The sequence below is a fragment of the Alicycliphilus denitrificans K601 genome, assembly GCF_000204645.1.
GTDB classification, from domain to species: Bacteria; Pseudomonadota; Gammaproteobacteria; order Burkholderiales; family Burkholderiaceae_C; genus Alicycliphilus; species Alicycliphilus denitrificans.
This window is the reverse complement of sequence record NC_015422.1, coordinates 222940-662799: the sequence shown is the minus strand read 5'-3', so window position 1 is coordinate 662799 and position 439860 is coordinate 222940. Positions and strand designations below refer to the sequence as shown.

At 68.9% G+C, this 439860-nt stretch carries 430 protein-coding genes, 6 tRNA genes, 9 pseudogenes, 1 CRISPR repeat array, 1 riboswitch and 1 other annotated feature (2 of these 448 cut by a window edge); of the genes and pseudogenes, 181 read left to right on the top strand and 264 right to left on the bottom strand.

Going from position 1 to position 439860, the window contains the following annotated elements:
• From ALIDE2_RS03180 to ALIDE2_RS03110, 15 genes are all read right to left on the bottom strand, one after another.
• Window positions 1-714, bottom strand: partial view of an acyl-CoA thioesterase gene (locus ALIDE2_RS03180; protein ID WP_013517575.1) — the 5' portion only. It extends 120 nt beyond the left edge of the window; the window shows 714 of its 834 coding nt (coding positions 1-714); the start codon lies at window positions 712-714; the stop codon falls past the left edge of the window.
• A 43-nt stretch (window positions 715-757) separates the two neighbouring features.
• Window positions 758-1951 carry an acetyl-CoA C-acyltransferase gene (locus tag ALIDE2_RS03175; RefSeq protein ID WP_013721373.1) on the bottom strand — a complete coding sequence of 398 codons (1194 nt, stop codon included), beginning with the start codon at window positions 1949-1951 and terminating at the stop codon, window positions 758-760.
• A gap of 20 nt (window positions 1952-1971) precedes the next feature.
• Window positions 1972-4374 carry a 3-hydroxyacyl-CoA dehydrogenase/enoyl-CoA hydratase family protein gene (locus ALIDE2_RS03170; RefSeq protein WP_013721372.1) on the bottom strand — a complete coding sequence of 801 codons (2403 nt, stop codon included), beginning with the start codon at window positions 4372-4374 and terminating at the stop codon, window positions 1972-1974.
• 21 nt (window positions 4375-4395) lie between these two features.
• Window positions 4396-4824: a DUF2147 domain-containing protein gene (locus tag ALIDE2_RS03165; protein ID WP_013517572.1), complete on the bottom strand. Its 429-nt coding sequence runs from the start codon at window positions 4822-4824 to the stop codon at window positions 4396-4398.
• A gap of 70 nt (window positions 4825-4894) precedes the next feature.
• Window positions 4895-6691, bottom strand: a complete 1797-nt coding sequence (locus tag ALIDE2_RS03160; RefSeq protein ID WP_013721371.1) for an acyl-CoA dehydrogenase C-terminal domain-containing protein — start codon at window positions 6689-6691, stop codon at window positions 4895-4897.
• A gap of 47 nt (window positions 6692-6738) precedes the next feature.
• Window positions 6739-7395 (bottom strand): TetR/AcrR family transcriptional regulator, encoded by a 657-nt coding sequence (locus ALIDE2_RS03155; protein WP_013721370.1) that lies wholly within the window; start codon window positions 7393-7395, stop codon window positions 6739-6741.
• Between the two features lie 141 nt (window positions 7396-7536).
• A complete protein-coding gene (gene slmA, locus ALIDE2_RS03150) occupies window positions 7537-8172 on the bottom strand; it encodes a nucleoid occlusion factor SlmA (protein WP_013517569.1) in 636 nt (211 codons plus the stop codon).
• Window positions 8173-8354: 182 nt separating this feature from the next.
• Window positions 8355-9245, bottom strand: coding sequence for an acetylglutamate kinase (gene argB / locus ALIDE2_RS03145; RefSeq protein ID WP_013517568.1), 891 nt, complete (start codon window positions 9243-9245; stop codon window positions 8355-8357).
• A gap of 60 nt (window positions 9246-9305) precedes the next feature.
• Window positions 9306-10406 (bottom strand): glycosyltransferase family 4 protein, encoded by a 1101-nt coding sequence (locus ALIDE2_RS03140; protein ID WP_013517567.1) that lies wholly within the window; start codon window positions 10404-10406, stop codon window positions 9306-9308.
• 33 nt (window positions 10407-10439) lie between these two features.
• On the bottom strand, window positions 10440-11099 hold the full coding sequence (locus ALIDE2_RS03135; RefSeq protein ID WP_238530094.1) for a transglycosylase SLT domain-containing protein: 660 nt from the start codon (window positions 11097-11099) through the stop codon (window positions 10440-10442).
• Between the two features lies 1 nt (window position 11100).
• Complete coding sequence (locus ALIDE2_RS03130) at window positions 11101-12105, bottom strand: class I SAM-dependent methyltransferase (protein ID WP_013721369.1); 1005 nt, start codon at window positions 12103-12105, stop codon at window positions 11101-11103.
• Complete coding sequence (locus ALIDE2_RS03125; protein WP_238530093.1) at window positions 12098-12994, bottom strand: hypothetical protein; 897 nt, start codon at window positions 12992-12994, stop codon at window positions 12098-12100. The genes ALIDE2_RS03130 and ALIDE2_RS03125 overlap by 8 nt, the downstream gene beginning before the upstream one ends.
• On the bottom strand, window positions 12991-14211 hold the full coding sequence (locus ALIDE2_RS03120) for an ABC transporter ATP-binding protein (protein ID WP_013721368.1): 1221 nt from the start codon (window positions 14209-14211) through the stop codon (window positions 12991-12993). The genes ALIDE2_RS03125 and ALIDE2_RS03120 overlap by 4 nt, the downstream gene beginning before the upstream one ends.
• Window positions 14211-15074 carry an ABC transporter permease gene (locus tag ALIDE2_RS03115; protein ID WP_234305524.1) on the bottom strand — a complete coding sequence of 288 codons (864 nt, stop codon included), beginning with the start codon at window positions 15072-15074 and terminating at the stop codon, window positions 14211-14213. Before ALIDE2_RS03115 ends, ALIDE2_RS03120 begins: the two co-directional genes overlap by 1 nt.
• A 31-nt stretch (window positions 15075-15105) precedes the next feature.
• A complete protein-coding gene (locus tag ALIDE2_RS03110) occupies window positions 15106-16230 on the bottom strand; it encodes a glycosyltransferase family 4 protein (protein ID WP_238530092.1) in 1125 nt (374 codons plus the stop codon).
• Between the two features lie 247 nt (window positions 16231-16477).
• Here ALIDE2_RS03110 and ALIDE2_RS03105 point away from each other — a divergent pair, with 247 nt between their 5' ends.
• Both ALIDE2_RS03105 and ALIDE2_RS03100 read left to right on the top strand, forming a co-directional pair.
• On the top strand, window positions 16478-17608 hold the full coding sequence (locus tag ALIDE2_RS03105; RefSeq protein ID WP_013721273.1) for an IS630 family transposase: 1131 nt from the start codon (window positions 16478-16480) through the stop codon (window positions 17606-17608).
• Complete coding sequence (locus ALIDE2_RS03100; RefSeq protein ID WP_013721274.1) at window positions 17574-17867, top strand: hypothetical protein; 294 nt, start codon at window positions 17574-17576, stop codon at window positions 17865-17867. Before ALIDE2_RS03105 ends, ALIDE2_RS03100 begins: the two co-directional genes overlap by 35 nt.
• Here ALIDE2_RS03100 and ALIDE2_RS03095 read toward each other — a convergent pair.
• The 16 genes from ALIDE2_RS03095 to rfbB are packed head-to-tail and all read right to left on the bottom strand — an operon-like array spanning window position 17852 to window position 31015.
• Complete coding sequence (locus ALIDE2_RS03095; protein ID WP_013721367.1) at window positions 17852-18193, bottom strand: hypothetical protein; 342 nt, start codon at window positions 18191-18193, stop codon at window positions 17852-17854. The genes ALIDE2_RS03100 and ALIDE2_RS03095 overlap by 16 nt on opposite strands.
• Window positions 18190-18738 carry a type II secretion system protein GspM gene (gene gspM / locus ALIDE2_RS03090; protein WP_013517552.1) on the bottom strand — a complete coding sequence of 183 codons (549 nt, stop codon included), beginning with the start codon at window positions 18736-18738 and terminating at the stop codon, window positions 18190-18192. The genes ALIDE2_RS03095 and gspM overlap by 4 nt, the downstream gene beginning before the upstream one ends.
• Window positions 18735-19748: a PilN domain-containing protein gene (locus ALIDE2_RS03085; protein WP_013721366.1), complete on the bottom strand. Its 1014-nt coding sequence runs from the start codon at window positions 19746-19748 to the stop codon at window positions 18735-18737. The genes gspM and ALIDE2_RS03085 overlap by 4 nt, the downstream gene beginning before the upstream one ends.
• Window positions 19745-20656 (bottom strand): type II secretion system minor pseudopilin, encoded by a 912-nt coding sequence (locus tag ALIDE2_RS03080; protein WP_013721365.1) that lies wholly within the window; start codon window positions 20654-20656, stop codon window positions 19745-19747. The genes ALIDE2_RS03085 and ALIDE2_RS03080 overlap by 4 nt, the downstream gene beginning before the upstream one ends.
• The gene (locus ALIDE2_RS03075) at window positions 20653-21264 is read right to left on the bottom strand and encodes a prepilin-type N-terminal cleavage/methylation domain-containing protein (RefSeq protein WP_013721364.1); all 612 of its coding nucleotides are present in this window, start codon (window positions 21262-21264) and stop codon (window positions 20653-20655) included. The genes ALIDE2_RS03080 and ALIDE2_RS03075 overlap by 4 nt, the downstream gene beginning before the upstream one ends.
• Window positions 21261-21662, bottom strand: coding sequence for a type IV pilus modification PilV family protein (locus ALIDE2_RS03070; protein ID WP_013721363.1), 402 nt, complete (start codon window positions 21660-21662; stop codon window positions 21261-21263). The genes ALIDE2_RS03075 and ALIDE2_RS03070 overlap by 4 nt, the downstream gene beginning before the upstream one ends.
• The gene (locus ALIDE2_RS03065) at window positions 21659-22141 is read right to left on the bottom strand and encodes a GspH/FimT family pseudopilin (protein ID WP_013721362.1); all 483 of its coding nucleotides are present in this window, start codon (window positions 22139-22141) and stop codon (window positions 21659-21661) included. The genes ALIDE2_RS03070 and ALIDE2_RS03065 overlap by 4 nt, the downstream gene beginning before the upstream one ends.
• Window positions 22142-22170: 29 nt before the next feature.
• Window positions 22171-22611 (bottom strand): type II secretion system major pseudopilin GspG, encoded by a 441-nt coding sequence (gspG, locus tag ALIDE2_RS03060; RefSeq protein WP_013517546.1) that lies wholly within the window; start codon window positions 22609-22611, stop codon window positions 22171-22173.
• A gap of 26 nt (window positions 22612-22637) precedes the next feature.
• The gene (locus ALIDE2_RS03055; protein ID WP_013721361.1) at window positions 22638-23849 is read right to left on the bottom strand and encodes a type II secretion system F family protein; all 1212 of its coding nucleotides are present in this window, start codon (window positions 23847-23849) and stop codon (window positions 22638-22640) included.
• The gene (locus ALIDE2_RS03050) at window positions 23842-25545 is read right to left on the bottom strand and encodes a GspE/PulE family protein (RefSeq protein WP_013721360.1); all 1704 of its coding nucleotides are present in this window, start codon (window positions 25543-25545) and stop codon (window positions 23842-23844) included. Before ALIDE2_RS03050 ends, ALIDE2_RS03055 begins: the two co-directional genes overlap by 8 nt.
• A gap of 7 nt (window positions 25546-25552) precedes the next feature.
• Entirely contained in the window at window positions 25553-26464 is a 912-nt protein-coding gene (locus ALIDE2_RS03045; protein ID WP_013721359.1) for a glycosyltransferase family 2 protein, read from the bottom strand.
• Window positions 26461-27636: a DUF1972 domain-containing protein gene (locus tag ALIDE2_RS03040; RefSeq protein ID WP_234305519.1), complete on the bottom strand. Its 1176-nt coding sequence runs from the start codon at window positions 27634-27636 to the stop codon at window positions 26461-26463. The genes ALIDE2_RS03045 and ALIDE2_RS03040 overlap by 4 nt, the downstream gene beginning before the upstream one ends.
• The gene (gene rfbC / locus ALIDE2_RS03035) at window positions 27633-28178 is read right to left on the bottom strand and encodes a dTDP-4-dehydrorhamnose 3,5-epimerase (RefSeq protein WP_013721357.1); all 546 of its coding nucleotides are present in this window, start codon (window positions 28176-28178) and stop codon (window positions 27633-27635) included. Before rfbC ends, ALIDE2_RS03040 begins: the two co-directional genes overlap by 4 nt.
• Entirely contained in the window at window positions 28178-29068 is an 891-nt protein-coding gene (rfbA, locus tag ALIDE2_RS03030) for a glucose-1-phosphate thymidylyltransferase RfbA (protein ID WP_013721356.1), read from the bottom strand. Before rfbA ends, rfbC begins: the two co-directional genes overlap by 1 nt.
• 10 nt (window positions 29069-29078) lie before the next feature.
• Entirely contained in the window at window positions 29079-29957 is an 879-nt protein-coding gene (gene rfbD, locus ALIDE2_RS03025; protein WP_013517539.1) for a dTDP-4-dehydrorhamnose reductase, read from the bottom strand.
• The gene (gene rfbB / locus ALIDE2_RS03020; RefSeq protein ID WP_013517538.1) at window positions 29954-31015 is read right to left on the bottom strand and encodes a dTDP-glucose 4,6-dehydratase; all 1062 of its coding nucleotides are present in this window, start codon (window positions 31013-31015) and stop codon (window positions 29954-29956) included. Before rfbB ends, rfbD begins: the two co-directional genes overlap by 4 nt.
• A gap of 198 nt (window positions 31016-31213) precedes the next feature.
• Here rfbB and ALIDE2_RS03015 point away from each other — a divergent pair, with 198 nt between their 5' ends.
• Window positions 31214-31657, top strand: coding sequence for a phasin family protein (locus tag ALIDE2_RS03015; RefSeq protein WP_013517537.1), 444 nt, complete (start codon window positions 31214-31216; stop codon window positions 31655-31657).
• 157 nt (window positions 31658-31814) lie between these two features.
• Window positions 31815-32492 (top strand): TetR/AcrR family transcriptional regulator, encoded by a 678-nt coding sequence (locus ALIDE2_RS03010; protein WP_013517536.1) that lies wholly within the window; start codon window positions 31815-31817, stop codon window positions 32490-32492.
• Here the strand turns inward: ALIDE2_RS03010 and ALIDE2_RS03005 are convergent.
• The gene (locus tag ALIDE2_RS03005; protein WP_013517535.1) at window positions 32489-33265 is read right to left on the bottom strand and encodes a type III pantothenate kinase; all 777 of its coding nucleotides are present in this window, start codon (window positions 33263-33265) and stop codon (window positions 32489-32491) included. The two genes, ALIDE2_RS03010 and ALIDE2_RS03005, sit on opposite strands and share 4 nt — an antisense overlap.
• Before the next feature lie 146 nt (window positions 33266-33411).
• On the opposite strand from ALIDE2_RS03005, the gene lysM reads away from it, so the two are divergent.
• The gene (gene lysM, locus ALIDE2_RS03000; protein WP_013517534.1) at window positions 33412-33900 is read left to right on the top strand and encodes a peptidoglycan-binding protein LysM; all 489 of its coding nucleotides are present in this window, start codon (window positions 33412-33414) and stop codon (window positions 33898-33900) included.
• A 4-nt stretch (window positions 33901-33904) separates the two neighbouring features.
• On the opposite strand, the gene ALIDE2_RS02995 is transcribed toward lysM, so the two are convergent.
• The 12 genes from ALIDE2_RS02995 to hppD all read right to left on the bottom strand — a co-directional run bounded on the left by ALIDE2_RS02995 (window position 33905) and on the right by hppD (window position 47130).
• Window positions 33905-34339: a rhodanese-like domain-containing protein gene (locus ALIDE2_RS02995; protein ID WP_013721355.1), complete on the bottom strand. Its 435-nt coding sequence runs from the start codon at window positions 34337-34339 to the stop codon at window positions 33905-33907.
• A 60-nt stretch (window positions 34340-34399) separates the two neighbouring features.
• Window positions 34400-35203: a M48 family metallopeptidase gene (locus ALIDE2_RS02990; protein WP_013721354.1), complete on the bottom strand. Its 804-nt coding sequence runs from the start codon at window positions 35201-35203 to the stop codon at window positions 34400-34402.
• 2 nt (window positions 35204-35205) lie between these two features.
• Complete coding sequence (locus ALIDE2_RS02985; RefSeq protein WP_013517531.1) at window positions 35206-35949, bottom strand: lysophospholipid acyltransferase family protein; 744 nt, start codon at window positions 35947-35949, stop codon at window positions 35206-35208.
• 250 nt (window positions 35950-36199) lie between these two features.
• Entirely contained in the window at window positions 36200-36775 is a 576-nt protein-coding gene (gene gmhB, locus ALIDE2_RS02980; RefSeq protein WP_013517530.1) for a D-glycero-beta-D-manno-heptose 1,7-bisphosphate 7-phosphatase, read from the bottom strand.
• 45 nt (window positions 36776-36820) lie between these two features.
• Window positions 36821-38986 (bottom strand): glycine--tRNA ligase subunit beta, encoded by a 2166-nt coding sequence (gene glyS / locus ALIDE2_RS02975; RefSeq protein WP_013721353.1) that lies wholly within the window; start codon window positions 38984-38986, stop codon window positions 36821-36823.
• A gap of 19 nt (window positions 38987-39005) precedes the next feature.
• The gene (gene glyQ, locus ALIDE2_RS02970) at window positions 39006-39944 is read right to left on the bottom strand and encodes a glycine--tRNA ligase subunit alpha (protein WP_013517528.1); all 939 of its coding nucleotides are present in this window, start codon (window positions 39942-39944) and stop codon (window positions 39006-39008) included.
• A 104-nt stretch (window positions 39945-40048) separates the two neighbouring features.
• A complete protein-coding gene (gene lpdA, locus ALIDE2_RS02965) occupies window positions 40049-41446 on the bottom strand; it encodes a dihydrolipoyl dehydrogenase (RefSeq protein WP_013517527.1) in 1398 nt (465 codons plus the stop codon).
• 7 nt (window positions 41447-41453) lie between these two features.
• Window positions 41454-42761, bottom strand: a complete 1308-nt coding sequence (locus ALIDE2_RS02960; protein ID WP_013721352.1) for a dihydrolipoamide acetyltransferase family protein — start codon at window positions 42759-42761, stop codon at window positions 41454-41456.
• Window position 42762: 1 nt separating this feature from the next.
• A complete protein-coding gene (locus tag ALIDE2_RS02955; protein WP_013517525.1) occupies window positions 42763-43767 on the bottom strand; it encodes an alpha-ketoacid dehydrogenase subunit beta in 1005 nt (334 codons plus the stop codon).
• 39 nt (window positions 43768-43806) lie between these two features.
• Window positions 43807-45042, bottom strand: coding sequence for a 3-methyl-2-oxobutanoate dehydrogenase (2-methylpropanoyl-transferring) subunit alpha (locus ALIDE2_RS02950; RefSeq protein ID WP_013517524.1), 1236 nt, complete (start codon window positions 45040-45042; stop codon window positions 43807-43809).
• Window positions 45043-45182: 140 nt separating this feature from the next.
• Window positions 45183-46007 (bottom strand): phenylalanine 4-monooxygenase, encoded by an 825-nt coding sequence (gene phhA, locus ALIDE2_RS02945; RefSeq protein ID WP_013517523.1) that lies wholly within the window; start codon window positions 46005-46007, stop codon window positions 45183-45185.
• Between the two features lies 1 nt (window position 46008).
• Window positions 46009-47130, bottom strand: coding sequence for a 4-hydroxyphenylpyruvate dioxygenase (gene hppD / locus ALIDE2_RS02940; protein ID WP_013517522.1), 1122 nt, complete (start codon window positions 47128-47130; stop codon window positions 46009-46011).
• 159 nt (window positions 47131-47289) lie between these two features.
• Between hppD and ALIDE2_RS02935 the strand changes: the two genes are divergently transcribed.
• The 6 genes from ALIDE2_RS02935 to fabB all read left to right on the top strand — a co-directional run bounded on the left by ALIDE2_RS02935 (window position 47290) and on the right by fabB (window position 53041).
• Entirely contained in the window at window positions 47290-47775 is a 486-nt protein-coding gene (locus ALIDE2_RS02935; RefSeq protein WP_013517521.1) for an Lrp/AsnC family transcriptional regulator, read from the top strand.
• Between the two features lie 150 nt (window positions 47776-47925).
• Window positions 47926-48627, top strand: coding sequence for a GNAT family N-acetyltransferase (locus ALIDE2_RS02930; RefSeq protein ID WP_013517520.1), 702 nt, complete (start codon window positions 47926-47928; stop codon window positions 48625-48627).
• A gap of 110 nt (window positions 48628-48737) precedes the next feature.
• On the top strand, window positions 48738-49625 hold the full coding sequence (locus ALIDE2_RS02925; RefSeq protein WP_013517519.1) for an HlyC/CorC family transporter: 888 nt from the start codon (window positions 48738-48740) through the stop codon (window positions 49623-49625).
• Entirely contained in the window at window positions 49625-51214 is a 1590-nt protein-coding gene (lnt, locus tag ALIDE2_RS02920; RefSeq protein ID WP_013517518.1) for an apolipoprotein N-acyltransferase, read from the top strand. Before ALIDE2_RS02925 ends, lnt begins: the two co-directional genes overlap by 1 nt.
• A gap of 88 nt (window positions 51215-51302) precedes the next feature.
• Window positions 51303-51809, top strand: a complete 507-nt coding sequence (gene fabA / locus ALIDE2_RS02915) for a bifunctional 3-hydroxydecanoyl-ACP dehydratase/trans-2-decenoyl-ACP isomerase (protein WP_013517517.1) — start codon at window positions 51303-51305, stop codon at window positions 51807-51809.
• A gap of 14 nt (window positions 51810-51823) precedes the next feature.
• Window positions 51824-53041 (top strand): beta-ketoacyl-ACP synthase I, encoded by a 1218-nt coding sequence (fabB, locus tag ALIDE2_RS02910; protein ID WP_013721351.1) that lies wholly within the window; start codon window positions 51824-51826, stop codon window positions 53039-53041.
• A 102-nt stretch (window positions 53042-53143) separates the two neighbouring features.
• Here fabB and ALIDE2_RS02905 read toward each other — a convergent pair whose 3' ends face one another.
• Entirely contained in the window at window positions 53144-54046 is a 903-nt protein-coding gene (locus tag ALIDE2_RS02905) for an esterase/lipase family protein (RefSeq protein WP_013517515.1), read from the bottom strand.
• 122 nt (window positions 54047-54168) lie between these two features.
• Here ALIDE2_RS02905 and ALIDE2_RS02900 point away from each other — a divergent pair, with 122 nt between their 5' ends.
• From ALIDE2_RS02900 to ALIDE2_RS02870, 7 genes are all read left to right on the top strand, one after another.
• Window positions 54169-55854 carry an AMP-binding protein gene (locus ALIDE2_RS02900; RefSeq protein WP_013721350.1) on the top strand — a complete coding sequence of 562 codons (1686 nt, stop codon included), beginning with the start codon at window positions 54169-54171 and terminating at the stop codon, window positions 55852-55854.
• An 18-nt stretch (window positions 55855-55872) separates the two neighbouring features.
• On the top strand, window positions 55873-56799 hold the full coding sequence (locus ALIDE2_RS02895; RefSeq protein WP_013721349.1) for an MBL fold metallo-hydrolase: 927 nt from the start codon (window positions 55873-55875) through the stop codon (window positions 56797-56799).
• Window positions 56800-56953: 154 nt separating this feature from the next.
• Entirely contained in the window at window positions 56954-59242 is a 2289-nt protein-coding gene (locus ALIDE2_RS02890) for a TonB-dependent receptor (protein ID WP_013721348.1), read from the top strand.
• 53 nt (window positions 59243-59295) lie between these two features.
• The gene (locus ALIDE2_RS02885; protein WP_013517511.1) at window positions 59296-60393 is read left to right on the top strand and encodes an alpha-hydroxy acid oxidase; all 1098 of its coding nucleotides are present in this window, start codon (window positions 59296-59298) and stop codon (window positions 60391-60393) included.
• Complete coding sequence (locus ALIDE2_RS02880; protein WP_013721347.1) at window positions 60387-61070, top strand: Fe2+-dependent dioxygenase; 684 nt, start codon at window positions 60387-60389, stop codon at window positions 61068-61070. Before ALIDE2_RS02885 ends, ALIDE2_RS02880 begins: the two co-directional genes overlap by 7 nt.
• Window positions 61071-61206: 136 nt before the next feature.
• A complete protein-coding gene (locus ALIDE2_RS02875) occupies window positions 61207-61479 on the top strand; it encodes a PepSY domain-containing protein (protein WP_013721346.1) in 273 nt (90 codons plus the stop codon).
• The gene (locus tag ALIDE2_RS02870) at window positions 61479-62006 is read left to right on the top strand and encodes a cytochrome b/b6 domain-containing protein (protein WP_013721345.1); all 528 of its coding nucleotides are present in this window, start codon (window positions 61479-61481) and stop codon (window positions 62004-62006) included. The genes ALIDE2_RS02875 and ALIDE2_RS02870 overlap by 1 nt, the downstream gene beginning before the upstream one ends.
• Window positions 62007-62068: 62 nt before the next feature.
• Here ALIDE2_RS02870 and ALIDE2_RS02865 read toward each other — a convergent pair whose 3' ends face one another.
• Window positions 62069-64051 carry a lytic transglycosylase domain-containing protein gene (locus tag ALIDE2_RS02865; protein WP_013721344.1) on the bottom strand — a complete coding sequence of 661 codons (1983 nt, stop codon included), beginning with the start codon at window positions 64049-64051 and terminating at the stop codon, window positions 62069-62071.
• A gap of 14 nt (window positions 64052-64065) precedes the next feature.
• Between ALIDE2_RS02865 and ALIDE2_RS02860 the strand changes: the two genes are divergently transcribed.
• The 3 genes from ALIDE2_RS02860 (at window position 64066) to ALIDE2_RS02850 (ending at window position 66202) form a co-directional block, all read left to right on the top strand.
• Entirely contained in the window at window positions 64066-64638 is a 573-nt protein-coding gene (locus ALIDE2_RS02860; RefSeq protein WP_013517506.1) for a 5-formyltetrahydrofolate cyclo-ligase, read from the top strand.
• Window positions 64639-64726: 88 nt separating this feature from the next.
• On the top strand, window positions 64727-65413 hold the full coding sequence (locus ALIDE2_RS02855; RefSeq protein WP_013517505.1) for a glutathione S-transferase family protein: 687 nt from the start codon (window positions 64727-64729) through the stop codon (window positions 65411-65413).
• An 18-nt stretch (window positions 65414-65431) separates the two neighbouring features.
• A complete protein-coding gene (locus ALIDE2_RS02850; protein WP_013721343.1) occupies window positions 65432-66202 on the top strand; it encodes a metallophosphoesterase in 771 nt (256 codons plus the stop codon).
• Window position 66203: 1 nt separating this feature from the next.
• On the opposite strand, the gene ALIDE2_RS02845 is transcribed toward ALIDE2_RS02850, so the two are convergent.
• The 4 genes from ALIDE2_RS02845 to ALIDE2_RS02830 all read right to left on the bottom strand — a co-directional run bounded on the left by ALIDE2_RS02845 (window position 66204) and on the right by ALIDE2_RS02830 (window position 70077).
• The gene (locus ALIDE2_RS02845; protein WP_013517503.1) at window positions 66204-67175 is read right to left on the bottom strand and encodes a tripartite tricarboxylate transporter substrate-binding protein; all 972 of its coding nucleotides are present in this window, start codon (window positions 67173-67175) and stop codon (window positions 66204-66206) included.
• 37 nt (window positions 67176-67212) lie between these two features.
• Window positions 67213-67533 carry a DUF4387 domain-containing protein gene (locus ALIDE2_RS02840; RefSeq protein WP_013517502.1) on the bottom strand — a complete coding sequence of 107 codons (321 nt, stop codon included), beginning with the start codon at window positions 67531-67533 and terminating at the stop codon, window positions 67213-67215.
• Window positions 67534-67547: 14 nt separating this feature from the next.
• On the bottom strand, window positions 67548-68909 hold the full coding sequence (locus ALIDE2_RS02835; RefSeq protein ID WP_013721342.1) for an acyclic terpene utilization AtuA family protein: 1362 nt from the start codon (window positions 68907-68909) through the stop codon (window positions 67548-67550).
• Window positions 68910-69093: 184 nt separating this feature from the next.
• A complete protein-coding gene (locus ALIDE2_RS02830) occupies window positions 69094-70077 on the bottom strand; it encodes a sigma-54 interaction domain-containing protein (RefSeq protein ID WP_013721341.1) in 984 nt (327 codons plus the stop codon).
• Window positions 70078-70143: 66 nt separating this feature from the next.
• Here ALIDE2_RS02830 and ALIDE2_RS02825 point away from each other — a divergent pair, with 66 nt between their 5' ends.
• Window positions 70144-71391, top strand: coding sequence for a multifunctional CCA addition/repair protein (locus tag ALIDE2_RS02825; protein ID WP_013721340.1), 1248 nt, complete (start codon window positions 70144-70146; stop codon window positions 71389-71391).
• Here the strand turns inward: ALIDE2_RS02825 and trxC are convergent.
• Window positions 71380-71826 (bottom strand): thioredoxin TrxC, encoded by a 447-nt coding sequence (gene trxC / locus ALIDE2_RS02820; RefSeq protein WP_013517498.1) that lies wholly within the window; start codon window positions 71824-71826, stop codon window positions 71380-71382. The genes ALIDE2_RS02825 and trxC overlap by 12 nt on opposite strands.
• Window positions 71827-71968: 142 nt before the next feature.
• Between trxC and otsB the strand changes: the two genes are divergently transcribed.
• From otsB to ALIDE2_RS02805, 3 genes are read left to right on the top strand one after another with little or no spacing between them, the layout of a single operon-like run.
• Window positions 71969-72724: a trehalose-phosphatase gene (otsB, locus tag ALIDE2_RS02815; protein ID WP_013721339.1), complete on the top strand. Its 756-nt coding sequence runs from the start codon at window positions 71969-71971 to the stop codon at window positions 72722-72724.
• Between the two features lie 5 nt (window positions 72725-72729).
• The gene (locus tag ALIDE2_RS02810) at window positions 72730-74532 is read left to right on the top strand and encodes a glycoside hydrolase family 15 protein (RefSeq protein ID WP_013721338.1); all 1803 of its coding nucleotides are present in this window, start codon (window positions 72730-72732) and stop codon (window positions 74530-74532) included.
• Window positions 74529-75920, top strand: coding sequence for an alpha,alpha-trehalose-phosphate synthase (UDP-forming) (locus tag ALIDE2_RS02805; protein WP_013721337.1), 1392 nt, complete (start codon window positions 74529-74531; stop codon window positions 75918-75920). The genes ALIDE2_RS02810 and ALIDE2_RS02805 overlap by 4 nt, the downstream gene beginning before the upstream one ends.
• On the opposite strand, the gene ALIDE2_RS02800 is transcribed toward ALIDE2_RS02805, so the two are convergent.
• The 4 genes from ALIDE2_RS02800 to ALIDE2_RS02785 all read right to left on the bottom strand — a co-directional run bounded on the left by ALIDE2_RS02800 (window position 75881) and on the right by ALIDE2_RS02785 (window position 78697).
• Window positions 75881-76840 carry an ROK family protein gene (locus ALIDE2_RS02800; protein ID WP_013721336.1) on the bottom strand — a complete coding sequence of 320 codons (960 nt, stop codon included), beginning with the start codon at window positions 76838-76840 and terminating at the stop codon, window positions 75881-75883. The genes ALIDE2_RS02805 and ALIDE2_RS02800 overlap by 40 nt on opposite strands.
• Before the next feature lie 142 nt (window positions 76841-76982).
• Window positions 76983-77177, bottom strand: coding sequence for a DUF2905 domain-containing protein (locus tag ALIDE2_RS02795; protein ID WP_013721335.1), 195 nt, complete (start codon window positions 77175-77177; stop codon window positions 76983-76985).
• 3 nt (window positions 77178-77180) lie between these two features.
• The gene (locus tag ALIDE2_RS02790) at window positions 77181-77585 is read right to left on the bottom strand and encodes a VOC family protein (protein ID WP_013517493.1); all 405 of its coding nucleotides are present in this window, start codon (window positions 77583-77585) and stop codon (window positions 77181-77183) included.
• Window positions 77586-77611: 26 nt separating this feature from the next.
• The gene (locus ALIDE2_RS02785; protein WP_013721334.1) at window positions 77612-78697 is read right to left on the bottom strand and encodes a class I SAM-dependent methyltransferase; all 1086 of its coding nucleotides are present in this window, start codon (window positions 78695-78697) and stop codon (window positions 77612-77614) included.
• A gap of 138 nt (window positions 78698-78835) precedes the next feature.
• On the opposite strand from ALIDE2_RS02785, the gene ALIDE2_RS02780 reads away from it, so the two are divergent.
• The 10 genes from ALIDE2_RS02780 to ALIDE2_RS02735 all read left to right on the top strand — a co-directional run bounded on the left by ALIDE2_RS02780 (window position 78836) and on the right by ALIDE2_RS02735 (window position 85750).
• Window positions 78836-79642: an SDR family oxidoreductase gene (locus ALIDE2_RS02780; protein WP_013517491.1), complete on the top strand. Its 807-nt coding sequence runs from the start codon at window positions 78836-78838 to the stop codon at window positions 79640-79642.
• Window positions 79639-80052 (top strand): dihydroneopterin aldolase, encoded by a 414-nt coding sequence (locus tag ALIDE2_RS02775; protein WP_013517490.1) that lies wholly within the window; start codon window positions 79639-79641, stop codon window positions 80050-80052. The genes ALIDE2_RS02780 and ALIDE2_RS02775 overlap by 4 nt, the downstream gene beginning before the upstream one ends.
• A gap of 4 nt (window positions 80053-80056) precedes the next feature.
• Window positions 80057-80449: a dihydroneopterin aldolase gene (locus ALIDE2_RS02770; protein WP_013517489.1), complete on the top strand. Its 393-nt coding sequence runs from the start codon at window positions 80057-80059 to the stop codon at window positions 80447-80449.
• A gap of 4 nt (window positions 80450-80453) precedes the next feature.
• Complete coding sequence (ttcA, locus tag ALIDE2_RS02765; RefSeq protein WP_013721333.1) at window positions 80454-81386, top strand: tRNA 2-thiocytidine(32) synthetase TtcA; 933 nt, start codon at window positions 80454-80456, stop codon at window positions 81384-81386.
• A 173-nt stretch (window positions 81387-81559) separates the two neighbouring features.
• Window positions 81560-82174, top strand: coding sequence for a DUF4136 domain-containing protein (locus tag ALIDE2_RS02760; protein WP_013517487.1), 615 nt, complete (start codon window positions 81560-81562; stop codon window positions 82172-82174).
• Window positions 82175-82181: 7 nt separating this feature from the next.
• Window positions 82182-82829: a histidine phosphatase family protein gene (locus tag ALIDE2_RS02755; RefSeq protein WP_013721332.1), complete on the top strand. Its 648-nt coding sequence runs from the start codon at window positions 82182-82184 to the stop codon at window positions 82827-82829.
• Window positions 82813-83976: a DSD1 family PLP-dependent enzyme gene (locus ALIDE2_RS02750; protein ID WP_013517485.1), complete on the top strand. Its 1164-nt coding sequence runs from the start codon at window positions 82813-82815 to the stop codon at window positions 83974-83976. The genes ALIDE2_RS02755 and ALIDE2_RS02750 overlap by 17 nt, the downstream gene beginning before the upstream one ends.
• Window positions 83977-84319: 343 nt before the next feature.
• Window positions 84320-84514, top strand: coding sequence for a hypothetical protein (locus ALIDE2_RS02745; protein ID WP_013517484.1), 195 nt, complete (start codon window positions 84320-84322; stop codon window positions 84512-84514).
• A 107-nt stretch (window positions 84515-84621) separates the two neighbouring features.
• Window positions 84622-84972 (top strand): hypothetical protein, encoded by a 351-nt coding sequence (locus tag ALIDE2_RS02740; protein WP_013517483.1) that lies wholly within the window; start codon window positions 84622-84624, stop codon window positions 84970-84972.
• A 55-nt stretch (window positions 84973-85027) separates the two neighbouring features.
• On the top strand, window positions 85028-85750 hold the full coding sequence (locus ALIDE2_RS02735) for an MgtC/SapB family protein (protein WP_013517482.1): 723 nt from the start codon (window positions 85028-85030) through the stop codon (window positions 85748-85750).
• A 9-nt stretch (window positions 85751-85759) separates the two neighbouring features.
• On the opposite strand, the gene ruvB is transcribed toward ALIDE2_RS02735, so the two are convergent.
• The gene (ruvB, locus tag ALIDE2_RS02730) at window positions 85760-86833 is read right to left on the bottom strand and encodes a Holliday junction branch migration DNA helicase RuvB (RefSeq protein ID WP_041700583.1); all 1074 of its coding nucleotides are present in this window, start codon (window positions 86831-86833) and stop codon (window positions 85760-85762) included.
• Between the two features lie 111 nt (window positions 86834-86944).
• On the opposite strand from ruvB, the gene ALIDE2_RS02725 reads away from it, so the two are divergent.
• From ALIDE2_RS02725 to ALIDE2_RS02715, 3 genes are read left to right on the top strand one after another with little or no spacing between them, the layout of a single operon-like run.
• Window positions 86945-87550: a DUF2760 domain-containing protein gene (locus ALIDE2_RS02725; RefSeq protein ID WP_013721330.1), complete on the top strand. Its 606-nt coding sequence runs from the start codon at window positions 86945-86947 to the stop codon at window positions 87548-87550.
• Window positions 87547-89439 (top strand): Hsp70 family protein, encoded by a 1893-nt coding sequence (locus ALIDE2_RS02720; RefSeq protein WP_013721329.1) that lies wholly within the window; start codon window positions 87547-87549, stop codon window positions 89437-89439. Before ALIDE2_RS02725 ends, ALIDE2_RS02720 begins: the two co-directional genes overlap by 4 nt.
• Window positions 89436-92240: an Hsp70 family protein gene (locus ALIDE2_RS02715; RefSeq protein ID WP_013721328.1), complete on the top strand. Its 2805-nt coding sequence runs from the start codon at window positions 89436-89438 to the stop codon at window positions 92238-92240. The genes ALIDE2_RS02720 and ALIDE2_RS02715 overlap by 4 nt, the downstream gene beginning before the upstream one ends.
• A 13-nt stretch (window positions 92241-92253) precedes the next feature.
• On the opposite strand, the gene ALIDE2_RS02710 is transcribed toward ALIDE2_RS02715, so the two are convergent.
• Window positions 92254-93735 (bottom strand): trypsin-like serine peptidase, encoded by a 1482-nt coding sequence (locus tag ALIDE2_RS02710; RefSeq protein WP_013517477.1) that lies wholly within the window; start codon window positions 93733-93735, stop codon window positions 92254-92256.
• Window positions 93736-93772: 37 nt separating this feature from the next.
• A complete protein-coding gene (gene ruvA / locus ALIDE2_RS02705; RefSeq protein ID WP_013517476.1) occupies window positions 93773-94345 on the bottom strand; it encodes a Holliday junction branch migration protein RuvA in 573 nt (190 codons plus the stop codon).
• Between the two features lie 47 nt (window positions 94346-94392).
• Between ruvA and ALIDE2_RS02700 the strand changes: the two genes are divergently transcribed.
• Together ALIDE2_RS02700 and ybeY are read left to right on the top strand one after the other, a co-directional pair.
• Entirely contained in the window at window positions 94393-95343 is a 951-nt protein-coding gene (locus tag ALIDE2_RS02700) for a PhoH family protein (RefSeq protein ID WP_013517475.1), read from the top strand.
• 51 nt (window positions 95344-95394) lie between these two features.
• Complete coding sequence (gene ybeY / locus ALIDE2_RS02695) at window positions 95395-95847, top strand: rRNA maturation RNase YbeY (protein ID WP_013721327.1); 453 nt, start codon at window positions 95395-95397, stop codon at window positions 95845-95847.
• A gap of 16 nt (window positions 95848-95863) precedes the next feature.
• On the opposite strand, the gene ALIDE2_RS02690 is transcribed toward ybeY, so the two are convergent.
• From ALIDE2_RS02690 to ALIDE2_RS02675, 4 genes are read right to left on the bottom strand one after another with little or no spacing between them, the layout of a single operon-like run.
• Window positions 95864-97423 (bottom strand): AMP-binding protein, encoded by a 1560-nt coding sequence (locus ALIDE2_RS02690; RefSeq protein WP_013721326.1) that lies wholly within the window; start codon window positions 97421-97423, stop codon window positions 95864-95866.
• Between the two features lie 55 nt (window positions 97424-97478).
• Window positions 97479-98465: an acrylyl-CoA reductase (NADPH) gene (gene acuI, locus ALIDE2_RS02685; RefSeq protein WP_013517472.1), complete on the bottom strand. Its 987-nt coding sequence runs from the start codon at window positions 98463-98465 to the stop codon at window positions 97479-97481.
• 32 nt (window positions 98466-98497) lie between these two features.
• Window positions 98498-99748, bottom strand: coding sequence for a CaiB/BaiF CoA transferase family protein (locus ALIDE2_RS02680; protein WP_013517471.1), 1251 nt, complete (start codon window positions 99746-99748; stop codon window positions 98498-98500).
• A gap of 19 nt (window positions 99749-99767) precedes the next feature.
• On the bottom strand, window positions 99768-100739 hold the full coding sequence (locus ALIDE2_RS02675) for a Bug family tripartite tricarboxylate transporter substrate binding protein (RefSeq protein ID WP_013721325.1): 972 nt from the start codon (window positions 100737-100739) through the stop codon (window positions 99768-99770).
• A 104-nt stretch (window positions 100740-100843) separates the two neighbouring features.
• Here ALIDE2_RS02675 and ALIDE2_RS02670 point away from each other — a divergent pair, with 104 nt between their 5' ends.
• Both ALIDE2_RS02670 and ALIDE2_RS02665 read left to right on the top strand, forming a co-directional pair.
• On the top strand, window positions 100844-101791 hold the full coding sequence (locus tag ALIDE2_RS02670) for a LysR family transcriptional regulator (protein WP_013517469.1): 948 nt from the start codon (window positions 100844-100846) through the stop codon (window positions 101789-101791).
• 165 nt (window positions 101792-101956) lie between these two features.
• The gene (locus tag ALIDE2_RS02665; RefSeq protein ID WP_013517468.1) at window positions 101957-102703 is read left to right on the top strand and encodes a sulfite exporter TauE/SafE family protein; all 747 of its coding nucleotides are present in this window, start codon (window positions 101957-101959) and stop codon (window positions 102701-102703) included.
• Between the two features lie 65 nt (window positions 102704-102768).
• Here the strand turns inward: ALIDE2_RS02665 and dtd are convergent, their stop codons facing one another.
• Together dtd and ALIDE2_RS02655 are read right to left on the bottom strand one after the other, a co-directional pair.
• Window positions 102769-103212 carry a D-aminoacyl-tRNA deacylase gene (gene dtd, locus ALIDE2_RS02660; protein WP_013721324.1) on the bottom strand — a complete coding sequence of 148 codons (444 nt, stop codon included), beginning with the start codon at window positions 103210-103212 and terminating at the stop codon, window positions 102769-102771.
• Window positions 103209-104162 carry a cation diffusion facilitator family transporter gene (locus ALIDE2_RS02655; protein ID WP_041700580.1) on the bottom strand — a complete coding sequence of 318 codons (954 nt, stop codon included), beginning with the start codon at window positions 104160-104162 and terminating at the stop codon, window positions 103209-103211. The genes dtd and ALIDE2_RS02655 overlap by 4 nt, the downstream gene beginning before the upstream one ends.
• Before the next feature lie 102 nt (window positions 104163-104264).
• Here ALIDE2_RS02655 and ALIDE2_RS02650 point away from each other — a divergent pair, with 102 nt between their 5' ends.
• From ALIDE2_RS02650 to ALIDE2_RS25695, 6 genes are all read left to right on the top strand, one after another.
• A complete protein-coding gene (locus tag ALIDE2_RS02650) occupies window positions 104265-106361 on the top strand; it encodes a putative bifunctional diguanylate cyclase/phosphodiesterase (protein ID WP_013721322.1) in 2097 nt (698 codons plus the stop codon).
• A 35-nt stretch (window positions 106362-106396) separates the two neighbouring features.
• A complete protein-coding gene (locus ALIDE2_RS02645) occupies window positions 106397-107881 on the top strand; it encodes an AMP nucleosidase (RefSeq protein WP_013517464.1) in 1485 nt (494 codons plus the stop codon).
• A 141-nt stretch (window positions 107882-108022) separates the two neighbouring features.
• Window positions 108023-109735, top strand: coding sequence for a tannase/feruloyl esterase family alpha/beta hydrolase (locus tag ALIDE2_RS02640; RefSeq protein ID WP_013517463.1), 1713 nt, complete (start codon window positions 108023-108025; stop codon window positions 109733-109735).
• A gap of 104 nt (window positions 109736-109839) precedes the next feature.
• Entirely contained in the window at window positions 109840-110781 is a 942-nt protein-coding gene (locus tag ALIDE2_RS02635) for an ATP-binding cassette domain-containing protein (RefSeq protein WP_013517462.1), read from the top strand.
• Between the two features lies 1 nt (window position 110782).
• Window positions 110783-111601, top strand: a complete 819-nt coding sequence (locus tag ALIDE2_RS02630) for an ABC transporter permease (protein WP_013517461.1) — start codon at window positions 110783-110785, stop codon at window positions 111599-111601.
• Between the two features lie 26 nt (window positions 111602-111627).
• Window positions 111628-112293 (top strand): PNPOx family protein, encoded by a 666-nt coding sequence (locus ALIDE2_RS25695; protein ID WP_193353136.1) that lies wholly within the window; start codon window positions 111628-111630, stop codon window positions 112291-112293.
• 19 nt (window positions 112294-112312) lie between these two features.
• On the opposite strand, the gene ALIDE2_RS02620 is transcribed toward ALIDE2_RS25695, so the two are convergent.
• Window positions 112313-113905: a GMC family oxidoreductase gene (locus ALIDE2_RS02620; RefSeq protein WP_013517460.1), complete on the bottom strand. Its 1593-nt coding sequence runs from the start codon at window positions 113903-113905 to the stop codon at window positions 112313-112315.
• Window positions 113906-114004: 99 nt separating this feature from the next.
• Between ALIDE2_RS02620 and ALIDE2_RS02615 the strand changes: the two genes are divergently transcribed.
• Window positions 114005-114853, top strand: a complete 849-nt coding sequence (locus ALIDE2_RS02615) for a 3-hydroxybutyryl-CoA dehydrogenase (RefSeq protein ID WP_013721321.1) — start codon at window positions 114005-114007, stop codon at window positions 114851-114853.
• Between the two features lie 7 nt (window positions 114854-114860).
• Here the strand turns inward: ALIDE2_RS02615 and ALIDE2_RS02610 are convergent, their stop codons facing one another.
• On the bottom strand, window positions 114861-115649 hold the full coding sequence (locus tag ALIDE2_RS02610; RefSeq protein WP_013721320.1) for an IclR family transcriptional regulator: 789 nt from the start codon (window positions 115647-115649) through the stop codon (window positions 114861-114863).
• Window positions 115646-116284 (bottom strand): flavin reductase family protein, encoded by a 639-nt coding sequence (locus tag ALIDE2_RS02605; RefSeq protein ID WP_013721319.1) that lies wholly within the window; start codon window positions 116282-116284, stop codon window positions 115646-115648. Before ALIDE2_RS02605 ends, ALIDE2_RS02610 begins: the two co-directional genes overlap by 4 nt.
• Before the next feature lie 204 nt (window positions 116285-116488).
• Between ALIDE2_RS02605 and ALIDE2_RS02600 the strand changes: the two genes are divergently transcribed.
• Genes ALIDE2_RS02600 through ALIDE2_RS02575 form a run of 6 tightly spaced genes read left to right on the top strand, consistent with a single transcriptional unit; the run spans window position 116489 to window position 121286 of the window.
• Window positions 116489-117469, top strand: coding sequence for a Bug family tripartite tricarboxylate transporter substrate binding protein (locus ALIDE2_RS02600; RefSeq protein WP_013721318.1), 981 nt, complete (start codon window positions 116489-116491; stop codon window positions 117467-117469).
• Window positions 117427-117879 (top strand): RidA family protein, encoded by a 453-nt coding sequence (locus ALIDE2_RS02595; RefSeq protein WP_013721317.1) that lies wholly within the window; start codon window positions 117427-117429, stop codon window positions 117877-117879. Before ALIDE2_RS02600 ends, ALIDE2_RS02595 begins: the two co-directional genes overlap by 43 nt.
• Before the next feature lie 20 nt (window positions 117880-117899).
• Window positions 117900-118793, top strand: coding sequence for an amidohydrolase family protein (locus ALIDE2_RS02590; RefSeq protein WP_013721316.1), 894 nt, complete (start codon window positions 117900-117902; stop codon window positions 118791-118793).
• Entirely contained in the window at window positions 118790-119659 is an 870-nt protein-coding gene (locus ALIDE2_RS02585; RefSeq protein ID WP_013721315.1) for a fumarylacetoacetate hydrolase family protein, read from the top strand. The genes ALIDE2_RS02590 and ALIDE2_RS02585 overlap by 4 nt, the downstream gene beginning before the upstream one ends.
• Window positions 119656-120483, top strand: coding sequence for a 2-oxo-hept-4-ene-1,7-dioate hydratase (gene hpaH / locus ALIDE2_RS02580; protein WP_013721314.1), 828 nt, complete (start codon window positions 119656-119658; stop codon window positions 120481-120483). Before ALIDE2_RS02585 ends, hpaH begins: the two co-directional genes overlap by 4 nt.
• A 2-nt stretch (window positions 120484-120485) precedes the next feature.
• Window positions 120486-121286: an aldolase/citrate lyase family protein gene (locus ALIDE2_RS02575; protein WP_013721313.1), complete on the top strand. Its 801-nt coding sequence runs from the start codon at window positions 120486-120488 to the stop codon at window positions 121284-121286.
• A 262-nt stretch (window positions 121287-121548) separates the two neighbouring features.
• On the opposite strand, the gene ALIDE2_RS02570 is transcribed toward ALIDE2_RS02575, so the two are convergent.
• Together ALIDE2_RS02570 and ALIDE2_RS02565 are read right to left on the bottom strand one after the other, a co-directional pair.
• On the bottom strand, window positions 121549-122010 hold the full coding sequence (locus tag ALIDE2_RS02570; RefSeq protein ID WP_013721312.1) for a MaoC family dehydratase: 462 nt from the start codon (window positions 122008-122010) through the stop codon (window positions 121549-121551).
• Between the two features lie 34 nt (window positions 122011-122044).
• Window positions 122045-123241, bottom strand: a complete 1197-nt coding sequence (locus tag ALIDE2_RS02565; protein ID WP_013721311.1) for a CaiB/BaiF CoA transferase family protein — start codon at window positions 123239-123241, stop codon at window positions 122045-122047.
• A 229-nt stretch (window positions 123242-123470) separates the two neighbouring features.
• Between ALIDE2_RS02565 and ALIDE2_RS02560 the strand changes: the two genes are divergently transcribed.
• Genes ALIDE2_RS02560 through ALIDE2_RS02550 form a run of 3 tightly spaced genes read left to right on the top strand, consistent with a single transcriptional unit; the run spans window position 123471 to window position 126747 of the window.
• On the top strand, window positions 123471-124229 hold the full coding sequence (locus ALIDE2_RS02560) for a metallophosphoesterase family protein (RefSeq protein ID WP_013721310.1): 759 nt from the start codon (window positions 123471-123473) through the stop codon (window positions 124227-124229).
• A 3-nt stretch (window positions 124230-124232) separates the two neighbouring features.
• Window positions 124233-125681, top strand: coding sequence for a serine/threonine protein kinase (locus ALIDE2_RS02555; protein WP_013517454.1), 1449 nt, complete (start codon window positions 124233-124235; stop codon window positions 125679-125681).
• Window positions 125682-125703: 22 nt separating this feature from the next.
• Window positions 125704-126747 (top strand): serine/threonine protein kinase, encoded by a 1044-nt coding sequence (locus ALIDE2_RS02550; protein WP_013721309.1) that lies wholly within the window; start codon window positions 125704-125706, stop codon window positions 126745-126747.
• On the opposite strand, the gene ALIDE2_RS02545 is transcribed toward ALIDE2_RS02550, so the two are convergent.
• From ALIDE2_RS02545 to ALIDE2_RS02515, 7 genes are all read right to left on the bottom strand, one after another.
• A complete protein-coding gene (locus ALIDE2_RS02545) occupies window positions 126748-127728 on the bottom strand; it encodes a Bug family tripartite tricarboxylate transporter substrate binding protein (protein WP_013517452.1) in 981 nt (326 codons plus the stop codon).
• A 93-nt stretch (window positions 127729-127821) separates the two neighbouring features.
• The gene (locus ALIDE2_RS02540; RefSeq protein ID WP_013721308.1) at window positions 127822-128307 is read right to left on the bottom strand and encodes a hypothetical protein; all 486 of its coding nucleotides are present in this window, start codon (window positions 128305-128307) and stop codon (window positions 127822-127824) included.
• A gap of 32 nt (window positions 128308-128339) precedes the next feature.
• On the bottom strand, window positions 128340-130301 hold the full coding sequence (htpG, locus tag ALIDE2_RS02535; RefSeq protein ID WP_013517450.1) for a molecular chaperone HtpG: 1962 nt from the start codon (window positions 130299-130301) through the stop codon (window positions 128340-128342).
• A gap of 97 nt (window positions 130302-130398) precedes the next feature.
• Window positions 130399-131319 (bottom strand): pseudouridine synthase, encoded by a 921-nt coding sequence (locus ALIDE2_RS02530; RefSeq protein ID WP_013517449.1) that lies wholly within the window; start codon window positions 131317-131319, stop codon window positions 130399-130401.
• A 38-nt stretch (window positions 131320-131357) separates the two neighbouring features.
• A complete protein-coding gene (locus ALIDE2_RS02525) occupies window positions 131358-132137 on the bottom strand; it encodes a Crp/Fnr family transcriptional regulator (protein WP_238530090.1) in 780 nt (259 codons plus the stop codon).
• Between the two features lie 141 nt (window positions 132138-132278).
• Window positions 132279-132983 carry a general secretion pathway protein GspB gene (locus ALIDE2_RS02520; protein ID WP_013721307.1) on the bottom strand — a complete coding sequence of 235 codons (705 nt, stop codon included), beginning with the start codon at window positions 132981-132983 and terminating at the stop codon, window positions 132279-132281.
• A gap of 4 nt (window positions 132984-132987) precedes the next feature.
• A complete protein-coding gene (locus ALIDE2_RS02515) occupies window positions 132988-134679 on the bottom strand; it encodes an AAA family ATPase (RefSeq protein WP_013721306.1) in 1692 nt (563 codons plus the stop codon).
• Between the two features lie 220 nt (window positions 134680-134899).
• Between ALIDE2_RS02515 and ALIDE2_RS02510 the strand changes: the two genes are divergently transcribed.
• From ALIDE2_RS02510 to ALIDE2_RS02470, 9 genes are all read left to right on the top strand, one after another.
• Window positions 134900-136831, top strand: coding sequence for an AMP-dependent synthetase/ligase (locus ALIDE2_RS02510; RefSeq protein WP_013721305.1), 1932 nt, complete (start codon window positions 134900-134902; stop codon window positions 136829-136831).
• A gap of 17 nt (window positions 136832-136848) precedes the next feature.
• Window positions 136849-137634: an ABC transporter ATP-binding protein gene (locus tag ALIDE2_RS02505; protein WP_013517444.1), complete on the top strand. Its 786-nt coding sequence runs from the start codon at window positions 136849-136851 to the stop codon at window positions 137632-137634.
• Between the two features lie 20 nt (window positions 137635-137654).
• Entirely contained in the window at window positions 137655-138584 is a 930-nt protein-coding gene (locus ALIDE2_RS02500) for a branched-chain amino acid ABC transporter permease (protein WP_013517443.1), read from the top strand.
• A gap of 21 nt (window positions 138585-138605) precedes the next feature.
• Window positions 138606-139670, top strand: a complete 1065-nt coding sequence (locus tag ALIDE2_RS02495) for a branched-chain amino acid ABC transporter permease (protein WP_013517442.1) — start codon at window positions 138606-138608, stop codon at window positions 139668-139670.
• Window positions 139671-139728: 58 nt separating this feature from the next.
• Window positions 139729-141042, top strand: coding sequence for an ABC transporter substrate-binding protein (locus tag ALIDE2_RS02490; RefSeq protein ID WP_013517441.1), 1314 nt, complete (start codon window positions 139729-139731; stop codon window positions 141040-141042).
• A gap of 139 nt (window positions 141043-141181) precedes the next feature.
• Window positions 141182-142024, top strand: a complete 843-nt coding sequence (locus tag ALIDE2_RS02485) for an ABC transporter ATP-binding protein (RefSeq protein WP_013517440.1) — start codon at window positions 141182-141184, stop codon at window positions 142022-142024.
• Between the two features lie 90 nt (window positions 142025-142114).
• Window positions 142115-143362, top strand: coding sequence for a phenylacetate--CoA ligase family protein (locus tag ALIDE2_RS02480; protein ID WP_013517439.1), 1248 nt, complete (start codon window positions 142115-142117; stop codon window positions 143360-143362).
• Between the two features lie 126 nt (window positions 143363-143488).
• Window positions 143489-144478 carry a tripartite tricarboxylate transporter substrate-binding protein gene (locus ALIDE2_RS02475; protein ID WP_013517438.1) on the top strand — a complete coding sequence of 330 codons (990 nt, stop codon included), beginning with the start codon at window positions 143489-143491 and terminating at the stop codon, window positions 144476-144478.
• 142 nt (window positions 144479-144620) lie between these two features.
• Window positions 144621-145637, top strand: coding sequence for a tripartite tricarboxylate transporter substrate binding protein (locus ALIDE2_RS02470; RefSeq protein ID WP_013517437.1), 1017 nt, complete (start codon window positions 144621-144623; stop codon window positions 145635-145637).
• 22 nt (window positions 145638-145659) lie between these two features.
• Here the strand turns inward: ALIDE2_RS02470 and ALIDE2_RS02465 are convergent, their stop codons facing one another.
• Together ALIDE2_RS02465 and ALIDE2_RS02460 are read right to left on the bottom strand one after the other, a co-directional pair.
• Window positions 145660-145980, bottom strand: a complete 321-nt coding sequence (locus ALIDE2_RS02465) for a DUF1840 domain-containing protein (RefSeq protein WP_013517436.1) — start codon at window positions 145978-145980, stop codon at window positions 145660-145662.
• A gap of 21 nt (window positions 145981-146001) precedes the next feature.
• Window positions 146002-147300 carry a class I SAM-dependent methyltransferase gene (locus ALIDE2_RS02460; RefSeq protein WP_013721304.1) on the bottom strand — a complete coding sequence of 433 codons (1299 nt, stop codon included), beginning with the start codon at window positions 147298-147300 and terminating at the stop codon, window positions 146002-146004.
• Window positions 147301-147580: 280 nt separating this feature from the next.
• On the opposite strand from ALIDE2_RS02460, the gene ALIDE2_RS25250 reads away from it, so the two are divergent.
• A complete protein-coding gene (locus ALIDE2_RS25250; protein ID WP_013517434.1) occupies window positions 147581-147742 on the top strand; it encodes a hypothetical protein in 162 nt (53 codons plus the stop codon).
• A 50-nt stretch (window positions 147743-147792) separates the two neighbouring features.
• Here ALIDE2_RS25250 and ALIDE2_RS02455 read toward each other — a convergent pair whose 3' ends face one another.
• On the bottom strand, window positions 147793-148437 hold the full coding sequence (locus ALIDE2_RS02455; RefSeq protein ID WP_238530088.1) for a DNA-3-methyladenine glycosylase I: 645 nt from the start codon (window positions 148435-148437) through the stop codon (window positions 147793-147795).
• 21 nt (window positions 148438-148458) lie between these two features.
• Between ALIDE2_RS02455 and ALIDE2_RS02450 the strand changes: the two genes are divergently transcribed.
• Window positions 148459-149562, top strand: coding sequence for an aminopeptidase (locus tag ALIDE2_RS02450; RefSeq protein WP_013721303.1), 1104 nt, complete (start codon window positions 148459-148461; stop codon window positions 149560-149562).
• Window positions 149563-149564: 2 nt separating this feature from the next.
• Here the strand turns inward: ALIDE2_RS02450 and ALIDE2_RS02445 are convergent, their stop codons facing one another.
• From ALIDE2_RS02445 to ALIDE2_RS02430, 4 genes are all read right to left on the bottom strand, one after another.
• Entirely contained in the window at window positions 149565-149822 is a 258-nt protein-coding gene (locus tag ALIDE2_RS02445; RefSeq protein WP_013517431.1) for an acyl-CoA-binding protein, read from the bottom strand.
• Window positions 149823-149890: 68 nt separating this feature from the next.
• On the bottom strand, window positions 149891-151096 hold the full coding sequence (locus ALIDE2_RS02440) for a M20 aminoacylase family protein (RefSeq protein ID WP_013721302.1): 1206 nt from the start codon (window positions 151094-151096) through the stop codon (window positions 149891-149893).
• A gap of 101 nt (window positions 151097-151197) precedes the next feature.
• Entirely contained in the window at window positions 151198-151956 is a 759-nt protein-coding gene (locus ALIDE2_RS02435; RefSeq protein ID WP_013517429.1) for an IclR family transcriptional regulator, read from the bottom strand.
• A 6-nt stretch (window positions 151957-151962) separates the two neighbouring features.
• Window positions 151963-152838, bottom strand: a complete 876-nt coding sequence (locus tag ALIDE2_RS02430) for an HpcH/HpaI aldolase/citrate lyase family protein (protein ID WP_013721301.1) — start codon at window positions 152836-152838, stop codon at window positions 151963-151965.
• Window positions 152839-153043: 205 nt separating this feature from the next.
• On the opposite strand from ALIDE2_RS02430, the gene ALIDE2_RS02425 reads away from it, so the two are divergent.
• The 8 genes from ALIDE2_RS02425 (at window position 153044) to ALIDE2_RS02390 (ending at window position 162096) form a co-directional block, all read left to right on the top strand.
• A complete protein-coding gene (locus ALIDE2_RS02425) occupies window positions 153044-154423 on the top strand; it encodes an MmgE/PrpD family protein (RefSeq protein WP_013721300.1) in 1380 nt (459 codons plus the stop codon).
• Complete coding sequence (locus ALIDE2_RS02420) at window positions 154420-154923, top strand: MaoC family dehydratase (protein WP_013517426.1); 504 nt, start codon at window positions 154420-154422, stop codon at window positions 154921-154923. Before ALIDE2_RS02425 ends, ALIDE2_RS02420 begins: the two co-directional genes overlap by 4 nt.
• A 4-nt stretch (window positions 154924-154927) precedes the next feature.
• A complete protein-coding gene (locus ALIDE2_RS02415; RefSeq protein ID WP_013721299.1) occupies window positions 154928-156178 on the top strand; it encodes an acyl-CoA dehydrogenase family protein in 1251 nt (416 codons plus the stop codon).
• Window positions 156175-156678: a MaoC family dehydratase gene (locus ALIDE2_RS02410; RefSeq protein ID WP_013721298.1), complete on the top strand. Its 504-nt coding sequence runs from the start codon at window positions 156175-156177 to the stop codon at window positions 156676-156678. The genes ALIDE2_RS02415 and ALIDE2_RS02410 overlap by 4 nt, the downstream gene beginning before the upstream one ends.
• Window positions 156675-157907 carry a CaiB/BaiF CoA transferase family protein gene (locus tag ALIDE2_RS02405; protein WP_013721297.1) on the top strand — a complete coding sequence of 411 codons (1233 nt, stop codon included), beginning with the start codon at window positions 156675-156677 and terminating at the stop codon, window positions 157905-157907. The genes ALIDE2_RS02410 and ALIDE2_RS02405 overlap by 4 nt, the downstream gene beginning before the upstream one ends.
• Window positions 157908-157922: 15 nt before the next feature.
• On the top strand, window positions 157923-158831 hold the full coding sequence (locus tag ALIDE2_RS02400) for an HpcH/HpaI aldolase/citrate lyase family protein (RefSeq protein ID WP_013721296.1): 909 nt from the start codon (window positions 157923-157925) through the stop codon (window positions 158829-158831).
• 40 nt (window positions 158832-158871) lie between these two features.
• Entirely contained in the window at window positions 158872-159903 is a 1032-nt protein-coding gene (locus ALIDE2_RS02395; protein WP_013517421.1) for a Bug family tripartite tricarboxylate transporter substrate binding protein, read from the top strand.
• A gap of 117 nt (window positions 159904-160020) precedes the next feature.
• Window positions 160021-162096 carry a molybdopterin-containing oxidoreductase family protein gene (locus tag ALIDE2_RS02390; RefSeq protein ID WP_013517420.1) on the top strand — a complete coding sequence of 692 codons (2076 nt, stop codon included), beginning with the start codon at window positions 160021-160023 and terminating at the stop codon, window positions 162094-162096.
• A gap of 60 nt (window positions 162097-162156) precedes the next feature.
• On the opposite strand, the gene ALIDE2_RS02385 is transcribed toward ALIDE2_RS02390, so the two are convergent.
• A complete protein-coding gene (locus tag ALIDE2_RS02385) occupies window positions 162157-164259 on the bottom strand; it encodes an O-linked N-acetylglucosamine transferase, SPINDLY family protein (protein ID WP_238530087.1) in 2103 nt (700 codons plus the stop codon).
• Window positions 164260-164517: 258 nt separating this feature from the next.
• Window positions 164518-165507, bottom strand: a complete 990-nt coding sequence (locus tag ALIDE2_RS02380; RefSeq protein WP_013517418.1) for a fumarylacetoacetate hydrolase family protein — start codon at window positions 165505-165507, stop codon at window positions 164518-164520.
• 181 nt (window positions 165508-165688) lie between these two features.
• On the opposite strand from ALIDE2_RS02380, the gene ALIDE2_RS02375 reads away from it, so the two are divergent.
• Both ALIDE2_RS02375 and ALIDE2_RS02370 read left to right on the top strand, forming a co-directional pair.
• Window positions 165689-166840, top strand: a complete 1152-nt coding sequence (locus ALIDE2_RS02375) for a DUF3108 domain-containing protein (RefSeq protein WP_013721294.1) — start codon at window positions 165689-165691, stop codon at window positions 166838-166840.
• A 133-nt stretch (window positions 166841-166973) separates the two neighbouring features.
• Window positions 166974-167261: a BTH_I0359 family protein gene (locus ALIDE2_RS02370; protein WP_013517416.1), complete on the top strand. Its 288-nt coding sequence runs from the start codon at window positions 166974-166976 to the stop codon at window positions 167259-167261.
• A 189-nt stretch (window positions 167262-167450) separates the two neighbouring features.
• On the opposite strand, the gene ALIDE2_RS02365 is transcribed toward ALIDE2_RS02370, so the two are convergent.
• The 14 genes from ALIDE2_RS02365 to ALIDE2_RS02300 form a co-directional block, all read right to left on the bottom strand.
• The gene (locus ALIDE2_RS02365) at window positions 167451-167999 is read right to left on the bottom strand and encodes a hemerythrin domain-containing protein (protein ID WP_013517415.1); all 549 of its coding nucleotides are present in this window, start codon (window positions 167997-167999) and stop codon (window positions 167451-167453) included.
• A gap of 53 nt (window positions 168000-168052) precedes the next feature.
• The gene (locus ALIDE2_RS02360; RefSeq protein WP_013517414.1) at window positions 168053-168472 is read right to left on the bottom strand and encodes a hypothetical protein; all 420 of its coding nucleotides are present in this window, start codon (window positions 168470-168472) and stop codon (window positions 168053-168055) included.
• Complete coding sequence (locus ALIDE2_RS02355; protein ID WP_013721293.1) at window positions 168469-169119, bottom strand: nitroreductase family protein; 651 nt, start codon at window positions 169117-169119, stop codon at window positions 168469-168471. Before ALIDE2_RS02355 ends, ALIDE2_RS02360 begins: the two co-directional genes overlap by 4 nt.
• Entirely contained in the window at window positions 169119-169796 is a 678-nt protein-coding gene (locus ALIDE2_RS02350) for a carbonic anhydrase (RefSeq protein ID WP_013517412.1), read from the bottom strand. Before ALIDE2_RS02350 ends, ALIDE2_RS02355 begins: the two co-directional genes overlap by 1 nt.
• A gap of 34 nt (window positions 169797-169830) precedes the next feature.
• Window positions 169831-170658 (bottom strand): peptidylprolyl isomerase, encoded by an 828-nt coding sequence (locus ALIDE2_RS02345; protein ID WP_013721292.1) that lies wholly within the window; start codon window positions 170656-170658, stop codon window positions 169831-169833.
• A gap of 127 nt (window positions 170659-170785) precedes the next feature.
• Complete coding sequence (gene narI / locus ALIDE2_RS02340) at window positions 170786-171514, bottom strand: respiratory nitrate reductase subunit gamma (protein WP_013721291.1); 729 nt, start codon at window positions 171512-171514, stop codon at window positions 170786-170788.
• Window positions 171511-172212: a nitrate reductase molybdenum cofactor assembly chaperone gene (gene narJ / locus ALIDE2_RS02335; RefSeq protein WP_013517409.1), complete on the bottom strand. Its 702-nt coding sequence runs from the start codon at window positions 172210-172212 to the stop codon at window positions 171511-171513. Before narJ ends, narI begins: the two co-directional genes overlap by 4 nt.
• A gap of 11 nt (window positions 172213-172223) precedes the next feature.
• Window positions 172224-173747 carry a nitrate reductase subunit beta gene (gene narH / locus ALIDE2_RS02330; RefSeq protein WP_013517408.1) on the bottom strand — a complete coding sequence of 508 codons (1524 nt, stop codon included), beginning with the start codon at window positions 173745-173747 and terminating at the stop codon, window positions 172224-172226.
• Between the two features lie 18 nt (window positions 173748-173765).
• On the bottom strand, window positions 173766-177560 hold the full coding sequence (locus tag ALIDE2_RS02325) for a nitrate reductase subunit alpha (RefSeq protein WP_013517407.1): 3795 nt from the start codon (window positions 177558-177560) through the stop codon (window positions 173766-173768).
• Window positions 177561-177596: 36 nt separating this feature from the next.
• A complete protein-coding gene (locus tag ALIDE2_RS02320; RefSeq protein ID WP_013517406.1) occupies window positions 177597-179042 on the bottom strand; it encodes a NarK family nitrate/nitrite MFS transporter in 1446 nt (481 codons plus the stop codon).
• An 18-nt stretch (window positions 179043-179060) separates the two neighbouring features.
• Window positions 179061-180356, bottom strand: coding sequence for an MFS transporter (locus ALIDE2_RS02315; RefSeq protein WP_013721290.1), 1296 nt, complete (start codon window positions 180354-180356; stop codon window positions 179061-179063).
• 228 nt (window positions 180357-180584) lie between these two features.
• Window positions 180585-181259 carry a response regulator gene (locus ALIDE2_RS02310; RefSeq protein ID WP_013721289.1) on the bottom strand — a complete coding sequence of 225 codons (675 nt, stop codon included), beginning with the start codon at window positions 181257-181259 and terminating at the stop codon, window positions 180585-180587.
• On the bottom strand, window positions 181256-183172 hold the full coding sequence (locus tag ALIDE2_RS02305) for a type IV pili methyl-accepting chemotaxis transducer N-terminal domain-containing protein (RefSeq protein WP_013721288.1): 1917 nt from the start codon (window positions 183170-183172) through the stop codon (window positions 181256-181258). The genes ALIDE2_RS02310 and ALIDE2_RS02305 overlap by 4 nt, the downstream gene beginning before the upstream one ends.
• A 178-nt stretch (window positions 183173-183350) precedes the next feature.
• Window positions 183351-185786, bottom strand: a complete 2436-nt coding sequence (locus ALIDE2_RS02300) for an adenosylcobalamin-dependent ribonucleoside-diphosphate reductase (protein ID WP_013721287.1) — start codon at window positions 185784-185786, stop codon at window positions 183351-183353.
• A gap of 266 nt (window positions 185787-186052) precedes the next feature.
• Between ALIDE2_RS02300 and ALIDE2_RS02295 the strand changes: the two genes are divergently transcribed.
• A complete protein-coding gene (locus tag ALIDE2_RS02295) occupies window positions 186053-186913 on the top strand; it encodes a ChaN family lipoprotein (protein ID WP_013721286.1) in 861 nt (286 codons plus the stop codon).
• Here the strand turns inward: ALIDE2_RS02295 and ALIDE2_RS02290 are convergent, their stop codons facing one another.
• Window positions 186914-189580, bottom strand: coding sequence for a sensor domain-containing protein (locus ALIDE2_RS02290; protein ID WP_013721285.1), 2667 nt, complete (start codon window positions 189578-189580; stop codon window positions 186914-186916).
• A 45-nt stretch (window positions 189581-189625) separates the two neighbouring features.
• On the opposite strand from ALIDE2_RS02290, the gene purU reads away from it, so the two are divergent.
• The 3 genes from purU to ALIDE2_RS02275 all read left to right on the top strand — a co-directional run bounded on the left by purU (window position 189626) and on the right by ALIDE2_RS02275 (window position 192930).
• Complete coding sequence (gene purU / locus ALIDE2_RS02285; protein WP_013517399.1) at window positions 189626-190474, top strand: formyltetrahydrofolate deformylase; 849 nt, start codon at window positions 189626-189628, stop codon at window positions 190472-190474.
• Window positions 190474-191370: a LysR substrate-binding domain-containing protein gene (locus ALIDE2_RS02280; RefSeq protein WP_013517398.1), complete on the top strand. Its 897-nt coding sequence runs from the start codon at window positions 190474-190476 to the stop codon at window positions 191368-191370. Before purU ends, ALIDE2_RS02280 begins: the two co-directional genes overlap by 1 nt.
• Before the next feature lie 66 nt (window positions 191371-191436).
• Window positions 191437-192930 (top strand): FAD-linked oxidase C-terminal domain-containing protein, encoded by a 1494-nt coding sequence (locus tag ALIDE2_RS02275; RefSeq protein ID WP_013721284.1) that lies wholly within the window; start codon window positions 191437-191439, stop codon window positions 192928-192930.
• A gap of 57 nt (window positions 192931-192987) precedes the next feature.
• On the opposite strand, the gene ALIDE2_RS02270 is transcribed toward ALIDE2_RS02275, so the two are convergent.
• Window positions 192988-194289, bottom strand: a complete 1302-nt coding sequence (locus ALIDE2_RS02270) for a DUF445 domain-containing protein (protein WP_013721283.1) — start codon at window positions 194287-194289, stop codon at window positions 192988-192990.
• Window positions 194290-194473: 184 nt separating this feature from the next.
• On the opposite strand from ALIDE2_RS02270, the gene ALIDE2_RS02265 reads away from it, so the two are divergent.
• Window positions 194474-194896 carry a hypothetical protein gene (locus tag ALIDE2_RS02265; protein WP_013517395.1) on the top strand — a complete coding sequence of 141 codons (423 nt, stop codon included), beginning with the start codon at window positions 194474-194476 and terminating at the stop codon, window positions 194894-194896.
• A gap of 60 nt (window positions 194897-194956) precedes the next feature.
• Here ALIDE2_RS02265 and ALIDE2_RS02260 read toward each other — a convergent pair whose 3' ends face one another.
• Entirely contained in the window at window positions 194957-196087 is a 1131-nt protein-coding gene (locus ALIDE2_RS02260) for an aminotransferase class V-fold PLP-dependent enzyme (RefSeq protein WP_013517394.1), read from the bottom strand.
• A gap of 40 nt (window positions 196088-196127) precedes the next feature.
• The gene (locus ALIDE2_RS02255) at window positions 196128-196850 is read right to left on the bottom strand and encodes a YggS family pyridoxal phosphate-dependent enzyme (RefSeq protein WP_013721282.1); all 723 of its coding nucleotides are present in this window, start codon (window positions 196848-196850) and stop codon (window positions 196128-196130) included.
• 39 nt (window positions 196851-196889) lie between these two features.
• On the opposite strand from ALIDE2_RS02255, the gene ALIDE2_RS02250 reads away from it, so the two are divergent.
• From ALIDE2_RS02250 to ALIDE2_RS02235, 4 genes are all read left to right on the top strand, one after another.
• Window positions 196890-197933, top strand: coding sequence for a type IV pilus twitching motility protein PilT (locus ALIDE2_RS02250; RefSeq protein ID WP_013517392.1), 1044 nt, complete (start codon window positions 196890-196892; stop codon window positions 197931-197933).
• Window positions 197934-197997: 64 nt separating this feature from the next.
• Window positions 197998-198627 (top strand): cyclic nucleotide-binding domain-containing protein, encoded by a 630-nt coding sequence (locus ALIDE2_RS02245; RefSeq protein ID WP_013517391.1) that lies wholly within the window; start codon window positions 197998-198000, stop codon window positions 198625-198627.
• Window positions 198628-198652: 25 nt separating this feature from the next.
• Window positions 198653-199789: a PilT/PilU family type 4a pilus ATPase gene (locus tag ALIDE2_RS02240; RefSeq protein WP_013517390.1), complete on the top strand. Its 1137-nt coding sequence runs from the start codon at window positions 198653-198655 to the stop codon at window positions 199787-199789.
• An 80-nt stretch (window positions 199790-199869) separates the two neighbouring features.
• The gene (locus tag ALIDE2_RS02235) at window positions 199870-200802 is read left to right on the top strand and encodes an NAD(P)-dependent oxidoreductase (RefSeq protein ID WP_013721281.1); all 933 of its coding nucleotides are present in this window, start codon (window positions 199870-199872) and stop codon (window positions 200800-200802) included.
• 28 nt (window positions 200803-200830) lie between these two features.
• Here ALIDE2_RS02235 and ALIDE2_RS02230 read toward each other — a convergent pair whose 3' ends face one another.
• From ALIDE2_RS02230 to ALIDE2_RS02220, 3 genes are read right to left on the bottom strand one after another with little or no spacing between them, the layout of a single operon-like run.
• On the bottom strand, window positions 200831-201496 hold the full coding sequence (locus ALIDE2_RS02230) for a BON domain-containing protein (protein ID WP_013517388.1): 666 nt from the start codon (window positions 201494-201496) through the stop codon (window positions 200831-200833).
• Window positions 201493-202095 carry an SIS domain-containing protein gene (locus ALIDE2_RS02225; RefSeq protein WP_013517387.1) on the bottom strand — a complete coding sequence of 201 codons (603 nt, stop codon included), beginning with the start codon at window positions 202093-202095 and terminating at the stop codon, window positions 201493-201495. The genes ALIDE2_RS02230 and ALIDE2_RS02225 overlap by 4 nt, the downstream gene beginning before the upstream one ends.
• A gap of 60 nt (window positions 202096-202155) precedes the next feature.
• Window positions 202156-202554: a YraN family protein gene (locus ALIDE2_RS02220; protein ID WP_013721280.1), complete on the bottom strand. Its 399-nt coding sequence runs from the start codon at window positions 202552-202554 to the stop codon at window positions 202156-202158.
• On the opposite strand from ALIDE2_RS02220, the gene rsmI reads away from it, so the two are divergent.
• On the top strand, window positions 202554-203471 hold the full coding sequence (gene rsmI, locus ALIDE2_RS02215) for a 16S rRNA (cytidine(1402)-2'-O)-methyltransferase (RefSeq protein ID WP_041700574.1): 918 nt from the start codon (window positions 202554-202556) through the stop codon (window positions 203469-203471). The two genes, ALIDE2_RS02220 and rsmI, sit on opposite strands and share 1 nt — an antisense overlap.
• Here rsmI and ALIDE2_RS02210 read toward each other — a convergent pair.
• Window positions 203468-204391 (bottom strand): lysylphosphatidylglycerol synthase transmembrane domain-containing protein, encoded by a 924-nt coding sequence (locus tag ALIDE2_RS02210; protein WP_013721278.1) that lies wholly within the window; start codon window positions 204389-204391, stop codon window positions 203468-203470. The two genes, rsmI and ALIDE2_RS02210, sit on opposite strands and share 4 nt — an antisense overlap.
• On the bottom strand, window positions 204388-205419 hold the full coding sequence (locus ALIDE2_RS02205) for a glycosyltransferase family 2 protein (protein WP_013721277.1): 1032 nt from the start codon (window positions 205417-205419) through the stop codon (window positions 204388-204390). The genes ALIDE2_RS02210 and ALIDE2_RS02205 overlap by 4 nt, the downstream gene beginning before the upstream one ends.
• A gap of 103 nt (window positions 205420-205522) precedes the next feature.
• On the opposite strand from ALIDE2_RS02205, the gene ALIDE2_RS02200 reads away from it, so the two are divergent.
• The 3 genes and pseudogenes from ALIDE2_RS02200 to ALIDE2_RS02190 form a co-directional block, all read left to right on the top strand.
• Window positions 205523-207040, top strand: coding sequence for an ArnT family glycosyltransferase (locus tag ALIDE2_RS02200; protein ID WP_013721276.1), 1518 nt, complete (start codon window positions 205523-205525; stop codon window positions 207038-207040).
• Entirely contained in the window at window positions 207037-208047 is a 1011-nt protein-coding gene (locus ALIDE2_RS02195; RefSeq protein ID WP_013721275.1) for an NAD-dependent epimerase, read from the top strand. The genes ALIDE2_RS02200 and ALIDE2_RS02195 overlap by 4 nt, the downstream gene beginning before the upstream one ends.
• Window positions 208044-208739: pseudogene (locus tag ALIDE2_RS02190) on the top strand (UDP-glucose dehydrogenase family protein); the annotation flags it as partial. The gene ALIDE2_RS02195 and the pseudogene ALIDE2_RS02190, both read left to right, overlap by 4 nt.
• Window positions 208740-208764: 25 nt before the next feature.
• On the opposite strand, the gene ALIDE2_RS02185 reads toward ALIDE2_RS02190, so the two are convergent.
• The gene (locus tag ALIDE2_RS02185; RefSeq protein ID WP_013721274.1) at window positions 208765-209058 is read right to left on the bottom strand and encodes a hypothetical protein; all 294 of its coding nucleotides are present in this window, start codon (window positions 209056-209058) and stop codon (window positions 208765-208767) included.
• Complete coding sequence (locus ALIDE2_RS02180; protein WP_013721273.1) at window positions 209024-210154, bottom strand: IS630 family transposase; 1131 nt, start codon at window positions 210152-210154, stop codon at window positions 209024-209026. The genes ALIDE2_RS02185 and ALIDE2_RS02180 overlap by 35 nt, the downstream gene beginning before the upstream one ends.
• 58 nt (window positions 210155-210212) lie before the next feature.
• Between ALIDE2_RS02180 and ALIDE2_RS02175 the strand changes: the two are divergent.
• Window positions 210213-210866 (top strand): annotated as a pseudogene (locus ALIDE2_RS02175) (UDP binding domain-containing protein); the annotation flags it as partial.
• A gap of 14 nt (window positions 210867-210880) precedes the next feature.
• On the opposite strand, the pseudogene ALIDE2_RS24180 reads toward ALIDE2_RS02175, so the two are convergent.
• Window positions 210881-211126, bottom strand: a pseudogene (locus ALIDE2_RS24180) (thiolase C-terminal domain-containing protein); the annotation flags it as partial.
• Between the two features lie 47 nt (window positions 211127-211173).
• On the opposite strand from ALIDE2_RS24180, the gene ALIDE2_RS02170 reads away from it, so the two are divergent.
• The 17 genes from ALIDE2_RS02170 to ALIDE2_RS02090 all read left to right on the top strand — a co-directional run bounded on the left by ALIDE2_RS02170 (window position 211174) and on the right by ALIDE2_RS02090 (window position 222417).
• Complete coding sequence (locus ALIDE2_RS02170) at window positions 211174-211578, top strand: CoA transferase (protein WP_049791315.1); 405 nt, start codon at window positions 211174-211176, stop codon at window positions 211576-211578.
• A 531-nt stretch (window positions 211579-212109) separates the two neighbouring features.
• On the top strand, window positions 212110-213333 hold the full coding sequence (locus ALIDE2_RS02165; RefSeq protein WP_013721272.1) for a tyrosine-type recombinase/integrase: 1224 nt from the start codon (window positions 212110-212112) through the stop codon (window positions 213331-213333).
• A 100-nt stretch (window positions 213334-213433) separates the two neighbouring features.
• Window positions 213434-213700 (top strand): hypothetical protein, encoded by a 267-nt coding sequence (locus ALIDE2_RS02160; protein ID WP_013721271.1) that lies wholly within the window; start codon window positions 213434-213436, stop codon window positions 213698-213700.
• Window positions 213701-214175: 475 nt separating this feature from the next.
• Window positions 214176-214532, top strand: coding sequence for a helix-turn-helix transcriptional regulator (locus tag ALIDE2_RS25690; RefSeq protein ID WP_337999169.1), 357 nt, complete (start codon window positions 214176-214178; stop codon window positions 214530-214532).
• A gap of 10 nt (window positions 214533-214542) precedes the next feature.
• Complete coding sequence (locus tag ALIDE2_RS02150) at window positions 214543-215007, top strand: CHC2 zinc finger domain-containing protein (protein ID WP_013721268.1); 465 nt, start codon at window positions 214543-214545, stop codon at window positions 215005-215007.
• Window positions 215004-216200, top strand: a complete 1197-nt coding sequence (locus tag ALIDE2_RS02145) for an AAA family ATPase (protein ID WP_013721267.1) — start codon at window positions 215004-215006, stop codon at window positions 216198-216200. The genes ALIDE2_RS02150 and ALIDE2_RS02145 overlap by 4 nt, the downstream gene beginning before the upstream one ends.
• A complete protein-coding gene (locus tag ALIDE2_RS02140; RefSeq protein ID WP_013721266.1) occupies window positions 216197-216541 on the top strand; it encodes a hypothetical protein in 345 nt (114 codons plus the stop codon). The genes ALIDE2_RS02145 and ALIDE2_RS02140 overlap by 4 nt, the downstream gene beginning before the upstream one ends.
• Window positions 216528-216935, top strand: a complete 408-nt coding sequence (locus ALIDE2_RS24045; protein WP_013721265.1) for a MerR family transcriptional regulator — start codon at window positions 216528-216530, stop codon at window positions 216933-216935. Before ALIDE2_RS02140 ends, ALIDE2_RS24045 begins: the two co-directional genes overlap by 14 nt.
• 92 nt (window positions 216936-217027) lie before the next feature.
• The gene (locus ALIDE2_RS02130) at window positions 217028-218107 is read left to right on the top strand and encodes a phage major capsid protein (RefSeq protein ID WP_013721264.1); all 1080 of its coding nucleotides are present in this window, start codon (window positions 217028-217030) and stop codon (window positions 218105-218107) included.
• Window positions 218107-218292, top strand: coding sequence for a hypothetical protein (locus tag ALIDE2_RS02125; RefSeq protein WP_013721263.1), 186 nt, complete (start codon window positions 218107-218109; stop codon window positions 218290-218292). The genes ALIDE2_RS02130 and ALIDE2_RS02125 overlap by 1 nt, the downstream gene beginning before the upstream one ends.
• Window positions 218289-218462 (top strand): hypothetical protein, encoded by a 174-nt coding sequence (locus tag ALIDE2_RS25155; protein ID WP_013721262.1) that lies wholly within the window; start codon window positions 218289-218291, stop codon window positions 218460-218462. The genes ALIDE2_RS02125 and ALIDE2_RS25155 overlap by 4 nt, the downstream gene beginning before the upstream one ends.
• On the top strand, window positions 218459-218722 hold the full coding sequence (locus ALIDE2_RS02120) for a hypothetical protein (protein WP_013721261.1): 264 nt from the start codon (window positions 218459-218461) through the stop codon (window positions 218720-218722). The genes ALIDE2_RS25155 and ALIDE2_RS02120 overlap by 4 nt, the downstream gene beginning before the upstream one ends.
• Before the next feature lie 255 nt (window positions 218723-218977).
• Window positions 218978-219283 (top strand): hypothetical protein, encoded by a 306-nt coding sequence (locus tag ALIDE2_RS24040; RefSeq protein ID WP_049791314.1) that lies wholly within the window; start codon window positions 218978-218980, stop codon window positions 219281-219283.
• Between the two features lie 2 nt (window positions 219284-219285).
• A complete protein-coding gene (locus ALIDE2_RS02110) occupies window positions 219286-220401 on the top strand; it encodes a terminase TerL endonuclease subunit (protein ID WP_337999168.1) in 1116 nt (371 codons plus the stop codon).
• A gap of 165 nt (window positions 220402-220566) precedes the next feature.
• The gene (locus ALIDE2_RS02105) at window positions 220567-220842 is read left to right on the top strand and encodes a head-tail connector protein (protein WP_013721260.1); all 276 of its coding nucleotides are present in this window, start codon (window positions 220567-220569) and stop codon (window positions 220840-220842) included.
• A gap of 142 nt (window positions 220843-220984) precedes the next feature.
• Window positions 220985-222117 (top strand): IS3 family transposase gene (locus tag ALIDE2_RS02095; RefSeq protein WP_420796275.1). Its coding sequence is split into 2 segments (ribosomal slippage): window positions 220985-221234 and window positions 221234-222117, totalling 1134 coding nucleotides; the frame shifts between segments, so codons are not numbered across the junction.
• Between the two features lie 54 nt (window positions 222118-222171).
• Entirely contained in the window at window positions 222172-222417 is a 246-nt protein-coding gene (locus ALIDE2_RS02090; RefSeq protein WP_049791313.1) for a phage head closure protein, read from the top strand.
• A 215-nt stretch (window positions 222418-222632) separates the two neighbouring features.
• Here ALIDE2_RS02090 and ALIDE2_RS02085 read toward each other — a convergent pair.
• The 21 genes from ALIDE2_RS02085 to ALIDE2_RS01985 all read right to left on the bottom strand — a co-directional run bounded on the left by ALIDE2_RS02085 (window position 222633) and on the right by ALIDE2_RS01985 (window position 243162).
• Window positions 222633-222708, bottom strand: a tRNA-Phe gene (locus ALIDE2_RS02085).
• A gap of 61 nt (window positions 222709-222769) precedes the next feature.
• Window positions 222770-223465, bottom strand: a complete 696-nt coding sequence (locus ALIDE2_RS02080) for a response regulator (protein WP_013721256.1) — start codon at window positions 223463-223465, stop codon at window positions 222770-222772.
• A gap of 39 nt (window positions 223466-223504) precedes the next feature.
• Window positions 223505-225793, bottom strand: coding sequence for a sensor histidine kinase (locus ALIDE2_RS02075; protein ID WP_013517370.1), 2289 nt, complete (start codon window positions 225791-225793; stop codon window positions 223505-223507).
• Window positions 225790-226371 (bottom strand): DUF4390 domain-containing protein, encoded by a 582-nt coding sequence (locus tag ALIDE2_RS02070; protein WP_013517369.1) that lies wholly within the window; start codon window positions 226369-226371, stop codon window positions 225790-225792. Before ALIDE2_RS02070 ends, ALIDE2_RS02075 begins: the two co-directional genes overlap by 4 nt.
• A gap of 43 nt (window positions 226372-226414) precedes the next feature.
• Entirely contained in the window at window positions 226415-227782 is a 1368-nt protein-coding gene (rsmB, locus tag ALIDE2_RS02065; RefSeq protein WP_013517368.1) for a 16S rRNA (cytosine(967)-C(5))-methyltransferase RsmB, read from the bottom strand.
• The gene (locus ALIDE2_RS02060; RefSeq protein WP_013517367.1) at window positions 227779-228345 is read right to left on the bottom strand and encodes a LemA family protein; all 567 of its coding nucleotides are present in this window, start codon (window positions 228343-228345) and stop codon (window positions 227779-227781) included. The genes rsmB and ALIDE2_RS02060 overlap by 4 nt, the downstream gene beginning before the upstream one ends.
• A gap of 119 nt (window positions 228346-228464) precedes the next feature.
• Complete coding sequence (gene rpoC, locus ALIDE2_RS02055) at window positions 228465-232694, bottom strand: DNA-directed RNA polymerase subunit beta' (protein ID WP_013517366.1); 4230 nt, start codon at window positions 232692-232694, stop codon at window positions 228465-228467.
• Between the two features lie 20 nt (window positions 232695-232714).
• Window positions 232715-236839, bottom strand: a complete 4125-nt coding sequence (rpoB, locus tag ALIDE2_RS02050) for a DNA-directed RNA polymerase subunit beta (protein WP_013517365.1) — start codon at window positions 236837-236839, stop codon at window positions 232715-232717.
• A 274-nt stretch (window positions 236840-237113) separates the two neighbouring features.
• Window positions 237114-237494: a 50S ribosomal protein L7/L12 gene (gene rplL / locus ALIDE2_RS02045; protein WP_013517364.1), complete on the bottom strand. Its 381-nt coding sequence runs from the start codon at window positions 237492-237494 to the stop codon at window positions 237114-237116.
• A 54-nt stretch (window positions 237495-237548) separates the two neighbouring features.
• Window positions 237549-238055 carry a 50S ribosomal protein L10 gene (gene rplJ / locus ALIDE2_RS02040; protein ID WP_013517363.1) on the bottom strand — a complete coding sequence of 169 codons (507 nt, stop codon included), beginning with the start codon at window positions 238053-238055 and terminating at the stop codon, window positions 237549-237551.
• A 232-nt stretch (window positions 238056-238287) separates the two neighbouring features.
• On the bottom strand, window positions 238288-238983 hold the full coding sequence (rplA, locus tag ALIDE2_RS02035; protein ID WP_013517362.1) for a 50S ribosomal protein L1: 696 nt from the start codon (window positions 238981-238983) through the stop codon (window positions 238288-238290).
• On the bottom strand, window positions 238984-239415 hold the full coding sequence (gene rplK, locus ALIDE2_RS02030) for a 50S ribosomal protein L11 (RefSeq protein WP_013517361.1): 432 nt from the start codon (window positions 239413-239415) through the stop codon (window positions 238984-238986).
• Between the two features lie 130 nt (window positions 239416-239545).
• Window positions 239546-240136, bottom strand: coding sequence for a transcription termination/antitermination protein NusG (gene nusG / locus ALIDE2_RS02025; RefSeq protein WP_013517360.1), 591 nt, complete (start codon window positions 240134-240136; stop codon window positions 239546-239548).
• Window positions 240136-240519, bottom strand: a complete 384-nt coding sequence (gene secE / locus ALIDE2_RS02020; RefSeq protein ID WP_013517359.1) for a preprotein translocase subunit SecE — start codon at window positions 240517-240519, stop codon at window positions 240136-240138. Before secE ends, nusG begins: the two co-directional genes overlap by 1 nt.
• A gap of 88 nt (window positions 240520-240607) precedes the next feature.
• Window positions 240608-240683 (bottom strand) — tRNA-Trp (locus tag ALIDE2_RS02015).
• A 12-nt stretch (window positions 240684-240695) separates the two neighbouring features.
• Window positions 240696-241886: an elongation factor Tu gene (gene tuf / locus ALIDE2_RS02010; RefSeq protein ID WP_013517320.1), complete on the bottom strand. Its 1191-nt coding sequence runs from the start codon at window positions 241884-241886 to the stop codon at window positions 240696-240698.
• A gap of 75 nt (window positions 241887-241961) precedes the next feature.
• Window positions 241962-242036 (bottom strand) — tRNA-Thr (locus tag ALIDE2_RS02005).
• Between the two features lie 40 nt (window positions 242037-242076).
• Window positions 242077-242150, bottom strand: a tRNA-Gly gene (locus tag ALIDE2_RS02000).
• A gap of 48 nt (window positions 242151-242198) precedes the next feature.
• Window positions 242199-242284: transfer RNA gene (locus ALIDE2_RS01995), tRNA-Tyr, on the bottom strand.
• A gap of 148 nt (window positions 242285-242432) precedes the next feature.
• Window positions 242433-242508, bottom strand: a tRNA-Arg gene (locus ALIDE2_RS01990).
• A 33-nt stretch (window positions 242509-242541) separates the two neighbouring features.
• Window positions 242542-243162: a TetR family transcriptional regulator gene (locus tag ALIDE2_RS01985; RefSeq protein WP_013517358.1), complete on the bottom strand. Its 621-nt coding sequence runs from the start codon at window positions 243160-243162 to the stop codon at window positions 242542-242544.
• Between the two features lie 191 nt (window positions 243163-243353).
• On the opposite strand from ALIDE2_RS01985, the gene ALIDE2_RS01980 reads away from it, so the two are divergent.
• The 4 genes from ALIDE2_RS01980 to ALIDE2_RS01965 all read left to right on the top strand — a co-directional run bounded on the left by ALIDE2_RS01980 (window position 243354) and on the right by ALIDE2_RS01965 (window position 250244).
• Entirely contained in the window at window positions 243354-244634 is a 1281-nt protein-coding gene (locus ALIDE2_RS01980) for an efflux RND transporter periplasmic adaptor subunit (RefSeq protein WP_013517357.1), read from the top strand.
• 18 nt (window positions 244635-244652) lie between these two features.
• Window positions 244653-247808, top strand: coding sequence for an efflux RND transporter permease subunit (locus tag ALIDE2_RS01975; protein ID WP_013517356.1), 3156 nt, complete (start codon window positions 244653-244655; stop codon window positions 247806-247808).
• Between the two features lie 24 nt (window positions 247809-247832).
• Window positions 247833-249278 carry an efflux transporter outer membrane subunit gene (locus ALIDE2_RS01970; protein WP_013721255.1) on the top strand — a complete coding sequence of 482 codons (1446 nt, stop codon included), beginning with the start codon at window positions 247833-247835 and terminating at the stop codon, window positions 249276-249278.
• Window positions 249279-249407: 129 nt separating this feature from the next.
• A complete protein-coding gene (locus tag ALIDE2_RS01965; RefSeq protein WP_013517354.1) occupies window positions 249408-250244 on the top strand; it encodes a c-type cytochrome in 837 nt (278 codons plus the stop codon).
• A 155-nt stretch (window positions 250245-250399) separates the two neighbouring features.
• Here ALIDE2_RS01965 and ALIDE2_RS01960 read toward each other — a convergent pair whose 3' ends face one another.
• On the bottom strand, window positions 250400-250936 hold the full coding sequence (locus ALIDE2_RS01960; RefSeq protein WP_013517353.1) for a DUF2946 family protein: 537 nt from the start codon (window positions 250934-250936) through the stop codon (window positions 250400-250402).
• A gap of 45 nt (window positions 250937-250981) precedes the next feature.
• The gene (locus ALIDE2_RS01955) at window positions 250982-251431 is read right to left on the bottom strand and encodes a YybH family protein (protein WP_238530086.1); all 450 of its coding nucleotides are present in this window, start codon (window positions 251429-251431) and stop codon (window positions 250982-250984) included.
• 138 nt (window positions 251432-251569) lie between these two features.
• Between ALIDE2_RS01955 and ALIDE2_RS01950 the strand changes: the two genes are divergently transcribed.
• From ALIDE2_RS01950 to ALIDE2_RS01940, 3 genes are read left to right on the top strand one after another with little or no spacing between them, the layout of a single operon-like run.
• A complete protein-coding gene (locus tag ALIDE2_RS01950; protein WP_013517351.1) occupies window positions 251570-252175 on the top strand; it encodes a LemA family protein in 606 nt (201 codons plus the stop codon).
• Between the two features lie 3 nt (window positions 252176-252178).
• Window positions 252179-253066: a TPM domain-containing protein gene (locus tag ALIDE2_RS01945; protein ID WP_013721254.1), complete on the top strand. Its 888-nt coding sequence runs from the start codon at window positions 252179-252181 to the stop codon at window positions 253064-253066.
• A gap of 14 nt (window positions 253067-253080) precedes the next feature.
• Window positions 253081-253614 carry a TPM domain-containing protein gene (locus ALIDE2_RS01940; RefSeq protein WP_013721253.1) on the top strand — a complete coding sequence of 178 codons (534 nt, stop codon included), beginning with the start codon at window positions 253081-253083 and terminating at the stop codon, window positions 253612-253614.
• A 201-nt stretch (window positions 253615-253815) separates the two neighbouring features.
• On the opposite strand, the pseudogene ALIDE2_RS25615 reads toward ALIDE2_RS01940, so the two are convergent.
• Window positions 253816-254433 (bottom strand): annotated as a pseudogene (locus ALIDE2_RS25615) (LysR family transcriptional regulator); the annotation flags it as partial.
• On the opposite strand from ALIDE2_RS25615, the pseudogene ALIDE2_RS25390 reads away from it, so the two are divergent.
• The 4 genes and pseudogenes from ALIDE2_RS25390 to ALIDE2_RS01925 form a co-directional block, all read left to right on the top strand.
• Window positions 254342-254686, top strand: a pseudogene (locus ALIDE2_RS25390) (alpha/beta hydrolase); the annotation flags it as partial. The pseudogenes ALIDE2_RS25615 and ALIDE2_RS25390 sit on opposite strands and share 92 nt — an antisense overlap.
• 271 nt (window positions 254687-254957) lie before the next feature.
• Window positions 254958-255209, top strand: a complete 252-nt coding sequence (locus tag ALIDE2_RS25385) for an alpha/beta hydrolase family protein (protein WP_238530175.1) — start codon at window positions 254958-254960, stop codon at window positions 255207-255209.
• Window positions 255151-255891, top strand: a complete 741-nt coding sequence (locus ALIDE2_RS01930) for an alpha/beta hydrolase (protein WP_238530173.1) — start codon at window positions 255151-255153, stop codon at window positions 255889-255891. Before ALIDE2_RS25385 ends, ALIDE2_RS01930 begins: the two co-directional genes overlap by 59 nt.
• A 144-nt stretch (window positions 255892-256035) precedes the next feature.
• Window positions 256036-256518, top strand: coding sequence for an NAD(P)H-binding protein (locus tag ALIDE2_RS01925; RefSeq protein WP_238530085.1), 483 nt, complete (start codon window positions 256036-256038; stop codon window positions 256516-256518).
• Between the two features lie 26 nt (window positions 256519-256544).
• Here ALIDE2_RS01925 and tnpC (ALIDE2_RS01920) read toward each other — a convergent pair whose 3' ends face one another.
• The 12 genes from tnpC (ALIDE2_RS01920) to ALIDE2_RS01865 all read right to left on the bottom strand — a co-directional run bounded on the left by tnpC (ALIDE2_RS01920) (window position 256545) and on the right by ALIDE2_RS01865 (window position 266172).
• Window positions 256545-258059, bottom strand: coding sequence for an IS66 family transposase (gene tnpC, locus ALIDE2_RS01920; RefSeq protein WP_013516299.1), 1515 nt, complete (start codon window positions 258057-258059; stop codon window positions 256545-256547).
• 82 nt (window positions 258060-258141) lie between these two features.
• Entirely contained in the window at window positions 258142-258474 is a 333-nt protein-coding gene (gene tnpB, locus ALIDE2_RS01915) for an IS66 family insertion sequence element accessory protein TnpB (protein WP_013516300.1), read from the bottom strand.
• Entirely contained in the window at window positions 258471-258899 is a 429-nt protein-coding gene (tnpA, locus tag ALIDE2_RS01910) for an IS66-like element accessory protein TnpA (RefSeq protein ID WP_013516301.1), read from the bottom strand. The genes tnpB (ALIDE2_RS01915) and tnpA (ALIDE2_RS01910) overlap by 4 nt, the downstream gene beginning before the upstream one ends.
• 205 nt (window positions 258900-259104) lie before the next feature.
• The gene (locus ALIDE2_RS01905; RefSeq protein WP_013517347.1) at window positions 259105-259521 is read right to left on the bottom strand and encodes a F0F1 ATP synthase subunit epsilon; all 417 of its coding nucleotides are present in this window, start codon (window positions 259519-259521) and stop codon (window positions 259105-259107) included.
• A 74-nt stretch (window positions 259522-259595) separates the two neighbouring features.
• Window positions 259596-261005 (bottom strand): F0F1 ATP synthase subunit beta, encoded by a 1410-nt coding sequence (gene atpD / locus ALIDE2_RS01900; protein ID WP_013517346.1) that lies wholly within the window; start codon window positions 261003-261005, stop codon window positions 259596-259598.
• 28 nt (window positions 261006-261033) lie between these two features.
• Window positions 261034-261900, bottom strand: coding sequence for a F0F1 ATP synthase subunit gamma (gene atpG / locus ALIDE2_RS01895; protein ID WP_013517345.1), 867 nt, complete (start codon window positions 261898-261900; stop codon window positions 261034-261036).
• Window positions 261901-261918: 18 nt separating this feature from the next.
• On the bottom strand, window positions 261919-263478 hold the full coding sequence (gene atpA, locus ALIDE2_RS01890; RefSeq protein ID WP_013517344.1) for a F0F1 ATP synthase subunit alpha: 1560 nt from the start codon (window positions 263476-263478) through the stop codon (window positions 261919-261921).
• 45 nt (window positions 263479-263523) lie between these two features.
• Window positions 263524-264066, bottom strand: a complete 543-nt coding sequence (locus tag ALIDE2_RS01885) for a F0F1 ATP synthase subunit delta (protein WP_013517343.1) — start codon at window positions 264064-264066, stop codon at window positions 263524-263526.
• Window positions 264067-264084: 18 nt separating this feature from the next.
• Window positions 264085-264555 carry a F0F1 ATP synthase subunit B gene (locus ALIDE2_RS01880; RefSeq protein WP_013517342.1) on the bottom strand — a complete coding sequence of 157 codons (471 nt, stop codon included), beginning with the start codon at window positions 264553-264555 and terminating at the stop codon, window positions 264085-264087.
• Window positions 264556-264593: 38 nt separating this feature from the next.
• Entirely contained in the window at window positions 264594-264842 is a 249-nt protein-coding gene (atpE, locus tag ALIDE2_RS01875; protein ID WP_011803767.1) for a F0F1 ATP synthase subunit C, read from the bottom strand.
• Between the two features lie 51 nt (window positions 264843-264893).
• Entirely contained in the window at window positions 264894-265757 is an 864-nt protein-coding gene (atpB, locus tag ALIDE2_RS01870; protein ID WP_013517341.1) for a F0F1 ATP synthase subunit A, read from the bottom strand.
• Between the two features lie 22 nt (window positions 265758-265779).
• The gene (locus ALIDE2_RS01865; protein ID WP_013517340.1) at window positions 265780-266172 is read right to left on the bottom strand and encodes an ATP synthase subunit I; all 393 of its coding nucleotides are present in this window, start codon (window positions 266170-266172) and stop codon (window positions 265780-265782) included.
• 283 nt (window positions 266173-266455) lie between these two features.
• Here ALIDE2_RS01865 and ALIDE2_RS01860 point away from each other — a divergent pair, with 283 nt between their 5' ends.
• Genes ALIDE2_RS01860 through lipA form a run of 3 tightly spaced genes read left to right on the top strand, consistent with a single transcriptional unit; the run spans window position 266456 to window position 268454 of the window.
• Complete coding sequence (locus ALIDE2_RS01860; RefSeq protein ID WP_013517339.1) at window positions 266456-266752, top strand: YbeD family protein; 297 nt, start codon at window positions 266456-266458, stop codon at window positions 266750-266752.
• 11 nt (window positions 266753-266763) lie between these two features.
• Window positions 266764-267456 carry a lipoyl(octanoyl) transferase LipB gene (lipB, locus tag ALIDE2_RS01855; protein ID WP_013517338.1) on the top strand — a complete coding sequence of 231 codons (693 nt, stop codon included), beginning with the start codon at window positions 266764-266766 and terminating at the stop codon, window positions 267454-267456.
• A 17-nt stretch (window positions 267457-267473) separates the two neighbouring features.
• Window positions 267474-268454, top strand: coding sequence for a lipoyl synthase (gene lipA / locus ALIDE2_RS01850; RefSeq protein WP_013721252.1), 981 nt, complete (start codon window positions 267474-267476; stop codon window positions 268452-268454).
• A 66-nt stretch (window positions 268455-268520) separates the two neighbouring features.
• Here lipA and ptsP read toward each other — a convergent pair whose 3' ends face one another.
• From ptsP to ALIDE2_RS01830, 4 genes and pseudogenes are all read right to left on the bottom strand, one after another.
• Window positions 268521-270287: a phosphoenolpyruvate--protein phosphotransferase gene (gene ptsP / locus ALIDE2_RS01845; RefSeq protein WP_013721251.1), complete on the bottom strand. Its 1767-nt coding sequence runs from the start codon at window positions 270285-270287 to the stop codon at window positions 268521-268523.
• An 18-nt stretch (window positions 270288-270305) separates the two neighbouring features.
• A complete protein-coding gene (locus ALIDE2_RS01840; protein ID WP_013517335.1) occupies window positions 270306-270575 on the bottom strand; it encodes an HPr family phosphocarrier protein in 270 nt (89 codons plus the stop codon).
• Window positions 270493-270982 (bottom strand): annotated as a pseudogene (locus ALIDE2_RS01835) (PTS sugar transporter subunit IIA). The gene ALIDE2_RS01840 and the pseudogene ALIDE2_RS01835 overlap by 83 nt, the downstream one beginning before the upstream one ends.
• Window positions 270983-271003: 21 nt before the next feature.
• The gene (locus ALIDE2_RS01830; RefSeq protein WP_013721249.1) at window positions 271004-271654 is read right to left on the bottom strand and encodes a hypothetical protein; all 651 of its coding nucleotides are present in this window, start codon (window positions 271652-271654) and stop codon (window positions 271004-271006) included.
• Between the two features lie 72 nt (window positions 271655-271726).
• On the opposite strand from ALIDE2_RS01830, the gene ALIDE2_RS01825 reads away from it, so the two are divergent.
• The 3 genes from ALIDE2_RS01825 to ALIDE2_RS01815 all read left to right on the top strand — a co-directional run bounded on the left by ALIDE2_RS01825 (window position 271727) and on the right by ALIDE2_RS01815 (window position 273770).
• The gene (locus ALIDE2_RS01825) at window positions 271727-272230 is read left to right on the top strand and encodes a TlpA disulfide reductase family protein (RefSeq protein ID WP_013517332.1); all 504 of its coding nucleotides are present in this window, start codon (window positions 271727-271729) and stop codon (window positions 272228-272230) included.
• A 248-nt stretch (window positions 272231-272478) separates the two neighbouring features.
• Complete coding sequence (locus ALIDE2_RS01820; RefSeq protein WP_013721248.1) at window positions 272479-273207, top strand: cytochrome b/b6 domain-containing protein; 729 nt, start codon at window positions 272479-272481, stop codon at window positions 273205-273207.
• A gap of 68 nt (window positions 273208-273275) precedes the next feature.
• Window positions 273276-273770: a GNAT family N-acetyltransferase gene (locus ALIDE2_RS01815; RefSeq protein ID WP_013517330.1), complete on the top strand. Its 495-nt coding sequence runs from the start codon at window positions 273276-273278 to the stop codon at window positions 273768-273770.
• A gap of 105 nt (window positions 273771-273875) precedes the next feature.
• Here the strand turns inward: ALIDE2_RS01815 and ALIDE2_RS01810 are convergent, their stop codons facing one another.
• The 22 genes from ALIDE2_RS01810 to ALIDE2_RS01705 all read right to left on the bottom strand — a co-directional run bounded on the left by ALIDE2_RS01810 (window position 273876) and on the right by ALIDE2_RS01705 (window position 289370).
• Window positions 273876-274382, bottom strand: a complete 507-nt coding sequence (locus tag ALIDE2_RS01810; protein ID WP_013721246.1) for a peroxiredoxin — start codon at window positions 274380-274382, stop codon at window positions 273876-273878.
• Window positions 274383-274461: 79 nt separating this feature from the next.
• Window positions 274462-274731, bottom strand: a complete 270-nt coding sequence (gene rpsQ / locus ALIDE2_RS01805; protein WP_013517328.1) for a 30S ribosomal protein S17 — start codon at window positions 274729-274731, stop codon at window positions 274462-274464.
• A 13-nt stretch (window positions 274732-274744) separates the two neighbouring features.
• Window positions 274745-274942, bottom strand: coding sequence for a 50S ribosomal protein L29 (rpmC, locus tag ALIDE2_RS01800; protein WP_013517327.1), 198 nt, complete (start codon window positions 274940-274942; stop codon window positions 274745-274747).
• An 11-nt stretch (window positions 274943-274953) separates the two neighbouring features.
• Window positions 274954-275370: a 50S ribosomal protein L16 gene (gene rplP, locus ALIDE2_RS01795; RefSeq protein ID WP_013517326.1), complete on the bottom strand. Its 417-nt coding sequence runs from the start codon at window positions 275368-275370 to the stop codon at window positions 274954-274956.
• Between the two features lie 2 nt (window positions 275371-275372).
• A complete protein-coding gene (gene rpsC / locus ALIDE2_RS01790) occupies window positions 275373-276245 on the bottom strand; it encodes a 30S ribosomal protein S3 (protein ID WP_013517325.1) in 873 nt (290 codons plus the stop codon).
• A 17-nt stretch (window positions 276246-276262) separates the two neighbouring features.
• Entirely contained in the window at window positions 276263-276595 is a 333-nt protein-coding gene (gene rplV / locus ALIDE2_RS01785; RefSeq protein WP_013517324.1) for a 50S ribosomal protein L22, read from the bottom strand.
• Between the two features lie 9 nt (window positions 276596-276604).
• Window positions 276605-276880, bottom strand: coding sequence for a 30S ribosomal protein S19 (rpsS, locus tag ALIDE2_RS01780; protein ID WP_003059413.1), 276 nt, complete (start codon window positions 276878-276880; stop codon window positions 276605-276607).
• A gap of 10 nt (window positions 276881-276890) precedes the next feature.
• A complete protein-coding gene (gene rplB / locus ALIDE2_RS01775) occupies window positions 276891-277715 on the bottom strand; it encodes a 50S ribosomal protein L2 (protein WP_013517323.1) in 825 nt (274 codons plus the stop codon).
• A gap of 2 nt (window positions 277716-277717) precedes the next feature.
• Entirely contained in the window at window positions 277718-278032 is a 315-nt protein-coding gene (rplW, locus tag ALIDE2_RS01770; protein ID WP_011803744.1) for a 50S ribosomal protein L23, read from the bottom strand.
• The gene (gene rplD / locus ALIDE2_RS01765; RefSeq protein ID WP_013517322.1) at window positions 278029-278649 is read right to left on the bottom strand and encodes a 50S ribosomal protein L4; all 621 of its coding nucleotides are present in this window, start codon (window positions 278647-278649) and stop codon (window positions 278029-278031) included. Before rplD ends, rplW begins: the two co-directional genes overlap by 4 nt.
• Window positions 278649-279323, bottom strand: a complete 675-nt coding sequence (rplC, locus tag ALIDE2_RS01760) for a 50S ribosomal protein L3 (protein ID WP_013517321.1) — start codon at window positions 279321-279323, stop codon at window positions 278649-278651. The genes rplD and rplC overlap by 1 nt, the downstream gene beginning before the upstream one ends.
• A 216-nt stretch (window positions 279324-279539) precedes the next feature.
• Complete coding sequence (gene rpsJ, locus ALIDE2_RS01755; RefSeq protein ID WP_005796953.1) at window positions 279540-279851, bottom strand: 30S ribosomal protein S10; 312 nt, start codon at window positions 279849-279851, stop codon at window positions 279540-279542.
• 27 nt (window positions 279852-279878) lie between these two features.
• The gene (tuf, locus tag ALIDE2_RS01750; protein ID WP_013517320.1) at window positions 279879-281069 is read right to left on the bottom strand and encodes an elongation factor Tu; all 1191 of its coding nucleotides are present in this window, start codon (window positions 281067-281069) and stop codon (window positions 279879-279881) included.
• Window positions 281070-281302: 233 nt separating this feature from the next.
• Window positions 281303-283411, bottom strand: a complete 2109-nt coding sequence (gene fusA / locus ALIDE2_RS01745) for an elongation factor G (protein ID WP_013517319.1) — start codon at window positions 283409-283411, stop codon at window positions 281303-281305.
• Between the two features lie 86 nt (window positions 283412-283497).
• Window positions 283498-283971, bottom strand: a complete 474-nt coding sequence (rpsG, locus tag ALIDE2_RS01740) for a 30S ribosomal protein S7 (protein WP_013517318.1) — start codon at window positions 283969-283971, stop codon at window positions 283498-283500.
• Between the two features lie 163 nt (window positions 283972-284134).
• Window positions 284135-284512, bottom strand: a complete 378-nt coding sequence (gene rpsL / locus ALIDE2_RS01735; RefSeq protein WP_013517317.1) for a 30S ribosomal protein S12 — start codon at window positions 284510-284512, stop codon at window positions 284135-284137.
• 101 nt (window positions 284513-284613) lie between these two features.
• On the bottom strand, window positions 284614-285777 hold the full coding sequence (locus ALIDE2_RS01730) for a D-alanyl-D-alanine carboxypeptidase family protein (RefSeq protein ID WP_013517316.1): 1164 nt from the start codon (window positions 285775-285777) through the stop codon (window positions 284614-284616).
• A gap of 101 nt (window positions 285778-285878) precedes the next feature.
• Window positions 285879-286514: an alpha/beta hydrolase gene (locus tag ALIDE2_RS01725; RefSeq protein ID WP_013517315.1), complete on the bottom strand. Its 636-nt coding sequence runs from the start codon at window positions 286512-286514 to the stop codon at window positions 285879-285881.
• 83 nt (window positions 286515-286597) lie between these two features.
• Window positions 286598-286939: a (2Fe-2S) ferredoxin domain-containing protein gene (locus ALIDE2_RS01720; protein ID WP_013517314.1), complete on the bottom strand. Its 342-nt coding sequence runs from the start codon at window positions 286937-286939 to the stop codon at window positions 286598-286600.
• Window positions 286940-286948: 9 nt separating this feature from the next.
• Window positions 286949-288046 (bottom strand): VanZ family protein, encoded by a 1098-nt coding sequence (locus ALIDE2_RS01715; RefSeq protein WP_013721245.1) that lies wholly within the window; start codon window positions 288044-288046, stop codon window positions 286949-286951.
• A 25-nt stretch (window positions 288047-288071) separates the two neighbouring features.
• Window positions 288072-288500, bottom strand: a complete 429-nt coding sequence (locus ALIDE2_RS01710) for a CopD family protein (RefSeq protein ID WP_013517312.1) — start codon at window positions 288498-288500, stop codon at window positions 288072-288074.
• 147 nt (window positions 288501-288647) lie between these two features.
• Complete coding sequence (locus ALIDE2_RS01705; RefSeq protein WP_013517311.1) at window positions 288648-289370, bottom strand: lipoate--protein ligase family protein; 723 nt, start codon at window positions 289368-289370, stop codon at window positions 288648-288650.
• Window positions 289371-289423: 53 nt separating this feature from the next.
• Between ALIDE2_RS01705 and hemB the strand changes: the two genes are divergently transcribed.
• The 6 genes from hemB to ALIDE2_RS01675 all read left to right on the top strand — a co-directional run bounded on the left by hemB (window position 289424) and on the right by ALIDE2_RS01675 (window position 296486).
• A complete protein-coding gene (hemB, locus tag ALIDE2_RS01700; RefSeq protein ID WP_041700562.1) occupies window positions 289424-290431 on the top strand; it encodes a porphobilinogen synthase in 1008 nt (335 codons plus the stop codon).
• 39 nt (window positions 290432-290470) lie between these two features.
• Window positions 290471-291646, top strand: coding sequence for a magnesium transporter CorA family protein (locus ALIDE2_RS01695; RefSeq protein WP_013517309.1), 1176 nt, complete (start codon window positions 290471-290473; stop codon window positions 291644-291646).
• A gap of 71 nt (window positions 291647-291717) precedes the next feature.
• Complete coding sequence (locus ALIDE2_RS01690; protein ID WP_013517308.1) at window positions 291718-292230, top strand: MarR family winged helix-turn-helix transcriptional regulator; 513 nt, start codon at window positions 291718-291720, stop codon at window positions 292228-292230.
• A 29-nt stretch (window positions 292231-292259) separates the two neighbouring features.
• Window positions 292260-293681, top strand: a complete 1422-nt coding sequence (locus ALIDE2_RS01685; RefSeq protein ID WP_013517307.1) for an efflux transporter outer membrane subunit — start codon at window positions 292260-292262, stop codon at window positions 293679-293681.
• Between the two features lie 34 nt (window positions 293682-293715).
• A complete protein-coding gene (locus ALIDE2_RS01680) occupies window positions 293716-294915 on the top strand; it encodes an HlyD/EmrA/EmrK family protein (RefSeq protein ID WP_013517306.1) in 1200 nt (399 codons plus the stop codon).
• Between the two features lie 2 nt (window positions 294916-294917).
• A complete protein-coding gene (locus ALIDE2_RS01675) occupies window positions 294918-296486 on the top strand; it encodes a DHA2 family efflux MFS transporter permease subunit (protein WP_013517305.1) in 1569 nt (522 codons plus the stop codon).
• 63 nt (window positions 296487-296549) lie between these two features.
• Here the strand turns inward: ALIDE2_RS01675 and ALIDE2_RS01670 are convergent, their stop codons facing one another.
• Window positions 296550-297239, bottom strand: coding sequence for a dienelactone hydrolase family protein (locus ALIDE2_RS01670; protein ID WP_013517304.1), 690 nt, complete (start codon window positions 297237-297239; stop codon window positions 296550-296552).
• A gap of 113 nt (window positions 297240-297352) precedes the next feature.
• Between ALIDE2_RS01670 and ALIDE2_RS01665 the strand changes: the two genes are divergently transcribed.
• Entirely contained in the window at window positions 297353-297988 is a 636-nt protein-coding gene (locus tag ALIDE2_RS01665) for a MarC family protein (RefSeq protein ID WP_013517303.1), read from the top strand.
• On the opposite strand, the gene ALIDE2_RS01660 is transcribed toward ALIDE2_RS01665, so the two are convergent.
• From ALIDE2_RS01660 to ALIDE2_RS01625, 8 genes are all read right to left on the bottom strand, one after another.
• Window positions 297939-298472, bottom strand: coding sequence for an RraA family protein (locus tag ALIDE2_RS01660; protein ID WP_013517302.1), 534 nt, complete (start codon window positions 298470-298472; stop codon window positions 297939-297941). The genes ALIDE2_RS01665 and ALIDE2_RS01660 overlap by 50 nt on opposite strands.
• An 8-nt stretch (window positions 298473-298480) precedes the next feature.
• Window positions 298481-299470, bottom strand: coding sequence for a Bug family tripartite tricarboxylate transporter substrate binding protein (locus ALIDE2_RS01655; RefSeq protein WP_013517301.1), 990 nt, complete (start codon window positions 299468-299470; stop codon window positions 298481-298483).
• A gap of 37 nt (window positions 299471-299507) precedes the next feature.
• The gene (locus ALIDE2_RS01650; protein ID WP_013517300.1) at window positions 299508-301517 is read right to left on the bottom strand and encodes an aconitase family protein; all 2010 of its coding nucleotides are present in this window, start codon (window positions 301515-301517) and stop codon (window positions 299508-299510) included.
• A gap of 80 nt (window positions 301518-301597) precedes the next feature.
• Window positions 301598-302485 carry a LysR substrate-binding domain-containing protein gene (locus tag ALIDE2_RS01645; RefSeq protein ID WP_476489867.1) on the bottom strand — a complete coding sequence of 296 codons (888 nt, stop codon included), beginning with the start codon at window positions 302483-302485 and terminating at the stop codon, window positions 301598-301600.
• A gap of 55 nt (window positions 302486-302540) precedes the next feature.
• Window positions 302541-302607: riboswitch (Fluoride riboswitch) on the top strand.
• A gap of 373 nt (window positions 302608-302980) precedes the next feature.
• The gene (locus tag ALIDE2_RS01640) at window positions 302981-303661 is read right to left on the bottom strand and encodes an ABC-type transport auxiliary lipoprotein family protein (RefSeq protein ID WP_013721243.1); all 681 of its coding nucleotides are present in this window, start codon (window positions 303659-303661) and stop codon (window positions 302981-302983) included.
• A gap of 10 nt (window positions 303662-303671) precedes the next feature.
• The gene (locus tag ALIDE2_RS01635) at window positions 303672-304649 is read right to left on the bottom strand and encodes an MlaD family protein (RefSeq protein WP_013517297.1); all 978 of its coding nucleotides are present in this window, start codon (window positions 304647-304649) and stop codon (window positions 303672-303674) included.
• Window positions 304649-305452 (bottom strand): ABC transporter ATP-binding protein, encoded by an 804-nt coding sequence (locus ALIDE2_RS01630; protein WP_013517296.1) that lies wholly within the window; start codon window positions 305450-305452, stop codon window positions 304649-304651. Before ALIDE2_RS01630 ends, ALIDE2_RS01635 begins: the two co-directional genes overlap by 1 nt.
• Window positions 305453-305454: 2 nt before the next feature.
• On the bottom strand, window positions 305455-306573 hold the full coding sequence (locus ALIDE2_RS01625; RefSeq protein WP_013721242.1) for an MlaE family ABC transporter permease: 1119 nt from the start codon (window positions 306571-306573) through the stop codon (window positions 305455-305457).
• A 266-nt stretch (window positions 306574-306839) separates the two neighbouring features.
• On the opposite strand from ALIDE2_RS01625, the gene ALIDE2_RS01620 reads away from it, so the two are divergent.
• The 3 genes from ALIDE2_RS01620 to rocF all read left to right on the top strand — a co-directional run bounded on the left by ALIDE2_RS01620 (window position 306840) and on the right by rocF (window position 310452).
• Window positions 306840-308522, top strand: coding sequence for a GMC family oxidoreductase (locus ALIDE2_RS01620; RefSeq protein ID WP_013721241.1), 1683 nt, complete (start codon window positions 306840-306842; stop codon window positions 308520-308522).
• 246 nt (window positions 308523-308768) lie between these two features.
• Window positions 308769-309527 (top strand): sulfite exporter TauE/SafE family protein, encoded by a 759-nt coding sequence (locus tag ALIDE2_RS01615; protein WP_013517293.1) that lies wholly within the window; start codon window positions 308769-308771, stop codon window positions 309525-309527.
• Window positions 309528-309540: 13 nt separating this feature from the next.
• A complete protein-coding gene (gene rocF, locus ALIDE2_RS01610) occupies window positions 309541-310452 on the top strand; it encodes an arginase (protein WP_013721240.1) in 912 nt (303 codons plus the stop codon).
• 15 nt (window positions 310453-310467) lie between these two features.
• On the opposite strand, the gene mrdA is transcribed toward rocF, so the two are convergent.
• From mrdA to ALIDE2_RS01590, 4 genes are read right to left on the bottom strand one after another with little or no spacing between them, the layout of a single operon-like run.
• Window positions 310468-312411: a penicillin-binding protein 2 gene (gene mrdA, locus ALIDE2_RS01605; RefSeq protein WP_013517291.1), complete on the bottom strand. Its 1944-nt coding sequence runs from the start codon at window positions 312409-312411 to the stop codon at window positions 310468-310470.
• Window positions 312412-312427: 16 nt separating this feature from the next.
• Window positions 312428-312949, bottom strand: coding sequence for a rod shape-determining protein MreD (gene mreD, locus ALIDE2_RS01600; RefSeq protein ID WP_013721239.1), 522 nt, complete (start codon window positions 312947-312949; stop codon window positions 312428-312430).
• A complete protein-coding gene (mreC, locus tag ALIDE2_RS01595) occupies window positions 312946-313863 on the bottom strand; it encodes a rod shape-determining protein MreC (protein WP_013517289.1) in 918 nt (305 codons plus the stop codon). The genes mreD and mreC overlap by 4 nt, the downstream gene beginning before the upstream one ends.
• Before the next feature lie 29 nt (window positions 313864-313892).
• The gene (locus ALIDE2_RS01590) at window positions 313893-314936 is read right to left on the bottom strand and encodes a rod shape-determining protein (protein WP_013517288.1); all 1044 of its coding nucleotides are present in this window, start codon (window positions 314934-314936) and stop codon (window positions 313893-313895) included.
• Between the two features lie 205 nt (window positions 314937-315141).
• On the opposite strand from ALIDE2_RS01590, the gene gatC reads away from it, so the two are divergent.
• The 3 genes from gatC to gatB are packed head-to-tail and all read left to right on the top strand — an operon-like array spanning window position 315142 to window position 318376.
• A complete protein-coding gene (gatC, locus tag ALIDE2_RS01585) occupies window positions 315142-315441 on the top strand; it encodes an Asp-tRNA(Asn)/Glu-tRNA(Gln) amidotransferase subunit GatC (RefSeq protein ID WP_013517287.1) in 300 nt (99 codons plus the stop codon).
• Window positions 315438-316928, top strand: a complete 1491-nt coding sequence (gatA, locus tag ALIDE2_RS01580) for an Asp-tRNA(Asn)/Glu-tRNA(Gln) amidotransferase subunit GatA (protein ID WP_013721238.1) — start codon at window positions 315438-315440, stop codon at window positions 316926-316928. Before gatC ends, gatA begins: the two co-directional genes overlap by 4 nt.
• Before the next feature lie 2 nt (window positions 316929-316930).
• Complete coding sequence (gatB, locus tag ALIDE2_RS01575) at window positions 316931-318376, top strand: Asp-tRNA(Asn)/Glu-tRNA(Gln) amidotransferase subunit GatB (RefSeq protein WP_013517285.1); 1446 nt, start codon at window positions 316931-316933, stop codon at window positions 318374-318376.
• A 68-nt stretch (window positions 318377-318444) separates the two neighbouring features.
• On the opposite strand, the gene ALIDE2_RS01570 is transcribed toward gatB, so the two are convergent.
• The gene (locus tag ALIDE2_RS01570) at window positions 318445-319149 is read right to left on the bottom strand and encodes a hypothetical protein (RefSeq protein WP_013517284.1); all 705 of its coding nucleotides are present in this window, start codon (window positions 319147-319149) and stop codon (window positions 318445-318447) included.
• Window positions 319150-319169: 20 nt separating this feature from the next.
• Window positions 319170-319868 carry an orotate phosphoribosyltransferase gene (gene pyrE / locus ALIDE2_RS01565; RefSeq protein ID WP_013721237.1) on the bottom strand — a complete coding sequence of 233 codons (699 nt, stop codon included), beginning with the start codon at window positions 319866-319868 and terminating at the stop codon, window positions 319170-319172.
• Window positions 319869-319878: 10 nt separating this feature from the next.
• Here pyrE and ALIDE2_RS01560 point away from each other — a divergent pair, with 10 nt between their 5' ends.
• A complete protein-coding gene (locus ALIDE2_RS01560; protein ID WP_013517282.1) occupies window positions 319879-320679 on the top strand; it encodes an exodeoxyribonuclease III in 801 nt (266 codons plus the stop codon).
• Between the two features lie 97 nt (window positions 320680-320776).
• Here ALIDE2_RS01560 and ALIDE2_RS01555 read toward each other — a convergent pair whose 3' ends face one another.
• Genes ALIDE2_RS01555 through ALIDE2_RS01545 form a run of 3 tightly spaced genes read right to left on the bottom strand, consistent with a single transcriptional unit; the run spans window position 320777 to window position 323786 of the window.
• Window positions 320777-321817 carry a phosphotransferase gene (locus tag ALIDE2_RS01555; RefSeq protein WP_013721236.1) on the bottom strand — a complete coding sequence of 347 codons (1041 nt, stop codon included), beginning with the start codon at window positions 321815-321817 and terminating at the stop codon, window positions 320777-320779.
• A complete protein-coding gene (locus ALIDE2_RS01550) occupies window positions 321814-322587 on the bottom strand; it encodes an SDR family NAD(P)-dependent oxidoreductase (RefSeq protein ID WP_013721235.1) in 774 nt (257 codons plus the stop codon). The genes ALIDE2_RS01555 and ALIDE2_RS01550 overlap by 4 nt, the downstream gene beginning before the upstream one ends.
• Entirely contained in the window at window positions 322584-323786 is a 1203-nt protein-coding gene (locus ALIDE2_RS01545) for an acyl-CoA dehydrogenase family protein (protein WP_013721234.1), read from the bottom strand. Before ALIDE2_RS01545 ends, ALIDE2_RS01550 begins: the two co-directional genes overlap by 4 nt.
• A gap of 83 nt (window positions 323787-323869) precedes the next feature.
• Between ALIDE2_RS01545 and ALIDE2_RS01540 the strand changes: the two genes are divergently transcribed.
• Window positions 323870-324601 carry a GntR family transcriptional regulator gene (locus tag ALIDE2_RS01540; RefSeq protein WP_013721233.1) on the top strand — a complete coding sequence of 244 codons (732 nt, stop codon included), beginning with the start codon at window positions 323870-323872 and terminating at the stop codon, window positions 324599-324601.
• Here ALIDE2_RS01540 and ALIDE2_RS01535 read toward each other — a convergent pair.
• Genes ALIDE2_RS01535 through ALIDE2_RS01500 form a run of 8 tightly spaced genes read right to left on the bottom strand, consistent with a single transcriptional unit; the run spans window position 324586 to window position 331463 of the window.
• Window positions 324586-325608 (bottom strand): amidohydrolase family protein, encoded by a 1023-nt coding sequence (locus tag ALIDE2_RS01535; protein ID WP_013721232.1) that lies wholly within the window; start codon window positions 325606-325608, stop codon window positions 324586-324588. The two genes, ALIDE2_RS01540 and ALIDE2_RS01535, sit on opposite strands and share 16 nt — an antisense overlap.
• A gap of 2 nt (window positions 325609-325610) precedes the next feature.
• Window positions 325611-326324 carry an ABC transporter ATP-binding protein gene (locus ALIDE2_RS01530; RefSeq protein ID WP_013517276.1) on the bottom strand — a complete coding sequence of 238 codons (714 nt, stop codon included), beginning with the start codon at window positions 326322-326324 and terminating at the stop codon, window positions 325611-325613.
• On the bottom strand, window positions 326311-327090 hold the full coding sequence (locus ALIDE2_RS01525) for an ABC transporter ATP-binding protein (protein ID WP_013721231.1): 780 nt from the start codon (window positions 327088-327090) through the stop codon (window positions 326311-326313). Before ALIDE2_RS01525 ends, ALIDE2_RS01530 begins: the two co-directional genes overlap by 14 nt.
• Window positions 327087-328058 (bottom strand): branched-chain amino acid ABC transporter permease, encoded by a 972-nt coding sequence (locus ALIDE2_RS01520; protein WP_238530084.1) that lies wholly within the window; start codon window positions 328056-328058, stop codon window positions 327087-327089. Before ALIDE2_RS01520 ends, ALIDE2_RS01525 begins: the two co-directional genes overlap by 4 nt.
• 31 nt (window positions 328059-328089) lie before the next feature.
• Window positions 328090-328959, bottom strand: coding sequence for a branched-chain amino acid ABC transporter permease (locus ALIDE2_RS01515; RefSeq protein ID WP_013517273.1), 870 nt, complete (start codon window positions 328957-328959; stop codon window positions 328090-328092).
• Between the two features lie 21 nt (window positions 328960-328980).
• Window positions 328981-330135, bottom strand: coding sequence for an ABC transporter substrate-binding protein (locus ALIDE2_RS01510; protein ID WP_013517272.1), 1155 nt, complete (start codon window positions 330133-330135; stop codon window positions 328981-328983).
• Window positions 330136-330189: 54 nt separating this feature from the next.
• On the bottom strand, window positions 330190-331038 hold the full coding sequence (locus tag ALIDE2_RS01505; RefSeq protein WP_013721229.1) for an alpha/beta fold hydrolase: 849 nt from the start codon (window positions 331036-331038) through the stop codon (window positions 330190-330192).
• 20 nt (window positions 331039-331058) lie between these two features.
• Window positions 331059-331463, bottom strand: coding sequence for a hypothetical protein (locus ALIDE2_RS01500; protein ID WP_013517270.1), 405 nt, complete (start codon window positions 331461-331463; stop codon window positions 331059-331061).
• Between the two features lie 272 nt (window positions 331464-331735).
• Between ALIDE2_RS01500 and ALIDE2_RS01495 the strand changes: the two genes are divergently transcribed.
• From ALIDE2_RS01495 to ALIDE2_RS01480, 4 genes are all read left to right on the top strand, one after another.
• A complete protein-coding gene (locus tag ALIDE2_RS01495) occupies window positions 331736-332464 on the top strand; it encodes an IclR family transcriptional regulator (RefSeq protein ID WP_013721228.1) in 729 nt (242 codons plus the stop codon).
• Window positions 332465-332658: 194 nt separating this feature from the next.
• The gene (locus ALIDE2_RS01490) at window positions 332659-334110 is read left to right on the top strand and encodes an aldehyde dehydrogenase (RefSeq protein WP_013721227.1); all 1452 of its coding nucleotides are present in this window, start codon (window positions 332659-332661) and stop codon (window positions 334108-334110) included.
• A gap of 22 nt (window positions 334111-334132) precedes the next feature.
• The gene (locus ALIDE2_RS01485; RefSeq protein WP_013517267.1) at window positions 334133-335026 is read left to right on the top strand and encodes an NAD(P)-dependent oxidoreductase; all 894 of its coding nucleotides are present in this window, start codon (window positions 334133-334135) and stop codon (window positions 335024-335026) included.
• Window positions 335027-335044: 18 nt separating this feature from the next.
• Window positions 335045-336028, top strand: coding sequence for a Bug family tripartite tricarboxylate transporter substrate binding protein (locus tag ALIDE2_RS01480; protein ID WP_013721226.1), 984 nt, complete (start codon window positions 335045-335047; stop codon window positions 336026-336028).
• An 11-nt stretch (window positions 336029-336039) separates the two neighbouring features.
• On the opposite strand, the gene ALIDE2_RS01475 is transcribed toward ALIDE2_RS01480, so the two are convergent.
• The 9 genes from ALIDE2_RS01475 to ALIDE2_RS01435 form a co-directional block, all read right to left on the bottom strand.
• On the bottom strand, window positions 336040-336957 hold the full coding sequence (locus tag ALIDE2_RS01475) for an SMP-30/gluconolactonase/LRE family protein (protein ID WP_013721225.1): 918 nt from the start codon (window positions 336955-336957) through the stop codon (window positions 336040-336042).
• A gap of 12 nt (window positions 336958-336969) precedes the next feature.
• Window positions 336970-337845, bottom strand: a complete 876-nt coding sequence (locus tag ALIDE2_RS01470; RefSeq protein WP_013517264.1) for an amidohydrolase family protein — start codon at window positions 337843-337845, stop codon at window positions 336970-336972.
• 5 nt (window positions 337846-337850) lie between these two features.
• Window positions 337851-338807 carry a tripartite tricarboxylate transporter substrate binding protein gene (locus tag ALIDE2_RS01465; protein WP_013517263.1) on the bottom strand — a complete coding sequence of 319 codons (957 nt, stop codon included), beginning with the start codon at window positions 338805-338807 and terminating at the stop codon, window positions 337851-337853.
• Window positions 338808-339153: 346 nt separating this feature from the next.
• Window positions 339154-340143, bottom strand: a complete 990-nt coding sequence (locus ALIDE2_RS01460; protein WP_013517262.1) for a Bug family tripartite tricarboxylate transporter substrate binding protein — start codon at window positions 340141-340143, stop codon at window positions 339154-339156.
• 24 nt (window positions 340144-340167) lie between these two features.
• Window positions 340168-341085 carry an NAD(P)-dependent oxidoreductase gene (locus ALIDE2_RS01455; protein WP_013517261.1) on the bottom strand — a complete coding sequence of 306 codons (918 nt, stop codon included), beginning with the start codon at window positions 341083-341085 and terminating at the stop codon, window positions 340168-340170.
• The gene (locus ALIDE2_RS01450; protein WP_013517260.1) at window positions 341082-341768 is read right to left on the bottom strand and encodes an RraA family protein; all 687 of its coding nucleotides are present in this window, start codon (window positions 341766-341768) and stop codon (window positions 341082-341084) included. The genes ALIDE2_RS01455 and ALIDE2_RS01450 overlap by 4 nt, the downstream gene beginning before the upstream one ends.
• A gap of 32 nt (window positions 341769-341800) precedes the next feature.
• Entirely contained in the window at window positions 341801-342790 is a 990-nt protein-coding gene (locus ALIDE2_RS01445) for a Bug family tripartite tricarboxylate transporter substrate binding protein (RefSeq protein WP_013721224.1), read from the bottom strand.
• Window positions 342791-342812: 22 nt separating this feature from the next.
• Window positions 342813-343685 carry an amidohydrolase family protein gene (locus ALIDE2_RS01440; protein WP_013517258.1) on the bottom strand — a complete coding sequence of 291 codons (873 nt, stop codon included), beginning with the start codon at window positions 343683-343685 and terminating at the stop codon, window positions 342813-342815.
• A 7-nt stretch (window positions 343686-343692) separates the two neighbouring features.
• Window positions 343693-344673: a tripartite tricarboxylate transporter substrate binding protein gene (locus tag ALIDE2_RS01435; protein ID WP_013517257.1), complete on the bottom strand. Its 981-nt coding sequence runs from the start codon at window positions 344671-344673 to the stop codon at window positions 343693-343695.
• 124 nt (window positions 344674-344797) lie between these two features.
• Between ALIDE2_RS01435 and ALIDE2_RS01430 the strand changes: the two genes are divergently transcribed.
• Together ALIDE2_RS01430 and ALIDE2_RS01425 are read left to right on the top strand one after the other, a co-directional pair.
• A complete protein-coding gene (locus tag ALIDE2_RS01430; RefSeq protein WP_013517256.1) occupies window positions 344798-345550 on the top strand; it encodes an IclR family transcriptional regulator in 753 nt (250 codons plus the stop codon).
• Window positions 345551-345615: 65 nt separating this feature from the next.
• Window positions 345616-346254 carry an MBL fold metallo-hydrolase gene (locus ALIDE2_RS01425; protein WP_013517255.1) on the top strand — a complete coding sequence of 213 codons (639 nt, stop codon included), beginning with the start codon at window positions 345616-345618 and terminating at the stop codon, window positions 346252-346254.
• 64 nt (window positions 346255-346318) lie between these two features.
• On the opposite strand, the gene ALIDE2_RS01420 is transcribed toward ALIDE2_RS01425, so the two are convergent.
• The 18 genes from ALIDE2_RS01420 to ALIDE2_RS01335 all read right to left on the bottom strand — a co-directional run bounded on the left by ALIDE2_RS01420 (window position 346319) and on the right by ALIDE2_RS01335 (window position 361716).
• Window positions 346319-346510 carry a 2-hydroxymuconate tautomerase gene (locus ALIDE2_RS01420; RefSeq protein WP_013517254.1) on the bottom strand — a complete coding sequence of 64 codons (192 nt, stop codon included), beginning with the start codon at window positions 346508-346510 and terminating at the stop codon, window positions 346319-346321.
• A 26-nt stretch (window positions 346511-346536) separates the two neighbouring features.
• Complete coding sequence (locus ALIDE2_RS01415) at window positions 346537-347505, bottom strand: Bug family tripartite tricarboxylate transporter substrate binding protein (protein WP_013517253.1); 969 nt, start codon at window positions 347503-347505, stop codon at window positions 346537-346539.
• 40 nt (window positions 347506-347545) lie between these two features.
• Window positions 347546-348334, bottom strand: coding sequence for a 2-oxo-3-hexenedioate decarboxylase (gene dmpH / locus ALIDE2_RS01410; protein ID WP_013517252.1), 789 nt, complete (start codon window positions 348332-348334; stop codon window positions 347546-347548).
• Between the two features lie 33 nt (window positions 348335-348367).
• Window positions 348368-349405 carry a 4-hydroxy-2-oxovalerate aldolase AphG gene (gene aphG / locus ALIDE2_RS01405; protein WP_013517251.1) on the bottom strand — a complete coding sequence of 346 codons (1038 nt, stop codon included), beginning with the start codon at window positions 349403-349405 and terminating at the stop codon, window positions 348368-348370.
• Between the two features lie 14 nt (window positions 349406-349419).
• Window positions 349420-350334: an acetaldehyde dehydrogenase (acetylating) gene (locus tag ALIDE2_RS01400; protein ID WP_013517250.1), complete on the bottom strand. Its 915-nt coding sequence runs from the start codon at window positions 350332-350334 to the stop codon at window positions 349420-349422.
• An 18-nt stretch (window positions 350335-350352) separates the two neighbouring features.
• Window positions 350353-351135 (bottom strand): 2-oxopent-4-enoate hydratase, encoded by a 783-nt coding sequence (gene dmpE / locus ALIDE2_RS01395; RefSeq protein ID WP_013517249.1) that lies wholly within the window; start codon window positions 351133-351135, stop codon window positions 350353-350355.
• 4 nt (window positions 351136-351139) lie between these two features.
• Window positions 351140-352003 (bottom strand): alpha/beta fold hydrolase, encoded by an 864-nt coding sequence (locus tag ALIDE2_RS01390; protein ID WP_013517248.1) that lies wholly within the window; start codon window positions 352001-352003, stop codon window positions 351140-351142.
• A 61-nt stretch (window positions 352004-352064) separates the two neighbouring features.
• A complete protein-coding gene (locus tag ALIDE2_RS01385; protein ID WP_013721223.1) occupies window positions 352065-353525 on the bottom strand; it encodes a 2-hydroxymuconic semialdehyde dehydrogenase in 1461 nt (486 codons plus the stop codon).
• Between the two features lie 770 nt (window positions 353526-354295).
• Complete coding sequence (locus ALIDE2_RS01380) at window positions 354296-355192, bottom strand: SphA family protein (RefSeq protein WP_013721222.1); 897 nt, start codon at window positions 355190-355192, stop codon at window positions 354296-354298.
• 12 nt (window positions 355193-355204) lie between these two features.
• Window positions 355205-355636, bottom strand: coding sequence for a GlcG/HbpS family heme-binding protein (locus ALIDE2_RS01375; RefSeq protein WP_013517245.1), 432 nt, complete (start codon window positions 355634-355636; stop codon window positions 355205-355207).
• Window positions 355636-356562 carry a catechol 2,3-dioxygenase gene (locus tag ALIDE2_RS01370; RefSeq protein ID WP_013517244.1) on the bottom strand — a complete coding sequence of 309 codons (927 nt, stop codon included), beginning with the start codon at window positions 356560-356562 and terminating at the stop codon, window positions 355636-355638. Before ALIDE2_RS01370 ends, ALIDE2_RS01375 begins: the two co-directional genes overlap by 1 nt.
• A gap of 22 nt (window positions 356563-356584) precedes the next feature.
• Entirely contained in the window at window positions 356585-356926 is a 342-nt protein-coding gene (locus ALIDE2_RS01365; RefSeq protein ID WP_013517243.1) for a 2Fe-2S iron-sulfur cluster binding domain-containing protein, read from the bottom strand.
• Between the two features lie 13 nt (window positions 356927-356939).
• Window positions 356940-358010, bottom strand: a complete 1071-nt coding sequence (locus tag ALIDE2_RS01360; protein WP_013517242.1) for an NADH:ubiquinone reductase (Na(+)-transporting) subunit F — start codon at window positions 358008-358010, stop codon at window positions 356940-356942.
• 70 nt (window positions 358011-358080) lie between these two features.
• On the bottom strand, window positions 358081-358437 hold the full coding sequence (locus tag ALIDE2_RS01355) for a phenol hydroxylase subunit P4 (RefSeq protein ID WP_013517241.1): 357 nt from the start codon (window positions 358435-358437) through the stop codon (window positions 358081-358083).
• A gap of 66 nt (window positions 358438-358503) precedes the next feature.
• Window positions 358504-360051, bottom strand: a complete 1548-nt coding sequence (locus ALIDE2_RS01350; RefSeq protein ID WP_013721221.1) for an aromatic/alkene/methane monooxygenase hydroxylase/oxygenase subunit alpha — start codon at window positions 360049-360051, stop codon at window positions 358504-358506.
• Window positions 360052-360076: 25 nt separating this feature from the next.
• A complete protein-coding gene (locus ALIDE2_RS01345; protein ID WP_013517239.1) occupies window positions 360077-360346 on the bottom strand; it encodes an MmoB/DmpM family protein in 270 nt (89 codons plus the stop codon).
• A 22-nt stretch (window positions 360347-360368) separates the two neighbouring features.
• Window positions 360369-361361 carry an aromatic/alkene monooxygenase hydroxylase subunit beta gene (locus ALIDE2_RS01340; protein WP_013721220.1) on the bottom strand — a complete coding sequence of 331 codons (993 nt, stop codon included), beginning with the start codon at window positions 361359-361361 and terminating at the stop codon, window positions 360369-360371.
• A gap of 43 nt (window positions 361362-361404) precedes the next feature.
• Window positions 361405-361716: a phenol hydroxylase subunit gene (locus ALIDE2_RS01335; protein ID WP_013517237.1), complete on the bottom strand. Its 312-nt coding sequence runs from the start codon at window positions 361714-361716 to the stop codon at window positions 361405-361407.
• Between the two features lie 231 nt (window positions 361717-361947).
• Here ALIDE2_RS01335 and ALIDE2_RS01330 point away from each other — a divergent pair, with 231 nt between their 5' ends.
• Together ALIDE2_RS01330 and ALIDE2_RS01325 are read left to right on the top strand one after the other, a co-directional pair.
• The gene (locus tag ALIDE2_RS01330) at window positions 361948-363654 is read left to right on the top strand and encodes a sigma-54-dependent Fis family transcriptional regulator (protein WP_013517236.1); all 1707 of its coding nucleotides are present in this window, start codon (window positions 361948-361950) and stop codon (window positions 363652-363654) included.
• Window position 363655: 1 nt separating this feature from the next.
• On the top strand, window positions 363656-364411 hold the full coding sequence (locus tag ALIDE2_RS01325) for a GntR family transcriptional regulator (protein ID WP_013721219.1): 756 nt from the start codon (window positions 363656-363658) through the stop codon (window positions 364409-364411).
• Between the two features lie 69 nt (window positions 364412-364480).
• Here the strand turns inward: ALIDE2_RS01325 and ALIDE2_RS01320 are convergent, their stop codons facing one another.
• On the bottom strand, window positions 364481-364696 hold the full coding sequence (locus ALIDE2_RS01320) for a helix-turn-helix domain-containing protein (protein WP_049791312.1): 216 nt from the start codon (window positions 364694-364696) through the stop codon (window positions 364481-364483).
• Between ALIDE2_RS01320 and ALIDE2_RS01315 the strand changes: the two genes are divergently transcribed.
• Window positions 364695-364940: a PepSY domain-containing protein gene (locus ALIDE2_RS01315; protein ID WP_041700559.1), complete on the top strand. Its 246-nt coding sequence runs from the start codon at window positions 364695-364697 to the stop codon at window positions 364938-364940. The genes ALIDE2_RS01320 and ALIDE2_RS01315 overlap by 2 nt on opposite strands.
• 27 nt (window positions 364941-364967) lie before the next feature.
• Here the strand turns inward: ALIDE2_RS01315 and ALIDE2_RS01310 are convergent, their stop codons facing one another.
• The 3 genes from ALIDE2_RS01310 to ALIDE2_RS01300 form a co-directional block, all read right to left on the bottom strand.
• A complete protein-coding gene (locus ALIDE2_RS01310; RefSeq protein ID WP_013517234.1) occupies window positions 364968-365822 on the bottom strand; it encodes a M48 family metallopeptidase in 855 nt (284 codons plus the stop codon).
• Window positions 365819-366712: a DMT family transporter gene (locus ALIDE2_RS01305; RefSeq protein ID WP_013517233.1), complete on the bottom strand. Its 894-nt coding sequence runs from the start codon at window positions 366710-366712 to the stop codon at window positions 365819-365821. The genes ALIDE2_RS01310 and ALIDE2_RS01305 overlap by 4 nt, the downstream gene beginning before the upstream one ends.
• A 113-nt stretch (window positions 366713-366825) precedes the next feature.
• Entirely contained in the window at window positions 366826-367491 is a 666-nt protein-coding gene (locus ALIDE2_RS01300; protein ID WP_013517232.1) for a helix-turn-helix domain-containing protein, read from the bottom strand.
• A 36-nt stretch (window positions 367492-367527) separates the two neighbouring features.
• Between ALIDE2_RS01300 and ALIDE2_RS01295 the strand changes: the two genes are divergently transcribed.
• The 3 genes from ALIDE2_RS01295 (at window position 367528) to ALIDE2_RS01285 (ending at window position 370886) form a co-directional block, all read left to right on the top strand.
• On the top strand, window positions 367528-368859 hold the full coding sequence (locus ALIDE2_RS01295; RefSeq protein WP_238530082.1) for an AmpG family muropeptide MFS transporter: 1332 nt from the start codon (window positions 367528-367530) through the stop codon (window positions 368857-368859).
• Between the two features lie 95 nt (window positions 368860-368954).
• A complete protein-coding gene (locus ALIDE2_RS01290) occupies window positions 368955-369665 on the top strand; it encodes a response regulator transcription factor (protein ID WP_013517230.1) in 711 nt (236 codons plus the stop codon).
• 9 nt (window positions 369666-369674) lie between these two features.
• On the top strand, window positions 369675-370886 hold the full coding sequence (locus ALIDE2_RS01285) for a HAMP domain-containing sensor histidine kinase (RefSeq protein ID WP_013517229.1): 1212 nt from the start codon (window positions 369675-369677) through the stop codon (window positions 370884-370886).
• Window positions 370887-370903: 17 nt separating this feature from the next.
• Here ALIDE2_RS01285 and ALIDE2_RS01280 read toward each other — a convergent pair whose 3' ends face one another.
• Together ALIDE2_RS01280 and ALIDE2_RS01275 are read right to left on the bottom strand one after the other, a co-directional pair.
• Window positions 370904-372070 carry a CaiB/BaiF CoA transferase family protein gene (locus ALIDE2_RS01280; protein ID WP_013721217.1) on the bottom strand — a complete coding sequence of 389 codons (1167 nt, stop codon included), beginning with the start codon at window positions 372068-372070 and terminating at the stop codon, window positions 370904-370906.
• Window positions 372071-372194: 124 nt separating this feature from the next.
• Window positions 372195-373124 (bottom strand): LysR substrate-binding domain-containing protein, encoded by a 930-nt coding sequence (locus tag ALIDE2_RS01275; protein ID WP_013517227.1) that lies wholly within the window; start codon window positions 373122-373124, stop codon window positions 372195-372197.
• A 153-nt stretch (window positions 373125-373277) separates the two neighbouring features.
• Here ALIDE2_RS01275 and ALIDE2_RS01270 point away from each other — a divergent pair, with 153 nt between their 5' ends.
• The 5 genes from ALIDE2_RS01270 (at window position 373278) to ALIDE2_RS01250 (ending at window position 376621) form a co-directional block, all read left to right on the top strand.
• Complete coding sequence (locus ALIDE2_RS01270; RefSeq protein ID WP_013721216.1) at window positions 373278-374249, top strand: Bug family tripartite tricarboxylate transporter substrate binding protein; 972 nt, start codon at window positions 373278-373280, stop codon at window positions 374247-374249.
• A gap of 21 nt (window positions 374250-374270) precedes the next feature.
• Window positions 374271-374732, top strand: coding sequence for a MaoC family dehydratase (locus ALIDE2_RS01265; protein WP_013517225.1), 462 nt, complete (start codon window positions 374271-374273; stop codon window positions 374730-374732).
• Window positions 374733-374831: 99 nt separating this feature from the next.
• Window positions 374832-375326 (top strand): SRPBCC family protein, encoded by a 495-nt coding sequence (locus tag ALIDE2_RS01260; protein WP_013517224.1) that lies wholly within the window; start codon window positions 374832-374834, stop codon window positions 375324-375326.
• Window positions 375327-375344: 18 nt separating this feature from the next.
• Window positions 375345-375905: a redoxin domain-containing protein gene (locus tag ALIDE2_RS01255; RefSeq protein ID WP_013517223.1), complete on the top strand. Its 561-nt coding sequence runs from the start codon at window positions 375345-375347 to the stop codon at window positions 375903-375905.
• Window positions 375902-376621 (top strand): MOSC domain-containing protein, encoded by a 720-nt coding sequence (locus ALIDE2_RS01250; protein ID WP_013721215.1) that lies wholly within the window; start codon window positions 375902-375904, stop codon window positions 376619-376621. Before ALIDE2_RS01255 ends, ALIDE2_RS01250 begins: the two co-directional genes overlap by 4 nt.
• Before the next feature lie 3 nt (window positions 376622-376624).
• On the opposite strand, the gene ALIDE2_RS01245 is transcribed toward ALIDE2_RS01250, so the two are convergent.
• Window positions 376625-377854: a YbfB/YjiJ family MFS transporter gene (locus ALIDE2_RS01245; RefSeq protein ID WP_013517221.1), complete on the bottom strand. Its 1230-nt coding sequence runs from the start codon at window positions 377852-377854 to the stop codon at window positions 376625-376627.
• A 55-nt stretch (window positions 377855-377909) separates the two neighbouring features.
• Between ALIDE2_RS01245 and ALIDE2_RS01240 the strand changes: the two genes are divergently transcribed.
• Together ALIDE2_RS01240 and ALIDE2_RS01235 are read left to right on the top strand one after the other, a co-directional pair.
• Window positions 377910-378776 carry a LysR family transcriptional regulator gene (locus ALIDE2_RS01240; RefSeq protein WP_013517220.1) on the top strand — a complete coding sequence of 289 codons (867 nt, stop codon included), beginning with the start codon at window positions 377910-377912 and terminating at the stop codon, window positions 378774-378776.
• Window positions 378773-379837 (top strand): NAD(P)H-dependent flavin oxidoreductase, encoded by a 1065-nt coding sequence (locus ALIDE2_RS01235; RefSeq protein ID WP_013721214.1) that lies wholly within the window; start codon window positions 378773-378775, stop codon window positions 379835-379837. Before ALIDE2_RS01240 ends, ALIDE2_RS01235 begins: the two co-directional genes overlap by 4 nt.
• A 68-nt stretch (window positions 379838-379905) precedes the next feature.
• Here the strand turns inward: ALIDE2_RS01235 and ALIDE2_RS01230 are convergent, their stop codons facing one another.
• The 7 genes from ALIDE2_RS01230 to ALIDE2_RS01200 form a co-directional block, all read right to left on the bottom strand.
• Window positions 379906-380880: a glycosyltransferase family 32 protein gene (locus tag ALIDE2_RS01230; RefSeq protein WP_013721213.1), complete on the bottom strand. Its 975-nt coding sequence runs from the start codon at window positions 380878-380880 to the stop codon at window positions 379906-379908.
• A complete protein-coding gene (locus ALIDE2_RS01225; protein WP_013721212.1) occupies window positions 380877-381923 on the bottom strand; it encodes a glycosyltransferase family 2 protein in 1047 nt (348 codons plus the stop codon). The genes ALIDE2_RS01230 and ALIDE2_RS01225 overlap by 4 nt, the downstream gene beginning before the upstream one ends.
• Complete coding sequence (locus tag ALIDE2_RS01220; protein ID WP_013517216.1) at window positions 381920-383035, bottom strand: glycosyltransferase; 1116 nt, start codon at window positions 383033-383035, stop codon at window positions 381920-381922. Before ALIDE2_RS01220 ends, ALIDE2_RS01225 begins: the two co-directional genes overlap by 4 nt.
• A complete protein-coding gene (locus ALIDE2_RS01215) occupies window positions 383028-384380 on the bottom strand; it encodes an O-antigen ligase family protein (RefSeq protein WP_013517215.1) in 1353 nt (450 codons plus the stop codon). The genes ALIDE2_RS01220 and ALIDE2_RS01215 overlap by 8 nt, the downstream gene beginning before the upstream one ends.
• Before the next feature lie 74 nt (window positions 384381-384454).
• Window positions 384455-384661, bottom strand: coding sequence for a zinc-finger domain-containing protein (locus ALIDE2_RS01210; RefSeq protein ID WP_013517214.1), 207 nt, complete (start codon window positions 384659-384661; stop codon window positions 384455-384457).
• 7 nt (window positions 384662-384668) lie between these two features.
• The gene (locus tag ALIDE2_RS01205) at window positions 384669-385607 is read right to left on the bottom strand and encodes a branched-chain amino acid transaminase (protein WP_013517213.1); all 939 of its coding nucleotides are present in this window, start codon (window positions 385605-385607) and stop codon (window positions 384669-384671) included.
• A 44-nt stretch (window positions 385608-385651) separates the two neighbouring features.
• Window positions 385652-386068, bottom strand: a complete 417-nt coding sequence (locus ALIDE2_RS01200) for a hypothetical protein (protein WP_013517212.1) — start codon at window positions 386066-386068, stop codon at window positions 385652-385654.
• A 165-nt stretch (window positions 386069-386233) separates the two neighbouring features.
• Here ALIDE2_RS01200 and ALIDE2_RS01195 point away from each other — a divergent pair, with 165 nt between their 5' ends.
• The gene (locus tag ALIDE2_RS01195) at window positions 386234-387658 is read left to right on the top strand and encodes an amidase (protein WP_013517211.1); all 1425 of its coding nucleotides are present in this window, start codon (window positions 386234-386236) and stop codon (window positions 387656-387658) included.
• A 24-nt stretch (window positions 387659-387682) separates the two neighbouring features.
• Window positions 387683-388669, top strand: coding sequence for a Bug family tripartite tricarboxylate transporter substrate binding protein (locus ALIDE2_RS01190; protein ID WP_013517210.1), 987 nt, complete (start codon window positions 387683-387685; stop codon window positions 388667-388669).
• A 3-nt stretch (window positions 388670-388672) separates the two neighbouring features.
• On the opposite strand, the gene radA is transcribed toward ALIDE2_RS01190, so the two are convergent.
• Entirely contained in the window at window positions 388673-390055 is a 1383-nt protein-coding gene (gene radA, locus ALIDE2_RS01185; protein WP_013517209.1) for a DNA repair protein RadA, read from the bottom strand.
• A gap of 130 nt (window positions 390056-390185) precedes the next feature.
• Between radA and ALIDE2_RS01180 the strand changes: the two genes are divergently transcribed.
• Window positions 390186-390800: a glutathione S-transferase family protein gene (locus ALIDE2_RS01180; RefSeq protein ID WP_013517208.1), complete on the top strand. Its 615-nt coding sequence runs from the start codon at window positions 390186-390188 to the stop codon at window positions 390798-390800.
• 79 nt (window positions 390801-390879) lie between these two features.
• On the opposite strand, the gene ALIDE2_RS01175 is transcribed toward ALIDE2_RS01180, so the two are convergent.
• Complete coding sequence (locus tag ALIDE2_RS01175; protein ID WP_238530129.1) at window positions 390880-391857, bottom strand: cytochrome-c peroxidase; 978 nt, start codon at window positions 391855-391857, stop codon at window positions 390880-390882.
• 260 nt (window positions 391858-392117) lie between these two features.
• Entirely contained in the window at window positions 392118-393212 is a 1095-nt protein-coding gene (gene alr / locus ALIDE2_RS01170) for an alanine racemase (protein WP_013721211.1), read from the bottom strand.
• Between the two features lie 143 nt (window positions 393213-393355).
• Between alr and lplT the strand changes: the two genes are divergently transcribed.
• Both lplT and ALIDE2_RS01160 read left to right on the top strand, forming a co-directional pair.
• Window positions 393356-394633, top strand: a complete 1278-nt coding sequence (gene lplT, locus ALIDE2_RS01165; protein WP_013517205.1) for a lysophospholipid transporter LplT — start codon at window positions 393356-393358, stop codon at window positions 394631-394633.
• 53 nt (window positions 394634-394686) lie between these two features.
• Entirely contained in the window at window positions 394687-395571 is an 885-nt protein-coding gene (locus tag ALIDE2_RS01160; protein WP_013721210.1) for a DMT family transporter, read from the top strand.
• A gap of 57 nt (window positions 395572-395628) precedes the next feature.
• Here the strand turns inward: ALIDE2_RS01160 and ALIDE2_RS01155 are convergent, their stop codons facing one another.
• From ALIDE2_RS01155 to ALIDE2_RS01125, 7 genes are all read right to left on the bottom strand, one after another.
• Window positions 395629-396471 carry a ProQ/FINO family protein gene (locus ALIDE2_RS01155; RefSeq protein WP_013721209.1) on the bottom strand — a complete coding sequence of 281 codons (843 nt, stop codon included), beginning with the start codon at window positions 396469-396471 and terminating at the stop codon, window positions 395629-395631.
• 62 nt (window positions 396472-396533) lie between these two features.
• Entirely contained in the window at window positions 396534-397772 is a 1239-nt protein-coding gene (gene glcF / locus ALIDE2_RS01150; protein WP_013721208.1) for a glycolate oxidase subunit GlcF, read from the bottom strand.
• Between the two features lie 36 nt (window positions 397773-397808).
• Window positions 397809-398582, bottom strand: a complete 774-nt coding sequence (locus tag ALIDE2_RS01145; RefSeq protein ID WP_013517201.1) for a YoaK family protein — start codon at window positions 398580-398582, stop codon at window positions 397809-397811.
• Window positions 398583-398584: 2 nt separating this feature from the next.
• A complete protein-coding gene (glcE, locus tag ALIDE2_RS01140) occupies window positions 398585-399697 on the bottom strand; it encodes a glycolate oxidase subunit GlcE (RefSeq protein ID WP_013721207.1) in 1113 nt (370 codons plus the stop codon).
• 73 nt (window positions 399698-399770) lie between these two features.
• Window positions 399771-401846: an acetate--CoA ligase family protein gene (locus ALIDE2_RS01135; protein ID WP_013721206.1), complete on the bottom strand. Its 2076-nt coding sequence runs from the start codon at window positions 401844-401846 to the stop codon at window positions 399771-399773.
• Window positions 401843-402817, bottom strand: a complete 975-nt coding sequence (locus tag ALIDE2_RS01130; protein WP_013721205.1) for a Bug family tripartite tricarboxylate transporter substrate binding protein — start codon at window positions 402815-402817, stop codon at window positions 401843-401845. Before ALIDE2_RS01130 ends, ALIDE2_RS01135 begins: the two co-directional genes overlap by 4 nt.
• Before the next feature lie 23 nt (window positions 402818-402840).
• Window positions 402841-403995, bottom strand: coding sequence for an acyl-CoA dehydrogenase family protein (locus ALIDE2_RS01125; RefSeq protein WP_013517197.1), 1155 nt, complete (start codon window positions 403993-403995; stop codon window positions 402841-402843).
• 154 nt (window positions 403996-404149) lie between these two features.
• On the opposite strand from ALIDE2_RS01125, the pseudogene ALIDE2_RS01120 reads away from it, so the two are divergent.
• The 6 genes and pseudogenes from ALIDE2_RS01120 (at window position 404150) to ALIDE2_RS25610 (ending at window position 409023) form a co-directional block, all read left to right on the top strand.
• Window positions 404150-405496, top strand: a pseudogene (locus ALIDE2_RS01120) (MmgE/PrpD family protein).
• 2 nt (window positions 405497-405498) lie between these two features.
• On the top strand, window positions 405499-406566 hold the full coding sequence (locus ALIDE2_RS01115; RefSeq protein ID WP_013517195.1) for an AbrB family transcriptional regulator: 1068 nt from the start codon (window positions 405499-405501) through the stop codon (window positions 406564-406566).
• Between the two features lie 82 nt (window positions 406567-406648).
• Complete coding sequence (locus tag ALIDE2_RS01110) at window positions 406649-406999, top strand: hypothetical protein (RefSeq protein WP_013517194.1); 351 nt, start codon at window positions 406649-406651, stop codon at window positions 406997-406999.
• Complete coding sequence (locus ALIDE2_RS01105) at window positions 406989-407849, top strand: alpha/beta fold hydrolase (protein ID WP_013517193.1); 861 nt, start codon at window positions 406989-406991, stop codon at window positions 407847-407849. Before ALIDE2_RS01110 ends, ALIDE2_RS01105 begins: the two co-directional genes overlap by 11 nt.
• Window positions 407846-408736: an NAD(P)-dependent oxidoreductase gene (locus ALIDE2_RS01100; protein ID WP_013721204.1), complete on the top strand. Its 891-nt coding sequence runs from the start codon at window positions 407846-407848 to the stop codon at window positions 408734-408736. The genes ALIDE2_RS01105 and ALIDE2_RS01100 overlap by 4 nt, the downstream gene beginning before the upstream one ends.
• Before the next feature lie 161 nt (window positions 408737-408897).
• Window positions 408898-409023 (top strand): hypothetical protein, encoded by a 126-nt coding sequence (locus ALIDE2_RS25610; RefSeq protein WP_013721203.1) that lies wholly within the window; start codon window positions 408898-408900, stop codon window positions 409021-409023.
• Window positions 409024-409073: 50 nt separating this feature from the next.
• Here the strand turns inward: ALIDE2_RS25610 and istB (ALIDE2_RS01095) are convergent, their stop codons facing one another.
• From istB (ALIDE2_RS01095) to ALIDE2_RS01085, 3 genes and pseudogenes are all read right to left on the bottom strand, one after another.
• On the bottom strand, window positions 409074-409877 hold the full coding sequence (istB, locus tag ALIDE2_RS01095) for an IS21-like element ISThsp10 family helper ATPase IstB (protein WP_005800888.1): 804 nt from the start codon (window positions 409875-409877) through the stop codon (window positions 409074-409076).
• Window positions 409867-411000, bottom strand: a pseudogene (istA, locus tag ALIDE2_RS01090) (IS21 family transposase); the annotation flags it as partial. The gene istB (ALIDE2_RS01095) and the pseudogene istA (ALIDE2_RS01090), both read right to left, overlap by 11 nt.
• 34 nt (window positions 411001-411034) lie before the next feature.
• Window positions 411035-412270 (bottom strand): annotated as a pseudogene (locus ALIDE2_RS01085) (IS3 family transposase).
• Window positions 411876-411992 (bottom strand) — a sequence feature (AL1L pseudoknot). Its footprint overlaps the pseudogene before it by 117 nt.
• 210 nt (window positions 412271-412480) lie before the next feature.
• On the opposite strand from ALIDE2_RS01085, the gene ALIDE2_RS24900 reads away from it, so the two are divergent.
• The gene (locus ALIDE2_RS24900) at window positions 412481-412816 is read left to right on the top strand and encodes a hypothetical protein (protein WP_148262953.1); all 336 of its coding nucleotides are present in this window, start codon (window positions 412481-412483) and stop codon (window positions 412814-412816) included.
• A 184-nt stretch (window positions 412817-413000) separates the two neighbouring features.
• Here ALIDE2_RS24900 and ALIDE2_RS01075 read toward each other — a convergent pair whose 3' ends face one another.
• Genes ALIDE2_RS01075 through ALIDE2_RS01065 form a run of 3 tightly spaced genes read right to left on the bottom strand, consistent with a single transcriptional unit; the run spans window position 413001 to window position 415501 of the window.
• Entirely contained in the window at window positions 413001-414389 is a 1389-nt protein-coding gene (locus ALIDE2_RS01075; RefSeq protein ID WP_013517185.1) for an ammonium transporter, read from the bottom strand.
• Between the two features lie 22 nt (window positions 414390-414411).
• Window positions 414412-414750, bottom strand: a complete 339-nt coding sequence (glnK, locus tag ALIDE2_RS01070; RefSeq protein ID WP_013517184.1) for a P-II family nitrogen regulator — start codon at window positions 414748-414750, stop codon at window positions 414412-414414.
• Between the two features lie 19 nt (window positions 414751-414769).
• On the bottom strand, window positions 414770-415501 hold the full coding sequence (locus ALIDE2_RS01065) for a TorF family putative porin (protein WP_013517183.1): 732 nt from the start codon (window positions 415499-415501) through the stop codon (window positions 414770-414772).
• Window positions 415502-415639: 138 nt separating this feature from the next.
• Here ALIDE2_RS01065 and ALIDE2_RS01060 point away from each other — a divergent pair, with 138 nt between their 5' ends.
• From ALIDE2_RS01060 to ALIDE2_RS25685, 3 genes are all read left to right on the top strand, one after another.
• A complete protein-coding gene (locus ALIDE2_RS01060; RefSeq protein ID WP_013721202.1) occupies window positions 415640-417175 on the top strand; it encodes a YifB family Mg chelatase-like AAA ATPase in 1536 nt (511 codons plus the stop codon).
• Window positions 417176-417231: 56 nt separating this feature from the next.
• The gene (locus tag ALIDE2_RS25605) at window positions 417232-417354 is read left to right on the top strand and encodes a hypothetical protein (RefSeq protein ID WP_274427541.1); all 123 of its coding nucleotides are present in this window, start codon (window positions 417232-417234) and stop codon (window positions 417352-417354) included.
• A 327-nt stretch (window positions 417355-417681) separates the two neighbouring features.
• A complete protein-coding gene (locus tag ALIDE2_RS25685) occupies window positions 417682-418839 on the top strand; it encodes a TonB-dependent receptor plug domain-containing protein (protein ID WP_337999173.1) in 1158 nt (385 codons plus the stop codon).
• A 32-nt stretch (window positions 418840-418871) separates the two neighbouring features.
• On the opposite strand, the gene ALIDE2_RS01045 is transcribed toward ALIDE2_RS25685, so the two are convergent.
• From ALIDE2_RS01045 to ALIDE2_RS01030, 4 genes are all read right to left on the bottom strand, one after another.
• Window positions 418872-421772 carry a C1 family peptidase gene (locus ALIDE2_RS01045; protein WP_013721201.1) on the bottom strand — a complete coding sequence of 967 codons (2901 nt, stop codon included), beginning with the start codon at window positions 421770-421772 and terminating at the stop codon, window positions 418872-418874.
• Window positions 421773-421919: 147 nt separating this feature from the next.
• Entirely contained in the window at window positions 421920-423458 is a 1539-nt protein-coding gene (locus tag ALIDE2_RS01040; protein WP_013517180.1) for an ATP-binding cassette domain-containing protein, read from the bottom strand.
• A complete protein-coding gene (locus ALIDE2_RS01035) occupies window positions 423455-425353 on the bottom strand; it encodes an ABC transporter permease (protein ID WP_013517179.1) in 1899 nt (632 codons plus the stop codon). Before ALIDE2_RS01035 ends, ALIDE2_RS01040 begins: the two co-directional genes overlap by 4 nt.
• A 16-nt stretch (window positions 425354-425369) precedes the next feature.
• Window positions 425370-426566, bottom strand: coding sequence for an ABC transporter substrate-binding protein (locus tag ALIDE2_RS01030; RefSeq protein WP_013517178.1), 1197 nt, complete (start codon window positions 426564-426566; stop codon window positions 425370-425372).
• Window positions 426567-426758: 192 nt separating this feature from the next.
• Here ALIDE2_RS01030 and ALIDE2_RS01025 point away from each other — a divergent pair, with 192 nt between their 5' ends.
• Window positions 426759-427532: a ferredoxin--NADP reductase gene (locus ALIDE2_RS01025; protein WP_013517177.1), complete on the top strand. Its 774-nt coding sequence runs from the start codon at window positions 426759-426761 to the stop codon at window positions 427530-427532.
• 56 nt (window positions 427533-427588) lie between these two features.
• Here the strand turns inward: ALIDE2_RS01025 and ALIDE2_RS01020 are convergent, their stop codons facing one another.
• Complete coding sequence (locus tag ALIDE2_RS01020) at window positions 427589-428305, bottom strand: glycine zipper 2TM domain-containing protein (protein ID WP_013517176.1); 717 nt, start codon at window positions 428303-428305, stop codon at window positions 427589-427591.
• Between the two features lie 125 nt (window positions 428306-428430).
• Window positions 428431-429330 (bottom strand): YihY/virulence factor BrkB family protein, encoded by a 900-nt coding sequence (locus ALIDE2_RS01015; RefSeq protein WP_013721200.1) that lies wholly within the window; start codon window positions 429328-429330, stop codon window positions 428431-428433.
• 105 nt (window positions 429331-429435) lie between these two features.
• On the opposite strand from ALIDE2_RS01015, the gene ALIDE2_RS01010 reads away from it, so the two are divergent.
• Complete coding sequence (locus ALIDE2_RS01010) at window positions 429436-429978, top strand: shikimate kinase (RefSeq protein WP_013517174.1); 543 nt, start codon at window positions 429436-429438, stop codon at window positions 429976-429978.
• Window positions 429979-430310: 332 nt separating this feature from the next.
• Window positions 430311-435227: direct repeats of the CRISPR family, unit length 36 nt; unit sequence GTTCCGGCCAGTGCGCATATCCCAGTGATCTAGAAT.
• Between the two features lie 294 nt (window positions 435228-435521).
• Here ALIDE2_RS01010 and istB (ALIDE2_RS01005) read toward each other — a convergent pair.
• Window positions 435522-436337 carry an IS21-like element helper ATPase IstB gene (gene istB, locus ALIDE2_RS01005; RefSeq protein ID WP_013721199.1) on the bottom strand — a complete coding sequence of 272 codons (816 nt, stop codon included), beginning with the start codon at window positions 436335-436337 and terminating at the stop codon, window positions 435522-435524.
• Complete coding sequence (gene istA / locus ALIDE2_RS01000) at window positions 436330-437706, bottom strand: IS21 family transposase (protein WP_274427540.1); 1377 nt, start codon at window positions 437704-437706, stop codon at window positions 436330-436332. The genes istB (ALIDE2_RS01005) and istA (ALIDE2_RS01000) overlap by 8 nt, the downstream gene beginning before the upstream one ends.
• A gap of 13 nt (window positions 437707-437719) precedes the next feature.
• On the opposite strand from istA (ALIDE2_RS01000), the gene tnpA (ALIDE2_RS00995) reads away from it, so the two are divergent.
• From tnpA (ALIDE2_RS00995) to tnpC (ALIDE2_RS00985), 3 genes are all read left to right on the top strand, one after another.
• On the top strand, window positions 437720-438148 hold the full coding sequence (gene tnpA, locus ALIDE2_RS00995) for an IS66-like element accessory protein TnpA (protein WP_013516301.1): 429 nt from the start codon (window positions 437720-437722) through the stop codon (window positions 438146-438148).
• Complete coding sequence (gene tnpB, locus ALIDE2_RS00990; RefSeq protein WP_013516300.1) at window positions 438145-438477, top strand: IS66 family insertion sequence element accessory protein TnpB; 333 nt, start codon at window positions 438145-438147, stop codon at window positions 438475-438477. The genes tnpA (ALIDE2_RS00995) and tnpB (ALIDE2_RS00990) overlap by 4 nt, the downstream gene beginning before the upstream one ends.
• A gap of 82 nt (window positions 438478-438559) precedes the next feature.
• Window positions 438560-439860 carry the 5' portion of an IS66 family transposase gene (gene tnpC / locus ALIDE2_RS00985; protein WP_013516299.1) on the top strand. 214 nt of this gene lie beyond the right edge of the window, so the window shows 1301 of its 1515 coding nt (coding positions 1-1301); it begins with the start codon at window positions 438560-438562; its stop codon lies off the right edge, out of view.

Genomic DNA, 439860 nt, shown 5'->3' with positions numbered 1-439860 from the left:
CAGGTAGCCGGTGCCGGTCTGCGCCAGCAGGTCGCCGCCCGCATGGAAGTACACGGTGATGGACACCGTGCCCGCAGGCACCTGGCGCGCGCGGCGCAGCCACACGCGCGGGAAGAAGATGTCGGCCATGGCCGCCAGCGCGCAGAAGTCCAGCGGCCGCGCGGGCGCGTCGCGCATCCACAGCTGGGTCATGCTGGTGTGGCCGCTGTCGTCCCACTGCGTGGGCAATTCGCCCGTCACGGGCCGCATCTCGTAGCGGCGCAGCCATTCCGAGCGGAAGGCTAGCCGCACCGGCTTGCACTGCGCGGGCGCAGGCACGGCGGGCATGGGCGTGTCGGTCGCACCCCAGGTCTCGCGCCGCACGGCCGTGACGACGGTGGCCGTGGTGGTAACCACGGGCGCGCCATCGGCGCCGGCCTGCAGGATGGACAGCGTCCAATGCTGCGTGGAGCGGTTGGTGCGCACCGGCGTGGCCTGCAGCGTGAAAGGCCCCTCGCCCAGCGCGCCGGCGTAGTTCACGGTGAGCGAGAGCGGCTCGCCCAGGCGCGCGGGGTGCTGCATCACGGCCTGCAGCAGCGTGGCGGCGGTGATGCCGCCGAACGGCCCCACCATGTTCCAGTAGCCGGGCGTGGTGCGGCCGGTGTATTGGCCCGTCGTTTCGGACGCGAGCGCCAGCGCCTCGTCCAGGGGGTGAATGCTGTGGTGCGAAGTCATGGCCCGAGTGTGCCGCCAATTTGCGATGACCGTGCCGCGGGGCCTACACGCGCTCGAAGATGCCGGCCGCGCCCTGGCCCGTGCCCACGCACATGGTCACCATGCCGTACTTCAGCTTGTGGCGGCGCAGCGCATGCACCACGGTGGCGGCGCGTATGGCCCCCGTGGCGCCCAGCGGGTGGCCCAGGGCGATGGCGCCGCCCATGGGGTTGACCTTGGCCGGGTCCAGGCCCAGGGTGTTCATCACCGCGAGCGACTGGGCCGCGAAGGCCTCGTTGAGCTCGTACCAGCCGATGTCCTGGCTCTGCAGGCCCGCATAGCGCAGCGCGGCGGGAATGGCCTCGATGGGGCCTATGCCCATGATCTCGGGCGGCACGCCGCGCGCGGCGTAGCTCACGAAGCGCGCCAGCGGCACGAGGCCGAACTGCTTGACGGCCTTCTCGCTGGCCAGGATCAGCGCGCCCGCGCCATCGCTGGTCTGCGAGCTGTTGCCCGCCGTGACGCTGCCGCGCGCGGCGAACACGGGCTTCAATTTCGCCAGCGCTTCGCGCGTGGTGTCGGGGCGCGGGCCTTCGTCGAGGCTCACCGTGCGCTTCCTGGTCTCGACCTCGCCGGTGGCGAGGTTGGGCGAGCGCTCGACGATCTCGAACGGCGTGATCTCGTCCGTGAACTCGCCCGCCTGCTGGGCCTTGACGGCGCGCAGGTGCGATTCCAGCGCGAATGCGTCCTGCGCCTCGCGCGAAACCTTCCACTGCTGCGCCACCTTCTCGGCCGTCAGGCCCATGCCGTAGGCGATGCCCACATTCTCGTCGCGCGCGAAGACCTCGGGGTTGAACGAGGGCTTGTTGCCGCCCATGGGCACCAGGCTCATCGATTCGGCGCCGCCGGCGATCAGCACGTCGGCCTCGCCAACGCGGATGCGGTCTGCCGCCATCTGGATCGCCGTGACGCCCGAGGCGCAGAAGCGGTTCACCGTCACGCCGCCCACGGGATGGTCGAAGACCAGGCCCATGGCGATGCGCGCCATGTTCATGCCCTGCTCGCCCTCGGGGAAGGAACAGCCGATGATGGAATCCTCGATGGCCTTGGGGTCCAGCGTGGGCACCTGGGCCATGGCGCCGCGGATGGCGGCCACCAGCAGGTCGTCGGGACGCGTGTTCTTGAAGTAGCCGCGGCCCGAGCGGCCGATGGGCGTGCGCGTGGCGGCAACGATGTAGGCGTCCTGCACTTGTTTCATGGTGATGTTCTCCTTGCCGTTCAGTTGCGCACCGGCTTGCCCGTATTCAACATGCCCAGGATGCGCTCGTGCGTCTTGGGCTGCCCGATCAGGTGGCAGAACGCCTTGCGCTCGAGCTGCATCAGGTATTCCTCGCTCACCAGCGAGCCCGCGTCCACGTCGCCGCCGCAGACCACCTCGGCGATCATGCTGGCGACCTTGAAATCGTAGGCGCTGATGAAGCCGCCGCCCTCCATGTTCACGAGCTGCGCCTTGATGGTGGCGATGCCGTTGCGGCCCACCACGGGGAACAGGCGCTTCAAGGGCGCGCGCCAGCCGCCCTGGGCCATGGCTCGGGCCTCGTTGATGGCGACGAAGAGCAGCTCGTCCTTGTGCGGCACGATGATGTCGCTGTCCAGCAGGTAGCCGAGCTTGCGCGACTCGATGGCGCTCGTGCCCACCTTGGCCATGGCCGCGGCCGTGAAGCCTTCGGTCAGGAAGGGCAGCAGGTCCTTGCCGGTGCTCCTGGCGGCGTTCTCGGCGGCGCGGCGCGCGATGTAGGTCAGCCCGCCCGCGCCGGGCACCAGGCCCACGCCCACTTCGACCAGGCCGATGTAGCTCTCCATGTGCGCCACGCGGCGCGCGGAGTACACGGCCAGCTCGCAGCCGCCGCCCAGCGCCATGCCGTGGATGGCCGAGACCACCGGCACCTGCGCGTAGCGAATGCGCAGCATCAGGTTCTGCAGCTCGGCCTCGATGCTGTCGATGGCGTCTGCGCCGCCGACCACGAAGGCGGGCATGGTGGCCTCCAGGTCCGCGCCCACCGAAAACGGCGCATCGCCCGACCAGATCACCATGGCCTGGTATTCCTGCTCGGCCAGCTCCACGGCCTCCATCAGTCCCTCCATGACTTCGGGGCTGATGGCGTGCATCTTGTTCTTAATGCTGGCGATCAGGACCTTGCCGTCCAGCGTCCAGGTGCGCAGCGCCTTCGATTCGGCCAGGGTCGTGCCGGCCGTCTGCCAGTCGGGCAGGCTGGCCTCGCCCAGCAGTTTTTCAGGGAAAAGCTGCCTTTCGTAGACGGGCAGTACGCGGCGCGCTACGAATTTCTTCAGCGCCGGGCTCCAGGAGCCTTCCGCCGTATGCACGCCGCCGGCCTCGGCCACGGGGCCTTCGAACACCCACTTGGGCAGCGGCGCGCTGCACAGCGCCTTGCCGGCGTCGATGTCTTCCTGCACCATCTTCGCCACTTCGAGCCAGCCCGCCTCCTGCCACAGCTCGAAGGGGCCCTGCTTCATGCCGAAGCCCCAGCGCAGGCACAAGTCCACGTCGCGTGCCGACTCGGCGATCGTCTCCAGGTGGACGGCAGCGTAGTGGAAGCTGTTGCGCAAAATGGCCCACAGGAAGCGGCCCGGCGCGCCGGAGGCAGCGCGCAGCAGCTTGAGGCGCTCGGCCGCGGGCCTCTTGAGCATGCGGCCATAGACGTCGTCGGCCTTCTGGCCTGCGGGCACGTAGTCCTCGCTCTCCAGTTCGAAGCGCAGGATGTCGCGCCCCACCTTCTTGTAGAAGCCGGCCTTGGTCTTCTGCCCCAGGTTGCCCAGCGCTATCAGCTTTGCCAGCACGGGCGGCGTGCCGAAGCTGCCGTAGAAGGGGTCGGTCTCCGGGCCCAGGTTGTCCTGCAGCGTCTTGATGACATGGGCCATGGTGTCCAGGCCCACCACGTCGGCGGTGCGGAACGTGCCCGAGGACGCGCGCCCGAGCTTCTTGCCCGTGAGGTCATCGACCACGTCGTAGGTCAGGCCGAAGTTCTCCACTTCCTTCATCGTGGACAGCATGCCGGCGATGCCGATGCGGTTGGCGATGAAGTTGGGCGTGTCCTTGGCGCGCACCACGCCCTTGCCCAGGCCGCTGGTGACGAAGGCTTCGAGCTGGTCGATCACGCGCGCCTCGGTGGCGGGCGTGGCGATCAGCTCCACCAGCGGCATGTAGCGCGGCGGGTTGAAGAAATGGATGCCGCAGAAGCGGTGGCGCAAGGCCTCGGGCAGCGCCTCGGACAGTTTCGTGATCGACAGGCCCGAGGTGTTGCTTGCCAGCAGCGCGTGCGCGGCCACGTGGGGGGCGATCTTCGTGTAGAGGTCCAGCTTCCAGTCCATGCGCTCGGCAATCGCCTCGATCACCAGGTCGCAGTCCTTGAGCAGCCCCATGTGCTCTTCGTAGTTGGCCGGCTGGATCAGGTCGGCATCCTCGGCCACGCCGATCGGCGAAGGCTTGAGCTTCTTCAGGTTGGCGATGGCCTTCTCGGCGATGGCGCTCTTGGAACCCTCCTTCGCGGGAAGGTCGAAAAGCACCACGGGCACCTTCACGTTGACGAGATGGGCCGCGATCTGCGCGCCCATCACGCCCGCGCCGAGCACGGCGACTTTTTTCACATTGAATCGGGTCATGGCTTCTTCAAATCTTGGGGGTTATTCCAGGCGCTGCCAGGTCTGGGTGCGCCAGAAAGGGCCGAGGTAGCCGCGCACCTCCAGCTTCTTGCCGCCATCGACGGGCGTGAGGCTGGCGCGGTAGTCCTTACCGTTCTCGGGGTCGAGGATCCTGCCGCCCGCCCAGACATCCTTGCCCTCGTCCTTCTTGCCGCCGCGGATGATCTCCAGGCCCACGATGGGCTGGCCCTTGCGGTCGTCCTGGCATTCGGTGCAGGTGGGCTTGGCGTCCTTGCGCAGCGTTTTCTCGATGCGCCCGCTCAAGACGCCCGCGTTGTCCACGATGCGGATCTCGGCCTTGGGCTCGCCGGTCTTGTCGTCCACGCTGCGCCACAGGCCCAGGGGGCTCATCTGGGCCAGGGCGGGAGCGGTGATTGCCATCAAAACGATAGCTGTTAGCGCTTGTCTCATAAGGATTCCATGGCAAAAAGGCTGAAATTTCACGCCCTCCCCCTCCGGGGGATGGAAGGGCAAGAGGGGCTCAGGCCAGCGCCGCGTCCGTGTCCATCAACACCTTGGCTCCGGCACGGGCGGTGCGCATCAGCGTGACCGTCTCGGGGAACAGCTTGGCGAAGTAGAAGCGCGCCGTCTGCAGCTTGGCCACGTAGAACGGATCCTGGCTGCCCGCCGCGATGGCGCGCAGCGACACCTGGGCCATGCGGGCGAACAGGTAACCGAACACCAGGTGACCCGCCACGCGCAAGTAGTCCACGGCGGCGGCGCCCACCTCGTCGGGGTTCTGCATGCCCTTGAAGCCGATCTCGGTGGTGAATTTCGTCATCTGCTCGCCCAGGATGGCGATCGGGTTGATGAACTCGGCCATCTTCTCGTTCACACCCTCCTCGGCCACCAGTTGGCCGATGAGCTTGCCCAGCTTCTTGAGCGTCGCGCCCTGGTTGCCCAGCACCTTGCGGCCCAGCAGGTCGAGCGACTGCACGGTGTTCGTGCCCTCGTAGATCATGTTGATGCGGTTGTCGCGCACGAACTGCTCCATGCCCCATTCCTTGATGAAGCCGTGGCCGCCGAAGACCTGCATGCAGGCGTTGGTCGCGATGTGGCCGTTGTCGGTGATGAAGGCCTTGACGATGGGAGTGAGCAGCGCCACGAGCTCGTCGCAGCCCTTGCGCTCCTTCTCGTCGGGATGGTGGTGCGCCTTGTCCAGCAGCAGCGTGCAGTAGATCTGCAGCGCACGCGCGCCTTCGGCGTAGGCCTTGGCGGTCAGCAGCATCTTGCGCACGTCGGGGTGCACGATGATGGGGTCGGCCTCCTTGTCCTTGGCCTTCACGCCCGAGAGGCTGCGCATCTGCAGGCGGTCCTTGGCATAGGCCAGCGCGTTCTGGAAGGCCACCTCGGTCAGGCCCAGCGACTGGTTGCCCACGCCCAGGCGCGCGGCGTTCATCATGACGAACATGGCGGCCAGGCCCTTGTTCGGCTCGCCCACCATGGTGCCCACGGCGCCATCGATGGCGATCTGCGCCGTGGCGTTGCCGTGAATGCCCATCTTGTGCTCCAGGCCCGTGCAGTAGATGGGGTTGCGCGCGCCCAGCGAACCGTCGGCGTTCACATGGAATTTGGGCACGACGAACAGACTGATGCCCTTGCTCCCCTTGGGCGCGTCGGGCAGGCGGGCCAGCACCAGGTGGACGATGTTGGCAGCCACGTCGTGCTCACCCGCGCTAATGAAGATCTTGTTGCCGGTGATCCTGTAGGTGCCGTCTGCCTGGGGCTCGGCCTTGGTGCGCAGCAGGCCCAGGTCGGTGCCGCAGTGGGGCTCGGTCAGGCACATGGTGCCGGTCCACTCGCCGCTCACCAGCTTGGGCAGGTAGGTCTTCTTCTGCGCGTCGGTGCCGTGGGCCAGCAGCGCCTCGTAGGCGCCGTGCGACAGGCCCGGGTACATGGTCCAGGCCTGGTTGGCGCTGTTGAGCATTTCGTACAGGCACTGGTTGACCACGTGCGGCAGGCCCTGGCCGCCATATTCGGGATCGCACGACAGCGCGGCCCAGCCGCCTTCCACGTACTTCGCATAGGCCTCCTTGAAGCCCTTGGGCGTGGTGACCTCGTGGGTCTGCTGGTCGAGCGTGCAGCCCTCGGTATCGCCGCTGACGTTCAGCGGGAAAGTGACCTCGGCGGCAAACTTGCCCGCCTCCTCCAGCACCGCGTTGATGGTGTCGGCATCCACGTCGGCATGGCGGGGCATGGCCTTGAATTCGTCGCTGACCTGGAAGACCTCATGCAGTACGAATTGCATGTCGCGCAGCGGCGGGTTGTAGGTAGGCATTGGGAGAACTCCTGCAATGGTGTGGGAAAAGAAAGCGTGCGCGGTATTCAGCCGCCGTCGGCGCGGTAGCGCGCCAGAATGTTGTCGAAGCCCGTGTTCGCACGCTCCATGGAGCCAGGCGTGTGCAAGAAGCGCGCCTCGTAGTGCAGCGCCAGGATCAGGCCGTGGATCTCGAACAGCATCTGCTCCTCGCTCACGCCGGGACGTATCTCGCCGCACTCCTTGCACTGCGCAATGGCGCGCTTCATGGCGGCCTGCCAGGTCAGAACCGAGTTGGCCAGCGCGTCGCGCACCGGGCCCGCGCGATCGTCGAACTCCACGGCACCGCTGATGTAGATGCAGCCCGAGTCGATCTCGACCGACGTGCGCTTCATCCAGTTGTCGAACATCGCGCGCAGCCGCGCAATGCCGCGCGGCGCCTCCATGGCGGGGTAGAAAACCTCCTGCTCGAAACGCGCGTGGTATTCGCGGATCACCGAGATCTGCAGCTCCTCGCGCGAGCCGAAGTGTGCAAACACGCCCGACTTGCTCATGCCCGTCACATCGGCCAGCGCGCCGATGGACAAGCCCTCCAGGCCAATGTGCGTGGCCAGCCCCAGGGCCGCGTCCACGATGGCGGCCTTGGTCTGCCGCCCCTTGTGCAGCGCCCTGCCCTCGCGGCGGGGCGCGCGGGCGGTCTTGGGTGAAGAAGTCGATACCGGCATGGCGTGCAATAAAACGAACGATCGTTCTATTTTGCACGAAGCAAACGGGCGGCGCCAGCCTTTCCGCGGATGCGGAACATACGTCGGGGGTAAACCCCTAGCTTAGACCAGCCCCGCCAGCAGGGCTGGCGAATATGGGATTTACAGCTGCAGCGCCAGGGTGGCGTCCAGGTGCTCCGTAGGCAGGCGGCGAAAGCCCGAGCGCGCATAGCGCTGCAGGCGCCCGCGGATCAGGTCGCACAGCGCCGCGGCGCGCACCTGCGCCTGCACCGTGGGGGCGGCCTCGCCATCGGCTTCGGCCGCGGGCCGCAGGCATTGGCGCAGCGTGGCCTCCACCTTGTCGAAGAACAGGTTCATGCGCTGCTGCAGGCGCTCGTTCTCGAACACCAGCGCGTCGCCCACCATCACGCGCACCATGCCGGGGTTGCGCTCGCCGAACTGCAGCACCATGGCGGCGACGCGTGCCGCGCGCTGGGCGCCGCCGGCCTCGCCCGGATGCTCCACGATCTGGCGCACCAGCGTGAAGACGCTGTGTTCGATGAAGTCGATCAGCCCCTCGAACATCTGCGCCTTGCTGGCGAAGTGGCGGTACAGCGCCGCCTCGCTCACGTCCAACCGGCGCGCCAGCGCGGCCGTGGTGATGCGCTCGGCACCCGGCTGCTCCAGCATGGCCGCCAGCGCGTGCAGGATCTGCTCGCGCCGCTCGCCGGGCCGCAGGCGGCGGCGGGATGCCGGAGCGTCACCGGGCACGGAAGAGTCGGGCGAGGAGTCAGACATATGAAACAATTGTATGCAATTGATTCTCGCATGCCGTAGTAATGACCCCACCAGGGCAATCGACAACCGTGGCAAATGCGCAACCACCCATCGGGATCGAAAGCCCCGATGAGCGGTTGCGCCCGATGAACGCCTTGGTGGTGCACGCCCTAAACCGGGCCCGTGCAAGGCGACAAAACGCCTCAGTGGCTTCGGATCATGGTGCCGTAAGCTTGGTCCGTCAGTATTTCCAGCAGCATGGAATGCGGCACTCGGCCATCGACCACGTGCACCGCGTTCACGCCCGCCTTGGCCGCGTCGATCGCACCGGCGAGCTTGGGCAGCATGCCGCCAGAGATCGTGCCATCGGCAATCAGCGCGTCGATCTGCTGCGGCGTCAGCTCGGCCAGCAACTGCCCGTTCTTGTCGAGCACGCCGGGAATGTTGGTCAGCATCACCAGCTTTTCCGCCTGCAGCACCGTGGCCAGCTTGCTGGCCACCACGTCGGCGTTGATGTTGTAGCTCTCGTTCTCCTCACCGAAACCGATGGGGCTGATGACGGGGATGAAGGCATCGTCCTGCAGCGCCTTGACCACGCTCGGGTCGATGGCCACGATGTCACCCACCTGGCCCACGTCGTACTCGATGCTCGGATCCTTGTTGTCCAGCATCTTGAGCTTCCTGGCGCGGATCATGCCGCCGTCGCGCCCCGTCAGACCCACGGCCTTGCCACCCGCGTGGTGGATCAGACCGACGATGTCCTGTTGCACCTCGCCCGCCAGCACCCACTCGACCACCTCCATGGTCTCGGCGTCCGTCACGCGCATGCCCTGGATGAACTCGCCCTTCTTGCCCAGGCGGTTCAGCGCCTGCTCGATCTGCGGGCCGCCGCCATGCACCACCACCGGGTTGATGCCCACCAGCTTGAGCAGCACCACGTCCTCGGCAAAGTCCTGCTGCAGCTCCGGGTCGGTCATGGCATTGCCGCCGTACTTGATGACCATGGTCTTGCCATGGAACTTGCGGATGTAGGGCAGCGCCTGGGCCAGGATTTCGGCCTTGTCGCGCGGAGCGATGGAAAGTAGATCGGTCATGGCAAAAATGGTCCAGCGAAAGCAGAACAGGTGGCTGCGATTGTGCCGCAGCCTGCACCCTCACGGCTGCAGCCAGCCCGGCACCTTGAAGCGGATGATGGCCAGGTACGCCATCACGTACAGCACCATGAACAGCAGGCAGAACCCTATCAGCACCGGCGTATAGCGCCAGAACAGCACCGCCGGGACCACCGTGAGCAGCGTGAATGCCCACAGATAGGGGGAAGTACGATTGTTGCGCTTGAGCATGCGCCTGGCTGCGTCGCCATGCAGCACGCGGCGCACTATGCGCCTGTAAATCAGTTGGTGAAAATGCAGCGCATCGGCCACGCCCGGCGACACGCCGCGCACCAGCTTGCGGTACATGGAGAACACCGTCTCCCACACGGGGTAGATCAGCAGCAGCATGGGGAACCAGGGCGACACTTGGGGATTGCGCTGCACCAGGCTCAGGCTGGCCAGTGCAATCACCCCCCCCCAAATATAGGCTCCGCCATCACCGGCAAACAGCATGCCGCGCGGGTAATTCCAAACCAGGAAGCCTCCCGTCGCCGCTGCCGTGGACACCAGCACCGCCGCCAGCCCCCGGTCGCCCACCTGCAGCGCCACATGGGCCAGCGCTAGGCAGACGATGATGGCCACCATGCCGGCCAGGCCGTTGTAGCCATCGATGATGTTGAAGGCATGGGGCAGGCCCGTCACCGCCAACAGTGCAATGCCCACGCCCAGCCAGGGCGCAGTCGCCAGCAGCGCATCCAGCCAGGGCAGGTCCAGCCGTGGAAGCTGCAGGCCGAGCATGCTCACGGCCAACACCGCCGTCAGCAGAGACAAAAGCAGGCGAAAGCGTGGCGCCAGGCGCTGGGTCACGTCCTCCACCATGCCGCCTACCACGGCCGGCATCAGTGCAAGCAGCCACCACAGCACCCAGCTATCCATGCGCAGCGAAGAGGAATCGCCCATCGCCGTCGTCAAACGCCCCAGTCCCCAACTCAGCGCTATGCCCACCAGCATGGCCAGCCCGCCCAGACGCGGCACGTCACCGTAATGAAACCGCTGGGGCACCGCGCGCCCATAGTTGGCCGCATGATCCTGCGCCCAGCGCAGCACGCCCGCAGCAGCCAGCACGGAGCTCAGAAAAGCGACGAAGGAAAGCCAGATCATGAAGGCCTGATGGTAGCTGCCCCGATGCCTAGCCTATCGCACCAGCGTCTGGTATAGACGCATGACTTTGTCCACGTACTGCCGCGTTTCGGGGTAGGGCGGGATGCGCCTGCCATGCTTGACGACGGCGCCCTCGCCCGCGTTGTAAGCCGCCAGGGCCAACTCTTTGTCGCCATCGAACATGCGCAGCAGATCCGCCAGGTAGCGGCTACCTACCTGGACATTGAGCTTGGGCTCCATCACCGCGTGGCGGCCATCCGTGCCGGAACGCCCCGCCACTCCATAGCGCTCCGCCGTGGCCGGCATGACCTGCATCAGGCCCAGAGCTCCCTTGCGTGACACCGCATCGGCGTTAAAGCCCGACTCCGCTGCCGCCACGGCGATGACCAGCGCGGGCTCCAGCGCCTGCGCACGTGCAGCCTCTTCCAGCAGCGGCTGTGCCGCCGCATATCCGGGCAGCTTGGCCGCCTGGGTGTTGCCCGACTTGGACTGCCCTGCGGGCGTAGCGGAGCCCACGCCCTCGATCCAAATCACGCCGCGCGGCGCCGGAGGCGGCACGTTACCCATGTGCGTCACGCCATCGCGGTCCACGAACTGCCAGACGGTCTGTGCCTGGGCAGCAGCTACCCAAGCTCCTGCGAGCAGCACCAGTGTGCAAGCCGCGCGCACCTTCCTCATAGTCCGTTGCCTCATGTCAATCCACGCCCAACCGCCGAGCCAAGCGCGCGCGCCAGGAACTCCCGCCTATGGCGGCACGCTCCTGAGCCGAGGTCTCTTGCGTGTCCTGGCAGGCCTGCTCCAGTGCTGCCTTGTCAGTTGCCAGCTGTTGCACCTGCTGGCGCAGCGAGTCCCGTTCCTGCTCAAACTGCGCAATCAGCTGCCGGGCCTCGCCAAACGCCTTCTGATGCTCCAGCAACGAGGCATGTTCCGTCGCATGCGTCAGCTGCAGCGCCTGCAGCTGGGCGCGCAGCTGGCTGGCCTCGGCGCGCACCTGCACCATCTCCCAGTCGCGCGAGTCACGCGCGGGCGCCGCGACCACCATCCACTGATACACATCGAAATCAGTCCAGCCCGTAAGCAAATGCTGGCGCCAGGCATCAGGAATGGCTTCCCAGTGCCAGGCAAATTCGCTCTGTGCCACGGGGACCCGGTTGGCCTCCCAAGCGAGCGGCACCCAGCCGCAGTCCATCAGTAGCTGCTCTATGCTGCGCCGGGTGAAGAAACGCAGGTGGGTGCGGTCGAGCAGCCCCTTGTCCGCATAGTCGAACACACCGGCGCGCAAGGCCGCCACCACGCCGGCATAGGCGATATTGGGCAGCGAGATGATCAGGCTGCCCATGGGCTCCAGCAGCCCGGCAAGCTCCTCGAGCACCTGTTCAGGGGAGCGCAAGTGCTCCAGCACATCACATGCCAGGATGGCACCGAAGCGCCGCCCCTGCAGCGCATCCAGCCAGGCCAGACCGTCCAGGTCCGCCTCCACGGCCTGCACGCCCAGGGGCCGCAACGCCTGCAGCGCAGCGGGGTCATTCTCCACCACCGTGACCGCTTGCCCGCGCGCGCGCAGCACCTGCGTCATGGCCCCCGGGCCAGGCCCCAGTTCGAGTACAGAGGCCCTGCCCGGCACCCGGCGCAGGAGCCGCGCGGCCCAGGCATCGCCCTCGGGGTCGAAGGCGTAGTCGTAGCGTTCTATGTCAGACATTGCTCTCCCCCTCTTGCGCGGCTGGCCGCCACATCTGGTCCCACAAACCCCAATGCCACCAAGCCCAGGGGCGCTCACGCACATCCCTGTCCAGGCGCTGAATCACGGCATCTATGGCGGCCTGCGGGCTGCCGGACAACGCCTCCACCGCCACCTCCAGCCTGTCCGGCGCCAGACTGCGCGTGCAGGCATGCAGCAAGGCGGCCCCCGTGGACTCGGCCAAGCGCTCGATGCCTGTGGGCAAACGCAGGTACCCGCCCAGGAACGCATGGTCGCGCATGCGCGCAAAGTCGGGGCTCCAGGCATCGGCCAGGATCACCCAGCCCTGGCCCTTGCGCAGGCCTTCGTGCACCGGACGCAAGGGCTCGCTCGATGTACGCCACTGCCCCCCCGTAATCCGCGTCGTGGCGGCGATCTTCCTCACCAGAAAAGCGCGCTGCGCCTCGCCCAGGCCCGGATTGTCCACGACGGGCATGGTCAGGATGTTCAGCGCCACCCCCCTGCGCCCCAGGGCGATCACCGCGGTGAGCAAGCGATCGTAGTGGTTAAGCACGAGAATGAATCCCTGTCCGCGTTGCTGCAGAGTCTGCACATGCCCCCAGCCCTGCAGCGTAATGCTCGGCCCACCCGGCTCGCCCAGGCGGTGCAAAGCCGCGGCGTCCAGCATTTCCGTGGCCAGCATGTCCAGATGCGCACGCGCCCATTGCCGGTGCTGCTCCCCTGTCGCTCCAAGAAAAACCTGGCTGAACCGCTGCTGCAAAAAAAGCTCGGTCGCACGCCGCACGGCCGGCGCATCGCGGCCCAGCCAATGCACAAGCCGCCAGGGCAAAGTGGTGGGCAGGCGGCCCAGTGCGGGGAACGCCCAGTCCAGTCGCCAGTCGCGACTCATTGCACCTGCAGCCATTCGTGCTCCAGCCAAACCAGACCGAACTCGCGGTGCTTCTGGTTAAGCACCGTGAAAGGCTGGATCAGCTCCGCCATGTCGAGCACCTGCAGACCAGAATCGTCCAACGTGTACACGCTCCACAGGTATTCGCCCGACAGCAGCGGAAGACGGGGAAACCGCACGCGCACCCGATGCTGGCCCACACCGCGCATGGGCGGCCTGGAACCGAGGAACTGGGTGCTGCTGCCAAACACGTTGTCCTTGTCCGGCCGCACGATGGCAAACCCTACATGGAATGGTGCGTCGCCATAGGACTCCACCTCGATCTCCAGGGTCAGGTCCTGGAACGAATCCACCTGCGCAGGGTTGATTCCGTCGGCAGTCTCGATGCCTACGCGCATGATCTTCACCGGCACCGATGCGTGCGCTGGCGGAGCCGCAGCCGTCTGCGTCGGCGCTACCGCGGCGTCCGGCGCATCGGTACGCAGATGGGCGTAGCGCCGCCGCTCATGCGCCTCGTAGGCCGTGACCACGTCCTCGGTGTGGCCGATCGCCTCTATGCGGCCGCCATGGATCCAGGCCGCGCGCTGGCACAGGCTGCGCACCTGGTACAGGTTGTGCGAACAAAACAGCACCGTCGCACCGCGCCCGCGCAGTTCCAGGATGCGGTTCAGGCTTTTTTTCTGGAAGTGCAGGTCACCAACCGACAGCGCCTCGTCCACGATCAGCACCTCCGGCTCGATGGCCGTCGCCGCCGCGAACGCCAGCCGCATGAACATGCCCGACGAATAGGTCTTCACGGGCCGCTGCAGAGTTTCGGCGGAAAGCTCGGAGAACTCCGTCGCCCGCGCCGCGAAATCCTCCAACGCCTCCCCCTCCAGGCCATGCAGCGCCGCCATGAAGCGAATGTTGTCCTGCCCCGACTCTTCGGGGTGAAAGCCCGCCCCGAGTTCCAGCAGCGCCGCCACCCGTCCCTGGCGCATGACCTCGCCCCGCGTGGGGCGGATGGTGCCTGCCGCGATCTTCAGCAAGGTGCTCTTGCCCGCGCCGTTCTCGCCGATCAGGCCAAAGGTCTCGCCCGGCCGCACCTCGAAGTCGATGCCCGCCAGCGCCACGTGCACGCGGTGGCGCTGGCGCCCGGTCACCCACTCCCACAGCCTGTCCTGCGGGCGTGCATACACCGCATAGTGCTTTTCTATGTTCTTGAACGCGATGGCCATTACAGCGCCTCACCCAGTGCTGCCTTCATCGAGCGGAAGAACCACCAGCCCCCTCCACCCAGCAGTAGAGTCCAGGCCAGCAGAGCCCACAGCGTGCCCCCAGGCATGGCCATGCCCAGCGCCGCCCACTCCACAGCCAGCACCAGGCAGGCCACCGGATTGAGCAGATACCAGACGTGAAAGCGCTCGGGCACCTGCGCCAGCGGGTAGACCACCGGCGTCAGGTAGAACCACAGCTGCAACGCAAAGGCCACGATCGAACCCACGTCGCGCCACAAAAAATGCGCCATGCTCAGGAGCAGCGTCAGGCCGAACGTCAACGCCACCTGAGCCAACACCAGCAACGGTAGCCAAGCCCAAGTGGCCCGCAGCGGCGCCCCCTGCGTGAGGCTGAGCACCAGGAACAAGGCGTAGCCTATGGCCATCACCAACAGACTGCCTCCGACGGCTACCGCAGGCAGGATCTCGGCCGGCATGGGTTGCTTGCGCAAAAAATCCTCGTAGGCTGCCAGGCAGCCCACGCCCCGGCCTATGGCATCCGTGAACGGCAGCCACACGGCCAAGCCCGCCAGCAGGTGCAACAGGTAGCCGTTGGCAAGATCCAGCCCCGGTACGCGCACCGCCAGTACCATGCCAAAAAGCACGTAAAAGATCGCCAGCGTGGCCAGCGGCTGCACGAAGGCCCAGGACAGACCCAGGACGGAGCCCGCATAACGCGTCTTGAATTCGCGCAGCATCCAATAGCGCCACAACACCCAGGCGTGCTGCGCGCGTCCCGACGACGCCTGCTGTAAAGCCCCCGGCCGATTGACGCTCACGCCCATGTACACCTCGCCAGCACCCTGTCCGATCCGGTTCCGCATGGCCACTGCCAACGCCTCATCAACTGCATCATCACACCGCTTCTTCAGCCACCACAGACAGCAGCTTGCGCGCCTCCAGGAGACCCTGCTCGAAGGCTTCTGCCGACGCCTTCCAGTGCTGGTGGCGCGCAAACTCCTGGGCTCGCCGGCACAGGGCTTGGCGCGCAGCATCGTCCTGCAGCAAATGGCACAGCGCATCCGACAGGGCCTCCAGCGTAGGATCGGTCAGCAGCGCCACATCGTCATTGAGCAGCCACTCTACGCAGTCACCACGATTGGAGACCACGGCGCAGCCGGCGGCCATCACCTCCAGCGGCATCAACGACAGGTTGGTCAGCGACAGCACCAGCGCCGCATCGCACTGGCTGAACACGTCGGCCAACTCCTCGGGCGAGATGACTCCCGCCGCCAGATGAGGAAATGGAATGTGGTAGTCGCTCACATCCCAGCCGGCCAGTATGAACTGGGTATCCGGCAATCTGCGCGAGACGGCCTCCAGCACCAGCAGGCCGAACTCGAAGGCGCGCCGCGGCGTTGGCGGGCGCGCATAGAAAAATACACGCTTGATGTGCGGCTCGCGCCGCGGGCGCTGGCGGTACAGGTCGTGATCCACGCCGAAGCTGATGGGGTGCGTCAGCATGCCGTATTCGGCCCGCAGCTTGCGTGCCAGCCAGCCCCCGGCGGTAATGCCGAAGAAGCCGAAATGGTAGGTGTTGTCCGCCAGCACCGACTCGGTCCCAGTCGGGTAGAAACTCGGCTCGAAATCCTGCACGAAGTACAGCTTCTTGACAGGCCCTGCGACCGCACGCACTGGATAGGCCGTCTGCCAGCCAGTGGCGATGACGAACTCGCTACTGGGCAACCCATCAAAACCGATGAAAACCCGGGCCTGCAGGGGAAAGAAATGCTCGCAGATATCGTGGCGCGCCGACTCGGCCGTCGCATGAACCGTGGGGCTCACGATCACGATGCTCGACTCCCAGCCCATACGCTCCAGATGCCAGATGGTGCGAAAAATGGTCTGGTGTCCGCCCGAGCCGATATTGAAATCCGGAATGAACCAAAGCAAGGTATTGGCGCGCGCCGGCTGCGGAGCCAACTGCACCCTGGCGACGCGCACGAAGTCGTAATGCGTGAAGACATTGCGGCTCTTCAACGGTCCGCCAGGCCCGTGCTTGAGCCGTTGCCTGACCATGGACGCAGCACGACGAACTCCATGGCGTCGCGTCAAATCCCACACTTGGCGCATACGCAGTCCGATCGATCCCAGCATAAATCCCCAAATACGTGATGTCTTAGAAAGGCGTCCGGCCGAACTCGTCACGAACGCGCTGCAGGCACCTAGTACAACATCCCGTAAATATGTTTTCTATAAGGGGTTTTTGATGTAAGCTCGACGCCTCATGAGGCGAGGCCGTCGAGCACAAGTTGTCAAGCTGTCAAAGAAGGAGCGCGAGGCGCTCGAAGCGTTGGTGCGCCAGAGCACGGCAGCCCAGCGCGACGTCGTGCGAGCCAAGATCGCGCTGATGGCCGACGAGGGTCTGACGACGGCGGCGATCGCTGCGTCGCTGGGCCTGTCGCTGCCCAGCGTGTCGAAGTGGCGCAGCCGCGTGGCGAGCCAAGGCATGGCGGGGCTGCGTGAGGTCCAGCGTCCCGGGCGACCGCGGCGCATCGCTGACGCGCAGCGGCTGCAACTGCTGGCCCTGGCGTGCGAGCCGGCCGAAGGTCTTGGCCGGGCCACGCCGACGCTGAATGAGTTGTGCGAGCGCGCCGTGCAGCGCGGGGTCGTGCCGCACATCAGCCGCAGTCACCTGCAGCGCATCTTGCAAGCCGGCGATGTGCGCCCGCACCGCGTGCGGCAGTGGCTGCACAGTCCTGACCCGCAGTTTCGCGAGAAGGTCAACGCCATCTGTGAGTTGTACCGCCAGCAGCCCTTGGGTTCGGTGGTGCTGAGCATCGACGAGAAGACCGGCATCCAGGCGATCGAGCGCAAGCATGCCGACCGCGCCCCGCAGCCTGGGCGCGCACGCCGCCGCGAATTCGAGTACATCCGGCATGGCACGCAGGCGCTGACGGCCGCGCTGGACGTGCATTCCGGCCGGGTGCTGGGCCGCTGCACCGACAGACGCACCCAGGACGATCTGGTGGCCTTCATGGAGGAGGTGGCATGCGCCTATCCCCAGGGCACCGTGCACGTCATCTGGGACAACCTGAACACGCACCGCGCGCAGGCGGTGTGGGCTGATTTCAACAGCCGGCACGGTGAGCGCTTCGTCTTTCACTTCACGCCGCTGCATGCCAGTTGGGTCAACCAGATCGAACTGCTGTTCGGCATCTACTCGCGCCGCGTCCTGCGCCACGCCAGCCATACCTCCACCCAGCATCTGCGCCAGCGCACCGAGGCCTTCATCGCACAGCGCAACGTCTCGCCCAAGCCGTTCAAGTGGACGTTCGCCGGCTTCGAGCTGCAAACTGGCGAACCCAGGAGGTTCACCCGCCATGCCCACACCCCTCGCCCAAGCAAGCGCCGCTGAGCTGCAGCGCCATCTCGCCGAATTCACCGGCCGCACCGCGGCCCATGTGCGTCCCTATGGCAAGCACCTGCTGATCCAGATGCACCGCGACGACGACGTCGATACCGTGGCACGCTTGAGCGAGGTCGCTCGCAACAAGTACACGGCAGCGTTTCGCAGCCACACCGGCCGCTGGGAGCCTTTGCCGGCCCCCGCTGCCGACCTGAAGCAGACCGCCGAGCTCGTCGCCACTCTCCTGGCGTCCTATCTTGAATCCTGAAATACATAAATGTATTTCAGGGATGTTGTAATGCGCTGCCTGCCCGATTCGAATACGGCCGTCAGGCGCGACTGGTTGATTTCCTGTTCCATGCCGCCTTTCTTGCCGTCGGCCTCGACCGGGCGGCGCGAGGCCCACAGCGGTGGCCGAGCCAGGGCCTCTCGGACCGTGGAGCGCACGGGCTGCTGCAGTGGCGCGAGTTGGGGCAGTTCAGGCGTGCGCGCCGGCGGAGGCTGCCAGAGGTCCTTTTCGGCGAGCCACCAGTAGGCGCCGGCAGCCAGCGCGGCACCGGCCAACAGGGGGGTGAAGTGCCAGGGACGGATCATGGCTGCCCCTTTTCCGGTGCCAGGGGCGCCGCCAGCTGCAGAGTGAGGCGTGCAGTCTGCGCCGCCCCCGAAGTGTTGGCGCCTTCGCGCGCGAGGCTAGCGGAGCGCACCCAGAACGGCGGCGTGCGCGCCTGCAAGTCCTGCATGAAGCGCACGAGCCGGGGCCAGTCGCCGGTCAGGGTGGCCGTAAGGCGCACGCTGGCGAGTCGACCTTCGGCACCGGGCTCCAGCGCCACCTGGGACGACACCAGGGTGTTGCCCGAGGCGTTGATGAGTTCGCGCAGGCGCTGCTGCGCGTCATTGGCGGCGTTCTCGCCGGCCGGGTGCAGCCAGGGCGCGACGGTCTGGCGTGCGGATTCGAGGCGCGAGGCGATATCGGGGCCGGCGCCGACTAGGCCGTCGATGCGCTCGCTGCGCGATTCGAGTAGCGACAAGCCGCTGTCATAACGGCTCCAGAGCGCGTTGTAAGCCAGCCCCGCGCCGGCCAGCAGGGCCAGCACGCACAGCAGCGCGGTGACCAGGGCCCGGCGTGTCCAGACGTTCATGGCTTGCCTCCTTCGGCTTGGGGTGGGCGCCAGCGCATCTCGAAAGTGAAGCGCTCCTTGCCCAGCGCGTTGTCGCGCACGCTGGCGGCAGAGGCGCGCACCTCGACAAAGCCGCCGTGGCGGCCCAGGCGCGCGGCCAGGTCGCCGGCGTTGCCCGCGACCCCGGTGATGCGGATGTCGTTGCCGCTGATTTCGACGCGCTCGAGCCAGCTGTCGTCGGGCAGCGCCTCGGACAACGCCTCGATGACGCTGGCCAGGGGCAGGTCGGCGCTGGCCGCGGCCTGACGCAGGCTCTCGGCCACGCTGGCCTGCTGGCGCAGTTCGTCGAGCTGCGGACGCAGCGGGGCGGCCTTGGGCTCCAGCTCGTTCACATGCTCCACGGCACGCACAACGGCCTGGCGCTTGAGCGCCAGGGGCATGAGCGCAGGCACAGCCAGCGCAGCAGCCAGGAGCAACACCCCGAGCAGGGCCAGGGCATCGAACCAGCGCTGGCGCCTTTGCTGCGCCGGCCATCCAGCGCCGTGCACGGGCAGGGCATGGCCGGCGCGGGCCAGGTAAAGCGAGGCATCCGCGGGTAGCCCGAGATGCGACAGGGCCGCACCCTGCTGGTCGCGGCGGCAGGCACCCCATTCGACGCTCCAGCCACCCTGAGCCTGGGGCGTGGCGCGCCAGGCGCACCAAATCTGGTCGGGCGGCAGCGGACTGACGCGCCACAGTGCCTCCTGCACGGCCGGGCCAAGCTGGCGCCGAGGCATGTCGGGCAGTTGCAGGCTGCCCCACAGGCTGTCACCCTCGGGCACGAGCAGGCCCTGGGGTCTGCGCTTGCCGCCGGCCGGGCGCAGCCGGGTAGCGGCGACGCAAAAGCGCGCGCCATCGGGTGCGGCGAGCACGGGCGCAGCCGCTGGCCACAGGCCGCGCTCGACCAGCATGCGCCGGGCGTCGCCGAAGCCCCAGGCGAGCCGGTCGAACACCGCCTCCAGACGGCGGTTGAACTGCTCCCTGGCGGTCATGGATGGATTTCCTGTGGTGGCGGGTTCATACGGCGCGTGGGCTCGAGCGAGAGCGTGGTCCAAGGCGTCAACGAGTCGGGGCGTGTGCTCAGGTCCACCCATGCCTCGCGCTGCCACCAGTGCCCCTGATCGGTCTGCACCATGGCGCGCACCTTGACGGTGCCACCGCCCGCGCGTGCCGTGGCGAAGATCTGCGCCACCGCACCGGACAGGAGGGCGCCGGCGCGCATTTCGGGGGGGGATGATTGGATCTGCGCCCCCAGACCAGGCTGGTCCGTGAGCGCGTCGATCAGCGCGGGAGGCGCGGCATCGATCTCGATGCGTTGCTGCCCATTGATACCCAAATAGGGCGAAATTATCTCATACAGCTCCGGGCTCATTCCGAGCACCATGCGCAGTTCGGAGAGGTCGTCCACGGGGCCGTTGCGCGGCAGCACGGGCCAGCCGGCGGCACGGTACTGGGGCGCCTCGGCGCCGCCGATGCCGCCGGGCTGGTCGTCGGGGTCGATGTAGTCCCGGATGCGCGAGGCCATGATGGCAGCCTCGCCGGGCGTGAGGCCGCCGACCTTTTGCAGCAGGGCCAGCAGCAGGGCGTCGCTGGCGACGTTGACGTCCACCAGCCCGCCCGAGGGAATGATCTCCAGCTCCACGCCGTAGGGCCCCAGCTGCAGTTGCCAGGCGCGGTAGCCGCGCGCCCGGCCGCCTTCCTTCAGCAGGCTTTGCACGGCAAGCTGACGCGCCGCGTCGAGCACGGGTTCGATGCGCAGGCGCTCCAGGTCGAAGGCGGCGCGCTGGGTCTGCTGGCGTATGCCGCGGGCTCCAGCGAGCACGGTCAGCGAGAGCGCGGCCACGAGCCATAGCACCAATACCAGGGCTGCACCACGCTGGGCGCTTGCGTACCTCTTCATTGCGCCCTCGCCAAGGCAAAGACCAGCTCGGGCCAGTCGCCCCGGGCATCTCCCAGGGCCAGGCGGATGCGCACAGGGTAGCCGGCGCGGCCAGCGTCCCATTGCTGGAGCCACTGTCCCGTGGCGCCATCCTGGTAGTACCACTGCAGGGTGCGCACGTCGGGCAGCAGTATTTCGCGCTCGGCGCGTGCCCAGTCCAGCGCCATCAGGGCGCCGTCATAGGGCAGCGCCTCGATTGCCAGGTCCACCCGCCCGTCGTCGTGGCGCAGCGGCGAGGCGCGCAGCACGTACAGGCCGCCGGCGTCGCCGCGTTCGGGCAGAGGCGAGACCCACAGGGCCCCAGCGGCGCTGCCGCTGAAGAAGAGTACGAATCGCCCATCCTGGCCATGGCTGAGCAGTCGCAGGGTGTCGAACTTGCGGCCCAGCCATTGGCCCACCTGGAGCATGCGTTCGCTGCGGTCAACGAGCTGCTGGCTGCTTTCCTGGCTGCGGCCAATGACGCCAAAGCCCGCGAACACCAGGCCGACCACGGCGGTGGTCACGGCCAGGGCGATCAGGAGTTCCAGCAGGGTGAAGCCGCGCTGGCGTGAGGGCGTAGGGCGGGTCATGGCGCGGCGCGGTAGGGTTTCCAGCTGGTCCAGGCCAGCACGGTGCGGCCGTCGCGCGCGATGGTGAGCTCCACGCGCGCAGCCTGCAACGGCGGCGGAGCCTGGCGCGCGCCCGGCGCATGCACGGCCACCTGTTCCGGTTGCACCTGCACCGACCATTGCCATGGACCCGACTGCCCCTCGGGGTGCTGCCCCAGGTCTTCGGCAAAGGTGGCGGAGGCAAGCACCGAACGCGCCACCAGGGCGGCCTCGGCGCGCGACTCGACCGTGGTGGCGTTGAGCGAGCTCTGCCCGACCGTGCGGTAGAGCACGGCAAAGGCGATCGACGCAATGGCCATTGCCACCAGTGCCTCCAGCAGACTGAAACCGCGCAAGCCGCGCGCGCGCCTGGTGTTCATGGCGCCGCCACCACCGTCTGCTGCACGGTGCCCAGCAACCAGTTGACGCTGAACAACACGCCCTGCGCACCACGCGACACCTGGATCTGCCCGCCCCGGGCACCGCCCTCGGCGTTGAACACGAACACCGGCTGGCCAGCCGCATTCTGCTGCTGCGGAGCCTGCGCCAGACCCTCCCAGCGCACGGAGAGCGATGCGGGAATATCGAGCACGGACTGACCGTCGATGCTCAGCTGACGGTTCTGCGGCGCGTAGGACACGACGATCTGGCGCCCCTGCTGCACGCACAGCGCACGCGCGCGGCCGAGTTGGCTAGCCAGGTCGCGCACGGTCTGGTGGTAGCGTGCGCGCTCCATGTAGGCCTGTGCGCTGCCGCCGACCACCGCCACCGCGATGCCGGCGAGCACCAGCACGACCAGCAACTCCAGCAGCGTGAAGCCCCGGTGCCTGCCCCATGGCCGGGGCGTTCGAAGGCGCATGCGCTCACCCAACGATCAGCGGCCGCACGTCAGTTGTAGATGTCGGCGTTATCGCTCTCGCCGCCGGGCTTGCCGTCGGCACCGAGGGAGAAGATGTCGGGGCCGCCGTGGCGGCCAGGGAATTTGTACTGGTAGGCTGCGCCCCAGGGATCGACGGGCAGGCCTTTCTTGAGATAGGGACCGTTCCAGCCTTGCACCGTGGCGGGACGCTCGACCAGGGCGCGCAGGCCTTCGGCGTCGTTGGGGTAGCGGCCCACGTCGAGCTTGAACAGGTCGACGGCCTGCTCCATCTCGCCGATCTGCACGCGCGCCGTCTTGGCTTTGGCGCCGCCGAGCTGGTCGAGCACCCTGGGGCCCACGAGGCCAGCGAGCAGCGTGAGGATGACCAGGACGACGAGCAGCTCGATCAGGGTGAAGCCGCGTGCGCGGCGCGCCTGCAGCGGGGTACGGAGGGTGGTTGCGAAATGCATGGGATGCTTCCTTCGAGGGATAGTTTTCAGATGGTGTCGTTGATCGACAGTACGCCGCCCAGGATGGCGACGATGATGAAGGCGACCAGAGCGCCCAGGACGATGATGATGAGGGGCTCCATGGTGGCAAGCACGCGGCCCATGGTGCGCCGGCCCTCGTCTTCATAGCGCGCAGCCAGGCTCAGCACCGTGCTGCCCAGTTGGCCGGTTTCTTCCGCCACGCGGATGAGCTGCGGCGTGCTGGTGCCCGCGAAATGCGGCGAATCCAGGCCCGAGGACAGGCGCTGGCCGGTCTTGACCACCGCCACCAGCGGCTCCATGTCCTGGCGCAGCGCTTGGTTGGTGAGGGTGTCGATGGCGATGCGCAGTGCGTCCACCAGGGGTACGCCGCGCTGCAGCAGCACGCCGAAGGTGCGAAAGTACAGCGCGAACTGCAGGTTGCGCAGCACCTTGCCCATGAGCGGGAGGGAGAGCACGGCGGCGTCGATCCTCCTGCGCCCCGTCGCCGTGTCAGCCCAGCGCGAGAGCAGCAGGACCGTGACGGCCAGGCCCAGCAGCAGCGCCATCCAGTGGCCGCGCACGAAGTCGCTGGCCTGCAGCACGAGCTGGGTGGAGTATGGCAGCGCGTCGCCCATGGAGTCGAAGATCTGTCGGAACTGCGGCACCACGAAGGCCAGCAGCAGTATCACGGACAACACCGCCACGACCAGCAGGATGGCCGGGTAGGTCATGGAAGAGATGATGTAGTTGCGCAGCTTGTCGTCGGCCTCGAGCTGGGTTGTCAGCTCCTGCAGGATGGTGTGCAGCGAGCCCGAGGCCTCTCCCGCGCGGATGAGCACCAGGTACTGGCGCCCCAGGTCGCGCTCGAAAGGCTGCAGGGACTGGTACAGGGACTTGCCGCCGCGCACCTCTTCCTGCACGCTTGCGAGAAAGGCCTTGATGCGTTCGTTGCCTGCGGTTTCGCGCAGCATGGCCAGGGCCTTGTCCAGCGGCATGTTGGCCTGCTTGAGGTGTGCCATTTCACGGGTGAACAGCAGCACGTCGCTGCGCTTGAGCCGCACGGCCGGCCGTTCACCCGCGCCCCCGGGCGAGGCGGCCGCCTCGCCGCCCTGCAAGCGCACGGGCGTGATGCCCTGGCCGAGCAGGCGCAGGCGCGCCGCTTGCGCATCGCTGGCGCGAATCGAGCCCTGGCAGGGTTTGCCATCGGCGAGGGTTCCGGCGTAGTGGAATTCAATCATGTTGACGTGCGACGCGCAGCACTTCTTCGGCCGTGGTCAGGCCTGAAAAAACCTTGGTTGCGCCGTCCTGCAGCAAGTTCCCGCCAACGTAGGCGCCCTGCGCGCCATGCACGGCCGTACCGCGTTCGAGCACCTGCTGCTTGACCTCGTCGGTGAGCCGCAGCAGCTCGTGGATGGCGACGCGCCCCCGGTAGCCGGTGTTGCGGCAGTTGGCGCAGCCCACGGGCTTGTACAGGGTGGCCTCGCCCGTGGGCGCGACGCCCAGCGACGCCGCGGCGACGCGTGCCTGCTCGGCGGACAGCGGCTGTTTGCAGTCGCCGCAGAGCTGGCGCACCAGGCGCTGGGCCAGCACGCCGACGACCGAGGCGGTGATGAGGTAGGGCTCAACCCCCATGTTGATCAGGCGCACGATGGCCCCCATGGCGCTGTTGGTGTGCAGCGTGGACAGCACCAGGTGGCCGGTGAGCGCGGCCTGCACGGCGATTTCGGCAGTCTCGCCGTCGCGCATCTCGCCGATCATGATGACGTCGGGGTCCTGACGCAGGAAGGCGCGCAGCACCTGGGCGAAGGTCAGGCCGATCTGGGGCTGCACCTGCACCTGGTTGAGCCAGGGCAGGCGGTATTCCACGGGGTCTTCGACGGTGAGGATCTTGAGGTTCTGGCCCTCCAGCTCCTGCATCGACGCGTACAGCGTAGTGGATTTGCCCGAACCCGTGGGCCCGGTCACGAGCAGGATGCCGTGCGGCACGGCCAGCAGCTGGCGCATGGCGGCCAGCGTGGGCGGCGTGAAGTGCAGGCTTTGCAGCGACAGCAAGTCGAAGTTCTTCTCGAGCAGGCGCATCACCACCGATTCGCCGAACGCCGTGGGCACGGTGGAGACGCGCACGTCCATTTCCTTGCCATGCACGCGGATCTTGGTGCGTCCGTCCTGGGGCATGCGCCGCTCGGCGATGTCGAGCTGCGACAGGATCTTGATGCGCGAGACGATGGCCGGCGCGTCCTTGTTGTCGATGTCGTCGATGGGAAAGATCTCGCCGTCCACACGGATGCGCACCACCGACTTTTCCTCGTAGGTCTCGATGTGGATGTCCGACGCCTTGGCGCTCACGGCCTGCGCGAGGATCTGGTTGACGCGCTGGATGATGGGGGCCTCGGAGGCCATGTCGCGCAGGTGCTCGATGAATTCGGAGGCGCCATAGGCCTGGCCCTCCTGCTCTTCGGGTGGCAGCTCATCCTGCACGAACCACTGCTGCAGCCGCGCCGCGATCTCCGATTCGAGCCCGAAGGCCAGCCCCGGCACCTGGCCGAACACCAGGCGCAGCGCGGCCTGCATCGCCGGGTCCTGCGGGTCGGCCGCGACGAAATCCGGCAGCGGCGCCTGGCCGTCCACCGGCCCCAGGGGAAGCACGTGGTTGGACAGCAGAAAGCTGGTGTTGAGCTGCCCCAGCTCGGGCCGGTCCTGCGGGAAGGCTTCCTGGCGCACCAGGGGCAGGCCCGCCTGGTACGCGAGCGCGGCGCAGACGTCGCCCTCGGACACCAGCCCGAGGCTGAGCAGCAGGCGGCCCAGGCGGCCGCCCATGGAGCGCTGCACCTCCAGCGCGCGCTCGAGGTCGTTGCGCGAGAGCTTTTGTCCGGCCAGCAGGATTTCTCCCAGCTTCTGGCGCGGTTCCTGTGCGTTCATGTCGTCATTGTTCATCGGAGATTCACCTGCTCCCTGGAGGCACCACCGGCCCGGAGCGCCCCTGGCAGCCGTGCAGAAGCCCGCGCAGCCACATCTTGAAATATTGCCAGCGTCCGGGTACCAAGGTGGAGAACACGATGAAACGCTTCAGCTGGCGGAACGTCATATGCGATTTGGACACATGGCCCATCTGGCGCGAGCGGAGCATGAGCACGAAATTGCGGGCCTGATAGTAATGCCGCCACGGCGCATGCCAAGGGATTTCCCGCCCCAGCACCCGCACCACCCTGTCGCCCAGGGTGTGTTCCAGCAGCGCCGCGCACACGCCATAGATCCGGTAGCCCCTGTCCCGGGCGCGCAGGCACCATTCGGTATCCACCCAGTCGATGAAGAAGTCTTCCCGCATCCCGCCGACCGCCTGCAGCACGGGCGCGGGGATCAGGCAGCCGGACGCGATCACATGGTCCACTTCCCATACCTGCCGGGCGTCGGAACACTCCAGCCAGCGCAGCCGCCCCCCGGCCACCACGCTGAAGGGCGTGCGCCCGGTCTCGCGGCGCGGATCGACGTGGCACGCCCCCACGGCCGCGGCCTGGGGGTGCGCGGCCAGCGCTGCCAGCAGGCGGGGCACCATGTCGGGCGCGGGCAGGCTGTCGTCATCCATCAACAGCACATGCGAGGCGCCGAGCGCCAGCGCACGCTCCATGCCCCGGTTCTGCGCCGCGCCAATGCCCTGGTTGTCGCCGAGCCAGATGGCATGCAGGCGCTCGGCAGGCCAGCGGCTCGCCAGCGCACGAAGGCCGTCCCCGGACGCGTTGTCCACCCACACGATGGCGCTCACCTGCTCCAGCAGCCGGTCAAACTGCCGGGCCAGGCGCTGGGGATCGCTGCGGTAGGACACCACCACGGCATGGACGCAGGATGCCGCACTCATCGATGCAAGGCTCCCGCGGCGATGCCCGCGCATTCGGCGTGCATGAGATTCTCATACTGCGCGGCGATCGAGTCCCAGGTGTAGTGCTGCGCCACGATGCCGCGCGCGCGCGCGGCCACGGCCTGCCGCGCGGACGCAGTTAGCGCACGCACCCGCTCCAGGGCCTCGGCCAGCTGCTGGCTCGTCTGGAAATAATGCGCGGCATCTCGCGCCACCTCGCGGTTGAAGGGGTTGTCATGCGCAACGACCACGTTGCCGCAGGCAAGCGCCTCGAGCAGCGAGGGGTTCGTGCCCCCGACCGAATGCCCGTGCACATGGCAGCCTGCCCCCATGCGCAAGCCCGTCAACAGACCCGCGTCGTACACCCCGCCGATGAAGCGCACCTTGTCGCCGGCCAGCGCCAGCAACCGCTTCTGGTACGGGGTCACGGGACGGACATCGCCGACGACCACCAGCGGCCAGTCCCCCCCCCAGCGGGCATGGCCTTCGACGATTTCGAGCACATGGTTCTCGGGCTCGGGCCGCGCCACGACCAGGACATACTCCCCGGTCCGCAGGTTCCAGCGGGACAGATCGTGCGCTGCCCGGGAGGAAACGGCGGGCAGCTCGGCGCCGTAGGCGATGAAGCTGCAAGGAACGCCCCGCGGATAGAGGCGGGCATACCGGTCGGCGATGGCCTGCGCATCCGCCAGCACCCGCGTGGGAGCACGCGACGACACCCACTCCATGGCACGCAAGTAGACCCGTGCCAGGTGTCCCCATTTGCTGCGGGCCCACTCCAGGCCATCGACGTTGAGCCAGACCTTCTGCCCCAGGATTCTGCGGTTCCACCAGCAGGCCCAGGCCGCGCCATAGCCCAGCATGTACAGCAGGTCGTAGCCCTGGCGCGCATCGCGCAGGCAGCGGCAGTCGTAGCCGATGACCGATGCCGCCCCCCAGCGCGGACGCTGCACGTGCCTGATGCGCACCCCTTCGTACCAGGTGTCGGGCAAGCCCTGCCGATCGGCCTCGGCATACACGGTGACCTGATGCCCGCGCCGCACCAGGCGCACGGCCAGCTGCTGCGCAAAGGTCTCGAAGCCGCCATAGCCCGCGGGAATGCCGCGCGTGCCGAGCAGGGCGACCCTCAGCGCCCTGCCCGCCTGCCCGCCGGACGCCGGTGCCGCGCTCACATGCAAAGCTCTGCCTCGGCCAGAGGCTTGCCCGCCTGATCCTTGGCGGACAGCACCGGCTCGCCCGCATAGGGCCACGCGATGGCCAGCTGCGCATCGTTCCACGCGATGCAACGCTCATGCTGCGGCGCGTAATAGTCGGTGGTCTTGTAGAGGAAATCCGCCGACTCGCTGAGCGCCACGAAGCCGTGCGCAAAGCCCGGCGGCACCCACAGCTGGCGCTGGTTGTCCTCGGAAAGTTCCGCGCCCACCCAGCGTCCGAAGGTGGGGGAGTTTCTGCGGATGTCCACCGCCACGTCCCACACCGCGCCGCGCACCACGCGCACGAGCTTGCCCTGGGGCTGCTGCACCTGGTAGTGCAGGCCGCGCAGCACGCCGCGGCCGGAGCGGCTGTGGTTGTCCTGCACGAACTGGAAATTGGTGCCGGTGGCCTCGTCGAAGGCCTTCTGGTTGAAGCTCTCGAAGAAGAAGCCGCGCGCGTCACCGAACACCTTGGGTTCGATCAACACCACGTCAGGAATGGCCAAAGGGGTGGCTTTCATCAAAACACCTTGTGGCGGAGCAGTTGCAACAAGTACTGTCCGTAGCGGTTCTTGGCCAGGGGCTGGGCGAGTTTTTCCAGTTGGACGGCGTCGATCCAGCCGCTGCGCCAGGCGATCTCTTCCGGGCAGGCCACTTTCAGGCCCTGGCGGTTTTCCAGCGTGGCGATGAACTGGCTGGCGTCGAGCAGGCTCTCGTGCGTGCCGGTGTCGAGCCAGGCGTAGCCGCGGCCCATAGTCTGCACGGTGAGCCTGCCCTGCTCCAGATAAGCCTGGTTGACGCTGGTGATCTCCAGCTCGCCACGGGCGCTGGGCTTGACGGCCTTGGCGATGTCGACCACCTGGCCGTCGTAGAAGTACAGGCCCGTGACCGCGTAGTTGGATTGCGGCGCCTGGGGCTTTTCCTCGATGCTGGTGGCCTTGCCCGCCGCGTCGAAGGCCACCACGCCGTAGCGCTCCGGATCCTGGACGTGGTAGGCGAACACGGTGGCGCCGCTGGTCCGGGCATTGGCGGTCTGCAGCAGGGGCTGGAGGTCATGCCCATAGAAAATGTTGTCGCCTAGCACCAGGGCGCTGGGACTGCCCGCCAGGAATCGCTCGCCGATCAGAAAGGCCTGCGCAAGCCCATCGGGGCTGGGCTGCACGGCGTACTGCAGGTTCACGCCCCACTGGCCGCCGTCGCCCAGCAGTTGCTCGAAGCGCGGCGTGTCCTGCGGCGTGCTGATGAGGAGGATGTCGCGGATGCCCGCGAGCATCAGGGTGCTGAGCGGGTAGTAGACCATGGGCTTGTCGTACACCGGCAGCAGCTGCTTGCTGATCGCCAGCGTGGCCGGGTGCAGCCGGGTGCCGGAGCCGCCGGCGAGGATGATGCCCTTGCGTGTGGGTGCTGTCATTGCGGTGCGATCAGAGAATTTCGGTGAGCATGCGCGCCACGCCCTGCTGCCAGGGCGGGAGCCGGAGGCCGAAGGCGGCCTGCAGCTTGGCGTTGTCCAGGCGCGAGTTGTGCGGTCGCCTGGCCGGCGTGAGGAAGGCGCTGGTGGGCACGGGCGCAATCTCTTTTGCTATTATATTAATAGCTGATTGCGCTTGCCTGGCATGCTCTACCACGTATTTTGCATAGGAATGCCAAGTGGTTTCCCCGCCGGCCACGCAGTGGTACAGGCCGCCGTCCTGCGGGCGCTGCTGCAGGTGGCGGATGGCGTGGGCCGTCACGTCGGCCAGCAGATCGGCCCCGGTGGGAGCGCCCCACTGGTCGTCGATCACCGTCAGGCGTTCGCGCTCCTGCGCGAGGCGCAGCATGGTCTTGGCGAAGTTGCCGCCGCGCGCGGCGTAGACCCAGCTGGTGCGCAATATCAGGTGGCGGCAGCCCGATTGCTGGATCAGGCGTTCGCCCTCCAGCTTGGTGGCGCCGTAGACGGACAGGGGCGCGGGGGCGTCGGTTTCGCGCCAGGGGCGGCTGCCGCTGCCGTCGAAGACGTAGTCGGTGCTGTAGTGGACGAGCCAGGCGCCCAGCCTGACAGCCTCTTCGGCGAGCACGCCGGGGGTGGTGGCGTTGAGCAGGCGGGCGCGCTCGGGCTCGCTCTCGGCCTTGTCCACGGCGGTGTGGGCGGCGGCGTTGACGATGACGTCGGGGCACAGGGCTCGCACGGCCTGCGCCACGGCCTGGGGCTGGGTGAAGTCGGCTTCGTCATGGCCCAGGGCCGTGACCTCGCCCAGCACGGCCAGGCTGCGCTGCAGCTCCCAGCCGACCTGGCCGTTCTTGCCGAGTAGCAGGATGTTCATGCGGATGCGTATTGCTTGGCGACCCAGTCGCGGTAGGCGCCGCTCTGCACCTGCTGCACCCATTGCGGGTTGTCCAGGTACCACTGCACGGTCTTGCGGATGCCGGTCTCGAAGGTCTCGGCCGGGCGCCAGGCAAGTTCGCGCTCGATCTTGCGCGCGTCAATGGCGTAGCGGCGGTCGTGGCCGGGGCGGTCCTGCACGTAGGTGATCTGCGTGGCGTAGCTCTGGCCGTCGGCGCGCGGGCGCAGTTCGTCGAGCAGCGCGCAGACGGTCTTGACGATCTCGATGTTGGGCTTCTCGTTCCAGCCGCCGACGTTGTAGGTCTCGCCCAGGCGCCCTGCTTCGAGCACGCGGCGGATGGCGCTGCAGTGGTCCTTGACGTACAGCCAGTCGCGCACCTGCATGCCGTCGCCGTACACCGGCAGGCTCTTTCCGGCCAGGGCGTTGACGATCATCAGCGGGATGAGCTTCTCTGGGAAGTGCAGCGGGCCGTAGTTGTTGCTGCAGTTGGTGGTGAGCACGGGCAGGCCATAGGTGTGGTGCCAGGCGCGCACCAGGTGGTCGCTGGCGGCCTTGCTGGCGCTGTAGGGGCTGTTGGGCTCGTAGCCGTGCGCCTCGGTGAAGGCCGGGGCGCTGGGCGCCAGGGTGCCATAGACCTCGTCGGTGCTCACGTGCAGGAACCGGAATGCTTCTTTTTCTGTAGCTGAAAGCGCTTGCCAGTAGTGCCTTACGACCTCCAAAAGCCTGAAGGTTCCGACCACGTTGGTCTGGATGAAGTCTTCCGGGCCGTGGATGGAGCGGTCCACGTGCGATTCGGCGGCGAAGTTGACGATGGCGCGCGGACGATGCCCGGCCAGCAGGCGGGAGACCAGGGCGCCGTCGCCGATGTCGCCCTGCACGAAGAGATGGCGCGCGTCGCCCGACAGGCCATCCAGGTTGTGCAGGTTGCCCGCGTAGGTGAGCTTGTCCAGATTGACCACCGGCTCGTCGGAGCCGGCCAGCCAGTCGAGCACGAAGTTGGCGCCGATGAAGCCGGCGCCGCCGGTGACCAGAATCATGATGGGTTCTCTTGCCAGATATGCCTGTGCCGAGGGAGCAAAACGTGGAATTATCCCATTGACCCATGGCGGGGCGTAACCGTCTGTCCGGCCCGGTAACCGACCGCCTCATCCCCGCAAATTAGGGCCGCCTGCCTACGCCCGCGCCAGGCCGCTGCACAAAATACCAGTTTCACGATGTGCCAAGGAGGAGCCACCATGCCACGCCCGCCCCGCGACGACGACGCCCCCAACCCCGCTCACGAACTGCCGCGCATGGCGCGCGAGTCGGCCCAGCAGATATGGCTGGCCGGCCTGGGGGCCTTCGCCAAAGCGCAGGAGGAAGGCGGCAAGGTCTTCGAGGCCCTGGTGCGCGAGGGCCTGGCCCTGCAGCGCAAGACCCAGAGCGCCGCCGAGGAGCACCTGGGCGAGGCCGCCCAGCGCATGAGCCACCTGGCCTCGGACCTGGGCGAGCGCGCCGCCGGCCAGTGGGACCGGCTGGAAGGCATCTTCGAGCAGCGCGTGGCCAAGGCCCTGCAGCGCCTGGGCATGCCCACGGCGCAGGACATGCAGGCGCTGCAGGAGCGCGTGCATGCCCTGGAGGAAGAACTGCGGCGGCTGCAGGGCCGGCGCAAGGCGGACGCCGCGGATGACGAGGATTGAGGCAGGCTGCTCCCTGGCTGAGCAGCCCTGCCCTCGCAGACCCTTGCCAATCCAGCGTTTTCCGCTATCGAAAAATACGTGCACGCAGTAGCCTCCTGGGGTAGAGTCAACATACCGCGACACCCCGCCCGTCGCCATCTATGGGAGGAGACGGCCCATGGCACGCAAGGCCCCCCGCCGCACCGCCGAGCGCATTCTCGAGGCCAGCTTGGCGCTGTTCAACCGCTTTGGCGAGCCCCATGTCTCCACCGCCTCCATTGCCGCTGAGCTGGGCATCAGCTCCGGCAACCTCTATTACCACTACCGCGCCAAGGACGAGATCGTCAATGCGCTGTTCGCACAGTACGACGAGGCCCTGGGCGGGCTGCTGCAGGCCGGCGGCGATGCGGCCGACGTGGAGGACGCGTGGTTCTTCATGCACCGGCTGTTCGAGCTGCTCTGGCAGTACCGCTTTCTCTACCGCGACCTGAACAACCTGCTGTCGCGCAACCGCCTGCTGGAGACGCAGTTCCCCGGCGTGCTGCAGGCCAAGGTGGCCGCCATGCGCGCCCTGCTGGCCGCCATGCGGCGCGGCGGCGCGCTGCGCATGGACCACGAGGACGACCTGCAGGCCACCGCCACCTGCATGGTGGTGGTGCTGACCTACTGGCTCTGCTTCGAGTACGTGGGCGACCCGCGCCGCGCCCTGGAGCCCGAAAGCGCCCAGGCGGCGCTGCTGCGCGGCGCGCGCCATGTGCTGGGGCTGCTCATGCCGTACCTGGAGCCGGAGCAGCGCGCACATCTGGCGCGGCTGGTGCAGGCTTACGAGACAAGCGACGGCGCAGGCGAGGGCTAAGCCGCCGCAGCGGCAAGGCGGCGCGAGGCGATCTCCAGCAGGCCGTCGAAGATCAGGTTTTCCACCAGTTCGAAGGGCCGTGTCATGCTGGGCGCCATCTTCCAGCCCGCGCCGCCGGTCATCATGCACACGGGCTCCTGGCCGCAGTGCTGCAGCAGGTGCTGGTACATGCGCTCGACCGCGCCTGCGATGGCGTAGGTACCGCCGCTGGTCAGTGCGTCGCTGGTGTTGGAGGGGAACAGGCGCACCTCGCCCGTGGGCACGTGCAGGCCGGCGGTGCCGCTCTCGAGCGCGCGCAGCATGATGCCGTGGCCCGGCACGATCAGGCCGCCGAGGAAGCGCCCGCTCGTGTCCAGCGCCTCCACCGTGACGGCCGTGCCCACCATGGCCAGGATCAACGGCCGCGCCGGCCCCTGCGCCAGCAGGCGGTGGCGCGCGCCGATCATGGCCACCCAGCGGTCGGCGCCCAGGCGCGTGGGGTAGTCGTAGCCATTGACCACGCCGGCCTCCTCCTGCGAGGGCACGACCCAGTGCGCGGGCACGTCCCACAGCTCCATCTGCTCGACCACGCGGCGCTTGATCGCGTCGCCCGCCACCACGCAGCCGAGCATGTGCGTGGGCGCGGGCAGGCCCGCCCAGGGGCCTTCGGACAGGCGCTCGATATGGTCCAGGAATTCCACGCCATGGGCGAGCATCGCGGTACCGGGACGCGCCGCGTCGTACAGGGCCCACTTCAGGCGGGAGTTGCCCACATCGATGGCCAGAAAAGTCATGGGGCGGATTATCACGAGTTTTGCCGCCGGCACGGCAAATGCGAAGAATTGTCAATGGTGGCGGCGCCCATGCCCTGCCCGCGCGCTGCGCGCTACGCTACATCCGACCGGGAACCATCGTTCCCAGCAACCGAAAGGAGAAATCCATGGGTCTGTTCACATTCATCAAGGAAGCGGGCGAGAAGCTGTTCGGCGGCAGCCCGGCGCAGGCGGCCAGCGCGGCGGCGCCCACGCAGGCCGAGCTCAACGCCCGCGCGGGCAAGGCCATCGAGACCTACATCGCCACGCAGAACCTGGGCGTGAGCGGCCTGCAGGTGGCCTTCGAAGGCCCCGAGGGCAAGGTCACCGTGACGGGCACGGCGCCCACGCAGGCGGCCAAGGAGAAGGTGACCCTGTGCTGCGGCAACGTGGCCAGCGTGACCAGCGTCGATAACCAGATGACGGTGGCCAACCCCGAGCCCGAGGCCCAGTACCACGACGTGGTGCGCGGCGACACGCTCAGCGCCATCGCCAAGAAGTTCTATGGCGACGCCAGCAAGTACCCGGTGATCTTCGAGGCCAACAAGCCCATGCTGAGCCACCCCGACAAGATCTACCCCGGGCAGAAGCTGCGCATTCCGCCGCTACCGCGATAAAACCTCAGCCCTGCCGCCAGGGCAGGCCGCGGAAGCGCCAGCCGCCCCTGTGGTTGCGCTGGCCGTTCTCGTCGAGGCTACCCTCGAAGCCTTCGAGGACGTTGTAGGCCGTGATGCCCAGCGCGGTCGCGCGCCGGGCCGCATCCACCGAGCGCACGCCGCTGCGGCACAGCAGCACCGCCCTGGCGCCGGGCGGCACGGCGGCGCGGATCTGCGCGTCGAAGTCGGGGTTGGGCACCATGCCCGGCCATTGCTTCCAGGCGACGGCCACGGCGCCGGGCACGAAGCCCACCCAGTCGCGCTCGGCGTCGCTGCGCACGTCCACCAGGACCGCGTGGCCCGCGCGCACCCATTGCCAGGCCAGTTGGGGGCTCACGTCGCCCGCGTAGCCTTCGGCGGGCAGGAGCTGGTCGGTCGGGGAAACGGTGTGCGTGCTCATGGAAGAAATTCTGGCCGATTTTCACCCCCTGTTCCCGAAGAGAAAGAAAGGGTCTGCCGGTCAGTCCCAGGGCGGCGCGGGCAGCTCGCGCAGGCTGCGGCGCAGCGCGGCGTGGTCGGGCACGACGCTTTCCACCACGCTCCAGAAGCGCGGGCTGTGGTCCATCACGCGCAGGTGCGAGAGTTCGTGCGCGACCACATAGTCGATGATGGCCGGGCGGTAGTGCATGAGGCGCCAGTTCAGGCTGATGGAGCCGCCCGTGCGCGCGCTGCCCCAGCGCGTGCGGGCGCTGGACAGGCGCAGCTGCGTCCAGCGCACGCCCAGTAGGGGCGCGAAATGGTCGAGCCGCTCGGTGAAGCACCGGCGCGCGTCGCGCATCAGCCAGGCCTGCACGGCGTCGCGCACCTGCCCGGGCCCGGCGCCGTGCGCCAGGGGCAGGTGCAGTTCGCGCGCGTCCTGCACCAGCATGCCGCCGCGCGCCGCCCGGCCGTGGGCCAGCACCACGGTCAGCGGCTCGCCCAGGTAGGGCAGCACGGCGCCGGGGCCCCAGGCGATGCGCGCGGCCTCCTGCTGCCGGCGGCGCGCCTGCTGCTCGCCGAGCTTGCGCAGGATCCAGCCGGCCTTGTCCTGCAGCGCGGCGTCCACCGCGGCCAGCGTGACCCAGGCGGGCGCGCGCACGGCCAGGCCGTCCGGTCCCACGGTGAAGCCTATGGAACGCCGGCGCGCGCGCTGCAGGGTGTAGGGTACGACGGCGTCGCCCAGGCGCAGCTGGCGCTTCGTGCCGGGCGCGCGGGGTGCGTGGGCCGGCGCTGCGGGGACGCCGCCGCCCAGCAGGTCCAGCGCCAGCTGCACGAAGGGCCGCATGCTCAGGCCGCCGGGTACGCCTCGGGGTCGAGGCGGCGCATCTCGGACTCGATCCAGGTCTCGACCTCGGCCATGAGCTCCTCATGCTTGCGGCCCGTGGTGGGGATGGGCTTGCCGATGGACACCTCGACCACGCCGGGGTGCTTGACCAGGGCCTTGCGCGGCCAGCATCTGGCCGACGTCACTGCGATCGGCACCACCGGCACGCCGGCCATGATGGCCAGGCGCGTGGCGCCGCTCTTGTACTCGCCCGCCTGGCCGCGCGCCACGCGCGTGCCCTCGGGGAACATGATGACCCAGGTGCCCTGGGCCAGCAGGCGCTTGCCCTGCTCCACCACCTTGTGGAAGGCGCGCGAGCCGTGCTTGCGGTCGATGTGGATCATGTCCAGGCTGCCAATGGACCAGCCGAAGAACGGGATGCGCAGCAGTTCCTTCTTGAACACGTAGGCCAGGGGGTGCGGCATGATGGCCGGCATGAGGAAGGTCTCGTAGGTGGACTGGTGCTTGACCAGGAGCACCACGCCCTGCTTCGGGTCCTGCGGCAGGTGCTCCATGCCCATGATGTGCGTGCGTATGCCCAGCAGCCAGCGCGCCGAGTCCACGCACAGCGCGAGCCACGCGCGCGCCACGCGGTAGCGCGCCGCCGGGCTTCCGCCCAGCACGCGCACCAGCAGGATCGCCAAGGTGTAGGGGATGACGGTGACGGCCATCACCAGCAGGTGGACGAGGGAACGAATCAGTGCCATGGGTAGGTTGTTTTTGAGTGTTTTTGGCCTCCAGCGCCCATGGGGCAAGCGCTGGCAGCTCTTAGAACGTGTTTACGATCTTTTCATGGAGCCCGTTGCCCCGCAAAGGCAGTGGCTGCAAGGCGCAAACCGCAGCCGGGCTGGTGGCCCGGCGAGGATTTGCAACGCCGCAGACGCTGTTTTTGCGGGGCAACCCTTCGGGCAACATGAAGAGATCGTAAACACGTTCTTAATTCGATAGCTTCCAGGCTCACGCCACCACCGGCAGCGCGGCGCCGTCCTGCGGGGCGACGAAGTCCACCAGCGCCCCTAGGCTGGCATGGGCGCGCGTGCCGGGGGGCCAGCCCGGCGGCAGGGGCTGGCGCGGGTCCAGGTGGGCCGAGCGGCCCGTGCACACCATGTGCAGTTGCGCGCCCAGGTCGGCCGCGGCCTGCAGGTGGGCCAGGCAGCTGCCGGCGACCAGGATCTCGTCGCCTTCCACACCGTAGCGCTCGCAGATCTGCTCCATGAGCCCGGGCGCGGGCTTGCGGCAGTTGCAGGCCTCGCCCTCGGCGTGCGGGCAGTAGAACACCGCGTCGATGCGCCCGCCCAGGGCGGCGAGCTGGCGGTGCATCTTGGCGTGGATGTCCACCAGGGTCTGCGCGTCGAACAGGCCGCGGCCCAGGCCCGGCTGGTTGGTGGCCAGCACCACGTGCCAGCCGGCATGGTTCAGGCGCGCCACGGCCTCCAGCGCGCCGGGCAGAGGCACCCAGTCGTCCGGCGAGGCGATGAAGCCGTCGCCCAGGGCGTTCAGTGTTCCGTCGCGGTCGAGGATGGCGAGTTTCATGGCGCGATTATCCCGGTGACAATGCCGCGCGGCCCGGTGCGTGGGTCAGGCCGCCAGGCGCGACAGGTCGGCCACCCGGTTCATGGCCTCGTGCAGGGTCTTGAGCAGGCCCAGGCGGTTCAGGCGCAGGTCGAGCTGCTCGGCGTTGACCATCACATCGTCGAAGAACGCATCCACCGGCGCGCGCAGCACGGCCAGGGTCTGCAGGCTGGCGGTGTAATCGCCGCGCTCGAACTGGGCGTCGGCCTCGGGCACGAAGCGCTGCAGCGCCGCGTACAGGTCTTGCTCGGCCTGCTCGCGCAGCAGCTCGGGGTTGACGTGAGCGTGGACGTCGCCGCCGGCCTTCTTGAGGATGTTGGAGACGCGCTTGTTGGCGGCCGCCAAGGCCTGGCTCTCGGGCAGCGCCGAGAAGGCGCGCACGGCGGCCAGCTGCTTCTCGACCAGGGCCAAGCGCTGCGGACGCAGGGCGAGCACGGCGTCCACCTCCTGGGATCTGTAGCCCTGCTCGCGCAGGGCGCCGGCGAGGCGGTCGTAGATGAAGTCGGCCAGCAGGGCCGAGGGGTCGTCGATCCGGCCCGCGAAGGCCGGCACGGCGCCGGCCAGCAGGGCGCCCAGGTCCAGCGGCAGGTCCTTTTCCATGAGCATGCGGATCACGCCCAGCGCATGGCGGCGCAGCGCGAACGGGTCGCGGTCGCCCGTGGGCAGGTTGCCTATGCCGAACATGCCGACCAGGGTCTCGATCTTGTCGGCCAGCGCCACGACCAAGCCCACGTTCTCGCGCGGCAGCTCGTCGCCGGCGAAGCGCGGCTTGTAGTGGTCCTCGATGGCGTGGGCCACCTCGTCGGGCAGGCCGTCGTTGACCGCGTAGTAGCCGCCCATGATGCCCTGCAGCTCGGGGAACTCGCCCACCATGTCGGTCACCAGGTCGGTCTTGGCCAGCAGCGCGGCGTTGTCCACGCAGGTCAGCAGCCAGTCCTGGGCGATCTCGCCGTCTTGCGTGCCCTGGAGTTCATGGCGTTCGGCCAAAGCGGCGAACAGCTGCTGGCCGATGGCCTTGGCGATGGCGCGCACACGCTCCACGCGCTCGCCCTGGCTGCCCAGCTGGTTGTGGTAGACCACCTTGGACAGCTGCGCGACGCGGCTGGCCAGCGTCTTCTTGCGGTCCTGGTCGAAGAAGAACTTGGCGTCGGCCAGGCGCGGGCGCACCACGCGCTCGTTGCCCTGGATGACGGCGCCCGCGTCCTGCGGGCTGATGTTGCTCACCACCAGGAACCGGTGGGTGAGCCTGCCCTCGGCATCCAGCAGCGGGAAGTACTTCTGGTTGGCTTTCATGGTCAGGATCAGGCATTCCTGCGGCACGGCGAGGAATTCACGCTCGAACTGGCACACGAGCACGTTGGGGCGCTCGACCAGGGCCGTGACCTCGTCGAGCAGCGCGTCGTCCTCGATGGGGCGGACGCCGCCGCCCAGCTTTTCGGCCGCGGCCCTCAGCTGGCGCACGATCTCGGCGCGGCGCTCGGCGAAGCCGGCGATCACGGCGCCCTGCGCGCGCAGCTGCTCGGCGTAGCTGTCGGCATCGCGCAGCACCACGGGCTGCACGGCCGCCTCGAAGCGGTGACCCTGGGTGGCGTTGCCCGCCGCAAGGCCCAGCACCGCCACGGGCACCACGCCGGCGCCGTGCAGCGCCACCAGGCCGTGGGCCGGGCGCACGAAGTGCACGCTGGTCCAGCCGTCCTCCAGCTGGTAGCGCATGACCTTGGGGATGGGCAGCCTGGCAATGGCCTCGTCCAGCGCCTTCTGCAGGCCCTGGGCCAGCGTGGCGCCCTGGGCGGTGCTCTCGTAGTACAGCACCTCGGCCTTGCCGTCGTGCACGCGCTTGAGGCCCGCCACAGCCGAAGCATCGGCCCCCAGCGCAGAGAGCTTCTTGAGCAGCGCGGGCGTGGGCTGGCCGTCCGCCGCCAGGCCCACGGCCACGGGCATGAGCTTTTGCGACACCGCCTTGTCGGACGCCTGCGCCAGTACGCCCTCGATGTGCGCGGCCAGGCGGCGCGGCGAGGCGTAGGCGGTGAGCGGCGCGCCGGCCGCGGCCAGGCCCTGGGCGACGAGCTGGTCGCGCAGCACGCCGGCAAAGGCGTCGCCGAGCTTTTGCAGGGCCTTCGGGGGGAGTTCTTCGACGAAGAGTTCGACGAGCAGGTTGGATGTTGCGGTCATGGTGTTGTCTCTCTCCTGCTCAGGCAGCCTTCTTGCTCTGTTGCTCCGCCACCTTGGCCAGCTCGGCCAGCACCTCGTCGGCATGCGCCCTGGCCGCCATGGGGAAGCCCAGGCGCGCGCGGCTGTCCAGGTAACTCCTGGCCACGGCGCGCGCCAGGTTGCGGATGCGGCCTATGTAGGCGGCGCGCTCGGTCACGCTGATCGCGCCGCGCGCGTCCAGCAGGTTAAAGGTGTGGGCGGCCTTGAGCACCTGCTCGTAGGCGGGCAGCGCGAGCTGCTCGGCCATCAGGTGCTGGGCCTGTTTCTCGTGCGCGCCGAAGGCGGTGAACAGGAAGTCGGCGTCGGAGTGCTCGAAGTTGTAGGTGGACTGCTCCACCTCGTTCTGGTGGTACACGTCGCCGTAGGACAGCCCCTCGGTCCACGTGAGGTTGTAGACGTTGTCCACGCCCTGCAGGTACATGGCCAGGCGCTCCAGGCCGTAGGTGATCTCGCCCGTGGCGGGCTTGCAGTCGATGCCGCCGACCTGCTGGAAGTAGGTGAACTGCGTGACCTCCATGCCATTGAGCCACACCTCCCAGCCCAGGCCCCATGCGCCCAGCGTAGGGTTCTCCCAGTCGTCCTCGACGAAGCGGATGTCGTTCTTCTTCAGGTCGAACCCCAGCGCTTCGAGGCTGCCCAGGTACAGCTCCAGGATGTTGGCCGGCGCGGGCTTCAAGACCACCTGGTACTGGTAGTAGTGCTGCAGGCGGTTGGGGTTGTCGCCGTAGCGCCCGTCCTTGGGGCGGCGGCTGGGCTGCACGTAGGCTGCCTTCCAGGGCTCGGGGCCGATCGCCCTCAGGAAAGTGGCCGTGTGCGACGTGCCGGCGCCCACCTCCATGTCGTAGGGCTGCAAGAGCGCGCAGCCCTGGTCGGCCCAGTAGGACTGCAGTTTGAGGATGATTTGTTGGAAGGTCAGCATGGCGGGGGAATCCGGTGGAGTGCGCCCGCACGGCGCACGCGAACCGGACATTTTAGGTGTTCGCTCCCTCCCCCGAAGAAGGAGGAAGCGACCCCCCGCGCCACTCAGATATGCAGCGCCTGCCCCAGCGCGCGCAGCGCGGCCTCCTGCACCGCCTCGCCCATCGTAGGGTGGGCGTGGATGGTGTGGCCCACGTCTTCGAGCCGCGCGCCCATCTCGATGGACTGGCCGAAGGCCGCGGCCAGCTCGGCCACGCCGTGCCCCACGGCCTGCCAGCCGAGGATGAGGTGGTTGTCGCGCCGCGCCACCACGCGCACGAAGCCGCCGGTGGACTCCAGCGTCATGGCGCGGCCATTGGCGGCGAAGGGGAAGGCGGCGTCGATGCAGTCCAGCCCCGCGGCGCGCGCCTCGCCCGGCGTGCGGCCCACGACGACCACCTCGGGGTCGGTGAAGCACACGGCGGGGATGGCCATGGGCTCGAAGCGGCGGTTCCGGCCCGCGATCTGCTCGGCCACGCATTCGCCCTGCGCCATGGCGCGGTGCGCGAGCATGGGCTCGCCCGTCACGTCGCCGATGGCCCAGACGCCCCGCATGGAGGTGCGGCAATGCGCGTCGATGGCCACGTGGCGCCCGGCCATGTCCAGCTGCAGCGATTCGAGCCCGAAGCCCGCGGTGCGCGGCCTGCGCCCCACGGCGACGAGCACGCGCTCGGCGGGCAGCGCGAACTCGTCGGCGCGCGCATTGCGCACGTGCACGCCGTGCCTGGCGTCCCAGCCCGCGACGCTGCAGCCCAGGTGCAGCACCACGCCCTGCTTCTGCAGGGCCTGGAGCACGGGCTCGGTCAGCTCCTCGTCGTAACTGGGCAGCACGCGCTGCGCGGCCTCGACCACGGTGACCTCCACGCCCAGCTTGCGGTAGGCGATGCCCAGCTCCAGCCCGATGTAGCCCGCGCCGACCACCACCAGGCGCTTGGGCAGCACGTCGGGCGAGAGCGCGTCGGTGGACGACCAGATCGGGCCGCCGAAGGGCATGCTGGGCAGTTCCACGGGCTCGGAGCCCGTGGCCAGCAGCAGGTGCTCGCAGCGCACGCGCACGCTCTCGCCGCCCTGCAGCTGCACGGTGGCGGTCTTGCCGTCCTCTATCTGCGCCCAGCCCTTGAGCACCTGCACGCCCGCCTTGCGCAGCAGCGTGCCGACGCCGCCCGTCAGGCGCGCGACGATGCCGTCCTTCCAGCGCACGGTCTGCGCGATGTCGATCTGCGGGTCGCTCACGCGGATGCCCAGCGCCGAGCCCGCGGCCTGGTGGCGCGCGCGCTCGAACTCCTCGGCCGCGTGGATGATGGCCTTGGACGGGATGCAGCCGATGTTCAGGCACGTGCCGCCCAGGCTGGCCCCTTCGGCCAGCACCGTGGGAATGCCCAGCTGGCCGGCGCGGATCGCCGCCACGTAGCCGCCGGGGCCGCCGCCGATCACCAGCAGCTTGGTCGTGATTTCCTTGGTCATGTCTTCTTCACTCCACGAACAGCAGGGCCGGGGTTTCGAGCAGCGCGCGCACGGCCTGGATAAACCGCGCCGCGTCCATGCCGTCGACCACGCGGTGGTCGAACGAGGACGAGAGGTTCATGAGCTGGCGCGCCACCACCTGGCCGCCGCGCAGCATGGGGCGCTCCACCATGCGGTTCACGCCCACGATGGCCACCTCGGGGTGGTTGATGACCGGCGTGCTGGCGATGCCGCCGAGCGCCCCCAGGCTCGTGATGGTGATGGTCGAGCCCGAGAGCTCCTCGCGCGGCGCGCGGCCGGTGCGCGCCGCCTCGGCCACGCGCGCGATGCCGGCGGCGCAGGCCCACAGGTCCAGCGCTTCGGCGTGGCGCAGCACGGGCACCATCAGGCCGGTGTCGGTCTGCGTGGCAACGCCTAAGTGCACGGCCTCGTAGCGCGTGACCTGGCCGGCCTCGTCGTCGTAGCGGGCGTTGATCTGCGGGAAGTCGCGCAACGCCAGCACCATGGCGCGCGCCAGGAAGGGCAGCAGCGTGAGCTTGCCGCGCGCGGCGCCGTGGATCTGGTTGAGCCGCTGGCGCAGCTGCTCCAGCTCGGTCACGTCCACCTCTTCCACGTAGCTGAAGTGCGGGATGCGGCGCTTGGCCTCCTGCATCTTCTGCGCGATCTTGCGGCGCAGGCCGATGACGGGCACCTGCTCCTCGCCGTGGCGCTCCACGTACTGCGAGCCGCCGCCGGCCTGCGCCTGGCCGCCGCCCGCGGCCCAGGCGTCCAGGTCGTGGTGCTCGATGCGCCCGGCCGGGCCGCTGCCGTGCACCCGGCGCAGGTCAACGCCTAAGTCCAGCGCGCGGCGGCGCACCGCCGGCGAGGCCAGCGGGCGCTCGCCCTCCTTGCGCACGGCCGCGGGGGCGCGGGGCGCCGCGCCGCTGCGCACGGGCGCGGGGGCAGGGGCCGCCCTGGACGCGTCCACCGCCGCCGCCGGCGCAGGCGCGGCGGGCGTCGGCGCAGCCGCTTGCGCTACCGAATGAGTAGCTTCCGGCGCTTTATGAACGGCGCTTTCACTCGTATTTCCTTCACCATCGACCTCCAGCCGCACGAGTTCGGCGCCCACGGCCATGACCTGGCCCGGGCTGCCGCCCAGCGACAGCACCCTGCCATGCATGGGCGAAGGCACCTCGACCGTGGCCTTGTCGGTCATCACGTCGGCCAGGTGCTGGTCTTCGGTCACGCTGTCGCCCGGCTGCACGTGCCAGGAGACCAGTTCCACTTCGGCAATGCCCTCGCCAATATCGGGCACGCGGATCACGTAAATACCCATGTCATGCCTCCACTGCGCGCTTGAGGGCTTCGCCGACGCGCGACGGCCCGGGGAAATAGGCCCATTCCTGGGCGTGCGGGTAGGGGGTGTCCCAGCCCGTCACGCGCTCGATGGGCGCCTCCAGGTGGAAGAAGCAGTGCTCCTGCACCAGCGCGGCCAGCTCGGCGCCGAAGCCGCTGGTGCGCGTGGCCTCGTGCACCACGACGCAGCGGCCGGTCTTCTTCACCGAATCGACGATGGTTTCGAGGTCCAGCGGCCAGATGGAGCGCAAGTCGATGATCTCGGCATCGACGCCCGTCTCGCGCGCGGCCGCCTCGCTGACCCAGACCATGGTGCCGTAGGTCAGCACCGTGACGGCGCTGCCGGGGCGGAACACCGCGGCCTTGTCCAGCGGCACGCGGAAGTACCCCTCGGGCACCTTGCCCAGCTCGTGCCTGGACCAGGGCACGACCGGCTTGTCGTGGTGGCCGTCGAACGGCCCGTTGTACAGGCGCTTGGGCTCTAGGAAGATGACCGGGTCCTCGCACTCGATGGAGGCGATGAGCAGGCCCTTGGCGTCGTACGGGTTGCTGGGCATCACCGTGCGCAGGCCGCAGACGTGGGTGAAGAACGCCTCGGGGCTCTGGCTGTGCGTCTGCCCGCCGTAGATGCCGCCGCCGCAGGGCATGCGGATCACCATGGGGGCGCTGAAGTCGCCCGCCGAGCGGTGGCGCAAGCGTGCCGCCTCCGACACGATCTGGTCGGTGGCGGGGTAGACGTAGTCGGCGAACTGGATCTCCACCACGGGCTTGAGCCCGTAGGCGGCCATGCCGATGGCGGTGCCGACGATGCCCGACTCGGAGATCGGCGCGTCGAAGCAGCGCGTCTTGCCGTACTTGGCCTGCAGGCCCTCGGTCACGCGGAACACGCCGCCGAAATAGCCTACGTCCTCGCCGTAGACGACGACGTTGTCGTCACGCCCCATCATCACGTCCAGGCCCGAGCGCAGCGCTTGGATCATGGTCATGGGGACGCCGCCTTGTTCTTGGTTTTGTTCTGCCATGGCTCACACCCCCAGTTGCTGGCGCTGCCGGCGCAGGTGCTCCGGCATGTCCTTGTACACGTCGTCGAACATGGTCGCGGCGCTGGGCACGCGGCCGTCGAGCAGCGAGCCGTGGCGTTCGGCCTCCTTCTGCGCGGCGATGACCTCGGCCTCCAGCTCCTTCTGGGCAGCTTCGTGCCGCGCCTCGCTCCACTCGCCGATGGCGATCAGGTGCTTCTTCAGCCGCTCTATGGGGTCGCCCAGCGGAAAGCGCTGCCAGTCGTCGGCGGGGCGGTACTTGCTCGGGTCGTCCGAGGTGGAGTGCGGCCCGGCGCGGTAGGTCTCCCACTCGATGAGCGTGGGGCCGCAGTTGCTGCGCGCGCGCTCGGCCGCCCACTGCGAGGCAGCGTAGACGGCCAGGAAGTCGTTGCCGTCCACGCGCAGCGAGGCGATACCCACGCCCACGCCGCGCTGGGCGAAGGTCGTGCCCTCGCCCCCGGCGATGGCCTGGAAGGTGGAGATGGCCCACTGGTTGTTGACCACGTTGATGATCACCGGCGCGCGGTACACGTGGGCGAAGGTGAGCGCGGTGTGGAAGTCGCTCTCGGCCGTGGAGCCGTCGCCGATCCAGGCGGAGGCGATCTTCGTGTCGCCCTTGATGGCCGACGCCATGGCCCAGCCCACGGCCTGGGGCACCTGGGTGGCCAGGTTGCCCGAGATGGAGAAGAAGCCGGCGCGCTTGTACGAGTACATCACCGGCAGCTGGCGGCCCTTGATCGGGTCGCGCTGGTTGCTCATGAGCTGGCAGATCATCTCGACCATGGAGATGTCGTCGCGCGCGAGCAGCAGCCCCTGCTGGCGGTAGGTGGGAAAGCACATGTCGCCGTCCTGCAGCGCCATGGAGTGCGCCACGGCGATCGCCTCCTCGCCCAGACACTGCATGTAGAACGAGAGTTTCTTCTGCCGTTGCGCGAGCAGCATGCGAGCGTCGAAGATGCGCGTCTTCATCATCGCGCGCAGGCCGCGGCGCAGCCGCTCGGGATGGATGGCCGGGGCCCAGGGGCCGCAGGCCTTGCCATCGTCGTCGAGCACGCGCACCAGGCTGGTGGCGAGGTCGGCGGTGTCGGCGGGCGCCGTGTCTATGGGGGGTTTGCGTACCGCGCCAGCGGGGGAGATGCTGAGGTACGAGAAGTCGGTGCTGCAGCCCGGCCGCCCAGTGGGCTCGGGCACGTGCAGCCGCAAGGCTGTGTGCGGTGTCATCCACGGTCTCCTTGCGCGCGATTGTGTCGCGCGCACTGTTGGGAACAGGACAGGGCGCCAGATCATGGCGCCCTGTCCCTGGAGCGCCAGAAAGCGCTGCCGTGGATTCTATGTCCCCCGGGCCCGCCGCGCCCCCGGTATTACCCCGCGCCGGCCGCGAATTCCGGCAGGCCGCGCAGGCGCGCATAGAGCGGCTCGAAGTCCTGCGCGGTCAGGTCGAACAGCTGCTCGAAGCCGTCGATGACGAAGTAGGTCTGCTGGTAGCTGTCGATCTTGTAGCGCGTGCGCATGGCGCGTTCCAGCGAGAGCGGCAGGCGCTGCGGCTCGGGACTGCGCACGCTGTAGGGCAGCTCGCCGTGCGAGCTCAGTATGCCCGCGCCGTAGGCGCGCAGGCCCGCAGCCTCGCGGATCAGGCCGAACTCGATGGTGTACCAGTACAGGCGCGCGAGCATCTCGCAGGCGCCCAGCCGCGCAGCCTTCAGGCCGCCCTCGCCGTAGCGCTGCATGTAGTCGGCCAGCACCGGGTTGAAGAGCAGCGGCACGTGGCCGAACAGGTCGTGGAACACGTCGGGCTCGACGATGTACTCGAACTCCTCGGGCCGGCGTATCCAGTCCGTCACGGGAAACTTGCGGGCCGCCAGCAGGCGGAAGAACGGCACCTCGGGGATCAGCCCCGGCACGGCCACGAGCTGCCAGCGCGTGGCGCGGTACAGGCGCTCGTTGACGTCGTCGAAGCGCGGAATGCGCTCCTTGGCGCCCAGCAGCGGCAGGGCGGCGATGAAGGCCTCGCTCGCCAGGCCCGGCAGTTGGGCCGACTGGCGCAGGTACAGGCGGTGGTAGGTGTCGTGGTCCTGCGCGGTGTAGGCGGCCCAGTCCTGCGCGCAGGTGTAGTCGTCCCGCGCGCGCGTGTAGTCGCCGCGCGGCGGGCGCTCGCTCGCGCCATAGACGGCGGGCTGCACGGCCATGTCACCCCCCCTTGGCCCGGGTGTCGATGACACCGCGGTTGACCTGGTCGCGTTCGAGCGACTCGAACAGGGCCTTGAAGTTGCCCTCGCCGAAGCCCTCGTCGCCCTCGCGCTGGATAAACTCGAAGAACACCGGGCCCAGCATGGGCGTGGAGAAGATCTGCAGCAGCAGGCGCGGCTGGCCGCCGGCCGTGCTGCCGTCCAGCAGGATGCCGCGCGCCTGCAGCGCGGCCACGTCCTGGCCATGGCCGGGCAGGCGCTTGTCCAGCATCTCGTAGTAGACGTCGTTGGGCGCGGGGGCCAGGGGCACCCCGGCAAGGCCCAGGCGGTCCACCACGTCAGTGAGCCGATCGCAGACCAGAGCGATGTGCTGTATGCCCTCGCCGTTGAACTGCATCAGGAACTCCTCGATCTGGCCACCGCCCTGGCGCGCCTCCTCGTTGAGCGGGATGCGGATCCTGCCGTCGGGCGCCGTCATGGCCTTGCTCGTCAGGCCCGTGTACTCGCCCTGGATGTCGAAGTAGCGGATCTCGCGGAAGTTGAACAGCTTCTCGTAGAAGTTCGCCCAGAAGCCCATGCGGCCGCGGTAGACGTTGTGCGTCAGGTGGTCGATCTCTTTCAGGCCGTGGCCCTCGGGGCGCTGGGGCACGCCCTCCAGCCACTCGAAGTCGATGTCGTAGATGGACTTGCCGTCCTCGAAGCGGTCGATCAGGTACAGCGGCGCGCCGCCTATGCCCTTGATGGCCGGCAAGCGCAGCTCCATGGGGCCGGTGGGGATCTCGATGGGTTGCGCGCCCAGCTCCAGCGCGCGCTTGTAGGCGCGGTGCGCGTCCTTCACGCGGAACGCCAAGCCGCAGGCCGAGGGGCCGTGCTCGGCGCCGAAGTAGGCCGCCTGGCTGTGCGGCTCGCGGTTCAGGATGAAGTTGATCTGGTTCTGGCGGTACAGCAGCACGTCCTTGGAGCGGTGCCTTGCCACCAGCGTGAAGCCGAGCTTCTCGAACACGTCTTCCAGCAGCCCCGGCTGGGGTGAGGTGAACTCGACGAATTCGAAGCCCATCAGGCCCATGGGGTTCTCCCAGGCGGTGGTCTCGCGGGCGGCTTGGGTGGGAAGGGCGGCGGTCATGGGCTGTGTCTCCGGTGTTCTGTGATCGTTTCACTGTAGGGGGCCGGGGGCTCATGTTTCTGGCGAATGCGCTCCCGTTTGATCGCAGATATGCAGGAATGTTGCGCGACATCAATGCAACGGGTAATCATTTGGCGTCTGACTCCTAGAATCCACGCCATGAGCGAACGCACCGTTGCCCTGGACAAGCTGGACCGCGCCATCCTGCGCCGCCTGCAGGACAACGGCCGCGAGACCTACGACCTGATCGGGGCGCAGGTGGGCCTGTCGCCGAGCGCCGTGCTGCGCCGCGCCCGGCGGCTGGAGGAGCTGGGCGTGATCGACCGCTACGTGGCCCTGGTGCGGCCCGAGCGCGTGGGCCTGGGCCTGACCGCCTACCTGAACGTGCGCCTGGAAAAGCACACCGAGAGCCACAAGCGCAACCCCATGGACCTGTTCCGCGCTAGCGTGCAGACCTGGCCCGAGGTGGTGGAATGCGCCGCGCTGACCGGCGAGATGGACTACCTGCTGCGCGTGGTGGTGGCCGACATGGCGCACTACAGCCGCTTCATCATGGACACGCTGCTCAAGCACCCCAGCGTGCAGGACTGCAAGACCAGCTTCGTGCTGGACCGGGTCAAGGCCACCACGGCCCTGCCGGTCTAACATGGGCGCTTTTATATTGATAGCTGCAAGCGTCTATCCAGCGGGTGTTTCAGGCCATTTTGGCTTGAAACGCGAAATCCCGCACAATTTTGTTGCATTGCAGCAAAGGCACTGCACGATTTCAGGGAAAACCCTAAAATCGACGGCATCATGCTTCCTACCAAAAACTGGCTTCGCGCCTGCCTGGACGTCGGGCGGCGCCCTCACCGGGGTCTTGCCATGAACACTGTGATGGTTCCCGTCCGCACGCTGGGCCCGCGCCACCGCGAGCGCATCGCCCGGCACCTGCTGGGCCTGAGCGAGCGTGACCGCTACCTGCGCTTCGGCTACGCCGCCACCGACGAGCAGGTGCGCCGCTACGTGGATCTGCTCGACTTCGGGCGCGACGAGGTGTTCGGCATCTTCAACCGCCGGCTCGAACTCATCGCCATGGCCCACGTGGCCTTCGCCGAGTCCAAGGACTACCAGGGCTGCGCCGAGTTCGGCGTGTCCGTGCTCGCCAGCGCCCGGGGGCGCGGCTACGGCGCGCGGCTGTTCGAGCGCTCCGTGATGCTGGCGCGCAACCGCGGCGTGCGCATGATGTTCATCCACGCGCTGACCGAGAACACGGCCATGCTCAAGATCGCGCGCAACGCCGGCGCCAGCGTGCAGCACGACGGCTCGGAGTCCGAGGCCTACCTGCAGCTGCCGCCAGCGGGCCTGGACACACGCGTGTCCGAGATCGTGGCCGAGCAGTTCGGCGAGGTGGACTACCAGCTCAAGAAGCAGGCGCGCCAGTTCTGGCGCCTGCTGGCCGACATGCAGGAAATCCGCCAGGGCGTGCGCGAAGGGCGCCACCAGGCGGCCGAATAAGGCCCCGCGCGGGCCATGCGCCCCGGCCTCCCCCGGCGGGGGGGGCGGCCAGGGCGATCCGCTATCCTTGGGAACCTGTTTCACCACCGCACGTCCTGCCCCACTAGACCGTGTCCGACCCCTATCCCGCGCGTGCCCCCGAAAAGGAGGACAAGCGCACGTTCCTGCAGCGCCTCATCGAGTTCCTCAACCCGGGGCCCGACTCCACCGCCGAGCTCATCGCCACCCTGGCCGAGGCGGAGGACAACGAGGTCATCAACGCCGACGCGCGCGTGATGCTCGAACGCGTGCTGCGCATGGCCGAGATGACGACCAGCGACGTGATGGTGCCCGCGCCGCGCATGGACATGCTGGACATCGACGCGCCGCTCGACGAGCTCATGGCCCAGGTGCTGCGCACCGCGCACTCGCGCTTCCCGGTGTACCAGGGCGAGCGTGACAACATCATCGGCATCCTGCTGGCCAAGGACCTGCTCAAGCTCTGGCGCTCGCCCGAGCTCAACGTGCGCACCCTGGTGCGCCCCGCGCTGTTCGTGCCCGAGAGCAAGGGGCTGCACGCGCTCGAACGCGAGTTTCGCAGCACGCGCAACCACATGGCCATCGTCATCGACGAGTTCGGCCGCATCGCCGGGCTCGTGACCTTCGAGGACGTGATCGAGCAGATCGTGGGCGAGATCGAGGACGAGTTCGATATCCATGAGGACGAGGGCGACATCTTCGGCCTGGCCGACCACAGCTACCGCGTGAGCGGCGACACGCCCGTGGAGCGCGTGGCCGAGGCCTTCGGAGTGGCGCTGCGCGGCAGCGACCCCGACGAGGAATTCGACACCATCGGCGGGCTGATCGCGCACGAGCTCGGCCGCGTGCCGCGCAAGGGCGAGACCGTGACGCTGTGCGGCCTGCGATTCGTGGTGCTGCACACCAAGGGCGGCCTGGTGCGCTGGTTCAAGGTCACGCCCGCCCCGGCGGACGCGGCCCCGGACGGATCCGCGCGCTGATGGCGCCCCCCCGCCTCGCCGGCGCCCCGGCTCCGTGCCGCGGGCCCCTGTCCTGGCTGCTGGCCCTGGCCGCAGGCCTGGCGCAGGCCGCGTCGCTGGCTTGGCCGGGGCCGGGCGGCATGAAGGGGCAGCCCCTTTGGTGGCTGCAGATCCTGTCGCTCGCGCTGCTGGCCCGGGTGCTGCTGGCCGCGGGCGGAGCGCGCCGCGGGGCCCTGCTCTCCTGGCTGTTCGCCACGGCATGGCTCGCGGGCACCTTCTGGTGGCTGTTCATCTCCATGCACACCTATGGCGGCCTGGCCGCGCCGCTGGCCGTGCTGGCCGTGCTGGGCCTGGCAGTCTTCCTGGGCAGCTACTATGCGGCGGCATCAGCGCTTTTTTGGACTTTAAGGCCCTACAACAGGTCGTCTGCAGCTATCGTTTTCGCAGCATTGTGGCTGCTCGCGGAACTGGCGCGCGGACAGTGGTGGACGGGCTTTCCCTGGGGCGCGGGCGGCTACGCACATACCGATGGGCCGCTGGCCGTGCTGGCGCGCTGGCTCGGCGTGTACGGCATGGGCCTGGCGGCGGCGCTGCTCGCCATGGGGCTGGCGCAGTGGCGCCGCGCCGACCTGCGCCGCCCGCGCTGGTGGGCGGGGGCGGCCGTGCTGGTCCTGGCATGGGCGTGCCTGGCCGCCCAGCGCCACTGCGCCATCGAGGGCTGCGGGGCGCCGGCGCCGCAGCATGCACCCCTGTCCCTGGCCCTGCTGCAGGGCAACATCCCGCAGGACGAGAAATTCCAGCCCGGCAGCGGCGTGCCCATGGCGCTGCAGTGGTACCACGACCAGCTGCGCGCGGCCGATGCCGCGCTGGTCGTGGCGCCGGAGACGGCCATACCGCTGCTGCCCCAGCAGCTCGCGCCCGGCTACCTGGACGCGATCGCCGAGCGCTATGGCAAGGGCGCCCAGGCGCTGCTGCTGGGCATACCGCTGGGCAGCCTGGAGCAGGGCTACACCAACTCGGTGCTGGGCTTCGCACCGGACGGACGGCGGCCCTACCGCTACGACAAGCACCACCTGGTGCCGTTCGGCGAATTCATACCGCCGTTCTTCCGCTGGTTCACCGACATGATGAACATCCCCCTGGGCGACTTCGACCGCGGCGCGCTGGACCAGCCGTCGCTCGCCTGGGCGGGCGAGCGCATCGCGCCCAACATCTGCTACGAGGACTTGTTCGGCGAGGAGCTCGGCGCGCGCTTTCGCGACCCGCAGAGCAGCCCGACCATCATGGCCAACCTGAGCAATATCGGCTGGTTCGGCGACACCGTGGCCATCGACCAGCACCTTGCCATCAGCCGCCTGCGCGCGCTGGAGTTCGAGCGCCCCATGGTGCGCGCAACCAACACCGGCGCCACGGCCGTCATAGACCACCGCGGCCGGGTCAGCCACCGCCTGCCCTCCTACCAGCGCGGCGTGCTGCACGCCCGGGTGCAGGGCCGCGACGGCGCCGTCACGCCCTATGCCTGGTGGGTGTCGCGCCTGGGGCTGGCGCCGCTGTGGGCGCTGGGGCTAGGCGTGGCGGCATGGGCCTGGCTTTTGCGTCGCAAGACCTAATCCGCCGCCGGCCTGGCGGGACACGGGATAATGGGCACCTTTGCGGCGCTGGCTGGTGGCCAGCGGATTCCAACAAACACGTCTGACAATGGCCGATTCCTTTTCCTACGAACAACTGATTGCTTCCGGCGAGGGCCGGTTGTTCACCCCCGACAGCGGGCGCCTGCCCCTGCCCCCCATGCTGATGTTCGACCGCATCACGCACATCGATGCCGACGGCGGCGCGCATGGCCTCGGGAAAATCGTTGCCGAGCTGGACGTGAAGCCCGACCTGTGGTTCTTCGCCTGCCACTTCCAGGGCGACCCGGTGATGCCCGGCTGCCTGGGGCTCGACGCCATGTGGCAGCTCATCGGCTTCTACCTGACCTGGCTGCGCCTGCCGGGGCGCGGACGCGCCCTGGGGGCGGGCGAGGTCAAGTTCACCGGCGAGGTGGGACCGGATGTGAAGCTCGTGACCTACGAGATCGACATCAAGCGCGTCATCAAGCGCAAGCTCAACATGGCCATCGGCGACGCACGCCTGCTTGCCGATGGCAAGGAAATCTACGTGGCCAACGACCTGCGCGTGGGGTTGTTCCTGCGCGAGGGCGACTGACGAGGAGTCGCAGCATGAGCAAGAGACGGGTGGTGATCACAGGCGCGGGCATTGTCTCGTGCATCGGCAACGACCTGCAGACCGTGGAGTCTGCCCTGCGCGAAGGCAGGAGCGGCATCAAGGCAGTGCCGAAGTTCACCGAGCTGGGCCTGCGCAGCCAGGTGGCTGGCGTGCCCGAGATCGACATCGAGGCGCGCATCGACAGGAAGCAGCTGCGCTTCATGGGCGACGCGGCCGCCTACGCCCAGATCGCGCTCGAGGACGCCATCGCGCAGGCCGGCCTCACGCCCTCCCAGGTCAGCCATCCGCGCACCGGCCTCATCATGGGCTCGGGCGGCGGCTCGCCGGCCAACCAGATCGAGGCCGCCGACACGCTGCGCGAGAAGGGCATCCGCCGCGTCGGGCCCTACCAGGTCACGCGCTGCATGAGCAGCACCGTCTCGGCGTGCCTGGCCACCAACTTCAAGGTCAAGGGCATCAACTACTCCATCACCTCGGCCTGCTCCACGTCCGCGCACTGTATCGGCGCTGCGGCGCAGCAGATCGCGTGGGGCATGCAGGACGTGATGTTCGCCGGCGGCGGCGAGGAGCTGTCCTGGGGCATGGCCCTGCTGTTCGACGGCATGGGCGCGATGTCCGCCAAGTACAACGCCACGCCCGAGAAGGCCGCGCGCGCCTATGACGCGAACCGCGACGGCTTCGTGATCGCCGGCGGCGGCGGCGCCGTGGTGCTCGAGAGCCTGGAGCACGCCCAGGCCCGCGGCGCCACCATCCTGGCCGAGGTCGTGGGCTTCGGCGCCACCAGCGACGGCGAGGACATGGTGGCCCCCTCGGGCGACGGCGCTATCGCCTGCATGCGCCAGGCCATGGAAGGCCTGGACGGCCCCATCGACTACATCAACACCCACGGCACCTCCACCCCCGTGGGCGACATGCAGGAGGTGCGCGCCATGCAGGCCGTGTTCGGCGACGCCGTGCCGCCGTTCTCCAGCACCAAGTCGCTCACCGGCCACTCGCTGGGCGCCACCGGCGTGCAGGAGGCGATCTACTGCCTGATCATGCTGAACAAGGGCTTCATCGCTGGCTCCGTCAACGTCGAGACCCCCGACCCGCAGCTGGGCGGCATGCCCCTGGTCATGCAGACGCGCGATGCCGATCTGACCTCCGTGCTGTCCAACAGCTTCGGGTTCGGCGGCACCAATGCCAGCCTGGTACTTCGGCGCTGGAAATAAAGCCCCTCCTGAGGCGCTGACGCGCCTCCGTGCCGCCCGCCAGAGGCGGCAGCCCTTCGGTGCCGTCCAAGCCTGCGCAGGCAGGCTTGGACGGCACCGGTTTCACGCCTCCAGCAGCGCCAGGCAGTCCCGCAGCACGCGCGGGTCGAAGGCCATCTCCACGTGCGCCACGCCCGCGATGAAGCGGTTGTCCGCCCCCTCGAGCATGGCGGCGGCCGGCGGGTAGGCCACGTTGTCGCCGTTGGAGTACCAGCACACGAACAGGACCGCGCGGCCCGGGGGCTCCTGCGCGCGCAGCTGCCGCACCCAGGGGCCGTGCAGGCGCATCTGGGCGCCGTTGGTACTGCGCGCGTGCGCCGCAGGCCAGGTGCCGTGGTGCGGCGTGCCCAGCGTGACGATGCGGTGCACGCGCGCGTCGGCCCCCGGCACGGCGCGCAGCCAGGCGCGGATGGCCAGGCCGCCCATACTGTGGCCCACGACCAGCGGCGCGCGGCCCGTGGCCTCGGCGACGCGGCGCACGGCCGCGTCGATGGCGGGCGCGTAGCCGTCGATGGAGCCGAAGGCCGGCTCCAGCGTCACGGCCACGAAGGCATGGCCGCGCGCGCGCAGCAGCGCGAACCACGGCGTCCAGAACGCGCGGTTGCACAGGAAGCCGTGCACCAGCACCACGCCGCGCGGCGTGCCCGCGCCGGGCGGCGGCAGCCAGTCAGCCACGGCCCGCTCGCGAAACGGCTGCCACCAGCCGAACACCAGGGCCGCCCAGCGCGACTCGGCCCACCAGGCGCGCAGCAGCTGCGCCGGCCCCGGGCGCGGCGTCTCATCGTGCCGGCAGACCCAGGCCATGAGCAGGAACTGCGGCAGCATGCACAGCCGCGACAGCAGCGGCACGGCCGCCAAGCCCGCCAGCGCCAGGGCCGGCGAGCGTCGCCAGAAGCCCAGCACCCACGCCGCCATCAGCAGCCAATGCAGAGCCACCAGCCAGCGCTGCCAGCGTGCGTTCGTCATGGTGCTCCTCCCCGCCCCGTGTTCCATCTGTCTCCTGCGCGACCGACCCCGGGACAAGCCCGATGGGGCCACCGTGGCGCCGCTTCGACAATCATCATGCCCATTCTCACCAGGATCACCGCATGGACCGCATCTGGCTCAGGAACTATCCCCCCGGCGTACCCCACGAGGTGGACGCCGACGCCTACCCATCCGTGGCGCAGATGCTCGAGGAATCGTTTCGCCGCCATGCCGACCGCCCGTTCTCCGTGTGCATGGACCGCTGGATGCGCTACGGCGAGCTCGACCGCCTGTCGGCCCGGCTCGGCGCCTGGCTGCAGGGCCAGGGCCTGGAGCCCGGCGCGCGCGTGGCCATCATGCTGCCCAACGTGCCGCAGTTCGCCGTGACCATGGCGGCCGTGCTGCGCGCGGGCTACACCTGCGTGAACGTGAACCCGCTGTACACGGCGCGCGAGCTCGCGCACCAGCTGCAAGACTCGGGCGCCTGCGCCATCGTGATCCTGGAGAACTTCGCCCACACGCTGGCCGAGGTGATCGAGGACACGGCCGTGCGGCACGTGGTGGTCGCCTCCATGGGCGACCTGCTCGGGCCCTGGCGCGGGCGCTGGATCAGTTTCGCCGTGCGCCACCTGGCCAAGATGGTGCCGGCCTACGCGCTGCCGCTGTCGGGCGGGCGCCAGGTGCTGCCCTTCAGGCGCGCGCTGGCGCTGGGCGCGCGCCGGCGCCTGAACCCGCCGCGGGTCACGCCCGACACGCCGGCCTTCCTGCAGTACACGGGCGGCACCACGGGCCTCTCGAAGGGCGCGGTGCTGACGCAGCGCAACATCGTCGCCGCCACGCTGCAGGCCGAGGCCTGGTTCGGCCCCGCGCTGGCCCGGGTGGGCGACACGCGCCGCATCAACAGCATCGCGGCGCTGCCGCTGTACCACATCTTCGCGCTCACACTGTGCCTGCTGGCGATACGCCAGGGCTCGCACCTGACCCTGATCCCCAACCCGCGCGACATACCGAAGTTCGTGCAGGTGCTGAAGAAGCGCCCCTTCCACCTGCTGCCGGCCGTGAACACGCTGTTCAACGCGCTGCTGCAGAACGCGCAGTTCCGCCGGCTCGACTTCTCGCAGCTGTGCGTGTCCCAGGCCGGCGGCATGGCGGCCAGCGAGGCCACGGCCGGACAGTGGAAGCGGCTCACGGGCAACACCATGATCGAGGGCTGGGGCATGAGCGAGACCTGCGCCATTGGCACGAACAACCCGGTGAACAGCCAGGCCTTCAACGGCAGCATAGGCCTGCCGCTGCCGGGCATAGACATCGCCATCAAGGACGACGCGGGCGCCAGCCTGCCCCTGGGCCAGCCGGGCGAGATCTGCATACGCGGCCCCAACGTCATGCCCGGCTACTGGAACCAGCCCGAGGAGAACGCGCGCGCCTTCACGGCGGACGGCTTCATGCGCACGGGCGACATCGGCGTCATGGATGCGCAGGGCTATACCCGCATCGTGGACCGCAAGAAGGACATGATCCTGGTGAGCGGCTTCAACGTCTATCCCAACGAGCTCGAACAGGTGGTGGCCCAGTGCCCCGGCGTGCTCGAATGCGCGGCCGTAGGCGTGACCGACGACAAGCAGGGCGAGGCCATCAAGGTCTTCGTGGTGCGCAGCGACCCCGCGCTCACCGAGAACGAGGTGGAGCGCCACTGCCATCAGCACCTGACGGGCTACAAGCGGCCAAAATACATCGAATTCCGCGACGAACTGCCCAAGACCAACGTGGGCAAGATCCTGCGGCGCGAGCTGCGCGCCAGCAAGTAACTACAAAAACGATAGCTTATGCCGATTGAACCACCTGCCCTTCCGCCCGAAATCACCGTTTTCGAACGCGGCTGGCTGTCGGCCAACAACGTGCTGTTCCACGGGCACGGCGCCACGGTGCTGGTCGACAGCGGCTACTGCGCCCACGCGGCGCAGACCGTGGCGCTGGTGGAATCGGGCCTGCAGGGGCGGCCGCTGGACCGGCTGCTGAACACCCACCTGCACAGCGACCACTGCGGCGGCAATGCGGCGCTGCAGGCGCGCTGGCCACGGCTCATCACGCACATTCCCCCCGGGCAATGGGACCAGGTGCAGGCCTGGGACCCGGTGGCCCTGAGCTACGAGCCCACGGGCCAGGACTGCCCGCGCTTTCGCGCCGACGGCAGGCTCATGCCCGGCAGCGAGTTGACGCTGGGCGGCAGCGCCTGGCAGGTGCATGCCGCGCCCGGCCACGACCCGCACGCCGTGCTGCTGTTCGAGCCGCGCGCGCGTGTGTTGATCTCGGGCGACGCGCTGTGGGAGAACGGCTTCGGCGTGGTCTTTCCCGAACTCGACGGCGCGCACGCCTTCGCCGACGTGGGCGCCACGCTGGACCTGATCGAGCAGCTGGATCCGCTCACCGTCATCCCCGGCCACGGCAGCGTGTTCGGCGGCGTGCCGGCGGCCATCGCGCGCGCGCGCCGGCGCCTGGCAGGTTTCGAGGCCGACCCGATCAAGCACGCACGCCACGCGGCCAAGGTGCTGCTCAAATACAAGCTGCTCGAATGGCAGCAGGCGCCGCTGGCGCAGGTCCAAGCCTGGCTGGCCGCCACGCCGTACTACGCGCGGCTGCATGGCCGCTATTTCGCCGACCGCAGCGCCGTCCAGTGGACGGCCGAGATGGTGCAGGAGCTCGTGGACGGCGGCGCCGCCCGGCGCGAGGGCGAGATGCTGCACAACGCCTGAAATCCGCGCGGCGTACCCGTTGCCATATGGCAACAAACCGGCTTTCCGATCGCACCTCCGATCCGCTAATGCAAATTTTTCGCATTCATTCTTTTAAATGCGATTGATTTGCAACAATAATTGCTCGCGGAATTCAACTACCGTCCGGAGCAACATGCCGTCTTTTTCCTCCATCAAGAAACCCAAGAACCTGCGCATGGCCGCCGCCCTGCTGCCGCTGTCGGCCATGGCCCAGCAGGCGCCGGCGCCCCTCCACACCCTGCCCGCCGTGACCGTGCAGGAACAGGCCATAGACCCCAATCCCAACGCCGAGGTGGGCGCGCCCTACAAGGCCAAGACCTCGGCCGACACGCGCCACACGCGCCCGCTGGCCGAGACGCCCCAGACCATCCAGGTGGTGACCAAGTCGGCCATCGACGACTCCGGCGCCACCGACCTGAAGCAGATCCTGGCGGCCCAGCCCGGCATCACGCTAGGCACGGGCGAGAACGGCAACGCCTTCGGCGACCGCTACATCATTCGCGGCCAGGAGGCGCGCTCGGACGTGTTCGTGGACGGCCTGCGCGACCCCGGCATGACCACGCGCGAGAGCTTCGCCGTCGAGCAGATCGAAATCACCAAGGGTCCCAACTCCAGCTTCGCCGGCCGCGGCAGCGCTGGCGGCGCCATCAATGCCATCACCAAGCAGGCCACGCTGGACTACGACTTCACGCGCGTCTCCGCCGGCGTGGGCACGGACAGCCACCACCGCCTGACCATGGACATGAACAAGGCCTTCAGCGACACGTTCGCGCTGCGCGCCAATGCCCTGACCGCGGGCGAGGACGTGCCGGACCGCAGCCCCTCGCGGCGCCGGCGCGACGGCCTGGCGCTGTCGGGCCTGTGGGAGGTCAACAGCGACCTGTCGGTCACGCTGGACTACTACGGCCTGCGCGCCAAGGACAAGCACCCCGACCTGGGCGGCTACCTCGTGGGCACGGTGCCCAACCGCCGCCCGGCCACGGGCGTGCCGGTCTACGCGCAGGGCAACGACTTCCTGCAGTCCGACGTGGACACGGCCACCGCGCGCATCAACTACCGCTTCGCGCCCAACGTCAGGCTCACCAGCCTGACGCGCTACGGCCAGTCCGACAACGGCTACGCCACCACCGGCGCATCGTTCAACGCCACCGCGCAGCGCCCCGCCATCGACGGCGGCCACACCGGCTGGCAGGAGGTGAAGTACTTCGCCCACCAGGACAACCTGCGCTGGGACAAGGAGATCGGCGGCCTCAAGCACGAGTTCATCTTCGGCTTCGAGTACACCAACCACCGCGTCAAGTCCGGCAACTACCGCGTCACCTCCGCCGGCACGCCCAACTGCCGCACCAGCGCCACGGCCACCAGCAACAACGGGTTCTGCATGACCGACGCGAACGGCGTGCTGCTGCCCAACCTGGGCGACCTGGCCGGCCGCAGCTACGACCGCAACGCCATGAGCCGCGACTGGCACGTGAAGACCTTCGCGCTGTCGGTCATGGACACGGTGGACCTGACCGACAGGTGGACGCTGTTCGGCGGCCTGCGCGCCGACCACACCGACCTGAGCCTGTCCACGTACAACGCCGGCACCGGCGCGCAAACCGCCGACTATGGCTATAACGACACGCTGCTCAACGGCCACCTGGGCGTGAGCTACAAGATCAACCCCATGGGCATGGTCTACGCCAGCTACGGCACCGCGCAGGACATCAACGGCGGCGAGTCCGACGTGGGCACCAGCGCAGGCTACGGCGGCCTGGTGGTGGACAGGTTCGGCAACGCCAACGCCAAGCCGGAAACCTCGCAGAACTTCGAGATCGGCACCAAGTGGAACCTGCTGGACGACAAGCTGCTGCTCACGGCCGCCGCCTTCCGCACGACCAAGAAGGACGTGATGGAAGCCGCGCCAGGCAACACCGGCTATGACTCCGCAGGCATGTTCAACACCGGCAAGAACCGCGTGCAGGGCATCGAATTCGGGCTGGCGGGCAACGTGACCAAGCAACTGCAGATGCAGGCCGGCATGGCCTTCATGAAGTCCAAGGTGCTGGGCTCCGTCAATCCCGCCAACATCGGCAACCCGCTGTCCAACTTCGCCGACCGCACCTTCGGCGTGCAGGGCAAGTACCAGCTCACGCGCGACTTCTCGCTGGGCGCAGGCGCGCGCTACGAGAGCGACCGCTGCGGCGGCCAGCCCGACACGGGCGCCGGCTACGCCAACGGCATGTGCTCGCAGCCCGTGCCCTCGTTCACCGTGTACGACCTGTTCGCCAGCTACCGCATCAACAAGCATGCCGACCTGCGCCTGAACGTGCTGAACGCGACCGACAAGGACTACTACACGGCCGTGTACCGCTCGGGCGCCTTCCTGTACAAGGGCGACGGCCGCGCGGTGCGCCTGACGCTGAACCTGGATTTGTAAGCAAAAATGGCCGATAACGCTTACTGGGAAAGCGCCAGCAGCTATTGTTTTCGATGAGCCCTTCCGACCGCATTCCCCCCGGCGTCTGGAACGCCATCGACTACGAGCGCCTGGCCCCCCAGGCCATGGATGCGGGCCGCCACGCCTACGTGGCCGGCGGCTGCGGCTGGGACGCGACGGTGGCCGCCAACCGCGCCGCCTTCGCGGGCTGGGCCGTGCTGCCGCGCCTGCTGCGCGACGTGCGCGCGGGCCACACGCGCCTGCAACTGGCCGGCATGGACCTGCCCCACCCGCTGCTGCTGGCGCCCGTGGCGCACCAGCGGCTGGCCCACCCCGACGCCGAGATCGCCACCGCCCGCGCCGCCCAGGCCACGGGCAGCTGCCTGGTGGCGAGCACGCTGTCGTCCTGCACGCTGGAGGACATCGCCGCGGCCAGCGGCCCGGCGCGCTGGTTCCAGCTCTACCTGCAGCCGGAACGCGAACACAGCCTGGACCTGCTGCGCCGCGCCGAGGCGGCGGGCTACCGCGCCATCGTGCTCACGCTGGACGCCAGCATCCAGCTGGCCAGCCGCGGCGCGCTGCAGGCCGGCTTTGCCATGCCCGCCGACTGCGTGAGCGCCAACCTGGCGCGCTACCCGCAGCCGGCGCCGGCCCAGCCGGCCGCGGGCGAAAGCCGCATCTTCCAGGGCGCCATGCGCCACGCCCCGCGCTGGGACGACCTGCGCTGGCTGCTGGCCAGCACGCGCCTGCCCGTCTGGATCAAGGGCGTGCTGCACCCCGAGGACGCGCGCGAGCTGCAGGCCGCCGGCGCGGCCGGCCTCATCGTCTCCAACCACGGCGGGCGCAGCCTGGACGGCGCGCCCGCCAGCCTGCGGATGCTGCCCGCCCTGCGCACCGCCGTGGGCGCCGGCTACCCCCTGCTGCTCGACGGCGGCGTGCGCAGCGGCCAGGACGCCTTCAAGGCCCTGGCCCTGGGCGCCGACGCGGTGCTCGTCGGCCGGCTGCAGGTCTACGCCCTGGCCGTGGCCGGCGCCCTGGGCGTGGCCCACATGCTGCAGATGCTGGTTGAGGAACTGCACGCCTGCATGGCGCAGGCCGGCTGCGCCCGGCTGTCCGACATCACCCACGACACGCTCACACCATCATGCTGATCTCCATAGACCAGGTTCTCACCAAGGAGCAGGTACGCCAGTTCCGCCAGGAGCTGGACGCCGCCAACTGGGACGACGGCGCCGCCACCGCGGGCACGCTGGCCAAGGCCGTCAAGCGCAACCAGCAGATCCCCGACGGCAGCGAGCTGACCGTGCGCCTGGGCCAGCAGATACTGCGCCGCCTGGCGCAGACGCCGCTGTTCATCAGCGCCGCGCTGCCGCGCACCATCTACCCGCCGAAGTTCAACCGCTACGCGGGCGGCGGCACCTACGGCGCGCACGTGGACAGCGCGCTCATGTACCTGCCCGGCAGCAGCCAGCAGATGCGCACCGACCTGTCGGCCACGCTGTTCCTGGCCGAGCCCGAGGAATACGAGGGCGGCGAGCTGGAGGTGGAAGGCCCGTTCGGCGTGCAGACGGTGAAGCTGTCCGCGGGCGACATGGTGCTCTACCCCTCCACCAGCCTGCACCGCGTGACGCCCGTCACCAACGGCGCGCGCGTGGCCTCGTTCTTCTGGATCGAGAGCCTGGTGGCCGACGAGAGCGAACGCACGCTGCTGTTCGACCTGGACCAGTCGATCCAGCAGCTCACGCCCCTGGTGGCGCCGGACGACATGCGGCTCGTGCAGCTCACCGGCGTCTACCACAACCTGCTGCGCCGCTGGGCAAAACCATGATCCCCCCTGAGCCGCTTCGCGTCCTCCCCCAGGGGACGACGCCAGTGGCCGGGCAAGGCCCGCTCCACGGCGTCTGCTGGCTTGACGAGCGCCGGTTTCAAGCCCATCCGACCCCCCTCAAGAAAGAGAGTCCCGTATGACCACCAGCTGGATCACCCGCATCGCCGCCCTCGCCCTCGCCGCCAGCGCGGGCGCCGCCTTCGCCCACGGCAAGGTGGAATGCAAGGAATACCCCAAGGCCGAATGGCGCCCCCACACCGAGCTGGAGAAAAAGCTCATCCAGGAAGGCTGGACCATCCGCCGCATGGAAAAGACCGACACCTGCTACGAGGTCTACGGCAAGACCCCCGACGGCAAGCGCGTGGAGGCCTTCTTCGATCCCAAGACCTTCGAGCGCGTGGAAGACTGATGCGCGTGTGGGACGCCCCGGTGCGCCTGCTGCACTGGGGCATGGTGGCCGCCGTGGCCGTGGCCTGGTGGAGCAGCGACGACACGGGCCCGCTGCACGAGAACACGGGCTACGTGGTCGTCGCGCTGCTCGCCGCGCGCCTGGCCTGGGGCTTTCGCGGCAGCCATTACGCGCGCTTCGCACAGTTCGTGCGCGCGCCGCGCGCCGCGCTGGCCTACGCGCGCGCGGCGCTGGCGGGCCATGCGCCGCGCTACATCGGCCACAACCCGCTGGGCGGCTGGATGGTGCTGGCGCTGCTGGCCGACCTGGGGCTGCTGGGCTTCACCGGCTGGCTCTACACCACCGACATGTTCTGGGGCTACGGCTGGCTCGCCAACCTGCACAAATGCCTGGGCTGGGCGCTGCTGGCGCTGATCGCGCTGCACGTGGCCGGCATGCTGTGGACAAGCTGGCAGCACCGCGAGAACCTGGTGCGCGCCATGGTCACCGGAGCCAAGGCGCCGCCGCAGGGCGACGACGTGGTATGAAAAGTGGCTTTAGCGCCTGATGGGCAATCGCCTACAGCTCATTTTTTAATAGCGAACACCGATCAAGGCAGGTCCTTGTTCGGCTCAGGCTCGCGCGCGTCGCGCGGGCCCACCAGCCCTAGGCGGCTCTTGAGCGACTGCGGCTGGCCGGTCAGGATGGCGGCGTAGTTCACGGTGTTGGCCAGCACCTTCTTGACGTAGTCGCGCGTCTCGTTGAAGGGCACGTTCTCGGCCCAGATGGCGGCGTCCAGCACCGGCCCGTTGCGCCAGTTGCGCGGGCGGCCCGGGCCGGCGTTGTAGGCGGCGGCGGCCAGGGGCATGGAGCCGTCGAAGTCGTCCAGCGCCAGCTTGAGGTAGGCCGTGCCTATGGTGATGTTGGTGTCGCGGTCGTTGATCTGCTGGGGCGTGAAGCCCGTCAGGCCGATCTTGCGGGCCGTCCAGCGCGCCGTGGCCGGCATGACCTGCATCAGCCCCGATGCGCCCACGCCCGAGCGCGCGTCCATGATGAAGCGGCTTTCCTGGCGGATCAGGCCGTAGACGTAGGCCGGGTCCAGGCCTATGCCCCTGGCGCGCTGCACCACGGTGGCCTGGTACGGCATGGGAAAGCGCTGCGCCACGTCGATCACGTCGCGCGTGCGCTCGCTGGTGTTGATGCAGCGGTCCCACACCTGCCGCTCGCAGGCCAGGTCGGCCGCGGCCAGCAGTTCGCGTTCGGACATGCCGCCCTGCTGGTGCAGGTTGGTGGTGTAGTTCCACTCGCGCACGCCCTCGCTGCGCAGACCCAGCGCGATGGCGTATAGCGCCCGGTTCAGGCCGGGGTTGGCGCGCGCCGCGGCCTTCTCGGCATCGGTGAGCGGCGCGGGCGCGGGCGCGGGCGTGACGCGTGCGCCCAGTTCCTCCAGCGCCAGCTGCTCGTAGAAGCCCGTGGTGCCGGCGATGCGCTCGTACAGCTGGCGCGCCGCGGCGCGGTCTTCCTCGCTGGCGCGTCCCGCGGTGAGCGAGCGGGCCTTCCAGTACACCCAGGTGCTGTCCTGGCGCGCGCGGGCGCTCATGGCGTCGATGCTGCGGCCCACCAGCTTCCACTGGCCGGCGCGCAGCGCGGCGCGCACCTTCCAGGCCAGCATGTCGTCGTTCAGGTCGGTGTCGCGGCCCACGTTGCCGAAATAGGCGAGCGCATCGGGCGACAGCGACAGCGCGGCCTGCTTGCCGATCAGGCCCCAGAGCCAGTTGCGCTCCTCGGCCGAAAGGTGCACGCCCCATTTGCTGTCCAGCAGGCCCGCCGCGGCGCCGGCGTCGCTCATGGCCATGCGCACCAGGGCCAGCACCACGAGTTCCTGCCGCTCCTTGCCCCGGGCCGTGGCGCGGCCGGTGAGGTACTTGGTGGGGGAGTCCAGCGCCTCGCGCAGCTGCGCCAGGGCGTCGGGCGCGACGATCTCCACCGCCTTGCGCGCCATGCGCAGGCGGTTGGCCTCGGCGGCCAGGCGCGCCTTGCGCCACACGTCCAGGGGCTTGATCTTCCTGGCCGCCAGCATCTCGGCGGCGGCGTTGGAGCAACCGTCGTCCAGGTCGCGCAGCGCGTACCAGTTGCTCAGCACCTCGGCGCCGGCATCCTCGGCGGCCGTGCCCTTGATCTGATCGATGGCGAGCGCGTAGCAGCGCACCTCGCGGTCGTCGCCCATGCGGTAGTACGGGTGCAGATCGGCGAACTGGTCCCAGTCGCGGCGCTGGCCCAGCAGCAGCAGCCAGTCGTTGCGCAGGCGGTCCTCCTGGTAGGTGCCGGCAAAGCGCTGCAGGAAGGCGTTCACCTGGTCGCTCTGGGCCTGGTCCAGCCGCGCGCGCAGCTCCCAGTAGGCGGCCCAGGGTTCCAGCGGGTGGCCGCGCACCGTGGGCAGCAGCGCGGTCAGTCTTGACTTGTCGCCCTTGCGGAAGGCCTGCTGCATCTCCAGCAGGGTATCGTCGCCACGGTTCTGGGCCGCGGCCCACGGGGCGGCGGCGGCCAGCGCGGCCCCTGCGATCAGCGGTGTCAAAATCTTGAGCCAATGCATTGGGGGATTATGTAATGGACAAAGCAGCCCTGCGCCGCACTTTGGTAGCACAACGCCTGGACATGCCCGACCGGCTGCGGCGCGCCGACCTGCTGCAGCGCGTGATGCGCATCTGGCTCGTGGACCGCCCGGACACCGTGATCGGCGCCTACTGGCCCATCAAGGGCGAGTTCGACCCCCTGCCCGCCCTGCACCGCTGGAAGGAGGACGGCGAGCTGCTGGACGAGCCCCAGCGCCGCCGCATCGGCCTGCCGGTGGTCAACAAGCAGCACCGCACGCTGACCTTTCACGCCTGGTACCCCGGCTGCGAGATGGAGGAGGACGCCTACGGCATCCCCAAGCCCAAGGACACCGAGGTCATCGTGCCCACGCTGCTGTTCGTGCCCTGCGTGGGCTACGGCCCCGGCGGCTACCGGCTGGGCTACGGCGGCGGCTTCTACGACCGCACGCTGGCCACGCTGCAGCCCCGGCCCTTCACCGTGGGCCTGGGCTTCACCCAGGGCTACCTGGACGACTTCGAGCCCGAGGCGCACGACATGCCGCTGGACGCCATCCTCAACGACAACGGCGTGGTCTGGCCCGTATGAGCAGGCTCTGATCGGAAAACTCCTCGCCCGACATGGACAAGCACAAGCGGCCCACACTCTTGCGGCATCCACCGAAAGGAACCCCGCCATGCTCCAGCTCTACATCGGCAACAAGAACTATTCGTCGTGGTCCATGCGCCCCTGGGTGCTGCTGCGCCAGGCCGGCATCGCGTTCGAGGAAGTGCCCGTGCGCTTCGACAGCTTCGACGCCAATTCCCAGTTCAAGCGCCGGCTCAAGGCCGTGAGCCCCACGGCCAAGGTGCCGGTGCTGGTCGATGGCGGCCTCACGGTCTGGGACAGTCTGGCGATCGCCGAATACCTGGCCGAGACCCACCCCGACAAGCGGCTGTGGCCCGAGGACCGCGCCGCGCGCGCCCACGCCCGCAGCGTGACGGCCGAGATGCACAGCGGCTTCACCGCGCTGCGCGGCCACTGCCCCATGAACATCGAGGCGCGCCTGCCCGAGGTGGGCGCCATCCTCTGGCGCGACCAGGCCGGTGTGCGCGCCGACGTGCAGCGCCTGGCGGACATGTGGGGCGAGCTGCTCGCGCGCCATGGCGGCCCCATGCTGTTCGGCCATTTCACGATCGCCGATGCGTTCTACGCGCCCGTGTGCATGCGCCTGGCCACCTATGCCCTGCCGCTGCCCCGGCCCATCGCCGACTACGTGCAGCGCGTGCGGCAGCTGCCGGGGGTCAAGGCCTGGATCGACGGCGCGCTGGCCGAGCAGGACTTCCTGGACTTCGAGGAGCCGTACCGCGCGCGCCGCGGCTGAACCGCGGGGGACGCCGCCATGAGACTGCACATCCTGTCGGACCTGCACCTGGGCGTGCAGGGCATGGAGCACCCACGCACCGACGCCGACGTGGTCGTGCTGGCCGGCGACATCGCCCGGCCCGAGCAGGCCGTCGCCTGGGCCCGGGGCTTCGGCAAGCCGGTGCTGTACGTGCCGGGCAACCACGAGTTCTATGGCGCGAGCCTGCAGCAGACCGCGCGCACGCTGCGGGCGCTGTGCGCGGATGGCCCCGTGCAGCTGCTGGACAACCGCAGCCTCGCGCTGCGGGGCGTGCGCTTCGTCGGCAGCACGCTGTGGAGCGACTTCCGCATCGCCGGCGAGGGCCAGGCGCGCGCCGATGCCATGCAAGAGGCGCGGCGCCTCGTGCGCGACTTCCAGCGCATACACACCACGGAGCAGCCGGACGCCCCCCTGTTCAGCCCCCAGGATGCGGCCGCGCTGTACGACGCCAACGTGCAATGGCTGGAGCGCGAGCTGGCGCGGCCCTTCGACGGGCCCACGGTGGTCATCACCCACCACGCGCCCTCGCCGCGCAGCATCCACCCGCGCTTCGCCGGCTCGCCGCTGAACGCCATCTTCGTGTCCGACGCAGAAAACCTGGTCGCCGCCAGCGGCGCGCGGCTGTGGATACACGGCCACACGCACGACAGCTTCGACTACCTGCTGCACGGCACGCGCGTGCTGTGCAACCCGCGCGGCTACGGCAAGGACGGGATGAACGAGAACCCGCTGTTCGACCCGGCACTGGTGGCCGAGGTGGCCGCCTGAGTCATTCCGCGACGATCCTGTGGCGCGCCGCCAGCCGCTTCCACATGCCCAGCTCATCCCGCAGCCGGGCCGCGAAGGCCTCGGCCGTCAGCCCTGCGGGCACCGCACCGTCGGGGTTGAGGATGGCCGCCAGCTCCGCGGATGCGGCGATCTCGTTGATCTCGCGGTTGTAGCGCTCCACCAGCGCCGCCGGCGTTCCCGCCGGGGCGAACACCCCCACCCAGATGTCGATGGCATAGCCGGGAACGGTGGCCGCCAGCGGCGCCAGCGTGGGGAACGCCGGATGCGCCTGCCGGGACGTTACGGCCAGCGGCCGCACCTTGCCGCCGGACATCAGTGCGGCCATGGAGCTCTGGTTGCCGATCATCACGTCGATCTGCCCGCCCGCAAGGTCGGCCAGCGCGTTGGCCGCCCCCTTGTAGGGAACGTGCAGCAGCTTGATGTGCGCCGCATCGCCCAGCAGCTCCGTCGCCAGGTGCCCCACCGAGCCGACTCCGGCGCTGCCGTAGGTCAGGGTGCCCGGACTGGCCTGCGCGGCGGCCACCAGGTCGGCGGGCGATTTGAATGGCGCGGCCCCCGACACCGCCAGCACCAGGGGCCCCTGGGCCACCATGGCCACCGGCGCGAACGCGCCGACCGGATCGAAAGGCAGGCGCGGCTGGGTCGCCGCCGCGGTCAGGAAGGTGGAGGAGGTCAGCAGCAGCACCGAGCCATCTGCGGGCGACTTGGCCACCGCGTCGGCCCCGATCACGCCGGCCGCGCCCGCCTTGTTCTCCACGATCACCGTCGTGTGCAGCCGCCTGGCGAGGGGCACGGCAATGGCGCGGGCTATCGCGTCGTTGCTGGCCCCCGCCGAGAAGGGCACGACGATCTTCACCAGCCTGGGCACGGCCGCCTGCTGGGCATGGGTTGGCGCGGCCGCGGCGCTCAGCAGGCCGGCGAGCAGCCCCAGGGAAGCAATCCAATGGCGCATGGCAAGTCCTTTTCTCGCGTTGCAATGGGATGGGCGGTCAGGCGGGGATGGGCAGGTCCAGCAGCGGCGCGTACTGCTGCGCGCCGAAGATGTCGCCGTCGCCCGCGCTGCCGCTGGGCCGCAGGCGGTAGATCGTGAATTTGATGGCGTAGCCGGGGTCGTATTCGACGAAGTCAGAGATCCGTTCCGGCGGTATGCGAAACAGCCCGGCCATGCCTTCGCGCGTCAGCACGCGGCTGCGCTTGACGCGCTCGTAGGTGGCGCCATCGCGGAAGATTATGTCGAAGGTGATCTTGTTGACGCCCGCGTTCTTGCTGCGGATGGTCTTGGCGAGTTCACTGAGTTTCTGCGTGGTCATGGGTATCTTCCGAATCAGGCGCCGGCTTCGGTCATGTGGGTGGGGAACAGCTCCAGGCCGCTGTCCACGGCCACGGTGTGGTTCAGGGTCCAGCGGTAGGCAGCGCTCGCGTGCAGCACCTCGTCCAGGGGGAACGAGACCGAGCCGGCCGTGCCCTTCACGTCGGGCAGGCGCGCGTAGAACATCTGGCGCAGTCCGATCAGGGTGACCTCCTCGGCCATCTCCCGCGTGGGCGCGACCCCCTGCACCATCACGCACAGCTCGTGGCCCGGCTGGTTGCGCAGAGGCTCCAGCTCGCCCATCACGCCGTCGCGGCCATAGACTTTGTAGTGCAGCTCGTAGCCGCCGTCCCCGAAGCGCGCGCGCACCTGCTCGCGCGCCCATTCGATCACCCGGTCCACATGGGCGATGGTGTAGGGGTCGCGGATGCCGCACAGGCCCACGTAGCGCTCGCCCACCTTGCCCGAGCCTTCCAGCTTGACGCGGATCTTCTCGGACGGGACGAAGCGCGAGCCCGTGATGCGCGTGGTGCGCTCGTCGAACTGCTCGTAATGGCAATGGCGCATGTCCAGCCGCCCGCCCGCGAAGAATTCGTCGTAGGGGTTGGAGCGCTCGTACATCGCATGCCCGGCCACCGATGCGATGGTGCAGCGCTGTGCCGGCAGCATGGCGGTCACCTTCACGTCGCCGTGGGAGATCTCGCCCATCACGGTCTCCTTGCCGCCGTAGGGCTCGGCGCAGAACGACGCGCACTCCAGCACCTTGCCCAGGTAGTAGGCATAGTCCGCCGGAAAGCCGTGGTGCAGCGCGGGCGCGGCGAACACCGCGGCATCGGAGCTGCGGCCGCCGATGATCACGTCGGCCCCCTGGCGCAGCAGCTCCATGTAGGGGTGCACGCCGGCCATCCCCACGATGCGGTCGGTCGCGTCGAGCTCGGACTCCACCAGGTCGGCAAAGCCGTCCAGGCCCTGGATCGCCTCGCCCGCGCGCATCTTGCGGCGCAGCAGCTCCTTGTCCACCTCGGAATAGAAGTAGCCGAGCTTGAACTTCTTCAGGCCATGCTTTTGCGCCAGCTCGCGGATGATGCGCACGTACAGGTCCACGCGACTGTTCGATCCGGTGTCGCCGGCCGAGCCGATGATCATCGGCACGCCGAGCCGGCGCGCGGCCAGCAGCATGGCCTCCAGGTCGTGGCGCTGCCAGGCCTCGGGGCTGGTCGAGGTGTCGGAGCCCAGGGGCACGGGCCCCACGTCGTCGCTGCCGGAGTCGGCGGCGATGTAGTCGGGCCCGGCCTGCACCCCGAGGTGAAAGCTCTCTGTGCGCAAGGGCGCAAAGCCCAGGTGGCCGTTGGGGCAGATGATCTTCAAAGATTGCATGCGGTTTTCTCCTTGTGGCCGGTCCGCCGGATACCCCGGCGTCCGTGCGCAGAACCCATTGCATGCACCGTGCCAGTCAGGCACGCAGAAAAAACTCTTTTATTTCAGGCACTTGGAGACTCCCCGCAGTCGCCGCGAGCCATATGCGCGTGAATATCACGCGGCGTGCGTGATATTCACGCAATCAAGTGACCTGGTCCGCCCCGTCCCTTGCCGGTGCCATTCCCAGCTTGATCATCTGGTGGCGCAGGGCATGCCGCGAGAGCGCCAGGCGCTCGGCCGCGGCTCCCATGTGCCCTTGCGCGCGCGCCAGGGCCTGGGCGATCAGGGTGCGCTGGAACTGCGCGGTGGCCTCCAGGTAGCCCTGCGCCGGCACGCCGCCACCAGCCGCGGCCGGGCGCGCAGCCCGCGCCTCGCGCAGGATGCGCTGGGGCAGGTGCGACGCCTCGACGCAGTCCCCGTCCTCCAGGATGCAGATGCGCTCCAGCAGGTTCTCCAGCTCGCGCACGTTGCCCGGCCACTGGTAGGCGCGGAAGATCTGCTCCACCTCCGGCGACAGCCTGCGCACCGTGCTGCCGTACACCGCGTTGTACTTGGCCAGGAAGCGGTCGGCCAGGATGAAGATGTCGTCGCCGCGTTCGCGCAGCGGCGGGATATTGATGGCGATCACCTGCAGCCGGTAGTACAGGTCGTCCCGGAACTTGCCGTCCTTGACCTCCGATAGCAGGATCCTGTTGGTCGCGGCGATGAAGCGCACGTCCACCGAGATCGGATGCACCGATCCCAGGCGGCGAAAGCGCCGGGTATCCAGCAGGGTGAGGATCTTGGCCTGCATCACGGGATCGAGCTCGCGGATCTCGTCGAGGAACACCGTGCCCCCGTTGGCCGACTCGATCAGGCCTTCCTTCTTGCCCGCGGCCCCCGTGAACGCGCCCCGCTCGTAGCCGAACAGTTCCGACTCCAGCAGGTCCCCGGGAATGGCCGCGCAGTTGATGTCGATGAACTCCCGCTCGCAGCGCTCGGAATGCCGGTGGAGCATGCGCGCCACCAGCCCCTTGCCCGTGCCGGTCTCGCCGTAGATGAGCACCGTGCTGGCCTTGCTGCGGGCCACGCGCAGCACCAGCTGGCGCAGGGCCACGATGGAAGCATGCTCGCCGATCAGGTCCATGGCGGAAAACGTTGCGAGGGCAAGGCCCGGGGTATCCATCTTAGATGGCGCCGATACACTCGATCCATGCAAATCTACATGGTGGGCGGCGCCGTGCGCGACCGGCTTCTGGGCCGCCCCGTCAATGACCACGACTGGGTCGTCGTGGGCGCCCGGCCCGAGGACATGGTGGCGCGCGGCTTCGTGCCCGTGGGGCGCGACTTTCCCGTGTTCCTGCACCCCGAGACGCACGAGGAATACGCGCTGGCGCGCACCGAGCGCAAGAGCGGGCGCGGCTACCGCGGCTTCGTCGTGCAGGCCTCGCCCGACGTGACGCTGGAGGAAGATCTCTCGCGGCGCGACCTCACTATCAATGCGATAGCTGCCAGCGCAGACTGGATAGGCGCCGAGGGCCTTTTCGACCCCTATGGCGGCGCGCGCGACCTGGAGCGGCGCGTGCTGCGCCACGTGACCGACGCCTTCCGCGAAGACCCCGTGCGCATCCTGCGCGTGGCGCGCTTCGCGGCGCGCTTCACCGACTTCACGGTCGCGCCCGAGACGATGGCGCTGATGCGCGAGATGGTGCAGGCCGGCGAGGCCAACCACCTCGTGGCCGAGCGCGTATGGCAGGAGCTCTCGCGCGGGCTGATGGAGGAAAAGCCCTCGCGCATGTTCGACGTGCTGCGCGCGTGCGGCGCGCTGGCCGTGGTGCTGCCCGAGGTGGAGCGCCTGTGGGGCGTGCCCCAGCGCCCCGAGCACCACCCCGAGGTGGACACCGGCGTGCACCTGATGATGGTGCTGGACATGGCCGCGCGCCTCTCGGCGCCGCTGGCCGTGCGCTTCGCCTGCCTCACGCACGACCTGGGCAAGGGCACGACGCCGGCCGACGTGCTGCCGCGCCACATCGGCCACGAGCAGCGCAGCGGCAAACTGCTCAAGGCCGTGGCCGAGCGCCTGCGCGTGCCCGTGGACTGCCGCGAGCTGGCCGACGTGGTGGCGCGCGAGCACGGCAACATCCACAGGAGCGGCGAGCTCGGCGCGGCCGCGCTGGTGCGCCTGCTGGAGCGCTGCGACGCGATCCGCAAGCCCGCGCGGCTGGACGACATCCTGCTGGCCTGCGAATGCGACGCGCGCGGGCGCCTGGGCTTCGAGGACGCGCCCTACCCGCAGCGCGCGCGCCTGAACGCGGCGCTGGCGGCGGTGCAATCGGTTGCTACCAGCGTGATAGCTGCCTGCGCTGCATCCATGGGCGTTACGGGCCAAAAAGTGGGCGAGATGATCCACGCCGCGCGCGTGCAGGCCGTGGCCGACTGGCTGGCCACATTAGCCGACTGAATTCACCCAGCGCGCGATGTCGGCCGCGCCCAGCGCGCCCGAGACGCGCGCCGCCTCCCGCCCGCCCTTGAACAGGATCATGGTCGGGATGCTGCGGATGCCGTAGCGCCCGGCGATCTGCGGGTGCGCCTCGGTATCGAGCTTGGCCAGGCGCACATGGGGTTCGAGGGTACGCGCCGCCTGCGCGAAGGCCGGCGCCATCTGGCGGCACGGGCCGCACCAGGGCGCCCAGAAGTCCACCACCACGGGTACGTGGCTGCGCCCCACGTGCCGGTCGAACGTGGCGGCGTCCAGCGCCAGCGGCTCGCCCGTGAACAGCGGGCGGTGGCAGCTGCCGCAGTCGGGCGCGCTGCCCAGCTGCGCGGCCTGCACGCGGTTGGTGGTGTGGCAGTGGGGACAGACGATGTGCAGTGCTTCGGTGGTCATGGGGGCCATCTGCGGGCCGGGGCGCGGATTTCAACGGGCGCCACGCCCGAATGGGCCCACAGAGCAACAAACTGTGAACTACTGTTCTTTCCAGGCCCAATGCGCCGATGGCCTACAGCCCGCGCGCCCTGAAGTGGCTAAGGTGACGGCGATGCCCATACCCCCCCTGCCCACCGCGAACCACGCGCTGTTCCTCGACTTCGACGGCACCCTGGCCGACATCGCCGCGCAGCCCGGCGCCGTGCGGGTGCAGCCCGAGGTGATAGACAGCCTGCGCGACCTGCACGCCGCGCTCGGCGGCGCGATGGCCATCGCCACCGGCCGCACCGAGGCCGACATCGACCGATTCCTGCGCCCCCTGCGCCTGCCGCTGGCCTGCGAGCACGGTGCACAGTACCGCCTGGGCAGCGGCCGCGCCGGCGGCGCGCACGCGATCGATCTTGCGGCGGTGCTGGGCGCCCTGCGCCCGCTCGTGGCCAGCCACCCGCAGCTGCTCGTGGAGGTCAAGAGCGCCGGCATCGCGCTGCACTACCGGCAGGCGCCGCACCTGGAGGCGCTGTGCCTGCGGGCGCTGGCGCAGGCCATGCACAGGGTGCGCGGCGCGGAGCTCATGCGCGGCAAGTGCGTGCTGGAGGTCAAGCCCGCCGGCCCGAGCAAGGGCCGCGCGATCGCGGACTTCATGCGCCAGGCGCCATTCGCGGGCCGCGTGCCCCTGTTCATCGGCGACGACGTGACCGACGAGGCGGGCTTCGCCGCCGTGCAGGCGCTGGGCGGCCTGGGCGTGAAGGTGGGCGAAGGCCCAACGCAGGCGCGCGCGCGCCTGGGCTCGCCGGGCGAGGTGCGCGACTGGCTGCGCGCCGCCGTGCGGGCCCTGGCGCAGCCCGTGCCCGCGCTGGCCGGGGGGTGACCTCCATGAGCGCCCCGCAGGCCGCGGCCGAGCCTTCGCTCGCGCTCGGCATGGTGGGCAACTGCGCGATCAGCGCGCTGGTCGATGCGCGCGCGTGCATCGTCTGGTGCTGCATGCCGCGCTTCGACGGCGACCCGGTGTTCAACGCGCTGCTGCAGCCCGGCGACGAGGGCAGCCGCTTCGCCATCGCGCTGGAGGACTTCGCCGCGAGCGAGCAGTGGTACGAGCCGAACACCGCCGTGCTGCGCACGCGCCTGACCGACCTGCACGGCAACTGCCTGGAGGTGACGGACTTCGCGCCGCGCTTCTACGCGCGCGCGCGGTTCTTCCGCCCCAACATGCTGGTGCGCCGCGTGCGGCCCGTGCGCGGAGCACCGCGCATCCGCGTGCTGCTTCGCGTCCTCTACGACTGGGGCCAGACGCGGCCCACGATCACGCGCGGCAGCAACCACGTGCGCTACGTGGGCAGCGCCTTCGCGCTGCGCCTGAACACCGACGCGCCAGTGACCTACGTGCTCTCGGGCCAGCCCTTCACGGCGCAGCGCGAGTACAACTTCCTGCTGGGCGCCGACGAGACGCTCGCCGAGGGCATAGGCGACACGGCACGCCACTGCGAGCAGGAGACCATCGCCTACTGGAAGCACTGGACGCAGCGCCTGCACCTGCCGCTCGAATGGCAGGACGCGGTGATCCGCGCGGCCATCACGCTCAAGATGTCGCTGTTCGAGGACACGGGCGCCATCGTCGCCGCTATGACCACGAGCATCCCCGAATCGGCCCGCAGCGGCCGCAACTGGGACTACCGCTACTGCTGGCTGCGCGACGCGTTCTTCGTCGTGCGCGCGCTCAACAGCCTGTCGGAAGTGGGCACGATGGAGGACTATCTGCGCTGGCTCGGCAACGTGGTCGCCAAGGCGGGCGAGGGGCACATCCAGCCGCTCTACGGCATAGGCCTGGAGCACGAGCTGCCCGAATCCATCGTGCCGCACATGGCGGGCTACCGCGGCATGGGCCCGGTGCGCGTGGGCAACCAGGCGACGGAGCATTTCCAGCACGACGTGTACGGCAACATCGTGCTCGGCGCCGCGCAGGCCTTCCACGACCGGCGCCTGCTGCACCCGGCGGGCAGCGCCGAGTTCGCGCGGCTGGAGAAGATCGGAGCGCTCGCCGTGCAGGTCTACGGCCAGCCCGACGCGGGCATGTGGGAGCTGCGCACCCGCGCGCGCGTGCACACCTCGTCGGCGCTCATGAGCTGGGCCGCGTGCGACCGGCTCGCAAAAATAGCCACCGCGCTGGGCCTGCCCGAGCGCGCGCGCTACTGGCAGCTGCACACGCAGCAGATGCAGGACGAGATCCTGGAGCGCTCCTGGAGCCCCGCGCGCCGGGCGTTCGCCGAGAGCTTCGGCGGCAGCGAGCTGGACGCGAGCGTGCTGCTGATGGCCGAGGTGGGCCTGATCCACCCCGCCGACCCGCGCTTCGCGAGCACGCTCGACGCGATGGAGAAGACGCTCTGCGACGGCCCCTACATGCGCCGCTACGAGGCCGCCGACGACTTCGGCAAGCCCGAGACCTCGTTCAACATCTGCACCTTCTGGCGCATCGACGCGCTCGCGCGCACCGGCCGCGGCCAGCAGGCGCGCGAGATCTTCGAGGCCATGCTGGCCGTGCGCAACCCGCTGGGCCTGCTGTCGGAGGACACGCACGCCGCCACGGGCGAGATGTGGGGCAACTTCCCGCAGACGTACTCGATGGTCGGCGTCATCAACGCGGCCATGCGCCTGTCCGCCCCGTGGGACACGGTGATATGAGCCGCCTCGTCGTCGTCTCCAACCGCCTGGCCGATCCGCGCAAGCCGGCCGCCGGGGGGCTGGCCGTTGCGCTGGGCGACGCGCTCGCGCGCACGGGCGGGCTCTGGTTCGGCTCCAGCGGCGCCACGGCCGCGGACCTCGCGCCCGGCGAGGGGCGCCTGCGCACGCGCCAGGCCGGCAAGGTGCTGCTGGCCAGCGTCGATCTCTGCGCAGAGGACCACGCCGCCTACTACCAGGGCTACGCCAACAGCGTGCTGTGGCCAGTGTTCCACTACCGGCTCGACTTGGCCCAGTTCGACCCCGCCTACCTCGTCGGCTACCGGCGCGTGAACCAGATGTTCGCGCGCAAGCTGCTGCCGCTGCTGCGCGAGAGCGACCTGATCTGGGTGCACGACTACCACCTGATCCCGCTGGCGGCCGAGCTGCGCGCGCTGGGCTGCCGCCAGCGCATCGGCTTCTTCCTGCACATCCCCGTGCCGCCGCCGCTCGTCATGGCCGCACTGCCGCAGCACGAATGGCTGATGCGCTCGTTCTTCGCCTACGACCTCGTGGGCCTGCAGAGCGAGGCCGACGTGGACCACTTCACGCGCAGCATGGTCACCGAGGCCGGCGCGCAGGAACTCGGCGCGCAGCGCCTGCACGCCTACGGCGCCACGGTGCGCGTGGCGGCCTTCCCCATCGGCATCGACGTGGAGGAATTCCAGGCCCTGGCCGCCGCGCCCGACGCGGTGCACACCTTCGAGGCCCTGCGCGCCGAATACTCGCGCCGCCAGCTGCTGCTGGGCATCGACCGGCTGGACTACTCAAAGGGCATCCCGCAACGCGTGCGGGCCTTTCGCCAGCTGCTGGAGCGCTACCCCGAGAACCGGAACAGCGCCACGCTGGTGATGATCGCCTCGCCCAGCCGCGACGACGTGCACGCCTACGCCGACCTGCGCCAGGAGCTGGAGGGCCTGTGCGGCGCGATCAATGGCGACTACGGCACCCTGGACTGGATGCCGCTGCGCTACATCCACCGCACCGTGGCGCGCAGGCGCGTGCCCGGCCTGTGCCGCGCCGCGCGCGTGGGGCTGGTCACGCCGCTGCGCGACGGCATGAACCTCGTGGCCAAGGAATACGTGGTGGCGCAGGACGAGGCCGACCCCGGCGTGCTCGTGCTCTCGCGCTTCGCGGGCGCGGCCGAGCAGCTCGAAGAGGCGCTGCTCGTCAACCCCTACGACACGCAGGGCATGGCCGGCGCCATCCAGGCCGCGCTGCACATGCCGCTGGCCGAACGCCAGTGGCGCCACCAGCGGCTGCTCGAACGCATACGCCGCCACGACGTGCACTGGTGGCGGCAGGGCTTCCTTCAGGCGCTGGAGGAGTCGAGCAGCGCCAGCGCCGCGTAGTCGCCCACCCGCTCGCCCAGACCCGCGCGCACCAGTTCCACCCCATCGGTCAGCACCGCGAAGTGGCGCACCAGCTCCGCGCGCAACAGCGGCAGCAGCAGCGCCTCGTGGTGCAGGAACACCGCGCCGCCGATGCTGATGCGCCGCAGGTCCAGCGTGGCCACCAGGTTGTAGAACAGCCGCCCCATGAGCGCGCACAGCCCGCGCACCTGCGCGAGCGCCGCCGCGTCGCCGCGCGCGGCGGCGTCCAGCAGGGCCTGCGCCTGCAGCCCCAGCCGGCGCGGCAGGGCATTGCCCGCGACGAGCGACTCCACATCGCCCCGGTTGCCGCAGCCGCACAGCGGGGGCTCGCCCGCCACATCGCCGACGAAGGAATGGCCCGCATGCCCCGCGTTGCCGTTCTTGCCGCGCAGTACGCGCCCGTCCACGCACAGGCCCACGCCGATGCCGGTGCTCCAGGTCACGTAGGCGCAGTCATCCACGCCGCGCAGCGCACCCCAGCGGCGCTCGGCGGCCAGCGCGGCCACCGCGTCGTTGGCCACCTGCACGCGCCCCTCGCCCATCGCCCGCGCCAGCGGCGCCTCCAGCGGCACGCAAGTCCAGCCATTGCCCAGGCCCCGCGGCGCGCCCGCGAGGCCGCCGCAGATGTTGGGGTTGCTCACCTCCACCCGGCCCGCGCGGCGCACGAACGGCCCGCACGATGCGACGCCCACGGCCGCCACGTCGCCGCGCGTCAGGCCCTGCGCGGCGCAGGCCGCGTCCAGCAGGCGCAGCACCTGCCGCGCGAGCGCATCGGCCTCGCCGGTCTTGACGGTGGGCTCGCTCAGGCGCGCGAGCAGCGCGGGCGGCTCGCCGGCGCCGGACGGCATGGCCAGGCACACGGCCACCTTGGTGCCGCCGAGGTCCACGCCGGCCAGCATGGGCGGCGACTGCAGGGGAAGGGATGGCTGCGACATGGCGCCCCATCATGGCGCATGCGCAGCGCGCCCCGTGTAGGGCAAGGGCTTTTCAGAATTGATAGCTATCAGCGCTTGATAGGCAAGCGCTGGAGCCCCAAAACACTCACAACCACTTCACCAGCATGCTCAGCAGGAAGCTCAGCAGCAGCGTGCTGGTCAGCGGAATGAACCAGTCGCGCCCGAACAGCCGGAACTGGAAATCCCCCGGCAGCCGCCCCAGCCCCAGGCGCTTGAGCCAGGGCGTGAGCCCGTTGATCAGCACCAGGGCGAGGAAGACGGCGATGACCCAGCGCAGCATGCGTCAGCCGCCGTAGCTGGCGACCTCGATCAGGTTGCCGTCCGGGTCGCGGCAGTAGACCGAGGTCATGGGGCCGAGCGCGCCGGTGCGCTCCACCGGCCCCACCTCGGGCACCACGCCCACGGCCGCGAAATGCGCGAGCACCTCGTCCGCCGTCTGTTCGGTGACGAAGCACAGGTCGTCGCTGCCGGGCGTGGGGTTGACGCCCGTGAACCAGGCCACGGCGTCCTCGCCCACGGGCCGCAGGTTGATCTTCTGGCGGCCGAACTTCATCGCCACGCGCGGGCCGGTGCGCGAGGCGAATTCCTCGCGCTCCATGCCCAGCACGCGCGCGTACCAGTCGGCGCTGGCCTGCACGTCCGCGACGTTGAGGACGATGTGGTCGAAGCGGTCGATCTTCAGGGACATGGGGTCAGGCCTTTCTGGATGGGAAATCAGAGCCGATGCGTGCGGTCGCCCTGCGCGAAGCCCACAGGCGTCCACGGCTCGCCCGGCCCCACGGCCAGCACCTTGAACAGCTCGCCCATCTCGTGCTCCAGCATCAATTTAGCCGCCAAGGCTCGCTGGGCAAGCGTGAGGCGCTCCATTTCCTGCAGCAAACCGCAGTTCAGCAGAAAGCGCGCCTGGCTCGTGTAGCCCAGCACGTTGAGGCCCGCGTCCTGCGCCGCCAGGGCCATGGCGGTGAAGTTCACGTGGGCGGTGATGTCCTTCTCGCCCACGTCGGCCAGCGGGTCGTCGTCCGCGCGGTGGGCGCGGTGGCACATTACCGTGCCCATGTGGCGCTGGGGGTGGTAGTACTCGTCCTCGCCGAAGCCGTAATCGATGAGGAGGGCCGCACCACGCGCGAGCCGCTCGCCCAGCGTGCGCATGAAGGCCTCGCCCTGGGGGTGGATCTCGGTCAGGTAGTCGTGGCCGCCCTCGATCTCCACGGGCGGACGCAGCGCGGTGGGCCGGTCGCTCCAGGCAAGAGCACCCCCGGCATCCAGCGCCACGCCGCGCTCGTGCCAGGCGCCCTGCACGCGATGCAGCAGCTGCACCGGCATGGCGTCGAGCAGCTCGTTGCCCACGACCACGCCTTCGATGGCCGCGGGCAGGCGCTCGGCCCAGTGCACGCGGCCGGCATGCGCGGCCAGGCGCTCCTGCTGGCGCGCGCGCAGGCTGCCCGACAGGTCCACGATGGTGTAGCGCCGCACGCGCTCGCCCAGGGCTTCGAGCAGTTGCCCGGCCAGCGCGCCGCTGCCGGCGCCGAACTCCCAGACCTCGTCGGTCCCCGTGGCGTCGAGCGCCTCACGCACCTGGGCGGCCAGCACCTTGCCAAACACGGGCGAGAGCTCGGGCGCGGTGACGAAGTCGCTACCGTCCTCGGGCATGCTGCCGAGCTTGCGCAGCCCGCCCGCGTAGTAGCCCAGGCCGGGGGTGTAGAGCGCCAGCTGCATGAAGCGGTCGAAGCCGATCCAGCCGCCGGCAGCGGCCAGGTCCTGTCGAATGTGCTGGAAAAGCGCGTCGGTGGGGGTGGTCATAATTGGCGATTCCGCGCACGCGTCACCCCTGAGTCTCATGAGCGATTCCCCTGGTTCTCCGGTCCCTGGCCCCATCTGTCCGGGCGCGTGGCATCCGGGCGATTGTATTTGTGGCCGCTATCTTCAAGGAGCAAGTGCATGAGCGAGAGCGTGCAGCAGGACGACTGGGTGCTGGTCACCGGCGCGGCCCACCGCCTGGGCCGCGAGATCTGCCTGGCCTTCGCCGCGGCGGGCTGGAACGTGCTGTGCCACTACCGTGCATCGCAGGCCGGCGCCCAGGACACGCAGGCCGCCGTGCAGGCGCTGGGGCGCGCCTGCCTGCTGGTACAGGCCGACCTGGCCCAGCCCCAGGCCGGCACGCAGCTGCTCGACCAGTGCGTGGCGCTCACGGGCCAGGCGCCGCGCTGCATCGTCAACAACGCCTCGATCTTCGAGGCCGACGACGCGCGCACGGCCAGCGCCCAGGGCCTGGTGCGGCATTTCCTGACCAACACGGCGACGCCCCTGCTGCTGGGCAACGCGCTCTCCGCCTGGCTGCGCGCGCAGGGCCGGCCCGCGACGGGCGGGTACAGCGTGGTCCACGTGCTCGACCAGAAGGTGCACAACCTCAACCCCGACTACTTCTCCTACACCGTGAGCAAGCTGGCGCTGGAGCGCAGCGTGGCCCTGCAAGCCCAGGCCCTGGCGCCCCACGTGCGCGTGTGCGGCCTGTCGCCAGGGCTGATCTACCTGAGCGGCCCGCAGACGCAGGACAACTTCGACCGCGCAGCCCAGGTCAACCTGCTGCGCAAGCGCATAGAGCCGGCCGACGTGGCGCGCTGCGCCGTGTTCATCGCGGGCAACGCCAGCCTGAACGGCTGCACGCTGCAGGCCGACAACGGGCAGCACCTGGTGCCCCTGGAGCGGGACGTGATGTTTGCCATAACGGAAAATCCGCGCCCATGAACTCCATACTGCTTGCCTTCGGCGCCATCGACGCGCGCCTGGCCACCGGGTGCCGCGCGTTGAGCCTGCGCCGCCACGAGGCGGCCGTGCGCATAGGCGTGCACGCGCACGAGCGGCTGGCCGCACAGCGCATGTGGTTCGACGTGGACCTGTGCGTCAAGCTCGACCACGCGCCCGCGGCCAGGGACCACATCTCCGAGACGCTGGACTACGACTTCATCCGCGACGTCATCGCCCGCGAGGTCGGCAGCCAGCACCACGAACTGCAGGAATCCCTGTGCGACGCCATTGCCGCGGCCCTGCTGCAGAGCCCTGGCGTGCACGCCGTGCGCGTGGCCACGCGCAAGCCCGACATTTATCCCGACAGCGCATCCATAGGGGTGGAGCGGGTATGCATCAAGCCCTGGTGAAACCGTGACCGAATTTTTCTATCATTCGCGCCCAGGCGAAGGCCGGCAGGCGCTTACGCTCACCGGCCTGCGCTTTCACGCCAACCTGGGCATCCTCGACCACGAAAAGACCGCCCCCCAGCCGATCCAGGTGGATGCCGAGCTCAACCTGGGCCCCCAGCCTCTGGCGCCGCGCGACGACGACATCCGCCATGTGCTGGACTACCGCAAGGTGCGCCAGATCATCATCGACGAGTGCACGGCCGAGCACGTGAACCTGCTCGAGAGCCTGATCGGCAAGCTGGCCCAGCGGCTCATGCATCTGCCCGGCGTGCTGGGCGTGCGCGTGAAGATCGCCAAGCTGGAAATTTTTGATGACTGCGAAGTCGCCATTCGCGTCGAAACCGGACAGTGGTAACCCCATGAACGCAACCCTGAATGCAGCCGACTGGATCGGCGAAGAACCCGCAACCGACAACCGCAAGATCGAGCGCGAGCAGATCAAGCTGGAAAAGCGCCTGTGCCGCGAGGTCGGCCGCGCCATCCTGGACTTCAACATGATCGAGGAAGGCGACCGCATCATGGTCTGCATGTCCGGCGGCAAGGACAGCTACACGCTGCTGGACATCCTGCGCCGCCTGCAGAAGCGCGCGCCGGTCAAGTTCGACATCGTGGCCGTCAACCTGGACCAGAAGCAGCCCGGCTTTCCCGAGCACGTGCTGCCCGACTACTTCAAGAGCATTGGCGTGGAGTACCACATCGAGAACCAGGACACCTACAGTGTCGTCAAGCGCGTGGTGCCCGAAGGCAAGACCACCTGCAGCCTGTGCTCGCGCCTGCGCCGCGCCATCCTCTACAAGGTGGCCGACGAACTCGGGTGCACCAAGCTGGCCCTGGGCCACCACCGCGACGACATCGTCGCCACGCTCATGCTCAACATGTTCTACGGCGGGCGCATGAAGGGCATGCCCCCGAAGCTCGTGAGCGACGACGGCCGGCACGTGGTGATCCGCCCCCTGTGCTACGTGCCCGAGAAGGACACGGCGCGCTGGGCGCAGTACCAGCAGTTCCCCATCATCCCCTGCAACCTGTGCGGCAGCCAGGAAGGCCTGCAGCGCGTGGTGGTGGGCGAGATGCTGCGCGAGTGGGACAAGAAATTCCCCGGCCGCATCGAGAGCATGCTGCGCGCCATGGGCCACGTCGTCACCACGCACCTGATGGACCCGAAGCTGCACGACTTCAGGAACGCCAAGGCCACCGGCATCGCCGACCCCGATGGCGACACCGCGTTCGACCACGAGGAGTTCCCGGCCGCGCCCGGCCTGCCGGGCATGCAGGTGGTGCAGATCGGCTGAGAACGTGCCTTTCGAGGTGTCGCGCCGTGACGAAGGCCCTGGCGCCGGTAAACGCCGGTAAATGTTGGGCGTCGAGGGGCCTGCAGGCGTTCACGCCGGGCCTTGAACGCATGGGCCCCGCAGTACCATCAGGGCGCATGGGGGGCCAGCCTCCCCCAAGGAGAGATACCACCATGACATACATGCGCCACCTCTGCACCCTCGTCCTGTGCGCCGCCATCGGGCTGCTGGCGGGCTGCGCGGGCCCGCGCCTGGTGGAGAGCGACGTCAGCAGCTTCTCCACCCTGACCACGCTGCCCAGCCCGCCCACCTACCGCATAGAGCGCCTGCCCTCGCAGCAGGCCCATGAAGCGACCTTCGCGCCCATCCAGGCGCAGGCCGAGGCGGCGCTGGCGCGCGTGGGCCTGCGGCGCGACGACGCCAACCCGCGCCTGATCGCGCAGCTGGGCGCCGAAGGCGGCTACGCCACGCCGCGCTACTGGTCCAACTACGGGCCGGACCCGTTCTACGGCCGCTGGGGTTGGGGCTGGGGCTACGGCGGTCGCTGGGGCTGGGGCATGAACTGGATGATGGACAGCCCGCCCACGCTGTACCACCGCAGGGTCAGCCTGGTGCTGCGCGACGCCGCCAGCCAGCAGGTGGTGTACGAAACCTCGGCCGTGTACGAGGACGTATGGACCAGCGACCCCGCCATCTACGGCGTGCTGTTCGACCAGGCGCTCACCGACTTCCCCCGCCCGCCCCAGGGGCCGCGCAAGCTGCGAACCGAACTCACGCCGCAACCCTGACATACCCATGAACCAGGCCACACGCATCATCGCCATACGCCACGGAGAAACCGCCTGGAACGTGGACACACGCATCCAGGGCCACCTGGACATCCCGCTCAACGACACCGGCCTGTGGCAGGCGCGCCAGGTGGGCCAGGCGCTGGCCGACGAGCCCGTGGCCGCCATCTATAGCAGCGACCTGCTGCGCGCCTGGGCCACCGCCCAGGCCGTGGCCCAGGCCACGGGCGCCCCCCTGAATCCCGAGCGCGGACTGCGCGAGCGCAGCTTCGGCAGCTTCCAGGGCCGTACCTTCGAGCAGATCGAAAGGGAAGTCCCCGAGCAGGCCCTGCGCTGGCGCAAGCGCGACCCCGACTTCGCGCCCGATGGCGGCGGCGAATCGCTGACCATGCTGCGCGAGCGCATCGCCTGCACCGTCCACCAGATCGCCGCGCGCCACAGCGGCCAGCAAATCGTGCTGGTAGCGCACGGCGGCGTGATGGACGTGCTGTACCGGCTGGCCACGCACCTGGACCTGCAGGCGCCGCGCACCTGGCAGCTGACCAACGCCGCCATCAACCGGCTGCTGTGGACCGGGGACCACGGCCTGGCACTGGTGGGCTGGGCGGACACGCAGCACCTGGAGGACAGCAGCCGCGATGAAATCCACTCCTGAGCACGCCGCCATCGGCCTGCGCGCAGACCAGATCGACACGCCCGCCGCCGTCATCGACCTGGACGCCATGGAGCGCAACATCCAGCGCATGGCCGCATTCGCGCGCCAGAACCAGGTGCGCTGGCGCCCACACGCCAAGATGCACAAGAGCGCCGCGATCGCCCTGCTGCTGGAGCAGGCCGGCGCCTGCGGACACTGCGTGCAGAAAACCTCAGAGGCCGAAGCCCTGGCCGCCGGCGGCGTGCGCGACCTGTTCATCAGCAACGAGGTCATCGCCCCCGCGAAGCTGCTGCGCGTGGCGCGCCTGGCCGCCCGGCTGGCCGCGGACGGCGGGCGCCTGGCCATTGCCGTGGACAGCCCGGAGGGTATCGCCCGCCTGGCCGGGGCCATGGACGCGGCCGGCAGCGACGCGGGCATCGACGTCCTCGTGGAGATTGACGTGGGCCAGGGCCGCTGCGGCGTGCCGCCCGGCCCCGAGGCCGTCGCGCTGGCCCGGGCCGTGGCCGCACGGCCACGCCTGCGCTTCGCGGGCCTGCACGCCTACCAGGGCGGCGCCCAGCACCTGCGCGCCACCGCCGAGCGGCGTGCCGCCATCGCCCATGCCGTGCACGCCGCGGCCGGCACACGCGCGCTCATCGAGGCCGCGGGCCTGCCCGTGCCGCTGGTCACGGGCGCAGGCACCGGCACGCTGGCGCACGAGGCCACGAGCGGCGTGTACGACGAGCTGCAGGCCGGGTCGTTCCTGTTCATGGACGCGGACTACGCCGCCAACGAGCCCGACACCACCCAGCCCGCCTTCGAGCACGCGCTGTTCATCAAGACCCAGGTGATCTCCACGCACCCGACCCACGCCGTGTGCGACGCGGGGCACAAGAGCCACGCCATCGACAGCGGCCTGCCGCTGGTGCACGGCCTGGCGCCCGCGCACGCACTGCACTACGCCAACGGCGGCGACGAGCACGGCATCCTGCACGCCGCCGGCCCCCAGGCCCGGCTGCCCGCGCTGGGCCAGACGCTGTGGCTCATCCCCGGCCACTGCGACCCCACGGTGAACCTGCACGACCGCCTGCTGGGCGTGCGCGGCGGGCTGGAACATGGCGTGGTGGAGCGCGTCATCGGGGTGGATGCGCGCGGCGCGCTGACCTGAATCGCCGCAGGCATGCCGCGCAGCACCCGCAACCTTGACCCGGTGGACCCGCGCAAGGGATAATGCGCGCTTCGCAAATTTTGGAGTCCCCCACGTGGACAGTGCCAGTTCAACCAGTGATGCAAGGCGCGCCGCAACGGCATCGCCGCTGGCCGACTGACCCGACTCCCGCAACGGGAGCCCCAGCCGGCAGCCCGAACCCGTTGCAGTTTTCCGCTTCTCCACCGTCCGCCCCACCGTTGGGCAGGGTGGCGTTCCCGCACCTTCACTGAGATCTCGCGCCCCGCCGGCGTGGGTGTTCGACACGTACTGGCTCTTTCCCGTGCCCGCACAGGAGACCGCCATGACCGCTTTCCGTCACCATGCCCCGCGCCGGCTGCCGCCGCGCATGTCCGCGCCCTGCACCGCCCAGCCGCCCGCCGCCCTGCCCGCGCTGGAGCAGGCGCTGGACCTGGACGCGCGCACCGTCTGGCCCACGCACCGCATCCGCAGCTTCCTCAGCACCCAGGCGGCCCCGGCGCACTGCAAGCCACGCTGATCCGGAGCCCCGCCATGGACCCCGTTCCCCCCACACTCCCCGCCGAAGGAACCGCGCGCCGCTGACGGCCTGCCCGGCTCCTTCGGCCAGCCCGAAAGGAGCCCCGCATGCTGCACCTGATCCGCCTGCGCGCGCTGCGCGCCCCGGCCGCCACCGGCCTGACCCACGCCATCGCCCCCGCCACGGCCGCCTGCGCGCTGGAGCGCGCCCTGCTCGCGGCGCTGGGCCAGCGGCGCCCGCACCTGCTGAACCACCTGGTGGACCAGGCCGGCCCGCAGGCCTTCGCGCAGGCGCTGGCCACGCTGGAGGCGCGCCAGATGGTGGAGGCGCTGTGCCTGCTGGCGGACGCGCCGCGCGCCTCCGTCTGCGCCCACCTGCCGCCATCGGCACGGCGCCGGTGGCCCACCGCGCAGGCGCGGCGCCCGCGCGGCTGGCGCGCCCTGCTGCGCCGGGCGTAACGGTCACGAGGCCGTGCCATGCTTTCCATCCACCCCAAAAACAACGACACCAACCATGCAGGCACTACACAACATCAACCTGGCGGCCACCCTGAACACCCTGGTCAGCCTGTTCTTCGCCTTCGTCTTCGGCAGCGTGATCGGGCTCGAGCGGCAGATACGCCAGCGCACGGCCGGGCTGCGCACGAACGCGCTGGTGGCCGTGGGCGCGGCGGTGTTCGTGGACCTGGCGATGCGGCTGGACGGCGCCGGCGGCGCCACGCGCGTGGTGGCCTACGTGGTGTCGGGCGTGGGCTTCCTGGGCGCTGGCGCGATCATGAAGGAGGGCATCAACGTCACCGGGCTGAACACGGCGGCCACGCTGTGGGGCTCGGCCGCCGTGGGCGCGTGCGCGGGCGCCAGCCTGGTCGTGGAGGCGGCGCTGGCCACCTTCTTCGTGCTCGCCAGCAACACGCTGCTGCGCCCGGTGGTGAACCACATCAACCGCCGCCCGGTGAGCGAGGCCGCGGCCGAGGCCACCTACCACGTCTACGCCATGTGCCGCCAGGCCGACCAGGCGGACGTGCACGAAAGGCTGCTGGAGCTGCTGGAGGCCGCGCAGTACCCGGTGCGCGCGGTGCAGAAGCACCCGTTCGGCAGCACCGACACGGAGATCGAGGCCGTGCTGTACGCCACCTCGGTGAACGCCGGGGAGCTGGACGGGGTGGTGCAGCGCATCGAGGAGCTGCCCGGCGTGCTGCAGGCCTACTGGAACTCCGGCACCGAGCCGACTTCCTAACCCATTCGGCTATTCGGAAAACAGCCCCCCGGCCGCGCGCGGCGGCGCCACGCCCAGGTGGCGGTAGGCGGCCAGCGTGGCCACGCGCCCGCGCGGCGTGCGCTGCAGGTAGCCCTGCTGGATGAGGTAGGGCTCGATCACGTCCTCGATGGTGCCGCTCTCCTCGCCGATGCTGGCGGCAATGTTGTCCAGCCCCACGGGGCCGCCGTCGAAGCGGTGCACCACGGCCTCCAGGAGCTTCCTGTCCATCACGTCGAAGCCCTGCGGGTCCACGTCGAGCAGCGTGAGCGCGCGGTTCGCCATGTCGAGCGTGATGCGGCCCGTGCCCTTCACGTCGGCGTAGTCGCGCACGCGGCGCAGCAGGCGGTTGGCGATGCGCGGCGTGCCGCGCGAGCGGCGCGCTATTTCGGCGCCGCCGGCGTCGTCGATGGGCGTGCCCAGCAGGCTGGCCGAGCGCATGACGATCAGCGCCAGTTCCTCGGGCGTGTAGAACTCCAGGCGCGCGACGATGCCGAAGCGGTCGCGCAGCGGGTTGGTGAGCATGCCCGCGCGCGTGGTGGCGCCCACCAGGGTGAAGGGCTGCAGGTCCAGCTTGATGCTGCGCGCCGCCGGGCCCTCGCCGATCATGATGTCGATCTGGTAGTCCTCCAGCGCCGGGTAGAGGATTTCCTCGACCACCGGCGAGAGGCGGTGGATCTCGTCGATGAACAGGACGTCGTTGCGCTCCAGGTTGGTGAGCAGCGCCGCCAGGTCCTTGGGCTTTTCCAGCACCGGGCCACTGGTCTGGCGCAGGTTCACGCCGAGCTCGGCGGCGATGATGTGGCTGAGCGTGGTCTTGCCCAGGCCGGGCGGGCCGAACAGCAGCACGTGGTCCAGCGCCTCGGAGCGCTTGCGCGCCGCGCCGATGAAGATCTCCAGCTGCTCGCGCGCCTTCGCCTGGCCCACGTATTCCTGCAGCAGCTTGGGGCGCAGGGCGCGCTCCAGCGCCTCCTCCTGCGGCGAGGCCGGCGCCGCCGACACCATGCGCTCGCGTGCCGGGGCCGGGGCGGGTGCGGGGGAAAAATCGTCGGTGTGGATGGTCATGCGGGGGCGATTGTCCCCCAACCGCCGCCGCGGGCCATGGCCATTCGGTAACATCGGCACCCTTTCCTTCCGGGCCGTGCCGCAGTGCCTTCGCACGGCCCCGCACGCCCCATGACCGAACAGACACCCCCCTCTTTCTTCAACCGCATCGCCATGGCCTTCGCCCTCGTGGGCGACGCGCGCCTGGCCGCGCGCGTGGCCCGCCTGCGCGGCGGCGAGCCGCTGGCCGCCGACGCCCCGCCGCGCGAGGTGCGCGTGGAAGTGCCCGTCGAGAAGATCGTCGAAGTCCGCGTGGAAGTGCCCGTGGAAAAGGTAGTCGAGAAGCGCGTGGAAGTGCCCGCCGCCACGGCCGCGCTGCAGCTGCTGGGCCTGCTGCAGCGCGAGGCGCGCTTCGTGGACTTCGTGCAGGAGGACGTGGCCGGCTACCAGGACGCCGAGATCGGCGCCGCCGCGCGCGTGGTGCACGAGGGCTGCCGCAAGGTGCTGCGCGAGCACGTGACGCTGGAGCCCGTGCGCCCCGAGGCCGAGGGCAGCCGCGTCACCCTGCCGCCGGGCTTCGACGCCAGCGCCGTGCGCGTGAGCGGCAACGTGGTCGGCCAGCCGCCGTTCACCGGCACGCTCGCGCACCGCGGCTGGCGCGCCGCCGCCGTGCGCCTGCCGCAGCTCACCGACACGCAGGCCGCCGCCATCATCGCCCAGGCCGAGGTCGAGCTGTGACTACCGAAACCATAGCTGCCAGCGCAGGCGGAGCAAGCGCCAGCGCCCGATTCAGCCTGGGAATCGACCTGGGCACCACGCACTGCGCCCTGTCCTGGGTGGACAAGGCCGCGAGCGACGGCGAGCGCGTGGCGCAGGGCGTGCTGGCCATTCCCCAGCTCACGGCGCCGGCCAGCGTGGAGGCGCGCGCGCTGCTGCCCTCGTTCCTGTACCTGCCGCACGAGAGCGAATTCAGCCCCGCCGACCTGGCCCTGCCCTGGGGCGCCAGCCAGGACGGCGTGGTGGGCGAATGCGCGCGCACGCGCGGCGCGGCCACGCCGATACGCCTGGTCAGCAGCGCCAAGAGCTGGCTGTGCCACCCCGGCGTGGACCGGCGCGCGCCGCTGCTGCCCGCCGACGCGCCGCCCGAGGTGCAGCGCGTCTCGCCCCTGGCGGCCAGCACGCGCTACCTGCAGCACCTGCGCCGCGCCTGGACCGAAGCCCACCCGGATGCGCCATTCGACGCGCAGGACGTCACCGTCACCATCCCCGCCTCGTTCGACCCGGCCGCGCGCGAGCTCACGGCCGAGGCCTGCAAGGCCGCCGGCTTCCAGAGGCTCACGCTGCTCGAAGAGCCCCAGGCCGCGCTCTACAGCTGGATACAGGCGAGCGCCGGCGCCTGGCGCAAGCAGGTGGCGCACGGCGACGTGATCCTCGTCGTGGACGTGGGCGGGGGCACGACCGACCTGTCGCTGATCGCCGTGCTGGAGCGCGGCGGCAACCTGGAGCTGCAGCGCGTGGCCGTGGGCGAGCACATCCTGCTGGGCGGCGACAACATGGACCTGGCCCTGGCCTACGGCGTGGCGCGCAAGCTGGCGCAAGAGGGCAGGCAGCTCGACGCCTGGCAGACCCGCGCCCTGGCGCACGGCTGCCGCGCGGCCAAGGAGCAGCTGCTGCAGGACGAGAGCCTGCAGTCCGTGCCCGTCGTCGTGCCCAGCCGCGGCAGCAAGCTCGTCGGTGGCAGCCTGCGCACCGAGGTCACGCGCGCCGAGGTGCTGCAACTGCTGGTCGAGGGTTTCTTCCCGCGCGTGTCCGTGGCCGACAGGCCGCAGACCCGCGCGCGCGCCGCGCTCACGCAGCTGGGCCTGCCCTACGCGCAGGACGCGGCCGTCACGCGCCACCTGGCGGCCTTCCTGTCGCGCCAGACCGGCGCCACGGGGCAGATCGAGGGCCTGCAGGGCACACAGGCGCAAGGCGCGTCCTTCCTGCACCCCACGGCCATCCTGTTCAACGGCGGCGTGCTCAAGGCCCCGCAGATCGAGCAGCGCATCCTGGAAGTTGTCAACGGCTGGCTTGCCGCCGAGGGCGCGCCGCCCGCCCGCCTGCTGGCGGGCGCCAACCTCGACCTGGCCGTGGCGCGCGGCGCCGCCTACTACGGCCACGTGGCGGCCTCGGGCCGCGGCGTGCGCATACGCGGCGGCACGGCGCAGAGCTATTACGTGGGCGTGGAATCCAACATGCCGGCCGTCCCCGGCATGGAGCCGCCGATCTCGGCCTTGTGCCTGGCGCCGTTCGGCATGGAGGAGGGCTCGGAGGTGGCGCTCGATGCCCAGGAATTCGGCCTGGTCGTGGGCGAGCCCGTGCGCCTGCGCTTCTTCGGCTCCAGCGTGCGGCGCAATGACACCGTGGGCACGCTGCTGGACTTCTGGGGCCCCGAGGAGCTGGTGGAGCTGCAGGAGATCGAAGCCCACCTGCCCGCCGAGGGCCGCACGCCGGGCGAGGTCGTCCCCGTCACCCTGCACGCACGCGTGACCGGCATCGGCACGCTGGAGCTCGATGCCGTGCCGGTCGGGGGCAGCGAGCGCTGGAAGGTGGAATTCGACGTGCGGGCCGACACCCCGGCCGCATGACCGCCGCCACCGGCAGCCACGCGCGCCACGCGGTCGGCATAGACCTGGGCACCAGCCACACCGTGGTGGCCCATGTGCCGCTCGATGGCAGCGCGGCCGACATCGCGCTGCTGGCCATTCCCCAGCGCGTCTCGGCCGCCGAGGTGCAGGCGCAGCCGCTGCTGCCCTCGGTGCGCTACCAGGCCGCGCCCGGGGAGCTGGGCGATGCCTGGCGCGCACCCTGGCCACCGCTGGATGCAACGGAAGAAGCGCCCGCCACCATCGGCCGCTGGGCGCGCGAGCTGGGCGCGGCCGTGCCGGCGCGGCTGGTGGGAAGCAGCAAGAGCTGGCTGTCGCACCCCGGCGTGGACCGCACCGCGCCCATCCTGCCCTGGGGCGCGCCCGAGGGCGTGGACAAGGTCTCGCCGCTCGCCGCGTCCGCCTCGTACCTCGCGCACGTGAAGGCCGCGTGGGATGCGTTTCAGCCCGACGCGCCGCTGCACCGGCAGGCCGTGGTGCTCACCGTGCCCGCATCGTTCGACGAAGGCGCACGCACGCTGACGCTGGAGGCCGCGCGGCTCGCGGGCCTGCCCGCCGTGCAACTGCTCGAAGAGCCCAAGGCGGCGTTCCACGACTGGCTGGTGCTGCAGGGCGACGCGCTGGCCGCGCGGCTGGCCAGCAGCCGCCTGGTGCTGGTGGTAGACGTGGGCGGCGGCACGACCGACCTGACGCTGATCCGCGTGGAGCCCTCGCCGGGCGGCCTGCCCACGCTCACGCGCACGGCCGTGGGCGAGCACCTGATGCTGGGCGGCGACAACATGGACCTGGCCCTGGCCCACCAGCTGGAGCCGCAGTTCAGCACCGGCGCGGGCGAGCGCCTGCCCGCCGCGCGCTTCGCCCAGCTGGTGCAGCGCTGCCGCCAGGCCAAGGAGCAGCTGCTGGCCGCGGCGGCGCCCGAGTCCGCCACCGTCACGCTGCTGGGCGGCGGATCGAAGCTGCTGGCGCAGGCGCGCTCGGCCACGCTCACGCGCGCGCAGGTGCTGCAATGCGTGGTGGATGGCTTCCTGCCGCCCGCGCGGCTCACCGACGCGCCCGCCCGGCGCCAGGGCGCGCTGCGCGGCCTGGGCCTGCCCTACCCGGCCGACGCCGCCATCTCGCGCCATCTGGCGCAGTTCCTGGCCCGGCATGCGGGCGGCGAGCTGCCGGACACGGTGCTGCTCAACGGCGGCGTGTTCCACGCGCATGCGCTGGCCGAGCGGCTCACGCAATTGCTCGGCGAATGGCGCGGCAGCCCCGTGCGCGTGCTGCACAACCCGCATCCGGACTGGGCCGTGGCGCGCGGCGCCGCAGCCCATGGTCTGGCGCAATACCAGTCAAATCAGCCTCGAGGGCATGCCGGACAAACGTCAACAACTCCCAAAACCATAGTACCGCGCATAGGCGGCGGCGCGGCGCGCAGCTACTGGCTGGTGCTGCCGGGCAAGGCCGGTGCCGCGCCCCAGGGCGTCTGCCTGCTGCCGCGCGGCACCGAGGAAGGCACGCGCCTGACGCTGGCCGGGCGGCGCTTCGCGCTGCAGCTGGGCCAGCCCGTGCGCTTCGCCCTGGTAGCGCGCAGCCAGGGGCAGGCGCAGGCCGGGCAGATCGCCTCCCTGCAGGGCGAGGGCTGGGTGGAGCTGCCGCCGCTGTCCACCGTGCTGCCCGCGCCCGAGGGCCGCGCCACGGCCAGGGCCGAGGTGCAGCTGCAGGCCTGCATGAGCGAGGTGGGCGTGCTGGAGCTGCGCTGCATCGACGCCCAGGACGCGGCCCGTTCGTGGCTGCTGCCCTTCGCCGTGCGCGGCGCGGCCGCGGGCCCTCGCCCGGAAGGAGAGGAAGAGAGCGAACCCAAAGGCCAGACAGCGCAGGCCATCGCCCTCATCGAGCGCATCTTCGGCAACCAGGCGCAGCAGGTGGCGCCCAAAGAGGTGCGCCAGCTGCGCGCGGCGCTGGAAAAGACCCTGGGCGCGCGCGAATCCTGGGGCCTGCCCCTGCTGCGTGCGCTGTTCGACGCGCTGCTGGAGCGCGCCAGGCGCCGCCGGCGCACGGCCGAGCACGAGCGCGCCTGGTTCAACCTGGCGGGCTGGTGCCTGCGCCCCGGCGTGGGCGCCGAGCTCGACGGCTGGCGCATCGGGCAGGTCTGGCAGCTGCACGCCCAGGGCCTGGGCCACGCCGGCGAGGCCGCCAACTGGACCGAGTGGTGGGTCTTCTGGCGCCGCGTGGCCGCGGGCCTGGGTGAAGAGCAGCAGATGCAGCTGCTCGAATCCGTGGCCGGCTGCATGCAGAAAACCGTGCAGCGCGGCCAGGGCAAGGCCGCCTGGGGCAGCTACGACGACATGCTGCGCCTGTTCGCCGCCATGGAGGCCGTGCCCTGGCAGTACCGCCAGGAGATGGGCCAGTGGATGCTGGCGCGCCTGAAGCGCCCCGGCGAGCCCCCGCAGACCTGGTGGGCCATAGGCCGCCTGGCGGCGCGCGTGCCGCTGGCCGCCAACGCCCACAAGGTCATGCCGCCCGAGGCGGCGCAGGAATTCCTCGACGCCGCGCTGGCGCAGGACTGGCGCCGCAACGAGCACGCGCTGTTCGCCGCCGTGCAGATCGCGCGCATGACGGGCGACCGCGCGCGCGACCTGTCCGACGCCCGGCGCGCGCTGGTGCTGGACAGGATGCGCGCCACGCACGCCCCCGCGCGCTGGATTGCCATGGTCGAGCAGGTGACGGACATGGACGCCGAGGACCAGCGGCGCAGCCTGGGCGACAGCCTGCCGCCGGGGCTGGTGCTGGTGGGGTGAGCGCCGCGGCGGGCTACCCCCCCGGCTTCAGCCATTTGTACAGCGCCGCCCGGTAGCTCAGGTCGAAGCGCCCGAAGTAGTCCACGCCGGTGGGCGCCGTGCAGCTGGCCGTGCCGCCGTAGAGCTGGCCGGTCACGTAGCGCTGCTCACCGATGGTGATGAACGCCGCCGCGCCGCTGCTGCCGCGCTCCGTGCTGCCCTGCTGCCAGTCCAGCACCAGGAAGCCGCCGCTGCCGGAATCGCTGGCGCCGCAGCTGCCGCCGCTGCAGTTGCCATAGCGCCGCAGCGTGCCCAGGCTGAGCTTCTGCAGGTCGCCCTCGGGATGGTGCACGCTGGCCAGCGCCGTGCCGACCGGGACGCCGCCGTAGTACGAGCCTGCATAGACGATGCCCGCGGGCGCCTGCCTGTTGAGCCGCATGAACGAGGTGTCGGTGGCGGCCGACGCGTACAGCAGCGTGGCGCCGCCCGTGAGCCGCCAGGCGCCGGAATTGACGCCGCCGCCGCAGCTGGCCGCGCGCAACAGCCAGTCGGTGACGAGCGTGGAGGCCGCCGCCTGGGTGGAGATGCAGTGGTTGGCGCCCAGGAAATACGGCGTGCCGGACGAGGCCGCGTCGTTCAGCAGCGTGCCCGTGCAGTAGAAGCTGGCGCCCGTTTCGTCCACGTAGGTCATGCGCGCCACCGAACGGCTCTGCTCCAGGTAGGCGGCGTCGCAGCTCACGTCGATCTCGCAGCTGCCGGCATCGCCCAGCGCCTTGGCGGTGACGCCCCCCTCCGCCTCGGCGGGCGAGACCGTGAAGTGCGACAGCCCGGGCACGGCCAGCTGCACGGCGGCGGGCGACGCGGCAGCGGGAATCTGCACCTCCAGCGTGGTCTGCGGGCCGCCGAAGTCGGGGCTCCAGTAGGTGCGCGCCACCGCGTCGGCAGCGCCGGCGCGGGCGTTGCGCTCGGCCACGTCCCGCAGCTCCTGCGCGCCGACCTCGACGGCCTCGTCCCGCGCCGCGCCGTAGAAGCGCAGCACGGCGCCCGGCGGCAGGGCCTGCACCAGCACGCCCAGGCGCACGCCGCGCGCGCCTTGCGACTCGAAGCGCAGGGCCGCCACCTGCGCGCCGTCCGGGCCGGGGTTCCAGCGCAGCAGCGCGGCGGTGGCCGCCACGCTGGCCGTGCCGGCCACGCTGCGCGGCTGGCCGATCTGGCGCGGCACGCCCGGCGCCGCGGGCGCGCCGGCGGCCGCCTTGGCAATGGACTCGGGCAGCGGCCCGAGGATGACGGCCCGCGTGTCCGCGGGGTCGGCCAGCGCGGAGGACGTCTGCGCCGCAGCCTTGGCCACGCCGGCTGACTTGCCGGGGTCGTAGGGCTCGATGCGCTCGCTCCATGCGGGCGCCTCCGGGGTGCCGCTGCCGCCGCCACCGCTGTCGCTACTGCCGCTGCCGCCGCCGCAGGCGGCCAGGGCCAATGCCATGGGCAGCGCGGCCCACCGGATTGTGCAAATGCGCATGTTTTTCACTCCTTCGTGCAAGAACGTGGCCGGAGCCCTACCGGGCCAGCGACTTCAGCGCCAGCTTGATCCCCTCGCTCACGCCCACGTCGGCCGGCAGCCCCTTGAGCGCCGCCGCGGCTTCCTTGTCGTTATAGCCGAGCGCCAGCAGCGCCTGGAGAATGTCGGCCTGGTCCGCGCTGGCCGCGTGCGGCCTGCCGCCCATGTCCGCGCCCAGCTTGCCCTTGAGCTCCAGCAGCAGGCGCTCGGCGGTCTTCTTGCCTATGCCCGGCACCTTGACCAGGCGGCCTGCCTCCTGCAACGACACGGCCTGCGCCAGGTCCGCCACGCCCAGCCCCGAGAGGATGGACAGCGCCGTGCGCGGCCCCACGCCGCTGACCTTGATGAGCTCGCGGAACGCCTGGCGCTCCTGCTGCGTGGCGAAGCCATAGAGCAGCTGCGCGTCCTCGCGCACGATGAACTGCGTGAGCAGGCTCACCGGCTGCCCCACGGCGGGCAGGTTGTAGAAGGTGCTCATGGGCACCAGCACCTCGTAGCCCACGCCATGGCAGTCCAGCAGCACCTCGGGGGGGTTCTTTTCCAGCAGCGCGCCGGTCAATTTGCCTATCATGCGAATCCTTTGCCGCGTCGCACGCGGCGTCCCACGGAATTATCAGCGTGATACTGCGCCACACCTTCACACCGCATAACAACCTGCGCCTGTCCCACCTGTGCGGCCCCGCCGACGTGCACCTGCGCACCATCGAGGCGGCGCTGCAGGTCAAGATCGCCCACCGCCACGAGCAGTTCAAGGTGGACGGCCCCAAGGCCCGCGCCGCCCAGGCCATGGAGCTTTTGCAGGCACTCTACGAGATGGCGGACCACCCCATCAAGGAAGACCACCTGCAGCTCATGCTGGCCGGCGACGCCAGCATGATGGACGAGGAGGACAGCCCCGCCCCGCTGACCACGCGCCGCGCCGACCTGCGCGCGCGCACGCCCACCCAAAGCCTGTACCTGCACAACATCGCCACGCACGACATCACCTTCGGCATAGGCCCGGCCGGCACCGGCAAGACCTACCTGGCCGTGGCCTGCGCGGTCGATGCGCTGGAGAGGAACGCGGTGCAGCGCATCGTGCTCACGCGCCCGGCCGTGGAGGCCGGCGAGCGCCTGGGCTTCCTGCCCGGCGACCTGACGCAGAAGGTGGACCCCTACCTGCGCCCGCTGTACGACGCGCTGTACGAGCTGATGGGGTTCGACCGCGTGCAGAAGGCCTTCGAGCGCAACGCGCTGGAGATCGCGCCGCTGGCCTTCATGCGCGGGCGCACGCTCAACAACGCCTTCGTGATCCTGGACGAGGCGCAGAACACCACGCCCGAGCAGATGAAGATGTTCCTCACGCGCATAGGCTTCGGCGCGCGCGCCGTGGTCACGGGCGACGTGAGCCAGATCGACCTGCCCAAGGGCTCCCTGAGCGGCCTGATCGACGCCGAGCGCGTCCTGAAGCGCGTCAAGGGCATCGCCGTGACGCGCTTCACCAGCGCCGACGTGGTGCGCCACCCGCTGGTGGCGCGCATCGTGGACGCCTACGACGCGCAGCGCAGCCGGCGTGGCACAGGCGAATGACTCCTGATTCGATAGCTTTCAGCGCTTACCTGAAGGGCGTCAAAGGCAAAAATGGCTCTTAACCACCTCACCCTCTCCCTGCAATTCGCGCGCGACGCCTCCACGCACCGCGCGGCACTGCCGCGCCACAAGGTGGCGCGCTGGATACGCCACGCGCTGGCCGTTGACGCCGAGATCACCGTGCGCATCGTCGGCAGCGAGGAAGGCCGGCGCCTGAACCGCGAGTTCCGCCGCAAGGACTACGCCACCAACGTGCTCACCTTCGACTACCAGCAGGAGCCCACGGTGCTGGCCGACCTCGTGCTGTGCGCTCCCGTGGTCGAGCGCGAGGCGCGCGAGCAGGGCAAGACGCTACAGGAGCACTACGCCCACCTGCTCGTGCACGGCGCGCTGCACGCCCAGGGCTGGGACCACGAGACCGGCGAGCAGGACGCGCAGGAGATGGAGGCCTACGAGACTGAAATCATGCGGGAGCTGGGCTTCGCCGACCCCTACGCCGGCTGATCAGATCGCGTAGTTCTCAGACGAGGCGCTCCTGCCCCTGCCAGAACTGCGCGCGCAGCGTCTTCTTGTCCACCTTGCCCAGCGGCGTGAGCGGCAGCGCCTCGGCAAACTGCACCGCCTTGGGCGCGAGCACCGGCCCCTTGTGCCGCTGCACGAAGGCCATCAGCTCCTGCGGCTCGGGGCAGGCCGCGCCGGGCCTGGGCACCACCACGGCCAGGACCGCCTCGCCCCACTTGGCGTTGGGGATGCCGATCACCGCCGACTGCGCCACCGCCGGGTGCAGCGCTAGGCAGGCCTCGACCTCGGTCGAATAGACGTTGAAGCCGCCGGTGATGATCATGTCCTTGGCGCGGTCCACCAGGTACAGGTAGCCCTGCTCGTCCATGCGCGCCATGTCGCCCGTGTGCAACCAGTCGCCGGCAAGGGCCTTGGCGGTCTCCTCGGGGCGGTTCAGGTAGCCGTCCATGACCAGCGGGCCGCGCACGCACAGTTCGCCGACCTCGCCGGGCGGCACCTCGCGCAGCTGCGCGTCCAGCAGCCGCACCTCGTTACCGGGCAGGGGGCGGCCGCAGGACTGCAGCAGCGCGGGCCGCTGCGGGTCGTGCTCGTCCCTGCGCAGATAGGCGATGGTCATGGGCGCCTCGGCCTGGCCGTAGATCTGGCCGAAGATGGGGCCAAACACGCGCAGCGCCTCGGCCAGCCGCGCCGGGGCAATGGGCGCCGCGCCGTAGAGCACGAGCTGCAGGCTCGACAGGTCGTAGCGCGCGCGGTCGGCGCAGTCGAGCAGCGCGTAGATCTGCGTCGGCACCAGAAAGGTCACGCTGATGCGCTCGTCCTGCACGGTCTGCAGGAGCGAAGCCGGCGAGAACTTGTCGGCCAGCACCAGCGTGCCGCCGCGCAGCAGGGTTGGCAGCACCAGCGAGCCGCCCGCGTGCGAGATGGGCGTGGCCACCAGGCAGCGCGCCGGCGCGGGCCACTCCCAGCCGCCCAGCTGCTGCAGCAGCATGGTCAGCGCCGTGCGCTGGCGGTGGACCACGCCCTTGGACCGGCCCGTGGTGCCGCCGGTGTAGGAGATCTTGTGCACGTCGTCGGGCTGGACCTCGATGGGCGTTTCCGAGCCGTCGAACGCCGCCGAGGCCGCGACCGCGTCGGCGCCGAACGGGGCGGGCCCCAGCGAGACCACCGTCCGGGCGATGCCCAGCGCTGCCAGCTCGGCCCCGCGCCCGGCAAAGCGCGCGCCGTCCACCACCAGCAGCCGGATGCCGGCGTCGCGCAGCACGAAGCCCTGGTCCTCCAGCGCCCCCATGGGGTGCAGCGCCGTGTAGCGCAGCCCCAGCAGCTGGGCCGCAATGACAACGACCACCGCCTCGGGCGTGTTGCCCGCCAGCATGGCGATGCCGTCCTGGCGCCCCAGGCCCAGGGACTGGAAATAGCGCGCCATGCGGTGGCAGCGCTCAGCGAGCCCGGCATAGGACCAGCGCACTCCGCCGCCTACCAGGGCCTCGCGGCCGGCAAAGGCCCGGAAGGCCGAACGATGCTGCGCGGCCATGGTGCCGCCGGTGTGGAGGTGGTTCATGCCGCCATCGTAGAGCAGCCCAGGCCCCCGGATTTCCCGGCGCAAGGCCCCCGGCTCAGCGCGCCGTATCCACCACCACCCGGCCGCGCACCTGTCCCGCCAGCAGGCGGGGCGCCAGCGCCACGACGTCGGCCAGCCCTGCCACTTCGGTATTGCGCTGCAGCACCTCGCGCGGCAACTCCTGCGCCAGGCGCTGCCAGGCCCGCTCGCGCCGCTGCACGGGGGCATAGACGCTGTCGATGCCCAGCAGGGACACGCCGCGCAGGATGAAGGGTGCGACCGTGGCTGGCAGGTCCATGCCCTGCGCCAGTCCGCACGCGGCCACGCAGCCGCCGTAGCGCACGCTGGCGCAGACGTTGGCCAGCGTATGGCTGCCCACGCTGTCCACGGCCGCGGCCCAGCGTTCCTTCTGCAGCGGCTTGCCCGGCGCGTCCAGGCTGCCGCGCTCCACGATCTGCGCGGCGCCCAGCGCCTGCAGATGCGCGGCCTGCTCCGGGCGGCCGGTGCTGGCGTGCACCTCGAAGCCCAGGCGCGCCAGCAAGGCAACGGCAATGCTGCCCACGCCGCCGTTGGCACCGGTGACCAGCACGGGGCCATCGGCGGGCGCGACGCCGCGGTCCTGCAGCGCCATCACGCACAGCATCGCCGTGTAGCCCGCGGTGCCGATGGCCATCACATCCTGGGCACTGAACGCCTCGGGCCGGCGGATCAGCCAGTCGCCATTGACCCGCGCCTGCTGCGCGAGGCCGCCCCAGTGCGTTTCGCCCACGCCCCAGCCGTTGAGCAGCACCGCATCGCCGGGGCGAAAGCGCTCGTCCTCGCTGTCGATCACCGTTCCCGCGAAGTCGATGCCGGGCACCATGGGGAACTGCCGCACCACGGGCGAGCGGCCGGTGATGGCCAGCGCGTCCTTGTAGTTCAGCGTCGAATGCGAGACCGCAACGCGCACCGTGCCCTCGGGCAGGCGGGACTCGTCGATCTCCACGCATTCGGCATGGGTTTCGCGCGGGGCGGGTTGGGTGAGCAGCAGGGCCTTGAACATAAGAAACTCCGTCGGATGGGAAACGAATGGCTTCAGTGATGCGCCCCGCCCAGCACGCCGTTGCGATGCAGCTGCTCGATGACGGCATCCTCGATGCCCAGTTCCTGCAGCAGTGCATGGCCATGCTGGCCCAGGCCGGGGGCGGGCGTTTGCGGGGCCGGCTCGCAGCCTCCGAGCCGGAAACCCAGGCCCGGGGTCTGCACGTCCGAGCCCTGCGCACCATAGCGCACGGGCCGCAGCGCACCGGTATCCCGCGCTTCGTCCAGGAATTCCCCCAGGCGCCGCACGCGCGCGGCCGGCACACCCACCGCGTTGAGCCGCGCCTCCATGTCGGCAGCGCTACGCCCGGCGAAGGCGGCGCGCAGGCGCTCCTGCAGCGCGGGCAGGTCGCGTGCGACGACGAAGCCCCCTTGCGGCGCGTTGAAGGCGTCGATGTCGAGCAGCGCCGCGTCGTCGCACAGGGCCTCCAGCCCGAGCACGCCGGCCAGCAGCCGGAACTGCGCCGGCGTGTTGGCGGCGGTGGACAGCCAGCCATCGGCGCACCGGTAGGTGTCGGCCGCCGGGCTGCCGGTGTAGCCGCGATTGCCCACGCGCCGGGGCTCGGTGCCATGGGTGAGATAGGTGCAGGCATGCGGGTACATGAGCATCATCGAAGCCTGCAGCATGGAGGCATCGATGTGCTGGCCGGCACGTGCGCCCGGCGTGCCGGCATTGCGCTTGTGCAGCGCGGCCGTGATCGACAGCGCGCCCAGCATGCCGACGGCCACGTCGATCACCGGGAAGCCCACTTTCACGGGCGGCGCGTGCTCATCGTCGCCCGCCATCATCATCATGCCGGTCAGCGCCTGCACCACGTGGTCGTAGGCGCCGCGCCGGGCCCAGTCGCCCTGCTGGCCGAAGCCCGAGATGGAGCAGTAGACGACATCGGGCCGCAGCGCCCGGATATCCTCGTAGCCCAGGCCGTAGCGCGCCACCACGCCGGGGCGGAAGTTCTCGATGAACACGTCGGCCGTGCGGGCCAGCGCACGCACGATGTCCGCTCCTTCGGGCTGGCGGATGTCCACCGCCAGGGAGCGCTTGCCGGCATTGAGCGCCACGAATCCCGAAGGCAGTCCACCCTCGTTCTTTTCCCCCGGCGCATGGCTGTTGCGCATGACCTCGCCGCCGGGCGGCTCGATCTTGATGACCTCGGCCCCCAGCTGGGCCAGGTAGTGCGAGGCCAGCGGCCCCGCGATCACGTGCGACATGTCGACGACGCGCACCCCTTGCAACGGCTTGTCCATATCCATTCTCGCTTTCGGCTCAACTGTTGGCCGTGATGCCGGCCAGCTGGATGATCTCGGCCCACTTGCGGTTCTCGCTGCGCACGAAGTCGGCAAACGCCTGGGGCGACGCGCTGGCCGTGGCCTCGTTGCCCACGGCCTCGAAGGCCGCGCGCAGCGCAGGCTGCGCCGCCACCTTGCGTACCGCGGCATTGAGGGTGTCCAGCACGGCCGGCGGCGTCTTGGCCGGGGCCCACAGGCCGAACCATGACTCCTGCACCGCCAGTTCGTTGTTCAGCACTTCCTGCAGCGTCGGCACGTCGGGCAACTGGCTCAGGCGCTTGCGGCTGGTCACGGCCAGGGCGCGCAGCTTGCCGCCCTGCACCTGGGGAATGCCCGTGCCCGCCACCGGGAACGCATATTGGGTGTCGCCCCGGATCAGCGAGGCGGCGATCTCCACCGAGCCCTTGAGCGGGATGTGGGTCACCTGCAGCCCGGCCAGCGACGCCAGCGTGGCACCGGCCAGGTGGGCCGATGTGCCAATGCCGCCCGAGCCATAGTTGGCCTGCGCCGGCTGCGCCTTGAGCGCGGCGATCAGCTCCTGGGCCGTGCGCCACGGCGCATCGGCACGCACCACCAGCACCGTGGGCGAGGACATCAGATTGCTGACGGGGGCGAAGTCCCCGATCGGGTCGAAGCGCAGCCCCGGCTGCAGAAGTTTCTGGATCAAGTGGGTATTGGAGCCCAGCAGGCAGGTATAGCCGTCGGCCGGCTGCTGCGCCACGTACTGGGCGGCCAGCACGCCCGCCGCCCCGACCTTGTTCTCGATCACGATGGATTGGCCCAGCACCTCGCCCAGCGACGGGCCCGTCTGGCGCAGTTGCACGTCCGGCCCGCCGCCGGCGGCATAGGGCGAAATCACCCGCACCGGGCGGGAAGGAAAGCTGTTCGCCCAAGCCGCGGAGGTGGCCGTAGCTGCCAATGCGCTGGCGAGAAAGGCGCGTCTATCCATGGTGTGTCTCCTTGTCGCGTGTCGTAGTGGAGGCAGGATAGGTGAGCCATGAGTTTTCTAATAGTGATATGTTTCTATGGATCGAAAACCTTTGGTAATCACTTATGCCGGACTTCGACCCACAGCGCCTGCTATCCCGCCTGCGCTTCAGGCACCTGCAATTGCTGCTGGCCCTGCACGAGGGCGGCAGCCTGCGCGCGGCAGCCGGCCTGATGCACCTGACGCAGCCGGCGCTGAGCAAGGCCCTGGGCGAGATCGAAGCCGCCTTCGGCGCACCGCTCTTCATACGCACCGCGCGCGGGCTGGAGCCCACGCCCCAGGGCGAGACCGCCATCCGCGGGGCGGCAATGCTGCTCAACGAACTGGCGCACCTGGGCCAAGAAACCTCGCAGCAGCCTGCCGTCACCCAGCTGCGCATCGGCGCGCCGCCCTTCGTGGCCCAGGGGTATCTGCCCGAAGTGCTGTCCCGGCTGATCGCGGAGCACCCCCATGTCCGGGTGCAATTGCAAGAGGAACGGGTTCCGCTGCTGGTGGAATGCCTGCTGGCCGGCCAGCTCGACGCACTCATCACCAGCTACCCCACGGAACTGCCCGAAGCCGCCGGCCAGCCCCTGCGCTATGAGAAGCTGTTCGATGCGGCCTTCACCGTCATCGCCCCGGCGGACCACCCCGCAGGCCATGCGCACACCTGTGACTGGGAATACCTGGCGCGCCAGCGCTGGGTCCTGCCCACGCGCAGCTCGATGCTGCGGCGCATGATGGAGGAGGTATTCCGCCGCGAAAGCGTGATGTCGCCGACGCCCGTGATCGAGTCCACCAGTCCGTTCACCAACCTGCAGCTGGTCAAGGCGGGGCTGGGCATCAGCGCCGTCCCCAGTGCGTCCCTGCGGGCTGCGCCCGCATCGCTGGGCGTGCGCGAGGTCAGGGCCGTGCCGGGCATCTCCACCGGCCCGGTAGCGTTGATATACCGCGGCGCCGTGGCCAATCCCCGCGTGGCCCTGCTGCGCTCCACGCTGGGGCTCGCGGCCTCGGGCGAAACACCGGCGCCTTAGGGCCTGTCATCGAATGATTTCCCCACGCGAAAGGCAGCCGGGCGGTGCAGTGCTAGGCGTGGCGAGTGCCGCGTAGCTCGGCTACGCAAGCGAGCCGCAACGACGCAATGCGCCGCCCGGCTGCCTTTCCCTTCGGGCTGCCCCTCGGCGCATAACATCGCCCCGATGTTCGGCACCCCCCTGCTCCTCGCCGCCGCCTTCGTCGCCGGCGCCCTCAACGCCGTCGCGGGCGGCGGCAGCTTCCTCACCCTGCCCGCGCTGGTTTTCACCGGCGTGCCGCCCGTGGTGGCCAATGCCACCGGCACCGTGGCGCTGCTGCCCGGCTACATGGCGGGCGCCTGGGGCTTTCGCGAGGACATGCAGCCGCCGCCGGGCCTGTCGATGCGCGCCGTGGTCGCGCTGTCGCTCGCGGGCGGCTCGGCCGGCGCGGCGCTGCTGCTGGTAACGCCCGACGCCACCTTCCGCAAGGTCGTGCCCTGGCTGCTGCTGGCGGCCACCGCCCTGTTCGCCTTCGGGCCGCAGCTGCGGCAGTGGGCGGGCTCGGGCCGGCACGGCGCCGCGCCCTGGAAGGCCAGCCTGGGCATGCTGGCCGTGGCGGCCTATGGCGGCTATTTCAACGGGGGGCTGGGCATCCTGCTGCTGGCGCTGTTCGGCCTGCTGGGGCAGACGCAGCTGAACGCCATGAACGGCATGAAGAACCTCGTCTCCGCCCTGCTCACGGCCATCGCCGTGGCGATCTACGCGGCGGGCGGCATCGTGCTGTGGCCGCAGGCCCTCCTGATGATGGTGGCCGCCACGCTGGGCGGCTACGGCGGCGCGCGCGCGGCGCGCCGGCTGCCCGCGCCCGTGCTGCGCTGGGGCATCGTGGCGACGGGGCTGGTGATGGCGGGGCTGTTCTTCTGGAAACAGTGAATCATGGCCGAATTGGCCTGTATCGCTTTCCCATCAAGCGCAATAAGCTATTAATTCATGAGCAATCAAGGCGCGATGCGCAGCGGAATGGTCACCGGCCCGTCGTTGACCAGGTGCACCTGCATGCTGGCGCCGAAGCGCCCCGTGGCCACCTCCGGGTACGCGGCGCGCGCCCGGGCCACGAAGTAGTCGTACAGGCGCTCGCCCTCGGCGGGCGCCGCCGCCTGGCTGAAGCCGGGGCGGTTGCCGCCGCGCGTGTCGGCGGCCAGGGTGAACTGGCTCACGATGAGCAGGCCGCCGCCCACGTCCTGCACGCTGCGGTTCATCTTGCCGGCCTCGTCGGTGAAGATGCGCAGCTTGAGTATCTTGGCCAGCAGCTTGTCGGCCTGCTGCTCGCCGTCGCCCTGCTCGGCGCAGACCAGGGCCAGCAGGCCCGCGCCGATGCGGCCGGCCACCTCGCCGGCGATTTCCACGCGCGCCTCGCTCACGCGCTGCAGCAGGCCGATCATGGCTGCTCCTCCCCGGCCTGCACCTTCTGTTCGAACACCGTGTCATGGTCCTCGGGCAGCAGCTCGATGGTGGCGCGCAGGCCGGGCACGGCCTGCATCAGTGCCTGCTCCACCTCGCTGCGCTGCCGGGCAGCCTCGGCCAGCGTCCAGCGCCCGGGCACGTGCATGTGCAGATCGACGAAGCTGCGCGCGCCGGCGCGGCGCGAGGTCAGGCTGTCGAAGTGCACGGCCCCCCCGCTGGCGCCGCCGTACTCTTGCAGCACGGTGTACACGCGCGCCAGCAGCGTGGGCTCCATGGCCTCGTCCATCAGGCCCTGCGATGCGCGCCAGATCAGCGCGCCGCCCTCGCGCAGGATGTTCAGCGCCACGCCGATGGCCACCAGCGGGTCCATCCACGTCCAGCCCGTGGCGCTGGCGGCCAGCAGGCCGACGACCACGCCGATGGAGGTCCACACGTCGGTCATCAGGTGGCGCGCATCGCCCTCCAGCGCCAGGGAGCGGTGCACCTGCGCCGCGCGCAGCATGCCCCAGGCCAGCAGGCCGTTGCAGGCGGTGCTCAGCAGCGACAGGCCCATGCCCCAGCCGAGCTGCTCCAGCGGCTGCGGGTGCATGAGGCGCAGCACGGCCGCCCAGAGGATGGCGATACTCGCGCCCACGATGAGGATGCCTTCGAAGCCCGAGGAGAAATACTCTGCCTTGTGGTGGCCATAAGGGTGGTCCGCGTCCGCCGGGCGGCGGGCCACGGTCACCATGGCCAGGGCGAACATGGCGCCGGCCAGGTTCACAAAGGACTCCAGCGCGTCCGACAGCAGCCCGACCGAGCCGCTGATCCACCAGGCCAGGGTCTTGAGGGCGATGGTCAGCACGGCCACGCCCATCGAGGCGCGCAGCAGATTGTGGGGCGTCATCCAGGCGGGGACATGCAGGGATCTGGCGGCGGCATGGGGCATGTCGGGATTATCCCTGCCCCCCACTGGCCGAAAGGACATGCGCCGCGCTCGCCAAAGTACGGGCAATACGCTATAAGCTTGCAGACCCTTCGGCCACCGCCCATGCCCGCAAAGCCCCCCTCCGACCCCGTCCCGTCCGGATCGGGCTCGCACGCCAGCGCAGCGCTGCTGCGCCTGGTGGCCGACACCGTGCCGGTCATGCTGGCCTACTACGAATCCCCGGAACTGCGCTGCCGCTTCGCCAACCAGCGCTTCGCCGATTTCATGGAGCGGACGGCGGACGGCATCCTCGGCACCACCGCGCGCGACATCCTGGGCGAGCAGACCTGGCAGCAGATCCTGCCCTGCGTGCAGCGCGCGCTCGGGGGTGAGACCGTGCAACACCTGTGCCAGCAGGCGGGGCCGGACGGCCGCATGCGCATGCTGGAGTTCAGTCTGCGGCCGCAGCTGGAGCCGCGCGGCGGCCGCCTCGCCACGCCGGGCATACTGGTGCTGGTCAACGACGTCACCGAGCGCCTGGAGGCCGAGCAGGCCGTGCGCCAGAGCGAGGAGCGCATGCGCAAGTTCGCCGAGGCCACCGAGGAGGGCCTGGCCTTCCACCGCGACGGCCGCATCCTGGACGCCAACGCGTCCCTGCAGCGCATGACCGGCTACACGCTGGCCGAGCTCGTGGGGCGGTCCATCTTCGACTTCATCCAGCCCGAATACCGCGCCCTCGCGCAGGAATACACGCGCCGCGGGCGCGAGTACCCATACGAGCTGGCCATGCGCCACAAGGACGGCCACGCCATCCCCATCGAGGCCGTGGGCAAGACCCTGCCGCAGCAGCAGGACGAGTACCGGGTGGTAGTGGTGCGCGACATCACGGCGCGCAAGCAGGCCCAGGAGCGCGCGCGCTTCCTGGCGCTGCACGACCCGCTGACCCAGCTGCCCAACCGCCGCCACCTCATGCTGCAGCTCGCGCGCACGGTCGCCACGGCGCAGGAGCGGCGCAAGCGCTCGGCCGTGCTGTTCGTCGACCTGGACCATTTCAAGACCGTCAACGAATCGCTGGGTCACGAGGCCGGCGACCAGCTGCTGTGCGAGGTTGCCCGGCGCCTGCAGGAGGGCGTGAAGGCCACCGACTTCGTGGCCCACGTGGGGGGCGACCAGTTCGTGGTGCTGCTGAGCGGCCTGCGCGGCCGCGCGGCCGCCGCCGCCGCGGCCGACGCGCTGATCGAGCGCATCCGTGCGGTGTACACCATCGGCGAGACACAGCTGTCGCCCTCGCCCTCCGTAGGCATCAGTGTCTTCCCCGACGACGGCTACGGCCCCGACGAGCTGCTGCGCCGCGCCGACGCCGCCATGCAGCAGGCCAAGGAGAGCGGGCGCGGCACGCGCCTGTTCTACACGCCGGACATGGAGGGACAGCCAGCGGAGGTGCTGCAGCAGGAGCACCTGCTGCGCGAGGCTGTGTTCCACGACGCCCTGGAGCTGCACTACCAGCCCCAGGTGCAGGTGGCCTCGGGCCGCCTGGTGGGGCTGGAGGCGCTGGTGCGCTGGCGGCACCCGCAGCGCGGCCTGGTCGGGCCGGACGACTTCATCCCCCTGGCCGAGTCGCGCGGCCTGATCACGCCCATAGGCCGCTGGGTGCTGCGCGAGGCCTGCCGCCAGCTCAAGGCCTGGCACAACGAGGGCCTGGCGCTGGTGCCCGTGGCGGTGAACCTGTCGGCCATCGAGTTCCGCCAGCGCGACGTGGCCGGCGAGATCGCGCGCGTGCTGCAGGAGACCGGCCTGGAGCCGCAGTACCTGGAGGTCGAGATCACCGAGACCACCCTCATGCAGCATGCCGAGCACACGCGCGCCACGCTGCAGGCGCTGCAGGCCATGGGCGTGGCCGTGACGGTGGACGACTTCGGCACGGGCTACTCGTCACTCACCTACCTCAAGCGCTACCCGCTGGACAAGCTCAAGGTGGACCGCTCCTTCGTCGCCGACACGCCGGCCGACGGCGACGACGTGGCCATCGTCACCGCCATCGTCCAGCTCGCCCGCAGCCTGCAGCTGCAGTCCGTGGCCGAGGGCGTGCAGACCACCGAGCAACTGACGCTGCTGCAGAGCCTGGGCTGCGAGCTGGCCCAGGGTTTCGGCATCGCGCCCCCCATGGACGTGCGGCGCACGCGCGCATGGCTGCACGCGCTGCCGGCCGCCGCTTCGTGACGGCGCCATGACGGCGCGCCATGGACAATACGCCCATGGCCTCCTCCCTCGCATTCATCACCGAACCCAGCTTCCACGCCGAACCCGCCGACGCCCTGGCGCAGGTGCAGCACATCTATCAGCAGCAGATCGGCCATCTGCGCGACGCCATGCAGCGCTTCGTGGCCGGAGAGACGCCCGCCAACCACGTGCGCGCCTGCTACCCCTACGTGCGCGTGCAGATCGCCACCGTGGCGCGCGCCGCCACGCAGCTGGCCTATGGCTTCGTTGAGGGGCCCGGGTGCTACGAGACCACGCTCACGCGGCCCGATCTGTTCGCGGGCTACTACACCGAACAGTTCCGCCTGCTGCGCGCCAGCCACGGCGTGGAGCTGGAGGTGGGCCTGAGCCGGCAGCCCATCCCCATCCATTTCTCGTTCGCCGAGCATGACTACATCGAGGGCACGCTCAGCCCCGAGCGGCGCACGCTGATGCGCGACGTGTTCGACCTGCCCGACCTCGCCGCCATGGACGACGGCATCGCCAACGGCACCTGGACGCCGAGCGCCGGCGAGGCGCAGCCGCTGTCGCTGTTCACCGGGCCGCGCGTGGACTACTCGCTGCACCGCCTGCGCCACTACACGGGCACCCTGCCCGAGTGGTTCCAGAACTTCGTGCTGTTCACCAACTACCAGTTCTACATCGACGAATTCGTGCGCCTGGGCCATGCCGAGATGGCCCGGGCGGACAGCGAATACGTCGCCTTCATCGAGCCCGGCAACGTGGTCACGCGCCGCACCGGCCTGCCCGCGCAGCCCGGCGACGAGCTGGGCGCGCCCCCGCCGCGCCTGCCGCAGATGCCCGCCTACCACCTGGTGCGCGCCGACAACAGCGGCATCACCATGGTCAACATCGGCGTCGGGCCGGCCAACGCCAAGACCATCACCGACCACATCGCCGTGCTGCGCCCGCACGCCTGGATGATGCTGGGCCACTGCGCGGGCCTGAGGAACAGCCAGCAGCTGGGCGACTACGTGCTGGCCCACGCCTACGTGCGCGAGGACCACGTGCTCGACGAGGAACTGCCGCTGTGGGTACCCATCCCCGCGCTGGCCGAGATCCAGGTCGCGCTGCAGCAGGCCGTGGCCGAGGTGACGCAGATGGGCGGCCCCGACCTCAAGCGCATCATGCGCACCGGCACCGTGGCCAGCACCGACAACCGCAACTGGGAGCTGCTGCCCGACAACATGCCCCAGCGCCGCTTCAGCCAGAGCCGCGCCGTGGCGCTGGACATGGAGAGCGCCACCATCGCCGCCAACGGCTTTCGCTTCCGCGTGCCCTACGGCACGCTGCTATGCGTGAGCGACAAGCCGCTGCACGGCGAGATCAAGCTGCCCGGGATGGCCAACCACTTCTACCGCGAGCGCGTTCAACAACACCTGCTCATCGGCATGCGCGCCATCGACATCCTGCGCGCCGGCGGCGTGCAGCGCCTGCACAGCCGCAAGCTGCGCAGCTTTGCCGAGGTGGCGTTCCAGTAGAGACCCGATGCCCGCGCGCCGGTTTTCCCGGGATATGGGCAACTACGTAACGAAAAACCCCGCTTGTCTCCAGCCCGGGGGCACTTCCAGAATGGCCATGGGCCGACGGCCCGCCCCGTGCAACGACAAGGAGACAAGCACATGACCACTCCCCCCGCCATCCGCCCCCCATGGCCCCGCGGCGCGCGCCTGCTGCTCACGGCCAGCGCCGCGCTGGCGCTGGCCGCCTGCGGCGGCGGCTCGCACCATTTTTCCTTCGACACCGCCAGCCGGAACCTGGCGACCCAGCAGGTCGCCGCCGACCAAATCGGCCTGCCCACCAAGGGCGCCGTCGTCACCTCGGTGGAGACGCCGACGGCCGCCTCCGGCCCCCAGCCGCCCGCATCCATACGAGCCAATATCGCCATTGCGCCCGTGGATACGGCGGCACCCGCTATCAAAATGGGACTGCTCCTGCCCAAGGAATGGAACGGCAAGGTGGTCATGCTCGGCGGCGGCGGCTACAACGGCACCATCCCTAGCCTCTATACCTACTCCGCGGCCCCCGCGAGCCAGGGCCCCTATCCGCTGCTGGACCAGGGCTATGCCGTGTTCGCCAGCGACTCCGGCCACCAGGCGGGCGCCGCCGGCAGCCGCGACGGCAGCTTCGGGACGAACGACGAGGCCGCGGCCAACTTTTCCGGCGCGGCGCTCAAGAAGGTCAGCGACGTGGCCGACGTGCTCGTCACCCGCTTCTATGGCCGCAAGCCCGGCAAGCGCTATTTCATCGGCGGCTCCACCGGCGGGCGCGAAGCGCTGGCCGTGGCGCAGAAATGGCCCGCCGACTGGGACGGCGTCGTCTCCTGGTATCCGGCCTGGAACGCCGCCAGCCTGGACCTGCAGTTCGGCCGCCTGAGCCGCGCCTTCGCCCAGCCCGACGCCTACCCGAGCCTCGCCCAGCGCAAGCTGCTGCGCCAGGCGGCCATGGCCCGGTGCGATGCGCTGGACGGCATCGCCGACGGCATCGTCAGCAACGTCGCCGCCTGCAACGCGCAGTTCGACCCGGCCACGGCCCAGTTCGAGGGCAAGCCCCTGCGCTGCCCGAGCGGCGGCAACGAGAACGACGGCTGCCTGTCCGACGCCATGATCGCGGCGCTGCATGCATACAACACGCCCATCACGTTCGGCAGCCCTCTGGGCAGCGGCGAGACACAATACCCCGGCTTCAACGTCTGGGGGTCCGAGCTGGGCGAGACGGGCCCCAGCCCCCTGCAGCCCACCGTCACCCTGCTGGCCATGAACACTACCGCGCCGGCCAGCCCCGCGCCGCTGACGGCGCCGTACTGGGCCGTGTTCTGGGACCAGTGGGTGCGCTACTTCGTGACGCGCGACGCGAACTTCGATTCGCTCTCGCTCGACCCGCAGAACCCCGGCCCGTGGGCGGGACGCATACAAGAGCTGACCAAGCTGCAGGACATCAACAGCACCGATCTGTCCGCCTTCCAAAAGCGCGGCGGCAAGCTGCTGATGGCGCATGGTACGGCCGACGTGCTGGTCAGCACGCGCGCCACGGCCCAGTACTACGAGCGGCTCGTCCAGACCATGGGCGCCGACACGGTCAAGAGCTTCGCCCGCTACTACGAGGTGCCCGGCTACGGCCACGCCGCCAGCACGGCCTTCAACGCCAACTGGGACTCGCTCAAGGCGCTGGACCAGTGGGTGAGCATCGGCACGGCGCCCGCCGGCCAGGTGGTGACCGACACCGCGGGCGTGCCGGGCCGCACCCGCCCCCTGTGCGAATACCCGGGCTGGCCGCGCTACGGCGGCACGGGCGACGCCAACAAGGCGGAGAGCTTCAGCTGCGTGGCCCCATAGTCCGGAAACTATCAAATAGATAGCCGCTTGCGCCCTTCTGGCGGGCGCAAGCGGCTTTTTTGTTGCCAAAACCCGAATCGGCCGCTTTCCCCCACAATCGCCGCATGAACGTGCTCTTCGAAGCCCAGGACCTGCGCAAGCGCTACGGCGACGCCACTGTGGTGGACGGCGTTTCCTTCGCCATCGCGCCCGGCGAATGCCTGGGCGTGATAGGCCCCAACGGCGCCGGCAAGACCACCACCATCCGCATGTGCCTGGGCCTGACCGCGCCCGACGCGGGCAGCGTGCGCTTCTACCCGGGCGGCGGCGCCGCGCCGCTGTCCATGCCGCTCGACGCGCTGGCCATCAAGGCGCAGCTGGGCGTGGTCGCACAGTTCGACAGCCTGGACCCGGACTTCAGCTGCGCCGAGAACCTGCGCGTGTTCGGGCGCTACTTCGGCCTCAAGGGCGCGGCCATGGACGCGCGCATCGGCCCGCTGCTCGAATTCGCCGCGCTCACCTCCAAGGCCGGCGCGCGCCCGGGCGAGCTCTCTGGCGGCATGCGCCGGCGCCTGTCGCTGGCGCGCGCGCTGGTCAACGACCCGCGCCTGCTGCTGCTCGACGAGCCCACCACGGGCCTGGACCCGCAGGCGCGCCACCTGATGTGGGAGCGGCTGCAGCGCCTGCTGCAGCAGGGCAAGTCCATCCTGCTGACTACGCACTTCATGGACGAGGCCGAGCGCTTGTGCTCGCGCCTGCTGGTGCTGGACCATGGCCGCAAGATCGCCGAGGGCCGGCCGCGCGAGCTGATCGCCGAGCACCTGGAGAGCGACGTGGTCGAGGCCTACGGCAACGGCGCGCTGACGCTGGCCCATGACGCGCAACTGCGCCCGCTGGCCCGGCGCATCGAGGTCAGCGGCGAGACCGTCTTCTTCTACACCCAGGACGCGCGCCCGCTGCTGCAGGCCCTTACCGGCCACGGCCACCTGCGCACCCTGCACCGGCCGGCCAACCTGGAGGACCTGTTCCTCAAGCTCACCGGCCGCCAGATCCGCGAGGACGCCTGACATGGCCCCCATGACCGACCCCAGCATCTGGCGTGCGCCCGACCTGTCGCTGCGCTGGTGGCCCGTATTCCTGCGCAACCTGCTGGTGTGGCGCAAGCTGGCCATACCCAGCCTGGTCGGCAACATCGCCGAGCCGCTGATGTGGCTGGTGGCCTTCGGCTACGGCATGGGCGCGCTGGTGGGCGAAGTGCAGGTAGGCGGCGACGGCGGCGCGCGCGTGCCCTACATCCTGTTCCTGGCCAGCGGCTCGATCTGCATGAGCGCCATGAACGCGGCGAGCTTCGAGGCGCTGTACTCGGCGTTCTCGCGCATGCACGTGCAGAAGACCTGGGACGGCATCATGAACGCGCCCATCAGCCTGGACAGCGTGCTGCTGGCCGAGATGCTGTGGGCCGCGTTCAAGGCGCTGTTCACCGCCACGGCCATCCTGGGCGTGATGCTGGCGCTGGGCATCAGCCATGCGCCCAAGCTGCTCGTGGCCTGGCCCGTGCTGCTCGCCGTGGGCATCATGTTCTCCAGCATCGCGCTGATCTTCAACGCCCTGGCCCAGGGCTACGACTTCTTCACCTACTACTTCACGCTGGTGCTCACGCCCATGATGTTCCTGTCGGGCGTGTTCTTCCCGCGCGAGCAGCTGCCCACGGCCGTGCGCATCGCATCGGACTGGCTGCCGCTGACCAACGCCGTGGAGCTGGTGCGCCCGCTGTTCATGGACCAGTGGCCGGCCCACCCCCTGCGCCACGGCCTGGTGGTGGCCGTGACCACCATTGCTGCCTACTGGGTGGCGCTGGCGCTGACGCGCAGGCGCTTTCGCGCCTGACGACGCGCCGGAAAATCACGCCTGCCATGCCCGCGCTGCTGAGCCCCGAAAACATCGCCCTGGTGGCCGGGGGCGTGTCCGCCATCGTGGCCTCGCGCGACGCACAGCTGCGCCCCAGCGTGATGCGCGCCGTGGGCTCGCGCATCCGCGCCGACGGCCGGCGTATCACCGTCTTCCTGCGCAGGAGTCAGTCGCAGCTGCTGCTGGCCGACATCGCCGCCACGGGCCACATCGCCGTGGTCTTCAGCGACCCGCCCTCGCACCGCACGGTGCAGGTCAAGGCCACGGCCGCGCTGCAGCGCGCCCTGCGGCCCGCCGACGAGCCCGCGCTGCCCGGCGCGCGGCGCTCCATGGCCGTGTGCACGAATTCGTTCTCGTGCTGCAAGTGCGAGCGGCAGAAGTCCATCAACGCCAGCACGCGGTCGCAGGACTGGGACAGGTCGAGATCGTCGTCCGTATCCACGCGGCCGAGGCCCGTGAGCGTGTCGGCCATGAAGGCGCGCAAGGCCTTGTGGATGGCTGCATACATGTTCATGCGCGGCGCGGCGGACTCTGCCTGTGCCAGCGCGGAGATTTCCTGGGGGTTGAATTGCATCGTCGGTTCCTTGGGCCCTGCGGCCTTCCAACCAGGCACACCATGTGCCCCATCGGGGCTGCGCAGTCTAGGAACGGGGCGGCGCGGGCGCTGCTAAAAACTGCTTATCCAAACCCTCAAAATTTCTTAATCAGGTCCGCTGCGCGCTCGGCAATCATCACCGTGGGCGCATTGGTGTTACCGCTGACGATGCGCGGCATGATGGACGCATCCACCACGCGCAGCCCCTGCAGGCCGTGCACGCGCAGCTCGCCGTCCACCACGTCGAGCGGCCCCGGCCCCATGCGGCAGCTGCCCACGGGGTGGTAGATGGTGTCGGCATGCCGGCGGATGAACTGCGCGATCTGCTCCTCGGTCTGCGCCTGTGCGAGCGCCGGCCCCTCGCTCCCGCCGTACTGCGCAAGCGCTGGCTGCCGCAGTATGTGCCGCCCCATCTGGAAGCCCCGCACCATGCGTGCCATGTCGCCATCGTGGGCGAGGAAGCCGGGGTCGATCAGCGGCGCCTGCAGCGGGTCGCCGCTGGCCAGGCGCACGCTGCCGCGGCTTTGCGGCTGCAGCAGGCACACGTGCAGCGAGTAACCATGGCCCAGCACGGTCTTGCGCCCGTGGTCCACCAGCTTGCCGATGACGAAGTGCAGTTGCAGGTCGGGCCGGGCCTCATCGGGGCTGCTCTTGAGAAAGCCGCCCGCCTCGGCGAAGTTGGTGGTCAGCATGCCGCTGCGCTGCGCGCGCCATTGCCGGATGCCGCGCAGCAGGTTGAGCGCGCCGCGCGGCGACAGCCCGAACAGGTCGGTGAGCCGCGGCGCATCGACGACCTGCACCACGTCCGGGTGGTCATGCAGGTTCTGGCCGACGCCCGGCAGGTGGTGCAGCACGCCTATGCCGTGACGCTGCAGCTCGTCGGCCGGCCCCACGCCAGAGAGCATCAGGAGCTGCGGCGACAGCAGCGCCCCGGCCGACAGCAGCACCTCGCGCCGCGCCCGCACCTGCTGCAGCCGCCCGCCCTGGCGGTACTCGACGCCCACGGCGCGCCTGCCCTCGAAAAGAATGCGCGTGGCGTGCGCGCCGGTGATCACCTGCAGGTTGGGGCGCGACAGGTGCGGCGTGAGATAGGCCTTGGCCGCGCTGCAGCGCTCGCCGTTCCTGTGCGTCACCTGGTACAGGCCCACGCCCTCCTGCACGGGGCCGTTGAAGTCGTCGTTGCGCGCATGGCCCGCCTGCACGGCCGCGTCGACGAACACGGCGCTGAAGCGGTTGGGCGAGCGCAGGTCCATCACGTTCAAAGGCCCGCCCCGGCCGTGCCACGCGTTGTCCCAGCGCTCGTTGTGCTCGGCGCGCAGGAAATAGGGCAGCACGTCGCGCCAGCCCCAGCCGGGGTTGCCCGCGGCCGCCCAGTGTTCGTAGTCGTCGGGGTGGCCGCGCACGTAGACCATGGCGTTGACCGAGCTGGAGCCGCCCAGCACCTTGCCGCGCGGCTGGTAGCCCCGGCGCCCGCCCAGCCCGGGCTGTGCCGTGGTCTGCAGGCCCCAGTTGTACCGGCCCGTGCGTGCCATCACGGCCAGGCCCGCCGGGCAGTGGATCAGCACGCTGTCGTCGCTGCCCCCGGCCTCCAGCAGGCCTACGCGCACGGCCGGGTCCTCGCTCAGCCGGCCCGCCAGCACGCAGCCGGCCGAGCCGCCGCCGATCACGACATAGTCGAAGTCACGCATGCCTGTCCCCCTCGTGGCGCACGCGGCCGGTTCGGGCCATCGCGCAATTGCCGATACCATCGGTTTCTTGCTTCCACAACTCTTTCAAGGGACTGTTATATGACGATTACGACCGTCGGCATCATCGGCGCGGGCACCATGGGCAACGGCATCGCGCAGGCATGCGCGGTGTCGGGCATCAACGTGGTCATGGTGGACGTCTCCGACGCCGCCGTACAAAAGGGCGTGGCCACCGTGGCCGGCAGCCTGGACCGCCTGATCAAGAAGGAAAAGATCACGGCGGCCGACAAGGATGCGGCGCTCGCGCGCATCAAGGGCTCGACCAGCTACGACGACCTGAAGGCCGCGCAGATCGTGATCGAGGCCGCGACCGAGAACCACGAGCTCAAGCTCAAGATCCTCAAGCAGGTCGACGCCATCGTGGCGCCCGAGGTCATCCTGGCCTCCAACACCTCGTCGATCTCCATCACCAAGCTGGCGGCCGCCACGGGCCGCGCCGACCGCTTCATCGGCATGCACTTCTTCAACCCCGTGCCCATGATGGCGCTGGTGGAGATCATCCGCGGCCTGCAGACCTCGGACGCCACGCACGACAGCGTGAAGCAGCTCGCCGAGCGCCTGGGCAAGTCGCCCATCACGGTGAAGAACGCGCCGGGCTTCGTGGTCAACCGCATCCTCGTGCCCATGATCAACGAGGCCTTCTTCGTGCTGGCCGAAGGCCTGGCCACGCCCGAGGACATCGACGCAGGCATGAAGCTGGGTTGCAACCAGCCCATCGGCCCGCTGGCCCTGGCCGACATGGTGGGCCTGGACGTGTGCCTGGCCGTGATGGACGTATACCTGGCCGAGTTCGGCGACAGCAAATACCGCGCCTGCCCGCTGCTGCGCGAAATGGTGGCCGCCGGCCGCCTGGGCCGCAAGACGGGGCGCGGCGTGTACCAGTACTGAGTGCGCGTCAGCGCCGACGCTGCCCGATCTTCTCGCCGATGAGCCGTGCCTGCTCCTGCATCACCTGTACCGCATGAAGCAGGCGGCTCTCGGTCAGGCGGGAAGAAATCGCCGTGACGGCGATGCCCGCCACGGTTTCTCCAGCAGGCGAGTGCACCGGGACGGCCACGGCGCGCGTACCGCGCACCACGCCCGTTGCCGTGTAGGCATACCCCAACATGCGAGCCGCTGCACAGCGCTCAAGGATGTCCTGCGCATCAAGCCTCAGCCCTCTCAACCGGCCGGCATTGCGCCGCATCATTTCCACTGCCTCCTCGTAGGGCAAGGAAGCCAGCAGGACGACACCGCTCACGCCTACGCCCAGCAAGCGGCGCGCGCCCACCTCGATCGAGAGGACCTTGATCGGATAGCTCCCTAACGCCCGCGCCAAACACACGGAGTCGTCACCCTTGCGGATGGTAAGGAAAGCCGTCTCGCCCAGAACCTCCCCGATGTGATGCAGGTGCTGAGCCGCCAACGAGCGCAGCGGGAAGCCAGCAGGCCGTGCCAGTCCCAACAGCGACACTTCCGTACCGATCAGATAGCGTCGCGTCACGGGCTGTTGCTCCACCGCGCCTTCCTCTACCAGCGCACGCAGGATCCGGTGCACCGTGGGTCGATTGAGACCCGTGGCCGATGCGACGTCGGTAAGGCGCACGCCGCTTTCCTGCCCCGACGCCACGATGCGCAGCACCGCGATCGCGCGGCGGATGCTCTGCGCTCCATCCTGTCCTGCGGGGGAGGCGGTGCCAGTCATCCCTCGGAAGCCAGCACCGTTTTCGGTGTCTGCGCCATCGCGCGCAAGGTGACGATTTCACCCAGCGTCGCGTAGTTAGGGCCAGCGATGCGGCACACCGGGTCGAGCGCGCGGGTGTCGATCTTGCCGCCCTGCAACAAGTCCTCACGGACATGGAATGCCGTGACCACCCCCACGAAGAATTCAGCGCCCGTATCCCCGAACGGTATGACACGATCAAGCCGGCACTCCATGCTGACCGGCGCATCGGCCAAACGCGGCACGGCAATCGTTTCACTAGCCACCGTGGCCAATCCAAGCAATTCCGCCTCGCTCACATCGGGTGCATGCTCGGCGCTGCTCTCATGAATGGCGTGCATATGCCCCCGATGCCCGATGTTCACGACAAATTCGCCGTTCGCCAGGATATACGCCCCCGTGTCCTTGCGCGCCCCAGCCTTGCGGCCGATGTTCACGCCCAGCATCGGCGGCTTGTTGGAAACGAAGGTGAAACACGAGAAAGGCGCCAGGTTCACCACACCCGTCAGCGACAACGTGGTGATCCAGGCGATCGGGCGAGGCACAACGATGCCGCTCATCAAGCGATAAGTGGCCTCGGGCGCGAGGGTATCGGCATACAGGGTCGTATAGGTCATGGCAGCGGCGATGTGGGTTGGCGAAATGCTGGAGGGATTGTGCGGAGCACGGGGCTCGCGCCGCCATGGCCACAAGGCCTTTTTTTCCACATTATGGACAAATCCGCCATTCCGCCATTGCTCCCTACAAACTCCGAAGCCTACGATTTGCGCCAACGGATACACCGTTCGCCCTTTCACAAAGAACGCCCAGGAGACATGCCGATGCAACGACGAATCCTTCTCTCCCACGCATTGCTGTGGGCCTGCGCGGGAGCAGCGCCACTAGCCATCGCGCAGACCGACACGTGGCCCGGCAAGCCAGTCAAGCTGGTGCTGCCCTACCCTCCCGGCGGCAACGTCGATGGCGCGGCACGCATCATCAGCGAGCAGTTGCAGCAACACTTCAAGCAGCCTTTCATCGTGGACAATCGGCCCGGCGCGGGCGGGATGATTGCGGGCGAGGCCGTTGCCAAGTCCACCCCCGATGGGTACACCTTCTTCATGGGGGCCAACGGCCCGATCCTGTTCTCTCCGCTGATCTTCAAGCGCAGCCCCTACGACTGGAAAAAGGACTTCGCGCCCGTGTCGTCCGTCTCGTTCACCCCGCTATTGCTGCAGGTGAACCCCACTACGCCGTACAAGAGCATGGCGGATCTGCTCGCGGCGGCCAAAGCCAACCCAGGCGCGATCACCATGGCGTCCCCAGGAGCGGGCACGACCAATCATCTGGTGAGCGAATACCTGCAGCGCGAAAGCGGCGCGCGCTGGACCACCGTGCACTACAAGGGCAACGCCCCGGCCACCACCGACCTGCTGGGCGGCCAGGTGCAGTTCAACTTCGACCAGTTGTCCGTGGCCCAACAATTCCTGCAAAGCAACCGCACTCGCGCCTTGGTCGTCACGTCACCGAAGCGTCTGCCTCAACTGCCCGACGTTCCCACGCTATCGGAGTCCGGCTTCCCCGGGTTCAGCGCGGAGACCTTCACAGGCATCCTGGCGCCAAAGGGGACGCCCACCGCAATCGTGAACAAACTAGCGGACGCGCTACGGCAGATCCTGTCCGACAAGGGCGTGCAGGACCGCTTCGTCGCACTCGGCTCCGAAGCGCGCGCCACCACGCCCGAGCAATTCACCCAATACCTCACCCAGGAAGACAACCGATGGACACCCATCATCAAGCAAGCGGGAATCACGGCGGATTGAGCACGCCGCTCGGCCGTGCAGCGCCGGTTCGCCGCACCAGCATCTACATCGAGGGCTTCAGCCACAAGAACCCCATTCCGGCCGCCTGCCGTATCGGGCCGCTGGTGGAAAGCGGCAGTGTGCTCGGTACAGATCCCGCCACGGGCCAGATCGCCGATGGCATCGAGGCCCAGTGCCGCTGCATGCTCGACAACATGCGTCGCATCGTCGAAGCGGCTGGCGGCAACACCGCCGATATCGTCAAAGTCACCGTGTGGATGAAGGATCGCACGCAACGCCCCGCACTCAACGCGCCGTGGCTGGAGATGTTCCCCGACGCGGTATCGCGCCCTGCGCGCCATGCCATCCACGCACCCGAGCTCGACATGGGCAAGCTCATCGAATGCAGCTTCACGGCTTACATCGCCTGAACACACCGCCATACCCAGCCATGCCCGACTATCTCCCCTTCGATCCGACGCCCCACGCGCCGCGGCCACTGCCTCCCGCGCTGGCGTGCGACAGCCAATTCCACGTCTTCGGCCCGCGCGAACGCTATCCGGTGCGTCCAGGCGCCGCCTATGAAATGCCCACGGCGACCTGGCAAGTTGCGCAGAAGCTGCATGCCACGCTGGGCGTACAGCGTGGCGTGATCGTGCAAGCGACCACCTATGGCGCGGACCACCAGGTAGTGCTGGACGCCCTGGCCGGCCTCAACGCGAGCGGCAGCCCCCGCCGCTACATGGCCTGCGCCAACGCCGCCGTGCTCGTGGAGCGCGACGACGCCTACCTGCAGCGGTTGCACGATGCCGGCGTGCGCGGTGCGCGCTTCACGCGCGGCGGCCTGGGCATCAGCTTCACGCCACAGCAGCAGGAGCGCGCTTTGGAGCGCGTGCGCGAGCTGGGCTGGTACGTCAAGGTACAGCCGGAGCCGGGTGGCATCGCCGAGCAGATGCAGGCATTCCTGCACCTGCAGGATGTGCCGGTACTCATGGATCACATGGGCCGCGCCAACCCCGAGCTGGGCGAGAACGATCCCAGCCTGGCCTGCATCCTGGAGCTGTTCCAGCGCGGCAATTTCTGGGTGATGCTGTCGCTGTCGGAAAAAATCTCCCGCCAGGGCGCCCCCTGGAACGACGTGGTCCCCCTGGCTCGCCGCCTGATCGATGCTGCCCCCGACCGCTGCGTATGGGGCAGCGACTGGCCGCATCCCGTATCGGTCAAGCAACCGCCCAACGAGGGCGACCTCCTGGAACTGCTCTACCGCTTCGCGCCTGATGCAGAGATGCTGCACAAGATCCTCGTCGCCAACCCCGCCCACTTCTTTGGATTCGAGACGCCATGAAGCTCGTCAGCTACCTCTATGACGACCGGCCCGGCTGGGGCGCCGTGGTCCAAGGGAACCGCATCGTCGAACTGGATCGCCGGCTAGCGGGGTTCGACTCGGTGGCATCGCTGCTCGCATGCGGCGACGCGGCACTGCGCCAAGCCCGATCGCTGGCCGAGCACGAGTCGCCCAGCCTCGATCTGTCCGCCGTGCAACTGCTCCCGCCTGTGCCGATGCCGCGCAAGATTTTCTGCATCGGCGTCAACTACGCGCACCGCAATGCCGAATACAAGGATGGCAGCGATTTGCCCAAGTACCCCAGCATCTTCATGCGCGTGCCTGACTCTTTCGTTGGGCATGGCCAGGCGCTCGTGCAGCCGCACGAATCGCAACAGCTCGACTACGAGGGCGAGATCGGACTCGTGATCGGGCGCGGCGGCCGCCGCATCTCCAAGGCTCAGGCGCTGGCACACATCGGCGGACTGACTTGCGTGAACGAAGGCACCATCCGCGACTGGGTGCACCATGCCAAATTCAACGTTACGCAAGGCAAGAATTTCCATGCATCCGGCGCCGTCGGCCCCTGGCTCGTCACGGCCGACGAGTTTCCCGAGGGTTTCAGCAACGTGCGCGTACGCACCCGGGTCAATGGCGAACTGCGCCAGGACGACACCACGGCGAACCTGATGTTCGACTTTGCCTACCTGATCCACTACCTCTCGACTTTCACGGCGCTTGAGCCTGGCGATCTCATCGTCACCGGCACGCCCATTGGTGCGGGCATCCGCTTCGATCCACCCCGCTTCCTGCGGCCCGGCGACGTGGTGGAGGTGGAAGTCGACGGCGTGGGCACGCTACGCAACATGGTGAAGGCCGAAGCATGAACATGCCGAACTCGTTCCTGTCCCCTGCGCAATTGGAGGCCGCCGCCGAGCAGTTGGAAACGGCCGAGCGCACACGCACGCCCTGCCGTCAATTTTCCTTGCAGTACCCCGGCATGGGCTTCGACGACGCCTACGCCGTGCAGGATGCCTGGATGCGCCTCAAACTGCGCCAAGGCCGCCGCGTTCTGGGGCACAAGATCGGCCTAACCTCCAAGGCCATGCAGCGCGCCGTCAACATCAGCGAACCTGATTTCGGCACGCTGCTCGACGACATGTTCTACCGCGACGGTGCCGCGATCCCCACGGAGAAGTTTCTGCAGTTGCGCATTGAGGCCGAACTGGCCTTCGTGCTCGGCAGGCCGCTGTCCGGCCCCCACTGCACACTGTTCGACGTGCTCGAAGCCACGGCCTACATCACACCCGCCCTGGAGATACTGGATGCGCGTATCCAGCGTGTAGATCCCGCCACTGGCAAGACCCGTACCGTCATCGACACCATATCCGACAACGCGGCCAATGCGGCGCTGGTACTGGGCGGGCGCGCATTCAAGCCCCAGTTGATCGATGCGGATCTACGCCGCATCGGTGCCATCGTGAGCAAGAACGGCGAGGTCGAGGAAACAGGCCTGGCCGCTGGCGTGCTGAACCACCCGGCCTACGGCGTTGCATGGCTTGCCAACCGGCTACACCGCCACGGCATCCAACTGCAGGCGGGAGAAGTGGTGCTCGCGGGTTCGTTCATCCGCCCCATCGACGTGGTCCAAGGCGACACCGTGGTGGCAGACTATGGAGAGTTCGGCACCGTTTCCTGCCACTTCGGATAGACATGCCCCTGACTAATACCTTCAAACACGCCCTGGCCTCCGGCCAGGCGCAGATCGGCCTCTGGTGCACGCTGGCCTCGCCCTACGCGGCGGAACTAGTAGCCGGCTCGGGCTTCGACTGGCTGCTGCTCGATACCGAGCACACGCCAGCCGACGTGCCGCTAGTGCTGCAGCAGCTCCAGGCCGTGGCCGCCGAGCCGCGGCACCGCTCACACCCCGTGGTGCGCGCCGCGTGGAACGACACGGTACTGATCAAGCGCCTGCTGGACATCGGCGCGCAGACGCTGCTGCTGCCCTTCGTGCAGAACGCCGACGAGGCCCGAGCCGCCGTAGCCGCCATGCGCTATGCGCCGCGCGGCATCCGGGGCATGGGCGGCACCATGCGCGCGTCGCACTATGGGCGTGACGTGGATTACGTGCGTGATGCCGAAGGCGAGCTGTGCCTGCTGGTGCAGGTGGAGACGGCCGAGGCGCTGGCGCAGATCGAGGCCATCGCCGCCGTCGATGGCGTGGACGGCATCTTCATCGGCCCGGCGGACCTGTCGGCCAGCATGGGCCACCCCGGCAACGCCGGCCACCCCGAAGTGCGCGCTGCCATCGACGATGCGATCCGCCGCATCCGCACGGCGGGCAAGGCGCCGGGCATCCTCATGGTGGATGGCGCCCGCGCACGCGAATGCATCGCGCTGGGCGCGCAGTTCGTCGCCGTGGGCATGGACATGATCCTGCTGCGCAACGCCGCCGACGACCTGGCCGCGCGCTTCACCGCTGGCGCGTGCGGCGCGGTGGATACGGCGTACTGATTCGGTCCAGCTCTCTCCATGGCGCTACGCGCCACCCGCACCTGTGCCCTGCGCCCCACACGGATTACTTGCCACGCATCTCGCCGCTGTCGTTGTTCAGTGGCGCCACTCCCACCAGCTTGCCGATCTCACGCCGGTTGATCTACCACCACCCCAGGTAGGCCTACGCATGAACCGCAGGTACAGCCAGCGCCAGGCAGGCGCGGCGATGCGGTGGGGTGGTTATGTATGTCGCCTTCTTCTCTTGATGTAATCGCAGCGCTCAGCCGCGCCCGGCCAGCAGCCGCGTGGCGGTATAGGTCATGACCTGCACGCCTTTCTGGTTGAACACGTCGATGCGCGAGGTGACCACCGCGCGCCCGCTCCTGGACGTGGGGCGGATGTCGGTGACCTCCACCATGGCCTCTATGGTGTCGCCCACCACCACGGGGGCCAGTATCTTCTGGTGCAGTTCCAGCATGGCCAGGCCCGTGCCCTGGATCATGGTCTGCAGGATGAAGCCCTCGATCAGCGTGTAGGTCAGCGCGCCCGGCACGGGCCGCCCCGCCATGGCCGCGCCCTCGTAGCCATCTTCTATGAAGATGGCCTCCAGCATGCCGGTCACGCCAATGAATTGCACGAGATCGGTCTCGGTGAGCGTGCGGCGGAAGGTGCGAAAGCGCTGGCCGACCCGCAGGTCCTGCCAGACGAAGCCCTGGCCCAGGCGGGGAGCGGTGTGGTCCATGGTGGTCGTTGTGTCCATATCGTTCGAATAGCGTTCAGTTTTTGGGTTGCGGCACTATGGCGGCCCCCTGGTCCACCAGGGCCTGGATCTGCGGCGCATCCAGGCCCGCCTCGGCCAGCAGGGCGCGCGTGTGCTCGCCCAGGCGCGGCGGCATGGCCACGGGAGGGCGCCGGCCGTCGAAGCGCACGCCCACGCCGGGGAACCGCACCGTGCCCATGGCGGGGTCCTGCACTTCCTCGAAGAACCCGATGGCGGCCAGGTGCTCGTCGCTGCGCAGCTCGTCCAGGCGCGCCACGGGCGCGGCGGGGATCTCCAGCCGCTCGCAGGCGGCGAGCCAGTGGGCGGTCGTCTGCCGCACGACATAGCCCGAGGCCAGTTCCAGCAGCTCCGCGATGTGCGCCGTGCGCGCCGCGATGTCGGTGAAGCGCGGGTCGCTCGCGTGCTGCGGCGCGCCGACCTCGGCGAAGAAGCGCTGCCAGTGCAAGTCGGTGTAGGGCATCATGGCCACGAGGCCGTCCGACGTGCGGTAGGGCCTGCGCCAGGGCGCGAGCACGCGCGGGTAGCCCGGCACGGAGCGCGGTGGCTCGAAATGCTGACCGTAGAAATGCTCGACCAGGTTGAAGCCCACCATGGACTCGAACATGGGCACCTCCACGAACGCGCCCTGCCCCGTGCGCTCGCGCTGCCACAGCGCCGCCAGGATGGCGTGCGCCGCCACGTGGCCGCAGGTCTTGTCGGCGGCGATGGTGGGCAGATAGCGCGCCTCGCCGCTTTGCTGGTCCATCAGGTCCGCCAGGCCCGACATGCCCTGGATCACGTCGTCATACGCCGGGCGGCCCGCATACGGCCCGGGCAGAAAGCCCAGCAGGCTCGCGTAGACCAGCCGGGGATGGCGCGCGCGCAGGGCCTCGGGCGCAAGCCCCAGACCGGCCAGCTTCTGCGGGCGCATGCTGTGCATGAACACGTCCGCCGTGCCTATCAGGGCCTGCAGCGCCTTCTGCGCCGCGGGCTGCTTCAGGTCCAGCGCCACGCTCTTCTTGCTGCGGTTGGAGCCCAGGAACATGGCCGCCATGCCCGGCTCCGCCGCGGGCCCGGTGTGGCGCGTCGAGTCGCCCTTGGGCGGCTCGATCTTGACGACCTCGGCGCCATAGTCGGCCAGCACCTGGCTGGCCAGCGGACCAAAGATGACGCTGGACAGGTCCAGTACCCGCACCCCCTGCAAAGGCCTCATGCACAACTCTCCACCTGCTCGATAAGTGGCAGGGATTATTGGAAGCTCACTTGCAGGCGTCCAATATTTATTAACCCGTTTGTGATACGCGTTGGATATCGACGCATGCCCGACGACCCGCGTCGCTCAGTCTTCTGCGCCGCCCATGATTCCCTCCGCGTTTTCCCTAGTCCTTACGAGCGCCCTTTGCAAGCCAACGCTCAGCTGGCGGGGCCATCATGCTGGAATCATGAAGATCGCCCTGCTTTCCGACATCCACGCCAACCTGCAGGCCCTCGAAGCCTGCCTGGAACATGCCCGCGCCCACGGTGCGCGGCAATTCGCCCTGCTGGGCGACCTGGTGGGCTATGGCGCCGATCCCGGTCCGGTGCTCGACCGCGTGATGCAGCTCGTGGCCGAAGGCACGCCGTGCGTGCGCGGCAACCATGACGCGGCCGCCGTCGCACCGCCCGCCGTGGCCGAGAACCTGGGCGAGCAAAGCGCGCAATGGACCCATCCGCGGCTGAACGCGCGGCAGCTCGCCTTCCTCGCCGGCCTGCCGCTGGCCGCGCGCATGGGGATGGACGCGCTGCTGGTGCACGCCAGCGCCGACGGCCCCGAACGCTGGCACTACGTGGCCGACGGCAACGCGGCCGAGCGCTCCATGGCCGCGGCCACGCAAATGGACCCGGCCATCCGCTACGTGTTCAGCGGCCATGTGCACGAGCAGGCGCTGTACTTCCTCACGCCCACGGCCAAGCTGATGCGCTTCTCCCCGCAGCCGGGCGTGCCCGTGCCCGTACCGCCGCACCGCCAGTGGCTGGCCATCGTGGGCTCGTGCGGCCAGCCGCGCGATGGCGACACGCGCGCCATGTACGCGCTGTTCGACCCGGACGCGGCCACCATCACCTTCCAGCGCGTGCCCTACGACCACATGGCGGCCGCGGCGGCGGTGCGCGCCGGCGGCCTGCCGGCCTTCTTCGCCGACAGGCTGGAAAAGGGCCGGTAGGACATGAAACTGCTCACGCCCGGCACCGAGATCGACGGCTTCGTGGTGCACGAGTGCATACACGCCGGCGGCATGGCCCACATCTATCGCGTGGGCTATGCCAATGCCGCGCGCAATCCGGGGTTTCCGCTGGCCATGAAGATCCCGCGCATGACGGCGGGCGACGGGGCCGAGAACATCGTGAGCTTCGAGGTCGAGCTCACCATCCTGCCCACGCTGTCGGGCCACCACGTTCCGCGCTTCGTGGCCGCGGGCGACCTGATGCGTCTGCCCTACCTGGTCATGGAATACGTGGAGGGCCGCACGCTGCAGCACTGGCTGGAGGAGCACCCGCGCACGCTCACGCCCGAAGGCGCGCTGCAGGACACGGCCGACATCGCCCGCATCGGCAGCGCCATGGCCCTGGCCGCGCACAGCATCCACCAGCAGAACGTGTGCCACCTGGACCTGAAGCCCGCCAACGTGCTGCTGCGCGAAGGCGGCAGCGTGGTGCTGCTGGACTTCGGCCTGTCGTGCCACGCGCACTACCCCGACCTGCTGGCCGAGGAGATGCGCAAGGCCGTGGGCTCGCCCACCTGGATCGCACCCGAGCAGGTCGTGGGCGTGCGCGGCGACCTGCGCAGCGACATCTTCGCCATCGGCGTCATGCTCTACGAGATGGCCACGGGCGAGCTGCCGTTCGGCGCGCCCGCCACCCAGGGCGGCATGCGCCAGCGCCTGTGGATGACGCCCGCGCCGCCGCGCCAGCACCGCCCCGACCTGCCCGAATGGCTGCAGGAGGTGATCCTGCGCTGCCTGGAACCCGAGGCCGCGCAGCGCTACCCCTCGGCCGCGCACCTCGCCTTCGACCTGGCCAACCCCGAGCAGGTGCCCATCACCGAGCGCGGGCGGCGCCTGCGCGGGCCGGGCCTGGCCGTGCATTTCAAGCGCTGGATCAAAGCCGCGGGCATGCACTACCAGCCCAGCCCGCTGCCCGCGCGCCAGATCGAGCAGGTGCCCATCGTCATGGTGGCCGTGCCGCACGACGACGTGACGGACGCCACGCTGTACTCGCTACGCGAGGCGGCGGCCCGCTCGCTGGGCATACGCCCCGGCGCGCGCCTGGCCTGCGTGACGGTGATCTCGCCCTCGGCCAGCAGCACGTCGGACAGCGCGCGCAGCGAGACCATGCTGCACCGCACGCACCTGGCGCGCCTCAAGCAATGGGCTGCGGGACTGGACCTGTCGCGCCACAGCGCCAGCTACCACGTGCTGGAGGCCGGCGACGTGGCCCAGGCCCTGGTGCGCTACGCCGAGGGCAACCGTGTGGGCATGATGATCCTGGGCGCGGCCACGCACGGGCTGCAGCTGCAGCGCTTCATCGACACCGTGCCGATCCGCGTGGCGCGCGACGCGCCGTGCACGGTCATCCTCGTCAAGCAGCAGTTGCCGTTCGACGCCCTGGGCCAGTGACCAGGCGCGCGACAATCGCCGCATGACCACGCTCGCCGCCCACGACACGCCCCTCCACCCCTACGCCACCCTCACGCCCGACCTGGTGCTGGACGCATTGGCCAGCGTGGGCCTGCACGGCGACGGGCGGCTGATGGCGCTGGGCTCGTACGAGAACCGCGTCTACCAGGTGACGCTGGAGGACGGCAGCCGCGTGGTCGCCAAGTTCTACCGCCCGGGCCGCTGGAGCGAGGCGCAGATACTGGAGGAACACGCCTTCGCCCTCGAACTCGCGGGCGCCGAGGTGCCCGTGGTCGCGCCGCTGCTGCTGCAGGGCCGTAGCCTGCACCGCCACGCGGGCTTCGACTTTGCGGTCAGCCCCTGGCGCGGCGGGCGCATGCCGGAGCTCGACGACTTCGAAGTGCTGGAGTGGCTGGGCCGCTACCTCGCGCGCATCCACAACGTGGGCGCTGCGCGGCCCTTTGTCCATCGCCCGCGGCTGGACCTGCCCGGCTTCGGCCAGGAGCCGCGCGACTGGCTGCTGGGCGCGCAGGCCATCCCCATGGACCAGCAGTCGGCCTGGCGCGACGCCTGCGACGAAGCTCTTGAATTGATAGCTGCTGGCGCCCGACCATCAAGCACCGGAGGCCTATTTGGCTTGAAAGACGCCACCACCATCCGCCTGCACGGCGACTGCCACCCCGGCAACGTGCTGTGGACGCCCGTGGATGACGCCGGCCACGGCGGCCCGCACTTCGTGGACCTGGACGACGCGCGCATGGGCCCGGCCGTGCAGGACCTGTGGATGCTGCTGTCGGGCGACCGGCGCCAAAGAACCATGCAATTGGCCACGCTGCTGGACGGCTACGAGCAGCTGCGCCCCTTCGACCGGCGCGAGCTGGCGCTCATCGAGCCGCTGCGCACGCTGCGCCTGATCCACTACAGCGCGTGGCTTGCGCGGCGCTGGAGCGACCCGATCTTCCCGCTCAACTTCCCCTGGTTCGGCAGCAGCGACTATTGGCGCGGCCAGGTAGACATGCTGCGCGAGCAGATCGAGGCGATGCGCGAAGAGCCGCTGGCGGCCTGATCAATCCGCCTTGGCGCCAGAGATCTTCACCAGCTTCTGGATCACGGGATCGACGGCGTCGAAATCCTTGTGGAACTGTGCCGCCCCGCCCGGGACGGACTCCAGGCCGAAGACCTGGAAGCGCGCCTTCATGGCGGTGGAGTGGATGATCTCCACCGCCTCTTTCTCCAAGCGCTGCACGATGGGCTTGGGCGTGCCCGCGGGCGCCAGCAGAGTGAACCAGGCGACGGTGTTGAACTCGGGGTCGGCAAAGCCCTGCTCGGCCATGGTGGCCACGTCCGGCAGTTCGGCCAGGCGCTTGGGGCCGAAGATGGCGATCGGCCGCACACGATTGTCCTTGAGCACGCCCTGGGCCGCCGCGATCGTACCCAGGCCCCAGGACACCACGCCGCCCGCCAGGTCCTGGATGTGCGGCGCCTCGCTCTTGTAGGCCACGTGGGTCATGTCCAGCTTGCGCGAGTCGCTCAGGTAGGCGCTCATCAGGTGGCCCGCCGAACCCTGGCCGTAAGAGCCGTAGTTGATCTTGCCCTTGTTGGCCTGCGCCCAGGCCATGAAGTCCTTCATGTTCTTGACCGGCACGTTGGCGTTGACCATCATCACCAGGCTCGTGGACGCGAGCTGGGTGATGAACTCGAAGTCCTTGCGGATGTCGTAGGGCACCTTGGCGAAGATGTGGTGTGCGTAGAACACGGGCGTGGAATAGGCCACCAGCAGCGTGTAGCCATCGGGAGCGGCGCGGGCCACGGCCTGGGTGCCCAGCATGCCCGAGGCGCCGGTCTTGTTGTCCACCACCACCGCCTGGCCCAGACGCTTGCCCAGCTGATCGGCCAGCACGCGCGCCACCACGTCCGTGCCGCCACCCGCGCCGGCCGGCACCACCAGGGTGATGGGGCGGTTGGGGTAGTTACTCGTCTGCGCCTGTGCGGCACCCGTAAAACCCAGGGCCAGGGCCACGGTGGCCAGTACGGTCTTGATCCTCATGCAGCGTCTCCCGTTCAAAAAGGAAACGATGGTGCAGGTGCGAGCGGCCCACGGCCATTGGGGGATACCTCCAGGGGGGGCCGCGCAAGACGCTCAGCAGCGCCCCTCCACCCTGCAGGCCGGGACGATCCGGCCGCTGGAATCGCGCCACTGGATCTCGCCGCCGCCGGGCGCAGGGGCCGCTGGCTGTGCGGGCGCAGAAGGCGCTTCGGCAGGGGTTGCCGCGGGCTGCCCCGGGTCGTGCAGCACGGTGGACGTGCCCACCCCTGCGCCGACGCGGGCCCCGCCCACGCCGGTGGATACGCCGACGCCCGCACCGCCCAGCACCTGCCCGCGCTGGTTCACCCCGACGCCTACGCCCAGCGGCCCTGCGCCCGCGCCCACGCCGGCGCTGATGCCGCCGCTGCCCACCCCCACGCCCACGGATACCGGGCCGACGGGGATGCCGACGCCCACGCCGGCGCCCACGGACCCGCAGCCCTGCAGCATGGCGGCCAGCACCAGCGCGGCCCAGGGCAGCGCCCCGGCGGCGCGGCCCTGCCGGCCGTCACGGGTGAGGGCATTCGGCGCGGTCTTCATGTCCGGGCATCCGCGGGCGGTCCGGGGCTGCATCACACGAGCAGCGCGTTCACCCGCTTGACGTAGGCCGCGGGGTCCTCGGGCAGGCCACCCTCGGCCAGCAGCGCCTGGTCGAACAGGATGTTGGCCAGGTCGTGGAAGTGCACGCTGCCGTCGAGCTTCTTGACCAGCGGGTGCTCGGGGTTCACCTCCAGCACGGGCTTGGCATCGGGCGCGCTCTGGCCGGCCTGCTTCAGCAGGCGCGCGAGCTGCATGCTCATGCCGCCGTCCTGCACCACCAGGCACGCGGGCGAATCGACGAGGCGCGTGGTCACGCGCACGTCCTCGGCCTTGTCCTTGAGGGCCTCCTTGAGCCTGGCCAGCACGGGCTTGAACTGCTCGGCTGCCTCTTCGGCGGCCTTCTTCTCGGCCTCGTCCTGCAGCTTGCCCAGGTCCACCGCGCCCTTGGCCACGCTCTGCAGCGGCGTGCCGTCGAAGTCGTGCAGGAAGTTCAGCGCCCACTCGTCCACGCGGTCGGTCATGAGCAGCACCTCGATGCCCTTCTTCTTGAAGACTTCGAGCTGCGGGCTGTTCTTGGCTGCGGCCAGGGTGTCGGCGGTGATGTAGTAGATGGCCTCCTGCCCTTCCTTCATGCGCGCCTTGTAGTCGGCGAAGGACACGCTCGCGCTGTCGGTGCTGGTGGAGGCGAAGCGCAGCAATTTGGCGATGCGCTCGCGGTTGGCGAAGTCCTCGCCCAGGCCCTCCTTGAGCACGGCGCCGAACTCCGTGTAGAACTGCGTGTACTTGCCCTCCTTGGCCTTGTCCTCCTCGCTCACCACGTCGGTCACGCCCTCGGCATCTGTCGATGCCTCGTGCCTGTCATGCTTGGCCAGGTCTTCGAGCATGGCGAGCACGCGCTTGACCGAGCCGTCACGGATCAGGCGCACGTCGCGGCTTTCCTGCAGCAGCTCGCGGCTCACGTTGAGCGGCAGGTCGTTCGAGTCGATCACGCCCTTGACGAAGCGCAGGTAGCTGGGCATGAGCGCCTCGGCGTCGTCCATGATGAACACGCGCTTCACGTAGAGCTTCACGCCGGCCTTCTTGTCGCGGTTCCACAGGTCGAACGGCGCCTTGGCGGGGATGTAGAGCAGTTGCGTGTACTCGGTGTTACCCTCCACGCGGTTGTGGCTCCATGTGAGCGGGTTCTCGAAGTCGTGGCTGATGGTCTTGTAGAAGTCCTGGTACTGCTCGGCGGTGATCTCCTTCTTGGGCCGCGTCCACAGCGCGCTGGCCTTGTTCACCGTCTCCCACTCGCCGGTCTTGACCATCTGGCCGGGCTCGCCTTCCTTTTCGCCCTCCTTCCACTCCTCCTTCTCCATGAGGATGGGCAGGCTGATGTGGTCGGAATATTTGCCGATGATCTGCTTGAGTTTCCAGGCGTTCAGATAGTCGCCCGCATCGTCACGCAGGTGCAGGATCACGCTGGTGCCGCGCGCCGGGCGTTCGATCTGCTCCACCTCGAAGTCGCCCGCGCCACCGCTCGTCCAGCGCACGCCCTGGCCGGCGGGCAGACCCGCGCGGCGGCTCTCCACGGTGATCCTGTCGGCCACGATGAAGCCCGAGTAGAAGCCCACTCCGAACTGGCCGATGAGCTGGCCCTGCTCGCTGGCCGTGGCCTTCTGGTCGCCCGTCAGGCGGCTCATGAATTCCTTGGTGCCGCTCTTGGCGATGGTGCCCAGGTGGTCGACGGCCTCCTGCTCGCTCATGCCGATGCCGTTGTCGGTGATGGTGATCGTGCGCGCCTCCGTGTCGAAGGCCACGCGCACCTCCAGGTTGGGCGCGTCCTCGTAGAGCGCGGCGTCATTCAGCGCCTCGAAGCGCAGCTTGTCGCAGGCGTCGGAGGCGTTGGAGATCAGCTCGCGCAGGAAAATTTCCTTGTTCGAATACAGCGAGTGCGTGACCAGGTGCAACAGCTGTGCGACTTCGGCCTGAAACGAATGTGTGTGCTTGCTCATGGTTGTTGTGCGAATCGAATGGGAAGATGCGGTATGCAAAGTTGCCGGCGCGGCCGGAACGCTCACGCAACTGGGGGCGAAATGCCGGGCTTCAAGGTCAGAACCGCTCGCCCGGCGCCAGGTAGCGCCACTGGCCCACGGGCAGGTTGCCCAGCAGCACCCGGCCGATGCGGATGCGCTTGAGGCCCACCACCTTCAGGCCCACGAGCTCGCACATGCGGCGGATCTGGCGCTTCTTGCCCTCGCGCAGCACGAAGCGCAGCTGCTCGGGGTTCTGCCAGTCCACCTGGGCGGGCTTGAGCGGCTGGCCGTCGAGAAGCAGGCCGTGGCACAGCAGCGCCAGCCTGTCGGCCGGGAACACGGCACGCACGTCCTGCGTGCGCTCGCCGTACTGCACGCGCACCAGGTATTCCTTGTCCACCGCCGAGTCCTCGCCAATGAGCTGGCGCGCCACGCGCCCGTCCTGCGTGAGCACCAGCAGGCCCACGGAATCGATGTCCAGCCGCCCGCAGGGCGCCAGGCCCTTGAGCTGCGCGGGCGCGAAGCGCATGCGGCTCGCGTCGCCCTGCCAGTGCGAGCGCGCGTTGACCAGGGCCACGGCCGGGGTGTGGCCGTCCTCGGCCTGGCCGCTCACGTAGCCCATGGGCTTGTGCAGCAGGATGGTGACCTGCTGGCTCTGGCGGCCCTGGGCGGCGCGGTCCACCTCGATGCGGTCCTGCGGCCCGACCTGCAGGCCCATGACCGCCACCTGGCCATTGACGCGCACCCAGCCCTGGGCGATCCAGTCGTCGGCCTCGCGGCGCGAGCACAGGCCCAGGTCGGCCATGCGCTTGTTCAGGCGCATGCGTCCGTCGGCCGCCGCGGGGGGCCGCGCCGCAGGCGCACGCGCCTGCGCCGGGCGCGCCGTGGAGGGCGCCTTGGCGGCCGGGTCGGGACGGCGCAGCACCAGGCGTGTGCGCGGCGCGGCGCTTGGGGCCTGTGTGGCGGGCGGATGGATGCGGGAGGGCGTATCGGGCATGGCGCTATTGTCGCGCCCGGAGCATTCAGAACGTGTTCTCAGAGCGCAGGGTGGGCCGCGCCCGCCGCCGCCCTGCGGCGCGTACGGGCGCCCTCGTCGCCCTCGGTGCGCGCGAACGGGCTGCTGCGCAGCGCCTGCAGGTCGAGCACGCGCAGGCCGCCGTACTCCACGCGGATCGCGCCCTGCGCCTCCAGAAAGGCCAGGGCCTCGTTCACGCGCTGGCGCGACAGGCCGACCAGGTAGGCCAGCTCCTGCTGGGTGATGCGCAGCACCTGCCCCACCCCCGGGTAGAGCACCGGGTTGAACAGCGCCGCCAAGCCGCGCGCCACGCGCGCGTCGGGGCTGCCCAGGCGGTCGATCTCGCGCGCCGCGATGAACTGGCCCAGGCGTTCGTTGAGCTGGTCCATGATGAAGCGGTTGAAGCCGATGGAGTGGTCCAGCAGCCAGTGAAAGTCATCGATCGGCAAGCCCGCGACCAGGCTGGCGCGCAGCGCCTGCACGTTGAAGCGGTAAGGCTCGCGCTTGATCGCCGTGCCCTCGCCGAACCATCCTCCGGGGGGCATGCCGGTGAAGGTCACCGCCTCTCCCTGGGCGCTCTCGATCGCCACCTTGAGCAGTCCCTCGACTACACCGAACCAGTATGTGGGCGAGCGGCCGGTGCGGCAGACGTAGTCGCCCGGACGAGCGTCCCCCACCACCAGCGCGGCCACGGCGCGCTCGCGCTCGGCCGGCTGCAGCAGGCCCAGCCAGGGAATGCCGCCGAGTTCGTGCGCGGTGGGCGGGCGGCGCCGTTGGTGCAGGGACGCGTCTTGGTTCATGCATGCAAGCATGGCGCGAAACCGCCCCGGCCGGGCAGCGGGAATACCACGACCGGCACCGAGCCTGCCAGGCAATCGCTATTTATTTGATAGCTTATAGCGCTTTATGAACAAGCGCTACGGGCATATTTCCCCCTAAATCTACTGCACGGGCAGGGCGTAGCGGTAGCCACGGAACGACCAGACCGTGCGGCCCGGCTCTATGCGTTCGAGCACCAGCCCTGGCGCGGCCTGGTCGCCCTCGTGCAGCACCTGGCGGTTGACGATAACCATGCGGTACAGCGGGTTGGAGGAATAGGTCAGGCCGGCCAGCTGCAGCGTGGGCAGTTGCTCGCGCACGGCCGGCGGCAGGTCGGCCTGGGCGAACACGGGCGCAGCCGGCGCCTCGGCCGGCTTCGGCGGCGCGCTGCGCGGGGGCGGCGCCTTGGCAGCCGGGGCTGGGCCAGCTTCGGCAGCGCGGCGCTCGGCCCGCGCCGCGGGCTGGGCGGGGCGTGGCGGCGGCGCGGCCTGCGCGGGCCGTGCCGCCGATGCGGGTGCGGCGGCAGGCGCCGATGCGGGCGCGGCCTGCACGGCGGCCGGCGGCGCGGGAGGCGCCACGGCGGCGACAGGGGTGGACGGGGCGACCACCGGCGCGGGCGCGGACGGAGTGCGCCACAGCCACCAGGCGCCACCCGCCAGGCCGACGCCCAGCGCCAGCGCGAGCAGCGCCCTCAGCATGCTGCGCGCCGGACTCGCATCGGCCGCGGGCAGGCCGGCCGCGGGCGTGGTGGGCGTGTGCAGGCCCGGCACGCTGCCGCGGCCGCGCTCAGCCTGGGCGCGCCGCAAGGCGTCGAGGATGTAGGACATGGGTTCAGGCTCCGCCGCGCAAGCGCGGCTCTTGCACGCCGGCGGCGCGGTTGAGCAGCATCAGGGTCAAGGGGCCGGCCTGGCCATCGGGCGTGAGGCCCTGTCCCAGCTGGAACTGGTGCACGCGCGCGCGCCGCACCTCGGGCGATACGCCGCGCGATCCGGCCGGCGCGGCGCCGGCCAGCGCCAGCTGCCGGTCCAGCCAGGCGGCGCCGGCGGCCGTGGCGGCCACGTCATCGCCGGCGGGCAGGTTGGCGGGGGCCTTCCACAGCGTGGCGGTCTCACCGTGCCACAGCGGCGCCAGCTCGACCACTGGCACCTGCAGTGTGGCGCCGTCAACGCCCTGCAGCGTGGCCATGGCGCCGTCGAGCCGGAGCAGCACGGCGCCGCGCGCGCCCTGCTGCGCATCGGACGGCTGCAGCGTCAGCAGCGCCGGCCGGTCCAGCAAGCGCAGCAGGTTCAGGCTGGCGCGGCGGCTGCGCCAGCAGCGCAGCCCCTCGGGCGCCAGCACGGCGCAGGGGTCGGCCACGTCGGCCGGCAGGCTGGCCTGCCATGCCTGCGCCAGCAGTTGCCAGGCCGGCGCCGTGTCCGCCGCGGGCTGCGCGGACAGGAAGCGCGCCAGCGTGAGGGGCACCGCTGGCGCCGAGGCCGCGGCCTGCGGGGCGGACGCCCCGGACGCGGCAGCCGCGGCGACTGGCGCCGCGGAGGCCTGCGGCGCCGGTGCCTGTGCCGCGGGGCGCCCGGCCACGGCCGCTGGCTGCGGCCACCAGCCCATGGACCAGCCCAGCCCGGCCACGGCGGCCGCGCCCAGCAGCCCCCCCGCGCCAGCGGCCCACCAGCGCGCGCGCCCCCCGGCGGGCCGGGGGGCGGCGGCGTTCGCGTCGAACACCTCGCGCGCGGCCTTGCGCACCATGGCGTCGCTGACCTCGCGCACGCCCGCGGCGTAGGCGCCGAGCAGCGCGCGGTCGCACAGCAGGTTGATGCGCCGCGGCACGCCCCCCGCCAGCGCATGCACGCGCGCCAGCGCCCGGCGCTGGAACGGCGGCGGCCCCTGCAGCCCGGCCACGGCCAAGCGGTGGGCGATGTACTGGCGCGTCTCCTCAGGGCCCAGCGCCTGCAGGTGGTAGCGCGCGATGACGCGCTGCGCGAGCTGCTCCAGCTCGGGGCGGGCCAGCATGGCGCGCAGCTCGGGCTGGCCGATCAGGATGATCTGCAGCAGCTTGCGCTCGCTGGTCTCCAGGTTGGTAAGCAGGCGCAGCTGCTCCAGCACGTCGGGCGCCAGGTTCTGCGCCTCGTCGATGATGAGCACGTTGTTGCGCCCGGCGGCGTGCTGCTGCAGCAGGAATTCGTTGAGCGGGTCCAGGCAGTCCTTCACGGTCTCGGCGCCGGGCACCGCAGGCCGGTGGACCACGCCGAACTCGTCGCAGATGGAGCGCAGCAGCTCGGGCACCGTGAGCTTGGGGTTGAAGATGTAGGCCACGTTGCAGTGCGCCGGAATCTGCTCCAGGAAGCAGCGGCACACGGTGGTCTTGCCGGTGCCGATCTCACCCGTGAGCAGCACGAAGCCGCCGCCCGCATCCAGCCCGTAGAGCAGGTGCGCCAGCGCCTCGCGGTGCCGCTCGCTCATGAACAGGTAGCGCGGGTCGGGTGCGATGGAGAACGGCGCATGCGCGAGGCCGAGGAACGCTGCGTACATGGGGGCGAGGATACAGCGCCCCGGCGCACCGGGGCAGACAGGCCGGGATAGGCCGCACAGCCCCCGATTCAGGGTTTGCCCCCCGGGGATTAACCCTTTAAATGTCGTTCAGAAGACAAAATAACGTCAAAGTCGTTCCTAATATCCGCGTCAATCTCGGGTAGCGGCACGCCGCCGCCCTGAACCCCTCGCCCTCCACTGATCCTGATAAGGAACGGGAATGACGACCACCTTCCCCCAACTACTGCTGCAGCACGCCGCACAGCGCCCGGATGCCCCCGCCCTGCGCGAGAAGGAATACGGCATCTGGCAGACCTGGAGCTGGAAGGCCGCCGCCGCCGAGGTGCGCCTCATGGCCTGCGGCCTGCTGTCGCTAGGTTTCGCCAAGGGCCAGAACCTGGCGCTGATCAGCGACAACCGGCCGCACGTGTACATGGGCTTCATCGCCGTGCAGAGCATAGGCGGGGTGCCGATCCCGCTGTACCAGGACGCGGTGGCCAACGAGATGCGCTTCGTCATGGAGGACGCAGAGATCCATTTCGCGTTCGCCGAAAACCAGGAGCAGGTGGACAAGCTGCTGGAGGTGCGCGAGTCCGTGCCCGGCATCGCCCACATCATCTACGACGACCCGCGCGGCCTGCGCAACTACGACCAGCCGGGCCTGATCAGCACCGCCGAGCTGGTGGCCAGGGGCAGGCAGTGGGACCAGGCCCATCCCGGGGTGTGGGAGTCCATGCTCGGGCAGGTCAGCCCGCAGGACGTGTCGGTCATCCTCTACACCTCGGGCACCACGGGCAAGCCCAAGGGCGTGTGCCAAACGCACGCGAGCTTCATCGGCGCGGCCAGCGGCGCGGCCGAGGTGGACAAGCTGGGCCCGCAGGACAGCATCATCTCCTACCTGCCGCCGGCCTGGGTGGGCGACCACCTGTTCTCGCTGGCGCAATGGCTGGTGGCGGGCTACACCATCAACTGCCCTGAGTCGGCCAGCACCGTCAGCATCGACATGCGCGAGATCGGCCCGACCTATTACTTCGCGCCGCCGCGCGTGTTCGAGGGCATGCTGACCTCGATCTCCATCCGCATGGAGGACGCGGCCCCCTTCAAGCGCCGCATGTACGAGAAGGCCATGGAGCTGGCGCGCCGCGTGGGCTCGGACATCCTGGACGGCAAGCCGGTGGGCGCCCTGGACCGGCTCAAGTACCGCCTGGCCGACTTCGCCGTCTACGGGCCGCTGCGCAACGTCATGGGGCTGTCGCGCATCCGCGTGGCCTACACGGCCGGCGCGGCGATAGGGCCGGAGCTGTTCAAGTTCTTCCGCTCCATAGGCATCAACCTCAAGCAGTTCTACGGCCAGACCGAGACCTGCGCCTACGTCTGCCTGCAGCGCGACGGCCAGGTGGACCTCAACAGCGTGGGCCAGGCGGCGCCGGGCATCGAGCTGAAGCTGGCGGACAACGGCGAGGTGCTGGTCAAGGGCGTCGCGGTGCTCAAGGAGTACTACAAGCGCCCCGACGCCACGGCCGAGGTCATCGACGCCAGCGGCTACTTCCACACGGGCGACGCGGGCGTGATCGACGCCAACGGCCAGCTGCGCATCATCGACCGCGCCAAGGACGTGGGCAAGCTCAGGAGCGGCGCAATGTTCGCGCCCAACTACATCGAGAACAAGCTCAAGTTCTTCTCGCACATCAAGGAAGCCGTGTGCTTCGGCCACGACCGCGACCAGGTCTGCGCCTTCATCAACATCGACTTCGAGGCCGTGGGCAACTGGGCCGAGCGGCAGAACCTGCCCTACGCCGGCTACGTGGACCTGGCCTCCAAAGCCAAGGTGCTGGAGCTGGTCGCCGACTGCGTGGCCCAGGTCAATGCCGACCTGGCGCGCGAGAGCGGCATGGCCGACACCCAGGTGGCGCGCTTCCTGGTGCTGCACAAGGAGCTGGACCCGGACGACGACGAGCTCACGCGCACGCGCAAGGTGCGGCGCAACTTCATCGCCGAAAAGTACGGCGTGCTGATCGATGCCCTGTACGCGGGCAAGGGCGAGCAGTTCATCGAGACCCAGGTGAAGTTCGAGGACGGGCGCACGGGGACGGTGAGCGCCACGCTCAAGATCATCGACGCCAAGACCTACCCGGCCAGCGCCGCCGCCTGACACGAGAGGCCACCCCCATGACCAGCAAGAAGATCGGCGACGTCATCCTGGACGTCAAGAACATCAGCCTCAGGTTCGGCGGCGTCAAGGCGCTGACCGACATCTCGTTCGACGTGCGCGAGCACGAGATCCGCTCCATCATCGGCCCCAACGGCGCGGGCAAGAGCTCCATGCTCAACTGCATCAACGGGGTCTACACGCCGCAGGAGGGATCGATCACCTTCCGCGGCAAGACCTTCAGCCACATGAACAGCCGCCAGGTGGCCGAGATGGGCGTGGCGCGTACCTTCCAGAACCTGGCGCTGTTCAAGGGCATGAGCGTGATCGACAACATCATGACCGGGCGCAACCTCAAGATCAAAAGCAACCTGCTCATGCAGGCGCTGCGCATAGGCCCGGCCGAGCGCGAGGAGATCCGCCACCGCGAGTTCGTCGAGCACATCATCGACTTCCTGGAGATCCAGGCCTGGCGCAAGACCCCCGTGGGCCAGCTGCCCTACGGCCTGCAAAAGCGCGTGGACCTGGGGCGCGCCCTGGCCATGGAGCCGCAGGTGCTGCTGCTCGACGAGCCCATGGCCGGCATGAACGTGGAGGAGAAGCAGGACATGTGCCGCTTCATCCTCGACGTGAACGACGAGTTCGGCACCACCATCGTGCTCATCGAGCACGACATGGGCGTGGTGATGGACATCAGCGACCGCGTGGTGGTGCTGGACTACGGCAAGAAGATCGGCGACGGCGCGCCTGACGAGGTGCGCGACAACGAAGACGTGATCCGCGCCTACCTGGGCACGGCCCACTGAGACTAGCAGGAGCACAGAACATGGGATTTTTCCTCGAAACCCTGATCGGCGGCCTGATGGTGGGCACGCTGTACGCGCTGATCGCCATCGGCTTCGTGCTGATCTTCAAGGCCTCGGGCGTTTTCAACTTCGCCCAGGGCGCGATGGTGCTGTTCTCGGCCCTGGCCATGGCGCGCTTCGCCGAGTGGATTCCCGGCTGGCTGGGCATGACGCCCGGGCTGGTGGGCAACCTGCTGGCCATCGTGGTCACGCTGGCGCTGATGGTGGTGGTGGCCTGGGTGATCGAGCGCTTCGCCCTGCGCCACCTCGTGAACCAGGAGCCCATCGCGCTGCTGATGGCGACCCTGGGCATCGCCTACCTGCTCGACGGCCTGGGGCCCATGGTGTTCGGCAGCGCGGTCTACAGCATCAACGTGGGCATGCCCAAGGACCCGGTGTTCGTCATGGACGGCCTGATCGAGGGCGGCGTCATGATCAGCCTGGAGGACCTGTACGCCGCCTGCATCGCCGCGCTGCTGGTGGTGTGCCTGAGCCTGTTCTTCCAGAAGACCAAGACCGGGCGCGCCCTGCGCGCCGTGGCCGACGACCACCAGGCGGCCCAGTCGATCGGCATCCCGTTGTCGCGCATCTGGGTCATCGTGTGGTCGGTGGCCGGCGGCGTGGCCCTGGTGGTGGGCATCATCTGGGGCTCCAAGCTCGGCGTGCAGTACTCGCTGTCGCTGGTGGCCCTCAAGGCCCTGCCGGTGGTGATCCTGGGCGGGCTCACCTCGCTGCCGGGCGCCATCATCGGCGGCCTGATCATCGGCGTGGGCGAGAAGCTCTCCGAGGTCTACATCGGCCCCATGGTGGGCGGCGGCATAGAGACCTGGTTCGCCTATGGCCTGGCGCTGTGCTTCCTGCTGGTGCGGCCCCAGGGGCTGTTCGGCGACAAAATCATTGATCGCGTGTAAAGAACCAAGGGAGAACACGCCATGTTTTACCGTGAGAACGGCCAGTTCAAGACCAGCTACTCGGCCGACCAGCAGATCTTCGCCGTCACCCAGGACCGCATCGCCATCGGGCTGATCCTGGCCGTGGCCTTCGTGGTCGTGCCCATGGTGGCCAGCGACTATTTCTTCCAGGCCATCCTGATCCCGCTGCTGATCATGTCGCTGGGCGCGCTGGGGCTGAACATCCTGGTGGGCTACTGCGGCCAGATCTCGCTGGGCACGGCGGCCTTCATGGCCGTGGGCGCCTATGCCGCCTACAACCTGCAGGCGCGCTTCGACGGCATGCCGCTGCTGCTGGCGCTGATCGGCGGCGGCCTGATCGCCATGGTGTTCGGCGTGGTGTTCGGCCTGCCGTCCTTGCGCATCCGGGGCCTGTACCTGGCCGTGGCCACGCTGGCGGCGCAGTTCTTCGTGGACTGGATCACCACCCGCGCCGACTGGGTGACGAACAACTCCTCCTCGGGCTCGGTCAGCGCCAAGGCCCTGGCCATCGCCGGCTGGCAGATCGACACGCCGATGGAGAAGTACCTGCTGTGCCTGGGCATCCTGTGCGTGCTGGGGCTGGCCGCCAAGAACCTGGTGCGCAGCTCGGTGGGCCGCGAATGGATGGCCATGCGCGACATGGACGTGGCCGCCGCCGTGATCGGCATCCGCCCGGTGTACGCCAAGCTGTCGGCCTTCGCCGTCAGCAGCTTCATCGTCGGCATTGCCGGCGCGCTGTGGGGCTTCGTGCACCTGGGCGCCTGGGAGCCCGCGGCCTTCAGCCTGGACAGGTCGCTGCAGCTGCTGTTCATGGTCATCATCGGCGGCCTGGGCTCCATCATGGGCAGCATCTTCGGCGCGGCGTTCTTCATCCTGCTGCCGCTGCTCCTGAACCAGGTGCCGCACTGGCTGGGGCTACCGATCTCCACGGCCACCGCCACCTACCTGGAGCACATGATCTTCGGCGCGCTGATCGTGTTCTTCCTCATTGTCGAGCCCCACGGCCTGGCCAAGCTATGGTCCACGGCGCGCCAGAAGCTGCGCGTGTGGCCGTTCCCGCATTGATTTCCCCCCTGCAGCCCCGCCAGGACTGCCTTTCACAACCCCGAAGGAGACTGAGACCATGATGTTCAAGAAAGCCGCAATCGCTGCCGCCACGGTGGCCGCAGGCATGGGCGCCCTGCTGGGCTCGCCCGCCGCACAGGCGCAGGAGCAGTTCCAGCCGCTGCTGGTGTACCGCACGGGCCAGTTCGCCCCGCTGGGCATTCCATGGGCCGATGGCAAGCAGGACTACCTCAAGCTGGTCAACGCCAGGGGCGGCATCAACGGCGTGAAGATCGCGTTCGAGGAATGCGAGACCGCCTACGACACGGCCAAGGGCGTGGAATGCTACGAGCGCCTCAAGAGCCGCCCGGGCGGCACCGCCAGCTTCGACACCCAGTCCACGGGCATCACCTACGCCGTGAGCGACAAGGCGCCCGGCGACAAGGCCACCATCGTCACCGCGGGCTACGGGCTGTCGCAGTCGGCCGACGGCCGGGTGTTCGAGTGGAACTTCCCGCTGCTGGGCACGTACTGGACGGCGGCCGACTCCATCATCCAGGACATCCTGAAGAAGGAGAAGGGCAGCCTCAAGGGCAAGAAGATCGCCCTGGTCTACCACGACTCGCCCTACGGCAAGGAGCCCATCCCGCTGCTGGAGAAACGCGCCGCCAAGGAGGGCTTCGAGCTGCTCAAGCTGCCGGTGACGGCGCCCGGCGTGGAGCAGAAGTCCACCTGGCTGCAGGTGCGCCAGCAGCGCCCCGACTACGTGCTGCTGTGGTCGGCCGGCGTGATGACGCCCACCGCCGTGCGCGAGGCCCAGGCCACGGGCTACGCCCGCGAGAAGATCTACGGCATCTGGTGGGCCGGCTCGGACCATGACGTCAAGGACATCGGCGCCGGCGCCAAGGGCTACAACACCGTCACCATCCACAACACCGCCGAGCACGACAAGGTGCACGACGAGGTCAAGGCCCAGCTCTACGACAAGGGCCAGGGCACGGCCAAGGATGCCAAGGAGCTCGGCGCCATGGCCCATACGCGCGGCATGGTGATCTCCATGCTGCAGGTCGAGGCCATCCGCACGGCGCAGGAGAAGTTCGGCAAGGGCAAGGTCATGACCTCCGAGCAGGTGCGCTGGGGCCTGGAGAACCTCAACCTGACGCAGGAACGCCTGAACGAGCTGGGCTTCGGCAAGATCCTCAAGCCGATCAAGACCAGCTGCGAGAACCACATGGGCACCGACTGGTCGCGCATCGCGCAGTGGGACGGCGCCAAGTGGGTGGCGGTCTCTGACTGGTACCAGGCCGACAAGTCCCTGATCGATCCCCTGGTCAAGGAATACGGCGAAAAGTACGCCAAGGAGAAGAACCTCAAGGTGCGCAGCTGCAGCTGATCTGATGCGCCCGCCCCTGGTGGGTGCGCACGCGCGCATCCACCAGGCCCGCGCGGTCGCACGATCACAGCAAAATATGGACCGAACGCTTGCCTGGCAAGCGCCTATAGCTATCAAACAATGAGCATCAGGTGACCCCATGAGCGCTGCCTCCCAACCCACCGCCGCCCCCGCCGCCAGCGCCACGCCGCTGGTGGAGGTCAACGGCATCGAAGTCATCTACAACCACGTGATCCTGGTGCTCAAGGGCGTCTCCCTGAAGGTGCCGCACCACAGCATCGTGGCCCTGCTGGGCGGCAACGGCGCCGGCAAGACCACCACGCTGCGTGCCATCTCCAACCTGCTCAAGGGCGAGCGCGGCGAGGTCACCAAGGGCGGCATCACGCTGGAGGGCGAGCGCATCGAGAACCTCTCGCCCGCCGACCTGGTCAAGCGCGGCGTGGTGCAGGTCATGGAGGGCCGGCACTGTTTCGCCCACCTGACGATCGAGGAGAACCTGCTCACCGGCGCCTACACGCGCAGCGACAGGGGCGAGATCGCCGCCAACCTGGAGAAGGTCTACAGCTACTTCCCGCGCCTGAAGACGCGCCGCACCAGCCAGGCGGCCTACACCTCGGGCGGCGAGCAGCAGATGTGCGCCATCGGCCGCGCCATCATGAGCAACCCGCGCATGGTGCTGCTCGACGAGCCCTCCATGGGCCTGGCGCCGCAGATCGTGGACGAGGTGTTCCACATCGTCAAAGACCTCAACAGCAAGGAGAAAGTCACCTTCCTGCTGGCCGAGCAGAACACGAACATGGCGCTCAAGTATTCGGACTACGGCTACATCATGGAAAGCGGGCGTATCGTCATGGACGGCCCGGCCCAGGAGCTGGCCAACAACGAGGACGTGAAAGAGTTCTATCTGGGCATGGGTGGGGGTGAGCGCAAAAGCTTCAAGGACGTCAAGAGCTATAAACGGCGCAAGCGCTGGCTCGCCTGAGCACCCCAGATTCCATGGCGGCCAGCGCAATCCACGCCTGATGTCTGGCCGCTTTTGTCCTGAAAACCGGAACGCATAGGAAACCACGGCATGAACAAGTTCTACGACGCCCTGGAAACCCGCTCCTCCGCTGAGCGCGAGGCAGACCAGATGGCCGCGCTGGCCCGGCAGATCGCCCATGCCCAACAGGCCGCGCCGGCCTTCGCCGAGATCCTCGCCGGGATCGATGCCGGCAGCATCGCCAGCCGCGGCGCGCTGGCGCAGCTGCCCGTCACGCGCAAGTACGAGCTGCAGCAGCGCCAGCAGGCGGGGCGCGCCGAATCCCCCTTCGGCGGCTTCGCCGGCATGGGCTTTGGCTCCGCCATGCCGCGCGTGTTCGCCAGCCCCGGCCCCATCTACGAGCCCGAGGGCGCGCGCCGCGACTACTGGCGCATGGCCCGCGCCCTGTACGCCGCGGGCTTTCGGGCCGGCGACCTGGTGCACAACTGCTTTTCCTACCACTTCGTGCCCGCCGGCTCGATGATGGAGACGGCCGCCCACGCCCTGGGCTGCACGGTGTTTGCCGGCGGCACCGGCCAGACCGAGCAGCAGGTGCAAGCCATGGCCGACCTGCGCCCGGCGGGCTACGTGGGTACGCCGAGCTTCCTCAAGATCATCCTGGAGAAGGCCGCCGAGATGGCAGTGGAGCTGCCCAGCGTGACCAAGGCCCTGTTCTCGGCCGAGGCCTTCCCGCCCTCGCTGCGCGACTGGTTCGCCGAGCGCGGCGTGACGGGCTTCCAGTGCTACGGCACGGCCGACCTGGGCCTGATCGCCTACGAGACCGAGGCGCGCGAGGGCCTTGTGCTCGACGAGGGCGTGATCGTCGAGATCGTGCGCCCCGGCACGGGCGACCCCGTGCCCGAAGGCGAGGTGGGCGAGCTGGTCGTGACCACGCTCAACCCCGACTACCCGCTGATCCGCTTCGGCACCGGCGACCTCTCGGCCGTGCTGCCCGGCGCCTGCCCCACGGGCCGCACCAACACGCGCATCAAGGGCTGGCTGGGCCGCGCCGACCAGACCACCAAGGTGCGCGGCATGTTCGTGCAGCCGGGCCAGGTGGCGGCCGTCGTCAAGCGCTTCCCGCAGGTGCAGCGCGCGCGCCTGGTGGTCAGCGGCGAGATGGCCAACGACCAGATGGTGCTGCAGGTCGAGACCACCGAAACCGCCGCCGGCCTGGCGCAACTGCTGGCCGAGGCGCTGCGCGAGGTCACCAAGCTGCGCGGCGAGGTGCAGATGCTGCCACCAGGCAGCCTGCCCAACGACGGCAAGGTCATCGAGGACGCGCGCAGTTACCGCTGAGGCGCGCCCTTTCCCCTTGCGGGAGAGGGGTTGGCGAGCGGGAGCGCGCAGCGCAATAGAGCGCCGGGAAGCAAGGCAGGCGTTCATGCTTCCTCTCTATCATTGCGTTTTTTCTCAAGGAGCATCATGAACCACCCCTTCAAGCTCGTCCTGGGCGCGGCCGCCATCCTGGCCGCCTTCGGCGTCTGCGCGCAGACCTATCCGGCAGCCGGCAAGACCATCACCATCGTCGTCCCCTTCACCGCGGGCGGCCCCACCGACCGCGTGGCGCGCGACCTGGCCGAGGCGCTGCGCAAGCCCCTGGGCGGCGCCACCATCGTCGTGGACAACACGGCCGGCGCCGGCAGCTCGATCGGCATGGCCAAGGTGGCGCGCGCCGCGCCGGACGGCTACACGCTGCTGCTCAACCACATCGGCATGGCCACCGTGCCCAGCATGTACCGCAAGCTGCCCTTCAACGTCGAGAACGACTTCGAGTACCTGGGCATCATCAACGACGTGCCCATGACGCTGATCGGCAAGCCCACGCTGCCGGCCAACAACTACAAGGAACTGACGGCCTGGATCGCAGCCAACAAGGGCAAGGTCAACCTGGCCAACGCTGGGCTGGGATCGGCCTCGCACCTGTGCGGCCTGATGTTCCAGAGCGCGCTCCAGACCGAGATGACGTCCGTGCCCTACAAGGGCGCCGCGCCCGCCATCGCCGACCTGATGGGCAACCAGGTGGACCTGCTGTGCGACCAGACCACCAACACCACCAGCCAGATCGAGGCCAAGAAGGTCAAGGCCTACGCCGTGACCACGCCCAAGCGCCTGGCAACGCCCGCGCTCAAGGGCCTGCCCACGCTGCAAGAGCTGGGCCTGAAGGACTTCCAGGTCACGATCTGGCACGGCCTGTACGCCCCCAAGGGCACGCCCGCGGCCGTGGTCAAGACCATCAATGACGCGCTGAAAGTCGCGCTCAAGGACCCGCAGTTCGTCAAGAACGAGGAGGCCCTGGGTGCCGTGGTCACCACCGACAAGCGCCTCGAACCCGCCGAGCACAAGAAGTTCGTGCAGGCCGAGACCGCCAAGTGGGGCGCGGTCATCAAGGCCGCCGGCTCCTACGCGGATTGATCCCGCCCCGCAGGCAGGCCCTCCAAAGCCCGGTGCCCATGCGCCGGGCTTTTTTATTGGACTATTGCGGGTAATCCTGCTGCCCATGCGCGCCCCTGCCGGCCTACAAACGGTGCTTTCTTCACATTCCCCGGGAGAACGCATGCACATCGACACCCCACGCCGCCAGTCACTGCGCGCCATTGCCGCCGCCTTCGCCCTGGGCCTGGGCGCCGCCGGCGCCGCGCAGGCCCAGGCCACCTGGCCCACCAAGCCCGTGCGCATCGTCGTACCGTTCGCGGCCGGCGGCACCACCGACATCCTGGCGCGCGCCATCGCGCCCGAGCTGGGCAAGGCCTTCGGCCAGCAGTTCATCGTGGACAACCGCGGCGGCGCGGGCGGCAACATCGGCGCGGAGCTGGTGGCCAAGTCGGCGGGCGACGGCTACACGCTGCTCATGGGCACGGTGGGCACGCACGGCATCAACCGCGCGCTGTACGCCAGGCTGCCCTACGACCCGATCAAGGACTTCGCGCCCATCACGCTGGTGGCCTCGGTGCCCAACGTCATGGTCATGAACACCGAGAAGGCGCGCGCCCTAGGCATCGGCAACGTGCAGGACTTCATACGCTACGCCAAGGCCAACCCGGGCAAGCTCAACATGGCCTCGAGCGGCAACGGCACCTCCATCCACCTGGCGGGCGAGCTGTTCAAGACCATGACCGGCACCTTCATGCTGCACATGCCCTACCGCGGCTCGGCCCCGGCGCTGCTGGACATGGTGGGCGGCAACATGGACGTGATGTTCGACAACCTGCCCTCGTCCATGGCGCACATCAAGGCCGGCAAGCTCAAGGCGCTGGCCGTGACCAGCGCCCAGCGCTCGGCCGCGCTGCCCGACGTGCCCACGGTGGAGGAAGCCGGCGGCCCCGCGCTCAAGGGCTTCGAGGCCAGTTCCTGGTTCGGCCTGCTCGCGCCCGCGGGCACGCCGCCCGACGTGGTGCAGCGCATCCAGCAGGAGGTGGCCAAGGCGCTCGCCTCGCCGGCCGTGAAGGAGCGGTTGCTGGCCCAGGGCGCCATCCCTGGCGGCAACACGCCGGCCGAGTTCGCCGGCCTGATCGACAGCGAGCACCGCAAGTGGGCGCAGGTGGTCAAGGCCTCGGGCGCCAAGGTCGATTGACCCGCGCGCCCATGGGCGCCGCTCACCAGACCACGTCGTGGTCTTCGGCAGCGCTGCGGCGCAGCATGTCGATGAACGGCGCCGCGCGCTGGCGCAGCCGCACGGTGTCGCGCGGGGGCTGCTGCTCGCCGTCGGCGCCTTCGGCCTCCTCGGCGGGTGCGCCGGCATTCGCCTCGTCAGCGGCCACGGCGGCCTCCAGGGCGGCGATGGCGGCGGGGATCTGCGCCGCGGTCACGATGCCGTGGGGGTCGGGCGTCTTGCCGATGATTTCCAGCAGTTGCCGGCCATTGGGTTCGAGCATGATGAGGTCGGCCGTGGCGCGGGATTTGAATTTGAAGAGCATCTGAATGTCCTCGAAAAAGGATCAGGACGCGGCGGCATGCGCCGCGGCCCTATCTTCGTACATGTAGGCGCGGTTGAAGGGATAGTCGGACTGCGCGCCCGCGAGCGCCCCCGCCGCGACCTCGCCCGTGGGGCGCGCGGCCAGTACCTGGTGCAGCGCGACCCAGCCATGCTCGAACGCCAGCGCGCAGCCCGCCAGGTACAGGCGGTAGGCGCGCAGGGCCTTCTCGCCCTGCTCCTGTCCATGCTGGTCCACGAGGATGCGGCGCGCCTCGTCCAAGCGGGTCTCCAGCCGATCCGACCAGGCCCACAGCGTGCGCGCGTAGTGCGGGCGCAGGTTCTCCGTGTCCACCATTTCCAGCCCGGCGCGCGCCATTTCCTGCAAAGCCCGGCTCACGTGCATCAGCTCGCCGCCAGGGAAGATGTAGCGCTCGATGAAGTCGCCCATGCCCGCGCCCAGGCCGGCGGCGTTGTCCAGCCCGCCGGCCGTGATGCCGTGGTTCATCAGCAGGCCACCGGGGCGCAGCAGGCGGTGCACGGTGGCGAAGTAATGCCCCATCTGCGCATGGCCCACATGCTCGAACATGCCGACCGAGGCGATCTTGTCGAAGGGCTCGGGCACCTGCAGCACGCGGTAGTCGAGCAGCTGCATGCGCACCCGGCCCTGCAGGCCGCGCTCCTCGATGAGCCGCTGCACGTGGGCATGCTGGTTGCGCGACAGGGTGATGCCCGTGGCGTCCACGCCGTAATGCTCGGCGGCCCACAGCAGCAGGCCGCCCCAGCCCGCGCCTATGTCCAGGAAACGCTCGCCGGGGCGCAGCATGAGCTTGCGGCAAATGTGGTCGAGCTTGGCCTCCTGCGCCTGGGCCAGGGTCATGCCGTCCGCGCGGAAATAGGCGCAGGAATAGACGCGCCGCGGGTCCAGCCACAGGGCATAGAAGTCGTCGGACAGGTCGTAGTGGTACTGGATGTGCTGCGCATCCCGGGCCCGTGTGTGGGCGGCCATGGAACGCGCGCGCAGCAGCACGCGCCGCCACCAGGCCACCTGCTCGTCGCGCGCCGGATCGGAGCGCAGCATGGCCGCCGCCGCCGCCATGAGCTGGCGCATGCTGCCCTCCAGCGCCACGCGGCCCTCGACGATGGCCGCGCCCACGTTGCCGATCTCGCCCATGGCCAGCGCCACGACCGCCATGCGGTCGCGAAAGCGCAGGCGCAGGTCGGCATTGGCATTGCCCAGGCGCAGGCCGCCGGGCAGTTCCACGGCGATGCCGACCGGCGACTGCGCCAGGCTGGATTCCAGGGAATTGAGCAGATGCTTCACGAAACGCCCTCCTACCTTTTGGCAAACGCGATTCTTGGAGGCTGCGCGCAGCCCCGTCAATCGGCCAAGGCCGACACGAGGGAGCAGCCCCGGCCGAAAGCGCGCGGCCCCGCGTGAGGGTAGGCCGCAATGCAGCATACGTCAAATCGGCATGAAGCGCTTATCCACCAAGCGCTCACAGCTACTCTATTGGGAGCACCGAGGCAGCCTGCGGGCCAGGGGGCCCCACGGGTATGGCCTAATACGGGGTTTTCACCGTTCATTCATTGCAGGAGCCATCATGGGCAACAAAATCGTCACCGAAGCCGATCGCAAGCGCACCCCCCGTCCCACCCCCATGCCCGGCATGCCCGTGGCCACGCATGGCCGCGGCCAGCGCGTGAGCCTGGAGCGCGGCACGGCCACGCGCAGCAAGAAGAATCCGGGCAAGCGCCACGGCTGATTCGCCGCCACCCGGTGGCAACGCGGCAGCCCTCCTCGGAGGGCTGTTTTTCATTGGGGCGGGGCAAATGCGGCCCGCGCCGCATGCGCCGCGGCACGCGCGCCGCAGCCCTCGATGTGGTCGTTGACCAGCCCCATGGCCTGCATGAAGGCGTACATGGTCGTGGGGCCGACGAAGCTGAAGCCCCGTTTCTTCAGGTCCTTGGACAGCGCCGCCGACGCCGCGCTGGTCGTGAGCGCACGCACGGCTTCGAGCGTCATGCGCCCAGGCCTGTCCTGCGCGGCCTGCGGTGCATAGCGCCAGACGTAGGCGGCCAGCGAGCCGAACTCGCCGCGCAGTTCGAGCACGCGCCGCGCGTTGTTGATGGCCGATTCGATCTTGCCGCGGTGGCGCACGATGGCAGCAATGCCCATCAGGCGCTCGACCTCGGCCGGGCCGAAGCGCGCCAGCTCCTCGGCCTCGAAGTTCGCCATCGCCGCGCGGAAGGCCTCGCGCTTGTTCAGGATGGTGATCCAGGAGAGACCCGCCTGGAAGCCCTCCAGGCAGAGCTTCTCGAACAGGCGGCGCTCGTCCGCCACGGGAAAGCCCCATTCATGGTCGTGGTAGTGGCGGTACAGCGGCGAGGCGCGGCACCAGAAGCAGCGCGCGTGGCCGCCGTCGTCGGTGAACAGGCCTGTATCGGTGGTGTCTGGCATGGCGGTATTCTGCATGCCGTCATGCAACGCATCGCCTCATCACTCCTCATCCCGCTGCTCGCCCTGCTTCTCTCGGGCTGCGCGCATTCGGGCGGCACGCCCGGCTACTACTGGCAGTCGCTGCGCGGGCATCTGGCGCTGCTGCAGGCGGCACGCCCCGTGCAGGAATGGATCGACAGCCCGGACACCCCGGCGCCGCTGCGCGCGCGGCTGGAGCTGGCACGGAAGGCGCGCGCCTTCTCCATCATCGACCTGGCCCTGCCCGACAACGCCAGCTACCGGCGCTACGCGCGCCTGGACCGCCGCGCGGCCGTGTGGAACGTGGTGGCGGCCGGGCCCTACTCGCTTGAGCTCCACCGCTGGTGCTTTCCCGTCACCGGCTGCATAGGCTACCGGGGCTACTTCGACGAGGCCGACGCCCGCGCCGAGGCCGCCCGGCTGGCCGCCACGGGGCTGGAGGTGAACGTATACGGCGTGCCCGCCTATTCCACGCTGTGCTACAGCAACTGGCTGGGCGGCGATCCGCTGCTGTCCACCTTCATCGCCTGGCCCGAGGGAGACTTCGTGCGCCTGCTGTTCCACGAGCTGGCGCACCAGCAGGTCTACGCCGAGGGCGACACGGCGTTCAACGAGTCCTACGCCACGGCCGTGGAGCGCCTGGGCGTGCAGCGCTGGCTGGAGCGGCATGCCACGCCCGCGGTGCGCGCACAGTTCGCCGCCAGCGAGCAGCGCCGCGCGCAGTTCCGCGCCCTCACGCGCGCCACGCGCGAGCGCCTGGCGGCCATTTATGAGCAAAAGAGCGATACAACACCCGACCACACTGCCCTTGCAGCTATGAAATCAGAAGCAATGCTGCAGTTCCATGCCAACTATGCGCTGCTGCGCTCGCGCTGGCTGGCGGCGCACACGCCGCCCGCGCAGCTGGCGCCCCTGGACCAGTGGGTGCGCGAAGCCAACAACGCCAGCTTCGCGGCGCAGGGCGCCTACGACGACCTGGTGCCGGCCTTCGTGGCGCTGTTCGAGCGCGAGGGGCGCGACTGGCCGCGCTTCCATGCGGCCGTTCGGGCCCTGGCGAAGATGCCGCAGCCCGGGCGCGAGGAGGCGCTCAAGGCGCTGGCCGGCTGACCTCAGCCGCGCAGCGATTCGATGAGGTCGATGTACTGCTGCTTGGCCGCGTCGCTGGCCGTGCCCTTGAGCTTTTCCCAGGCGTCCCATTTGGCGCGGCCCACGATGTCGGAGAAGCTCGGCTTCTTCTCGGCGTTGTCGCCCGCCGTGGCCTGCTTGTACAGGGCGTAGATCTTCAGCAGCGTGGGGTTGTCGGGGCGCTCGGTCAGCAGCTTGGAGTTGGCGACGGCGGCCTCGAAGGCGGCGTTCAGGTCGGACATGCGGGTCTCCTAATCAAAAACCCGCAGTGTAGCCAATACGCGAACGATCGTTCTTTTTTACGCCACCCTCATGCCGTCGGATTCGCCAGCCACTGGCGCGCCAGTTCCACCCAGTAGGTGCCGCCCAGCGGGATCAGCGCGTCGTTGAAGTCGTAGCTCGGGTTGTGCAGCGTGCAGGGGCCGGCGCCATGGCCCATGTCGCGGTGCGTGCCGTCGCCGTTGGCGATGAAGACGTAGGCGCCCGGCTTGGCCTGCAGCATGAAGGAGAAGTCCTCGGCCCCGCCCGTGGGCTCCTGCGGCAGCACCTTGTCTTCGCCGACGATGCCGGCCATCACCCGGCGCGCGAACTCGGCCTCGGCAGCGGAGTTCACCGTAGGCGGGTAGTTGCGCACGAACTCGAACTCGCACGTGGCCTCGAACGCCGCGCAGGTGTGCTCGGCCACCTGGCGCATGCGCCGCTCGATCATGTCCAGCAGTTCGATGGAGAAGGTGCGCACCGTGCCCTGCAGCACGCAGAAGTCGGGCACCACGTTGGTGGCCTCGCCGGCCCGGATCATGGTGACCGAGATCACGCCGGCCTCGATGGGCTTCTTGTTGCGGCTGATGATGGTCTGGAAGGCCTGCACCATCTGGCAGGCCACGGGCACGGGGTCAATCCCCAGGTGCGGCATGGCGCCATGGCTGCCCTTGCCGTGGATGGTGATCTTGAACTCGTTGCTCGACGCCATCACCGGCCCGGGGCTCACGGCGAAGCTGCCCGCGGGCATGCCGGGCCAGTTGTGCATACCGAACACGGCCTGCATGGGGAAGCGCTCGAACAGGCCGTCCTTGATCATCTCGCGCGCGCCGCCGCCGCCCTCCTCGGCCGGCTGGAAGATCAGGTACACCGTGCCGTCGAAGTCGCGGTGCCCGGCCAGGTGCTGCGCCGCCGCCAGCAGCATGGCCGTGTGCCCGTCATGGCCGCAGGCGTGCATCTTGCCCGCATGCTTGCTGGCGTGGGCGAAGGTGTTGAACTCCTGCATGGGCAGGGCGTCGATGTCCGCGCGCAGGCCCACGGCGCGGCCGCAGGCGCCGCCGTCGCGGCCGTGCACGATGCCCACCACGCCCGTGGTGCCCAGGCCGCGGTGGATGGGGATGCCCCATTCGGTGAGCTTGGCGGCGATCAGGTCGGCCGTGCGCTCTTCCTTGAAGCACAGCTCGGGATGGGCATGGATGTCGCGCCGCACGGCGGCGATGGCGGGCGCTGCGGCAGCGATGGAATCGATAACTTTCATGGTGTGCGTCCTTACGAGCCGGTCAGTCTAGCCCGGCCCCCGACCCCGCGCCACCAGGGGCTTATTTGCACTGCAGCATGGCGCCAGCTTCTCCGCGCCCTTCAGCAGAAGGGCTCCAGCGCCTCGCGCAGCAGGTGCAGGTAGCGGTCCTTGTTGCGCAGTAGTTCCGCGTTCTCCGCGCCGATGCCCAGCGCCATCACGGGCTGCTGCGGGTGCGATGGAATCAGGCACGCGACCACGCCCGCCTGCGGGTTCACCGTGCCGGTGGTAAGCGAGTAGCCGGTCTCGCGGATGCGGTCCATCTCTTCGAGCAGGTCGGCTTCGGACACGCGGTTCTCCGGCCGCGTCTCCGAGGCGTTGATGCGCCGCAGCAGGTAGATCAGCTCCGCGTCGGGCTTGCTGGAGAGAACCGCCTTGCCCACCGAGGAGCGCGCCAGCGGCCGCAGCGAGCCGGGCTTGAGGTACCACTTGAGCTGGCTGCGCCGCTGCGGCGTCTGGCACACGTTGATGTACTGCACGTAGATGTCGTTCTGCAAGCCGAGGATGACGGTGGCCGAGGTCCTGGCGTGCAGGTCGTTGACGATCTTGGACAGGCTGCGTTCGCTGTACAGGTTCTCGGTGATCCAGCTGCCCAGCAGGGCCACGCGCACGGTGGGGAAGTACTTGCGGCTCTTGCGGTCGTAGTCCAGGTAGCGCAGGCGCATCAGCGTCTGCAGCAGCACCGTGCTACTGGACTGGGGGTAGCCCAGCTCGTTGACCACGTCGGCGGTGCTCATGGGCCTGCGGTGCTCGGCGAAGAACTCCAGCAGCTCCAGCACGCGCGTGGCCGACTTGACGTTGGCGTCCGGCACGGAAGCCATAGTGCCTCAGGCAGCGGCCAGCCAGCGTCGCGCGATCTCCAGGTGCAGCAGCTCCACCATGCCGCCGTCGAGCTTGATCGCGCCGCTGCCCTGGTTCTCCGGCAGGGCGAAGGCCTGCACCACCTTCTCGGCCCAGGCGCGCTCCTCGGGCGTGGGCGCGAAGGCCACATGCGCGGGCGCGATCTGCGCGGGGTGGATCAGCGTCTTGCCGTCGAAGCCCATGGCGCGCGCCTGCGCGGCCTCGCGCGCGAAGCCTTCCGCGTCCGAGAAGTCGTTGTACACGCCGTCCAGCACGCGCAGGCCGCGCGCCTTGGCATGGATGAGCACGGTGGAGAGCCAGGCCAGCATATGCCGGCGGCCATCGTCCATGCGCGTGCCGGTGAGGCGGGCGATGTCGTTGGTGCCGATCACCAGCGTAGTCAGGGGATAGGCCTCGCCGGGCGCCTGGTTGGCGTCGGCCAGGCGGGCGATGTCGGCGATGCCCAGCGGCGTCTCGACCATGGCCCAGACGGGCAGGCCCGGCGCGCCCGCCGCGCGCAGGCCGTCGCGCAGCGCCTGCAGAGCCTCCAGGGTTTCGTACTTGGGGATCAGCACGGCGGCGGGCCGCGCGCGGGCCACGGCCTGCAGGTCGGCGGCGAATTCGGGCGTGTCCACGCCGTTGGTGCGCACGACCAGGGCACGAGCCGCATTGGCGGGCTCGGCCAGCGTCTGCACGATGCGCTCGCGCGCCTCGGCCTTCTTCTCGGGCGCGACCGCGTCCTCCAGGTCGAGCACGACCACGTCGGCCGCGAGGCCGGGGATCTTCTGGAGCGCGCGCTCCTTGTCGCCGGGCATGTAGAGCACGGAGCGCATGGCGCCGATGGGGGAAGTGGCTTGGGTCATGGAAGTCCTGCGTCGGTCATTGGAAGAAGGGAGAAGAGCGGTGCCGAGTATTCCTCCTCCTCTCCCCCTCAACATATCACGTATGTGATGTATTGAAGACCCTCTGCCAATCCACGGCATGCATCACGGATGTGATGGATTCGGCGCGGCATGGCTCCGATACTTCTTCGCAGGCCTCACGGAACGGGGCGGCAGGAGACAGGCAATGACGACAGAAGCGGCGGCACTGCGGGCCGTCCAGGGCACCGCCGCGCGGCCCCCGGGGGAGCTCACCGACACCCTGGCCGGGCTGATGTGCGAGGGCGGCGCCGATGCGGTGCCGGACGTGGCCCGCGAATGCGCGCGGCACGCGCTGCTGGACTGGGCCTGCGTGGCGCTGGCCGGCATGCGCGAGCCCGCGGTGCGCATCGTGGCGCGGCTGCACGACCCGCAGTGGGAGCCCAGCGTCGGCCTGGTGCCGTTCACCGGCCCCTCGGCCCCGTGGGCCGTGCTGGTCAACGGCACGGCTGGGCATGCGCTGGACTACGACGACGTGAACTCCCGCATGCACGGCCACCCCAGCGTGCCCGTGGTGCCGACGGCCCTGGCGGCGTCGGCCCTGCGCGGCTGCAGCGGCCGGCAACTGCTGGACGCCGTGGTGCTGGGGCACGAGGCCGAGGCCCTGGTGGGCGAGCAGTTCGGCGGCGCGCACTACGCCAACGGCTTTCATGCCACTGGCACCATCGGCACCTTCGGCGCCGCCGCAGCAGCAGCCCATGTGCTGGGCCTCACGGACGCACAGGCGCGCCACGCGCTGGGCCTGGCGGCCACGCAGGCGGCCGGGCTCAAGTGCATGTTCGGCACCATGGCCAAGCCGCTGCACGCGGGCAAGGCGGCGATGAACGGCCTGTGGGCCGCCCGGCTAGCGCAGCAGGGCTTCACCGCCGCGGCCGACGGCATCGAGGGCGCCCAGGGTTTCGCCGCCACGCAGTGCACGGGCCTGCGCGAGGCGCCGGTGGTGTCGGAGCGCTGGGCCGTGCAGGACACGCTCTACAAATACCACGCCGCCTGCTACCTCACGCATTCGGCCATCGAGGCGCTGCGCGCCCTGCTGGCGCGCACGCGCCTCGCGCCCGAGGACGTCGAGCGCCTGGACGTGCACGTGCCCCCCGGGCACGACAGCGTCTGCAACATCGCCGCGCCGGCCACCGGGTTGCAGGTCAAGTTCTCGCTGCGCCACCTGATGGCCATGGTGGCGCACGGCCACGACACGGCCGACCTGGACGCTTACACCGACGCGCTGGCGTGCGACGCCGATCTGGTGCGCTGGCGCGAGCGCGTGCAGGTGCGCTTCGAGCACCTGCCCAGCGCCAAGGGCGCGCGGGTGGAACTGCACGCGCGCGGCGGCGCGGTGCACGCGCACTACGCCGACGTGGGCGTCCCGCGCGAGGACCTGCCCGCGCAATGGCGGGCCCTGGTCGCCAAGGGCCGCGCCGTCACGCGCGGCGTGCTGGCGCCGGGACGCTTCGATGCCCTGGTGCGGTGCATCGAGACGCTGGAGCGCCAGCCCGATCTTCTTTCCCTGCATGAGGCGATCACGACATGACGACAACGACAGACGACATTGTGGATTTTCTGGAACGCAGCGCGGCCGAGTGGCCGCGCGGCAACCGCTTCGAGGACTTCGCCATCGGGCGCCGGTTCAGGCACCACTGGGGGCGGACCGTGACGGAGGCGGACAACACGCTCTTCTCCACGCTGACGCTGGCCTACAACCCGGTCTACACCAACGCCCACCTGGCCCGCGCGGAGGGCCTGCCGGGCTCGCCGGTGAACCCGCTGCTGGTCTTCAACGTGGTGTTCGGCCTGTCGGTCGAGGACCTGTCCGAGGGCGGCGGGCCCTTCCTGGGCGTGGACGACCTGGAGTACCTGCAGCCCGTCCAGCCGGGCGAGACGCTGTATGCCGAATCGGAAGTGATCCAGGCCCGGCTGGCGGACAAACGCCCCGGCTACGGCATCGTGCAGTGGCACACCGTGGGTCGCAACGCCGCGGGCGCGCCCGTCATCGCATTCAAGCGCGCCAACCTGGTGCGCACAAGGAGCTGAACCCATGAACACCACCCCCACCATCGACGGCAAGGGCTACATGACCGAGGAGCGGATCATGATCCGCGACGCGGCGCGCGACTTCACCATGAACGAGGTGCTGCCCGTGGCCAACCAGCTGGACGGCCCGGACGGCGAGATCCCCATGGAGCTGCGCCGGAAGATGGCCGACATGGGCTACTTCGGCATCACCATCCCCGAGGAATACGGCGGCATGGGCCTGGGCACCTTCGAGTACTGCCTGATCTGCGAGCAGCTCGCGCGCGGCTGGATGTCGGTGGCCTCGCTGGTGGCGCGCGCCCAGGGCGGCTTCATCAAGAACGAGATGCCGGAGGAGATGCGGCGCAAGTACCTGCCCCGCGTCGTGCGCGGCGAGTTCCTCAACGCCAGCGCGCTGTCCGAGCCCGATACGGGCTCGGACCTGGCCTCCATCTCCTGCCGCGCCGAGCTCGTGGGCGACGAGTGGGTGCTCAACGGCAACAAGTACTGGTGCACCTTCGCCGACGGGGCGGACTACATCAACGTCTTCGCGCGCACCGCCAAGCCCACGCACCCGAAGAAGCGCTGGGAGGGCATCTCGTGTTTCCTCATCGAGAAGAAGCGCGGCGAGTTCCCGCCCGGCATGGTGGGCCAGCCCATCCCCAAGATCGGCTACTTCGGCTGGAAGACCTTCGAGCTGGCCCTGAACGACCTGCGCGTTCCCAGGGAGAACCTGATCGGCGCGCCGGGCCAGGCCTTCCTCATCATGGCCAAGGGGCTGGAGACGGCGCGCGCGCACACCGCCGCGCGCGCCATCGGGCTGGCCCAGGGCGCGCTGGAGGACGCCATCGCCTACGCCAGGGAGCGCAAGCAGTTCGGCATGCCCATCGCCGAGTACCAGGCCATCCGCTTCAAGATCGCCACCATGGCCACCGAGGTGGAGGCCGCGCGGCAACTGCTGCATTACGTGTGCAGCGCGATCGACAGCGGGCGGCGCTGCGACACCGAGGCCTCGATGGTGAAGCTGTTCGCCACCGAGATGGCCGAGCGCGTCACCTCCGAGGCGCTGCAGATCTTCGGCGGCGCCGGCTACACCAAGCTCTTCGCGGTGGAGCGCCACTGGCGCGACGCGCGCCTGACCAAGATCTTCGAGGGCACCTCGGAGATCCAGCAGCGCATCATCGCCAACAACCTGCTGGGCAAGTCGGTGCTGGAGGACATGATCGCCAGCCGCGCCTTCGAGTCCGCCGCCGGCGCACGCACGGAGGCCGCATGACAAACCGCGCAGCCCTGACCAGCCCCGACAACTATTTCGAGGACTTCCCCGTGGGCCGGGTGATCCGCCACGCGCGCGGCAAGACCGTGACCGAGATGGACAACGTGCTCCTCACCAACCTGGTGATGAACACCGCCGAGGGCCACTTCAACGAGGACCGCATGCGCCAGGCCGCGCCCGGCGCCATCTTCAGCCAGCGCGTGGTGTTCGGCGGGATCAACCTGTCGATGGTGATCGGCCTGGCCTCGCAGGACACGGCCGAGCAGTGCGTGCGCGAGGTGGGCCTCACCGCCATCAAGCTCAGCCACCCCGTGTTCCACGGCGACACGCTGTACGCCTACAGCGAGGTGCTGCAGGCCGACGAGGAACCCGGCGGCGCCACGGGCCGGGTGCGCTTTCGCCACTACGGCGTGAACCAGGACCGCAAGCTGTGCGTGCAGGCCGAGCGCACGGTCATCCTGCGCCGCCGCCCCGACCCCGCGGCGGGCGCCACCGCATGACCGCGCCCGGCACGCCCGCGTTCGGCGCCCTGCAAGGCCTGCGGGTGCTCGACCTCACGCAGATGCTGGCCGGCCCCTACGCGACCATGCTGCTCGCGGACCAGGGGGCGGACGTCATCAAGGTCGAGCCGCCCGGCGGCGACGCCACGCGGCGCCACGGCCCCTTCCTGCCCGGGGCGCGGCCCTTCGACGAGGGCGGGTTCGGCGCCTACTTCGGCTCGGTCAACCGCAACAAGCGCTCCATCGTGGTGGACCTCAAGTCCGAGGCCGGCAAGGCGCAGTTGATCGCCATGGTGCGCCAGGCCGACGTGCTGGTGGAGAACTACCGCGCCGGCGTGATGGAGGGCCTAGGCCTGTCCTACGAGACGCTGGCCGCGCACAACCCCCGGCTGGTGTACGCGGCGCTGCGCGGCTTCGGTGACCCGCGCTCGGGCGAGACCCCCTACACGCACTGGCCGGCCTACGACCCGGTGGCCCAGGCCATGGGCGGCATCATGGGCGTCACCGGCCCCGAGGTGGGCGGCGCCCCCACCAAGATCGGCCCCGGCGTGGGCGACCTGCTGCCCGCCATGTACCTGGCCTACGCCGTCGCCGCAGCCTGCTGGAGCGTGCAGCGCACGGGCCAGGGCCAGTTCGTGGACGTGGCCATGGCCGACGCGGTGCTGGCGCTGTGCGAGCGCATCGTCTACCAGTACAGCGCCGCGGGCGTGGATTCGCGGCCCGACGGCAACGGCCACCCCCTGCTGTGCCCCTTCGGCATCTTCCCCGCATCCGACGGCTACGTGAGCCTGGGCGTGCCCAACGACCGCTTCTGGGAGCCGCTGGCGCGCATCATGGGGCGCGCCGACCTGGCCGCCGACCCGCGCTGCGCGTCCAACGAGGCGCGCGTGCGCCACCGCGCCTTCGTCGAGGCCGAGGTCGGCGCCTGGACGCGGCGCCACACCCAGGCCGAGCTGGTGCGCCTGCTGGGCGGGCGCATCCCCTTCGGCCCGGTTCTGTACGCGCAGGACATCTTCCATGACCCGCACTTCCAGGCACGCGGCATGCTGGTGCCGACCGAGCAGCCGGGCGCCGAACGGCCACTGACCATCGCCGGCACGCCCATCCACATGGGCCGCACGCCCGGCGGCGTGCACCGCCGCGCGCCGCTGGTGGACGAGCACGCGGGCGAGATCCTGCGCGAGTTCGGCCTGCAGCCCGCCCCCACGTCCCCGCAACCCTCCCCCTGACAGGAGAAACCACCCATGAACCGACCCCGACGATTGCGCCGCTGCCAGCTCTCCGTGCCCGGCTCCAGCGAGAAGATGATGGAAAAGGCCGCCGGCCTGGGCGTGGACTACGTCTTCCTCGACCTGGAGGATGCCGTAGCCCCCGCCGAGAAGCGGCCCGCGCGCCAGAAGATCGTGCGCGCGCTCAACACCCTGCCCTGGGGCCGCACGGTGCGCTGCGTGCGCGTGAACGACCTGACCACCGAATACGCCTACGAGGACATCATCGAGGTGGTGGAGGGCGCGCGCGGGAACCTGGACGTGATCATGCTGCCCAAGGCCCTGTCGGCCGCCGACATCCAGTTCGTGGACAAGCTGCTGACCATGATGGAGAAGAAGCTGGGCCTCACCAAGCGCATCGGCCTGGACGTGCTGATCGAAGAGGTCGAGGGCCTGCAGCAGGTGGACGCGATCGCCGCCGCCTCGCCGCGCCTGGAATGCCTGATCTTCGGCATGGGCGACTATTCGGCCAGCCAGGGCGTGTCGCTCAAGGACATCGGCGGCGCCAGCGGCTACCCCGGCGACCTGTGGCACTACCAGCGCCAGAAGATCACCGTGGCCGCGCGCTGCAACCGCATCGACGCGGTGGATGGCCCCTACGCCAATTTCAAGGACCCGGCCGCCTACGAGGAGGAATGCCGCCGCGCCATGACCCTGGGCATGGTGGGCAAGTGGGCCATCCACCCCTCGCAGGTCGAGATCGCGCAGCGTGTGTTCTCGCCGCGCGCAGAGGACGTGGTGCGCGCGCGCCGCATGATGGCCGCCTACGACGAGGCCCTTGCCCAGGGCCTGGGCGCGGTGCAGTTCGAGGGAAAGATGATCGACATCGCCTCGGTGCGCATCGTGCGCAATCTGGTGGAGCGGGCCGACCTGATCGGCATCTAGCGGCTCCATTCATCCATTCCAAAGACACCAGGAGACAGACATGAACCATTGCGACAGCGCGCCCGCGCGCGTGCAGGCATCGCGGCGCGACGTGCTCCGGCTCGGGTTCGGGCTCGCCGCGGCGGCGGGCCTGCCCGGCGCCGCGCTGGCCCAGGGCGGCGCGCCGTGGCCCAGCAAGCCCATACGCATCATCTGCGGCCAGGCCACGGGCTCGTCCAACGACGCCACCGCGCGCGCGGTCGGCGAGTTCATCACCGCCAGGCTCGGCGCACCCGTGGTCATCGAGAACAAGCCCGGCGCCGTGGGCACCATCGCCGGCGACACCGTGGTGCGCTCTGCGCCCGACGGCTACACGCTGCTGTGCGTGCTGCACAGCCAGCTCGCGCAGGCACCGGTGCTGCTGAGCAAGGTGCCCTTCGACCCCGACAACGACCTGATCCCCATCGGCGCCTTCGGCACCGGCAGCTCGCCCGCCGTGGTGCGCAGCGGCCTGCCGGTGAACAGCATGCGCGAGCTGATCGAGTACGCGAAGAAGACGCCGGTGTCGGTGGGCAACTACGGCATCGGCTCGGGCTGGCAGATCATGGTGACGCAGCTCGTGAAGGACACGGGCGCCCAGTTCAACATCGTCAACTACCGCGGCACCGGCCCCATGGTGCTGGACCTGATGGCCGGCAACATCGACGTGGGCGCGGGCTCGCTGGCCGGGCTGGCGCCTGGGCTGCAGAACGGCAAGTTCCGCGCGATCCACCTCATTTCGGGTTCGAGCCGCAATCCGGCGCTGCCCAATCTGCAGACCTGGGAAGAGGCCGGCTTCACCGGCGAGGCCTACACGGCCACGCAGGAATCCAACATGTTCCTCGCGCCCAAGGGCACGCCACACGAGGTGATCGAGCGGCTCGCCGCGGTCATCGACGCCTCGTACCGAGAATCGCCCCGCATCAAGACGCTGATGGAGCAGCTCGGCCAGGTGCGCCCGCCCTGGACGGGCGAGGACCTGCGCCAGTTCGTGCGCACCACCTGGCCCGCCTACCGCCGGCTGACCAAGGCCCTGAACCTCCAGGTGGGTTGAGAGGAGTGGGGGGGCGGCGGCAGGGGCGCGCCGTTTGCCCCTGCCCGTGCGTGGCGGCCCCGTTGCGGATAAGCTGCCACCCTGGCCTGTGCAGGCCGGTCCGAGAACGAACGCCCGATGAACGCCCCTACCTCCCCCACAGCGGCCGTGCCGGCGCCCCAGTTGGTGCGCGGCGCCTGCCCGCATGACTGCCCCGACACCTGCGCCCTGCTGACCACCGTAGAAAACGGCCGCGCCGTGCGCGTGCAGGGCAACCCGGCGCACGCGCAGACGGGCGGCGTGCTGTGCGCCAAGGTGTCGCGCTATGCCGAGCGCACGCACCATGCGAACCGCATCCTCACGCCCTTGAAGCGCACCGGCCCCAAGGGCAGCGGCCAATTCGCGCCCGTGCCGTGGGACGAGGCGCTGGACGACATCGCCCGGCGCCTGGGCGCGATCGCCGCGTGCGACGCGCAGGCCATCGTGCCCTACAGCTACGCGGGCACCATGGGCCTGGTACAGGGCGAGAGCATGGACCGGCGCTTCTTCCACCGCCTGGGTGCGTCGCTGCTCCACCGCAGCATCTGCTCCACGGCGGGCGGCGAGGGGCTCGTCCACACGCTGGGCGGCAAAGTGGGCATGAAGGTGGAGTTCTTCGCCGAGGCCCGGCTCATCCTGATCTGGGGCAGCAACTCCATAGGCAGCAACCTGCACTTCTGGCGCATCGCCCAGCAGGCCAAGAGGAACGGCGCGCGCCTGGTGTGCATAGACCCGCGCCGCACCGAGACCGCCGAGAAATGCCACGAGCACCTGCAGCTGCGCCCCGGCACCGACGCCGCGCTGGCCCTGGCGCTGATGCACGAGCTGATCGAAAACGACTGGCTGGACCACGACTACATCACCCGCCACACGCTCGGCTGGCCGCAGCTGCGCGAACGCGCGCTCACATTCCCGCCCGCGCGCGCGGCCGAGGTCTGCGGCCTCCCCGTGGAGCAGATCCGCCGCCTGGCCCGCGACTACGGTACGACGAAGCCTGCCGCCATCCGCCTGAACTACGGCGTGCAGCGCGTGCATGGTGGCGGCAACGCGGTGCGCGCCATTGCCTGCCTGCCCGCGCTCACGGGCGCGTGGCGCCAGCGCGCGGGCGGCGTGCTGCTGTCGAGCTCGGGCGCGTTTCCCGTGGACCGCGCGCGGCTGCAGCGCCCCGAGCTGCTGGCCGGCCGCGCGCCACGCACCATCAACATGGTGACCATAGGCGACGACCTGCTGCGCGAATCCTCACCCGCCTTCGGCCCGAAGATCGAGGCCCTGGTGGTCTACAACAGCAACCCCGTGGCCGTGGCGCCCGACTCTCCCAAGGTGGTGCGGGGCTTCGCACGCGAAGACCTGTTCACCGTGGTGCTGGAACATTTCCAGACCGACACGGCCGACTACGCCGACTACATCCTGCCCGCCACCACGCAGCTCGAACACTGGGACGTGCACCTGGCCTACGGCCACACGGACGTGCTGCTCAACCGCCCGGCCATTGCCCCCCAGGGCCAGGCGCGCAGCAACGCACAGATCTTCCGCGACCTGGCGGCGCGCATGGGGTTCGCCGATCCCTGCTTCGCCGACACGGACGAGCAGCTGTGCCGCCAGGCCTATGGCGAGGCCGTGGACTTCCCACGGCTGCTCGCCGACGGCTTCGCCCCGCTGCCCGTGCCCGACGCCCCGTTTGCCGAAGGAGGCTTTCCCACCCCCTCGGGCCGCTGCGAGTTCTACAGCGAGCGCCTTGCCCGGCAGGGCCTGGACCCGCTGCCCGGCCACGTGCCCAACCACGAGGCGGCGGGCAGCTCGGCCGCCTACCCGCTGGCCATGATCTCGCCGCCGGCGCGCAACTTCCTCAACTCCACCTTCGTGAGCCTGCAAAGCCTGCGCGACATCGAGGGCCGCCCGCTGCTGGAGCTGCACCCCGACGACGCCGCCGCACGCGGCATCGCCGACGGCGCCCTGGTGCGCGTGTTCAACGACCGCGGCAGCTACGAATGCCACGCCACGCTCAACGGGCGCGCGCGCCCCGGCGTGGTCAACGGCCTGGGGATCTGGTGGCGCAAGCTGGGGCACGGCGGCACCAACGTCAACGAGATCACGAGCCAGGCCCTGACGGACATGGGCGCGGGGCCGACGTTCTACGACTGCGCAGTACAGGTGGAGGCGCTGGCTGCGTCTTGACTATAAAAAAAAGCAATCAGCGCTTACGTATAAAGCGCTGAGCGCTCCTTTTCACTTCCATCAAACCTTGAACGCCTCGGGTGGCAAGCCTTGCACGGCGCGTGCATGCATGACCACGTACGCGGCTTCGAGATCGCGCGCGAAGCGCCGGGCATCGAACAATGGCGACGCAGGTGCCTGCGCATGCAACCTGCTGCGCAGGGCATCCAGCTGTCCCGCGTCGCGCGCCAGCGCAATGGCGCGCGCCTCGTACGCCCCCTGGGTCTCGGTCACGAGCTCGGGCAGCCCCACGGCATGCAGCAGGCTGGCGGCCACGCGGCTGGCAAAAGACTGGCCCGCGCAGGTCAGCACGGGCAGGCCCGCCCACAACGCATCGCTGGCGGTGGTGTGCGCGTTGCACGGCAGCGTATCGAGGAACAGATCGGCCAGGCGATGCCGCGCCAGGTGCTCGTCCAGCGGCATGCGCTGCGCGAACACCAGCCGCTGCGGCGCAATGCCCCGGGCCTGGGCTTCGCGCAGCAGATTGCGCGACACGGCAGGGTTGTCTTCGAGCAGCCACAGCACGCTGTCCTCGACCGCGTGCAGGATGCGCCCCCAGCCGTCGAGCATCTGCGGCAGGATCTTGTAGTTGTTGTTGAAGCAGCAAAAGACGAAGCCCGTGGCAGGCAGGCCCAATGCCTCGCGGGTGAAGGCACGATCGGCGATGCGGCGTTTCGAGTCATTGACCTGGTAGCTGTGGGGCAGGTAGACCACCTTCTCGCTGAAATGGCACCGCGCCTGCGGGGGCAGAACCACCTTGTCGGCGATAGCGTAGTCGATATAGTCCGCCCCGGTGGTGCCGGGGTAGCCCAGGTAGCTTACCTGCACCGGCGCGCAGCGATAGGAAAAAATGCCGAAGCGCGTGTCCTGGGTGAAGCCTTTGAGATCGACTGCGATGTCGATGCCCAGCTCGCGCGAAAGACGGGCGACCGCTTCGTCGCTGCGGTCGCGCACGTCGAGGAAATGGTCGAAGGCCTGGCGCACGCGCACGTGCATGGCGTCCTGCGAATCCGGGCCGAAGGAGAAGGCGAACCACTCGAAGCGCTCGCGGTCGTGCAACTCGAACAGCTCCGCCATCAGTATGGCCGTGGCATGGTGGTGGAAGTCCGCTGAGTAATAGCCCACGCGTATCCTGCCGCCGTCCGCACGCGGCGCGACCGGGCCCAGCAACGGGTTTTCCGGGTAGTCCGCCGCCACGAAATTGCGCGCGGCCTGCAACTGCAGCGCCGGGTCATCGCACAGCACCGCGACGGAGAACGGTGAAACGCCTGGTTGCCGCTGCGCCACTGCCTGCCCGAGGCGGTCGATGCCGGCGCCGATGTTGTGCCAATCGCAGACGGCGGTCTTGGCACCCAGGATGTCGGTCAGCAAGCCCGGCTGCCCGGGGTTGCAACGCCAGGCCCGCTGGAATTCCTGCAGTGCCTCTTCATGGCGCTTGGAATCCCTGAGCAGCGTCCCCATGAGCTGCCGCGACTGCGCCTGGTCGGGGTTGAGCCGGATGGCCCGGTCGAGGTCTGCGAATGCCTGCGCATGTTCCTTGCGCTGCAGGCGCGCATTGCCGCGGTTGACGAGCGCATCGGCATACTGCGGCTGCAGCGCCAGGGCCTGGTCGAAGCTGGCGACGGCCTCCAGCAGGTGCCGGGACTTCAGCAGCGCATTGCCCCGGTTGTTGTGCGCCTGCGCCAGTCGCGGCTCCAGCGCAAGCACCCGATCCATGCAGGCTACGGCCTCGCCATACGCCTTGCGGCGCAGATGCAGACAACCCAGGTTGAACTGGGCCTGCACGTGGCCGGGCTCGATGCACAGCACCTGCCGGTAGCTGTCCATGGACTCCTGCTCCCGGCCCATGCCTTCGAGCACGGTGGCACGGTTGTAGTGCGCCAGCGCCAGCCCGGGTGCGAGAGCGATCGCACGCTCAAAAGCAGTCAGCGCCTCGGCCTTGCGCCCCAGGCGCAGCAGCGCATTGCCGCGATTGAAATGCGGATCCAGATAATCGGCCTGCAGCGCGATGGCACGGTCGTAGGCCTTGATGGCATCCGCGACCCGATTGGCCTGCAGCCATGTGTTGCCTTGCGTATTGCACGCTTGTGCGTCGTCGGGCAATGCAGGTTCTGGCGGCTGCATGGTGGGCACGCGAAACGATACGCCAGCGGAAGGGAAACCGGGTGCCGGCACCGCGGGGCTCTGGAAACGGATGTTGAAGTTCGGCTTTTTCGAGTCTGTCACGGTGCTCGGATGCTCTGGGTCGGAGAAAGGGCCTCCCGCGCGAACGGCATGGACACCGGGAATTCGCGCCGATGCGCAAGCAGCGGAGGCCGCAGTCTAGCGCCGTTCCACCTGCCGCGCCGCGCGGCGCATGCAGCTCCGCCATGGCGCCATCCTTCAACCCTCGCTTATCGGCACGATCTGCTGGTCGATCGCGCCGAACAGGCTCTGCCCGTCCCTGCCCTTCATCTCGATGCGGATAGTGTCGCCGTACTGCATGAACTCCGTGCTGGGCTGCCCGTCCTGGATGGCCTCGATGCAGCGCTTCTCCGCAATGCAGCTGTAGCCCCTGGTCCAGTCCTTGTTGCTCACCGTGCCGCTGCCCACGATGGAGCCTGCGCGCACGTTGCGCGTTTTGGCGATGTGGGCGATGAGCTGGCCGAAGTGGAAGGTCATCTCGGGCCCCGCGTCGCACATGCCGACCTTGCGGCCGTTCCAGGTCGATTGCAGCGTGAGGTGCACGCGCCCGCCCTCCCAGGCGTCGCCCAGCTCGTCCGGCGTGACCGCCACGGGGCTGAACGCGGTGGCGGGCTTGGACTGGAAGAAGCCGAAGCCCTTGGCCAGCTCGGCCGGGATCAGGTTGCGCAGGGACCAGTCGTTGGCCAGCATCACCAGGCGTATGCCGTCGAGCGCCTGCTCGGGGCTGGCGCCCATCCTCACGTCGCCCGTGACGACGGCGATCTCGGCCTCGAAGTCGATGCCCATGGCCTCGGACGGCACGGCCACGTCGTCGCAGGGGCCCAGGAAATCGTCGCTGCCGCCCTGGTACATGAGCGGATCGGTGTAGAAGCTGGCAGGAACCTCGGCGTTGCGCGCTTTTCGCACCAGTTCCACGTGGTTGATGTAGGCCGACCCGTCCGCCCACTGGTAGGCGCGCGGCAGCGGCGCCATGCACTGGCGCGGGTCGAACGGGAAAGCGTGGCGCGCGCGGCCTGCGTTGAGCTGCTCGTACAGGTCCTGCAGCTGGGGCGCCATGAAGTTCCAGTCGTCCAGCACCTGCTGCAGGCGGCTCGCGATGCCGGTCGCATAATGGGCCTGCCCCAAGTCGCGCGAGACCACCACGAGCTGGCCGTCGCGCGATCCATCCTTGTAGGTGGCGAGTTTCATGGGCAATGCTCCTTGGCCGGCACTGTGCGCACAGCACAAACCACGACCCGATGAATTGATTCGATCAAACGGAATCTAGTGTAGATGGACAAGGAACACGTCGGCATCCAATCGGTGGAATCCAGCTGGGGCGGCCCGATCGACCGCCCTCCGCGCGGCCCCGCACGCTGACGCCCCTGCCATGCCGTGCCGCGCCCTGCTGTTAATCACCACCCTGGTGCTGGCCCTGCACTGGCTGCTGCTGGCGGACCTGCCGCTGGGCGGCACGGGCCAGGGCATGCCGCGGAGGATGAGCTTTCACACACGCATGGTGGAGCCGCCGCCGCCCGAGCCCGAGGCCGCCCCCGCGCCGCCGCCGCCGGCCGCCCCGCGCCCCGTGCGCAAGCCCCGGCCCAGGCCGGCGCCGCCAGCCCCCGAGGCACCGGAGCCAGCGCCGGCGGCCCCCACTTCCCCCCTGACAGACGAGTCCCCGGCCGAAACCGCTCCGCCGGCAACCGAGGAGGGCACGGTCGGCGCCGAGGCCGACGCCGCGCCCGAGCCGCCCCAGGCCGCAGCATCGGCCGCCGCCGAGCCCACCCCGGCGGCGAGCGCCACCCCCGCGCCGCAAGAGCCACCCGCCGAAAGCGCGGGGGTGGAGATCCGGCCGCCCGGAGCCTCCGGCGCCGGCGCCAGCACCGAACCGCCGCCCGTGCGCCTGCCGCCGTCCACGCGGCTCACGTTCGACGTGACCGGCGAAGTCAAGCGGTTCCACTACAGCGCCAGCGCCGAGCTGGTGTGGCGCCAGGACGGCTCGCGCTACGAGGCGCGCCAGCAGATCAAGGCCTTTTTGCTCGGCGCGCGCTCGCAAAGCAGTGTGGGGCAGATCACGCCCCGGGGCCTGCGGCCCGAGCGCTTCGGCGACAAGGCCCGCAGCGAGCGGGCCGCGCATTTCGATTTCGACAAGCACGAGGTGATATTCAGCGCCAACACCCCACGCGCCACCATCGGCGACGGCGCGCAGGATCGCCTGAGCGTGTTCATCCAGCTTGGCGCCATGCTGGCCGCCGCGCCCGGGCGCTACCCGCCGGGCACGCAGATCACGCTGACCACCGTGGGTGCACGCAACGCCGACCGCTGGACCTTCACCGTGGACGGCCCCGAGACCCTGAACCTGCCCGTGGGCAGCACGCCGGCCCTGAAGCTGCAGCGCCTGCCGCGCGAGGACCAGCACTACGACCAGAAGGCCGAGCTGTGGCTGGGCACGGAGCTCGGCTATCTGCCCGTGCGCATACGCCTGAGCCAGAGCAACGGCGACTTCGTCGACCTGCTGCTCTCCGGCCACGAAGCGCCCTGACCACCCCGCCGCGAACGCGCAGAGGGCCGGTTTTCGTGAAATACTGTCCACGGCAACACCCCGGCGGCAGGGGGACTTGAACTCTCGCCCCGCGTTGCCATCTGACAGGCATACCTAACAGGGGGCCCACGCCATGCAAATGCTCTACGACTCCGATTCCTTTGTGGTTGTCCACATGCTGCCGGATGCCGACCGCAGTGGCGCCACGGACGACACACCCCAGCCGCCCCAGCTGGTGCGCCACGGCTTCGAGATCGTGGACAAGCGCTCGGGCAAGGAGGTCTATCTGGACGGCTCCTGGGCCGAGCTGTTCCAGCAGCAGATCCTGGCCTGGCAGCTTAATACCCCCACTCAGGAAGAGGTGGAGGACACGCTGGACGGCTACATCGGGCTGGCGCAAAATCCTGTCGTAGTGCATTGAGAGTTCCAGGGGGCTTCGGCCCCTTCGCGGCCCACCCCCGGTAGGCCGCCGCCCCGCGAGGGGCACAACGCGCCGTGGCCACCCGCCACGGCGCTTTCTTTTGGGGCGCACTCAGCAACGGGATTTTGAGAGAAATATGCCTCCAGCGCCCGTCCATCAAGCGCTACAAGCTATGTTTTCAATAGTGTCTCAACGCACGCCGCGGCGCACGGCCATTTCCCGGCCCATGGCCTGCTGGGCGTCCATGTCCAGCAGCGCGCGCGCCGCCGGGTAGATGCTGTCGTCCTCGTGGCGCAGGTGGTCGGCGTAGCAGTCCGCGAAGCGGTCCAGCACGGTCTCGTGCGCGGGCGCGAAGGCCTGCAGCGCGCCCTGGGCAAGCTGCTCCAGGGGCTGGCGCGCCTCGGCCCAGCGTTCGGCCATGCGCACGTGGTCGCGCTGCAGCTGGCGCACCAGGGCCGCAAGGCGCTCGTCGCCGCCCTGCGCCAGCAGCGGCGGGAAGACATGCAGTTCCTCGTCCTCGTGGTGCAGCGGCGCGGCGATGTCGAAGTAGCGCAGCACGTCGCGTGCGGCCTGGCGCGCGGAATCGTCACAGCCCTTGTCCTGCAGATAGGCGCGCAGGCGCTCCAGCAGGTCGAGCGAGCGGCGCACGCGATCGTGGCAGGCGTCGAGCATGGCGAAGGGCTCGTCGAAGCCGGCGCCCGGCGTGTGCATGCCGGGCAGGGAAACACGGGTGGTCATGGGTGGGGGCCTTCTCGCGCTACTCTCGCGCGGCCCGCAAGAATAGCCTTCGATTAGCCCAGCCGCACGGGTTGTCCCTCGCGGTTGAAGGGCAGATAGGCGCTGAAGGCGCCGGTCTTGACGGCCTCCACCATGCGGCGCAGCACGCGGTCGGCGTCCTCGTCCGAGGGCGCCTTGCCCGGCGTGCCCGACAGCGCGGCGGTGAACACCAGGCGCCAGGGCTGGGCCGGGTTCTCGAACTGCCGGGATTCGCGCAGCAGCGCGTCGAAGGATTCGATCTCCTCCGGCAACTTGTCCACGCACATCAGCGGCACCAGCACGCCGCCCTCGCCCTGCGCGAAGCGCTCGCGCTGCGCGGGCGTGGCGTCGTCGGGCAGCTCGGAGCCGGCGAACACGAACAGCAGCCGCTGGCGCTCGCGGTGCGCGCGCGCGGCGCGCAGCAGGTCGTCGAAACTGTTGATCTCGGTCTTCACGCCAGGGTCCTTTCTTGTTTCCAGGGCTGCACGCCCCGGCCGGGCACCAGGGTGCCCACGTACTGCGCCGGCGCGGGGCGCGCACGCCCCGGCTTGCGCGACAACACGGTGCCCACGCTCACGAAGCACAGGGCGCGCTCGCCCTCCTGCAGCGCGAACAGCGTGCGCAGCGCCTGCGACTGCAGCGCCTTGCCGCTGGTGAGCGCCGAGCCGAAGCCCAGCGCCGTGGCCGTGAGGAGCAGGTTCTGCACGGCGCAGCCGGCGGACAGGATGCGCTCGCAGGGCGCGATCCCGGGGTCGTCCCGCAGCTCGTCCACGACCAGCAGCAGCAGCACGGGCGCGCGGTATGCCTTCTCGCGCGCCTGCTCCTGCTGCGCGGGCGTGGCCTCGGGGTCGCGTTCGCGCAGGGCCTGGGCGAACGCCTCGGCCAATGCCGTGCGCGCTTCCTGGGGCACGAGCACAAAGCGCCAGGGCAGCAGGCAGCCATGGTCGGGCGCATGGGCCGCCGCGGCCATGATGGCCTGCAGCTGCGCTGCATCGGGCCCGGGCGCGCCCAGCCGCTTGGGCAGGATGGTCTGGCGCGCCTGCAGCAGCGCGGCGGCCCAATCGGCCGGCGGCGCCTGCATGGCTTCAACGCGGCCCGCCATCAGTCCACCAGCACCTGTCCGTCGTGTTCCACGTACGGCGGGTAGGGGCCGGTGCCGCTCGATTGCGCCTTCGACGCGGCGACGAAGCCGCCGTTCTGCACGTCGAACACGTGGACCTCGCCCTCCTCGATCACGTAGTGCCAGCCGTGCAGCGTGATGCGCCCGTCCTGCACGCGGCGGCGCACCATGGGGTAGTCCATGAGGCGTTCGAGTTGCAGCACCACGGCGCGCTGCTCGGTGCGGCGCAGTGCCTCGGGGCCGGGCTGCACCGGCAGCACGGCCTCGCGGCCCAGGTCCAGCCAGCGCTGCAGGTTCTTCGCCTCGGGCGAGACATCGCCGTACAAGGCCTTGATGGCCCCGCAGTGGCTGTGGCCGCAGACCACGATGCGGCTCACGTTGAGGTTGAGCACGGCGAACTCGATGGCCGCGGCCGTGCCGTGATGGCCATAGGAGCCGTCGTACGGCGGCACGAAGGCGCCCACGTTGCGCACCAGGAACAGCTCGCCCGGGCCGGCGCCCGTGAGCAGGTAGGGCACGAGGCGCGAGTCCGAGCAGCCGATGAACAGCGTCGTCGGGTGCTGCCCCTGGTCCACGAGGGTCTGGAATTGCTCCCGGTACTGGGGAAAGTCGTCCAGATGGAAGCGGCGCAGCCGCTGTAGCAGCTCGTCGTCAGGCATGGGAAGTTCTTTCCGGGCAAGACCGCGCAATGGCCTATTGCACCAGAGGGGTGTCGGCGGCGTCCAGCTGCACGCCTTCGACCTCGGCAGCCCCCGCGAGCAGCTGCAGGTACTGGCGCAGTGCGTTGATCCATGCCTGCTGGCGCAGCAGCAGGGCCACGGAGGCCTGGACCTCTTCGAAGGCCAGGGCGCGGCCGGCCTCGCGCTCGCACACCTCGACCACGTGCAGGCCGAAGCGGCTGTGCACCAGGCGGGACAGGACCCCGACCTCGGCCTTGCCGAAGATTTCGCGCGCGAACTCGGGCGCGCAGTCGGCCTGGGTGAGCCAGCCCAGCTCGCCGCCCTGCTGGCCGCTGGGGCAGTTGGACCATTGGCGCGCGGCCTCGGCAAAGCGCACGCCGCCGTCGTCGTCGCAGCGCAGGTCCAGCAGCACGCTCTCGGCGCGCTGGCGCAGCTGCTTCACATCCACGCCCGGCGTCACGGCGAACAGCACGTGGCGCAGGCGCAGGCGTTCGCCCTCGCCATGCAGCGTGGGGTGGGCGGCGTGGTAGCGACGGCAGGCTTCCTCGGAGGGCTCGGGCACCTGCAGCGCGCGCTCCAGCAACTGCTCGATGGCCTGCGTAGCGGCGATGCTCGTGGCGCCGTCCATGCCGGGCGCGTCGTCCTGCGCGAGCAACCCCTCGCGCTGCGCCTGCTGGCGCAACAGCTCGGTGCAGGCCCGCTGGCGCAGCAGTTCCTCGGGCAGTTGCTCGCCGGGCGCGTGCAGGGCGATACCGTTGATGCGTGCGACGGGGGTGTCCGCTACCGGGGCGGCGCTGCCGCCGCAGCCGCAGGCGTGCGATCCGCAGGTGGTGGTGGTCATGGGGGTCTTCCTGGAAACGGGGGATGGCGGCTGCGGGCCCGTGGCCTGGATCCTCCCGCCAAGGGGGAGGCTTCAAGCCAGATTGGCCTCTAGCCCTTGTGCATTAAGCGCTGGCAGCTCTGTTTTTTCAGAGCGAGCGGCGCGGCTGGTTCTGCCCGGCCGGCACGTTCAGGCGCCGTGCGCGCACCAACTGGTAGGGGCGCAGCACATAGGCCAGCGTGCCGAAACCGCTCCAGATGTGCACCAGGCGCGTGAACGGGAAGATCAGGAACACCGTCATGCCCAGGAACAGGTGCACCTTGAAGATCCAGCCCGTGCCCACCAGCATCTCGACCGCGCCGGAGCGGAAGGTGACGATGCGCTGGCCCCATTCGGCCAGGCGCATCATGACCGAGCCGTCCAGGTGCTGCGCCGACAGCGGGATGGTCGCCAGGCCCAGCGCCAGCTGCACCCAGAAGATCCACAGCAGCGCGATGTCGCTGGTCTTGCTGGTGGCGCGGATGCGCGCGTCCGTCAGGCGCCGGTGCAGCAGCAGCGTCACGCCGATGAAGGCGAGCAGGCCGGCGGCGCCGCCCGAGACCATGGCCAGCAGTTGCTTGTTGCCGGCGCTGATGAAGGGCTCGTAGAGCGCGTGCGGCGTGAGCATGCCGACGAAGTGGCCGAAGAACAGGAACAGCACGCCGATGTGGAACAGGTTGCTGGCCCAGCGCAGGCTGCCGGTGCGCAAGAGCTGCGAGGAGTCGCTCTTCCACGTGTACTGGTCGCGGTCGAAGCGCACCCAGCTGCCGATGAAGAACACGGCCAGGCAGATGTACGGGTACAGGCCGAACAGGAAATGGTCGATCCAGGCGGTCATGGCGAGACTCCTTGGGAAGAGGGGTTGGAGCGCGCGTTGCGCACGAAATGCAGGGGTTGGGGCTGGCCGGGGCGGTTCTGCCCGCGCGTGGCGCAGCCGTCGAAGGCCTCGGGTTCGGCCCAGGCTTCGTCGAGCCCGGGCTCGGGCGCGATCGCCACCGCCTGGGCCTTCTCGCCGGCGGCCTCGAGCACGGCGGCGACCACGCTGGCGTAGGGGCTGCCCTTGGCCTGCAGCGCGGTGAACAGCGCATTCAGGATGTGCGCCATCTCGGCCAGGAATTCGCGCGCCACCTGCGCGGGCTGGGTCGATGCGAACTCCAGCACCACGCCGAGGTGGTCGGGCAGCTCCTGCGCATCGAGGTACAGGCCGGCCTTCTCGTAGGTCTGCGTCAGGTCGATCAGCGCCGGGCCGCGCTCGCGCGAGTCGCCGTGGATGTGCTCGAACAGGTGCAGCGAGGTCTGGCGGCCGCGGTCGAAGGTATCGACGTAGCGCTCCTCGGCCTCGTACGGGTCCATCGCGCAGATCTGCTGCACCAAGGCCTGCAGCTCGGCCATGCGGGCCGCGGGCAGAACCTGCTCGGACTGCAGCGCGTCGACCAGCGTGGGCATCTGCGCGCGCAGCCCGGCGTCGGGATAGGCCACCAGGCGCGCCAGCGCCCGCAGCGTCAGGCGCATGCTCTCGGGTGTCTTCTTGAACATCTGGGCGCTCCTCAGACCACGGCCTTGATGGGGATGGTGCGCGGCTTCTTGCCGCCGAAGATGCTGACGTCGGAGGCGCCGTCGGAGCAGCCGTTGCCGAACGAGAAGCCGCAGCCGCCGCGCACGTCGAAGGCATTCTCGGCGTATTCGCGGTGCGTGGAAGGGATCACGAACCGGTCTTCGTAGTTGGCGATGGCCATGACCTGGTACATGTCCTGCACGTCGTGCACCGTCAGCCCCGCCTGCTGGAGCACGGCCATGTTCTGCACCTTGTCCACGTGCAGGCCGCGCTGGTAGGCGCGCATGGCCAGCATGCGCTCGAGCGCGCGCACCACGGGGCCGGTGTCGCCGGCGGTGAGCATGTTGGCCAGGTACTGCACGGGAATGCGCAGCTGCGACACGTCGGGGATCTCGCCGTTCACGCCCACGTGGCCGGCGTTGGCCGCCGAGGTGATGGGCGAGAGCGGCGGCACGTACCAGACCATGGGCAGCGTGCGGTACTCGGGGTGCAGCGGCAGCGCCACCTTCCAGTCGACCGCCATCTTGTACACCGGGCTGTTCCTGGCAGCTTCGAGCCAGTTGTCGGCGATGCCGTCGAGCTTGGCCTGGCGGATCACTTCAGGGTCGTTGGGGTCGAGGAAGATGCCCAACTGCGCCTCGTACAAGTCGCGGTCGCGCTCCACGCTGGCCGCTTCCTGGATGCGGTCGGCGTCGTAGAGCAGCACGCCGAGGTAGCGGATGCGGCCCACGCAGGTCTCGGAGCACACCGTGGGCTGGCCCGCCTCGATGCGCGGGTAGCAGAAGATGCACTTCTCGGCCTTGCCGGTCTGCCAGTTGTAGTAGATCTTCTTGTACGGGCAGCCCGAGACGCACATGCGCCAGCCGCGGCACTTGTCCTGGTCGATGAGCACGATGCCGTCTTCCTCGCGCTTGTAGATCGAGCCCGAGGGGCACGATGCCACGCACGCCGGGTTCAGGCAGTGCTCGCACAGGCGCGGCAGGTACATCATGAAGGTGTTCTCGAACTGGCCGTACATGTCCTTCTGCACCTGCTCGAAGTTCACGTCGGCGCTGCGCTTCGCGAACTCGCCGCCCAGGATTTCCTCCCAGTTCGGGCCCCACTCGATCTTCTCCATGCGCTGGCCCGTGATCAGGCTGCGCGGGCGCGCGGTGGGCGCGGCCTTGGACTCCGGCGCCGACTGCAGGTGGTCGTAGTCGAATGTGAAGGGCTCGTAGTAGTCGTCGATCTGCGGCAGGTTGGGGTTGGCGAAGATGCGCATGAGCAGCTTCCACTTGCCCCCCTGGCGCGGGACGATGGAGCCGTCGGCCAGGCGCGTCCAGCCGCCGTTCCACTTGTCCTGGTTCTCCCATTCCTTGGGGTAGCCGATGCCGGGCTTGGATTCGACGTTGTTGAACCAGGCGTACTCCATGCCGGGCCTGCTGGTCCATACGTTCTTGCAGGTGACCGAGCAGGTGTGGCAGCCGATGCACTTGTCCAGGTTCAGCACCATGCCGATTTGTGCGCGTATTTTCATCGTGTCTCTCCTTCTTTCTCAGGCATGGGCGCTGGCCGTGCTCTGGCCCGCCTCCTCATCCATCCAGTCGACGCGGCGCATCTTGCGCACCAGCACGAACTCGTCGCGGTTGGTGCCGATGGTCCCGTAGTAGTTGAAGCCGTAGCTGTACTGCGCGTAGCCGCCGATCATGTGCGTGGGCTTGAGCACGATGCGCGTGACGGAGTTGTGGATGCCGCCGCGCGTGCCCGTGATCTCCGAGCCCGGGGTGTTGATGATCTTTTCCTGCGCGTGGTACATGAGCACCATACCGGGGTTCACGCGCTGGCTCACCACCGCGCGCGCGGCGATGGCGCCGTTGGCGTTGAACAGCTCCACCCAGTCGTTGTCCACGATGCCGCCACGCCTGGCGTCGTCCTCGCTGAGCCAGATCACCGGGCCGCCGCGGTTGAGCGTGAGCATGTGCAGGTTGTCGCTGTACGTGCTGTGGATGCCCCATTTCTGGTGCGGCGTGATGAAGTTCAGCGCGATCTCGGGGTTGCCGTTGGGCTTCTTGCCCTCGACCTCGTGCAGCGTCTTGAGGTGCACGGGCGGTCGGTAGCTCACGAAGCCCTCGCCGAAGTCGCGCATCCAGGGGTGGTCCTGGTAGAACTGCTGGCGGCCCGTGAGGGTGCGCCATGGGATCAGCTCGTGCACGTTGGTGTAGCCGGCGTTGTAGCTGACCTTCTCGCTCTCAAGGCCCGACCAGGTGGGCGAGGAGATGATCTTGCGCGGCTGCGCCTGGATGTCGCGGAAGCGGATCTTCTCGTCCTCGCGATGCAGCGCCAGGTGCACGTGGTCGCGCCCGGTCTGCTTGGACAGCGCCTCCCAGGCCTTGCAGGCCACGTGGCCGTTGGTCTCGGGCGCGAGCATCATCACCACCTCGGTGGCGTCGATGTCGCTGACGATGCGCGGCCTGCCCTGTGTCGCGCCTTCCTCGCGCACGCGGCCGTTCAGGTCGCCGAGCTGCGCCACCTCGGTCTCGGTGTTCCAGCTGATGCCCTTGCCGCCGTTGCCGATGCGGTCCATCAGCGGCCCCAGAGCCGTGAAGCGCTGGTAGGTGTTGGGGTAATCGCGCTCGACCACCGTGATCTGCGGCGCGGTGACGCCCGGGATCAGGTCGATCTCGCCATTCTTCCAGTCCTTGACGCCATAGGGCTGTGCCAGTTCGGCGGGCGTGTCATGCATGATGGGCGTGAGCACCACTTCCTTCTCCACGCCCAGGTGGCCCTCGCACACCTCGCTGAAGGCCTTGGCGAAGCCCTTGTAGATCTCCCAGTCGCTCCTGGCCTGCCAGGCCGGGTCCACTGCCGCCGACAGCGGGTGGATGAAGGGGTGCATGTCGCTGGTGTTCAGGTCGTTCTTCTCGTACCAGGTGGCCGTGGGCAGCACGATGTCGGAATACAGGCAGGTGGTGCTCATGCGGAAGTCCAGCGTGACCAGCAGATCCAGCTTGCCTTCGGGCGCGTTGGCATGCCACTTGACCTCCTGCGGCTTGGCTTCCTGCGGCCCCAGGTCCTTGCCCTGCACGCCGTGGGTGGTGCCCAGCAGGTGCTTGAGGAAGTACTCGTGGCCCTTGCCCGAGGAGCCCAGGATGTTGGAGCGCCACACGAACATGTTGCGCGGCCAGTTCAGCGGGTTGTCGGGGTCTTCGCAGCTCAGCGTGAGCGAGCCGTCCTTGAGCGACTGCACCACGTAGTCCTTGGGATCCACGCCCTTGGCCTGCGCGTCCTTGACCACCTGCAGCGGATTGAGCTGCAGCTGCGGCGCGCTCGGCAGCCAGCCCATGCGCTCGGAGCGCACGTTGAAGTCGATCATGCTGCCCTGGTAGCCGCTCTTGTCGGCCAGCGGCGAGAGCACCTCCTCGACGCCCAGCTTCTCGTAGCGCCACTGGTCGGTATGAGCGTAGAAGAAGCTCGTGGAGTTCTGCTGGCGCGGCGGACGGATCCAGTCCAGCGCGAAGGCCAGCGCCGTCCAGCCGGTCTGCGGGCGCAGCTTTTCCTGGCCCACGTAGTGCGACCAGCCGCCGCCCGACTGGCCGATGCAGCCGCACATCATCAGCATGTTGATGATGCCGCGGTAGTTCATGTCGCAGTGGTACCAGTGGTTCATCGCCGCGCCGATGATGACCATGCTGCGGCCATGCGTCTTGTCGGCGTTGTCGGCGAACTGGCGCGCCACGGCGATCACCTGGTCGCGCGGGACGCCGGTGATGCTCTCCTGCCATGCCGGCGTGTAGGGGGCGTTGGCGTCGTAGCCGTCGTCGCGCTCCTCGCCGGCCAGGCCGCGCAACACGCCGTAGTTGGCCACCTGCAGGTCGAACACCGTGGCCACGGCGACGCGGCCCGCAACGCCTTCGCCGCTCAGCTCCAGATGGGTGATGGGCACGCGGCGCACGATCACGTCGCCGCCCTGGTCGTTGGCCTTGAAGTTGGGCGACTCGATGCCGCCGAAGTAGGGGAAGGCCACGTCGACCACTTCATGCGCCTGCGCGCCGTCCTCCAGCACCGAGAGCTTGAGCTTGACGTCGTTGCCGCCCTGCGCCTCCTTGGCCTCCAGGTTCCACAGCCCCTGATCCGGGCGGCCTTCCTTGCCCCAGCGGAAGCCGATGGAGCCATTGGGCAGCGCCACCTTGCCATCCACGTCGTAGGCGACGGTCTTCCAGTCGGGGTGGTTGGACTGGCCCAGCTTGTCGCCGAAGTCGCTGGCGCGCACGTAGCGGTCGGGCACCATGGCGGTCCTGCCGTCGGGCAGCTGCTTCTCCTTCAGGACCACGAGCAGCGGCAGGTCGGTGTAGCGGCGCGCGTAGTCGTCGAAGTACGCCGAGCGCTTGTCGAAGTAGAACTCCTTGAGGATCACATGGCCCATGGCCATGGCCACGGCCGCGTCGGTGCCCTGCTTGGGGTGCATCCACAGGTCGGCGAGCTTGGCCACCTCGGAGTAGTCGGGCGTGACGGAGACGATCTTCGCACCCTTGTAGCGCACCTCGGTGAAGAAGTGCGCGTCGGGCGTGCGCGTCTGCGGCACGTTGGAGCCCCAGGCGATGATGAAGTTGCTGTTGTACCAGTCGGCCGATTCGGGCACGTCGGTCTGCTCGCCCCACACCTGGGGGCTCGACGGCGGCAGGTCGCAGTACCAGTCGTAGAAGCTCATGGGCACGCCGCCGATGAGGTTCAGGTAGCGCGAGCCGGCGGCATAGGAAATCATCGACATGGCCGGGATCGGCGAGAAGCCGATGATGCGGTCGGGCCCGTACTGCTTGATGGTGTAGACGTTGGCCGCGGCGATCATCTGGTTGACCTCATCCCAGGTGCTGCGCACGAAGCCGCCCAGGCCGCGCTGCTTCTGCCATTCGCGGCGCGCCTCGTCGTTCTGCACGATGGCGGCCCAGGCATCGACCGGGCTCTTGGCCACGGCCAGTGCCGCGCGCCAGTGCTTGAGCAGGCGGCCGCGCACCATCGGGTATTTCACACGGTTGGCGCTGTACAGGTACCAGCTGTAGCTGGCGCCGCGCGCGCAGCCGCGCGGCTCGTGGTTAGGCAGGTCGGGCCGCGTGCGCGGGTAGTCGGTCTGCTGGGTTTCCCAGGTGACGATGCCGCCCTTGACGTAGATCTTCCACGAGCACGAGCCGGTGCAGTTCACGCCATGGGTGGAGCGCACGACCTTGTCATGCGCCCAGCGGTCGCGGTAGGCATCCTCCCAGGTGCGATCTTCGCCGTTGGTCTGGCCGTGGCCCTGCGAAAAGGTCTCGCGCGGCTGCGCGAAATACGAGAGACGGTCGAGAAAATGGCTCATCGTGGGACTCCTTGGAAATCTTTGTAGTGGGGTGGCTCAGCAAGGCATCTCGGCGTTCTTGCGCGAGTAATACCACCAAGTGATAACGATACAGGCGACATAGAAAACAGCAAACATCCATAACGCGAACTCGGGTCCACCCGTGGCCGCGATAGAGCTGCCATAGCTCTTGGGAATGAAGAAACCGCCATAGGCCCCGAGCGCGCCGGCGAAACCAACGGCGGCCGCGCCCTCGGTATTGCCGTCCTTGATGGCCTGGGCCTGCGCGGCCTCGTCGTTGCCGCGCAGCAGGCGCAGCTTCTGGTTCAGGAAGATCACGGGGATCATGCGGAAGGTCGATCCATTGCCGATGCCGGTGGTGCAGAACAGCACCAGGAACATCAGGAAGAAGCCCGTGAAGCTGCCCTGCGCCGGACCGAAGGGGAAGGCATAGGCGCTCATCCCCTTGGGCAGGAAGAACAGCACGCCGAGCACGGCCAGCGCCATGACGATGAAGTTCCAGAAGGTGACCACGCCGCCGCCCACCTTGTCCGACAGCCAGCCGCCGAAGGGCCGGATCAGGGCGCCCAGCAGCGGCCCCAGCCAGGCGTAGGCCAGCGGGTTCACGTCGGGGAACTGGCTCTTGATGAGCAGCGGGAAGCCGGCGGCAAAGCCGATGAAGGAACCGAAGGTGCCCAGGTACAGCCAGCACATGATCCAGTTGTGCTTGGCGCGAAAGATCGCGGCCTGCGCGGCGAAGCTGGCCTTGGCGTCGGCGATGTCGTGCATGCCGAACCAGGCGGCCACCGAGGCGATGGCGATCCACGGCACCCAGATGAAGGCCGCGTTCTGCGCCCACACCTGCACGTGCTCGCCGTTCTTCACGATGGTCTGCGAGTCGCCGCCGAAGACGCCGAACACGCCCGCGGTGATGACCAGCGGGCTCAGGAACTGCACCACGGACACGCCCAGGTTGCCCAGGCCGGCGTTCACGCCCAGGGCCGAGCCCTTGCGCTCCTTCGGGAAGAAGAAGCTGATGTTGGCCATGCTGGAGCTGAAGTTGCCCCCGCCCAGGCCGCACAGCAGCGCCAGCACCAGCATGGTGGGGTAGCCGGTGGTGTTGTCCTGCACCGCGTAGCCGATGCCGATGGCCGGGATCAGCAGCGAGGCCGTGGACAGCGCCGTCCAGCGCCGTCCGCCGAACACCGGCACCATGAAGGAATAGAAGATGCGCAGCGTGGCGCCCGACAGCGCCGGCGCCGCGGCCAGCCAGAACAGCTGGTTGGTCGAGTACTTGAAGCCCAGGGCCGGCAGGTTCACGGCGACCACGCTCCAGACCTGCCAGATGGCGAAGGCCAGGAACAGCGCGGGCACCGAGATCCACAGGTTGAGCTTGGCCACGGCCTCGCCCTCGCGTTCCCAGAACTGCTTGTCCTCGGGGGTCCAGAGCGTGAGCAGCCGGCCGGCGCGGCTGTCCCGTTGCGTAGCGGAATTGGCAGACATACAGAGACCTCCGTCAAATCAGCGGGACGCCGGCACCGTGCCGGAGGTGCCCTGCGAAGCCATCAAGTCGGTGCGGCGCACCTCGGTGAAATACATCCAGATCAGCGAGACCCAGACCACGCCGTACATCAGCATGAAGGCGCTGGAGCGGATGCCCGTCCAGTCCATGAGCACGCCGAACATGATGGGCAGGATGAAGCCGCCCATGCCGCCCGCCAGGCCCACGATGCCGCTGATCGTGCCGATGTTGCCGGGATAGTCGTCGCTGATGTACTTGAACACGCTCGCCTTGCCGAAGGCCATGGCGATGCCCAGCGCGAACATCAGCGCGGTGAACACGTAGACGTTCAGGCCGATGTGGAAGGTCTTGGGGCCGTCCACGGTGACGACGGTGAAGTCCGTCTGCGGGTACGACAGCAGGAACAGGCAGATCCAGCACACCCACATCACCCACCAGGTGACGCTGTGCGCGCCGTACTTGTCCGAGAGCACGCCGCCGATGGCGCGCAGCACGCCGCCGGGCAGCGAGAAGCAGGCGGCCAGCAGCGCCGCCACGCGGATGTCCAGGCCGTATTCGCCCACGTAGTACTGCACCATCCACAGCGACAGGGCCACGTAGCCGCCGAACACGATGCTGTAGTACTGGCAGTACTTGAGCACCTTCGGGTCCTTGAGCGCCTTGAGCTGGTCGGAGAACTTCACGTGGCTCGGCACCAGATGGGCCGGGTCGCTGTAGCTGAAGAGCCAGAACAGCACCAGCGTGCCCAGCATGATGGCCGCGTAGACGTGCGGCACGGCGGCCCAGCCGAAGGCCACCAGGATCACGGGCGCCACGAACTTGTTGACGGCCGCGCCCGAGTTGCCCGCGCCGTACACGCCCATGGCCATGCCCTGGCGCTGCCTGGGGAACCAGCGCGCCACGTAGGGCGTGCCGACAGAGAACGAGCCCCCGGCCAGGCCCACGAACAGGCCGATCACGAGGAAGTGCCAGTACTCGGTGGCCGAACCCATGAACCAGATGGCGGGAACGGTGGCAGCCATGAGCAGCGCCATCACGATGCGCCCGCCGTAGCGGTCGGTCCAGATGCCCAGCGGCACGCGCACCAGCGAGCCCGTGAGCACGGGCATGGCCGTGAGCAGGCCGAACTGGGTGGCGTTGAGGTTCAGCATCTTCTTGATCGGGATGCCGATGACGCCGAACATCATCCAGACCATGAAGCAGACGGTGAAGGCCAGGGTGCTCACGATGAGCACCGACCAGGCCTGGCGGTTGCGGCGGGAGTCTTGTGCCGCAGGGTGCGACGCGGATGCCATGCAATAGTCCTCTCTTGGTGTGTGCATGGATGTTCGCGCAGCTGCTAGGGTTTTCCCATACTTCGGTGGAAGGCTCGGGCCGCTGCAAAAGAACGATGGCCCGCGCCCGCGTCCTACTCCGAAAGAACTATGCCCTTCTCGTGGGGTTTAAGGAAAAACGGGCCCCACCGCTTGTACATCAAGCGCCGGCAGCTATCAAAACAGAAGAACAGGAGCCCGATGCGCGAGCTATTCGGCGCGTTGCCGGTCCGAGGCGTAGACCGCCGCCTGCACGCGCGAGGTCAGGCCCAGCTTGCGCAGGATGTGCTGCACGTGGATCTTCACCGTGGTCTCGGCGATAGAAAGCTGGCGCGCGATTTCCTTGTTGCTCGCGCCCCGGGCGATCTCGCGCAGCACCTCCTGCTCGCGCGGCGACAGCTGCGGGGCCGGGTCTTCCTGGGGCATGGGCCCGGGGTCGGGCTCGGGCGCGCCCTGGGACTGGAAGGCCGCCACCAGCTTGCCCATCATCTCGGGGCTGACCACGGGCTCGCCGCGCGCGGCGCGGCGTATGGCCTGGGCCAGCAGATCGCCGTCGATGGTCTTGAGCAGATAGCCCTGGGCGCCGTGGCGCAGCGCCGCGCCCAGGTCCTCGCCGTCCTCGCTCACGGTGAGCATGATCACGCGGCTGCCCTGCGAGGCCTCGCGCAGCCCGGCGATGGCATCCACGCCGCGCACGCCGGGCAGGTGGTTGTCCAGCAGGATCACGTCGGGCCGCAGCTGCGGCAGCAGGCGCAGGGCCTCGGCGGCGTCGCCCGCCTCGCCCACCACGCACAGGTCGCCGTACTGCGACAGCAGGGCCACCAGCCCGCGGCGCAGCAGCGTGTGGTCGTCGATCAGGAACAGCGTGATGGGGGTGGCGGTCATGCGGCAGCGATGAATGGGGTGGTGATGGCGTCCGGCAGGCGCTCGTCCACGCCGGCCGCGGGCAGTTCCAAAGTCACGCAGGTGCCGCCGCCGCCCGCGCGGGATTCGAGCCGCAGGCTGGCGCCGATGCGCTGGGCACGCTCGCGCATGATGCCCAGGCCCACGTGCAGCGAATCGGGCGGGACGGCCTGGGGGTCGAAGCCGCTGCCGTCGTCCTGCACCTCGAAGCGCCAGGGGTGGCGCTGCACGCGCAGCTGCACGTGGCGCGCGCCGGCGTGCTTGCGCACGTTCGACAGCGCTTCCTGCACGATGTGCAGCACCTGGATCTGCACGTCGGGCGCCAGCGGCAGGCCCTGGCCCGACATGGACAGCGCCGCGGCCACGCCCGTCTGGTGCTCGAACTTGGAGAGCGTGGCGCGCAGCGCCTCCTCGATGTCCTCGTCCTGGGTGCGCGTGCGAAAGTGCACCAGCAGCTCGCGCACGTCGGCATAGCACTCGCGCACGCCCACGTCGAGCTCGGCCATGCTGCGGTCGCGGGCCTCGGTGTTGCCCTTGGCCACGGCGTCGCGCAGCAGCTGGGTCTGGATCTTGAGAAAGGCCAGCGACTGGGCGATCGAGTCGTGCAGCTCGCGCGCGATCAGGCTGCGCTCCTCGGCCACGGCGGCCTCGCGTTCGAGCGCCGTGGCGCGCAGCCCCTCCATGGAACTCGCCAGGTGCCGCGCCATGGTGGACAGCAGCTCGCGCATGTCCTCGGACAGGTCCAGCGTGGTGCGGAAGAACAGCGTCACCTCGCCCAGCAGCCGCTGGTGCAGCTGCACGGGGATGCTGACCACGGTCTCGTAGCCGGCCTCGCGGCAGTGCGGCAGCTGCAGCCTTCCCGCCGGGACGATGGGGATCACGCGCATGCGCGCCCGTTCCTGCGCCTGGCCGCATTCGCAGGTGCCGGTGTTCAGGCAGTGCTCCTCCTCAGCCAGGGACTTGGGCAGGCCGTCGGCGGCCAGCAGCACGTAGCGCTGGTTGGCCTCGTCCGACCAGCGCAGCGCGGCGGCATCGCAGCCGGCCACGCTGCGGATCTGCTGCACGAAGCCCTGGGCCAGGGCCTCCAGGCTGCCGGCCTCGCCCGCCAGCGCGCTCACGGCGTAGAGCGCGGACAGGCGCTGGTTGCGCACCTCGATGGTGGCGGTCTTCTCGCGCACCTTGCGCTCCAGGCCCTCGTGCGAGGCCTGCAGCGCATGCGCCATGAGGTTGAAGCCGGCCGCCAGCTGGCCGAACTCGTCCTCCGTCTCCACCTCCAGGCGCGTGCCCAGGTCGCCCTGGCGCACGCGGCCAAGCGCCTGCTGCAGCCGCGTCACGGGATTGAGCACCAGCAGATAGCTCAGCGCCATGAAGGCCACGGCCGAACCTATGGCCAGGGCCACGAGAAACAGGTGGAACAGGTGCAGCACCGCGGTCCAGCGCATGATGCGCACCTCGATGGCCTGCACGAAGCCGTCGATCTCGCTCACGAAGGCGTCGCCGCGCGCCACGGCGGCGGCGCCGCTCTCCTGCGGCAGGGACATCTTCCATTCCTGCTGCAGCAAAAGCCATTGCGAGCGGATGTGCTCGTACTGCGTGCGGGTCTCGTCGTTCCAGGGCACGAACAGGGGGCGCGCGGGGTCCCCGGTGCGCAGCAGCTCCAGCCCGTCGTTGAAGCGCTGCTTCAGCCGCGCGAATTCCTGGGGCGATTCGTTCTGCTGCGCCAGGATCATGCGCAGCATGTTCATGCGCAGGCGGCCCGCCTCATTGACGGCCGCTGCGCCGCCCTCGAGCTGCCAGGTGACCCACAGCGTGAAGCCGATGGAGGCCAGGGCCACGAGCAGGAACACCGTGCCCATGGCCAGCAGCTTGGTCGACAGCGTGGGTTTCTTGCGCATGGCGCGAGTGTAGGCGTCTGGCCGCGGGGCGTCTTGACCATCATCAGGCCGCCCATGCCATCCATGCGGGCTATGCCGCCACTGGTCAAATCAGACCTTACGGCGTATGCAGCAGGCGCAAATAGCTATCTTTTGAATAGCATCCGCGCCTTGCCGCCGCGCGGGGTCGTGCACGAGGTCAGCCGCAGCTGCCCAGGGCGCCGCACTGGGTGCAGTAGTCGCAGCCGTCCTTGCGGATCACGGCGTGGGCGCCGCATTCCTGGCATTTCTTGCCGGCCATGGCAGGCGGCATGCCGGCGGGCATGTCGGGCTCGTCCAGCGGCAGCACCTGCTGCTGCGGCGCCTCGGCGCGGCGCGCCAGGATGTTCTGCACGGCATAGGCGACGGCGGCCACCTCGGAGTCGTGCCACAGCGGCACCTGGGCGCCGTCGGCACGCTGGTAGGTGCCCAGGCGCACGGGGCCGCGGTCCCAGGCCACCTTGCGCATGTCGGACAGCGCGCGCTCCAGGAAGCCGCCGCGCGCGGCCAGCGACAAGAGGCGCATGCTGGAGGTGATCCACTGCTGCGACTCGCTGCTCTGGCCCACGGGCATGAAGAACTCGATGGCGCGGTCCACCGTGCCGCCATGCCCGTCGGGCACGGGCAGGAAGGAGACGATGAGGTACAGGCGCTTGTGCCCTTCCTGCGTCCAGTATTCGATCTTCTCGGCCACGGCCGACAGGCCGCCCTTGGGCCGGCTCTCGATCACGACGCGCATCGGATCGAAGGGCTGGACCGGCTCGGGCGCGGGCTCGCTCTTGGCGGGCTTGGCCTCGGCGGCCGGCACCTCCAGCACCGCGCCCAGGATGCTGTTGGGGCGGTAGGTGGCCAGGCCCTTCAGGCCCGAGTGCCAGGCCTGCATGTACAGGCCCTTGAAGTCGTCGTAGGGGTAGTCCTCGGGCACGTTGACGGTCTTGGAGATGGCCGTGTCCACATAGGGCTGCACGGCCTCCATCATGGCCACATGGTCGGCGGCGGCCATGTCCATGGCGCTCACGAAGTACGCGGGCAGCTGGTTCACGTCGCCGCCCAGCGTCTTGTACAAGCGCCAGGCGTAGTCCTCGACCACGTATTCGCTCTTGCTGCCGTCGGCCTCGCGTTTCCTGCGCGTGTAGGTCCAGGAGAACGGCGGCTCGATGCCGTTGGAGGCGTTGTCCGCGAAAGCCAGGCTCACCGTGCCCGTAGGCGCGATGGACAGCAGGTGGCTGTTGCGGATGCCGTGCTTACGAATCTGCTTCTGGATGTCCTCGGGCAGGCGGCTGGCGAAGGTGCCCTTGGCCAGGTAGCCGTCGGCCTGGAACTTGGGGAAGGCGCCCTTTTCCTTGGCCAGCTCCACGGAGGCGCGGTAGGCGGCGTTGCGCATGCGCTCGGCGATCTTCACGGCCATGTCGCGCCCGTCCTGGCGGTCGTAGCGCTTGCACAGCATGGCCAGGGTGTTGCCCATGCCGGTGAAGCCCACGCCGATGCGGCGCTTGGCGGCGGCCTCGGCCTGCTGCTGCGGCAGCGGCCAGAAGGTGACGTCGAGCACATTGTCGAGCGCCCGCACCTGGGTCGCCACGGCCTGCTCGAAGGCGTCGAAGTCGAACGACGCCTCGCCATGCAGGCCGAAGGGGTTGCGCACGAAGCGCGTGAGGATGATGGGCCCCAGGTCGCAGCAGCCATAGGGCGGCAGCGGCTGCTCGCCGCAGGGGTTGGTGGCCTGGATGGTCTCGGTGTAGTGCAGGTTGTTGTCGGTGTTGATCTGGTCCAGGAACAGGATGCCGGGCTCGGCGAAGTCGTAGGCCGACTTCATGATGGTGTCCCACAGTTCGCGCGCGCGCACCGTGCGGTAAATCCACTGGCCGTCGGCGCGCTGGCGCGCGCCCTCCTTGAGCAGTTCGGCGCCCGGAGCAGCGCTGTGCACCAGCTCCCATTCGCGGTCCTGCTCCACGGCCTGCATGAAGGCGTCGGGCACGCCCACCGAGACGTTGAAGTTGTTCCAGCGCCCGGGCGTGCGCTTGGCGGTGATGAAGTCCAGCACGTCCGGGTGGTCGATGCGCAGCACACCCATCTGCGCGCCGCGGCGCGCGCCCGCGCTCTCCACGGTGGAGCAGGACTGGTCGAACACGTTGATGTAGCTGCACGGCCCCGAGGCCATGGACGCCGTGCCCTTGACCATGGCGCCGCGCGGGCGGATGCGCGAGAAGTCGTAGCCCACGCCGCCGCCGCGGCGCATGGTCTCGGCGGCCTCGCGCAGGGCCTCGTAGATGCCGGGGTAGCCGGCATCGTCCACGCCCTGGATGCAGTCGCCCACGGGCTGCACGAAGCAGTTGATCAGGGTGGCCTGGATGTCGGTGCCGGCGGCGCTCATGATGCGCCCCGCGCCGATGGCGCCGGCGCGCAGGTTGTCCAGGAAGCGCGCCTGCATGGCCTCGCGGATGTCCTCGCGCTCCACCGAGGCCAGGGCCCGAGCCACGCGGCGGAACAGGTCCTCGACATCGCTCTCGCCGTCCTTGAAGTATTTCTCCTTCAGCACATCCATGCTGATGGGCTGGGTGGACAGGCTGGGGGCGAGGTCGGTGGTTTCACGTTGCATGGATGGGGCTCCGAAAGGGGGTCTGACGGGCACGCCGCGACCCGGGCGCGGCGGCAATCCCCGTTTGTACACCGGCCGGAGGCCCCCTGCCCCGAACCCGTATCAAGACCCTGCGCCAACCGCCCGCGGCATGCCCCGGCTTCCTTCTATTCCTGTAGCACGCCAGCCTCGGCCCATGGGAAATTGCGCGCATTACGGGCCCGATTCGCGGCGGCGCAAGAGGAATTTACGATCGGTTGCATTGCCGCCACGCCTACCATCCCGGCATGCGACCGACCATCCCCCGCCTCCCCCGCCCGGGCAGCCTGCTGCCCCCTTTGCTGCTCGCCCTGCTCCTGCTGCCCGGCTGCGCGGCCCTCCCTTCCGCACCGCCGCCCCTTGACGCCGCCTGGCAGGCGCAGCTCGAGCGCTGGCCCGCCGTGGACGCGCTGCTGCTGGGCGAGCAGCACGATGCCGCCGCCCACCAGCGCTGGCAGCAGGGCACCGTGCGCTGGCTGGCCGAGCGCGGCCGCCTGGCGGCGCTGGTGGTCGAGATGGCGGACGCCGGCCAGGGCACCGACGGCCTGCCCCCGGACGCTGGCGCGGCCCAGGTGCGCGCCGCCCTGCGCTGGAACGGGGACGCCTGGCCCTGGCAGCGCTACGCCCCCGTGGTGATGGCCGCGGTGGCGGCGGGCGTGCCGGTGCGCGGCGGCAACCTGCCGCGCAGCCGCATGCGCGCGGCCATGCAGGATGCGGCGCTGGATGCCCACCTGCCCCCCGCCGCGCTGGCGCTGCAGCGCGAGGCCATCGCCGAGGGCCACTGCGGCCTGCTGCCGCCCGACCGCCTGATGCCCATGGTGCGCGTGCAGCTCGCGCGCGACGCGAGCATGGCCCGGGCCGTGCTGGATGCGCGCCAGAGCGGCCGCACGGTGCTGCTGGTGGCCGGCTTCGGCCATGTGCGGCGCGACCTGGGCGTGCCCACCTGGCTGCCGGCATGGTTTACGTCGAAAACGGCCATAGCGCAGGCGGGACAAGCGCCATCAGCTATTGAATCGGAAGCAAACTACATCCACGCGACGCCCGCCCTGGCGCCGCAGGACTACTGCGCGCCGCTGCGCGGGCCCGGCACGGCTACGCCCGTGCGGTAGTCACGCCTGCGCCTGCAGCAGCGCGCCGAACTGCTCTGCCGGCACGGGCCGGCTGCACAGGTAGCCCTGGTAGCTGTCGCAGCCGCGCGCGCGCAGGAAGGCCAGTTGCTCGGGCGTCTCCACGCCTTCGGCGAGCACCGTCAGGCCCAGGCTGCGCCCCATGGCGATGATGGTCGCGCTGATGGCCATGTCGTCCGCGCTGCTCGGGATGTCCCGGATGAAGCCCTGGTCGATCTTGAGCGCGTCGATCGGGAAGCGCTTGAGGTGCGCCAGCGAGGAGTAGCCGGTGCCGAAGTCGTCCACCGCGATGCGCACCCCCAGCGCCTGCAGGCGCTGCAGCACCTGGCGCATGGCCTCGGGCCGCTCGGCCAGCGCCGACTCGGTCAGCTCCAGCTCCAGGCAATGGGGCGGCAGGCCGCTGTCCTCCAGCGCCTGGGCGGCGCAGGCCGCCACGTCGGTCAGCTGGAACTGGTACGGCGATACGTTGACCGCGAGCCGGATCCCGGGCAGGCCGGCCGCGCGCCAGCGCTGGCCCTGGCTGCAGGCCTCCTGCATGACCCAGCGGCCCAGCGGGCCGATCACGCCCGAGGTCTCCGCCACGGAGATGAAGCGCGCGGGCGAGATGACGCCCTCCTCGGGGTCGAGCCAGCGCAGCAGCGCCTCGGCGCCCACGATGCGGCCCGTGGCGATGTCCACCTGCGGCTGGTAGTACAGCCGCAAATGGCCCTGCGCCAGGGCCGAGCGCAGCCGCGCCTCTATCTCCAGCCGCTCGCGCGCGGCCTGGATCATGGATTCGTCGAAGAAACAATGGGCGCCGCGCCCGCGGGCCTTGGCGCCGTACACGGCGGAATGCGCACCCTGCAGCAGCTGCTCGGCCGTCCGGGCATGCTCGGGAAACATGCTGATGCCCACGCTCACCCCGGCCACCACCTCGATGCCGTCGGGCGTGCGCCAGGGCTTGCTGGCCGCGGCGATCATGTACTGAGCCACGGCCGCCGCGCCGTCGCTGTGGCGCAGGTTGCGCGCCAGCACCGCGATCTCGTCGCCCGCCATGCGCCCCACGAGGTCGCCCGGGCGCAGGCTCATGCACACCTGGGCGGTGATGTGCCTGAGCACCTCGTCGCCCACCGCATGGCCATAGCTGTCGTTCACGTCCTTGAAGCGGTCGAGGTTGAGCAGCAGCACGGCCATCTGCTCGCCATGGACCTGGGCCTGGCACAGGGCCTGCCCGAGCTGCTCGACGAACCAGGCGCGGTTGGGCAGGCCGGTCAGGCTGTCGCGGTGCGACAGGAACTCCAGGCGCTGGTGCTGGGCCTTTTCCTGCGATATGTCGCTGAACATGCACACGTAGTGCGTCACCGCGCCCTGGGCATCGCGTACGGCCGACAGCGACATGCGCTCCGGGAAGATCTCGCCGTTCTTGCGCCGGTTCCAGATCTCGCCCTGCCAGTGGCCCGTGCGGCGCACCGCCTCCCACATGGTCTCGTAGAAGGCCTTGTCGTGCCGCCCCGACTGGAACACGCGCGGGTTGCGGCCCAGCAGTTCCTCCTCGGTGTAGCCGAGCACGCGCGTGACCACGGGGTTGATCGAAAGGATGCGGGCGTGCGCGTCGGCCACGACGACGCCCTCGACGGCGTTGTCGAGCACGGTGCTGGCCAGGCGCTGGCGCTCCTCGGCGGTGCGGAGGTCCGTCAGGTCGGCAAGGATGCCGGAGAAGCGCTCCGGCCGCCCCTGGGCGTCGCGGTGGCACTGGCCGCGCGCCTGGAACCAGCAGTAGCTGCCGTCGAAGCGCTGCAGGCGCGCCGTCTCGTCGAACGATCCGCCGGCGGCAATGGCCCGCTGCACGGCACGGTGCAGGCGGTGGCGGTCCTCAGGGTGCACGCGGCGCAGCAGGTTCAGCCCCCGGGGCAGCTCGGCGCCCCGGTAGCGCAGCAGGCGCAGCAGGCCCTGTGAGCCGGTGATGCGGCGCTGCGCCAGGTCCCAGTCCCACATGCCGCTGCCGCTGCCGTCGAGCGCCAGGCGCAGGATGTTCTCGCTGCGCGCGAGCGCCGCGCGGGCGGCGTTGATCCCGCCCATGTCCTGCAGCACGCACAGCAGGTGCGCCGGCTCGTCCTGCGCGGCCGGCACGAGGCTCACCGTGCACAGCACGGGCAGGGGCGGCCCACCTCCCGCGCGCAGGCACAGGCGCTCACCCTGGAAGTGCCCGGCCTGCCCGGACAGCAGCTGCTGGAGCTGGCGCTGCGCCGAGGCGCGGTCGTCGGGCGCCACCAGCTCGTCGAAATGGCGCTGGACGATGGCCTGCGGCGGCAGCTCCAGCCAGGCGCACAGCCGCTCGTTGGCGGAAAGAAAGCGCATGCCGGCGGGCTCCACGCGCGCGATGCCCACCGGCGCGTGGCGCTCGATCTGCACGCGCTCCTGCGCCAGCGCCGAGCGCGCGCGCTCGGCGCTGCGCATGCGCGTGAGCAGCCACCACGCCAGCACGCCCGTGAACGCCACGTACAGCCAGCCCTTGAAGGTCTGCCAGCGCGCCAGCAGATGCGGGTCCTGCACCCAGTGGGCCAGCAGCCCGTCGCCCACGGCCACCCAGACCGCTCCCGCCAGCAGGTACAGTGCCATGCCCCACCAGGGGGCTATCCGGGGGACGGCCCCCGGCGCATTCGATCCCATCGCCACTCCGCAAAGGGCCCGGAGCCTGCTGCGACAATCCGCGCCATGACCCCCGCCTACATCCTTACCCTGTCCTGCCCCGACCGCCTCGGGCTGGTGCACGCCGTATCGGGCTTCCTGCTCGAACACGGCGGCAACATCGAGGAAGCCGCCCAATACAACGACGACGCCACCGGCCTGTTCTTCATGCGCGTGCAGTTCGCCTGCTCGCAGCACGACGGCGCCACGCTCAAAGAGCACCTGGCGCGCTTCGCCGAACCCTATGCCATGCGCTGGAGCCTGCACGCCAAGGCCGAGGCCATGCGCACCGTGCTCCTGGTCAGCCGCGAAGGCCACTGCCTCAATGACCTGCTGTTCCGCGTCAAGAGCGGCCTGCTGCCCATCGACGTGCGCGCCATCATCAGCAACCACCGCGACTTCTACCAGCTGGCGGCCAGCTACAACATCCCCTTCCACCACATCCCGGTCACGGCCGCCACCAAGGCCCAGGCCGAGGCGCGGCAGTACGAGATCATCGAGTCCGAAGGGGCGGAGCTGGTGGTGCTGGCGCGCTACATGCAAGTACTGTCCAACGAGCTGTGCGCCAGGCTGGCCGGCCGCGCGATCAACATCCACCACAGCTTCCTGCCCAGCTTCAAGGGCGCCAAGCCCTACTACCAGGCCCACGACCGGGGCGTGAAGCTCATCGGAGCCACCGCCCACTACGTCACCGCCGACCTCGACGAGGGGCCGATTATCGAACAAGACGTGGCGCGCGCCGACCACACGGACACCGTCGAGGACCTGACGGCACGCGGGCGCGACACCGAAAGCCAGGTGCTGGCACGCGCCGTGAAGTGGCACAGCGAGCACCGCGTGCTGCTCAACGGCCACAAGACCGTGGTGTTCCGCTGATGGCCGCCGCCCCGTTCAGCGCCAGCGCGGCACGGCGCATACCGCCCATCCAGTGCCTGCTCACCTTCGAGGCCCTGGCGCGCCTGCGCAGCGTGACGCAGACGGCCGACGAGCTGTGCGTCACGCCCAGCGCCGTGAGCCACCGCGTCAAGCAGCTGGAGCAGATCCTGGGCACGCGGCTGTTCGGGCGGTCCGACTTCTCCCTGACCACCGAGGGCAGCAGCTACCTCGCGCAGGTGCGCGAGGGCCTGTCGGCGCTGCAGCGCCTGCCGGGCCACGCCGTCAGCCCCGGGCGGCGGCGGCTCAAGCTCGCCGTCACGCCCACCTTCGCGCGCGTCATCCTGATCCCGCGCCTGCGCCAGTTCACCGAGACCTACCCCGAGATCGACCTGGCGCTGCACGTCTCCATCCCGCTGCTGGACGTGGTGGCCGAGGACGCCGACCTCGTCGTGCGCTACGGCCCCGGCCACTACGCCGACATGGAGCACGTGGAGATCGCGCGCGACGTGCTCACGCCGCTGGCCTCGCCCGGCTTCGTGCGCGAGCACGGTCCCTTCGAGCGCCCCGAGGACCTGGAAGGCCTGCCCCTGCTGCGCAGTCCGCTGGAGCCCTGGCGTACCTGGTTCGCCGCCGCCGGCCTCGCCTGGACCGAGCCCAACGAAGGCTCGCAGTTCAACGACGTGGGCCTGATGTGCGACGCCGCCGCCGCCGGCATGGGCGTGGCCCCGGTGCGCCTGAAGCTCGCCGCGCCCTGGCTGGAGCAGGGCACGCTGGTGCGCCTGTTCGACATCGACGCCCCCAGCCCCTACGCGCACTACCTGTGCTGGCGCGCCGGCACCATGGAGCGCTGGGAATGCGCGGCCTTCGCCGACTGGCTGCGCCGCTCGATGGCATAGCGCCATTCACACGAGGCTGCAAGAAAACTCACGCCACGCCGGCGCGCACTTGGCTACAGTGGCGCCATGACCAGCAGCCCCGCCCCCACCCAATCCGAGCGCGCCGCGCGCCAGCGCGAAATCGTGCAGGCCTTGTCTGCCTGCGTGCCGCAGCACGCCCTGCTGTGGCAGAGCGAGGACACCACGCCCTACGAATGCGACGGCCTCACGGCCTACCGTCAGCGCCCGCTGGTGGTGTGCCTGCCCGAGACCGAGGACGAGGTGCGGGCCGTGCTCAAGACCTGCCACGCCCTGCAGGTGCCGGTGGTCGCGCGCGGCGCGGGCACCGGCCTGTCGGGCGGCGCCATGCCGCACGCCATGGGCGTGACGCTGTCGCTGGCCAAGTTCAACCGCATCCTGGACGTGGACCCGGTGAGCCGCACGGCGCGCGTGCAGTGCGGCGTGCGCAACCTGGCCATCAGCGAGGCCGCCGCCCCCTACGGCCTGTATTACGCACCCGACCCCAGCAGCCAGATCGCCTGCACCATAGGCGGCAACGTGGCGGAAAACTCGGGCGGCGTGCATTGCCTGAAATACGGCCTGACGGTACACAACGTGCTGCGCGTGCGCGGCTTCACCATGGAGGGCGAGCCCGTCACCTTCGGCAGCGAGGCGCTGGACGCGCCCGGCTACGACCTGCTGGCCGCCGTGATCGGCAGCGAGGGCATGCTGGCCGTGGCGCTGGAGGCGACCGTGCGCCTCATCCCCAGCCCGCAGCTGGCGCGCTGCATCATGGCCAGCTTCGACGACGTGCGCAAGGCCGGCGACGCCGTGGCCGCGGTGATCGCGGCGGGCATCATCCCCGCGGGCCTGGAGATGATGGACAAGCCCATGACCGCCGCCGTGGAGGACTTCGTCAAGGCCGGCTACGACCTGACGGCCGAGGCCATCCTGCTGTGCGAATCCGACGGTACGCCCGAGGAGGTGGAGGAGGAGATCGCGCGCATGAGCGAGGTGCTGCGCGGCGCGGGCGCCACCGCCATCAGCGTGAGCGGCAGCGAGGAGGAACGCATGCGCTTCTGGAGCGGGCGCAAGAACGCCTTCCCCGCAAGCGGCCGCATCAGCCCCGACTACATGTGCATGGACTCGACCATCCCGCGCAAGCGCCTGGCCGACATCCTGCTCGCCATCCAGCAGATGGAGAAGAAATACGGCCTGCGCTGCTGCAACGTGTTCCACGCGGGCGACGGCAACCTGCACCCGCTGATCCTGTTCGACGCGAACGACCCCGACCAGCTGCACCGCTGCGAGCTTTTCGGCGCCGACATCCTGGAGACCAGCGTGGCCATGGGCGGCACGGTGACGGGCGAGCACGGCGTGGGCGTGGAGAAGCTCAACAGCATGTGCACCCAGTTCACGGTCGAGGAGAACGCGCAGATGATGGGCCTCAAGCACGCGTTCGACCCGGCCGGCCTGCTCAACCCCGGCAAGGTCATCCCGACGCTCAACCGCTGCGCCGAGTACGGGAAGATGCTGGTGCGCGGCGGACGGCTCAGCCACCCCGGCCTGCCGCGCTTTTAAGCAAAATCAGCCTCTAGCGCTCGCCAGTCAAACGCTTTCAGCTATCGAAACAGGAGCTCATCCGCCATCCAGCAGGGCCCAGAGCGCGCCCGCGTGCGAGATGGTGAACAGCACCAGCCCGATCAGCCCGCCCACCAGCGTGCCGTTGATGCGGATGTACTGCAGGTCGCGGCCGATGTGCTGCTCCACCAGGTGCGCCATCTCCTGCGCGTCCCAGCGCTGCACCGTGGTACGGATGTGCTCGGCCACCGACTGCGCCACGTCGGGCGCGAACGTGGCGGCCCAGAGCTCCAGCCGCACGTTCAGGCGCACGCGCAGCGCCGCGTCGCCCGCGAGCGACATGCCCAGCCACTGGCCCATCTCGGCCACGCGGCGCGAGAGCTCCGAATCCTCGCGGGCCAGGTCCTCGCGCAGCGAACGGCGCAGGCCGGCCCACAGGTCGCGCACGTAGCGGCCCAGCGCCTCGTCGTTCTGCAGCCAGGCGCGCAGCTCCTCGCCGCGCCGCGCCCAGTCGGGGTCGTTCTGCAGGCGCTCGGCCAGCCGCGCGAGGGCGCCGTCCAGCGCCTCGCGCAGCTCGTGCCGGGGGTCGTCGGCCACGGCCTTGAGCAGCGTGTCCACCGCGTGCGTGATGGCGGCCGCACCCTTGCCCGAGAGCCAGTCGGTGGGCAGCACCTTCTGCTTGAGCGGGTGCTCGCGCTTGATCCACTGCACCAGCGTGTCGGCCACGAAGGCGCGCGCCTCCTCGGTGCGCACCATGCCGCCCATGCGCTCCAGCAGCGCGTCCAGCAGCTCCTGGTGGCGGCCCTGATGTGTGAGCGCCGCCAGCGCCGAGGCCATGGAGCGCGAAAGGTCCAGCCGCCCGAGCAGCGCGCGCGCGGCCTGCGCGAGGAAGGCCTGGATCTTCTCGTCCTCCACCGTGTCCAGCGCCATGAGCGCCAGGCGCGAGACCTGGCGCCCCAGCAGCCCCGCGTTGGCCGGCGCGGTGAGCCACTGCGCCAGCATACCGGCGGGATCGTGCCGGCGGATCATGGCGACGAGCGAGGGCGCGTCGAGGAAGCGGTCGCGCACGAACAGCGCCAGGTTGCCACCGATGCGATCCTTGTTGCGCGCAACGATGTCGGTGTGGCGCCCCACCAGCGGCAGCGGAATGCGCCGAAAGAGCGCCGCCACCGCGAACCAGTCGGCCAGCGCGCCGACCATCGCGGCCTCGGCCACGGCCTTCAGGCCATCGACCCACAGGCTGCGCGGCGCGAGGTTGCAGGCGGCGAAGATCGCGGCGAACAGCACGAGCAGCGCGAGCGCCAGGCGCCGGGGCCCGGCGTGGTCTGCGACTTCATGGAGGCCGGGGAAGGAATGCATGGCAGGGCGTGAAGCATGGGGAACCTGCGCCGACCCTACCACGGCACGCCCGCCCGCCATGTCATCCATTCGCCGATCCGGGGCAGCGCACCGCGGGCCACAGAGCGTGATTTATACGCAAATATTTGACGTGACTATCGTCAATTGTCACCCCGTATCGCCCCCATATTCCTAATGTGACCGGATGCAAGATGCAAAGGCGCAATTTGCGCAACGGTTACGCGATGCGATGGCGGCGGCGGGCTACGAGCCCAAGCCCGCCGTGCTGGAGCGCGAGTTCAACACCCGCCACTGGGGCAAGCCCATGACCCTGCACGGCGTGCGCCGCTGGCTGCTGGGCGAGACCATGCCAGACCATCGCAAGCTCGCCACGCTGGCCGACTGGCTGGGCGTGCCCGTGCAGGAGCTTGGCTACGGCGACGAGGGCGGCCACCGCGTGCGCGAGCACCAGCCCCAGTGGCACTCAGGCCTGGGCTACCAGGACAAGGAACTGTTCGACATCTACCTGCGCCTGCCCGTGCCCAAGCGGCGCCTGGCGCGCGACGTGATCCTGGCCATCGCCCGCGCCCACGCGGCGGAAGAGGCGGAGCGCACCGGCAAGGATTGATGGCAAAAAGTGCCGCAAGCGCTTTAGAGTCAAGTACTTGCAGCTACCAAAAACGAAGCATCAACCCAGGATCTTGTCCAGCGCCGCCGCGAGGTGCCCCACCGTGCGGTCCACGTTGTGCCACTTCTCCAGCCCGAACAGGCCGACGCGGAAGGTCGTGAAGTCGGGCCCCTCGTCGCACTGCAGCGGCACGCCCGATGCGGTCTGCAGGCCCACGTCGATGAACTTCTTGCCGCTCTGGATGCCGGGGTCCGTCGTGTAGCTCACGACCACGCCCGGCGCCTTGAAGCCCTCGGCCGCCACGCTCGGGAAGCCGCGCGATTCGAGCAGCGCGCGCACCTTGGCGCCCAGCGCGACCTGTTCCTGGCGCACCTTCTCGAAGCCGTAGGCGCGCGTCTCCAGCATCACGTCACGCAGCCGCACGAGCGCATCGGTGGGCATGGTCGTGTGGTAGGCGTGCTGGCCCTTCTCGTAGCCCTCGGCGATCTGCATCCACTTCTTGAGGTCGCACGAGAAGCTGGAGCTCTGCGTGGCCTCGATGGCCTCGCGCGCGCGCGCCGAGAGCATCACCATGGCGCAGCAAGGCGAGCCGCTCCAGCCCTTCTGCGGCGCGGAGATCAGCACGTCCACGCCGGTCTTGTCCATGTCCACCCACATCGCGCCCGAGGCCACGCAGTCGAGCACGAAGAGCGCGCCCACCTCGTGCGCGGCGTCGCTCACGGTGCGGATGTAGTCGTCGGGCAGGATGATGCCGCTGGCCGTCTCCACGTGCGGCGCGAAAACCACCCTGGGCTTCTCGGCGCGGATCGCGGCGGCCACCTCGTTGGCCGGGCACGGCGCCCAGGGCGCCTGCGGGCCCTCGCCCTGCCTGCGCGCCTTGCAGACCACGGCGCCGCCCCTGAGCCCCCCCGCGTCGAAGATCTGGCTCCAGCGGTAGCTGAACCAGCCGTTGCGCACGATGAGCACCTTCGCGTCGTTGGCGAACTGGCGCGCCACGGCCTCCATGCCGAAGGTGCCGCTGCCGGGCACGAGTACGGCCGTGTGCGCGTGGTAGACCTCCTTGAGCGCGGCCAGGATGTCCTGCATCACGCCCGTGAAGCGCCTGGACATGTGGTTGAGCGCGCGGTCGGTGTAGACCACCGAGAATTCGAGCAGGCCGTCGGGATCGACGTCGGGCAGCAGGCCGGGCATGGGGGTGTCTCCTTCCACGTTGAGAAACAAGCGGGCCAGCTTAGCACCTCGCAGCGTACTGGCGCGCGCCGAAGACGCCGCTGCCCACACGCACCATGGTGCTGCCCGCGGCCACGGCGGCCTCCAGGTCACCGGTCATGCCCATGGACAGGGTGTCGAACTGCCCGAGCCCCTCGAAGCCCTGTGCTTTGATGTGGTGAAAAACGGCCGCAGCCCTTTCGTGGAGCGCGCGTTGCGCTTCGAAAGTGGGAGCATCGTCAGGAATGCTCATGACGCCGCGCAGGACCAGGCGGGGCAGCCGGGCCACGGCCTCGGCCAGCACAGCTGCGTCATGCGGGCCCACGCCCGACTTGGTGGCGCCGCCGTCCACGTTCACCTGTATGCACACCATGAGCGGCGGCAGGTGCGCGGGGCGCTGCTCGGACAGCCGCTGCGCGATCTTGAGCCGGTCCACCGTCTGCGCCCAGTCGAAATGCTCGGCCACCAGCCGCGTCTTGTTGCTCTGTATCGGGCCGATGCAATGCCACTGCAGCGCGAGCGCGGGCGCCAGGGCGCGCAGCGCGGCCATTTTCTCCACGGCCTCCTGGATGTAGTTCTCGCCGAAGGCGCGCTGCCCCGCGAGGGCAGCGGCGTGCACGGCCTCGGCGCCGAAGGTCTTGGACACCGCCAGCAGCGCCACGGACCCGGGCGGGCGGCCCGCGGCGGCGCAGGCCTGCGCGATGCGCTCGTGCACGCGTTGGAGGTTTCTGTCAATCGTCGTCATAATGTGTAGCCAAGCGTATCAAACGATGAGAGGGAATCCGTGGACATCACCCAGTTGCTCGCCTTCAGCGTGAAGAACAAGGCGTCCGACCTGCATCTGTCGGCCGGCCTTCCTCCGATGATCCGGGTGCATGGTGATGTGCGGCGCATCAACGTCGATGCGCTGGACCACAAGACCGTCCATGCCATGGTGTACGACATCATGAGCGATGCCCAGCGCAAGGTCTACGAAGAGTTCCTGGAGGTGGACTTCTCCTTCGAGATCGAGGGCCTGGCGCGCTTCCGGGTCAACGCCTTCAACCAGAACCGCGGCGCGGCGGCGGTCTTCCGCACCATCCCGAGCAAGATCCTGACGCTGGAGCAGCTCAACGCCCCCAAGATCTTCGCGGACCTGGCGCTCAAGCCCCGCGGCCTGGTGCTGGTGACCGGCCCCACGGGCTCGGGCAAGTCCACCACGCTGGCCGGCATGATCAACCACCTCAACGAAACCGAGTACGGCCACATCCTCACCATCGAGGACCCGATCGAGTTCGTGCACGAGTCCAAGAAATGCCTGGTCAACCAGCGCGAGGTGGGGCCGATGACGCTGTCGTTCTCCGCTGCGCTGCGCTCGGCGCTGCGCGAGGACCCGGACGCCATCCTCGTGGGCGAAATGCGCGACCTGGAGACCATCCGCCTGGCCATGACGGCGGCCGAAACGGGCCACCTGGTGTTCGGCACGCTGCACACCTCCAGCGCCGCCAAGACGATCGACCGCATCATCGACGTGTTCCCGGCCGAGGAGAAGGAGATGGTGCGCGCCATGCTGTCGGAGTCGCTGCAGGCCGTGATCTCGCAGACCCTGTGCAAGCTCAAGGACGGTTCGGGCCGCGTGGCGGCGCACGAGATCATGACGGGCACCAGCGCCATCCGCAACCTGATCCGCGAAGCCAAGGTGGCGCAGATGTACTCCACCATCCAGACCAGCAACAGCGTCGGCATGCAGACGCTCGACCAGAATCTCACCGACCTGGTGCGCCGCAACATCATCAGTCCCGCCGAGGCGCGCAGCAAGGCCAAGATCCCGGAAAATTTCCCCGGCTGATGACGCCGGCAAACCACCTACCCCGGTCCGCCGATGCGCGGGCCCGGTGCATCGGAGCTCCACCATGAAAGGCATACTCGGCCTGCTCAAATCCAGGCCCCAGAAAACCGGCGAGGACAGCAGCGACTCGGTGCTGTTCACCACCGCGTTTGCCAGCCAGGGGGTGGACGAGTCGCTGCTCATCCCCTGGGAGGCGCGCGCGGTCGAGGTGGGCGCCAAGCGCCTGCCCAAGAGCCGTGGCGGAAAGCTGCTGCAGTCGCTGTGGAGCAAGGACAAGTACATGGCGCACCTGGACCAGAGCGCCGTGGAGCGCATGGAGCGCTTCTTCGAATTCGCGGCCATCCCTCCAAACCGCGACGTGATCCGCCAGGACGAATACGGCAACTTCATGGTGGTGCTGCTCACGGGCACCATCGCCGTGGACCGCGTGCAGCCCTGGGGCGAGCAGCTGCGCCTGGCCGAGACGCGCCCGGGCGAGATCCTGGGCGAGATGTCGCTGCTCGACAGCGGCATCCGCTTCTCGGCGTGCACCACGCTCACTGACTGCGAGGTGGCCGTTCTGAGCGCCGATGCCATGGACGAGATGATGTCGCAGGATCCGCAGCTCGCCGCCAGCCTGGTGGCCCTGCTGGCGCGCAAGCTGTCGCTGCGGCTGCGCGCGGTGAGCGCGCGCCTGAGCGAAAACCAGCGCTGAGACGAACGGCAACGGGAGGAATGCAATGGAACGCGACCAGGCCAGCAAATTCATCAACGACCTGCTCAAACTGATGGTCAGCCGGGGCGGCAGCGACCTGTTCATCACGGCCGACTTTCCGCCGGCCATCAAGGTGGACGGCAAGGTCACCAAGGTCTCGCCCCAGCCGCTCACGCCCGTGCACACGCTGACGCTGGCGCGCTCCATCATGAGCGACAAGCAGGTGGCCGACTTCGAGCGCACCAAGGAGTGCAACTTCGCCATCGCCCCCGCGGGCATCGGCCGCTTTCGCGCCAACGCCTTCATCCAGCAGGGCCGCGTGGGCATGGTGCTGCGCACCATCCCGCTGACGCTGCCCACCATCGACGGCCTGGGCGTGCCGCAGGTGCTCAAGGAAATCGCCATGACCAAACGCGGCCTGTGCATCCTGGTGGGCGCAACGGGCTCGGGCAAGTCCACCACGCTGGCCGCCATGGTGGACTGGCGCAACGAGAACTCCTTCGGCCACATCGTCACCGTCGAGGATCCGATCGAATTCGTGCACCCGCACAAGAACTGCGTGGTCACGCAGCGCGAGGTGGGCCTGGACACCGACAGCTGGGAGGCGGCACTCAAGAACTCGCTGCGCCAGGCGCCCGACGTGATCCTGATGGGCGAGATCCGCGACCGCGAGACCATGGAGCACGCCGTGGCCTTCGCCGAGACCGGCCACCTGTGCCTGGCCACGCTGCACGCCAACAGCGCCAACCAGGCGCTGGACCGCATCGTCAACTTCTTCCCCGAGGAGCGGCGCGCCCAGCTGCTCATGGACCTGTCGCTGAACCTCAAGGCCATGGTCTCGCAGCGCCTGGTTCCCAAGCAGGACGGCAAGGGCCGCGCAGCGGCCGTCGAGGTCATGCTCAACACCCCGCTGATCGCGGACCTGATCTTCAAGGGCGAAGTCGCCGAAATCAAGGAGATCATGAAGAAGAGCCGCAACCTGGGCATGCAGACCTTCGACCAGTCGCTGTTCGACCTGTTCGAGGCCAACGTCATCGGCTACGAGGATGCCTTGCGCAACGCCGATTCGATCAACGATCTGCGCCTGCAGATCAAGCTCAGCAGCCAGCGCGCCAAGACCACCGACCTGGCCTCGGGCACCGAGCATTTCGCCATCGTCTGACGAACACGCCGCACCCACTTACCATACGCATGCCCGCCCGCCTCCCAAGGCGGGCGGGCCTTTTTCCTGATGGAGACCCAATGACCATGAACAGCATCAATCCCCGCGTCTACGAGCCGGCTCCCGCGCGCCGCGTGGCCTTCCTGGGCCTGGGCGTCATGGGCTATCCCATGGCGGGGCACCTGGCCCGCGCCGGCCACGAGGTGACGGTGTACAACCGGACCGCTACGAAATCAGAAGCTTGGTGCGCTGAATTCACGGGCGCTGACGGCACAAAACACGCAAAAACCCCGCGCGAGGCGGCCCAAGGCGCCGAGATCATCTTCTGCTGCGTGGGCAACGACGACGACCTGCGCTCCGTGACGCTGGGCGCCGATGGCGCCTTCGCCGGCATGCAGCCGGGCGCCATCTTCGTGGACCACACCACGGCATCGGCCGAGGTGGCGCGCGAACTCTACGGCGCCGCCCGCACGCTGGGCCTGCAATTCGTCGACGCGCCCGTCTCGGGCGGCCAGGCGGGTGCGCAGAACGGCCAGCTCACGGTGATGTGCGGCGGCGACCAGGCCGCCTTCGACGCCGTGCGACCCACGGGCATGGCATTCGCGCGCGCCTTCACGCGCATCGGCAACAGCGGCGCGGGGCAGCTGGCCAAGATGGTCAACCAGGTCTGCATCGCCGGCCTGGTGCAGGGCCTGTCCGAGGCCATTGCCTTCGGCATGCACGCGGGACTGGACATGCCCCTGGTGCTCGACGTGATCGGCAAGGGCGCGGCGCAAAGCTGGCAGATGGACAACCGTGGCAAGACCATGGCCCTAGGCCGCTTCGACTTCGGCTTTGCCGTGGACTGGATGCGCAAGGACCTGGGGCTCGTGCTCGACGAGGCCAAGCGCAACGGCGCGCGCCTGCCCGTCACGGCGCTGGTGGACCAGTTCTACGGCGACGTGCAGCGCGCGGGCGGCCAGCGCTGGGACACCTCCAGCCTGATCACGCGGCTGCTGCCCGCCAAGCCCTGAGTACGAGGCCCAGGGCCGGGGGTGTGGCTTACTTGGCCGGCTGCCCCGCAGCGGCGGGGTCCTGCGACACCGGCGCCGGCTTCGCGGCCATGCGGCTGAGCTCTTCCTCGCTGATGACCTCGAAGACGCGCACCACCTTGCTCACGCCGTCCACGCCGCGTGCGATCTCGGCCGAGCGCTTGGCCTCGCGCGGAGTGACGCGGCCCATCAGGTAGACCACGTTGCGCTCCGTCACCACCTTGAAGGCATTGGCCGACAGGTCCTTGGCATCGACCAGACTGGCGCGCACCTTGCCCGTGATGAAGGTGTCCTTGGAGCGCTGCGACAGCGAGGAGCTGGGCATCACGCCCAGGTCGTTGACCACCGAGCGCACGTTCTCCACGGCCAGCGCGATCTGCTCCGCCTTCTGGCTGTCGGCGGCCGAAGGCACCTCGCCGGTCAGCAGGACCTGCCGGTTGTAGCTGGTCACGTTCACGTGCGCGTTCTCGCTCAGGGCCTCGCGGATGCGGCTCGCGGTGCGCATCTCTATGCCCTCGTCCTCGACCTGCGTGCCCGTCGTGCGCCGGTCCACGGCCACCATCGCGCCCATCACGGCGCCTCCGCCGATCACCAGCGGCGCGCAGGCCGCCAAACTACCCACCAGCGTGGCTGCCGCCAGCAGGCTACCAAAGGTTCGCAACATGGGGACTTTCATGAAAGGATCTCCTGTTCTCCAAGTAACTGTGCATCCACGCCGTCGCACAGGCAATGCAGCACCAGGGCATGCACCTCGCGCACGCGCGCGGCCCGGTCGTGCGGCACGCAGATCTGCACGTCGGTCTCGCGCAGCAGCGTGGCCAGGGCGCCGCCATCGCGGCCGCAGAGGGCCACCACGGTCATGTCGCGCTCATGGGCCGCCTGCACGGCCTCCAGCAGTGCGGGCTCGCTGCCGCCCGTGGTGATGGCGAGCAGCAGGTCGCCGGCCTGTCCCAGCGCGCGCACCTGGCGTGCCAGCGCGGCGATGTCCGCGCCCGCGCCAGCCGCCGACGCTGCCGCCCACACCGCATCGGACACCAGCGCCAGGGCGGCCAGTTCGGGCCGCTCGCGCTCGAAGCCCATCACGCAGAAGGCGGCGAACTGCTGCGCCTGCGCGGCCGACGGACCGCTGCCGCAGGCGAGCACCTTGGCGCCATTGGTCACGCAGGCCAGGACGGCCTGCACGGCGGCGCCTATGGGTTGGCTGAGGGCTTGCGCCGCCTGGTATTTCAGGTCGGCGCCGTCGATGAAATGCTGTTGAATGCGTTGCTCGAGCATGGGCCGCGAATGATACCCGGCGGTTGCTGCATCCTTCGTAGCAAAGGGTAGGCAGAGCGGCTACTGCGCGTCGAAGGCAGCGCGCAGCCACTGCACCTGGCCGCCGTCGATCAGCACCGCATCGAAGCGGCAGGGCGGCTGCGCCGGCCAGCGCAGCAGGTAGTGCTGCGCCGCCAGCACGATGCGCCGCCGCTTGGCGGCGCCTATGCTGGCCGCCGCACCGCCGAAGCCGGCCGCGCCGCGGCTGCGCACCTCCACGAACACCAGCGTGCCGTCGCGCTCGCGCATGACGAGGTCAATCTCCCCGCCGCCGCGCCCCGGGGTCCGATAATTGCGCTCCACCAGCGCCAGCCCCGCCGCGGCCAGATGGGCCAGCGCCCGGTCTTCCGCCGCCTGGCCCAGCGAGCGCGTGGTGCGCCCGGGCGCATCGCCATTGATTTTCTTGCCGAGGAACCCCATTGAGCGCATCCTTTGCCTCCGCCCTGACCGCCGCGCGCGACGCCGCGGCCGCGCAGCATTATCCGCAGGGCACCCTGTACGTGTTGGCCACGCCCATCGGCAATCTTGCAGACATCACCCTGCGCGCCCTGCACGTGCTGCAGCTGGCGGACGCCATCGCCTGCGAAGACACGCGCCACACCCAGGCCCTGCTGCGCGCCTACGGCATCGACAAACCGACCGACCGCCTGCTGGCCGTGCACCAGCACAACGAGGCCCAGGCCGCGCAGGCCGTCGTCGAGCGCCTGCAGGCCGGCCAGCGCATCGCCTATGTGAGCGACGCCGGCACGCCCGGCGTGAGCGACCCCGGCGCGCGCCTGGTCGCCGCGGCGCAGGCCGCGGGCCTGCGCTGCATCCCCCTGCCCGGCGCCAGCAGCGTGACCAGCGCGCTGAGCGTGTGCGGCGCCATCGCCCACGCGCCCGATGGCGGCGGGTTCCTGTTCGCCGGATTCCTGCCGACCAAAGGCGCGGAGCGCGCCGCCGCCGTGCAGCGCCTGGCCGCCGAGCCGCGCTGCGTGGTGCTGCTGGAGGCGCCGCACCGCATACTCGACCTGGCACACGCCCTGGCCGCGCTGGGCGAGCGCCGCGTGACGCTGGCGCGCGAGCTCACCAAGCAGTTCGAAGAGGTCTCCACCCACGCGGCCAGCGGCCTGGGCGCCTGGCTGCAGGGCGCGCCGCAGCGCGTCAAGGGCGAATTCGTGGTACTGCTGCACCCCATACCCGTGCGGCAGGAGGACGGCGCCCAGGCCGGGCGGGTGCTGCGCCTGCTGCTGGCCGAACTGCCCGTCAAGACCGCCGTGAAGCTGGCCGCCGACATCACGGGCGCGCCGCGCAACGCGCTCTACGAGCAGGCGCTGCAGATCAAGCAAGGGGATTAGCCCTTGCGCGGCAGGCCGAAGGCCAGCGCCCCCAGCGCGCCCTGCGCCAGCCCGTAGACGCCATAGACCACGCCCACGCCCACGGCGGCGGACGCGGCCACGCCGAAGGGGGCCAGCGCGGCCACGGCGGCCGCCTCGCGCGTGCCCCAGCCGCCCACGCTCACCGGCAGCGCCGCCATCAGGAACACGGGCGCGATCGCCCAGGCCCACACGCTGGCCGGCAGCGCCACGCCCAGTGCCAGCCCGCCCCCCGCCAGCGCTGCGGCCGACAGCAGTTGCACCGCCGCCGATGCCCCGGCCTGCCAGACCAGTTGACGCGGGAAGTCGGGGCGCGTTGCGGCTTCACGCAGCGGCGCGAGCCAGCCGCCCGCAAACCGGCGGCTGCGCAGCAGCGCAGGCAGGCACCACGGCAGCGCCAGCCACAGCAGCGTGCCCCCAAGCATCAGCGCGATGAAAAGCCCCCTTGGCAACCGCAGCCAGGGCGCCAGCACGTCGGCACAGGCGGCAGCGCCCAGGCCGCCGATGGCGCACAGCATCCACAGGCCGCTCAGCCGGTCCAGCACCACCGACCAACTGGAGGCCGCCGTGTCCTGACCGGCACCACGCAGTACCACGGCGCGGTACACGTCGCCCCCCACCACGGCCCCCGGCAGCAACGCATTCAGGCCGATGGCCTGGAAGTACCAACGGCAGGCATCGCGCGTGCTCGCGTTGGCGCCTAGCCACCGCGCCAATGCCCGCCAGCGCAGCGCCGAGACGAGGTTGGAAGCGATGCCCGCCAGCAGGCCCGCCAGCAGCCACCCTGGCTGGGCCTGGCGCAGTTGGCCCCACACGCGGGCCGGATCGGCCAGCGCCACCACCGCGCCCAGCAGGGCCAGGCCCACCAGGCCGCGCAGCAGGGCCTTGAACGGACGTTTCACGCTATGTTATTGGTAGCTGCTTGCGCTTGCTGGTCGCGCGCTGCAGGCATATTTACTCTTGAATCCGGCACATATTCCTGCGCATGGAACTGCGGTGCCCCGCCGGCCTCGTGGTAGATGCGCATCAGCAGCTCGCCGATCAGGCCCGCCACTACCATCTGCACGCCCATCAGCACCAGCATGACGCCGGCAAGCAGCAGTGGCCGGCCGCCGATGTCCTCGCCCACCACTTTTTGCAGCAGCAGCCAGGCCAGGATCAGCACGCCCGGCGCAGCCAGCCACAGCCCCAGCCCGCCAAAGGCATGCAGCGGGCGCTGGCGGTAGCGCATGAAGAACACGATGAGGATCAGGTCCAGGATGACGCGGAAGGTGCGGTCGATGCCGTACTTGGACACGCCGCGCGTGCGCGCATGGTGGCGCACCGGCACTTCCGTGATACGCGCGCCCGCCTCCTTGGCCAGCGACGGGATGAAGCGGTGCAGCTCGCCGTAGAGGCGGATACGGTCGATGATGGGCCGGCGGTAGGCCTTGAGCGCGCAGCCGTAGTCGTGCAGGTGCACGCCCGTGGCGCTGGAGATCAGCCGGTTGGCGATGCGCGAGGGCAGCTTGCGCGACAGCTCCGCGTCCTGCCGGTCCTTGCGCCAGCCGCTGACCATGTCCACGCTGGAGTCGGTCTCCAGGCGCTCCAGCAGCAGCGGAATGTCGCCGGGTTCGTTCTGCAGGTCGGCATCCAGCGTCACCACATAGCGGCCGCGCACGCGATCGAAACCCGCCTGCAGGGCGCTCGACTGGCCGTAGTTGCGTGCCAGGAACACCGGGCGCAACCAGGGGCGCGTGGCCGCCAATTCACGCAGCGTGTCGGCGCTGCCGTCGCGCGAGCCGTCGTCCACCGCCAGCAATTCGAAGCTGAGCGGCTGCGCGGACATCGCCTGCGCGATGCGCTCCACGAGGTCGGGCAGGTTCTCGACCTCGTTGTAGATCGGCACCACGATGGAGACGTCGGGCGTTGGAGTAGGGGCGGTGTTCATCAAGGAAACAGTTGTAGCGGGATAATGGCTGCGATTGTGCCTCGCGCGCCCCGCGCGTTCGCGCCCGCCGGACGCACACAGTGCGCTACTTTCCCCTTGCCCCATGACCGCCTCCACCGCGCCCCGCGCGCTTTCGTCCCGCCTTCCCTGGACCCACCCGCTGTTCTGGTTCGCGGCCATCTCGCTGGCGCACGTGGCCATGCGCCTGCTCGCTTCGCCCGCGCTGAAGTGGGATGAGGCCGAGCAGATTCTGTGGACCCAGGAGCTGGCACTGGGCTACGGCCCGCAGCCGCCGCTGTACACCTGGCTGCAATGGGCGATGAACCAGGTGTTCGGCCCCAGCGTGCTGGCACTGTCGCTGCTCAAGCATGGGCTGCTGGCACTGACGTATTCGCTCATGTACCTGGCCGGGCGGGAACTGCTGGACGAGCGGGGGGCCTTCTGGGCGTCGGCGAGCATGGTGCTGATGCCCGCGCTGGGCTGGTATTCGGTCCGCGACCAGACCCATACCATCCTCGTCACGGCGATGGCCTGTGGCGCGTGGTGGCTGCTGCTGCGCATCGTGCGGCGCCCGCGGCCGCTGGACTTTGCCTTGCTGGGGCTGGTGTGCGGCTTCGGCATGCTGGCCAAGTACAGCTTCGCGCTGGTGGCGGGCGCCATGCTGCTGGCGGCACTGTCGGTACCCGAGGCGCGCCGCGCGCTGCTGTCGCGCGGCTGGTGGTGGGCGCCCCTGGTGGGCCTGCTGGTCGTGCTGCCGCATGCGGCATGGCTGCTGTCACACCTCACCGAGGCGACGTCCGGCACCATCAGCAAGATGAACATCCAGCCTGAAAACGGGCTGGTCAAGGGCCTGCTGAGGCTGCTGGAGGGTGTGGTCCCCAGCACGCTGCTGCTGTGGGCGCTGTTCGCGTTGTGGGCTTTCCGTTCGGCCTGGTGGCAGCGGCCGCTGGCGCCGGTGTCGCCGCCGATGCACCGCGTGTTCGTGCGCTACCTGGGCCTGGTGTTGCTGGCGCTGGCCGGCATGGTGGTGTTTGCAGGCGTGAGCAACTTCAAGGGCCGCTGGATACTTCCACTGCTGTGTATGGCACCCCTGGCCGCCTTCTCTGCGCGGCCCGAATTGCAACACCATCCCCGTGCACGGCGCTACACGATCGCCGTGGCCACGATGGCCGTCATCCTGCTGGTCGCTGCCGGCATACGCCCCTGGTTCAGCGGGCTGCGCGGCGAGGTGGATGAGCTGAACCACCCGTCCATCGAACTGGCGGACGCCCTGCGCGCCGCGGGCTATGACGGCACCAGCCCCATCGTCGCATCCGACCATATGCTGGCCGGCATGCTGCGGGTGCGCTTTCCCGACGCGTTGGTGGACGCCTGTGCGCCGGGCGAAGACGAGATCCCGACCTGCGTCGCGGACCATTTGCGCCGCAGCGTGCAGCGGGGGCAAGGCCTGCTGTTGATTTCACGCACCGACTACGTTCCGTCGAGCTGGTGGGATCAGGCCCAGGCCCGCATCGCGCCGCGTGCGCTGCAGTCCATCCACCTGCCCTTCCACATGGTGCGCGCGGGCACACCCCAGGCCCATTACGAATACATCTGGAGCCCACACGGCACACAACCATGAGCGTCACCCTGGTCACCGGCTGCGCCGGCTTCATCGGCATGCATTGCGCGCAGCGGCTGCTGGAGCGCGGCGAACGGGTGGTGGGCATCGATAACCTCAATGCCTACTATGACGTCGGCCTGAAGCACGCGCGCCTGGGCCGCTTGCACGGTCAGGGCGACTTCACTTTCGAGCAGATCGATGTCGCCGATCGCGACGCCATGCATGCGCTGTTTGCGCGGGTGCGTCCCCATCGGGTGTTGCATCTGGCGGCACAGGCCGGCGTGCGCTACTCCATCGACCAACCCGACGATTACACCGACTCCAATCTCCTGGGCTTCGGCAACATCCTGCAGGGCTGCCGCGCACAGCAAGTGGAGCACCTGGTGTTTGCCAGCAGCTCCAGCGTGTACGGAGGCAACGCGAAGTTGCCGTTCTCCGAGCGCGACGCGGTGGACCATCCCGTCAGCTACTACGCGGCGACCAAGAAGGCCAATGAGGTCATGGCGCATGCCTACGCGCACCTGTACGGCATTCCGACCACGGGCCTGCGCTTCTTCACCGTCTACGGCCCCTGGGGGCGGCCGGACATGGCGCTGTTCAAGTTCACGCGCGCCATGCTGGCGGGCGAGGCCATCGACGTCTACGGCCAGGGCCGGCTGGTGCGCGACTTCACCTACATCGACGACATCGTGGAGGGCGTGCTGCGCGTGCTGGACAAACCCGCCACACCCGATGCCGGCCACGACCCGCTGGCACCCAACCCCGGCACCAGCACGGCGCCCTACCGCATCTTCAACATCGGCAACAGCACCCCCACGCTGCTGATGGACTACATCACCGCGCTGGAAGCGGCCCTGGGCACCACGGCCATCAAGCGCATGCTGCCCATACAGCCCGGCGACATGCACAGCACGGCGGCCGACACGGCCGCGCTGGCCGCCTGGGTCGGCTTCACCCCCGCCACCCCCGTACGCGAAGGCGTGGCACGCTTTGTTCACTGGTACAGAGGGTTCTACGAGTCATGAAAGTCACGATCTTCGGCACGGGCTATGTCGGCCTGGTGCAGGGTGCGGTGCTGGCCGACGTCGGGCACGACGTCATGTGCGTGGACGTGGATGCCACCAAGGTGGCGGCGCTGCAGGCGGGCCGCATTCCCATCCATGAGCCCGGGCTGCAGCCCATGGTGCAGGCCAACCAGGCCGCGGGGCGCCTGCACTTCACCACCAATGCCGCCGAAGGCGTAGCCCATGGCGATCTGATCTTCCTGGCCGTAGGAACCCCGCCCGACGAGGACGGCAGCGCCGACCTGCAACACGTGCTGGCCGTGGCGCGCACCATCGCCAGGCACATGGCGGGGCCCAAGACCATCGTCAACAAATCCACCGTGCCGGTGGGCACCGCGGACAAGGTGGCCGCCACGGTGCGCTCGGCATTGGCCGAGCGCGGCGCCGCAATCGCGTTCGAGGTCGTCTCCAACCCCGAATTCCTCAAGGAAGGCGCGGCCGTGGCCGACTGCAAGCGGCCCGACCGCATCGTCATCGGCACCGCCAGCGCAACGGCCGAGCGCCAGCTGCGCGAGCTCTACTCACCGTTCAACCGCAACCACGACAGGATGGTGGTGATGGACGTGAGGAGCGCGGAACTCACCAAGTACGCCGCCAACGCCATGCTCGCGACCAAGATCAGTTTCATCAACGAAATCGCCAACCTAGTACAACATCCCTGAAATACATTTATGTATTTCAGGATTCAAGATAGGACGCCAGGAGAGTGGCGACGAGCTCGGCGGTCTGCTTCAGGTCGGCAGCGGGGGCCGGCAAAGGCTCCCAGCGGCCGGTGTGGCTGCGAAACGCTGCCGTGTACTTGTTGCGAGCGACCTCGCTCAAGCGTGCCACGGTATCGACGTCGTCGTCGCGGTGCATCTGGATCAGCAGGTGCTTGCCATAGGGACGCACATGGGCCGCGGTGCGGCCGGTGAATTCGGCGAGATGGCGCTGCAGCTCAGCGGCGCTTGCTTGGGCGAGGGGTGTGGGCATGGCGGGTGAACCTCCTGGGTTCGCCAGTTTGCAGCTCGAAGCCGGCGAACGTCCACTTGAACGGCTTGGGCGAGACGTTGCGCTGTGCGATGAAGGCCTCGGTGCGCTGGCGCAGATGCTGGGTGGAGGTATGGCTGGCGTGGCGCAGGACGCGGCGCGAGTAGATGCCGAACAGCAGTTCGATCTGGTTGACCCAACTGGCATGCAGCGGCGTGAAGTGAAAGACGAAGCGCTCACCGTGCCGGCTGTTGAAATCAGCCCACACCGCCTGCGCGCGGTGCGTGTTCAGGTTGTCCCAGATGACGTGCACGGTGCCCTGGGGATAGGCGCATGCCACCTCCTCCATGAAGGCCACCAGATCGTCCTGGGTGCGTCTGTCGGTGCAGCGGCCCAGCACCCGGCCGGAATGCACGTCCAGCGCGGCCGTCAGCGCCTGCGTGCCATGCCGGATGTACTCGAATTCGCGGCGGCGTGCGCGCCCAGGCTGCGGGGCGCGGTCGGCATGCTTGCGCTCGATCGCCTGGATGCCGGTCTTCTCGTCGATGCTCAGCACCACCGAACCCAAGGGCTGCTGGCGGTACAACTCACAGATGGCGTTGACCTTCTCGCGAAACTGCGGGTCAGGACTGTGCAGCCACTGCCGCACGCGGTGCGGGCGCACATCGCCGGCTTGCAAGATGCGCTGCAGGTGACTGCGGCTGATGTGCGGCACGACCCCGCGCTGCACGGCGCGCTCGCACAACTCATTCAGCGTCGGCGTGGCCCGGCCAAGACCTTCGGCCGGCTCGCACGCCAGGGCCAGCAGTTGCAGCCGCTGCGCGTCAGCGATGCGCCGCGGTCGCCCGGGACGCTGGACCTCACGCAGCCCCGCCATGCCTTGGCTCGCCACGCGGCTGCGCCACTTCGACACGCTGGGCAGCGACAGGCCCAGCGACGCAGCGATCGCCGCCGTCGTCAGACCCTCGTCGGCCATCAGCGCGATCTTGGCTCGCACGACGTCGCGCTGGGCTGCCGTGCTCTGGCGCACCAACGCTTCGAGCGCCTCGCGCTCCTTCTTTGACAGCTTGACAACTTGTGCTCGACGGCCTCGCCTCATGAGGCGTCGAGCTTACATCAAAAACCCCTTATAGAAAACATATTTACGGGATGTTGTACTAGCCGAGCGCCTGGGCGCCGACATCGAGTCCGTGCGCCGCGGCATCGGCAGCGACCCGCGCATCGGCTACAGCTTCATCTACCCCGGCGCAGGCTATGGCGGAAGCTGCTTTCCCAAGGACGTCAAGGCCCTGATACGCACGGCGCAGTCCACCGGCTTCACGCCTGAGGTGCTGCTGGCCGTGGACAAGCGCAACGATGCTCAGCGCGAGGTGCTGGGCAAGCGCATCGTCGCGCACTATGGCGGCAGCCTTCGGGGCAAGACCATCGCCGTCTGGGGCCTGGCCTTCAAGCCCGAGACCGACGACATGCGCGAGGCCCCCAGCCGCAACCTGCTGCAGGCCCTGTGGGCCGCCGGCGCCCAGGTCCGCGCGCACGACCCGGCCGCCATGGACGAGGCCCGCCGCATCTTCGGCGAGCGCGCCGACCTCGCCCTGTGCGCCAGCCCCGCCGAGACACTGCAAGGAGCCGACTGCCTGGCCATCGTCACCGAATGGAAGATCTTCCGCGTGCCCGACTTCGAACAACTGGCCCGGCTGCTCAAGGACCGCATGATCTTCGACGGCCGCAACCTGTACGAACCGGAGATCGTCGCGCGGCACGGGCTGGACTACTATTCCATCGGCCGGCCGACCGCGGCCGTGGCGGCCTGAGCCTTGCGGGGCTGCTATCGATTCGGCGCTTCCAGTATCGTCACCACGCACGCGGCTTCTTCCAGCCCATAGAAGCCGCCACCGTTTTCCGCAAGACCCAGCCGTGCTCCCTGCACTTGAGATGCGCCGGCTTCTCCACGCAATTGCACGACCAGATCTCGGACCTGGATTGCACCGGTCGCACCGATGGGATGGCCTTTCGAATGCAATCCGCCCGAGACGTTGATGGGCAGTCGTCCGCCAGGCTTTATCGCACCCGCTGTCGCATGGCAAGGGCTATGACCTGATCCTGCAGGCCTTCACAGGCATGGTGTCGATCATGGGCGAGCCAGGCAGCGGCCCCGTGCGCGCGCCCTACTCTCCCGTGGACCAGGGCACGGGCATGCACGCGCTGAGCGCAATCCTTGCAGCACTGCTGCACAAGCGAAACACTGGCGAAGGCTGCCGCATCGGCGTCTCGCTGTTCGACACAGGCATCGCTTTCCTGGGCTACATGATGCAGTCGTACTGGGAAAAAGGCGCGGAGCCCAAACGTTTTGGATGCGCGCACGAATCGCTGTGCCCATATCAGAACTTCATGGCCGCAGACAAGCCCATCCTCATCGGAGTCGCGAGCGAACCATTGTGGCAGCGCACACGCTCGCAAGCGGGCCCATACTCGACTACGAAAGTCCGAACTACGGAAAACTGCAATCCATCGACCAGCCCGTGAAGTTCAACCGGCCAGCGGACCGACGCTGGAAGCGCTACCCCAGGCATGCACAGCACACCGAGGAAATTCTTCGCGAGTTGGGTATGGATGATGATGCAATCACGGCGCTGGAGAAGGCGGGAGCCATATCGCGGACTGGCAAAGATTCAGAGCAACGTCAATCCTGACTCACGAAACAGGAGCGTTTACGAGCGCATCTGCGGCTGATGAGGCCGCGAGGAACGCTTGTGCTTTCTTAATGGCAAGGCCAAGCGATCGCCTGGAGGCCGGTTTGCACGGAATCGCTCCAGGAGGCGGTGAGTAAATGCAAGATGTGGAACGACGTGGAGTGTTCTGAGCGAAATTTCGGAGCGCCAGGCCCTTGTCGCACAAACAAAAACGCCTAGTCAGGAGGGACTAGGCGTAGAAGGTATGGTGGCTGGGACTCTATCGAAAGATCCGTTCTAGGCCGCAGCAACACTTGATGTACGGAACACCGAATTTTCATTTACCCCACAATTTACCCCCGTCACCGTATTTCATGGGGGTTATGTGCCGCTGACCGAATTGCGCTTGAAGGCGCTCAAGTCCAAACCTGAGCCGGGTAAGCACGGCGACCGCGACGGGCTATATGTTCGCGTTGATGCCAAGGGGGCCATGCGCTGGCAGTGGCGCATCCGTACCCCACGCGGCGAGAACATCGTGAGCTATGGCGTGTATCCCGAGGTGAGTCTAGCCGAGGCCCGCCAGCGTCACAGCGAGGCCCGCAGGCAAGTGCGCGATGGCGTCAACCCGAACGAAGCCAAGCGCGCCAAGAAAGAGGAAGTGGCCGCAAAGACGATCAACTCGTTTGAAGCTGTCACCCGCGAATGGTTTGCACACCGCAAGGATGAGTGGGCACCCAGCTACGGCGAAAAGATCATGCGCCGGATGGAGGTTGATGTGTTCCCCTATGTCGGCGGCAAGAGCATCTCGGAAATCACGCCCCCCGAGCTGCTGGAGGTGCTGCGGCGCATCGAGAAGCGTGGCGCCATCGAGACAGCCCACCGCGCCCTGGAAAACTGCGGGCAGGTGTTCCGCTACGGCGTGGCAACAGGCCGCATCCCCAGCGACCCATCCCGCGACCTCAAGGGAGCACTGCGCAAGCCCATGGTGAAGCACATGGCCGCCATCACCGATCCGGCAGACCTCGCCGCCCTGCTGCGCGCCATTGACGGCTATGCGGGCACGCATGTGGTGCGGTGCGCATTGAAGCTGGCTCCCATGCTGATGCTGCGCCCTGGTGAGCTGCGGATGGCCCGGTGGGAGGAGTTCGACCTGGACGCGGCAACTTGGACGATCCCGCCCGAGCGCATGAAGCGCCAGCGCGCCGGGAAGATGAACGGTGACCCGCACATGGTTCCCCTGCCCCGCCAGGCCGTGGAGGTGCTGCGCGACCTGCACCCGCTGACCGGCCCCACTGGGTTGGTGTTCCGCGGTGAGCGGGATCATGAGCGCCCCATGTCGGAGAACACCGTCAACGCATCGCTACGCCGCATGGGCTACGACACGCAAACGCAGGTGACTGGCCACGGGTTCCGCGCCACCGCTCGCACGATCTTGGATGAGCATATGGGCTACGACCGCGCCGTCATCGAGGCGCAACTGGCCCACAGCGTGGCCGACAGCCTTGGCCGCGCCTACAACAGGACGGAGTTTTTGAAGCAGCGCCGGGAGATGCTGCAAGCCTGGGCAGACTATCTCGAAGGGCTCCGGGCCAGCGGAATGGCTAGGTGAAATACCGGCAAGCCGCACGCCGGTTCATGTGCGGCAAGGCGACAGCCAGGGCGAAGGAGCCGCCGAGGCTGTCTGACCATCATCAAAAGGATCTTTGAAAATGGCTACTGGGACTGTAAATCACATTGACCGCGAAATGGCTGTATCGGAAGCAGCCGCCTTGGGTGACTTGGTGGATTGGGTAACCAAAGCCAAGGACTTGATTGATGAAATCCTCATGTGCGCGCAGCCATCATCGAAATTGCATGAATTGTTAAAGCTACACAACATCGCCTACGGCAATGCCAATTGGCTGGAGACTGAAGCCGCCCAGGGGCTCGCCTATGTGCTCCAGCGACAGAACATGCTTATCAAGTCGCTGGCCTAATCCATTCGCCAGCCCTAGGCTGATCCTCGACGAGGACATGCAGGACACCGCGTTCGACCAGAACCACATGCGCTACGACCACAACGACAGGCGCGGCAACTACATCAACGTGTACGACCGCCACATCTTCGCTAACCATCTACAAGGCTAGCAAGGACATCGACATGTGCAACCACGACTACCAACCGCAAATGGATGAAGGCCTTAATCCATGCGGGTTCCCGAGTAAAAACCCGTCGAAACAAGCTCCCGACGAGTCTAAGTTGCCAACTGCTGTGGAAAAGTCTTGTTCCCACCCGCACACCACAGGGCGCACACACGTTATCCACAGACATATGCAATGACGGACGCGCAAACCACAGGATATAGTGTGTCAACCTAATTAGACCTGTACGGATGTACGGGAGTCTGAAAAGGCGAACCCCCCAAAACCGCGCCAACGGTAGAGGGGGGCTCTAGTGCACCGGAGAACCGGATGCGTTGCTTAGTTGTCGAGGCCAAGCGACGTCATCCTAACATCGGGAGTGCATTTAATGCACCACTGGCCATGCATACAGCATTGGTCATGTGCGTCAATTGCAGTGCCGTTTTGTGGCTCCGGTGCTTTTCTTCTAAACCGTCGAAAGCACCGATGACTACAGCATCCCCAACTTCAAGCGAAACCCTCCTGCGCCTGCCCGGCGTGCTGCAACGTGTTCCCGTGAGCCGCGCCACATGGTGGGCAGGCGTCAAGACGGGGCGTTTCCCCCAGCCGGTAAAGCTGGGGCCGCGTACCACCTGCTGGCGCAGCGCCGACATTGACAAGCTGATCTCTGACCTTGCTGCCAAGTAAGGGGGGCGTCATGAGCTTCGACAAAACCCGACTCCCCGAGCCGGTGAGCTACTACGAGTCCCAAGGGCTGGCGTTCAAAGAGCGCAAGGGCAAGTGGCGCACCACCGCATGCAACTTCCACGGCAGCACCGACAGCCTGCGCATTAACACCGACAGCGGCAGCTTCGTGTGCATGACCGGCTGCGGCGCCCGTGGCGGCGACGTACTGGCCTATCACCAAGCTGCCCATGGCCTGGGCTTCATCGACGCCGCGAAGGAACTGGGCGCGTGGGTCGATGACGGCAAGGACGTAGGCCGCACCCGCCCTACGCCCCTTCCCGCCCGCGACGCGCTGGTGGTGCTGGCCGCCGAAGCCAACTTGGTGGCCGTGGCCGCTGCGAATGTCGCCCACGGCGTGGTGCTGACGCAGATTGACCTGTCCCGCCTGCTGACGGCATCCGGGCGCATCAGCCGCATCATGGAGGTGTTCGCATGAAGCGCGACGACTACGAAACGATGGCCAGCAAGTTCGATCCTGTCTTGCCGCCGCTGGATGATGCGCCGCACTTCATGGCTGACAGCGTGGTGCTGACCTGCGGTGCCGACCTGACGCCGCAGCCAGTTCGCTGGCTATGGCAGCACTGGCTGGCGCGCGGCAAGCTGCACATCCTGGCGGGCGCGCCTGGCCAGGGCAAGACTACGCTGGCGCTGGCGATGGCCGCAACCGCCACCATCGGCGGGCGCTGGCCGGACGGCAGCCGCTGCGAGCAGGGCAACATCCTGATCTGGTCCGGTGAAGACGATGCGGCCGACACGCTGCTGCCTCGGCTGCTGGCATCCGGGGCGAAGAAGGAGCGGTGCTTCTTCATCGACGGCGCCCGCCGCGACGGTGAGGTGGTGCCCTTCGATCCCGCCCGCGACCTGGTGCAATTGCATGCGGCCATCGAGCGCATCGGCGGCATCCAGTTGCTGATCGTGGACCCGGTGGTGTCGGCCGTCACGGGCGACTCGCACAAGAACACCGAGGTGCGGCGGGCCTTGCAGCCGCTGGTGGACCTGGCCTCTGCCTGCGGCTGTGCGGTGTTGGGAATCACGCACTTCAGCAAGGGCGGCCAGGGCACGGACCCGACGCAGCGCGTGGTGGGCAGCGTGGCGTTCTCGGCGGTGGCCCGCATCGTCATGGTGGCCGCCAAGGTCAAGGGCGAGGAAGACGGCAAGGATGCCCGCGTGCTGGCGCGCAGTAAATCCAACATCGGCCCGGACGATGGCGGGTTCGAGTACCACCTGATGCAGAGTGAGCCTATCCCCGGCATTCAGGCATCGCGCGTCGCGTGGGGCAAGGCGGTGGAAGGATCGGCCCGCGAGTTGCTGACCGATCCCGATGAAGCCGATGGCGACGGCGGCACAAGCGCCAGGGACGCCGCGCAGGAGTTCTTGACCCAACTTCTGTCCGATGGGCCGACACCGACCAAAACCGTGCAAGCCGAGGCCAAGGAGGCTGGGATTTCCTGGGCGACCGTCCGCCGCGCGTCAGATGCGCTCGGCGTGAAAAAGCGCAAGTCAGAAGGCGGCTGGTATTGGTCCATACCCAACTTGCTCATCCAAGTTGCTCAACTTGCTCAACCTTCAAACGATGAGCAAGTTGAGCAAGTTGATGAGCAACTTGCCCAAAACACGGAGGTTCTATGACCGCCGAAGCCATCCTGGCCGACCTGCTGGCCTGCGGCATCACCCCCGCTTTGACGCCAGACGGCGCCGGCATCGTGGTGCCCGCCGGCCGGCTGACCGGCGAACAGCGCGCTGCTGTCCGGGACCACAAACCGGAGCTGATCGAGCGCATCCGTGAGGCCGCCCGACTGACCGAAGCACTGCTGGCCGCCACCATGCGGGCCTGCGATGCCCACGGCGATGGTGAGCAGGCACGCGAGCAGATGCGCCAGGACGTGCTGGCCACGCCGCCGCATCTGCGGGCTGATCTGCTGGATCATTTCAAGCAGACCTACGGGGGTGCCGCCGATGCTGCCGATTGACGCTGCCGCCCGCGAGCTGGAAATCTCGGTGCCGACCTTGAAGCGCTGGCGCCGGCTGGGCTGCCCCTGCGTTCCTGGCCGGCGTGGACGCGGGCATGCCGCGTTGTACGACGTGGCCGCCATCCGCGCCTGGCGTGCTGCCCATGGGCGCGAAGCCTTGGCGCTGGAGCTGGGCACCGTGCTGCCGGGCGTGCTGGCCGATGCCGTGTTCGACGCCTGGCGCGAGCTGGAAGGCCCGACAAAGCGCGAGAAGGCCGGGCCGATGGCCCTGGCGCTGTACGCCTGCGCCACTGCCGCGCTGGACCATCTGCGCGCTGAAAACGCCAGCGTCCCGCAGTTCCGGGCACCGTTCCCTGAGCACTTCGAGTACCTCAGAAAAATAGCTGCCGGCTGAGCCATTTTGTTCTGACCTGTCAGGCTGGGTACATCTTCAACTGGCCTACGGCATCCGTCCGCTGATGGGCCATTCCTGCGAAAGGACACCACATGGACGACATTTCCCGAAACGCGCTTGCCCGAGCCCGAGGCGCGCTCGATGTTGTTGCCGCCGGTCCTGGCCAGTCCGCCGGGCGCTCGGTGGGGCGCCTGATCCGAAGCCTTGCCATGTCCGACGACATGGATGCTGCCGCGGCCTTCATCGAGGCACAGAACTGGGTCGAGAAAGACGCCATCGGCCGCGTGATGAAAGCCGCCGTGCCCGGCCTGCACCTGGGCAGCCTTCCCGCCGACACCATCACCGCCGACTTCATGGCCGCACTGCGCCCCTATGCCGTCCTGAGCCGGCTGGACAAGGCCCGCCGTGTCCCCACAAAAACCCGCGTGATCGCCTTCGGTGCGGGCGCGGCCGCCTTCCGCGTGGGCGAGCGCAAGCCGATCCCCATCAGTCGCGCATCGTTGGTGGGCATCCAGATCGACAGCAAGCCCAAGGTTGCGGGCGTATCCCTGGCGACCCGTGAGCTGCTGGCCGTCCCCGGCATCGAGACTGACATCGCGCTGGGGCTCGACCTGGCGGCTGCAACAGGCGCGGCCGAGGACGCGGTGTTCCTCGATCCGACCGTGACCGGCTCGATCCTCAACGGCGCACCGACTGCGGTGTCTGTTGGCGTCAACACCACCGGAGTCGATGCCGACCTGCAGAAGGCTATCGAGCTGCTGCTGGCGGCTGGTGGTGATCTGCGCGATGCGGCCTGGGTTCTCTCCCCCGCTGCCGCCGCAAAGGTCGCAGGCCTGCGCGGTACAGGCGGAGCCGCATCGTTCCCTGGCATCGGCCCGAACGGTGGTGAACTACTGGGCCTGCCGGCCTTGACCAGCGCGACCGCTGCCGGGAAGCTGATCTTGATCGACCAGTCCGGCATCATCGTTGACCGCGATGCCGGCGCCGAGATCACCCGCGCCGAGTCCGCCACGCTGCAACTCTCTGACGCCCCGACCGAGCCGCCCACTGCGCCCGAACAGTTGGTGTCCCTGTTCCAAACCGACGCCGTCGCCATCAAGGCCGTCTTGCACCGAGGCTGGGCCGTGCGCGCCGGCAGCGTCGCCACCTACATCACCGGAGGTACCTGGTAATGAGCGACCACAACGCACTGATCGGCATCCCTCGTTTCATCGAGCTGGAGATCAACAAACACACCGCGCCGCTGCTGGCCCGCATCGCCGAGCTGGAGAAGCGCGTCAACGAGCTGGAGAGCGCACCGCAACCCGAGCGGCACAAGACCGGCCTGCTGCGGTTCCTGACTGGAGGTGGCGCATGACCGACAGCTACGCAAAGGCGCTTACCGAGCGTATCGCCAAGTCCATGCTTGCCGTGCCGAAGAGTGCCGACGTCCTGGCACCAGAAGTTCTCGGTGCAGCGGTCGGCGAACTGATCAACGAGATAGCCGAGCTGCGCGCCCGCATCGAGGCGCTGGAGGGTAAACAATGACCGAGCAGTACAACGTCGTTGCGGCACTGCTGCAAGCTGTAGAGGGCGCAGGCGTTCCGGCTGCGGCCCGGCCGGTGTCGGTGGAGTCGGACCCCCACGATGACCTGCCAGACAGGGCAATGACGATCATCGAGTTCGACACCGGTGACCTGGTGGGTCTGACCCATCCGGCCGTCCTGACCGAGGGCGAGCGCTGGGCACTGCTGGCGCTACTGCACTGCCGGGCTGCTGTCTCGGTGACTGTCTATGACCTGGCGTGATCGGCGCATGCCCCAAGCCATCGGGGCATGGTCGCCCGGCTTCGGGGGGGTAGTCGGTCCATTTTTGGGCCAACCCCCTGGAAACCGGCCGGTTCCGAAACTTCCCGCATCCGCAATTGAAAGGTTGACCCTGCCGACCGCCGACCGGACCAGTCAGAACAGGGGGCGGGAGGTCAATTTTTCACAGCGCGGAATTCTCGGAAACCTCACCGGTATCCCACGCGCAGAATATTTCCCCCCTCACAGCACAAAAAGATGACACCGCACCGCCTGAAGCCCCGACAGCGCGCCTTCGTGGATGCTGTGCATGGTGGCGCCACCTTCGCAGCAGCAGCCCGTGCAGCCGGCTACGCGGCCGGCAGCGCCAGGCAGACCGGCAGCCGTCTGGCACAGTACCCCGCCATCATCGAGGCCTTGGCGCGCCGCAGGGCGGGCTACAACCCCGAGCCGCCAGTCACAGACGACCCGCGCCAGTTCTTGATCTGGGCGATGAACGACGTCGAGACGTTGAGCGTGCGCGACAGGATCGGCGTGGCCGCGTTCTTGATGGCCTGCCGCTGAACGTGGAGTTCAAGGCGCTGGCCGCCGACGGCAAGACCGCCCACGGCCTTTCCCCGGTGCTGGCCATCCTGGACGAAATCGGCCAGGTTCGTGGCCCGCAGTCCGACTTTGTGGACGCCATCACCACCAGCCAGGGGGCACACGCCGAGCCGCTGCTGATCGCCATCAGCACCGCCGCCGCCAACGATGCCGACTTGCTTTCGACATGGATTGACGATGCCCGCCAGTCCAATGACCCGCGCATCGTCTGCCGCGTGTATGAAGCCCCCGCAGGCTGTGACCTACTGGACGAAAGCGCCTGGAAGGCCGCTAACCCCGCCCTGGGCCTGTTCCGCAGCCTGGACGACCTCAAGGAGCAGATGACGCAGGCGCAGCGCATGCCGAGCATGGAGAACACCGCGCGGAACCTACTGTTAAACCAAAGGGTTTCGACTGTCTCCCCATTCATCAGCCCGGACGTGTGGCAGTCCTGCAATCGGGCAGTCACTGCCCAATTGGATGGCCCGGTGTTCGTTGGCCTGGATCTATCCGCCCGTACCGACCTCACGGCCCTGGTGATCGTGGGCCAAGTGGATGACGTGTGGCAGGTGCAGTGCCACTTCTGGACGCCTGAAATCGGCTTGGCCGACCGCGCCCGCCGCGACCGCGCGCCCTATGACCTGTGGGCACGCCAGGGCCTGCTGCACACGACGCCAGGCGCCACGGTGGACTATGAGCACGTCGCGCAAGACATGGCCGCGCTGCTGTCCGAGCTGGACGTGCAGGCCATCGCCTATGACCGCTGGCGCATCGAGCTGCTGCGCAAGGAGCTGGACAAGATCGGCGCGGACCTGCCACTGGTGGAGTGGGGCCAGGGTTTTAAAGACATGGCGCCCGCCCTGGATGCGCTGGAAGCCGAGCTGCTGAATGGGCGCATCGCCCACGGTGGCCACCCGGTGCTGACCATGTGCGCCGCCAATGCCGTGGTGACGAAAGACCCGACCGGGGCCCGGAAGCTGGACAAGGCCAAGGCTACCGGACGCATAGACGGATTACAGGCCCTGGCCATGGCTATGGGCGTGGCATCGAGGGCCACCGAGGCGCAGAACGTGAGCTTCGACGCCTTCACTTTTGTTTAACAGCCCGTGCCGGTGCGGGGGCGAAAGCCGCAGACCGGACGCGCCTTAGTCGGTGAGTGGCGCGGCGACAACGAACCCCGACAGCCAGCGGTGACGCCTTTCGGGCTTGCGCAAGCAACCCTGTCACGCGGCTGGCACCTATTCCAACCATTTGAAAGAAATCAAATGCTGACCCTGACCGAAGTGAAACTGCACTGCCGCATCGACCACAGCGAGGAAGATGCGCTGCTGCAATCCATGATCGACGCCGCCACGGCATCGGTAGGCGACTACATCAACTCGCCCACGCCACTGGACGCCACCGCACCCGCTCCGGTGAAAGCCGCCGCGCTGCTGCTGGTGGGCACGCTGTACACCCACCGCGAAGAACTGATCGAGCGCCCGCTGTCCAAGAACCCGACGTTTGAGCGCCTGCTGGCACCGTACCGGGTGTACGCATGAGAGCCGGTGACCTCAATACCCGCGTCATCGTCCAAAAGCGCACGGGAGGCGTGGACGATTGGGGATCGCCCTTGTGACCTGCCCCCCACCAGCCGTACCACAATAAACGAGAGAAGCCCGTCAACCCAGGAGAATGACGGACATGAAGAAGAGCAGGTTCGGCGACGAACAAATCATTGGCTTCTTGCGACAGGCCGAAGCCGGCATGGGCATCCCCGAGTTGTGCCGCAGCGGCGGCTTCAGCCAGGCCACGTTTTACAAATGGCGTGCCAAGTTCGGCGGCATGCAGGTCTCAGAGGCCCAGCGCCTGCGCGAGCTTGAGAGCGAGAACGCAAAGCTCAAGAAACTGCTGGCCGAAGCCCACCTGGACATCCACGCCCTCAAGAGCGTCTTCGGGGTAAAGCGCTAGCCCCACAGGCGCGCCGCGATGCCATCCGGCAGATGATTGAGCAGCATCACCTCTCGGAGCGGCACGCCTGCCGCCTTGTGGGGCTATCCCGAGACAGCTACCGCCACCCACCGCAGCCCAGCGAGCTCAACGCCACCCTGGGTGAACAGATTCGGCAAACGGCCTTGGTGCGCCGCCGATTCGGCTACCGGCGCATCCACGACATGCTGCGCCAGCAGTTTCCGGGGGTGAACCACAAGCGCATCTATCGGCTGTACCGGCAGGCCAACCTGACGGTGAAGAAGCGCCGCAAAGTCAAACGCCCAGCGCAAGAGCGTGTGTCGCTGCAACTGGCCAGGAATATCAACGAGGTGCTGAGCATGGATTTCGTCTCGGACAGTCTGTCCAGTGGACGGCGCATCAAGTATCTGACGGTGGTGGATGACTTCAGCAAGGAGTCCGTGGACATCACGGTGGACTACGGCATCTCGGGCCAGTACGTCACGCGCGTGCTCGACCAAGTGGCAAGGTTCCGTGGCTACCCGGCAACAGTGCGAACGGACAATGGCCCGGAGTTCACCAGTCGGGCGTTCCTGGCCTGGACGCACAAGAACGGGATTCGGCACATCCTGATTGAGCCGGGCAAGCCCATGCAGAACGGCTACATCGAGAGCTTCAACGGCAAGTTCAGAGATGAATGCCTCAACGAGCAGTGGTTTGAATCCTTGTCACAGGCCCGGGAGTGCATTGCACATTGGCGGCGGGATTACAACGAGGTCAGGCCGCACAGCAGTTTGGGACGCATCCCGCCGGCACGATTCGCCCAGCAGCACCGCCAGCGCGCTGGCGGTGCTGCTGGCAGTGAGCAGAAACAAAACTTCGATTAACCTTCAACCCCGGACTTCTCCAATCTGTTGGCACGGTCAATGGGGGCAGGTCACTTGCCCGAAGCCTGGGCAGACCATGCCACGCTGTGGGCCAACGTGCGTCACCTGAGTGGCAGCGAGTCCATCCGCTCTGATGCCGAGGCGTCCATCGTCCGGGCCAGCATCCGCGTGCGCTTTCGCACTGACCTGAATGCAGGCATGCGCGTGCTGGTGGGCGCCAAGGGTTACGACGTCACTGCGGTGCTGCCTGACCTAGTGGGGCGCCAGCATGTTGACCTGGTGGCCCAATTGGTGGAGTAAGGGCGCTCATGGCATCGGGAGCTGGTGTTGATGTGTCGGGGGGGGGGTAAAAAAGTACCCCCACCCCGAGCCTTGGGGGGTATACCCCGTCTTTTACCCCCCAAAAAGCCCGGATTTAGCAGGCCTTGATTGGACGGCAAAAGACAAAAAAAAGCCCTAAGTGCTTGATACACCTAGGGCAGTCGGTCTAAGATAGACGCACTTAGACCATTGAATGGTGGCCTGGGACGGAATCGAACCGCCGACACAAGGATTTTCAATCCTCTGCTCTACCGACTGAGCTACCGGGCCTGAGCCTCGCATTATAGCCTGACAAATCAGGACAATGCCAGACTTTGAGAATTTGTCTTGCTCATCCGCTGCGCTTGTTCCGCCCCAGATCCACGCCCAGCTGTCGCAGCTTGCGATAGAGGTGGGTGCGCTCCAGCCCCGTTTTTTCAGCGACACGGGTCATGGAGCCGCCCTCGCGGGCCAGGTGGAATTCGAAATAGGCCTTTTCGAAGCCGTCACGCGCCTCGCGCAGAGGACGGTCGAGGTTGAAACCCTGGTGCGACAGCGGCAGCGATTCGGCCGCCGGTGTGACATGCGCGGCAGGCTGCGCGCCATTGCCCCCAAGGACCATGCCCGATGGCGGCACCGCGGCGGCGTTGGCAGGGGCAGGAGCCGCCTGCGGCTGGCCAGCGGTGCTGCGTGCCAAGCCTTGCTCCACGGCCTTGAGCAGCTTTTGCATGGTGATGGGCTTTTCCAGGAACGAGAACGCCCCGATGCGGGTAGCCTCCACCGCGGTGTCGATGGTGGCGTGCCCGCTCATCATGATCACGGGCATGGTCAGCGCGCCCGCCATGGCCCATTCCTTGAGCAGTGAGACGCCATCGGTGTCCGGCATCCAGATGTCGAGCAGCACCAAGTCGTAGTTGGCGGACAGGCGTGCGCTGCGTGCCTGCGTGGCGTTTTCGGCCAGGTCCACGCTGTGTCCCTCGTCGTTCAGGATTTCTGACAACAGGTCCCGGATGCCCAGTTCGTCGTCGACCACCAGAATGTTTGCCATGTGTGTAAATGCACCCTTACTGCACGGGCCGCGTTGCCGTTACAACGCTACCGCCGTTTCAGGGGCAAATGATAGCGACACTTGGGCGCCCACCACCACATCGCCTTCCACGCGGTTGACCAGATCGATCCTGGCTCCATGTTCGTCTGCAATTTTCTTGACGACCGCCAGGCCCAGGCCCGTGCCGCGCGGCTTGGTGGTGACGTAGGGCTCGAACGCACGCTGCAGGATATGCGGCGGGAAGCCCGGGCCACAGTCGGATATCGTGAGCCGCACGCGCTGCGCCGCATCGTTCCAGCGCGTGCCGATGCGCACCGCGGCGGGCGCCGAGCCCTGCTGCTCGGCGGCCTGCTGGGTGGCGTCCTGGGCGTTCTGCAACAGGTTGTGCACCACCTGGCGCAGCTGCTGCGCGTCGCCCCGTATGAGGGGGCAACGCTCGTCGAGCTCAGCCCGCACGGGCACCTGGGCGGTCTCGGGGTCGTACAAGTGCAGCACGTCGGTGATGAGTGCGTTGAGATCCAGCGGGTGCAGCTCGGCAGCGGGCAGGCGGGCGTAGTCGCGGAACTCGTTGACCAGGCGCTTCATGGCATCCACCTGGTCCACGATGGTTTTGACCGACTTGGTGAGCACGGCCTGTTCCGCGTCCGGCAGCTTGCCGGCCAGCTTGCGCTCCAGTCGCTCGGCGGACAGTTGTATCGGGGTGAGGGGGTTCTTGATCTCGTGCGCCAGGCGCCGCGCGACCTCGCCCCAGGCCTGGGCGCGCTGGGCCGAGACGATCTCCGAGATGTCGTCGAACACCAGCAGGCGTTCATCGTTGGGCAGCTCCGCGCCGCGCACCACCAGGCTGGTGCCCTGCGCGGCCAGGCCGCCGCCCGAGGCATGCAGCTCGAACGGGTGTTGCCAATGGTCCAGCCCGTGGTGGTCGCGCTCGAGCGCGAAGGTGTCGAAGTGCCGCTGCACCGTGGCCGCGAAATCGGCCAGGCCAGGGACTTCGACCAGGGGCTTGCCCTCGTAGGCCGCCAGCGGCGCACGCAGGATGCGGGTGGCGCCCGGGTTGGACGAGCGGATGACGCCCTGCCGGTCGAGCACGATGACGCCGGCGGTGAGGTTGTCCAGAATGGTCTGTAGATTGCCGCGCGCCGCATCGAGTTCGCCCATGCTCTGCTCGACCGCGGAGCGCGCGTCCGCCAGCTGCTGGGTCATCAGGGCAAAGGAGCGCGTCAGCCCGCCGAGCTCGTCCTTGCCTTGCAGCGCGGCTTTCGGGCCCAGGTTGCCCGCCGCGACCTCGCGCACGCCGTCGGCCAGCACCAGCAAGGGGCGCGCCAGCTGATTGCCCAGGACCACGGCCAGCAGCACCGCGCCAAAGACGGCCAGGAACAGGCTCAGCGTGAGCGTGCCGATGTACATGCGCCGCAGGCCTACGCGCGCCAGCGCGCGCTCCTGGTACTCGCGGTTGGCCTCCTGCACGGCGATGGCGTTGGCCACCAGGGCCTGAGGCAGGGGCAGCGTGGCCTGCACGTAGCGCGGCTCGGCCAGTAGCCCCACGCCGGGGTTGGCCACGAGCACCAGCGTGCGCACGCGCGCGTTTTCGGCGGCCATGGGATCGCTGATGTCGTCCAGGCCCTCGATCTGGAAGCTGATGCGCTCCTGGCGCGCCATGCGGAATTGCTGCACGCTCGGGCGCTCGGGGTTGAGCGAATAGCGCGACTTCCCCACGCCCGCCACGGGCTGGCCCGCAGCATTCCACAGCACTAGGTCGGTGGCCCCCAGCTGGTCGCGCATGCGCTCGAGCACCAGGCCCGCCGCAGCATCGGGCACCTGCGCGAGCTGGGTGCTGGCGCTGCGCGTCTTGGTGGCCAAGTCGCTGGCGATGGTGTCCAGCGTGACGCGCGCCAAGCTCACGCCGGCGGACAAGGCGCCCTCGACCTTGACGTCGAACCAGCTTTCGATGGAGCGCGACACGAACTGGTAGGACACCACGTAGATCAGCAGTCCGGGTATCACCCCCACCAGCCCGAAGATGCCCGCCAGCTTGATCAGCAGGTGGCTGCCGAAGCGCCCGCGCTTCAGGCGCACGGCCAGACGCACTGCACCCCAGACGAGCACGGCCAGCAGCACCAGCGCCACCAGCACGTTCACGCCCAGCAGCCAGGCGAAGTTGCGCTCGTACAGCGCGCGGTTGTTGGTGGCCTGGGTGAGCAGGAACAGCAGCACCAAACCGATGGCGCTCATCACCCCGGCACCCAGCCCCAGAGCCCAGCGCATGGCGCGCGCGCGGCTGGCCGCCTTGCGCGCGGATGCGGCGGGGCGGATCCCCTTGTCGCTCATCGCGCGGCCTCCGCTGCAGGCAGGCGCACGCTGCGCGCCAGCACGATGTCCCAGCCCGAGCGCCCCACGGCACCGATCTGCAACGGCCGCGGCAGCTGCGACATGTCGAGACGGAACTGGAAGTTGACCACGTAGGGCACGCCTTCGTCGATCTGCGCCTCGTCCGCGATCTTCCAGCGGGCGATGCGCTGCATGGCCGAGAGCGCGTCGGGCAGTTCCTCGAAGTTCTGGCCCAGCGACACCCCCAGGCCGTTGGCAGCGAACGGCACGGGCGACTGCGTCAGGCGCCAGCGGCGCGTGAGCGGCTGGTAGTTCAGGCGCAGGAAGCGCGTAGCGCGCGCCACGGTCTTGTCGGACCAATACCAGCGCTGGCGCACCACCTCGGCCTCGGCGATGAAGTGCATGGAGATGCCCTTGTACAGCGCATCCTCAACCACCTCGGGCAGCTCCAGCTGCAAGGCGGCGCTCAGGAGCAGGCCTTCGGCCGTGCGCTCCAACTGCAGGTCGGCGACCTCGCCGTGGTGCTGGGCGCGCACGGCCGAAGGCAGCGCCCAGAGGGCGAGCAGGCAGGCGAACAAGGCACACCAGTGCCTCCAGTGCAATCGGGGGTGCCACGGCCGCTCAGGCGGCTTTTTGCAGCAATGCGTAAAAGAAACCGTCGTGCTCACCCGGCCCATTGTCCCGGAGCGCACCATGCTTGTCCGGGCTACCGGGGAATAAGTGGCCCGCAGACGGCAGCAAACGCGCATCGGTGTTGTGCGCAAGAAACGCCTGGATCTGCGCATCTCCTTCCGCGCGGAACACCGAGCAGGTGCAGTACAGCATGCGCCCACCGGGCTTGAGCAGCGGCCACAGCGCGGCCAGCAGGCGCGCCTGCAGCGCGGCCAGCTGCGCCACGTCGCTCTCGCGGCGCAGCCAGCGCACGTCCGGGTGGCGGCGCACGATGCCCGACGCCGTGCAGGGCGCGTCCAGCAGGATGGCGTCGAAGGGCTCGCCGCCGCTGGCCTGCTGCCACCAGGCCTCGGGCCTGCCGGCGTCGGCCACCAGCACCTGGGCGCTCAGCCCCAGGCGGCGCAGGTTGTCGTGGATGCGTTCGGCACGAACCACATCCACCTCCAGCGCCGTGACCTGCCAGGGCGCCTGCAGCGCGGCCGCCCATTCGAGCAGGTGCGCCGTCTTGCCGCCGGGCGCGGCGCAGGCGTCGAGCAGGCGCAGCGACTTGCCCGCATCCAGCCCATCGAGCAGCAGCGGCGCCGCCATTTGCGCGGCCGCGTCCTGCACCGACACCACGCCCTCGTCGAACCCGGGCAGCCGCTGCACCGGCACGGGGCGGGCCAGCACCACGCCCCAGCCGCCCACTGCGGTAGATTCAATATTGATAGCTGCAAGTGCTTTCTGGTAAAGCGCTGAGGTGCTTTTTTGCCTTGCAACCCTGAGGACCATGGGCGCGGGAGCGTTGTTGGCCTGCAGTATCTGCTGCCAACACTGGGGATGGTCGCGGCGCAGGCGCTGTATCCACCAGGCGGGGTGGTTCCAGACGGCGGTCTCGTCGCCCTGCGTGGCGGCCACCAGCCCCTCGCGCTCGCGCAGGAAGCGCCGCAGGCAGGCATTGATGAATGCGGCGCTGCCGTGCCTCGCCGGGCTGCGCTTGGCGGCCTCCACCGCCTGATTGACCAGAGTGAACGGCTCGTAGGGCGCCGACTCGGGCTCCCAGGCCAGCGCCAGCGCCGTGCACAGCAGGGCGTCCACGCGCGGCGGGGGTTTGCGCGGCGCCAGGAGGCGGCGCAGCGCCTGGGCGCGGCCCAGATTGCGCAGCACCTGGAACAGCAGCGCCTGCACCGCGGGGCGCAGGGCGGCATCGGTGGCGGCCAGCGCCGCCGTGCCCGACTGCCCGGCGCGTATGGCCTGCAGCGCCGAGGCGGTCGCATCAAGCAGCCTGGACAGCGCCGCCGATGCGGCGCCCGGGGAAGGATGGGGATGCGCGCTCACAGCGTACGCCCCTTCTTCAAGCCGAACAGCCAGGCCAGCAGGCTGGCCGGGAACTGGGCCACGGCATGGTTGTACAAGAGCACCGCGTCATTGAACTGGCGCCGCGCCGCATCGCTTTGCAGCGCGACCTGCTCGCGCCGCTGCACCCAGGGCGCCAGCGCGGGCGGGGCAACGCCCTCGCTGGTCTGCGCCGCCTCGCGCACGACGGTCTGCCAAGCGGTATCGAGCACCTGCGCCGCGGCCGACAGCGCAGCCGCGGCATCCGCGTCCAGCGGCCGTGCGCGCGCCACGGCCAGCGAGGCGCTCAGCTGGGTCGCGGCTGCCCACAGGGCGGCATGGGCATCGTCCTGCTCTGCTGACCGGGCGGCGCCCTGGGCGCCCTCGGAATCGGCGGGCGCTGCGCGCGATGCCTCGTACTCCCCCAGCAGGGCCATCCAGCGCAGCATGTGCGCGTCCAGCGCGCCAAAGGCCTGCATGGCGGCCGACCGCAGACGGATAAGCCGGTTGTAGGCGCCCACCGCCCAGAACAGCAGCAGCGCCAGAAGAATCCAGGTGGTCCACATGTTCACGACCAGGGCGGCTGGCCCGCCCCTTGCAGCAAGACAAAAAAGAAACTCCCGGCCTGCCTGACTGGCAAGCCGGGAGCGTTCAGTGCCCGCATGGGAAGTGCGGGGCTGGCGGCTTAATCCGCCGCGTCGGCGCTGCCGTCTATCTCGGCGGCCGCGCCCTCGGCACCCGCGCTGGCCAGCTCGGCGGCCTCGGCCTCGGCGATGGCGCGGCGCTCGGCCTCGTCCATGGCGTCCTTGACCTTGCGCGCCTGGTGGTAGGCCAGGCCCGTGCCTGCAGGGATCAGGCGACCGACGATGACGTTCTCCTTCAGGCCGCGCAGCTCGTCGCGCTTGCCCATGATGGCAGCCTCGGTGAGCACGCGGGTCGTTTCCTGGAACGACGCGGCGGAGATGAACGAGTCGGTGGACAGCGACGCCTTGGTGATGCCCAGCAGCACGTTGGTGTACGTGGCGGGAATCTTGCCCTCGGACTGCAGCTGCTCGTTGGTGTTGAGGATCTCCGAACGCTCGACCTGCTCGCCCGCGATGTAGCTGGACTCGCCGGGGTTCTCGACCACGACGCGGCGCAGCATCTGGCGAACGATCACCTCGATGTGCTTGTCGTTGATCTTCACGCCCTGCAGGCGGTACACGTCCTGCACCTCATCGACGATGTAGCGCGAGAGCTCCTCGATGCCCAGCAGGCGCAGGATGTCCTGCGGATCGGCCGGGCCGTCCACGATCAGCTCGCCCTTGTTGACGACCTGGCCCTCGTGCACCAGCACGTTCTTTTCTTTGGGCACGAGTTCATCCCACACCTTGCCGTCCGGGTCGGTGATCTGCAGGCGCACCTTGCCCTTGGTCTCCTTGCCGAACGACACGGTGCCGGTGATCTCGGCCAGCATGCCCTTGTCCTTGGGACTGCGAGCCTCGAACAGCTCGGCCACGCGCGGCAGGCCGCCCGTGATGTCGCGGGTCTTCTGGCCTTCAACGGGGATGCGCGCCAGCACTTCGCCGGGGCCCACTTCCTGGCCGTCGCGCACCTGGATCAGCGCGCCCACCTGGAAGCCGATCGTCACCGAATGGTCGGTGCCGGGGATCTTCACCTCCTGGCCGTGGCCATCGATGAGCTTGACCAGCGGACGCACCACCTTGGCGGAGCCGCGGCGCTTGGGGTCGATCACCACCAGCGTGGACAGGCCCGTGACCTCGTCCACCTGCTTGGCCACCGTCAGGCCTTCCTCGACGTTCTCGAACTTGGCCGTGCCGGCGAACTCGGTGATGATGGGACGGGTCAGCGGATCCCAGTTGGCCAGGATGGTGCCGGCCTTGATCTGCTGGTCGGCCTTCACCGTCAGCGTGGCGCCGTAGGGCACCTTGTGGCGCTCGCGCTCGCGGCCATGCTCGTCCTGAATGATGACCTCGCCGGAGCGAGCGATCACCACCAGCTCGCCCTTGGTGTTGGTCACGTAGCGCATCGTGGCGTTGAAGCCGATGACACCGTTGCTCTTGGCCTCGACGCTGGACGCCACGGCCGCGCGCGATGCCGCGCCGCCGATGTGGAACGTGCGCATGGTCAGCTGCGTGCCGGGCTCGCCGATGGACTGGGCGGCGATCACGCCCACGGCCTCGCCGAGGTTGATCAGGCCGCCGCGGCCCAGGTCGCGGCCGTAGCACTTGGCGCACAAGCCGTAGCGCGTCTCGCAGGTCAGCGCGGTGCGCACCTTGACCTCGTCCACGCCAGCGGCCTCGATTTCCTCGATCAGGTCCTCGTCCAGCATGCGGCCGGCGGGCACCAGCACGGCACGGGTCTCGGGGTGCAGCACGTCCTCGGCCGCGACGCGGCCCAGGATGCGCTCGCGCAGCGACTCGATGACCTCGCCGCCCTCGACGATGGCGCGCATCAGCGAGCCGTTGGAGGTGCCGCAGTCCTCCTCGGTCACCACCAGGTCTTGGGTCACATCCACCAGGCGGCGCGTGAGGTAACCCGAGTTGGCCGTCTTCAGCGCCGTGTCGGCCAGGCCCTTGCGGGCGCCGTGCGTGGAGATGAAGTACTGCAGCACGTTCAGGCCCTCGCGGAAGTTCGCGGTGATGGGCGTCTCGATGATGGAGCCGTCGGGCTTGGCCATCAGGCCGCGCATGCCGGCCAGCTGGCGGATCTGCGCCGCGGAGCCGCGGGCGCCCGAGTCGGCCATCATGTAGATGGAATTGAACGACTCCTGGTCCACTTCCTTGCCGTGGCGGTCGGTGGTCTTCTGCTTGGCGAGCTGCTGCATCATGACCTTGGAGACTTCGTCGCCGGCCTTGCCCCAGATGTCCACCACCTTGTTGTAGCGCTCGCCGGCCGTCACCAGGCCCGAGACGTACTGCTGCTCGATCTCCTTCACCTCCCGCTCGGCACGGCCGATGATCTCGGCCTTCTGCGGCGGCACAAGCATGTCGTCCACGCAGATCGAGATGCCCGCGCGCGTGGCCAGGCGGAAGCCGTTCTGCAGCAGCTTGTCTGCGAACACCACGGTTTCCTTCAGGCCGCACTTGCGGAACGAGGCGTTGATGAGGCGCGAGATTTCCTTCTTCTTCAGCGCCTTGTTCAGGTTGGAGAAGGCCAGGCCCTTGGGCAGGATCTCGGACAGCAGTGCGCGGCCCACTGTGGTCTCGACGAGCTTGGTCTCGGGCTCGAACTCGCCCGTGGCCTTGTTCCTGTTCCACTCGGTCAGGCGGACGCTGATCCTGGTGGCCAGCTCGACCTCGCCTGCATCCAGCGCGCGCTGGACCTCAGCGATGTCGGTGAACACCATGCCCTCGCCCTTGCCGTTAATCTTCTCGCGGGTGGCGTGGTACAGGCCCAGCACCACGTCCTGCGACGGCACGATCGACGGCTCGCCCGAGGCCGGGAACAGCACGTTGTTCGACGCCAGCATCAGCGTGCGCGCCTCGAGCTGCGCCTCGACCGACAGCGGCACGTGCACGGCCATCTGGTCACCGTCGAAGTCGGCGTTGAAGGCCGCGCAGACCAGCGGGTGCAGCTGGATGGCCTTGCCTTCGATCAAGATCGGCTCGAACGCCTGGATGCCCAGGCGGTGCAGCGTGGGAGCACGGTTCAGCATGACCGGGTGCTCCTTGATGACCTCTTCCAGGATGTCCCACACCACGGGCGTGCCGGCTTCCACTTCCTTCTTGGCGGCCTTGATGGTCGTGGCGATGCCCATCGCCTCCAGGCGCGAGAAGATGAAGGGCTTGAACAGCTCCAGCGCCATGAGCTTGGGCAGGCCGCACTGGTGCAGCTTGAGCGTCGGGCCCACGGTGATGACCGAGCGGCCCGAGTAGTCCACGCGCTTGCCCAGCAGGTTCTGGCGGAAGCGGCCGCTCTTGCCCTTGATCATGTCGGCCAGGGACTTGAGCGCGCGCTTGTTCGCGCCCGTCATGGCCTTGCCGCGGCGGCCGTTGTCCAGCAGCGAATCGACGGCCTCCTGCAGCATGCGCTTTTCGTTGCGCGCGATGATCTCGGGCGCCTTGAGTTCGAGCAGGCGGCGCAGACGGCTGTTGCGGTTGATGACGCGGCGGTACAGGTCGTTCAGGTCCGACGTCGCGAAGCGCCCGCCATCGAGCGGCACCAGCGGACGCAGGTCTGGCGGCAGCACGGGCAGCACCTCCAGCACCATCCACTCGGGCTTGATGCCGGACTTCTTGAACGCTTCGAGGACCTTCAGGCGCTTGGCGTTCTTCTTGACCTTGACCTCGGAGCCGGTCAGGTCGCCGCGCAGCTTCTCGATCTCGATCTCGATGTCGATGCCTTCGAGCAGTTCCTTGATGCCCTCGGCGCCCATCTTGGCGACGAACTCATCGCCGTACTCCTTGCGCTTGGCGTCGTAGTCGTCCTCGCTCATGATGCTGAACTTCTTCAGCGGCGTCATGCCGGGATCGGTCACCACGTAGGCCTCGAAGTACAGCACGCGCTCGATGTCACGCAGCGTCATGTCCAGCACCAGGCCCAGGCGGCTGGGCAGGCTCTTGAGGAACCAGATGTGTGCGCAGGGAGCGGCCAGGTCGATGTGGCCCATGCGCTCGCGGCGCACCTTGGTCTGCGTGACTTCCACGCCGCACTTCTCGCAGATCACGCCGCGGTGCTTCAGGCGCTTGTACTTGCCGCACAGGCACTCGTAGTCCTTGATGGGGCCGAAAATCTTGGCGCAGAACAGGCCGTCGCGCTCGGGCTTGAACGTGCGGTAGTTGATGGTCTCGGGCTTCTTCACCTCGCCGAAGGACCACGAACGGATCTTCTCGGGCGAAGCCATGCCGATCTTGATGGCATCGAAATGCTCATCCGGCGTGAATTGCTTGAACAGGTCGAGTAGCGATTTCATGTGAACCTATCCTTTTTGATTTAAGAGCGCTCGAGCTCAATGTCCAGGCCCAGGGAGCGGATTTCCTTGACCAGCACATTGAACGACTCGGGCATGCCCGCTTCGATGGCGTGTTCGCCCTTGACGATGTTCTCGTACACCTTGGTGCGGCCCTGCACGTCGTCGGACTTCACGGTCAGCATTTCCTGCAGCACGTAGGCGGCGCCGTAGGCTTCCAGCGCCCAGACTTCCATCTCGCCGAAACGCTGGCCGCCGAACTGGGCCTTGCCGCCCAGCGGCTGCTGCGTGACCAGCGAGTACGGGCCCGTGGAGCGCGCGTGCATCTTGTCGTCCACCAGGTGATGGAGCTTGAGGTAGTGCATGTAGCCGATGGTCGTCGGGCGCTCGAAGCGCTCGCCCGTGCGCCCGTCGATGAGCCAGGCCTGGGTGCGCGTGTCGGTCAGGCCCTTGCGCTCCTTGATGTCGTCCGGGTAGGCAAGCTTGAGCATGTCCTTGATCTCGGCCTCGGAAGCGCCGTCGAACACCGGCGAGGCGTAAGGCACGCCGCCCGTGAGGTTGGCGGCCATGCTCATGACCTCGTCGTCCGAGAGCTGACTCAGGTCTTCCTTGCGGCCACGCGAGTTGTAGACCTCGCCGAGGAACTTGCGCATCTCGGCAACGTTAGCCTGGTCGCGCAGCATGTCCCCGATGCGCTGGCCCAGGCCCTTGCCGGCCCAGCCCAGGTGGACTTCCAGCACCTGGCCAATGTTCATGCGCGAGGGCACGCCCAGCGGGTTCAGGACGATGTCGACCGGCGTGCCGTCGGCCATGTGCGGCATGTCTTCCACGGGCGTGATCTTGGAGACCACGCCCTTGTTGCCGTGGCGGCCGGCCATCTTGTCGCCGGGCTGCAGGCGGCGCTTGACGGCCAGGTACACCTTGACCATCTTGAGCACGCCCGCGGGCAGCTCGTCGCCCTGCGTAAGCTTCTTGCGCTTTTCCTCGAATGCTAGGTCGAAGCTGTGGCGCGTCTGCTCCATCGCGTTCTTCATGGATTCGAGCTGCGCGGCCACGGCCTCGTCGGCGGGGCGGATGTCGAACCAGTGGAACTTCTCCACGCCGGCAAGGTATTCCTTGTCGATGGTCGCGCCCTTGGCGAGCTTGTGCGGGCCGCCATTGGCCTTCTTGCCCACCAGCAGCTTCTCGATACGGTCGAACGCGTCGGCCTCGACGATGCGCAGCTGGTCGTTCAGGTCCAGGCGGAAGCGCTTGAGCTCGTCGTCGATGATCTGCTGCGCGCGCTTGTCGCGCTGGATGCCTTCGCGCGTGAAGACCTGCACGTCGATCACCGTGCCGGACGAGCCCTGGTCCACGCGCAGCGAGGTGTCCTTCACGTCCGAGGCCTTCTCGCCGAAGATGGCGCGCAGCAGCTTCTCTTCAGGCGTGAGCGTGGTCTCGCCCTTGGGCGTGACCTTGCCGACCAGCGTGTCGCCGGGCTGCACTTCGGCGCCCACGTAGATGATGCCGGACTCGTCCAGGCGGTTGAGCTGCTGCTCCGACAGGTTCGGGATGTCGCGCGTGATTTCCTCGGCGCCCAGCTTGGTGTCGCGCGCCATCACCACGAGTTCCTCGATGTGGATCGAGGTATAGCGGTCTTCGGCCACGACGCGCTCGCTGATCAGGATCGAGTCCTCGAAGTTGTAGCCGTTCCAGGGCATGAACGCGATCAGCATGTTCTGGCCGATGGCGATCTCGCCCAGGTCGGTCGAAGCGCCGTCGGCGATCACGTCGCCCTTGGCCAGCACATCGCCCTTCTTCACGATGGGGCGCTGGTGGATGTTCGTGTTCTGGTTGGAGCGCTGGTACTTGATGAGGTTGTAGATGTCCACGCCCACTTCGCCGGCCACGGCCTCGGCATCATGCACGCGCACCACGATGCGGGTCGCATCCACATAGTCCACCACGCCGCCGCGGCGCGCCGTCACCACGGTGCCCGAGTCCACAGCCGCCACGCGCTCGATGCCCGTGCCCACCATGGGCTTCTCGGGACGCAGCACGGGCACGGCCTGGCGCGACATGTTGGCGCCCATCAGCGCGCGGTTGGCATCGTCGTGCTCCAGGAAGGGCACGAGCGATGCGGCCACCGACACGATCTGCGCGGGCGACACGTCCATGTACTGCACGCGTTCGGCGGATACCAGGGTGGATTCGCCCTGCTCGCGCGCCGACACTAGGTCGCCCGTAAGGCGCCCTTCCTCGTCCAGCGCGGCGTTGGCCTGGGCGATGATGTACTTGCCCTCTTCAATGGCCGACAGGTAGTCGATCTCGCTCGTCACCTTGCCGTCCACCACGCGGCGGTACGGCGTCTCGATGAAGCCGTACTCGTTCAGGCGCGCGTACAGGGCCAGCGAGTTGATCAGGCCGATGTTCGGGCCTTCCGGCGTCTCGATCGGGCACACACGGCCATAGTGCGTGACGTGCACGTCGCGCACCTCGAAGCCCGCGCGCTCGCGCGTCAGGCCGCCCGGGCCCAGGGCGGAGACACGGCGCTTGTGCGTGATCTCGGCCAGCGGGTTGGTCTGGTCCATGAACTGCGACAGCTGCGAGGCGCCGAAGAACTCCTTCAGGGCCGCGGAGATCGGCTTGGAGTTGATCAGGTCGTGCGGCATCAGCGGTTCCTGCTCGGCCTGGCCCAGGCGCTCCTTCACGGCCTTTTCGATGCGCGCCAGGCCCGTGCGGTACTGGTTCTCGGCCAGTTCGCCCACGCAGCGCACGCGGCGATTGCCCAGGTGGTCGATGTCGTCCACCTCGCCCTTGCCGTTGCGCAGATCGACCAGGATCTTCACCACCGACAGGATGTCGTCATTGTCCAGCACCATGGGGCCCGTGGCTTCGCTGCGGCCGACCTTGGCGTTGAACTTCATGCGGCCCACGCGCGACAGGTCGTAGGTGTCCGGGTTGTAGAACAGGCGCTGGAACAGGGCCTGCACGGCGTCTTCCGTCGGCGGCTCGCCGGGGCGCATCATGCGGTAGATGGCCACGCGGGCGGCGAACTCGTCCGCGGTCTCGTCGATGCGCAGCGTCTGGGAAATGTAGGCGCCCTGGTCGAGCTCGTTCGTGTAGATGGCCTGCAGCTCCTGCACGCCTGCCGAACGCAGCTTCTTGAGCAGCGCTTCCGTCAGCTCTTCGTTGGCCTTGGCCAGGATCTCGCCCGTGTCGGGATCGACGATGTTGCGCGCGACGACGCGGCCCAACAGGAAGTCTTCCGGCACGCTGATGTGCGTCGTGCCCGATTGTTCCAGCTCACGGGTATGACGTGCCGTGACGCGCTTATCCTTGGCAACCACCACCTTGCCGGACTTGTCGGTGATGTCGAAGCGCGCCACCTCGCCGCGCAGGCGCTCGGGCACGAACTCCATCTGCGCGCCGCTGTCCATCAGGCGGAAGTTGTCGTTGACGAAGAAGTTCGCGAGGATCGACTCCGGGTTCAGGCCGATGGCCTTGAGCAGGATCGTGACCGGCATCTTGCGGCGACGGTCCACGCGGAAGTACAGGATGTCCTTGGGGTCGAACTCGAAGTCCAGCCAGGAGCCGCGGTAGGGGATGATGCGCGCGGAGAACAACAGCTTGCCCGAGCTGTGCGTCTTGCCCTTGTCATGCTCGAAGAACACACCCGGCGAGCGGTGCAGCTGCGAGACGATCACGCGCTCGGTGCCGTTGATGATGAACGAGCCCTTGTCGGTCATGAGCGGAACCTCGCCCATGTAGACCTCCTGCTCCTTCACTTCCTTGACCACCTTGGACTGCGCCGTGGACGACTCGCGGTCGTAGATGATGAGCTGCACCTTGGCGCGCACGGCCGAGGCGAAGGTCAGACCGCGGGTCTGGCACTCGCGCACGTCGAACGCGGGCTTTGCCAGGTTGTACTCCACGAACTTCATCTCCACGAAGCCGTTGTGCGAGACGATCGGGAAGGCGGCGTTGAACGCGGCCTGCAGGCCTTCGCTGGTACGTTTCTGGGGAGGCGTTTCCGCCTGCAGGAATGCCGTATAGGCATCCCGCTGCATCTGCAGCAGATAAGGTACTTTGAGCACGCTGTCACGGCTACCGAAACTCTTGCGAATCCGCTTGCGTTCGGTATAGCTGTACGTGGATGTTTGGGCCATGAGATCTCCGGGCAAAGACATGGAATAGGGTCTTCGACGACTACTGCCCCACAAGGAACTGCTTGCAGGCTTGGCGGTTGGCCACTACCAACCATGGCGGACGGCGATGCGTTGCACATCGCCCGAACCAAGGCGTCTTCCGCTGTCGGATGGGTCAGAAGACACTAGCAAGCAGCCACAGGGCCGCTTGCTGGTGCGCTCTGGAGGCGAATTCCATAAGCACCAAAGGCTGGAGGCCCCTTGCAAGACCTCCAGCCCGAAAGGACAAACCCGATTACTTGAGTTCGGCCTTAGCGCCGGCGTCCACCAGCTTCTTGACGGCAGCCTCGGCGTCAGCCTTGGCAATGCCTTCCTTGACGTTCTTGGGCGCGCCATCCACCAAGTCCTTGGCCTCCTTCAGGCCCAGGCCGGTGATTTCACGCACAGCCTTGATCACTGCAACCTTGTTGGCGCCGGCCTCGGCCAGAACCACGTTGAACTCAGTCTTCTCTTCGGCGGCAGCAGCGGCGCCGCCAGCAGCGCCACCGGCAGCGGGAGCGGCCATGGCGGCAGCGCTCACGCCGAACTTCTCTTCAATGGCCTTCACCAGGTCATTGAGTTCCATCACCGTCATGCTGTCCAGAGCGGTCAAGAATGCGTCTTTATCGAATGCCATTTTGATTTCCTAACAATTGGTTTTAAGAGGGTGCGCGAACCGTGTGCACGCTATTTAAGCGGCAACGGCCTCGCTTTCGCCTTTTTTGGTCGCCAGGGCACCCAGCACCACGGCGGTGCGGGAGATAGGCGACTTCAGCAAGCCACACAGCTGGGCCAGCAGCACTTCCTTGGAAGGGATGTTGGCCAGTTGCTTCACGCCGTTCACGTCCAGGGCCTTGCCCGCGAAAGCGCCGCCGCGAATGACCAGCTTGTCGTTGGTCTTCGCGAAATCGGCCACCACCTTGGCGGCGGCCACAGCGTCTTCGGAGAAGCCATAGACCAGCGGACCGGTCATCTGGTCGGCCACCACGTCAAACGCGCTGCCAGCTACAGCACGGCGTGCCAGGGTGTTCTTCAGAACACTCAGGGAAACGCCTTGGCTGCGTGCTGCCACGCGCAGTTTGGTCATGTCGGCCACCGTGATGCCACGGTATTCCGCGATCACGAGCGTTTGAGCTTTAGCGGCGAGGCTGGTCACTTCATTGATGACCGCTTCTTTCTCACTGCGATTAAGACTCAAGGTCTACTCCTTCATATGCGCTACTTCGGGACTCATCCTTCCATGCGCGCTCTTGGTTTGCAGCGACCAACTGTTTCGGGAAAACTTTTCCATCTCCAGCGGGATCGCCATCTGCGTTGGCCCCTAGGATTTAAGTGCAGCCATCTGCACGCCAACGGTCTTGGATGGCCCGGCGCATCGCTGCGCCGGCCCACCACTGAGGCGCCCTTGCGGATGCCTCAAGATTTCGCAATTACGCCGCGATGGATTGCGTATCCACGCGCACACCGACGCCCATGGTCGACGACACCGCAACCTTGCGCAGGTAGACACCCTTGCTGGTGGCAGGCTTGGCCTTGTTCAGCGCTTCAATCAAGGCAGCCAGGTTGCCCTGCAGCTTGTCGTCGGCAAACGAGCGGCGACCGATGGTCGTGTGCACGATGCCGGCCTTGTCGACGCGGAATTGCACCTGGCCCGCCTTTGCGTTCTTCACGGCGGTGGCCACGTCGGGCGTCACCGTGCCGACTTTCGGATTCGGCATCAGGCCACGCGGGCCCAGGATCTGACCCAGCGTACCCACCACACGCATGGCGTCGGGTGCTGCGATGACCACGTCAAACGGCATGTCGCCAGCCTTGACCTGTGCAGCCAGATCATCCATGCCCACCACATCGGCGCCGGCAGCCTTGGCCTCCTCGGCCTTGGCGCCCTGGGCGAACACGGCCACGCGGGTGGTCTTGCCCGTCCCGTTGGGCAGCACCACGGCGCCGCGCACCACCTGGTCGGACTTCTTGGCATCCACGCCCAACTGCACCGCCACGTCGATGGACTCGTCGAACTTGGCCGTCGCAGCCTCCTTCACCAGCGCCACGGCTTCGGCGAAGGGATACAGCTTGGTGCTGTCGACCTTGCCCTGCTGGGCCTTTTGCTTCTTGGTCAGCTTAGCCATTTACAGACCCTCCACCGTCACGCCCATGGAACGGGCAGAGCCAGCCAGCGTGCGCACGGCGGCGTCCACGCTGGCAGCGTTCATGTCCTTCAGCTTGGTCTTGGCGATCTCTTCCAGCTGGGCACGCGTGATCTTGCCGACCTTGGTGGAGAGCGCGTTGGACGAGCCCTTCTCCAGCTTGATGGCCTTCTTGATCAGGGTGGTCGCCGGAGGCGTCTTGATGATGAAGGTGAAGCTCTTGTCCGCAAATGCCGTGATCACCACAGGCAGCGGCAGGCCCGGCTCGACACCCTGGGTCTGGGCGTTGAACGCCTTGCAGAATTCCATAATGTTGAGGCCGCGTTGACCCAGTGCGGGACCGATCGGGGGGGATGGGTTGGCCTTACCAGCTGGCACTTGCAGCTTGATGAAGCCGACGATTTTCTTCGCCATTGATAGCTCCTTGCGGGTGATGACGCCTGGTCGAACAACCAGGCTCCCCGGGGTTACCGACTCTTTATTTCCTATCGCGCCGAGTCGAAAAGCGCGAATACTCACTTAATCGATCAAATCCTGGTGAAACTCACGTTTTCTCCACCTGACCGAACTCCAGTTCCACGGGAGTGGAACGACCGAAAATCATCACCGAGACCCGCAGGCGGTTCTTCTCGTAGTTGACCTCTTCCACCGAACCATTGAAGTCCGTGAAGGGCCCCTCCTTGACGCGCACCAGTTCACCGACCATGAACTCGATCTTGTGGCGCGGCTTGTCGGTGCCTTGCTGCATCTGGCTCACGATCTTCTGCACTTCCTCCTCGGAAATGGGCGCAGGGCGATTCTTCACCCCACCCACGAAGCCAGTGACCTTGCTGGTGTGCTTCACCAGATGCCAAGTGTCGTCATCCATGACCATTTCGACGAACACATAGCCGGGGAACAAGCGCCTCTCGGTGGTCTTGCGCTGGCCATTCTTCATCTCCACGACCTCCTCGGTCGGGACCAGGATGCGGCCAAACTTGTGCTGCATGCCGGAGCGTACGATGCGCTCCTGAATATTGCGCTCCACCGCCTTCTCCATCCCGGAGTAGGCGTGCACGATGTACCAACGCAAGTCGGGATTCACCGATGCATCAACAGGAGGCTGAGCGCCATTGGTTTCCACGGCATCCACCATCACTTTCTCCAACCCAAGACCAAATCGTACAGAACCCATTCCAAGGTCTTGTCCGTGAGCCAGAGGAACAGCGCCATCAGCACCACGAATGCGAACACATAGCCCGTCATTTGCAGTGTTTCCTTGCGCGTAGGCCAGACGACCTTCTTGACCTCGCGCCACGCATCACGGGAAAAGCCCATGAACTGGCGGCCATGCTCCGAGGTCAGGAACATTACGACAGCCAGCACCAGACCGAGCACCAACGCCCCCCACTGGATCAGGGGCCCCTGCTTTCCCAGCACGTAGAAACCAGCGACAGAAGCAAGCACGATCGCCACCGCAGCGAACAGCTTTGCCTTGTCCGCGCCGGTAGTGACCGTTTCAACCTGGGAAGTGGCCATAGATGAGCATTAACCTTCTTGATCTAGCGCCTCACAAGACGCCGAAGCCCGCCAGGGTCTGGCGGGCTCGTTCACCACCACATTCAGGTGGCAGGGGCAGTAGGAATCGAACCTACAACCTTCGGTTTTGGAGACCGACGCTCTGCCAATTGAGCTATACCCCTTCGCTTTTCCTGTCACTCGATGATCTTTGCCACAACGCCCGCGCCCACGGTGCGGCCGCCTTCGCGGATGGCAAAGCGCAGGCCTTCTTCCATGGCGATCGGCGCGATCAGCTTGACGGTGATCGACACGTTGTCGCCGGGCATGACCATTTCCTTGTCGGCCGGCAGTTCGATGGAGCCCGTCACGTCGGTCGTGCGGAAGTAGAACTGCGGACGGTAGTTGTTGAAGAAGGGCGTGTGGCGGCCGCCTTCGTCCTTGCTCAGCACGTACACTTCGGCGGTGAAGTGCGTGTGCGGCTTGATGGAGCCGGGCTTGCACAGTACCTGGCCGCGCTCGACATCTTCGCGCTTGGTGCCGCGCAGCAGCAGGCCCACGTTGTCGCCAGCCTGGCCCTGGTCCAGCAGCTTGCGGAACATTTCCACGCCGGTGACGGTGGTCTTTTGCGTTTCGCGGATGCCGACGATTTCGATTTCTTCGCCGACCTTGATGATGCCGCGCTCGACGCGGCCGGTCACCACGGTGCCGCGGCCGGAGATGGAGAACACGTCTTCCACGGGCATGAGGAAGGTGCCGTCCACCGCGCGCTCGGGCGTGGGGATGTAGGTGTCAAGGGCTTCGGCGAGCTTGAGGATGGCGGGTTCGCCCTTGTCCGATTGGTCGCCTTCGAGGGCCAGCTTGGCCGAGCCGCGGATGATGGGGGTGTCGTCGCCGGGGAATTCGTATTTGTCCAGCAGTTCGCGCACTTCCATTTCGACGAGTTCGAGCAGTTCTTCGTCGTCCACCATGTCGCACTTGTTCAGGAACACGATGATGTAGGGCACGCCCACCTGGCGCGCCAGCAGGATGTGTTCACGCGTCTGGGGCATCGGGCCGTCGGCGGCCGAGCACACCAGGATGGCGCCGTCCATCTGGGCGGCGCCCGTGATCATGTTCTTGACGTAGTCGGCGTGGCCGGGGCAGTCCACGTGGGCGTAGTGGCGGTTGGCCGTTTCGTATTCCACGTGCGAGGTGTTGATGGTGATGCCGCGGGCCTTTTCTTCGGGCGCGTTGTCGATCTGGTCGTAGCCCTTGGCTTCGCCGCCGAACTTCTTGGCCAGCACCGTCGCAATCGCCGCCGTCAGCGTCGTCTTGCCATGGTCCACGTGACCGATCGTGCCCACGTTCACGTGGGGCTTGGTCCGTTCGAATTTACCTTTTGCCATTTTTTCGACTCCGAAAAAGCTACACCAACACGACAAATATTGATGCACCCCGGACGGACATGCACCATTGAATCTTGGTGCCCATGGCGGGAATCGGACCCGCGACCTCTCCCTTACCAAGGGAGTGCTCTACCACTGAGCCACATGGGCATTCGGAGGTAAACCCCCTAAAAAACCAACAACCAAAACGTGGAGCGGGAGACGGGAATCGAACCCGCGTCATTAGCTTGGAAGGCTAGGGTTCTACCATTGAACTACTCCCGCAAGATCGAGACTTGCGCAATCGCGATCCAACGCCTTCAACTCACATCTTGGTGGAGGGGACTGGATTCGAACCAGTGTAGGCGTAAGCCAACAGATTTACAGTCTGCCCCCTTTAGCCACTCGGGCACCCCTCCAAAGAACTTGCAATCATAGCAGCTTTTTTGCCGCGTTGGAAACTTTGCGTACCTGAAGCGCTCAGTCCACTCATCCCGAAAGAAACGGCATGGCACCACAACCTATGTAGCACCACCGAAGCCCCTCCAAAAAAAAGAGGAGCACTGCTGGCGCGGCTGGCGGGGATCGAACCCACGACCCTTGGCTTCGGAGGCCAATACTCTATCCACTGAGCTACAGCCGCGTTCGTGAAAGATTGGCAATTATCGCACGCAGGTCACACGTGAAAGCCCAATCCACGCAGATAAGCGTCCACGGCCGCACGGCCCGTGGCCGGCAGGTCGAAGCTGGCTTCGCCCAGCAACCACGATTGCAGCAGGCCGTTGAACAGGGCATGCAGGCCGGCCGCCGCCATTGCCGCGGACATCGGCAGCGCCAGCGATGCCTGAGCGGCCGCAAGCGACAGATTGCGTTCCAGCAGCGCCTGGAAGCGTGCGTGCGCAGCAAGGTGGCGCTCGCGCACGCCGCTGAGTTCGCTCACGTATTCCACGCGGTACAGGGCGATCTCGAACACGCGGCGCATGTGAGCGTCGCTCACGACGCTGCGCAGCAGCAGCTCCACCATGCCGCGCAGCTGCACGAGCGGCTCCTTGGCGTACGCGGCCTCGCCGGCGTTGCACACGCCTTCGAGCGGCAGGGTGGCGCGATCCATCATCGCGTTGAACAAATCCACCTTGTCCTTGAAGTGCCAGTAGATGGCACCGCGCGTGGCGCCGGCCGCCTGGGCGATCTCGCTCAGCGATGCGCGCGCCACCCCCTTTTCATAGAAAACGAGTTCGGCCGCATCCAACAGTGCGTTGCGCGTGGCGTCTGCGTCTTCCTTGGTGCGTCGAGCCATGGATCGTGGGCCTCCGAAAAAAGGGCGCCACCACCGGATGGTGGCGGAGCCTTAGCTTTTGATTATACATTCATGAATGTATATATAATTCGCCCCTTCGTGCAATTGCCATCCGATGGTGCGAATATCCCGCGCTTGCCTTGCACGGGCACCGCACCTCATCAACGCACCCCGCCAGCCAAAGGACTTCCATGCCCCGTCTGAACAACAACAAGAACGCCCGTCCCGTTCGCCGCTTCGTGCGCCGCCCGGCGGCGGCCCTGTCGATCGCCCTGGCCGCCGCCCTCGCGCTGGCGGCCTGCGGCAAGAAAGACGCCGCCCCCGCCGGTGCAGGTGGCCCGCCGCCGGCGCCGCAAGTGGGGGTGGTGACAGTACAGCCGGGCGACATCGGGCTCGTCACCGAGCTGCCTGGCAGGCTGGAGGCGTCGCGCATCGCCGAGGTGCGCGCACGCGCCGCAGGCATCCTGCAAAAGCGCCTGTTCGCCGAAGGCAGCGACGTGAAGGCGGGCCAGAAGCTGTTCCTGATCGACAGCGCGCCCTACGAGGCCGCGCTGGCGCAGGCGCAGGCCAGCGTGGCGCAGGCCGAGGCCAGCCTGGCCCAGAGCCGCGCGCTAGCCGAACGCTACCGCCCGCTGGTGGCCGTGAACGCCATCAGCAAGCAGGAATACGACAATGCCGTGGCCGCGCAGAAGACGGCCGAGGCCAACGTGGCCGCCGCCAAGGCGGCCGTGACCACGGCCCGCATCAACCTGGGCTACGCCACCGTGACCGCGCCGATCTCCGGCCGCATCGGCCGCGCGCTGGTGACCGAGGGCGCGCTGGTCGGCCAGGGCACGCCGACCGAGATGGCGGTGATCCAGCAGATCGACCCGCTCTACATCAACTTCACGCAGTCGGCTTCCGAAGCGCTCAAGCTGCGCGCGGCCATGGCCAGCGGCAAGTACAAGAAGGCCGGCGCCAACGCCGCGAACGTGAGCGTGGTGCTGGAGGACGGCAGCGTGCACAAGCAGCCGGGCCGCCTGCTGTTCACCGACCTGACGGTGGATGCGACCAGCGGCCAGGTCACGCTGCGCGCCGAGGTGCCCAACCCCGACCGCTCGCTGCTGCCGGGCCTGTACGTGCGCGTGCGGCTGGAGCAGGCGCAGGTGGACAACGGCGTGCTGCTGCCGCAGCAGGCGGTCACGCGCACGGGCGCTGCCGACACGGTGATGGTGGTCGGCGAAGGCGGCAGGGTCTCGCCGCGCCCGGTCAAGCTCGGGCCCGCGCAGGGCACCAACTGGGTGGTGCTCGACGGCCTGAAGGCCGGCGAGCAGGTGATGGTCGACGGCTTTCAGAAATTGCCGCGCGTCAAGCCCGGCGACCCCATGGTCGTCCAGCCCGTGCCCTGGCAGGCCAACGGCGCCGCCAAGGCGCCCGCACAGGCCGCATCGGCCGCCGCCAGCCAACCCGCCGCAACGCCGGCCAAGCAATAAGAACCAGGAGCGCGGCACATGGCCAAGTTCTTCATCGAGCGCCCCATCTTCGCGTGGGTCGTCGCAATCTTCATCATGGTGGCGGGCGCGGTCTCGATCACCCAGTTGCCCATCGCCCAGTACCCTGCGGTGGCGCCGCCCACGATCCAGGTGTCCGTCGCCTATCCCGGCGCCACGGCGCAGACGCTCGAGGACTCGGTGCTCGCCGTCATCGAGCGAGAGATGAACGGCGCCACGGGCCTGGCCTACATGGAGGCCACGGCCCAGGCCAACGGCACGGGCTCGATCGTGCTGAGCTTCGAGCCCGGCACTAACGACGACCTCGCGCAGGTGGACGTGCAGAACCGCCTCTCGCGCGCCACGCCGCGCCTGCCGGCGGCCGTGACGCAGCAGGGGGTGCGCGTGGAGAAGTCGCGCTCCAACTTCCTGCTGTTCTCCATGCTCACGTCGGAAACCCCGAATGTGAGCATCGACGCACTCAACGACTATGCGGCGCGCAACATCGTGCCCGAACTGCAGCGCCTGCCCGGCGTGGGCTCGGTCACGCAGTTCGGCTCCGAGCGCGCCATGCGCGTGTGGATCGACCCTGCCAAGCTCAAGGGCTTCAACCTCTCGCTCGACCAGGTGAACGCCGCCATCCGCGCGCAGAACGTGCAGGTGTCCGCGGGCAACCTCGGCGACCTGCCGAGTGCCCAGGGACAGACCACGACGGCCACCATCGTGGTGCAGGGCCAGCTCTCCACCACCGAGCAGTTCGGCAACATCGTGCTGCGCGCCAACACCGACGGCTCCACCGTGCGCCTGAGGGACGTGGCGACCTTGGAGCTGGGCGCGCAGAGCTACAGCACCAGCGCGCGCCTGAACGGCTCGCCCGCCGTGGGCATGGGCGTGCAGCTCACGCCCACCGCCAACGCGCTGGCCACGGCCAAGGCCGTGAAGGCCAGGCTGGCCGAGCTGCAGCAGTACTTCCCCCAGGGCGTGAAGTACACCATCCCGTACGACACCTCCACCTTCATCTCGGTCTCGATCGAGAAGGTGGTGCACACGCTGCTCGAAGCCGTGGTGCTGGTGTTCCTGGTGATGTTCCTGTTCCTGCAGAACTTCCGCTACACCATCATCCCCACCATCGTGGTGCCCGTGGCGCTGCTGGGCACCTTCGGCGCACTCTTGGCGATGGGCTTCTCGATCAACGTGCTGACCATGTTCGGCATGGTGCTGGTGATCGGCATCGTGGTGGATGACGCCATCGTGGTGGTCGAGAACGTCGAGCGCATCATGAGCGAGGAAGGCCTGCCGCCACTGCAGGCCACGCGCAAGGCCATGGACCAGATCTCGGGCGCCATCGTCGGCGTGACGGTGGTGCTGGTATCGGTGTTCGTGCCGCTCGCGTTCTTCGCGGGCTCCACGGGCAACATCTACCGCCAGTTCGCCGCCACCATGGCGACGTCGATCGCGTTCTCGGCCTTCCTGGCGCTGTCGCTCACGCCGGCGCTGTGTGGCACGCTGCTCAAACCCGTCGATGCCGGCCACCACATGGAGAAGAAGGGCTTCTTCGGCTGGTTCAACCGCGCGTTCAAGAGCACCACGCACCGCTACGAGTCGGGCCTGGCCAGACTGGTGCGCCGCGGCGGACGCATGGCCGTCATCTACGCCGCGCTGATCGGCGCCGTGGCCATCGTCTACACGCGCCTGCCCACCTCGTTCCTGCCCAACGAAGACCAGGGCTACCTGATCACCAACGTCCAGCTGCCGGCGGGCGCGTCGCTGGAGCGCACGCGCGCGGCGCTGACCCAGGTAGAGAATTTCGCGCTGAAGCAGCCCGAGGTGAACAACATCGTCACGGTGGCGGGCTTCTCGTTCTCGGGCCAGGGGCAGAACGCGGGCCTGGCCTTCGTGACGCTCAAGGACTGGAGCGAGCGCCCCGGCCCCGAGCATTCGGCCGCGGCCATCGCAGGCCGCGCCATGGGCGCGCTCATGGGCTACCGCGACGCGTTCATCTTCGCGCTGAGCCCTCCACCCATCCCCGAGCTGGGCACCGCCACGGGCTTCACCTTCCGCCTGCAGGACCGCGGCTCCAAGGGCCACGCGGCGCTGGTCGCCGCGCGCAACCAGCTGCTCGGCATGGCCGCGCAGAGCAAGGTGCTGGCCGGCGTGCGCCCCGACGGCATGGAGGATGCGCCACAGATGCAGATCGACATCGACCGCGACAAGGCCAGCGCCCTGGGCGTGTCGTTCGACGCCATCGGCAGCGCGCTCTCGACGGCGCTCGGCTCGACCTACGTCAACGACTTCCCGAACCAGGGCCGCCTGCAGCGCGTGGTGGTGCAGGCCGATGCCCGCGCCCGCATGCAGCCCGAGGAAGTGCTCGACATCCCCGTGCTCAACAACAAGGGCCAGGTGGTGCCGCTGTCGACGTTCGCCACCACGCGCTGGCTGACCGGCGCCATGCAGACCGTGCGCTACAACGGCTACCCGTCGATGAAGATCGCCGGCGACGCCGCGCCCGGCTTCAGTACGGGCGACGCGATGGCCGAGATGGAGCGCCTGGCCGCCCAGCTGCCCGAGGGCTTCGGCTTCGAGTGGACGGGCCAGTCGCGCGAGGAAAAGCTCGCGGGCTCGCAGGCCATGGTGCTGTACGCGTTCTCGCTGCTCGCGGTGTTCCTGTGCCTGGCGGCGCTCTACGAGAGCTGGTCGATCCCGTTCTCGGTGCTGCTGGTCGTGCCGCTGGGCGTGCTGGGCGTGCTGCTCGCGACGCTGCTGCGCGGTATGTCCAACGACGTGTACTTCCAGATCGGCCTCGTGACCATCATCGGCCTGTCGGCGAAGAATGCCATCCTGATCATCGAGTTCGCCAAGGACCTGCAGGCCTCGGGCAAGAGCGTGATCCAGGCGGCGCTGGAGGCCGCGCACCTGCGCTTCCGCCCCATCGTGATGACCTCGCTGGCCTTCACGCTCGGCGTGCTGCCGCTGTTCCTTGCCTCGGGCGCCAGTTCGGCGAGCCAGCGCGCCATCGGCACAGGCGTGATCGGGGGCATGATCACGGGCACGCTGCTAGCCGTGATCTTCGTGCCCGTGTTCTTCGTGGTGGTGCGCAGCTTCTTCAAGGGCAGCCAGCGCCAGCGCGAACATGACGCCAAGCACGCCATGCAGCACCACAGCGACAGCGCGGCCTGACCCGGACACCGGAGTACGACAAACATGCACAAGCACACCCTGCCCCGCACGCGCCCGGCGCGTGCCCTCTCGCCCCTGGTGATCGCGGCCCTGCTCGCCGGCTGCAGCTTCATACCGAAGTACGAGCGCCCCGCGGCGCCGGTGCCCGAGGCCTTCGCCCTGGCCGGCAACGACGTGCCGGCCACGGCCAGGGCCGCCGCCGACATCGACTGGAAGGACTACTTCACCGACCCGCGGCTGCAGCGGCTCATCGGCATCGCGCTGGGCAACAACCGCGACCTGCGCGTGGCCATGCTCAACGTCGAGCAGGCGCGCGCGCAGTTCCAGATCCAGCGCGCGGGCCAGTTCCCCACGGTGAATGCCATCGCCAGCGGCACGCGCCAGCCCAGCATCGTCAACGGCCAATACGCCAACCAGTTCCAGGCCGGCCTGGGCATCTCCGCCTGGGAGATCGACTTCTTTGGCCGCATCGGGGCCCTCAAGGAGCAGGCCCTGGCCCAGTTCCTGGCCACCGAGGAGGCGCGCAAGTCGGCGCAGATCAGCCTGGTGGCGGCCGTGGCATCGGGCTGGCTCACGCTGATGGCCGACGAGGAGCTGCTGGACATCTCCCGCCGCACGCTGGAGACGCGCGAGGAGTCCGTCAAGCTCACGCGCCTGCGCCTGGAGCATGGCGTGAGCTCCGAACTGGACAGCCACCAGGCCGAGAGCTTGGCGCAGGCCGCCCGCGCCACCTACGCCCAGCAGCAGCGCCAGCGCCTGCTCGACGAAAACGCCCTCGCCCTGCTGCTGGGCCAACCGCTGCCTGACGACATACGCGCCAGCCTGCCGTCCATGCGCCTGGCCGATGCCGCCCTCATGCAGCCGCTGCCCGCGGGCCTGCCGTCGGACCTGCTGCAGCGCCGTCCGGACATACGCCAGGCAGAGCAGCTGCTGATCGGCGCCAATGCCAACATCGGCGCGGCGCGCGCGGCGTTCTTCCCGCGCATCTCTCTCACCGCGCAGTTCGGCAGCGTGAGCGACGAGCTCTCGGGCCTGTTCAAGAGCGGCTCCTGGGCCTTCTCGCTGGCGCCGCAGCTGGCCCTGCCGATCTTCGATGCCGGGCGCAACCAGGCCGGCCTGGAGTCCGCGCGCGCAGGCCGCGAAATCGCCGTGGCGCAGTACGAGAAGTCCATCCAGACCGCGTTCCGCGAGGTGTCCGACGCATTGGCGGGACAGGCCACGCTGCAGCAGCAGATCGATGCCCAGCGCGCCCAGACCCAGGCCGATGCCAAGCGCCTGGACCTGTCCGACCTGCGCTATCGCAATGGCGTGGCCAGCTACCTGGACCTGCTGGACGCGCAGCGCTCGCTGTACGCGACGGAGCAGGCCCTGGTGCAGACGCGCCTGCAGCAATTGCAGAACCAGGTCACCCTGTACAAGGTGCTGGGCGGCGGCTGGACGGATACCGGCGGAGGACCTGCACGCTCCTGATGGCAATGTTGGCTGGCGCGGCCCTTGCACCCACCCGTTTTCCCCAACGGGTGGGTGCAAGGGCCGCTCCTATAATCGAAAATTCTTTTCCTTTCCACCCGCCAGCACAACAACATTGCAGAGGTTCTCATGAGCGACACCCACGACGAAGCGCATTCCGGGATGATCAAAAGCCCGAAGCAGTTCCTGCTTTCCGCCATCTTTGCCTTCGTGCTGCCAGTGTTCATCATCATTGGCCTGGTGGTCTTCGTGACCTCTGGCAACAAGCCCAATGCAGGCGTGGACAACGCCGAAATGGCCATTGCGCAGCGCCTCCAGAAGGTCGGCAGCGTGCAGGTGCGCGATGCCAACCGCCCGCTGCGCTCGGGTGAAGAGGTATTCAAGGGCCAGTGCGCGGCGTGCCACGCCACCGGCGCCGCCGGCGCGCCCAAGCTGGCCGACGCGGCGGCCTGGGGCCCGCGCATCAAGACTGGCTTCGAGGCCTTGGTGCAGTCGGCGCTCAAGGGCAAGGGCGCCATGGCACCGCAGGGCGGCGGCGACTTCAACGACACCGAGATCGCGCGCGGCGTGGCCTACATGGCGAATGCGGCGGGCGCGAAGTTCGCCGAGCCGGCCGCCCCGGCCGCGGCGGATGCCGCTCCCGCGGCGGCCCCTGCGGCAGCGGAAGCGCCCCCCGCTGCAGCAGCTGCCGCCCCTGCCGCCGCCGCGCCCGCGGGCGGGGCCGGCCAGGCCGCCGGCAAGGCCGTGTACGAATCCACCTGCGTCGCCTGCCACGGCACGGGCGTCGCGGGCGCACCCAAGTTCGGTGACAAGGCGGCCTGGGCTCCGCGCCTGGCGGCCGGCTTCGACGAGGTGCTGAAGATCGCCACGCAAGGCAAGGGCGCCATGCCGCCCAAGGGCGGCTCCACCGCATCGGCCGCCGATTTCAAGGCCGCCGTCGAGTACCTGGTGAACTCGGCCAAGTAAACGGCCCTCTGCCTGTCAAAAAGCCGGTCGATGACCGGCTTTTGCATTTTCATACGGGTTTGCATTCAATCGGATAACTAGGCGGGAAGCCGAAGACAGTGCTGTAGCACGGCGAGGCGAACCAACGACGTTAGGCGATCGAATGCAAAGCCGTATCAGGCCCCGGTGCGCGCCAGAGCGGCAGGGCTGGGCACGAAGCCGCAGGCCGCCGGCAGGTCGGCCGCGCGCACCTCACGGGGCTGCCAGCGCCCCTGCTCGATCTGCTGCGCCACGCAGTCCACGTCCAGGCTGTGCACCAGGCCCAAGCCCATGGGGCTCGTCAGATACACGCGGCCTTCCTCGTCCACCAGGCATTCCTGCACGCCGCCCGCGGGCGCGCCGGTGTGGGCCACGGCCTCTCCCGCGGCGTTCACCCGCCAGACGAGGGGCGCCGCCTCCAGCTCCACGTAGACGCGCTGCGGGCCGTTCTGGAAGAACCAGCAGCCCCGCGCATCGGCCTCGTAGTTGCGGTGGATGAAGTCGATGAGCTTGGCATGCTCCAGCCGGACACCGCGCGCCGCGCGGAAGCCGCCTCGCGCCTGCGTGCCCTCGTCGCGCAGATACCACTGGCCGCGCGCATCCAGGCCCAACCAGGCGTAGCAGTCGGGTACATGGGGCCACTTGGCGATGGCCTGCCTGACGATGTCATCCATGGCGCGATTGTGCGCCTTGCGCGGCGGCAGCGGGCATTCGCACACTTAATGCAGCACATGCGCGGCGGCCGCCGGCGCGGCCCCCTCGCCCACAACACCCGGGCTGGCATGGTGCGTGACCAGGCACCAGCCCCGCGGCGTCTTGTGGTAGACGTTGGTGGCGCACACCACGGCCTCGCGCGGGCCGTCGGGCAGCATGACGCTCACGTGTTCGAGCACGCTGTGCACGGCGCTGGCCAGCGTCTGCACGCACCCCACCCGCTGCGTCCGCACGCCGAGCCCTCCGTGCCTGAGCATGGCAGCGAATGCCGAGCGGATGGCCGCCAGCCCGATCAGGCGCAGGCCTCCGGGGTGGATGCAGACGATGTCGTCCTCGTCGGCCCAGCAGGCCATCACGCGATCGAGGTCGCCGGCACGCAGGGCATCGTAGAAGATGATTTCGAGTTCGTCGGGCGTGCCGGCCAGAACGGCCGCGCGCATGGAGGATTGGGTCATAAGCCAGGCGCCGTGCATGCGATGAAACCGCCATTGTCCGCACCACGGATCGGCTTGTCACGGCACAATGCCGGCATCCGGCGCGCCGCCTGGCTCACTGGCCGCCGCCCATCCCCGCAGTTGCACGGACCTCACACCATGAAACGACTCATCGCCACCATTGCCGCGGCACTGGCCTTGTCGGGCTGCGGCTACAACGACTTCCAGCGCCTGGACGAGCAGTCCAAGGCCGCGTGGAGCGAGGTGCTCAACCAGTACCAGCGCCGCGCCGACCTGGTGCCCAACATCGTCGCCACGGTCAAGGGCGAGGCCGCGTTCGAGCAGGAGACGCTGACCAAGGTGATCGAGGCACGCGCCAAGGCCACGTCCATCCAGGTGACGCCCGAGCTGCTCAACAACCCCGAGGCGTTCAACAAGTTCCAGCAGGCGCAGGGCGAGCTGTCCAGCGCGCTCTCGCGCCTGATGGTGGTGGCCGAGCGCTACCCGCAGCTGCAGGCCAACCAGGCCTTCCGCGACCTGCGGGTGACCCTGGAGGGCACGGAAAACCGCATCACCGTGGCGCGCAACCGCTACATCCAAACCGTGCAGGAATACAACGTGCTCGCGCGCAGCTTCCCCACCAACATCACGGCCATGGTGTTCAGCTATGCGCCCAAGCCCAGCTTCACCGTGCAGAACGAGGCGCAGATCAGCGCCCCGCCCACGGTGGACTTCTCCAGCCCTGCCGCACCGGCATCCAAGTAAAAAATGCCTTTGGCGCTTGTGCTGCAAGCGCTGATAGCTATATTTTTAGTAGCTATCGGGGCTCCTGGCGCCACGGCGCAGCCGCTGCGCACCGTGCCCGCGCTCACGGCACGCGTGATCGACCAGACCGCCACGCTCTCCGAGGGCGAGCGCCAGGCGCTGGAGGCGCAGCTCGCGGCCATCGAGCAGCAGCACGGCTCGCAGGTCGTGGTGCTGATGGTGCCCACCACCGCGCCCGAGGACATCGCCGCCTTCGCCAACCGCGTGGGCAATGCCTGGAAGATCGGCCGGCGCGACGTGGGCGACGGCGTGCTCGTCATCGTTGCCAAGGACGACCGGCGCATGCGCATCGAGGTCGCCAAGGCGCTTGAAGGCGCGATCCCCGACATCGCGGCCGCGCGCATCATCGACGGCGCGATGAAGCCGCGCTTTCGCGAGAACGACTTCGCGGGCGGACTCGATGCCGCCGTGCGGCAGATCGGCGCGCGCATCGCGGGCGAATCGCTGCCGCCGCCGAAAGGCGAAGGGCAGCGCAGACCGGACGGCGCGGGCTGGGAAGACCTTGCCATCTTCCTGTTCTTCGGCGTCCTGGTCGCGGGCCCCGTCGTGCGCGCCCTGTTCGGGCAGCGCCTGGGCGCCCTGGTGATGGGCGGCGGCGTGGGCGTGCTGGCCTTCCTGGCCACGGCCAGCGTGCTGCTGGCCGCGGGTGCCGGCATCGCCGCGCTGTTCTACACTTGGGCCTTCGCGGGGCGCGGCGCGCCCATCGTCTGGAACGGCGGCGGCTGGGGCGGCGGCCACGGCGGAGGATGGAGCGGCGGCGGTGGCGGCGGCGGATTCCGTTCCGGCGGCGGCGGGGATTTCGGCGGCGGCGGCGCCTCCGGCGACTGGTGAGGATTGGAAACGACATGGCGAAGACCCGCACCGGATTCCTGCACCGCCTTGCCCGCCTGCTGCGCCACCGCTGGGCCGACGGCGGCCTGCACCAGGCCCTGCCGCCCGAACTGCTCGAACGCCTGGGCCGGCGCGTGTCGGCAAGCGAGCGCCGCCACACGGGCCAGATCCGCATCTGCGTGGAGGGCGGCCTGCCCCTGTCCTACCTGTGGCGCGGCGCCAGCGTGCGCGAGCGGGCCGTGACGCAGTTCGGCAAGCTGCGCGTGTGGGACACGGAGCACAACAACGGCGTGCTGATCTACCTGCTGCTGGCCGAGCACGCCATCGAGATCGTGGCAGACCGGGGCCTAGCCCACGCCGTTCCCGCCGGCACCTGGCGCGACATGGCCGATCACATGGCGCAGGCCTTCCGCGAGGGCCGCTACGAGGACGGGCTGACCCTGGCCCTGGCCGAAGTCTCGGCCCTGCTGGTGGAGCACTTCCCCGCCGCCCCCGGGCAGCCCGGAGCGCGCAGCAACGAGCTGCCGGACACGCCCATGGTGGGCTGACCGAATCACTGCAGCGCCGCGCGCTTCTCCACCAGGAAGTCCATCAGCGCCCGTATCTTGGCGGGCATCTGCGCGCGCGAGGGCACGTAGAGGAAAAACCCCGGAAACGGCGCGCACCAGGGCTGCAGCACGCGCACCAGCGCGCCGCTGGCCAGGTGCTGGCGCACGCACAGGTCCAGGTGCTTGACCAGCCCCACGCCCTGCAGCGCAGGCGCGCAGTATGCTCTCGTCGTCGTTGAAGACGGCGTTGCCCTGCGGCTCCAGGACGATGGTGCGGCCCTCGGCATCGGGGGAGGTGAAGCTCCAGCGGTCGATGGCGCCGCTGGACGTGAAGCGGTAGGCCAGGCAGTTGTGCCGCATCAGGTCGGCGGGCTCGGCAGGCGTGCCGTGGCGCTCGAAGTAGCCGGGAGCGCCGACCACGGCCATCCGCACCATGGGCGTGATGGGCACGGCCACCATGTACTCGTCGAGGCTCTCGCCCAGGCGTATACCGGCGTCCATGCCGTCGGCCACGATGCTGGAAAAGCCGTCCGCCAGCACCAGCTCCACCCGCAGGCGCGGGTAGCGCGCCAGGAATTCGGCCAGGTGCGGCTCCAGCAGCGCCTGGGCCGCGACGCGCGAGGTGTTGATGCGGATCAGGCCCGAGGGCTCGGCCAGCGCGCGCTCCACTGATGCCAGCGCGCCTTGCAGGGCGTCGAACAGGCGCTGGCCCTCCTCGGTCAGCGACATGTCCCGCGTCGTGCGATGCAGCAGGCGCACGTTCAGCCGCTGCTCCAGCGTCTTGAGGTGCTGCGAGAGGGCCGCGCGCGAGACGCCCATCTCGGCCGCGGCCGTGGTCGTGGCCCACCCGGGCGGCGGCGTGAAGGGGCAGGCCGCAGGCCTCTACGCCGGCAAGCTGGCCGAGAACGGCCTGATCGCCATCGCCTTCGACGCCTCGTACCAGGGCCAGAGCACGGGCCTGCCGCGCCAATTGGAGACCCCCTACATCCGCACCGAGGACATCAGCGCCGTGATCGACCATCTGACCACGCTGCCCTATGTGGATGCGAGCCGCATTGGCGCCATGGGCATCTGCGCGGGCGGCGGCTACGCGGCCAACGCCGCGATCAACGACCGCCGCATCAAGGCCGTGGGCACGGTGAGCGCCGTCAACATCGGCCAGATGTTCCGCAACGGCTGGGAGAACACTGCCAAGGATACGGATGCCGTGGGCTACATCGAATTCGGCTCGCAGGCCCGCACCGCCGATGCCGGCAGGCCCGAGCCGGCCACGCTGCCGCTGGCCCCGATGCGCGAGGAAGACGCGCCCAACCTTAGAGCCATAAAACACTGGAATTTTTACCATGACCACGACCATGAAGGCCGTCACCTACCCCAACCTGGGCTGGGAAACCGCCGCCGACCTCTACCTGCCACCCAGCTTCGACGAAGGCAGGGAGTACCCCGCCATCGTCAGCACCCACCCCATGGGCAGCTGCAAAGAGCAGACCGCGGGCAACGTCTATGCCAAGAGGCTGGCCCAGGAAGGCTTTCGTCGTGCTGGTGCACGACGCGAGCTTCCAGGGCGCCAGCGGCGGCATGCCGCGCTTCATTGAGGATCCGGCGATCCGCGTCTCCGACATCCGCTTCGCCGTGGACTACCTGCAATCGCTGCCCTTCGTGGATGCCGGGCGCATCGGCGCCATCGGCGTGTGCGGCGGCGGCGCCTACACCGTGCGTACGGGTATCACCGATCACCGCATCAAGGCCCTGGCGTCGATCACGGGCGTGAACTACGGCCGCCTGATCCGCGAGGGCTTTGCCGACTTCAAGCCGCTGGAGTTCATCGAGAACATGGTCAAGATGCGCACGGCCGAGGCCCAGGGCGGCGCGCGCCACATGGTCGACCTGCTGCCCGCCTCCATCGAGGCGGCCAGGCAGTCGGGCACCACCGACATCGACGTGCTCGAAGCCACCGAGTACTACAAGACCGCGTGCGGCCGGCAGCCGGGCAGCGCCACCAGTCAGCTCATGTCCTTCAGCAGCGCCGCCATGGGCTGGGACGCGTTCCTGAACGCCGAGACCCTGCTCACCCAGCCGCTGCTGGTGGTGATAGGCAGCAAGCCCGGCGCCTTCGGCGCCTACCGCGACGGCTGGGAAATCTACGGCCGCGCCGCGTCCCGGCGCAAGGAGATCGTCGTAGCCGAAGGCTGGTCGCACTACGACCTGTACGACAAGCCCGAGCCCGTGGCCATCGCCATGGCCAAGGTCGTGCCCTTCTTCAAGGAGACCCTGTGATGCGCAACGTACTCATTCTCGGCGCCAGCGGCCAGATCGCGCAATGGGTGGTCAAGGACCTGGCGCGGCGCCAGGACGCGGCCCAGACCCTGCTCGTGCGCCCCCCCCCGGAAGCTGGGCGATACGCCGGCCAACGCCAGGGGCGTGACCGGCAACGTACTCGACAAAAGGTTTTTGCAGCAGGCCATGGCGGGGCAGGACATCGTCTATGCCAACCTCATCGGCGAAGACCTGGACGTGCAAGCCAGGAGCGTGATCGCGGCCATGCAGGCCACGGGCGTCGGGCGCCTGGTCTTCGTCCTCTCGCTGGGCATCTACGACGAGGTACCGGGCCAGTTCGGCGAATGGAACAGGGCCCTCATCGGCGGAGACCTCAAGCCCTACCGCCGCACGGCCGATGCGATCGAGGCCTCGGGCCTGCGATACACCATCCTGCGCCCGGCCTGGCTGACCGACGAGGACGAGGTGGACTACGAGACCACCGCCAGGGGCAAGCCCTTCAAGGGCACCGTGGTCTCGCGCAAAAGCGTGGCCGACCTGGTGGCCAAGGTCGTCGCCGCGCCCGAACTGCACGTGGGCTCCAGCCTGGGCGTGAACAAGCGTAAGCGCACGGCAAACCCATGTTGACCGCCGCTGGCGGCCATGGCTGATGATCAGATATCGATGGGTTGCCAGCGATGCGGCAGCAGTTCTTCAATCCGGCTGGCCTTGTGCGTGGGCAGCCGGGTCAGCACATCCTTGAGATAGGCATATGGGTCGTGCCCGTTCATGCGCGCTGACTGGATCAGGCTCATCACGGCGGCCGCCCGCTGGCCCGCGCGCAAGCTGCCGGCGAACAACCAGTTCGAGCGCCCCAGGGCCACAGGCCTGATCTGGTTTTCGATCCAATTGTTGTCCGGCGGCAGCTGCGGGTCATCGACGAAGCGCGTGAGCGCTGCCCAGCGCTTGAGGCTGTAGTCCAGCGCCTTGGCCGTCGCCGAGTTGCCCGCCACCTGCTGGCGTTGCAGCACCATCCACTGGTGCAACGCGTCCAGAATGGGCCGACTGTGCTGCTGGCGCACCTGCAACCGCTCTGGTGCCGCCAGGGGCTGAACTTGCCGTTCGATCTCATAGACCCGGGCGAACTGCATCAGGGCCAATTCGGCGATCTGGCTCTTGCCCGCTGCGTGCAGGTCGAAGAACTTGCGCCGGGCGTGTGCCAGGCAACCGGCTTCGGTCACGCCCTGGCTAAAGCTGGCCTTGTAGCCGGCATAGTCGTCACAGATCAGGCTGCCGCGCCAGTCCCCCAGAAAGGCGCGGGCGTGTTCTCCGGCGCGGGACTCGCAGAAGTCATAGACCACGGCCCGCGTGGCTTCAAACGCTCCCGGGGCATAGGCCCACAGGTAGGCCCGGTGCGTTTTACCGCTGCCCGGCTTGAGCATGGCCACCGGGGTCTCATCACCGTGCAACACCCGGTGGCCGAGCACCTCGGCCTTCAGGGCATCGACCAGCGGTTGCAGCCGCGCACCGCAGGTGCCTACCCACTGCGCCAGGGTGGATCTTGGAATCGCCAGGCCGGCGCGACCAAAGATGTTCTCCTGCCGGTACAAGGGCTGGTGATCCTGGTACTTGGCCACCAGCACTTGGGCCAGCAGGCCGGCAGTCGGGATGCCTTTATCGATCACATGGGCCTCGACCGGCGCCTGGGTGATAGTTTCGCACTGGGTGCACGCCCACTTGCCACGGATGTAGCGCTCCACGGTAAACACGCCGGGCACGTAGTCCAGCTTCTCGGCCACGTCTTCGCCGATGCGCTGCATCCGGCAGCCACAGGCGCAGGTGGTCGACTCAGGCTCGTGGCGGATTTCGCGGCGCGGCAGGTGGGCCGGCAGCGGCTGGCGTTTGGGCTGTTGCTTGGCTTCGGGCGCAGCCGCAGGCGGCTGGAGTTGCTCAATCTCGACAGCGACCGCCGCCAGGTCGGCATCGATCTCGTCTTCCAGCAGGCTCTTCTGATCGGCGCTGTGCCGCTCGGATTGGGCGGCGAACTTCAGCCGCTTGAGCAGCGCGCACTCATAGGTGAGCTTCTCGTTGAGCGCGCGCTGGTGACGCAGTTCGGCCAGCAGGCGCTGGGTCACTTCGCGCAGTTGCTCTGCGTCCAGTTCGCTCAGGGCTTGCTCGTCGATCACCATGGCTGGCAGTGTGCCCGCTCACCCTGGGTCCAGCCATTGACGCATCTCCCGATTGCCACGGCCACGCCCTTGCGCCGACGATTCAGACCACGCTGATGGCACCTTGCGAGCCCACACGCTGCCAGGGCAGGCCCAGCACCAGGGCGTTGAGCTGGGCGTGTTCCAACGCCACGTTCGGACTGCCCGCAGGTGCCCAGACAAACTTGCCCTGGTGCAGCCGGCGCGCGGCCAGCCACAGCCCCACACCGTCATGTACCAGGACCTTCAGGCGATTGGCTCTCTGGTTGGCGAAGACGTAGGCATGGTGCGGGTGGGCCGCGCCGAAGGTGGCGATCACCCGCGCCAGGGCCGTGTCCGTGCCCGCGCGCATGTCCAGCGGGGTGGTGGCCAGCCAGGCCTCATCGATACGGATCACCGCAACAACTCCCGCAGCATCTGGGCGCACTCGGCGGCGCCAGACAAGGGCCAGTGCACGGTCACGGACATGCCGGGGCGCTGGCATTCGATGCGGATGCCGTCCGCTGGCGTTGGCAAGGACGCGGATGGCAGCTCACCAGCAGACGCCGGCGGTACTGCGCTCAGGTCGATGGGGATAAAGGCCGGGGGTGGGGAAGCAACGACTGCAGTGCTGACGCCAGCTTCAAGACGGTGAAATCCCTGCGCCCATTCCTTGAGCCAGCGGTGTAGCACGTTGGCGTTCATGCCATGTTGCAGGGCCACCGCCGCGACCGATGCGCCTGGCTGTCGGCAGGCAGCCACCAGCTCGGCCTTGAATTGCGGGGTGTAGGTGCGGTGCGTGCGCCGCTGCGCATAGCGCGGGGTCTGAGGGTCTTTGAGCATCGTGTCCACGCCAATGTTGCGTGCACACGATCTTGCTCAGCCTTACCACCTCATTCAAGATGGGTTCGCCAGCCGCATACGAACAAGCCGGGCAGCGACGGGGACAAGCCCTACCTCATGTAAGAACGTGCGCCCATGCCGCCGGGCGCAGCAATAAAAAAAGGACGTGTCGCACACGTCCTTTTTGCTTCCATCGGGCCTTCCGTCAGTGCTTCTGGCGGTACTTGCGCAGCGCCGCGATCTGCGCGGCCATGATGGCCAGTTCGGACTGGGCGCGCGCGATGTCGATCTCGCTCTTGGCGTTCTTCAGCGCTTCCTCGGCCGCGGCCCTGGCTTCCTGGGCCTTCTGGTCGTCCAGGTCCTTGCCGCGGATGGCGGTGTCGGACAGCACCGTGACGCAGTCCGGCTGCACTTCCAGGATGCCGCCGGCGACGAAGACGAATTCTTCGCTGCCATCGGCCATCTCGATGCGCACCGAGCCGGGCTTGATGCGCGTGATCAGGGGCGTGTGCTTGGGCAGGATGCCCAGCTCGCCCGCTTCGCCCGGCAGCGCGACGAAGCGCGCCTCACCGGCGAAGATGGACTCTTCGGCGCTGACCACATCGACGTGGATGGTGTTCATCTTTGCTCCTTAGAAAAAGCGGGGAGGGAGTGCCGGTAGGCTTGCTTGCAGCCAGCCTGCACTCCAAACCCGCTTTAGTTGGCCAGCTTCTTGGCCTTCTCGAAGGCTTCGTCAATGGTGCCGACCATGTAGAAGGCCTGCTCGGGCAGGTGGTCGCACTCGCCATTGACGATCATCTTGAAGCCGCGGATGGTCTCGGCCAGGGGCACGTACTTGCCGGGCGAGCCCGTGAACACTTCGGCCACGTGGAAGGGCTGCGACAGGAAACGCTGGATCTTGCGCGCGCGGGCCACGGTGAGCTTGTCCTCGGGCGCGAGTTCGTCCATGCCCAGAATGGCGATGATGTCGCGCAGTTCCTTGTAGCGCTGCAGCGTGCCCTGCACGGCGCGGGCCACGCCATAGTGCTCCTCGCCCACCACATGGGGGTCCAGCTGGCGGCTGGTGGAGTCGAGCGGATCCACGGCGGGGTAGATGCCCAGGGCGGCGATGTCGCGCGAGAGCACCACGGTGGAGTCCAGGTGGGCGAAGGTCGTGGCCGGCGAGGGGTCGGTCAAGTCGTCGGCGGGCACATACACGGCCTGGATCGAGGTGATCGAGCCGACCTTGGTGGAGGTGATGCGCTCCTGCAGGCGGCCCATTTCCTCGGCCAGCGTCGGCTGGTAGCCCACGGCGGAGGGCATGCGGCCCAGCAGGGCGGACACTTCGGTACCGGCCAGCGTGTAGCGGTAGATGTTGTCGACGAAGAACAGCACGTCGCGGCCTTCGTCGCGGAACGACTCGGCGATGGTCAGGCCCGTCAGGGCTACGCGCAGGCGGTTGCCCGGGGGCTCGTTCATCTGGCCGTAGACCATGGCCACCTTGGACTGGGAGAGGTCTTCCTGCACCACGACCTTGGAGTCGGACATCTCGTGATAGAAGTCGTTGCCCTCGCGGGTGCGCTCACCCACGCCGGCGAACACCGACAGGCCCGAGTGCGCCTTGGCGATGTTGTTGATGAGTTCCATCATGTTCACGGTCTTGCCCACACCGGCGCCGCCGAACAGGCCCACCTTGCCGCCCTTGGCGAACGGGCACACCAGGTCGATCACCTTGATGCCGGTTTCCAGCAGCTCCTGCGAGGGCGACAGCTCATCGTAGGCCGGGGCCTTGCGGTGGATGGAGGCGGTGAGTTCCTGGCTGACGGGGCCGCGCTCGTCGATGGGGTTGCCCAGCACGTCCATGATACGGCCCAGGGTGGCCTTGCCCACGGGCACGGTGATGGGGTTGCCGGTGTTGGTGACCATCAGGCCGCGCTTCAGGCCGTCGGACGAACCCAGGGCGATGGTGCGCACGATGCCGTCGCCCAGCTGCTGCTGCACTTCCAGCGTCAGGGCCGAGCCTTCGAGCTTGAGGGCGTCGTACACCTTGGGCATCTGGTCGCGCGGGAACTCCACGTCCACCACGGCGCCGATACATTGAACAATCTTGCCTTGCACTTGAGCCATTTTTTGCTCCAGAAATTTGTGAAACCGGTTAGACGGCTGCCGCACCCGCGACGATCTCCGAAAGTTCCTTCGTGATCGCGGCCTGGCGCGTCTTGTTGTAGACCAGCTTGAGCTCGTTGATGACGTTGCCCGCGTTGTCGGTGGCGGCCTTCATGGCCACCATGCGCGCCGACTGCTCGGAAGCCATGTTCTCGGCCACGGCCTGGTAGATCAGCGACTCGACATAGCGCACGAGCAGTTCGTCGATCACGGTCTGCGCGTCCGGCTCGTAGATGTAGTCCCAGCTGGGGCCCGACTTGTCGGCCTTCATCTGCTCCGAGGACAGGGGCAGCAACCGCTCCACCACCGATTCCTGCTTCATGGTGTTGATGAACTTGGTGTAGGAGAGGTACACCGCGTTGATCTTGCCTTCGGCGTACGCGTCCAGCAGCACCTTGACGGGGCCGATGAGCTTTTCCAGGTGGGGCGTGTCGCCCAGGCCGACGGACTGTGCCACGACCTTGGCGCCGATGCGGTTCAGGAAGCCCAGGCCCTTGTTGCCGATGGCAACGGCCTGCGCCTCGACCCCCTGGGACTGCAGCTCGCGCAACTTGGACGTCACGGCACGCAGCACGTTGGTGTTCATGCCGCCGCACAGGCCCTTGTCGGTCGTCACCACGATGACGCCAGCCGCCTTTGCGTCGTTCACCTTCATGAAGGGATGCACGTACTCGGGATTGGCTTCGCCGAGATGGGCCGCGATATTGCGCACCTTCTCGGCAAAGGGACGAGCAGCGCGCATGCGGTCTTGCGCCTTGCGCATTTTGGACGCGGCCACCATTTCCATGGCCTTGGTGATCTTCTTGGTGTTCTCCACCGATTTGATCTTGCCGCGTATTTCCTTGCCTGCTGCCATGATGCTTCCTCGTCCGGTTTAAACGAACGACTTCTTGAAGGCCGTGATGGCTTGCGTCAGTTCGGCTTCGTCCTTGCCTTCCTTGTCGAAGGCGCGGTTTTGCTCCAGGCGCTCGAGCAGGGCTGCATGGCTAGTCTTGAGGAACTGGTGCAGGCCGGACTCGAACGGCAGGATCTTCTTAACGTCCACGTCGTCCATGAAGCCCTTGTTCACCGCGAACAGCGAGGCAGCCATCAGGCTGATGGGCAGCGGGCTGTACTGGGGCTGCTTGAGCAGTTCGGTCACGCGGGCGCCGCGGTCGAGCTGCTTGCGGGTGGCTTCGTCCAGGTCGGAGGCGAACTGCGCGAACGCGGCCAGCTCGCGGTACTGCGCCAGGTCGGTACGGATACCGCCGGACAGGCCCTTGATGAGCTTGGTCTGCGCTGCGCCACCCACGCGCGACACCGAGATACCGGCGTTGATGGCGGGACGGATGCCGGCGTTGAACAGGCTGGTTTCCAGGAAGATCTGGCCGTCGGTGATCGAGATCACGTTGGTCGGAACGAAGGCGGACACGTCGCCGGCCTGGGTTTCGATCACGGGCAGAGCCGTCAGCGAACCCGTCTTGCCCTTGACCTCGCCCTTGGTGAAGGCTTCGACATAGTCGGCGTTCACGCGGGCTGCGCGTTCGAGCAGGCGGCTGTGGAGATAGAACACGTCGCCGGGGAAGGCTTCGCGGCCCGGCGGGCGGCGCAGCAGCAGCGAGACCTGGCGGTAGGCCACGGCCTGCTTGGACAGGTCGTCATAGACGATCAGCGCGTCCTGGCCGCGGTCGCGGAAGTATTCGCCCATGGTGCAGCCGGAGTAGGCCGACACGTACTGCATGGCGGCGGATTCCGAGGCGGATGCGGCGACGACGATGGTGTAGTCCATCGCGCCGGCCTGCTCCAGCGAGCGCACCACGTTCTTGATCGACGACGCCTTCTGGCCGATGGCGACGTAGATGCAGGTCACGCCCTGGCCCTTCTGGGCGATGATGGCGTCGATGGCCACGGCCGTCTTGCCGGTCTGGCGGTCGCCGATGATCAGCTCGCGCTGGCCGCGGCCGACGGGCACCATGGAGTCGATGGACTTCTGGCCGGTGGCCAGGGGCTGGTCCACGGACTGGCGTGCGATCACGCCGGGGGCGACCTTCTCGATCACGTCCGTCATCTTGGCGTTGATCGGGCCCTTGCCGTCGATGGGCTGGCCCAGGGCGTTCACCACGCGGCCAATCAGCTCGGGGCCCACGGGCACTTCCAGGATGCGGCCCGTGCACTTGACGGTGTCGCCCTCGGAGATGTGCTCATAGGCGCCCAGGATCACGGCGCCGACGGAGTCGCGCTCCAGGTTCAGCGCCAGGCCGTAGCTGGGCTGGCCGTCCGCGTCGGCGGGGAATTCCAGCATTTCGCCCTGCATCACGTCCGACAGGCCATGGATGCGCACGATACCGTCGGTCACGGACACCACGGTGCCCTGGTTGCGGATGTCGCTGCTGGCTGCCAGCCCTTCGATGCGGCTCTTGATCAGTTCAGAAATTTCTGCGGGATTGAGTTGCATGACTCTTTCCTTCTTTCTTTAATAAGCCCAGACCTCACCGGCCGCTCAGGCCGTGAGGGCCGCTTTCATTTGTTCCAGACGGGCCTTGACGGAGGTGTCGAGCACCTCGTCGCCCACCACCACGCGCACGCCGCCGATCAGGGACTCATCCGTCTGCACCGAGAGGTTGAGTGTGCGGGCAAAGCGCTTTTGCAGCGTGGCAGAGAGCTCGGCCAGGGCGTTGGCGTCCAGGGGGAAGGCACTGTAGACGACGGCGTCCGAAGAGCCGTTGCCTTGGTTGACCAGCGCGCGGAATTGCGTCGCGATCTCGGGCAGCACCTGCACCCGGCCGTTGTCGAGCAGGGTGCGCAGGAAGTTGTGCGCCATCTCCGGCAGCGCCGTCTTGGCCACCCCGGTGATGACGTCGAACAGCTGTTCCGCGGTCACCTTGGGGTTGTCCAGCAGCTGGCGCAATTGAGGATTGGCGGCAATCGCCGCCAGCTCGTCCACCCAGGCGCAAGCGCCGTTCAGGTCGGTACCGGCCTTGCCGGTACAGGCCTTGTACAGCGCCTCTGCGTAAGGGCGGGCAATGGTGGCGAGTTCAGCCATGGGGTTGCTCCCTTACGTTTACAGCTCGGTCTTGAGACGGTTCAGCAGATCGGCATGGACGCCGGCATTGACCTCCTTGCGGAGAATCTGCTCGGCGCCCTTGACGGCCAGCGCGGCAACCTGCTCGCGCAGGGCCTCGCGGGCGGCAATGGCCTGCTGCTCGGCCTCGGCACGGGCGGCTGCGACGATCTTGTTGCCTTCCTCGGTGGCGCGCGCCTTGGCCTCTTCGATGATGGCCTGGGCGCGGCGCTCGGCGTCAGCCAGGCGGTTCGCGGTTTCGTTGCTGGCGGCCGCCAGTTCCTGCTTCACGCGCTGGTCGGCAGCGGCGAGCTCGGTCCTGGCACGATCGGCAGCGGCGAGACCATCGGCGATTTTCTGGGCTCGTTCATCCAGCGCCTTCGCGATCGGGGGCCACACGAAGGTCATCGTGAACCACACCAGGATCAGAAAGACGATGGCTTGAACGAACAGGGTCGCGTTGATACTCACGGCAACACCTTTCTATTCGTTGGCGTTGATCGGAGCGCTCAGGCCAGGACGAAGGGGTTGGCGAAAGCGAACAGCAGCGCGATGGCCACGCCGATCAGGAAGGCCGCGTCGATCAGACCGGCCAAGATGAACATCTTGGTTTGCAGCTCGTTGATCAGCTCAGGCTGGCGAGCGGAGGATTCCAGGAACTTGCCGCCCATCAGAGCGATACCGATCGAAGCGCCGATGGCACCGAGACCAACGATCAGACCGCAAGCCAGAGCGACGAGGCCGAGAATGTTTTCCATGATGACTCCTAGATTGAAAAGAAAGGAAGGTTGAGAAAGGAAAGGGAAAGCTCAGTGAGCGTCATGCGCCTGGCCGAGGTAAATCAGCGCCAGCATCATGAAAATGAAGGCCTGCAGGGTGATGATCAGTATGTGGAAGATCGCCCAGATAGAGCCCGCAATGATGTGCCCCACGGGGAGCAACACACCAGAGAGCGACATGGCAGCCGCGCCGCCCATCAGGGCGATCAGCATGAACACCAACTCACCAGCGTACATGTTGCCAAACAGTCGCATGCCGTGCGAGACCGTCTTGGCAAGGTATTCGATGACCTGCATGGCGAAGTTCACCACACCGAGGATGGCTGCGAACAGCGGATTCTTGCTGGTGCCGAACGGCGCCGTGAACAGCTCGTGGATCCAGCCGCCCAGGCCCTTGATCTTGATGCTGTAGTAGAAGCACAGCAGCAGCACGGCGGAGGACAGGCCCAGCGTCGTGGACAGGTCGGCCGTGGGCACCACGCGCAGGTAGGCATGGTGGTCGCCCGTGCCGTGCTGCCACAGCCAGGGCAGCAGATCGACGGGCAGCATGTCCATGGCGTTCATCAGGAAGATCCAGACGAACACGGTGAGCGCCAGCGGCGCGATGAACTTGCGGCTCTGGGCGTTGTGGATGTTGGCCTTGGCCTGGTTGTCCACCATCTCGACGAGGATCTCCACCGCCGCCTGGAAGCGCCCCGGCACGCCCGCGCTGGCCTTGCGCGCCGCCGACCAGAAGATCAGCAGCATCAGCGCGCCCAGCAGCACGCTGATGGCGATGGAGTCGAGGTTGACCACCGAGAAGTCAACGATGAAACCCTGCTTGACGTTCTGCAGATGCTGCAGGTGGTGAACGATGTATTCACTGGCGGTCGGTGCATTCGCTTCTGCGGCCATTGGACAACTCTTCTCTCAAATATCAATCAGTTCGTCGGACACCGGGCCGCGCCAGCAGCGCGACCCAGTACGCTTTCATCGTTACCACCATGCCGGCCAGCAAGGCCAGCCAACTGAGCCCCGGCACCAGCCTGGGCGCCGCCGCCAGCATGGCGACGGTCACAACAATCTTCACCAGCTCCCAGCCGAAGAGCCCCGCCACGGCGGCCCCTGCGGACGTTCGCCTGCGCGCCATTGCACGCGCGAACAGCGCCGCGGGCACCACCACCGACAAGGCCCCGTAGCCGACGGACCAGGCCCACTGCGCCCGCCCCGTCAGCAGCAAGGCCAGCAGCGCGGCCAGCACGCCCACCACCGCCTGGACTGCGACGATCCGCCAGACCGACAGGCGGGGCTGGCGCTTGCGCCACTCCATCGCCTCCTGCGCGGTCAAGGGCTTGAAGTCGGAATCTTCAGCCTCAGATTCGGTCTCAGAGGCGGTTGTTTTCTCGCGGGAAGAAGTACGCGCCACAGACCAAAACTTTCACAAAGCCCTTGATTATAAGTAAAAACCCCGCCTGATCCACAATTACCCGGGGTCGGCAACCGAACACACGGCACGAGCGGCGGCAATGTGGCGGTGCCCCAACGGCCCCTGGCCGCCCACCCCGGCTCCATACCATTGGCTCGCGCGGCCGCCCGAGCCAGAAAGAACCGACATGACGACACCCGCCAACCCGCCCGCCACCGATCCCCGCAAGGACTCGCTGATCGAATACCCCTCGCGCTTTCCTATCAAGGTGATGGGCGCGAACGTGAACGGCTTCGTGCATGCGGTGACCGAGGTGGCCAGGCGCTTCGATCCCGATTTCGATGCCTCCACCATCGAGCTGCGCGACAGCCGCGCCGGCAACTATCTGGGCGTGACCATCACCATCACCGCCACCAGCCGCGAGCAGCTCGACGACCTGTACCGAGCCCTGTCCTCGCACCCCATGGTCAAGGTCGTGCTGTGAGCCTGCCCGCCATGCAGCTGCGCGTGCTGGGCCGCGCGGGCTATGCCGACACCGTGGCCGCCATGCAGCGCTTCACCGAGGAGCGCACCGGTGACACGGCAGACGAGCTGTGGATCTGCGAGCACCCGCCGGTCTACACGCAAGGCATTGCGGGCAAGCGGGACCACATCCTGGTGCCTGGCGACATTCCCGTCGTCGCCACCAACCGCGGCGGGCAGGTCACGCACCATGGCCCCGGCCAAGTCGTCGCCTATCCGCTGATGGACCTGCACCGCGCGGGCTACTACGTCAAGGAGTACGTCCATCGCATCGAGGAGGCCGTGATCCGCACGCTGGGCCACTATGGCGTGACGGGCCACCGCGTGGCCGGCGCGCCGGGCATCTACGTGCGCCCGGACGACCCCGGCAGCCACGTGCGGCTGCCGCAGCGCCCGCTGCGGCGCGAGCCCGGCAGCGCGGCACCCGTGCCCGACTTCACGGGCCTGGCCAAGATCGCGGCGCTGGGCATCAAGGTCGCGCGCCACTGCACCTACCACGGCGTGGCGCTGAACGTGGCCATGGACCTGGAGCCCTTCTCGCGCATCAACCCTTGCGGTTACGCAGGATTGCAGACGGTGGACCTTTCTACAATCGGCGTCCACACCACCTGGGACGACGTGGCGGCCGTGCTGGGTAAACAGCTTGCCTCCCGCCTCGCGCCCTGACACGCCCCCGAAAAGCCATGAGCACTCCAGAAATCGTGCGCGAAGCGCAATCCGCCGAAGCCTACAACCCGCTGGCCAAGCAGAAGGCCGCGGCCAAGCTGTCGCGCATCCCGATCAAGGTCGAGCGGGGCGAGGTCCTCAAGAAGCCCGAGTGGATCCGCGTGAAGGCCGGCAGCCCGACGACGCGCTTCTACGAGATCAAGCAGATCCTGCGCGAGCACAAGCTGCACACGGTGTGCGAGGAGGCCTCCTGCCCCAACATCGGCGAGTGCTTCGGCCATGGCACGGCCACCTTCATGATCATGGGCGACAAGTGCACGCGCCGCTGCCCATTCTGCGACGTGGGCCACGGCCGGCCCGACCCGCTGGACAAGGAGGAGCCGCTGAACCTGGCCAAGACGATCGCCGCGCTCCGGCTCAAGTACGTCGTCATCACCAGCGTGGACCGCGACGACCTGCGCGACGGCGGCTCGGGCCATTTCGTGGAGTGCATACAGCGCATCCGCGAGCTTTCGCCCGCCACGCAGATCGAGATACTCACGCCCGACTTCCGCGGCCGCGACGACCGCGCGCTGGAGATCCTCAAGGCCGCGCCGCCCGACGTGATGAACCACAACCTGGAGACCGTGCCGCGCCTGTACAAGGAGGCGCGCCCGGGCTCGGACTACCAGTTCAGCCTGAACCTGCTCAAGAAGTTCAAGGCCCTGCACCCGGACGTGCCCACCAAGAGCGGCCTGATGGTCGGCCTGGGCGAGACCGACGAGGAGATCCTGCAGGTGATGCGCGACATGCGCGCGCACGGCATCGACATGCTGACCATCGGCCAGTACCTCGCGCCGAGCAACAGCCACCTGCCGGTGCGCCGCTACGTGCACCCCGACACCTTCAAGATGTTCGAGGCCGAGGCCTACAAGATGGGCTTCTCGCACGCCGCCGTGGGCGCCATGGTGCGTTCGAGCTACCACGCGGACCAGCAGGCGCACGCCGCCGGGGTTTGAAGCCAAATCAGCCTCCAGCACTTGTCCAGCAAGCGCTGTCAGCTACAAAATCGATAAAAAACCAGACTACTGGGCCAGCATGGCGGCCGGGTCGTCCGAGGCCAGCACCTGCAGCGCCCAGTCGGCGAGCTTGCGCGCGTCGACGCGCAGCACCTCCTGCTTGACGGCCAGGATCTGCGCCGGCTGCATGGAGAAGCTGCGCAGGCCCAGGCCCAGCAGCAGCCGCGTCATGCCCACGTCGCCCGCCATCTCGCCGCACACGCTCACGCTCTTGCCCTGGCGCGCGCCCTCGGCGATCACGTCGGCCACGAGCCGCAGCACCGCCGGGTGCAGCGGCTCGTACAGGTGCGCCACGGCCTCGTCGGCGCGGTCGATGGCCAGCGTGTACTGGATCAGGTCGTTGGTGCCCAGCGAGAGGAAGTCGAAGTAGCGCAGGAACTGCTGCACGATGAGGGCCGCAGCCGGCACCTCGATCATGGCGCCCAGCTGCACGGGGCCGTAGACGGCGCCGCGCGCATCGAGCTCGGCGCGCGCCAGATCCACCTGGGCCAGCGTCTGGCGGATCTCGCTCACGTGCGCAAGCATGGGGAACAACAGCCGCACCGGCCCGTGCGCGGCCGCGCGCAGCATGGCGCGCAGCTGGGTGCGGAACATGGCCGGGTCGGACAGACTCCAGCGGATGGCGCGCAGGCCCAGCGCGGGGTTGAGCGAGCGGTCCTTGTAGCCCTTGTCCAGCGGCTTGTCCGCGCCCACGTCCACCGTGCGTATGGTCACGGGCAGGCCTTCCATGCACTGCACGGCCTCGCGGTAGGCGAGGTACTGCTCATCCTCGTCGGGCAGGCGGCCGCCGCGTCCCATGAACAGGAATTCGCTGCGGAACAGGCCCACACCCACGGCGCCCGCACGCAGAGCGGCGGCGGCGTCGCCGGGCTGCTCAATGTTGGCCAGCAGCTCGATGGCCTGGGCGTCCAGCGTGACGGCCGGCGTATGGCGCAGCCGCGTCAGGCGCTCGCGCTCCAGCGCGAGCTGGCGCTGGCGGAAGCCGTATTCGGCCAGGATGATGGGCGTGGGATCGACGATCACCGTGCCGGCGTCACCGTCGATGATGATCCAATCGTCCTGGCGCACCAGCTGGCTGGCCAGGCGCGCACCCACGACGGCGGGAATGTCCATGCTGCGCGCCACGATGGCCGTGTGGCTGGTCTTGCCGCCCACATCGGTGACGAAGCCGGCGAACACGCTCTGCTTGAACTGCAGCATGTCGGCCGGCGACAGGTCGTGGGCCACCAGCACCAGCGGCACGTCGGCCGCGTCGCCCTGCAGGTACTCGGCCTCGGCGCCGGCCTCGGCCTGGCGGCGCGCCCGGCTGGGCGGCGGCGCCATGGGGCCGGCCACCCCCTTCATGCGGCGCAGGATGCGCTCCACCACTTGGGCGAGGTCGGCCTTGCGCTCGCGCAGGTATTCGTCCTCCATCTCGTCGAACTGGCGGCTGATGATCTCCAGCTGCGTGGTCAGCGCCCATTCGGCGTTGTAGAGGCGGTCGGTGATCCAGTGCTTGACGCCGCTGACCAGCATCTCGTCCTGCAGCAGCATGAGATGTACGTCCAGCAGCGCAGCCAGCTCGGGCGGCGCGTCGGGCGGCATGTCCGCCTGCAGGCGCTGCAGTTCCTCGATCACGGCATTGCGGCCACCGCGCACGCGCGCGATCTCGGCCTGCACCTGCTCCGGCTCGATGAAATAGTGCGCGACCTCCATGCTGCCGGACGCTGCCAGCACCGCTCGCCCTATGGCAATGCCGCGTGCGATCGCCAGGCCGTGGATGGAGAAGGTCATGCGCGCCTCACCGTGGTTCTATTCGCCCTCGCCGAACTTGCCATCGATCAGCGCCAGCAGCGCGTCCATGGCATCCTGCTCCTGCGTGCCGTCGGTCTCGATCTCCACCTGCGAACCCAGGCCCGCGGCCAGCATCATCACGCCCATGATGCTCTTGGCATTGATGCGGCGCTCGCCCTTGCTCATCCAGACGTCGCAGGGATAGCTACCGGCCAGCTTTGTCAGCTTGGCCGAGGCACGGGCATGCAGGCCCAGCTTGTTGCTGATGGTGATGGTGCTCTTGATCATGAGGTGCGCGTCGGATTGGATTCTGCGGCCACCTGCAGCATCCCCTGCGTTCCGCCGGCCAGGGCGCGCACGGCCAGGGCATCGAGCGGCTCGGCCCGGTAGCACACGGCCCGCAGCAGCATGGGCAGGTTCACGCCGGCGATCAGGCGCGCATGGACATCGTCGACCAGGCGCCGGGCCACGTTGCAGGGCGTGGCGCCGAACAGGTCGGACAGCACCAGCACCGGCGCCTGGCCATGCTGCGCCAGCAGGGCGCGGGCCTTGGACAGCGTCTGCTCCGGCGGTTCATCGGGCGGCACGTCCATGGCCAGCAGGTCATCCGCGCAATCGGAGAACACATGCAGCGCACATTCGCGCAGAGCATGGGCCAGGGGGGCATGGGCAATGATGAGAAGGCGTGTATTCATGGCAGGCGGCAATGCCATGCATTATGGCGCCGCCCGATGGCGCCTCTGAGCGCTCACGGCAGCAAGTGCCAGGCCCGTGAAGAAGGTGTCGGCCGCCGCCGTGCGCGGCTGCGGCGCGTAGACCACGGCGTGGTACAGGCGCGCCTGCCGGCCCTCCAGGCGCGCGAACCACACGGCCTCGGCCACGACCTCGGCGCCATCCGCGCCGCGCCCGCGCACCACCATGCGCAGCGACTGCGGCAGGTCCAGCGCCTGCCGGGGGACGAAGGCCGTGCCGGCCTGCGCCTGCGGGCCGGCCTGCATGCGCGCCAGGACGGCGGTGCGCCAGCGCGCGAGCGCGGCGCCCGCCTGGGACGGGTCGGCCAGCGGCATGTGCGACAGGGCAAAGGTGGCGCCATCGGCCCGGCAGCCGACCATGGACAGCTCCACGACCCCGGCACCCAGGTCCACGGGCCGCGCGGCGCGCTCGGGCTTGCAGGGCAGGGACAGCGTGATGCCCGCCTCCGGCAAGGGCACGCTGCGCCAGTCGAGCGCCGGGCTGCAGGCGAGCAAGGCCAGCGCGCTGGCGGCCACGGGGAGGCAGGCGGTGGGACGGGACATGGCGGGCATTATTCCCAAGCAGGCGCCAGGGCCCGCGAACTTTTCGCGCCCGGCCCAATCCCACGCTGGCATGTGCGGCTCGGGCGCTGCGGCACAATCGCGGCGTAACTGCACCCTCACCGGGTGCCATGATGGGGAAACGGTATGGGATTCAAGAAATGGCTGGTGGCCGGCGCCGTGGCGGCGGGCGTCGCCGTGGGTGCCGTAGTGGTGCTGGGCTCGGGCCAGTCGGTCGCGCCGCAATCGACCTTCGTGCTGCTCGACGGCTCCCAGCAGACCACAGCCGACCTCAAGGGCAAGGTGACGCTGGTGAACTTCTGGGCCACGAGCTGCACCACCTGCGTGGCCGAGATGCCGGAGATCGTCGCCACCTACGACAAGTACAAGGACAAGGGCTTCGAGACCCTGGCCGTGGCCATGAGCTACGACCCGCCAAGCTACGTGGTGAACTTCACCGAAACGCGCAAGCTGCCGTTCAAGGTGGCCATCGACAACACCGGCGCCGTGGCCAAGGCCTGGGGCGACGTGAAGCTCACCCCCTCGACCTTCATCGTCAACAAGCGCGGCGAGATCGTGAAGAGCTACGTGGGCGCGCCCGACTTCGGCGAACTGCACAAGCTCATAGAGCGGCTGCTGGCCGAGGCCTGACCTCCACCCTCCTTCTCATGCGAAACGCCGTTTTCTTCATAAGAAAACGGCGTTTTTCCTTACTGGGAAGGCGCCAGCAGCTATTCTCACAATAGCATCCGCATGAAACCGGCGCACTCTCACCAGTCCAATGGTCGCGGAGCAGTGCACCTTTCGTGGGGAAGTGGTGCAGCAAGCACGGCAGGAGGTCGCCGCCCTGCCAAGCCGCAGTATCGCGCCACGCCCAAGCGCCCGGGATTTGCGCGGGTATGGCATGCGGCGCCGATGCGGCCGCGGGGCACAATGGCCGCATCTTCCTCGGCCTCGGCCTCGGATCCGCACATCATGCAGCACACGGTACGCGTCTGGGACTGCCCACCCGCCTGTTCCACTGGGCAATCGTCGCCACGACCATCGCGCTCGTGGTCACCGCCAAGGTTGGTGGTAACGCCATGCCATGGCACATGCGCCTGGGCCTGCTGATGCTGGCGCTGCTCGCCTTTCGGCTGGCCTGGGGGCTGGTGGGCGGGCACTGGTCGCGCTTCGCGAATTTTCTGTATTCGCCCGGGCATCTGTCGGGCTATCTGGCGGGCCGGGGCGACGAGACGCGCGACGACGTGGGCCACTCGCCCCTGGGCGCGCTGTCCGTGTTCACGCTGCTGGCGCAGGTGTGCAGCAGGCTGCGAAGCGATGACCAGATCGCCTCCGCCGGCTCCCTGGCGCACCTGGCCCCGGGTGAATGGGTCGATCTGGCGAGCTGGTACCACAAGGACGTGGGTCAGTACCTCCTGGTGGCCTTCGTGGTCCTGCATCTGTGCGCCATCGCGTTCTACACGCTGGTGCGCCGGCGCCCGCTCGTGCGCGCCATGGTGCGCGGGGACAAGCAGCTGCCCCGGCCCGCGCCCTCGGCCCGCGACGACCTGGCCAGCCGCATCGGCGCGGCCGCGATACTGGCCGCGGCCTGCGTGCTCGCCTGGTGGGTCGCAAGCCTGGGGTAAACCCGGATGGGCGCATGGATACACTGGACCAGTGCTGTCTACTGCTCGAGAAAGAGTCCCCGCGCCCAATGGATCACCGTCCCGTCGTCACGCTGCTGAGCCCCACCCTGCCCCACGAAATGGAAGCGGTACGCAAAATCTTCCAGGAATATGCGGACAGCCTGGATGTGGATCTGTCGTTCCAGGCCTTCGCGGACGAATTGGCCACCCTGCCCGGCGACTACGCGCCGCCGCGCGGCCATCTCCTGCTGGCCGAGGTCGAGGGCAGCATCGCCGGCTGCTGTGCCCTGCGGCCGCTGGACACGGCTGACTACCCCAACGCCTGCGAGATGAAGCGCCTGTACGTGCGCAAGGCGTTCCGCGGCTTCGGCCTGGGCCGCCAGCTGGCCGAAGCCGTACTCGACCTGGCGCGCCAGGCGGGCTACGCCTGCGTGCTGCTCGACACGCTGGACGGCATGGAGTCGGCGCGCGCGCTGTATGCCGAGCTGGGCTTCGTAGAGATACCGCCGTACTACCACAACCCCATCGCGGGATCGCATTACCTGAAGGCGGATATTTTCTAGTCTTTTCGGCCTTCAGCGCCCGTCAGACAAGCGCTAAAAGCTATCAAAACAAAAGCGCCGCCGCGACGGATCGTCGCGGCGGCGCTTTTTCGTGCCCGGAAGGGATCAGCTCTTGGCCTGTGTCAGCAGGGTGGCCGCGTCGCTGACCTCGAACTTGCCGGGCGCCTCCACGTTCAGCGTGGCGACCTTGCCGTCCTTGACCAGCATCGAGTATCGGTTACTGCGCAGCCCCAGGCCCTTGCCGTTCAGGTCGAGCGTGAGGCCCACGGCCTTGGCGAAGGCGGCGTCGCCATCGGCCAGCATGCGCACCTTGCCGGCCGTCTTCTGGTCACGCGCCCAGGCGCCCATCACGAAGGCGTCGTTCACCGCCAGGCACCAGATCTCGTCTACTCCCGCGGCCTTGAGGGCCTCGGCCTGCTCCACGTAGCCCGGCACGTGCTTGGCCGAGCAGGTGGGCGTGAACGCGCCCGGCACGGCGAACAGCGCGATGGTCTTGCCTGCGGCGGCCTTCTGCACGTCGACCGGGTTGGGGCCGATGCTGCAGCCATTGCCCTCGACCTCAACGTACTCCATCAGCGTGGCGGTGGGCAACTGGTCTCCGACCTTGATCATGATTAGCTCCTGGGAATAAAAAAACGACCCACATTGTGGGTCGTTTGGCTGGGCATTGCTGCCCGGAGGCCGATAAGGCTTAGACCAGTGCGGCCTTTTGCACTAGGCGCGTCGCCACCCAGTTCTTGGTCTTGGAAAGCGGACGGCTTTCCGTGATCTCTACGGTGTCGCCCATCTTGTACTCGCCGTTCTCGTCGTGGGCGTGGTACTTGCTCGACTTGATCATGATCTTGTCGTAGATGGGGTGCTTGACGCGGCGCTCGACGAGCACGGTCACGGTCTTGGCACGCTTGTCGCTGACCACCTTGCCAACCAAGGTGCGCTTGAGGGAGGGTTTGGCTTCCGTCATGTTCGCTCCTGGATTACTTGGCGGCTTGCTTTTCAGCAAGAATGGTCTTGGCGCGGGCGATGTCGCGGCGCGTGGCCTTCAGCGTGGCGGTGTTGCCCAGCTGTTGCGTGGCCTTCTGCATGCGCAGGCCGAAATGGGCCTTTTGCAGCGACTTGATTTCGGCTTCCAGGCCGGCCACGTCCTTTTGGCGGAGTTCAGCAGCTTTCGTCATGTCGATTCTCCTTAGGCGCCAATCTGACGGGCAACGAACGTGGTGCGCAGCGGCAGCTTGGCGGCAGCCAGGCGGAACGCTTCGCGGGCCAGTTCTTCGGGCACGCCAACGATCTCGAACACCACCTTGCCGGGCTGGATCTCGGCCACGTAGTACTCGGGGTTGCCCTTGCCGTTACCCATACGCACTTCGGCGGGCTTGGTGGAGATCGGCTTGTCGGGGAACACGCGGATCCAGATCCGGCCGCCACGCTTGACGTGACGAGAGATCGCACGGCGCGCGGCCTCGATCTGGCGGGCCGTCAGACGGCCGCGGTCCGTGCACTTCAGACCGAAGTCACCGAAAGCCACCGAATTGCCACGCGTGGCAATGCCGGTGTTGCGGCCTTTTTGCTCCTTGCGGAACTTGCGGCGAGCAGGTTGCAGCATGTTTATTCTCCTTTGCCGTCCGCTGCTGTAGCGGGCGCGTCAGTCTTGCGAACGCGCTTAACGGCGGTTGTGTCGGCGCCACCGGCGCCTTGGGGCTTGTCGCTGCCATCAGCCGGAGCAGCATTGCCGCCCATCGGACGACGGCCACCACGGCCTGCGCGATCGCCAGGACGGCCATCGCGGCGGGGGCCACGGGGACGGCGCTCGTCATCGGGGCGCGGCGTCTCGGCCACGGGCAGGTCGCCACGGCCCAGCGTGTCGCCCTTGTAGACCCACACCTTCACGCCGATCACACCGTAGGTGGTCTTGGCTTCCGAGGTGCCGTAGTCGATGTCGGCGCGCAGGGTGTGCAGCGGCACGCGGCCTTCGCGGTACCACTCGGTACGTGCGATTTCGATGCCGTTCAGACGGCCCGAGGACATGATCTTGATGCCCTGGGCGCCCAGGCGCATCGCGTTCTGCATGGCGCGCTTCATGGCGCGGCGGAACTGGATGCGCTTTTCGAGCTGCTGGGTGATCGAGTCGGCGATCAGCTTGGCATCGATTTCGGGCTTGCGCACTTCCTCGATGTTCACGGCCACCGGCACGCCCAGGCGCGTGGCGAGTTCCTTCTTCAGGTTCTCGATGTCCTCGCCCTTCTTGCCGATCACCACGCCCGGACGTGCCGAGTAGATGGTGATGCGAGCGTTCTTGGCGGGGCGCTCGATCAGGATGCGCGAGACGGCGGCGTTCTTCAGCTTGGCCTTGAGGAACTCGCGCACCTTGATGTCTTCGGCCAGCATGCCGGCGAAGTCACGGTTGCTCGCGTACCAGCGGCTGGCCCAGTTGCGGCTGACCGAGAGGCGAAAGCCGGTAGGATGGATTTTCTGTCCCATATTCGTTCCTATTGGCCTTAGTTACCCACGGTCACGTAGATGTGGCACGTCGGCTTGCTGATGCGATTGCCGCGGCCCTTGGCGCGCGCGGTGAAACGCTTGAGCGTGGTACCTTGCTCGACGAAGATGGTCTTGACCTTCAGTTCGTCGATGTCGGCGCCGTCGTTGTGCTCGGCGTTGGCAATGGCGGATTCCAGCACCTTCTTGACGATGCCCGCAGCCTTTTTCTGCGTGAACGTCAGGATATCTAGGGCTTGATCCACCTTCTTGCCGCGGATCAGATCTGCGACCAGGCGACCCTTGTCAACCGACAGGCGGACGCCACGCAGGACTGCACGTGTTTCAGACATGGTCATTCCTTACTTCTTGGCCTTCTTGTCGGCGGGGTGGCCCTTGAAGGTGCGCGTCAGGGCGAATTCGCCCAGCTTGTGGCCCACCATCTGGTCGGTGACGTAGACCGGCACATGCTGCTTGCCGTTGTGCACAGCAATCGTCAGGCCGATGAACTCGGGCAGCACCATGGAGCGGCGCGACCAAGTCTTGACGGGCTTCTTGTCCTTGGTGGCGATGGCCTTCTCGACCTTGGCCAGCAAGTGATGGTCAACAAACGGACCCTTTTTGAGAGAACGAGTCATTTGCTACCCCTTACTTCTTGCGACGCGACACGATCATGGTCTGTGTGCGCTTGTTGTTGCGGGTGCGGTAGCCCTTCGTCAGGTTGCCCCATGGGTCAACCGCGTGGCGACCTTCGCCGGTACGGCCCTCGCCACCACCGTGCGGGTGGTCGATCGGGTTCATGGCAACGCCGCGCACCGTCGGGCGGATACCCATCCAGCGCTTCACGCCGGCCTTGCCGAGTTGGCGCAGGCTGTGCTCTTCGTTGGCGACCTCGCCGATCGTGGCGCGGCACTCGATGTGGATCCGGCGCACTTCGCCCGAACGCATGCGCACCTGGGCGTACACGCCTTCGCGGGCCAGCAACGTGGCCGACGTGCCGGCCGAGCGCGCGATCTGGGCACCGGCACCGGGCTTGAGCTCGATGCAGTGGATGGTCGAGCCCACCGGGATGTTGCGGATCGGCAGCGTGTTGCCCACGCGGATCGGAGCCTCGGAGCCGCTCACGATGGAGGCGCCGACTTCCAGGTTGCGCGGGGCGATGATGTAGCGGCGCTCGCCGTCGGCGTAGCACACCAGGGCGATGTGGGCCGTGCGGTTCGGGTCGTACTCGATGCGCTCCACCTTGGCGGGGATGGCGTCCTTGTTGCGGCGGAAGTCCACCACGCGGTAGTGGTGCTTGTGGCCGCCGCCCTTGTGGCGGGTGGTGATGTGACCGTTGTTGTTGCGGCCGGCCTTCTGGAACTGGGGCTCCAGCAGAGGCGCGAACGCATCACCCTTGTACAGGTGGTCACGCGAAATCTTCACCGTGCCGCGCTGGCCCGGAGTCGTGGGTTTGAGCTTGATAACAGCCATGATTAAGCAGCCTCCCCGGACAGGTTCAGCTCTTGACCTTCCTTGAGCAGCACATAGGCCTTGCGCACGTTGTCGCGGCGGCCCATGGTCTTGCCAAAGCGCTTGGTCTTGCCTTTGGTGTTCACCACAGAAACGCCCTTGACCTCGACCTTGAACATCAGTTCCACGGCGGCCTTGATTTCGGGCTTGGTTGCGTTCTGCAGCACCTTGAACGTCACGGCGTTGGACTTCTCGGCAACCATGGTGGCCTTCTCGGACACGATGGGAGCAACCAACACCTGCATCAGACGACCTTCGTCAAACTTGAGCGTGCTCATGCGAACATCTCCTTGAGTTTGTCGATCGCGCCCTTGGTGACGAGCACTTTCTTGTAATGCACCAGCGACACGGGGTCTGCGTAACGCGGCTCGACGACGAACACGTTCTTCAGATTGCGCGAGGCGAGGTACAGGTTCTCATCGACCTCATCGGCGATCACCATCACCGATTGCAGGTTCATGGCCTTGAACTTGTCGGCCAGCACCTTGGTCTTGGGGCTTTCCAGCTTCAGCGAGTCCACCACGGCCAGGCGGCCTTCGCGGGCCAGCTGCGACAGGATGGCGGCCATGCCGGCGCGGTACATCTTTTTGTTGATCTTCTGCGTGAAGTTTTCTTCAGGCAGGTTCGGGAAGATGCGACCGCCCCCGCGCCACAGCGGCGAGGAGGTCATACCGGCACGTGCGTTGCCGGTGCCCTTCTGCTTGAAGGGCTTCTTGGTCGAGTGCTTGACCTGCTCGCGGTCCTTCTGGGCGCGCGTGCCCTGGCGGGCGTTGGCCTGATAGGCAACGACGATCTGGTGGATCAGGTCTTCGTTGTACTGGCGGTCGAACACGGTCTCGGGCACGTCCACCTTGGACGCGGCCTGGCCTTGTTCATTCAGGAGTTCGAGCTGCATTAGTTCGCTCCTTTGGAAGCTTTGGCCTTGACTGCCGGACGCACCGTCACGAAACCACCCTTGGATCCCGGAACGGCGCCCTTGATCAAGAGCAGTTGGCGTGCTTCGTCGATGCGAACCACGTCGAGGTTTTGCGTCGTGACAGTGGCGTCACCGAGGTGGCCCGTCATCTTCTTGCCCGGGAAAATGCGGCCCGGATCCTGCGCCATGCCGATGGAGCCAGGAACGTTGTGCGAGCGGCTGTTACCGTGCGAGGCGCGCTGCGAACCGAAGTTGTGACGCTTGATGGTGCCGGCGTAGCCCTTGCCGATGGAGGTGCCCTGCACGTCCACCTTCTGGCCCACGGCGAACACGTCGGCCACCGGCACGGTAGCGCCTGCGGCGTACTTGCCGGCGACTTCGGCCGTCACGGGGAATTCGCGGATGATTTCACCGGCTTCGACACCCGCCTTGGCGAGGTGGCCGGCTTCGGGCTTGGTCACGCGAGATGCCTTACGCGAACCGAACGTGACCTGCAGGGCCACGTAGCCATCGTTCTCTTGGGTTTTGACCTGGGTCACGCGGTTGTTGGACACATCCACCACCGTGACGGGCACTGCGTCCCCGTCATCGGTGAACAGACGCATCATGCCCACCTTGCGGCCCAGCAACCCGAGGGAGTTGCTCAGACTCATTGGTTTTCTCCAAAACTTCCACCGCCCCGACTGCAATTGGCCCAGGCGTTTGCACCAAGGTGCGTGAAAGAAGGTTGATAAAACTCCGCGTACTTCACACCCAGCAATCTGGACGCAAAAACGCGAAGCCGCAAAGTATAACGCGGACTGCCCTTCCGAGCAAGTCCGCATTATTGCGGGCGCCGCCTCATGGCCGCGCCGCATATGCCGCAGGTATTACTGCAGCTTGATCTCGACGTCCACGCCGGCCGGCAGGTCGAGCTTCATCAGCGCGTCCACCGTCTTGTCCGTGGGATCGACGATGTCCATCAGGCGCTGGTGCGTACGGATCTCCAACTGGTCGCGGCTGGTCTTGTTGACGTGCGGCGAACGCAGGATGTCGAAACGCTTCATGCGCGTAGGCAGGGGCACGGGGCCCTTGACGATGGCGCCGGTGCGCTTGGCGGTGTCGACGATCTCGGCGGCGGACTGGTCGATCAGCTTGTAATCAAACGCCTTGAGGCGGATACGGATCTTTTGCTTGGACATGATGTTCCTTGACTGGCTGTCCGCCGATTACTCGATGATCTTTGCCACAACGCCCGCGCCCACGGTGCGGCCGCCTTCGCGGATGGCAAAGCGCAGGCCTTCTTCCATGGCGATCGGCGCGATCAGCTTGACGGTGATCGACACGTTGTCGCCGGGCATGACCATTTCCTTGTCGGCCGGCAGTTCGATGGAGCCCGTCACGTCGGTCGTGCGGAAGTAGAACTGCGGACGGTAGTTGTTGAAGAAGGGCGTGTGGCGGCCGCCTTCGTCCTTGCTCAGCACGTACACTTCGGCGGTGAAGTGCGTGTGCGGCTTGATGGAGCCGGGCTTGCACAGTACCTGGCCGCGCTCGACATCTTCGCGCTTGGTGCCGCGCAGCAGCAGGCCCACGTTGTCGCCAGCCTGGCCCTGGTCCAGCAGCTTGCGGAACATTTCCACGCCGGTGACGGTGGTCTTTTGCGTTTCGCGGATGCCGACGATTTCGATTTCTTCGCCGACCTTGATGATGCCGCGCTCGACGCGGCCGGTCACCACGGTGCCGCGGCCGGAGATGGAGAACACGTCTTCCACGGGCATGAGGAAGGTGCCGTCCACCGCGCGCTCGGGCGTGGGGATGTAGGTGTCAAGGGCTTCGGCGAGCTTGAGGATGGCGGGTTCGCCCTTGTCCGATTGGTCGCCTTCGAGGGCCAGCTTGGCCGAGCCGCGGATGATGGGGGTGTCGTCGCCGGGGAATTCGTATTTGTCCAGCAGTTCGCGCACTTCCATTTCGACGAGTTCGAGCAGTTCTTCGTCGTCCACCATGTCGCACTTGTTCAGGAACACGATGATGTAGGGCACGCCCACCTGGCGCGCCAGCAGGATGTGTTCACGCGTCTGGGGCATCGGGCCGTCGGCGGCCGAGCACACCAGGATGGCGCCGTCCATCTGGGCGGCGCCCGTGATCATGTTCTTGACGTAGTCGGCGTGGCCGGGGCAGTCCACGTGGGCGTAGTGGCGGTTGGCCGTTTCGTATTCCACGTGCGAGGTGTTGATGGTGATGCCGCGGGCCTTTTCTTCGGGCGCGTTGTCGATCTGGTCGTAGCCCTTGGCTTCGCCGCCGAACTTCTTGGCCAGCACCGTCGCAATCGCCGCCGTCAGCGTCGTCTTGCCATGGTCCACGTGACCGATCGTGCCCACGTTCACGTGGGGCTTGGTCCGTTCGAATTTACCTTTTGCCATTTCAATTTCTCCAAAGAGCAATGCCTGTGTAGCGGTTTAACGTCTGCATCCGGTTGCTGGCTCGTCCCGCACAGGGCGACAGGACGGCACCGGATCGCAGATTGCAAGAAACTTGCTATTTATTGAATAGCTGTCAGCGTTTGAAGATCAAGCGTTGGCAGCCAATTTCTCTTTATAGTCAGAGGTGCCCGAGCAAAACACGCTGCGCGCGTTTTGGTCCGGCACGCTAGACATTACTTCGCGCGTGCGGCGATGATGGCTTCGGCCACGTTGCGCGGAGCCTCGGCGTAGTGCTTGAACTCCATCGTGTACGTGGCGCGGCCCTGCGTCATCGAGCGCAGCTGCGTGGCGTAGCCGAACATCTCGGACAGCGGCACCTCGGCCTTGATGGCCTTGCCGCCGCCAACCATGTCGTCCATGCCCTGCACCATGCCGCGGCGGGACGACAGGTCGCCCATCACGGTACCGGCGTAGTCTTCGGGCGTCTCGACTTCCACGGCCATCATGGGCTCCAGGATGACGGGGTTGGCCTTCTTGGCGGCTTCCTTGAAGCCGAAGATGGCGGCCATCTTGAACGCCTGTTCCGACGAGTCCACGTCGTGGTACGAACCGAAGGTCAGCGCGACCTTCACGTCCACCACCGGGTAGCCGGCCAGCACGCCGCTGGTCAGCGCTTCTTCCACACCCTTTTGCACGGCGGGGATGTACTCGCGCGGCACCACGCCACCCTTGATCTCGTCCAGGAACTCGAAGCCCTTGCCCGGCTCGTTGGGCTCCAGGCGGAACACCACATGGCCGTACTGGCCCTTGCCGCCGGACTGGCGCACGAACTTGCCATCCACGTCCTTGACGGTGTTGCGGATGGTTTCGCGGTAGGCCACCTGGGGCTTGCCGACGTTGGCTTCCACGCCGAATTCGCGCTTCATGCGGTCGACGATGATTTCCAGGTGCAGCTCGCCCATGCCGGCGATGATGGTCTGGCCCGATTCCTCGTCGGAACGCACGCGGAACGACGGATCCTCGGAGGCCAGGCGCGAGAGGGCGATACCCATCTTTTCCTGGTCGGCCTTGGACTTGGGCTCCACGGCCTGGGCGATCACGGGCTCGGGGAAGACCATCTTCTCGAGCATGATGGGCGCGTCCAGGTCGCACAGCGTGTCGCCGGTGGTCACTTCCTTGAGGCCCACGCAGGCGGCGATGTCACCGGCGCGGATCTCTTCGATTTCCTGGCGCTCGTTGGCGTGCATCTGCACGATACGGCCGATACGCTCCTTCTTGCCCTTGACGGCGTTGTAGACGGTGTCGCCCTTGTTGAGCACGCCCGAATACACGCGCACGAAGGTCAGCTGGCCGACGAAGGGGTCGGTCATGAGCTTGAACGCCAGGGCCGAGAACTTCTCGTTGTCGTCGGCCTTGCGCGTCAGGTGCTTCTCATGGTCGTCCGGGTCGGTCCCCGCCACGTCGGGGATGTCCACTGGCGAGGGCAGCAGGTCGAGCACGGCGTCGAGCATGCGCTGCACGCCCTTGTTCTTGAAGGCCGAGCCGCACAGCATGGGCTGGATCTCGGTGGCGATGGTGCGCTGGCGCAGGCCGGCGATGATCTCGGCCTCGGAGAGGTCGCCCTCCTCCAGGTACTTGTTCATCAGCTCTTCGCTGGCCTCGGCCGCGGCCTCGACCATGTTCTCGCGCCACTTCTTGCAGGTGTCCACGAGCTCGGCGGGGATTTCGCCGTACTCGAACTTCATGCCCTGCGAGGCTTCGTCCCAGATGATGGCCTTCATCTTGAGCAGATCGACCACGCCCTGGAAGCTGTCCTCGGCGCCGATCGGCACCACGATGGGCACCGGATTGGCGTTCAGGCGCAGCTTCATCTGGTCGTAGACCTTGAAGAAATTGGCGCCGGTGCGGTCCATCTTGTTCACGAACGCGAGGCGCGGCACCTTGTGCTTGTTGGCCTGGCGCCACACGGTCTCGGACTGGGGCTGTACGCCACCCACGGCGCAGTACACCATCACGGCGCCGTCGAGCACGCGCATGGAACGCTCCACCTCGATGGTGAAGTCCACGTGGCCGGGGGTGTCGATGATGTTGATGCGGTGCTCGGGGCGCGACAGGTCCATGCCCTTCCAGAAGCAGGTCACTGCCGAGGAGGTGATGGTGATGCCGCGCTCCTGCTCCTGCTCCATCCAGTCGGTGGTGGCGGCGCCGTCGTGCACCTCGCCCAGCTTGTGGGTCACGCCGGTGTAGAACAGGATGCGCTCGGACGTCGTGGTCTTGCCTGCGTCGATGTGCGCCGAGATACCGATGTTGCGGTAGCGCTCAAGGGGGGTTTTGCGTGCCATGATGGTCTTTCGTTAACGGCCAAGAGCCCGTCCGCCAAACAGGGCGAATCGGGCTCCCAGCCAGTGCGATGGGGATACGCTGAGGCTTAGAAGCGGAAGTGGCTGAAGGCCTTATTGGCTTCCGCCATGCGGTGCACCTCGTCACGGCGCTTCATGGCGCCGCCACGGCCTTCGGTGGCTTCCATCAGCTCGTTGGCCAGGCGCTGGGCCATGGACTTCTCGCTGCGCTTGCGCGCGGCTTCCTTGATCCAGCGCATCGACAGGGCCAGGCGGCGCACGGGGCGCACTTCCACGGGCACCTGGTAGTTGGCACCACCCACGCGGCGGGACTTGACTTCCACCATGGGCTTGACGTTGTTGATGGCCGTGACGAACACCTCCAGGGCATCCTTCTCGGGTTGCTTCTTCTCGATCAGCTCCAGGGCACCATAGATGATGCGCTCTGCAACTGCCTTCTTGCCGCCTTCCATGATCACGTTCATGAATTTGGACAGCTCTACGTTGCCGAACTTGGGATCCGGCAGGATTTCACGTTTGGGGACTTCGCGACGACGTGGCATTTCTCACCTCTATCTTTGCTTCAGTTGGCGTCTTTTCAAACACCGCGAGAGCCAATCTGGGACTCCCACTTACTCGACCCACGCACACCATGCGCGCTTGGGGTCACTACGTTTGCGCAGCCTGCCAGGCCGGCAAACACCGAAATGTCTTGCGGAAAACCGGTCAGGCCTTCTTCGGACGCTTGGCACCGTACTTGGAACGGGCCTGCTTGCGATCCTTGACGCCTTGCAGATCAAGGGAGCCGCGCACGATGTGGTAACGCACGCCAGGCAAGTCCTTCACACGGCCGCCGCGCACGAGCACCACGCTGTGCTCCTGCAGGTTGTGGCCTTCGCCGCCGATGTAGGAGATCACCTCGAAGCCGTTGGTCAGGCGCACCTTAGCGACCTTGCGCAGCGCGGAGTTCGGCTTCTTGGGCGTCGTGGTGTACACGCGGGTGCACACGCCACGGCGCTGGGGGCAGTTTTCCATGGCAGGGCTTTTGGATTTGACAACTTCGACCGTGCGGCCCTGACGCACGAGTTGGTTGATGGTTGGCATTAATACGTCCCTAAACGTGAATGAAAAGCGAAAACGTGAATCCCTTCGGAAATTCCGAAAAGCTTTCTAATGTACCAGCTTGAAGCCTCGCAGGCAATCGCCTACTTGATCCACAGGCGGATGGCGTCCCAGGCGCGGCCGAAGATACCGGCCTGCCCCACGTCCTCCAGAGCCACCAGAGGCACCTCGGCCACCTGTTCGCCGCCGAGCCTCACCTTCAGCGCGCCGATGGGCTGGCCCTTGGTGAAGGGCGCGATCAGCGGGTCCTTGCGCACGATCTCGGTACTCAGCTTGCCGGCGCTGCCCGAGGGCACAGTGACCACGATGGCGTCGGGGCGGCCGATCTTGAGCGTGCTCTGCGTGCCCTTCCAGACGGCCGGCGTGTCGGCGGCCTGGCCGGCGTCGAACAGCTTGACGGCGTCGAACGCCGTGTAGCCCCAGTTCAGCAGCTTCTGGCTTTCGTTGGCGCGGGAATTCTCGCTGGCGGCGCCGAGCACGATGGACAGCAGGCGGCGCTGCCCCACGTTCGGGAAGTCGCGCTTGGACGTGGCCACCAGGCAGTAGCCCGCGGCGGCCGTGTGGCCGGTCTTCAGACCATCGACCGTCGGGTCGCGGAACAGCAGCGTGTTGCGGTTGTTGCTATTGGAGGCCGGCGTGCCCTCGTAGCGATATTGCTTGGTGGAGTAGTAATGCATGTACTCGGGGAAGTCCTGTATCAGCCGCGTGGCGAGCGTGGCCAGGTCGCGCGCCGTGGTAGTGTGGCCGGGCTCGGTCAGGCCCTCGGGGTTCTTGTAGGCGGTGTTCTTCATGCCCAGCGCCTTGGCCTGCTCGTTCATCAGGCGCACGAAGTTCTCCGCCGTGCCGCCCACGCCCTCGGCCAGGGCCATGGTGGCATCGTTGCCCGACTGCACGATCATGCCCTTGAGCAGGTCATCGACCGGCACCTGCATCTTGGGGTCGATGAACATGCGCGAGCCCGGCATCTTCCAGGCACGCTCGCTCACGGGCAGGCGCTGCTCCAGCGTGATCTTCTTGGCGCGCAGCGCGTCGAACACGAGGTAGCCGGTCATGAGCTTGGTCAGCGACGCCTGCTCCACCGGCGCGTCGATGTCCTTGGCGGCCAGCACCTGGCCTGCCGTCACGTCCACCAGCAGGTAGTTGCGCGCGGCGATTTCGGGGGGCTGGGGCGCCTGGGCCCAGAGGATGGCGGGCGCCATCAGCGCGGCACAGGCAAGGGATCGCAACGAGGACAGGAGAGACTTCATGGTGGAAACAGGCACTCGGGGAACAGGAAAAACAAACCGGCCGGAGCGGCCGCTGGAGGGCATCTGCGCCATGCCGCCAGCCGCGGCACGGCGCTTGGGAATCAGGGCATGGACTGGAGGTGGCGCATGACCAGCCCCTTGAGCAGGGGCAATTGTCCGTGAAAGAAATGGCCGCCCCCGGGGACAACCGTAACCGGCAGTGTCTGGGGGCGTGCCCAGTCCATCACGGTGGCCAGCGGCACGGTTTCGTCGTGCTCGCCGTGCACGACGAGGGTGCGCATGTGGGCCTCGGGCGGCAGCGGCGCCACCGTGAAGCGGCTGGTCGCCGTGCCCACGAGCACAGCGCTTTCCACCCGCCGCTCGCCCCACAGGCGGGCGAGCGCATGGCTGGTCACGAAGGCGCCGAAGGAAAAGCCCGCCAGCGCGACCGGCCCCTCGGGCGCCACCTGGCGCACCACGCCCAGCAGGTCGTCGAGCTCGCCATCCCCCGCGTCGTGCACACCGGCCGTGCCACCCACGCCGCGGAAGTTGAAGCGCACGGCGGCGAAGCCGCTGGCCACGAAGGCGCGCGCCAGGGTCTGCACCACCTTGTTGTCCATGGTGCCGCCAAACAGCGGATGCGGGTGGGCGATCACGGCCACGCCGCGCACCGGCGCGCCGGCGACCGGTGCGTCGCGCACGGCCTCGATGGCGCCGGCCGGGCCGGTCAGACTCAGGCGTTCGGTCTGGGCATTCACGTTGCTATCCAATCAAGAGCTGCTCGCGCCTGCTGAGCAAACGCTGGAGCCCAAAAACACTGCAAACCAGGATAGAGCGCCGATCAGCGGCCGAGTTCCGGCGGCGTGCGCAGGCGCTCGACCACCACGCCGTTCTTGAGGTGCGACTCCACGATCTCGTCGATGTCGGCCTCGTCCACATAGGTGTACCAGACGCCCTCGGGGTAGACCACGGCGATGGGGCCGCCCGCGCAGCGGTCCATGCAGCCGGCCTTGTTCACGCGCACCTTGCCGGGGCCCATGAGGCCCTGCTGCTTGACCAGCATCTTGCAGCGCTCGAACGCCTGCTGCGCGCCGTGCTGCGCACAGCAGTTCTCGCCGTTGCTGCGCTCGTTGAGGCAGAAGAAGATGTGGCGCTGGTAGTAGGGGGTCGTGGTATCGCTCATGGGTCGATTCTAGGATTGCGTGTCGCGCCGCGACACGTGCAGCACCACATACATCAGCGCGGCGTAGGGCCAGAGCCAGCCCAGCCACTGCCCCAGGCCGTAGAAGCGGATGAAGCGCCCCTGCTCCCAGGCCTGCAGCGTCTGGGCGAAGTAGGCGCTCGCGGGCGCCTCGTTGAGCAGGTTCAGGTGCAGCATCAACGCCAGCAGCAGCAGGGCCGCGCTGGCACGCCGGGGCACGGCCGCCAGCGCCAGGGCCGCGCCCAGCCCCACGCCGAGGCCGGCACGCGCCGCCGGGGTCAGCCATTCCCAGGCGTGGGTCGGGCCGTAGCTGAGCAGCGCGGACAGCGCCGTCACCGCTACGCCGACCGTCGCCGCGGCCAAGGCGAACACCACGCGCCGCCCCACGTGGCGCATCACGCCATAGCCGAGCAGGCAGGGGATCAGCAGGCCCAGCGCCACGGCCAGCAGCTCGCCGCCGGGCGGCAGCGGCTCCAGCACCGGCTCGCGCACGGGCAGCCAGCCGATGAAGGGCGTGTCCTCCAGCAGCTCGGTCAGGGCGGCCTCCAGCCGGTCCCACACCTGCCCCAGGCCGAAGGGCAGGGCCGCCGGGAACAGCAGCGCCCAAGGCCACAGGGCCAGCAACACCAGCGCGCCGCGCGCCTGCGGCACGAACCAGAGCTCGCGAAAGCGGCTCCAGCGCGCGATGGCGCCCAGGCGTTCGAGCAGCGCCGCGGCGAGCGCGCCCAGCAGCGCGCCCGCGGCATTGAGCGCCAGGTCCATGTTGGAGGGCACGCGCCGCGGCAGGTAGATCTGCAGGTACTCCATGGCGAACGACAGCAGCGCGCCCGCCAGCGCCGCCACCGGCACGGCCGCGCGCGGCCAGCCGGTGCGCAGCAGGGCCAGCGCCAGCAGGAAGCCCAGCGGCGCGTAGCCGGCCACGTTCAGGTTGACGTCGAACCAAGTCCAGTACGGCGGCGGGATGCGCGCCGTGAAGAACACCCAGGGGGAGATGCCCTGCTCGCGCCAGCCCTCGAACGGGAACAGGCTGGCGAAGACGATCAGGGCCGCGTAGATGAGCGCCAGGGGCCAGGCCGATGTCTTGTGCATGGCGCGCGCAGCCCTCCCCGGTGCATCAGAATGGCTTGACCACCACCAGCACCACGGCCGCGATGAGCAGCAGCACGGGCAGTTCGTTGAACCAGCGGAACCACCGGTGGCCGTGCTGGTCGGTGTTGTCCGTCAGGGCGCGCAGCAGCCGCGCGCAGACCCAGTGGTAGAGCACGACCAGCACCACCACGGCCAGCTTGGCATGCAGCCAGCCGTTGCCCGGGCCCATGCCTATGCCGTAGCCGAGCCACAGCCACAGGCCCAGGCCGATGGCCGGCAGCGCCAGCAGGGTGGTGAAGCGCAGCAGCTTGCGCGCCATCAGGAGGAGCCGGTCGCGCTCGGCCACCGAGCCCGGCTGCACCATGGCAAGGTTGACGAAGATGCGCGGCAGGTAGAACAGGCCGGCGAACCAGCTGGCGATGAAGACGATGTGGAAGGCTTTGACCCAGAGCATCGGCGCAGTGTACGTGGCGCGCGGCGGCGCGCCGGCGAAAAAAAGAAGCCCGGACGGGACCGGGCGGGAAAGCCCCGCGGCGGCGGACGCCCCGGGGCCCCGCTCAGGGAGGTGAAGCGGGGGGCGGCGCAGCCGCCCGGGGGCAATCTAGCACCGGCACGCGGCGGGCGCAAGCCCGGAGCCAAGCACCTCGTGCAGCGCCCGCGCCAGGCGCTGTGCGTCCGGCGCAGGCGCGCCGAGCTGGGAGCACGACACGGTGCGCCGGCGCATCGCGGCCTCGTCGCCGCTCTGGCCGAGCGCGTGGCACAGCAGCGCCCAGTCAGGCGGGGTGACCAGGGTGCCCGCCACCAGCAGCACGCCGGTGCGCTGGCGCCGCTGCGCCAGGCCGACGAGCTTGCGCCCGGCGGCGTCTACCACCTCCCAGGGCGCCAGGCTGCCGTAGCAGGCCCAGGGCACGACAGGGCCGGTGCGCGCGTTGGCCGCATCCACCTGCGCCGGGGGCAGCGCCTCGGCGGCCACGCCCAGCGCCGCCAGCACCTGCACGTGCAGCCGGCCCAGGCCCTGGTAGCTGTCGGGCAGGCGGCCCTGCACCCAGGGGTGGTCCAGCGGCAGGACGACCGAGCAGCTGACCATCCACGGCCCGACCAGCACCGCGCCACCGCCCGAGGGGCGCAGCAGCAGGTCGGTGCCGGGCGCCAGACGCGCGCGGGCCTCCTCCTCGAACCTGCGCTGCGAGCAGCCGAGCACGATGGCGGGTGCGCCATAGGTCCACACCCGAAAGTGCGGCTGCGCCACGGGCTCCAGCATCTGCCGGTGGTTCCACGCCTGCTCCTGCGCGATGGTGGTGAGGAAGGTCTGCGGGTCGGACATGGCGCGCAGCCTACCACCGCGTGCGCCCGGCGATGTGGGGGACAATCACGCCCATGCATCTGTCCAGCCCCACCCCCTTCCCCGCCAACCGCCCGCGCCGGCTGCGCCGCGACGCGTTCACCCGCGACCTGGTGCGCGAGAACCGGCTCACGCCGCACGACTTCATCTACCCCGTGTTCGTGCACGAAGGCACGCAGCTGCGCGTGCCCGTGCCTTCCATGCCCGGCGTGGAGCGCCTGAGCCTGGACCTGCTGCTGCCGGTGGCCGGGGAATGCGTGCGGCTCGGCATTCCCTACCTGGCGCTGTTCCCCTCCATCGACGCGCAGCTCAAGACGCCCGACGGCAAGGAGGCCCTGAACCCCGAGGGCCTGATCCCGCGCGTGGTGCGCGCGCTGAAGAAGGAGTTCCCGCAGCTCGGCGTGATGACCGACGTGGCGCTGGACCCCTACACCAGCCACGGCCAGGACGGCATGCTCGACGACACCGGCTACATCCTGAACGACGAGACGGTCGAGATCCTCGTGGGCCAGGCGCTTGCCCACGCCCAGGCCGGCGTGGACATGGTGGCGCCCAGCGACATGATGGACGGGCGCATCGGCGCGATCCGCGACGCGCTGGAGGCCCACGGCCACATCCACACGCGCATCATGGCCTACAGCGCCAAGTACGCCAGCGCCTTCTACGGGCCGTTCCGCGACGCCGTGGGCTCGGCCGCCAACCTGGGGCGCAGCAACAAGGACGTCTACCAGATGGACCCGGCCAACACCGACGAGGCGCTGCGCGAGGTGGCGCTGGATCTGGCCGAGGGCGCCGACATGGTCATGGTCAAGCCCGGCATGCCGTACCTGGACGTGCTGCGCCGCGTGAAGGACGAGTTCAAGGTGCCCACCTTCGCCTACCAGGTCAGCGGCGAGTACGCCATGCTCAAGGCCGCCGCGGCCAACGGCTGGCTGGACCACGACAAGGTGATGTTGGAGGCGCTGCTGGCCTTCAAGCGCGCCGGCGCTGACGGCATCCTGACCTACTTCGCCCTGGACGCCGCACGGCTGCTCACGAAATAAGAGCTACTCACGCTTGCCGTACAAGCGCTGGAGGCCGATTTGCCTGAAAAATCCCCGCAGCCGTTCCGGGTCTTCCACCTCCAGCCGGGCGTGGGCGCCAGCGAGCTCGCGCAGCTGCCCGGGACGCCGCCTGCGCAGGGCTTCTATTGGATCGCCTGCACGCGCGCGGCCTTCAGCGCCGAGCTGCCGCGCCTGCAGGCCATGCTGCAGGCCGTGGCGGGGCTGCAGCTCGTGGACCTGCACGTCTCCGACCTGCTCAACGCGCAGCTGCCCTCGCACTACGACTACACCTCGCAGTACGACCTGCTCGTGGTGCGGCGCCTGGGCACCGCGCAGGCCGATGCCGGCGCGCCGCTGGCCCGGCCCGCCGCGCGCGGGGGCCTGCCCGTGCTGCGGCGCATAGACACAAGCCCCGTGGGCTTCGCCGTGTTCGACCAGGTGCTGCTGTCGGTGCACCCGGGCGACTGCGGCGTGCGCGACGCCTATGCCGCGCGGCTGCTCTCGCAGGCAGCGCCCGCCGCGCCCGCGGCCACGCCTGCCGAGGCCGTGGTGCGCGAGCTGCGCGCCGGCCCCGTGGCTGGCGCCCGGCTGCCCACCAGCCCCGCCGACCTGATGGTGCGCGTGGTGGGCCACATCGTGGACAACTACCTGGACCTGCGCCGCGAGCTCTCGCGCCAGCTCGACCACTGGCAGACCGAGCTGCTGCGGCCCAGCACGCGCTTCACCGACTGGAGCGCGCTGCTCGGCGCGCGCCTGGCCCTGCACCAGCTCGACGAGATCTGCGAAGACCAGCGCGCCGCCGTGCAGGCCTGGAGCGAGGCCCTCTCCACCTGGACGCCGCAGCCCGACACGCCCGCCGCGCTGCGCGAGCTCGACCTGCTCAAGGTGCGCACGCGCGACGTGCTGGAGCACATCGAGCGCGTGGTGCACCACGTGCGCCGCCTGGAGCAGAGCACCGAGGCCGTGCTGCAGATGCACTTCTCGGTGCAGAGCAACCGCACCAACGACATCATGCGCACGCTCACTGTGCTCACCGCCGTGTTCCTGCCGCTGAACCTGATCGCCGGCATCTTCGGCATGAACTTCGAGTTCATCCCCTTCGTGCACACGCGGGAAGGCTTCTGGTGGGCCATGGGCTCCATGGCCGCGATCGCCGCGGCGCTCACCGTGTTCTTCTGGCGCAAGCGCTACCTGACTCGCACCGGGCGCAGCTGAAACCATTTCCCCATCAGGGTGTTGAGTATTTGTCCATGCAAATAATTGTCTAAGCAATTATTGTTGCAGCCATGAAATCACCGCGTGAAGAAGACGACCCGGCCGGCGACGGCACGTGCCCGCTGTCGGACCCGTCGCTGCCCGTGCCGTTCGAGGTGGAGCGCAGCATCGGCTTCCAGCTGCGCCGCATCACCACGCTGCTGGGCGCCGAGGTGGAGCGCCGCATGGAGCCCCTGGGCCTGACCGACGCGCAGTGGAAGCCCCTGCTGCGCCTGCTGCTCGACCCGCCTGGCACGGCCGCGGCGCTGGCGCGCATGTGCCACCTGGACGCGGGCGGCCTCACGCGTTTGCTCGACCGCCTGGAGGCCAAGGGCCTGTGCCAGCGCGAGCGCTCGCTGGAAGACCGGCGCGTGGTGAACATCGCCCTCACGCCCGAGGGCCGCGCCGTGGCCGAGCGGCTGCCGGCCATCCTGACCGGCGTGCAGGACGAGCTGCTGGCCGGCTTCAGCGAGGCCGAGGAGGCGCAGCTGCGCGACTTCCTGGCCCGCATCTACGCCAACACCCGCGCCATGCCGGGCTCCTGACCCATCCCGTCCCCCGAGAGAACCACAACATGAAGAACCAGCTCTCCACCCCTCCCGCCCTGCTCCATGCCGCCGCGCTGGCCGCGGCGCTGCTGGCGCTCACGGGCTGCGCCGACATGTCGGGCATCGCCCCGCAGGCGCGGCTGCGCGACGCTGCCACGCTCGTCGATCCCGGCGCGCCAGCCGCCGCCGTGGCGCCCGACTGGTGGCGCGCCTTCGGCGACGCGCAGCTCGACGCGCTGGTGCAGCAGGCGCTGGACGGCAACCCCGGCCTGCGCCAGGCGGCCGCGCGCATCGCGCGCGCCGAGGCGTTCACGCGGTCCGCGCGCGCCGCGCTCGGCCCGCAGGTGAACGCGAGCGCCGACCTCACGCGCCAGCGCTACAGCGAGAACGGCCCCTACCCGCCGGGCCAGGCCGGCAGCATCCTCGACATCGACACGGCGCGCCTGTCGGGCAGCTGGGAGATCGACTTCTTCGGCAAGAACCGCGCCGCGCTCGAATCGGCCCTGGGCACGGCCCGCGCCGCGCGCGCCGACGCCGATGCCGCGCGCCTGCTGCTCGCGGCCAACGTGGTGCACGCCTACCTGCAGCTCGCGCGGCTGCAGGAGCAGCTGCAGGTGGCCGAGCGCACCCTGGCCCAGCGCGGCGAGGTGCTGCGCCTGGTGCAGCAGCGCGTGAGCGCCGGCCTGGACACGCGGCTGGAGCTGCGCCAGAGCGAGGGCGCGCTGCCCGAGGCGCGCCAGCAGATCGAGGCCCTGCGCGAACAGGCCGCCCTCACGCGCAACGCGCTGGGTGCGCTGGCTGGAGAGCCAAAAGCGGCTCTAGCGCTTACCCCACCTGCGCTGGCAGCTATGCAATCCGCAGCAATCCCCGCCGTGCTGCCCGCCGACCTGCTGGGCCGCCGCCCCGACGTGGCCGCCGCGCGCTGGCGCGTGGAGGCCAGCGCGCAGGACGTGGCCGTGGCGCGCGCGCAGTTCTACCCCAACGTGAGCCTGACGGCCTTCGTGGGCCTGGCCAGCATGGGCCTGGGCAACTTCGTGGAGGCGGGCAGCCGCGAATGGGGCGTGGGCCCGGCGCTGCGCCTGCCTGTCTTCGACGCGGGCCGCCTGCGCGCCAACCTGGCAGGCAAGTCGGCCGACCTGGACGCGGCGGTGGAGAGCTACAACGCCGCGCTGCTGGACGCCGTGCGCGACGCGGCCGACCAGCTCGCATCGAGCGCGTCGGTCGAGCGCCAGATCGCCGAGCAGCGGCAGGCCGGCGAGGCGGCCGAGGCCGCCTACGCCATCGCGCGCAAGCGCTACGAGGCTGGCCTGGGCAACTACCTGCAGGTGCTCTCGGCCGAGACGCAGGTGCTGGCCCAGCGCCGCCTGGCCGTCGACCTGGCCGCGCGCCGCCTGGACGCCCAGGCCGGCGTGATGCGCGCCCTCGGCGGCGGCTACGCCGCGAGCTGAATCCACTCCCCCCAACACAAGTCCCGCATCCACCATGAACGCACCGCAATCTCCCGCCGCCAAGCCCGCCCGCCGCCAGGCCCTGCTCACGCTCGCAGGCGTGGTCGTGCTCGCAGGCGCCGCCTGGGGCCTGTACGACTGGCTGGTAGCCAGCCACTACGAGAACACCGACAACGCCTACGTACAGGGCAACGTCATCCAGATCACGCCGCAGACCGGCGGCACGGTGACGGCCATCCTGGCCGACGAGACCGACCTCGTGCGCGCAGGCAGCGCGCTGGTGCGCCTGGACCCGGCCGACGCGCGCGTCGCGCTGCAGCAGGCCGAGGCCGCGCTGGCCCAGGCCGTGCGCCAGGCGCGCCAGCTCTACGCCAACAACGCCACGCTGGCCGCCCAGGTGCGCCTGCGCGAGGCCGACGTGGCGCGCGCCCAGGCCGACATCGCCCGCGCGCAGGACGACCTGCGCCGCCGCCAGATGCTGACGGGCGACGGCGCCGTCTCCAAGGAAGAGCTGCAGCATGCGCAGAGCCAGCTCGACACCGCGCGGACCCAGCTCGCGGCCGCGCAGGCCGGCGTGGCGGCGGCGCGCGAGCAGCTCGCCAGCAACCAGGCGCTCACCCAGGGCGTGGCCGTGCAGGAGCACCCCAGCGTGCGCGCCGCCGCCGCCAAAGTGCGCGAGGCCTACCTGGCCGACCGCCGCACAGCCTTGCCCGCGCCCGTGGACGGCTACGTGGCCAAGCGCAGCGTGCAGCTCGGCCAGCGCGTGGCCGCGGGCACGCCGCTCATGGCCATCGTGCCGCTGTCGCAGGTGTGGGTGGACGCGAATTTCAAGGAAAACCAGCTGCGCCACCTGCGCCTGGGCCAGCCCGCGAAGCTCACGGCCGACCTGTACGGCAAGAAGGTCGAATACACCGGCACCGTGGCGGGCCTGGGCGTGGGCACGGGCGCAGCCTTCGCGCTGCTGCCCGCGCAGAACGCCACCGGCAACTGGATCAAGGTGGTGCAGCGCGTGCCCGTGCGCATCGCGCTCGACGCCGCTCAGCTGGCCGAGCACCCGCTGCGCGTGGGCCTGTCGATGGAGGTGACGGTGGACACGAAGGAGCGCGGCGGCCCCGCGCTGGCCGAGGCGCCGCGCCAGGAGGCCGTGGCGCAGACGGCCGTCTACGCATCGCTCGATGAGGGCGCCGACGCCGACGTGGCGCGCATCATCAACGCTAACCTGGGCGCGCGCTGAGCATGGCCTCCCCCGCCCACCCGGCGCCCCTGCCGCCACCGCCGCTCACCGGCAGCGCGCGCACCTGGGGCACGCTGGCCCTGTCGGCCGCCACGTTCATGAACGTGCTCGACACGTCCATCGCCAACGTGTCGCTGCCCGCCATCGCGGGCGACCTGGGCGTGAGCCCCACGCAGGGCACCTGGGTCATCACCAGCTTCGCGGTGGCCAACGCCATCGCGGTGCCGCTCACGGGCTGGCTGTCGCAGCGCTTCGGGCAGGTGCGGCTGTTCGTGGCCAGCGTCACGCTGTTCGTCATCGCCTCGCTGCTGTGCGGCCTGGCGCCCAACATGGCGATGCTCATCGCGGCGCGCGCGCTGCAGGGCTTCGTGGCGGGGCCGATGATCCCGCTGTCGCAGTCGCTGCTGCTGTCGAGCTACCCGCGCGCGCTCGCCGGGCTGGCCATGGCCATGTGGTCCATGACCACGCTGATCGCGCCCGTCACCGGGCCGCTCCTGGGCGGCTGGATCACCGACAACATGGCCTGGCCGTGGATCTTCTACATCAACGTGCCGGTGGGCATCGTGGCCGTGCTGGTCACCTGGGGCATCTTCCACAAGCGCGAGACGGTGCGGCGCAAGCTGCCCATCGACTCCATAGGCCTGGCGCTGCTCGTGATCTGGGTGGGCGCCATGCAGATCATGCTGGACATCGGCAAGGAGCACGACTGGTTCGAGTCGCCCTGGGTCGTGGCCTGCGCGCTGGTGGCGGCTGTCGGCCTCGTGGCCTTCCTGATCTGGGAGCGCGGCGACGACCACCCCGTGGTGGACCTGACGCTGTTTCGCAACCGCAACTTCTGGGCCGGCGCGCTCGCCACCGCCGTGGGCTACGGCCTGTTCTTCGGCAACGTGGTGCTGCTGCCGCTGTGGCTGCAGCAGTACATGGGCTACACCGCCACGCAGGCCGGCGAGGTAATGGCGCCCGTGGGCCTTCTGGCCATGGTGCTCTCGCCCTGGGTGGGCAAGAACATCGGCAGGACCGACCCGCGGCGCTTCGCAACCTTCGCGTTCCTGGTGTTCGCGCTGGTGCTGTGGATGCGCTCCAACTTCAACACCCAGGCCGACCTGGCGACCATCATGGTGCCCACCATCGTGCAGGGCATCGCCATGGCGTTCTTCTTCATCCCGCTGGTGACCGTCACGCTCTCGGAGATCACGCCCGACCGCATCCCCGCGGCCTCGGGCCTGTCGAACTTCATGCGCATCACCGCCGGCGCCGTGGGCACGTCGATCGCCACCACGCTGTGGGAGCGCCGTGCCACGCTGCACCACGCCCAGCTCACCGAGGGCCTGCATCACGGCAACACGGCGCTGGCCCAGGCGCTGCAGGGCCTGCAGGTCGGCGGCTTCACGCCCGAGCAGGCGCTCGCGCAGGTGGAGCGGCTGGTGAACCAGCAGGCCTTCATGCTCGCGGCCAACGACATCTTCTACGCCTCGGCCGTGCTGTTCCTGTTCCTGATCCCGCTGGTTTGGCTGGCCCACGCGCCGCACGCATCCAAGGGCAGCGCCGACGCGGCGGCGGGGGCGCACTGATCTATCAAAACCACAGCGCCTGGCGCTCTGCAGGCAAGCACCCGGGCCATATTTGGCCCAAATTCAGCCCACGTACCTGGCCAGGAAGGCCATCGTGCGCTCGCGCGCGTTCAGGGCGGCGGCCTCGTCGTAGCTGGCACGCTGGTCGCAGTTGAAGCCGTGGTCGGCAGGGTACACATGCACCTGCGCCTCGGGATGGGCCTGCGCGAAGGCCTGCACGCCGTCCTGCGTGATCCAGCGGTCGCGCTCGCCGAAATGCGCCAGCACCGGCACGCGCGGCCGGCGCGCGACTTCCTCGGCCGAGGTGATGCCGCCGCCGTAGTAGGGCACGGCGGCGGACAGGCCCTCTGCCAGGCAGGCCGCGCGCCAGGCCAGCAGCCCGCCCCAGCAGTAACCCACCACGCCGACCTTGCGGCCGCTCTGGCGCGCCGCGTAGTTGATGGCGGCCTGGATGTCGGGCAGCACGCCCGGCGCGGGCAAGCCCTCCACCGCGGCCTTGAGCGCCATGCCGGCCTGCATGTCCTCGGGACCGTAGCCCAGGTCCACATCCTTTTGCACGCGCGCGAAGGTGGATGGTGCCACCGCCAGGTAGCCGCGCGCGGCGAACCGGTCGGCCACGGAGCGGATGTGCGTGTTGACGCCGAAGATCTCCTGCAGCACCACCACCGCGCCGCGCGGCGCGCCATCGGTGCGCGCCACCCAGGCGGGAAAAACGAAGCCGTCGCCCGATGTGAGGTCTACCCACTGTCCCATGTCGTGATCTCCTGACTAAAACCTGTTCCAATGCGCGATTGTTTCAGGAGTCACGCGTTCATGGGCAAGATTGTTGTGGTCATCGGCGGCGCCCCGGCCGCGCGGGAGCTCGCATGGACCTGAAGCCGCTCATCACGCTGCTGGCCATCGTGAACCCGCTGGCCATCGTGCCGTTCTTCATCCACTACACCAACGGCTTCAGCGCCGCGCAGCGCCGGCGCACCATCCAGGTGGCAGCCTTCAGCGCGTTCTGCGTGATCGCGGCCTGCGCGCTCGTGGGGCTGCAGATCCTGGACTTCTTCAACATCTCGCTGCAGAGCTTCCAGGTGGGCGGCGGCCTGCTGCTGCTCATCAGCGCCATGAACATGCTGAACGCCCAGCCGGCCGAGGCCAAGCCCCACACGAACGAACTGGAGGCCGGCGCGCAAAAGGCGGCCCAGGGCTCCAGCATCGCCGTCGTGCCGCTGACCATTCCGCTGCTCACGGGGCCGGCGGCCATGTCCACGGTGGTGATCTATGCCGACCGCGCCCAGACCCTTTGGCAGCACCTGGCCCTTGTGGGCTACGGCGTGGTGGTGGGCGCGGCCACGGCGCTGTGCTTCGCGCTGGCCGAGCCCATAGAGCGCGCGCTCGGCAAGACCGGCATCAACGTCATGACGCGGCTCATGGGCCTGATCCTGGCGGCGCTGTCCGTGGAGGTCATGGCCGACGGGTTGAGCAAGCTGTTTCCCATCCTGGCCGCGCGCTGACGAACACCACGCCGTCGCGGTCCAGGCACGCCCAGTCGCCGGGCGCCACCCGCACGCCGGCCAGTTCCAGCGTGCAGCCGGGCGCCCCCGCCCCGCCGCCGGCGGCGCGCCGCGGCGTGGCCCCGAGCGCCAGCACGGCAAAATCCAGGCCGGCCAGCGCCGCCACGTCGCGCACCGCGCCGTGCACGATCGCGCCACGCCAGCCGTTCGCCAGCCCCAGCGCGGCCAGCCGGTCGCCCAGCAGGGCATGCTCCGGCACGCCGCCGTCGATAACCAGGATGCGGCCCTCGCCCGGCTGCTCCAGCCACGCGCGCACCCCGTCCGCCGAGCCCTGCGCGCACAGGGTGGCCACCGGGGCGCATGCCTGCCGCAGCCCGCCGTAGGCGCGCAGCGGCGCGCCGCACACGCGCGCCAGCGGCCCCAGGCGGTCGCACAGGTCGGCCGTCGATTCGCCCGGCCGGATGGGCGCCTGCTCGGATGCCATGGGCCGCCTCAATCCAGCGTGGCGCCGGACTGCTTCACCAGTTTCTGGTGCTTGTGCAGCTCGGACTGAAAGAAGGCGGGCGCGGCATCCGGCCCGATGTCCAGCACCGAGAGCCCCTGGCCCACGATGGCGGCATGCGCCTCGGGCGATGCCATGGCGCTGCGCACGGCGGCGGCGTAGCCGTCCACCACGGGCCTGGGCATGCCGGCGGGGCCGATGAGCGCGATCCAGGCGTCGAAGCCGTAGTTGGGCACGCCCGCCTCCGCCATGGTCGGCACGTCGGGCAGGCTGGCCGAGCGCTGGCGCGTGCTCACGGCCAGCGCCCGCAGGGTGCCTGCCTTGACCTGCGCCGCCACCTGCGATACCGACACGAAGCCCATCTGCACCTGCCCGCCCATGAGGTCGGTGACCAGCGGGCCCGTGCCGCGGTAGGGCACGTGCCGGATGTCGATGCCGGTCTCGCTCACCAGCAGCTCGCCGGCCAGGTGCAGCGTGCTGCCGTTGCCCGCGGACCCCAGGTTCAGCGTACCCGGCCGCGCCCTGGCATAGGCCAGCAGCTCGCCCACGGTCTTCACGGGCACAGAGGGGTGGACCACGAGCACCAGCGGCACCGTGGCCAGCACGGCGATTGGCGTGATGTCCTTGAGGCTGTCGTAGGGGATGGACTTGTAGATGCCGGGGTTGATCACGTGGTTGGACGAGACCATGCCCAGCACCGAGCCGTCCTTGGGCGCCTTCACCACCTGGCCGGTGCCGGGAATGCCGCCGGCGCCGGCGACGTTCTCGACCACCATGGGGCGGCCCAGCGCACGGCCCAGGCCCGGGCCCAGGGCGCGGGCCACCGCGTCCACGGTCGATCCGGGCGCAAGCGGAACGACCATGCGCACGGGCTTGTCCGATGCAGCGAACTGCGCCGCGGCGCCCGGCGGGGCCAGCACGAAGGCGCTGGCGGCCATGCAGGCCAGGGCGGCCCGCCGTGTGAGGGGAAAGGTTTGCATTGCGTCGTCTCCTTGGGTTTTCATGGATGCACGGGGCTCAGGCGTGGCGCGCCTGCAGCTCCTCGAAGGACAGGATCTCGCCCGCGATGGCGCTGGCCGCCACCGTCGGCGGGCTGGCCAGCCAGACGCTGCCAGGGCCGCCCCGGCCGGGGAAGTTGCGGTTGATGGCGCTCACCGTGACCTGCCCCGGATCGCTGGAGCCGCCTGGTCCGCAGTTGCCGCAGGCGCCGCAGGAGGGCTGCAGGATGCGTGCGCCCACGCGCTCGAAGGCGTCCAGATAGCCGGCGGCCGCGCAGTGGTCGCGCACCGCCGTGGTGCCGAACTGCAGGTACAGCGCCACGCCTGGCGCCACGCGCAGCCCGCGGTCGGCGGCCCAGCGCAGCACCGCGTGGTAGTGGTCGAAGTCCTCGCGCTTGCCCGCGGTGCAGGAGCCGCCGTAGGCGATGTCGATGCGCACGGGCCGCGCCAGCCGGGCCAGGGGCTGGCCGTTACCCGGGTCGCCGGGCGCCGCGACCATGGGCCCGACCTGCGCGCAGTCCACGCGGATCACGTGCGCGTAATGGGCGCCGGGGTCGCTGCGCATCCAGGACTCTGGCGCGAAGTCCACGCCGCGGCGCTCGCGCAGGAAGCGCACCGTCTCCGCGTCCGGCGCCACGATGCCCGTGAAGCCGCCCAGCTCCGCCGTCATGTTGGTCAGGGTGGCGCGCTCGTCGGTGGACATGGCGGCGATGGCCGCGCCCGCGAACTCGAACACCTTGCCGACGCCGCCGCCCTCGCGGATGAAGGGCAGCGCCAGCAGGTGCAGGGCCACGTCCTTGGCCGTGACGCCCGGGGCCAGGCGGCCATCGAGCTCGACGCGCAGCGACGCGGGCAGCGTCATGCGCACGGCGCCCGTGACGAAGGCGTTGGCCATGTCGGTGGTGCCCACGCCGAAGGCCGCGCAGCCCAGGGCGCCGCTGTGCGGCGTGTGCGAGTCGGTGCCCACCACCAGCTGGCCCGGCAGGGCGTAGCGCTCGGTCACCATGGCGTGGGAGATGCCGGCCACGTTGCTGCCGTCGTCACGCGCCGCCTCGGCCTCGGTCAGCGTGCGGTGGCAGCGCAGGCCATGGTCGGCCACGAAGCGGCGCTGCGCATCGACCATGCGGCGCACGTCGGGCACCAGCCCGCCGCGCACGTGCGCCGGGCTCTCCTCCACGTACGAGGTGTGGTCCTCGAAGACTACGATGGAGGCCGGGTCGCGCAGCGCCAGCGGCCGGCCGAGGCTCGCATGCAGCATGTGCGCCGCCATGCCGGTGTAGTACTCGTGGATGAAGCGCCAGTCCGCGCGCACGAAGGCGCCCTCGCCCGCCGCCGGGTGGGCCGGAGTGAACGCCGTGGCCAGCGCATGGCGCGCGACGATCTTCTCGAACAGCGTCCGCGGCCCCGGCGCGGCCGGAGCAGTCGGCACAGGGGCCGGCCGCATGCCGCGCAGGCACGCCTGACCGAAGCGCAGCAGCCCGCCGCTGCGCACGATGGCCGCGGCCAGCGCGTCGCGCCCGACCAGCAGCTCCTCCAGCGCAATGGCCTCGCCGGCCGCGATGCGCTGCACCAGGCCCATATCGGTGGAGGTCAGCAGGCCGATGTTGTCGGCGTTCTGTCGGTAGATGCGCTCGAAGCTCTCGGCGATGACCAGGCGCACGCCGGCCAGCCGTTCCGCCGCCGGGCTGTGCTCGCGCGACGAGCCCTTGCCGTAGCGCTTGCCCGCCACCACCACCTCGATGCCCGAGCGCGCGAGCGCCCCTGGCGCGACCGGCCGCTGCCCCTGGACCTGCAGGCCCGTGTAGGGGTAGCGGCCCAGCTTCTCGTCGTAGTGCGTGAGGATGGCGATCGGCGTGATCTCGTCCGTGGACACGTCGTCGCGCAGCGGCAGGGCTGCGGCCAGCGCCACAGGCTCGCCGCGCAGCGCGGCGTGTATGGGCGCGGGCGACCGGCTCAGGAACAGCATGCGCGGGTTGAAGCGCAGCGCGGCCGGGGCGGCGCCGCAAGAGGGGGACACGTCGGTAGCCATGCCCGGATGCTCGCCCGCCCCTGGCGCGGATCCAAGTGCCGAATCGGCACAGGGGCTCGCGCGAAACGCGCGATTGGCAATTACCCGCGCAGGCAGTCCAGCAGCGCCTGGACCGCGCGCGGCTGGGGCGAGCGGTGCAGCGCGTACAGATGCAGGCTGCGCGCGGCCCAGGGCTCGTCCAGCGGGCGCAGCGCGAAGGTGGCGCTGCCCGCATAGGCCGCCGCCGCGCTGCGCGGTATCAGCGCGATGCCCAGGCCCGCCTCCACCATGCGGCATACCGCGTCGAAGCTGCCGACCGAGACCGCCGGCGCGAAGCGCTGGCCCAGCGCCTGGGCGCGCTCATGCATGGTCCGGTCCAGCGCCCCGCCCTGGCGCACGCCGATCAGCGCATGCCCCAGGACCTGGCCGAAGCCCACAGCAGCCTGCGCCGCCAGGGGATGGCCAGCGGGCATGACCACGTGCAGGGGATCCTGCGCGAAATGCCAGGCATCCAGGCCCGCGGGTACCGCCATCTGCGCCCCCACGCCCACATCCGCCCGGTCGTCCAGGCAGGCGCGGACCACCTGCTGTGTGTCCTCCTCGTGCAGGGAGACCGCCACCTGCGGGTAGGCGGCCATGAAGCGCTTGAGCCGCTCCGGCAGGAAGCCGACGACGGAGGACATGTTGGCGTACAGCCGCACGGTGCCGCGCACCTCGTCACCCTCGGTCTGCACCTCGCGCACCAGCGCCTGCAGGTCGTCGTCGATCTTGCGCCCGCGCGCCAGCACCAGCCGCCCGGCATCGGTCAGCGCGATGCCGCGCGGCGACCGCACCAGCAGCGGCGTGCCGAAGGCGTGCTCCAGGTCGGACAGGCGCCGGCCCAGCGCCGAGGCGGCGATGTGCTCCTGCTGAGCCGCGCGCACGATGGAGCCGGCCTGTGCGGTGGCCACGAACAGGCGCAGGCTGTAGGGGTCGATGCGGCGTGCCACGGAAGGGGATGGGGAATGGGGGAGCGGCCCCGATTCTCCCATCCACGGGGTATAGCGGCCGCCAGGAGATGGCGTTCCTCCTGAAACCACCGCGTCGCGCGGTTGATGACGCCTGCGGAGCCTGGCCGCGGCCGGATCTGTAGGCGTTCCCGCATACAGCTTCCGCCGCCGGTCAGCCTGCGACCTTCCTGGAGGCCATGACCCATGCACACATTCCAACGTTTCGGACAGGATGCCCCGCAATGACGGGCGCCCATGCCGTCCTGGCGATCAGCCTGGGCGCGATCACCGGCGCGCCGTCGCGCTACGGGCCGAGCCTGGCGATGAACCCGTTGGTGCCGCACATCCCGATGGGCACGCTGGCATCGAACCTGATCGCCGCCTACATCGTCGGCGCGGCCATCGCGCTCTTCGCGGCGATGCCGGGGCACTCGCCGCACTGGCGGCTGCGGCCGCATAGGCCGCAAGGCGGGCGGCGCGTGAGCGCCCGGCGGCTCAGCGGCCCTGCTGCTGCACCCAGTGAGCGAGTTCGTCGGCCACCTGCGCCGCGGCCTCGGCCAGGGCTCGGGCGCCGCCTGCCGCGTCGGACGTGGCGGCCGGGCGCCTGGCGATGAACACGCGCTGGGCCTGCAGCGCCTCGCCGGCAGGGCCGGCGTCCGCCAGCATGGCGCGCACGCGCACCAGGCCGGTGCTGGCATCGGGGGTGCTGAAGATCTGGCTGAACTCTTCGAGCTGCACGCGCAGCACGCTGGCCTGGCGGATCTGGTCGAGCTGCAGGGCCGCGCCGCCATCGCCCGAGAGCACCATGCGGCGCTGGCCCAGGCGCTCGCGCAGCGCCTGGGCCAGCAGGTCGGCGGGGGGCTGGCTCCAACGCGCCTGGGTGTAGGGGCGCAGCTGCTGGACGTTGGCATAGGCCAGGCGGTACAGCAGGGCGGAACTGCCCTCGGGCATGCCCACGGTGTCCACGGCTGCCAGCACGATGGGGGCGAGCGGCACGGCGGCCTGCGCGTCGCCCGCGGGCTGCATGGGGCCGGGGCCGAAGTCGTACACGTCGGCGCGCACGGGCGGCGCGGGCAGCACGGAGCAGCCCGCGGCCAGGGCCGCGAGCATCATGCAAAAAACGGCCCTGGCGCCCTTCCAGCAAGCGCAGACAGCTATTGTTTCGATAGTCTTCATGAAGGCTCTCTCAAGGCTGGTTGGGCGGCGCGACGAATCCGGGCTCGCCCGGCGCGGCCGCGGCGCGGCCCGGGCCGTAGATGAGCGACTGCGGGTTGTCGTTGATGCCCGTGGCGGTGCGGCCCAGGCGGCGCGCGGCGCGCGCGGTCTCGTCGGCGGCGCGGTTCAGGCTCGGCAGCGTGACGCGCCCGAAGCGGTCGGCCGCCGTCGTGAGCGACTTGGCGCCGCTGGCGATCTCGGCCAGGGCACCACCCTCGGCATTGAGCGCGCGCACCGCCTGGCGCACCTCGTCGGCCGCGCCGGCGGCGCTGCTGCCGGCCTGGCGCAGCGCATGCAGGGTCTGCTGCGCGTCCTGCGTCAGCGCGGGCACGCCGGCGAGCGCCGGGTCGAGCCGCGTGCTCACCGTGTTGTCCAGGTGCCGGACCAATTGGTCGATGCTGCCCGCGGCCGCGCCCAGCTGCTGCAGCGCCGTGGCGAAGCGCTGCTGGTTCTCGTCGCCCAGCAGCGTGTTGATGCGCTCCGTGGCCTGCTGCACCTGGGCCATGATGGCCGGCCCCTGCTCGGCCACCTGGCTGAACGTGGAGGTCTGCAGCGGCAGGCGCGGCAGGCCGCTGGCGCCGGGCGCGGGCTGGGGCAGGGGCGCGTCGGCGTCGTCGAGCTGCACGTGGGCCAGGCCCGTGACGCCCTGGTAGCCCAGCGTGGCGAACGTGGTGGTGCTGATGGGGGCCGTGGTGTTGACGGCGATGCGGATCAGCACGTTGCCCGGTGCTTCGGGGTCGAAGCCGATCCGCGTGACCTTGCCCACGGCCACGCCCTTGTAGCGCACGGGCGCCTGGGGCTGCAGGCCGCTCACGCTGTCCTTGCTCGACAGCTCGTAGATTTGGTAGGCGGTCTGGTCGCGCGTGAGCCACATGCCGAGGCCGGCCAGCAGCGCCGCCACGACGATCACGAAGATGCCCGCAGCCAGGGCGTGGGACTTGTTTTCCATCAGGCTTCCTTGGACGCGGGGGCGGCGGCGGGCGGCTGCGCCATGGCGCGGCGGCCGCGTTCCCCGCGGAAAAAGTGGTCGACGAAGGGGTGGTCGAACCGCGCCACCTGCTGCGGCGTGCCGCTGGTGATGACGTGCCGGTCGGCGAGCACGGCCACGCGCGTGGACAGGGCGAACAGCGTGTCCAGATCGTGCGTGACCATGATCACGGTGAGGCCCAGGGCCGCATGCAGCTCGCGCAGCAGGCCGCAGAACTCGTCCGAGCTGTTCGGGTCCAGCCCCGCCGTGGGCTCGTCGAGCAGCAGCAGCGGCGGGTCCATGATGAGCGCGCGCGCCAGGGCCACGCGCTTGACCATGCCGCCGGACAGGTCGGCGGGCATGCGCGTGGCGTGCTCGGGTTTGAGGCCCACCAGGCGCAGCTTGACCATGGCGGCGGCATCCACGAGCGCGTGCGGCAGCGTGCCCAGCTCCCGGAGCGCGAAGGCGATGTTGTCGAGCACGCTGAAGGCCGAGAACAGCGCCCCCTGCTGGAACAGCATGCCCACGCGGCTGCTCGCGCCCTCGCCGCCGAGCTCGGCCGCCGGCCGGCCGAGCACCGTGACGCTGCCGCGCGTGGGCCGCGTCAGGCCCAGGATGTGGCGCAGCAGCACCGTCTTGCCCGTGCCCGAGCCGCCCACGAGCGAGAGGATCTCGCCGCGGTCCACGGCCAGCTGCAGGTCGTCGTGCACGGTGAAGGCGGCGTCGCCCTTGCCGAAGACGGTGGCCAGGCCGCGGATGTCGACGACGGGGGAGGTGCCGGGCATGCTCAGAACCCCAAGTTCTTGAAGGCCACGGCGAACAGCGCGTCCACCACGATGACCATGGTGATGGCGCTGACCACCGAGGCCGTGGTGCCCTCGCCCAGGCTCTGGGTGTTGGGCTTGACGCGCAGCCCCCAGTGGCAGCCGATGAGCGCGATGAACACGCCGAACACCACCGACTTGGCCATGGCCAGCCACAGGTTGGAGACCTTCACCGCCGCCGGCAGCGCCTGCAGGAAATAGGCCGACGAGATGCCCATGGTCAGGTCCGCCGCCAGCATGCCGCCGGCCAGTGCCGCCAGCGTGGTCCACAGCGCGATCAGCGGCATGGCCAGGCCCAGCGCCAGCGCGCGCGGCATCACCAGGCGAAAGCCGTGCGCGATGCCCATGACGCGCATGGCGTCGAGCTCCTCGGTCACGCGCATCACGCCGATCTGCGCCGTGATGGCCGAACCCGAGCGCCCCGCCACCAAAATCGCCCCGAGCATGGGCCCGAGCTCGCGGATCAGCGAGATGCCGAGGATGTTGACGATGAAGGCCTCGGCGCCGAACTGGCGCAGCTGCAGGCTCATCAGGTAGGCCAGCACCACGCCGATCAGGAAGCCCACCAGGGCCGTGATGTGCAGCGCCTTGGCGCCCATCTGGTACACGTGGCCCGAGATGTCGCGCCAGGGCGCGCGCGCCGGGTTGCGCACGAGCCGCAGCAGGTCCAGCAGCAGCTGGCCCACCAGCTCCACCATGTCGGCCAGATGGCCGAGCGCACGCAGCACCAGCACGCCCAGGCGGTCGATCTGGTCGGCCAGGCGCCAGGGCGGCGCGGGCGCGCAGGGCGTGGAAAAGCGCGCCACGCGTTCGAGCATCTCGCGCTGTGCCGCGCTCAGGTCGACCTGCGCCGGCCAGGCCCGGCCCCAGTGGTTCCACAGCACCTGCGCGCCCACGTGGTCCAGCCGCGCCAGCCCCTGCAGGCTCCAGGCATGGCCCGGGCCGCAGGCCTTGAGCTGCGCCGCCAGGCGCCGCCAGGCCCGCCGGTCGGCAAAGGCCGCTGCCACCCAGTCCCCCTGCGGCAGCGCGCGGGGCGTGGCGGTGCCGTCTTGCACGACCGATGGCGGAGTGAGGGCGGACATGATGGTCAGAACGAAGGCTTCCTCGGGGCTGCAGCGGATGTGCGGCACATCATTTCACAGATCGCCGCGAGGCAAAAGCATGGCCGCGGCGGCCGTGAAAAAACATCAAAATGGGGCGCTTGCGCTCATGGGATAAGCGCAAGCAGCAACGAAAATAATAGCATCCCGGGGTTTCCCTCTCGACACCCGGATACCGCTTTGCACAATCGCCTGCTGCACTGCATCAACGCGCGGGCTGGAACGGCGGCGCCTTTCCCTGGGCATCCATGAGCGACACCACATTCGACTACATCATCATTGGCGGCGGCACCGCCGGCGCCCTGCTGGCCAACCGCCTGAGCGCGGATCCCCGCAGCCGCGTGCTGCTCGTGGAGGCCGGCCGCAAGGACGACTACCACTGGATCCACATCCCCGTAGGCTACCTGTACTGCATAGGCAACCCGCGCACCGACTGGCTCTACCAGACCGAGCCCGACGCGGGCCTGAACGGCCGCAGCCTGCGCTACCCGCGCGGCAAGACGCTGGGCGGCTGCAGCAGCATCAACGGCATGATCTACATGCGCGGCCAGGCGCGCGACTACGACCAGTGGGCACAGATCACCGGCGACGACGCCTGGCGCTGGGACAACGTGCTGCCCGCCTTCCGCCGCCACGAGGACCACTGGCGCCTGGACCGACCCGGCAACGCGGACGAAGCCTTCGAGCGCCTGCACGGCAACAAACGCACGGGCAGCACGGGCGAATGGCGCGTGGACAGGCAGCGCCTGCGCTGGGACATCCTGGACGCCTTCGCCCAGGCCGCGCAGCAGGCCGGCATCCCCGCCACCGACGATTTCAACCGCGGCACCAACGAGGGCGTGGGCTACTTCGAGGTCAACCAGAAGAACGGCTGGCGCTGGAACACGGCCAAGGCCTTCCTGCGCCCCACTTGCTACGGGCGGCCGAACTTCGAGTTGTGGACCTCTGCCCAGGCCACGCGGTTGGCTCTGGAACGCCAGCCGGACGGCCGCCTGCGCTGCACCGGCGTGCAGGCGTGGACGGGCGACGAAATGGTCACGGCCCATGCGCAGCGGGAGCTCATCCTCTGCGCCGGCGCCGTCAACTCGCCGCAGCTGCTGCAGCTGTCGGGCATAGGCCCCGGGGCACTGCTCAAGCAGCACGGCATCGACGTGGTGCTCGACCTGCCCGGCGTGGGAGCCAACCTGCAGGACCACCTGCAGATCCGCGCCGTGTACAAGGTCCAGAACACGCCGACCCTGAACCAGATGGCCGCCAGCCTGGCGGGCAAGGCGAAGATCGGCCTGGAATACCTGCTCAAGCGCAGCGGGCCCATGAGCATGGCGCCCTCGCAGCTCGGCGCCTTCACGCGCAGCCGGCCCGACCTGCCCTACCCCAACCTCGAGTACCACGTGCAGCCCCTGTCACTCGAAGCCTTCGGCGAGCCGCTGCACGGCTTCCCGGCCTTCACGGCCAGCGTCTGCAACCTGAACCCCACGAGCCGCGGCAGCGTCAACATCAAGAGCCCGGACTTCCGCGCCGCGCCGGCCATCGCGCCCAACTACCTCTCGACCCCCGAGGACCGCCAGGTGGCCGCCGACAGCCTGCGCCTCACGCGCCGCATCGTGGCCCAGCCGGCGCTGGCCCCCTACCGGCCCGAGGAATACAAGCCCGGCCCGCAGTACCAGAGCGACGAGGAACTGGCGCGGCTGGCCGGCGACATCGCCACCACCATCTTCCACCCCGTGGGCACTACGCGCATGGGGCACGTGGACGATCCGCAGGCCGTGCTCGACCCGCAGATGCGCGTGCGCGACGGCCGGGGCGGCGTCGTGGCCGGGCTGCGCGTGGTGGACGCGGGCGCCATGCCCACCATCACCAGCGGCAACACCAACTCGCCCACGCTGATGATGGCGGAGATGGCGGCGCAGTGGATACGCTCCGCCGCATGAGGCGCACTGCGGGAAATCACCGATACACGGCGAGGGAATGGCCCGTTACATTCCATGCACTCGATGCGCGCCCCGGCTCGCCAACCGAGGGGACCGAGGAGACAACCCTAAATCCAAGAACACCCAAACCGAATCAGGCATCCGCAACGAGATGCCAACTCACAAGGCACCTGCAACCCAGGTGCCTTTTTATTTCTCGGCCGCGGCGGCCGATGGCTCGGTGGTGGCGGTGCGACAATCCCGCGCATGGAATGGATCATCGTCTCGCTGGCCTCGCTGCTCGCCGGTTTCGTGGATGCGATCGTGGGCGGAGGCGGACTGATCCTGGTGCCCGCGCTGTTCGCCACCTTCACCAACGCCCCACCCGCCACCCTGCTGGGCACCAACAAAAGCGCCTCCATCTGCGGTACGGCCATGGCCACCTGGCAGTACAGCCGCCGCGTGCAGATGCCCTGGCGCGCCATGCTGCCCGCGGCCGGCGCGGGCTTCACCGGCTCGTTCTTCGGCGCCTGGACCGTCACCGTGGTCTCGGCCGACTTCCTGCGCAAGCTGCTCCCGCTCATCCTGCTGGCGGTGCTGCTGTACACGCTGGCCAAGAAGGAACTGGGGCGCCACCACGAGCCGCGCTTCGCGGGCCGCATGGAGACGGCGCTGGCCTGCCTGATCGGCCTGGCCATCGGCTTCTACGACGGCTTCTTCGGCCCCGGCGCCGGCAGCTTCTTCGTGTTCGCGTTCGTGCGCCTGCTGGGCTACGACTTCCTGAACGCCTCGGTGTCGGCCAAGCTGCTGAACCTGGCCACCAACATCGCGGCCATCATCCTGTTCGCGAGCAAGGGGCATGTCTGGTGGCATTTCGCGCTGCCGCTGGCCGTGGCCAACGTGGCGGGCAGCCTGCTGGGCACGCACATGGCGCTGCGCCATGGCACGGGCTTCGTGCGCGCCATCTTCATCCTGGTGGTGAGCCTGCTCATTCTCAAGACCGGCTACGACGCCTTCCTGCGTTGAAGGAGAGAACGCCATGCCTCCCGTGACCCTGATCGGCGCCCCCACCGACGTGGGCGCCAGCGTGCTCGGCGCCAGCATGGGGCCGGACGCGCTGCGCATCGCGGGCATCGCCCGCGCCCTGCGCGCGCTGGAGCCCGACGTGCAGGACATGGGCAACCTGAGCGGCCCGGGCAACCCACAGGCCGCGCCCAGCGGGGGCTTCCGGCACCTGGCCGAGGTGACGGCCTGGAGCCAGGCGGTGTTCTCCGCCGCGCTGGCCGCGCTCGACGCCGGCCGGCTGCCGCTGCTCATGGGGGGCGACCATTGCCTGGCGATCGGCTCGATCAGCGCCGCGGCGCGGCACTGCCGCCTGCGCGGCCGGCGCCTGAAGGTGCTGTGGCTCGACGCCCATGCCGACGCGAACACGCCGGCCTCGTCGCCCAGCGGCAACCTGCACGGCATGCCCGTGGCCTGCCTGCTGGGCCATGGGCCGCGGCAGCTCACGCAACTGGCGGGCGCGGCCCCGGCGCTGCAGGCGCGGCAGATCACGCTGCTCGGCGTGCGCAGCGTGGACGCGACCGAGAAGCGCTTCGTCAACGCGCAGGGCATCGAGGTGTACGACATGCGCAGCATCGACGAGCTGGGCATGCGCTCCGTGATGCAGGCGGCCCTGGCCGACGTGGACGAGAACACGCACCTGCACCTGAGCTTCGACATGGATGGCCTGGACCCCACGATCGCGCCCGGCGTGGGCACGCCGGTGCGCGGCGGCCCGACCTACCGCGAGACCCAGCTGTGCATGGAGATGCTGGCCGACAGCGGCGCCCTGGGCTCGGTGGACGTCATGGAGCTGAACCCGGCGCTGGACGTGCGCAACCAGACGGCCGAGCTGGCGGTGGACCTGCTGGAGAGCCTGTTCGGCAAGTCCACGCTGATGCGCGCGTAGAGCCTGTTCAGGCGCTCAAGGCTCCGGCACGACGGAGACTTCGTCGGCGCGCCGCGGCACGCCTACGGGAGCCCCGGCCTGGCCCTTGGCGACGGCCGCCAAGTCCTGCTCGCCGGGGTACTGGCCCAGCAGCCAGTAATCGAACACGCGGCGCACGATGGGCGCGGCGGCCGCGGCGCCGAAGCCTGCGTTCTCCACGATCACGGCGACGGCGATCCTGGGCTCCTCCACCGGCGCGAAGGCGGCGAACAGCGAATGATCGCGCTGGTGCTCCTCCAACAGCCTGGCGTTGTACTTCACGTTCTGCCCCAGGCTCACGGCCTGGGCCGTGCCGGTCTTGCCGGCCGACGTGTAGGGCGCGCCCATGAACACGCGCCGGCCCGTGCCCGCCTGGTTCACGGCCATGAGCGCGTTGTGCACGATGGCCACGTTCTTGGGGTTGAAGCCCAGCGGCTCGCCCGGGGGCTGCTGCACCTCGCTCACCTGGCCGCTGACCTGGTCCTTCACGGCCTTGACCAGGTGCGGGCGGTAGCGCGTGCCGCCGTTGGCGAGCGTGGCCTCGGCCACGGCCAGCTGCAGCATGGTGAAGTTGTTGTAGCCCTGGCCGATGCCCAGCGACACCGTCTCGCCCGAATACCAGCGCTTCATCTCCGGGCGCTTGTAGGTGTTCCTCTTCCACTCGGTGCTGGGCAGCACGCCGCGCACCTCGCCCCCCAGGTCGATGCCGGTGATCTGGCCGAAGCCCAGCGGCTTCATGAAGTCGTGGATGACGTCCACCCCCATGTCCACGGCCAGCGAGTAGAAATAGGTGTTGCTCGAATACTGGATGGCGCGGTGCATGTCCACGCCGCCCAGGCCCCCTTCGTGGCTGCGGAAGGTGCGCCCGCCGTAGTTGAAGAAACCCGGGTCGCTGTAGACCTGCGTGGGCGAGCGCTTCTTGAGCTCCAGCGCCGCCAGCGCCATGAAGGGCTTGTAGGTGGAGCCCGGCGGGTAGGTACCGCGCAGCGCGCGGTTGAGCAGGGGCTTGTTGATGGACTCGTTGAGCGCCTGCCAGTTCTCCTGGTCTATGCCCTCGACGAACAGGTTGGGGTCGAACGTGGGCTTGGACACCAGCGCCAGCACCTCGCCATTGCGCGGGTCGAGCGCCACGAGCGCGCCGCGGCGTTCGCCGAACATATCCTCGACGAGCTTCTGCAGCTTGATGTCCAGCGACAGCATCACCGTGTTGCCCGGCGTGGCCGGGTGGCTGTTCAGGCGCCGCACGGCGTGGCCGCCGGCCGAGGTCTCCATGCGCTCGAAGCCCGTATGGCCGTGCAGCGTGGACTCGAAGCTCTGCTCCACGCCGAGCTTGCCGATGTAGTCCGTGCCGCGGTAGTTGGCCGCGTCGTCCGAATCCTCGATGCGCTCCTTCTCGCGCTGGTTGATACGGCCGATGTAGCCGATAGCGTGGCTCGCCACCTCACCCAGCGGGTAGTTGCGGAACAGCCGCGCCTTGATCTCCACGCCGGGGAAGCGGTAGCGCTGCGCCGCGAAGCGCGCCACCTCCTGGTCGGTCAGGCGCGTGCGTATGGGCAGGGAGTCGAAGCTGCGCGACTCCTCGCGCAGGCGCTTGAAGCGGCGCCGGTCGCGCGGCTGTATGTCCACGATCTGGGCCAGCTCGTCGATCGTCGCCTCCAGGTCCATGGCGCGCGAGGGCGTGATCTCCAGCGTGTAGGCCGAATAATTGGTGGCCAGCACCACGCCGTTGCGGTCGATGATCAGGCCGCGGTTGGGCACGATGGGCACGATGGCCGTGCGGTTGCTTTCCGCCTGGTCGGCCAGGTCCTCGTGGCGCACCACCTGCAGCACCACCAGGCGCGCGGCGATGAGCACGAAGGCCAATAACACCACCACGCCCAGCACGAACACGCGCAGGCGAAAGCGCCAGGTGTCGGCCTCGACATTGCGCAGCTCGGTCATCGCCTTCGGCCCCCGTTCACAAGGGACGATTATCGTCCTGGTCCGGCGGCCGGCGCTGCGGCGCCAGCAGGATCCAGCTGGCCAGGGGCCAGATGGCCGCCTCCAGCAGCGGCGCCACCAGGCCCTCGAACCCGGGCAGGGTACCGCCGCCGGCGACCACGCGCAGCGCCAGCTCCACCGCATGGGCGGCGAAGAACAGCGGCAGCAGCTGCAGCGCCTGCAGCAGCTGCCCGAACCACAGCAAGCGGCGATGGGTGTACTGGGCGCCGAACATCAGGCCGCAATACACCAGCGCGTGCTGGCCCAGCAACGCAGACTGGTTCACGTCGATGCACAGCCCCATGGCGAAGGCCACGCCCAGTCCCACGCGCTGCGGCTGGTGCATGCCCCAGAACACGAGCAGCACCATGACCCAATCCGGCGTCCAGACCACGCGGCCCAGCGGCAGCATGTTCAGCGCCAGGGCCGCCAGCAGGCTGGCCCAGATGAAGGCGGGGCTCACCGGCAGCAGCAGCTGCTGGCCCTTGGGCATGATCATTTGCGGCCTCCGCGCTTCTGCGGCGCCGGCTCGGGCTCGGGGCGTGCGGGCATGTCGGCCACGAGGGGCTTGAGCACCATCACGTGGCGCGCGCCATGGACCTGGGCCAGGGGCGCGCAGTAGATGCGCGCGAAGGCCGAGTCCGCCCGGCGCTCCACGCGCAGCACGCGCGCCACGGGCAGGCCCGCGGGGTACAGTCCGTCCACGCCGCTGGTGGTGAGCAGGTCGCCCTCCTGCACGTCGGCATTGGCGGGCGTGAAGCGCAGCTCCATGCCCCCGCCGGGGCCGGCCACGGGGTCGCCGTAAGCCACGCTGCGCGCGCCCGTGCGCAGGTTGAGCACGGGTATGGCCTGGTCACGGTCGATGAGCAGGGTGACCTCGCTGAGCATGGGGAACACGCGCGTGACCTGGCCGAGCACGCCGGCCGCGTCCACCACGGGCGAGCCCGGCTCCACCCCGGCCAGCTGGCCGCGGTCCACCATGATGCGGCGCGTGTACGGGTCGGCCGTGTCATAGAGCACCTGCGCGGCCTGGGCCGGCGTGTCCAGGCGCTCGCGCAGCGCGAGCAGCTGGCGCAGCTCGGCGTTCTCGCGCAGCAGCTGGTCGGCCTCGCCCGCGCGCACGGACATCTGCGCCATCTTCTTGCTGGCCTCGTCCGCGGCCTGCTGCGCCGCCTGCAGCGACTGGAAATACTGCGCGCCTTTGCCGGCCAGCTCCACGGGCTGCAGCATGAGCCACTGCAGCGGATACAGCACGGTGGCCACGGCCTTGCGCAGCGGATCGGCGACGTGGAAGCGCGCGTCCGCCACCATCAAAAACAGCGCCAAGGCGCTGTAGAGGGTGAGTCGGGACAGCGGCGACGGCCCGTGCTTGAACAGCGTAGGGGCCGTGCGGTCCAGGGTTCCCAGGGGCATGCGGGCTGCCTGCCAAGCGCGGCGCGCGCTTATTCGCTGGTGAAGATGCTGCCCTGGCGGTCCATGCGCTCGAGCGCAATGCCGCAGCCGCGCACCACGCAGGTCAGGGGCTCCTCGGCCACGAGCACGGGCAGGCCGGTCTCCTCGGCCAGCAGGCGGTCGAGATCGCGCAGCAGCGCGCCGCCGCCGGTGAGCATCATGCCGCGCTCGGCGATGTCGGCGCCCAACTCGGGGGGCGTCTGCTCCAGCGCCGTCTTCACCGCCGAGACGATCTGGTTGAGCGGCTCGGTCAGCGCCTCCAGCACCTCGTTGGACGAGATCGTGAAGCTGCGCGGCACGCCCTCGGAGAGGTTGCGGCCCTTGACCTCCATCTCCTTGACCTCGCTGCCGGGGAAGGCGCTGCCGATGTTCTTCTTGATCGACTCCGCCGTAGGTTCGCCGATCAGCATGCCGTAGTTGCGGCGGATGTAGTTGATGATGGACTCGTCGAACTTGTCGCCGCCCACGCGCACGCTGCCCTTGTAGACCATGCCGCCCAGGCTGATGACGCCCACCTCGGTGGTGCCGCCGCCGATGTCCACGACCATCGAGCCCGAGGCCTCGGACACGGGCAGGCCGGCGCCGATGCCGGCGGCCATGGGCTCCTCGATCAGGTACACGGCGGTGGCGCCGGCGGCCTCGGCCGCGTCCTTGATGGCGCGGCGCTCGACCTGGGTGGAGCCGCAGGGCACGCAGATGATGATGCGCGGGCTGGGCGTGAGCACCGAGCGCGGGTGCACCATCTTGATGAACTGCTTGATCATCTGCTCGGTGATCACGAAGTCGGCGATCACGCCGTCCTTCATGGGCCGGATGGCCTCGATGTTGCCGGGCACCTTGCCCAGCATGGCCTTGGCCTCGTGGCCCACGGCCTGGATCACCTTCTTGCCGTGCGGGCCGCCCTCGTGACGGATGGCGACGACCGAAGGCTCGTCGAGCACGATGCCCTTGTCGCGGGCGAAGATCAGGGTGTTGGCGGTACCAAGGTCAATGGCCAGGTCGGTGGAGAAGTACCGACGGAAAACTCCGAACATTCAGGGGTCCTCTCAGGCACGGCATGCGCTTCGGCCTGCCATCGCCGGGTTTTTACAGGGTGTTTGCTGGCTTTTTTCACACAATGACCGGCAATGTGGAGGTCTTGCGGCAAAGCCGGGATAATAACGCATCCCCTGTGAATAACTCCCCTGGCGCGGCACGGATGACAGCTTTACATCCGGTTTCCCCGCGCCCCATCCCCTTATGGCACTGACACCCCAGGACATCGGCCGCATCGCCCATCTGGCGCGGCTCGAGCTCAGCCCTGCCGAAAGCGAGCGCATGCTCACTCAGCTCAACGGTTTCTTCGGCATCGTGGAGAAGATGCGCGCCGTGGACACCGGCGGCATCGCCCCGCTGCCCCACCCCGTCGCGGCGATCCAGGACGTGCACCTGCGCCTGCGGGACGACGTGGCCAGCGAACCCGACCAGCGCGAAGCGAACCAGCAGAGCGCCCCCGCCGTGGAACGCGGCCTCTTCCTCGTGCCCAAGGTGATCGAATGAGCTCCACCGTACTGCACGACATGGGCGTGGCCCAGCTGGCCGCCGCGCTGCGCGGCGGCCAGGTATCGGCCGTGGAGGCCGCCCAGCATTTCCTGGCCCGCGCCAAGAGCCACCAACACCTGGGCGCCTACGTGGCACTGAACGAGGACGCCACGCTGGCCCAGGCCCGCGCGCAGGACGCATCGATAGCCGCAGGCACCGCCGCGCCACTGGCGGGCGTGCCCATCGCGCACAAGGACATCTTCGTCACGCGCGACTTCCCCACCACCGCCGCCAGCCGCATGCTGGCGGGCTACCGCTCGCCGTTCGACGCCACCGTTGTGGCCAGGCTGGCCGAAGCCGGCTGCGTGACGCTGGGCAAGCTCAACTGCGACGAGTTCGCCATGGGCGGCACCAACGAGAACTCGGCCGTCGCCCCCGTGGGGTTCGACGCGCCCCGGCCCGTGCGCAACCCCTGGGACGGCGCGCGCGTGCCCGGCGGCTCGTCGGGCGGCTCGGCCGCCGCCGTGGCCGCGCGCCTAGCGCCGGCCGTGACGGGCACGGACACGGGCGGCTCGATCCGCCAGCCCGCAAGCTTCTGCGGCGTCACCGGAATCAAGCCCACCTACGGGCGCGCCAGCCGCTACGGCATGATCGCCTTCGCCTCCAGCCTGGACCAGGCGGGGCCGATGGCCCGTTCGGCCGAGGACTGCGCGCTGCTGCTCTCCGCCATGTGCGGGCCCGACCCCGACCGCGACTCGACCAGCCTGGACCGGCCCGCCGAGGACTTCGGCCGCGCGCTGGGCGACAGCCTGGAGGGCCTGCGCATCGGCGTGCCGGCCGAGTTCTTCGGCGAAGGCCTGGCGGCGGACGTGCACGCCGCCGTGGACGCGGCGCTCAAGGAGTACGAGAAGCTCGGCGCCCGGCTGGTGCCCATCACGCTGCCGCGCACCGATCTGTCGGTGCCCGTGTACTACATCCTGGCCCCCGCCGAGGCCTCGTCCAACCTCTCGCGCTTCGACGGCGTGCGCTACGGCTACCGCGCCAAGGACTACGCCGACCTGCTGGACATGTACAAGAAGACCCGCGCCCAGGGCTTCGGCGACGAGGTCAAGCGCCGCATCATGATCGGCACCTACGTGCTGTCCGAGGGCTACTACGACGCCTACTACCTGCAGGCGCAGAAGCTGCGCCGCATGATCGCCGACGACTTCCAGGCGGCCTTCAAGGAATGCGACCTGATCGCCGGCCCCGTGGCCCCCACCACGGCCTGGCGGCTGGGCAGCCAGAACGACCCGGTGGCCAACTACCTGGCCGACATCTACACCCTGCCCGCCTCGCTGGCCGGCCTGCCCGGCATGAGCGTGCCCGCGGGCTTCGGCGAAGGCGGCCTGCCCGTGGGCCTGCAGCTGATCGGCAACTACTTCCAGGAAGCGCGGCTGCTCAATGCCGCGCACCGCCTGCAGCAGGCGACAGACTTCCACCTCCGGGCGCCGGAGGGCATCTGACCATGACCGCGAAACTCATCCAAGGCTACGAGGTCGTCATCGGCTTCGAGACTCACGCCCAGCTGGCCACTAAAGCCAAGATCTTCAGCCGCGCCAGCACGGCCTTCGGCGCCGAGCCCAATACCCAAGCCTGCGCCGTGGACCTGGCCCTGCCCGGCACCCTGCCCGTGATGAACCGCGAAGCGGTGGCCTGCGCTATCAAATTGGGACTGGCACTCGGCTCCCACATTGCGCCAGAGAGCATTTTCGCGCGCAAGAACTACTTCTATCCCGACCTGCCCAAGGGCTACCAGATCAGCCAGTTCGAGATTCCCGTGGTGCAGGGAGGCGAGGTGGGCTTCTACCTCGGCGACGAGAAGAAGACCGTGCGCCTGGTGCGCGCCCACCTGGAGGAGGACGCGGGCAAGTCGCTGCACGAGGAATTCCACGGCATGAGCGGCATCGACCTGAACCGCGCCGGCACGCCGCTGCTGGAGATCGTGACCGAGCCCGACATGCGCTCTACCGAGGAGGCCGTGGCCTACGCCAAGGCGCTGCACCAGATCGTGACCTGGATCGGCATCTGCGACGGCAACATGCAGGAGGGGAGTTTCCGCTGCGACGCCAACGTCTCCGTGCGCAGGCCGGGCCAGCCGCTGGGCACGCGCCGCGAGATCAAGAACCTCAACAGCTTCAAGTACATGCAGCAGGCGATCGACTACGAGATCCGCTGGCAGATCGAGCAGCTGGAGGACGGCCACGCCATCCAGCAGGCCACCGTGCTGTTCGACCCCGACACGGGCGAGACGCGCGCCATGCGCACCAAGGAGGACGCGGCCGACTACCGCTACTTCCCCGATCCCGACCTGCCGCCGCTGGTCATCGCGCCCGAATGGGTGGAGCAGGTGAAGGCCGCCATGCCCGAGCTGCCGCGCGCCATGGCCGCGCGCTTCGTGCAGCAGTACGGCCTGCCCGAGTACGACGCCACCACGCTCACGCAGAGCCAGGCCATGGCCGCCTATTTCGAGGACGCCGCCAAGGCCTGCGGCGCGCCCAAGCTCGCCAGCAACTGGGTGATGGGCGAGATCTCGCGCCGCTTGAACACCGAGGAGATCGGCATGGATGCCGTGAAGGTCTCCAGCCAGCAGCTGGCCACGCTGATCGGGCGCATCGGCGACGGCACCATCAGCAACAACGCCGCCAGGCAGGTGTTCGAGGCGCTGTGGAGCGGCGAAGGCAGCGACGTGGACGCCGTGATCGACGCCAAGGGCCTCAAGCAAATGAACGACAGCGGCGCGCTGGAGAAGATCATCGACGAGGTCATCGCCGCAAACCCCGCGAACGTGGAGCAGTACAAGGCCGGCAAGGACAAGGCCTTCAACGCGCTCGTGGGCCAGGTGATGAAGGCCAGCAAGGGCAAGGCCAATCCCCAGCAGGTCAACGAGCTGTTGAAAGCAAAATTGGCTTAAAAACTGCCAAAAACGTCCACCAGCCAAGCGCTGACTGCTATCAAAAAAATAAAGGCCCCGCGGGGCCTTTATTTTTGCACCGGCGCGGTGGCGGGCGGCTGCGCCCATTGCGTGGCCGCAGCCCGCTGGGCCGCCCACAGCTGGCGCAGCTGGGCCAGCTCGGCATCGAAGCGCTGGTGGATGCGGCGCTTCTCCAGGTCCTGCGCGACCAGAAAGCGCTGCTGCTCGGCCAGGGCCTGGTCGTTCTCGGCGATCTGGCGCTGCAGCTTCGCGGGCGCCTTGGCAGGGTCGCCGCGGTAGAACTCCAGCTCCACGTCGATGCGCCTGCGTTCGGCCTTCAGCGCCTGGATGCGCTTGTGGGCCACGACGATGACCTCCTCCACCTGGTCGATAGCGGCCTCGCGCTCAGCCTGGTGCGCAGCCTCGTCGGGGTAGCGCGCCAGCAGCACGCGCTCGCGCCGGCGCTCCTCCAGGAAGCGCGCGCGCTCCTCTGCCTCTTTGCGGCGCTGCGCCTCCTGGGCCGCGCGTTCGTGCTCCGTCAGCGTGGGGCCGATGCGGCGGCGCTCGGTGCCCGTGTGGTCCAGGACGCGCTGCTCGCGGTCCACGCATTCGGCGATGGGCCGGTCGGATGTGATGCGGCGGCCCTGCCTGTCGATGCAGGTGTAGACCTCCTGCGCGGTCTTGCCCTGCTGCGCCCAGGCCGGCGCCAGCGCGCCCAGCGCCAGGCCGGCAGCGCATGCCAGCAGTCCGCCCATCCGCCGTACGCCCGCCATCGCGCCCCTCTGCCCCTGCCTTAATCGTCCACGCCGTAGCGCTGGCGGTAGGCCAGCACGCGCTCGTGGTGGGCGTGGATCTGCGGGTCGCCGCCATCGGCCTCCAGGTAGCGCAGCAGGTCGGCAAGCCTGGCGATGGCGCAGACCTGCATGCCGAGCTCGCGGCGCACGTACTGCACGGCGCTGTGATCCACGTCGCGGCCGTTCTCGGTAGCCTTCTCCTGGCGGTCGAGCGCGATGGCGATGGCGTGCGGCGTGGCGCCCGCGGCGCGGATCAGCGCGATGGATTCGCGCGCTGCCGTGCCGGCGCTCATCACGTCGTCAATGATGAGCACGCGGCCCTTGAGCGGCGCGCCCACCAGCGTGCCGCCCTCGCCATGGTCCTTGGCCTCCTTGCGGTTGTAGGCGAAGGGCACGTTGCGCCCCAGGCGCGCCAGCTCCACGGCCACGGTGGCGCCCAGCGGGATGCCCTTGTAGGCGGGGCCGAACAGCATGTCGAACTCGATGCCGCTGGCCACCAGCGCCTGTGCATAGAATTGCGCGAGCCGGCCCATCTTGGCGCCGTCGTCGAACAATCCGGCGTTGAAGAAATACGGGCTCATGCGGCCCGCCTTGGTCTTGAACTCGCCAAAGCGCAGCACGCCGGACTCGACCGCGAAACGCACGAAATCCTGCGCCAGACGGTCCCGCACGGGGCCTTGCGCGCTTTCTGTCACCATGGATGCTTCCTTGTTCAAATTAACCAGTCTCAACCTCAACGGCATCCGCTCGGCCACGTCCAAGGGCGTGGAGGCGTGGATAGACCAGAACCGCCCGGATTGTATTTGCGTACAGGAGATAAAGGCCCAGTCCGCGGACATGCAGGGCCGCTTCGAGGAGCTGGCGGGCCTGAGGGGCCACTTCCACTTCGCGGCCAAGAAAGGCTACTCGGGCGTGGGCATCTACACGCGCCACGAACCCAGCGACGTGCTGGCCGGCTACGGCTCTCAGGAGTTCGACGCCGAGGGCCGCTACATGGAGCTGCGCTTCGACACGCCTTCGCGCAGGCTGTCCATCATCAGCGCCTACTTTCCCAGCGGCTCCTCGGGCGAGGAGCGCCAGCTGGCCAAGTACCGCTTCCTCGATGAATTCCACCCCCACCTGATGCGCCTGAAGGCCGAGCGCGAGTTCATCCTGTGCGGCGACATCAACATCGCCCACCGGCAAGCCGACCTGAAGAACTGGCGCAGCAACCAGAAGAACAGCGGCTTCCTGCCCGAGGAGCGCGCGTGGATGACGAAGCTGCTGGGCGACGACACGGACGGCGGCCTGGTGGACGTGTACCGCCGGCTGCAGCCGGATGCGACGGACGCCTGCTACACATGGTGGAGCAATCGGGGCCAGGCGTATGCGAACAACGTGGGGTGGCGGCTGGACTACCACCTGGCCACGCCGGCGCTCGCGCAGCTGGCGCGCACCGAGGCCATCTACAAGGGGGAGAAGTTCAGCGACCACGCGCCCATCACCGTGGGCTACGAGATGGCGCTCTGAATTCAGGAGCTTCTTGCGCTTCTTGCACAATGGTTTCTATATCATTCGATATGAAAACACAGGCAAATAAAGCGCCAGAAGCTCCTTTTTTTGTAGCTCACTTGCGCGTAGCTGTGTAGCGCTGCGCGCTCTCCCAGCCCAGTTCGGCCAGCGGGCCGGCCTTGGCGCCGGTCTCCACCGCATCCTCGGCGGCGGCGTTGCCGTCCGCCGCGCGCTGGGCGATGCCGTGCAGGATGGCCGCCATGCGAAACAGGTTGTAGGCCAGGTAGTAGTCCCAGTGGCCCACCGCGTCGCGGCCGGTGGCGGCGCCGTACCAGGCGATGTATTCGGCCTCCTGCGGGATGCCCAGGGCGGGCAGGTCCAGCCCGGCTATGCCGCGCCACAGGCTGGGCGGAATGCGCCAGGCCATGCACTGGTAGGCCAGATCGGCCAGCGGGTGGCCCAGGGTCGAGAGCTCCCAGTCCAGCACGCCGATGACGCGGGGCTCGGTGGGGTGGAAGACGAGGTTGTCCAGCCGGTAGTCGCCGTGCACCAGCGTGGTCTCGTCGCCGGAGGGCAGGTGCTCGGGCAACCAGTCCATGAGGCAGTGCATGGCCTCATTCATGGGCACGGTGGACTCGCGGCACTGGCGCGACCAGCGGGCGATCTGCCGGCCCACGTAGTTGCCCTCCTTGCCGTAGTCGCCCAACCCCACGGCTCGGTAGTCCACGGCGTGCAGCGCGGCGATCACGCGGTTCATCTCGCGGTAGATGGCGTGGCGCTCGGCGGGCTCCATGCCGGGCAGCGACTGGTCCATGAGCACACGGCCCGCTAGGTACTCCATCACGTAGAACGGCGTGCCGAGCAATTCGCCGCTCTCGCAGTAGTGCAGCATGCGCGGCACGGGCACGCCGGTGTCCGCCAGCGCCTTCATCACCCGGTATTCGCGGTCGATGGCGTGGGCGGAGGCGATGAGCGTGCCCGGCGGCTTCTTGCGCAGCACGTAGTCGCGGCCTTCGCCGGCGGTGACGCGGTAGGTGGGGTTGGACTGGCCGCCCGCGAGCACGCGCACCTGCAGCGGCGCGCTGCCCGCCAGGCCCTGGGCGCGCAGGTAGTCGGCGAGCGCCTCCACCGGCAAGGGATTCGCGGGGCCGCTCATAGCGAACTCACCAAGTGTGCGCCATCGACGGCCAGCGTGGCGCCGGACATGGCGGCGCCCGCGTCGGAGGCCAGCAGCAACAGCGGGCCGTCCAGGTCGGTCACCTCGCCGAAGCGGCGGCTGGGGATACGCGCGCGCAGCTTCTCGCCCGCCGGGCTGGTGAGGAAGCCGCGGTTCAGGTCGGTCACCACGTAGCCGGGCAGCAGCGCGTTCACGCGGATGCCGTGGCGCGCCAGCTCCAGCGCCAGGGCCTTGGTGGCCTGGACCACGCCGGCCTTGGAGATGGCATATGGCGCCACGCCGCCCGCCACGCGCTCGCCCAGGATCGATGCCACGTTGACGATCGCGCCGCCCTTGCCCGCCGCCACCATGCGGCGCGCGGCCTCGGTGGCCACGAGCCAGTTGCCCTTGAGGTTGGTGCCGAGCACATGGTCGAAGTCTTCTTCCGTCTGCTCCAGCGCGGGGCGCGTCACGGTCACGCCCGCGTTGTTGACCACCACGTCGGGCACACCCCAGGCGCACAGCGCGTCGAAGCAGGCGCGCACGCTGGCGCTGTCGGCCACGTCGAGCGCGAAGGCGCGCGCCTCGCCGCCCTCGGCCGCGATGGCGTCCACCACGCACTGCAGCTTGTCGACGCGGCGCGCGGCCACGGCCACGCGGGCGCCGGCGGCGGCCAGCACCTGGGCGAAGTGCGTTCCCAGGCCGCTGGAGGCGCCGGTCACCAGCGCCAGCCTGCCGCGCAGGCTGAACCGGTCCATCGCCGCGGTCATGCCGCGCCCCCTTCGCGCAGCAGCTCGGCCTCGGCCTTCTCGGACAGGTGGGCGAGTTTGCGCGCCATGCTCCAGCGGTGCACCTCGCTCGGGCCGTCGTAGATGCGGAAGGCCCGCATGTCGGTGAAGATGCGCATCACCGGCGTCTCGCCCGTCACGCCCTGGCCGCCGAGCATCTGCACGCTGCGGTCCACCACGCGCCACTCGGCCTCGGAGCACACGACCTTGGCGCGGCTCGACTCGAAGTTGCACTTCTCGCCCTGGTCCAGCAGCCAGGCCGTGTGCCAGATGTGCAGGCGCGCGGTGTGCAGGTCCATGTCGTTGTCGGCCACCATGAAGCCCACGCCCTCGTGCTCCACCAGCGGCTTGCCGAAGGCGTGGCGCTTGCGCACGTAGTCCAGTGCCGTGTCGTGCGCGCGGCGCGCCTGGCCCAGCCAGCGCATGCAGTGCGTGAGGCGCGCGGGCGCCAGGCGTACCTGGGCGTAGCGAAAGCCCTTGCCGATCTCGCCCAGCACGTCGGCCGCGGGCACGCGCAGATTCTCGAAGCGCAGCACGCCGTGGCCGCCGGTGAAGCAGGCGTCCATGGCGTCCATGTTGCGCTCCAGCACGATGCCCGGGCGGTCCATGTCGGTCAGGAACATGGTGGCCGAGCCGTCCTCCATGCGCGCCATGACGATGGCGTAGTCGGCGCCGTCGGCGCCGGTGATGAACCACTTGCGGCCGTTGATCACGTAGTCGCCGCCGTCGCGCACGGCCGTGGCCTGCAGCATGGACGGATCGGCCCCCGCGCCGGGCGAGGGCTCGGTCATCGCGAAGCACGAGCGCAGTTCGCCCGCCACCTGCGGGCGCAGCCAGCGCTCCTTCTGCGCGGGCGTGGCCACTTCCTCCATCAGGTGGATGTTGCCCTCGTCGGGCGCGTGGATGTTGAGCGCCGTGGGCCCCAGGCGCGAGTAGCCCGCCTCTTCGAACACCACGGCCTTCTCGACGTGCGACAGGCCCAGCCCGCCCATCTCGCGCGATGCGTGCGGCGTGAGCAGGCCGGCCGCCCGGGCGCGCGCCACCAGCTCGCGGCGCAGCGACTCGTCGGGGCCGTGGTGGGACTGGCGCGGGTCGCTCTCCAGCGGGATCACCTGCTCGGCGATGAAGCGCCGGGTCTTGTCGCGCAGGGCGCGCAGTTCGGGGGAAAGGGAGAAGTCCATGCGGGGCCTCATGAAAAAGGGCCAGCCAGGATGGCCGGTGTATTGCCGATGATATTGTCAGACAATATTGAAAACAAGCCCCCATGCGCTGTGCTAACGTCGGCACCTTCTTCCTGGCCTGCCCCATGCCCTCCAACACGCTGCCCGAACCCGCTGCCGACGTCCCGGAGAGCGCCGCCGACACGGTGTTCCACGGCATCGTGCAGGGCCTGGCGCAGCAGCGCTTCGTGCCGGGCCAGCGGCTGGTGGAGGTCGATCTGGCCGCGCAGTTCGGCGTCAGCCGCGCCTCCGTGCGCGAGGCGCTGCAGCGCCTGGCGGCCGAGGGGCTGGTGGATCTTTTCCGCAACAAGGGGGCGGCCATACGCACCCTGTCGGCGCGGGAAACCCTGGAGGTGCTCGACGTGGCCGAGCGCATGACCGGCCTGCTCGCGCGCAGCGCCGCGCGCGCCGTTGCCGCCGGCGCGCCCCGCGCGCCGATCGAGGACGCCCTGGCCCGCCTCCATGAGGCCGACCGCGGCCAGGGCCAGGACGCCTTCGCCAGCGCCCGCCGCGCCCTGTACCGCGCACTGCTGTCCACCAGCGGCAGCCGCGAGTTGCGCCGCCTGCTGCCGACCATCCACATGCCCATCGTCTACGCGCAGCATCGGCCCGCGGCGCTGCAGCGCATACGCATGCGCGACTACCGTGCGATGTGCGAGGCCGTCCTCCAGGGCGACGAGGACGCCGCGGATGCGGCGGGGATGCAGCACGTGCGCAACGTGCGCGAGGCGATCGAGGCGGCCATCGCCTCGGACCTCGGTCAGGCAAGGCGATAGAACCGCGCAGCGGTGTCGCGGTAGAGCTGCCGCTTCTCGTCCTCTGACATGCCCGCAGTGATCCGCTTGAAGGTGTTCCACAGCACCGGGTAGCTGCACGTGCCCTTGTCCACGGGGAAGTTGCTCTCGAACATGCAGCGCGACGGGCCGAAGATTTCGATGCAGGTGAGGATGTAGGGGCTCCAGGCCTGCGCCAGTTCCTCGGAGGTCGGCGGCCGCCCGGCCAGGTGGAACCCGAAGCCGAACACGCTCATGCCCAGGCCGCCGAGCTTGATGCAGACGTTGGGCAGCGCGGCGATCTTTTGCAGCAGCCGCTTCCATTCGGCGAAGACGGCATCGCGCTGCCCCACGTAGGGGCCCACGCCCAGGGGCACGCCGATGTGGTCGATCACCACCGGGATGTCGGGGAAGGCGCGCGCCAGGTCGCAGAGCTCGTCGAGCTGGGTGTGGTAGGCCCAGGAATCGAACGTGAGCCCGAAGCGCGCGAGCGTGGCGTAGCCCTCGCGGAATTTCGGGTCCATGTAGAGGTGCAGCGGCGGAGCGTGCATCACGCCGTACTGGAACTGCGCATGCGCGGCCGCGTGGCAGCGGATGCCGCGGAAGCGCCCTGCGGCGGCCTGCAGGTGCGCGGCCAGGGTCTCCTCAACGCGCGCGCCCAGCGCGAGGTCCGCGAAGCCCACGATGCCCTCGCAGACCCGCGTGCCCGCTTCGGCGGGGATGCGCCCGGCGATGGCCGCGACGCGCTCCGTCTCGCCCACGGGGCGCAGGTGCCCGGGGCCATCCTCGCGGTAGCCGAAGCCCACCTGGATGAAGACCGTGGACTGGATGTTGTGCCCAGCGCCCAGATCCGCCAGCAGGTCGTCCTGCAGGTAGCCGCCCCACAGGCTGTCGGACAGGTGGTGGTGGGGGTCGATGATGGGCAGTTCCGGCTCCAGCGGCGCCTCGTGGTGCCGGGCCAGCCACTGCGGGCGCACTTCGGCGCGCGGGACGATGGGCAGGTTCTCCATGCTCAGACTCCGAGAAAGGCTTTCTGTACGAACGCGTCCCGCAGCAGTTCCTGGCCGGAGCCCGAGCGGATCACCGTGCCCTGCTCGAACACGTAGGCGTGGTGCGCCATCTTGAGCGCGAGCCGCGCGTTCTGCTCCACCAGGATCACGGAGATGCCCGTCTCCCGGTTCAGGCGCACGATGGCCTGCGCGATCTCGGACACGATCTTGGGCGCGATGCCCAGCGAGGGCTCGTCGAGCATCAGGATCTGCGGATGCGACATCAGCGCGCGGCCGATGGCCACCATCTGCTGCTCCCCGCCGGAAAGCGAGCCCGCAAGCTGGCTGCGGCGCTCCTGCACGCGCGGGAACAGCGCGCAGACCTGCTCCAGCGAGCGGTTGCGCGCCGCCGCCGAGCCGACGGTGTGCGCGCCGACCATGAGGTTCTCCCAGACGGTCATGCGCGGGAACAGCCGGCGCCCCTCGGGAGAGAGCGCCAGCCCCATCGAGACCCGCTGGGCCGGGCCGGTGGCGTCGATGCGCCGGCCGTCCATGTGGATGCTGCCGGCCGAGACCTTCTTAAGGCCCATCAACGCCTTCAGCGTGGTGCTCTTGCCCGCGCCGTTGGAGCCGACGAGCGCCACGATCTGGCCGGCCGGCACCGTGAAGCTGACGCCGTGCAGCGCCTCCACCAGCCCGTAGTGGACCACCACATCCTTGACTTCAACCGTGGGCATCTTCGTCCACTCCCAGATAGGCTTCGATCACCGCGGGGTTGTTGCGCACCTCGTCGGGCGTGCCCTGCGCGATCTTCTGTCCCTGCACGAGCACGATGATCTTTTCGCAGGTGTTCATCACCAGCGCCATGTGGTGCTCCACGAAGAGCAGCGAGATTTCGTGCCGGTCGCGCAGCGTCTTGAGCAGGCAGCCGAACTCGGCGCACTCCTCGGGGTTGAGGCCGGCGGCGGGCTCGTCGAGCAGCAGCAGCCGGGGCCGCGTGGCCAGACCGATGGCCACGCCAATGCGCTTCTGGTGACCGTAGGCCAACGCGCCGGCCACGTCGTCGCGGTAGGGCGCCAGGCCGGTGATCTCCAGCACCTCGTCCACTTCCTCGCGCACCTTGCGAAGCGCGCTGCGATAGCTGGCCGTCTGCGCGATCTGCGCCCAGATGGGCACGTCGAAACGCGCCAGGGCGCCCCGGTAGAGGTTCTCCTGCACGGTGGCGGCGGGGTACACCGTGGCCGACTGGAAGGTGCGCGCCAGCCCGTGGCGCACCACCTGGCTAGGCCGCATGCCCTCGATGGATTGGCCCGCGAACTGGATGCGGCCGGCCGACGGCGCCAGCGAGCCGCTGATCACGTTGAAGGCCGTGCTCTTGCCCGCGCCGTTGGGGCCGATCAGGCCGACGATCTCGCCCGCGTTGAGCTCGAAACTCAGATCCTTCACGGCGGCTAGGCCGCCGAAATAGCGGGACAGGCCATCCACCTTGAGCAGTGCGGTCATGCCTTGCCCCCCTTCCCTCGGAGCTTCGCGGCGATCCCCACGAGGCCGCCGGGCAGGAACTTGAGCACCAGGATCAGCGTGATGCCGTAGAGGATGTTCTGCGTCTCGATCGCGCTGCGGAACAGCTCGGGCAGCGGCGTCATGATGAGCGCGCCCAGGATGGGCCCCAGCACCGACGCGCGGCCGCCGATCACCAGCATGACGATGGCCGCCACGGAAATGTGCTGGTTGAACGACTCGGGCGAGACGAAGCCCAGGTAGTGCGCGAGCAGCGCGCCCGCGAAGCCGGCCATGGCAGACCCCAGCACGAACGCGAACATCTGCGTGCGCTGGATGCCGATGCCGCTGGCCTCGGCCAGTTCCTGGTTATCGCCCACCGCGTCCAGCGCCGTGCCCTGGGGCGTTCGAAACAGCGCGATCAGCAGCGCGATGGAAGCGAAGGCGCAGGCGGCCGCCAGCACGTAGAACGACGTCTTGGTGTCGAACGCAAGGCCGAGGATGGACGCGGGCGGAATGTTGGCGATGCCGTTGGCCCCGCCGGTGTAGCTGCCGCCTTCCAGCAGAAACAGCCGGAACAGCTCGCCGAAGCAGAAGGTCACCAGCACGAAGTACACGCCCTGCAGGCGCAGGATCACAGCGCCGAGCAAGAAGGCCACGGCAGCGGCGACGGCCACGCCGAGCGCCACCGACAGCAGGAAGGGCGCATGCCACTGGGTGGTGGCGATCACCGAGGCATAGGCGCCCATGCCCATGAACGCAGCATGGCAGAACGAGAGCTGCCCGGTGCGGCTGAGCAAGGAGAGCCCGTTGACGAAGATGATGTTCAGGCAGATCAGCACCGCCAGGTGCATATGGAACGGACTGCTGGTGAACAGCGGCAGTGCGAACAGGACCAGCAGGCCGGGCAGCCAGAGGCGCCAGCGCGCCTGGGGGGCTCCAGCGCCGGAATCGGGTGCGCGAGGCTTCATGGTCGAAATGGAGGAAGAGGCGTGCATGGCGTCAGCGTCCGGACTTTCCGAGCAGGCCCGAGGGGCGGAAGATCAGCATCAGGATCACGAAGCCGAAGAGCAGCATGTCCGACATGCTGCTGGACATGAAGGTGTTGGCCGCGCTCTCCACCACGCCCAGCAGCAGGCTGGCGAGCGCGGCGCCGGGAATGCTCCCCAGCCCGCCGAGGATCACCACGATGAAGGCCTTGAGCAGGGGCGTGGAGCCGATGCTCGGCGAGACCGAGAACACCGGCGCCATCAGCGCGCCCGCGACGGCCGCCAGCGCCACGCCGATGCCGAAGCCCAGCGGGTACATGAGGTGCGAGCGGATGCCCTGGGCGCTGGCGATCTCGGTGTCCTGCACCACGGCGCGCAGCGCCCGCCCGCCCTTGCTGCGCATGAGGAACAGGTAGAGCAGCACCAGCACGGCGATGGAGAAGGCCACCACGTACAGCCGCGACATGGGCAGCACGATGGGGCCGAGCGACACCACGCCCTGCGCCACGGGCGGCATGGACTGGGGGTCGGGCCCGAAGACCAGCAGGGCGCCGTTCTGCAGGACCATCGCCAGCCCGATCGTGCTGATCATCCCGTTGAGCTCGTTACCGCGAAAGCCCTTGAGCACCAGCACTTCGATGATCCAGCCCGCGACCAGGGTCACGGCGAAGGTGGCGAGCACCGCCGCTAGGAAAGGCAGCTGGAGCCGGGTGACACAGACGTAGGCGAGGAAGGCGCCCAGCATGTAGAACTCGCCATGCGCGAAGTTGACCACCCGCATGACACCGAAGACCAGCGTGAAGCCAATGGCCATCAGCAGGTAGAGCAACCCGATGATGAGGCCATTGGTCAGTGCCTGACCAATGAGGAATGTGAAATCCACGGCGGTACCCAGGTCCTGCGCTTACTTGCAGGCGGAGAGGGAGCAGGTGCTTTCGACCACCTCCTGCCCGTCCTGCACGCGCGCGACGTAGAACGGCGCGCTGATCTGGTGGTTGGAGCCGTAGACCTCCTTGCCCGTCCAGTTCAGGGTGCCCAGGATGCCCTTGAAGTCCTTGATGCCTTCGAGCGCCACGCGCACCTTGTCCGTGTCGGTGGCGGTGCCCGCCTGGCCCATGGCCTGGAACAGCATGCGCGTGCCGTCGTAGAACGCCGGGCTGAAGCCGTTCATGCGCTTCTTGTACTTGCCGAAGTAGCGCTCGGCATAGGCCTTGACCTCCGCATTCGCCGGATTGATCGGCGTGTTGACCAGCATGCCGTTGGTCGCGCCCGTGCCCGCCACGTTGACGATCTCGGCGGTGGCCGGGCCGCCGCTGCGGATGATGTGGCCCTTGAAGCCCAGCTCGCGCGCCTGCTTGACGATGAGGCCGGCTGTGCCGGGCGCGTTGCCGTCGAGCTCGATGGCGTCCACACCCTTGGCCATGATGCGGGTGAGCAGGGGCATCATGTCCACACGCTCGCGCTCGAAGAATTCCTTGGCATTCATCTGCGCGCCGGCCTTGGCGTAGGCCTTCTCCAGGTCCTGGGCGATCTGCTGGCCGGTCTCGTCGTTGGGGAAGAGCGCGCCCACTTTCTTGATGTTCTTGGCCTTGACGATCCAGTCGATCTGGGGCTGCGAGGTTTCCATCGTCGTCAGGTTGGGGCGGAAGCTGAACGGTTTGTCGGCCGCCAGCGCCTTGTCGGTGAAGCCCAGGGTCAGCATGACGACCTTGTTCTTCTCCATGATGGGCCCCACGGCCAGCGCCGCAGCCGATCCCACGGGGCCGATCACGTACTTGACCTTGTCCTCGAAGACCAGGCGGTTGGCGGCAGTGACGGCCTCGCCGGCCTGGTACTTGTCGTCGTAGGCGACGACCTTGACCTTGTACTTCCTGCCGCCCACGTCGAGGCCGCCCTTGGCGTTCACGTCATCGGCGGCCAGTTCGGCCGCATACAGCATGGCCTGGCCCCAAGCCGCGCCCGCGCCGGACAGCGTCACGATGGCGCCGATCTTGAGTTCTTCCTGGGCGAATGCGCCGCAGCCCACGCACAGCAGCGAGGCGGCAAGGATCTTTTTCATGGAGTGTCTCCTGGAGGTTGGTTGGGAGTTGGAAATGGCGTGCTGACGAGCGCCTCAGCGGGCCGCGATCTCGTCCAGCACAGGCAGGATGTATTTCCTGAATTGCGCGGGGTTCTCACTCATGGGGAAATGCCCCAGCTCCTTCATGACGGTCACCTTCGCGCCGGGAATGGTTTCGGCGGTACGGATCGAGTCCTCGGGACTGCAGGAGAAGTCGTATTCGCCCGTCAGCAGGTAGAGCGGCGTGGTGGCCGTATCGATGCCGCCCAGCTTGCCGCGCAGGTCGGAATCCACGCGGTAGAAATACAGGTCGCCCTTGAAGATCCCAGGGCCGCTCTGCTTGTATTGCCACAGGGTTTCATGGCGGTATTCGCTCGGGCTTTGCGGCGCGATCAGGCCGGACACCAGCGCGGCGCAAACCTCGCCGCCGTGCACGTCTGGGCGGTTCAGCCAGCTCGTGTCGTACCAGGGCTGCTGATGGTCGGCGCTCTCCAGGCCGATGAGCGCCCGGAATTCGGCGCCGTGGGCATGCGCCAGCTGCAGCACGATCCGCCCGCCGATGGAGCAGCCCATGACCACCGGCCTGTCCAGCCCCAGCGCGGCGCTGAACGCGCGGATCGTGGCCACGTAGCGCTCGGTGGTGAGCTCGTAGTCCCGCTCGTGGAAACCGACGGGGGGATAGGACTTGCCGTGCCAGGGCATGTCGAAGGCGATAACGCGAAACCTGTCCGTGACGCCGGCGTCGTTGAGCAGGTGGCGGAACTGGCGGCCATCGGAGCCGGCCGTGTGCAGGCACAGCAGGGGAATGCCCTGGCCGCATTCCTCGAAATAGATGCGGCATGTCTCCCCCAGGACATCCACGTGGATGTATCGGCCGACGATGGGCTCAATGCGGTCTTTCATCTGGTTTCTCCTCGCTGATTTCAAGCGTCCGCAGGCACGTGGCGCGGCATTTCCAGCACGTCCTTGAGGTACTGCAGATGCGAGAACAACAGCCTGGTGTCCCCCTCGATCACCATCTCGCCCCGCTTGTGCAAGGCGAACAGGTCGTGCCAGCCGGGAGGAGGCACCTTTTCCCAGAGGCGCTCCCAGGCCTTGGCCGTCCCCTGCACAAAGAGCGCGCACGGATGGAACAGCGCGAACCGCTGCGTGACTTCGACGACTTCGCCCTGGTGGATACGCAGCAGGAACCGCGCCGTTCCGACGACGATGACGAGGTCGGCCGTCAACGCCCTGCCCCGATGCACGAGGCAGGCGTTCGCGTTGACGTGCGGCGCGAGCGAGGCGAACCGCTCGGCCAGGGATGTGTGCGTGGTGTGTGAGCTCATGCCGTTGCGTCCAGATGGTTCAACCGATCCCCGGCAGAAGGGGCGCCGCGGTCATGGTGTATTTCACGTTCATGTTGTCTTCTGCCTTAACTTTGTTATGTTCTACCAAAAAGAATTAAAGTTCTCTTTTTCAGTTTTCAAGAAAGTCATTTGCCAGTCAACCCATTGCCGATAGGGGTTAACCCGGAAAGCAACCACGCCTTCATGCCTCTGAAATGGATATCTTGTTGCCCAAGATAGAATTGCCCGTCCATCCATCACCCAAAGCCTGCATGCCAGCCCCGACTTCCACGGAGCCCTCGGACAAGAGCGACGGTGTCGCCGCGGTCGATCGCGCGCTGCACATCGCCACAGCGCTGGCGAACTCGCCCCAGGCGCTTACGCTCACGGAACTCTCTAACGTCACCGGGATGTACAAGAGCACGCTGCTGCGCCTGCTGGCCTCGCTGGAGCGTGCCGGGCTGGTCACCCACCGCGCGGACAAGCGGTATGCGCTGGGGCCGCTGGCCTTCGTGTTCGGCCGCTCGTTCGAACAGGTGCACGGCCTGCAAGGCGCCATCCAGCCCATCCTGCAGTGGCTGGTAGAACAGGGCACGGAGAGCCCGTCGTTCCACGTGCGCCACGACCAGAGCCACCGCCTGTGCCTCATGCGCATCGACTCCAATCACTCGACGCTGGATCGCGTGCGCACCGGAGACCTGCTGCCCCTGCACAAGGGCGCCGCCGGCAAGGTGATCACCACCCTGGAGCAGGGCTCGCAGGCGCAGACCGCGGCCGCTGGCGATCTCGTCTTCACATCGTTCGGCGAGCGCGATCCCCTCTGCGGCGCCATCGCGGCGCCGGTTTTCGGCCCTTCGGCCTCGCTGCTCGGCGCGATTTCGGTGTCGGGGCCGCTGGAGCGGTTTTCCGAGCTCGCGGTGCAGCGCATGAAGACCCTCGTCCTGGCCGCGGCCCAGCGCGCCACGCACAGCCTGGGCGGGAAGTGGCCGAGCGCCTCCTGACTCCCCCCACCCTCCCGGAGCACACCTGACCGCTGCGCCAGGCGGGATGCGCCCTCGCGCGCAATCCATAGCGCCCGGCAATTTTCAGAACTTCAGTTCCATCAGTAGAAACACTAAGCCTTTACGTCGAGTTTGTCCGCGAAAATTCAAAAATAGAATTTTTGTTCTGTCAGAGGAAACTAGAAAGGTCCCAGATGCTTGAACACAAGCCCATGCTGATCGCGGGGAAGGATGCGCCGGGCGAGGACGGCATTGCCCCGCTGGTCTCCGTCAATCCGGCGACGGGCGCAACCAACCATGAAGTGGCCGCCGCAGGGCCGCGCGCCGTGGACGAGGCCGTCCGCAGCGCGGCGCAGGCCTGCAAGGCCGGCGCCTGGACGCAGATGCTGCCGATGCAGCGCGCGCGCATCCTGTTCGGCATCGCCGACCGCATGGAGCGCGACGGCGACCACCTCGCGCGCCTGCAGATGCTCGAGAACGGCAAGGTGTGGAGCGAATGCGTCAAGCAGGTCAAGAGCGCCGCCGCCACCTTCCGCTACTACGGCGCGGTCTGCGAGACCACGGGCTCCGAGGTGACGCCGGCGCGCGGCAACTACCTTTCCATGACCGCCTACGAGCCCTATGGCGTGGTGGCGGCCATCACGCCGTGGAATTCGCCGCTGACGATGGAGGCGCAGAAGATCGCCCCCGCGCTGGCAGCGGGCAACGCGGTCGTGCTCAAGCCCTCGGAGGTCACGCCCTCGACCGGCCTGGCCGTGGGCCGCATCGCGCTGGAGGCCGGCCTGCCGCCGGGGCTGCTGAACGTGCTGCCCGGCACCGGGCACGACGTGGGCGCAGCGCTCGTCGCGCACCCGCTGGTGCGCATGGTGTCGTTCACGGGCGGCACGGAGAGCGGCCGGCGCATCGCCGAGGTGGCCGCGCGCAAGCTCATGCCCGTGGCGCTGGAGCTGGGCGGCAAGTCGCCGCACATCGTCTTCGCCGATGCCGACATCGACGCCGCCGTGGCCGCCGTGGCCGACGGCATCTTCGAGGGCAGCGGCCAGTCGTGCGTGGCCGGCTCGCGCCTGTTCGTGCAGCGCTCCGTGCACGATGCGGTGGTGCGCAAGCTCGTGGAGCGCGCCCGCTCGCTGCGCGTGGACCTGCCCGATGCGGCCGGTGCCGAGATGGGCCCGCTCGCCACCTTCGCGCACCGCGACAAGGTCGAGCGCATGGTGGCGGACGCGCGCACGGCTGGTGCGCAGATCCTCGCGGGAGGCGCGCGGCCCGGCGCGGCGGCGCTGGCGCGCGGCGCCTACTACCTGCCCACGGTGATCGGCGGCATCGACAACCGCGCCGCCATCGCCCAGCAGGAAATCTTCGGCCCAGTGCTCTGCGTGCTGCCGTTCGACGACGAGGAAGACCTCATCGCCCAAGCCAACGACAGCGCCTTCGGCCTCGCCTCGGGCGTCTGGACAGCCGACTACCAGCGCGCCTGGCGCGTCGCGCGCGCGCTGGAGGCGGGCACCGTCTGGATCAACACCTACAAGCAACTGTCCATCTCCACACCCTTCGGCGGCTTCAAGGAAAGCGGCATCGGGCGCGAGAAGGGCGCCTCCGGCATGCGGCTGTACCAGCAGCCCAAGGGCATCTATTTCGGCATGGCATGAACGGCCAACAGGAAAACCACACATGAGCAACACCACCAGCCAAGTGATCGGCTTCATCGGACTGGGCGTGATGGGCGAACCCATCTGCCGCAACCTCGCGGTGAAGACCGGCGCCCGCGTGATCGCGCACGACCTCGACGCCGCCCCGCTGCAGCGCCTGGCCGCGCACGGCGTGCAGGCCGCGCCCAGCGCCGCGGCCGTGATGCAGGCGGCCGACGTCGTCTTCCTCTCCCTGCCCTCGGGCGAAGTCGTCGCGCAGCTGTGCCGCCAGGACGGCGGCCTGCTGGCCTCGGCCCGCGCGGGCCAGACCATCGTGGACCTGAGCACCTCGCCCGTGGACACCACGCGCGCGCTGGCCGGCGAATTCGCGGCCCTGGGCGCGCGGTTCGTGGACGCGCCCGTGGCGCGCACCCGCGCCGCCGCCGAGGCGGGCACGCTCGCGGTGATGGTGGGCGCCGCGCCCGAGGTGTTCGAGGCCGTCAAGCCGCTGATCGCCACCTTCGCCTCCGACATCGCGCTGTGCGGTCCCGTGGGCTGCGGCCAGGTGCTCAAGATTCTCAACAACATGGTGCTATTCGAGACCGTGGTGGCCGTGAGCGAGGCCAAGGCCATCGGCGAGAAGGCCGGAGTCGATCCCAACGTGCTGTTCGACACGCTCTCGAAGGGCTCGGCCGACAGCTTCGCGCTGCGCAACCACGGCATGAAGGCCGTGCTGCCCGGTGAGTTCCCCGAGCGCGCGTTCTCCGTGCTCTACGCGCGCAAGGATCTGAAGTACGCGCTGCAACTGGCGCGCGACGCGGGCGTGGACGCGCGCGGCGCGGCCGTCGTCGATGCCTGGTTCCAGCAGGCCATCGACAGCGGCCTGGGCGAGAAGTACCACCCCGTCATCAGCCGGCTGATCGCCGGCCAGCGCTGAAGCGCGCAGGAGAGAGACATGCACCCCATCATCACCCGCCGCGGCGCACTGCGCTACGCCCTGGCCGCCGCATGCGCGCCCGGCCTGGCCTTCGCCCAGGAAGCGCCGTTCCCTTCCACCAACGTCCACCTCGTCGTGCCCTACGCGGCAGGCGGCGCCACCGACATCGTGGCCCGCGCGGTGGCCGACAAGCTGGGCCCGCGCTGGGGCAAACCGGTCGTCATCGACAACAAGCCCGGCGCCGGTACGACCCTGGCCGCCGCGCAAGTCGCACGAGCCCCGGGCGACGGCCACCTGCTCTACATGACCACCTCGGCGCACACCATCAGCGCTGCCCTGTACAAGAAGCTCGACTACGACCCGCTGGCGAGCTTCGCCGCGCTCACGCTGGTCGCCAAGGTGCCGCTGGTGCTCGTCGTGCGGCCCAGCCTGGACGTCTCGACGCTCGACGAGTTCACCCGCTACGTGCGCGCCAACCCGGACAAGGCGGCCTACGCCTCGCCCGGCAACGGCACGGCCCAGCACCTCACGGGCGAGATGTTCAACGCCGCGATGAAAACGCGCATGGTGCACGTGCCCTACAAGGGCGACGCGCCGGCCATCACCGACCTGCTGGGCGGTTCGGTGGACGCGATGTTCGCCACACTCACCGTGGTGCTGCCGCACATCGCCTCGGGCAAGCTCAAGGCCATTGCGCTGGCCAACGGCAGCCGCATCGAGAAGGTGCCCGCCATTCCCACGTTCGCCGAGGCGGGGCTCCCGAACTTCGAGGCCGCCACCTGGTTCGGCGTGCTCGCGCCCGCATCGCTGCCCAAGGGCCTGCGCGAGCGCATCAGCCGGGACATCCGCGCGGTGGTGGACCAGCCCGACCTGCGCGCGCGGCTGATCGACCTTGGCAGCGAAGTCGTTTCCAACACGCCCGCGGCATTCGAGGCCTTCATGCAGGCCGAGTCGGCCAAGTGGCAAGGCATCGCCCGCCAGTCCGGCGCGGTGATCAATTAGCGCGCCATGGTTCAGCGGGGCCGGTGCAGCGCCAGCCCCGGCGCGTCCAGCGCCGCGCGCAGGATGCGCCCGTGCGTGGAGTCGGTCACGTAAAGCTGGCGCCGCCCCTCCCCACCGAAGGCCAGGTTGGTGGTGGAGCTGCCCGGCGCGCCGCGCAGCACCAGCACCGGCTCGGCGCGGCCGTTGAGCACCCAGACGTAGCCCAGGCCCGGGTTGGCGACGAGCACGCGGCCCTCGGCGTCCACCGCCAGGCCGTCCGGGCCGCTGGGGCCGTGGGAGGTGAAAAACTGGCCCACCTTGGCCACGCTGCCGTCGGGCAGCAGGGGCACGCGCCACACGCAGTTGCCGCGCGTGACGGCCAGGTACAGCACGCGCTCGTCGGGCGACAGCGCCACGCCGTTGGGGCTGGGCACGTTGGCGAGCAGCAGGTCCAGCTGGCCGCTGGGCCGCAGGCGGTACAGGCGCCCGCTGGGGTCGTGCAGGCCGCTCTGTCCCTGGTCGGTGAAGTACAGGTTGCCGGCGCTGTCGAAGATCAGGTCGTTCACGCCCTTGAAGCGCTCGCTGTTGCGCCGCTCCAGGTAGGGCGTGACCTTGCCGCTCGCCACGTCCAGGCGCATCAGGCCGTTCTTGTAGTCGGTGATGAGCAGCGTGCCGGCATCCAGGAACTTCATGCCGTTGGGCTCGCCGTCGTACTCGGCCACCAGGGTCCAGGCGCCCTGCGCGTCGATGCGCAGGATGCGGCCCCAGGGGATGTCGGTGACGTAGAGGTTGCCGGCGTCGTCGAACACCGGGCCTTCGAGGAACGAGTCCGTCACCGCGCCGCCGCGGTTGGCGTCGGCCCAGGCGCTGCGCTGGCGGCGGCGCAGCGGCTCGGGCATGGAGGTGAACAGCTCCAGTTCGCGAACTTCGGGGGCTTGCAGCAGAAACATGGGGGAGTCCTTTCAAAAGCCGTACAGGCGCGCCGGGTTGTCCACGAGGATGCGGTCCATCGCCGCGTCCGATCCGGCCCAGGCACGCAGCAGGTCCACCAGGCCGGCATCGTTCACGGTGCCCGGCGCCTCGGTGGTGTGCGGCCAGTCGCTGCCCCACACCAGGCGCTCGGGCGCGGCGCGCACCAGCGCCTGGGCGAGCGGCAGCGTATCCGCATACGCGGGCGCGGTCGAGCGCATGTAGGCGCCCGAGAGCTTGACCCAGGCATTGCCGCCGTCCAGCAGCCGGCGCAACGCGCCATGAGCTTCTGCACGCTGCCCCTGGGCCGGATCGATGCGGCCCAGGTGGTCCACCACCAGCGGCACGGGCAGCGCTGCGAGCACGCTCTCCAATGCCACGATCTGCTCCGGATGCATGAAGACCTGGATGTGCCAGCCCGGCAGGCGCGCCGCCTTGCGCGCCAGCGTGGCCAGCATCTGCGGCGTGGTCTCGCCCCAGGATTGCGGCGAGACGAAGTTCACGCGCAGCCCGCGCACGCGGCGCGCGTGCAGGCGGTCGAGCTCGGCGTCCTGAACGTCTTGCGCCACCACGGCCACGCCGCGCGCATCGTCGCCCAGTTGATCGAGGGCATCCAGCGTGCAGGCGTTGCCGGTGCCGTAGGTGGATGGCGTGACCACCACCGCGCGCCGCGTGCCCAGGCGCTGCTGCAATTGCCGGTAGGCGGCCACGGGCGCGTCGGGCGGCTGGCGCCGCCAGTGCGGCGATGGGGCGAAGCGCGGGTCGAAGATGTGCATGTGGCTGTCGCAGGCCAGCGGCGGCAGCGTGCGCGCGGGCCGGTTCAGGCCCACGGAGTGCGGCACGGGCGCGGAGAGCAGGGGCTGCGCCACGGGCCTTAATCCAGCTTAATGTGGCCCTTGCGCACCACCTCGCCCCATTTCGCGTCTTCCTTCTTGAGGAAGGCGGCGAACTCGGCCGGCGTGGAGCCGATGGGCTGCGCGCCCATGTCGGCCAGGCGCTGGCGCACCTCGTCCTCCTGCAGCACTTCGGCCAGCGCCTTGTGCAACTGCGCGGCGATGGGCGCGGGCGTGCCCGCGGGCAGGAACATGCCGTTCCACTCATAGGCCTCGTAGCCGGGGATGGCCGCCTCGGCCACCGTGGGCACATCGGGCAGGCGCCTGGAACGCTCGGGCGAGGACACGGCCAGCGCGCGCAGCTTGCCGGCCGCGATATGCGGCGCGGTGGCGGCCACGGTGCCGAACATGAAGTCCACCTGCCCCGCCATCACGTCGGTGATGGCCGGGCCGCCGCTCTTGTAGGGCACGTGCACCATGTCCAGGCCGAGCTTCTGGCGGAAAAGCTCCGCCGCCAGGCGCTGCACCGTGCCGCTGCCGCCCGAGGCAAAGTTGAGCTTGCCCGGCTCCGCCTTGGCCTTGGCGATGAGATCGCCCACGCTCTTGAACGGCGCGCTGGCCGGCACGATCAGCACGTTGGGTGCCAGCAGCACCAGCGACAGCGGCTGCAGCGCGTTGGCCGCATACGGCATCTTGGGGAACAGATGCGGGTTGATGGAATACGGCGTGGCGTCGTAGAGCATGGTGTAGCCGTCGGCCTGCGCCTTGGCCACGTAGCCCGCGCCAATGGTGCCGCTGGCGCCGGCCTTGTTGTCCACGATCACGCTGCCGCCGAGCCTGGTGCCCAGGCGGCTGGCGATCACGCGGGCCACGGCATCGGCCGCGCCGCCCGGCGCGTAGGGCACGACGATGGTGATGGGCCGCTCGGGGAACGCGGCGTGCGCGGCGAGGGCGATGCAGGCACAGGCGGCCAACAGGTATTTCTTGAGGGATTTCATGGGGTCTCCACGGCTGAAAACAAAAACAGGAATGGCGGACTTCTTTTCTTGCAGTCATCCATGCTTGGCGGGATAGCCACCCGCCTGCGCGAAGCAGGCGCCGGACGCTATCAAGTGCGTAGCTGCCAGCGCTTGTCCAGCAAGCGCCAGAGGCCTATTTTTCTTGAAACTCATAGGACTCTCCTCAGTTATCCATGGCGCTGCGCATGCAACTCTGCGCTCCCGCTTGCGAGGGAGGGTTGGGGTGGAGGCAGTGGCATGGCGCGGGCCCTCACCCCCGCCCTCTCCCAGAGGGAGAGGGAGTGAATGCCCGTGCGCGGTAGTGCATGCAGTGCCCGGTTTCACTTCAATCCATGCGAATGCCGCTGGTGCGGATCACGCCGGCCCATTTGGCGGTCTCGGTCTGCACGAAGGACTTGAACTCCTGCGCGCTCGACCCCACGCCCTGCACGCCCAGTTCGGCGAAGCGCTTCTTCATCTCGGGGCTGGCGACGATGGCGCGGGTCTCGGCTTCCAGGCGCTGCAGCACCGGCTGCGGCGTGCCCGCGGGTGCGAACAGGCCGTTCCATTCGTTGACCTGGAAGCCCGGCAGGCCCGCTTCGGCCACCGTGGGCACCTGCTCCCAGCCCGGCGTGCGCTGGACGGAGCTGATGGCCAGCGCGCGCAGCTTGCCGCTTTTGACGAACGGGCCGCTGGCCGTGGTGGCGCTGAACATCAGGTCCACCTGGCCACCGATCAGGTCGGTGAGCGCGGGCGCGCCGCCGCGGTAGGGAATGTGCGTCATGGACACCTTGGCGCCCTGCTTGAACAGCTCGCCCGCCAGGTGCTGCGCGCCGCCGTTGCCGGCCGATGCGTAGGTGAGCTGCCCCGGCCGGGCCTTGGCGGCCTGCACCAGGTCGGCCACGGTCTTGAGCGGCGACACGGCGGGCACCACCAGCAGCAGCGGCGCCTGCATGACGAGCGAGATGGGCGCGAAGTCCTTGGCCGCGTCGAACGGCAGCTTGGCGAACAGGCTGGGGTTGACGGTGAAGGCCGTGGCGTCCAGCAGCAGCGTGTAGCCGTCGGGCGCGGCCTTGGCGACGGCCGCCGCGCCGATGGTGCCGCTGCCACCCGGGCGGTTGTCCACCACCACCTGCTGGCCCAGGCGGGCCGACAGCTGCGTGGCCAGCAGCCGCGCGGTGTTGTCGGCATTGCCGCCGGCCGGGTACGGCACGACGAGCTTGATGGGCCGCTCGGGCCAGTTCTGTGCCTGCACCGGCAGACCTGTCGCTACCAAAGCAATAGCTGCCAGTGCCTGATGGATAAGCGCCAGGCGCCGATTCTTATTGAATTGCATGTCTGTCTCCTTGGGAGTCAGCGGTCAGCGCGCCAGCACGGCCAGCGCGTTGCGCGCGGCGCCCAGGCCCATGTTCACGTAGGCGTCGCTGGTCACGCCGCCGATGTGCGGGCTGAGGATGAAACCCGGCTGGTGCTGGAACGGATGGCCGGCAGTCATGGGCTCCACGGCGAAGCTGTCCAGCCCCGCCATGCGCACCTGGCCGCTCTGCACGGCGGCGAGCAGCGCGGCCTCGTCGATCAAGCCGCCGCGCGCGGTGTTCACTACGATCACGCCCTGCTTGCAGCGTGCCAGCGTGCCGGCGCCCAGCAGGTGGCGGTTGTCGTCGGTCAGCGGGCAGTGCAGCGAAATCGCGTCGCTCTCGCGCCAGATCGTTTCCAGGTCGGCGGGCTGCACGTAGTCGGGCAGGTTCTTGGCGAAAGGGTCGAAGCCAAGCACGTGCATGCCCAGCGCATCCACCATCTTCGCGAAGCGCAGGCCGATGGCGCCCAGGCCGATGAGGCCGATGGTGCGGCCAGAGAGCTCCAGGCTCTTGTGCGTGGCCTTGTCCCAGTGGCCCGCGTGCATGCGCTCGTTGAGCTGGGGCACGGACTTGGCGCAAGCCAGCAGCAGCGCCAGCGCCTGCTCGGCCACGGCGGCGGCGTTGGCGCCCACGGCGGCCACCACCTCGATGCCGCGTACCTTCGCGGCCGCCTTGTCGATGGTGTCGGTGCCGCTGCCGTGCTTGGAGATCACCTTGAGCGACGGCGCCGCGTCCATGGCCGCCGCGCCCACCTTGCTGTAGCGCACGATGATGGCCACGGGGTCGTGCCGGCGGCACAGGGCGACGATGTCGTCCTCGGTGGGCGACCGGCCGGCGTAGACGATTTCGTAGTCAGCCAGCAGCGCGAGCGCCTGGGGCGCGAGGTCGGCCGCCGTGATGAGGATGGCGGGGCGGCTCACAGTTCCTCCCCTTCTTTCAGTACGCCGGCGGCGCGCAGCGCGGCGGGCAGCCACTTGGAGGCCGTGTCGCCACGTGCGATGGCCTCGATGCGCGCGGCCTCGTCGGCCACCTTCTTCACCGCCAGGGCCATCATCGCGGGCGCCTTGGCCCGCTCGATCACGACCACGCCGTCGGCATCGCCCACCACGAGGTCGCCGGGGAACACCGACGCGCCGGCGCAGGAGATGGGGTGATTGATGCGCCCGGGCACGAACTTGGTCGGGCCCGCGGGGTTGAAGCCCGCGCTGAAAACGGGAAAGCCGAGCTCCAGCAGTTCCAGCTTGTCGCGGATGGCGCCGTCCACGATCACGCCGCCCAGGCCGCGCTTCTTGCAGGCGCTGAGCATCAGCGTGCCCATGAGGGCGGCGGTCTGGTCGCCCTTGCCGTCGATCACGAGGATGTCGCCCGGCTGCGCGAGCGCTATTGCCGCGTGGATCATGAGGTTGTCGCCGGGGCGCACCTCGACGGTGAAGGCCGGGCCGGCGAGCTTCATGCGCTCGTGCACCGGCGCCACGCGGGCGTGCAGGGTGCCGCGGCGGCCCGCCACGTCGGCGAGGATGGCGGCCTGGAAGGTGCCGGCCTGCTGGACGACTTCGGCGCTCACGCGCTCGAAGCTGCGGATGACTTCGGGGAGTTGGCTCATGGTGGTTCCTTGGAGGAGAAAGAGGGAGAAATTCAGTCGGCCTTGATGTTTCCGTCGCGGATCACCTTGGCCCATTTGGTGGAGTCGGCCTTCTGCAGCGCAGCGAGCTGCCCAGGCGTGCCGCCCACGAGGGTGATGCCGAGCTTGTCCGCCAGCGCGGTGACGGCCGGGTCCTTGAGCGCCTTGGCGATCTCGGCGTTCAGGCGCTGCACGATGGCGGCCGGGGTCCTGGCGGGCACGAACACGGCGTGCCACTGCTCGACCACGAAGTCCTTGAGGCCCGCCTCGCCCATCGTGGGCACCTGCGGCAGCGCCGGCAGCCGCTGGGCCGAGGTGACGGCCAGCGCGCGCAGCTTGCCCGCCTGCACGTGCGGCAGCGCGGCGGCCGCGGGCGCGAACATGAACTGCACCTGGCCGCCCAGCGTGTCCTGCAGCGCCGGCGTGTCGCCCTTGTAGGGCACGTGGATGAAGCGCGCGCCCGTCTGCTGCTGCAGCAGCTCGGCCTGCATCTGCAGGATGGTGCCGTTACCGCCCGAGGCATACGCCAGCTTGCCCGGCTGCGCCTTGCCGGCCGCGACGAGATCGGCCACGCCCTGGAACGGCTGGCCTGCGCCCACCACGAGGATGTGCGGGATCGTGCCGAGGGTGATCACGGGCTCGAAGCCCGCGATGGGGTCGTAGGGCAGCTTGCCCATGAGGTGCGGCGCGATGGCCTGCGGGCCGATCGTGGTGCCCAGCAACGTATAGCCATCGGGCTGGGCGCGCGCGACGAAGGCCGCGCCTATGGTGCCGGTGGCGCCGGGCTTGTTGTCCACGATCACCGTGGTACCCAGAGCCGGGCCCAGGCGCTGCGCGATGCTGCGGCCCAGCACGTCGGTGCTGCCGCCGGGCGGGTACGGCACCACGTAGGTGATGGTCTTGCCGCCGGGCCATTCCTGCGCCAGCGCGGGGCCGGCGGCCAGCGCCACGCCCAGGGCTGCGAGCAGGCGGCGGCGGGTAGCGGAAAAGTCGTGTGCACTCATGGGAATGAGTCTCCTGTCGGGTTCAAAGAGGGGGAAAGCCGTAGAGCGCCTGCGGGTTGTCCACCAGCACGCGCCGCAGCGGCACAAAGGCCAGACGCGTCCAGTCGTGCAGGCGGTCGATCTGCCGCGCGTCGTCGGGCATGGGCTGCAACCCGGCCGAGGCGGTGGCGTGGGGCCAGTCGCTGCCCCAGAGCACGCGCTCGGGCGCGCAGCGCAGGTAGCTCGCGGCCAGCGGGTCGAGCGCGGGGTCTTCCACCGTGTGCAGCGCGCTCACGATGTAGCCACCCGAGAGCTTGATCCACGCCCGCCCGGCCTGCAGCAGCTCCAGCAGCAGCGCGTGCGCCGCCTGCCCCTGCGCGCCCGGCGCGATGCGCCCGAAGTGGTCGAACACCAGCGGCACGGGCAGGCGCCGCAGCACGCCGGCCTGCGCCGCGAGCAGCTCGGGCGCCATCAGCAGCTGCAGGTGCCAGCCCAGCGGCGCGATGCGGCGCGCCAGCGGCTCCAGCATGTCCGCCGTACCCGACACGCCCAGCGACAGGTTCAGCCGCACGCCGCGCACGCCGGCATCGTGCAGGCGCTGCAGCTCGGCGTCGATCTCGCCACCCCCGATCACGGCCACGCCACGCGCCTGGGGGCCGAGCGCGGCCAGGCCGTCGAGCATGCAGCGGTTGTCGGTGCCGTAGGTGGACGGCGTGACCAGCACCGCGCGCGTGGTGCCGAGGCGCCGCTGCAGCGCCCGGTAGTCATGCGCCGAGGCGTCGGGCGGCAGCAGCTTCGCGCCGGGGGCAGCGGGGTAGCGGCGGTCGTACACGTGCACGTGGCAGTCGCAGGCGCCGGCGGGCAGCGCCACGCCCGGCGTGCCGGTGCCGGCCGAGAAAGCGACGGGCTCGCGCATGGGCCGCTCAATCGAGGCTCGCGCCCGAGTCCTTGACGATCTTGCCCCAGCGCGGCACCTCTGCGCGCAGAAGCTGGTCGAACTGCTCGGGCGTGCCGCCCAGCACGTCGCCGCCTTCGGAGCGCAGCTTCTCGGCCACTTCGGGCTGCTTCAGGGCCTCGTTGATGGCCTTGTTGAGCTGCTGCACTATCGAGGCGGGCGTGCCCGCGGGAGCGAGGACGCCAAACCAGGTCACGGCGTCGAAGCCACGATAGCCCGACTCGGCCAGCGACGGCGTGTCGGGCAGCTGGGCCGAACGCTTGAGGGAGGTGACGACGATGGGCCGCAGCTTGCCGTTGCGCACCTGGCCCAGCAGCGTGGGCACCGAGGACATGTACAGGTCGATCTGCCCGCTCACCAGGTCGGTCATGGCCTGGGCCGCGCCCTTGTAGGGGATGTGGCGCAGCTTGATGCCGGCCGCGTTCTCCGCGAGCTCGCCGGCCAGGTGCGCCACCGTGCCGTTGCCCGAGTAGCCCAGCGTGATGCCGTCGGGCTGCTTCTTGGCGGCGGCCACCACGTCGGCGAAGGTCTTGAACGGCGTGTTCGCCGGCGCGGCCATCACGATGGGCGAGGACGAAACGAGCGCCACCGGCACCAGGTCCTTGAGCGGGTCGTAGGGCAGCCTGGGGTACAGCGTGGGGTTGATCGCGAGGTTGCTCGTCTGGCCCATGACGAGCGTGTAGCCGTCGGGCGCGGCCTTGGCCGCCGCGTCCACACCCAGGTTGCCGCCGGCGCCGGGGCGGTTGTCCACGATCACGCTCCACTTGTTCTGGTCGGCGACCTTCTGCGCCACGGTGCGCGCGATCATGTCGGTGCCGCCGCCGGGCGGGAACGGCACGATGAGGCGGATCGGCTTGGCCGGGTAGGCGGCCTGCGCCAGTGCGCCGGTGGCGGCAGCAAGGCCGAGCGCGGCGGCGCACAGCGAGCGCGAGAGGGTGCGTGCAAGCATGGGTTGTCTCCTGTTGGTGATGCGAAAAAGGCGCCTGCCGGCATACTCCCGGCATTGGGGTGCGACTTTAGGCAAACGTTTCAACCCATACAATTGCGTTCCATACAATGCAACGTATTGCGCCATGAGCAACCCCCCAGCCCCCTCGAAGCCCGCCGACGGCGGCGTGATCGCCGTCACCCGCGCCCTGCAACTGCTCGAAGCCTTCGCGGTAGGCGAATCGCACCTGTCGCTGGCGGAGCTCAGCCGCCGCGCAGGCCTGCACAAGACCACAGTGCTGCGCCTGGCGCGTACGCTGGCGCAGTCGGGCTACATGGTCCAGCGCGAGGACGGCGACTGGCGCCTGGGCCCGGCCGCGGGCTGGCTGGGCGCGCGCTACCAGGCGGGCTTCGACGTGCAGAACGTGCTGGAGCCCGCGCTGCGCGAACTCACGCAGACCAGCGGCGAGAGCGCGGCCTTCTACGTGCGCGAGGGCAACGTGCGCACCTGCCTCGTGCGCGTGGAAGGCCCGCAGGCGCTGCGCCACCACGCGCGCATGGGCGAGGGGCTGCCGCTGGACAAGGGCTCGCCGGGGCGCGTGATCCTGGCGTTCTCGGGCGAGCCGGGCGAGGTCTACGAGGAGATCCGCCGGCGGGGCTACCACTGGTCGATCGGCGAGCGCGAGCAGGGCGTGGCCACCGTGTCGGCCCCCGTCTTCGGGCGCAACTGGCGGCTGCTGGGCTGCGTGTGCATCTCGGGCCCGCAGTCGCGGCTGCCGCAGGAAAAGCTGGAGGCGCTGGCGCAGACCATCATCAAGACGGCGAACCAGCTGTCCTACGCGCTGGCCGGCAAGGCGGCCAGCACGGCGGCGCAGGTGCCGGGCGTCTGGCATCCGTGACCGCCCCCGGCCCGCGGCCTATACACTCGCCCGGCCATCGCGTGTCCACCGCACCCGTCCATCCCATGCTGCATTACCACACCATCCCCGTCACCGCCTTCCAGCAGAACTGCTCCCTCGTCTGGTGCGACCAGACCATGGATGCGGCCGTGATCGACCCTGGCGGCGATCTGGACGTGCTGCTGGCCGAGGCGAAGCGGCGGGGCCTGCACCTGAAGGCCATCTGGCTCACGCACGCGCACATCGACCACGCGGGCGGCACGGGGGAGCTGGCCCAGCGCCTGGCGCTGCCCATCATCGGCCCGCACGAGGGCGACCAGTACTGGATCGACGGCCTGCCCCAGCAGGGCCAGATGTTCGGCTTTCCGCCGGCGCTGCATTTCACGCCCACGCGCTGGCTGCACGACGGCGACACCGTCACCATCGGCCGCGAGACCCTGCACGTGCGCCACTGCCCGGGCCACACGCCGGGCCACGTGGTGTTCCACGCGCCGCAGGTCGACCGCTGCTTCGTGGGCGACGTGCTGTTCGCGGGCAGCATCGGCCGCACGGACTTCCCCGGCGGCAACCACCAGCAGCTGATTGACAGCATCACCCAGCGCCTGTGGCCCATGGGCGACCAGACGGTGTTCATCCCCGGCCACGGGCCGGAGAGCACCTTCGGGCGCGAGCGCCGCAGCAATCCCTACGTGGGCAACACCTGAATGTTTTGATAGCTGTCAGCGCTTGCCAGGCAAGCGCTACAGGCATTTTTTACGTATGAACCGGTCAGCGCCCCAGTTCCTTGGCGCTGACGCCCGCGATGCCCCAGTTCTCCTTGGGCACGTCGTGGATCCAGACGCGCACGTTGGCCGGCGGCGCGCCCACGGCATCGACGAGGGCCTGGGTGACCTTCTCGATCACGGCCTTCTTCTGCTCCTCGGTGCGGCCTTCGATCATGTAGATCTGTGCGAATGGCATGGTGTGTTGCTCCGTGAAGAAAAGGGTCAGTCGGCCTTGATGCCGAGCTTGCGGATCAGGTCGCCCCAGCGCCGGTTCTCGGCGCGGATGAACTCGGCGAACTGCTGCGGCGTGGTCACGCGCAGGTTGCCCGAGATGTTGTCGAAGGCGGCGCGCGCCTCGGGCGCGGCGGAGCCCGCGGCCCAGGCGTCGTGCAGCTTGTCCACGACGGCCTGCGGCGTGCGCGCCGGCGCGACCAGGCCGAACCAGGTCTCGACCTCGAAGCCGGGGTAGCCGGACTCGGCCACCGTGGGCACGTCGGGCAGCGCCTTGGCGCGCTGCGGCGACGTGACCGCGATGGCCTTGAGCTTGCCCGCCCTGACATGCTGCAAGGTGGTGGCGAGCGAGCTTTCCATGCTCATCATGACGGTGCCCGAGAGCAGGTCGGGCACGATCTGGCTCGAGCCCTTGTACGGCACGCCGGTGAGCTGGATGCCGGCCACCGACTGCAGCAGCTCGGCCGCCAGGTGGTTGCTGGTGCCGATGCCGGACGTGGCATAGCTGAGCTTGCCGGGGTTGGCCTTGGCATAGGCCACCATGCCCTTGAGGTCCGAGAACGGCGCCGCCGGGTGGATGACGAGCGCGCACGGCGTGGTGCCCACGAGCGAGATGGGCACGAAGTCCTTCTCGACGTTGAACGGCACGCTGCTGTACAGGTGCGGCGCGATGGCCAGGCTGCTGATGGCCGTGAGGCCGATGGTGTAGCCGTCGGGCGCGGCCTTGGCCACGGCGTCGGTGCCGATGTTGCCGCCCGCGCCGGCCTTGTTCTCGACCACGAACTGCTGGCCCAGCCTGTCGCCCATGGCCTTGGCCGCCGTGCGGCCCATGACGTCGGTCGGCCCGCCGGGCGGGAACGGCACGATCATGCGCACGGGCTTGGCGGGATAGCCGGCCTGCGCCCAGGCCGGGGCCAGGCCCGCCAGCGCGGCGGCGGCCATGAAGTCTCTTCGCTGCATTGCTTGTCTCCTTGCGTCGTCGTACGGGTTGCGCCAGTGCTCAGGCGAAGCGCAGCGACACGCTGCCCATGCCCTGCACGCGCAGGCTGACGTTGTCGCCGGCCTGCACGGACACGGCCTCGGTGACGCCGCCCGAAAGGATCATGCTGCCCGCCGGCAGCTCCTGGCCGCGGCGGCCCAGGTGGTTGGCGAGCATGGCGATGGCCGCGGCCGGGTGGCCCAGCACCGCGGCCCCGGCGCCCAGGGCCACGGGCTGGCCGTTCTTCTCCAGCACGATGCCGCAGGTGCGCAGGTCCACGCGCTCGGGGCGCTGCGCCTGGCCGCCGACGACGAAGCGCGCCGCCGAGGTGTTGTCGGCCACCACGCTCTTCAGGTCGAACTTGAAGTCGCGGTAGCGGCTGTCGATGACCTCGATGCCGGGCAGCACGAAGTCGGTGGCCGCCAGCACCGCGCCGATGTGGCAGCCCGGCCCCTTGAGCGCGTGCTTGAGCACGAACACGATCTCGGGCTCCACCTTGGGGTGGATGAGCTCGCGGGTCTGCACGGTGCCCCCCTCGGGCACGCAGTAGTCGTCCACCAGGAAGCCGAAGACCGGCGATTCCACGCCCATCTGCTTCATCTTGGCGTGCGAGGTCAGCCCCGCCTTGAGGCCGACCACGCGCGCGCCGCGCGCCAACTTGCGCTGCAGGATGGCGTCCTGGATGGCGTAGGCGTCATCCCAGTCCATGCCGGGGTGCTCGTCGGTGATCTTGGGCGTGTCGCGCACCTGCAGCTGGCAGTTCTCCAGGTGCTCGGCGAGCTGGGCGATGGTGGCTTGGTTCAATGCCATGGCGATAGTCCCTTGTCCCGTGCGTCCCGTGCCTCAGGCGGCGACCTTGATGCCGCGCTCGCGCGCCATGGTCAGGGCCGTGTCCTCGATCATGTCTTCCTGGCCGCCGACCATGCCGCGCCGGCCCAGCTCCACGAGCAGGTCGCGCGCGGGGATGCCGTACTTCTTCTCGGCGCGCTTGGCGAACAGCAGGAAGCTGCCGTACACGCCGGCGTAGCCCAGCGTGAGCGCGTCGCGGTCGATGCGGATGGGGAAGTCCATCAGCGGCACCACCAGGTCCTCGGCCACGTCCTGGATCTTCCACACGTCCACGCCGGTCTGCAGGCCCATGCGGTCGAGCACGGCCACCAGCACCTCCATGGGCGTGTTGCCCGCGCCCGCGCCCAGGCCGGCGGCAGCGGCGTCGATGCGGTTCGCGCCGGCTTCGATGGCGGCGATGGAGTTGGCCACGCCCATGGCCAGGTTGTGGTGGCCATGGAAGCCCAGCTCGGTCTCGGGCTTGAGCGCGGCGCGCACGGCGGCGATGCGCTCCTTCACCTGCTCGGGCAGCAGGTAGCCGGCGGAGTCGGTGACGTAGATGCAGTTGGCGCCGTAGCCCTCCATCAGCCGGGCCTGCTTGACCAGGCCGGAGGCAGAGTTCATGTGCGCCATCATCAGGAAGCCCACGGTGTCCATGTCCAGCTTGCGCGCGGCCGTGATGTGCTGCTCGCTCACGTCGGCCTCGGTGCAGTGCGTGGCCACGCGGATGGTGTGCACGCCCAGGCCGTGCGCCATCTTCAGGTGGTCCACGGTGCCGATGCCGGGCAGCAGCAGGGCGCTGACCTTGGCCTGCTTCATGAGCGGGATCACGGTGCCCAGGTATTCCTCGTCGCTGTGCGCGGGAAAGCCGTAGTTGACCGATGCGCCGCCCAGGCCGTCGCCGTGGGTGACCTCGATCAGCGGCACGCCGGCCGCGTCCAGGCCCTGGGCCACGCTTTTCATCTGCTCCAGCGTCATCAGGTGGCGCTTGGGGTGCATGCCGTCGCGCAGCGTCATGTCGTGCAGGGTGATTTTCTTGCCGTTGAATGTCATGGTGCGGCCCTCCTTCATGCAGCCACGGGTTGGAAGGCGAGGCGGCCGGCGAGCATTTCCTCGGCGAACATCTCGGCGGTGCGCGCGGCGGCGGCGGTCATGATGTCCAGGTTGCCGGCGTACTTGGGCAGGTAGTCGCCCAGGCCCTCGACCTCCAGGAACACCGAGACGCGCTTGCCGTCGAACACCGGGCCGTTCACCAGCTTGTAGCCGGGCACGTATTTCTGCACCTCGGCCAGCATGGCGTGGATGCTTTGCGTGATGGCCTCGCGGTCCGGCTCCTCCTCGGTCAGGCAGTGCACGGTGTCGCGCATGATGAGCGGCGGGTCGGCCGGGTTGATGACGATGATGGCCTTGCCTTTCTTCGCGCCGCCCACCTTCTCGATGGCGCCGGCGGTGGTGCGCGTGAACTCGTCGATGTTCTTGCGCGTGCCCGGGCCGGCGGAGCGGCTGGAGACGGTGGCCACGATCTCGCCGTAGGCCACGGGCTGCACGCGGCTTACCGCCACCACCATGGGGATGGTGGCCTGGCCGCCGCAGGTGACCATGTTGACGTTGGTCTCGCCGCGGCCCAGGTGCTCCTTCAGGTTCACGGGCGGCACGCAGTACGGGCCGATGGCGGCGGGCGTGAGGTCGATCATGAGCGCGCCCTGCGCATTCACCTTGCGCGAGTTCTCGGCGTGCACGTAGGCGCTGGTGGCGTCGAAGACGATCTGCACGCCGTCCTGCTTCATGTGCGGCACCAGGCCGTCCACGCCCTCGTGCGTGGTCTTGATGCCCATCTCGCGCGCGCGCTTGAGGCCGTCGGACTCGGGGTCTATGCCCACCATCCACACGGGTTCCAGCACCGGGCTGCGCTGCAGCTTGGCGAGCAGGTCGGTGCCGATGTTGCCGGGCCCGATCAGGGCGCATTTGATTTTTTGGTTCATGGAAGTCTCCTTGCAAATTCAGACGAAACGAACGCTGCAGCCGCCGATGCCGCCGATGGTCACGCGCAGGTTGTCGCCGGCCTGCACCGGCACCATGATGCCCAGCGAGCCCGACAGCACCACCTCGCCCGCCTCCAGCGCGATGCCCAGGCGGCCCAGGGTGTTCGCCAGCCAGGCCACGGCGTTCGCCGGGTGGCCCAGCGCGGCGGCGCCGGCGCCGGTGGCGACGATCTCGCCGTTCTTCTCCAGCACCATGCCGCAGGTGCCCAGGTCCACGTCGCGCGGGTCCACCAGGCGGTCGCCGAGCACGAACACGCCGCAGCTGGCGTTGTCGGCCACGGTGTCCTGGATCTTGATCTTCCAGTCGCGGATGCGCGAATCGACGATCTCGAAGCAGGCCATCACGCCCTCGGTGGCGGCGAGCACGTCGGCCGCCGTCACGCCCGGGCCTTGCAGCGTCTTCTTCAGCACGAAGGCGATCTCGCCCTCGGCCTTGGGCTGGATCAGCGTATCCGCGGGAATCGCCTCGCCCTCGTTGTAGACCATGGCGTCGGTGAGCCAGCCGAAGTCGGGCTGGTACACGCCGAGCATGTCCATGACGGCCTTGCTGGTCACGCCGATCTTCTTGCCGACGACCTTCTCGCCCGCGGCCAGGCGGCGCGCCAGCATGCGCTGCTGGATGGCGTAGGCGTCCTCGATGGTCAGGCCGGGGTGGCGGTTGGAGAGGGGCTCCAGCACCTGGCGTTGCCTCAGGGCCTGGTACAGCTCCTCGCCGAGCTGTTCGTGCAGTGGTGTGTTCATAGGTTCAAGCGGCTAGGGGAAGGGGTTCGTCGGCGGCGGCTTCGGCCAGGAAGCCGCCCACCAGGCGGGCGAAGCGCGCCGCGTGCTCGATCTGCGTCCAGTGGCCGCAGCGGCCGTAGACGTGCAGCTGTGCGCGCGGCAGCCAGTCGGCCAGCGTATAGGCGTTGGCCAGCGGTATCACGCGGTCCTCGCGGCCGTGGATGACCAGGGTCTCGTGCGGCAGGCGGCGGATGTCGCTCTCGCGGCTCGCCAGCGCATCCACCCAGCGCTGGCGCGGCGCGGGGAACATGGCGGCAAACGATTCGTGAAAGCCCGGGCGGATGCTGGCCTCGTAGCGCAGGCGCGCGAGTTCGTCGTTCACCAGCGCACGGTCGAAGGCGAAGATGTCCAGCAGCGCGCGCATGGCCTCGAAGGACGGCTCGTAGCCCCACACCGCATCCAGCCCCGGCGTGATGGCGAACGGCACGCCCACGCTGCCCATGAGCACCAGGCGGCGCACGCGCTCGGGGTGGCGGATGGCCAGCGCCAGCGCCAGGCCGCCGCCGAAGGAGTTGCCCACGAGGTCGGCGCGCGCGATGCCCAGTGCGTCCAGCAGGCCCACGGCCTGGCGCACCCAGGCGTCCAGCCCATAGGCAAAGCCGGCCGGGCGCTCGCTGTAGCCAAAGCCCGCCATGTCGGGCGCGATGACGCGCGCACGCTCGGCGAGCGCGGGCATCACCAGGCGCCAGTTGGCCCAGGCCGACACGCCCGGGCCCGAGCCGTGGATGAGCAGCACCGGATCGCCCTGCCCCACGTCGTGGTAGTTGGTGCGTAGGCCCGCGGCGGCGATGGTGTGCGCCAGCTCCGGGTTACGTGCGGTGTCGGTCATGCTTGCTATCGTTGAAGTAGCTTCCTGCGCTTGTTTGGCAAGCGCTGGAGGCCGATTTGATTCAAAACTTCACCATCACGTTGCGCAGCTCGGTATAGAACTCCAGCGAGTGCACGCCGCCCTCGCGGCCGATGCCGGACTGCTTGGAGCCGCCGAAGGGCGTGCGCAGGTCGCGCAGGAACCAGGCGTTGATCCAGCACAGGCCGACCTCGATCTGGTGCGCCAGGCGGTTGGCGCGCGCGATGTCCTGCGTGAACACGGCCGTGGCCAGGCCGTAGCGGTTGGCGTTCACCTTGCCCAGCACTTCTTCCTCGGTATCGAAGGGGCTGATGTGGCAGCAGGGGCCGAAGATTTCCTCCGTCACCACGGTGGCGGTCTCGGGCAGGCCGGTCCAGATGGTGGGCTGCACCCACGAGCCGCCGCGCAGCGCCTCGGGCATGTCGGGAATGCCGCCGCCGGTGACGATGGTGGCGCCCTCGTCCCTGGCCTTCTGGTACAGGCCCAGCACCTTGGCCTGGTGCTTCTTGCTGATGAGCGGGCCGATCTTCGTGTCCTTGTCGAACGGCAGGCCGGGCTTCATGGTCTCGGCGCGTTCCTTCAAGGCGGCGACGAGCTTCGCGAAGATCGGGCGCTCCACGTACACGCGCTCGGTGCCCAGGCAGACCTGGCCGGCGTTCTCGAAGCACGAGCGCGTGAGCGTGTCCACGGCCACCTGGAAGTCGCAGTCGGCGAACACCACGGCGGCGTTCTTGCCGCCCATCTCCAGCGACACCGGGCGCACGCCGTCGGCGGCGGCCTTCATGATGGCGCTGCCGGTGCGCGTCTCGCCCGTGAAGGTGATGCCGTTCACGCCCGGGTGCCTGGTCAAAAATTCGCCCGCCGAGCCGGGGCCGAAGCCGTGCACCACGTTGTACACGCCCTTGGGCATGCCCACGGCGTTCATCACCTCGCCCAGCAGCGTGGCGGTGGCCGGCGTCTCCTCGCTCGGCTTGACGACCACGGTGTTGCCGCAGGCCAGCGCCGGGCCGACCTTCCAGGTCATGAGCAGCAGCGGCAGGTTCCACGGGCACACCACGGCGATCACGCCGCGCGGCACGCGCACGCCGTAACTCAGCGCCGTCTTGCCGTCGGGCGTGCGCATGTTGAACGACTCGGTGGCCGTGCTCTTGATGGTGTCGATGAAGATCTGGAAGTTGGCCGCGCCGCGCGGAATGTCCACGTGCGATGCCAGGTGGTGCGGCTTGCCGGTGTCGGCGATCTCGGCCTGCAGGAAGTCGTCGAAACGGCGGTTGATCTCGCCCGCCACGGCGTCGAGCAGCTTGCAGCGCTCCACCACCGCCAGGCGCCCCCAGTCGCCCTTGAGCGCGGCCTGGGCCGCCGCCACGGCTGCATTCACCTCGCCCTGGCCGGCCTCGTGGATGCGTCCGATGAGGCTGCCGTCCACCGGGTTGATGTCGTCGAACGTCTTGCCGCTGGTGCCCCTGACGTACTCGCCGTTGATGAAGTTGAGAAACTCTTTCATGGTGTCACTCTGTTGTTGCATAGGTGAAATGGCTTGGGGGGGCTGGGTAGGACGCTCTTTTTTGAGTCTTGGCTAGTGGTTTGGATGTTGCTGGCCGGGATGTGCGCCCGGCGGCGCACTCACTTTCTTTTGCTTCGCCAAAAGAAAGTAAGCAAAGAAAAGGCGACCCTGCTGTCCGTGTCCCTTCGCTGCGCTACGGGCAACCTGCGGTGCTCGCGCATGGGGTGCGCCGTGGAACTCACTGCGCGCCTGCGGCGCTCCGTTCAGACAACTACGGCGAGCCAGTTCACGAAGCATGGGCGCTAGAGCGCCCATGCCACCCCATGCGCTGCGCTCCTCGGCACGGCCAGAAGGGAACCCGCGACACGGGCCATCGCTGCGCTCGGCCTGGAACGCGCAGGCGCTACGCGCCGCGAAGGCGGGGCCGAGCGCAGCGATGGCCCGTGCTGTCTCCAACCCCCTTGAGGCTGCGCCTGCGGCGGGGCGCTTGCGGGGTGAGCATGGGCGTCGCAGCGCCCATGCTTCGTGCTCTGACTTGCCGCGGTTGTCTGAACGGAGCGCGTCAGCGCGCAGTGAGTTCTGCGGCACACCCCGCAAGCACCCCGCCGCAGGTTTGCCCCGCAGCGCAGCGAAGGGGTCGCAGACGTGGGGGCGTGTTCTTTGCCTCCTTTCTTGCACGAGCAAGAAAGGAGGTCGCCCGCCGGGGCGAGTCCCGGCCAGCGACACCCAAACAGCCGACGCAACCAAACCAGCGCGCATACAGATCAAGATCAGAACGCCTTCACCAGGGTGAACCGCACCAGCGACCCCTTGGGCTGCGGCCCCGTGCCCGCCGTGGCGCTGAATTCCTTGTACACCGCGCCCTTGAGGAACACGCCCGCCCCCGGCACCGGGTAGACCAGCTCGGCGCCCACGGCGTGGCGCGCGGCCTTGTTGGTGCTGGCGCCGGCGCCGTCGTCGTTCGTGGTCTGCCACTGGCTGTAGCCGACCAGGCCCGCCGACACCGCGCCGAACGACTTGCCCAAGCCCCACTCCAGCGTCAGCTGGTCGCCGGGGCGCACGCCGGCGCTGTTGCGGCCGTTGAACTCGTAGCGCATCAGCGCCGAGCCCGACAGCGTCTTGGCGCCGTCGAAGTAGTAGGTCAGGCCGCCCGTGAGCATGGTGCTCTTGAAGCCCTTGCCGGCCGAGGCCGGGTGGCTGGTGCTGGCGGTGTCGAACCACATGCCGGCGGCGGCCACGGCGTCCCACTGCGGGCCGTGCCAGCCCAGCACCAGCGGGCCGAGGTAGATGTCGCCCACGCCCGAGCGCGAGTCGGAGATGCCGGCGGCGTTGATGGTCAGCGAGGTGCGCACCAGCGGCACGATGGCCTCCACGCCGTAGTCGGCGCCGAGCAGCTTGTGGCCGGTGATCCAGACGAAGCGGTTGGCCAGCGCCGTGACGGTGCCGCTGTTGTGGCCCGGCAGGTTGGTGCTGCTGCCGGGCGCGCGGAAGTCGTCGATGTTGTAGTTCACCAGGTAGCCCAGGTAGTACATGCCCGGGGGCGGCACGCTGGCCGCCTGTATGCCCTCCACGCCGGGCACGTAGTGGCCGTCGGCGTGCGCGCCGGTGGCGGCCAGCAGGGCCAGGGCGGCCGCGGCGGCCGCGGCGGCGATGCTTGTCGTTTTCATGGTGTGAGTTCCTTAGGTTTCTTCGAGGCCCAGCGCCGCCAGCGCGGCGCGGGCACAGATTTCGTCCTGTTCGGCGCTGCCGCCGGATACGCCGATGCCGCCGATCAGCACCCCGCCCTCGCGCATGGGCAGGCCGCCGCCGAAGACCACGTTGCGCGGGCGCTGGGGCATGCCCAGGCGCAGCGCCTCGTCGCCGCGCAGGATGCCGACCCACTGCGCGGTGGCAAAGCCGAAGCCCGCCGCCGTGTAGGCCTTGTCGATGGCGATGTCCACCGAGTGCAGGAAGGCCCCGGGCATGCGCAGGAAGGCGGCGAGCACACCCGAGGCGTCGGTGACCGCCGCGTTCACGCGGATGCCCAGCTCGCCCGCCTTGGCGCAGGCCGCGGCCACTGCCGCGTGCGCCGCCTCGGCGGTGATGGCGCGCTGCTCGACGCTGCGCTGCATCAGGTCACCACGCTCAGGAAGGCGTCGTTGAGCTTGCGGTCGTGGTAGAAGATGCCGCGCCCCACGTGCTCCCAGCTCCAGGTGATGGGGTGCATGTCGGGGTAGTGGTCGTAGCCGCCGCAGAAGGTCTCCAGCCGGTTGCCGCTGGGGTCGAAGAAGTAGATCGTGGTGCCCTGCGTGATGCCGTGGCGCGTGGGGCCGATGTCGATGGACACGCGGTTCACGCTCATGATGTCGGCGGCGCGCAGCACGCTTTCCCAGCTCGGCATCTGGAACGAGACGTGGTGCAGCTTGCCGTCCTCGCCGTGGCGCACCATGGCGATGTCGTGCGCCTTGGCGCTGCAGGTGAGCCACACGGCCAGGTCGGTCTTGCCGTCCTCGAGCTTCACGCGCTCCACCAGGGTGAAGCCCAGCACCTCGGTGAACAGCTTCACGTTGCCGTCGATGTCGCCGCCGTAGAGCAGGCAGTGGTCCATGCGGATCGGGCGGATGCCGGGGCCGTCGAGCACGTCCACGTCGGGGTCCTGATAGCCGATGCCGTTGCCCACGTCGGTCTTCTCGGCATACAGCTCGATGGTGTGGCCGGTGGGGATCTTGAAGCGCACGCGCTCGCCGGTCTCCAGCAGTTCGCCGGCAGGGATGCGCTCGGTCTTCACACCATAGGCCTGCAGCTTGCGGTCGAAGTCCTCCAGCGTGGCCTTGTCGAGCACCTTGAAGGCGAAGAAGTCGATGCCGGCCTGGTCGGCCTGGCGCAGCACGACGCTGTTGTGGTCGCGCTCGGCGCGGGTCTTGAAGTACGCGCGGCCCTGCTGGTCGCGGCCCATGGGCACGAGGCCCATGACGTCGGTGTACCACTGCACCGATTCCTCCAGGTCCAGCACGCGCAGCTGTGCGTGTCCGGGGCGCAAAACGCCTGTCATTGCCATGGTGTGTCTCCTTTACGTTGTTTCAGGGTGTGGAAAGGGTTGGCGCCGCCTGTTCCTGCGGGCGGCATACGTTTTTCTTCATGGCACCGACCACGCTCACGCGCAGGTCGCTGCTGGGCTTGATGCGGCACGAGAGCACGCAGCCGCTGGCTTCTTCCTCGGCGCTGACGTGGGCGCGGCTCATGACGCGCTTGGCATAGCGGCCTTCGAGCACCTGCACCTTGCACACGCCGCAGCCGCCCTGGCGGCAGCCCACGGGGATGCCCTTCCTGCCCAGGGCCTCCATGCCTTCGAGCACCGAGCGCTCGTCCAGGCAGCGGTAGCTTTCGCCGGTCTCGGCAATCGTGATGGTGTAGCTCGCCATGGCCCGCGCGCCCTCAGATCTTCTTGAACAGCGGGCTGCGCACCTGCTGCGCGTCGGCGGCCGAGATGAACTTCTCGGTGTAGATGTCGCGCTCGAACAGGCGGCCCTGCATCAGCGTGCTGATGCAGGCGTCGATCATCAGCGGCGGGCCGCACAGGTAGGCCTTGTGGCCGCGGAAGTCGTTGCCGAAGTGCGCCTTGGCGGCCTCGTGCACGTAGCCGCGCGCGCCCTGCCAGCCGCTGCCCTCGGGCTCGCCCGAGAGCGCCGCCACGTAGGTGAAGCGCGGGTGCTCGGCGGCCAGCTGCAGGAATTCCGCGTGGTGGTACAGCTCGTCCTGCGCGCGCGCGCCGTTGACCAGGGTGATGGGCTTGTCGCCGCCGGCGGCGAGCAGGTCCAGCACCATGGAGCGCGGGCTGGACAGGCCGGAGCCGCCGGCCAGGAACAGGTAGCCCAGCCCTTGCTTGTCGTGCGCCGAGGCGCGCACGAAAAAGCGCCCGTAGGGGCCGGACAGGCGCACGCGCTCGCCCGGGCGCAGCTGCTGGTGCACCCAGCCCGTGCCCTTGCCGCCGGGCACCAGGCGGATGTTGAGCTCGATCTCGCTGGCCTGCGCCGGGCTGCTGGCGATGGAGAAGGCGCGCGGCTGGCTTTCGCCCGGGATCTGCAGGTTGATGTACTGCCCGGCCTGGAAGGTCATGGGCGCGTCCAGCTCGATCCACACGCCCTTGATGGTGGGCGTGAGGTCCTCGATGCGCGAGACCACGCCGGCGAAGTCCTGCACCGGCAGGTTCAGCGCGTCGGGCTCGTCGTCGATCTCGGCCTCGATCACGGCGCTGTCGGACTCCAGCGTGGCGCAGCAGGCCAGGCACAGGCCCTCGTCGCGCTCGTAGTCCATGAGCGCGAAGCCGCTGGCCTCGCCGTGTTCGACTTCGCCGTCGGTGACCTGGACCTTGCAGGTGCCGCACAGCCCGTGGCAGCAGGCGTGGGGCAGGTAGATGCCGGCGCGCAGGGCGGCGTCGAGGATGGTCTGGCCTTCCTCGACCTCGATCACCTGGCCGAGCGGTTCAATGGTGAGCTGGTGGCTCATGGCGTACTCACAGACTTCAAATTCAATAGCTGCTGGCGCTTGTTGCGTGCCGGCTGGATGCCGATTTCATTCAAAAGCACGAACCCTGCAGGCCGGTCAGCCCGGGCGTGCGGAAGCGGATCACGCTCTTGTGGCCCAGGCCGTTCTCGGCCACGGTCTTGTCCATGTCGGGGGTGAAGGGCTTGCCCGAGACGAACCATTCGGCCCGGTTCCAGTCGATGCGCGCGAAGTCGGGGTGCGCGCCGTAGAGGCCGGGCAGCGCGCCCTGCACCATGTCGCCGAACCGGGTAGCGGGCGGCATGGGCACGCAGAACGGCGCGCAGAACATCTTGTGGTCTTCCCAGCCGATGTACAGCAGCGGCGCGGGGAACTTGTCGGCGGTGTCCTGCTGCGGGAAGTCGTAGGGGGCGGCGGATGTGACGGCCATGGACTTGTCTCCTGTCGTGTGGGGTGGGGTGGGGTGCGCGGCGCAGCCCGGGCTGCGCCTTGCGCGTCAGTTGCTGGTGGACTGCGCGCGCCAGGCCTCGAAGTTCTTCTTGTCCTGCGAGTCGGCGTAGTCCAGGTTGTCGCGCCCGAACTCCATGCGGTACCAGCGCAGCACCTCCATCAGCGGGTCGAAGCCGGGCTTGGACGGGTCGGCGTCCTCGGGGAAGCAGTTGCCCTGGTAGATCTGGTGCACGGGCAGCCAGCTTTGCACGTACTTCTCGGGCTCGTTGTCGAAGATGTGCTTGCAGCCGTCGGAGCAGAAGTGGTATTTCTGGCCACGCCAGTCGCTCTCGCGGTAGGCGATCTTGGTCGGGTCGCCCGGTTCGGTGAAGAACATCGGGATCTGGCAGGTCTGGCACAGCATGGGCAGCGTCTTGTTGTAGAAGCGCCGGCCCTCGGCCTGCTCCTTGGCGTAGTGCTCCCACACCGGGCGGTAGTACTTGTCGAAGGTGTCGGGGTACTTCTCGCTCAGCCACTTCATGTCGGCCTCGCTCGGCGCCCAGGTGTGGAAGGGGGCCGCGGCGCCGTAGTTGTAGAACACGTTCCAGGCCTGGTGGCTCAGGTGGTCCTTGTCCTTGCAGGCCTGTTCCCAGCCGGCGGGCACCTTGATGCCGTAGCGCGCCAGGTCGGCGAACAGGGCGCCGCCGTTCTGCTCGGCGTAGGTCTCCCAGGCTTCCTTCCAGCTCATCACGCGCTTGGGCAGCATGTAGTCCATCATCATGGCCACCAGCGTGAGCACGCGGTAGCCGCGCCAGAACCACTTGTCCAGCCAGGCCTGCACGATCGGCAGGTTGTCCGGGTCCTGCTCCAGGATGAACTTGATGATCTCCAGCCCCAGCGTCATGTGGCGCGACTCGTCGGACTGGGCCGAGAAGCCGAAGGCCATGGCGCCCATGTCGCCGTTGTAGGCCGCGCCGCTGATGAAGGGCACGAACAGCAGGTTGGTGAGCACGTATTCGAACGCGAAGCCGATGGCCACGATGAACTCGAACGGCCCGGCGCTCACGGCGTCGTCGAAGAAGCTCTTGGGCACGCTGAGGTACCACACGCGGTCGTGCTGGTGGCGCCAGTTGGCGAAGCCGTTGTAGTGCTTGTTGTAGTTGGACAGCGAGTGGATCTGCGTCTGCGAGTGGCGGATCTCGTCCAGGCTCTGCATCAGGCAGGCCACGCGCGGGCCGGCGCCGGGGTACTGGCGGCCGACGTGGGCGAAGCCCCGGTGCGCCATGTATTCCAGCGGGCTGACGCCGGTGAGGAACAGCTTGAGCGCGTTGATGTAGCGCGCGTCCGTCACGCCCAGGTGGCCGTTGTTCTGCGTGAAGGCGTCGATGATGGCGTAGAGCTTGCGCTCCTTCTCGGCCTGGTACTTCCAGTACGAGTCCATGGTCATGCGGAACGGGTCCTCGAACTTGTCCCAGTCGTGGATCTTGATGCCCTCGTACTCCATGTACGGGAACACGTCCTTCAACGCCTGGTAGGTGGGCGTCCAGGCCAGGTCGCGCGTCATGAGGTTGTAGCGCTCTTTCAGGCCCAGCTTCTTGCTGACTTTCATATCCATGGTCTGTCTCCTTGTGTTCGCGGGTTCACTGATTCCAGGTCAGGCTGAGCTCGTCGTCGGTCTCGTCGATGTTTCCCGACAGGGTGATGAGGTGCACGTGCATCTCCTGCAGGTCGAACTCGCGCCCGATCTCCTGCTCGATGCTGCTCTTGCGGATCACCAGGCGGCCCGGGGCGTCGATCTTCACCATGGCGGGCTGCTGGTTGACGATGGCCTGCGGGTTGTCGGCGACGATGGCGTCGACGATGGCGCGCGTTTCCTCGTTCTTCTGGAAGGCGATGAATACGTTGGACATGGGGTGCTCTCCTGCGGGGGCTTCAGACGGCCAGGCCGGACTTGTGCATGCGCGCATCGACGGCGGCCACGGCGCGCGCCAGGGCGGCATCGCCCGCGTCGCCCAGCGCCAGGCGCGCCACCGGCGCCAGCGCCTCCTGCACGCGGCCGCGCCAGTGGGCGTACCACTGGCCCAGCAGGGCCTGGTTCTCGGCGCTTTCGGCTGCGGCGGTCTTGATGACGGCGTCCACCCACTTGTTCGCGTCCTGGAACCACTCGGCCTGGAAGCGCGTGAGCATGGACACCGTGGGGCCGGCCTGCTCGGACAACGCGGCGTCCACCTCGCGGTAGGCCAGGCCGAACAGGATGCCGTCCAGCGCCACGTTCTGCGCCACGTACAGCTCGAACCAGTCCTTGAGCACCCAGGTGTCCTCCACCACGCGACGCAGGCCCTGCCACGCGGGCGCCTCCAGCCAGGCCTGCTTGCCCGCCTCCAGGTCGCCCTGGTTGCCCAGCAGCAGGCCCAGGCGCGTGAGGTACTGGGCGATACCGAGCTGGTCCATGCCGGCGTACAGGCAGGGCTGGGTGATGGCCGTGCCGTGCCCGTAGGCGCACTGGTAGGCGCCGTTCATGTTCGCGCCCCAGGCCACGTGGCGCAGCGGCACGTAGAAGTCCAGCGCCGTGCGCCGCGCCGTGTCGTCGAAGCGCTCGGCCAGGCCGCGCGACTCGACGAACTCGAAGTCCGCCTCGGCCACCTCCTGCAGGCGGGCGCGCGCCTGGGCGTAGGTGCCGTAATAGAGCTGGCGCGGGTCTTTCAGCGCGTACCAGTCCTGCATCACGATGCGGGTGCGCGAGGCGTCGAACAGCTCGTGCTCCGGGTCCCAGGTGGGGCGGTAGTGGAAGTTGGCCTGGGGCTGCACGTCCATCGTGGCCTCGATGTAGCGCGAGGCCGGCTTGTCCGCGCCCAGCCGCCGGGCGATGTGGTCGTAGGTCTGGCGCAGCGGCGTGATGCTGACGGTGCGCAGGTCGATTTGCATGGGGCTTGTCTCCTGTGGTTTCTGTAATGGAAAGTGGTGCTTCTCAGGGCTCGTGGCGGAAGTGGCGCTCGCGCGCGTCGCGCAGGTTCCAGTCCCATTCGTGCTCGGCGCTGCCCTGCTCCTGCCCCGGCAGGCGCCCGACGGTGGGCTGCACGCCCTGCGTGGCGCAGAAGTCGTCGAACTGCGCGCGCGGCATCACCATCTCGACGTAGAGCTGCGGCTCGCCCACGGCGAACTCGAACTCCACCATGCCGTTGCCGTGCTCCTGCACGATGCGGATGTAGCGGCGCTGGAGATCCCAGCGGTCGTTGGAGGAAGGTGGCGTGGTGCGCATGCCCAGGCCTATGCAGGACATGTGCCAGGCGGCCCGGCACCATGGCGAAAATCTCGATAATTTCGGGTAAACCCCTAAATTTAGATCCAGTTCGACCGACCCCAAGGCCGCCCGAGCAGGGGCTGGAAAGGCGGTTGCTGCAGTGCATCTTGATGATTTGCACACCATCCACACCCCGGAATTCACCATTTGGTGAAATCTCTGCGGACAAGCCATCTTGCGCAGAAAAATCTTTTATCGATAATCATCAGCATGCCCACCCTTCCCGCGCTGCCCTCCGACGCCGACCTGCGGCGCCAGATCCAGTTCTCGGCAGCCGACGGGCGCATCTGGCTGGCGGGCCAGCGCATGGTGCTGATGCACGCCGCGTCGCTGGGCATACTGCGCCGCGAGCTGATACACACGCTCGGCCCCGCCGCCACGCGCCGTCTGCTGCTGCGCGTGGGCTACGCCTCGGGCGAGCGCGACGCGGCGCTGGCGCGCCAGCTGCGCCCCGGCGCCGACGCCTTCGCCATGTTCAGCGTGGGCCCGCAGCTGCACATGCTGCAGGGGGCCGTGCAGGTCACCCCCGAAAAGCTGGAGCTGGACGCGGCGACCGGCCACTTCCACGGCATCTTTGCCTGGCAACAGTCGTGGGAGGTGGAAGTCCACGTGCGCGACTTCGGCCCGCAGAACGTCCCCGTGTGCTGGATGCTGCTGGGCTACGCCTCGGGCTACACCAGTGCCTTCATGGGCCGCACCGTGCTCTACAAGGAGGTGCAGTGCGCCGCCAGCGGCCACGCGCACTGCCGCATCGAGGGCCGCCCGGTGCAGGACTGGCCCGACGGCGCGCAGCTGGCCGCCGACTACGCGCCCGACGCGCTGCTGGACGACGGCGCGCCCCAGAACGGCCCGCGCGCCCTGCCCGCCTGGCCCGCGCCCATGCCCGCCGAGGACCGGCCCGAGCCGCCCGCCGACGCGCTGGGCCCGCTGATCGGGCGCTCGGCCGGCTTCACCGCCGCCACGCGGCTGCTGCGCAAGGCCGCGGGCACGCAGGTCACGGTGCTGCTCACGGGCGAGACCGGCGTGGGCAAGGAGCGCTTCGCGCGCGCCCTGCACGCTTTAAGCCCGCGCGCGGCCAAGCCTTTCGTGGCGGTGAACTGCGCGGCGCTGCCGGGCAACCTGGTCGAGTCCGAGCTCTTCGGCACCGAGAAGGGCGCCTATACCGGCGCCGACGCGGCGCGCGCCGGGCGCTTCGAGCGCGCGCACGGCGGTACGCTGTTCCTCGACGAGCTGGGCGAACTGCCGCTGTCCGCGCAGGCCAAGCTGCTGCGCGTGCTGCAGGACGGGCAGGTCGAGCGCCTGGGCGCCACCCAGCCGCGCCAGGTGGACGTGCGCCTGGTGGCCGCCACGCACGTGGACCTGCAGGACGCGGTGCGCGCCGGGCGCTTCCGCCAGGACCTGTACTACCGCCTGAACGTCTACCCCATCCGCATCCCGCCGCTGCGCGAGCGCCAGGACGACATCGAGCCCTTCGCGCGGCACCTGCTGCAGCGCTTCGCGGCGCTGCACGATAAGCACATCGGCGGCCTCACGGACCGCGCGCTGCACGCGCTGCGCCAGTACGCCTGGCCGGGGAACGTGCGCGAGATGGAGAACCTGATCGAGCGCGGCGTGATCCTGGCCGACCCGGGCCAGCCCGTGGACGCGGCGCACCTCTTTCCCGACAGCGCCCCGGCGGCCGCGCCCGCGCACACGCTGCAGGCCTCGGGCCGCCTGGGCGAGGCCCGTGCCCCGGCCTGCGACGCGGCGCTGATCGACCGCCTGCTGGGCGAGCGCCTGGACCTGCAGGCGCTGGAGACCCACTTGATCGAGGCCGCCGTGGAACGCAGCCACGGCAACCTGGCGGCGGCCGCGCGCCTGCTGGGCCTGACGCGCCCGCAGCTGAGCTACCGGCTGAACAAGGTACGGGATATCTGACATGGCCAAGCGCAGCGCCCTGTACGCGATCGCCGCCCCCGCGCCGTCGTCGGCGCGCACCCTGATCGAGCACGCCTACGCGCGGCTGCGCGACGACATCGTGAGCGGCCAGCTCGTGCCCGGCGAGAAGCTGCGCGTGGAGCACCTCAAGGAGCGCTACGGCGTGAGCGCCGGCACGCTGCGCGAGGCCATCACGCGCCTGGCCAGCGACGCGCTGGTGGTGACCGAGGGACAACGCGGCTTTCGCGTGGCGCCCATCACCACCGAGGACCTGGAGGACATCACCAACCTGCGCGTGCAGATCGAGACCGAGGCGCTGCGCCAGTCGATCCGCACGGGCGACGCGCAGTGGCGCCAGCGCGTAGAGCAGGCCTTCGCCGCCATCTCGGCCGAAGAGCCCATCGCGCCCGGGCGGCGGCACGCGTGGGAGCAGCTCAACACGCGCTTCCACGAGGCGCTGCTGTCGGGCCACGCCTCGCCCTGGACGGTGCACGTGCTGCGCCTGCTCTCGCGCCACACCGAGCGCTACCGCAGCTTCGCCATGGCGCTGCCCGGCTGCGTGCGCGACGTGCACGCCGAGCACACCGCGATCTTCGAATACACCATGGCCGGGCAGGACGCGCGCGCCGCGCTGGCGCTGGAGGCGCACATCCGCACCACGCCGGACCTGCTGATCCAGGCGCTGCGCGAGGGCCGCGCATCGCTGCCCGGCAGCGCCGCGCCGCTGCTGGAGGGCAAGGGCCTGCAGGATTCATAGCCAAAACCGCCTTCATCCCAATACTGGAGAGCGCTTATAGCTCTATTTCCAGGAGCAATACACCCGAATCTAGACGCGCGAGCGCGCCAGCTTGGGCGCGTGCCAGAAGCGCCGCTTGTACGCGGTGGCGAAGTTGGCCGCGCTGGTGTAGCCCGCCACCATCGCCGCCTGGCCCACTGTGACGCCGTCGTGCTCCAGCGCCCGGCGCGCGCGCAGCAGGCGGCATTCGCACAGGTAGGCGAACACGGTGGTGCCGAAGACGGCGCGGAACTGGCGTTGCAGCATGAGGGCCGACCACGCCCGCATCTACAAGTCCGTCCACACCTGGACGGGCATCCTGAGCGGCATGGCGCTGTTCGTCGCCTTCTACGCGGGAGCGCTCACGGCGTTCAAGGAGCCGCTGCGCCGCTGGTCCACGCCGCCCGCAGCCTTCGTGCAGCCCGTGCCCATGGACGAGGCCCAGCCGCTCATCGCGCGGGCCGAACCGCAGGAATCTGACAAAAATCGAGCCATAGCGCTTACCCAGTAAGCGTCGGCAGCTATTCTTTGAATAGCATCACCCGCCCCGCGCCGCGCGGTACAGCCCCTCCACGCGCGGCACGTTCTGCTCCAGCTCGCGGATGCGGTCGGGCCCCGAGGGGTGGGTTGAGAGGAAGCCGATGCCCTCGCTGCCCGTGGCCTCGCCCATCTTGCGCCACAGGCTCACGGCGGCCTGGGGGTTGTAGCCGGCGCGCGCGGCCAGTTCCAGGCCCACGAGGTCGGCCTCGGTCTCGTCGCCGCGGCTGAACTTGAGCGTGAGCAGCTGCGTGCCCAGGCTGGCCGCCGCGTTGCCCAGCTCGCCCAGGCCCAGCAGCTGCGCGCCCAGCGACAGGCCGAGGCTCGTCGCTTGGCTCTTGGCGATGCGCGAGCGCGCGTGCTCGCGCAGCGCGTGGGCCATCTCGTGGCCCATGACCATGGCGATCTCGTCGTCGCTGAGCTTGAGCTGGTCCAGGATGCCGGTGTAGAACGCGATCTTGCCGCCGGGCATGCAGAAGGCGTTGATCTGCTTGCTGCCGATCAGGTTCACCTCCCAGCGCCAGGAGGCCGCGCGGCTGTTCCACTGCGCGGCGTGTGGGATGAGGCGCCGCGCGATGGCGCGCAGCTTCACGAGCTGCGGATGGCCGTCGGGCGCCAGCGCCCCCTTGGCCTTGGCCTGGGCGAGCATCTGGCCGTACTGCTGCGTGGCCGAGGTTTCGAGCTGCTCGGCCGGCACCAGCTTGCGCAGGCCCGACGCGCTGCCCACGTCCACCTGCGCCACGGCCGGCAGAGCGGCGGCGCCCGCGGCGGCCAGCACGAAGACGCGGCGCGCGTTCCAGATGCCGCCTGCGCAGCAGCGGCAACCGGGCGCATCGGAGGAGGTTTCGATCATCATGCGCCAAGTTTAGGCGCCGCGCGCAACTCCGACCAGATCACCAGCAGCAGCCCCGCCAGCACTCCCCCCAGGCCCCAGAAGGCCATGGCCGAGGGCCGCTCGCCCACCACCAAGATGGCCAGCGCGAACGCCGTCACCGGCTCGGCCAGCGCCAGCGTGACGCCCGTGGCGCCGCTGATGTGGCGCAGCGCCGCGCTGAACAGCAGGTAGGCCAGCCCCGTGGCCGCCAGCCCCAGGTACAGCACCACGCCCCAGGTGGCCGCCGACGGCGTGGGCACGCCGCCCAGCAGCAGCGCCACGGGCAGCGACAGCAGGCCCGCGCCGCCGAACACCGCCAGGTTCACCATGGCGGGGCCGGCCCGCGCCACCAGGCGCTTGTTCAAGAGTGCATAGCCCGCATACGACAGCCCGGCCAGCAGGCACAGCGCGATGCCCGAAAGCGGCGCGCGCGCGTCGGCGCCGCCATCCAGCGCCATGGCCACCCCGCCCGCCACGCCCAGCAGCGTGCCCAGCCACCACGCGGGCGCGGGCCAGCGCCGCTGCGCCACGGTCTGCAGCAGCCCGGCCCAGACCGGCCCGCTGCCGATGGCCAGCGCCGTGCCCAGCGCCACGCCGCTGGCCTTCACCCCCGCGAAGAAGCTCAGGTTGTACGCCGCCACGCACAGCGCGGCCAGCGGCAGCGCGGCGCCGCGCAGGCCGCGCCACGCGCCGCGGCGCAGGGCCGGCCAGGCCAGCACGGCGAAGAAGGCGCTGGCAAAGCCCAGGCGCAGCGCGCCCACCCAGTAGGGCGACAGCGTGGCGGGCGCCAGGCTTTGCGCGGTGCCGGTGGTGCCCCAGAGCATGGCGGCAAGCAGCACCATGGCGATGCTGCGCAGGGATGCGGTATTCATGCGCCCATGGTGCGCGCGCCGCGTGCGGCCACTGTCGAGCAACGCGCGAGGTGCGGCGCGCCATTGCTTCATTTTGAATAGCTGCCAACGCTTTCCTGGCAAGCACTGGAGCCCTATTTTGCTTGAAACCCGCGCAGCGCCCGCGCGCCCGTGCCGCGCTCGCGCCGCAAGGCGTAGGCCAGCGCGCTGGCACTGGCGTAGCCCACGCGCAGGGCCGTGGCCTCCAGCGGCAGGCCGCGCGCCAGCGCGCGCTCGGCCGCGTCGAGCCGGCGCGCGCGCAGCCACGCCTGGGGCGTGCGGCCCGTGAGCTCCACCAGCCGCGCGTGAAAGCGCGGCGCGCTCAGGTGAAAGAGCGCTGCCATGCGCGCCGTGGGCCAGGGCTCGTGCAGCGCCGCATCCACGCGCGACTGCAGCAGCGCCAGGTCCATGCCCCGGCGCGCCAGCACGCGCGGCGCGTGCAGCAGCAGCGCGAGCTGACCGGCCGCATCGGCGGGACGCGCGCCCGGCGGCACGGCGAAGCGGCGCACGCGGTCCACGCCCGCCTGCGGCGGCGCGTCGATCACGAACATGCGCGTGCCGGGCCGCGCGAGGAAGCCGTGCTCCACGCCCGCGGGCACGACGAGGCCGCAGGCCGTGTCCACGAACGCGGCGCGGCCCGCCACCTCCAGCTCCATGCGGCCTTCGAGCGCGTAGAGGACCTGCGCGTGCTCGTGCGCGTGCGCCTGGTGCTCGCCAGCGTAGCGGCGCACCGAGGCGACGGGGTGGACGAGCGAAGGCATGGGAGGCCGATGGTAGCGGTGCGGATAATCCCCCGCATGCCCGATTCCTCTTCCGCCGCCCCCGCCCGCCGCTCCTGGCGCCAGGCCTGGCTCGTCTACCTGGAGCCCGCCAGCCTGCGCATGCTCGCGCTGGGCTTCTCCGCCGGGCTGCCGCTGCTGCTGGTGCTGGGCACGCTGTCGTTCCGGCTGCGCGAGGCGGGCATCGACCGCACGACGATCGGCTACCTCTCGTGGGTGGGCCTGGCCTATGCGTTCAAGTGGGTCTGGTCGCCGCTGGTGGACCGGCTGCCGCTGCCGCTGCTCACGCGTGCCCTGGGGCGGCGGCGCAGCTGGCTGCTGCTGGCGCAGGGCATGGTGATGGCCGGGCTGGTGGGCATGGCGCTGGTGGACCCGCGCGCCAAGCTGGGGCCCATGGTGTGGTGCGCGCTGCTGGTGGCCTTCGGCTCGGCCACGCAGGACATCGCGCTGGACGCGTTCCGCATCGAGTCGGCCGACGCCGACCGCCAGGCCGCCCTGGCCGCCACCTACCAGACGGGCTACCGCCTGGCCATGATCTGGGCCGGCGCGGGCGTGCTGTGGGTGGCGGCGCGCGCAGAGGTGGCGGGCCTTGCCGGCTACCAGGCCGGCGCCTGGGCCGCGGCCTACCTGGTCATGGCGGCCTCGATGCTGGTGGGCACGGCGACGGTGCTGCTCTCGCCCGAACCCACGCCCCGCCCGCTGGCGCCCGCGCGCAACCTGGGCGAGTGGCTGCGCGGCGCGGTGGTGGAGCCGTTCGCCGACTTCATCCGGCGCTACCGCTGGCAGGCGGCGCTGATCCTGGCGCTCATCGCCGTCTACCGCATCAGCGACGTGGTGATGGGCATCATGGCCAACCCGTTCTACGTGGACATGGGCTACACCAAGGACGAGGTGGCCGCCGTGACCAAGGTCTTCGGCGTGGTCATGACGCTGGCGGGCGCCTTCGTGGGCGGCGTGCTCTCGATGCGCCTGGGCGTGATGCGCGTGCTGATGCTGGGCGCGGTGCTCAGTGCGCTCAGCAACCTGCTGTTCGCGTGGCTGGGCCAGCGCGGGCACGACCTCACGGGACTGGTGCTGGTGGTCTCGGCCGACAACCTGGCCGGCGGCATCGCCTCGGCGGCGTTCATCGCCTACCTGTCGGGCCTGACCAACGTGCAGTACTCGGCCACGCAGTACGCGCTGTTCAGTTCCATGATGCTGCTGCTGCCCAAATGGCTGGCGGGCTTCTCGGGCCGGTTCGTGGACGCGCACGGCTACGCCGCGTTCTTCACGGGCACGGCCCTGCTGGGCCTGCCGGTTCTGCTGCTGGTGGCACTGGCGGCAAGAGCCAAAACTGCCTCCAGCGTTTGATGGACAAGCGCCTTCAGCTACACAATTAGAAGCGGTTTACCTAACTTTACCAACACTTCAACGCAGCAAGACAGCGCGATACCAAGATGCCAGCCATGAACTCGCAACTGCTGATGATCGAAGACGACCACCGCCTCGCGCAGATGGTGGGCGAATACCTCGGCCAGTCCGGGTTGCAGGTGACGCACATGGCCGATGGCACGAGCGGCCTGGCGCAGCTGCAGGGCAGCGAGCTGCCCGACCTAGTGATCCTGGACCTGATGCTGCCCGACATGGACGGCCTGGAGGTGTGCCGGCGCATACGCGCGCTGCCGGGCGCGGCCGCCCAGGTGCCGGTGCTGATGCTCACTGCCAAGGGCGACCCCATGGACCGCGTGATCGGCCTGGAGATCGGCGCCGACGACTACCTGCCCAAGCCCTTCGAGCCACGCGAGCTGCTCGCGCGCATACGCGCCATCCTGCGCCGGCGCGAGGCCGGCGCCCAGCCCCCGGCCAACCATCTGCTGCGCTTCGGCAGCCTGGAGATCGACCGCGACGCGCGCACCATCACCGTGGGCGGCGAGCCGGCGGAGCTGACCTCCTACCAGTTCGACCTGCTGGTCACCATGGCCGAGCGCGCGGGCCGCGTGCTCACGCGCGACCAGATCATGGAGGCCGTGCGCGGGCGCGAGCTCGAAGCCTTCGACCGCAGCATCGACGTGCACATGGGCCGCATCCGCGCCGCCATCGAGGCCGACCCCAAGAACCCGCGCCGCATTCTCACCGTGCGCGGCGTGGGCTACGTGTTCGCCAAGCAGCAGGATTGACCGGCTGCCATGTCCTTGTCCCTGTTCAGCCCCTTCTCCCGGCGCCTGTACCTGCGCATCTGGCTCGCGGTGGTGGGCGGCGTGCTGGTGTTCGCCTTCGCCGTGGGCCTGGCCTGGCGCTGGGCGGCCGAGCAGAACCAGCACCAGTTGCCCACGCGCGGCATCGTGATCACCGACGCCCAGGGCCGCACGCTGGTCGACGGCACGGGCATACGCCAGCGGCTCGACCCGGGCGAGGGCATCCACTACCGCATCGAGGCCGACGACGGCGCCGTGTACGAGATGCGCCTGTCGCCGCGCACGCCCCGCATGCGCCCCGACGAGCACGGGCCGGCCGCGTGGTTCCGCCCGCCGCTGGGCTTCCTATGGATGCTGGCGCTGGTAGGCATCGCCGTCACCGTGGGCGTGTTCCCCATCATCCGCCGGCTGTTGCAGCGGCTGGAGCAGCTGCAGCGCAGCGTGCAGCGCTTCGGCGAGGGCGACCTGTCGGTGCGCGTGGCCGAGCAGGGCCACGACGAAGTGGCAGACCTGGCGCGCCAGTTCAACGCCGCGGCGGCGCGCATCGAGACGCTGGTGCAGTCGCACAAGTCGCTGCTGGCCAATGCATCGCACGAGCTGCGCTCGCCGCTCACGCGCATCCGCATGGGGCTGGAGCTGATGCGGGGCGGCGCCCCCTCGCCCGCGTCCCGCGCCGAGATCGAGCGCAACATCGCCGAGCTCGACCAGCTCGTGGACGAGATCCTGCTGGCCAGCCGGCTGGACGCCGGCGCGGCCGACGTGGGCACCGTCGAGCCCGTGGACCTGGTGGGCCTGGCCGTGGAGGAAGGCGTGCGCGTCGATGCCGAGCTGCAGGTAGGCGACGGCGCCCCCGTCGAGGTGCCCGCTGTGTCCAAGCTGCTGCGCCGCGCCGTGCGCAACCTGCTGGAGAACGCGCGCCGCTACAGCCAGGGCGCCATCACGCTCGCGGTCACGCGCGAGGGCCCGTCCGCCGTGCTGCGCGTGTGCGACCACGGCCCCGGCGTGCCGCCCGCGCAGCGCGAGCGCATCTTCGAGCCCTTCTACCGCCTGCCCGGCGCCAGCGAACGCTCGGGCGGCGTGGGCCTGGGCCTGGCCCTGGTGCGCTCCATCGCCCAGCGCCACGGCGGCAGCGTGCATTGCGAGGACCGGCCCGACGGCGCGGCCGGCGCGTGCTTCGTGCTGAGCCTGCCGGCCACGCGCTGACGCGGCCTGCGAAGGGCTCAATAACCAAGCTCTTTCAGGATGGCGTCCGTGTGCTCGCCCAGCGCGGGCACGGAGCCCATGGCGGCCTCGGTCCCGGAAAGGGTAGCGGGGGGCAGCAGGGCCTGGATGGCGCCTTGGGGGGTCGCGACCTCGCGCCAGCGCCGGCGCGCCTGGAACTGCGGGTGGGTCCAGACCTCGTCGGGCTCGGCCAGCGGTGCGTTGGCGATGCCGCCCTCGTCCAGGCGCTGCAGCAGCTGTTCGCGCGTGAGGGAGTCGAAGCATTCCTCAAGGATGGCGTCGAGCTCTGCGCGGTTGCTCACGCGCAGCAGGTTGCTGGCGAAGCGCGGGTCGTCCGCCATGCCGGGGCGCTGGAGGACAGCGCGGCAGAAGTCGGCCCATTCACGGTCGTTCTGCAGGCCGAAGATGACGCTTTTGCCATCGCCCGCGCGGTATTGCCCATAGGGCGCGATCGTGGGGTGGGTGAGGCCGCTGCGCACCGGCGCGCTGCCGCCATAGTGGCTGAAGTTCAGGGGGTAGGACATCCATTCGGTAAGCGCTTCGAGCATGCTCACCTCCACCCGCATGCCCTGCCCGGTATGGCCGCGCTGCAGCAAGGCCGACAAGATGCCCGAGTAGGCATACATGCCCGCGGAGATGTCGGCAATGGAGATACCCGTGCGCGCCGGCGCGTCCGGCGTGCCGGTGACGGAGATAAGGCCGGAGGCCGCCTGAACGAGCAGGTCGTAGGCCTTCTTGTCGCTGTAGGGGCCGCCTTCGCCGTAGCCTGAAATGACGCAGACAATGAGACGCGGGTACTTCTCGCGCAGGCTGTCGTAGTCCAGCCCCATGCGGGCGGCGGCGCCGGGGGCGAGGTTCTGGATGAACACGTCGCAGCGCTCCAGGAGCCTGTCCAACACCGGCATGCTCCCGGGCTGCTTCAGGTCCAGCGCCAGGCTCTCCTTGCCGCGGTTGCACCAGACGAAGAAGGAAGACTGGCCCATCACGGTGCTGTCGTAGCCGCGGGCGAAGTCGCCGTCGCCGGGGCGCTCGATCTTGATGACGCGGGCGCCCAGGTCGGCCAGCTGGCGGCTGGCAAAGGGCGCGGCCACGGCATGTTCCAGCGCCAGCACGGTAATGCCTTGCAGCGGGCGGGTGGGGGGGGTGGAGGCGGCAGGGGTGGTCATGGATCTTGCAGGCGTGTGGATGTCGGTAGCCAAAAAATCTCCACGCATCGCCGGGATGCATGGGCCAGCAAAAATTCTAGGAACGCGCCTGCGGCGCAGCCAGTCGATATTTTGGAAGCCGCGTTCAAGATCCTCGAATCGCCGGCGCGGCCGCATCGGCCAGGGCGCTGGCGTTGGTCTTGACGACATAGCTGACGAAGGCCTGTTCGTGCGGCAGCAGGCTTTGCGGCGACTTGAGCACGATGCACTGCTGCCGCTGGGCCCAGGGCTCGTCCACGCGTACCTTCTGCACTTGGCCGCTTTGGATGAATGCGGCGGCGATGGAGTAGGGCACGAGCGAAATGCCCACGCCTTCCTTGACGCAGGCAAGCACGTCGGCGAAAGAGGGCGCATGGACGCGCACGCGCGGGGCGACGCCGAGCTTGTTCGCCATGGCTTCAAGGAAGACGAAGTTGCTGGACTTCTTGCCTATGCCCACCAGGTCGTGGGCGAGCGCCATGTCCAGCGGAACGATGGGGAATTCGGCCAGCGGATGGCCAGGCGGCGTGACGAAGACGAGTTCGTCGCGGGCATAGGGAATGGCCGTGAGGCCGCCGAAGTCGATGTCGCCCGCGGCCAAGCCTATGTCAGCCGCGTCGTCCTGCACCGCCTTGACGACGGTGGCGCTCAGATGCTCCTCCAGCTCCACGTTGACGTTGGGATAGGCCGCCAGAAAACGGCTGAGCGCCGGCGCCAGGCCATTCAAGGTGCTGCTGTTGGCGAACACGCGGATATGGCCGACGACGCCATCGGTGTGGCGCTGCATCTCGGCCCCCAGGCGCTCGACGTTGCCGAGGATCGCCTCCGCATAGCGCCTGACGGTCAGGCCCGCCGGCGTGAGCTGCATGCCCTTGGACGTGCGCTCGAACAAGGCCGTGCCCAGGGCCTGCTCCAGGTTCTTGAGCCGGTAGCTCGCGGAAGGGGCCGTGAGGTGCATGTCGGCCGCGCCGCCGCTGAGACTTCTCGCGGCGGCAATGGCAAGGAACACCTTGAGGTCGGTCAGCTCGTATCGCATGGAAATCGTTCCCCAGGGCGCGTGGATGCTGGTGTTTAGAAGGCTTCTAAAGGCACCAAGAAACATTCGACTGGAAGCACGGCGGCTGGCTTTCTATAGTTTTCGGACACCGATCTTTTTGGTTTTCTCGGACAAGACAGGAGACATATTCCCATGATGACACGTCGATCGATCCACACCGCCATCGTTGGTGCATTGGCATTGGTCTCGGCCGCAGCGCATGCGCAAAGCTACCCGGCACGCCCCGTGAAACTGATTGTGCCCTACGCAGCAGGAGGCCCGACCGATACCTTTGCCCGCGCCCTGGCGGACGCATGGGGCAAGAAGCTGGGGCAAGTGCTGGTCGTGGAGAACCGCACGGGCGCAGGCACGCTGGTGGGCACCGATGCCGTGGCCAAGGCCCAGCCGGACGGCTACACCATCCTGCTGACCACGGTGGCGCACGCCGTGAACCCCAGCATCCACGACAAGATGCCGTACAGGACCGTGGAGGACTTCGCCCCCGTGGGCATGGCGGCAAAGGCGCCGCTGGTGATCGTGGTGAACAAGAATTTCCCGGCGCAGAACCTGCAGGAATTCATCGGCTACATCAAGGATCACCCGGGCAAGGTGAACTACGGATCGGCAGGCGTCGGCAGCGCGCCCCATCTGGGCGCCGAACTGCTGAACTACATGACCGGCTCCAAGACCGAGCATGTGCCCTACCGCGGCAGCGCGCCTGCCATGCAGGACGTGATCGGCGGGCACCTGGCCTTCATGATGGACAGCGCCCCCACCGGCCTGGCCCAGGTGAAGGCGGGCACGGTGCGCCTGATCGCCACGACGATGGGGCAGCGCCTGCCCCAGACGCCCGACACGCCGGCCGTGGCAGAGGTCGTGCCCAAGTACGAGGCCTACACCTGGAACGCGGTGTTTGCTCCAGCCCAGACCCCGGCGCCGGTGATTGCAAAGCTCAACACCAGCCTGAAGGAAGCGCTGCAGGATCCCGGCCTGCAAAAGCAGGCCTACGACATGGGCCTGGTATTGGAGAAGAACCCCCAGCCGCAGGCGCTGGCCGCCTTCCTCGGCGGCGAGCTGGCCAAGTGGGGCCAAGTGGCCAAGGCCGCGAAAATGACGGCGAATTGAGAACCCCAGGTAGGACGAGCCATGATCAAGCACCAGATGTGCCCGCAGCGCTATTTCGAGGATTTCGAGCTGGGCGAGCAATTCCTGCTGCCCTCGCGCACCATGACGGATGCGCTGTTCGCCGCCTTCCAGCTGGCCAGCGGCGACAACCACCCCGTGCACTACGACGTGGAATACTGCCGCGCCCATGGCATGCCCCACATGCTGGCCCATGGCTACCAGGTGGTGATCCAGACCGCCGCGGGGGCGGGGCTGTTCCCGCACATGGTGGAGGAATCGCTCAAGGGCTTCCTGGAGCAAGGCAGCCGCTTCCTGAACCCGGTGTTCGTGGGCGACACCTTGTACTGCACGCTCACCGTGTCGGAGCTCAGGCCCGGCAACACCACGGGCGTGATCACCCTCGGCACCGAAGTGAAGAACCAGAAGGGCGAGGTGGTGATGGATGGCTTCCAGAAATACCTCCTGAGAAAGCGCCGCCCGTAGCCACTGCCGCGCATCCCCAATATCCGTGCTGTCATTCACGCGGACGCCCCCGTCCGTCTGCTACAACCCGTGGCATCGCAACGCCTCGGAGGAACGACCATGAGCACAGCCGACATCGGCACCCTGCAACGCACGGCCACGGGTTTTGAAGGCCGCCTGACACGCCGGCTCGACCACGGCGCGGACGCCGTCTGGCGCATGCTGACCGACCCGCAGGCCATGGCGCAATGGCTGGCGCCCGGCAACATCGAGCTGTGCACCGGCGGCGCCGTGCGCATCGACTTCGTCGACAGCGGCATCGTCATCGACAGCCGCGTCACCGCCTTCGAGGCGCAGCGCGTGCTGGCCTACTCCTGGAGCAGCGGCAACGAACCCGAGCGCCCCATGCGCTGGGAGCTGGCCCCCGCCGGCGAGGGCACCGCATTGACCCTGACGCTGCAAATTCCCGCCGGCGAGGACGCCGCCAAAGCCTGCGCCGGCTTCGAGGGCCACCTGGACATGCTGGCCGCCGCCCTGGAGGGCGTGCCGATCAAGTTCCCGTTCGAGCGCTTCTTGCAGGCGCGCAGCGCCTACAACGCGCAGTTGGCGGGCTGAATCCGGCGGCGCCAGGCCATGAACGGCACCTATCACCCGCCCGCGCCGCCGCTGCAGGTGGCGCAATGGTTCAACACGCCGCAGCCGCTCACGCTGAAGGCGCTGCGCGGGCGCGTCGTAGTGCTACACGCGTTCCAGATGCTGTGCCCGGGCTGCGTGGAGCACGGCATACCGCAGGCGCGGCGCGTGCACGAGGCGTTCCCGCAGGACCGGCTCGTCGTGATCGGTCTGCACACGGTGTTCGAGCACCACGACGTGCAGGGCGGCGCGGCGGCGCTGCAGGCCTTCATGCACGAATACCGCCTGCGCTTTCCCATCGGCCTGGACCAGCCCGACCCGCAGCGCACCATTCCACGCACCATGCACAGCCTGGCGCTGCAGGGCACGCCCAGCCTGGTGGTGCTGGACCCGCAGGGCCGCGTGCGCCTGCACCACTTCGGGCACCTGGACGACCTGCGCCTGGGCACGCTGCTGGGCCAGCTGCTGGCCGAGCCCGTGCCTGCCGCCGCCACGCCGGCCCAGGCCGCCGCCGGCTGCGACGACAACGGCTGCCCGCGCCCCGACATGCCCCCGCCATGAACGCCACGCCCCCACAGCCCCTGGGCTGGCTGCGCGCCGTGCTCACCGGCCGCGCCCTGCCCTACACCCGCCCCGGCAGCCGCAGCGCCATCGCCAAGCAGGCGCGCGGCGGCCCGGTCGGCGCTGGCCCGCTGGGCCTGGATGGCGACGAGCAGGGCGACCCGCGCGTGCACGGCGGCCCCGACAAGGCCGTGCACTGCTACGCCTGGGCCCAGTACGCGCCCTGGCGGCAAGAGCTTGCGGGCAACGCCGCGGCGCAAGCCCTGCTGGAGCAGCCCGGCGCGTTCGGCGAGAACTTCAGCCTGGACGACCTGCAGGAATCCCAGGTCTGCATCGCGGACCAGTGGCAGATCGGCAGCGCGCGCTTCGAGGTCAGCCAGGGCCGCCAGCCCTGCTGGAAGCTGAACGACCGCTTCGGCGTGCCCGACATGGCGCTGCGCGTGCAAAGCAGCCTGCGCACCGGCTGGTACCTGCGCGTGCTGCAGGGCGGCCAGGTGCAGGCGGGCGACCAGGTGTGGCTGCTGGCGAGGCCCTACCCCGAGTGGCCCATCACGCGCCTGCTGCGCGCCATTGCCGAGCGCGACTGCACGCCCGCGACGCTGCGCCAGATCCTGGCCCTGCCGCTGCCGCCCTCGTGGCACAAGCTGTTCAGCTGCCGGCTGGAGAACGCCAGCGCAGAGGACTGGACCTCCCGGCTGGTCGGCAGGCAGCCCTGAGCCTCAGCGCACCAAGGGCCAGCGCCAGGCCGATGCGGCATACATGGCCGCCCCCACCACCAGCGCCCCCGCGGCCAGCGCCAGCCCCTGGGCAAAGCCCTGCGCCTGGCCGCCGCGCGCGAGCAGCCAGGCCACCATGGGCGGACCCATGATCTGCCCCAGGCCGTAGACCGCCGTGATCAGGCTGGCAAAGCTGTCGGCAGACTGCGGCCACAGGCGCCGCGCCTCCTGCAGGCCATAGAAGGTGATGGCGGTGAACGGCAGGCCCACCAGGCAGCTGCTGAGCGCGAACCCCGCCGGCGTGGGCCACCACAGGCCCAGCGCGATGCCCAGGGCCTGCATGCCATAGGTCGCGCACAGCAGCCAGCGCCGGTCCCACGCCGCGTTCGCGCGCGTGCTCAGGGCGGCCCCCACGGTGACGCCCACGCCGAACATGGGCCAGAACAGGTCGGGCCAGAGCGAGCCGGCCGGCAGCGCGGCCCGCGCGATCACCGGCAGGAAGGTGGCGGTGACGATATAGCCCAGCCCCGCCAGCCCGTAGGCCAGCGCGTGCACGCCGCGCGCCAGCACCGTGCCCCCGCCCGGCGCGCGCGCCGGCGCGTGCGGGTGCGGCGCGCCCGCCCGGGCCTGGGCCGCGCGGCCCCGCACCACGGGCCAGACCACCGCGCACAGCAGCACCGACAGCAGCCCGCACACCACCCAGCCCGTCGACGCGCGCCACTGCGCGGCCACCATGGCGCTGGCCGCCAGGCCCGTGAGCGCGATACCCACGCCCGGCCCGCAGAAGACCAGCCCGCCCATGGACGGGCGGCCCAGCGCCGTGAGGCGCACCATGCACCAGGCCGCCACGTTGAGCAGCACGAAGGCGCTGGCCACGCCGGCGGCGAAGCGCAGCAGCGGCCAGGCGCCGGGCAGCGGCAGCGCCATGGCCACCGTCAGCAGTACCGTGGCCACCAGCCCCGCGCGCGCCAGCCGCGCCGGGTGCCAGCGCTCGTACACGGCGGGCGCCACCCAGGGCAGCGCCATGCAGGCCAGCGCGCCCGCCAGGTAGCCGACGTAGTTGGCCGTGGCCAGCCAACTGCCCTCGGCCAGGGTGAGCACGCCGTCGTGCAGCATCATGGGCAGCAGCGGCGTGAAGGCGAAGCGTCCCACGCCCATGGCGACGGCCAGCGCCAGCATGCCGGCCCAGGTCACGGCGCGGGGCTGCTCGGACCAGGAGGGGGTAGCGCGCATACGAATCCTGTTTTAAGATTAATCTTCTTTTAATCATCTCATAAACAGATTGAAAATGGATCTGGTGGCGCTCGACATCTTTCGCACCGTCGCGGCGGAAGGCAGCGTGACGCGCGCGGCCGAGCGGCTGGGCCGCGCCCAGTCGAACGCCACCACGCGCGTGCAGCAGCTGGAGGAAGACCTGGGCGTGCCGCTTTTCCTGCGCGAAGGCAGGCGCATGCGCCTCACGCCCGAGGGCGAGACGCTGCTGGCCTATGCCGACCGCCTGCTGGCCCTGGCCGAGGAGGCGCGCCAGGCCCTGCACCCGGGCGCGCCCACGGGCCGCCTGCGCATAGGCGCGATGGAGAGCACGGCCGCCGCCCGCCTGCCCGGCCCGCTGGCGCGGCTGCACGCGCAGTGGCCCGCGCTGTCGCTGGAGCTGCGCACCGCGCCCTCGCGCCAACTGGCGGACCAGGTGCTGGCCCACCAGCTCGACTGCGCGCTGGTCGCGTGGCCGCCGCCCGGGCTGGAGGCGGACGCGCCCATCGAGCGCACGCCCGTGTTCGCCGAATCGCTGCTGCTCGCCCTGCCCGCCAGCCACCCGCCCGCCGCCACGCCGGCCGACCTGCGCGTGCACCTGCTCGCCGCCTTTGCCCAGGGCTGCACCTACCGCCGCATCGGCGAAGACTGGATGCGCCAGGGCGGCGCCCCGGTCGAGGTGCTGGAGCTCGCGTCCTACCCCGCCATCCTGGCCTGCGTGGCCGCCGGCCGCTGCGCGGGCGTGGTGCCGCAGTCGGTGCTCCAGCTGCTGCGCACGCCGCCCCCGCTGCGCTGGGTGCCGCTGGGCACCTGCGACACCATGCTCCTGCACCGCCCCGGCTACGCCACGCCGGCCCTCGCCGCGCTGCAGAGCGCCCTGCTTTCCCACCAAGACGCACCATGACCACCACACTGCTGCAACGCCTGAACATCTCCCTGCCCATCATCCAGGGCCCCATGACGGGCTCCGACACGCCGCAGCTGGCGGCCGCCGTGTCGCAGGCCGGCGGCCTGGGCATGCTGGGCTGCGGCATGCGCTCGCCCGAGGCCATGGCCCAGGCGGCGGCCGCCGTGCGCGCCGCCACCGGCAAGCCCTTCGGGATGAACCTGTTCGTGCTGGAAACACCCCGGCCCGACGCTGCCGAAGTGGCCGCCGCCATGGACAGGCTGGCGCCGCTGTACGCCAGGTTCGGCCTCCCGCCCGAGGCGCCGGCGCGCTGGTGCGAAGACTTCGCCGCGCAGTTCGATGCGCTCATCGCAGCCCGGCCCGCCGTGGCCAGCTTCACCTTCGGCATCCTGAGCGCGGCCCAGGTGCGCCGCATCCAGAGCGAAGCCGGCAGCTTCGTCATCGGCACGGCCACCACCCCGGCCGAGGCCCTGGCCTGGCAGGAAGTGGGCGCGGATGCGGTGGTCGCCAGCGGCATGGAGGCCGGCGGCCACCGCGGCACCTTCCAGGGCGACTGGGAAGGCAGCCTGATCGGCACCCTGCCCCTGGTGCCGACCTGCGTGGACACGCTGAAGATTCCCGTGATCGCCGCCGGCGGCATCATGGACGGGCGCGGCATCGCCGCCGCGCAGGCGCTGGGCGCGCAGGCGGTGCAGATGGGCACGGCCTTCCTCGCCTGCCCCGAGTCATCAATAGTCCCCGCGCAGCGCGCCGCAATGGCCGCCGCCCAGGCCACGGACACGCGCCTGACGCGCATCTTCTCGGGCCGCCCGGCGCGCGGCATCCTCAACCAGGCGATGCGGTCGCTGCAGCCGCAAGAGGCGGACATCCCCGCCTACCCCGTGCAGAACGCCCTCATGGGCCCCATCCGCCGCGCCGCCGCGCAAGCCGGGGACGCCGGACACATCGCGCTGTGGGCCGGCCAGGGCGTGGGCGCGGCGCGCGTGCTGCCGGCGGGCGAGCTGGTGGCGCTGCTGGCGCAGGAATGGCGGGCCGCGCTGCAGCGGCTGCAGACTTGAATGTTTTGCGTGTTTTTGGCCTCCAGCGCTTATCCACAAAGCGCCAGGAGCTATTCAATAAATAGCAATCAGCGAGCCACCTCGTCACCCATGAGCCACCGCCCCGCCACGCTCTCGGGCAGGTACAGGCCGCGCGCCAGGTAGTCGTCGAGGCGGCGGCGGTCGGGCGAACGCAGCTTGATCAGGGGCGGCAGCGGCCCGCACACGCGCGCGAACAGCAGCCGCAGCTTGAGCCCGGTGCGGCGCCAGCGGCCCAGCACGTGGTAGAGGTACGGCCCCGCCTCGGCCCGGGCCAGGCACAGCCGGTAGGCGCCGCCGCGCAGCAGCACGACCTGCAGCGCCAGGTGCATGCTCAGGTAGGCCGGCATGTCGATGCGCTGCAGCGCCCGTTCGTACAGGCCCTGGGCGCGCAGGTGGGCGACGTATTCCTCGCCGCTGCGGACGATGACCTCGCCGGTGAACTCGCGCTGCAGGTCCTCGATGAAGGGGCTGGCCGGCGGCGCGGCCATGAACCAGTTCTCCACCACCGGGCGGTCCGGGGCGCTGGTGTACTGCTGCAGGTAGTAGCCCACGAAATCGGCGCCGGTGCGCGCCTGCTCGGCCAGCACCCAGTCCAGCGGACGGGTGAGGATGGTGCTGGCATCGAGCCAGATGCCGCCGTGGCGCCGCAGCAGCTCCAGGCGTATCCAGTCGGCCCGCTTGGCCGCCGATGCGCCGTCCAGCGCGCGGGGAATGGCGGGCAGGTACTGCAGCGCGCCGCGCTCGTCGAGGATGCGGATTTCGAAGTGCGGGTGCAGGCGCCGCCAGTTGTCGAAGCAGCGCCGCACCAGCAGCGGCGGCGTGCCGCCCTGCCAGTAGCTCCAGATGATGCGGGGAATGGCGGCTGCGGGTGCCCGGGCCGCGCCCGTCGAATACAGCGTGAATTCGGGCGCGGGTGCGCCCTCCAGCCACAACGGGCGCAGGCGGAACCAGCGCCGCAGCCAGCGGGCCAGCCACAGCTCGCCCCGGTGCTTCCAGCGGAGGGACGGCGTGGCGGACGTCATGCGGACACGGTGCTCCAGGCGCGCCGCAGCCGGTGGGCGCGCAGCCACCAGCCGCGCCGCGCATAGGCGCGCAGCAGCGCCTCCGCGGCCAGGGGCGATGCCGCAGCGAAGTCGTCGCGCAGCCGCCGCGCCGCGGCCTCGCGCTCGGCCACGGGCAGCGCTGCCCGCTCCAGGAAGCGCGCCGCGCCCGTGAGGCTGCGCGCGCATTGGTGGGCCAGCGCGAAATGCAGATCCGCATGGGCGGGCATGTCGCCCGCGGCCTCGGCCGCCCGCAGGGCCTGGGCAAACGCGCCCAGCGCCTGCGACTGATCCAGCGCCTTGGGCAGCGTCATGGTGGCCAGGATGCTGCTGCCGCGCTGGCGGTAGGCCACCCAGGGTTCGGGCAGGTAGCAATGGCTGCGCGCGCGCAGCAGGGCCAGGGGCATGGTGGCCATGTCTTCGAAGTAGCGGCCCGGCGGAAAGCGCAGGTCCGCGCCCCACAGCGCGCGCCGCGTGATCTTGGACCAGGCGTGCAGCTGGCCCGTCATGAACAGCCCGGCCAGCAGCGCCGCCCGGTCGTGGAACGGCCCGCCTGCGGGCCCGGCGAAGGTGGCGCGGTGCGCCTCGCCGCGCAGCCGGTGCTTGAGGCGCGGGCGCTCGCGCCAGACCGCGAAGTCGCACAGCACCGCGTCGGGCGCGTGGCGCCGCACGGCGGCCTGCAGGCCCGCCAGCGCGCCGGGCAGCAGCTTGTCGTCGGAGTCGAGGAACCACAGGTACTCGCCGCGGGCCGCGCCGATCATGGTGTTGCGCGCCGCGCTCAGCCCCTGGTTGCGCGCGTGGTGCATCAGGGCCAGGCGGCCGGGCCAGCGCGCGGCCAGCGCGTCCATGAGGGCGCGCGAGCCGTCGGTGGACGCGTCGTCGAGCACCAGCACCTCCACGCCCGCGCCGCCGTCCGGCAGCTGCGCCAGCTGCTCCATCACCGACCCGATGCACTCGGCCAGGTAGTCCTGCACGTCGTAGACGGGCACGAGGATGCTGAGCCAGGGAGCGTCCGCATCCTTCATCGGGGGTGCTCCAGTCCACGCAGCAGCAGGTCCTCGTACCGCGCGGTCATGGTCTGCAGACCGTAGAGCCGCAGCGCGTCGTCCCGCGCGGCCCGTGCCATGCGCCGGGCCTCGTCATCGCGCGTCAGCAGGCGCTCCAGGGCATCGGCCAGGGACCGGGGGTCGGCGTGCCCGGCCAGCAGGCCGTTGCGGCCGTCTTCGATGACCTCCTGCACACCCACCACGCGGCTGCCCACCACGGCGCAGCCCGCGGCCATGCCCTCGATCAGCGACAGCGGCATGCCCTCGTAGTGCGTGGACAGCACGCAAATGCGGTGCCCCATGAGCAACCCAGGCATGTCCTTGCAATGGCCCAGGAATTCCACCTGCCCGTCCAGCCCCAGCTCGGTGCACAGCCTGCGCGCCGCGCGCCGCGCGCCCGCCTTGCCGCCGCCGGCCAGCTTCACGGGCGGCGTGAGCCCCTGCTGGCGCAGCAGCGCCACGGCGCGCAGCAGCGTGGCGTGGTCCTTCTGGCGCGCGAAGCGTGCGGCCATGACGATGCCGGGCACGCGGCCGGCCCAGTCATGCCCGTCCGCGCAATCGTAGGGCGCGAGCGGGATGCCGTTGGGAATGGCGACGGTCTTGCCGGGCGGAAAGCCGCGCGCCAGCAGGCTCTGGCGCACGCCCTCGGAGACGCCGACGATGGCCTCGGTGCGCCCGGCCAGCCACAGCGCCTGGCGCAGCCGCCAGGCGGTGTAGCGCTCGCGGGAGTTGTGCTCCACCTGCACCAGCCGCGGCACGCCGGCAACCAGCCCCGCGTAGCGGCCCCACAGGTGCTCGCTGAAGCCGTGGGCCACGAGCACGTCGGGCCGCCAGCGCCGGCAGACGGCGGCCAGCTGCCAGACGGTGGCCGCATGCGCCCAGCCGGCCACGGTCTCCACGGCCAGGCCCTCGTCGCGCAGGGCCTGCACGCGCTCGCCGCGGGTATGCCGCTTGCGGCGCAGCACCAGCAGCGCCTCGCAGCGGCCCGACAGCGCGTGGGCGCGCACCAGGTCCACCGCCACCTGCGTGGCCCCGGAAAACCCGCCGGTCACGAAGTGCAGCACGCGGGGCCGGCGGGCGATCTCAGGCACGGGACTGGCGGGAGGATGGACCACGGCGCGGCAAAGAGGACGACGATGCGCCCGCGCCACCCGCGTATTGCGCGTCCATGCCGAGCACCGCCGCCCAGGTGAGCATGGTCATGAACAGGTAGAACATGATGCCGCTGTTGTGGGCGAAGAAAACCTGCGTCATGCCGAAGCCCGCGTACAGCAGCGGAATGCACACGCCGCCCAAGCGCAGCGCCAGCATCTGCGCGCGCACCTCGGCGCCCTGGCGCGCATAGGCCGCCACGCGCGCGCGGGTGGGCCAGAACATGCACAGCGGCACTGCGTAGAACAGAAGCAGCCAGGCCACGCCGACGATGCCCGCCTTGACGAACATGTCCAGCGGCTCGTTATGGGTGTAGATGTACTCCACGATGGACGGTTCGTACTGCCCCGCGGCCACGCGCTTTTCCTTCTCCTCCAGGTAGCCGCGCATGCCCCAGCCGAAGATGGGCTTCTCCAGTCCCACCTCCCAGGCAAAGCGCCAGTGCTCCAGGCGCTGGCCCACCGAGTTGCCCGCCTCACGCTCGGCGTCATAGACTAGCATCTCTTTTTCCATGACGTTCCAGCGCTCGGCCAGCACCGCATGGTTGGCCGCGCCCAGCACGGCCAGCACGACGGCCGCGCCGCCCAGCATGCGCCACAGCGCGCGCCGGTCGAAGCGCCACAGCAGGTACAGGCCCACGGGACTGGCCAGCAGCAGCGCCAGCCAGCCGCCGCGCGACAGCGACAGCACCGAGGCGTTGAGTGCCATCAGCGCCGCCAGGCCCGCCAGCGCCAGGGCGGCGCGGCCCAGGTGCTCGCGCAGCGTGATCGCCTGCACGGCCAGCATGGTGCCCAGCAGCAGCGCCAGGTTGCCCCACTGGATGGCATTGGTCTTCCCGCTCGGGAACCCCGAAGCACGCGGGGCACCCTCCACATGCACCTGCCACAACGCCACGGCGCCCGCGCCCAGGCAGCCCGCCAGCAGCCCCCAGAACTGCGCCCGTGGCCTGGGCGCGGTAGGGCTCACGAAGAGCAGGCATGCGATGCCGAGGGCGAACTTGGAAGGACGGTCCCACGTTCCCCCCAGGCTTTCCTGCGGATTGGCCAGGAGCCACCAGAAAACGCCCATGCCGCCCATGGCAACCGCAAAGCCCCAGGTCCACCGGTCCTGTGCGGCGAAAGGCCAGCGGCGCAGCGAGCACAGCGCCCCGATCAGCAGCAGCGCCGCACCGTAGGAATAGCCGGACTGCACCGTCAGGGCCAGCGCGGGAAGCAGGAACAGCGCCGCGGTGGCGAGCTGGCGAGGCCAGGGCGGCGCGCCCAGGAAGGATTCGAGGGTGGTCATGTGGTCAATACGCCGACCCCGGGGCCGATCGCTCAAGTCCCGCAACCTGCGCGGCTGCGGGGCGAGGTCGTGTGTCAATGACCCGCGTGAACAATCTCACCCGCCTTGAGGCGGTACAGCGTGCCGCAATACGGGCACTGCGCCTGTCCCTGGTGGGCGATCTCGAGGAATACCCTGGGATGGCCGTTCCACAGCTTCATGTCCGCCTTGGGGTTGGGGCAGTGCACGCCCCCATTGCCGTCCAGGTCCTTGGCGAGCAGTTCGACGATTGCTTGAGGCATGGCGTGATCAGACCTTGGTGAGCCAGTGGGCGTATTTGGGATTGCGGCCATTGACGATGTCGAAGAAAGCCGTCTGGATCTTCTCCGTGAGCGGGCCGCGGCTGCCGCCGCCGATCTGCACGCGGTCGAGCTCGCGGATCGGCGTGATCTCGGCGGCCGTGCCGCTGAAGAAGGCCTCGTCGGCAATGTACACCTCGTCGCGCGTGATGCGCTTTTGCACCAGTTCCAGGCCCAGGTCCTTGCAGATGTGCAGCACGGTGTTGCGCGTGATGCCGTTGAGGGCGCCGGCCGACAGGTCGGGCGTGTAGACCACGCCATCCTTGATGATGAACACGTTCTCGCCCGAGCCCTCGGAGACGAAGCCGGCGCTGTCGAGCAGCAGGGCCTCGTCGTAGCCGTCGTCGGTGGCCTCCATGTTGGCCAGGATGGAGTTGGTGTAGTTGCTCGACGCCTTGGCCTGCGTCATCGTGATGTTGACGTGGTGGCGCGTGAAGCTGCTGGTCTTGACGCGGATGCCGCGCGCCATGCCCTCCTCGCCCAGGTAGGCGCCCCAAGCCCAGGCCGCGACGATCATGTGGATCTTGTTGCCCTTGGGCGAGACGCCCAGCTTTTCGGAGCCGATCCAGGTCAGCGGGCGCAGGTAGCACGATTCCAGCTTGTTGGCCCGCACCACGGCCCGCTGCGCCTCGTTCACCTCCTCCTTGGTGAAAGGAAGCTTCATGCGCAGGATCTTGGCGCTGTTGAACAGGCGGTCGGTGTGCTCCTGCAGGCGGAAGATGGCCGTGCCCTGCTCCGTCTTGTAGGCGCGCACGCCTTCGAAGGCGCCGCAGCCGTAGTGCAGCGAGTGGGTCAGCACGTGGATCTTGGCATCGCGCCAGTCCACCATCTGGCCATCCATCCAGATCTTGCCGTCACGGTCGGCCATGGAGGGAACAACGGGGCTCATGGTGATCCTTTACAGAAACTGCGTGGGTCGCAAAGCCGGCTATTTTACGATTCGCCGGCGGGGTCCTCGCCCGGCGCCGGCCGCACCAGGTTCCAGCGCACCAGCCGGCCATTGACGAATTCGCAGGTCACGTGCGACTGCGTGCCGTCCGTCCAACGGTACACCTCGGGCTCCTGGCCTTCGGCCGACAGCTGCTCGCCCAGCGCGCGCGTCATGGCGACCACGTGCATCAGGTTCACGCCGGACTTGAGCCTGGCGTTGAGCATCACGGCGCTGCCCACGTAGCCGATCGGGTTGTTCCGGGCCTTCTGCATCACATTCATGAGACGCGTGTAATGCAGCAGCCCCCACATGACCAGCCCCCCGCTCACGGTGAGGATGCCCTGCAGGCCGTAGGCGCGATAGCCGGCGATGGCGAGGGCGACGATGCCCAGCGGAATGAAGATCTTGCGCAAATTCATAGGCGCATTGTCCTATGCGCGCGCAGGGGCGCGGCTGCGGGTCGTGCGTAGTTACCGACATTGCGGCACGGTCCGCCCGCGGCCGATAATCCCCGGATCCTGGAGACGATGCACCCGCCGCGGCGGCAACACAGAGTGAACGACGACCTCCCCCCGCCTTCGGCCATGCCCCCCGAATTGTGGAAATGGCCCGCGGCCGAACTGGCCCGCGCCATACGCGGCAGGCACATCTCCCCCGTGGAGGCCACCACCGCCATCCTCGCGCACATGGCGGCGCAGCAGCCCCGGCTGAACTGCTTCATCACCGTGTGCGCGGACCAGGCGCTGGCGCAGGCCCGGGCCGCCGAGGGCGCCCTCATGCGCGGCGACGCCCTGGGCGCGCTACACGGCGTGCCGTTCTCCGTGAAGGACATCGTCAACACCCGGGACGTCGCCACGACCTTCGGGGCGCTCCCCCTGCGCGGCAACGTCCCCGCCGAGGACGCCGTCTCCGTGGCCCGGTTGCGCCGCGCCGGCGCGATCCTGATCGGCAAGACCACGACGCCCGAGTTCGGCTCCAAGGGTTTCACCGACGCGCCGCTGTTCGGCGCCACGCCCAACGCATGGAGCCCCCGCCACACCTGCGGCGGCAGCAGCGGGGGCGCGGCGGTGGCCGTCGCCGCCGGCATGGCGCCGCTGGCCATCGCCACCGATGGCGGCGGCTCCACGCGCATCCCCGCCGCCTGCAACGGCGTGGTGGGCATCAAGCAGACCATCGGCGTGGTGCCGCACAGCCAGGCACTGGACCTCTTCGGCAACCAGACCTACGTCACGCCGACCGCGCGCACCGTGCTGGACACGGCGCTGATGCTCGACGCGATGGCCGGCCCCCACCCGTGCGACCCCTGGTCCCAGGGACGCGCGGCTGTCGATCACGTGCAGGCCGTGCGGGCGGCGCGTGACCTGCGCGGCAAGCGCTTTCGCTACAACGTCGCGCCGCACGGGCGCCGCGTGTCGGCGCAGGTGGAGCAGGCGTTCCGGCAGGCGCTGCTCCACATCGAGTCGCTGGGAGGCAGTGTGGAGCCGTTCGAGGCGCAGCTGGACATCGAGCCCCTCTGGCGTACGGTGAACCACACGGTCTGGCGCGCCCGCTTCGCGCCGCTGGTGCAGCAGCATGGCGACGCCCTGAGCGCCACGTTCCGGCGCCAGATCGAGAGCGCGCAGGACTACAGCGCGCTCGACTACCAGAACGCGATGTTCGCGCGCTCCCGACTTTTTCACACCGTGCAGGGCTGGCTGGACGACGCGGACTTCCTAGTCATGCCGACGCTCACGCGCACGGCGCTGCCGCTGGGCACCGACATCTTCGACCGCATGGAGATCGACGGCGCCGAGATGGGCGACATCCGCGCGAACTGGTACCCCTGGACCATGCCGTTCAACATGACGGGCCATCCCGCCGTCAGCATCCCGTGCGGCTTCGATTCCGAGCGGCTGCCGGTGGGCCTGCAGATCGTCGCGCCCATGTTCTGCGATGCGCAGATGCTGCAGGCGGCGGCCTGCCTGGAGGCCTCTTTCAACCTGCTGCAGGCCTGGCCTGACATGTCATAAACCCAAGGAATGGAGATACCCCCTATGACGACATCCTCGCGCCGCCACGCGGTGCTCGCCGGCGCGCTGGCCGCCCTGGCCCTCGCATGCGGCCCGGCCGCGCAGGCCCAGGAGGGCGACTTCACGCGCATCGTGGTGGGCTTCGCGCCCGGCGGCGCGGCCGATTCGCTCGCGCGCATCTACGCGGAGCAGCTGCGCCAGGACGGCCTGGGCAACGTGCTGGTGGAGAACAAGCCGGGCGCGTCCTCGCGCCTGGCCCTCGACTACGTGAAGAAGGCGCCGGCCGACGGCAAGACCGTCTTCATCGGTCCCTCGCCGATGTTCACCATCTTCCCCCTGACCTACAAGAAGCTCAGCTACGACCCCGACAAGGATCTGGTGCCGGTGGCCCTGCTGACCGACGTGCCCACCGTCATCGCCACCGCCGTCAACGCGCCCTACAAGACGATGGACCAGTACGTACAGTGGCTCAAGCAGCATCCCGCGCAGGGGAGCCTGGGGCTGGCGTCCATAGGCAGCGCCGGCCACCTGGGCGCCTTCGCGCTGAGCAAGGAGCTGGGCCTGAGCGTCACGCCCACGCCGTACCGCGGCGCCACGCCCATGCTGGTGGACGTCGTGTCGGGCAACGTTTCCATGGGCTGGGATGCCGTCGCGAGCATGATGCCGCTGTACCGGGGCAACAAGCTGCATTTCCTGGGGGTCAGTGGCACGCGCCGCATCAAGGCCCTTCCCGAGGTGCCCACCGCGTTCGAGCAGGGCTACAAGCAGTTCGAGTACGCCACCAGCTGGTACGGCGCCTACGTGAGCGGCGCCACGCCCGAGCCGGTCAAGGCGCGCCTGCAGGAGGCTTTCATCAAGGCCTCCCGCAACCCGGCCACGGCCGCCAGGCTCGAGGACCTCGGACTGGAGGTCGTGGGCAAGTCCGGCGCCGAGGCCCGGGAGCGCATGCTCAAGGAGCGCGCCGCCTGGAGCCCCATCGTCAAGGCATCGGGCTTCGAGGCCCAGGACTGAGTTTCAGCCCAGGCCGCGCACGGCGGCCATGGCCTCGTCCACGCGCTCCACGGCGTGGATCTCCAGGCCGGGGATGGGCTTTTTGGGCGCGTTCGCCTTGGGCACCACGGCCACGGTGAAGCCCAGCTTGGCGGCCTCCTTCAGCCGCTCCTGGCCGCGCGGCGCGGGGCGCACCTCGCCGGCCAGGCCTACCTCGCCGAAGGCGATGAAGCCTTTGGGCAGCGCGCGCCCGCGCAGGCTGCTGGTGATGGACAGCATCACCGCCAAATCGGCCGCGGGCTCGCTGATGCGCACGCCGCCCACGGCATTGACGAACACGTCCTGGTCCGCGCAGGCCACGCCCGCATGGCGGTGCAGCACCGCCAGCAGCATGGCCAGGCGGTCGCGCTCCAGGCCTACCGAGAGGCGCCGCGGGCTCGGGCCGCCGCCATCGACCAATGCCTGGATCTCCACCAGCAGCGGGCGCGTGCCCTCCAGCGTGACCAGCACGCAGCTGCCGGGCACGGGCTCGCTGTGCTGCGACAGGAAGATGGCGCTGGGGTTGGCCACGCCCTTGAGGCCCCGCTCGGTCATGGCGAACACGCCGATCTCGTTCACCGCGCCGAAGCGGTTCTTGATGGCGCGCACCAGGCGGAAGCTGCTGTGCGTGTCGCCCTCGAAGTACAGCACCGTGTCCACCATGTGCTCCAGCACGCGCGGGCCGGCCAGCGCGCCCTCCTTGGTCACGTGGCCCACCAGCACCACGGCGATGCCCGTGGCCTTGGCCAGCCGCGTGAGGTGGGCGGCGCATTCGCGCACCTGTGCCACCGAGCCCGGCGCGCTCGTGAGCTGGTCGGAGTAGATGGTCTGTATGGAGTCGATCACCGCCACGGCGGGCTGCGTGGCCTCGATGGTGGCGAGGATCTTCTCCAGCTGGATCTCGGCCAGCACGTTCACCTGGCTCGCCTCCAGCCCCAGGCGGCGCGAGCGCAGCGCCACCTGCGCACCGCTCTCCTCGCCCGTCACGTAGAGCGTGGGCAGGCCCACGCGCTGCAGCGCGTCCATGGCCTGCAGCAGCAGCGTGGACTTGCCGATGCCCGGGTCGCCGCCGATGAGCACCACGCCGCCCTCGACCACGCCGCCGCCGAGCACGCGGTCGAGCTCCTCGATACCGCTGGGCGTGCGTGCCACCTCGGTGGCCTCGATGGCGGCCAGCGGCATCACCGACTGCGCCTGCGCCAGGCCCGCATACTGGCCCGCGCCGCTCAGACGGTTCTTGCCGGGGCCGGCATCGGGCACGGTCTCGATCAGCGTGTTCCAGGCCCCGCAGCCCGGGCATTTGCCGAGCCAGCGCGGGCTGCTCGCGCCGCATTCGCTGCAGGAGTAGAGGGTTTTGTCCTTGGCCATGGGGTGGGCACTATAGACGGTGACAATCGCCCCCGGAAAAACGCCAGTCCGAGAATTGGCGTTTAAAGCAAAATCACGCCAGAACCTTTTACCAGACTGCGCAAGCAGCTCTCATTCGAGGAGCATCACCATGACCACGCTAACCCTGTACTACGCCCCCGGCACCTGCGCCCAGGCCGTACGCATCGCGCTGGAGGAGGCCCAGGCGCCGTACACCCCGGTGCGCATGGACTTCGCCAGCCAGCAGCAGCGCTCGCCCGAATACCTGGCCATCAACCCCAAGGGCCGCGTGCCGGCCCTGGTCACCGAGCATGGCGTGCTCACCGAGACCCCGGCCCTGCTGGCCTACGTGGCGCAGCGCTTTGTCCAGGCCGGCCTGGCGCCCGCCGACGCCTTCGGCTTCGCGCGCATGCAGGAGTTCAACAGCTACCTGGCGTCCACCGTGCACGTGGCGCACGCTCACCGCCCGCGCGCCAGCCGCTGGGCCGACGAGCCCGAGGCCCAGGCCGCCATGCAGCGCAAGGTACCGGCCAATATGACCGAGTGCTTCGACGTGATCGAGCGGCACTATCTGGGCGACGGCCCCTGGATGCTGGGCGAGCAGTACACCGTGGCCGACGGCTACCTGTTCACCGTGGCTGGCTGGCTCAAGAGCGACGGCGTGGACATCGCGCGCTTCCCCAAGGTGCACGCCCACTCCCAGCGCATGGCGGCGCGCCCGGCGGTGCAGCGGGCGCTGGGCTGAAAAAGAAGCCGGCGCCCCTTACGGAGCCCCGGCCGGTAAAAGGCCTGCGAGCAGGCCGGCTTTCATGGGTTGCAGCGCGTCATTCGAACGGCTGGGGCCGCTTGGTCTTGTCGCTCGACGGCGGCAGGATGGGCATGGCGATCTTGGGCTGGTCGCCCGTCAGCGTCTTCAGGAAGGCGACGATGTCGGCGTTCTCCTGCCCGGTGAACTTCTTGCCCAGTTGCAGGCGGCCCATGGTGTCCACGGCCTGGGACAGCGTGTCGGCGGCGCCGTCGTGGAAGTAGGGGTACGTCAGTTCCACGTTGCGCAGCGTCGGCACCTTGAAGTTGAAGCGCTCGGCGTCGTTGCCCGTGACGGCGGAGCGGCCCTCGGCCGGGTTGTCCGTCTTGTAGGGCTCGACCAGGCCCATCTTCTGGAACGAGTTGCCGCCCAGGTTGGGGCCGTTGTGGCAGGCCACGCAGCCGGAGCTCTTGAAGAGCTGGTAGCCGCGCAGTTCCTGCGCATTGATGGCCTTCTTGTCGCCCTTGAGCCACTTGTCGAAGCGCGCGTTGGGGGTGACCAGCGTTTCCTCGAAGGCGGCGATGGCGGCCGTCACCTCGTCAATGGTGAGCTTGTCATGGCCGAAGACCTTCTTGAACTCGGCCACGTACTGCGGGATGGAGCGCAGCATGTCCACGGCCAGGCCGTGCGTGAAGGCCATCTCGCCCGGGTTGGCGATGGGACCGCCGGCCTGCTCCTTCAGATCCTTGGCGCGGCCATCCCAGAACTGGGCGAGGTTCAGGCTGGAGTTGAGCACCGTGGGCGAGTTGATCGGGCCCTTCTGCCACTTGTCGCCGATGGAGGTCTTGAGGTTGTCCGAGCCACCCATGCTCAGGTTGTGGCACGAGTTGCACGAGATGAAGCCCGAGCGCGACAGGCGCGGGTCGAACCACAGCTTCTTGCCCAACTCGACCTTGGCGGGGCTGGTCACCTTGGGGCCGGCGATTGGCTGCACGGGTTCCTGCGCGCGCACGGGAGCAGCCATCAGCAGGGCTGCCATGGACACCGCGCCCAGCATGAAGCGAGCGGCATGGCGCACGGGAGAGGACTTCTGTTTCATGGGGGGCTCCACTTCTCTCTTTGTCGCGGACTGTCAATGCGCTGTGAACTCATTCTTCGGGAAGACCCGAATCGGCCTCTTGATTCAGAGCAAACTCAAAGACAATTTCTGCAAAATGGTTTTTAAGAGGGAAACACCCCTCGCGCAGCCCCGTACAGAGGGCATTCACCGGGCGTGCGGCGTGCGCGGAAAGCCTGCCCCTTGACAGCGGGGCCGTATCAGTCTACGGAGACGGGAACGCGCGGCGCGAGCGCACACATGAGCTCGTAGCCCACGGTGCCACCGGCCTCGGCCACCTCGTCGATGGGCAGCACGACGCCGTTGGAAGCGCGGCCCCAGAGGGTGACCTCGGCGCCCATGCCGGCGCCGGGCACGGGCGTGAGGTCCACGGCGATCATGTCCATGCTCACGCGGCCGATGGTGCGCGTGCGCACGCCATTGACCAGCACGGGCGTGCCGGTGTCGCAGTGGCGCGGGTAGCCGTCGGCGTAGCCGCAGGCCACGACGCCGATGGCGAGCGGCCCCTCGGCCGTGAAGCGCGAGCCATAGCCCACGGTGTCGCCCGCCTGCAGCTGCTGCACGCCGATGATGCGCGAGGCCAGCGTCATGGCCGGCTCCAGGCCCCAGTCGACGGCGGTGCGCTCGGGATGGTCGGGCGCGCTGCCGTACAGCGCGATGCCGGCGCGCACCCAGTCCAGGCGCACCTGGGCCTCGCCACCATGGCGCAGGATGGCGGCGCTGTTGGCGATGCAGCGCTCGCCCGGCAGGTCCTGCGTGGCGCGATGGAAGGCCTGCACCTGGTGGGCGATGCCGCGCGGTCCGTCGGCATCGGAGAAATGCGTCATGAAGGAGATCTCGTCCACCTGCGGCAGCGCGTTCAGGCGCGCCCAGGCCGAGCGGTAGCGCCCGGGCGCGAAGCCCAGGCGGTTCATGCCGGAGTTCATCTTGAGGAACACGCGGTGCGGCGCCTGGGTCTTGTGCGCGGCCAGCCAGTCGATCTGCTCGTCGCAGTGCACGGCGTGCCACAGCGACAGGCGCGAGCACAGCTCCAGGTCGCGCGGCTCGAACACGCCCTCCAGCAGCAGGACGGGGCCGCGCCAGCCGAGCCGGCGCACGCGCTCGGCCTCTGCCATGTCCAGCAGCGCGATGCCGTCGGCCGAGCGCAGGCCCTCGAACACGCGCTCTATGCCGTGGCCGTAGGCGTTGGCTTTGACCACGGCCCACATGCGCGCATCGGGCGCGGCGCGGCGCGCACGCTCGAGGTTGTGCTGCACGGCTGCGGGGTGGATGGTGGCAAGGATGGGGCGCGGCATGAGGCTGGTGTTTCTACGGAGCGATGGGTGACCATTCTGGCACCGGGCCGCCGGGCCTGCGTGATATAACCGCCCGTCGCTCCACGGAGTGTTTCGAATTCTCACAGTCCATCGGCTGCGCTGGTGGACCCACCAGCCATCCGATGAAGCGCGGTTTCTACACCATCATGTCGGCGCAGTTTTTCAGCTCGCTGGCCGACAATGCCTTGTTCGTGACCGCGGTGGAGCTGCTACGCAGCAGCGGTGCGCCCGAGTGGCAGCGCGCCGCCCTGGTGCCCATGTTCGCGCTGTTCTACGTGGTGCTGGCGCCCTGGGTGGGTGCGTTCTCGGACTCCATGCCCAAGGGGCGGGTGATGTTCATCAGCAATGCCATCAAGGTGGTGGGCTGCCTGATGATGCTGTTCGGCTCGCACCCGCTGCTGGCCTACGCCGTCGTGGGGCTGGGCGCGGCCGCCTATTCGCCGGCCAAGTACGGCATCCTGACCGAACTGCTGCCGGCCTCGCAGCTGGTCAAGGCCAACGGCTGGATCGAGGGGCTGACGATCGCCTCCATCATCCTGGGCGTGCTACTGGGCGGCCAGCTGGTGGCGCCGCACATCTCGGGCGTGCTGCTCGACTTCGACCTGCCGGGCGTGGACCTGGGCATAGACCTGCCGGCCGAGGCCGCCATCCTGGCCCTGGTGCCGGTGTACATGCTGGCGGCCTGGTTCAACCTGCGCATCCCGCTCACGGGCGTGGAGATGCGCCCCATGCCGCGCAACCCGGTCGCGCTGCTGCCCGACTTCTGGACCTGCAACCGGCGCCTGTGGCGCGACCGGCTGGGGCAGATCTCGCTGTCCACCACCACGCTGTTCTGGGGCGTCTCGGGCAACCTGCGCTACATCGTGCTGGCCTGGAGCGCCGCCGCCCTGGGCTACGGCACCACGCAGGCGTCGGCGCTGGTGGGCGTAGTGGCCATAGGCACGGCGGCCGGCGCCGTGCTGGCGTCCATGCGCATGCGCCTGGAGCAGGCCACGCGCGTGATCCCGCTGGGCATCGCCATGGGCCTGCTGGTGATCCTGATGAACGCCATCCACAGCATCTGGCTGGCCGTTCCCTTCCTGATCGTGCTGGGGGGGCTGGGCGGCTTCCTGGTCGTGCCCATGAACGCGCTGCTGCAGCACCGCGGCCACAACCTCATGGGCGCGGGCCGCTCCATCGCGGTGCAGAACTTCAACGAGCAGGCGGCCATCCTGGGCATGGGCGTGCTCTACAGCCTGTTCACCAAGCTGGGGCTGTCGGCCCATGGCGCCATCGCCGCGTTCGGCCTGCTGGTGGCGCTGGTGATGCTGGCCATCCTGCGCTGGCATGTCCACAACGTGCGCCGCTACCCCAAGGAAATGGTGCATCTGCGCAGGATGGCGCGGCGGGACCGCCATTGATACCGTTTTGATAGCTGCCTGCGCTTGACTGAAGCGCGTTAGAGGCTCTTTGCATGCATTCACCGCTTCCCGCGCTGGCCCTGCTGTTCAACGCTTTCGTCTGGGGCCTGTCCTGGTGGCCGTTCCGGCAGATGCAGGGCGCGGGCCTGCACCCGCTGTGGGCCACGGCGCTGATGTACTGCGCCATCCTCGTGGCGATGCTGGCGCTGCGCCCCGGCGTGCTGGCCCAGCTGCGCGCGCACCCGGGCCTATGGCTGCTGGCGCTGAGTTCGGGGCTCAACAACGTGGCCTTCAACTGGGCCATCACCATCGGCGACGTGGTGCGCGTGATCCTGCTGTTCTACTTGATGCCGGCCTGGGCGGTGCTGCTGGCCTGGCGCATCCTGGGCGAGCGGCCCACGGCGCAGGCGCTGGCGCGGCTGCTGATGGCCTTCTGCGGCGTACTGCTGGTGCTGTGGCCCGCCGAGGGCGGCGTGCGGCGCCTGTTCGCCGCGCTGACGGTGGCCGACATGCTGGCGCTGCTGGGCGGCTTCATGTTCGCGCTCACCAACGTCACGGTACGCCGCCTGCACGCCGTGCCGGGGCAGGCGCGCATGTTCGCCATGTTCGGCGGCTGCCTGCTGCTGGCGCTGCTGGTGGCCAACCTGGGTCGGTCCGTGGGCCTGGTGACCGCGTTTCCGCCGCCCGACGCCACCTGGATCACGGTGGCCGCGCTGCTGTCGCTGCTGCTGATGGCGGGCAACTGGGCCCTGCAGTTCGGCGCGGCGCGCCTGGCGGCAGGCACGACGGCGGTGATCATGCTGTCGGAGGTAGTGTTCGCCAGCGGCTCGTCGGTGCTGCTGGGCGCGTCCCGGCTCACGGCCGGCACGCTGGCCGGCGGCGCGCTGATCCTGCTGGCCGCCACCTGGTCGGCCTGGCGGCCGCGCGCTCGCGGATGACGCTCACCGCCCGCACGGCGGCGGCAAGGGGCGCGGCAGCGGGGATGCGCCGCAGGGCTACGGCGCCTCGCCCGGCGCGGCGGCCTGCGCCGCGGGCGCCCGCAGCCTGCGCGCCCGCGCCAGGGACTGCGTGACCACGCGCCGGTCCATGCCGTACATGTCGGCGAACTGCTCGGGCGTGGCGCCGCTGGCCTCGAAGGCGCGCAGCAGGGCCTCGGCCTTGGCGCCCTGCTCGGCGACCTCGGCAAAGGCCTCGTCGAGCAGGGCGTTGGCCTTTTCGTCGCGGCCGCGCACCAGCGCGTCGTAGGCCTCGCGCGTGAGGCCCGAGGCCTCGAAGGCCTGGGCAATGCGGCGGCGCAGCTTGAGGGCGAGGTCCTCGCCATCGCGCGGCTTGCGGCGGCGGAACACCTCCAGCAGCGCGTGGTGCACATGCTCGGGCGCCATGTCCTCCACGGGCTGGCCCTGCAGGTCGTGGCGCCTGAGTCCCTGGGCCACGGCGTTCAGATAGCGCGTGGAGCGCGTGTGGATGGACAGCGCGAGCTTGAGCGCGTCCTTGTCGATGGCTTCGCCATGCGCGGCCATCAGGTCGTGGAAGATGCCGCGCTTGAGCGGCAGGCACTGCATGCCGAACAGGTGCGGGTACCAGCCGGCCAGTTGCTCCAGCAGCGGGTGCGTGCGGCGCGGCGCGGGCGCCGTGCCGGCGGCCTGTCCCTCCTGGCCCGCCGCACCGGCCGGCGGGTTCTGCTCGCGGCGGGCACCGGAGCGACGGCGCCCGCCACGGCGGCGCTCGCGCGGCGCGGCGTCATTGCCCGCGGCCTCCACGGCAGCGACGGGCGCGGCGGGCTGGACGGGTTGCGCGGCTTCGGCGGAGGGCTGGAGTGCGTTCACGGAATCGTTCATGGCTCAAGGGCGCGCGGCATGGCCCTGCGGGGCCCGTCCGGCGCGGCGGTCAAAACCCGTCATCATGCCAGCAATGCCTCGTCGAGCAGCTCCACCCAGTGCCTGACGGGAATCTCCGTTCCGCTTTGCAGGTGCGTGATGCAGCCCATGTTGGCCGACAGGATGGCCGCGGGCGGTTCGTCCGCGAAGGCCGCGCCCAGCACGCCCAGCTTGCGGTCGCGCAGCTGGTAGGAGAGCTCCGGGTTGAGCACGGAATAGGTGCCGGCCGCGCCGCAGCACAGGTGCGACTCGGTACGGGCCACGCGCAGCGTGAAGCCCAGCGCCGCCATGTGCCGCTCCACGCCGCCGCGCAGCTTCTGGCCGTGCTGCAGGGTGCACGGCGGGTGGTAGGCGAAGGCCCGGCCGGCGGGCCGCACGCGGTCCTTGAGCAGCGGCACCAGGTCGGGCAGCAGCTCGGACAGGTCGCGCGTCAAAGCGCTCACGCGCGCCGCCTTCTCGGCGTACTGCGGGTCCAGGCGCAGGATGTGGCCGTATTCCTTCACGGTGACGCCGCAGCCCGAAGCGTTCATGACGATGCATTCCACCGCGCCGCGCTCGATGTAGGGCCACCAGGCGTCGATGTTCGCGCGCATCTGCGCGCGGCCGCCGTCCTGGTCGTTCAGGTGGAACTTCACGGCGCCGCAGCAGCCGGCCTCGGGCGCCACCAGGGTCTGGATGCCCGCGGCGTCGAGCACGCGCGCCGTGGCGGCGTTGATGTTGGGCGCCATGGCGGGCTGCACGCAGCCCTGCAGCAGCAGCACCTTGCGCGCGTGGCTGGCGGCGGGCCAGCGGCCGGCCTGCTGGCGCGGCGGCACCTTGGCGCGCAAGCGCCCGGGCAGCAGGCCGCGCACGGCCTGGCCGAGCTTCATGGCGGGCGCGAACAGCGGCGAGGGCAGCCCCTCCTTGAGCGCCCAGCGCACCGCGGCCTCGCCGCGCGGGCGGGGCACCTTTTCCTCGACGATGCGCCGGCCTATGTCCACCAGGTGGCCGTACTGCACGCCGCTGGGGCAGGTGCTCTCGCAGTTGCGGCAGGTCAGGCAGCGGTCCAGGTGCAGCTGGGTCTTGCGCGTGGGCTCCTGGCCTTCCAGCACCTGCTTGATGAGGTAGATGCGCCCGCGCGGGCCGTCGAGCTCGTCGCCCAGCAGCTGGTAGGTGGGGCAGGTGGCGGTGCAAAAGCCGCAGTGCACGCATTTGCGCAGGATGGCCTCGGCCTCCTGGCCTTCGGGCGTGCCCTGGTATTCGGGAGCGAGTTGGGTCTGCATGTCGATGCTTTCTTCGTGGTGGCGCGAGGGTTCGGTTCACTGGCCGCGGGAAGAGCGCCTGCGCCACGCCAGCCCCAGGCGGTCGAAGTCGGCCGCCAGCGGCGGCAGCGACAGCACCAGCAGCACGGTGGCCAGCGGCACCACCCAGATGAAGCCCACGTACTTGAAGCCGGCCGCCCCCACCACGCCGCCAGCCATGAACATGGACAGCAGGCTGGCGAACAGGCGCAGCCGCTTGTGGTTGACGTGCACCTGCTCGTGCGCCGGCCTGCCGCCGCGGTTCCAGTACAGGGCCTTGCCCAGCTCGATGCCGATGTCGGTGCAAATGCCGGTCATGTGCGTGGTGCGGATCTCGGCCGACGACATCTTGGTGATGACGGCGTTCTGCAGCCCCATGAGGTAGGCCAGCAGCAGCACCGTGAGCGGCACCGCGAAAGGCGTGCGCCATGTGAGCGTGATGGCGCCCATCAGGCCGAACAGCAGCATGAGCACGGCCTCCAGCAGCAGCGGCAGCGCGAAGGTGCTGCGCAGGTGCTGGTGGCGCGCCCAGTTGACCATGATGGCGGTGCTGCCCGCCCCCGACATGAAGGCCCACAGCGTGCCCAGCGCGCCCAGCACCAGCGCCATGTTGCCCAGCACCAGGTTGTCGCCCACGGTGGAGACGATGCCCGTCATGTGCGAGGTGTACATGCCCACCACCAGGAATCCCCCGGCATTGATGCCGCCCGCGTTGAAGGCCAGCAGCAGGCCCAGCGTGCGGTTGGCGACCGGGGTGCGGTACCGCCCCGTCAGGTGGCGCAGCAGGCGCATGGCTAGACGAGCCTGCCGGGGTTGAGGATGCCGGCCGGGTCGAACGCCTGCCTGAGCCGCTGGTGCACCGCGGCCAGCGCCCCGTCATTGGCATCGAAAAGGCCTGCTGCGCCCGCCCCATCAGCGCCAGCAGCTACAAAACAAGAAGCACTGCCGCCCACCTGCCGGGCCAGCGCCCGCAGTTCGTCGCCATGCCGCGCCGGCGCCTGCACCCAGCGCAGGCCGCCATGCCATTCGACCAGCGGCGGCGCCACGCCCGCGGGCAGCGCCAGCACCGGCGCCGTCTGCGGCACCGACAGGCGCCACAGCGCATGATCGGCCGCGCGCGCCGTGAACCAGGGCAGGCGCTGGTCGCGGCAGGCCTGCCAGTCGGCGGGAACCGTGGGCGCATCCTGCGGCGCGCCGCCCATGCTGCGGCACGCCGCCTGCACGGCGGCGCGCGCGCCGCGCAGGCGCACGTAGAGCCGGCCCGCGCCACCGCCATCCTGCACCCAGCAGCTGGCGTTCAGCGGCAGCGGCTGGCCGCCCCAGGCGTGCAGGCGCGCAAGCGCCTCGGCCTGGCCGCAGTCGAAGCGCAGCGTGGCCTCGGCCGGCGGCACGGGCAGCACCTTGAGGCTGACCTCGGTGATGATGCCCAGCTGCCCCCAGCTGCCCGCCATGAGGCGCGAGACGTCGTAGCCGGCCACGTTCTTCATCACCTGGCCGCCGAAGCGCAGCAGTTCGCCTTTGCCGTTGATGATCTCCACGCCCAGCACGTAGTCGCGCACCGCGCCCACGCTGGCGCGCGCCGGGCCCGACAGGCCGGCCGCCACCATGCCGCCCACGGTACCGCCGGGGGCGAAGCGCGGCGGCTCGAACGGCAGGCTCTGGCCATGCTGGGCAAGCAGCGCCTCCAGCTCCGCCAGCGGCGTGCCGGCCAGGGCCGTCACCACCAGCTCGCTGGGCTCGTAGCTGACGATGCCCGCGAGCGGCCGCATGTCCAGCGGCTCGCCCGCATGGGCCGGCGCGCCGGGGCCATGGAAGTCCTTGGTGCCGCCGCCGCGGATGCGCAGCAGGGCACGGCGGTCTGCGCTGTCGCGCACGCGGTCGATGATCTGGCGAAGGGCTGCTTCCATGCCGGCGATGGTACTGCCGCACCCCGGAACGCAGGCCCCCGCGGGTTTGATTTTTTTGAACGCGCGGCGTGAATCAGGCTGGCGTCCACTGGAACACCAGCGCGTCCACCGCCACCACGCCCTGCCCCTCGGGCAGGACGAGCAGCGGATTGACCTCGGCCTCGGCGATGCCCAGTTCCGGCTTGAGCGCCAGCTGCGAGAGCGCGCTCACCGTGCGCGCCAGAGCCTCCAGGTCGCCGCGCGCCTTGCCGCGCAGGCCCGTCAGGGGCTTCAAGGCATTGACCTCGGCGACCATCTCGCGCGCCGTCTCCACCGTCACCGGGGCGAGGCGGATGCTGCGATCCTTGGCGACCTCGGCCCAGATACCGCCCGCAGCGAGCATGACGATGGGGCCGGCGTCGGGATCGACGCGGTAGCCCACGAGCACCTCGGACAAGCCCTTTTGCATGGGCTGCACCAGTACCTCGTCGCACGCGGCCTTCGGTGCGCGCTCGTCGAGGTTGCGGCGCAGCGTGGCCAGTGCCGCCGCCAGTTCCTCGTCGCTGCCGATGTTCAGCAGCACGCCGCCGACCTCGGTCTTGTGCGGGATCTCGGCCGAGCAGACCTTGGCGACCACCGGGTAGGCGAAGGGCAGCGGCGCGGGCGCCTCGCCGAAGCAGCGCAAGGCCACGGGCGCATGCGGCACGCCGAGTTCATGGAGCACGCCGTAGGCCTCGGCCTCGCTCAAGGTGCGCGCGGGACCGGGCGCGGGCAGCACGGGCTCGGGCCCCGGCCGGCGGCGCGCGAGCACGGCGGCGATGGCGTCGCCGCAGGCCTCGGGCGTGCGGAAGCAGGGCACGCCAGCAGCGGTGAGCGCGGCCAGCGCCTCGGGCGCGTCGGGCACCAGCATGGCGGCGAGCGGCTTGGGGCCGCCCGCGCATTCGACGATGGGTTTGACGGCCAGCTGCGGCTGAAAGCGCGCGGACGAGCCCACCACGGCCAGCACGAGGTCGAACTCGGGCGCGGTGAGCAGGATGTCCAGCGTGGCCTTCATGGTCTCGTACTTGGTGCCCGCAAGCGTCATGTCGAGCACGCGGCCCGGCGTGCAGGGCAGGCCGGCCTGCTCCAGCCGCTTCAGGGTGTCGGCCGAAGGCGGCTCCACGACCACGCCGCGGATGCCGAGCTGCTCCACCGCCATGGCCGCGCCGCCGCCCGTGGTGGTGACCACGCCGACGCGCTTGGGCGCACTCTCCAGCGGAATGCGCCGCGCGAGCGGGAAGGTTTCGAGCAGCGCTTCGAGCACGCCCACGCGGGCGACGCCCATGTCTTTCAGGAATGCCTCGGCGATGTCGTCCTCGCCCGCGATGGCACCCGTGTGCGTGGTGGCCATCTCGGCCGCCGCCGCCGAGCGGCCGAGCTTGTAGGCGATCACGGGCTTGCCCCTGGCATGCGCCGCGCGCGCGAAGGCGCGCAGCTCGGGGCCGTGGCGCAGGCTCTCGAGAAACAGCAGGTAGCCCTCGATGGCCGGGTCATCGAGCGTGGCGGCGCAGATCTCGCCCACGTTCAAGTCCACCTCGCTGCCCACCGACACCAGCCCCGCGAAGCCCACGCCGCGCGCCTTGCCGCGCGAGACCAGCGCGCCGATCATGCTGCCGCTGTGCGATGCGACGAACACCTTGCCGGGCGGCAGGTCGGGCTCGGCGAAGGCCGCGTTGGCCGTAAGCACCAGCCCCGTGCGCGGGTTGACCACGCCCAGGCTGCTGGGGCCGAGGATGCGGATGCCCGTCTCCTTGGCGATCCGGCGCAGCTCGCCCTCGCGCGCCGCGCCTTCGGCGCCGGATTCGGAGAAGCCGCTCGCGAGGATGGTGACCACCTTCACGCCCAGGGCCGCACATTCGCGCACGGCCGGGATCACGGTCTCGGTCGGCGTGAGCACGAAGACCTGGTCGGGCACCTCGGGCAGGCTCTGCAGGCTGGGCCAGGCCTTCAGGCCCTGGATCTCGTCGCGCCGCGGGTTGATGGGATAGATGCGGCCCGCGAAGCCCGTGCGCTTGAGGAACTGCACGGGCCGCCCGCCCATCTTGTCCACGTCGTCGGAGGCGCCGTAGAGCGCGACGCTGGCCGGATGCAGCAGCGCCTGGGCGAGCCGTTTGTCGTTGTCTGGTGTCATTGCATGTCGATCTTGATGGCCTTGAACTGCTCGGCCCAGTGCGCCACCTCGCGCTGGATGTCGGCGCGGAATTCCTCGGGGCTGTTGCCGATCACGATGGCGCCCTGCGATTCAAGCTTGGTGCGGGTCTCGGGCATCTGCAGCGCCTCGACGGCGGCGGCGTGGAGCTTCTTCACGATGGCCTCGGGCGTGCCCGCGGGTGCCAGCAGGCCGTTCCACGAGTCAGAGATCATCGCAGGGTAGCCCGCCTCGGCGAACGTGGGCACGTTCGGCAGGCCCGAGAGGCGCTGCGGCCCCGCGACGGCCAGGGGCTTCACCTTGCCCGCCTGCAGGTGCGGCATGGCGCCGGTGGCGGTCATGAAGGCCAGGTCCACGTGGCCCGCGATCAGGTCGGTCATCACGTTGCTCGCGCCCTTGTAGGGGATGTGCGTGAGCTTGACGCCCGCCAGGCGCTGGAACAGCTCCGTCGCCATGTGCTGCGAGCCGCCCAGGCCCGTGGTGCCGTAGGTGAACTTGCCGGGCTCCTTCTTCGCGGCGGCCACGAACTCCTTGACGCTGCTCACGCCCCAGTCGGTCCGCACGGCGAGCACACCGGGCGCGGACGAGAGCTTGGAGATAGGGACGAAGCTCTTGACGGCATCGAACTTCAGGTTCTTGTAGACATGGCTGTTCATCGTGAGCGGCGCGGCGGCCACGAGCAGCGTGTAGCCGTCGGGCGCGGCGGCGGCCACGGCTTCGGACGCGATGTTGGAGCCCGCGCCCGCGCGGTTGTCCACCACGAAGGGCTGGCCCAGCTTCGTCTGCAGGTGCGCGGCGACCAGGCGTGCGACCGCGTCCGTGGGGCCGCCCGCGGAATAGCCTACGATGATGCGCACGGGCTTGGCGGGATAGGCGGCATCGGCCGCGGCGGGCACGGCGATGCTCCATGCGCAGGCCGCGAGCGCGGCCAGGGAAAGAAGGCTGCGTTTCATGTTCGTCTCCTCGTGTGTTCTCGTCAGCCCTTGCCGGGCCGTTGCGGAAAAGTGCGGCCGAACACGCCCTCGGCGATGCGGTTCTTCAATATCTCGATGGAGCCGCCCGCGATCATCCAGCCGCGCGTGCGGCGCACGCAGTACTCCACCAGGCATTCCTGGCTGAAGCCCGTGCCGCCCATGACCTGCAGGGCCTCGTTGGAAACCTCCCAGCCCGCGAGGTTGCAGGCCAGCTTGGCCATGGCCGTGCTCTGCGCGCTGGGCAGGCCGTGCTCGCCCTCCATCGCGGCGCGGTAGAGCATGAGCTGGGCCTGCTCCAGCTTCATCGCCATCTCGGCGAACTTCCACTGGATGCCCTGGAACTCGCACAGCTCGCGCCCGAACTGCTTGCGCGTGAGCGCATGCTCTCGCGCCGTGTTGAACGCATGGCGGCCGAGGGCCAGCGCGCGCGCGGAGTTGCCCAGGCGCTCCACGTTGAAGCCCGAAATCTGCTTCTTGAACCCGCCCGGCCCCAGCAGCACGTTGGCCGCCGGGATGCGGCATTCGTCGAAATACAGCTGCGACCAGCGCTCGCCGTTCATGAACGACGAGGGCTCGCCCACCTGGAAGCCCGGCGTGCCGCGCTCCACGAGCACCGAGCCGATGCCGCCCACGCCGGGGCCGAAGCGCACGTAGACGAGGAACAGGTCGGCCTCGGGGCTGTGGGTGGAGAACACCTTGCTGCCGTTGATGACGTACCCGTCGCCCTCCTGGCGCGCGCTGGTCTTGAGCTCTGTGACGGCCGAGCCCGCGTCGGGCTCGCTCATGCCCAGCGAGATCAGCTTGCGGCCCGCGAGCAGGTCGGGCAGGAAGCGCTGCTTCTGTTCAGGCGTAGCGTATTCGACGAAGGTGCGGATGGGGCCGAAGTTGCCCGCCTGCACGATGTCGGCGCTCTTGGGGCAGACCAGCGCGACCTGCTCGATGGCGAGCACCGCGTGCATCAACGTGCCGCCCTGGCCGTGGTCTTCCTCGGGGAAGGCGATGCCCAGCAGGCCCTGCTCGGCCAGCAGGGCGGCCGTCTCCCAGGGGTAGTGGGGCGAATGCGCGCGCGCGAGCGCGCCGTCCTTGAGCTTGTCCTGGGCAAAGCGCGCCACCGAATCGGCGAATGCCTGGTGTTCTTCGCTGAGTGTGAAATCCATGCGTGTTCCTGGGTAATGTTCGGTCGGCATGGATCGTGCCCAGGCCTCCGCCGCTTGAGAACTTCGCGTTGCGTCGCCTGCCCCAACAAATACTCATGCCAGCACCACATCTGCGAAGTTCACAGCGGCGCGCGCTCGCGCGACCATCCACACCATGCCAACCCAAGACACCACCGCCGCGCAGCGCTTCGCCGCGTTCGCCGCATCCCTGAACGACGCGCCGCTGACGCCCGAAGTCATCCACCACGCCAAGCGCGCCATCGTCGACTGGTATGCCGCGCTGCTGCCCGGCGCCGTGGAGTCCCCGCCCACGCTGCTGTAGCGCGCGCTGGCCGACGACCTGGACCGCGGCGGCGCGCGCCTGGCCCTGGGCCGCGCGGCCACGGTGCGCGCGGCGGCGCTCATCAACGGCACGGCCGCGCACACGGTGGAGGTGGACGACATCTACCGCGAGGCCATCTACCACCCCGGCGCGCCCACCATCGCCGCCGCGCTCGCACTCGCACAGGCGCGGCGGGCCACGGGGCTGCAGATGATCCGCGCGGTGGTCGCGGGCTACGAGGTTTCCACGCGCATCGGCGCCGCACTGGGGCGCGCGCACTACCGCCACTGGCACAACACGGGCACCGTGGGCACTTTCGGCGCCGTGTCGGCCGCGGCCACGCTGCTGGGGCTGGATGCCGGCCGCCACGCGCATGCGCTGTGCACGGGCGCTACTTTCGCGGCAGGCCTGCAGCAGGCGTTCCGCATGGATTCCATGTCCAAGCCCCTGCACGCGGGCCACGCGGCCGAGGCCGGCGTGCTGGCCGCGCTGGCTGCCGAGCAGGGCGTGACCGGCTCGCTCGACGTGCTCGACGGCGAGGCGGGCCTGGGCCGCGCCATGAGCGACGGGCCCGACTGGCAACAGGCCACGGCCACGCTGGGGCAGGACTTCCACATCACGCGCATGACGTTCAAGAACCACGCCTGCTGCGGCCACACCTTCGCGCCCATCGACGGCGCGCTGGAGCTGCGCTCGCGCATGGGCGTGCACTGGCAGGACCTGCAGGCCGTGGAGGTCGCCACCTACGCCCCCGCGCTCGCCGTGGCGGGCAACCCCGATCCGCGCACCGCCGCCGAGGCGCGCTTTTCCATCCCCTTCGTGGTGGCGACGGCGCTGATCCACGGCAGCGTGCGCCTGTCGGCCTTCACGCCCGAACGGCTCGCGGATGCCGACATCCGCGCGCTCATGGCACGCATTCACCTGGCCGTCGATCCCGAGCTCGATGCGCGCTTTCCGGGCCAGCGCGCCGCACGCGTGGGCTTTGCCACGGCGGACGGCCGCCAGGGTAAATACCTGCAACCCACGCGCAAGGGCGATCCGGAGCAGCCCTTGAGCGACGCGGAGCTCTCGGACAAGTTCATGGAACTGGCCGCACCGGTGGTGGGCGAAGCGCGCGCCCGCGCGCTGCTCGGCCACCTGTGGGCGCTGGACACGCGCGAGCACCTGCTGGACCTCTGACGGTGCGTAGCACCCTCTCCAAGCTCCTCACACTGCTGCTGGCCTGGGCGGCGGCCGAGGGCTGCCGCCGCCTGCGCATGCCCGTCCCATGGATGCTGGGCCCGCTGCTCGCCACGGCGCTGGCCACGATGGCCGGCCAGCCCACGCGCAGCAGCCTGCGGCTGCGCAACTGCGGGCAATGGGTGATGGGCGCGTCGCTGGGCCTGTACTTCACGCCGCCCGTCGTGGCGCAGCTTATCGGCCTGTGGTGGGCCGTGCTCGCGGCCGTGGCCTGGGCGCTGGCGCTGGGCGCGGCCTACGGGCGCTGGCTGTACCGCTCCTGCGCGGGGCGGCTGCGCGGCGTGAGCGACGCGGCGCTGCGCCCCTCGGCCTACTTCGCTGGCGCCATCGGCGCGGCGTCGGAGATGACGCTGCTGGCCGAGCGCGAGGGCGCGCGCACCGACCTCGTGGCCGCATCGCACAGCCTGCGCATGCTGATCGTGGTGCTGGTCATGCCCTTCGGCATGCTGCTGGCCAAGGCCTGGTGGAACCTGGAGACGGTGGACCTCGTCCCGCCGGCCAGCGCGCCCTTCGCGGCGGCGGGCCTCGCGTGGCTGGCGCTGTTCACGGGCGCCGGGGGCCTGGCCCTGCAGCTCGGGCGCCTGCCCAACCCGTGGTTCCTCGGCCCGCTGCTGGTGGCCATAGGGCTGTCGGCCACGGGCACGGCGCCCTCGGGCGTGCCCACGCCGCTGTCGAACGCGGCGCAACTCGTCATCGGCGTGAGCCTGGGCGTGCGCTTCAGCCCGCTGTTCCTGCACACTGCGCCGCGCTGGCTCGCGCAGGTGGCGCTGGGCACGCTGGGCCTGCTGGCGGCCTGCGCCGCGTTCGGCCTGCTGCTGGCCTGGGCCACGGGCCTGCACGCGGCCACCGCCATCCTGGGCACGGCGCCCGGGGGCATGACGGAGATGTCCATCACCGCCAAGGTGCTGCAGCTGGGCGTGCCCGTGGTCACTGCGCTGCAGGTGACGCGGCTGGTGGCGGTGCTGGTGCTCGTGCGGCCGGCGTACCGGCTCTGGGCGCGGCAGCCATGACCAAAGCTCATTCCTGCGCACCAAATTGTCGGTTGTCCCGGCGGGAGGGCTATGGGAGATTCCTTTCAGGAGACATACAGCCATGCACACCACCAACGACGACTGGCTGGCCCACCAGGGCCGCTGGGTCAACGTGACCTTCCTGCTCAGGAAAGGCGACGCCGAATACCTCGTCACCCTGCGCGACGGACGCGTGCAGCGCATCGCGCCCGGCCCGCACGTGATGCCGTGCTGGACCTTCGCGCTCGTCGCGAGCGACGACGCGTGGGAGCGCTTCTGGGCCGCCGAGCCGCAGCCGCGCTTCCACGACCTGATGGCCATGGTGCGCTTCAAGGCGCTGCGCATCGAGGGCGACATGACGGTGTTCATGCGCAACCTGCTGTATTTCAAGGCACTCGTGAAGCAGCTCGGAGGACACATCCATGCGCGTTGAAAAAGAAGCCGCGACCGGCGGCTACGTGAACTTCGATATCGCGGGCCGCATGTGCCGCGTGTATTACGAAACCGCCGGCAGCGGCCAGCCCCTGCTGTGCCTGCACACGGCGGGCAGCGACACGCGCCAGTACCGCGCGCTGCTCAACTCGCCCGAGCTGACCGCGAACCACCAGGTGATCTGCTTCGACATGCCGTGGCACGGCAAGTCGTCCCCGCCCGAGGGCTGGCACACCGAGGAATACCGCCTGACCAGCGCGCTCTACGTGCAGACCATCCTGGCCTTCATGGACGCGATGCAGGTCGAGCGCCCCATCGCCATGGGCTGCTCCATCGGCGGGCGCGTGGTGCTGCACCTGGCGCTGCAATGCCCCGAGCGCTTCAAGGCGCTGATCGGCCTGCAGTCGGGCGCGCACGTCAACCCCTACTACGACTTGGACTGGCTGCACCGCCCCGACGTGCACGGCGGCGAGGTCTGCGCGGGCATCGTCTCCGGCCTCGTCGGCCCCGGTGCGCCCGAGCGCGACCGCTGGGAGACGCTGTGGCACTACATGCAAGGCGGCCCCGGCGTGTTCAAGGGCGACCTGCACTTCTACACGGGCGAGGGCGACCTGCGCGGGCGCGTGCAGCGCATAGACACCGCGCGCTGCCCGCTCTACCTGCTCACGGGCGAATACGACTATTCGTGCACGCCGGAGGACAGCGAAGACCTCGCGCGCCTGATCCCCGGCGCGCAGCTCCAGATCATGCCGGGCCTGGGCCACTTCCCGATGAGCGAGGCGCCGCAGGAGTTCCTGCGGCACCTGCTGCCCGTGCTGCAACGCATTCACACCAACGAAGGAAATACATGAAAGCCGGATTCATCGGCCTGGGCCGCATGGGCTTCGCCCTGGCCTCCCACCTGCTGCGTAACGGCGTGCAGCTCGCGGTGCACGACATCCAGAGCGCGCCCGTGGACAAGCTCGTGGCCCTGGGCGCATCGCGCGCGGCCAGCGTGCAGGCGCTGGCCGCCGGCGCGGACGTGGTGTTCACCATGCTGCCCGGCCCGAAGCAGTCGCGCGAGGTGATCCTGGGCAAGGGCGGCGTGCTGGCCGGGCTGCGCAGGGGCGGCTGCCTCGTCGAGCTCAGCACCATCGACACCGACACGGTGGACGCGCTGGCCGCTGCCGCCGAGAAGCAGGGCGTGCGCTTCGCCGACGCGCCCGTGGGGCGCCTGGCAGCGCACGCCGACCGGGGCGAGTCGCTGTTCATGCTGGGCGCCCACGATGCCGACCGCGGCGCGCTGGAGCCGCTGCTGCTCAAGATGGGCACCACGGTGCTGCACTGCGGCGCGCCGGGCAGCGGCACGCGCATGAAGCTCATCAACAACCTCATGGTGCTGTGCTACTGCCAGCTCAACTCCGAGGCGCTGGTGCTCGCCGGCGCGCTGGGGCTGGACGCGCGCAAGACCTTCGATGTGCTCACGGGCACCACGGCATCCAACGGGCAGCTCAAGGAGAAGTGGCCCGTGAAGGTGCTCGCGGGCGACCTCACGCCGGGGTTCGACATCGCGCTGGGCTTCAAGGACCTGACACTCGCCTGCCAGGCCGCGCAGTCGGCGGGCGTGTCGCTGCCCATGGGCAACCTCGCGCGCAGCCTGTTCCAGCTTGCGCGGCACGCGGGCAAGGACGGGCAGGACACCTCGTGCATGACCGATTTCTGGGCCGAGTCCAACGGACAGCCCCCAGTCCGGCTGTGAACATCCCCCTGAGCGGCTTCGCCGCTTCCCCCTTCTCTCGGCTTCGCCGGGAAGGGGGACGCCGCCCGTGCGGCGGGGCGGCCCTTGCACGGCGGCCCTCGCCTGGGTAGCGCCAGTTTCATGCGGCAACTGATATCAATTTTCCAAGGAGACAAACCACCATGACCTTCACCCCCACCAAGGCCGCCCTCGGCGCCGCGCTGCTCGCCGCCTCGATGCTCGCGCCCGCGCAGGACAAGGGCGCGCGCATCTCGGACGGCATCGTGTTGATTTCCACGCAAAGCTGACCCACCATTTCCATCGAATCTTGACCCACCCTGGTTCGTGAGCTTCACGCTCACGTTGTGGATAAGTTCTTGGTCGCCTTCTCCTTCTTGGTGGTCTGTGGTGGTTGCTGTGCGGAGCTATTCTTGAACCGGTAGCTGTCATTGCCGGTCTCAAGAATATGGCAGTGATGCGTGAGCCGGTCCAGCAGCGCCGTGGTCATCTTGGCATCTCCGAACACATTGGCCCACTCGCTAAAGCTCAGGTTGGTGGTGATCACGACGCTCGTGCGCTCGTACAGCTTGGACAGCAGGTGGAACAGCAAGGCTCCTCCTGACGTGCTGAATGGCAGGTAGCCCAGTTCATCCAGGATCACCAGATCGGCATAGGCTAGGCGGTGCGCGATCTGCCCCGGCTTGCCCTGGGCCTTCTCCTCTTCCAGTGCATTGACCAGCTCCACCGTGGAGAAGAACCGCACCCTGCGGTGATGGTGCTCAATGGCTTGCACCCCGAGGGCTGTGGCGATGTGGGTCTTGCCCGTACCCGGTCCACCCACCAGCACCACGTTGTTGGCGTTCTCCAAGAATTCGCAGCGGTGCAACTGGCGTACCAATGCCTCGTTCACCTCGCTGTGGCTGAAGTCAAACCCAGCCAGGTCCCGGTACGCAGGGAACCTGGCCACCTTGAGTTGGTAGGCCACAGAGCGCACCTCCCGCTCGGCGGTCTCGGCCTTGAGCAGTTGGGACAGGATGGGCTGCGCTGCGTCGAAGGCCGGCGCACCTTGCTCAGCCAGTTCCGCAACCGCCTGGGCCATGCCGTGCATCTTGAGCTCGCGCAGCATGATCACGATGGAAGCGATGGCAGGGTCATGACGCATAGCGCACCTCCCTCAATTGGTCATAGCGCAGCACGTTGGCCTGGGGTTCCACAGACAGCTTGAGGGCCTGGGGCGAGGTGACCGGTGCTGGGGCGGGCTTACCGTCCAGCAGGCGGTGCAGCACGTTCAGGATGTGGGTCTTGCTGGCAGCCCCTGACTCCAGTGCCAACTCCACTGCAGCGAGCACAGCTTGTTCATCGTGGTGCAGCACCAGAGCCAGAACCTCCACCATCTCTCGGTCGCCGCCTGGCTGCTTCAAGAGGGCGGCCTGCAGGCGCTTGAAGGCTGCTGGCAGTTCCAGGAATGGAGCACCATTGCGCAAGGCCCCGGGCTTGCGCTGCAGCACTGCCAGGTAGTGGCGCCAGTCGTACACGGTCTGTCCCGCACCATGGTGGTTACGCTCGATCAGGCGCTGATGCTCGCACACGATCTGGCCTTCGGCGGCGACCACCAGGCGATCGGCGTAGACCCGCAGGCTCACCGGCCGATTGGCATAAGGCGCCGGCACGCTGTAGCGGTTGCGCTCGAAGTGGACGAGGCAGGTGGGTGAGACGCGTTTGGTGTGCTCCACAAAGCCATCGAAGGGCCGGGGCATTGGCATCAAGTCGTTCTTCTCCTCGGTCCAGATGTCCGCGACGGTGCCCGGCAGCTTGCCGTGCTCGATCTCGTGCCACAGCGCCACGCAGCGCTCTTCAAGCCATGCATTGAGATCGGGCAGGCTTGGGAATGGCGGCACTACCTGCCACAGGCGATGGCGGGCATCGCGCACGTTCTTCTCCACCTGGCCCTTCTCCCAGCCCGAAGCAGGATTGCAGAACTCGGCCTCGAACAGGAAGTGGCTGACCATGGCCGCAAAGCGCGCATTGACGTCGCGCTCCTTGCCACGGCGCACCCGGTCTACGGCGGTGCGCATGTTGTCGTAGATGCCACGGCGGGGCACACCGCCCAGGACTGCGAATGCATGGTTGTGGGCATCGAACAGCATCTCGTGCGTTTGCAGCGGATAGGCGCGCAGGTAGAACGCTCGGCTGTGGCTGAGCTTGAAGTGGGCTACCTGCAGCTTGGTGCGCACGCCGGCGAGAACAGCCCAGTCCTCGCTCCAGTCGAACTGGAAGGCCTCACCTGAACCGCCCCGGCTTTCAAGGAGGCCGATTGGTTTAAGTTGACACCTCTGTCGAGGTGTCGCTGACGGCGAGTTGCCTCCAGTAGTTTGCCTCAGCTTCTGCCGGAGGGATGCCCCCAATCGGCGTGAGCAGTCGGACGTGATTGAACCAGTGCACCCACTGCAGGGTGGCCAGCTCCACGGATTCCCTGGTCTTCCAGGGTCCCCGGCGGTGAATCAGCTCGGCCTTGTACAGCCCGTTGATGGTCTCGGCCAGTGCGTTGTCGTAGCTGTCACCCCGGCTGCCCACTGATGGCTGGATACCCGCCTGGTCCAAGCGTTCGGTGTAGCGTATGGAAACGTATTGACTGCCCCTGTCGGAATGGTGCGTCAAGGCATGGGCGTGCTGGCTGGCGGTCATACAGCGCCTGCTCCAGCGCATCCAGCACGAAGTCCGTTTGCATGCTGCGGCTGACCCGCCAGCCCACGATGCGCCGGGCGTACACGTCCACCACGAAGGCCACGTACAACCAGCCCTGCCAGGTGGAGACGTAGGTGAAGTCCGACACCCACAGCTCGTTGGGCCGGCTGGCCTTGAATTGCCGGTTGACGTGGTCCAGCGGGCACGGTGCCGATGTGTCCGGCGTGGTGGTGCGCACTGTCTTGCCACGGCGTGCTCCTTGCAAGCCCATGGCACGCATCAGGCGCTCGACCGTGCAGCGCGCCACTGCGATGCCCTCGCGGTTCATCTGCAGCCAGACCTTATCGGCCCCGTAGACCTGCCAGTTGGCGTGCCACACGCGCTGGATGTCGGCTTTCAAACCCTCGTCACGCTGGACGCGTTGACTGCGCAGTTGCGGGTTGCGTTGCCGGGCTGCGTGGCGCCAGTAACACGACGGGGCCATCTGCAGCACCCGGCAGATGGGCTCGACCCCGTAGTCATCACGGTGGCGGTCGATGTAGTTCTTCAAGACTTCAATCGGCGGTCGAGCTCCGCCTGCGCGAAAAACGCGCTGGCCGTCTTCAGGATGTCGTTGGCCCGGCGCAGCTCTTTGACCTCACGCTCCAGTTCCTTGATGCGCTGGGCGTCTGCCGTGGTGGTGCCGGGGCGCTGGCCGCTGTCGACCTCGGCCTTCTTGACCCAGTCATTCAAGGTCTGCGGCACGCAGCCAATCTTGGGCGCAATCGATTCAATGGCTGCCCACAGCGACGGGTAGTCGGCTCGGTGCTCCTGCACCATGCGAACGGCGCGCTCGCGGACTTCCGGGGAGAACTTCGGTGACTTGTTCATGGCTCCATCTTCTCAAGAGTTGGTGCCTCCTCGAAATCCGGGGCTGTTCAGGATGTCGCCCGGCATCAAGCTGAGTTCGTCGTAAAGTTTGGAGGCCTATTTACCGACTCTGAACTAGCCGAGATGAGGGCGGCCTGGCACAAATACTTTGTCAAAGAACGGCAGGGTGTTCTGAGAAATGGCCAGCTATGGGCCTGCCTCACTCGAAACTTGATTCTCGACGACTGTGGGGTTGAGTACTTCTTCTCCTTGTATGGCGGAGAAGCCATCTCGATGCCCTTTGACAACCACCCATCGATTACCCCAAAGCTTGCGAGCATCGGCAAACCGGTGGTCGTAGAGGTCGCGGTGCCCGGCAATGCCTTACGTGCCTGCCACCCTATGTCGACCACGATACTGAGCCGCTACCACCAAACTGTTCGCGAAGACGCACACCTTTTCGAGGCAGAGGCGATGTGGCGCACACCTGTTGCGCCTGAGCATGTCTTATCAGTTACCCCGCTGGACTCCTTCTTGGCACAAGGACTCGGCGCCGCGGGTCGGTAGTTCTGTCGGCACCGGCGACATCCGCACGAGGGTGCCGGTAATTTTCTTTTGCATCCGCAGAAAAACAACCTAAGTTGTTGTTTTTAAAAGGAATTGGCCATCAGAGGCATAACACCCGCATCCAGAAAAAAGGCCCGCGCGCGGCGGGCCAAAGTCCTTGGAATAACGGTTGCCCGTTTCGTGTTCAGCGGTGGTACGCCGTCTCGCCGTGCGCGCTGATGTCCAGCCCCTGGCGCTCGGACTCCTCGTCCACGCGCAGGCCCACCAGCAGGTCGGCGATCTTGTACGCGACGACCGACACCACGCCCGACCACACGATGGTGAACAGCACGCTCTTGGTCTGGATCCACACCTGCGCGCCCATGCTGAAGGTCTCGGGCGTGGCCCCGCCCGTGCCGCCCAGACCCTGGGCGGCGAACACGCCGGTCAGGATGGCGCCCACGATGCCGCCCACGCCGTGCACGCCGAAGACGTCGAAGGCGTCGTCCACCCGGAGCATGCGCTTCAAGCCGCCCACGCCCCACAGGCACACCAGGCCGGCGACGAGGCCGATGGCGATGGCGCCCATGGGCCCGACGAAGCCCGCGGCCGGCGTGACGGCCACCAGGCCCGCCACGGCGCCCGACGCGGCGCCCAGCATCGATGCCTTGCCCTTGTGCACCGCCTCGCCCGCGATCCACGACAGCGTGGCGGCGGCAGTGGCCAGCACGGTGTTCACGAAGGCCAGGCCCGCGGCGGCGTTGGCGGCGCCGGCCGAGCCGGCGTTGAAGCCGAACCAGCCAACCCACAGCAGCGACGCACCCACCATGGTCAGCGTGAGCGAGTGCGGCGTGAACGCCTCGCGGCCAAAGCCTATGCGCTTGCCCACCATGTAGGCGCCCACCAGGCCGGCGATGCCGGCGTTGATGTGCACCACGGTGCCGCCCGCGAAGTCCAGCGCGCCGTCCTGCGCCAGCAGGCCGCCGCCCCAGACGATGTGCGCCATGGGCACGTAGCTGAAGGTGAACCACAGCAGCGCGAAGATCAGCACGGCCGAGAAGCGCATGCGCTCGGCGAACGAGCCCACGACCAGCGCCACGGTGATGGCCGCGAACGTGCCCTGGAAGGCGAGGAACACGTACTCGGGTATGGTCGCGAGCGCGCCGAAGGTCTCCGGGCCCACGCCCTGCAGGAAGGCCTTGGACAGGTCGCCCACGAGCCTGCCCTCGCCCGAGAACGCCAGGCTGTAGCCATAGAGCGACCACAGGATGGAGATGAGCGAGAAGACCACGAACACCTGCATCAGCACCGACAGCATGTTCTTGGCGCGGCCCAGGCCGCCGTAGAACAGGGCCAGGCCGGGGATGGTCATCAGGATCACGAGCAGCGTGGAGGTCAGCATCCAGGCGGTGTCGCCGGAATCGACCTTGGGCGCGGGCGCGGCTTCGGGGGCCGTGGCCGGCGCGGCGTCGGGCGCGGGCGCGGCAGCTGCGGCGACGGGCTCGGGTGCGGCGGCGGGCGCCTGCGCCAGCGCGGCGGTGCCGCCGGCCAGCAGGTGAAGGCCCAGCGCCAGGGAGGCAAGCAGTTTTCTCATGTTGGATTCTCCGTGGCTGGGGTCAAAGGGCCTGCCCGCCGGTCTCGCCGGTGCGGATGCGCACGACCTGCTCCAGGTCGGCCACGAAGATCTTGCCGTCGCCGATCTTGCCGGTGCGCGCGGCGCCCTCGATGGCCTCGATGACGCGCTCGGCCAGATCGTCGGCCACGGCGGCCTCGATCTTCACCTTGGGCAGGAAGTCCACGACGTACTCGGCGCCGCGGTACAGCTCGGTGTGGCCCTTCTGGCGGCCGAAGCCCTTCACCTCGGTCACGGTGATGCCCTGCACGCCGACGTCCGACAGCGCCTCGCGCACCTCGTCGAGCTTGAAGGGTTTGATGATGGCGGTGATCATTTTCATGATCGGCTCCTTTGCTGGCTTACAGAGTCTTGGACAGGGTGACGATCAGGCGCGCCTTGTTGGCGTCGCCGAAGAACCCCTTCTTGTTGGCGCCCGCGACGGCTGCGGACAGCGATAGGCCGGCGCCGAAGTCGTAGGCCCCGCCCACGCTGTAATCCACGTAGCTGGGCACGCCCAGGTCGCGGATGTCGCCAGCGAAGCGCGTGTAGCCCACGGCCGCCTTGAGCGTGACGCTGGGCGCCACCTCCCTGGCAAACGCCAGGTTCAGATAGCCCGTGTTGCGACCGCGCAGGCCCGACGTCTTGGCGCCGGCCCAGCCGAAATAGTCCTTGGACACGGTGTGCGAGTACTTGGCCGTGAGCGGCCCCCAGGTGGCCGCGCCGTACAGCTCGGTGGTGTTGCCGGCGGTGTTGCCGGGGTAGATGTAGGCGAGCGCGCCCAGGTCCAGGTCCAGCGCGCCGGCCTTGAAGCGGTAGCCGCCGTACAGGTCGGACTCGATCGAGTTGCCCTGCAGCCAGTCCACGCTGGAATTCCAGTTGCCCAGGTAGAAGCCGCTCTCGCCGAACGTGTAGTCGAAGCCGCCCTGGATGGCCGGGCTCACCGCCTTGATGCGGTGCACGTCCTGGTCCTGGCCGCGGAACTTGTAATTGCTGGTCAGCGCCACGTTGGCCGTCAGCTCGGCGCTCGCCAGCACGGGCATGGCCGCGGCCACCAGGGCCAGGCTCAGGGACTTCAGGGATGCATGGGACATGGTTCCTCCGGGGTTGTGTGTGGAAAGCGGACACAACCCCCAATGCACGGACCGTGCCAGCCACCATGCAGGTACATTTGGCAGCCAGGGCGCGGTCCCGCCGCAGGGCCGTGCACCAGATTGGGGAGGGTTCACGCGATGAGTCTTGCTTTGGTGCAAAGCCGCGCCCTGCTGGGCCTGCAGGCAAGCGCCGTCACCGTGGAGGTGCATCTGGCCAACGGCCTGCCGAGCTTCGCGCTCGTGGGCCTGGCCGACGTGGAGGTGAAGGAGGCGCGCGAGCGCGTGCGCTCGGCCCTGCAGAACGCGGGGCTGGAGTTCCCCACCAACAAGAAGATCACCGTGAACCTGGCGCCGGCCGACCTGCCCAAGGACTCGGGGCGCTACGACCTGCCCATCGCCCTGGGTATCCTGGCCGCCAGCGGGCAGATCGCCGCTGAACGCCTGGCGGGCTGGGAGTTCGCGGGCGAGCTGTCGCTGTCGGGCCTGCTGCGGCCCGTGCGCGGCGCGCTGGCCACCAGCCTGGCGCTGCGCGCCGAGCAGCCGCCCGTGCGCATGGTGCTGCCGCCGGGCAGCGCCGAGGAGGCCGCCCTGGTGCCCGGCGCCGAGATCTACCGCGCGCGCCACCTGCTGGACGTGGTGCGCCAGTTCCTGCCCGCAGCCGCGCCGCCGCAGGAAGACAACGACGGCTGGCAGCGCCTGGCGCCGGCCGCGCCCGCCGTCCACACCAGCAGCCCCGACCTTGCTGACGTGAAGGGCCAGGCCGCCGCCAAGCGCGCACTGGAAATCGCCGCAGCCGGCGGCCATGGGCTGCTGCTCGTGGGCCCTCCGGGCTCGGGCAAATCCATGCTGGCGCAGCGCTTCGCCAGCCTGCTGCCGCCGATGAGCGTGGAGCAGGCGCTGGAGAGCGCGGCCATCGCCAGCCTGGCCGGGCGCTTCACGGGCGCGCAGTGGATGCAGCGCGTCACGGCCAGCCCGCACCACAGCTGCAGCGCCGTCGCACTGGTGGGCGGGGGATCGCCGCCGCGGCCCGGCGAGATCTCGCTGGCGCACGAGGGAGTCCTGTTCCTCGACGAGTTCCCCGAATTCGCACGCAGCGCCCTGGAGGCCCTGCGCGAGCCGCTGGAGACCGGCCTCATCACCATCTCGCGCGCGGCGCAGCGCGCCGAGTTCCCGGCGCGCTTTCAGCTCGTCGCCGCCATGAACCCCTGCCCCTGCGGCTTCGCGGGCTCCGCCCAGCGCGCCTGCCGCTGCACGCCGGACCAGGTGGCGCGCTACCAGGGCAAGCTGAGCGGCCCGTTGCTCGACCGCATAGACCTGCACGTGGAGGTGCCGCACCTGCCCGCCGAGGACCTGCTGAACGCCCCCGCCGGCGAGGCGAGCAGCGCCGTGCGCGAGCGCGTGGCCCGCGCCCACGCGCTGGCCCTGGCGCGCCAGGGCACGCCCAACCAAGCACTGCAAGGCCAGCAGCTCGACCGCATGGCCGCGCTGGACGAGGCCGCAGCGCGCTTCCTGCAGACCGCCGCCGCGCGCATGGGCTGGTCGGCGCGCGGCACGCACCGCGCGCTGAAGGTGGCACGCACCATCGCCGACCTGGCGGCGTCGGAGCAGGTGGGCGTGGCCCATGTGGCCGAGGCGGTACAGTACAGGCGGGTGCTGCGCGGCACGCAGGCCTGACCGCCCAGGCCGGCGGGGAGGCCGCCCCGCAAAAAATGAGAAAAACTCTCATTCCCATGCCGCAACTGCCCCCCATGCCCTTTCGCACCGGTACGCAATCGCCGGCGCCCGCCGCCGTGGCCCCGTCCGGAGCCATGGTGGCGCAGCTCTTCGCCGACCACCAGCCGTGGCTGCTGTAGCGCCTGCACGGCCGGCTGCGCAACCGTGCCGAGGCCGAGGACGTGGCGTCGGAGACCTTCCTGCGGGTCATCCACGCCGCGCGCCTACCTGTCCACGGTGGCCAAGCGGCTGCTCATCAACCTCGGGCGGCGGCGCGAGCTGAAGCAGACCTACCTCGACGCCATCGCGGCGCTGCCGGCGGAGCTGGCGCCGTCCCCGGAGGAGCGAGCCTTGCTGCTGGAGTCGCTGGAGGCCAGCGCGCGCGACCGGCAGGCGTTCGAGGCATGGCTGCGGCGCGACGCCCGGCATGAGCCGATCCGTCCCATGCCAACTCTCCCCTCCCACCCATCCGCCCTGCGCCGGGGGCTGCGCCCCGCCGTGCTGGCCGGCGCGGCGCCCCTTGCCGCGCATGCCCAGTCCGGCGTTGCCGCGGCCGAGCGCGCCTGCGACATTCCGCCGCAGGCGCTCGGCGCAAGCCTGACGCGCATCGCCGAGGAAAGCGGCGAGCGCATCTCCATCGACTCGGAGTCCGTGCGCGGCCTCTCCGCGTCCCCGGTGCGCGGACGCTACACGGCGGAGCAGGCCGCCCGCAAGGCGCTGGAGGACAGCGGGCTGCAGCTGTCGCGCACCGGCAACGGCACGCTGACGGTGCGGCGCGCGGAAGCGGCGCCGGCCCCCGCGGCCGCCCTCGCCGCGCCTGCGGCGCTGCCGGGGGTCACCATCTCCGGCAAGGCGCCGGGGGCCACCACGGAGGGCACCGGCGCCTACGAGACCAATTCATCCAGCAGCTCCACGCGGATCAACCTATCGCCGCAGGAGACGCCCCAGTCGCTCACGGTCGTGTCACGCGCCAGCGGCTGGACGACCAGCGCAGCGCCCACCTCAGCGACGTGCCGGAGGGCGTCTCCGGCATCTTCGTCACCCGCGACGGCCTGGGGGCGGAGAGCGACGGCTTCTGGTCGCGCGGGTTCGAGATCCAGAACTACGAGGTGGACGGCGTTCCGACCTCGTCCCTGCTGAACCACTATTCCGAGAACATGGCGATGTACGACCGGGTGGAGAACCGCCACGACTCGGTCTACACCTACCTCAACGGCATGCTGCAGCGCGACGGCAGCGGCACCAGCCTGCTGCCCACGCGCTTCAAGGGCACGCCCCGCCAGCACAACCTGGACGTGTGCCTGACGGGCGCCTTCTCCCTGTTCGGCCGGCGGCACGAGGTGATCGGCGGCCTGGCGCTCTCGCAGCTGCGCGACGCCGGCCCCTCCTACGGCGGCTGGCAGTACGACTATTCGGCATCGGCGGTGGACAGCATCGCCGACCTCTTCGCCTACGGCGGCGGCAACGCCGCGCCCACGTTCGGCGCCAGCGGCCACTCCTCCAGCATCGCGGTCTTCCACCTGAAGCAGGACAACCTGGCCGTCTGGCAGGCGCAGTACCCCGGCAGCTACGGCTTCTACGGCGCGCCGCGGAACCTGGTGGCGGGGCTGAAGTACGCGTTCTGAGCGGGAAGCGCTTGCCGGCAAGCGCTTCCCGCTCAGTAACCCCGCAGGTCGCGCGGAGGCTCGCGCAGCGGCTGGCCGCAGATGCGCTCCAGCGTGGCGCCGACGATGGCCACGTCGTTGTCGAACGCGCCATGGCTGGCGGGGATGCGCACATCGGGCGTGGCCGTGAGCACTTTGTCCTCACTCACGATCTTCAGGCGCGAGGTGAGCCGCGCCTCGGCCGCGGCGCGGCGCCAGATGGCCAGGGTCTCGCCTGTGGTGGAGGCTCCGTCCCAGGTGTTCTGGTCGTTGCGGCCGGTAAGGGCGCGCTCCAGCCCCAGAAGGGGCGTGCGCCGGTCCTGCTCCAGCGCGTTGGATACCAGGTACAGCAAGGATTTACGGTAGATATAGGCGGTGTTGTCGTCGCGCTCCCGGTCATCGCTCAGGACGGCGACATGGGTTCTGCCCAGCAGCGCCTTGTCGGCGAAATGCTGGTTGGCAAAGGCCACCGTGCAGGCTGGCGCGTACAAATGGACGCCGGCCACCGCCTCGCGCAGGCCGGGCGCGCCAGAGGTGGCCTGCGCCTTGGCCATCCAGGTCAGCATGTGCCCCAGCCAGATGCTGCCCGCCGAGTGCCCCATCAGGTGCACCTCCAGTTGGTCGCCCCACAGCGCTCTCAACTCGCCCAGGGCACGCACCAGCAGGTCGCCCGCGCGCGTGGCCTGCCAGGCATAGCCGGCGTTCTCCTTCATCTCGCTCCACAGCGCGCGCACCACGGTGCGGCCTATCGTGGACTCGATCAGCGCGTCGGTGCGCTCGGTCGCCCATTCCTTCACGCCTGCGGCGGCCGGGCGCCCCGCGCGCCAGTCGTCCAGGTAGTAACGGATGCTTTCGAGCAGCCCGGTGTGCCAGACCACGAACAGCGGATAGCAGCCATTGGCCTCGAACAGCCGCCCCAGGGAGCGCGCGCGCTTGATGCCGTCGGCCTCGCTGTTGAGCCCGCCATGCACGTACAGGATCAGGCGCTTCTTGCCCTCTGGCGGCTGCGCGCGGAACCACTGGTCGGGCAGCACGCTGACCTGGTAGGAGAGATTGCGCGTACGTTCGTCGGTGGTCAGGTAGCGGCTCATGCGGCCGTCGTTGCCCACCGAGATCACATGGTCGAGGGTCTGGCTCTCGGACCAGCCGCCGCCCGCGGCCGCCCGCCCCCCTGCGGCCAGCGGCACATTGCGCCCGCCACCGATCAGGCCAGGCACGCCGAGCGCCACCACCCAGGCATCCATCGCATGCTGCAGCCAGTCCTCGTAGCTCAGCACGGCAAAGCCATGCGCGCCCCATCCGGGACCCCAGGAGTTCTGCAGCACGAAGCCGCGATCGTTGTAGCCCACCAGCGCGTAGGCGTGCCCCGCATCGCGCCGGGGAATGCCGTCGAAGGCGATCACCGGCAGGCTGGCATGGCCCTTGGGAAGCGTGCTGGTCGCCACTTCCTGCCAGCCAGCATGCACGTAGCTGGACACGAAGATGGCGCCCACATGCATGATCGCCGCCTGCAGGTCGGAGATGCTGCTGGTGTCGATACGGTAGTACACGCCCACGGTGGTGCCGCGGGCACGCTCGGCAAAGCCGAAGTGAGGGGGTAGCTGCGCTGCGGCCTGGTACGGCCAGTCGTCCTCCAGGCAGACGCCATGGTTGAACCAGCCCTTGATGGCGCCACGGCAGCTGGAGCCCTCGTAGTTCTCGCCCGCGTACTCGTCATAGCGCCGCGCCATGTTGTAGAGCATGCGCGGGCTGACCGACACCATGGCCTTGGGCAAGCCTGCGCGCACCCAGCGCAGGTAGTTGACCACGCCCGCCAGGCCAAAGCCGGTGCACGCGCCCTCCTGCCCCTGATTCAGCACTAGGCCCGCCTTGGCATAGGCCGGCAGCCATTGGGTCACCGCCTCGGTCGTGGGCCATTCGGGCTGCAGGCTGGCGGGCGGCGGCGTGTAGGGGCGGTCGCGCAGGTCGGGCGCGTCGGCCTGCGCATTGAGCGTGCGCCCGCTGGCGGGCTCCTGCGCCGCCTGGCCGCGCGGCGCGCGCTTTCTCGTGGCGGTGGCGCCGGCCCGGCCCCCGGCGCGCCTGCCCACGGGTGGCGGCGCTGCTGGCGCGGCGGCGGCCGGCAATGCGTTCTGCGCCAGTTCGAACACGCTCTGGAAGTTGGCAAGCCCATGTGAGCCGCCGTTGACAAGGCGGCGCGCGCCCTTGAGGTCCCCCGCGGCCAGGCAAGCCTGCATCGCGTCGCGATGCGCATCCAGAAACAGCGCCAGCAGCAGCGCCGCCACCTCGGGGGCATTGGCCAACTCCGGCGTGGCGGCCAGGTCCAGCCCCAGCTTGGCGCCATAGGTCTCGTAGTTGCTGCGCCCCGTGAGTTGCACGAACCCGCGCCCGCGGAACATGGCGCCCTCGCCCCGGCGGTTGCCCAGCCGCCCGTCGTAGAGCGCAAAGGGTGCTCCTCCGGGAGCGGTGTTGTACTTGGATTGGAATTCGGAAATCGGAACGAAGCCCTCGGTCTCGGCGCGTATGGTGCCCAGCGCGGCCAGCACCATGTCGCGGCCGAGCAGGCCGACGGCGCGCAGGGCGGCCGTCACATAGCCCAGATAGCGCGCGATGTTGACCGGCTTGGTTGCGGGAAACAGGGCGTGGACGCTGTCCGTGTTGAGCTCACAGTCCAGCGGCGGCCAGTCGGCCAGCCCCAGCGCCAGCAGGTTGCACGGCCCCACGATACCGTCGGCGATCAGCCCCCGGCCGTTCTGCCAGCAGCGCAGCGCGGCGTCCAGCATGGCATCGAAGGTCGCGCCACCCTTGTCCAGCTGCGGGTAGCTCTCCGCCGCGTCCCCCAGCTCGGCCACCAGCACCTTGCGCAGCCTGGCGACCAATGGATCCTGACTCCCCTGGCGCAACAGATAGGTCGGCATGGCGTTGTCTCCTGCTTGTGGAGCGCGCGATCCCGCGACGGCTATTGCGTACGCAGACGGGCCACGCGACGAGGGCATTGTGTGACGGGCATAGTGAGCCGTCACTCCCACGAACAATGTTGCGGAATGTAGCGGTTTGCGCGGTGTTCAAACGCCCAGGTACTGCTTGCGCGCCTGCACGTCGCGCGCCAGTTCGGCCATGGGGGCCTCGTGCACGATCCGGCCCTGCTCCAGCACGTAGGCGCGGTCGGCCACGGCCTGGGCGAACGGCAGGTTCTGCTCACTCAGCAGGATGCCCATGCCCTGTGCCTTGAGCGCGAGGATGGTGCGCGCCATCTGCTCGACGATCACGGGGGCCACGCCCTCGGAGGGCTCGTCGAGCAGCACCAGGCAGGGCTGGCCCATGAGGGTGCGCGCCACGGTCAGCATCTGCTGCTCGCCGCCGCTCATGCGCCCGCCCGGGCGGTTCGGCATCTCGCCTAGGTTGGGGAACAGCGCGAAGAGCCTCTGCGGCGTCCAGTGCGGCACGGGCTGGCCGCCGGGCCAGTGGCGCGGCGGCTGGCGGCCCGCCTCCAGGTTTTCGAGCACCGTGAGATCGGTGAAGATGCGCCGGTCCTCGGGCACGTAGCCCAGGCCCAGGCGGGCGATCTGGTGCGGCGCCAGGGTGTCGATGCGCCGGCCCATGAAGGCCATGCGCCCGCTGCGGCGCTGCAGCAGGCCGGCGATGCTCTTGAGCGTGGTGCTCTTGCCCGCGCCGTTGCGCCCCATCAGGGCCACGACCTCGCCGCGCCCCACGGCGAGCGACACGCCGTGCAGGATGTGGGCCGCGCCGTACCAGGCGTCCAGGTCCTGCATCTGCAGCAGGGGGGCGCCCGGCATTTCAGGTGTTTTTGGCCCTGAGCCCTTTGCTGGCGGACGCTGGCAGCTATTTTTTTCGAAGTCCTGTAGACCCTGCCCCAGGTAGACCTGCTGCACCCGTTCGTCCTGGCGGATGGCGTCGGGCGTGCCCTCGGCCAGTAGTTGGCCGCGCACCAGCACGGCCACGCGGTCGGCCTGGCCGAAGACCACGTCCATGCTGTGCTCGGTGAACAGCACGGCCATGCGCCGCTCGCGCGCCAGGCGCTGCACCAGCCGCATCAGGGCCAGACGCTCGGCGGGCGCCATGCCGGCCGTGGGCTCGTCCATGAGCAGCAGGCGCGGCGCGTGCGCCAGGGCCATGGCCAGCTCCACACGCTTGACGTCGCCGTAGGCCAGCTCGCTGCAGGGGCGGTGCGCCTGGGCGGCCATGCCCACCTGTTCCAGCAACGCCAGCGCGTCCTGAGGGCGGTGCGCGTCGGCGCGGCGCCACCAGCGCCAGGCCTTGCGGTCGTGCGACAGCAGGGCCAGCTGCACGTTCTGCAGCACGCTGAAGCTGGCGAAGGTCTGCGCGATCTGGAAGGTGCGGCCCACGCCGCGGCGCCAGATGGCGCGCGGGCTCAGCCCGGTGATGTCCTGGCCGTCCAGCAGCACGCGGCCGCCGTCGGGCGCGAGCTGGCCGTCCACCATGTTGAAGGTGGTGCTCTTGCCCGCGCCGTTGGGGCCGATGAGCGCCAGCAGCTCGCCGGCCGCGAGCGCGAAGGACACGCCCTGCACGGCCTGCACGCCGCCGAAGGACTTGCGCAGGTTCTCCACGCGCAGCAGGGTCATGCGGCAACTCCTTTTTTAAGAGCTGTCTTCGCTTGCCAGTACTGGGCAAACCCCGAAATTCCCTGTGGAAACAGCAAGACCAGCACCAGCATGGTGCCGCCCAGCAGCGCGCGCCAGTAGTCGGTGGCGCGCGCCACGCTGTCGTGCAGCCAGGTGAAGGCGGCCGCGCCCACCAGCGGGCCGGCCAGCTGCTGCACGCCGCCCAGCAGCACCATGACCAGGCCATCGACCGACTTGCCCACCCACAGCGCGTCGGGCGCCACGCCGCCCTTGGAGAACGCGAACAGCGCCCCCGCCAGCCCCGCCAGCAGCCCGGCGACGACGAAGGCCGCCCATTGCACGCGGCGCACATGGATGCCTATGGCCTCGGCGCGCGGGGCCGAGTCGCGCGCGGCGCGCAGCGCCCAGCCCAGCGGCGCGAACAGCATGCGCCGCAGCAGGTAGACGCCCGCGGCGGCCAGCGCCAGCGCCAGCCAGTAGAACGCCGCGCCCTGCGCGGCCCACTCGGGCGGCCAGATGCCGGTGAGGCCGTTGCTGCCGCCGGTCAGGCCGTCCCACTGGAAGGCGACGGCCCAGGTGATCTGCGCGAACGCGAGCGTGAGCATGGCCAGGTACACGCCCGACAGGCGCACGCAGAACCAGCCGTAGACCAGCGCCCCCGCGGCCGCCGCCAGGGGGCCGAGCAGCAGCGCCGCGCCCATGGGCAGATCCAGCCAGCGCACCAGCAGCGCCGCGCCGTAGGCGCCCAGGCCGAAGTAGGCCGCGTGGCCGAAGGAGTGCATGCCCCCCGGCCCCAGGATGAAGTGCAGGCTGGCGGCGAACAGCGCGGCGATGGCCACGTCGGTCAGCAGCACGGTGGCGTAGCCCTCTTGCCCCGCCGCGAGCGGCAGCAGCGCCAGCGCAACCAGCAGCGCCGCCCAGGCGGCCGCGGCGCGCGCCCCGGCGCCGTGCAGGAGCGCCTCGGGCGCGCCCGGGGCGCGCACGGCGGCCTGCGGCCGGCCCATCAGGCCCCAGGGCCGCCAGACGAGCACGAGCGCCATGACCAGGAACTCCACCACCAGCGTGAGCTTGGGGAAGGCCACCGCCACGCCGCCGACCTGCACCACGCCGAGCCAGATGCACACGGCCTTCAGTTCCGCGATCAGCAGCGCCGCGACGAACGCGCCCGGGATGCTGCCCATGCCGCCCACCACCACCACGACGAAGGCCGCGCCTATGGTCAGCATGTCGAGCTCCAGGCTGGCGGGCTCGCGCGGCAGCTGCAGCGCGCCGCCCAGACCCGCGAGCAGCGCGCCCAGCGCGAACACGCCCGTGAACAGCCAGGCCTGGTTCACGCCCAGGGCGCCGACCATCTCGCGGTCCTGCGTGGCGGCGCGCACCAGCGTGCCCCAGCGCGTACGCGTGAGCAGCAGCGTGAGCAGCACCAGCACCAGCGGGCCGACGGCGATCAGGAACAGGTCGTAGGCCGGAAAGCGCCGGCCCAGCAGGTCTACCGCGCCCGCCAGGCCCGGCGCGCGCGGCCCGAAGAGCTCTTCCGGCCCCCAGAGCCACAGGGCCGCGTCCTTGATGACGAGCACCAGCGCGAACGTGGCGAGCAGCTGCAGCAGCTCGCTCGCGTGGTAGATGCGGCGCAGGAGCAGCAGCTCGACCAGCGCGCCCAGCAGCCCCACGGCCAGCGGCGCCAGCAGCAGCGCGGGCCAGAAGCCGATGGCGCCCGCCAGCTGCTCCACGCAGGAATAGGCCGCGAACAGCCCCAGCATGTAGAACGAGCCATGGGCGAAGTTGACGATGCGCGTGACACCGAAGATCAGCGACAGCCCCGCCGCCACCAGGAACAGCGTGGACGCGCCCGCCAGCCCGTTGAGCAGCTGGGCCAGGAGGCCGGAAAAGTCCATGCGCGCAGGGTCAGGGTCAGGGCGCGGCCGGGCGCAGCTTCTTCACCTCGGCGTCGGACGGCTGGAACTTCGCGCCGTCCATGTACTTGAAGTCCACCATCACGCCCTTGCCGCCGTACAGGCCCGTCTTGCCCACGTAGGCGCCCATGGTGGACTGGTGGTCCTGCGCGCGGTAGGTGATGGGGCCGAAGGGCGTGCGCACCTCCAGGCCCCTGAAGGCGGCGATGAGCTTCTCGGTGTCGGCGCTGCCGGCCTTCTTCAAGCCCGCGGCAATCGACTGGATGGCGTTGTAGCCCACGACCGAGCCCGCGCGCGGGTAGTCCTTGAAGCGCTTCTTGTAGGCGTCCAGGAAGGCCTCGTGGTCGGGCGTGTGGATGGCGTACCAGGGGTAGCCGGTGACGATCCAGCCCTCGGGCGCCTCGCCCTTGAGCGTGTCCAGGTACTCGGGCTCACCCGACAGCAGGCTCACCACGCCCTTGCCCGCGAACAGGCCGCGCGTGTTGCCCTCGCGCACGAATTTGGCCAGATCCGCCGCGAACAGCACGTTGAAGATCGCGTCGGGCTTGGCATCCGCCAGCGCCTGCACCACGCTGCCCGCGTCCACCTTGCCCAGCGGCGCGGCCTGCTCGGCGACGAACTCCACGTCGGGCTGCGCGGCCTTGAGCAATTGCTTGAACGTGGCCACGGCCGACTGGCCGTACTCGTAGTTGGGATAGACGATGGCCCAGCGCTTCTTCTTCATGGCCGCGGCCTCGGGCACCAGCATGGCCACCTGCATGTAGGTGGAGGGGCGCAGGCGAAAGGTGTAGCGGTTGCCGTTCTCCCACACGATCTTGTCGGTGAGCGGCTCGGCGGCCAGGAAGAAGCGCTTCTTCTGCTGCGCGAAGTCGGTCAGCGCCAAGCCCACGTGCGACAGAAAGCTGCCCATGAGCACATCCACCTTCTCGCGCGCGATCAGCTCCTCTGCCGCGCGCACGGCGTCGCCGGGGTTGCCGTTGTCGTCGCGCGTGACCAGGCGCAGCTTCTTGCCGCCCACGCCGCCGGTGGCGTTGACCTGGGCCACCGCGAGCTCCATGCCCTTCTTGTAGGGTTCCAGGAACGCGGGCTGGGCCTTGTAGCTGTTGATCTCGCCGATGGTGTAGACGTCCTGCGCCTGGGCCGCGCCCAGGCCCCAGGCCAGTGCCGCCACGAAGGCAGTGAAGCGTTTGTGCATGATGGAATCCTTTGCCCCAGGTCAGTCGCCGGACGGCGCAACTGTACCGCCGCGCCGAGTTTGCCCGACAATGTACGGGTTTGCCCGCATGGCACGCGGGCCTCGCATTTCGGCTTATGCCCATTGCGAATAACAAAACGCCGAAACTCGCCGAAACCGCAAGCCCCTCATTCCACTCCTTCCTGTCCATCCATGAGCGCATTCCACGAAGAGCGTGTCCTGTCGGTGCACCACTGGACCGACCGCCTGTTTTCCTTCACCACCACGCGCGACCCGGCGCTGCGGTTCTCCAACGGCCACTTCACCATGATCGGGCTGAAGGTCAACGACAAGCCGCTGCTGCGCGCCTACAGCATCGTCAGCGCCAACTACGAGGAGCACCTGGAGTTCCTGTCCATCAAGGTGCCGGACGGCCCGCTGACCTCGCGCCTGCAGCACATCAAGGTGGGCGACTCCATCATCGTGGGCAAGAAGCCCACGGGCACGCTGCTCATCGACTACCTGCTGCCGGCCAAGCGCCTGTACCTGATGTCCACGGGCACGGGCCTGGCGCCGTTCCTGAGCGTGATCCGCGACCCCGAGACCTACGAGAAGTTCGAGGAAGTGGTCCTGATCCACGGCGTGCGCCAGGTGGCCGAGCTGGCCTACCACGACTACATCACCCGCGAGCTGCCCAAGCACGAGTTCCTGGGCGAGCTGGTCACCAAGCAGCTCAAGTACTACCCCACGGTCACTCGCGAGCCCTTCCGCAACCAGGGCCGCATCCCCAATCTGATCGAAAGCGGCAAGCTGTTCACCGACCTGGGCGTGCCGCCGCTCGACCCGCTCACCGACCGCGCGATGCTCTGTGGCAGCCCGGAGATGCTGGCATCGCTCAAGACCATCCTGGAGCACCGCGACTTCGAGGAAGGCAACACCACGCGACCGGGCGACTTCGTGATCGAGCGGGCGTTCGTTGAAAAGTAAGGATTAGCGCGACCGGCCGCCCTCGCCCCTTTGGGGAGAGGGCGGGGCGAGGGGCCTCAATACCCCCTGTCCACCACGCGCACGGGCTGCGTGCCGGCGCGGTCCGCGTCGCCGCTGCCGTCGTCCACGCGAAAGCCCTTGCCCTGCACGCGCACGGGCGTGCCCTCGGCCACGGGCTGGGAACGCGTGAAGCTGCGCACCGAACCGTCCTGCATGCGCACGCGCATCTGGTAGACGGTGGTGGTGCGGGTGCGCTCCTCCACCTTGTGGCCCACGTAGCCTCCGCCCACGGCGCCCAGCACCGTGGCAGCCGTGCGGCCCGAGCCCTTGCCGATCTGGTTGCCCAGCACGCCGCCGAGCACGCCACCGGCCACCGCGCCCAGGCCCGTCGCGGGCGCCGCCTGCTCGATGGCCTGCACCGACTCCACGCGCCCGCAGCTGGCGCAGACCGGCGCCGCGGGTCGGCTCTGGGCGGCCGGCTGCAGGTAAGAGTCGGCCTGGGGCATCGGAGCGCGCCGGGACTGGACCGCTCTTGAATCAGTAGCTGCCAGTGCTTGCTGCGCCTGCCCTTGAGGCGCTTTTTCATCGATGATCTCGGATTCGGGCGTGCGCAGCGCGGCGGCCGTGGCCTGCGCCGCGGGCGAGGCGTCGCCGCGCAGGTTCTGCGCCAGCAGCGTGCCGCCCAGGGCCAGCACGCTCACGCCGAGCGCGCCCACGGCGGCCCAGAGCCATTTGACGCTGGCCGCAGGCTGGGAGGAGGTGGCGGGGTTCATGGTTGCGATCCTGTGTCATTGGTACGAAGCGCACGGCCCGGGCACCGGGCCATGCAGTGCGTACCGAGGCTACCCCGGCCCCGGCTTCACAATGCCGCGCAGGCTGTAACGGACGTAAACGGCGGTCAGCCCTGCCCCACCGGCTGCGCGCCGGCGGCCGTGCGCGCCTCGTCGAGGGCCCGTGCGCAGCTGGCGCCGAACAGCAGCACGGCCGACGAGAAATAGATCCACATCAGCAGCACCACCAGCGAGCCCGCCGCCCCATAGGCCGAGACCACGGCCGCCGTGGACAGGTACCACGCCAGCAGTTGCTTGCCCGCAGTGAACAGCGCCGCGCCCACGGCAGCGCCAAGCACCAGGCAGGACAGCGGCGGCTTGGGGCCGCTGCCGATGCGCATCAGCCCCACGAACAACAGCACGGCCACGGCAAAGGCCACGGCCTCGTTGGCGAACTGCAGCAGCACGCCGGCGCCGAAGGGCAGCAGGGCGCCGGCCCAGGTGGCCAGCACCTTGATGGCCGTAGACAGCACCAGCGAGATCAGTAGCAGGAAGCCGATAGCCAGCACATAGGCCAGCCCGCGCAGCCGCAGCGACGCCATGTGCCACCATGGCTTGCGCTCGGGCGCGGCCCGGCCATGGACCCACAGCCGCGCGAGCGCCGACTGCAGCTCCGCGAACACGCCCGTGGCGCCCGAGAGCAGCAGCACGAAACCCGCGATGGAGGCCAGCCAGCCCTGCGCCGGCGCCTTGGCGCTGGCCAGCGCCATGCGCACCACCTCGGCGCCGCGCTCGCCCATCACGCCCTGCACCTGGGCGATGAGGCTGCTCTCCAGATAGGCCTTGTCGACCCACCAGCCCAGCACGCCCACCAGCAGGAGCAACAGCGGCGCCAGGCTCAGCATGCCGTAGAACGACATGGCGGCGCTCATGCGCAGGCCCTCCGCGTCCAGCCACAGCTGCACGGCGCGCAGCAGCGGCGCCGCAGGCTGCATCAGGCGCCGGGCGCCCTGGTTCAGGTTCTGCATGGATGAAGGCATGGCCCGATTGTGCGCACGGCCACGGTCGCCGGGTGTCGGCGCAGGCCGACAGCCCGCCTTACACTCGCCGCCTTCCCCTACGAAAATTCAAGCATGCAAACGCGTTGCGCCCTGGTGGGCATGCCCGGTTCCGGCAAATCCACGGTGGGCCGGCAGCTCGCCCGCCGCCTGGGGCTGCCTTTCATCGACCTGGACCAGCGGCTGGAGCAGCAGCTGGGCACCAGCATCCGCAACTACTTCGAGCAGCACGGCGAGCAGGCCTTCCGCGACCACGAGTCCGCCCTGCTGGCCGCGCTGGCCGACGAGCCCGGCGGCATGATCCTGTCCACCGGCGGCGGCGCCGTGCTGCGTCCGGAGAACCGCGAGGCCCTGCGCCGCAGCTTCCCCCACGTGATGTACCTGCGCGCCTCGCCCGAGGAGATCTTCCGGCGCATCAAGCACGACCGCACGCGCCCGCTGCTGCAGGTGGCCGACCCCCTGGCCCGCCTGCGCGAGCTCTACCGCGACCGCGACCCGCTGTACCGCGAGACCGCGCGCTACGTCATCGAGACCGGCCGGCCCACGGTGAACACGCTGGTCAACATGGCCATGATGCAGCTGGAGATGGCACCCGGCAAGCCAGACCTCAACACGTGAGGTACTTTCCGGCATATATCTGCCGCGCTGTGCCCAATGTGCGCCAGCGCCAGTTCCACAGGCACGATCAAGATACGGCAAATATGCATCTCACAGGCGTGCTGCAGTGCCTGCCGGTGGCGACCACACTGGCGCGCGTGGGAAAGTCGTGTATGTGAATGGGTCCGACAATGCAAGGTTCATTGCACAGCCTTTGGAAATTTCAGTAAATACATTTACAACCTATAATTTTAACAATCATACCCTCAATACCAACGCCATCCCCAGGCGAATAAACTGCAAATATTTGAATCATTCAACTCCCTATTCACAGCTCGACATAGATCCAAACCTTTCAAATCAGTGCGCATATCCCAGTGATCTAGAATGGTGCAGGGCGCGCCCTGCTGGGGGTCCCGGTTCCGGCCAGTGCGCATATCCCAGTGATCTAGAATCTTGCCGGCATGCACCAGCAGCTCGCCCCGGTTCCGGCCAGTGCGCATATCCCAGTGATCTAGAATCAGGCCAGCCTACGCAGAGCGGCCCGCAGTGTTCCGGCCAGTGCGCATATCCCAGTGATCTAGAATTCCGTCAGCCGTTGCCAACCTCATGCCCAGGTTCCGGCCAGTGCGCATATCCCAGTGATCTAGAATAAAACCCGGTCGCGTGCCATGAGCACAGTGGTTCCGGCCAGTGCGCATATCCCAGTGATCTAGAATGGACAAGTTCAGCAAGGAACGTCGCGAAAAGTTCCGGCCAGTGCGCATATCCCAGTGATCTAGAATCTGAATTACGCATATTTGCATAATGCACTCGTTCCGGCCAGTGCGCATATCCCAGTGATCTAGAATTGTAGGCTTTCGCCTCCAGCATCGATTCCGGGTTCCGGCCAGTGCGCATATCCCAGTGATCTAGAATCCGTGGAGCCGGTGCTTGTTTTTATGGCCGGTTCCGGCCAGTGCGCATATCCCAGTGATCTAGAATCAGATCGACGTGCAGACCGGAGACACCGTGTTCCGGCCAGTGCGCATATCCCAGTGATCTAGAATAGGGCGCCGAAAAAATCCTCAGCGCCCAAGGTTCCGGCCAGTGCGCATATCCCAGTGATCTAGAATACCATGCCGACCAACGAAACTGTACCCATTGTTCCGGCCAGTGCGCATATCCCAGTGATCTAGAATCTCGCCCCCGTTCTTCCGCCATCCAGCAGAGTTCCGGCCAGTGCGCATATCCCAGTGATCTAGAATCTTACCGGGCAGGCGGATGCTGACGCCCACGTTCCGGCCAGTGCGCATATCCCAGTGATCTAGAATGCCCCACGCGAATGCCATGGCGTTGAAATTGTTCCGGCCAGTGCGCATATCCCAGTTATCTAGAATACGGCGGCGGCGCGGGTGGCAACATGTCCAGTTCCGGCCAGTGCGCATATCCCAGTGATCTAGAATGCTGCCGGTGCGGGCATTGCTGCCGGTGCGGTTCCGGCCAGTGCGCATATCCCAGTGATCTAGAATTTGCGCCAGCATGCGATCCTCCCTTGGAGTGTTCCGGCCAGTGCGCATATCCCAGTGATCTAGAATCCATTGAGCCCGCAGAGGATGCGCGACATAGTTCCGGCCAGTGCGCATATCCCAGTGATCTAGAATGAGTGGTGTGCAGTTCCTGCGCGACGGCGAGTTCCGGCCAGTGCGCATATCCCAGTGATCTAGAATTCAAGACGGCAGTCATTGAGGGCGTAATCGAGTTCCGGCCAGTGCGCATATCCCAGTGATCTAGAATCAGGTCACCGACGACGATGCCGTCTACGCGGTTCCGGCCAGTGCGCATATCCCAGTGATCTAGAATGCGGATGGCCTGTCCATGCTCTGGCTTGTGGTTCCGGCCAGTGCGCATATCCCAGTGATCTAGAATCAGCGAGCCTGGCGAAGGCGAGGTGCTGTAGTTCCGGCCAGTGCGCATATCCCAGTGATCTAGAATGTCCACGCAGAAACGCCTTGCCACGCTGTGGTTCCGGCCAGTGCGCATATCCCAGTGATCTAGAATAGCAGGCCGCCGCGATCCCTGATTACCCTGGTTCCGGCCAGTGCGCATATCCCAGTGATCTAGAATTCCTTGGCCGACGTGCATGCTTATCTGTCGGTTCCGGCCAGTGCGCATATCCCAGTGATCTAGAATAAAACGGTTGAGGCGCAAGCGACCATCATGGTTCCGGCCAGTGCGCATATCCCAGTGATCTAGAATAGCCGTCGGCAGCGTGCACCTCCTGGCCCGGTTCCGGCCAGTGCGCATATCCCAGTGATCTAGAATCATCGCCCCGATCCATTGCCGCGCCCGACAGTTCCGGCCAGTGCGCATATCCCAGTGATCTAGAATTGGCCGAGACACTGGGCTGCAGCCCGGTGTGTTCCGGCCAGTGCGCATATCCCAGTGATCTAGAATTGGCAGCGCTGCAGGGTTTCGTTGGAAACGGTTCCGGCCAGTGCGCATATCCCAGTGATCTAGAATTTGAATGTCCAGAGCCAACACGCTGCTGGAGTTCCGGCCAGTGCGCATATCCCAGTGATCTAGAATCGCGCGCTTGCTTGGCGGCCGAGCGCTCCTGTTCCGGCCAGTGCGCATATCCCAGTGATCTAGAATCGGCGCGCGGAGCTGATGACGAGAATTGCGTTCCGGCCAGTGCGCATATCCCAGTGATCTAGAATAGGTCAATGCACTATTCCTGGCTTTGCGTGGTTCCGGCCAGTGCGCATATCCCAGTGATCTAGAATGAGTTGGCCGAGGATTGCAAGGGGCGCTTGGTTCCGGCCAGTGCGCATATCCCAGTGATCTAGAATCCTCCTGCAATTTTCCAGCGCCGCGCGGAGTTCCGGCCAGTGCGCATATCCCAGTGATCTAGAATGGTGCGCCGCGTGGTGTTCTTCCTGCAGCGTTCCGGCCAGTGCGCATATCCCAGTGATCTAGAATCAGGCTGATCGTGAACAACCTGTGGTCTAGGTTCCGGCCAGTGCGCATATCCCAGTGATCTAGAATGATCGGATTCATCCACATTCACACCTCCCTGTTCCGGCCAGTGCGCATATCCCAGTGATCTAGAATTACGGCTTCGGGCTTGTATCCACGCTGGCGGTTCCGGCCAGTGCGCATATCCCAGTGATCTAGAATTTATCCCGGGGCCTTTTTAACGATCTTTAGGTTCCGGCCAGTGCGCATATCCCAGTGATCTAGAATCGCCTCATAAAAAACAAACAGCCCGACTGTGTTCCGGCCAGTGCGCATATCCCAGTGATCTAGAATCAGCAGTTCGGCGTTCAACCGGGCTCTGCAGTTCCGGCCAGTGCGCATATCCCAGTGATCTAGAATCAGCCAGTCGGGCGTTTGATAGTCCGGCGCGTTCCGGCCAGTGCGCATATCCCAGTGATCTAGAATGCACGGGTGTGATGATGCGCGCCACCTGGTGTTCCGGCCAGTGCGCATATCCCAGTGATCTAGAATACACCGTTGCGCCACGCACCGCGCGCATGCGTTCCGGCCAGTGCGCATATCCCAGTGATCTAGAATCCGCCAGCTCGGCGAACTTGATAGGCGGTAGTTCCGGCCAGTGCGCATATCCCAGTGATCTAGAATCACGCGCCCGGTGATGATGTCCTCACGGTAGTTCCGGCCAGTGCGCATATCCCAGTGATCTAGAATGCTGATCGACGTCACGGGGCCGTGGCGTTAGTTCCGGCCAGTGCGCATATCCCAGTGATCTAGAATCGGCTGGAAGTTCTGGGGCAAGTTCCTGGAGTTCCGGCCAGTGCGCATATCCCAGTGATCTAGAATCGGCTGGAAGTTCTGGGGCAAGTTCCTGGAGTTCCGGCCAGTGCGCATATCCCAGTGATCTAGAATTGATCGTGCCGTTCTCCGCTGCCTTCACTGGTTCCGGCCAGTGCGCATATCCCAGTGATCTAGAATCCGATGCGCCGGCGCACGCGGCGCCGATGAGTTCCGGCCAGTGCGCATATCCCAGTGATCTAGAATCGGACGCCTACGCATGAGCTGGCCGGCAACGTTCCGGCCAGTGCGCATATCCCAGTGATCTAGAATTTTGTGCCGGGTCTGGCGCATCGGCAGATGGTTCCGGCCAGTGCGCATATCCCAGTGATCTAGAATCCGCGCAACCGATAACGCGTTCCTCGTGCTGTTCCGGCCAGTGCGCATATCCCAGTGATCTAGAATCCAGGGCTTCAGCACCGATGCTCAAGGCAAGTTCCGGCCAGTGCGCATATCCCAGTGATCTAGAATGCTCACCGATCTGGTGAACGAGAACTACGAGTTCCGGCCAGTGCGCATATCCCAGTGATCTAGAATTCCCGACTGGCACGCCGCAGATGCGGCATAGTTCCGGCCAGTGCGCATATCCCAGTGATCTAGAATCATCGGCTCGGGCACCTATGCCGGCTTTTGTTCCGGCCAGTGCGCATATCCCAGTGATCTAGAATGCCGACCATGAAAACTGGGCGGTCGCCGATGTTCCGGCCAGTGCGCATATCCCAGTGATCTAGAATCCCCGCACACGCCGCACGCCGTGCAGACCGGTTCCGGCCAGTGCGCATATCCCAGTGATCTAGAATGCGGCGCGAGCTCCGAAGCCGACAAGCTCGGTTCCGGCCAGTGCGCATATCCCAGTGATCTAGAATTTTCTGCGGCCACGACACTCCGGAGTTCGAGTTCCGGCCAGTGCGCATATCCCAGTGATCTAGAATGCTGGTGGCTGTACGCCTCTGCCTGGCTCTGTTCCGGCCAGTGCGCATATCCCAGTGATCTAGAATGTTCCTCTAATTTTCACGTCCGCGAAATATGTTCCGGCCAGTGCGCATATCCCAGTGATCTAGAATGCTGGGAGCGGCCCTAACACCCCCTGTAGCGTTCCGGCCAGTGCGCATATCCCAGTGATCTAGAATACTCGTCCGATCCCTGCAAAAAGTTCGCCAGTTCCGGCCAGTGCGCATATCCCAGTGATCTAGAATTGCCCAGCCTTGCTCGAACGTCTCCGGTGTGTTCCGGCCAGTGCGCATATCCCAGTGATCTAGAATTGCCCAGCCTTGCTCGAACGTCTCCGGTGTGTTCCGGCCAGTGCGCATATCCCAGTGATCTAGAATCGCATGGCGGGAGAGGCAGCGGCCATAGCGGTTCCGGCCAGTGCGCATATCCCAGTGATCTAGAATAAGATCGTCATCAAGCATCGCTACACGGATGTTCCGGCCAGTGCGCATATCCCAGTGATCTAGAATGAGATCGCGCTAACCCCTTGATTTTTCAAGGGGTTTTGTGCTTCTAGGCACCAGAAAATAGGTTGCATGGTCAGAAAAGATCGAACTGATCGGGTGCTTTTTGGCCTGGTTGGCGACGCTGGCCATGGAAGGTGATGGCACGTTCGTACTGCTTGTCTGTGAATTGGAAGATATGGACTTTTCCGCCTGGCGGCAAGGCCGTTTCCACGTTGCGACACAGGGTGTTGATTCATCAGCACAACTGAGCCAGTGATCACGTCGAATACTGAGCCACTGGGTTGATGGATGTTCTGGCTACTCGGTTGTGGATAAGTCTATCGGGTCTGCTGCTTTTCGATCTCCTTTCTGAGCTTTGTTGCGTTGCTTTGGCGGTGCCGCACCAGCGGCACTGGAATGCTTGAATCGCCAGCTCTCATTGCCTGTCTCCACGATGTGGCAGTGGTGCGTGAGTCGGTCGAGCAAGGCGGTGGTCATTTTGGCGTCGCCAAAGACGCTGCTCCATTCTGAGAAGGTGAGGTTGGTGGTGATCACCACGCTCGTTCGCTCGTACAGCTTGGAGAGCAGGTGGAACAGCATGGCGCCGCCCGACTGCGTGAACGGCAGATAGCCCAGTTCATCCAGGATCACCAGATCGACGTACATCAGCCGGTGTGCCAACTGCCCGGCCTTGCTCTGCGCCTTCTCCAGCTCCAGGGCGTTGACCAGTTCCACCGTGGAGAAGAAGCGCACCCGCTTGCCATGCATGCGGATCGCCTCGATCCCCAGGCTGGTGGCCAGGTGGGTCTTGCCTGTGCCGGGGCCACCAACCAGCACCACGTTGTGCGCCGACTCCACGAAGCGAAGGGTGTGCAATTGGCGCACCAGCGCCTCATCGAGCTGCGCGTGGGCGAAGTCAAAGCCGGCGAGATCGCGGTGCGATGGGAAGCGCGCCACGCGCATCTGGTAAGCCATGGAGCGCACCTCGCGCTGCGCGGTCTCTGCCTTGATGAGCTGGTGCAGCACGGCCTCGTGATCCAGCGACTTCATGCGTGCAGTGCCCAGCACCTCCGGCCAGGCACTGGCCATGCCGTGCAAGCCCAGAGCCTTGAAGGCATCCATGAGGTCATGCATGCTCGGACTCCGGTGAGGCCTCTTGAGGCTGGGCGTTGCGCAGCGCGTCGTAGCGCTGCAGGTTGGCCAGTGGCGGCGTGTTGAGCGTGAGCATGGTGGCCACCGGTGGCTCAGGCATGCGCTGCTCCTGCAAGCGCGAGAGCACGTTGAGCACGTGCTCGGCACTCACCCGCCCCGACTGCAGTGCCAGCTCCACCGCCACAAGCACGGCTTCGAGCCCATGCAGGCTCACGCCCATGAGCACCTGCGCCATCACCCTGTCGCCACCGCTGTGGCGCAGCAACTGGCGCTGCAACTCCTGCAGGGGTTCGGGCATGGTCTTGAAGGGCGCGCCGTTGCGCAGCGCGCCGGGCTTGCGCTCGATCAGCGCGATGTAGTGCATCCAGTCGTAGAGCGTCTGGTCCCGCTCGAAGCTGCGCTGCAGGCGCACCTGTCGCCCATCGGGACCGACCACCAGCAGGCCATCTGCGTAGGCCCGCAGACTGACCACCGCGTGGATCCACTCGCATGGCACGCTGTAGCGGTTGCGCTGGAAGTGGATCAACGAAGTGGCAGAGACCCGCACCGGCTGCTCCACATAGCCATCAAACGCCCGGGGGTTGGGCATGAGGCGTGCACGTTCGTCCTGCCAGACGTCGGCCACCGTGAGGTGCCCCCACTCTGGGTGACTCATCTCGCCCCAGGCCTTCACACAGGCTTGCTCCAGCCAGTCGTTGATCTCGTCAAGCGATCCCCAGCGCCGCTCACTGGCCTCACGCCAGATGTCCTTGCGCCGGTCCTGGACGTTCTTCTCGACGACGCCCTTCTCCCAGCCGGCGGCCCGGTTACAGAACTCCGGCTCGAACAGGTAGTGCCCGGTCATGGCCTCGAAACGCGCATTGACGCTGCGCTGCTTGCCCTGGCCGACCTTGTCGACCGCGGTCTTCATGTTGTCGTAGATGCCCCGGCGGGGCACGCCACCGAAGAGGGCGAACGCCCGTGCGTGGGCATCGAACAGCATCTCGTGCGCCTGGCTGTAGTAGGCCACCAGACAGAAGGCGCGACTGGCCGCCAGCTTGGTGTGTGCCACCTCCAGGCGGCGGCGCAGACCGCCGATGAAGAGGTACTCGCAGCTCCAGTCGAACTGGAATGCCTCGCCCAACTCGAAGCTCAGCGGCACGAACCCCGCGCCGCGTGACGCGTTGCCTTGCTCTTGCTGCCAGCGCTGGGCAAAGGCGTACACCGGCCCCCAACTGCCGCTGTAGCCCTGCGCCCGCAGCGCTTCAAACATCGCCTTGATCCCGCGCCGATCGCGTTTGCTGCGTATGCGGCTGGCGAACCCATCTTGAATGAGGTGGTAAGGCTGAGCAAGATCGTGTGCACGCAACATTGGCGTGGACACGATGCTCAAAGACCCTCAGACCCCGCGCTATGCGCAGCGGCGCACGCACCGCACCTACACCCCGCAATTCAAGGCCGAGCTGGTGGCTGCCTGCCGACAGCCAGGCGCATCGGTCGCGGCGGTGGCCCTGCAACATGGCATGAACGCCAACGTGCTACACCGCTGGCTCAAGGAATGGGCGCAGGGATTTCACCGTCTTGAAGCTGGCGTCAGCACTGCAGTCGTTGCTTCCCCACCCCCGGCCTTTATCCCCATCGACCTGAGCGCAGTACCGCCGGCGTCTGCTGGTGAGCTGCCATCCGCGTCCTTGCCAACGCCAGCGGACGGCATCCGCATCGAATGCCAGCGCCCCGGCATGTCCGTGACCGTGCACTGGCCCTTGTCTGGCGCCGCCGAGTGCGCCCAGATGCTGCGGGAGTTGTTGCGGTGATCCGTATCGATGAGGCCTGGCTGGCCACCACCCCGCTGGACATGCGCGCGGGCACGGACACGGCCCTGGCGCGGGTGATCGCCACCTTCGGCGCGGCCCACCCGCACCATGCCTACGTCTTCGCCAACCAGAGAGCCAATCGCCTGAAGGTCCTGGTACATGACGGTGTGGGGCTGTGGCTGGCCGCGCGCCGGCTGCACCAGGGCAAGTTTGTCTGGGCACCTGCGGGCAGTCCGAACGTGGCGTTGGAACACGCCCAGCTCAACGCCCTGGTGCTGGGCCTGCCCTGGCAGCGTGTGGGCTCGCAAGGTGCCATCAGCGTGGTCTGAATCGTCGGCGCAAGGGCGTGGCCGTGGCAATCGGGAGATGCGTCAATGGCTGGACCCAGGGTGAGCGGGCACACTGCCAGCCATGGTGATCGACGAGCAAGCCCTGAGCGAACTGGACGCAGAGCAACTGCGCGAAGTGACCCAGCGCCTGCTGGCCGAACTGCGTCACCAGCGCGCGCTCAACGAGAAGCTCACCTATGAGTGCGCGCTGCTCAAGCGGCTGAAGTTCGCCGCCCAATCCGAGCGGCACAGCGCCGATCAGAAGAGCCTGCTGGAAGACGAGATCGATGCCGACCTGGCGGCGGTCGCTGTCGAGATTGAGCAACTCCAGCCGCCTGCGGCTGCGCCCGAAGCCAAGCAACAGCCCAAACGCCAGCCGCTGCCGGCCCACCTGCCGCGCCGCGAAATCCGCCACGAGCCTGAGTCGACCACCTGCGCCTGTGGCTGCCGGATGCAGCGCATCGGCGAAGACGTGGCCGAGAAGCTGGACTACGTGCCCGGCGTGTTTACCGTGGAGCGCTACATCCGTGGCAAGTGGGCGTGCACCCAGTGCGAAACTATCACCCAGGCGCCGGTCGAGGCCCATGTGATCGATAAAGGCATCCCGACTGCCGGCCTGCTGGCCCAAGTGCTGGTGGCCAAGTACCAGGATCACCAGCCCTTGTACCGGCAGGAGAACATCTTTGGTCGCGCCGGCCTGGCGATTCCAAGATCCACCCTGGCGCAGTGGGTAGGCACCTGCGGTGCGCGGCTGCAACCGCTGGTCGATGCCCTGAAGGCCGAGGTGCTCGGCCACCGGGTGTTGCACGGTGATGAGACCCCGGTGGCCATGCTCAAGCCGGGCAGCGGTAAAACGCACCGGGCCTACCTGTGGGCCTATGCCCCGGGAGCGTTTGAAGCCACGCGGGCCGTGGTCTATGACTTCTGCGAGTCCCGCGCCGGAGAACACGCCCGCGCCTTTCTGGGGGACTGGCGCGGCAGCCTGATCTGTGACGACTATGCCGGCTACAAGGCCAGCTTTAGCCAGGGCGTGACCGAAGCCGGTTGCCTGGCACACGCCCGGCGCAAGTTCTTCGACCTGCACGCAGCGGGCAAGAGCCAGATCGCCGAATTGGCCCTGATGCAGTTCGCCCGGGTCTATGAGATCGAACGGCAAGTTCAGCCCCTGGCGGCACCAGAGCGGTTGCAGGTGCGCCAGCAGCACAGTCGGCCCATTCTGGACGCGTTGCACCAGTGGATGGTGCTGCAACGCCAGCAGGTGGCGGGCAACTCGGCGACGGCCAAGGCGCTGGACTACAGCCTCAAGCGCTGGGCAGCGCTCACGCGCTTCGTCGATGACCCGCAGCTGCCGCCGGACAACAATTGGATCGAAAACCAGATCAG

Coding starts and splice junctions, on each gene's coding strand:
- ALIDE2_RS01370 (WP_013517244.1), bottom strand. CDS start 356,562: ATGGCAATGACAGGCGTTTTGCGCCCCGGACACGCACAGCTGCGCGTG.
- ALIDE2_RS02995 (WP_013721355.1), bottom strand. CDS start 34,339: ATGAGCACGCACACCGTTTCCCCGACCGACCAGCTCCTGCCCGCCGAA.
- glcF (WP_013721208.1), bottom strand. CDS start 397,772: ATGCAGACCCAACTCGCTCCCGAATACCAGGGCACGCCCGAAGGCCAG.
- ALIDE2_RS02170 (WP_049791315.1), top strand. CDS start 211,174: ATGGTGTCGATCATGGGCGAGCCAGGCAGCGGCCCCGTGCGCGCGCCC.
- mreD (WP_013721239.1), bottom strand. CDS start 312,949: ATGATCATGCCCAAGGGCCAGCAGCTGCTGCTGCCGGTGAGCCCCGCC.
- ALIDE2_RS01245 (WP_013517221.1), bottom strand. CDS start 377,854: ATGCGCGCTACCCCCTCCTGGTCCGAGCAGCCCCGCGCCGTGACCTGG.
- ALIDE2_RS02495 (WP_013517442.1), top strand. CDS start 138,606: ATGTTTTACCGTGAGAACGGCCAGTTCAAGACCAGCTACTCGGCCGAC.
- ALIDE2_RS02450 (WP_013721303.1), top strand. CDS start 148,459: ATGCAACGCATCGCCTCATCACTCCTCATCCCGCTGCTCGCCCTGCTT.
- ALIDE2_RS03085 (WP_013721366.1), bottom strand. CDS start 19,748: ATGACCGCCAGGGAGCAGTTCAACCGCCGTCTGGAGGCGGTGTTCGAC.
- ALIDE2_RS02150 (WP_013721268.1), top strand. CDS start 214,543: ATGAGCTTCGACAAAACCCGACTCCCCGAGCCGGTGAGCTACTACGAG.
- ALIDE2_RS01375 (WP_013517245.1), bottom strand. CDS start 355,636: ATGCAGCGCAGCGTCGAGCAGCGCGCCATCACCGCCGAGGCGGCGCAC.
- ALIDE2_RS01715 (WP_013721245.1), bottom strand. CDS start 288,046: ATGCACAAGACATCGGCCTGGCCCCTGGCGCTCATCTACGCGGCCCTG.
- ALIDE2_RS01175 (WP_238530129.1), bottom strand. CDS start 391,857: ATGCTGGGCGCGGTGTCCATGGCAGCCCTGCTGATGGCTGCTCCCGTG.
- ALIDE2_RS02230 (WP_013517388.1), bottom strand. CDS start 201,496: ATGAAAGTCCCCATGTTGCGAACCTTTGGTAGCCTGCTGGCGGCAGCC.
- phhA (WP_013517523.1), bottom strand. CDS start 46,007: ATGGCCGTGCAGCCCGCCGTCTATGGCGCGAGCGAGCGCCCGCCGCGC.
- gspM (WP_013517552.1), bottom strand. CDS start 18,738: ATGAACGTCTGGACACGCCGGGCCCTGGTCACCGCGCTGCTGTGCGTG.
- ALIDE2_RS03125 (WP_238530093.1), bottom strand. CDS start 12,994: ATGAGTCGCGACTGGCGACTGGACTGGGCGTTCCCCGCACTGGGCCGC.
- ALIDE2_RS02640 (WP_013517463.1), top strand. CDS start 108,023: ATGACCACTCCCCCCGCCATCCGCCCCCCATGGCCCCGCGGCGCGCGC.
- ALIDE2_RS01345 (WP_013517239.1), bottom strand. CDS start 360,346: ATGTCCAACGTATTCATCGCCTTCCAGAAGAACGAGGAAACGCGCGCC.
- ALIDE2_RS24045 (WP_013721265.1), top strand. CDS start 216,528: ATGCTGCCGATTGACGCTGCCGCCCGCGAGCTGGAAATCTCGGTGCCG.
- ALIDE2_RS01495 (WP_013721228.1), top strand. CDS start 331,736: ATGCCAGCCCCGACTTCCACGGAGCCCTCGGACAAGAGCGACGGTGTC.
- rpoB (WP_013517365.1), bottom strand. CDS start 236,839: ATGGCCCAAACATCCACGTACAGCTATACCGAACGCAAGCGGATTCGC.
- ALIDE2_RS02120 (WP_013721261.1), top strand. CDS start 218,459: ATGACCGAGCAGTACAACGTCGTTGCGGCACTGCTGCAAGCTGTAGAG.
- ALIDE2_RS02610 (WP_013721320.1), bottom strand. CDS start 115,649: ATGACTGGCACCGCCTCCCCCGCAGGACAGGATGGAGCGCAGAGCATC.
- rpmC (WP_013517327.1), bottom strand. CDS start 274,942: ATGACGAAAGCTGCTGAACTCCGCCAAAAGGACGTGGCCGGCCTGGAA.
- ALIDE2_RS02080 (WP_013721256.1), bottom strand. CDS start 223,465: ATGGCAAACATTCTGGTGGTCGACGACGAACTGGGCATCCGGGACCTG.
- ALIDE2_RS01675 (WP_013517305.1), top strand. CDS start 294,918: ATGGCCTCCCCCGCCCACCCGGCGCCCCTGCCGCCACCGCCGCTCACC.
- ALIDE2_RS02425 (WP_013721300.1), top strand. CDS start 153,044: ATGACGACAGAAGCGGCGGCACTGCGGGCCGTCCAGGGCACCGCCGCG.
- ALIDE2_RS01045 (WP_013721201.1), bottom strand. CDS start 421,772: ATGCCGACCTATCTGTTGCGCCAGGGGAGTCAGGATCCATTGGTCGCC.
- ALIDE2_RS02370 (WP_013517416.1), top strand. CDS start 166,974: ATGCAAATGCTCTACGACTCCGATTCCTTTGTGGTTGTCCACATGCTG.
- ALIDE2_RS02615 (WP_013721321.1), top strand. CDS start 114,005: ATGACGATTACGACCGTCGGCATCATCGGCGCGGGCACCATGGGCAAC.
- ALIDE2_RS02600 (WP_013721318.1), top strand. CDS start 116,489: ATGCAACGACGAATCCTTCTCTCCCACGCATTGCTGTGGGCCTGCGCG.
- ALIDE2_RS02855 (WP_013517505.1), top strand. CDS start 64,727: ATGCTCCAGCTCTACATCGGCAACAAGAACTATTCGTCGTGGTCCATG.
- ALIDE2_RS02630 (WP_013517461.1), top strand. CDS start 110,783: ATGGCCCCCATGACCGACCCCAGCATCTGGCGTGCGCCCGACCTGTCG.
- ALIDE2_RS02595 (WP_013721317.1), top strand. CDS start 117,427: ATGGACACCCATCATCAAGCAAGCGGGAATCACGGCGGATTGAGCACG.
- ALIDE2_RS02755 (WP_013721332.1), top strand. CDS start 82,182: ATGAACCAGGCCACACGCATCATCGCCATACGCCACGGAGAAACCGCC.
- ALIDE2_RS03170 (WP_013721372.1), bottom strand. CDS start 4,374: ATGACCCGATTCAATGTGAAAAAAGTCGCCGTGCTCGGCGCGGGCGTG.
- ALIDE2_RS01125 (WP_013517197.1), bottom strand. CDS start 403,995: ATGGATTTCACACTCAGCGAAGAACACCAGGCATTCGCCGATTCGGTG.
- ALIDE2_RS01160 (WP_013721210.1), top strand. CDS start 394,687: ATGCATTCACCGCTTCCCGCGCTGGCCCTGCTGTTCAACGCTTTCGTC.
- ALIDE2_RS01480 (WP_013721226.1), top strand. CDS start 335,045: ATGCACCCCATCATCACCCGCCGCGGCGCACTGCGCTACGCCCTGGCC.
- pyrE (WP_013721237.1), bottom strand. CDS start 319,868: ATGGTGACAGAAAGCGCGCAAGGCCCCGTGCGGGACCGTCTGGCGCAG.
- ALIDE2_RS02500 (WP_013517443.1), top strand. CDS start 137,655: ATGGGATTTTTCCTCGAAACCCTGATCGGCGGCCTGATGGTGGGCACG.
- ALIDE2_RS01230 (WP_013721213.1), bottom strand. CDS start 380,880: ATGACGTCCGCCACGCCGTCCCTCCGCTGGAAGCACCGGGGCGAGCTG.
- rplV (WP_013517324.1), bottom strand. CDS start 276,595: ATGTCTGAAACACGTGCAGTCCTGCGTGGCGTCCGCCTGTCGGTTGAC.
- mrdA (WP_013517291.1), bottom strand. CDS start 312,411: ATGACCGAGCTGCGCAATGTCGAGGCCGACACCTGGCGCTTTCGCCTG.
- ALIDE2_RS02405 (WP_013721297.1), top strand. CDS start 156,675: ATGACCGCGCCCGGCACGCCCGCGTTCGGCGCCCTGCAAGGCCTGCGG.
- nusG (WP_013517360.1), bottom strand. CDS start 240,136: ATGGTGGATGCCGTGGAAACCAATGGCGCTCAGCCTCCTGTTGATGCA.
- ALIDE2_RS01555 (WP_013721236.1), bottom strand. CDS start 321,817: ATGAGCGGCCCCGCGAATCCCTTGCCGGTGGAGGCGCTCGCCGACTAC.
- ALIDE2_RS01325 (WP_013721219.1), top strand. CDS start 363,656: ATGGCCAAGCGCAGCGCCCTGTACGCGATCGCCGCCCCCGCGCCGTCG.
- ALIDE2_RS01485 (WP_013517267.1), top strand. CDS start 334,133: ATGAGCAACACCACCAGCCAAGTGATCGGCTTCATCGGACTGGGCGTG.
- ALIDE2_RS02140 (WP_013721266.1), top strand. CDS start 216,197: ATGACCGCCGAAGCCATCCTGGCCGACCTGCTGGCCTGCGGCATCACC.
- ALIDE2_RS03055 (WP_013721361.1), bottom strand. CDS start 23,849: ATGATTGAATTCCACTACGCCGGAACCCTCGCCGATGGCAAACCCTGC.
- ALIDE2_RS02485 (WP_013517440.1), top strand. CDS start 141,182: ATGAGCGCTGCCTCCCAACCCACCGCCGCCCCCGCCGCCAGCGCCACG.
- ALIDE2_RS01100 (WP_013721204.1), top strand. CDS start 407,846: ATGAAAGCCGGATTCATCGGCCTGGGCCGCATGGGCTTCGCCCTGGCC.
- ALIDE2_RS01215 (WP_013517215.1), bottom strand. CDS start 384,380: ATGACCACCCTCGAATCCTTCCTGGGCGCGCCGCCCTGGCCTCGCCAG.
- istA (WP_274427540.1), bottom strand. CDS start 437,706: ATGTTGCGTGCACACGATCTTGCTCAGCCTTACCACCTCATTCAAGAT.
- tnpA (WP_013516301.1), top strand. CDS start 437,720: ATGCTCAAAGACCCTCAGACCCCGCGCTATGCGCAGCGGCGCACGCAC.
- argB (WP_013517568.1), bottom strand. CDS start 9,245: ATGACCGATCTACTTTCCATCGCTCCGCGCGACAAGGCCGAAATCCTG.
- atpD (WP_013517346.1), bottom strand. CDS start 261,005: ATGGCTCAAGTGCAAGGCAAGATTGTTCAATGTATCGGCGCCGTGGTG.
- otsB (WP_013721339.1), top strand. CDS start 71,969: ATGCCCATACCCCCCCTGCCCACCGCGAACCACGCGCTGTTCCTCGAC.
- ALIDE2_RS02525 (WP_238530090.1), bottom strand. CDS start 132,137: ATGAACCAAGACGCGTCCCTGCACCAACGGCGCCGCCCGCCCACCGCG.
- ALIDE2_RS01350 (WP_013721221.1), bottom strand. CDS start 360,051: ATGGATATGAAAGTCAGCAAGAAGCTGGGCCTGAAAGAGCGCTACAAC.
- rpsL (WP_013517317.1), bottom strand. CDS start 284,512: ATGCCAACCATCAACCAACTCGTGCGTCAGGGCCGCACGGTCGAAGTT.
- ALIDE2_RS02280 (WP_013517398.1), top strand. CDS start 190,474: ATGGCCGCCGCCCCGTTCAGCGCCAGCGCGGCACGGCGCATACCGCCC.
- ALIDE2_RS01810 (WP_013721246.1), bottom strand. CDS start 274,382: ATGATCAAGGTCGGAGACCAGTTGCCCACCGCCACGCTGATGGAGTAC.
- hpaH (WP_013721314.1), top strand. CDS start 119,656: ATGAACATGCCGAACTCGTTCCTGTCCCCTGCGCAATTGGAGGCCGCC.
- ALIDE2_RS02775 (WP_013517490.1), top strand. CDS start 79,639: ATGAACTCCATACTGCTTGCCTTCGGCGCCATCGACGCGCGCCTGGCC.
- tnpC (WP_013516299.1), bottom strand. CDS start 258,059: ATGGTGATCGACGAGCAAGCCCTGAGCGAACTGGACGCAGAGCAACTG.
- ALIDE2_RS01500 (WP_013517270.1), bottom strand. CDS start 331,463: ATGAGCTCACACACCACGCACACATCCCTGGCCGAGCGGTTCGCCTCG.
- ALIDE2_RS02475 (WP_013517438.1), top strand. CDS start 143,489: ATGAACCACCCCTTCAAGCTCGTCCTGGGCGCGGCCGCCATCCTGGCC.
- ALIDE2_RS01295 (WP_238530082.1), top strand. CDS start 367,528: ATGCCCGATTCCTCTTCCGCCGCCCCCGCCCGCCGCTCCTGGCGCCAG.
- ALIDE2_RS01690 (WP_013517308.1), top strand. CDS start 291,718: ATGAAATCACCGCGTGAAGAAGACGACCCGGCCGGCGACGGCACGTGC.
- ALIDE2_RS01250 (WP_013721215.1), top strand. CDS start 375,902: ATGAACGCCACGCCCCCACAGCCCCTGGGCTGGCTGCGCGCCGTGCTC.
- ALIDE2_RS02810 (WP_013721338.1), top strand. CDS start 72,730: ATGAGCGCCCCGCAGGCCGCGGCCGAGCCTTCGCTCGCGCTCGGCATG.
- ALIDE2_RS01010 (WP_013517174.1), top strand. CDS start 429,436: ATGCAAACGCGTTGCGCCCTGGTGGGCATGCCCGGTTCCGGCAAATCC.
- ALIDE2_RS01315 (WP_041700559.1), top strand. CDS start 364,695: ATGAGGGCCGACCACGCCCGCATCTACAAGTCCGTCCACACCTGGACG.
- ALIDE2_RS01015 (WP_013721200.1), bottom strand. CDS start 429,330: ATGCAGAACCTGAACCAGGGCGCCCGGCGCCTGATGCAGCCTGCGGCG.
- ALIDE2_RS01365 (WP_013517243.1), bottom strand. CDS start 356,926: ATGGCGAGCTACACCATCACGATTGCCGAGACCGGCGAAAGCTACCGC.
- ALIDE2_RS02490 (WP_013517441.1), top strand. CDS start 139,729: ATGATGTTCAAGAAAGCCGCAATCGCTGCCGCCACGGTGGCCGCAGGC.
- ALIDE2_RS01545 (WP_013721234.1), bottom strand. CDS start 323,786: ATGGACTTCTCCCTTTCCCCCGAACTGCGCGCCCTGCGCGACAAGACC.
- ALIDE2_RS01885 (WP_013517343.1), bottom strand. CDS start 264,066: ATGGCTGAACTCGCCACCATTGCCCGCCCTTACGCAGAGGCGCTGTAC.
- rplW (WP_011803744.1), bottom strand. CDS start 278,032: ATGAGCACGCTCAAGTTTGACGAAGGTCGTCTGATGCAGGTGTTGGTT.
- gatB (WP_013517285.1), top strand. CDS start 316,931: ATGACCGCGAAACTCATCCAAGGCTACGAGGTCGTCATCGGCTTCGAG.
- atpG (WP_013517345.1), bottom strand. CDS start 261,900: ATGGCAGCAGGCAAGGAAATACGCGGCAAGATCAAATCGGTGGAGAAC.
- ALIDE2_RS01130 (WP_013721205.1), bottom strand. CDS start 402,817: ATGAAACGCAGCCTTCTTTCCCTGGCCGCGCTCGCGGCCTGCGCATGG.
- ALIDE2_RS02400 (WP_013721296.1), top strand. CDS start 157,923: ATGAACCGACCCCGACGATTGCGCCGCTGCCAGCTCTCCGTGCCCGGC.
- lplT (WP_013517205.1), top strand. CDS start 393,356: ATGAAGCGCGGTTTCTACACCATCATGTCGGCGCAGTTTTTCAGCTCG.
- ALIDE2_RS01660 (WP_013517302.1), bottom strand. CDS start 298,472: ATGGCATCCGAGCAGGCGCCCATCCGGCCGGGCGAATCGACGGCCGAC.
- ALIDE2_RS03015 (WP_013517537.1), top strand. CDS start 31,214: ATGCCACGCCCGCCCCGCGACGACGACGCCCCCAACCCCGCTCACGAA.
- ALIDE2_RS01505 (WP_013721229.1), bottom strand. CDS start 331,038: ATGAAAGACCGCATTGAGCCCATCGTCGGCCGATACATCCACGTGGAT.
- ALIDE2_RS02865 (WP_013721344.1), bottom strand. CDS start 64,051: ATGCATTGGCTCAAGATTTTGACACCGCTGATCGCAGGGGCCGCGCTG.
- ALIDE2_RS01685 (WP_013517307.1), top strand. CDS start 292,260: ATGAAGAACCAGCTCTCCACCCCTCCCGCCCTGCTCCATGCCGCCGCG.
- ALIDE2_RS02830 (WP_013721341.1), bottom strand. CDS start 70,077: ATGGACCTGATCGGCGAGCATGCTTCCATCGTGGCCCTGCGCCAGCTG.
- ptsP (WP_013721251.1), bottom strand. CDS start 270,287: ATGACCTTCTCCATCCACGGCCTGGCGATCGCACGCGGCATTGCCATA.
- ALIDE2_RS02955 (WP_013517525.1), bottom strand. CDS start 43,767: ATGACCATGATCCAAGCGCTGCGCTCGGGCCTGGACGTGATGATGGGG.
- ALIDE2_RS02835 (WP_013721342.1), bottom strand. CDS start 68,909: ATGCAATCTTTGAAGATCATCTGCCCCAACGGCCACCTGGGCTTTGCG.
- ALIDE2_RS02505 (WP_013517444.1), top strand. CDS start 136,849: ATGACCAGCAAGAAGATCGGCGACGTCATCCTGGACGTCAAGAACATC.
- rplL (WP_013517364.1), bottom strand. CDS start 237,494: ATGGCATTCGATAAAGACGCATTCTTGACCGCTCTGGACAGCATGACG.
- trxC (WP_013517498.1), bottom strand. CDS start 71,826: ATGGCCCCCATGACCACCGAAGCACTGCACATCGTCTGTCCCCACTGC.
- narJ (WP_013517409.1), bottom strand. CDS start 172,212: ATGTTCAAGAAGACACCCGAGAGCATGCGCCTGACGCTGCGGGCGCTG.
- ALIDE2_RS01135 (WP_013721206.1), bottom strand. CDS start 401,846: ATGACACCAGACAACGACAAACGGCTCGCCCAGGCGCTGCTGCATCCG.
- ALIDE2_RS02430 (WP_013721301.1), bottom strand. CDS start 152,838: ATGACCCAAGCCACTTCCCCCATCGGCGCCATGCGCTCCGTGCTCTAC.
- ALIDE2_RS01960 (WP_013517353.1), bottom strand. CDS start 250,936: ATGGATGACATCGTCAGGCAGGCCATCGCCAAGTGGCCCCATGTACCC.
- rpsQ (WP_013517328.1), bottom strand. CDS start 274,731: ATGACGGAAGCCAAACCCTCCCTCAAGCGCACCTTGGTTGGCAAGGTG.
- ALIDE2_RS02315 (WP_013721290.1), bottom strand. CDS start 180,356: ATGGCATCCGCGTCGCACCCTGCGGCACAAGACTCCCGCCGCAACCGC.
- ALIDE2_RS01705 (WP_013517311.1), bottom strand. CDS start 289,370: ATGTCCGACCCGCAGACCTTCCTCACCACCATCGCGCAGGAGCAGGCG.
- ALIDE2_RS02540 (WP_013721308.1), bottom strand. CDS start 128,307: ATGAAGACCGCGCCGAATGCCCTCACCCGTGACGGCCGGCAGGGCCGC.
- ALIDE2_RS01360 (WP_013517242.1), bottom strand. CDS start 358,010: ATGAGCCACCAGCTCACCATTGAACCGCTCGGCCAGGTGATCGAGGTC.
- ALIDE2_RS01670 (WP_013517304.1), bottom strand. CDS start 297,239: ATGGGACAGTGGGTAGACCTCACATCGGGCGACGGCTTCGTTTTTCCC.
- ALIDE2_RS01980 (WP_013517357.1), top strand. CDS start 243,354: ATGCCCCGTCTGAACAACAACAAGAACGCCCGTCCCGTTCGCCGCTTC.
- ALIDE2_RS02270 (WP_013721283.1), bottom strand. CDS start 194,289: ATGCATTCCTTCCCCGGCCTCCATGAAGTCGCAGACCACGCCGGGCCC.
- slmA (WP_013517569.1), bottom strand. CDS start 8,172: ATGTCTGACTCCTCGCCCGACTCTTCCGTGCCCGGTGACGCTCCGGCA.
- ALIDE2_RS01420 (WP_013517254.1), bottom strand. CDS start 346,510: ATGCCATTCGCACAGATCTACATGATCGAAGGCCGCACCGAGGAGCAG.
- fabB (WP_013721351.1), top strand. CDS start 51,824: ATGAGCAAGAGACGGGTGGTGATCACAGGCGCGGGCATTGTCTCGTGC.
- ALIDE2_RS01155 (WP_013721209.1), bottom strand. CDS start 396,471: ATGAACGATTCCGTGAACGCACTCCAGCCCTCCGCCGAAGCCGCGCAA.
- ALIDE2_RS01310 (WP_013517234.1), bottom strand. CDS start 365,822: ATGATGATCGAAACCTCCTCCGATGCGCCCGGTTGCCGCTGCTGCGCA.
- ALIDE2_RS02200 (WP_013721276.1), top strand. CDS start 205,523: ATGACCGCCTCCACCGCGCCCCGCGCGCTTTCGTCCCGCCTTCCCTGG.
- lipB (WP_013517338.1), top strand. CDS start 266,764: ATGCAGCTGCGCGTGCTGGGCCGCGCGGGCTATGCCGACACCGTGGCC.
- ALIDE2_RS02550 (WP_013721309.1), top strand. CDS start 125,704: ATGACCACGCTCGCCGCCCACGACACGCCCCTCCACCCCTACGCCACC.
- ALIDE2_RS02410 (WP_013721298.1), top strand. CDS start 156,175: ATGACAAACCGCGCAGCCCTGACCAGCCCCGACAACTATTTCGAGGAC.
- ALIDE2_RS02905 (WP_013517515.1), bottom strand. CDS start 54,046: ATGACGAACGCACGCTGGCAGCGCTGGCTGGTGGCTCTGCATTGGCTG.
- ALIDE2_RS01320 (WP_049791312.1), bottom strand. CDS start 364,696: ATGCTGCAACGCCAGTTCCGCGCCGTCTTCGGCACCACCGTGTTCGCC.
- ALIDE2_RS01820 (WP_013721248.1), top strand. CDS start 272,479: ATGGCATGCGGCGCCGATGCGGCCGCGGGGCACAATGGCCGCATCTTC.
- ALIDE2_RS02560 (WP_013721310.1), top strand. CDS start 123,471: ATGAAGATCGCCCTGCTTTCCGACATCCACGCCAACCTGCAGGCCCTC.
- ALIDE2_RS25605 (WP_274427541.1), top strand. CDS start 417,232: ATGCCGCAACTGCCCCCCATGCCCTTTCGCACCGGTACGCAATCGCCG.
- ALIDE2_RS01720 (WP_013517314.1), bottom strand. CDS start 286,939: ATGAGCGATACCACGACCCCCTACTACCAGCGCCACATCTTCTTCTGC.
- ALIDE2_RS02740 (WP_013517483.1), top strand. CDS start 84,622: ATGCTGCACCTGATCCGCCTGCGCGCGCTGCGCGCCCCGGCCGCCACC.
- ALIDE2_RS02665 (WP_013517468.1), top strand. CDS start 101,957: ATGTTCGGCACCCCCCTGCTCCTCGCCGCCGCCTTCGTCGCCGGCGCC.
- atpE (WP_011803767.1), bottom strand. CDS start 264,842: ATGGAAAACATTCTCGGCCTCGTCGCTCTGGCTTGCGGTCTGATCGTT.
- ALIDE2_RS01035 (WP_013517179.1), bottom strand. CDS start 425,353: ATGGACTTTTCCGGCCTCCTGGCCCAGCTGCTCAACGGGCTGGCGGGC.
- ALIDE2_RS02895 (WP_013721349.1), top strand. CDS start 55,873: ATGCCGATTGAACCACCTGCCCTTCCGCCCGAAATCACCGTTTTCGAA.
- ALIDE2_RS02510 (WP_013721305.1), top strand. CDS start 134,900: ATGACGACCACCTTCCCCCAACTACTGCTGCAGCACGCCGCACAGCGC.
- ALIDE2_RS02260 (WP_013517394.1), bottom strand. CDS start 196,087: ATGCCCGGCCTGCTGCCCGACGTCGATCCCGACGGCCTGCTCGAATTC.
- ALIDE2_RS01530 (WP_013517276.1), bottom strand. CDS start 326,324: ATGCCCACGGTTGAAGTCAAGGATGTGGTGGTCCACTACGGGCTGGTG.
- ALIDE2_RS02355 (WP_013721293.1), bottom strand. CDS start 169,119: ATGGCGGGCCGCGTTGAAGCCATGCAGGCGCCGCCGGCCGATTGGGCC.
- ALIDE2_RS02445 (WP_013517431.1), bottom strand. CDS start 149,822: ATGTCCGACCTGAACGCCGCCTTCGAGGCCGCCGTCGCCAACTCCAAG.
- ALIDE2_RS01865 (WP_013517340.1), bottom strand. CDS start 266,172: ATGGAGTGGCGCAAGCGCCAGCCCCGCCTGTCGGTCTGGCGGATCGTC.
- ALIDE2_RS01550 (WP_013721235.1), bottom strand. CDS start 322,587: ATGACCGCGGCGATGGACCGGTTCAGCCTGCGCGGCAGGCTGGCGCTG.
- ALIDE2_RS01975 (WP_013517356.1), top strand. CDS start 244,653: ATGGCCAAGTTCTTCATCGAGCGCCCCATCTTCGCGTGGGTCGTCGCA.
- ALIDE2_RS01655 (WP_013517301.1), bottom strand. CDS start 299,470: ATGCAAACCTTTCCCCTCACACGGCGGGCCGCCCTGGCCTGCATGGCC.
- ALIDE2_RS01570 (WP_013517284.1), bottom strand. CDS start 319,149: ATGGCGGGCGTACGGCGGATGGGCGGACTGCTGGCATGCGCTGCCGGC.
- ALIDE2_RS01390 (WP_013517248.1), bottom strand. CDS start 352,003: ATGACCGACACCGCACGTAACCCGGAGCTGGCGCACACCATCGCCGCC.
- ALIDE2_RS02960 (WP_013721352.1), bottom strand. CDS start 42,761: ATGGGTATTTACGTGATCCGCGTGCCCGATATTGGCGAGGGCATTGCC.
- tuf (WP_013517320.1), bottom strand. CDS start 241,886: ATGGCAAAAGGTAAATTCGAACGGACCAAGCCCCACGTGAACGTGGGC.
- ALIDE2_RS01335 (WP_013517237.1), bottom strand. CDS start 361,716: ATGTCCTGCATAGGCCTGGGCATGCGCACCACGCCACCTTCCTCCAAC.
- ALIDE2_RS02390 (WP_013517420.1), top strand. CDS start 160,021: ATGAACGCCCCTACCTCCCCCACAGCGGCCGTGCCGGCGCCCCAGTTG.
- lysM (WP_013517534.1), top strand. CDS start 33,412: ATGGGTCTGTTCACATTCATCAAGGAAGCGGGCGAGAAGCTGTTCGGC.
- ALIDE2_RS02125 (WP_013721263.1), top strand. CDS start 218,107: ATGAGCGACCACAACGCACTGATCGGCATCCCTCGTTTCATCGAGCTG.
- ALIDE2_RS02935 (WP_013517521.1), top strand. CDS start 47,290: ATGAGCGAACGCACCGTTGCCCTGGACAAGCTGGACCGCGCCATCCTG.
- fabA (WP_013517517.1), top strand. CDS start 51,303: ATGGCCGATTCCTTTTCCTACGAACAACTGATTGCTTCCGGCGAGGGC.
- ALIDE2_RS03165 (WP_013517572.1), bottom strand. CDS start 4,824: ATGAGACAAGCGCTAACAGCTATCGTTTTGATGGCAATCACCGCTCCC.
- ALIDE2_RS03160 (WP_013721371.1), bottom strand. CDS start 6,691: ATGCCTACCTACAACCCGCCGCTGCGCGACATGCAATTCGTACTGCAT.
- ALIDE2_RS03120 (WP_013721368.1), bottom strand. CDS start 14,211: ATGGCCATCGCGTTCAAGAACATAGAAAAGCACTATGCGGTGTATGCA.
- ALIDE2_RS02825 (WP_013721340.1), top strand. CDS start 70,144: ATGCAAATCTACATGGTGGGCGGCGCCGTGCGCGACCGGCTTCTGGGC.
- ALIDE2_RS03050 (WP_013721360.1), bottom strand. CDS start 25,545: ATGAACAATGACGACATGAACGCACAGGAACCGCGCCAGAAGCTGGGA.
- ALIDE2_RS01510 (WP_013517272.1), bottom strand. CDS start 330,135: ATGAAAAAGATCCTTGCCGCCTCGCTGCTGTGCGTGGGCTGCGGCGCA.
- ALIDE2_RS01680 (WP_013517306.1), top strand. CDS start 293,716: ATGAACGCACCGCAATCTCCCGCCGCCAAGCCCGCCCGCCGCCAGGCC.
- ALIDE2_RS01635 (WP_013517297.1), bottom strand. CDS start 304,649: ATGGAAAACAAGTCCCACGCCCTGGCTGCGGGCATCTTCGTGATCGTC.
- ALIDE2_RS02780 (WP_013517491.1), top strand. CDS start 78,836: ATGAGCGAGAGCGTGCAGCAGGACGACTGGGTGCTGGTCACCGGCGCG.
- ALIDE2_RS25250 (WP_013517434.1), top strand. CDS start 147,581: ATGGGCAACAAAATCGTCACCGAAGCCGATCGCAAGCGCACCCCCCGT.
- ALIDE2_RS03115 (WP_234305524.1), bottom strand. CDS start 15,074: ATGCGGAACCGGATCGGACAGGGTGCTGGCGAGGTGTACATGGGCGTG.
- ALIDE2_RS02635 (WP_013517462.1), top strand. CDS start 109,840: ATGAACGTGCTCTTCGAAGCCCAGGACCTGCGCAAGCGCTACGGCGAC.
- mreC (WP_013517289.1), bottom strand. CDS start 313,863: ATGCCCCTGGGAACCCTGGACCGCACGGCCCCTACGCTGTTCAAGCAC.
- ALIDE2_RS02870 (WP_013721345.1), top strand. CDS start 61,479: ATGCGCGTGTGGGACGCCCCGGTGCGCCTGCTGCACTGGGGCATGGTG.
- ALIDE2_RS02375 (WP_013721294.1), top strand. CDS start 165,689: ATGCCGTGCCGCGCCCTGCTGTTAATCACCACCCTGGTGCTGGCCCTG.
- istB (WP_005800888.1), bottom strand. CDS start 409,877: ATGCGTCATGACCCTGCCATCGCTTCCATCGTGATCATGCTGCGCGAG.
- ALIDE2_RS02620 (WP_013517460.1), bottom strand. CDS start 113,905: ATGCGTGACTTCGACTATGTCGTGATCGGCGGCGGCTCGGCCGGCTGC.
- ALIDE2_RS03075 (WP_013721364.1), bottom strand. CDS start 21,264: ATGACCCGCCCTACGCCCTCACGCCAGCGCGGCTTCACCCTGCTGGAA.
- atpA (WP_013517344.1), bottom strand. CDS start 263,478: ATGCAACTCAATCCCGCAGAAATTTCTGAACTGATCAAGAGCCGCATC.
- ALIDE2_RS01630 (WP_013517296.1), bottom strand. CDS start 305,452: ATGCCCGGCACCTCCCCCGTCGTCGACATCCGCGGCCTGGCCACCGTC.
- ttcA (WP_013721333.1), top strand. CDS start 80,454: ATGAACGCAACCCTGAATGCAGCCGACTGGATCGGCGAAGAACCCGCA.
- ALIDE2_RS01840 (WP_013517335.1), bottom strand. CDS start 270,575: ATGATCAAGAGCACCATCACCATCAGCAACAAGCTGGGCCTGCATGCC.
- ALIDE2_RS01615 (WP_013517293.1), top strand. CDS start 308,769: ATGGAATGGATCATCGTCTCGCTGGCCTCGCTGCTCGCCGGTTTCGTG.
- ALIDE2_RS03010 (WP_013517536.1), top strand. CDS start 31,815: ATGGCACGCAAGGCCCCCCGCCGCACCGCCGAGCGCATTCTCGAGGCC.
- ALIDE2_RS02735 (WP_013517482.1), top strand. CDS start 85,028: ATGCAGGCACTACACAACATCAACCTGGCGGCCACCCTGAACACCCTG.
- ALIDE2_RS02365 (WP_013517415.1), bottom strand. CDS start 167,999: ATGACCACCCGTGTTTCCCTGCCCGGCATGCACACGCCGGGCGCCGGC.
- dmpE (WP_013517249.1), bottom strand. CDS start 351,135: ATGAACACACCACTGCACGAACAGCTCGGCGAGGAGCTGTACCAGGCC.
- rplP (WP_013517326.1), bottom strand. CDS start 275,370: ATGCTGCAACCTGCTCGCCGCAAGTTCCGCAAGGAGCAAAAAGGCCGC.
- ALIDE2_RS02930 (WP_013517520.1), top strand. CDS start 47,926: ATGCTTCCTACCAAAAACTGGCTTCGCGCCTGCCTGGACGTCGGGCGG.
- ALIDE2_RS03045 (WP_013721359.1), bottom strand. CDS start 26,464: ATGAGTGCGGCATCCTGCGTCCATGCCGTGGTGGTGTCCTACCGCAGC.
- ALIDE2_RS01425 (WP_013517255.1), top strand. CDS start 345,616: ATGCTGCATTACCACACCATCCCCGTCACCGCCTTCCAGCAGAACTGC.
- ALIDE2_RS03100 (WP_013721274.1), top strand. CDS start 17,574: ATGCCCACACCCCTCGCCCAAGCAAGCGCCGCTGAGCTGCAGCGCCAT.
- htpG (WP_013517450.1), bottom strand. CDS start 130,301: ATGAGCAAGCACACACATTCGTTTCAGGCCGAAGTCGCACAGCTGTTG.
- ALIDE2_RS02420 (WP_013517426.1), top strand. CDS start 154,420: ATGACGACAACGACAGACGACATTGTGGATTTTCTGGAACGCAGCGCG.
- ruvA (WP_013517476.1), bottom strand. CDS start 94,345: ATGATAGGCAAATTGACCGGCGCGCTGCTGGAAAAGAACCCCCCCGAG.
- ALIDE2_RS02890 (WP_013721348.1), top strand. CDS start 56,954: ATGCCGTCTTTTTCCTCCATCAAGAAACCCAAGAACCTGCGCATGGCC.
- ALIDE2_RS02290 (WP_013721285.1), bottom strand. CDS start 189,580: ATGGGATCGAATGCGCCGGGGGCCGTCCCCCGGATAGCCCCCTGGTGG.
- ALIDE2_RS02745 (WP_013517484.1), top strand. CDS start 84,320: ATGACCGCTTTCCGTCACCATGCCCCGCGCCGGCTGCCGCCGCGCATG.
- narH (WP_013517408.1), bottom strand. CDS start 173,747: ATGAAAATACGCGCACAAATCGGCATGGTGCTGAACCTGGACAAGTGC.
- rfbC (WP_013721357.1), bottom strand. CDS start 28,178: ATGAAAGCCACCCCTTTGGCCATTCCTGACGTGGTGTTGATCGAACCC.
- ALIDE2_RS02880 (WP_013721347.1), top strand. CDS start 60,387: ATGCTGATCTCCATAGACCAGGTTCTCACCAAGGAGCAGGTACGCCAG.
- ALIDE2_RS02900 (WP_013721350.1), top strand. CDS start 54,169: ATGGACCGCATCTGGCTCAGGAACTATCCCCCCGGCGTACCCCACGAG.
- rocF (WP_013721240.1), top strand. CDS start 309,541: ATGCCTCCCGTGACCCTGATCGGCGCCCCCACCGACGTGGGCGCCAGC.
- secE (WP_013517359.1), bottom strand. CDS start 240,519: ATGGCCACTTCCCAGGTTGAAACGGTCACTACCGGCGCGGACAAGGCA.
- ALIDE2_RS01665 (WP_013517303.1), top strand. CDS start 297,353: ATGGACCTGAAGCCGCTCATCACGCTGCTGGCCATCGTGAACCCGCTG.
- ALIDE2_RS01625 (WP_013721242.1), bottom strand. CDS start 306,573: ATGTCCGCCCTCACTCCGCCATCGGTCGTGCAAGACGGCACCGCCACG.
- dmpH (WP_013517252.1), bottom strand. CDS start 348,334: ATGGCATTGAACCAAGCCACCATCGCCCAGCTCGCCGAGCACCTGGAG.
- ALIDE2_RS01520 (WP_238530084.1), bottom strand. CDS start 328,058: ATGAAGCCTCGCGCACCCGATTCCGGCGCTGGAGCCCCCCAGGCGCGC.
- gatA (WP_013721238.1), top strand. CDS start 315,438: ATGAGCTCCACCGTACTGCACGACATGGGCGTGGCCCAGCTGGCCGCC.
- ALIDE2_RS01110 (WP_013517194.1), top strand. CDS start 406,649: ATGCACACCACCAACGACGACTGGCTGGCCCACCAGGGCCGCTGGGTC.
- radA (WP_013517209.1), bottom strand. CDS start 390,055: ATGGCCAAGGACAAAACCCTCTACTCCTGCAGCGAATGCGGCGCGAGC.
- ALIDE2_RS25155 (WP_013721262.1), top strand. CDS start 218,289: ATGACCGACAGCTACGCAAAGGCGCTTACCGAGCGTATCGCCAAGTCC.
- ALIDE2_RS02800 (WP_013721336.1), bottom strand. CDS start 76,840: ATGCTGGCCGGCGTGGACCTCGGCGGCACCAAGGTGGCCGTGTGCCTG.
- ALIDE2_RS02645 (WP_013517464.1), top strand. CDS start 106,397: ATGGCCTCCTCCCTCGCATTCATCACCGAACCCAGCTTCCACGCCGAA.
- rfbA (WP_013721356.1), bottom strand. CDS start 29,068: ATGACAGCACCCACACGCAAGGGCATCATCCTCGCCGGCGGCTCCGGC.
- ALIDE2_RS02515 (WP_013721306.1), bottom strand. CDS start 134,679: ATGTACGCAGCGTTCCTCGGCCTCGCGCATGCGCCGTTCTCCATCGCA.
- ybeY (WP_013721327.1), top strand. CDS start 95,395: ATGGCTCTTAACCACCTCACCCTCTCCCTGCAATTCGCGCGCGACGCC.
- ALIDE2_RS01860 (WP_013517339.1), top strand. CDS start 266,456: ATGACGACACCCGCCAACCCGCCCGCCACCGATCCCCGCAAGGACTCG.
- ALIDE2_RS01825 (WP_013517332.1), top strand. CDS start 271,727: ATGGGATTCAAGAAATGGCTGGTGGCCGGCGCCGTGGCGGCGGGCGTC.
- ALIDE2_RS02760 (WP_013517487.1), top strand. CDS start 81,560: ATGACATACATGCGCCACCTCTGCACCCTCGTCCTGTGCGCCGCCATC.
- ALIDE2_RS03130 (WP_013721369.1), bottom strand. CDS start 12,105: ATGTCTGACATAGAACGCTACGACTACGCCTTCGACCCCGAGGGCGAT.
- ALIDE2_RS01265 (WP_013517225.1), top strand. CDS start 374,271: ATGATCAAGCACCAGATGTGCCCGCAGCGCTATTTCGAGGATTTCGAG.
- ALIDE2_RS01190 (WP_013517210.1), top strand. CDS start 387,683: ATGACGACATCCTCGCGCCGCCACGCGGTGCTCGCCGGCGCGCTGGCC.
- rplD (WP_013517322.1), bottom strand. CDS start 278,649: ATGCAGCTCGAACTCCTGAATGAACAAGGCCAGGCCGCGTCCAAGGTG.
- rplA (WP_013517362.1), bottom strand. CDS start 238,983: ATGGCTAAGCTGACCAAGAAGCAAAAGGCCCAGCAGGGCAAGGTCGAC.
- ALIDE2_RS02300 (WP_013721287.1), bottom strand. CDS start 185,786: ATGCAACGTGAAACCACCGACCTCGCCCCCAGCCTGTCCACCCAGCCC.
- ALIDE2_RS01065 (WP_013517183.1), bottom strand. CDS start 415,501: ATGTCCCATGCATCCCTGAAGTCCCTGAGCCTGGCCCTGGTGGCCGCG.
- ALIDE2_RS01970 (WP_013721255.1), top strand. CDS start 247,833: ATGCACAAGCACACCCTGCCCCGCACGCGCCCGGCGCGTGCCCTCTCG.
- ALIDE2_RS02950 (WP_013517524.1), bottom strand. CDS start 45,042: ATGACACCGCACACAGCCTTGCGGCTGCACGTGCCCGAGCCCACTGGG.
- ALIDE2_RS02380 (WP_013517418.1), bottom strand. CDS start 165,507: ATGAAACTCGCCACCTACAAGGATGGATCGCGCGACGGCCAGCTCGTG.
- ALIDE2_RS02470 (WP_013517437.1), top strand. CDS start 144,621: ATGCACATCGACACCCCACGCCGCCAGTCACTGCGCGCCATTGCCGCC.
- ALIDE2_RS03175 (WP_013721373.1), bottom strand. CDS start 1,951: ATGAAACAAGTGCAGGACGCCTACATCGTTGCCGCCACGCGCACGCCC.
- acuI (WP_013517472.1), bottom strand. CDS start 98,465: ATGTTCAAGGCCCTGCTGCTCACCCAACCCGCCCCGCGCGAAACCCAT.
- ALIDE2_RS02220 (WP_013721280.1), bottom strand. CDS start 202,554: ATGGGGTTCCTCGGCAAGAAAATCAATGGCGATGCGCCCGGGCGCACC.
- ALIDE2_RS01240 (WP_013517220.1), top strand. CDS start 377,910: ATGGATCTGGTGGCGCTCGACATCTTTCGCACCGTCGCGGCGGAAGGC.
- ALIDE2_RS01060 (WP_013721202.1), top strand. CDS start 415,640: ATGAGTCTTGCTTTGGTGCAAAGCCGCGCCCTGCTGGGCCTGCAGGCA.
- ALIDE2_RS02750 (WP_013517485.1), top strand. CDS start 82,813: ATGAAATCCACTCCTGAGCACGCCGCCATCGGCCTGCGCGCAGACCAG.
- ALIDE2_RS01330 (WP_013517236.1), top strand. CDS start 361,948: ATGCCCACCCTTCCCGCGCTGCCCTCCGACGCCGACCTGCGGCGCCAG.
- ALIDE2_RS02575 (WP_013721313.1), top strand. CDS start 120,486: ATGCCCCTGACTAATACCTTCAAACACGCCCTGGCCTCCGGCCAGGCG.
- ALIDE2_RS02875 (WP_013721346.1), top strand. CDS start 61,207: ATGACCACCAGCTGGATCACCCGCATCGCCGCCCTCGCCCTCGCCGCC.
- lpdA (WP_013517527.1), bottom strand. CDS start 41,446: ATGACCAAGGAAATCACGACCAAGCTGCTGGTGATCGGCGGCGGCCCC.
- ALIDE2_RS02585 (WP_013721315.1), top strand. CDS start 118,790: ATGAAGCTCGTCAGCTACCTCTATGACGACCGGCCCGGCTGGGGCGCC.
- ALIDE2_RS01275 (WP_013517227.1), bottom strand. CDS start 373,124: ATGCGATACGAGCTGACCGACCTCAAGGTGTTCCTTGCCATTGCCGCC.
- ALIDE2_RS01525 (WP_013721231.1), bottom strand. CDS start 327,090: ATGACCGCACTGCTCAAGGTGGATGGCCTGTCCCGCTATTTCGGCGGC.
- ALIDE2_RS02295 (WP_013721286.1), top strand. CDS start 186,053: ATGCGACCGACCATCCCCCGCCTCCCCCGCCCGGGCAGCCTGCTGCCC.
- ALIDE2_RS02060 (WP_013517367.1), bottom strand. CDS start 228,345: ATGTGGACCACCTGGATTCTTCTGGCGCTGCTGCTGTTCTGGGCGGTG.
- ruvB (WP_041700583.1), bottom strand. CDS start 86,833: ATGACCATCCACACCGACGATTTTTCCCCCGCACCCGCCCCGGCCCCG.
- ALIDE2_RS02350 (WP_013517412.1), bottom strand. CDS start 169,796: ATGCCTGACGACGAGCTGCTACAGCGGCTGCGCCGCTTCCATCTGGAC.
- hppD (WP_013517522.1), bottom strand. CDS start 47,130: ATGACCGCCGCCCTTCCCACCCAAGCCGCCCGCGAGACCACCGCCTGG.
- ALIDE2_RS01305 (WP_013517233.1), bottom strand. CDS start 366,712: ATGAATACCGCATCCCTGCGCAGCATCGCCATGGTGCTGCTTGCCGCC.
- ALIDE2_RS02840 (WP_013517502.1), bottom strand. CDS start 67,533: ATGACCACGCAGAAACTCAGTGAACTCGCCAAGACCATCCGCAGCAAG.
- ALIDE2_RS02265 (WP_013517395.1), top strand. CDS start 194,474: ATGCAAGATGCAAAGGCGCAATTTGCGCAACGGTTACGCGATGCGATG.
- rpsG (WP_013517318.1), bottom strand. CDS start 283,971: ATGCCACGTCGTCGCGAAGTCCCCAAACGTGAAATCCTGCCGGATCCC.
- narI (WP_013721291.1), bottom strand. CDS start 171,514: ATGACCGCCTGGATCGACCATTTCCTGTTCGGCCTGTACCCGTACATC.
- atpB (WP_013517341.1), bottom strand. CDS start 265,757: ATGGCCGCAGAAGCGAATGCACCGACCGCCAGTGAATACATCGTTCAC.
- ALIDE2_RS02180 (WP_013721273.1), bottom strand. CDS start 210,154: ATGAGGCGAGGCCGTCGAGCACAAGTTGTCAAGCTGTCAAAGAAGGAG.
- ALIDE2_RS01145 (WP_013517201.1), bottom strand. CDS start 398,582: ATGCGCCTGCTGCGCCACCTGACGGGGCGGTACCGCACCCCGGTCGCC.
- istB (WP_013721199.1), bottom strand. CDS start 436,337: ATGCATGACCTCATGGATGCCTTCAAGGCTCTGGGCTTGCACGGCATG.
- glyQ (WP_013517528.1), bottom strand. CDS start 39,944: ATGCTGACCTTCCAACAAATCATCCTCAAACTGCAGTCCTACTGGGCC.
- rpsJ (WP_005796953.1), bottom strand. CDS start 279,851: ATGTCCAAGCAAAAGATCCGTATCCGCCTCAAGGCGTTTGATTACAAG.
- ALIDE2_RS01815 (WP_013517330.1), top strand. CDS start 273,276: ATGGATCACCGTCCCGTCGTCACGCTGCTGAGCCCCACCCTGCCCCAC.
- ALIDE2_RS01465 (WP_013517263.1), bottom strand. CDS start 338,807: ATGAAATCCCTCAAGAAATACCTGTTGGCCGCCTGTGCCTGCATCGCC.
- ALIDE2_RS01430 (WP_013517256.1), top strand. CDS start 344,798: ATGAGCAACCCCCCAGCCCCCTCGAAGCCCGCCGACGGCGGCGTGATC.
- aphG (WP_013517251.1), bottom strand. CDS start 349,405: ATGACATTCAACGGCAAGAAAATCACCCTGCACGACATGACGCTGCGC.
- tnpA (WP_013516301.1), bottom strand. CDS start 258,899: ATGCTCAAAGACCCTCAGACCCCGCGCTATGCGCAGCGGCGCACGCAC.
- ALIDE2_RS02305 (WP_013721288.1), bottom strand. CDS start 183,172: ATGCGCAAGAAACCCACGCTGTCGACCAAGCTGCTGGCCATGGGCACG.
- ALIDE2_RS02395 (WP_013517421.1), top strand. CDS start 158,872: ATGAACCATTGCGACAGCGCGCCCGCGCGCGTGCAGGCATCGCGGCGC.
- ALIDE2_RS01270 (WP_013721216.1), top strand. CDS start 373,278: ATGATGACACGTCGATCGATCCACACCGCCATCGTTGGTGCATTGGCA.
- ALIDE2_RS01950 (WP_013517351.1), top strand. CDS start 251,570: ATGAAACGACTCATCGCCACCATTGCCGCGGCACTGGCCTTGTCGGGC.
- ALIDE2_RS02680 (WP_013517471.1), bottom strand. CDS start 99,748: ATGGACAAGCCGTTGCAAGGGGTGCGCGTCGTCGACATGTCGCACGTG.
- ALIDE2_RS02435 (WP_013517429.1), bottom strand. CDS start 151,956: ATGGCTTCCGTGCCGGACGCCAACGTCAAGTCGGCCACGCGCGTGCTG.
- ALIDE2_RS02130 (WP_013721264.1), top strand. CDS start 217,028: ATGGACGACATTTCCCGAAACGCGCTTGCCCGAGCCCGAGGCGCGCTC.
- glnK (WP_013517184.1), bottom strand. CDS start 414,750: ATGAAAATGATCACCGCCATCATCAAACCCTTCAAGCTCGACGAGGTG.
- glyS (WP_013721353.1), bottom strand. CDS start 38,986: ATGACCGCAACATCCAACCTGCTCGTCGAACTCTTCGTCGAAGAACTC.
- ALIDE2_RS02480 (WP_013517439.1), top strand. CDS start 142,115: ATGAACAAGTTCTACGACGCCCTGGAAACCCGCTCCTCCGCTGAGCGC.
- ALIDE2_RS02320 (WP_013517406.1), bottom strand. CDS start 179,042: ATGTCTGCCAATTCCGCTACGCAACGGGACAGCCGCGCCGGCCGGCTG.
- ALIDE2_RS25695 (WP_193353136.1), top strand. CDS start 111,628: ATGCCCGCGCTGCTGAGCCCCGAAAACATCGCCCTGGTGGCCGGGGGC.
- ALIDE2_RS02715 (WP_013721328.1), top strand. CDS start 89,436: ATGACCGCCGCCACCGGCAGCCACGCGCGCCACGCGGTCGGCATAGAC.
- ALIDE2_RS02325 (WP_013517407.1), bottom strand. CDS start 177,560: ATGAGCCATTTTCTCGACCGTCTCTCGTATTTCGCGCAGCCGCGCGAG.
- ALIDE2_RS01985 (WP_013517358.1), bottom strand. CDS start 243,162: ATGGCTCGACGCACCAAGGAAGACGCAGACGCCACGCGCAACGCACTG.
- ALIDE2_RS02850 (WP_013721343.1), top strand. CDS start 65,432: ATGAGACTGCACATCCTGTCGGACCTGCACCTGGGCGTGCAGGGCATG.
- ALIDE2_RS02670 (WP_013517469.1), top strand. CDS start 100,844: ATGCCGGACTTCGACCCACAGCGCCTGCTATCCCGCCTGCGCTTCAGG.
- purU (WP_013517399.1), top strand. CDS start 189,626: ATGACCCCCGCCTACATCCTTACCCTGTCCTGCCCCGACCGCCTCGGG.
- lnt (WP_013517518.1), top strand. CDS start 49,625: ATGGCGCCCCCCCGCCTCGCCGGCGCCCCGGCTCCGTGCCGCGGGCCC.
- ALIDE2_RS02860 (WP_013517506.1), top strand. CDS start 64,066: ATGGACAAAGCAGCCCTGCGCCGCACTTTGGTAGCACAACGCCTGGAC.
- rplB (WP_013517323.1), bottom strand. CDS start 277,715: ATGGCTGTTATCAAGCTCAAACCCACGACTCCGGGCCAGCGCGGCACG.
- glcE (WP_013721207.1), bottom strand. CDS start 399,697: ATGGAAGCAGCCCTTCGCCAGATCATCGACCGCGTGCGCGACAGCGCA.
- ALIDE2_RS02675 (WP_013721325.1), bottom strand. CDS start 100,739: ATGGATAGACGCGCCTTTCTCGCCAGCGCATTGGCAGCTACGGCCACC.
- ALIDE2_RS02570 (WP_013721312.1), bottom strand. CDS start 122,010: ATGGACCACACCGCTCCCCGCCTGGGCCAGGGCTTCGTCTGGCAGGAC.
- ALIDE2_RS02845 (WP_013517503.1), bottom strand. CDS start 67,175: ATGCGCCATTGGATTGCTTCCCTGGGGCTGCTCGCCGGCCTGCTGAGC.
- ALIDE2_RS25385 (WP_238530175.1), top strand. CDS start 254,958: ATGACCACGACCATGAAGGCCGTCACCTACCCCAACCTGGGCTGGGAA.
- ALIDE2_RS01620 (WP_013721241.1), top strand. CDS start 306,840: ATGAGCGACACCACATTCGACTACATCATCATTGGCGGCGGCACCGCC.
- ALIDE2_RS01075 (WP_013517185.1), bottom strand. CDS start 414,389: ATGAGAAAACTGCTTGCCTCCCTGGCGCTGGGCCTTCACCTGCTGGCC.
- ALIDE2_RS02245 (WP_013517391.1), top strand. CDS start 197,998: ATGAAAGGCATACTCGGCCTGCTCAAATCCAGGCCCCAGAAAACCGGC.
- ALIDE2_RS01030 (WP_013517178.1), bottom strand. CDS start 426,566: ATGCACAAACGCTTCACTGCCTTCGTGGCGGCACTGGCCTGGGGCCTG.
- ALIDE2_RS01195 (WP_013517211.1), top strand. CDS start 386,234: ATGCCCCCCGAATTGTGGAAATGGCCCGCGGCCGAACTGGCCCGCGCC.
- rpsS (WP_003059413.1), bottom strand. CDS start 276,880: ATGACTCGTTCTCTCAAAAAGGGTCCGTTTGTTGACCATCACTTGCTG.
- ALIDE2_RS01040 (WP_013517180.1), bottom strand. CDS start 423,458: ATGACCCTGCTGCGCGTGGAGAACCTGCGCAAGTCCTTCGGCGGCGTG.
- ALIDE2_RS01200 (WP_013517212.1), bottom strand. CDS start 386,068: ATGAATTTGCGCAAGATCTTCATTCCGCTGGGCATCGTCGCCCTCGCC.
- ALIDE2_RS02455 (WP_238530088.1), bottom strand. CDS start 148,437: ATGCCAGACACCACCGATACAGGCCTGTTCACCGACGACGGCGGCCAC.
- ALIDE2_RS02205 (WP_013721277.1), bottom strand. CDS start 205,419: ATGAACACCGCCCCTACTCCAACGCCCGACGTCTCCATCGTGGTGCCG.
- ALIDE2_RS01905 (WP_013517347.1), bottom strand. CDS start 259,521: ATGAACACCATCCACGTCGATGTGGTCAGCGCCGAAGAGTCCATCTTC.
- ALIDE2_RS01435 (WP_013517257.1), bottom strand. CDS start 344,673: ATGCTTGCACGCACCCTCTCGCGCTCGCTGTGCGCCGCCGCGCTCGGC.
- rplK (WP_013517361.1), bottom strand. CDS start 239,415: ATGGCGAAGAAAATCGTCGGCTTCATCAAGCTGCAAGTGCCAGCTGGT.
- ALIDE2_RS02440 (WP_013721302.1), bottom strand. CDS start 151,096: ATGAAAGTTATCGATTCCATCGCTGCCGCAGCGCCCGCCATCGCCGCC.
- ALIDE2_RS01415 (WP_013517253.1), bottom strand. CDS start 347,505: ATGCAGCGAAGAGACTTCATGGCCGCCGCCGCGCTGGCGGGCCTGGCC.
- gspG (WP_013517546.1), bottom strand. CDS start 22,611: ATGCATTTCGCAACCACCCTCCGTACCCCGCTGCAGGCGCGCCGCGCA.
- ALIDE2_RS01590 (WP_013517288.1), bottom strand. CDS start 314,936: ATGTTCGGAGTTTTCCGTCGGTACTTCTCCACCGACCTGGCCATTGAC.
- ALIDE2_RS01400 (WP_013517250.1), bottom strand. CDS start 350,334: ATGAACCAAAAAATCAAATGCGCCCTGATCGGGCCCGGCAACATCGGC.
- ALIDE2_RS03140 (WP_013517567.1), bottom strand. CDS start 10,406: ATGATCTGGCTTTCCTTCGTCGCTTTTCTGAGCTCCGTGCTGGCTGCT.
- ALIDE2_RS02075 (WP_013517370.1), bottom strand. CDS start 225,793: ATGAGCGACAAGGGGATCCGCCCCGCCGCATCCGCGCGCAAGGCGGCC.
- ALIDE2_RS02530 (WP_013517449.1), bottom strand. CDS start 131,319: ATGCCCGATACGCCCTCCCGCATCCATCCGCCCGCCACACAGGCCCCA.
- rplC (WP_013517321.1), bottom strand. CDS start 279,323: ATGAGTCTGAGCAACTCCCTCGGGTTGCTGGGCCGCAAGGTGGGCATG.
- ALIDE2_RS02725 (WP_013721330.1), top strand. CDS start 86,945: ATGACCGAACAGACACCCCCCTCTTTCTTCAACCGCATCGCCATGGCC.
- ALIDE2_RS01020 (WP_013517176.1), bottom strand. CDS start 428,305: ATGAACCCCGCCACCTCCTCCCAGCCTGCGGCCAGCGTCAAATGGCTC.
- ALIDE2_RS25690 (WP_337999169.1), top strand. CDS start 214,176: ATGCGTTGCTTAGTTGTCGAGGCCAAGCGACGTCATCCTAACATCGGG.
- ALIDE2_RS02985 (WP_013517531.1), bottom strand. CDS start 35,949: ATGGCACTGATTCGTTCCCTCGTCCACCTGCTGGTGATGGCCGTCACC.
- ALIDE2_RS02235 (WP_013721281.1), top strand. CDS start 199,870: ATGACCATGAACAGCATCAATCCCCGCGTCTACGAGCCGGCTCCCGCG.
- ALIDE2_RS02605 (WP_013721319.1), bottom strand. CDS start 116,284: ATGACCTATACGACCCTGTATGCCGATACCCTCGCGCCCGAGGCCACT.
- ALIDE2_RS01730 (WP_013517316.1), bottom strand. CDS start 285,777: ATGAAGTCTCTCCTGTCCTCGTTGCGATCCCTTGCCTGTGCCGCGCTG.
- ALIDE2_RS02345 (WP_013721292.1), bottom strand. CDS start 170,658: ATGACCACCACCACCTGCGGATCGCACGCCTGCGGCTGCGGCGGCAGC.
- ALIDE2_RS01450 (WP_013517260.1), bottom strand. CDS start 341,768: ATGAGCCAACTCCCCGAAGTCATCCGCAGCTTCGAGCGCGTGAGCGCC.
- ALIDE2_RS03080 (WP_013721365.1), bottom strand. CDS start 20,656: ATGAAGAGGTACGCAAGCGCCCAGCGTGGTGCAGCCCTGGTATTGGTG.
- ALIDE2_RS03095 (WP_013721367.1), bottom strand. CDS start 18,193: ATGATCCGTCCCTGGCACTTCACCCCCCTGTTGGCCGGTGCCGCGCTG.
- ALIDE2_RS01210 (WP_013517214.1), bottom strand. CDS start 384,661: ATGCCTCAAGCAATCGTCGAACTGCTCGCCAAGGACCTGGACGGCAAT.
- ALIDE2_RS02885 (WP_013517511.1), top strand. CDS start 59,296: ATGAGCCCTTCCGACCGCATTCCCCCCGGCGTCTGGAACGCCATCGAC.
- ALIDE2_RS02655 (WP_041700580.1), bottom strand. CDS start 104,162: ATGCCCCATGCCGCCGCCAGATCCCTGCATGTCCCCGCCTGGATGACG.
- ALIDE2_RS01290 (WP_013517230.1), top strand. CDS start 368,955: ATGAACTCGCAACTGCTGATGATCGAAGACGACCACCGCCTCGCGCAG.
- ALIDE2_RS02710 (WP_013517477.1), bottom strand. CDS start 93,735: ATGCGCATTTGCACAATCCGGTGGGCCGCGCTGCCCATGGCATTGGCC.
- ALIDE2_RS01300 (WP_013517232.1), bottom strand. CDS start 367,491: ATGCCTTCGCTCGTCCACCCCGTCGCCTCGGTGCGCCGCTACGCTGGC.
- rfbB (WP_013517538.1), bottom strand. CDS start 31,015: ATGATTCTGGTCACCGGCGGCGCCGGCTTCATCGGCGCCAACTTCGTG.
- ALIDE2_RS03135 (WP_238530094.1), bottom strand. CDS start 11,099: ATGAGGCAACGGACTATGAGGAAGGTGCGCGCGGCTTGCACACTGGTG.
- ALIDE2_RS02565 (WP_013721311.1), bottom strand. CDS start 123,241: ATGAGGCCTTTGCAGGGGGTGCGGGTACTGGACCTGTCCAGCGTCATC.
- ALIDE2_RS03105 (WP_013721273.1), top strand. CDS start 16,478: ATGAGGCGAGGCCGTCGAGCACAAGTTGTCAAGCTGTCAAAGAAGGAG.
- ALIDE2_RS25610 (WP_013721203.1), top strand. CDS start 408,898: ATGACCTTCACCCCCACCAAGGCCGCCCTCGGCGCCGCGCTGCTCGCC.
- ALIDE2_RS01205 (WP_013517213.1), bottom strand. CDS start 385,607: ATGAGCCCCGTTGTTCCCTCCATGGCCGACCGTGACGGCAAGATCTGG.
- gatC (WP_013517287.1), top strand. CDS start 315,142: ATGGCACTGACACCCCAGGACATCGGCCGCATCGCCCATCTGGCGCGG.
- lipA (WP_013721252.1), top strand. CDS start 267,474: ATGAGCACTCCAGAAATCGTGCGCGAAGCGCAATCCGCCGAAGCCTAC.
- ALIDE2_RS01180 (WP_013517208.1), top strand. CDS start 390,186: ATGACCACGCTAACCCTGTACTACGCCCCCGGCACCTGCGCCCAGGCC.
- ALIDE2_RS02195 (WP_013721275.1), top strand. CDS start 207,037: ATGAGCGTCACCCTGGTCACCGGCTGCGCCGGCTTCATCGGCATGCAT.
- ALIDE2_RS01260 (WP_013517224.1), top strand. CDS start 374,832: ATGAGCACAGCCGACATCGGCACCCTGCAACGCACGGCCACGGGTTTT.
- ALIDE2_RS24040 (WP_049791314.1), top strand. CDS start 218,978: ATGACACCGCACCGCCTGAAGCCCCGACAGCGCGCCTTCGTGGATGCT.
- ALIDE2_RS02185 (WP_013721274.1), bottom strand. CDS start 209,058: ATGCCCACACCCCTCGCCCAAGCAAGCGCCGCTGAGCTGCAGCGCCAT.
- ALIDE2_RS02805 (WP_013721337.1), top strand. CDS start 74,529: ATGAGCCGCCTCGTCGTCGTCTCCAACCGCCTGGCCGATCCGCGCAAG.
- ALIDE2_RS02310 (WP_013721289.1), bottom strand. CDS start 181,259: ATGACCGCCACCCCCATCACGCTGTTCCTGATCGACGACCACACGCTG.
- ALIDE2_RS02275 (WP_013721284.1), top strand. CDS start 191,437: ATGACCAGCAGCCCCGCCCCCACCCAATCCGAGCGCGCCGCGCGCCAG.
- ALIDE2_RS01235 (WP_013721214.1), top strand. CDS start 378,773: ATGACCACCACACTGCTGCAACGCCTGAACATCTCCCTGCCCATCATC.
- ALIDE2_RS01285 (WP_013517229.1), top strand. CDS start 369,675: ATGTCCTTGTCCCTGTTCAGCCCCTTCTCCCGGCGCCTGTACCTGCGC.
- ALIDE2_RS02990 (WP_013721354.1), bottom strand. CDS start 35,203: ATGCGGCCCTTCGTGCAGCTGGCGCTGGACCTGCTGGGCGGCGGCGTC.
- alr (WP_013721211.1), bottom strand. CDS start 393,212: ATGCCGCGCCCCATCCTTGCCACCATCCACCCCGCAGCCGTGCAGCAC.
- ALIDE2_RS01385 (WP_013721223.1), bottom strand. CDS start 353,525: ATGAAAGAGTTTCTCAACTTCATCAACGGCGAGTACGTCAGGGGCACC.
- ALIDE2_RS03155 (WP_013721370.1), bottom strand. CDS start 7,395: ATGCCGGTATCGACTTCTTCACCCAAGACCGCCCGCGCGCCCCGCCGC.
- ALIDE2_RS02160 (WP_013721271.1), top strand. CDS start 213,434: ATGGCTACTGGGACTGTAAATCACATTGACCGCGAAATGGCTGTATCG.
- gmhB (WP_013517530.1), bottom strand. CDS start 36,775: ATGAAACTCGCCATCCTCGACCGCGACGGAACACTGAACGCCCTGGGC.
- ALIDE2_RS01440 (WP_013517258.1), bottom strand. CDS start 343,685: ATGCGCGAGCCCGTCGCTTTCTCGGCCGGCACCGGCACGCCGGGCGTG.
- ALIDE2_RS02790 (WP_013517493.1), bottom strand. CDS start 77,585: ATGTCCCTGAAGATCGACCGCTTCGACCACATCGTCCTCAACGTCGCG.
- fusA (WP_013517319.1), bottom strand. CDS start 283,411: ATGGCACGCAAAACCCCCCTTGAGCGCTACCGCAACATCGGTATCTCG.
- ALIDE2_RS01475 (WP_013721225.1), bottom strand. CDS start 336,957: ATGTTTCTGCTGCAAGCCCCCGAAGTTCGCGAACTGGAGCTGTTCACC.
- ALIDE2_RS03070 (WP_013721363.1), bottom strand. CDS start 21,662: ATGAACACCAGGCGCGCGCGCGGCTTGCGCGGTTTCAGTCTGCTGGAG.
- rfbD (WP_013517539.1), bottom strand. CDS start 29,957: ATGAACATCCTGCTACTCGGCAAGAACGGCCAGGTCGGCTGGGAGCTG.
- ALIDE2_RS02255 (WP_013721282.1), bottom strand. CDS start 196,850: ATGACGACGATTGACAGAAACCTCCAACGCGTGCACGAGCGCATCGCG.
- ALIDE2_RS01445 (WP_013721224.1), bottom strand. CDS start 342,790: ATGAGTGCACACGACTTTTCCGCTACCCGCCGCCGCCTGCTCGCAGCC.
- rpoC (WP_013517366.1), bottom strand. CDS start 232,694: ATGAAATCGCTACTCGACCTGTTCAAGCAATTCACGCCGGATGAGCAT.
- ALIDE2_RS01830 (WP_013721249.1), bottom strand. CDS start 271,654: ATGCCAGCGTGGGATTGGGCCGGGCGCGAAAAGTTCGCGGGCCCTGGC.
- ALIDE2_RS01380 (WP_013721222.1), bottom strand. CDS start 355,192: ATGAAAACGACAAGCATCGCCGCCGCGGCCGCCGCGGCCGCCCTGGCC.
- ALIDE2_RS01355 (WP_013517241.1), bottom strand. CDS start 358,437: ATGGCCGTCACATCCGCCGCCCCCTACGACTTCCCGCAGCAGGACACC.
- hemB (WP_041700562.1), top strand. CDS start 289,424: ATGCATCTGTCCAGCCCCACCCCCTTCCCCGCCAACCGCCCGCGCCGG.
- ALIDE2_RS01255 (WP_013517223.1), top strand. CDS start 375,345: ATGAACGGCACCTATCACCCGCCCGCGCCGCCGCTGCAGGTGGCGCAA.
- ALIDE2_RS02555 (WP_013517454.1), top strand. CDS start 124,233: ATGAAACTGCTCACGCCCGGCACCGAGATCGACGGCTTCGTGGTGCAC.
- ALIDE2_RS01225 (WP_013721212.1), bottom strand. CDS start 381,923: ATGAAGGATGCGGACGCTCCCTGGCTCAGCATCCTCGTGCCCGTCTAC.
- ALIDE2_RS02415 (WP_013721299.1), top strand. CDS start 154,928: ATGAACACCACCCCCACCATCGACGGCAAGGGCTACATGACCGAGGAG.
- ALIDE2_RS01340 (WP_013721220.1), bottom strand. CDS start 361,361: ATGCAAATCGACCTGCGCACCGTCAGCATCACGCCGCTGCGCCAGACC.
- ALIDE2_RS02590 (WP_013721316.1), top strand. CDS start 117,900: ATGCCCGACTATCTCCCCTTCGATCCGACGCCCCACGCGCCGCGGCCA.
- ALIDE2_RS01540 (WP_013721233.1), top strand. CDS start 323,870: ATGCGCTGTGCTAACGTCGGCACCTTCTTCCTGGCCTGCCCCATGCCC.
- ALIDE2_RS01280 (WP_013721217.1), bottom strand. CDS start 372,070: ATGACCACCCCTGCCGCCTCCACCCCCCCCACCCGCCCGCTGCAAGGC.
- ALIDE2_RS02385 (WP_238530087.1), bottom strand. CDS start 164,259: ATGCAGCCGCCAGAACCTGCATTGCCCGACGACGCACAAGCGTGCAAT.
- ALIDE2_RS02545 (WP_013517452.1), bottom strand. CDS start 127,728: ATGAGGATCAAGACCGTACTGGCCACCGTGGCCCTGGCCCTGGGTTTT.
- ALIDE2_RS03065 (WP_013721362.1), bottom strand. CDS start 22,141: ATGCGCCTTCGAACGCCCCGGCCATGGGGCAGGCACCGGGGCTTCACG.
- ALIDE2_RS02240 (WP_013517390.1), top strand. CDS start 198,653: ATGGAACGCGACCAGGCCAGCAAATTCATCAACGACCTGCTCAAACTG.
- ALIDE2_RS01955 (WP_238530086.1), bottom strand. CDS start 251,431: ATGACCCAATCCTCCATGCGCGCGGCCGTTCTGGCCGGCACGCCCGAC.
- ALIDE2_RS01105 (WP_013517193.1), top strand. CDS start 406,989: ATGCGCGTTGAAAAAGAAGCCGCGACCGGCGGCTACGTGAACTTCGAT.
- ALIDE2_RS01460 (WP_013517262.1), bottom strand. CDS start 340,143: ATGCAATTCAATAAGAATCGGCGCCTGGCGCTTATCCATCAGGCACTG.
- rpsC (WP_013517325.1), bottom strand. CDS start 276,245: ATGGGACAGAAAATCCATCCTACCGGCTTTCGCCTCTCGGTCAGCCGC.
- ALIDE2_RS03005 (WP_013517535.1), bottom strand. CDS start 33,265: ATGACTTTTCTGGCCATCGATGTGGGCAACTCCCGCCTGAAGTGGGCC.
- tuf (WP_013517320.1), bottom strand. CDS start 281,069: ATGGCAAAAGGTAAATTCGAACGGACCAAGCCCCACGTGAACGTGGGC.
- ALIDE2_RS02145 (WP_013721267.1), top strand. CDS start 215,004: ATGAAGCGCGACGACTACGAAACGATGGCCAGCAAGTTCGATCCTGTC.
- ALIDE2_RS02650 (WP_013721322.1), top strand. CDS start 104,265: ATGCCCGCAAAGCCCCCCTCCGACCCCGTCCCGTCCGGATCGGGCTCG.
- ALIDE2_RS02225 (WP_013517387.1), bottom strand. CDS start 202,095: ATGCTCGAGCAACGCATTCAACAGCATTTCATCGACGGCGCCGACCTG.
- ALIDE2_RS01025 (WP_013517177.1), top strand. CDS start 426,759: ATGAGCGCATTCCACGAAGAGCGTGTCCTGTCGGTGCACCACTGGACC.
- ALIDE2_RS01940 (WP_013721253.1), top strand. CDS start 253,081: ATGGCGAAGACCCGCACCGGATTCCTGCACCGCCTTGCCCGCCTGCTG.
- ALIDE2_RS01965 (WP_013517354.1), top strand. CDS start 249,408: ATGAGCGACACCCACGACGAAGCGCATTCCGGGATGATCAAAAGCCCG.
- ALIDE2_RS01710 (WP_013517312.1), bottom strand. CDS start 288,500: ATGCTCTGGGTCAAAGCCTTCCACATCGTCTTCATCGCCAGCTGGTTC.
- ALIDE2_RS02465 (WP_013517436.1), bottom strand. CDS start 145,980: ATGCTCTTCAAATTCAAATCCCGCGCCACGGCCGACCTCATCATGCTC.
- ALIDE2_RS02105 (WP_013721260.1), top strand. CDS start 220,567: ATGCTGACCCTGACCGAAGTGAAACTGCACTGCCGCATCGACCACAGC.
- ALIDE2_RS01490 (WP_013721227.1), top strand. CDS start 332,659: ATGCTTGAACACAAGCCCATGCTGATCGCGGGGAAGGATGCGCCGGGC.
- ALIDE2_RS02520 (WP_013721307.1), bottom strand. CDS start 132,983: ATGTCCTACATCCTCGACGCCTTGCGGCGCGCCCAGGCTGAGCGCGGC.
- ALIDE2_RS01640 (WP_013721243.1), bottom strand. CDS start 303,661: ATGAAGACTATCGAAACAATAGCTGTCTGCGCTTGCTGGAAGGGCGCC.
- ALIDE2_RS01535 (WP_013721232.1), bottom strand. CDS start 325,608: ATGGAGAACCTGCCCATCGTCCCGCGCGCCGAAGTGCGCCCGCAGTGG.
- ALIDE2_RS02795 (WP_013721335.1), bottom strand. CDS start 77,177: ATGCTGCGCTGGGTCATCGCCGTCTTCCTCGCCCTGGTGCTGATCAAC.
- ALIDE2_RS01945 (WP_013721254.1), top strand. CDS start 252,179: ATGCCTTTGGCGCTTGTGCTGCAAGCGCTGATAGCTATATTTTTAGTA.
- dtd (WP_013721324.1), bottom strand. CDS start 103,212: ATGATCGGCCTGCTGCAGCGCGTGAGCGAGGCGCGCGTGGAAATCGCC.
- ALIDE2_RS01650 (WP_013517300.1), bottom strand. CDS start 301,517: ATGGCTACCGACGTGTCCCCCTCTTGCGGCGCCGCCCCGGCCGCGCTG.
- ALIDE2_RS02785 (WP_013721334.1), bottom strand. CDS start 78,697: ATGACCACCCCCACCGACGCGCTTTTCCAGCACATTCGACAGGACCTG.
- ALIDE2_RS02690 (WP_013721326.1), bottom strand. CDS start 97,423: ATGAACCACCTCCACACCGGCGGCACCATGGCCGCGCAGCATCGTTCG.